Origin of the sequence: Porticoccus hydrocarbonoclasticus MCTG13d (assembly GCF_000744735.1) — a bacterium.
Classification (GTDB): Bacteria; Pseudomonadota; Gammaproteobacteria; order Pseudomonadales; family Porticoccaceae; genus Porticoccus; species Porticoccus hydrocarbonoclasticus.
In genome coordinates, this window is the sequence record NZ_JQMM01000001.1 from 115343 (window position 1) to 576715 (window position 461373).

At 53.0% G+C, this 461373-nt stretch carries 445 protein-coding genes, 9 tRNA genes, 3 rRNA genes, 1 other RNA gene and 1 pseudogene (2 of these 459 only partly in view); 217 read left to right on the forward strand and 242 right to left on the reverse strand.

Going from position 1 to position 461373, the window contains the following annotated elements; translation table 11 throughout:
• The 11 genes from U740_RS00575 to U740_RS00625 all read right to left on the reverse strand — a co-directional run.
• Positions 1–1283, reverse strand: the 5' portion of a protein-coding gene (locus U740_RS00575; RefSeq protein ID WP_051921093.1) for a cyclic di-GMP phosphodiesterase. 130 nt of this gene lie to the left of the window's left edge; 1283 of the gene's 1413 nt are visible here — the first part of the coding sequence; the start codon lies at positions 1281–1283; its stop codon lies off the left edge, out of view.
• A 163-nt stretch (positions 1284–1446) separates the two neighbouring features.
• Complete coding sequence (gene hemE, locus U740_RS00580; protein ID WP_036858434.1) at positions 1447–2511, reverse strand: uroporphyrinogen decarboxylase; 1065 nt, start codon at positions 2509–2511, stop codon at positions 1447–1449.
• An 18-nt stretch (positions 2512–2529) separates the two neighbouring features.
• The gene (locus U740_RS00585; RefSeq protein WP_036858435.1) at positions 2530–3948 is read right to left on the reverse strand and encodes an FAD-dependent oxidoreductase; all 1419 of its coding nucleotides are present in this window, start codon (positions 3946–3948) and stop codon (positions 2530–2532) included.
• Positions 3949–3976: 28 nt separating this feature from the next.
• Positions 3977–8431, reverse strand: coding sequence for a glutamate synthase large subunit (gltB, locus tag U740_RS00590; protein ID WP_036858436.1), 4455 nt, complete (start codon positions 8429–8431; stop codon positions 3977–3979).
• A gap of 184 nt (positions 8432–8615) precedes the next feature.
• A complete protein-coding gene (gene aroB / locus U740_RS00595; RefSeq protein ID WP_200877085.1) occupies positions 8616–9704 on the reverse strand; it encodes a 3-dehydroquinate synthase in 1089 nt (362 codons plus the stop codon).
• Positions 9705–9749: 45 nt separating this feature from the next.
• Entirely contained in the window at positions 9750–10274 is a 525-nt protein-coding gene (aroK, locus tag U740_RS00600) for a shikimate kinase AroK (RefSeq protein ID WP_036858438.1), read from the reverse strand.
• Complete coding sequence (locus U740_RS00605; RefSeq protein WP_036858439.1) at positions 10274–12421, reverse strand: type IV pilus secretin PilQ; 2148 nt, start codon at positions 12419–12421, stop codon at positions 10274–10276. Before U740_RS00605 ends, aroK begins: the two co-directional genes overlap by 1 nt.
• A 23-nt stretch (positions 12422–12444) precedes the next feature.
• A complete protein-coding gene (locus tag U740_RS00610) occupies positions 12445–12981 on the reverse strand; it encodes a pilus assembly protein PilP (protein ID WP_036858440.1) in 537 nt (178 codons plus the stop codon).
• A gap of 3 nt (positions 12982–12984) precedes the next feature.
• The gene (locus U740_RS00615) at positions 12985–13596 is read right to left on the reverse strand and encodes a type IV pilus inner membrane component PilO (RefSeq protein WP_036858441.1); all 612 of its coding nucleotides are present in this window, start codon (positions 13594–13596) and stop codon (positions 12985–12987) included.
• A complete protein-coding gene (locus tag U740_RS00620) occupies positions 13596–14183 on the reverse strand; it encodes a PilN domain-containing protein (protein ID WP_036858442.1) in 588 nt (195 codons plus the stop codon). The genes U740_RS00615 and U740_RS00620 overlap by 1 nt, the downstream gene beginning before the upstream one ends.
• Position 14184: 1 nt before the next feature.
• Positions 14185–15252, reverse strand: a complete 1068-nt coding sequence (locus U740_RS00625) for a pilus assembly protein PilM (RefSeq protein WP_036858443.1) — start codon at positions 15250–15252, stop codon at positions 14185–14187.
• Positions 15253–15385: 133 nt separating this feature from the next.
• Between U740_RS00625 and U740_RS00630 the strand changes: the two genes are divergently transcribed.
• On the forward strand, positions 15386–17851 hold the full coding sequence (locus tag U740_RS00630) for a penicillin-binding protein 1A (protein WP_081890780.1): 2466 nt from the start codon (positions 15386–15388) through the stop codon (positions 17849–17851).
• Here the strand turns inward: U740_RS00630 and cysQ are convergent.
• Both cysQ and nudE read right to left on the reverse strand, forming a co-directional pair.
• On the reverse strand, positions 17843–18682 hold the full coding sequence (gene cysQ, locus U740_RS00635; RefSeq protein WP_407674679.1) for a 3'(2'),5'-bisphosphate nucleotidase CysQ: 840 nt from the start codon (positions 18680–18682) through the stop codon (positions 17843–17845). The two genes, U740_RS00630 and cysQ, sit on opposite strands and share 9 nt — an antisense overlap.
• Positions 18679–19239: an ADP compounds hydrolase NudE gene (gene nudE, locus U740_RS00640; protein WP_036858444.1), complete on the reverse strand. Its 561-nt coding sequence runs from the start codon at positions 19237–19239 to the stop codon at positions 18679–18681. Before nudE ends, cysQ begins: the two co-directional genes overlap by 4 nt.
• A gap of 82 nt (positions 19240–19321) precedes the next feature.
• Between nudE and yrfG the strand changes: the two genes are divergently transcribed.
• From yrfG to U740_RS00665, 5 genes are all read left to right on the forward strand, one after another.
• Positions 19322–19942 (forward strand): GMP/IMP nucleotidase, encoded by a 621-nt coding sequence (gene yrfG, locus U740_RS00645; RefSeq protein ID WP_051921563.1) that lies wholly within the window; start codon positions 19322–19324, stop codon positions 19940–19942.
• The gene (locus U740_RS00650) at positions 19932–20339 is read left to right on the forward strand and encodes an RNA-binding S4 domain-containing protein (RefSeq protein WP_036858445.1); all 408 of its coding nucleotides are present in this window, start codon (positions 19932–19934) and stop codon (positions 20337–20339) included. Before yrfG ends, U740_RS00650 begins: the two co-directional genes overlap by 11 nt.
• The gene (locus U740_RS00655) at positions 20336–20773 is read left to right on the forward strand and encodes a DUF4124 domain-containing protein (protein ID WP_036858446.1); all 438 of its coding nucleotides are present in this window, start codon (positions 20336–20338) and stop codon (positions 20771–20773) included. Before U740_RS00650 ends, U740_RS00655 begins: the two co-directional genes overlap by 4 nt.
• 94 nt (positions 20774–20867) lie before the next feature.
• Positions 20868–21758, forward strand: a complete 891-nt coding sequence (gene hslO / locus U740_RS00660; RefSeq protein ID WP_036858447.1) for an Hsp33 family molecular chaperone HslO — start codon at positions 20868–20870, stop codon at positions 21756–21758.
• An 87-nt stretch (positions 21759–21845) separates the two neighbouring features.
• Entirely contained in the window at positions 21846–23405 is a 1560-nt protein-coding gene (locus U740_RS00665) for a phosphoenolpyruvate carboxykinase (protein ID WP_036858448.1), read from the forward strand.
• Between the two features lie 66 nt (positions 23406–23471).
• On the opposite strand, the gene U740_RS00670 is transcribed toward U740_RS00665, so the two are convergent.
• The 6 genes from U740_RS00670 to U740_RS00695 all read right to left on the reverse strand — a co-directional run bounded on the left by U740_RS00670 (position 23472) and on the right by U740_RS00695 (position 29687).
• The gene (locus tag U740_RS00670; RefSeq protein ID WP_036858449.1) at positions 23472–24686 is read right to left on the reverse strand and encodes a heme biosynthesis HemY N-terminal domain-containing protein; all 1215 of its coding nucleotides are present in this window, start codon (positions 24684–24686) and stop codon (positions 23472–23474) included.
• Positions 24683–25909 (reverse strand): uroporphyrinogen-III C-methyltransferase, encoded by a 1227-nt coding sequence (locus U740_RS00675; RefSeq protein ID WP_036858450.1) that lies wholly within the window; start codon positions 25907–25909, stop codon positions 24683–24685. Before U740_RS00675 ends, U740_RS00670 begins: the two co-directional genes overlap by 4 nt.
• Before the next feature lie 123 nt (positions 25910–26032).
• Positions 26033–26794 carry a uroporphyrinogen-III synthase gene (locus U740_RS00680; RefSeq protein ID WP_081890782.1) on the reverse strand — a complete coding sequence of 254 codons (762 nt, stop codon included), beginning with the start codon at positions 26792–26794 and terminating at the stop codon, positions 26033–26035.
• A 10-nt stretch (positions 26795–26804) separates the two neighbouring features.
• Positions 26805–27737, reverse strand: a complete 933-nt coding sequence (gene hemC / locus U740_RS00685; RefSeq protein ID WP_200877011.1) for a hydroxymethylbilane synthase — start codon at positions 27735–27737, stop codon at positions 26805–26807.
• 100 nt (positions 27738–27837) lie between these two features.
• A complete protein-coding gene (locus U740_RS00690) occupies positions 27838–28575 on the reverse strand; it encodes a LytR/AlgR family response regulator transcription factor (RefSeq protein ID WP_036858451.1) in 738 nt (245 codons plus the stop codon).
• 11 nt (positions 28576–28586) lie between these two features.
• Positions 28587–29687, reverse strand: coding sequence for a sensor histidine kinase (locus tag U740_RS00695; RefSeq protein ID WP_051921095.1), 1101 nt, complete (start codon positions 29685–29687; stop codon positions 28587–28589).
• 93 nt (positions 29688–29780) lie between these two features.
• Between U740_RS00695 and argH the strand changes: the two genes are divergently transcribed.
• The 4 genes from argH to U740_RS00715 all read left to right on the forward strand — a co-directional run bounded on the left by argH (position 29781) and on the right by U740_RS00715 (position 34801).
• Positions 29781–31181: an argininosuccinate lyase gene (gene argH / locus U740_RS00700; RefSeq protein ID WP_036858452.1), complete on the forward strand. Its 1401-nt coding sequence runs from the start codon at positions 29781–29783 to the stop codon at positions 31179–31181.
• Positions 31182–31377: 196 nt separating this feature from the next.
• Positions 31378–32823 (forward strand): circularly permuted type 2 ATP-grasp protein, encoded by a 1446-nt coding sequence (locus U740_RS00705; RefSeq protein WP_036858453.1) that lies wholly within the window; start codon positions 31378–31380, stop codon positions 32821–32823.
• The gene (locus tag U740_RS00710) at positions 32823–33761 is read left to right on the forward strand and encodes an alpha-E domain-containing protein (protein ID WP_051921096.1); all 939 of its coding nucleotides are present in this window, start codon (positions 32823–32825) and stop codon (positions 33759–33761) included. The genes U740_RS00705 and U740_RS00710 overlap by 1 nt, the downstream gene beginning before the upstream one ends.
• Positions 33758–34801 carry a zinc-binding metallopeptidase family protein gene (locus U740_RS00715; protein ID WP_036858454.1) on the forward strand — a complete coding sequence of 348 codons (1044 nt, stop codon included), beginning with the start codon at positions 33758–33760 and terminating at the stop codon, positions 34799–34801. The genes U740_RS00710 and U740_RS00715 overlap by 4 nt, the downstream gene beginning before the upstream one ends.
• On the opposite strand, the gene U740_RS00720 is transcribed toward U740_RS00715, so the two are convergent.
• Positions 34755–35501 (reverse strand): proteasome-type protease, encoded by a 747-nt coding sequence (locus tag U740_RS00720; RefSeq protein ID WP_036860950.1) that lies wholly within the window; start codon positions 35499–35501, stop codon positions 34755–34757. The genes U740_RS00715 and U740_RS00720 overlap by 47 nt on opposite strands.
• Before the next feature lie 117 nt (positions 35502–35618).
• Positions 35619–35951, reverse strand: coding sequence for an iron donor protein CyaY (gene cyaY / locus U740_RS00725; RefSeq protein ID WP_036858455.1), 333 nt, complete (start codon positions 35949–35951; stop codon positions 35619–35621).
• A 118-nt stretch (positions 35952–36069) separates the two neighbouring features.
• Here cyaY and lptM point away from each other — a divergent pair, with 118 nt between their 5' ends.
• From lptM to U740_RS00750, 6 genes are all read left to right on the forward strand, one after another.
• Entirely contained in the window at positions 36070–36243 is a 174-nt protein-coding gene (gene lptM / locus U740_RS11950; RefSeq protein WP_081890783.1) for an LPS translocon maturation chaperone LptM, read from the forward strand.
• A gap of 23 nt (positions 36244–36266) precedes the next feature.
• The gene (gene lysA, locus U740_RS00730; RefSeq protein ID WP_036858456.1) at positions 36267–37514 is read left to right on the forward strand and encodes a diaminopimelate decarboxylase; all 1248 of its coding nucleotides are present in this window, start codon (positions 36267–36269) and stop codon (positions 37512–37514) included.
• 58 nt (positions 37515–37572) lie between these two features.
• Positions 37573–38403 (forward strand): diaminopimelate epimerase, encoded by an 831-nt coding sequence (gene dapF / locus U740_RS00735; RefSeq protein WP_036858457.1) that lies wholly within the window; start codon positions 37573–37575, stop codon positions 38401–38403.
• A complete protein-coding gene (locus U740_RS00740; protein WP_036858458.1) occupies positions 38400–39098 on the forward strand; it encodes a DUF484 family protein in 699 nt (232 codons plus the stop codon). Before dapF ends, U740_RS00740 begins: the two co-directional genes overlap by 4 nt.
• 16 nt (positions 39099–39114) lie before the next feature.
• Positions 39115–40011: a tyrosine recombinase XerC gene (xerC, locus tag U740_RS00745; protein ID WP_036858459.1), complete on the forward strand. Its 897-nt coding sequence runs from the start codon at positions 39115–39117 to the stop codon at positions 40009–40011.
• 88 nt (positions 40012–40099) lie between these two features.
• Positions 40100–40813 carry an SIMPL domain-containing protein gene (locus tag U740_RS00750; RefSeq protein WP_036858460.1) on the forward strand — a complete coding sequence of 238 codons (714 nt, stop codon included), beginning with the start codon at positions 40100–40102 and terminating at the stop codon, positions 40811–40813.
• Between the two features lie 110 nt (positions 40814–40923).
• Here the strand turns inward: U740_RS00750 and glnK are convergent, their stop codons facing one another.
• From glnK to U740_RS00770, 4 genes are all read right to left on the reverse strand, one after another.
• On the reverse strand, positions 40924–41262 hold the full coding sequence (glnK, locus tag U740_RS00755) for a P-II family nitrogen regulator (protein WP_036858461.1): 339 nt from the start codon (positions 41260–41262) through the stop codon (positions 40924–40926).
• Between the two features lie 155 nt (positions 41263–41417).
• The gene (locus tag U740_RS00760; RefSeq protein ID WP_036858462.1) at positions 41418–42665 is read right to left on the reverse strand and encodes an ammonium transporter; all 1248 of its coding nucleotides are present in this window, start codon (positions 42663–42665) and stop codon (positions 41418–41420) included.
• Positions 42666–42684: 19 nt separating this feature from the next.
• Positions 42685–43023 carry a P-II family nitrogen regulator gene (locus U740_RS00765; RefSeq protein WP_036858463.1) on the reverse strand — a complete coding sequence of 113 codons (339 nt, stop codon included), beginning with the start codon at positions 43021–43023 and terminating at the stop codon, positions 42685–42687.
• Positions 43024–43077: 54 nt separating this feature from the next.
• Positions 43078–43854: a TorF family putative porin gene (locus tag U740_RS00770; RefSeq protein ID WP_036858464.1), complete on the reverse strand. Its 777-nt coding sequence runs from the start codon at positions 43852–43854 to the stop codon at positions 43078–43080.
• 317 nt (positions 43855–44171) lie between these two features.
• Here U740_RS00770 and U740_RS00775 point away from each other — a divergent pair, with 317 nt between their 5' ends.
• The 4 genes from U740_RS00775 (at position 44172) to rep (ending at position 49972) form a co-directional block, all read left to right on the forward strand.
• The gene (locus U740_RS00775) at positions 44172–44429 is read left to right on the forward strand and encodes an accessory factor UbiK family protein (protein WP_036858465.1); all 258 of its coding nucleotides are present in this window, start codon (positions 44172–44174) and stop codon (positions 44427–44429) included.
• 65 nt (positions 44430–44494) lie between these two features.
• Positions 44495–45988: a YifB family Mg chelatase-like AAA ATPase gene (locus tag U740_RS00780; RefSeq protein ID WP_036858466.1), complete on the forward strand. Its 1494-nt coding sequence runs from the start codon at positions 44495–44497 to the stop codon at positions 45986–45988.
• Positions 45989–46067: 79 nt separating this feature from the next.
• Positions 46068–47855, forward strand: coding sequence for a PHA/PHB synthase family protein (locus U740_RS00785; RefSeq protein ID WP_081890785.1), 1788 nt, complete (start codon positions 46068–46070; stop codon positions 47853–47855).
• Positions 47856–47938: 83 nt separating this feature from the next.
• A complete protein-coding gene (gene rep / locus U740_RS00790) occupies positions 47939–49972 on the forward strand; it encodes a DNA helicase Rep (protein ID WP_036858467.1) in 2034 nt (677 codons plus the stop codon).
• A gap of 173 nt (positions 49973–50145) precedes the next feature.
• Here rep and sfsA read toward each other — a convergent pair whose 3' ends face one another.
• Together sfsA and U740_RS00800 are read right to left on the reverse strand one after the other, a co-directional pair.
• Positions 50146–50856 (reverse strand): DNA/RNA nuclease SfsA, encoded by a 711-nt coding sequence (sfsA, locus tag U740_RS00795; protein ID WP_036858468.1) that lies wholly within the window; start codon positions 50854–50856, stop codon positions 50146–50148.
• Positions 50853–52013 (reverse strand): pyridoxal phosphate-dependent aminotransferase, encoded by a 1161-nt coding sequence (locus tag U740_RS00800; RefSeq protein WP_036858469.1) that lies wholly within the window; start codon positions 52011–52013, stop codon positions 50853–50855. Before U740_RS00800 ends, sfsA begins: the two co-directional genes overlap by 4 nt.
• A 252-nt stretch (positions 52014–52265) precedes the next feature.
• Here U740_RS00800 and dksA point away from each other — a divergent pair, with 252 nt between their 5' ends.
• The 7 genes from dksA to panB all read left to right on the forward strand — a co-directional run bounded on the left by dksA (position 52266) and on the right by panB (position 58883).
• Entirely contained in the window at positions 52266–52712 is a 447-nt protein-coding gene (gene dksA, locus U740_RS00805; RefSeq protein ID WP_036860952.1) for an RNA polymerase-binding protein DksA, read from the forward strand.
• Between the two features lie 23 nt (positions 52713–52735).
• Complete coding sequence (gene gluQRS, locus U740_RS00810; RefSeq protein ID WP_235189792.1) at positions 52736–53653, forward strand: tRNA glutamyl-Q(34) synthetase GluQRS; 918 nt, start codon at positions 52736–52738, stop codon at positions 53651–53653.
• A 105-nt stretch (positions 53654–53758) separates the two neighbouring features.
• Positions 53759–55129: a sigma-54-dependent transcriptional regulator gene (locus tag U740_RS00815; protein WP_036858471.1), complete on the forward strand. Its 1371-nt coding sequence runs from the start codon at positions 53759–53761 to the stop codon at positions 55127–55129.
• A gap of 414 nt (positions 55130–55543) precedes the next feature.
• Positions 55544–56911 (forward strand): polynucleotide adenylyltransferase PcnB, encoded by a 1368-nt coding sequence (pcnB, locus tag U740_RS00820; RefSeq protein WP_036858472.1) that lies wholly within the window; start codon positions 55544–55546, stop codon positions 56909–56911.
• A complete protein-coding gene (gene folK / locus U740_RS00825) occupies positions 56904–57413 on the forward strand; it encodes a 2-amino-4-hydroxy-6-hydroxymethyldihydropteridine diphosphokinase (RefSeq protein WP_036858473.1) in 510 nt (169 codons plus the stop codon). The genes pcnB and folK overlap by 8 nt, the downstream gene beginning before the upstream one ends.
• Complete coding sequence (locus tag U740_RS00830) at positions 57397–58080, forward strand: deoxynucleoside kinase (RefSeq protein WP_235189793.1); 684 nt, start codon at positions 57397–57399, stop codon at positions 58078–58080. The genes folK and U740_RS00830 overlap by 17 nt, the downstream gene beginning before the upstream one ends.
• A gap of 14 nt (positions 58081–58094) precedes the next feature.
• Complete coding sequence (gene panB / locus U740_RS00835) at positions 58095–58883, forward strand: 3-methyl-2-oxobutanoate hydroxymethyltransferase (RefSeq protein WP_036858474.1); 789 nt, start codon at positions 58095–58097, stop codon at positions 58881–58883.
• A 6-nt stretch (positions 58884–58889) separates the two neighbouring features.
• Here panB and U740_RS00840 read toward each other — a convergent pair whose 3' ends face one another.
• On the reverse strand, positions 58890–59534 hold the full coding sequence (locus U740_RS00840; RefSeq protein ID WP_036858475.1) for a glutathione S-transferase: 645 nt from the start codon (positions 59532–59534) through the stop codon (positions 58890–58892).
• 112 nt (positions 59535–59646) lie between these two features.
• Between U740_RS00840 and U740_RS00845 the strand changes: the two genes are divergently transcribed.
• Entirely contained in the window at positions 59647–60309 is a 663-nt protein-coding gene (locus U740_RS00845; RefSeq protein ID WP_036858476.1) for an alpha/beta hydrolase, read from the forward strand.
• Positions 60310–60375: 66 nt separating this feature from the next.
• Complete coding sequence (locus tag U740_RS00850; protein ID WP_036858477.1) at positions 60376–61410, forward strand: MBL fold metallo-hydrolase; 1035 nt, start codon at positions 60376–60378, stop codon at positions 61408–61410.
• Positions 61411–61423: 13 nt separating this feature from the next.
• Here the strand turns inward: U740_RS00850 and U740_RS00855 are convergent, their stop codons facing one another.
• The 3 genes from U740_RS00855 to mpl are packed head-to-tail and all read right to left on the reverse strand — an operon-like array spanning position 61424 to position 64012.
• Positions 61424–62047, reverse strand: coding sequence for a DUF2238 domain-containing protein (locus U740_RS00855; protein ID WP_036858478.1), 624 nt, complete (start codon positions 62045–62047; stop codon positions 61424–61426).
• A complete protein-coding gene (locus tag U740_RS00860) occupies positions 62047–62655 on the reverse strand; it encodes a flavin prenyltransferase UbiX (RefSeq protein ID WP_036858479.1) in 609 nt (202 codons plus the stop codon). Before U740_RS00860 ends, U740_RS00855 begins: the two co-directional genes overlap by 1 nt.
• Positions 62642–64012, reverse strand: a complete 1371-nt coding sequence (gene mpl, locus U740_RS00865) for a UDP-N-acetylmuramate:L-alanyl-gamma-D-glutamyl-meso-diaminopimelate ligase (RefSeq protein ID WP_036858480.1) — start codon at positions 64010–64012, stop codon at positions 62642–62644. The genes U740_RS00860 and mpl overlap by 14 nt, the downstream gene beginning before the upstream one ends.
• A 190-nt stretch (positions 64013–64202) precedes the next feature.
• Between mpl and U740_RS00870 the strand changes: the two genes are divergently transcribed.
• Both U740_RS00870 and U740_RS00875 read left to right on the forward strand, forming a co-directional pair.
• The gene (locus tag U740_RS00870) at positions 64203–65465 is read left to right on the forward strand and encodes a 6-phosphofructokinase (RefSeq protein ID WP_036858481.1); all 1263 of its coding nucleotides are present in this window, start codon (positions 64203–64205) and stop codon (positions 65463–65465) included.
• Between the two features lie 58 nt (positions 65466–65523).
• Positions 65524–66195, forward strand: a complete 672-nt coding sequence (locus tag U740_RS00875) for a hypothetical protein (RefSeq protein WP_036858482.1) — start codon at positions 65524–65526, stop codon at positions 66193–66195.
• Positions 66196–66296: 101 nt separating this feature from the next.
• On the opposite strand, the gene dtd is transcribed toward U740_RS00875, so the two are convergent.
• Together dtd and U740_RS00885 are read right to left on the reverse strand one after the other, a co-directional pair.
• Positions 66297–66734: a D-aminoacyl-tRNA deacylase gene (gene dtd / locus U740_RS00880; RefSeq protein WP_036858483.1), complete on the reverse strand. Its 438-nt coding sequence runs from the start codon at positions 66732–66734 to the stop codon at positions 66297–66299.
• Between the two features lie 9 nt (positions 66735–66743).
• Positions 66744–67694 (reverse strand): D-2-hydroxyacid dehydrogenase, encoded by a 951-nt coding sequence (locus U740_RS00885; protein WP_036858484.1) that lies wholly within the window; start codon positions 67692–67694, stop codon positions 66744–66746.
• A gap of 56 nt (positions 67695–67750) precedes the next feature.
• Between U740_RS00885 and U740_RS00890 the strand changes: the two genes are divergently transcribed.
• The 7 genes from U740_RS00890 to U740_RS00920 all read left to right on the forward strand — a co-directional run bounded on the left by U740_RS00890 (position 67751) and on the right by U740_RS00920 (position 76385).
• The gene (locus tag U740_RS00890) at positions 67751–68032 is read left to right on the forward strand and encodes an Rdx family protein (protein ID WP_036858485.1); all 282 of its coding nucleotides are present in this window, start codon (positions 67751–67753) and stop codon (positions 68030–68032) included.
• Between the two features lie 91 nt (positions 68033–68123).
• Positions 68124–70670 carry an efflux RND transporter permease subunit gene (locus U740_RS00895; RefSeq protein WP_036858486.1) on the forward strand — a complete coding sequence of 849 codons (2547 nt, stop codon included), beginning with the start codon at positions 68124–68126 and terminating at the stop codon, positions 70668–70670.
• Positions 70671–70794: 124 nt separating this feature from the next.
• Positions 70795–72426, forward strand: coding sequence for a Na/Pi cotransporter family protein (locus U740_RS00900; protein ID WP_036858487.1), 1632 nt, complete (start codon positions 70795–70797; stop codon positions 72424–72426).
• Between the two features lie 105 nt (positions 72427–72531).
• Positions 72532–73638, forward strand: a complete 1107-nt coding sequence (locus tag U740_RS00905) for an S-(hydroxymethyl)glutathione dehydrogenase/class III alcohol dehydrogenase (protein WP_036858488.1) — start codon at positions 72532–72534, stop codon at positions 73636–73638.
• Positions 73639–73652: 14 nt separating this feature from the next.
• Positions 73653–74486 (forward strand): S-formylglutathione hydrolase, encoded by an 834-nt coding sequence (gene fghA / locus U740_RS00910; protein WP_036858489.1) that lies wholly within the window; start codon positions 73653–73655, stop codon positions 74484–74486.
• Between the two features lie 229 nt (positions 74487–74715).
• Positions 74716–75144, forward strand: coding sequence for a LexA family protein (locus U740_RS00915; protein WP_200877012.1), 429 nt, complete (start codon positions 74716–74718; stop codon positions 75142–75144).
• Positions 75132–76385 (forward strand): Y-family DNA polymerase, encoded by a 1254-nt coding sequence (locus U740_RS00920; RefSeq protein ID WP_036858490.1) that lies wholly within the window; start codon positions 75132–75134, stop codon positions 76383–76385. The genes U740_RS00915 and U740_RS00920 overlap by 13 nt, the downstream gene beginning before the upstream one ends.
• Before the next feature lie 21 nt (positions 76386–76406).
• Here U740_RS00920 and U740_RS00925 read toward each other — a convergent pair whose 3' ends face one another.
• Positions 76407–77477 carry an MJ1255/VC2487 family glycosyltransferase gene (locus tag U740_RS00925; RefSeq protein WP_036858491.1) on the reverse strand — a complete coding sequence of 357 codons (1071 nt, stop codon included), beginning with the start codon at positions 77475–77477 and terminating at the stop codon, positions 76407–76409.
• Positions 77474–78022, reverse strand: coding sequence for a phosphatase PAP2 family protein (locus tag U740_RS00930; protein WP_036858492.1), 549 nt, complete (start codon positions 78020–78022; stop codon positions 77474–77476). The genes U740_RS00925 and U740_RS00930 overlap by 4 nt, the downstream gene beginning before the upstream one ends.
• Positions 78023–78156: 134 nt before the next feature.
• Between U740_RS00930 and U740_RS00935 the strand changes: the two genes are divergently transcribed.
• Positions 78157–78666, forward strand: coding sequence for a DUF4124 domain-containing protein (locus U740_RS00935; protein ID WP_036858493.1), 510 nt, complete (start codon positions 78157–78159; stop codon positions 78664–78666).
• 74 nt (positions 78667–78740) lie between these two features.
• The gene (locus tag U740_RS00940) at positions 78741–79328 is read left to right on the forward strand and encodes an LON peptidase substrate-binding domain-containing protein (protein WP_036858494.1); all 588 of its coding nucleotides are present in this window, start codon (positions 78741–78743) and stop codon (positions 79326–79328) included.
• A gap of 8 nt (positions 79329–79336) precedes the next feature.
• Here U740_RS00940 and U740_RS00945 read toward each other — a convergent pair whose 3' ends face one another.
• Entirely contained in the window at positions 79337–80182 is an 846-nt protein-coding gene (locus U740_RS00945) for an NAD-dependent protein deacetylase (RefSeq protein ID WP_235189794.1), read from the reverse strand.
• A 145-nt stretch (positions 80183–80327) separates the two neighbouring features.
• On the opposite strand from U740_RS00945, the gene U740_RS00950 reads away from it, so the two are divergent.
• Genes U740_RS00950 through rlmH form a run of 4 tightly spaced genes read left to right on the forward strand, consistent with a single transcriptional unit; the run spans position 80328 to position 83087 of the window.
• Positions 80328–81581: a glutamate-5-semialdehyde dehydrogenase gene (locus U740_RS00950; protein WP_036860956.1), complete on the forward strand. Its 1254-nt coding sequence runs from the start codon at positions 80328–80330 to the stop codon at positions 81579–81581.
• A gap of 15 nt (positions 81582–81596) precedes the next feature.
• Positions 81597–82247, forward strand: coding sequence for a nicotinate-nucleotide adenylyltransferase (gene nadD / locus U740_RS00955; protein ID WP_036858495.1), 651 nt, complete (start codon positions 81597–81599; stop codon positions 82245–82247).
• A 15-nt stretch (positions 82248–82262) separates the two neighbouring features.
• On the forward strand, positions 82263–82613 hold the full coding sequence (gene rsfS, locus U740_RS00960) for a ribosome silencing factor (RefSeq protein WP_036858496.1): 351 nt from the start codon (positions 82263–82265) through the stop codon (positions 82611–82613).
• Between the two features lie 6 nt (positions 82614–82619).
• A complete protein-coding gene (rlmH, locus tag U740_RS00965) occupies positions 82620–83087 on the forward strand; it encodes a 23S rRNA (pseudouridine(1915)-N(3))-methyltransferase RlmH (protein WP_036858497.1) in 468 nt (155 codons plus the stop codon).
• 78 nt (positions 83088–83165) lie between these two features.
• Here the strand turns inward: rlmH and U740_RS00970 are convergent, their stop codons facing one another.
• From U740_RS00970 to U740_RS01010, 9 genes are all read right to left on the reverse strand, one after another.
• On the reverse strand, positions 83166–83810 hold the full coding sequence (locus tag U740_RS00970; protein ID WP_051921097.1) for a pyroglutamyl-peptidase I: 645 nt from the start codon (positions 83808–83810) through the stop codon (positions 83166–83168).
• 36 nt (positions 83811–83846) lie between these two features.
• Entirely contained in the window at positions 83847–84356 is a 510-nt protein-coding gene (msrB, locus tag U740_RS00975) for a peptide-methionine (R)-S-oxide reductase MsrB (protein WP_235189795.1), read from the reverse strand.
• A 17-nt stretch (positions 84357–84373) separates the two neighbouring features.
• Positions 84374–85204, reverse strand: a complete 831-nt coding sequence (locus U740_RS00980; RefSeq protein ID WP_036858498.1) for a carbon-nitrogen hydrolase family protein — start codon at positions 85202–85204, stop codon at positions 84374–84376.
• Positions 85201–89064 carry a YhdP family protein gene (locus U740_RS00985; protein WP_152556761.1) on the reverse strand — a complete coding sequence of 1288 codons (3864 nt, stop codon included), beginning with the start codon at positions 89062–89064 and terminating at the stop codon, positions 85201–85203. The genes U740_RS00980 and U740_RS00985 overlap by 4 nt, the downstream gene beginning before the upstream one ends.
• 200 nt (positions 89065–89264) lie before the next feature.
• Entirely contained in the window at positions 89265–90728 is a 1464-nt protein-coding gene (gene rng / locus U740_RS00990) for a ribonuclease G (protein ID WP_036858500.1), read from the reverse strand.
• Positions 90725–91318 (reverse strand): Maf family protein, encoded by a 594-nt coding sequence (locus tag U740_RS00995; RefSeq protein WP_036858501.1) that lies wholly within the window; start codon positions 91316–91318, stop codon positions 90725–90727. Before U740_RS00995 ends, rng begins: the two co-directional genes overlap by 4 nt.
• Positions 91319–91361: 43 nt before the next feature.
• Positions 91362–91871: a rod shape-determining protein MreD gene (gene mreD, locus U740_RS01000; protein ID WP_051921098.1), complete on the reverse strand. Its 510-nt coding sequence runs from the start codon at positions 91869–91871 to the stop codon at positions 91362–91364.
• Positions 91858–92733 (reverse strand): rod shape-determining protein MreC, encoded by an 876-nt coding sequence (mreC, locus tag U740_RS01005; RefSeq protein WP_327078599.1) that lies wholly within the window; start codon positions 92731–92733, stop codon positions 91858–91860. Before mreC ends, mreD begins: the two co-directional genes overlap by 14 nt.
• Before the next feature lie 34 nt (positions 92734–92767).
• The gene (locus tag U740_RS01010; protein ID WP_036858503.1) at positions 92768–93802 is read right to left on the reverse strand and encodes a rod shape-determining protein; all 1035 of its coding nucleotides are present in this window, start codon (positions 93800–93802) and stop codon (positions 92768–92770) included.
• Between the two features lie 242 nt (positions 93803–94044).
• Here U740_RS01010 and gatC point away from each other — a divergent pair, with 242 nt between their 5' ends.
• From gatC to U740_RS01050, 8 genes are all read left to right on the forward strand, one after another.
• Positions 94045–94332: an Asp-tRNA(Asn)/Glu-tRNA(Gln) amidotransferase subunit GatC gene (gatC, locus tag U740_RS01015; RefSeq protein WP_036858504.1), complete on the forward strand. Its 288-nt coding sequence runs from the start codon at positions 94045–94047 to the stop codon at positions 94330–94332.
• Positions 94333–94347: 15 nt separating this feature from the next.
• A complete protein-coding gene (gene gatA, locus U740_RS01020) occupies positions 94348–95802 on the forward strand; it encodes an Asp-tRNA(Asn)/Glu-tRNA(Gln) amidotransferase subunit GatA (protein ID WP_036858505.1) in 1455 nt (484 codons plus the stop codon).
• Positions 95802–97265 (forward strand): Asp-tRNA(Asn)/Glu-tRNA(Gln) amidotransferase subunit GatB, encoded by a 1464-nt coding sequence (gene gatB, locus U740_RS01025; RefSeq protein ID WP_036858506.1) that lies wholly within the window; start codon positions 95802–95804, stop codon positions 97263–97265. Before gatA ends, gatB begins: the two co-directional genes overlap by 1 nt.
• 28 nt (positions 97266–97293) lie before the next feature.
• Positions 97294–97587, forward strand: a complete 294-nt coding sequence (locus U740_RS01030) for a PA4642 family protein (protein WP_036858507.1) — start codon at positions 97294–97296, stop codon at positions 97585–97587.
• Positions 97588–97827: 240 nt separating this feature from the next.
• The gene (locus U740_RS01035) at positions 97828–99111 is read left to right on the forward strand and encodes a DUF2254 domain-containing protein (RefSeq protein WP_036858508.1); all 1284 of its coding nucleotides are present in this window, start codon (positions 97828–97830) and stop codon (positions 99109–99111) included.
• 389 nt (positions 99112–99500) lie between these two features.
• A complete protein-coding gene (locus U740_RS01040; protein WP_152556762.1) occupies positions 99501–100310 on the forward strand; it encodes a hypothetical protein in 810 nt (269 codons plus the stop codon).
• Positions 100311–100532: 222 nt separating this feature from the next.
• Positions 100533–101018, forward strand: a complete 486-nt coding sequence (locus U740_RS01045; protein WP_036858510.1) for a L,D-transpeptidase family protein — start codon at positions 100533–100535, stop codon at positions 101016–101018.
• A 29-nt stretch (positions 101019–101047) separates the two neighbouring features.
• Positions 101048–102049 carry a L,D-transpeptidase family protein gene (locus tag U740_RS01050; RefSeq protein WP_051921100.1) on the forward strand — a complete coding sequence of 334 codons (1002 nt, stop codon included), beginning with the start codon at positions 101048–101050 and terminating at the stop codon, positions 102047–102049.
• A 5-nt stretch (positions 102050–102054) separates the two neighbouring features.
• Here the strand turns inward: U740_RS01050 and U740_RS01055 are convergent, their stop codons facing one another.
• Complete coding sequence (locus U740_RS01055; protein ID WP_036858511.1) at positions 102055–102330, reverse strand: Lpp/OprI family alanine-zipper lipoprotein; 276 nt, start codon at positions 102328–102330, stop codon at positions 102055–102057.
• A gap of 227 nt (positions 102331–102557) precedes the next feature.
• Here U740_RS01055 and U740_RS01060 point away from each other — a divergent pair, with 227 nt between their 5' ends.
• From U740_RS01060 to U740_RS01085, 6 genes are all read left to right on the forward strand, one after another.
• Positions 102558–103610 (forward strand): T6SS phospholipase effector Tle1-like catalytic domain-containing protein, encoded by a 1053-nt coding sequence (locus tag U740_RS01060; protein WP_051921101.1) that lies wholly within the window; start codon positions 102558–102560, stop codon positions 103608–103610.
• A gap of 142 nt (positions 103611–103752) precedes the next feature.
• Entirely contained in the window at positions 103753–104481 is a 729-nt protein-coding gene (locus U740_RS01065; protein WP_036858513.1) for a ZIP family metal transporter, read from the forward strand.
• Between the two features lie 114 nt (positions 104482–104595).
• The gene (locus U740_RS01070) at positions 104596–105681 is read left to right on the forward strand and encodes a calcium/sodium antiporter (protein WP_036858514.1); all 1086 of its coding nucleotides are present in this window, start codon (positions 104596–104598) and stop codon (positions 105679–105681) included.
• Positions 105682–105766: 85 nt separating this feature from the next.
• Positions 105767–106084 (forward strand): quaternary ammonium compound efflux SMR transporter SugE, encoded by a 318-nt coding sequence (gene sugE / locus U740_RS01075; RefSeq protein ID WP_036858515.1) that lies wholly within the window; start codon positions 105767–105769, stop codon positions 106082–106084.
• A 237-nt stretch (positions 106085–106321) separates the two neighbouring features.
• The gene (locus U740_RS01080) at positions 106322–108439 is read left to right on the forward strand and encodes a TonB-dependent receptor plug domain-containing protein (protein ID WP_152556763.1); all 2118 of its coding nucleotides are present in this window, start codon (positions 106322–106324) and stop codon (positions 108437–108439) included.
• Between the two features lie 477 nt (positions 108440–108916).
• The gene (locus U740_RS01085) at positions 108917–109516 is read left to right on the forward strand and encodes an HD-GYP domain-containing protein (RefSeq protein ID WP_036858517.1); all 600 of its coding nucleotides are present in this window, start codon (positions 108917–108919) and stop codon (positions 109514–109516) included.
• A gap of 71 nt (positions 109517–109587) precedes the next feature.
• Here the strand turns inward: U740_RS01085 and modC are convergent, their stop codons facing one another.
• From modC to U740_RS01110, 5 genes are all read right to left on the reverse strand, one after another.
• The gene (modC, locus tag U740_RS01090) at positions 109588–110661 is read right to left on the reverse strand and encodes a molybdenum ABC transporter ATP-binding protein (RefSeq protein WP_200877013.1); all 1074 of its coding nucleotides are present in this window, start codon (positions 110659–110661) and stop codon (positions 109588–109590) included.
• On the reverse strand, positions 110658–111344 hold the full coding sequence (modB, locus tag U740_RS01095) for a molybdate ABC transporter permease subunit (protein ID WP_036858519.1): 687 nt from the start codon (positions 111342–111344) through the stop codon (positions 110658–110660). Before modB ends, modC begins: the two co-directional genes overlap by 4 nt.
• Before the next feature lie 44 nt (positions 111345–111388).
• On the reverse strand, positions 111389–112156 hold the full coding sequence (modA, locus tag U740_RS01100; RefSeq protein WP_036858520.1) for a molybdate ABC transporter substrate-binding protein: 768 nt from the start codon (positions 112154–112156) through the stop codon (positions 111389–111391).
• 136 nt (positions 112157–112292) lie between these two features.
• Positions 112293–112670: a winged helix-turn-helix domain-containing protein gene (locus U740_RS01105; RefSeq protein ID WP_036860961.1), complete on the reverse strand. Its 378-nt coding sequence runs from the start codon at positions 112668–112670 to the stop codon at positions 112293–112295.
• A 227-nt stretch (positions 112671–112897) separates the two neighbouring features.
• Positions 112898–113134, reverse strand: a complete 237-nt coding sequence (locus U740_RS01110) for a thioredoxin domain-containing protein (RefSeq protein ID WP_036858521.1) — start codon at positions 113132–113134, stop codon at positions 112898–112900.
• Positions 113135–113254: 120 nt separating this feature from the next.
• Here U740_RS01110 and U740_RS01115 point away from each other — a divergent pair, with 120 nt between their 5' ends.
• The 4 genes from U740_RS01115 (at position 113255) to U740_RS01130 (ending at position 115297) form a co-directional block, all read left to right on the forward strand.
• A complete protein-coding gene (locus U740_RS01115) occupies positions 113255–113611 on the forward strand; it encodes a winged helix-turn-helix transcriptional regulator (protein WP_036858522.1) in 357 nt (118 codons plus the stop codon).
• An 82-nt stretch (positions 113612–113693) separates the two neighbouring features.
• Positions 113694–114314, forward strand: a complete 621-nt coding sequence (locus tag U740_RS01120) for a LysE family translocator (protein ID WP_036858523.1) — start codon at positions 113694–113696, stop codon at positions 114312–114314.
• 178 nt (positions 114315–114492) lie between these two features.
• Positions 114493–114732, forward strand: coding sequence for a TIGR02647 family protein (locus U740_RS01125; RefSeq protein ID WP_036858524.1), 240 nt, complete (start codon positions 114493–114495; stop codon positions 114730–114732).
• A gap of 55 nt (positions 114733–114787) precedes the next feature.
• Positions 114788–115297: a hypothetical protein gene (locus U740_RS01130; RefSeq protein WP_036858525.1), complete on the forward strand. Its 510-nt coding sequence runs from the start codon at positions 114788–114790 to the stop codon at positions 115295–115297.
• Positions 115298–115327: 30 nt separating this feature from the next.
• Here the strand turns inward: U740_RS01130 and U740_RS01135 are convergent, their stop codons facing one another.
• Complete coding sequence (locus U740_RS01135) at positions 115328–115618, reverse strand: hypothetical protein (protein WP_152556764.1); 291 nt, start codon at positions 115616–115618, stop codon at positions 115328–115330.
• Between the two features lie 131 nt (positions 115619–115749).
• Positions 115750–116355 carry a hypothetical protein gene (locus U740_RS01140; protein WP_200877014.1) on the reverse strand — a complete coding sequence of 202 codons (606 nt, stop codon included), beginning with the start codon at positions 116353–116355 and terminating at the stop codon, positions 115750–115752.
• Between the two features lie 204 nt (positions 116356–116559).
• Here U740_RS01140 and U740_RS01145 point away from each other — a divergent pair, with 204 nt between their 5' ends.
• The 23 genes from U740_RS01145 to acnA all read left to right on the forward strand — a co-directional run bounded on the left by U740_RS01145 (position 116560) and on the right by acnA (position 138413).
• A complete protein-coding gene (locus U740_RS01145) occupies positions 116560–116934 on the forward strand; it encodes a hypothetical protein (RefSeq protein WP_036858527.1) in 375 nt (124 codons plus the stop codon).
• Positions 116935–117022: 88 nt separating this feature from the next.
• Positions 117023–117868, forward strand: coding sequence for a putative RNA methyltransferase (locus U740_RS01150; protein ID WP_327078600.1), 846 nt, complete (start codon positions 117023–117025; stop codon positions 117866–117868).
• A 100-nt stretch (positions 117869–117968) separates the two neighbouring features.
• Positions 117969–118502 carry a hypothetical protein gene (locus U740_RS01155; protein WP_036858529.1) on the forward strand — a complete coding sequence of 178 codons (534 nt, stop codon included), beginning with the start codon at positions 117969–117971 and terminating at the stop codon, positions 118500–118502.
• Between the two features lie 118 nt (positions 118503–118620).
• Positions 118621–118962, forward strand: coding sequence for a zinc ribbon domain-containing protein YjdM (locus U740_RS01160; RefSeq protein WP_036858530.1), 342 nt, complete (start codon positions 118621–118623; stop codon positions 118960–118962).
• A 5-nt stretch (positions 118963–118967) separates the two neighbouring features.
• A complete protein-coding gene (locus U740_RS01165; RefSeq protein WP_051921102.1) occupies positions 118968–119555 on the forward strand; it encodes a DUF1415 domain-containing protein in 588 nt (195 codons plus the stop codon).
• 580 nt (positions 119556–120135) lie between these two features.
• Positions 120136–120465 (forward strand): DUF1508 domain-containing protein, encoded by a 330-nt coding sequence (locus U740_RS01170; protein ID WP_036858531.1) that lies wholly within the window; start codon positions 120136–120138, stop codon positions 120463–120465.
• Positions 120466–120616: 151 nt separating this feature from the next.
• Positions 120617–120967 (forward strand): ArsR/SmtB family transcription factor, encoded by a 351-nt coding sequence (locus tag U740_RS01175; RefSeq protein WP_051921103.1) that lies wholly within the window; start codon positions 120617–120619, stop codon positions 120965–120967.
• A gap of 39 nt (positions 120968–121006) precedes the next feature.
• Positions 121007–121444, forward strand: a complete 438-nt coding sequence (locus tag U740_RS01180) for a YeeE/YedE family protein (protein ID WP_036858532.1) — start codon at positions 121007–121009, stop codon at positions 121442–121444.
• A 1-nt stretch (position 121445) separates the two neighbouring features.
• The gene (locus tag U740_RS01185; RefSeq protein WP_036858533.1) at positions 121446–121871 is read left to right on the forward strand and encodes a YeeE/YedE family protein; all 426 of its coding nucleotides are present in this window, start codon (positions 121446–121448) and stop codon (positions 121869–121871) included.
• Positions 121872–121936: 65 nt separating this feature from the next.
• Positions 121937–123664, forward strand: coding sequence for a SulP family inorganic anion transporter (locus tag U740_RS01190; protein WP_051921104.1), 1728 nt, complete (start codon positions 121937–121939; stop codon positions 123662–123664).
• Positions 123665–123710: 46 nt separating this feature from the next.
• A complete protein-coding gene (locus tag U740_RS01195) occupies positions 123711–124418 on the forward strand; it encodes a type 1 glutamine amidotransferase (protein WP_036858534.1) in 708 nt (235 codons plus the stop codon).
• Positions 124419–124814: 396 nt separating this feature from the next.
• Positions 124815–125111, forward strand: a complete 297-nt coding sequence (locus U740_RS01200; protein ID WP_268745571.1) for a HigA family addiction module antitoxin — start codon at positions 124815–124817, stop codon at positions 125109–125111.
• A gap of 71 nt (positions 125112–125182) precedes the next feature.
• Positions 125183–125809 carry a carbonic anhydrase gene (locus U740_RS01205; RefSeq protein WP_200877016.1) on the forward strand — a complete coding sequence of 209 codons (627 nt, stop codon included), beginning with the start codon at positions 125183–125185 and terminating at the stop codon, positions 125807–125809.
• A 456-nt stretch (positions 125810–126265) separates the two neighbouring features.
• Positions 126266–126595: a DUF1508 domain-containing protein gene (locus U740_RS01210; RefSeq protein WP_036858536.1), complete on the forward strand. Its 330-nt coding sequence runs from the start codon at positions 126266–126268 to the stop codon at positions 126593–126595.
• 350 nt (positions 126596–126945) lie between these two features.
• Positions 126946–128493 (forward strand): bifunctional GNAT family N-acetyltransferase/carbon-nitrogen hydrolase family protein, encoded by a 1548-nt coding sequence (locus U740_RS01215; protein WP_036858537.1) that lies wholly within the window; start codon positions 126946–126948, stop codon positions 128491–128493.
• 132 nt (positions 128494–128625) lie between these two features.
• Complete coding sequence (locus U740_RS01220) at positions 128626–129999, forward strand: GGDEF domain-containing protein (protein ID WP_081890790.1); 1374 nt, start codon at positions 128626–128628, stop codon at positions 129997–129999.
• Positions 130000–130228: 229 nt separating this feature from the next.
• The gene (locus U740_RS01225; protein ID WP_081890791.1) at positions 130229–131881 is read left to right on the forward strand and encodes a cation:proton antiporter; all 1653 of its coding nucleotides are present in this window, start codon (positions 130229–130231) and stop codon (positions 131879–131881) included.
• A gap of 12 nt (positions 131882–131893) precedes the next feature.
• Positions 131894–132862, forward strand: coding sequence for a universal stress protein (locus tag U740_RS01230; RefSeq protein WP_036858539.1), 969 nt, complete (start codon positions 131894–131896; stop codon positions 132860–132862).
• Positions 132863–132950: 88 nt separating this feature from the next.
• Positions 132951–133607, forward strand: a complete 657-nt coding sequence (trhA, locus tag U740_RS01235; protein WP_036858540.1) for a PAQR family membrane homeostasis protein TrhA — start codon at positions 132951–132953, stop codon at positions 133605–133607.
• Between the two features lie 43 nt (positions 133608–133650).
• Positions 133651–134448 carry a transglutaminase domain-containing protein gene (locus U740_RS01240; protein WP_036858541.1) on the forward strand — a complete coding sequence of 266 codons (798 nt, stop codon included), beginning with the start codon at positions 133651–133653 and terminating at the stop codon, positions 134446–134448.
• A 21-nt stretch (positions 134449–134469) separates the two neighbouring features.
• Positions 134470–135102: a 2-hydroxychromene-2-carboxylate isomerase gene (locus tag U740_RS01245; protein WP_051921105.1), complete on the forward strand. Its 633-nt coding sequence runs from the start codon at positions 134470–134472 to the stop codon at positions 135100–135102.
• Between the two features lie 81 nt (positions 135103–135183).
• The gene (locus U740_RS01250; protein WP_036858542.1) at positions 135184–135576 is read left to right on the forward strand and encodes a hypothetical protein; all 393 of its coding nucleotides are present in this window, start codon (positions 135184–135186) and stop codon (positions 135574–135576) included.
• Positions 135577–135698: 122 nt separating this feature from the next.
• Entirely contained in the window at positions 135699–138413 is a 2715-nt protein-coding gene (gene acnA / locus U740_RS01255; protein WP_051921106.1) for an aconitate hydratase AcnA, read from the forward strand.
• Between the two features lie 27 nt (positions 138414–138440).
• Here the strand turns inward: acnA and U740_RS01260 are convergent, their stop codons facing one another.
• A complete protein-coding gene (locus U740_RS01260; RefSeq protein ID WP_036858543.1) occupies positions 138441–139553 on the reverse strand; it encodes an alkene reductase in 1113 nt (370 codons plus the stop codon).
• Between the two features lie 297 nt (positions 139554–139850).
• Between U740_RS01260 and U740_RS01265 the strand changes: the two genes are divergently transcribed.
• The 5 genes from U740_RS01265 to U740_RS01285 all read left to right on the forward strand — a co-directional run bounded on the left by U740_RS01265 (position 139851) and on the right by U740_RS01285 (position 144433).
• The gene (locus tag U740_RS01265) at positions 139851–140873 is read left to right on the forward strand and encodes an NADP-dependent oxidoreductase (protein WP_036858544.1); all 1023 of its coding nucleotides are present in this window, start codon (positions 139851–139853) and stop codon (positions 140871–140873) included.
• Positions 140874–140960: 87 nt separating this feature from the next.
• Entirely contained in the window at positions 140961–142646 is a 1686-nt protein-coding gene (locus U740_RS01270; protein ID WP_036858545.1) for a monovalent cation:proton antiporter-2 (CPA2) family protein, read from the forward strand.
• A gap of 249 nt (positions 142647–142895) precedes the next feature.
• Positions 142896–143105 carry a cold-shock protein gene (locus U740_RS01275; RefSeq protein WP_036858546.1) on the forward strand — a complete coding sequence of 70 codons (210 nt, stop codon included), beginning with the start codon at positions 142896–142898 and terminating at the stop codon, positions 143103–143105.
• A 159-nt stretch (positions 143106–143264) separates the two neighbouring features.
• Entirely contained in the window at positions 143265–143597 is a 333-nt protein-coding gene (locus U740_RS01280; RefSeq protein ID WP_036858547.1) for a cupin domain-containing protein, read from the forward strand.
• 182 nt (positions 143598–143779) lie between these two features.
• A complete protein-coding gene (locus U740_RS01285) occupies positions 143780–144433 on the forward strand; it encodes a class I SAM-dependent methyltransferase (RefSeq protein WP_036858548.1) in 654 nt (217 codons plus the stop codon).
• Positions 144434–144457: 24 nt separating this feature from the next.
• On the opposite strand, the gene U740_RS01290 is transcribed toward U740_RS01285, so the two are convergent.
• From U740_RS01290 to U740_RS01310, 5 genes are read right to left on the reverse strand one after another with little or no spacing between them, the layout of a single operon-like run.
• Positions 144458–144931 carry a nuclear transport factor 2 family protein gene (locus U740_RS01290; RefSeq protein ID WP_036858549.1) on the reverse strand — a complete coding sequence of 158 codons (474 nt, stop codon included), beginning with the start codon at positions 144929–144931 and terminating at the stop codon, positions 144458–144460.
• Positions 144932–144989: 58 nt separating this feature from the next.
• Positions 144990–145430, reverse strand: a complete 441-nt coding sequence (cynS, locus tag U740_RS01295; protein WP_036858550.1) for a cyanase — start codon at positions 145428–145430, stop codon at positions 144990–144992.
• Between the two features lie 20 nt (positions 145431–145450).
• Complete coding sequence (locus tag U740_RS01300; RefSeq protein WP_036858551.1) at positions 145451–146338, reverse strand: ABC transporter ATP-binding protein; 888 nt, start codon at positions 146336–146338, stop codon at positions 145451–145453.
• Positions 146339–146341: 3 nt separating this feature from the next.
• Positions 146342–147169 (reverse strand): nitrate ABC transporter permease, encoded by an 828-nt coding sequence (ntrB, locus tag U740_RS01305; RefSeq protein WP_036858552.1) that lies wholly within the window; start codon positions 147167–147169, stop codon positions 146342–146344.
• A 1-nt stretch (position 147170) separates the two neighbouring features.
• Complete coding sequence (locus tag U740_RS01310) at positions 147171–148637, reverse strand: CmpA/NrtA family ABC transporter substrate-binding protein (RefSeq protein ID WP_036858553.1); 1467 nt, start codon at positions 148635–148637, stop codon at positions 147171–147173.
• 345 nt (positions 148638–148982) lie between these two features.
• Between U740_RS01310 and U740_RS01315 the strand changes: the two genes are divergently transcribed.
• Positions 148983–150860 carry a sigma-54 interaction domain-containing protein gene (locus U740_RS01315; RefSeq protein ID WP_036858554.1) on the forward strand — a complete coding sequence of 626 codons (1878 nt, stop codon included), beginning with the start codon at positions 148983–148985 and terminating at the stop codon, positions 150858–150860.
• Positions 150861–151089: 229 nt separating this feature from the next.
• Positions 151090–152268 carry a methyl acetate hydrolase AcmB gene (locus U740_RS01320; RefSeq protein ID WP_081890792.1) on the forward strand — a complete coding sequence of 393 codons (1179 nt, stop codon included), beginning with the start codon at positions 151090–151092 and terminating at the stop codon, positions 152266–152268.
• A 48-nt stretch (positions 152269–152316) separates the two neighbouring features.
• Here the strand turns inward: U740_RS01320 and rhlE are convergent, their stop codons facing one another.
• Positions 152317–153672: an ATP-dependent RNA helicase RhlE gene (gene rhlE / locus U740_RS01325; protein WP_036858556.1), complete on the reverse strand. Its 1356-nt coding sequence runs from the start codon at positions 153670–153672 to the stop codon at positions 152317–152319.
• A gap of 251 nt (positions 153673–153923) precedes the next feature.
• Complete coding sequence (locus U740_RS11755; RefSeq protein WP_051921107.1) at positions 153924–154667, reverse strand: DUF748 domain-containing protein; 744 nt, start codon at positions 154665–154667, stop codon at positions 153924–153926.
• A gap of 112 nt (positions 154668–154779) precedes the next feature.
• On the opposite strand from U740_RS11755, the gene cysZ reads away from it, so the two are divergent.
• Positions 154780–155574, forward strand: a complete 795-nt coding sequence (cysZ, locus tag U740_RS01335) for a sulfate transporter CysZ (RefSeq protein WP_051921108.1) — start codon at positions 154780–154782, stop codon at positions 155572–155574.
• Here cysZ and rhlB read toward each other — a convergent pair.
• Both rhlB and amrS read right to left on the reverse strand, forming a co-directional pair.
• Positions 155557–156864: an ATP-dependent RNA helicase RhlB gene (rhlB, locus tag U740_RS01340; RefSeq protein WP_036858557.1), complete on the reverse strand. Its 1308-nt coding sequence runs from the start codon at positions 156862–156864 to the stop codon at positions 155557–155559. The genes cysZ and rhlB overlap by 18 nt on opposite strands.
• Before the next feature lie 152 nt (positions 156865–157016).
• Positions 157017–158111 (reverse strand): AmmeMemoRadiSam system radical SAM enzyme, encoded by a 1095-nt coding sequence (gene amrS, locus U740_RS01345; RefSeq protein WP_051921109.1) that lies wholly within the window; start codon positions 158109–158111, stop codon positions 157017–157019.
• An 83-nt stretch (positions 158112–158194) separates the two neighbouring features.
• Here amrS and amrB point away from each other — a divergent pair, with 83 nt between their 5' ends.
• The 3 genes from amrB to U740_RS01360 all read left to right on the forward strand — a co-directional run bounded on the left by amrB (position 158195) and on the right by U740_RS01360 (position 160115).
• On the forward strand, positions 158195–158998 hold the full coding sequence (gene amrB, locus U740_RS01350; protein WP_036858558.1) for an AmmeMemoRadiSam system protein B: 804 nt from the start codon (positions 158195–158197) through the stop codon (positions 158996–158998).
• On the forward strand, positions 158985–159554 hold the full coding sequence (gene amrA / locus U740_RS01355; protein ID WP_036858559.1) for an AmmeMemoRadiSam system protein A: 570 nt from the start codon (positions 158985–158987) through the stop codon (positions 159552–159554). Before amrB ends, amrA begins: the two co-directional genes overlap by 14 nt.
• 69 nt (positions 159555–159623) lie before the next feature.
• A complete protein-coding gene (locus U740_RS01360; RefSeq protein WP_036858560.1) occupies positions 159624–160115 on the forward strand; it encodes a flavin reductase family protein in 492 nt (163 codons plus the stop codon).
• Positions 160116–160121: 6 nt separating this feature from the next.
• Here U740_RS01360 and prmC read toward each other — a convergent pair whose 3' ends face one another.
• Genes prmC through hemA form a run of 3 tightly spaced genes read right to left on the reverse strand, consistent with a single transcriptional unit; the run spans position 160122 to position 163345 of the window.
• On the reverse strand, positions 160122–160955 hold the full coding sequence (prmC, locus tag U740_RS01365) for a peptide chain release factor N(5)-glutamine methyltransferase (protein ID WP_036860972.1): 834 nt from the start codon (positions 160953–160955) through the stop codon (positions 160122–160124).
• 7 nt (positions 160956–160962) lie between these two features.
• Entirely contained in the window at positions 160963–162045 is a 1083-nt protein-coding gene (gene prfA / locus U740_RS01370) for a peptide chain release factor 1 (protein WP_036858561.1), read from the reverse strand.
• A gap of 34 nt (positions 162046–162079) precedes the next feature.
• Entirely contained in the window at positions 162080–163345 is a 1266-nt protein-coding gene (gene hemA, locus U740_RS01375) for a glutamyl-tRNA reductase (RefSeq protein WP_036858562.1), read from the reverse strand.
• Between the two features lie 212 nt (positions 163346–163557).
• Here hemA and U740_RS01380 point away from each other — a divergent pair, with 212 nt between their 5' ends.
• From U740_RS01380 to U740_RS01425, 10 genes are all read left to right on the forward strand, one after another.
• Positions 163558–165321, forward strand: coding sequence for a tetratricopeptide repeat protein (locus U740_RS01380; RefSeq protein WP_051921110.1), 1764 nt, complete (start codon positions 163558–163560; stop codon positions 165319–165321).
• 4 nt (positions 165322–165325) lie between these two features.
• Complete coding sequence (lolB, locus tag U740_RS01385) at positions 165326–165925, forward strand: lipoprotein insertase outer membrane protein LolB (RefSeq protein WP_036858563.1); 600 nt, start codon at positions 165326–165328, stop codon at positions 165923–165925.
• Positions 165922–166764 (forward strand): 4-(cytidine 5'-diphospho)-2-C-methyl-D-erythritol kinase, encoded by an 843-nt coding sequence (gene ispE / locus U740_RS01390; RefSeq protein WP_036858564.1) that lies wholly within the window; start codon positions 165922–165924, stop codon positions 166762–166764. Before lolB ends, ispE begins: the two co-directional genes overlap by 4 nt.
• Positions 166765–166767: 3 nt before the next feature.
• Positions 166768–166843, forward strand: a tRNA-Gln gene (locus U740_RS01395).
• Positions 166844–166915: 72 nt separating this feature from the next.
• A complete protein-coding gene (locus U740_RS01400; RefSeq protein WP_036860974.1) occupies positions 166916–167845 on the forward strand; it encodes a ribose-phosphate pyrophosphokinase in 930 nt (309 codons plus the stop codon).
• Positions 167846–167961: 116 nt separating this feature from the next.
• Positions 167962–168621, forward strand: a complete 660-nt coding sequence (locus tag U740_RS01405) for a 50S ribosomal protein L25/general stress protein Ctc (protein WP_036858565.1) — start codon at positions 167962–167964, stop codon at positions 168619–168621.
• 54 nt (positions 168622–168675) lie between these two features.
• On the forward strand, positions 168676–169263 hold the full coding sequence (gene pth / locus U740_RS01410) for an aminoacyl-tRNA hydrolase (protein ID WP_036858566.1): 588 nt from the start codon (positions 168676–168678) through the stop codon (positions 169261–169263).
• 29 nt (positions 169264–169292) lie between these two features.
• Positions 169293–170384: a redox-regulated ATPase YchF gene (gene ychF / locus U740_RS01415; protein ID WP_036858567.1), complete on the forward strand. Its 1092-nt coding sequence runs from the start codon at positions 169293–169295 to the stop codon at positions 170382–170384.
• Between the two features lie 114 nt (positions 170385–170498).
• Complete coding sequence (locus tag U740_RS01420) at positions 170499–171716, forward strand: PQQ-dependent sugar dehydrogenase (protein ID WP_036858568.1); 1218 nt, start codon at positions 170499–170501, stop codon at positions 171714–171716.
• 152 nt (positions 171717–171868) lie between these two features.
• Positions 171869–171945, forward strand: a tRNA-Met gene (locus tag U740_RS01425).
• A gap of 34 nt (positions 171946–171979) precedes the next feature.
• Here U740_RS01425 and U740_RS01430 read toward each other — a convergent pair.
• Together U740_RS01430 and U740_RS01435 are read right to left on the reverse strand one after the other, a co-directional pair.
• Positions 171980–172468 carry a tyrosine-type recombinase/integrase gene (locus tag U740_RS01430; RefSeq protein WP_051921111.1) on the reverse strand — a complete coding sequence of 163 codons (489 nt, stop codon included), beginning with the start codon at positions 172466–172468 and terminating at the stop codon, positions 171980–171982.
• A gap of 245 nt (positions 172469–172713) precedes the next feature.
• Positions 172714–173229, reverse strand: a complete 516-nt coding sequence (locus tag U740_RS01435; RefSeq protein ID WP_036858569.1) for a hypothetical protein — start codon at positions 173227–173229, stop codon at positions 172714–172716.
• A 356-nt stretch (positions 173230–173585) separates the two neighbouring features.
• Here U740_RS01435 and U740_RS01440 point away from each other — a divergent pair, with 356 nt between their 5' ends.
• The 3 genes from U740_RS01440 to U740_RS01450 all read left to right on the forward strand — a co-directional run bounded on the left by U740_RS01440 (position 173586) and on the right by U740_RS01450 (position 176769).
• Entirely contained in the window at positions 173586–174323 is a 738-nt protein-coding gene (locus U740_RS01440) for a ZIP family metal transporter (protein ID WP_036860975.1), read from the forward strand.
• A 3-nt stretch (positions 174324–174326) separates the two neighbouring features.
• Positions 174327–174791: a ferritin-like domain-containing protein gene (locus U740_RS01445; protein WP_051921112.1), complete on the forward strand. Its 465-nt coding sequence runs from the start codon at positions 174327–174329 to the stop codon at positions 174789–174791.
• Between the two features lie 673 nt (positions 174792–175464).
• The gene (locus tag U740_RS01450; RefSeq protein ID WP_152556766.1) at positions 175465–176769 is read left to right on the forward strand and encodes a choice-of-anchor F family protein; all 1305 of its coding nucleotides are present in this window, start codon (positions 175465–175467) and stop codon (positions 176767–176769) included.
• 110 nt (positions 176770–176879) lie between these two features.
• On the opposite strand, the gene U740_RS01455 is transcribed toward U740_RS01450, so the two are convergent.
• Positions 176880–177194: a hypothetical protein gene (locus tag U740_RS01455; protein ID WP_160172032.1), complete on the reverse strand. Its 315-nt coding sequence runs from the start codon at positions 177192–177194 to the stop codon at positions 176880–176882.
• A 365-nt stretch (positions 177195–177559) separates the two neighbouring features.
• On the opposite strand from U740_RS01455, the gene U740_RS01460 reads away from it, so the two are divergent.
• Positions 177560–177925 (forward strand): hypothetical protein, encoded by a 366-nt coding sequence (locus U740_RS01460; protein WP_036858573.1) that lies wholly within the window; start codon positions 177560–177562, stop codon positions 177923–177925.
• 771 nt (positions 177926–178696) lie between these two features.
• On the opposite strand, the gene U740_RS01465 is transcribed toward U740_RS01460, so the two are convergent.
• Positions 178697–179305 (reverse strand): PEP-CTERM sorting domain-containing protein, encoded by a 609-nt coding sequence (locus U740_RS01465; protein WP_081890794.1) that lies wholly within the window; start codon positions 179303–179305, stop codon positions 178697–178699.
• 432 nt (positions 179306–179737) lie between these two features.
• On the opposite strand from U740_RS01465, the gene U740_RS01470 reads away from it, so the two are divergent.
• The 3 genes from U740_RS01470 to U740_RS01480 all read left to right on the forward strand — a co-directional run bounded on the left by U740_RS01470 (position 179738) and on the right by U740_RS01480 (position 184802).
• On the forward strand, positions 179738–180634 hold the full coding sequence (locus U740_RS01470) for an outer membrane lipoprotein-sorting protein (RefSeq protein WP_200877018.1): 897 nt from the start codon (positions 179738–179740) through the stop codon (positions 180632–180634).
• A gap of 1 nt (position 180635) precedes the next feature.
• Positions 180636–182120 carry a hypothetical protein gene (locus U740_RS01475; RefSeq protein WP_051921113.1) on the forward strand — a complete coding sequence of 495 codons (1485 nt, stop codon included), beginning with the start codon at positions 180636–180638 and terminating at the stop codon, positions 182118–182120.
• 93 nt (positions 182121–182213) lie between these two features.
• Positions 182214–184802 carry an efflux RND transporter permease subunit gene (locus U740_RS01480; protein WP_051921114.1) on the forward strand — a complete coding sequence of 863 codons (2589 nt, stop codon included), beginning with the start codon at positions 182214–182216 and terminating at the stop codon, positions 184800–184802.
• On the opposite strand, the gene prsT is transcribed toward U740_RS01480, so the two are convergent.
• The gene (prsT, locus tag U740_RS01485; RefSeq protein ID WP_036858575.1) at positions 184799–187576 is read right to left on the reverse strand and encodes an XrtA/PEP-CTERM system TPR-repeat protein PrsT; all 2778 of its coding nucleotides are present in this window, start codon (positions 187574–187576) and stop codon (positions 184799–184801) included. The genes U740_RS01480 and prsT overlap by 4 nt on opposite strands.
• 337 nt (positions 187577–187913) lie before the next feature.
• Positions 187914–188849, reverse strand: a complete 936-nt coding sequence (locus U740_RS01490) for a THxN family PEP-CTERM protein (RefSeq protein ID WP_036858576.1) — start codon at positions 188847–188849, stop codon at positions 187914–187916.
• 409 nt (positions 188850–189258) lie between these two features.
• On the opposite strand from U740_RS01490, the gene U740_RS01495 reads away from it, so the two are divergent.
• Positions 189259–190332: a nitroreductase family protein gene (locus U740_RS01495; RefSeq protein ID WP_036858578.1), complete on the forward strand. Its 1074-nt coding sequence runs from the start codon at positions 189259–189261 to the stop codon at positions 190330–190332.
• A 21-nt stretch (positions 190333–190353) separates the two neighbouring features.
• Here the strand turns inward: U740_RS01495 and U740_RS01500 are convergent, their stop codons facing one another.
• From U740_RS01500 to U740_RS01520, 5 genes are all read right to left on the reverse strand, one after another.
• A complete protein-coding gene (locus tag U740_RS01500; RefSeq protein ID WP_051921574.1) occupies positions 190354–191217 on the reverse strand; it encodes a ThiF family adenylyltransferase in 864 nt (287 codons plus the stop codon).
• A gap of 83 nt (positions 191218–191300) precedes the next feature.
• Entirely contained in the window at positions 191301–192059 is a 759-nt protein-coding gene (locus U740_RS01505; RefSeq protein ID WP_036858581.1) for a PEP-CTERM/exosortase system-associated acyltransferase, read from the reverse strand.
• A gap of 262 nt (positions 192060–192321) precedes the next feature.
• A complete protein-coding gene (locus U740_RS01510; RefSeq protein ID WP_036858583.1) occupies positions 192322–192804 on the reverse strand; it encodes a low molecular weight protein-tyrosine-phosphatase in 483 nt (160 codons plus the stop codon).
• The gene (locus U740_RS01515; RefSeq protein ID WP_036858585.1) at positions 192801–195104 is read right to left on the reverse strand and encodes a hypothetical protein; all 2304 of its coding nucleotides are present in this window, start codon (positions 195102–195104) and stop codon (positions 192801–192803) included. Before U740_RS01515 ends, U740_RS01510 begins: the two co-directional genes overlap by 4 nt.
• Positions 195105–195131: 27 nt before the next feature.
• On the reverse strand, positions 195132–195920 hold the full coding sequence (locus tag U740_RS01520) for a S1 family peptidase (RefSeq protein WP_036858587.1): 789 nt from the start codon (positions 195918–195920) through the stop codon (positions 195132–195134).
• Between U740_RS01520 and U740_RS01525 the strand changes: the two genes are divergently transcribed.
• The 6 genes from U740_RS01525 to U740_RS01550 all read left to right on the forward strand — a co-directional run bounded on the left by U740_RS01525 (position 195919) and on the right by U740_RS01550 (position 202948).
• Positions 195919–197634 carry an acyl-CoA ligase (AMP-forming), exosortase A system-associated gene (locus tag U740_RS01525; protein ID WP_200877019.1) on the forward strand — a complete coding sequence of 572 codons (1716 nt, stop codon included), beginning with the start codon at positions 195919–195921 and terminating at the stop codon, positions 197632–197634. The genes U740_RS01520 and U740_RS01525 overlap by 2 nt on opposite strands.
• Positions 197631–198866 carry a pyridoxal-dependent decarboxylase, exosortase A system-associated gene (locus U740_RS01530; RefSeq protein WP_200877020.1) on the forward strand — a complete coding sequence of 412 codons (1236 nt, stop codon included), beginning with the start codon at positions 197631–197633 and terminating at the stop codon, positions 198864–198866. Before U740_RS01525 ends, U740_RS01530 begins: the two co-directional genes overlap by 4 nt.
• A 145-nt stretch (positions 198867–199011) precedes the next feature.
• Positions 199012–199260 carry an acyl carrier protein gene (locus U740_RS01535; RefSeq protein ID WP_036858589.1) on the forward strand — a complete coding sequence of 83 codons (249 nt, stop codon included), beginning with the start codon at positions 199012–199014 and terminating at the stop codon, positions 199258–199260.
• Entirely contained in the window at positions 199260–200102 is an 843-nt protein-coding gene (locus U740_RS01540) for a hydrolase 2, exosortase A system-associated (RefSeq protein ID WP_036858590.1), read from the forward strand. The genes U740_RS01535 and U740_RS01540 overlap by 1 nt, the downstream gene beginning before the upstream one ends.
• Entirely contained in the window at positions 200095–201003 is a 909-nt protein-coding gene (locus U740_RS01545; protein ID WP_036858591.1) for a hydrolase 1, exosortase A system-associated, read from the forward strand. Before U740_RS01540 ends, U740_RS01545 begins: the two co-directional genes overlap by 8 nt.
• A 79-nt stretch (positions 201004–201082) precedes the next feature.
• A complete protein-coding gene (locus tag U740_RS01550; RefSeq protein WP_200877021.1) occupies positions 201083–202948 on the forward strand; it encodes an asparagine synthetase B family protein in 1866 nt (621 codons plus the stop codon).
• Positions 202949–203092: 144 nt separating this feature from the next.
• Here U740_RS01550 and U740_RS01555 read toward each other — a convergent pair whose 3' ends face one another.
• Positions 203093–204136, reverse strand: a complete 1044-nt coding sequence (locus tag U740_RS01555) for an acyltransferase family protein (protein WP_036858592.1) — start codon at positions 204134–204136, stop codon at positions 203093–203095.
• Between the two features lie 351 nt (positions 204137–204487).
• On the opposite strand from U740_RS01555, the gene U740_RS11760 reads away from it, so the two are divergent.
• Entirely contained in the window at positions 204488–205333 is an 846-nt protein-coding gene (locus tag U740_RS11760; protein ID WP_051921115.1) for a hypothetical protein, read from the forward strand.
• A gap of 28 nt (positions 205334–205361) precedes the next feature.
• On the opposite strand, the gene U740_RS01565 is transcribed toward U740_RS11760, so the two are convergent.
• Genes U740_RS01565 through U740_RS01580 form a run of 4 tightly spaced genes read right to left on the reverse strand, consistent with a single transcriptional unit; the run spans position 205362 to position 209859 of the window.
• Positions 205362–206534 carry a hypothetical protein gene (locus U740_RS01565; protein WP_036858593.1) on the reverse strand — a complete coding sequence of 391 codons (1173 nt, stop codon included), beginning with the start codon at positions 206532–206534 and terminating at the stop codon, positions 205362–205364.
• 39 nt (positions 206535–206573) lie between these two features.
• The gene (locus tag U740_RS01570) at positions 206574–207746 is read right to left on the reverse strand and encodes a hypothetical protein (RefSeq protein ID WP_152556767.1); all 1173 of its coding nucleotides are present in this window, start codon (positions 207744–207746) and stop codon (positions 206574–206576) included.
• A gap of 17 nt (positions 207747–207763) precedes the next feature.
• Entirely contained in the window at positions 207764–208813 is a 1050-nt protein-coding gene (locus tag U740_RS01575) for a sugar-transfer associated ATP-grasp domain-containing protein (protein ID WP_036858595.1), read from the reverse strand.
• Positions 208814–208824: 11 nt separating this feature from the next.
• Positions 208825–209859, reverse strand: coding sequence for a polysaccharide deacetylase family protein (locus U740_RS01580; protein WP_081890795.1), 1035 nt, complete (start codon positions 209857–209859; stop codon positions 208825–208827).
• A 167-nt stretch (positions 209860–210026) separates the two neighbouring features.
• Between U740_RS01580 and U740_RS01585 the strand changes: the two genes are divergently transcribed.
• A complete protein-coding gene (locus U740_RS01585; RefSeq protein WP_051921116.1) occupies positions 210027–210734 on the forward strand; it encodes a tetratricopeptide repeat protein in 708 nt (235 codons plus the stop codon).
• 4 nt (positions 210735–210738) lie between these two features.
• Here the strand turns inward: U740_RS01585 and U740_RS01590 are convergent, their stop codons facing one another.
• The gene (locus tag U740_RS01590; protein ID WP_081890797.1) at positions 210739–211704 is read right to left on the reverse strand and encodes a polysaccharide deacetylase family protein; all 966 of its coding nucleotides are present in this window, start codon (positions 211702–211704) and stop codon (positions 210739–210741) included.
• Between the two features lie 289 nt (positions 211705–211993).
• On the opposite strand from U740_RS01590, the gene U740_RS01595 reads away from it, so the two are divergent.
• From U740_RS01595 to U740_RS01615, 5 genes are read left to right on the forward strand one after another with little or no spacing between them, the layout of a single operon-like run.
• Entirely contained in the window at positions 211994–213433 is a 1440-nt protein-coding gene (locus U740_RS01595; RefSeq protein WP_036858597.1) for a lipopolysaccharide biosynthesis protein, read from the forward strand.
• Positions 213434–213466: 33 nt separating this feature from the next.
• On the forward strand, positions 213467–214258 hold the full coding sequence (locus U740_RS01600) for a sulfotransferase (RefSeq protein ID WP_036858598.1): 792 nt from the start codon (positions 213467–213469) through the stop codon (positions 214256–214258).
• A 47-nt stretch (positions 214259–214305) separates the two neighbouring features.
• Positions 214306–215190: a polysaccharide pyruvyl transferase family protein gene (locus tag U740_RS01605; RefSeq protein WP_051921117.1), complete on the forward strand. Its 885-nt coding sequence runs from the start codon at positions 214306–214308 to the stop codon at positions 215188–215190.
• Between the two features lie 6 nt (positions 215191–215196).
• Positions 215197–216906, forward strand: coding sequence for an arsenate reductase/protein-tyrosine-phosphatase family protein (locus tag U740_RS01610; RefSeq protein WP_036858599.1), 1710 nt, complete (start codon positions 215197–215199; stop codon positions 216904–216906).
• 13 nt (positions 216907–216919) lie between these two features.
• Positions 216920–217873 (forward strand): alpha/beta hydrolase, encoded by a 954-nt coding sequence (locus U740_RS01615; RefSeq protein WP_051921118.1) that lies wholly within the window; start codon positions 216920–216922, stop codon positions 217871–217873.
• Between the two features lie 61 nt (positions 217874–217934).
• On the opposite strand, the gene hflC is transcribed toward U740_RS01615, so the two are convergent.
• The 19 genes from hflC to U740_RS01710 form a co-directional block, all read right to left on the reverse strand.
• Positions 217935–218873: a protease modulator HflC gene (gene hflC, locus U740_RS01620; RefSeq protein WP_036858600.1), complete on the reverse strand. Its 939-nt coding sequence runs from the start codon at positions 218871–218873 to the stop codon at positions 217935–217937.
• Positions 218870–219898, reverse strand: a complete 1029-nt coding sequence (gene hflK, locus U740_RS01625; protein ID WP_081890798.1) for an FtsH protease activity modulator HflK — start codon at positions 219896–219898, stop codon at positions 218870–218872. The genes hflC and hflK overlap by 4 nt, the downstream gene beginning before the upstream one ends.
• Positions 219899–220040: 142 nt before the next feature.
• Positions 220041–222446, reverse strand: coding sequence for an HzsA-related protein (locus tag U740_RS01630; protein ID WP_235189887.1), 2406 nt, complete (start codon positions 222444–222446; stop codon positions 220041–220043).
• A gap of 226 nt (positions 222447–222672) precedes the next feature.
• Positions 222673–223659 (reverse strand): glycosyltransferase family 2 protein, encoded by a 987-nt coding sequence (locus U740_RS11765; RefSeq protein WP_051921119.1) that lies wholly within the window; start codon positions 223657–223659, stop codon positions 222673–222675.
• Between the two features lie 59 nt (positions 223660–223718).
• On the reverse strand, positions 223719–225041 hold the full coding sequence (locus U740_RS01640; RefSeq protein ID WP_036858602.1) for a putative O-glycosylation ligase, exosortase A system-associated: 1323 nt from the start codon (positions 225039–225041) through the stop codon (positions 223719–223721).
• A 63-nt stretch (positions 225042–225104) separates the two neighbouring features.
• Positions 225105–226451 (reverse strand): phenylacetate--CoA ligase family protein, encoded by a 1347-nt coding sequence (locus U740_RS01645; protein WP_036858603.1) that lies wholly within the window; start codon positions 226449–226451, stop codon positions 225105–225107.
• 10 nt (positions 226452–226461) lie between these two features.
• Positions 226462–227496, reverse strand: coding sequence for a glycosyltransferase family 4 protein (locus U740_RS01650; RefSeq protein ID WP_200877022.1), 1035 nt, complete (start codon positions 227494–227496; stop codon positions 226462–226464).
• Positions 227497–227561: 65 nt separating this feature from the next.
• Positions 227562–228764, reverse strand: a complete 1203-nt coding sequence (locus tag U740_RS01655; RefSeq protein WP_036858605.1) for a TIGR04063 family PEP-CTERM/XrtA system glycosyltransferase — start codon at positions 228762–228764, stop codon at positions 227562–227564.
• Between the two features lie 6 nt (positions 228765–228770).
• The gene (locus tag U740_RS01660) at positions 228771–230669 is read right to left on the reverse strand and encodes an XrtA/PEP-CTERM system amidotransferase (protein ID WP_036858606.1); all 1899 of its coding nucleotides are present in this window, start codon (positions 230667–230669) and stop codon (positions 228771–228773) included.
• A 3-nt stretch (positions 230670–230672) separates the two neighbouring features.
• Positions 230673–231857, reverse strand: a complete 1185-nt coding sequence (locus tag U740_RS01665) for a TIGR03088 family PEP-CTERM/XrtA system glycosyltransferase (protein ID WP_051921120.1) — start codon at positions 231855–231857, stop codon at positions 230673–230675.
• Positions 231854–233473 carry an exosortase A gene (xrtA, locus tag U740_RS01670; RefSeq protein WP_036858608.1) on the reverse strand — a complete coding sequence of 540 codons (1620 nt, stop codon included), beginning with the start codon at positions 233471–233473 and terminating at the stop codon, positions 231854–231856. Before xrtA ends, U740_RS01665 begins: the two co-directional genes overlap by 4 nt.
• Entirely contained in the window at positions 233463–234689 is a 1227-nt protein-coding gene (locus U740_RS01675) for a TIGR03087 family PEP-CTERM/XrtA system glycosyltransferase (RefSeq protein ID WP_081890942.1), read from the reverse strand. Before U740_RS01675 ends, xrtA begins: the two co-directional genes overlap by 11 nt.
• A 25-nt stretch (positions 234690–234714) precedes the next feature.
• Positions 234715–235746 (reverse strand): FemAB family XrtA/PEP-CTERM system-associated protein, encoded by a 1032-nt coding sequence (locus U740_RS01680; RefSeq protein ID WP_200877023.1) that lies wholly within the window; start codon positions 235744–235746, stop codon positions 234715–234717.
• On the reverse strand, positions 235718–236629 hold the full coding sequence (locus U740_RS01685) for an XrtA system polysaccharide deacetylase (protein ID WP_235189797.1): 912 nt from the start codon (positions 236627–236629) through the stop codon (positions 235718–235720). Before U740_RS01685 ends, U740_RS01680 begins: the two co-directional genes overlap by 29 nt.
• A complete protein-coding gene (gene wecB / locus U740_RS01690) occupies positions 236629–237774 on the reverse strand; it encodes a non-hydrolyzing UDP-N-acetylglucosamine 2-epimerase (protein WP_036858611.1) in 1146 nt (381 codons plus the stop codon). The genes U740_RS01685 and wecB overlap by 1 nt, the downstream gene beginning before the upstream one ends.
• Positions 237775–237784: 10 nt before the next feature.
• Positions 237785–239251, reverse strand: a complete 1467-nt coding sequence (locus U740_RS01695) for a TIGR03016 family PEP-CTERM system-associated outer membrane protein (protein ID WP_036858612.1) — start codon at positions 239249–239251, stop codon at positions 237785–237787.
• Positions 239244–240212: an XrtA-associated tyrosine autokinase gene (locus U740_RS01700; RefSeq protein WP_036858613.1), complete on the reverse strand. Its 969-nt coding sequence runs from the start codon at positions 240210–240212 to the stop codon at positions 239244–239246. The genes U740_RS01695 and U740_RS01700 overlap by 8 nt, the downstream gene beginning before the upstream one ends.
• Positions 240213–240287: 75 nt before the next feature.
• On the reverse strand, positions 240288–241826 hold the full coding sequence (locus tag U740_RS01705) for an XrtA system polysaccharide chain length determinant (protein WP_036858614.1): 1539 nt from the start codon (positions 241824–241826) through the stop codon (positions 240288–240290).
• Between the two features lie 43 nt (positions 241827–241869).
• The gene (locus U740_RS01710; RefSeq protein ID WP_235189798.1) at positions 241870–242511 is read right to left on the reverse strand and encodes an XrtA/PEP-CTERM system exopolysaccharide export protein; all 642 of its coding nucleotides are present in this window, start codon (positions 242509–242511) and stop codon (positions 241870–241872) included.
• A gap of 474 nt (positions 242512–242985) precedes the next feature.
• Between U740_RS01710 and U740_RS01715 the strand changes: the two genes are divergently transcribed.
• Positions 242986–244392, forward strand: a complete 1407-nt coding sequence (locus tag U740_RS01715) for a TIGR03013 family XrtA/PEP-CTERM system glycosyltransferase (protein WP_036858615.1) — start codon at positions 242986–242988, stop codon at positions 244390–244392.
• A 37-nt stretch (positions 244393–244429) separates the two neighbouring features.
• Here the strand turns inward: U740_RS01715 and prsR are convergent, their stop codons facing one another.
• Together prsR and prsK are read right to left on the reverse strand one after the other, a co-directional pair.
• Positions 244430–245785: a PEP-CTERM-box response regulator transcription factor gene (gene prsR / locus U740_RS01720; RefSeq protein ID WP_036858617.1), complete on the reverse strand. Its 1356-nt coding sequence runs from the start codon at positions 245783–245785 to the stop codon at positions 244430–244432.
• The gene (gene prsK, locus U740_RS01725) at positions 245782–247878 is read right to left on the reverse strand and encodes an XrtA/PEP-CTERM system histidine kinase PrsK (RefSeq protein WP_051921122.1); all 2097 of its coding nucleotides are present in this window, start codon (positions 247876–247878) and stop codon (positions 245782–245784) included. The genes prsR and prsK overlap by 4 nt, the downstream gene beginning before the upstream one ends.
• A 297-nt stretch (positions 247879–248175) precedes the next feature.
• Here prsK and U740_RS01730 point away from each other — a divergent pair, with 297 nt between their 5' ends.
• From U740_RS01730 to U740_RS01755, 6 genes are all read left to right on the forward strand, one after another.
• Positions 248176–249204 carry an SDR family oxidoreductase gene (locus U740_RS01730; RefSeq protein WP_036858618.1) on the forward strand — a complete coding sequence of 343 codons (1029 nt, stop codon included), beginning with the start codon at positions 248176–248178 and terminating at the stop codon, positions 249202–249204.
• A 41-nt stretch (positions 249205–249245) separates the two neighbouring features.
• Positions 249246–250559, forward strand: a complete 1314-nt coding sequence (locus U740_RS01735) for a nucleotide sugar dehydrogenase (RefSeq protein WP_036858619.1) — start codon at positions 249246–249248, stop codon at positions 250557–250559.
• A 238-nt stretch (positions 250560–250797) separates the two neighbouring features.
• A complete protein-coding gene (locus U740_RS01740; protein WP_036858621.1) occupies positions 250798–251454 on the forward strand; it encodes a hypothetical protein in 657 nt (218 codons plus the stop codon).
• A 25-nt stretch (positions 251455–251479) separates the two neighbouring features.
• Positions 251480–251767: an HPr-rel-A system PqqD family peptide chaperone gene (locus U740_RS01745; RefSeq protein WP_081890802.1), complete on the forward strand. Its 288-nt coding sequence runs from the start codon at positions 251480–251482 to the stop codon at positions 251765–251767.
• Between the two features lie 5 nt (positions 251768–251772).
• Entirely contained in the window at positions 251773–252681 is a 909-nt protein-coding gene (locus U740_RS01750; protein WP_036858625.1) for an HprK-related kinase A, read from the forward strand.
• The gene (locus U740_RS01755) at positions 252674–253762 is read left to right on the forward strand and encodes a nucleotidyltransferase domain-containing protein (protein ID WP_036858627.1); all 1089 of its coding nucleotides are present in this window, start codon (positions 252674–252676) and stop codon (positions 253760–253762) included. Before U740_RS01750 ends, U740_RS01755 begins: the two co-directional genes overlap by 8 nt.
• A gap of 30 nt (positions 253763–253792) precedes the next feature.
• Here the strand turns inward: U740_RS01755 and U740_RS01760 are convergent, their stop codons facing one another.
• The gene (locus U740_RS01760) at positions 253793–253996 is read right to left on the reverse strand and encodes a hypothetical protein (protein ID WP_036858629.1); all 204 of its coding nucleotides are present in this window, start codon (positions 253994–253996) and stop codon (positions 253793–253795) included.
• A 173-nt stretch (positions 253997–254169) separates the two neighbouring features.
• Here U740_RS01760 and U740_RS01765 point away from each other — a divergent pair, with 173 nt between their 5' ends.
• Entirely contained in the window at positions 254170–255387 is a 1218-nt protein-coding gene (locus tag U740_RS01765) for an ExeA family protein (protein WP_051921123.1), read from the forward strand.
• Between the two features lie 128 nt (positions 255388–255515).
• Positions 255516–256793 carry an aspartate aminotransferase type Ic gene (locus U740_RS01770; RefSeq protein ID WP_036858630.1) on the forward strand — a complete coding sequence of 426 codons (1278 nt, stop codon included), beginning with the start codon at positions 255516–255518 and terminating at the stop codon, positions 256791–256793.
• A gap of 64 nt (positions 256794–256857) precedes the next feature.
• On the opposite strand, the gene U740_RS01775 is transcribed toward U740_RS01770, so the two are convergent.
• The gene (locus tag U740_RS01775; protein WP_036858631.1) at positions 256858–257199 is read right to left on the reverse strand and encodes a DUF1820 family protein; all 342 of its coding nucleotides are present in this window, start codon (positions 257197–257199) and stop codon (positions 256858–256860) included.
• Positions 257200–257349: 150 nt separating this feature from the next.
• Between U740_RS01775 and miaB the strand changes: the two genes are divergently transcribed.
• From miaB to holA, 8 genes are all read left to right on the forward strand, one after another.
• Complete coding sequence (gene miaB, locus U740_RS01780) at positions 257350–258714, forward strand: tRNA (N6-isopentenyl adenosine(37)-C2)-methylthiotransferase MiaB (protein ID WP_036858632.1); 1365 nt, start codon at positions 257350–257352, stop codon at positions 258712–258714.
• Positions 258715–258818: 104 nt separating this feature from the next.
• Positions 258819–259859, forward strand: coding sequence for a PhoH family protein (locus U740_RS01785; protein ID WP_081890803.1), 1041 nt, complete (start codon positions 258819–258821; stop codon positions 259857–259859).
• Positions 259856–260344, forward strand: coding sequence for an rRNA maturation RNase YbeY (ybeY, locus tag U740_RS01790; protein WP_036858633.1), 489 nt, complete (start codon positions 259856–259858; stop codon positions 260342–260344). The genes U740_RS01785 and ybeY overlap by 4 nt, the downstream gene beginning before the upstream one ends.
• On the forward strand, positions 260337–261173 hold the full coding sequence (locus tag U740_RS01795) for a CorC family transporter (protein WP_051921124.1): 837 nt from the start codon (positions 260337–260339) through the stop codon (positions 261171–261173). Before ybeY ends, U740_RS01795 begins: the two co-directional genes overlap by 8 nt.
• A 29-nt stretch (positions 261174–261202) precedes the next feature.
• Positions 261203–262729 (forward strand): apolipoprotein N-acyltransferase, encoded by a 1527-nt coding sequence (lnt, locus tag U740_RS01800; protein WP_051921125.1) that lies wholly within the window; start codon positions 261203–261205, stop codon positions 262727–262729.
• Positions 262730–262829: 100 nt separating this feature from the next.
• A complete protein-coding gene (gene leuS / locus U740_RS01805; RefSeq protein WP_036858634.1) occupies positions 262830–265364 on the forward strand; it encodes a leucine--tRNA ligase in 2535 nt (844 codons plus the stop codon).
• Between the two features lie 46 nt (positions 265365–265410).
• Positions 265411–265947 carry an LPS-assembly lipoprotein LptE gene (locus tag U740_RS01810; protein WP_036858635.1) on the forward strand — a complete coding sequence of 179 codons (537 nt, stop codon included), beginning with the start codon at positions 265411–265413 and terminating at the stop codon, positions 265945–265947.
• Positions 265931–266986 (forward strand): DNA polymerase III subunit delta, encoded by a 1056-nt coding sequence (gene holA, locus U740_RS01815; RefSeq protein ID WP_036858636.1) that lies wholly within the window; start codon positions 265931–265933, stop codon positions 266984–266986. Before U740_RS01810 ends, holA begins: the two co-directional genes overlap by 17 nt.
• On the opposite strand, the gene U740_RS01820 is transcribed toward holA, so the two are convergent.
• From U740_RS01820 to U740_RS01830, 3 genes are read right to left on the reverse strand one after another with little or no spacing between them, the layout of a single operon-like run.
• Positions 266942–267307 (reverse strand): VanZ family protein, encoded by a 366-nt coding sequence (locus tag U740_RS01820; protein WP_152556769.1) that lies wholly within the window; start codon positions 267305–267307, stop codon positions 266942–266944. The two genes, holA and U740_RS01820, sit on opposite strands and share 45 nt — an antisense overlap.
• 17 nt (positions 267308–267324) lie before the next feature.
• A complete protein-coding gene (murU, locus tag U740_RS01825) occupies positions 267325–268050 on the reverse strand; it encodes an N-acetylmuramate alpha-1-phosphate uridylyltransferase MurU (protein ID WP_051921127.1) in 726 nt (241 codons plus the stop codon).
• 34 nt (positions 268051–268084) lie between these two features.
• Positions 268085–269104 carry an aminoglycoside phosphotransferase family protein gene (locus tag U740_RS01830; RefSeq protein WP_036861014.1) on the reverse strand — a complete coding sequence of 340 codons (1020 nt, stop codon included), beginning with the start codon at positions 269102–269104 and terminating at the stop codon, positions 268085–268087.
• 129 nt (positions 269105–269233) lie between these two features.
• Between U740_RS01830 and U740_RS01835 the strand changes: the two genes are divergently transcribed.
• The 8 genes from U740_RS01835 (at position 269234) to U740_RS01870 (ending at position 279417) form a co-directional block, all read left to right on the forward strand.
• The gene (locus U740_RS01835) at positions 269234–271948 is read left to right on the forward strand and encodes an LPS-assembly protein LptD (protein ID WP_160172034.1); all 2715 of its coding nucleotides are present in this window, start codon (positions 269234–269236) and stop codon (positions 271946–271948) included.
• A 17-nt stretch (positions 271949–271965) separates the two neighbouring features.
• Positions 271966–273261, forward strand: coding sequence for a peptidylprolyl isomerase (locus U740_RS01840; protein ID WP_152556771.1), 1296 nt, complete (start codon positions 271966–271968; stop codon positions 273259–273261).
• Positions 273261–274244, forward strand: coding sequence for a 4-hydroxythreonine-4-phosphate dehydrogenase PdxA (gene pdxA, locus U740_RS01845; RefSeq protein WP_200877090.1), 984 nt, complete (start codon positions 273261–273263; stop codon positions 274242–274244). The genes U740_RS01840 and pdxA overlap by 1 nt, the downstream gene beginning before the upstream one ends.
• The gene (rsmA, locus tag U740_RS01850) at positions 274241–275044 is read left to right on the forward strand and encodes a 16S rRNA (adenine(1518)-N(6)/adenine(1519)-N(6))-dimethyltransferase RsmA (protein WP_036858639.1); all 804 of its coding nucleotides are present in this window, start codon (positions 274241–274243) and stop codon (positions 275042–275044) included. The genes pdxA and rsmA overlap by 4 nt, the downstream gene beginning before the upstream one ends.
• A complete protein-coding gene (gene apaG, locus U740_RS01855; protein WP_036858640.1) occupies positions 275041–275409 on the forward strand; it encodes a Co2+/Mg2+ efflux protein ApaG in 369 nt (122 codons plus the stop codon). Before rsmA ends, apaG begins: the two co-directional genes overlap by 4 nt.
• Positions 275406–276209 (forward strand): symmetrical bis(5'-nucleosyl)-tetraphosphatase, encoded by an 804-nt coding sequence (locus U740_RS01860; protein ID WP_036858641.1) that lies wholly within the window; start codon positions 275406–275408, stop codon positions 276207–276209. Before apaG ends, U740_RS01860 begins: the two co-directional genes overlap by 4 nt.
• A gap of 98 nt (positions 276210–276307) precedes the next feature.
• Positions 276308–277630 (forward strand): short-chain fatty acid transporter, encoded by a 1323-nt coding sequence (locus U740_RS01865; protein WP_036858642.1) that lies wholly within the window; start codon positions 276308–276310, stop codon positions 277628–277630.
• A 338-nt stretch (positions 277631–277968) separates the two neighbouring features.
• Positions 277969–279417 (forward strand): two-component system sensor histidine kinase NtrB, encoded by a 1449-nt coding sequence (locus U740_RS01870; RefSeq protein ID WP_036858644.1) that lies wholly within the window; start codon positions 277969–277971, stop codon positions 279415–279417.
• A gap of 24 nt (positions 279418–279441) precedes the next feature.
• On the opposite strand, the gene galE is transcribed toward U740_RS01870, so the two are convergent.
• The 58 genes from galE to tyrS all read right to left on the reverse strand — a co-directional run bounded on the left by galE (position 279442) and on the right by tyrS (position 327406).
• Positions 279442–280479 (reverse strand): UDP-glucose 4-epimerase GalE, encoded by a 1038-nt coding sequence (gene galE, locus U740_RS01875; protein ID WP_036858645.1) that lies wholly within the window; start codon positions 280477–280479, stop codon positions 279442–279444.
• 143 nt (positions 280480–280622) lie between these two features.
• Entirely contained in the window at positions 280623–281015 is a 393-nt protein-coding gene (gene rplQ, locus U740_RS01880; RefSeq protein ID WP_036858646.1) for a 50S ribosomal protein L17, read from the reverse strand.
• A gap of 89 nt (positions 281016–281104) precedes the next feature.
• Positions 281105–282103, reverse strand: a complete 999-nt coding sequence (locus U740_RS01885) for a DNA-directed RNA polymerase subunit alpha (RefSeq protein WP_036858647.1) — start codon at positions 282101–282103, stop codon at positions 281105–281107.
• A 51-nt stretch (positions 282104–282154) separates the two neighbouring features.
• Entirely contained in the window at positions 282155–282775 is a 621-nt protein-coding gene (gene rpsD, locus U740_RS01890; RefSeq protein WP_036858648.1) for a 30S ribosomal protein S4, read from the reverse strand.
• Positions 282776–282790: 15 nt separating this feature from the next.
• Positions 282791–283183 (reverse strand): 30S ribosomal protein S11, encoded by a 393-nt coding sequence (rpsK, locus tag U740_RS01895; RefSeq protein WP_036858649.1) that lies wholly within the window; start codon positions 283181–283183, stop codon positions 282791–282793.
• A gap of 9 nt (positions 283184–283192) precedes the next feature.
• Positions 283193–283549, reverse strand: coding sequence for a 30S ribosomal protein S13 (gene rpsM, locus U740_RS01900; RefSeq protein WP_036858650.1), 357 nt, complete (start codon positions 283547–283549; stop codon positions 283193–283195).
• A gap of 118 nt (positions 283550–283667) precedes the next feature.
• Complete coding sequence (gene rpmJ, locus U740_RS11955; RefSeq protein ID WP_081890805.1) at positions 283668–283784, reverse strand: 50S ribosomal protein L36; 117 nt, start codon at positions 283782–283784, stop codon at positions 283668–283670.
• Between the two features lie 19 nt (positions 283785–283803).
• Positions 283804–285126, reverse strand: coding sequence for a preprotein translocase subunit SecY (secY, locus tag U740_RS01905; RefSeq protein WP_036858651.1), 1323 nt, complete (start codon positions 285124–285126; stop codon positions 283804–283806).
• Positions 285127–285132: 6 nt separating this feature from the next.
• Positions 285133–285567, reverse strand: a complete 435-nt coding sequence (rplO, locus tag U740_RS01910) for a 50S ribosomal protein L15 (RefSeq protein ID WP_036858652.1) — start codon at positions 285565–285567, stop codon at positions 285133–285135.
• 2 nt (positions 285568–285569) lie between these two features.
• A complete protein-coding gene (gene rpmD, locus U740_RS01915; protein ID WP_036858653.1) occupies positions 285570–285758 on the reverse strand; it encodes a 50S ribosomal protein L30 in 189 nt (62 codons plus the stop codon).
• Between the two features lie 42 nt (positions 285759–285800).
• Complete coding sequence (gene rpsE / locus U740_RS01920) at positions 285801–286313, reverse strand: 30S ribosomal protein S5 (protein WP_036858654.1); 513 nt, start codon at positions 286311–286313, stop codon at positions 285801–285803.
• A gap of 12 nt (positions 286314–286325) precedes the next feature.
• Positions 286326–286676, reverse strand: coding sequence for a 50S ribosomal protein L18 (gene rplR / locus U740_RS01925; RefSeq protein ID WP_036858656.1), 351 nt, complete (start codon positions 286674–286676; stop codon positions 286326–286328).
• A 9-nt stretch (positions 286677–286685) separates the two neighbouring features.
• The gene (gene rplF, locus U740_RS01930; protein ID WP_036858657.1) at positions 286686–287219 is read right to left on the reverse strand and encodes a 50S ribosomal protein L6; all 534 of its coding nucleotides are present in this window, start codon (positions 287217–287219) and stop codon (positions 286686–286688) included.
• Positions 287220–287232: 13 nt separating this feature from the next.
• The gene (gene rpsH, locus U740_RS01935) at positions 287233–287625 is read right to left on the reverse strand and encodes a 30S ribosomal protein S8 (protein ID WP_036858659.1); all 393 of its coding nucleotides are present in this window, start codon (positions 287623–287625) and stop codon (positions 287233–287235) included.
• A gap of 29 nt (positions 287626–287654) precedes the next feature.
• Positions 287655–287960 carry a 30S ribosomal protein S14 gene (gene rpsN, locus U740_RS01940; protein WP_036858660.1) on the reverse strand — a complete coding sequence of 102 codons (306 nt, stop codon included), beginning with the start codon at positions 287958–287960 and terminating at the stop codon, positions 287655–287657.
• A 10-nt stretch (positions 287961–287970) separates the two neighbouring features.
• Positions 287971–288510: a 50S ribosomal protein L5 gene (gene rplE, locus U740_RS01945; protein ID WP_036858661.1), complete on the reverse strand. Its 540-nt coding sequence runs from the start codon at positions 288508–288510 to the stop codon at positions 287971–287973.
• Between the two features lie 17 nt (positions 288511–288527).
• Positions 288528–288845: a 50S ribosomal protein L24 gene (gene rplX / locus U740_RS01950; protein ID WP_036858662.1), complete on the reverse strand. Its 318-nt coding sequence runs from the start codon at positions 288843–288845 to the stop codon at positions 288528–288530.
• A 22-nt stretch (positions 288846–288867) separates the two neighbouring features.
• Positions 288868–289236 carry a 50S ribosomal protein L14 gene (gene rplN / locus U740_RS01955; RefSeq protein WP_036858663.1) on the reverse strand — a complete coding sequence of 123 codons (369 nt, stop codon included), beginning with the start codon at positions 289234–289236 and terminating at the stop codon, positions 288868–288870.
• A 35-nt stretch (positions 289237–289271) separates the two neighbouring features.
• Complete coding sequence (gene rpsQ, locus U740_RS01960) at positions 289272–289538, reverse strand: 30S ribosomal protein S17 (protein WP_036858664.1); 267 nt, start codon at positions 289536–289538, stop codon at positions 289272–289274.
• Position 289539: 1 nt separating this feature from the next.
• A complete protein-coding gene (gene rpmC, locus U740_RS01965) occupies positions 289540–289731 on the reverse strand; it encodes a 50S ribosomal protein L29 (RefSeq protein ID WP_036858665.1) in 192 nt (63 codons plus the stop codon).
• Positions 289731–290144, reverse strand: a complete 414-nt coding sequence (rplP, locus tag U740_RS01970; RefSeq protein ID WP_036858666.1) for a 50S ribosomal protein L16 — start codon at positions 290142–290144, stop codon at positions 289731–289733. Before rplP ends, rpmC begins: the two co-directional genes overlap by 1 nt.
• Positions 290145–290169: 25 nt before the next feature.
• A complete protein-coding gene (gene rpsC / locus U740_RS01975) occupies positions 290170–290850 on the reverse strand; it encodes a 30S ribosomal protein S3 (RefSeq protein ID WP_036858667.1) in 681 nt (226 codons plus the stop codon).
• On the reverse strand, positions 290850–291191 hold the full coding sequence (rplV, locus tag U740_RS01980; RefSeq protein WP_036861017.1) for a 50S ribosomal protein L22: 342 nt from the start codon (positions 291189–291191) through the stop codon (positions 290850–290852). The genes rpsC and rplV overlap by 1 nt, the downstream gene beginning before the upstream one ends.
• Before the next feature lie 25 nt (positions 291192–291216).
• The gene (gene rpsS / locus U740_RS01985; protein ID WP_036858668.1) at positions 291217–291492 is read right to left on the reverse strand and encodes a 30S ribosomal protein S19; all 276 of its coding nucleotides are present in this window, start codon (positions 291490–291492) and stop codon (positions 291217–291219) included.
• Between the two features lie 23 nt (positions 291493–291515).
• Positions 291516–292340, reverse strand: a complete 825-nt coding sequence (gene rplB, locus U740_RS01990; protein ID WP_036858669.1) for a 50S ribosomal protein L2 — start codon at positions 292338–292340, stop codon at positions 291516–291518.
• 12 nt (positions 292341–292352) lie between these two features.
• Positions 292353–292652 carry a 50S ribosomal protein L23 gene (gene rplW / locus U740_RS01995; protein WP_036858671.1) on the reverse strand — a complete coding sequence of 100 codons (300 nt, stop codon included), beginning with the start codon at positions 292650–292652 and terminating at the stop codon, positions 292353–292355.
• Positions 292649–293263 carry a 50S ribosomal protein L4 gene (gene rplD / locus U740_RS02000; RefSeq protein WP_036858672.1) on the reverse strand — a complete coding sequence of 205 codons (615 nt, stop codon included), beginning with the start codon at positions 293261–293263 and terminating at the stop codon, positions 292649–292651. The genes rplW and rplD overlap by 4 nt, the downstream gene beginning before the upstream one ends.
• An 11-nt stretch (positions 293264–293274) precedes the next feature.
• Positions 293275–293910, reverse strand: coding sequence for a 50S ribosomal protein L3 (gene rplC / locus U740_RS02005; RefSeq protein WP_036858673.1), 636 nt, complete (start codon positions 293908–293910; stop codon positions 293275–293277).
• A 102-nt stretch (positions 293911–294012) separates the two neighbouring features.
• On the reverse strand, positions 294013–294324 hold the full coding sequence (gene rpsJ, locus U740_RS02010) for a 30S ribosomal protein S10 (RefSeq protein ID WP_036861018.1): 312 nt from the start codon (positions 294322–294324) through the stop codon (positions 294013–294015).
• 207 nt (positions 294325–294531) lie between these two features.
• Positions 294532–295758 carry an elongation factor Tu gene (gene tuf, locus U740_RS02015; protein ID WP_036858674.1) on the reverse strand — a complete coding sequence of 409 codons (1227 nt, stop codon included), beginning with the start codon at positions 295756–295758 and terminating at the stop codon, positions 294532–294534.
• 43 nt (positions 295759–295801) lie between these two features.
• On the reverse strand, positions 295802–297907 hold the full coding sequence (gene fusA / locus U740_RS02020) for an elongation factor G (RefSeq protein WP_036858675.1): 2106 nt from the start codon (positions 297905–297907) through the stop codon (positions 295802–295804).
• 93 nt (positions 297908–298000) lie between these two features.
• On the reverse strand, positions 298001–298471 hold the full coding sequence (rpsG, locus tag U740_RS02025) for a 30S ribosomal protein S7 (protein ID WP_036858676.1): 471 nt from the start codon (positions 298469–298471) through the stop codon (positions 298001–298003).
• 95 nt (positions 298472–298566) lie between these two features.
• Complete coding sequence (rpsL, locus tag U740_RS02030) at positions 298567–298941, reverse strand: 30S ribosomal protein S12 (RefSeq protein WP_036858677.1); 375 nt, start codon at positions 298939–298941, stop codon at positions 298567–298569.
• Between the two features lie 148 nt (positions 298942–299089).
• Positions 299090–303307 carry a DNA-directed RNA polymerase subunit beta' gene (gene rpoC / locus U740_RS02035; protein WP_036858678.1) on the reverse strand — a complete coding sequence of 1406 codons (4218 nt, stop codon included), beginning with the start codon at positions 303305–303307 and terminating at the stop codon, positions 299090–299092.
• A gap of 69 nt (positions 303308–303376) precedes the next feature.
• Positions 303377–307456: a DNA-directed RNA polymerase subunit beta gene (rpoB, locus tag U740_RS02040; protein WP_036861020.1), complete on the reverse strand. Its 4080-nt coding sequence runs from the start codon at positions 307454–307456 to the stop codon at positions 303377–303379.
• Between the two features lie 201 nt (positions 307457–307657).
• Positions 307658–308035, reverse strand: coding sequence for a 50S ribosomal protein L7/L12 (rplL, locus tag U740_RS02045; protein ID WP_036858679.1), 378 nt, complete (start codon positions 308033–308035; stop codon positions 307658–307660).
• A gap of 48 nt (positions 308036–308083) precedes the next feature.
• On the reverse strand, positions 308084–308614 hold the full coding sequence (gene rplJ / locus U740_RS02050) for a 50S ribosomal protein L10 (RefSeq protein WP_036858680.1): 531 nt from the start codon (positions 308612–308614) through the stop codon (positions 308084–308086).
• Between the two features lie 288 nt (positions 308615–308902).
• Positions 308903–309598: a 50S ribosomal protein L1 gene (rplA, locus tag U740_RS02055; RefSeq protein WP_036858681.1), complete on the reverse strand. Its 696-nt coding sequence runs from the start codon at positions 309596–309598 to the stop codon at positions 308903–308905.
• Positions 309599–310030, reverse strand: a complete 432-nt coding sequence (rplK, locus tag U740_RS02060) for a 50S ribosomal protein L11 (RefSeq protein ID WP_036858682.1) — start codon at positions 310028–310030, stop codon at positions 309599–309601. It abuts the gene before it with no gap.
• Between the two features lie 102 nt (positions 310031–310132).
• The gene (gene nusG / locus U740_RS02065; RefSeq protein ID WP_036858683.1) at positions 310133–310660 is read right to left on the reverse strand and encodes a transcription termination/antitermination protein NusG; all 528 of its coding nucleotides are present in this window, start codon (positions 310658–310660) and stop codon (positions 310133–310135) included.
• Positions 310661–310669: 9 nt separating this feature from the next.
• A complete protein-coding gene (gene secE, locus U740_RS02070; RefSeq protein ID WP_036858685.1) occupies positions 310670–311038 on the reverse strand; it encodes a preprotein translocase subunit SecE in 369 nt (122 codons plus the stop codon).
• 61 nt (positions 311039–311099) lie between these two features.
• A tRNA-Trp gene (locus U740_RS02075) sits at positions 311100–311175 on the reverse strand.
• A gap of 90 nt (positions 311176–311265) precedes the next feature.
• Positions 311266–312492, reverse strand: a complete 1227-nt coding sequence (gene tuf, locus U740_RS02080; RefSeq protein WP_036858686.1) for an elongation factor Tu — start codon at positions 312490–312492, stop codon at positions 311266–311268.
• Positions 312493–312561: 69 nt separating this feature from the next.
• Positions 312562–312637: transfer RNA gene (locus tag U740_RS02085), tRNA-Thr, on the reverse strand.
• Between the two features lie 22 nt (positions 312638–312659).
• Positions 312660–312733 (reverse strand) — tRNA-Gly (locus U740_RS02090).
• Positions 312734–312990: 257 nt separating this feature from the next.
• A tRNA-Tyr gene (locus U740_RS02095) sits at positions 312991–313074 on the reverse strand.
• A 67-nt stretch (positions 313075–313141) separates the two neighbouring features.
• A tRNA-Thr gene (locus tag U740_RS02100) sits at positions 313142–313217 on the reverse strand.
• A 149-nt stretch (positions 313218–313366) separates the two neighbouring features.
• The gene (locus U740_RS02105) at positions 313367–314113 is read right to left on the reverse strand and encodes an SPOR domain-containing protein (RefSeq protein ID WP_036858687.1); all 747 of its coding nucleotides are present in this window, start codon (positions 314111–314113) and stop codon (positions 313367–313369) included.
• A gap of 10 nt (positions 314114–314123) precedes the next feature.
• Positions 314124–314840, reverse strand: coding sequence for a type III pantothenate kinase (locus U740_RS02110; RefSeq protein WP_036858688.1), 717 nt, complete (start codon positions 314838–314840; stop codon positions 314124–314126).
• A complete protein-coding gene (gene birA / locus U740_RS02115; RefSeq protein WP_036858690.1) occupies positions 314837–315805 on the reverse strand; it encodes a bifunctional biotin--[acetyl-CoA-carboxylase] ligase/biotin operon repressor BirA in 969 nt (322 codons plus the stop codon). The genes U740_RS02110 and birA overlap by 4 nt, the downstream gene beginning before the upstream one ends.
• Before the next feature lie 9 nt (positions 315806–315814).
• Complete coding sequence (locus U740_RS02120; protein WP_036858691.1) at positions 315815–316615, reverse strand: sulfite exporter TauE/SafE family protein; 801 nt, start codon at positions 316613–316615, stop codon at positions 315815–315817.
• 260 nt (positions 316616–316875) lie between these two features.
• The gene (locus U740_RS02125; protein WP_051921128.1) at positions 316876–319437 is read right to left on the reverse strand and encodes an EAL domain-containing protein; all 2562 of its coding nucleotides are present in this window, start codon (positions 319435–319437) and stop codon (positions 316876–316878) included.
• 916 nt (positions 319438–320353) lie between these two features.
• A 5S ribosomal RNA gene (rrf, locus tag U740_RS02135) occupies positions 320354–320469 on the reverse strand.
• Between the two features lie 148 nt (positions 320470–320617).
• Positions 320618–323505 (reverse strand): 23S ribosomal RNA (locus U740_RS02140).
• Positions 323506–323716: 211 nt separating this feature from the next.
• Positions 323717–323792: transfer RNA gene (locus U740_RS02145), tRNA-Ala, on the reverse strand.
• A gap of 28 nt (positions 323793–323820) precedes the next feature.
• Positions 323821–323897, reverse strand: a tRNA-Ile gene (locus U740_RS02150).
• Between the two features lie 107 nt (positions 323898–324004).
• A 16S ribosomal RNA gene (locus U740_RS02155) occupies positions 324005–325540 on the reverse strand.
• Together the 16S, 23S and 5S rRNA genes with 2 tRNA genes alongside form the textbook arrangement of a ribosomal RNA operon.
• Before the next feature lie 558 nt (positions 325541–326098).
• Positions 326099–327406: a tyrosine--tRNA ligase gene (gene tyrS / locus U740_RS02160; RefSeq protein WP_036858693.1), complete on the reverse strand. Its 1308-nt coding sequence runs from the start codon at positions 327404–327406 to the stop codon at positions 326099–326101.
• 167 nt (positions 327407–327573) lie between these two features.
• On the opposite strand from tyrS, the gene U740_RS02165 reads away from it, so the two are divergent.
• Complete coding sequence (locus tag U740_RS02165) at positions 327574–329013, forward strand: peptidoglycan DD-metalloendopeptidase family protein (protein ID WP_051921129.1); 1440 nt, start codon at positions 327574–327576, stop codon at positions 329011–329013.
• Between the two features lie 11 nt (positions 329014–329024).
• Positions 329025–330152, forward strand: coding sequence for an anhydro-N-acetylmuramic acid kinase (locus U740_RS02170; protein ID WP_036858694.1), 1128 nt, complete (start codon positions 329025–329027; stop codon positions 330150–330152).
• A gap of 231 nt (positions 330153–330383) precedes the next feature.
• On the opposite strand, the gene erpA is transcribed toward U740_RS02170, so the two are convergent.
• From erpA to argC, 4 genes are all read right to left on the reverse strand, one after another.
• Positions 330384–330737, reverse strand: coding sequence for an iron-sulfur cluster insertion protein ErpA (erpA, locus tag U740_RS02175; protein ID WP_036858695.1), 354 nt, complete (start codon positions 330735–330737; stop codon positions 330384–330386).
• A 100-nt stretch (positions 330738–330837) separates the two neighbouring features.
• Positions 330838–331278, reverse strand: a complete 441-nt coding sequence (locus U740_RS02180; protein ID WP_036858696.1) for a bactofilin family protein — start codon at positions 331276–331278, stop codon at positions 330838–330840.
• A gap of 11 nt (positions 331279–331289) precedes the next feature.
• Complete coding sequence (locus U740_RS02185; RefSeq protein WP_036858698.1) at positions 331290–332009, reverse strand: DUF6776 family protein; 720 nt, start codon at positions 332007–332009, stop codon at positions 331290–331292.
• The gene (argC, locus tag U740_RS02190; RefSeq protein WP_036858699.1) at positions 332009–333040 is read right to left on the reverse strand and encodes an N-acetyl-gamma-glutamyl-phosphate reductase; all 1032 of its coding nucleotides are present in this window, start codon (positions 333038–333040) and stop codon (positions 332009–332011) included. Before argC ends, U740_RS02185 begins: the two co-directional genes overlap by 1 nt.
• Before the next feature lie 100 nt (positions 333041–333140).
• Here argC and U740_RS02195 point away from each other — a divergent pair, with 100 nt between their 5' ends.
• Together U740_RS02195 and hemJ are read left to right on the forward strand one after the other, a co-directional pair.
• A complete protein-coding gene (locus tag U740_RS02195) occupies positions 333141–334889 on the forward strand; it encodes a chloride channel protein (protein WP_051921130.1) in 1749 nt (582 codons plus the stop codon).
• A 10-nt stretch (positions 334890–334899) separates the two neighbouring features.
• Positions 334900–335355 (forward strand): protoporphyrinogen oxidase HemJ, encoded by a 456-nt coding sequence (gene hemJ / locus U740_RS02200; protein ID WP_051921131.1) that lies wholly within the window; start codon positions 334900–334902, stop codon positions 335353–335355.
• A 9-nt stretch (positions 335356–335364) separates the two neighbouring features.
• Here hemJ and U740_RS02205 read toward each other — a convergent pair whose 3' ends face one another.
• A complete protein-coding gene (locus tag U740_RS02205) occupies positions 335365–335976 on the reverse strand; it encodes a DUF924 family protein (protein ID WP_036858700.1) in 612 nt (203 codons plus the stop codon).
• 85 nt (positions 335977–336061) lie between these two features.
• Here U740_RS02205 and hemL point away from each other — a divergent pair, with 85 nt between their 5' ends.
• A complete protein-coding gene (gene hemL, locus U740_RS02210; RefSeq protein ID WP_036858701.1) occupies positions 336062–337342 on the forward strand; it encodes a glutamate-1-semialdehyde 2,1-aminomutase in 1281 nt (426 codons plus the stop codon).
• 24 nt (positions 337343–337366) lie between these two features.
• Here hemL and U740_RS02215 read toward each other — a convergent pair whose 3' ends face one another.
• Positions 337367–338086 (reverse strand): esterase/lipase family protein, encoded by a 720-nt coding sequence (locus tag U740_RS02215; RefSeq protein ID WP_081890806.1) that lies wholly within the window; start codon positions 338084–338086, stop codon positions 337367–337369.
• Positions 338087–338317: 231 nt separating this feature from the next.
• Between U740_RS02215 and U740_RS02220 the strand changes: the two genes are divergently transcribed.
• The 3 genes from U740_RS02220 to U740_RS02230 all read left to right on the forward strand — a co-directional run bounded on the left by U740_RS02220 (position 338318) and on the right by U740_RS02230 (position 342766).
• On the forward strand, positions 338318–339031 hold the full coding sequence (locus tag U740_RS02220) for a glucosaminidase domain-containing protein (RefSeq protein WP_235189893.1): 714 nt from the start codon (positions 338318–338320) through the stop codon (positions 339029–339031).
• Positions 339031–340098: a polysaccharide deacetylase family protein gene (locus U740_RS02225; protein ID WP_036858702.1), complete on the forward strand. Its 1068-nt coding sequence runs from the start codon at positions 339031–339033 to the stop codon at positions 340096–340098. Before U740_RS02220 ends, U740_RS02225 begins: the two co-directional genes overlap by 1 nt.
• Positions 340099–340354: 256 nt before the next feature.
• Positions 340355–342766: a penicillin acylase family protein gene (locus tag U740_RS02230; protein WP_036858703.1), complete on the forward strand. Its 2412-nt coding sequence runs from the start codon at positions 340355–340357 to the stop codon at positions 342764–342766.
• A gap of 77 nt (positions 342767–342843) precedes the next feature.
• Here U740_RS02230 and U740_RS02235 read toward each other — a convergent pair whose 3' ends face one another.
• The 4 genes and pseudogenes from U740_RS02235 to U740_RS12220 form a co-directional block, all read right to left on the reverse strand.
• On the reverse strand, positions 342844–343194 hold the full coding sequence (locus tag U740_RS02235; protein ID WP_036858704.1) for a hypothetical protein: 351 nt from the start codon (positions 343192–343194) through the stop codon (positions 342844–342846).
• Between the two features lie 33 nt (positions 343195–343227).
• The gene (locus tag U740_RS02240) at positions 343228–343620 is read right to left on the reverse strand and encodes a hypothetical protein (RefSeq protein ID WP_036858705.1); all 393 of its coding nucleotides are present in this window, start codon (positions 343618–343620) and stop codon (positions 343228–343230) included.
• 117 nt (positions 343621–343737) lie between these two features.
• Entirely contained in the window at positions 343738–344460 is a 723-nt protein-coding gene (locus U740_RS11960; protein ID WP_152556772.1) for an SDR family NAD(P)-dependent oxidoreductase, read from the reverse strand.
• 203 nt (positions 344461–344663) lie between these two features.
• Positions 344664–344777: pseudogene (locus tag U740_RS12220) on the reverse strand (2Fe-2S iron-sulfur cluster-binding protein); the annotation flags it as partial.
• Between the two features lie 226 nt (positions 344778–345003).
• Here U740_RS12220 and U740_RS02245 point away from each other — a divergent pair.
• Together U740_RS02245 and U740_RS02250 are read left to right on the forward strand one after the other, a co-directional pair.
• Positions 345004–345738 carry a cytochrome b/b6 domain-containing protein gene (locus U740_RS02245; protein WP_036858706.1) on the forward strand — a complete coding sequence of 245 codons (735 nt, stop codon included), beginning with the start codon at positions 345004–345006 and terminating at the stop codon, positions 345736–345738.
• Positions 345739–345747: 9 nt separating this feature from the next.
• Positions 345748–346296 carry a helix-turn-helix transcriptional regulator gene (locus U740_RS02250; protein ID WP_051921134.1) on the forward strand — a complete coding sequence of 183 codons (549 nt, stop codon included), beginning with the start codon at positions 345748–345750 and terminating at the stop codon, positions 346294–346296.
• An 82-nt stretch (positions 346297–346378) separates the two neighbouring features.
• On the opposite strand, the gene blaOXA is transcribed toward U740_RS02250, so the two are convergent.
• The 3 genes from blaOXA to U740_RS02260 all read right to left on the reverse strand — a co-directional run bounded on the left by blaOXA (position 346379) and on the right by U740_RS02260 (position 348841).
• Positions 346379–347161, reverse strand: a complete 783-nt coding sequence (blaOXA, locus tag U740_RS02255) for a class D beta-lactamase (RefSeq protein WP_036858707.1) — start codon at positions 347159–347161, stop codon at positions 346379–346381.
• 310 nt (positions 347162–347471) lie between these two features.
• The gene (locus U740_RS11970; protein ID WP_081890807.1) at positions 347472–347873 is read right to left on the reverse strand and encodes a GFA family protein; all 402 of its coding nucleotides are present in this window, start codon (positions 347871–347873) and stop codon (positions 347472–347474) included.
• 44 nt (positions 347874–347917) lie between these two features.
• The gene (locus U740_RS02260) at positions 347918–348841 is read right to left on the reverse strand and encodes a hypothetical protein (protein ID WP_036858708.1); all 924 of its coding nucleotides are present in this window, start codon (positions 348839–348841) and stop codon (positions 347918–347920) included.
• Positions 348842–349285: 444 nt separating this feature from the next.
• Here U740_RS02260 and hemB point away from each other — a divergent pair, with 444 nt between their 5' ends.
• A complete protein-coding gene (hemB, locus tag U740_RS02265) occupies positions 349286–350299 on the forward strand; it encodes a porphobilinogen synthase (protein WP_036858709.1) in 1014 nt (337 codons plus the stop codon).
• Positions 350300–350311: 12 nt separating this feature from the next.
• Here the strand turns inward: hemB and U740_RS02270 are convergent, their stop codons facing one another.
• The 6 genes from U740_RS02270 to U740_RS02295 form a co-directional block, all read right to left on the reverse strand.
• Entirely contained in the window at positions 350312–351532 is a 1221-nt protein-coding gene (locus tag U740_RS02270) for a class I SAM-dependent rRNA methyltransferase (RefSeq protein ID WP_036858710.1), read from the reverse strand.
• A 103-nt stretch (positions 351533–351635) separates the two neighbouring features.
• Entirely contained in the window at positions 351636–352022 is a 387-nt protein-coding gene (gcvH, locus tag U740_RS02275; protein WP_036858711.1) for a glycine cleavage system protein GcvH, read from the reverse strand.
• A gap of 89 nt (positions 352023–352111) precedes the next feature.
• Positions 352112–353350 (reverse strand): UbiH/UbiF/VisC/COQ6 family ubiquinone biosynthesis hydroxylase, encoded by a 1239-nt coding sequence (locus tag U740_RS02280; protein WP_235189799.1) that lies wholly within the window; start codon positions 353348–353350, stop codon positions 352112–352114.
• Complete coding sequence (gene ubiH, locus U740_RS02285) at positions 353343–354638, reverse strand: 2-octaprenyl-6-methoxyphenyl hydroxylase (protein ID WP_051921135.1); 1296 nt, start codon at positions 354636–354638, stop codon at positions 353343–353345. Before ubiH ends, U740_RS02280 begins: the two co-directional genes overlap by 8 nt.
• A complete protein-coding gene (pepP, locus tag U740_RS02290) occupies positions 354635–355948 on the reverse strand; it encodes a Xaa-Pro aminopeptidase (protein WP_036858712.1) in 1314 nt (437 codons plus the stop codon). The genes ubiH and pepP overlap by 4 nt, the downstream gene beginning before the upstream one ends.
• Before the next feature lie 41 nt (positions 355949–355989).
• Positions 355990–356541 (reverse strand): UPF0149 family protein, encoded by a 552-nt coding sequence (locus tag U740_RS02295; protein WP_235189898.1) that lies wholly within the window; start codon positions 356539–356541, stop codon positions 355990–355992.
• A gap of 200 nt (positions 356542–356741) precedes the next feature.
• On the opposite strand from U740_RS02295, the gene U740_RS02300 reads away from it, so the two are divergent.
• The 6 genes from U740_RS02300 (at position 356742) to U740_RS02320 (ending at position 360928) form a co-directional block, all read left to right on the forward strand.
• Positions 356742–356948: a TIGR02449 family protein gene (locus U740_RS02300; RefSeq protein WP_036858713.1), complete on the forward strand. Its 207-nt coding sequence runs from the start codon at positions 356742–356744 to the stop codon at positions 356946–356948.
• 5 nt (positions 356949–356953) lie between these two features.
• Entirely contained in the window at positions 356954–357265 is a 312-nt protein-coding gene (locus tag U740_RS02305) for a cell division protein ZapA (protein ID WP_036858714.1), read from the forward strand.
• A gap of 24 nt (positions 357266–357289) precedes the next feature.
• A non-coding RNA gene (gene ssrS / locus U740_RS11975) (6S RNA) lies at positions 357290–357466 on the forward strand.
• A gap of 30 nt (positions 357467–357496) precedes the next feature.
• Positions 357497–358069 carry a 5-formyltetrahydrofolate cyclo-ligase gene (locus U740_RS02310; RefSeq protein ID WP_036858716.1) on the forward strand — a complete coding sequence of 191 codons (573 nt, stop codon included), beginning with the start codon at positions 357497–357499 and terminating at the stop codon, positions 358067–358069.
• A 28-nt stretch (positions 358070–358097) separates the two neighbouring features.
• Positions 358098–359522, forward strand: a complete 1425-nt coding sequence (gene pyk / locus U740_RS02315; RefSeq protein ID WP_036858717.1) for a pyruvate kinase — start codon at positions 358098–358100, stop codon at positions 359520–359522.
• A 14-nt stretch (positions 359523–359536) separates the two neighbouring features.
• The gene (locus U740_RS02320; protein WP_036858718.1) at positions 359537–360928 is read left to right on the forward strand and encodes an alkaline phosphatase; all 1392 of its coding nucleotides are present in this window, start codon (positions 359537–359539) and stop codon (positions 360926–360928) included.
• Between the two features lie 21 nt (positions 360929–360949).
• On the opposite strand, the gene U740_RS02325 is transcribed toward U740_RS02320, so the two are convergent.
• A complete protein-coding gene (locus tag U740_RS02325; RefSeq protein WP_051921137.1) occupies positions 360950–361852 on the reverse strand; it encodes a prenyltransferase in 903 nt (300 codons plus the stop codon).
• A gap of 28 nt (positions 361853–361880) precedes the next feature.
• Entirely contained in the window at positions 361881–363392 is a 1512-nt protein-coding gene (gene ilvA / locus U740_RS02330) for a threonine ammonia-lyase, biosynthetic (protein WP_036858720.1), read from the reverse strand.
• A 143-nt stretch (positions 363393–363535) separates the two neighbouring features.
• On the opposite strand from ilvA, the gene rpiA reads away from it, so the two are divergent.
• Positions 363536–364228, forward strand: coding sequence for a ribose-5-phosphate isomerase RpiA (gene rpiA, locus U740_RS02335; protein WP_036858721.1), 693 nt, complete (start codon positions 363536–363538; stop codon positions 364226–364228).
• A gap of 15 nt (positions 364229–364243) precedes the next feature.
• Here rpiA and U740_RS02340 read toward each other — a convergent pair whose 3' ends face one another.
• Together U740_RS02340 and U740_RS02345 are read right to left on the reverse strand one after the other, a co-directional pair.
• Positions 364244–365266, reverse strand: a complete 1023-nt coding sequence (locus U740_RS02340; RefSeq protein ID WP_081890808.1) for a serine/threonine protein kinase — start codon at positions 365264–365266, stop codon at positions 364244–364246.
• Complete coding sequence (locus U740_RS02345; RefSeq protein WP_036858722.1) at positions 365263–366441, reverse strand: hypothetical protein; 1179 nt, start codon at positions 366439–366441, stop codon at positions 365263–365265. The genes U740_RS02340 and U740_RS02345 overlap by 4 nt, the downstream gene beginning before the upstream one ends.
• Positions 366442–366640: 199 nt before the next feature.
• On the opposite strand from U740_RS02345, the gene U740_RS02350 reads away from it, so the two are divergent.
• Positions 366641–366925, forward strand: coding sequence for a hypothetical protein (locus U740_RS02350; RefSeq protein ID WP_152556773.1), 285 nt, complete (start codon positions 366641–366643; stop codon positions 366923–366925).
• Positions 366926–366973: 48 nt separating this feature from the next.
• Here U740_RS02350 and U740_RS02355 read toward each other — a convergent pair whose 3' ends face one another.
• The 4 genes from U740_RS02355 to U740_RS02370 form a co-directional block, all read right to left on the reverse strand.
• A complete protein-coding gene (locus tag U740_RS02355; RefSeq protein WP_036858725.1) occupies positions 366974–367192 on the reverse strand; it encodes a DUF1653 domain-containing protein in 219 nt (72 codons plus the stop codon).
• Between the two features lie 58 nt (positions 367193–367250).
• Positions 367251–367730 carry a peroxiredoxin gene (locus U740_RS02360; RefSeq protein WP_036858727.1) on the reverse strand — a complete coding sequence of 160 codons (480 nt, stop codon included), beginning with the start codon at positions 367728–367730 and terminating at the stop codon, positions 367251–367253.
• Positions 367731–367823: 93 nt separating this feature from the next.
• Positions 367824–368501 (reverse strand): fumarylacetoacetate hydrolase family protein, encoded by a 678-nt coding sequence (locus U740_RS02365; protein WP_081890809.1) that lies wholly within the window; start codon positions 368499–368501, stop codon positions 367824–367826.
• 205 nt (positions 368502–368706) lie between these two features.
• A complete protein-coding gene (locus U740_RS02370) occupies positions 368707–370107 on the reverse strand; it encodes an FAD-binding oxidoreductase (RefSeq protein ID WP_036858728.1) in 1401 nt (466 codons plus the stop codon).
• 102 nt (positions 370108–370209) lie between these two features.
• Here U740_RS02370 and serA point away from each other — a divergent pair, with 102 nt between their 5' ends.
• Positions 370210–371439, forward strand: coding sequence for a phosphoglycerate dehydrogenase (gene serA, locus U740_RS02375; RefSeq protein ID WP_036858729.1), 1230 nt, complete (start codon positions 370210–370212; stop codon positions 371437–371439).
• 66 nt (positions 371440–371505) lie between these two features.
• On the opposite strand, the gene U740_RS02380 is transcribed toward serA, so the two are convergent.
• From U740_RS02380 to tkt, 6 genes are all read right to left on the reverse strand, one after another.
• Positions 371506–372504: an alpha/beta hydrolase gene (locus tag U740_RS02380; protein ID WP_051921138.1), complete on the reverse strand. Its 999-nt coding sequence runs from the start codon at positions 372502–372504 to the stop codon at positions 371506–371508.
• Entirely contained in the window at positions 372497–372727 is a 231-nt protein-coding gene (locus U740_RS02385; RefSeq protein ID WP_036858730.1) for a DUF2798 domain-containing protein, read from the reverse strand. The genes U740_RS02380 and U740_RS02385 overlap by 8 nt, the downstream gene beginning before the upstream one ends.
• Before the next feature lie 17 nt (positions 372728–372744).
• The gene (gene fba / locus U740_RS02390; protein ID WP_036858731.1) at positions 372745–373809 is read right to left on the reverse strand and encodes a class II fructose-bisphosphate aldolase; all 1065 of its coding nucleotides are present in this window, start codon (positions 373807–373809) and stop codon (positions 372745–372747) included.
• An 88-nt stretch (positions 373810–373897) separates the two neighbouring features.
• A complete protein-coding gene (locus U740_RS02395) occupies positions 373898–375064 on the reverse strand; it encodes a phosphoglycerate kinase (protein WP_272981595.1) in 1167 nt (388 codons plus the stop codon).
• Positions 375065–375099: 35 nt separating this feature from the next.
• Positions 375100–376122, reverse strand: coding sequence for a glyceraldehyde 3-phosphate dehydrogenase NAD-binding domain-containing protein (locus U740_RS02400; RefSeq protein ID WP_036858732.1), 1023 nt, complete (start codon positions 376120–376122; stop codon positions 375100–375102).
• A gap of 39 nt (positions 376123–376161) precedes the next feature.
• Positions 376162–378156, reverse strand: coding sequence for a transketolase (gene tkt, locus U740_RS02405; protein ID WP_036858733.1), 1995 nt, complete (start codon positions 378154–378156; stop codon positions 376162–376164).
• A gap of 147 nt (positions 378157–378303) precedes the next feature.
• Between tkt and U740_RS02410 the strand changes: the two genes are divergently transcribed.
• Genes U740_RS02410 through U740_RS02430 form a run of 5 tightly spaced genes read left to right on the forward strand, consistent with a single transcriptional unit; the run spans position 378304 to position 383516 of the window.
• The gene (locus U740_RS02410) at positions 378304–379308 is read left to right on the forward strand and encodes an ArsR/SmtB family transcription factor (protein WP_051921139.1); all 1005 of its coding nucleotides are present in this window, start codon (positions 378304–378306) and stop codon (positions 379306–379308) included.
• 31 nt (positions 379309–379339) lie between these two features.
• The gene (metK, locus tag U740_RS02415) at positions 379340–380494 is read left to right on the forward strand and encodes a methionine adenosyltransferase (RefSeq protein WP_036858734.1); all 1155 of its coding nucleotides are present in this window, start codon (positions 379340–379342) and stop codon (positions 380492–380494) included.
• A gap of 27 nt (positions 380495–380521) precedes the next feature.
• On the forward strand, positions 380522–381895 hold the full coding sequence (gene ahcY, locus U740_RS02420) for an adenosylhomocysteinase (RefSeq protein ID WP_036858735.1): 1374 nt from the start codon (positions 380522–380524) through the stop codon (positions 381893–381895).
• A 48-nt stretch (positions 381896–381943) separates the two neighbouring features.
• Positions 381944–382789: a methylenetetrahydrofolate reductase [NAD(P)H] gene (gene metF / locus U740_RS02425; RefSeq protein ID WP_036858736.1), complete on the forward strand. Its 846-nt coding sequence runs from the start codon at positions 381944–381946 to the stop codon at positions 382787–382789.
• Positions 382782–383516 (forward strand): 16S rRNA (uracil(1498)-N(3))-methyltransferase, encoded by a 735-nt coding sequence (locus U740_RS02430; RefSeq protein ID WP_036858737.1) that lies wholly within the window; start codon positions 382782–382784, stop codon positions 383514–383516. The genes metF and U740_RS02430 overlap by 8 nt, the downstream gene beginning before the upstream one ends.
• 154 nt (positions 383517–383670) lie before the next feature.
• Here the strand turns inward: U740_RS02430 and secB are convergent, their stop codons facing one another.
• The 4 genes from secB to U740_RS02450 form a co-directional block, all read right to left on the reverse strand.
• Positions 383671–384117: a protein-export chaperone SecB gene (secB, locus tag U740_RS02435; protein ID WP_036858738.1), complete on the reverse strand. Its 447-nt coding sequence runs from the start codon at positions 384115–384117 to the stop codon at positions 383671–383673.
• A 271-nt stretch (positions 384118–384388) separates the two neighbouring features.
• The gene (locus U740_RS02440) at positions 384389–384889 is read right to left on the reverse strand and encodes an acetone carboxylase subunit gamma (protein WP_036858740.1); all 501 of its coding nucleotides are present in this window, start codon (positions 384887–384889) and stop codon (positions 384389–384391) included.
• 87 nt (positions 384890–384976) lie between these two features.
• Positions 384977–387304, reverse strand: a complete 2328-nt coding sequence (locus tag U740_RS02445) for a hydantoinase B/oxoprolinase family protein (RefSeq protein WP_051921140.1) — start codon at positions 387302–387304, stop codon at positions 384977–384979.
• Between the two features lie 73 nt (positions 387305–387377).
• Positions 387378–389519: a hydantoinase/oxoprolinase family protein gene (locus tag U740_RS02450; RefSeq protein WP_036858741.1), complete on the reverse strand. Its 2142-nt coding sequence runs from the start codon at positions 389517–389519 to the stop codon at positions 387378–387380.
• A 468-nt stretch (positions 389520–389987) separates the two neighbouring features.
• Between U740_RS02450 and U740_RS02455 the strand changes: the two genes are divergently transcribed.
• Positions 389988–391958, forward strand: a complete 1971-nt coding sequence (locus U740_RS02455; RefSeq protein WP_036858743.1) for a sigma-54-dependent Fis family transcriptional regulator — start codon at positions 389988–389990, stop codon at positions 391956–391958.
• A 75-nt stretch (positions 391959–392033) separates the two neighbouring features.
• Here U740_RS02455 and U740_RS02460 read toward each other — a convergent pair whose 3' ends face one another.
• The 3 genes from U740_RS02460 to U740_RS02470 are packed head-to-tail and all read right to left on the reverse strand — an operon-like array spanning position 392034 to position 396780.
• The gene (locus tag U740_RS02460) at positions 392034–392504 is read right to left on the reverse strand and encodes a DUF2721 domain-containing protein (protein WP_036858745.1); all 471 of its coding nucleotides are present in this window, start codon (positions 392502–392504) and stop codon (positions 392034–392036) included.
• Between the two features lie 2 nt (positions 392505–392506).
• Positions 392507–395629, reverse strand: a complete 3123-nt coding sequence (locus tag U740_RS02465; RefSeq protein ID WP_051921141.1) for an efflux RND transporter permease subunit — start codon at positions 395627–395629, stop codon at positions 392507–392509.
• A complete protein-coding gene (locus U740_RS02470) occupies positions 395626–396780 on the reverse strand; it encodes an efflux RND transporter periplasmic adaptor subunit (protein WP_051921142.1) in 1155 nt (384 codons plus the stop codon). Before U740_RS02470 ends, U740_RS02465 begins: the two co-directional genes overlap by 4 nt.
• Before the next feature lie 222 nt (positions 396781–397002).
• On the opposite strand from U740_RS02470, the gene U740_RS02475 reads away from it, so the two are divergent.
• The gene (locus U740_RS02475) at positions 397003–397809 is read left to right on the forward strand and encodes a UDP-2,3-diacylglucosamine diphosphatase (protein WP_036858746.1); all 807 of its coding nucleotides are present in this window, start codon (positions 397003–397005) and stop codon (positions 397807–397809) included.
• A gap of 21 nt (positions 397810–397830) precedes the next feature.
• Here U740_RS02475 and U740_RS02480 read toward each other — a convergent pair whose 3' ends face one another.
• Positions 397831–399228: a UDP-glucose dehydrogenase family protein gene (locus tag U740_RS02480; protein WP_051921143.1), complete on the reverse strand. Its 1398-nt coding sequence runs from the start codon at positions 399226–399228 to the stop codon at positions 397831–397833.
• Positions 399229–399457: 229 nt separating this feature from the next.
• On the opposite strand from U740_RS02480, the gene gshA reads away from it, so the two are divergent.
• The 6 genes from gshA to U740_RS02510 all read left to right on the forward strand — a co-directional run bounded on the left by gshA (position 399458) and on the right by U740_RS02510 (position 403769).
• A complete protein-coding gene (gene gshA, locus U740_RS02485) occupies positions 399458–401044 on the forward strand; it encodes a glutamate--cysteine ligase (protein ID WP_051921144.1) in 1587 nt (528 codons plus the stop codon).
• Positions 401041–401622: an acyl carrier protein phosphodiesterase gene (locus U740_RS02490; protein ID WP_036858747.1), complete on the forward strand. Its 582-nt coding sequence runs from the start codon at positions 401041–401043 to the stop codon at positions 401620–401622. The genes gshA and U740_RS02490 overlap by 4 nt, the downstream gene beginning before the upstream one ends.
• Before the next feature lie 25 nt (positions 401623–401647).
• Complete coding sequence (locus U740_RS02495) at positions 401648–402127, forward strand: disulfide bond formation protein B (RefSeq protein WP_036858748.1); 480 nt, start codon at positions 401648–401650, stop codon at positions 402125–402127.
• Entirely contained in the window at positions 402124–402483 is a 360-nt protein-coding gene (locus U740_RS02500) for a CidA/LrgA family protein (protein WP_051921145.1), read from the forward strand. The genes U740_RS02495 and U740_RS02500 overlap by 4 nt, the downstream gene beginning before the upstream one ends.
• On the forward strand, positions 402480–403187 hold the full coding sequence (locus U740_RS02505; RefSeq protein ID WP_036858749.1) for an LrgB family protein: 708 nt from the start codon (positions 402480–402482) through the stop codon (positions 403185–403187). The genes U740_RS02500 and U740_RS02505 overlap by 4 nt, the downstream gene beginning before the upstream one ends.
• A 102-nt stretch (positions 403188–403289) precedes the next feature.
• Entirely contained in the window at positions 403290–403769 is a 480-nt protein-coding gene (locus U740_RS02510) for an Rsd/AlgQ family anti-sigma factor (RefSeq protein ID WP_036858751.1), read from the forward strand.
• Positions 403770–403877: 108 nt separating this feature from the next.
• Here the strand turns inward: U740_RS02510 and U740_RS02515 are convergent, their stop codons facing one another.
• The 9 genes from U740_RS02515 to ftsY form a co-directional block, all read right to left on the reverse strand.
• Positions 403878–404630 (reverse strand): BamJ family beta-barrel-assembly machinery protein, encoded by a 753-nt coding sequence (locus U740_RS02515; protein ID WP_036858752.1) that lies wholly within the window; start codon positions 404628–404630, stop codon positions 403878–403880.
• A gap of 50 nt (positions 404631–404680) precedes the next feature.
• On the reverse strand, positions 404681–405205 hold the full coding sequence (locus U740_RS02520; protein ID WP_051921146.1) for a TIGR02444 family protein: 525 nt from the start codon (positions 405203–405205) through the stop codon (positions 404681–404683).
• Between the two features lie 3 nt (positions 405206–405208).
• A complete protein-coding gene (gene elbB / locus U740_RS02525; RefSeq protein WP_036858753.1) occupies positions 405209–405865 on the reverse strand; it encodes an isoprenoid biosynthesis glyoxalase ElbB in 657 nt (218 codons plus the stop codon).
• A gap of 107 nt (positions 405866–405972) precedes the next feature.
• Positions 405973–406659, reverse strand: a complete 687-nt coding sequence (trmB, locus tag U740_RS02530; RefSeq protein ID WP_036861065.1) for a tRNA (guanosine(46)-N7)-methyltransferase TrmB — start codon at positions 406657–406659, stop codon at positions 405973–405975.
• A gap of 8 nt (positions 406660–406667) precedes the next feature.
• Positions 406668–407060 carry a DUF423 domain-containing protein gene (locus U740_RS02535; RefSeq protein WP_036858754.1) on the reverse strand — a complete coding sequence of 131 codons (393 nt, stop codon included), beginning with the start codon at positions 407058–407060 and terminating at the stop codon, positions 406668–406670.
• A 77-nt stretch (positions 407061–407137) separates the two neighbouring features.
• A complete protein-coding gene (rpoH, locus tag U740_RS02540) occupies positions 407138–407989 on the reverse strand; it encodes an RNA polymerase sigma factor RpoH (RefSeq protein WP_036858756.1) in 852 nt (283 codons plus the stop codon).
• A gap of 98 nt (positions 407990–408087) precedes the next feature.
• The gene (ftsX, locus tag U740_RS02545; RefSeq protein WP_152556775.1) at positions 408088–409152 is read right to left on the reverse strand and encodes a permease-like cell division protein FtsX; all 1065 of its coding nucleotides are present in this window, start codon (positions 409150–409152) and stop codon (positions 408088–408090) included.
• The gene (gene ftsE / locus U740_RS02550; protein WP_036861069.1) at positions 409127–409804 is read right to left on the reverse strand and encodes a cell division ATP-binding protein FtsE; all 678 of its coding nucleotides are present in this window, start codon (positions 409802–409804) and stop codon (positions 409127–409129) included. The genes ftsX and ftsE overlap by 26 nt, the downstream gene beginning before the upstream one ends.
• Before the next feature lie 17 nt (positions 409805–409821).
• Positions 409822–410856 carry a signal recognition particle-docking protein FtsY gene (ftsY, locus tag U740_RS02555; RefSeq protein ID WP_051921147.1) on the reverse strand — a complete coding sequence of 345 codons (1035 nt, stop codon included), beginning with the start codon at positions 410854–410856 and terminating at the stop codon, positions 409822–409824.
• A 95-nt stretch (positions 410857–410951) separates the two neighbouring features.
• On the opposite strand from ftsY, the gene rsmD reads away from it, so the two are divergent.
• Positions 410952–411551, forward strand: a complete 600-nt coding sequence (rsmD, locus tag U740_RS02560) for a 16S rRNA (guanine(966)-N(2))-methyltransferase RsmD (RefSeq protein ID WP_051921148.1) — start codon at positions 410952–410954, stop codon at positions 411549–411551.
• 55 nt (positions 411552–411606) lie between these two features.
• Positions 411607–412089, forward strand: coding sequence for a pantetheine-phosphate adenylyltransferase (coaD, locus tag U740_RS02565; protein ID WP_036858758.1), 483 nt, complete (start codon positions 411607–411609; stop codon positions 412087–412089).
• Here the strand turns inward: coaD and mutM are convergent, their stop codons facing one another.
• Positions 412090–412905, reverse strand: coding sequence for a bifunctional DNA-formamidopyrimidine glycosylase/DNA-(apurinic or apyrimidinic site) lyase (gene mutM, locus U740_RS02570; RefSeq protein ID WP_036858760.1), 816 nt, complete (start codon positions 412903–412905; stop codon positions 412090–412092).
• Positions 412906–413028: 123 nt separating this feature from the next.
• On the opposite strand from mutM, the gene U740_RS02575 reads away from it, so the two are divergent.
• Positions 413029–413436 carry an ExbD/TolR family protein gene (locus U740_RS02575; RefSeq protein ID WP_036858762.1) on the forward strand — a complete coding sequence of 136 codons (408 nt, stop codon included), beginning with the start codon at positions 413029–413031 and terminating at the stop codon, positions 413434–413436.
• A gap of 87 nt (positions 413437–413523) precedes the next feature.
• Here U740_RS02575 and rpmG read toward each other — a convergent pair whose 3' ends face one another.
• From rpmG to radC, 3 genes are all read right to left on the reverse strand, one after another.
• Positions 413524–413691, reverse strand: a complete 168-nt coding sequence (gene rpmG / locus U740_RS02580) for a 50S ribosomal protein L33 (RefSeq protein ID WP_036858763.1) — start codon at positions 413689–413691, stop codon at positions 413524–413526.
• Between the two features lie 11 nt (positions 413692–413702).
• Entirely contained in the window at positions 413703–413939 is a 237-nt protein-coding gene (rpmB, locus tag U740_RS02585; RefSeq protein WP_036858764.1) for a 50S ribosomal protein L28, read from the reverse strand.
• 177 nt (positions 413940–414116) lie between these two features.
• On the reverse strand, positions 414117–414791 hold the full coding sequence (gene radC, locus U740_RS02590) for a RadC family protein (RefSeq protein ID WP_036858765.1): 675 nt from the start codon (positions 414789–414791) through the stop codon (positions 414117–414119).
• Positions 414792–414888: 97 nt separating this feature from the next.
• On the opposite strand from radC, the gene coaBC reads away from it, so the two are divergent.
• Genes coaBC through slmA form a run of 4 tightly spaced genes read left to right on the forward strand, consistent with a single transcriptional unit; the run spans position 414889 to position 420062 of the window.
• Entirely contained in the window at positions 414889–416088 is a 1200-nt protein-coding gene (gene coaBC / locus U740_RS02595; protein ID WP_036858766.1) for a bifunctional phosphopantothenoylcysteine decarboxylase/phosphopantothenate--cysteine ligase CoaBC, read from the forward strand.
• Between the two features lie 6 nt (positions 416089–416094).
• Positions 416095–418524: a phosphomannomutase/phosphoglucomutase gene (locus tag U740_RS02600; protein WP_051921149.1), complete on the forward strand. Its 2430-nt coding sequence runs from the start codon at positions 416095–416097 to the stop codon at positions 418522–418524.
• 24 nt (positions 418525–418548) lie between these two features.
• Positions 418549–419463 (forward strand): acetylglutamate kinase, encoded by a 915-nt coding sequence (gene argB / locus U740_RS02605; protein WP_036858767.1) that lies wholly within the window; start codon positions 418549–418551, stop codon positions 419461–419463.
• Positions 419460–420062 (forward strand): nucleoid occlusion factor SlmA, encoded by a 603-nt coding sequence (gene slmA, locus U740_RS02610; protein WP_036858768.1) that lies wholly within the window; start codon positions 419460–419462, stop codon positions 420060–420062. The genes argB and slmA overlap by 4 nt, the downstream gene beginning before the upstream one ends.
• Here slmA and U740_RS11770 read toward each other — a convergent pair.
• Positions 419983–420651, reverse strand: coding sequence for a hypothetical protein (locus tag U740_RS11770; protein ID WP_152556776.1), 669 nt, complete (start codon positions 420649–420651; stop codon positions 419983–419985). The genes slmA and U740_RS11770 overlap by 80 nt on opposite strands.
• Before the next feature lie 115 nt (positions 420652–420766).
• Between U740_RS11770 and U740_RS02620 the strand changes: the two genes are divergently transcribed.
• The 12 genes from U740_RS02620 (at position 420767) to U740_RS02675 (ending at position 430960) form a co-directional block, all read left to right on the forward strand.
• Entirely contained in the window at positions 420767–421534 is a 768-nt protein-coding gene (locus tag U740_RS02620; protein WP_036858769.1) for an exodeoxyribonuclease III, read from the forward strand.
• A gap of 101 nt (positions 421535–421635) precedes the next feature.
• A complete protein-coding gene (metX, locus tag U740_RS02625) occupies positions 421636–422793 on the forward strand; it encodes a homoserine O-succinyltransferase MetX (RefSeq protein WP_036858770.1) in 1158 nt (385 codons plus the stop codon).
• Positions 422794–422795: 2 nt separating this feature from the next.
• The gene (metW, locus tag U740_RS02630) at positions 422796–423386 is read left to right on the forward strand and encodes a methionine biosynthesis protein MetW (RefSeq protein ID WP_036861082.1); all 591 of its coding nucleotides are present in this window, start codon (positions 422796–422798) and stop codon (positions 423384–423386) included.
• Positions 423387–423412: 26 nt separating this feature from the next.
• Positions 423413–423856: a DUF4426 domain-containing protein gene (locus tag U740_RS02635; protein ID WP_051921151.1), complete on the forward strand. Its 444-nt coding sequence runs from the start codon at positions 423413–423415 to the stop codon at positions 423854–423856.
• 83 nt (positions 423857–423939) lie between these two features.
• Positions 423940–424539 (forward strand): RdgB/HAM1 family non-canonical purine NTP pyrophosphatase, encoded by a 600-nt coding sequence (gene rdgB, locus U740_RS02640; RefSeq protein WP_036858772.1) that lies wholly within the window; start codon positions 423940–423942, stop codon positions 424537–424539.
• Between the two features lie 63 nt (positions 424540–424602).
• The gene (locus tag U740_RS02645) at positions 424603–425178 is read left to right on the forward strand and encodes a chorismate--pyruvate lyase family protein (RefSeq protein WP_036858774.1); all 576 of its coding nucleotides are present in this window, start codon (positions 424603–424605) and stop codon (positions 425176–425178) included.
• 21 nt (positions 425179–425199) lie between these two features.
• Positions 425200–426072, forward strand: coding sequence for a 4-hydroxybenzoate octaprenyltransferase (gene ubiA, locus U740_RS02650; protein WP_036858775.1), 873 nt, complete (start codon positions 425200–425202; stop codon positions 426070–426072).
• 86 nt (positions 426073–426158) lie between these two features.
• Complete coding sequence (phoB, locus tag U740_RS02655; protein ID WP_036858776.1) at positions 426159–426860, forward strand: phosphate regulon transcriptional regulator PhoB; 702 nt, start codon at positions 426159–426161, stop codon at positions 426858–426860.
• A gap of 8 nt (positions 426861–426868) precedes the next feature.
• Positions 426869–428146 (forward strand): phosphate regulon sensor histidine kinase PhoR, encoded by a 1278-nt coding sequence (phoR, locus tag U740_RS02660; RefSeq protein WP_036858777.1) that lies wholly within the window; start codon positions 426869–426871, stop codon positions 428144–428146.
• A 40-nt stretch (positions 428147–428186) separates the two neighbouring features.
• Complete coding sequence (locus U740_RS02665; protein WP_036858778.1) at positions 428187–429233, forward strand: NADP(H)-dependent aldo-keto reductase; 1047 nt, start codon at positions 428187–428189, stop codon at positions 429231–429233.
• A gap of 10 nt (positions 429234–429243) precedes the next feature.
• Positions 429244–430386, forward strand: a complete 1143-nt coding sequence (locus tag U740_RS02670; protein WP_051921152.1) for a GNAT family N-acetyltransferase — start codon at positions 429244–429246, stop codon at positions 430384–430386.
• A gap of 34 nt (positions 430387–430420) precedes the next feature.
• Entirely contained in the window at positions 430421–430960 is a 540-nt protein-coding gene (locus U740_RS02675; RefSeq protein WP_036858779.1) for a BPSL1445 family SYLF domain-containing lipoprotein, read from the forward strand.
• 18 nt (positions 430961–430978) lie between these two features.
• On the opposite strand, the gene U740_RS02680 is transcribed toward U740_RS02675, so the two are convergent.
• Positions 430979–431572, reverse strand: coding sequence for a DUF938 domain-containing protein (locus U740_RS02680; RefSeq protein ID WP_051921153.1), 594 nt, complete (start codon positions 431570–431572; stop codon positions 430979–430981).
• Positions 431572–432357 carry a peroxide stress protein YaaA gene (gene yaaA, locus U740_RS02685; RefSeq protein WP_036858781.1) on the reverse strand — a complete coding sequence of 262 codons (786 nt, stop codon included), beginning with the start codon at positions 432355–432357 and terminating at the stop codon, positions 431572–431574. The genes U740_RS02680 and yaaA overlap by 1 nt, the downstream gene beginning before the upstream one ends.
• A 14-nt stretch (positions 432358–432371) precedes the next feature.
• On the opposite strand from yaaA, the gene U740_RS02690 reads away from it, so the two are divergent.
• Positions 432372–433997, forward strand: coding sequence for a M48 family metalloprotease (locus U740_RS02690; protein WP_235189800.1), 1626 nt, complete (start codon positions 432372–432374; stop codon positions 433995–433997).
• Between the two features lie 15 nt (positions 433998–434012).
• Here U740_RS02690 and U740_RS02695 read toward each other — a convergent pair whose 3' ends face one another.
• The 4 genes from U740_RS02695 to U740_RS02710 form a co-directional block, all read right to left on the reverse strand.
• Positions 434013–434876, reverse strand: a complete 864-nt coding sequence (locus U740_RS02695) for a UbiA family prenyltransferase (RefSeq protein WP_036858783.1) — start codon at positions 434874–434876, stop codon at positions 434013–434015.
• A gap of 8 nt (positions 434877–434884) precedes the next feature.
• The gene (locus U740_RS02700) at positions 434885–435445 is read right to left on the reverse strand and encodes a ferritin family protein (protein ID WP_036858784.1); all 561 of its coding nucleotides are present in this window, start codon (positions 435443–435445) and stop codon (positions 434885–434887) included.
• A 178-nt stretch (positions 435446–435623) separates the two neighbouring features.
• Positions 435624–435908 (reverse strand): hypothetical protein, encoded by a 285-nt coding sequence (locus U740_RS02705; RefSeq protein WP_036858785.1) that lies wholly within the window; start codon positions 435906–435908, stop codon positions 435624–435626.
• Positions 435909–436035: 127 nt separating this feature from the next.
• Complete coding sequence (locus U740_RS02710) at positions 436036–436896, reverse strand: LysR family transcriptional regulator (protein ID WP_036858786.1); 861 nt, start codon at positions 436894–436896, stop codon at positions 436036–436038.
• A gap of 125 nt (positions 436897–437021) precedes the next feature.
• Between U740_RS02710 and U740_RS02715 the strand changes: the two genes are divergently transcribed.
• Genes U740_RS02715 through U740_RS02725 form a run of 3 tightly spaced genes read left to right on the forward strand, consistent with a single transcriptional unit; the run spans position 437022 to position 438768 of the window.
• Entirely contained in the window at positions 437022–437426 is a 405-nt protein-coding gene (locus U740_RS02715) for a DoxX family protein (RefSeq protein WP_036858787.1), read from the forward strand.
• Positions 437427–437440: 14 nt separating this feature from the next.
• The gene (locus tag U740_RS02720; RefSeq protein ID WP_036858788.1) at positions 437441–438181 is read left to right on the forward strand and encodes a pirin family protein; all 741 of its coding nucleotides are present in this window, start codon (positions 437441–437443) and stop codon (positions 438179–438181) included.
• The gene (locus U740_RS02725) at positions 438178–438768 is read left to right on the forward strand and encodes a malonic semialdehyde reductase (RefSeq protein WP_036858789.1); all 591 of its coding nucleotides are present in this window, start codon (positions 438178–438180) and stop codon (positions 438766–438768) included. The genes U740_RS02720 and U740_RS02725 overlap by 4 nt, the downstream gene beginning before the upstream one ends.
• Positions 438769–438835: 67 nt before the next feature.
• Here U740_RS02725 and U740_RS02730 read toward each other — a convergent pair whose 3' ends face one another.
• Complete coding sequence (locus U740_RS02730; protein ID WP_036858790.1) at positions 438836–439687, reverse strand: LysR family transcriptional regulator; 852 nt, start codon at positions 439685–439687, stop codon at positions 438836–438838.
• A gap of 139 nt (positions 439688–439826) precedes the next feature.
• Between U740_RS02730 and U740_RS02735 the strand changes: the two genes are divergently transcribed.
• Together U740_RS02735 and U740_RS02740 are read left to right on the forward strand one after the other, a co-directional pair.
• A complete protein-coding gene (locus U740_RS02735) occupies positions 439827–440531 on the forward strand; it encodes an FMN-dependent NADH-azoreductase (protein ID WP_036858792.1) in 705 nt (234 codons plus the stop codon).
• Entirely contained in the window at positions 440524–441003 is a 480-nt protein-coding gene (locus U740_RS02740; protein ID WP_051921154.1) for a nucleoside deaminase, read from the forward strand. The genes U740_RS02735 and U740_RS02740 overlap by 8 nt, the downstream gene beginning before the upstream one ends.
• 151 nt (positions 441004–441154) lie before the next feature.
• On the opposite strand, the gene U740_RS12095 is transcribed toward U740_RS02740, so the two are convergent.
• The 4 genes from U740_RS12095 to leuA all read right to left on the reverse strand — a co-directional run bounded on the left by U740_RS12095 (position 441155) and on the right by leuA (position 444436).
• Positions 441155–441433, reverse strand: coding sequence for a hypothetical protein (locus tag U740_RS12095; protein ID WP_152556778.1), 279 nt, complete (start codon positions 441431–441433; stop codon positions 441155–441157).
• 117 nt (positions 441434–441550) lie between these two features.
• The gene (locus tag U740_RS11980; protein WP_200877027.1) at positions 441551–441709 is read right to left on the reverse strand and encodes a hypothetical protein; all 159 of its coding nucleotides are present in this window, start codon (positions 441707–441709) and stop codon (positions 441551–441553) included.
• 184 nt (positions 441710–441893) lie between these two features.
• Positions 441894–442334 (reverse strand): phosphate-starvation-inducible PsiE family protein, encoded by a 441-nt coding sequence (locus U740_RS02745; RefSeq protein WP_051921155.1) that lies wholly within the window; start codon positions 442332–442334, stop codon positions 441894–441896.
• Positions 442335–442741: 407 nt separating this feature from the next.
• Positions 442742–444436 (reverse strand): 2-isopropylmalate synthase, encoded by a 1695-nt coding sequence (leuA, locus tag U740_RS02750; RefSeq protein WP_051921156.1) that lies wholly within the window; start codon positions 444434–444436, stop codon positions 442742–442744.
• Between the two features lie 224 nt (positions 444437–444660).
• On the opposite strand from leuA, the gene U740_RS02755 reads away from it, so the two are divergent.
• Both U740_RS02755 and putA read left to right on the forward strand, forming a co-directional pair.
• On the forward strand, positions 444661–445122 hold the full coding sequence (locus U740_RS02755; protein ID WP_036858793.1) for an Lrp/AsnC family transcriptional regulator: 462 nt from the start codon (positions 444661–444663) through the stop codon (positions 445120–445122).
• A gap of 196 nt (positions 445123–445318) precedes the next feature.
• Positions 445319–448462 (forward strand): bifunctional proline dehydrogenase/L-glutamate gamma-semialdehyde dehydrogenase PutA, encoded by a 3144-nt coding sequence (putA, locus tag U740_RS02760; protein WP_036858794.1) that lies wholly within the window; start codon positions 445319–445321, stop codon positions 448460–448462.
• Here the strand turns inward: putA and U740_RS02765 are convergent.
• The 7 genes from U740_RS02765 to U740_RS02795 form a co-directional block, all read right to left on the reverse strand.
• Positions 448459–449226: an enoyl-CoA hydratase/isomerase family protein gene (locus U740_RS02765; protein WP_036858795.1), complete on the reverse strand. Its 768-nt coding sequence runs from the start codon at positions 449224–449226 to the stop codon at positions 448459–448461. The two genes, putA and U740_RS02765, sit on opposite strands and share 4 nt — an antisense overlap.
• Positions 449227–449250: 24 nt before the next feature.
• Positions 449251–449907, reverse strand: a complete 657-nt coding sequence (can, locus tag U740_RS02770) for a carbonate dehydratase (RefSeq protein ID WP_036858796.1) — start codon at positions 449905–449907, stop codon at positions 449251–449253.
• 116 nt (positions 449908–450023) lie between these two features.
• On the reverse strand, positions 450024–450713 hold the full coding sequence (gene phoU / locus U740_RS02775; protein WP_036858797.1) for a phosphate signaling complex protein PhoU: 690 nt from the start codon (positions 450711–450713) through the stop codon (positions 450024–450026).
• 10 nt (positions 450714–450723) lie between these two features.
• Positions 450724–451539: a phosphate ABC transporter ATP-binding protein PstB gene (gene pstB / locus U740_RS02780; RefSeq protein WP_200877093.1), complete on the reverse strand. Its 816-nt coding sequence runs from the start codon at positions 451537–451539 to the stop codon at positions 450724–450726.
• A 90-nt stretch (positions 451540–451629) separates the two neighbouring features.
• Entirely contained in the window at positions 451630–452898 is a 1269-nt protein-coding gene (gene pstA, locus U740_RS02785) for a phosphate ABC transporter permease PstA (protein ID WP_036858800.1), read from the reverse strand.
• 24 nt (positions 452899–452922) lie between these two features.
• Positions 452923–454311 (reverse strand): phosphate ABC transporter permease subunit PstC, encoded by a 1389-nt coding sequence (gene pstC, locus U740_RS02790; RefSeq protein ID WP_036858801.1) that lies wholly within the window; start codon positions 454309–454311, stop codon positions 452923–452925.
• A gap of 115 nt (positions 454312–454426) precedes the next feature.
• On the reverse strand, positions 454427–455416 hold the full coding sequence (locus U740_RS02795; RefSeq protein ID WP_081890944.1) for a substrate-binding domain-containing protein: 990 nt from the start codon (positions 455414–455416) through the stop codon (positions 454427–454429).
• 285 nt (positions 455417–455701) lie between these two features.
• On the opposite strand from U740_RS02795, the gene U740_RS02800 reads away from it, so the two are divergent.
• From U740_RS02800 to U740_RS02810, 3 genes are read left to right on the forward strand one after another with little or no spacing between them, the layout of a single operon-like run.
• Positions 455702–456259, forward strand: a complete 558-nt coding sequence (locus U740_RS02800) for a TRAP transporter small permease subunit (RefSeq protein ID WP_051921158.1) — start codon at positions 455702–455704, stop codon at positions 456257–456259.
• Positions 456259–457629: a TRAP transporter large permease gene (locus U740_RS02805; protein WP_036858804.1), complete on the forward strand. Its 1371-nt coding sequence runs from the start codon at positions 456259–456261 to the stop codon at positions 457627–457629. Before U740_RS02800 ends, U740_RS02805 begins: the two co-directional genes overlap by 1 nt.
• A 34-nt stretch (positions 457630–457663) precedes the next feature.
• Positions 457664–458062 carry an acyl-CoA thioesterase gene (locus tag U740_RS02810; protein ID WP_036858805.1) on the forward strand — a complete coding sequence of 133 codons (399 nt, stop codon included), beginning with the start codon at positions 457664–457666 and terminating at the stop codon, positions 458060–458062.
• Positions 458063–458160: 98 nt separating this feature from the next.
• Here U740_RS02810 and U740_RS02815 read toward each other — a convergent pair whose 3' ends face one another.
• Together U740_RS02815 and U740_RS02820 are read right to left on the reverse strand one after the other, a co-directional pair.
• Positions 458161–458415, reverse strand: coding sequence for a GrxA family glutaredoxin (locus U740_RS02815; protein ID WP_036858809.1), 255 nt, complete (start codon positions 458413–458415; stop codon positions 458161–458163).
• A 103-nt stretch (positions 458416–458518) separates the two neighbouring features.
• Positions 458519–459283, reverse strand: a complete 765-nt coding sequence (locus U740_RS02820; protein ID WP_036858811.1) for a ceramidase domain-containing protein — start codon at positions 459281–459283, stop codon at positions 458519–458521.
• Between the two features lie 311 nt (positions 459284–459594).
• Between U740_RS02820 and glyQ the strand changes: the two genes are divergently transcribed.
• Both glyQ and glyS read left to right on the forward strand, forming a co-directional pair.
• On the forward strand, positions 459595–460545 hold the full coding sequence (gene glyQ, locus U740_RS02825) for a glycine--tRNA ligase subunit alpha (protein WP_036858812.1): 951 nt from the start codon (positions 459595–459597) through the stop codon (positions 460543–460545).
• Positions 460542–461373 carry the 5' end (the start) of a glycine--tRNA ligase subunit beta gene (gene glyS, locus U740_RS02830; RefSeq protein WP_036858813.1) on the forward strand. The gene runs 1262 nt beyond the window's last position, so 832 of the gene's 2094 nt are visible here — the first part of the coding sequence; it begins with the start codon at positions 460542–460544; its stop codon lies off the right edge, out of view. The genes glyQ and glyS overlap by 4 nt, the downstream gene beginning before the upstream one ends.

The following is a 461373-nucleotide window of genomic DNA, read 5'->3' on the forward strand; positions in this document are numbered from 1 at the left end:
GCGGCAATGTCCACATCGTAACCGGACAAATCGAGATCTCTTGCAATAGCTAACTTGGAAACGGATTTTGCTTTTGACTGACCACTTTTCTCCAGAATTCTCCGGGATATACCCTCATCCTTGAGATCAACCAGAATATAGGCCCCTGAGGCCTGCGTGTTTTTCGGATCCAACACCGCAACCTTTGGCGTCAAACGGGATTCCGCATGTTGTTCGACAACAATACCGACATCTCCGGTCGTCAACTCCACCAACGTACCTGTAGGGTAGAGGCCGATCGACTGGATAAATTGCACCACCAGATCATCCTGAAACTTTTTATCCCGTAGATTATAGAGCAGGCTCACCGCCCTGGATGGTGCCACCGGCGCCTCAGCTTCGCGGGGATTTGAAATAGCATCGTAGGTTGTCGCTATACCGGCAATCCTAGCCAATAGAGGAATTTTTCCACCCTGTAACCCCTCTGGAAACCCACTGCCATCGTGACGCTCGCAGTGAAAACGCACCACAGAGACAACGCGTGGTTCAACATTACTACTGCGTAACATCTCAACACCGTAGTCGACAAATTTTTGGTATTCAGTGACTTCTTCGAGCGTACGCTTTCTTTTCCGCAACAGTCCGTTGGGCAATTTAATTTTGCCGATATCCTTCAGCAGTGTGCCGAGGCAAAGCACTGACATTTCCTCTTTTGGCATACCGACAAAGCGGGCGAATTGCACTGCCCATAAGGCTGAACGCATACTGTGGTCATGGCTGTGCTGGTCTTTGAGGCGAAGCCGTAACAGCCAGGTAAAGGCATCGGGGCACCTGACAACGCTGTTGACCATGTCCCCTACGGAATCTTTCAATCCCTGATAATCAAAGTCCCGGCCTTTGGCGATTTGTTTTACGGCCAGGGCAAAATGGCCACGGAGCTGCATCAAACCCTTTTCGGCGTACTGCACCTCTTCGGTAAGAGGGACAACCTTCCCATATACACCACGCTTGACGTCAATTGGCGATGCTTCAGCGGCCAGACCTCTCGCCCTGGAGGATAAAGCAGGGGACGCCCTGGGTCCGGCTTTCGATGGTTGCTGCACAGCAACTGCCGGACTTGAGCCCTTGGTAACATCTATATACACGTATTCACAGTAGTTGCGCAGCGCACTGATCTCCTTGGGACTTTTAACAAGGAGGCCTTGAATGGGAAAGGGTGTCTGACTCCAGGGACGATCAAGACAAGAGACATACATCCCCATCGTGATGTCTGCGACACTTACCTTGACCTGCTTGATGCTCATACTGATGCACACTCAAGTTTATAAATTTAAATAAAGCCTTATTGTCATACAGCCTTTGCACAAGGCTATTTTCATCCTTTAAAGAGTATTCTGATACGAAGCAATAGCAACCGGGAATGCACAGTCGGTCTAATTATGAGACAACTGGTCAGCCTATTTAGATTTACTTGTGGTAATTCACTGAATAACTGTGAACTGCGTCAATAAAAATTCCAGCCTTCTCGGGGCTGATGTCTGGCGTGATTCCATGGCCAAGATTGAATATATGACCTTCGCCACTGCCATACTGACCGAGGATACTGGCAACCTCCTGACGAATTCTTTCAGGTGACGCACGAAGTGTTGCCGGATCCATATTTCCCTGGAGCGCCACTTTGGCGCCTATACGTTGGCGAGCATGACCAATATGTGTCGTCCAGTCCAATCCGACCGCATGACAACCTGAATCCGCAATGGCTTCAAGCCACTGTCCTCCACCTTTGGTAAAGAGAATCACCGGTACCTCTCGACCCTCGCTGTGTTTGGTCAGACCGGCAACAATCTTGCTCATGTATTTGAGCGAAAACTCCTGGTAAGCAGTATGGGAGAGAGCACCACCCCAGGTATCAAAAATCTGTACTGCCTGTGCGCCAGCTTCTATCTGCGCGTTGAGGTAGGCGATCACCGACTCTGCGAGCTTCTCAAGCAGTTGGTGAAGCAACTGTGGCTGGTCATAGAGCATAGTTTTACTGCGGGCAAAGTCGCGACTGCTCCCGCCCTCAATCATATACGTTGCCAGCGTCCAGGGGCTTCCGGAAAACCCGATCAAAGGCACCCGACCATTGAGTTCACGACGAATTGTAGACACGGCATCCAGCACATAGGGAAGATCACTGGCTGGATCAATCACCTGGAGACCGGCAATATCCGCCTCGGTTCTGACCGGTTTCCTGAAACGCGGCCCTTCTCCAGCTTCAAAATAGAGCCCCAGTCCCATGGCATCCGGGATAGTGAGAATATCCGAGAACAGAATTGCCGCATCTAGTGGGTAGCGCTCGAGTGGCTGGAGCGTGACCTCGCAGGCTAACTCGGGATTGGTACAGACAGCCATAAAATCCCCGGCTGAGGAACGGGTCTGGCGGTATTCTGGTAAATACCGGCCCGCCTGACGCATCATCCATACCGGAGTTACGTCGACAGGTTGGCGCAACAGGGCCCGAAGAAAACGATCATTTTTTAGTAGAGCCATTGGTTTGGAGCCTTGTGGTCAAACTTGCAGGTAATCCAGAATACCTTCCCCTGCCTGGCGCCCTTCCCAAATTGCGGTCACCACCAAGTCCGAACCACGCACCATATCACCCCCGGCAAAAATCTTTGGATTGCTGGTCTGAAACTTGAAGCACTGATCTTCGGGCGCTATGACGCCCTGCCAGTCATTGAGCTGAACGTTTTTCTCGCCAATCCAGGGGGCGGGATCAGGCTGAAAACCAAACGCAATCAGGATGACATCTGCCGGCAGAATTTCTTCGCTTCCCGCAACGGGCGTGGGCCGACGGCGACCTTGTTCGTCCGGTTCACCCAGCTCTGTAGTAACCACTTTAACGCCCTCTACACGACCATTGCCAACAATCTCAACCGGTTGGCGATTAAACAGGAACTGCACTCCTTCTTCCTGGGCGTTTTTCACCTCACGACGGGAACCCGGCATGTTCTCCTGATCTCGCCGGTAGGCACACACCACCGAGGTCGCACCCTGGCGAATGGATGTTCTATTACAGTCCATGGCAGTATCACCACCGCCCAATACCACGACCCTCTGCCCGGCAACACTAATAAAATCGTCAGGGTTCTTTTCCCAACCCATGTTGCGATTGACATTGGCCACCAGAAAAGGAAGCGCATCGTAAACGCCGGGGAGGTCTTCCCCGGGAAAACCACCTTTCATGTATTTATAGGTACCCATGCCAAGGAAAATGGCATCGTACTCTTCCAGCAACTGGTCGATGGTCACATCGACGCCAATCTCGGTGTTGAGTCTGAATTCCACACCCATATCTTCAAGGATGACACGGCGATTTTGCATCACCGACTTCTCAAGCTTGAACTCCGGTATACCGAAAGTCAGCAAGCCCCCAATTTCCGGGTAGCGGTCAAATACGACTGGTCGAACACCGCCCCGTACTAGAATATCGGCACAACCAAGACCCGCTGGCCCAGCCCCGATGATAGCTACCCGTTTGTCAGTCCACGACACGTTGGACATATCTGGACGCCAACCCATGGCAAAAGCGGTGTCGGTAATGTATTTCTCCGCACTGCCAATGGTAACAGCACCAAAATCGTCATTCAGGGTGCAGGCGCCTTCACAAAGCCTGTCCTGAGGACATACCCGTCCACAGACCTCGGGGAGCGTATTGGTCTGATGACAAAGCTCCGCTGCTTCAAGAATATTGCCGTCAGACAATAGCTTTAACCAGTTGGGGATATAATTGTGAACCGGGCACTTCCATTCACAGTAAGGATTACCACAATCCAGACAGCGATGTGCCTGACTGGCGGCCTCCTTTTGTTCGAATGGCTCGTAAATTTCGACAAATTCCCGGGTGCGACTGAGCAATCCCTTTTTTCCGGGCTCTTCTCTACTTACCTGCACAAACTGGAAATTGTTGTTCAATCTTTGCGTCATAAGTGGAAACCTTTACTCAACAACAGCCTTATTGGGGTGCAGCACGAGTGTGTTCAAGCAAGCTTTGCAGACTCGCAGCCTTGGGCTTGACCAGCCAGAATTTATTGAGGAGGCTCTCCAGGTTTTCGAGGACCTGTTGCCCCCAGGCACTACCAGTTTCTTCCACAAATTCCTTGATCAGACTTTCCAGATTGTGGCGATAGGCCTCGGTTGCCTCGCTGGTGATACGCTGAATATCGACCAGCTCCATATTATAGCGATCGACAAAAGTTCTCTCCTCATCCAGCACATAGGCAAAGCCACCGGTCATGCCTGCACCGAAATTCGGACCAGTATTGCCTAGCACCACCACTACGCCTCCCGTCATATACTCACAGCAATGGTGTCCAGCACCCTCAACCACCGTGATACAACCCGAGTTGCGCACCGCAAAACGCTCACCTGCACGGCCGGCGGCGTATAGTTTTCCACCAGTGGCACCATACAGGCAGGTATTGCCAATAATCGGTGCCTGATTTGAAGAAAACCTACTGGCTTCGGGCGGCGCAATGACAATTTTACCGCCAGCCATTCCCTTACCGACGTAATCGTTGGCATCCCCCCGCAAATAAATATCCAGTCCACCCGCGTTCCAGACACCCAGTGATTGACCTGCGACGCCGTGAAGATTCAATTTCACCGGCGCGTCGGCCATCCCCTGATTACCATGGCGCTTGGCGATCTCACCAGACAAGCGCGCACCAATAGAACGATCACAATTACTGACGGAGTAGTGGTACTCTCCGCCTGACTTTGCCTCAATTGCTGGGAGTATATCCTCAACCATACGCTCTGCCAGATACCCCTTGTCAAATGGCGTGTTTCTTGAAACCTGGCAGGTCTGCGGTTTGCTTTGTAACAGCTCATCAGTGTAGATAATCGGCGATAGGTCGAGCTTTTTCTGTTTTTCCGTCACGCCGGGTAATACTTCCAGCAAATCCACCCGCCCCACGAGTTCTTCAAGACTCCTGACCCCGAGGCGCGACATCCACTCGCGGGTTTCTTCTGCCATGAAACGGAAGAAATTACGCGCCATTTCCACGGTACCTAGGTAATACTGTTCCCGGAGTGTCTTGTCCTGGGTAGCAACGCCCGTTGCACAATTATTGAGATGGCAAATACGCAGATACTTGCAGCCTAGGGCGATCATCGGGGCTGTGCCAAAACCAAAGCTCTCGGCACCCAGGATAGCCGCCTTGACAACATCCAGCCCGGTTTTCAAGCCGCCATCTGTTTGTACGCGCACTTTCCCTCTCAGATCGTTGGCTCGCAACATCTGATGGGTTTCCGACAACCCGAGTTCCCATGGGGAGCCCGCGTAACGAATGGAGGTCAAGGGGCTGGCCGCAGTGCCACCGTCGTACCCCGATATGGTAATCAGGTCTGCGTAGGCTTTCGCCACACCTGCAGCAATCGTTCCCACCCCCGGCCTTGATACCAGTTTCACGGATACCAGAGCGGTCGGGTTAACCTGCTTCAGATCAAAAATCAGCTGGGCCAGATCCTCAATAGAATAGATATCATGATGAGGGGGTGGCGAAATCAGTGTCACACCGGGGACCGAATAGCGAAGCCGGGCAATCAATTCGTTGACTTTACCACCCGGCAATTGGCCACCTTCCCCCGGCTTGGCGCCCTGGGCAATCTTAATCTGGATGACTTCTGCACTGGATAGATAATGCGGTGTCACACCAAATCGACCGGAGGCAACCTGTTTGATTTTCGAAACCTTGTTCGTACCAAAGCGTACCGAGTCTTCACCACCTTCGCCGGAATTGGAGCGTCCGCCCAGGGTATTCATGGCCTCGGCAAGGGCTTCATGCGCCTCCGGTGATAATGCGCCCAACGACATACCCGCCGAATCAAAACGTTTGATGATTTTTTCGATCGGCTCAATTTCTGCCATGGGCAAAGGCACGATGTCGTCACGCAACTTCAGCAAATCCCGCAGTGTTGCTATCGGGCGCTGATTAACCAACGCGGCATAATCGTGCCAGGCCGCATAATCGTTATTTTGCACAGAGCGATGCAACGCCTGGACCACATCGGGATTAAACGCATGATATTCCTGGCCGTGCACATATTTCAGGAGACCACCCGGGTTAACGGGCTTCCGATCACTCCAGGCTTCCCGCGCAAGTCGCTGCTGATCTTGCTGCAGATCTTCGAACCCAGCACCCTGAATACGACTCGGTGTATCGGTGAAGCAGAGGTCGACCACTTCAGATGACAGCCCCACGATCTCAAACAACTGGGAGCCCCGGTAGGATGCGATCGTGGAAATACCCATTTTGGAGAGTATTTTCAACAACCCCTTATTAATCGCCTTGCGATAGTTCTTAAAGGCAACATCGAGGTCACTGAGCAATTCACCGGATTGCACCAGATCACATAGGATGTGATAACTCAGGTAGGGGTAGACCGCCGAAGCGCCATACCCGATCAGCGCAGCAATCTGATGCGCATCCCGCGCCGAGGCCGTGCTGGCGATGATATTGGCATTGCAGCGTTCCCCCACAGCAATCAGGTGATGGTGGACCGCACCCACCGCCATCAACATGGGCATGGGCAACTGTCCTGGCACAATGTCGGAGTCAGACAAAATACAACAACCAATACCCGAGCGAACCGCCGCCTCAACATCAAGACACAAGCGTTTGACCGCCTGCTCCAAGTCGGTTTGTTCAGGATCGTAATTAATTCCAAATTTTTGAACCGGGTAGTCCGCGATATTGATATTCTTCAGCGCGTAATATTTGCGTGGCGACAGCACGGGACTGTTAAGGTTTACCCGGTGGCCATGCTCCTCGGTTTCCGTAAACAGGCAGTGTTCACGGCCGAGATGGGTCTGCAAAGACATCACCAGCGATTCGCGCAGAGGATCGATCGGCGGATTGGTTACCTGGGCGAACTGTTGGCGAAAGTAATCGTAAAGCGTGCGGTTTTTACTGGACAACACCGCCATCGGCGTATCGTCCCCCATCGAGCCTACTGCTTCCTGGCCACCTTCCGCCATCGGTCTGAGTACCTGATCACGCTCCTCGCGAGAGGCGAGAAACATTTTCATGTATTTATAAATTTCTTCGCGGGTCAGCGCGCCTTCCACTTCGATGGAATCCTGATCCATCGTCGACATGACTTTGACACTGCCATCCCTCAACCACTTTTGGTAAGGATTACCGGAGGCCAGCTGGCGATCCACCTCTTCTGAATCGATAATAGCGCCGGTCAATGTGTCAATCGAGAGGATATCACCCGGGCCAAGCTTACCCTTGGCAACAACGCTCTCCGGACTGTAGTTGTAAACACCCACTTCGGAGGCAACAGTTATGACATCGTCATCCGTCAATACCCAGCGGGAAGGACGCAGGCCATTTCTGTCGAGCGTACAGACGGCATAACGACCATCGGTGATCACCAGACCAGCAGGACCATCCCAGGGCTCCATGTGCATGGAAACGTATTCGAAGTAAGCTCTTTCATTGGGGCCAAAATCTTGGGTATTGTTCCAGGCAGGCGGCACCAGCAATCTGATGGCCTTATGCAGATCCATACCACCGGCAACTAACACCTCGAGCATATTATCCAGACTGGAGGAATCCGAACCGGTACGATTGACCAGTGGACTGACCTCACCCAGTTTCGGCAGCAAGGCAGTTTCAAATTTGGGTGTGCGCGCTACGGACCAGTTTCTATTGCCGGTAATGGTATTGATTTCCCCATTATGGGCAAGCATTCTGAAGGGTTGCGCCAGGGGCCAGCGGGGCATGGTATTGGTGGAAAACCGCTGGTGAAAGACGCAAATGGCTGTCTCGAGCTCGGGGTTTGCCAGATCGGGATAAAACTTTGGCAGATCCACCGGCATCATCAAGCCTTTATAACTGATGACATTGGTGGAAAGACTCGCAATGTAAAACGCTTCGTCCTCAACCAGGGCTTTTTCTGCTCGCCGAGTCGCCATATATAGCGCCGCATTGAGCTGCTGCTCACTCATCTCGCCGGCGGTAACAAAGACCTGCTCGAAGACGGGTAATGTTTCCAGCGCGATTTCACCGAGGCAGGCATTGTCGGTAGGCACGTGGCGCCAACCGACCACCGATAATCCCTCGCCAAGCAATGCTTCAGAGAGCACTGTTTTGGCTTTTTCACGACAGGAGGCATCCTGACTGAGCATGATCGCACCAATCGCATAAATCTCTGGCAACTCCACAGAGAAGAGCTCACGAGCAAGCTGCCGCATGAAACGATCGGGCTTTTGTATCAGCAAACCACAGCCATCACCTGTCTTGCCATCGGCGGCAATACCACCACGGTGGGTCATGCAGGTTAATGACTCGATGGCTGTTTCCAGAATACGGTGACTCGCCTGCCCCTTGGTATGGGCAATCAAACCGAAGCCACAGTTATCTTTGAACTCATCTAACCGGTAGAGGCCAGTGGACATAATATAACTCTAGGTAAAATACAAATAAAAACAGCTGGTTACAGCACCAAAAAAGCCCAACCGAGCTTATGGAGGCAAAAGGAGGCACATTTTACACGCCACTAGCGGGCGCCACAAATTTCTGTTGAGTGAAACGTCTTTCAGGGTTGGAAGTATGGACAGGCAGCCAAGGCAGTATTTTCTGTCATAACCTGCTTTTCAGCAACTCTCCCAGTAGTTGGTGATCAAACTCGGAGGTCACTATAGCCTGACCTATCGCTTTGAGCAAAACCAGACGAAGACTCCCATCCATGACTTTTTTATCCACCGCCATCAAATCGAGAAACCTATCGGCACTCATCGTAGGGGGAGCCCATAGCGGCAGTTGACACCGACCAAGCAGTTCTCTGGCACGGAGGACATCATCGGAAGGCAACCACCCCAGTAACCTGGAGAGTTCAGCCGCCATAACCATTCCAGCGGCGATCGCCTCACCATGGAGCCAGTCTGTATACGACTGCGCCGTCTCTATGGCGTGCCCGAAGGTATGCCCAAGGTTAAGTATTGCCCGAATACCCGTCTCCCGCTCATCCTGGCTGACGATCCTTGCCTTGTTTTCACAGGAACGCATGATTGCAACTGCCAGCGAGTCGGGACATTTACCCATCAATTGCTCCACATTGGTTTCAAGCCAGCAGAAAAAATCCTCATCGGCGATCAAACCATATTTGACCACTTCGGCGAGGCCGGCATGGAGCTCTCTTTCAGGTAGGGTCTTCAGGGTAGCCGTATCGGCAATCACGCATTCAGGCTGGTAAAACGCGCCAATCATGTTTTTTCCCTGCGGGTGATTGACGGCTGTTTTCCCCCCCACAGAAGAATCTACCTGGGCGAGCAGCGTGGTGGGAACCTGAATGAAATTCACACCACGCTGGTAAGTAGCTGCAGCAAAACCAGTCATGTCGCCAATAACACCGCCACCGAGGGCAATCAGTGTAGTACTTCTGTTATGCCTTTTTTCAAGCAGCCGATCATAAATTTTATTGAGATACTGCAGCGTTTTGTAGCGCTCACCATCAGGCAGAACCAATGTATCGACCTGGTAACGGGAAAGACTTTTTTCAATCGAGCCAAGATAAAGGGGCGCAACCGTTTCATTGGTCACGATCAATACCTGCTCACCCTGGATATAAGGTACAAAAACGTCGCTTGTCTGGAGTAGCCCCTCACCAATATGTATTGGATAACTACGATCACCTAGTTCGACAATGAGCTGATTGGCAGCGTCCACAATGTGTCACTCTTTAACAGTAAAAAAAGGGGTATAGAATTTATCACATCAGCTGTTTAGCTGGCGAATAGTCCTTGCGATTTCATCAGCGACCAGCTGGGGCTTTTTCTGCTCGGTAGCAACCACCAAATCGGCTATTTCACGATAAAGAGGATCGCGTTCGTGAAGTAGGGAGTCAATGACAGCAGCGGGATCATCCACCTGCAGTAGTGGCCGATTCCGATCGTGTGCTGTCCTCTCCAGCAATTGATCCACCGAGGCCGTCAGATAAACGACATACCCCCTTTGCTGCAAAAGTGCTCTATTGTGCTCATTGAGCACAGCGCCGCCGCCCGTGGCGAGAAGGATATTTGTAGATGCTGTAATTTCATTCAACAACTGGCTTTCACGTTTGCGAAAACCGACCTCACCCTCGACGTCGAATATCCAGGGGATATCGGCACCGCATCGTTTCTCTATTTCGGTATCAAGGTCAATGAATTGAAGTTTCAGCGTCTTTGAAAGGAGTCGGCCAATGGTAGTCTTGCCGGCCCCCATAGGACCGACAAGGAAGATGTTGTGGGGTTTTGTCATTAATCAAGCAAAGCTTCATTCAGTATTTTGGGAGTGATAAAAATCAGGATTTCACGCTTCTGAATATCCTCGATATCGTGACGGAACAGGCGACCCAGGTAGGGAACATCGCCCAGGAACGGGACTTTCTCCACATTGTCGACAGTCTGCATCTGGAACAGTCCGCCAAGCACCAGGGTCTGACCATCGCCAACAATGGCTTTTGTCTCAACCTGGGTAATATCAATAACTGGCTCTCCGGTAGGCAGGAGGTCACCCACAGAATCCTGTGCCACATTAATGTCCATTACGATACGACCATCCGGCGTAATCTGCGGGGTCACTTCAAGCAAAAGCACCGCTTCCTTGAACTGGGTGGAGGTGGCACCACTTGATGTGGCATTCTGATAGGGAATTTCAGTACCGGTTTTGATCGAGGCCTGCTGCTTGTCGCCAGTCAACACCTTGGGTTGCGAAACAATTTCACCCTTGCCCTCGTTTTCCAGCGCGCTGAGCTCTAGGTCAATGAACGTATTGTTGGTCAAAAGCTCCAGCGCAAAGCTGCCATTGGGGTCTTCTACGCCAAGATCCACTCCCAACCCGGCATCATTCACCAGAATGGAACCGATACCCGGTGTGCCATCAAAAGCATCAATCGGGTTCACCCCGCCATCAAAACCCTCCAATGAACCCGAGAAACCGAACTGTGAATTACCTGGGTTGCGCAGGCCCTGCAAGCCCATCCGCGCACCGATCTCTTTTCTGAAATCACGGTTGGCAATGACGATCCTGGCTTCGATCAGAACCTGCTTGACTGGAATATCAATTTGATCAATCAGCCGCTTGAACTCAAGGATCTTATCTTCTGTGTCAGTGAGAATAATCGTGTTGGTGCGGTTATCGACAATCGCAGAACCCCGTTCGGACAGAATACTGTCAGTGGCTGTACGACTTCCGGAACTTCCGCCACTACTGCCTCCACGAACATCAAATAACTCATAAAGCGCTTTCGCATCAGCATACTTCACACGAATAAATTCAGTCCTGAGCGGTGCCAGTTCCTGAAGTTGCTTATTGGCCTCAACCTGAAGCCGTTCCCGCTCTGCAATTTCAGCCGCCGGGGCAACCATCAATACGTTGCCTTCCTGTCGTTTGTCCAACCCTTTCGCCTTTAGCACAATATCGAGGGCCTGATCCCAGGGAACATTTTCCAGACGGAGGGTGATGCTGCCTGACACCGTGTCACTGGCCACCAGGTTCAGATCGGTAAAGTCAGCAATCAACTGCAATACTGATCTGACTTCAATGTCCTGAAAATTCAGCGACAGTTTTTCGCCGACATAGGCAAATTTGGATCTTTGGTTTTCCAGCTCTTCTTCTGACAGGGGTTTCAGGCTAACAATATATTGATCATCTGTCTGGTAAGCCATGTAATCATATTCACCAACGGCTTTTATCAACACCGTTGAGGTAGAGCCATCAAAGCTGGCATCAACTTCCTTTACAGGTGTAGCGAAATCAACCACATCCAACCGGCGATCAAGAGACTCTGGCAGCATCGTGCGAAAGAAACGCAGTTTGACATCGCCACCAGACTGGGAAATATCAATACTTGTGGCAGGGTTAGACAGATCAATGACCACCAATCCTTCACCTTCCTCGCCACGGCGGAAATCAACACCCTGAATACTATAAGTGGGGGCACTGGTGCGATCTTCACTAGCCACAGCACCGACAATACTGGCCTTCCTGGGCGCACTTCTGGCAACACCGTCGTTTGCACCCACCAACAAAACAATGCTGTTTCCATCTATGTGGGTTTCATAGGGTGCCATTTTCAGCATATTCAGAATGACACGGGTACGGTCTGACGTGCCCAACACGACCGCACTTCTGGCATTTTCGAATGATAGAGCATATTTTTTTTGATCCAGCGCACTGGCTACACTGGGCAAATCCAGAACTATCCTGGCCGGATTATCTATCGTGTAACCGTCCGGTGCAGGGGGAGTATCGGAGAAGTCCATGCGGACTTCGAAGCGGCCGCCAGGCAAAGTTGCAAAGCTGATATCCTCGAGCACCACCTCAGCCAACACCTGTGATGACAGGCCCAAATAGGCCAAACACCCGGCCAATACCAATATGCTCTTTTTCAGATAGCCTTTCATCTCAGTTTCCCCAAACCTCTCGATTAGTCTTTCTCATTCAGACCCAGGGTGCGCGGACGCTCTACCCAGTTTCCTTTCCCGTCGGGAACAATTTCAATTACGTCTACCTTGGCATTCGATATGGCGGTGATCCGTCCGTAATTTTTTCCCAAATAGTTACCGACAGTAACTCGGTGAATACCACCACTCCCGTCATTAATCAACGACCACATTTGCCCTTTCCTGGAAAGAATCCCCACCATGGATAACGCAGCAAAGTTGAAACTTTCGAGGTATTCTTTTTTCCGGTTTTCACTGGGCGGCTCTACCGTGCTCTTACCGGCAAAACTTTCCGCCGAACCAGCGAGCAGCGGGGCATCGAAAGGGCTCCGCATGGCGATAGCTCCGTATCGGAAAGTTTTGTGAGAACGAAAAGTAGGCAGAGGCTCAATTTCCCCGACAGGACGCGCCTTGATCTCCTGCATGTAATTTTGCAAATCGTTATAGCTTTTATCGCCAGAGCAACCCGATAGCAGAACACAGCCGGCAATCAGGAAAGTCAAACCTTTCAACTTGGTCATTTCCTAGTCTTCCTGTGTCTTGTAGCGGTAGGTTTTGGCTTGGATTTCCAACGCCAAAAGCCCTCCACTCCCTTTAGCTGACAAACTGTAGTCATGCAGAGTAACTATCCGTGGCAGGCCTGCCACACCACTGACAAAGGCACCCACATCATGATAACCACCCTCGGCAACAATTTTTATTGGCAACTCCACGTAAAACTCCGCTGACCGCTCGGGCTGAAGTGTAATACTGGAAATATTCAGGCTTGCACCGTGACCGATTTCTGTAATGTCCTCCAGCAATCCAGGCACTTCAGTATCACTTGGCAGCTGCGCCAGCAAGGCGTTAAAAAGCTTTTCCACTTCGGCCATCTGTATTCTGTATGCCTCAAGATTTGCCGCCTGGAATGCCTTTTGTTCAAAGTTACTCTTTAACTTGACCTCTTGAGATTTAGCTTGCTCCAGCTCTACACCAAGATCCTTGACATGAAAGTAATAGGTACCAGCCAACACCAGGGAAAAAATAACGATCAACAACAGCACTCTGACAGGAAGCGGCCATACGCCGATACTGTCAAAATCCAAGTCTGTGAAATCAAAATCCTTTAATTGCTGTAAGGAATCACTTAACGCCATCAGGTATCTCCCTCGGCAGTCTCACCTGGAGACTCTTGCGCAACCGGTGTATTGACAATTTTGACTCTCATCTCAAACCGGCTTCCGTCCTCACCGAGGACATCATTGGCTTGCACTTTGGTAAGGTTTGGCTCAGTGAATTTGTAGGAGGCATCAAGCTGACGCATCAGAGTAGAGACTCGGTTGTTTGACTCTGCATACCCTTCCAGTGAAATCTGATCATCCTTTCGGGTCATCTTGGTGAAATAAACACCGTCAGGCACTGATCGAACGAACTCATCGTAAATTCTGACTATTTCCGGCCGGTTGCCCTGCAACTCCTGAATTACCTCCATGCGATCCAGTAAGTCCTGGCGACGCTTTTTCAGTTCTTTAATTTCAGTGACCTGTTTTTCAAGTCTGGCAATCTCTGTCTTCAACAGGGAGTTTCTGTCGTTTTGGGTCTGTATCTGACTGGAGAGCATGCGATCCCAGCCAAATGCACTGATCACTGCAGCAACCAGAACCACACAAATAAGTGTAATAAATTCTTTTTTCTTTTCCGCGCGGAGTGCTTCGCGCCAAGGCAGTAAATTGATCTTGGCCATCTTATTCAAGCCCTCGCAACGCGAGCCCAGCGGCAATTAACATGGCCGGAGCATCATTAGCCAATGCAACGGCATTCACCTTGTTGGACACTTCCATATCCGCAAAGGGGTTTGCAATCATTGTGGGCAATCCCAACTTGCCCTCTATCTCCTCACGCAATCCTTCCATCGCAGCCACGCCTCCCGCCAGAATCAATTGATCGATATAATTGTACTGGCTGGATGAAAAAAAGAATTGCAGGGAACGAGATATTTGCTGTACCAAGGCATCCTTGAATGGCTCCAACACTTCTGAGACATAGTCTTCCGGAAGGCCGCCCTGTTTTTTTGCCTGACCTGCCTCCTCAAGGGATAAGCCATAACGGCGCTGGATTTCTTCGGTAACCTGCTTGCCACCAAACAACTGTTCCCGTGTATAAACTGTTTTACCGTTCACAAGAACACTCAGTGTCAACATGGTGGCACCTATGTCCGCGATAGCGACCACCTGATCACCGAGCTCTTCCAATTGCGTCGACAACAGCTCGAAAGCACGCTCGACAGCAAAGACCTCGACATCGACCACCTTGGGGTTAAGGCCGGCCTGCTCCAGTGCATCGGCACGGGAATCGACGTTTTCCCGCCTGCACGCAGCCAGCAAAACATCGACCTGTTCGGGATTGTTATCCGAGAGGCCGATCACTTCAAAGTCGAGCGCAACCTCATCGAGGGGATAGGGAATATACTGATCTGCTTCGAGGGCGATCTGGGTTTCCATTGCCTGATCATTAAGATCGGCGGGCATCTCAATAACTTTGGTAATCACCGACGAACCCGATACCGCAACCGCAGTATCCCGGGCCTTGGCTTTGGCTTGGCTCACCACCTTGCGAATGATCTCAGCGAGAGCCTCTACATCATTGATGTTTTTTTCCACAACCGTGTTCGGTGGCAGAGGTCTCACCATGTAGCTTTCAACCTTGTAACGGTTACCGTTACGACTGATCTCCAGCAACTTCACAGCGGAAGATGTTATGTCCAGCCCCAATAAACTTTTGGGTTGCTGGTCTAGAAAACTGAAAAGTCCCATTTTTGTTTTCTTTTCCCAAGGTTACGCAAAGCAACTAAGTCAGGACTTTAACTATTTTTTGCAAGTTTGCAAGTAGTGTGTCCCTATTCTTTTGGCTCTATAATAGCATGCTGTTTTTTTAAACGGTCTCCACATGATTCACCGCTTTTACAAAATCACCGTCATACTAGTCTGGCTCGCTCTATCCGCTCTGGGCTGTACACTGATTGCAACCGGGAGCCTGTATCTCTACCTTAGCCCCAAACTACCCTCCTCTGAAAGCCTCAGACAGGTAAAACTGCAGACACCTTTGAGAATTTACTCACAAGATTTGCATCTAATTGGTGAATTTGGTGAAAAAAGACGCAACCCGATCACCTTCGAGCAAATTCCCACCATTTATATACAAGCATTGTTATCCGCTGAGGATGATCGCTTTTATCAGCATTCCGGCGTGGATATTACCAGCCTGCTGCGGGCCGCCTCGGAGCTGATCAGCACTGGCGAGATCCAAACCGGCGGCAGCACCATTACCATGCAGGTAGCCCGCAATTACTTCCTCACCCGTCAACAAACATTCACCCGAAAGTTCAATGAAATTCTGCTGGCATTGCGTATTGAGGACGAACTCAGCAAAGACGAGATTCTCACGCTTTACGCCAACAAGATTTACCAGGGCAATCGCGCCTACGGCATTGAGGCCGCCGCCCAAGTTTACTATGGCACGACGATTGATAACCTCAATCTGGCTCAAGTGGCCATGCTGGCGGGCTTACCAAAGGCACCTTCCGCCTTTAATCCCATTGCCAACCCAACCAGGGCCCTGATTCGGCGCAACTGGATCCTGAAGCGAATGTTCGAACTGAATCATATTGATGAAGCGACTTACCTGTCGGCGCGAAACGAACCGGTCAGTGCCAGCTATCACGGCTATCTGACTGAACTCGATGCACCCTACATCGCAGAAATGGCCCGCCGGGAGATCGTTGATATGGTGGGACTGTCCGCCTACACCGATGGCTACCGGGTAATAACGACCGTCAACAGCCAGCTGCAGCAAGCTGCCGAGCAGGCCGTTCAGGATGGGCTGATCGCCTACGATAGCCGGCACGGTTTTCGTGGCCCTGAAAAAAATCTACCCCAGCCTGAGGATTGGCAGACAACCTTGCGTCAGACGCAAACCTACGGAAACCTGGTTCCCGCCATTATCTCCGAGATAAAACCCCAGGCCCTGGTCGTTCAGACAGAATTCGCTGAGACGATTGAAATTGCCTGGGAAAACGGCCTCAAGGGACTTCGGCGCTATATAAGCCCCAGCAACCGCTCCGCACCCATAAAAACAGCAGATGAGCTGTTCTCTGTGGGCGACCTCATCAGAATTCGGCAACATCAGGAGTCGTGGCAACTGGGCCAGCTACCCAAAGCCCAAGCCGCCATTGTTGCCCTTGATCCCGAGAATGGCGCCATTCAGGCATTGATCGGAGGTTACGACTTCCGCCAGAGCAATTTCAACAGGGCAACCCAGGCTGAGCGCCAACCGGGCTCCAACTTCAAACCCTTTATCTACACGATTGCACTGGAAAACGGATTTACGCCGGCCAGCATCATCAATGATGCGCCAGTGGTATTCGACGACGGGTCATTGGAAAAGAGTTGGCGCCCTGAAAATGATGGTGGCAAGTTTTTTGGGCCCACCCGTCTGCGCAAAGCGCTCTATCTTTCCCGAAATCTGGTCTCTATCAGGTTGATGCGATCTATTGGCATCAACAAAGCCATCGATGGACTGAAACGTTTTGGTTTTGATGAAAGTAAACTTCCCAGGGACTTGTCACTGGCACTGGGCAGCCATGCCGTCACCCCATTGCAGATTGTCACCGGCTATGCAGCGCTGGCCAACGGTGGCTATCGGGTCGAACCCTACCTAGTGGATCGCGTGGAAGACTCTGCCGGCAAACTGCTATACAAGGCAGCACCCATGACCGTCTGCCGCAAGGATTGTGACCACAGACAACCCGATGCTTTGGACGACAGGGATGTCACTCCACCCACGCAGCCCTCCGATAATGACGCAGCCAACGTCAACCCTCACGCGCCAGAACAATTGTATTTACCTCCACCCAATGCGCAAAGAATCATTGAGCCGGGGGTTGCCTACATCATGGACTCCATTCTCAAAGACGTTATTGTCAAGGGAACAGGCAGGCGGGCACTGGCACTAAAACGTACGGATCTGGCAGGAAAAACCGGCACGACAAATGGTCCGAGAGATGCTTGGTTTTCAGGCTATAGCCCACACATTGTCGCCACTGCATGGCTTGGTTTTGATCAAAACCTGTTATTGGGCAGAAATGAATATGGCGGCTCTGCGGCCCTGCCAATCTGGATGGACTTCATGCGGGTGGCACTGGCAGACAAACCGGAAATCAGTCGCCCACAACCGGAAGGTGTGGTGATGGTGAGAATTGATCCTGACACAGGGCTGCGGGTCGGGCCGGGCCACAGCAATGCTGTGTTTGAAATTTTCCGCGAGGAGGATGTCCCCCCTCTGATGGACAACCACAGGTCATCTGATGACGGCTTCGGTTCATCACAAGGCCCGAGACCTGAAGATCTATTCTAGATCATCCCCCAGCGTGGTTAACAGGTTCTGCCAGGGGAAAGCACCGTCACCCAATCCATAAAAAAAAGGATTGAGAAAGTCAGACTTGCTGTTATAGGCGAGAGGGCGAAAATCCAGTCCCACCACGCACCCGCCTGCGGCTTCAAGTATTGCCTGCCCTGCTGCGGTATCCCATTCGCTGGTGGGGGCAAAGCGCGGGTATAAATCGGCGTACCCCTCGGCGACATGACAAAACTTCAATGAGCTGCCAACCTCGGAAATCACCACATCACCGAGAGAGCACCTCAGCCTTTCTGCCAGCCGACTAACCTCTGATATTCCGTGCCGACGGCTTGCCACCAACCTGAAAGGCTCCTCCAGCAGGCGACGCTGGGCCTCCGTCCGCACCTGAATCTCAGACCACTGCTGATTTTTATATTTGAATGCTCCAAGACCCGGGCCCCCGGCATAACCAATGCCCGTGACAGGGACATAGATCACCCCCAGGCTGGGCATCCCTGACTCAACCAGTGCGATATTGACCGTAAACTCATCATTGCCATCCAGAAACTCCCGGGTACCGTCCAGTGGATCAACAAGCCAGTAGCTCCCCCAATGGACCCTGACATCAAGCGAAGGGGGCTCGGACTCCTCCGACAGCACTGGAACAGCCAGCAAATCCGGCAACCCAGCCGCCAATACCCGGTGAGCGCTATAATCTGCCTCAGTCACCGGCGAACGGTCCTGTTTGGTCATCACCGGGAGAGGATCGCCTCTGTGATAAAATGACATTATGCTTTTACCTGCATCCACTGCGAGCGCCATGATGTCTTTCAGAAAAGGGTGATTCACAGCTTTATCGCTGCCCGATTGTTGAGTAAATCTCTGACCAAGAACAATGCAGCAATTGACCGTCCCTCCGTAAAATCATCCCGGGACACCAATGCGGCCAGGTCGTCGAGCTTCCAGGGGATCACCTCAATAGTTTCTGGCTCATCGCCGGGCAATCGGCTCTCATAGAGCCCCTCTGCCAAAACCACCAGGATATCGTGCTCCATGTAAGCGGGTGACAGTGTCAGACTTTTGATGAGTTGCAGCTCGCGCGCACCATAGCCCACCTCCTCCATCAACTCCCTGTTGGCTGCCTGCAACGCATCCTCTCCGGGATCTATGGCGCCTTTTGGCAAGGCAATCTGATAATCACCGATGCCGGCACCATACTCCCGAACCAGTAGGACTGTTTCATCGTCCAGCATGGGAACAATCAGTACCGCACCCTCCCCGAATCGCAGCAACCGCTCATAAACACGCCGAGCACCATTGGCAAACTGCAGGTCCTGCTCTTCAATCTGGAACAACCGGGTTTTGGCCAGCTGTCGCCGCTTCAATATGAGGGGTTTTGTCGGCATACTGAACAATACCTTGATAACGTGGCAGACCATTATAGCTGTGAAGATCGACTGGAATACTATCGACACCGTACTACTCGACATGGACGGCACGCTGCTGGACCTGCATTTCGATAATTTTTTCTGGCTCACCCACCTACCCCGCCGCTATGCAGAACATCATGGACTCTGCGCGAGCAAGACAACACCCGAGCTGCACAAACGACTCAATGCAAAACGCGGTACGCTGGAGTGGTATTGCCTGGAACACTGGTCCCAGGAATTATCGCTGAATATTCGTCAGCTGAAAGAAGAGATTGATTACCTGATCACTGAGCGCCCCTTCGTGCAGGAGTTTCTCGAACAACTGGGCGCCCATGGTAAACAACGAATCCTGATCACCAATGCCCACCCCCAGAGCCTGGATCTCAAGCTGAAGCTCACCAGCATCAAACCCCTACTGGACCAAGTCTACAGCTCCCACGAATTCGGCCACCCCAAAGAATCCCCCATATTCTGGCAATTACTGGAACGCCGGCAACATTTCAACCCGGCCAGAACATTGTTTATCGACGACTCTTTGCCAGTATTAAAAGCGGCAGCCGCCTATGGCATCGGCCACCTTTTGGCTATCAGCCAACCGGATAGCCGAACAGCACCCATCATCATCCAAGAGTTTCCGTCTATCATTCACTTTGACGAGATATTGCCCGATGGCGAATGAAAAAATACCTGATCAGAAGGTCCGTCTGGATAAATGGCTGTGGGCTGCGAGATTCTTTAAAACACGCGCACTGGCGAAAGTGGCTATTGAAGGCGGCAAAGTCCACATTGATGGTCATCGTGCAAAGCCCAGTAAAGAGATCACAGTGGGGACCGTCCTCGATATACGGCAGGGGTGGGATGAAAAAACCGTTCTGGTGGAGCAGCTCAGCACCCAGCGTCGGGGCGCCGACGACGCGGCGAAACTCTATACAGAAACGGAACAAAGCCGAGTCAGACGCGAGCAACAGGCGCTTCAACGCAAAGTCGCCCAACAGGGCATTCGCTTTTCCGACGAGCGGCCCAGCAAAAAGCAGCGCCGGCAAATCCACCGATTCAAGGAGCAGAACCAATCATGAAAGCACGCATCCTTGTCCTGCTGTTATGCCTGCCCCCCCTGAGCCAGGCGGCCATTTACCGCTGGGTTGACGAAAGTGGCAAAGTACATTTTTCGGATAAACAGCCAGAGAACAACGCTACTGCGCAAGATATATCGGGGCAGTTGCGCCCCCTCAACAACGATTCCAGCACTACTGAAACCGAAAAGCTCAAGACTGTTTTCCCGGGAGAAACACCTGAAGAAAAAGCGTTTAACGCCCGACAAAAGGCTGAGCAGGAAAAACAGCATCTACATAAGCAAAGGGACTGCCAGAAAGCACGCAACCAGCTCCGTGTACTGCGTGGCAGGGTTGCTTTCGAAGATAGCGAAGGCAATGAAATCATCATTAGCGAAGAGGAACGACAACAACGGGCAAAACAGCTGGCACAACAAATCCAGATCCATTGCTCGTAGCCACCTACATTTGAACCCGGAAGAAACTTGACCACACTGGACAACTCTCCGGAACCACACTAAATTCCATCGCCCGTTTCAGAGGAGCCACCAAATGCCCGACAGGGACAAACTGCAAGGATTTATCTTTGATCAATTTGATATTCGCGGCGAAATTTTAACCTTGAAACAAAGCTATGGCGAAGCCATCGCCCGTGGCAATTATCCTCAGTTGATCAAGCACCTGCTGGGGGAATTCATGGCGGCTGCAGGCATGCTCAGTGCAACACTCAAATTTGATGGCGTCCTGACACTTCAGGCCCAGGGGCCGGGTCCACTCTCGATGATCATGGCTGACTGTACCCGCCACCACAACCTGCGAGCGATTGCCAGTTTTGACCGCGCTTATGACTTTAATACCGATGAACCACTCGCAGCACTCGTGGGCATGGGAACCTTGAGCCTGACGATTGACCCCAGTAACGGCGAGCGCTACCAGGGTATTGTTCCACTGGAGTCAGAAAATCTCGCCAACTGTCTGGAGGATTACTTCACTCGCTCTGAACAACTCCGGACCCGGATCTGGCTGGCGGCCGACACTGAACTTGATTCACCAAGGGCTGCTGGCTTGCTGCTTCAGGCATTGCCCAGGCAGCTGGAAACGTCGGCGGAAGAAAATCTGCAGATGTGGGAACACACCACACAACTGGCCAACACAATCACGGCCGAAGAGCAGCTAACGCTCGACCACGAACAACAACTTCACCGCCTTTTTCACCAGGAACCGCTGAGACTATTCGAAGCAAAAGCCGTCCAGTTTAACTGCAGCTGCTCAAAAGAGCGTATCTCTCAGGCACTGCTTTCCCTCGGAGAAAAAGAGCTCAACAGCATCCTTGATGAAGCCGGGCTGGTGGCCATTGATTGTCATTTCTGTGGCCAGCATTACACGTTTACCCGCGATGATATCCAACGGCTGTTCGACGAAAGTCCCCCGGTGCTCCACTAGAGGAATTTTTTCTGGCATAATTGCCACCCCTTCGGCTCCAGCAGGGCCGACAACCTGACCGGAAACCCCTACAGGACGATATTACTGATGACGCAAATCGAAGATTCTGCGGTGAACGTTTACACCGATCTTTGCTCCGCCGAGCTGATTGAACTGGCCCTCCAGCGCGGGGAAGGCCACCTGACCGATACAGGCGCCTTTCTCTCTGTCACCGGCAACCGAACCGGCCGATCACCGGCGGACCGCTTCATTGTAGATGAACCAAGCAGCCGGGATGACATCAACTGGGGCCCCGTAAATCGCCCCTTTCCGCAAGAGGCATTCAATGCATTGTGGGATCGCGTGGAAACCCATCTGGCGGATCGTGATCGCTTTGTATCCCACCTGCACGTGGGCCAGGATTCAGAGCACTATTTACCGGTCAAGGTCACTACCGAAACCGCCTGGCACAACCTGTTCGGGCACAACATGTTTATTCGTCCGGAAAAATACAACCCCTCCGGCAAAGAGCAATGGAAAATTCTCCATGCCGCCAATTTTGTCTGCGACCCGGAACGAGATGGCACCAACAGTGATGCCGTGGGCATTATCAATGTCGCACAGCGCAAGGTACTGATTGCAGGACTGAAATACGCTGGCGAAATGAAAAAGGCCATGTTCTCGGTACAAAACTTCCTGTTGCCAGAAAAAGATGTCATGCCCATGCACTGTGCTGCCAACGTCGGCGCCGGCGGTGATGTCTGCCTGTTCTTCGGCCTCTCGGGCACCGGAAAAACCACCCTCTCTGCCGACCCGAATCGCTACCTTATCGGCGACGATGAACACGGCTGGGCAAAAGGCTCCGTGTTCAACATGGAGGGAGGCTGCTACGCCAAAACCATCAATCTGAGCCAAAAGAATGAACCGGTCATCTGGGATGCGATTCGCTTTGGCGCCATAGTGGAAAACGTCGTCGTCAATGCCGGTCGCACGGCCGATTACGATGACACCAGCCTTTCAGAAAATGGCCGCTGCAGCTATCCGCTGGAGCATGTGGAGATGCGCTGCCTGGAAAACCGTGCCGGCGAACCGAAAAATGTCATCTTTCTGACCTGTGATGTATCCGGCGTTTTACCACCGGTATCCATTCTTTCAAAAGAAGCTGCTGCCTATCACTTTCTAAGTGGCTATACAGCCAGAGTAGGCTCCACGGAAGTGGGCGGAAGTGCAGGCATTCAGCCAACCTTTTCCACCTGTTTCGGGGCCCCTTTTATGCCCCGCCCAGCTAATGTATACGCCGAGTTGCTGATGAAGCGTATCGACGATTTCGACAGTCGTGTCTACCTGGTTAACACCGGATGGACGGCGGGCTCGGGAGCGCCGGGTGGCACAGGATCCAGGTTCCCGATCCCGGTGACACGAGGCATTATTGCCGCCATACAGAACGGCGACCTGGAGGATGTGGAAACCGTCCGGCTGCCACTGATCAACCTGGATATCCCCCTCACGGTGCCGGGCGTTGACACCCGCTACCTCAACCCCCGCGAAACCTGGGAAGACAAGGCTGCCTACGACGAACAGGCCAGCAAGCTCGCCGGACTTTTTATTGAAAATATCAAGCGATTTGAAGTCACTGACGCTGTTTTAAATGCGGGCCCCAAGCTTTAACGGCCCGTTAACCAGAACAGCAAAAAGGCGCCTCGAGAGGCGCCTTTTTGCTGTTAGCTACTCAGACTAGGTTCTGAGTGGCTGGCCTATGCCCGTAGTAAAAGATAACCCCTGCTGGTAGTAACGTGCACTTTTCTCATGCTCGCCCAGTCTGGCCATCAAACCGGCAAGTTCAGCATAAGTCTCGGGATCTGCTTTGAGCGACAAGGAGCTTTCCAGATAATCGCGGGCCTTGCCCCAAAGCTGATTACGAAGACAAAGCCTGCCCAGCGTGAGCATCAGAACAGCATCATTGGGACGTTCTCGCAACCAGCGCTCAGCGAGCAATAATTGTCGGCGCGGATCTCCGCCATCCACCACACCGAACAACTTCACCAACTTCTCGTCCCACCTGGATTTGAGGGTTTTTCGCAGCAAATCCTCCACCCGAGCATAATCGCCCAATTGATACAAACTGTTGATATAGGTATCCAGTATTAATGGCTTTGAACGCACATGACGGGGTATGTCCTGCCAGAGTTTGACCAGGCTTGCCGAACCACTATGTTGAGCCGGAGCCGCCATTCCGGCCAGGAGCGCAGCGTAAATATCCACTTCAATCTGCCCCAGTGTGCGCTCATCAAACACCCGGTAACGCTTGAAGTCCGGCAGCAGCTTTTCAAGGCTAGCCCAGTCCTCCAGCCCACTATAGGCTTGCTGCAATAAACGCAATACCAGAGGGTGGTCAGGCTCACCAGCGTAGAGGCGTTGCAGAATCGCCAATGCTTCTTCGTACTGCTCACTATGCAGGTGCATTCTTGCCTGAACCAACCCGATAGCCAGCTCACCGCCGGGGTCGGTTTGTTCTGCTTTCAAAAGCAGTCGATTGGCATCCAGACGGTCACCGAGTTCATGCGCTGCATTTGCAGCAGCCAGATAGTTGATCAGCGGCATATCGGAATGTCGGGCTGCGCGCTTGAGATTGCGACGAGCCAGATCCCAGCGACCTTCGATAAATTGTAACAACCCTTTTGCAGTCCGTGCACGAAAACGCGATTGTCTGGAGGTCACACGCTGACGAACAAGCTGTCTACCGGGCTCTACCAGCAATCGAAAAAAATAGCCCCCCGTTCTGAGCAGAAACCACACCAGCAGCAGTAAAAACAGCAGCGTCCAGAGGCTCATTTCAACGGTATAGTTACCGACGGCTATCAACACATAACCACTGGTTTCCAGCATTTGCCACGCTACGACCCCGCCAATCAGGGCAATCAATACGATAAACAACAGCAACTTTCTCACCGCTGTTGACCTCCCCGGGAATCCAGATCATGACGTTGACGCCAACTATCGATGTAATCACGCAGCGCGTTGAGCCCAGCTGAAATATCCGTGCGCGGTTGAACCACTGATCGCTGCTGCAGCTCACTTAACTGCTCAACCAAAGCCATTGAACGCGCTTCATTGAGCTTAAAATAATCAGCCAGCAATTGTTGGGCTAGAGCCAGACTCTCGTCGTAAACCACCTGTTGCTCACGCAACATGGCCAACTGAGCCAACTCCAGAACCGTCACAAGCCGCAGGCGGATCAGTTGCTCCTGCTGAGGAGACAGTATTGGCTCGACCACTTCGTCGCGATGCGTGACGCGAACGATCTGACCGAGCTGGTTCAAGGTACTGTGAAATACCCTGACCAACGGCGCATACCAGGTATCAGCCTGATCAGTAGCGGCCTCAACTGGCACGACCTGCCCTGTCAATTCCGGCATCTGGGGTGCCAATATCGGTAAATCGCCCACCTCCCCGGCAATCGCTTTTAATTCAAGATAGAGTCCGTCTGTATCGACTACGGGGGCAGACTTGAGGGCGACGATATTTTTTGCCAGCACCTCACGAACCGGCAATAACTCGACTTCATCAAGGTCGCGAAGAATACTGTCGGCGGACTGCAACAAGGCCAGCGCACCATCACTGTCCCGCTCGGTCAGCAGTCGCTGATTACCCAGTCTGAGCAGATACTCGGCCTCGGCCAGTTTCCAGTCCTTTCTGGAGGGCGTCGAAATTTCCTCGAGCCGGCTGGCCTGACGATTCATTCTGAGCGTCAGCTCCTGGTCAGCCTGACTTGAACCCGCAGCAAGATCACTTCGCAAACGCCTTTCCTCAGTCAGACTCTGCCGCAGACGTTCAACATCAGCTCGCAGGACAGTCAAATCCTCCTGGATGCCCGGTTGACGCTGTTGCTGATGATAAAGCCACCAGCCACCGGCCCCACCTGCGGCAATGGTGAGTATCAGGAGGATCATCAGAAAAATCAGCATTGGCCTGCCCGATGAAGCTTTGACCGGTTTTTCAGGGGTCGTGCTTTTCGTCGAACTGGAGGTTTTAGAAGGTTTTGCGGGAGGTAGGTCGTACATCTCCCCGGAAGGCGTCAATACCGAATCACCTGCTTGAGCAGACTGTCGGTTTGCAGACTTTTCCGGATTTACTGGCTGTTTGTTGTCATCTGGCTGCTTGTCATTATCCACTGACTCGATTCCTGGCGATGGTGACTGGAGTTCATTATAACGATTGGCCTGGGCTTTGAGACTGACGGTGTAATTAACTGTCTTCTGTAGCCAAGCTATCCACGGCAAACGTGTAACACAGATCTAGATTTTATTACTGTACCACTCAAGGATAGTCGAGACCATGTCCTCTGGCGCCGCCGATGGGGCAGTGAGAACCCGATCAAACGACAGGTCTCTCGCAATGGTTGCAACCCGCTCACCCGGCACAACGACAGGCAACCGGCAGAGTGCGCCATGGAGTTCGGCGGGAACGACTGCAAGCAGATTATGAACCAACTCTCCACTATGGGCAGCCACCAGATCCAACTTTTTATCTGTCAGCAGTCTGGCAATTTTACCGGCGGAGTCTTTCATTATGCAGCGCCGGTATAACTCACAGCGATCCACTGTCGCACCACGTTTCTGTAGCTCTTCGGCCAACAGCGTACGACCACCTTTTCCGGCAAAAATCAGCGCTTTCTGGCCGGCAACGGACCGAAGAGAGTCCAATGCCAATAGCGCTTCACTGTTAAAGGTTGTCTGGGGCGACTCAGCGCAAATTCCACGCTCTGCAAGTTCCGTCGCTGTGGCTTTACCTACCGCATAATAGCGTACACCCACCGGTAACATCGGCCAGTAATTTTCCAGCCAATCAACACCCAACCGGACTGCAGTGCGGCTGACAAATATCGCTATCTGATAGTGATCGAAGTCCAGGATTTTCGATTTGGCATGCGGAGCGAGTACGGGTTCTATTTTCATTACCGGATAGCGGTAAATCTGTATCCCTGCCAGCTCCAGCGATGTCACTAGCTCATCCTGCTCCAGAAGCGGCCTTATCAACAATACATTCAACCGGCTCATTGCGCTCGACTCAATGATTCTCGTAGACCTCACGCAGAATGACACCGGCACCCCGCTGCAGGAGCCGCTCGGCCAGCTCAATACCCAATGCTTCGGCGTCGTTTACACTGCCGCTGATATCGTCTCGTATGATCCGGGTACCATCGGGAGAGCCGACCAGGCCCCTCAGCCAAATCTGCTGTTCTCCACGGTGAATGGCATAGCAGGCAATCGGCACCTGGCAGCCTCCTTCCAGACGTCGATTCATGGCGCGCTCTGCCATGACACACTCCGCTGTGGCCTCATCATGTAGCGGCTTCAGCAACACCTGAACCCAGTCATCGCCAACACGACTTTCAATGCCCACGGCCCCCTGTCCACCTGCAGGCAAGCACTGCTCCGGCGCCAGCCGGAGGCTGATACGCGCTTCCATTTTCAGCCTTACCAGCCCGGCCGTCGCCAGCAAAATAGCATCGAATTCACCACTGTCCAGCCTGCCGAGACGCGTCTGGACATTGCCTCGCAGATCGCCGACCAACAGCTCGGGAAAAGCCTCCCGGAGCTGGCACTGGCGACGCAGACTCGATGTTCCGACCCGGCTGCCGGACGGCAGCTCTTCCAGTCGCGCAAAATGATTGGACACGAAAGCATCGGTGGGGTCCTCTCGTTCACAGATCACACTGAGACCCAAACCCTGCGGAAACTCCATGGGCACATCTTTCATCGAGTGAACCGCAATATCTGCCCGATCCTCCAGCATGGCAACTTCCAGCTCTTTGACAAAAAGCCCTTTGCCGCCAACCTTCGCCAATGGCACATCCAGTATCTTGTCACCTTTAGTGGTAAAGGTGACAAGACTCACTTCGAGATCCGGATGGAGTTGCAGCAGCCGCTCTTTGACATACTCTGCCTGCCAGAGCGCCAGGGGGCTTTTACGGGTTGCGATACGAAGGTGTTTTGACATGATAGTAACGACCATTGCCTGCAAACGGCGCATCATAACAGATTGGGTTGGGATCTTTGTCGGCAGACAACGCAACCCCAGCTACATGCAGTTAACTGCCCTACATCTGCTCGAGCAGTTTACGCAACGGCGCCACATGACGCCTGCTAACCTGTGGGCGAATATCCATTCCCTGAAGGCGGACAAAAAACTGTCCTTCAAGATTGCGTTCCAGGCCTTCAATATGCGGGATTGAAATCAGTGCATTGCGATGAATGCGAAAAAACCGGTTCTCGAACTCATCCTCAAGTTCTTTCAGTGTTTCGTCGAGGAGTGCTTCGCCCTGGGTATGATAGGCCGTTACATATTTATGATCTGCCTGAAACAGCCGCACATCAGCAATGGCAACCAGGTCGATACCCCGACGATTTTTGGCCGCAATATGGCTCCTACCATCTGTCTGATAGACAGGCGAATCCTGCAACTCGATTAATTGTGCTTTATTGATTCGCTTGGTGCGCAGAATGGCATTTTCCAAATCCACCTGTTTAACCGGCTTGAGCAGGTAACCGATCGCCTGAGATGAAAAAGCCTCGACGGCATAATCGTCGTAAGCGGTACAGAAGATAACCGCCGGCGGCGGCTCAAAATCCGACAGATACTGGGCAGCTGCAAGGCCATCCATCCCCGGCATCCGCACATCCATAAACACCAGATCCGGGCTGAACTTCTCAGCCACCTCAAGGGCCTGTTCACCGCTGCCGGCTTCACCGACATGCATGCAACTATCAATCACCGACAACATTCTTTTCAGACGGTCACGGGCGAGTGGTTCATCATCAACGATCAGTATTCTCATCGCCAAGCCTACTATCCGATTGGGTAGCTAATGCGAGTAATATAGCAACTTTCACCGGATTCCGCAGTGACGCTGGCCCCGGAACCAAAATGCGCCTGCAGGCGTTGCCGGACATTCTGCAGTGCAATTTTATTACCCCGGTGCTGTTGGAGCGCTCGGTGCAATGGATTGGAGACGACAATTTCAATACAGTCCCGGATTCGCTGGACAGAAATAGTGATTTCACCACCCTCCTGTAACAACTGAATTCCATGGTAAATTGCATTCTCCAGAATTGGCTGAAGTGTCAGACAGGGAATCTGTACGCCTTCCCCATAATCACCAATTTCCCACCGCGCCGAGAGTCGATCACCCAATCGCAGCTTCTCCAGCGCCATGTAACGGCGGCAAAGAGATAACTCCTCGCGCAACGGAACCAGCGTTTGCGCATCCGTCAGGGCATAGCGGTAGAGGTCCGACAGATCTTCCACGACGCGCTCAGCTTTTTCGGGGTCAGAACCAATCAGGCTGGCAATCATGTTCATACTGTTAAACAGAAAGTGGGGCCGGATTCTCGATTGCAATGCCTGAATCCGCGCTTCCAGTTCAGCTCGCTGGCGCAACCGCAACTGTTGCTGAAGATACAGATAACGAAGCAGAATACCGGCGGGTATCGCCACCAGAAGCAAATACTCGGCAATATTCCAAGTGTTGTAACTGCGCTCAGCCAAAGGTGCTGAGTACCACCACATAATACCTTCGGATACAGCACCACAAAACAGGGTGACCATCAGAATAAGCAGAAAAGATAGGGTTGCTGCAGTCACCAGCCGTACGCCGGACAGCAATCGATTGGCGAAACAGAGCACGACTGCACTGAGCAGTGCGATCCAAAGGGACAGCAGGGACACTTTTGCCAGCTTGACCCAGTCAAAGTTTTGCAGACCACTGTCAGCGACACTAATCATCAGTGCCAGCAATTCGGAGATAACAATCACGGTCAACAACCCCTGACCGCGGCAAAAGTTAGGCAGGAAAGTATCCCCTTCCCGGAGAAACAGTTGTGCAGCCCCGGATTTATTCGCCTTCCACCGATCCACGATTCCCATCAACGCCAACCCATCCTGTTTCACTCGCGTTTCACGCGGCTTTGCTATAATCAGGTTTTTCCTGCACCCGCAGTACTTTATCTGTGGTCCGACAAGTTATAAAGGTTCAGTTTACCGATGAGCAATTCAAAAGATACCAATCTATCCTGGGGCGGCCGCTTCAATGAGGCCACGGATGCATTCGTGGCCAGATTTACGGCCTCTGTCGACTTTGACCAACGCCTCGCCCCACAGGATATTCAGGGCTCTATCGCCCACGCCACCATGCTGACCAAAGTCGGGGTACTAGATGAAAATGAACTTGAGTCGATCAAAAATGGCCTGACGACTATTCTGACGGACATTGAAAACGGTACATTCGAGTGGAGCCTGGCACTGGAAGATGTCCACATGAATGTGGAGGCAGCGCTCACCTCACAAATCGGCATCACCGGCAAAAAGCTCCATACCGGACGCTCAAGAAATGATCAGGTGGCCACAGATATCAGACTCTGGCTGAGACATGAAATTGACGCCATCGGTGCGGAGTTGACCCGTCTGCAACAGGGTATTCTGGGCCTGGCAAAAGCCCAGGCAGAGACTATCATGCCCGGATTCACTCACCTCCAGACAGCTCAGCCAGTCACTTTTGGTCACCACCTGATGGCTTGGTTTGAAATGCTGGAACGCGATTACGGCAGATTGCTCGACTGCAGAAAACGCCTCAACCAATCACCTCTGGGTGCTGCAGCCCTGGCAGGGACCACCTACCCCATTGATCGATATATGACCGCAGATTTACTGGGGTTTGATGGCCCCACCCGAAATTCCCTGGATTCCGTCAGCGACAGGGACTTTGCCATTGAATTTTGTGCATTTGCCAGCATCCTGCTCACCCATCTGTCCCGCGCTTCCGAAGAACTGATCCTATGGACCTCCGCACAGTTTGATTTTATTGAGCTGCCGGATCGCTTTTGTACGGGTTCTTCCATCATGCCACAGAAGAAAAACCCCGATGTACCCGAACTGGTTCGGGGTAAAACGGGCCGGGTTAATGGCCATTTAGTTGCATTGTTGACCCTTATGAAGTCGCAACCATTGGCCTACAATAAGGATAATCAGGAAGACAAGGAGCCGCTGTTTGATACCGTGGATACCGTCAAGGATTGCCTGCGGGCCTTTGCCGACATGATCCCGGCTATTCAACCGAAGAAAGAGTCCATGCGTGAAGCTGCACGCCGCGGCTTTTCAACCGCCACCGATCTCGCTGATTATCTGGTTCGCAAAGGCATTCCCTTCCGCGATTCCCATGAAATTGTCGGCAAATCCGTGGCATTCGGCATTGCTGAAAACAAGGACCTCTCGGATATGTCATTGGAAGAGCTGAGACAATTCTCGACTGTCATTGAAACCGATGTGTTCGATGTATTGACACTCGAAGGCTCTGTTGCCGCCAGAAACCACATTGGGGGCACAGCACCCGAACAAGTAAGAATTGCCGTCCAATCTGCGGCCGAGCGACTCAGCAATCGAACCTGACTGCGGAGCAGTGCTACACCACTATGACTGTGTCAGCTCCGCAATAAAGGCGCAGTCGACAACCGTTTTACAGAAGAGAGCTGCTGCCTGTTCTCTCCGTCGGCAATTATTGTTGGCATAGCGATTGCTAATTTGTCATTAATTGGGCTGCCTTCAGGACGGCCGACATGCCATAACGGGAGGTGCGTGACAATTTATGAATAAAACCTGGCAAGGCTATAACTCCAGCTTGTTTTATGACGAGCTGCTAACCAGTTCAGGAAATCCAAGAACTGCCGCACGGGGCATGATCAATTTTCTGCAGCGCCTGCCAGAGGAGGAGATTAATGAACGACGCTCTGCCGCAGAGCTGGCGATCCGGGATATGGGCATCTCTTTCACGGTTTACACAGAGGGCGGCAACATTGACCGAAACTGGCCATTCGACATCATCCCCCGGACCATCACGGCAAAGGAGTGGTCGAAAATCAGTCTTGGATTACAACAGCGCACCCGTGCCCTTAACTGCTTTATCGATGATATTTATAATAAACAGAGTATCCTTGCTGACCAGTTGATGCCTGCAGACATTGTCCTTGAATCCACCAATTACAAACCCCAGTGCAGAGGGGTTTCGCCTCGTTATGGCGCATGGGCCCATATTTGTGGCTCCGATCTGGTGCGCAACAGCAATGGAAAATTCTATGTGCTTGAGGACAATCTGCGAGTGCCCTCCGGTGTATCTTATATGCTCGAAAACAGGGAGATCACTAAACGTGTTCTGCCGGAGCTTTTTGAAAACTACAGCATCCAGCCGGTAGACGACTATCCTTCCAAGCTTTATCAAACCCTCGCTTCCCTCTCTCCTCAAAAAATGGGTAAACCGTGCATTGTGGTCCTGACGCCCGGGATCTATAACTCCGCCTATTTTGAACATGCATTTCTTGCCCAAAGTATGGGCGCGGAACTGGTAGAGGGTAACGATCTGCACACCGATGATGACGACTGCGTGTATATGCGCACCGTGGACGGGCCAGTGAAAGTGGATGTGGTCTATCGGCGCATAGACGAAGACTTTATTGACCCGGAAGCATTTCGCCAGGACTCCATGTTAGGGGTTCCGGGAATCATGCGGGCCTGGAAGGCGGGGAATGTTGCCATTGCCAATGCCCCGGGAAGCGGTGTAGCGGATGACAAGGTCATTTACGCCTATGTACCCGATATGATCCGCTATTACCTCAAACAGGAGCCGTTGATTGATAGCGTAAAAACCTATCTTTGCATGATCGAAAAAGACCGTGAGTATGTGCTGGCCAACCTCGACAAACTGGTGGTAAAGCCCGCCAATGAATCCGGTGGTTACGGCATCATGGTTGGCCCCCATGCCAGCACCCAGACGCGCAGAGAGTTTGCCGCGCTGATTGAAAATAATCCACGCAACTATATTGCTCAGCCCACCCTGTCATTATCGACTGCGCCGACCTATATCGACGACACTGTTGAACCGCGCCACCTGGATCTGCGCCCCTTTATCCTGCAGGGCAAAGATACCTGGGTCACACCGGGCGGACTGACAAGAGTCGCCATGACGAAAGGCTCTCTCGTAGTCAACTCATCTCAGGGCGGCGGCAGCAAAGACACTTGGATTGTGGAGGGGAACTGATGACGATGCTGTCCCGCGTTGCCGAACGACTCTACTGGATGGCCCGCTATCTGGAACGCGCAGAGAACACGGCCAGACTGACCAATGCCTACACTCACCTGATAATGGATTTACCCCGTGACACCCAGGTTGGCTGGGAGGTACTCATTCAGATGCTGGATGCAGAGCCTGTTTATTCAAAGCGGTACCGGGTCTTTAATGAGCAGAATGTGCTCCGCTTCCTGATTGCGGATCAGGAAAATGCTTCGAGCATCAGCAACTCGGTAAAGGCAGCTCGAGAGAATGTCCGCACCACCCGCGATGTGCTACCCGAGGAGACCTGGGAGCATGTCAATGAACTGTTCATCTACACGCAGGAGACGGCAGAGAAGTCGATTGGTCGACGTCACCGCTACGAATTTCTGGAACAGATTATTTCCCGCTGCCAGATGGTCAATGGCCTGCTGATGACCACCCTCTTCAGGGAACACTCACACCGCTTTATAAAATTGGGGCACCTGTTGGAACGAGCCGACATGAGCACCCGCATTATCGACGTGGGTGCAGGTGCTATTCTGGGCAGGGCAGAGACCAATCAGGCAATCGATCCCCTGCTGTGGGGCAGCATGCTGAAATCGCTCTCGGCGATGAGCGCCTATCGCCACAAAATTGGCCCACTGGTGGAACCAAACGCTGTGGTCAATTTTATTTTCAAGGAAGCCAGGCTACCCCGTACCGTTTACTTTTGCCTGACAGGAATCCTTGAAGAACTGCAGCCACTGAGCAACAATGACGACGCGATCCAGATAGTGGAATCGGCACTGCAAAAGCTGACCCGGTTTGATGCAGAAAAAATGACTCTGGCACAACTGCACCAATTTATCGATCAGCTGCAAATATCACTCAATCAACTTGATGATGCCATCAATACAGCCTGGTTTTTGCCCATGCAATCATGAAGAAATTTTTCTGCCACTGTGGCAATCAGGTTTTTTTTGAAAGTCGTCAATGCCTTTACTGCAAAACCAATCTGGGTTTTGACCCCGGCAATATGGAAATGCGGACGCTGACCGCCGTTCATGGCCAATTGTTCGAGGCCAGCGATCAGCAGCTCTTCCGCTTCTGCAGCAACGAAATGGAATTTGGTGTCTGTAACTGGTTACTCCCTAAAGAAAGCAACGACTCACTTTGCACAGCCTGTCAATTCAACCGCACTGTTCCCAACCAGAGCCAACCCGAAAACAGGGCTCGCTGGTTGCGACTGGAACAGGGCAAAAAACGCCTGTTTTTCACTTTGATTCAGCTGGGCCTACCCTTTGAAAATGGCTGGGCAGAACCCGAACGCGGCCTGCTACTGGATTTTATTGAAGATGGTCGTACACAGCCGCTTTTTGCAGAGACATTTGTCACCACAGGTTATCTCGGTGGGGTCATTACGATCAACGTGATGGAAGCGGACGACATCGCCCGTGTGACCGTCAAGTCCGAGCTGAAAGAATCCTATCGCACTGTACTTGGACACCTGCGCCATGAATCCGGGCACTATTACTGGTCAAGGCTCAACCCGGATGACGACATGAAGCGGGCCTTCAGAAACGTCTTCGGTGATGAACGCCAGGATTACCGCAGTGCGCTGGATGACTACTACAGGCATGGACCGGCACCGGACTGGGCCGATCACTTTATCAGTAGTTATGCCAGTGCCCATCCATCTGAAGACTGGGCTGAAAGCTGGGGTCATTACCTGCACATCTATGATGCACTGGAAACGGCAGCGGCTCACGGCGTGATCAATCACGGGCCCTCAGCCATGGACATGCAAACGCGCATTGATATCTGGCGACAACTGAGCATCACCCTGAATGAACTCAATCGAAGTGTCGGGCGGCAAGATGCTTACCCTTTTATCATCAACCACCAAGTAGAGAACAAGCTGGTATTTGTTGACCGGGTTATAAGTCAGCTCCAAACACTTGGCTCAACGATGGCAATTCACTGAACGCCTTGCGTATATTTTCATCCCAACTCTGCCGCAACATCACCAGGTAGGGATCATTATCTTCAAATTTATAATATTTGTTCGGGCTGCTAAGGCTGTCTGCTTCATAGTAGAGCAGCTCAATGGGTGGCCCCACAGTGGCGTTACTGCGCATCGTTGAATCCAGCGACACCAGAGCACAGCGCATGGCTGTCTCATGGGGCGTTTCGGGGCGGATAATCCGGTCCAGTATCGGTTTGCCGTATTTGGTTTCACCGATCTGCAAAAACGGATATTGTTCCGAGGAGGTGATGTGGTTGCCCTCGGGGTAGACCAAGTAAAGCTCGGTATCCACTCCCTTGATTTGTCCACCCAGAATAAAGGTTGCCTCGGCGTTGAAGCCGGTCTTGACCCCATTCTGTTTGTGTTTGCTTTGCTCCCTGACACTCAGTTCACCAATATAATCAGCCACTTCAGACAGATAGCAGGCCTTGCGCAAATTGAATTCGGCATCCTCTTTGAGATCCCGCTCAATCTGGGCCATCACTGCCTGACTCGTGGCCAGATTACCTGCTGACATCATCATCATCTGGCGGTCACCGTGGATGGAAAAACGATGCAACTTGCTGTAGGTACTGACCCTGTCCGGACCAGCATTGGTGCGTGAATCAGAACAAAAAACCAGTCCTTCATTCAATCTTATCGAAACGCAATACGTCATATAACCACAAACCGATTCATGTAAACGCAGAGGGGAGCCAACCGCGAGACTGAGAAGGATAAAGGCTCCGGTCCGCAAAAGCCATTAGCTTGTTCCTGGTGCCTGAAACCAATTTGACTAGCCATTCGAGTGATCAAAAACCCTCTGCTCGCCCGTGCCTTGCTCCCGGCAAACACGGTTCAACAGGGTCTCAAAAGTTTCACCCGTCGTGGTGCAGCGCCAGTTTTGATCGTGGTAACTCAGATGGAATCCACCGGACCTGGCGGCCAACCATATCTGGTACATCGCCGGCTGCCGGGAAATAATCACTTTGGAGTTTTCTGCCTCAATGGTGAGTGTCAGCACGCCGCCGGCACTCTCATAATCAATATCCAAGCCGCTGTCTTCGATCGCATCCTCAACGGACAGCATCAGCTCGTCTGCCAATTGGGCGAACTCAATTTCAGTCATAGGGTAGAACTCATGAAGGCATCACCGAACTAATTGAAGAGTATACGCGATTGAGTGTTTAGGGTGACAGCCGCTATACTCGCAGGAATTCCCGGAATCAGAATACAGGCTTCCCCACATGCAACGTTTTTTTGCACTGATACTGCTCAGCGCGGTTTTTATCGGCTTGTCCGCCTGCGGCAATAAAGGTCCGCTATACCTTCCACCCGAGCCGGTACAGCAGGCCCCTGCCGAACAACAAACCCAACCAGCGGAAGAGGAAGAAGGCCAGCCTTCGGACACCGACGCATAATTCACCAGGGGTTGCGGCCAGTCATGAACTATTTTGATTACCGAGACGGCAGATTGTGCGCCGAAGGCGTTGCACTCACCAGAATTGCCGAGCGCTACGGCACACCCACTTACGTCTATAGCCGGGCGGCGCTCACAGAACATTTTATGGCTTATCAGGACGCACTGGCCGATAGACACCACCTGATTTGCTATGCTGTAAAAGCCAATTCCAACCTCGCCGTGTTAAATGTATTGGCCCAGCTCGGAGCGGGATTCGACATTGTCTCGGTGGGTGAACTGGAGCGCGTTCTGGCAGCAGGAGGAGATCCCGCGAAAGTCATTTTTTCCGGTGTGGGCAAACAGCCATCAGAGATGGCCCGGGCATTACAGGTCGGGATCCACTGTTTCAATGTTGAATCCGAAGCCGAGCTCGCAGTACTCAACCGGGTGGCAGGCGAATCCGGCAAAAAGGCAAATATTTCCCTGCGGGTCAACCCCGACGTGGATGCAAAAACCCATCCCTATATTTCCACCGGCCTGCGCGACAATAAATTTGGCATCGATATCAGCCAGGCGCTGGATGTCTATCTCGCCGCCAGCGAAATGCCGCACTTGACCATTACCGGTATTGATTGTCACATCGGCTCCCAATTGACCGAGATTGCACCTTTTATCGATGCGCTGAATCGGGTACTGAAACTGGTAGAACAACTGTCCGCCAACGGTATCAATCTGGAACACCTGGATCTGGGGGGCGGACTCGGCGTGTGCTACCAGAACGAGCAACCGCCTCATCCGTCGGAATACATCGCGGCTATTCGACAACAGCTCGACCAATCGCCAATGACACTGGTGCTCGAACCCGGACGATCGATAGCGGCAAACGCCGGCATCCTGCTAACCCGGGTGGAATACCTGAAGCCGGGGAAAGACAAAAACTTTGCCATTGTCGATGCAGCTATGAACGATATGATTCGGCCGGCACTTTACGAGGCATGGATGGCCATCGAACCGGTATCCCCCCATGCTGGCACGCCCCACAACTGGGACATTGTCGGCCCAGTGTGCGAAACCGGCGACTTTCTGGGAAAAAATCGACCGCTGGTGCTTGAGCAGGGAGATCTGCTGTGCGTTTATTCAGCCGGAGCCTATGGCTTTACCATGAGCTCGAACTACAACAGTCGGGGCCGGGCGGCAGAAATCATGGTGGATGGCAACCGGGCCCACCAGGTCAGGGCTCGGGAAACAGTTGAAGACCTCATTCGCGGAGAGACCCTGCTACCCACCTGAACCTGCAGCGAAACCGAACTATCCTGGGATCAAACCATTAAAACAAGATAACTGCGCTATGCTGTTACGTTTCACCAAAATGCACGGACTGGGTAATGATTTCGTCGTCATTGACGGCGTCTCTCAGGCTATTGCCATGACCCCGGTGCTAGCCCGCAAGCTGGCAGACCGCCACTTTGGTATTGGCTGTGATCAAGTCCTGGTGGTAGAACCACCCAGCCGCCATGATGTGGATTTTCGCTACCGGATTTTCAATCAGGATGGCAATGAAGTTGAGCAATGCGGCAACGGTGCCCGCTGTTTTGCCAAATTTGTCCGGGACCGGCACCTCACCGGAAAAAGTACGTTACGGGTGGAAACCGCGACGGGCGTTATCATGCTGCGGGTTAAAGCCAACAATCTGATCGAAGTAAATATGGGCGTGCCCATTCTGACCCCGCCGGATATTCCGTTCGTTGCCGACAGGAAGGCTATCAGCTACCCCCTGTCAGTTGATGGCAAAGAACTGTCGATCAGCGCAGTATCGATGGGCAACCCCCACGCTGTCCTCACCGTCAGCGACATACAAACAGCACCGGTCGACACACTGGGACCTGCGATAGAGTGCCATCATTGTTTTCCCCAGAGAGTCAACGTGGGCTTTATGCAGATTCTAAACCGCCAGCAGATCAACCTGAGGGTTTTTGAACGGGGCGCTGGCGAGACACTAGCCTGTGGAAGCGGAGCCTGCGCTGCAGTAGTGGCGGGCCACTTGCAAGACCTGCTAGACTCGTCCGTAACCGTCAACCTCCCGGGCGGCAGTCTCCAGATAGAGTGGCCAGGCGAGAATCAGCCGGTAATCATGTCCGGACCGGCCACCACCGTTTTTCATGGACGGATAAAGATATGAGTACAGAGCAAAAAACCCCGCATACTGAAGAATTGCTGACCCCCGCCCAGATTAAAAACTACCTGGAAACGAACCCGTGTTTTTTTGAAGATCACCCAGACCTGCTTGAACTCATAGAGCTGCCACACGACAGTGGGCCAGCCATCTCGTTGATTGAACGGCAAGTAGCCGTTTTACGGGAACGCAACCTGGAAATGCGACAGCGGCTCAATGCCATGCTGGATTCAGCAAAAATCAATGACAAACTCTTCGAAAAAACCAAACGGCTCATTCTGACCCTTTTGGAAGCAGAGGATCTCGCAACCATTGTCAACGCCACCTCCAACAGTCTCAGCACAGACTTCCAGGTTCAATTCCACAGCATGCTCCTGTTTGGTGACGACCAAACCTCTGAACTGAACCCCCATGTGCGGATGGTTAGTGTTGAACAGGCCAATAGTCATATCGGGACACTACTGCGCACCAATCGGGCAATCTGCGGGGTTCTGGGTAGTGACGAGCTGGCCTTTCTGTTTGGCAATGAAGCTAAAAATGTGGGCTCTGTGGCTGCTGTACCCCTGACACACGGCTCTGTTTTCGGCGTGCTGGCTATCGGCCATACTGATCCAAACTACTATCGGAGCAGCATGGGGACGCTGTTCCTCAGCTATATTGCAGAGGTACTGAATCGCATTATTCCCCGCCTGCTACCCTAGCCAAGGGGCCGAACCGATGCTGCCCGACTGCACTGACCCAATCCAGCAATTTGAGCAGCACTTACGCAGCGAGCGCAGGCTTTCCACTCACACCATCAAGGGCTATCTTCGTGACCTGCACAAACTGGACGGCTGGTGTGAAAAGCAATCCCTGTCGTTGTTACAGCTGGACAGTCAACATATTCGCAGTTGCCTGACCACCCTTCATCGCAAGGGATTGGGCGGACGCAGCCTGGATCGCTGGCTCGCTTCACTGAGGACTTTCTTTAACTACGCGCTCAAACAACAGTGGCTGAAAGCCAATCCGGCGATGGCGATCAGTGCACCAAAGTCTGCGAAAAAACTGCCAAAAACCCTCGATACCGACCAGGTGGCCAGCTATCTGGCTTTCTCGGCGGAAAGCTGGATCGACTGCAGGGATCTGGCTATCATCGAGCTGTTCTACTCCTCCGGCCTGCGGCTATCGGAATTAACAGCCCTGAACCTGGGAGATATCGACCTGAATGATCAACTGGTGACGGTTACCGGGAAGGGAAACAAATCGCGGCAACTTCCCGTGGGCAGCCATGCAATAAGAGCCTTGAAAGCCTGGCTAACAAGGCGCCGTGAATTTGCCAACAACGACACACGAGCGATTTTCGTCAGCCGTCAGGGCAAACGCATTTCTACTCGCACCATTCAGGAACGGCTCCGACTGATCGGTCTCAAGCAAAATATGGACGGGAAAATACATCCCCACATGCTGCGCCACTCATTTGCAAGCCACCTGCTGGAGTCCAGCGGCGATCTTCGCGCAGTACAGGAACTGTTGGGCCATGCCAACTTATCCACGACTCAAGTTTACACTCACCTAGACTTCCAGCACCTTGCCAAAATTTATGATCAGTCTCATCCTCGCGCCCAAAAAAAGTGAGCGGTTGCTGAGGCTATCCGGTTACAGACATCCATTGCCTGACCCACTTTTGTTAAGGTTTCTCAACATACACCAACGGAGTTTTATTGTGCGCAACGTCCTATTGTTACCTTTACTGTTTCTGTCTCTGTCCTGCCAGGCCCATGATGAAAGTGATAGAAGACTGATTTCCACCAATGGCTACGGTGAAATAACCGTTCCCGCAGATACCGCCATCGTTGATTTGAGCGTCCGGGCCACCCGCAAATCCGGCCAGGAAGCGAAGCGCGATGTGGATGACCGGGTAAATGCCTTTATTGATCGACTCAAAGCCATCTCTATCTCACAGGACGATCTGGTAGCCTCATCCATTCGCATTTACCCTCGCTACGAGCACACCAACAGTAATCGGTTGTTCAGTGGTTACGAAGCGATCCGCCGACTCACTGTCACGTTAAATGATATGACACAACTCACCGAAGTGATGGACGAAGCACTGGCCCAACGGCTGGAGGGTATTGATAACGTACGTTACGAAAACAGCGAAATGGCCAAACACATTCAGGCCGCCCATCTGCTGGCAATTTCAGACTCAAAGAGCAAGGCTGAAGCGCTCGCAAAAGCCTACGGTGCAGAACTTGGGCCTGTCGTGCGAATCGATTACCATCGCAATACGCCGCCCTCTGGCGACATGATGAAGGCATCCGGGATGGAGACAATGATGGTGCGCAGCAGCGCTGCTCGACCGGGAACCTATCTACCCGATGAAATCACCTACAGCGATAATATTCAGGTGAGCTTTGACCTGATCATCAACCCCTGAGCCAATAAAAAATCCGGTAGAGGCACGATCAATCTGACAACGTGCGAAAGAAGAAAAAGAAATAGGACAGGGAGATTGTGGGTTGCCGGGCGTTCAGCCCGGCCATCCATTTAAATTGCGTCGCTACCGGTTTCTCCGGTACGAATACGAATCACTTCTTCCAGTGTGGAAATAAAGATTTTTCCATCGCCGATTTTACCGGTTTGGGCAGACTTGGTAATCGCTTCAACTACAACATCGACATGGTTGTCATCAAGCGCTATTTCCAGTTTCACCTTGGGCAGGAAATCCACTACGTATTCCGCACCACGATAGAGTTCAGTGTGGCCTTTCTGGCGTCCAAAACCTTTTACCTCAGTGACAGTGATACCCTGAACGCCGACCTCTGCAAGCGCCTCTCTGACATCGTCCAGTTTGAAGGGTTTTACAATAGCTGTAATAAGCTTCATAGATTTACCTTGTACATTTTATTTAGAACGAACAATTGACGGCAAAAGATACACCTTCCCATCAATAATTGCACCCCGGTTACCCGCTTTTCAGGTCAAACATAAAAACAGGGGGCCAGTCATCTCGACCGGCCCCCTGGAAGTGGGAAGAAGAATCAGCTTTTAGTGAACTCGGGATAGGCTTCAATGCCACACTCGGACACATCAACACCTTCGTATTCTGCCTGTTCACTGACGCGAATACCCATGGCGACCTTGATAATACCCCAGACAATCAGGCTCATCACAAAGACCCAAAGGAAAATCACCACGATGCCATAGATCTGAGAGCCCCATGAGGCGTCGCTATTGGTGAATGGCACAGCCAGAACACCCCAGATACCTACCACACCATGAACAGAGATGGCCCCTACGGGATCATCAATCTTCATCTTGTCCAGGCCAACGATGGAAAACACCACAATGATACCGCCAATGGCCCCGATCAATGTTGCCACCACAGGACTCGGTGCCAGAGGACCGGCAGTAATGGCGACCAGACCAGCCAGAGCACCGTTCAGCGCCATGGTGAGATCCGCTTTTCCAAAGAGGATATGACCCAGCAACAGGGCAGCGATCAAACCACCGCAGGCTGACGCATTGGTGTTGACGAAGACACTGGCCACGTTATTGGCGGAACTGACATCTGAAACGACCAGCTCAGAGCCACCGTTGAAGCCGAACCAACCCATCCAGAGGATGAAGGTACCCAGTGTTGCCAGGGGCATATTTGCACCCGGAATAGCGTTGATCTGTCCGTTGGCACCGTATTTCCCCTTGCGGGCACCGAGCAGCAACACACCTGCCAGGGCAGCGGCAGCACCGGCCATGTGGACAATACCGGAGCCGGCATAATCGGAGTAACCGGCTTCGCTAAGGAAACCGCCACCCCAGGTCCACATTCCCTGAATCGGGTAGATTACACCCGTCATGACCACGGCGAAAATCAGGAAGGCCCAGAGCTTCATCCGCTCTGCAACAGCACCGGATACGATCGACATTGCAGTTGCCACAAATACCACCTGGAAGAAGAAATCCGACGCGCCGGAGTAATAAGTGTCTCCGTCGCTGGCCAGCACCTCTTCGAGGGAAGCATTTGCAATACTGTTACCAAACCAGCCATCAGGCAGGAAACCACCCGCGCTGCCGCCATACATGATGGTATAACCCACAAACAGATACATGGTGCAGGCAACGGCAAACAGTGCGACGTTTTTGGTAAGAATTTCAGTGGTGTTTTTGGCACGAACCAGGCCGGCCTCCAACATGGCGAAACCTGCCGCCATCCACATCACGAACGCGCCGGCGATCAGAAAGTAAAATGTATCGAGCGCGTATTTAACTTCAATAATTTCAGGACTCATTGTCGTAGTCTCCCGTGTCTTAAACTGCTTCTACACCGGTTTCACCGGTGCGAATTCGAATGACTTCCTGTAAATCCGAAATGAAGATTTTTCCATCACCAATCTTGCCGGTATGAGCAGCAGAGGTAATCGCTTCGATAGCGCCGTCCACCATTTCATCCGCAAGGGCTAATTCAAGTTTTACCTTGGGCAAAAAATCCACCACATATTCAGCACCACGATACAGTTCTGTGTGGCCTTTTTGCCGTCCAAACCCTTTTACCTCTGTCACTGTCACACCCTGTACGCCAATAGCGGCAAGTGCTTCGCGCACATCATCGAGTTTGAAGGGCTTGACAACTGCTGTAATCATTTTCATTGCATTGCTCCTCAAGGGGGTGGTGGCACCCGGATACCGGGTGCCACCGGTCAATTACATGCTTTTACTAATGGAAAACAACAACGTGCTGTCACACCAGGAAGTATTGAAGCACTCTTCATCGTCCAGCGTGGTATCAATCCAGCTCAGTGCGAAATCCAGACCTTCCCAGGACTTGCCGAGGGTAATGGAGTAGTCGGTATAGCTGTCTTCCCCGTCTGTCAGGAAGGCTTCTTCAGCATCCTTGGGGTCACTGTCGGTACTTTTGTGTTCGAAGTCGTTGTAGCCGGCATGGAAGCCCAGAGTAAACCCGTGGGGCAGCTCAAATCCATAGTCCGCGTAGAGATACCAGAATTCACCGGTTTCCAGGAAATAGTCATCAGAATAGGCGAAACCCAACGTGCCACCCAAGTAGGACAGGCTGCCATAAAATTCCTGGTAGTCGAGATCACGCTTGCCGGTCAGATCAAATTCAGTTGCATCGGAACCGGGATAGTCGTAGTAAAGATAACCGATGTCATAACTAATCTCTTCAGTGAGATTGCCACCGTAACCAAAGTAGTAATCGAGTTCGAGCCCGGCATCGGAACTGTCCGGATCATTGAAGTCGACTTGGGAACCCCAGGTACCCACATACAGTCCGTTATCAAACGCGATATCGAAACCACCTTGCAGGGCAATCTCCGTATCATTTTGTGAAATCCCACGGAACCTGTAATCCGAAGCGATTGTGACGTTGGCAGAGACCTCGTAGGCCTGCGCAACATTTGAAGCCAGGGGGAAGGTCAGCGCCATAGAGGTAACGACCAGAGACTTTTTAAATGCGTTCATATGCTTCTCCAAAATATAAACAACAGCGAAAAATTAAACATGCAATCACGGTTTGCAATTGGTACATCAGCACTTAATGCATTTGGCATGCCAACCTTCAAAAAGCGGTAATTGAACTCCTGCAAAGCGGACACCAACCTTTCAATGCACCTTTTTTGTGCACAAATGGACTAACCAAATCGGTCATCGCACCAAAAAACTTCGCTGAAAGCCCCCACTGCTTACTGCTGCCCGGAAGCAGCCGTAACCTAAAGTGCTCTGTACATACAGAGTGATCTCCTTAAAATAGATCACCACTTATTCGGAGCGGCCCATCAATGCGACCTAACGAGTTCATTAACCAGTTTTTGCACCAACTCAACAATGTCATTACCCCAGGCGCAGAGGCCCTGGGTAGTGACATGCAACAGAAGCTGCGGGCGGCCGCGCTGGCTGCTTTCGACAAGCTGGATCTGGTAACCCGGGATGAGTTCGACGCGCAGCAGGCTGTCCTGAAGCGCAGCCGGGAAAAGCTGGAACAGCTCGAGCAACAGCTCGCCAGACTTGAAGTACAACTGGAAGATCGGCAAGACTAAACGGCCCGACTGCCCCCATACAAAAAAGCACCACCAGATCGACATGCCAGCCAAGGAGGGCCTCCATGTCACTTGCTATCGTCCATACCCGCGCAAAATACGGCATTGATGCTCCCGCTGTGACCGTGGAAGTTCATCTGTCCAACGGACTCCCCGGGCTGTCAATTGTGGGCATGCCTGAAACTGCAGTGAAAGAAAGCAAGGACCGGGTTCGCAGCGCCCTGCTGAATACTCACTTCGATTTCCCCGCCCGTCGCATCACGATTAATCTGGCTCCCGCCGACCTGCCCAAGGAAGGGGGGCGCTTCGATTTGGCGATTGCGCTGGGGGTACTGGCCGCGTCGGCACAAATCCCCGCTGACCGGCTCGATCGATACGAAGTCATCGGTGAACTGGCGCTGTCGGGAGACCTGCGTCCCGTGGAGGGGGTGCTGCCAACCTCACTGGCCTGCGGAAAGTCGGGGAGATCCCTGATCTTGCCGGCCATGAACGCGGAGGAAGCGGCCCTGAGCAGCAAAACCCGGGTTATCGCCGCCACCCATCTGCTCGAAGTCTGTGCACACCTGAATGGCAATCAGCCGATTGAGCCCCTTTCCTGCGGCACCAGGGCAAGTATTGGTGAAACTGGGGGAGATATGGCCGACATCATCGGTCAGCACCAGGCCAAACGGGCACTGGAAATCGCTGCTGCCGGCGGGCACAACCTGCTTTTCAGCGGTTCTCCGGGGACGGGCAAAACCATGCTGGCCAGCCGGCTCACCAGTATATTGCCGCCATTGCAGGAGCGGGAAATGCTCGAGGTCGCCGCCATTCATTCAGTCGCAGGTCGCGGCTTGCGGGATACGCTTTACAACCCGCCTTTTCGCTCGCCCCATCATACGGCATCTGCAACAGCACTGGTGGGTGGCGGCAGTGTGCCCAGGCCGGGGGAAATCTCCCTCGCCCATCACGGCGTATTGTTTCTGGATGAATTGCCTGAATTTCCCCGACGGGTCCTCGAAGTACTGCGTGAGCCACTGGAATCCGGCGAAATCATGATTTCAAGGGTCCAGGCCCAGACTCGATTTCCGGCGGCATTCCAACTGATTGCGGCAATGAACCCCTGCCCCTGCGGCTACTACGGCAGCCAACGCTGTCGCTGCACCCCCGACCAGATACACCGCTACTCCGATCGCATCTCCGGGCCATTGCTGGATCGCATCGACTTACAGATAGAAGTCCCGCCTCTGCCGGGCGACCGGCTGGTTGAAGGAAAAACCGACGGCGACTGCAGCACGGATATCCGCAACAGGGTCATGGCGGCCCGCCAGCGGCAGCTGACCCGGGCGGGAACAATCAATGCCCGCCTCTCCAGTCGGGATGTGGCTGCCTTTTGCGCACTTGACCAGTCACAAAAAACCCTGCTCAATCGGGCGGTAGAGCAGCTCGGTTTATCACCCAGAGCATTTCATCGTATATTAAAAGTGACCCGAACCATTGCAGACCTCGACAACAGTGCCGCAATCACTATGGACCACCTCACTGAAGCCCTCGGCTACAGGCTCAGACTGAGTCATTGATTTGCCATCAACAAACGGCTGCCACAAAAATGACCTCTGGGCAGTGGTATACTGGCAAGACTTAACCAAGGAGCAATACATGGCGGAAAAACCGGACAGAACAGTTTCCAGTGTGATTGATGAACTGGATAATCTCATCGCCGAAATCCCCCGATTAAACGATGCGTCTGTCGAGAAAATAGACTCACGGATACGGTCAATCATCGGCAAGGCATCCCAGGGGCTGTCTCCTGTTCAGTTATTGCTGGCCTACACAGATTGGCTGGCCCACCTGTCTATTTCTCCCGCCAGACGCGTGAGGTTATTGCAGAACTTCTCTGAGAAACTGCTGCGACTATCCACGTTTACCGCCCGGGCCATCACCGAAAAAAGCGAGAACCCACCCCCCAAAAAATACCCTTATTTCATGAATGATCTCTGGAGAAAAGTCCCTTTCAGTGTCATGGCCAAGGGCCACAGCATGGCGGTGGAATGGCTGAAGGAAGCGGATACGGATCTGCCGGGTATGGGGCCATTCAGCAAGGAACTGGTGGACTTCATTAATGGTCACGCCCTAGAAGTCATCTCACCGACCAATTTGCCGCAAACCAACCCCGAGGTTCTTAAGGCCACCTGGGAAAACAAAGGCCGGAATCTGCTGGAAGGCATCGGCAATATGCAACGGGACATTCAAAAGAAACTGCTCAGGGATAACCGGCCCGAGATGGGTGATTTCAAGGTGGGGGAAAATCTGGCCATTACCCCGGGCCAGGTCATCTACCAGAACAATCTCATCGAACTGATTCAATATACTCCAACCACGGAAACCGTGGCCAGAGAGCCGGTGCTGATCGTACCCGCCTGGATCATGAAATATTACATCCTTGATCTGGTGCCGGAAAAATCACTGGTCAATTATCTGGTTGCCCAGGGAAAGACCGTGTTCATGATTTCCTGGAAAAATCCCGATAAAGATGATCGCGAACTGGATATTGATGATTACATCAAATCAGGCATTTTGGACGCATTGAATGCCGTCAAAACGGTGGTACCAAAGGCCAAAATCAATGCTACCGGCTATTGTATTGGCGGAACACTGCTGGCAATAACGGCAGCTTATCTGGCCAGAGAGCAGGACGACATTCTCAATAGCATCACCCTGCTGGCAGCCCAGACGGACTTCACCGAGCCCGGCGAAATCAAACTGTTCCTGGGTGCCAGCCAATTGGCTTTTCTCGATAGCATGATGTGGACCGACGGCTACCTGGAAGCCGCCAGCATGGGCGGCGCCTTCAAGGCACTGCGCACCCAGGAACTGGTATGGAACCCGGCTGTGGAGCGCTACTATCTGGGCCGGGAGACGAAACCCGTCGCCTTGATGGCCTGGAATGCCGATGGCACTAGAATGCCCGCAGCCATGCACAGCCGCTACCTGCACGAACTGTTCGTTGAAAACCGGTTGGCCAGCTGCAAATTTCTGGTGGAAGGCAAACCTGTCGCAATTCAGGATATTCGCGTACCTTTCTTTGTGGTGGGCACCTCAGCCGACCATGTGGCACCGTGGAAATCCGTCTACAAAATCCACCATATGGCCCGCTCGGATATCACCTTCCTGCTCACCAGTGGTGGCCACAATGCCGGTATCGTATCCGGCCCGGAGCATCCCCACCGCCGCTACCAGATCAAGTCACAGGACCCCATGGCACCTTACATTGACCCGGACAGCTGGGTGGAGTCGGTAGAGAGTCACTCCGGCTCCTGGTGGCCGGCCTGGAATCTCTGGCTGGATGATCAATCCTCCGAGCAGGTTGCCCCGCCAACCATGGGTGCCGAAGGCACGGATTATGAGGTGCTTTGGCCCGCCCCCGGTAAATACGTTTTTGGTTGACCCCGTCGGGCAGCAGTGGACGGCAGCTATTCACTTGCTACAATCCGCAGCTCACTGATCATCCTCCAATCCGGCAAATCGACTTGAACAAACTCAATAGCCAGCAACGCGCTGCAGTAAATTACATTGATGGCCCACTGCTGGTACTGGCCGGTGCCGGCAGTGGCAAAACCAGTGTCATCACCAGCAAGATCGCCCACCTGATTCAGCAATGCGGCATTAGTGCCCGTCATATTGCGGCCGTCACTTTCACCAATAAAGCCGCCCGGGAGATGAAGGCGCGAGCAGCCAAGCTGGTCAGCGGCCAACAGGCCAAGGGGCTAACCGTCTCCACTTTTCACAATCTCGGCCTGCACATTATCCGCAGCGAAATCGTCCAGATCGGCTTTAAGCCAGGGTTTTCCATTTTCGATGCAGAGGATGCAAAAAGCCTGTTGCGAGAGCTGATGCTGAAGAAGTCCGACCTGGATGCCGATCACCTGGACAGGGTGCAACACCAGATTTCCAGCTGGAAAAATGATCTCCTGACGCCATCCCAAACCCTTGTAAATGCCGCCAGTAGTGAAGAACAGACAATAGCGTTGGTCTATCAGCGTTATACGGACGCCCTGCGGGCCTACAACGCAGTGGACTTCGATGACCTGATCCTGATCCCGTCACTGCTGTTTCAGCAATCGCCGGAGATCCTCGGCAAATGGCAGAATCGCATTCGTTACCTGCTGGTGGATGAGTATCAGGACACCAACTTTGCCCAGTATCAACTGGTTAAATTGCTGGTGGGAGCAAGACGATCACTGACCGTGGTGGGTGACGACGATCAGTCCATTTATGCCTGGCGCGGCGCCAGGCCGGAAAACCTGCAGCAACTGCAGGAGGATTTTCCGGAACTCCACGTCATCAAACTGGAGCAAAACTACCGTTCAACTGGCCGCATTCTAAGGGCGGCCAACCGGCTGATCGACAACAACCCTCACCTGTTCAGCAAGTCTCTCTGGAGTGAATTGGGCCCTGGGGCCCCCTTGCGGATTATCCTCACCGCCAACGAGGAGGCGGAAACCGAACGAATCGTCAATGAAATTCTCGATACGAAATTACGCAAAAGTTGTCACTTCCGCGATTTTGCCGTGCTCTACCGGGGTAATCACCAGGCCAGATTGTTGGAGTTGAAACTACAGGCCCAGGGCGTGCCCTATCAGCTCAGCGGCGGCACCTCGTTTTACGCCCGAACCGAGATCAAGGACATCATGGCCTATCTTCGCCTGATGGTGAACGGCGACGACGACAATGCCTTCTTGCGAATCATCAACACGCCGCGCCGTCAAATCGGCACCTCGACACTGGAAAAACTGGGACGCTACGCCAACGAACGGCAGATGTCCCTGATGGATTGTATTGATGAGCTCGGTCTACAGTGCCAGCTGGCGCCCAACAACCTGGAACGACTGCAACGTTTCAGGCACTGGATTGGCCAGGTGGCCAGCCACTGCAGCAATGGCGACCCGATTGCTGCCATCCGAGAGATGGTCAACGATATGGACTATGAAGGCTGGCTGCACCAGAACGCCAGCAGTGGCAAGGTCGCAGAAAAGCGCATGGAAAATGTCAACTTTCTGATCGAGCAAATCCGACAACTGCTGACCAGGGATGAACTGGCCATTACCGGAGAACGGGAACAGCAGGATACCGCGGTGGAGGATGCAATTGCCAAACTGGTGCTGCGGGACATTCTCGACCGTCAGGAGGAGGATTCCGCCGATGACAAGGTACAACTGATGACCCTGCACGCCGCCAAGGGACTGGAATTCCCCCACGTGTTCATGATCGGCATGGAGGAAGGCCTACTACCCCACCGCAACAGTATTGATGGGGATACCATCGAAGAGGAGCGGCGGCTGGCCTACGTCGGCATTACCCGGGCCAGACAAACCCTGACCATGACCATGGCCGCCAAGCGAAAACTGTTCGGCGAGATCGCCGAGACAACACCGAGCCGCTTTATCGATGAACTGCCGCAGGAGGATCTGGAAAAGGAAGGCATGGGACAGCCGAGCGATCCGGAGGTGGCCCGACAAAAAGGGCGCAACTCACTGGATGCCCTGAAAGGCTTGTTTGCCTAGGGCCTGTTAACACCCATTGAATAATTGCTGCTGGAGGTCAGTTTTGTCCTCAACAAGGTAGAGGGAGGGAGAATAGTGGTTCTATTTGAGCGACTGAGAGCCTGCCCCATGAACGTGCTTTGGGTATAAACACAACAGCGGCTATTCAATGGGTGTTAACAGGTCCTAAAGAATCAACGGATGACAAAAGGCAGGCGGTGGTCAATGACGATTTCATCCTCAGCCAGCCTGCATCCGTAGACCAGCACTTCAACACCGGCGGCAATCGCCTGTCTCAGAGTCGCACCATAAACCGGATCGATCTCATCGGCCGGCCCTGCGCAATCGGCACCACTGTGCTGCACACAAAACACCAGTACCGCACGATGCCCCTGCTGGACCATACTGATCAATTCCCGAAGATGCTTGGTACCGCGCTCGGTGACCGCATCGGGAAACAGCACCCGGCCACCACCTGCGCCCAGGGTCGTGTTCTTGACCTCCACATAGCAGGGCGCAAGCTCCTCCCCCGTCAGCAACAGATCAATGCGACTGTTCTCGGCACCGTATTTCACTTCCGCGCGAATTGACTCATAACCCTGCAGCTCTGCAATAACACCGTCTTCAATCGCTTCGCGAACCAGCTTGTTGGGCCGGTTGGTATTGACGCCGGTCAGAAAGCCATCCGGGGTAGTAGTGATTTCCAGGGTTCCCGACAATTTTCGCCGGGGATCATCAGAGCGGGAAAACCAGCACGGTGTCTCCGCTTGCCAACAGTTTTTCATGGAGCCGGTATTCGGACAGTGGATCGTCATTTCTTCACCACTGGACAGCCGAATATCGGCGAGAAACCGCTTGTAGCGTTTAATCAATGTGGCACGTTCAAACGGCGGAATAATCTTCATGGCTGCAACGCCCGCTCAATCCGCTGCACGGCCAACTGTAATCGGGATAGTGGTTCAGTATAGGTAAAACGCACATGCTGACTGGCACGGTGCTCACCAAAGTCCGTCCCAGGGGTACAGGCCACACCGTGCTCATTCAACAACTGCCAGCAGAAATCTTCACAATCATCGGTCAAGGCAGACACATCTGCATAGACATAGAAGGCACCCTCGGGCAACCCGGCAACAGTAAACCCGAGTTTCTGCAGTGCCGGCACCAGATAGTCCCGGCGCTTTTGAAACTCCGCACAGCGGCCATCCAGTATCGGCAGGGTCTCCGGTTGAAGTGCCGCGAGTGCGGCATACTGCGACAGGGTGGGACTGGCAATATAAAAATTCTGCGCCATCACCGTAAACAGATCGACAAATGCCTCGGGCACAACCATCCAGCCCAACCGCCAGCCGGTCATCCCAAAATACTTGGAGAAGCTGTTTACCACCAGCACATCCTCCGCCACCTCAAGGGCGGAACAGAGCGGCTCAGCCGTGTAGGTCAGGCCGTGATAAATCTCATCCACCACCAGTGTTCCACCCTGGGAGGCAACGGCCCGATACAACTCCGACATCTGATCCCGGTCAATAACTGACCCGGTAGGGTTACTGGGGGTCGCGACCATTGCGCCGACCGTATTCGCCTGCCAGTGGCGATTGACCAGTTCTGCGGTCAACTGATAATTATGCTCAGGGCTCACCGGTACAAGCTGGGGTTCAGCATCCAGTCGCCGTACAAAATTGGCATTACAGGGATAACCGGGGTCCGCTAGCAAAAATCCATCACCGGGATTCAGTAACAACTCAAAAATCATCCCCAGTGCAGCACTGCTACCGGTGGTGACAATCACGCGCTCAGGATCAACCGTTACACCGTAGCGCTGCCGGTAATAATCACTGATGGCATGACGCAGTTCGGGAATACCGCAGGACGGCGTATACGCCGTTTTACCCTGATCCAGCGCCAAGCGGGCCGCCTCTACAATAGGTGCTGCGGTAGCGAAGCAGGGTTCACCGATTTCCATGTGAATGATATCCCGGCCCTCTGCCTCAAGCCGCCTTGCAGCTTCAAGAAAATCCACTACCTTGAAGGAGGTTAGCTTGCGGGTTCTTTTCGCTGTCTGCATGATATTCTGCCCTCAAGCCACAACAAGATACACCAGTGACATAATCAACATTTATTATACTCCCCAGCATTATGCGATTATTTCTCCGTCAACCAAACAGGTGGCGCAAATTGCTATACTCTGGCCTTGCAATTGCAACGTCCCGTACACGTCAATCATGGCTTAATACCCGGAAAACAGTTTTTTTACTTGAAAAATTTTCCCGCTGGCACTATAAACGCGGGTCTCGCAAATTACCGAGAATGGAAAAAAATGCCTAAGAAAGCAGAAACTGTCACCATTGCCTCACTTCATGGCTTCACCCCCTACAAGGAAAAGAAGGGTGAGGAGTTCATGAACGACAATCAGCGCAGCCACTTCAAGCAGATTCTGCTGGCTTGGAAACGCGAGCTGATGGAAGAAGTTGATCGAACCGTATCCCATATGAAGGATGAGGCGGCCAATTTCCCGGATCCTGCCGACCGCGCCACGCAGGAAGAGGAGTTCAGCCTGGAGCTCAGAACCCGCGACCGGGAGCGCAAACTGATCAGGAAAATTGACAGCACCATTGAGCGAATCGAAGCCAACGACTACGGCTTTTGTGATCAGTGTGGTGTTGAGATCGGTATTCGGCGCCTGGAAGCACGCCCCACGGCAAACCTTTGTGTCGACTGTAAAACCCTTGATGAAATAAGGGAAAAGCAACTGACCGGTGGTTGACGCGCCTTGAGGGAAATGGCAATTTGCCACTTTCCTCAGTTGCTATGGCCTCTCCCCGTAATCACCCCGCCTACACAGGGCGCTTTGCGCCTTCTCCCACCGGCCCATTGCATTTTGGTTCACTGGTTACCGCGCTGGCCAGTTATCTTGATGCAAAAGCGCAGGGTGGAACTTGGCTGGTACGTATGGAGGATATTGATCCCCCCCGCCAACTGCCAGGTGCCGAAGATACCATTCTCCGGCAACTAGAAGCCCACAGCCTGCTCTGGGATGGACAGCCCCTCTACCAGAGCCAGCGCAGCGAGGCTTACGTTGCCGCACTGGAAGAACTCAGCCACAGCGGCCTCGCGTATCCCTGCCATTGCAGTCGCCAAGTCCTGCAAGATACCGGCGGCCTGCATCAACGCAGCTGCGTTCCCGGCGACCTCGAGCAACCACACGCTCTCCGACTGTCGGTTCCCAACAACTGTTTTATCGCATTCACCGATCTATTTCAGGGCCGTCAACAACAATGGGTCAAGCAAACCGCTGGCGATTTCGTGCTACTTCGCAAAGATGGCCTGTTTGCCTACCAACTGGCGGTTGTCATAGATGACGCATACCAGGGTATCAGCCACATTATCCGCGGCAGCGATTTACTCGACTCGACCGCGAGGCAGGTCTGTCTGCAGCAACTGTTAACCCTGCCAACTCCCGTGTACGGGCATCTCCCGATCGCTGTCAATGAACAGGGGCACAAACTCAGCAAGCAAAACCTGGCACCGCCGGTGGACAACCGACAGCCTGGCGCCAACCTGCTCGCGGCCATGCACTGGCTGGGTATGCAACCGCCCGCTGACCTGCCGGCCACCAGTCCGGAAGCATTGCTTGAGTGGGGCGTACGCAACTGGCAGCGGACTCAATTACCCCAATTGATACAAATACCGGCGCCGGCACTGTAGAATGAACAACGCCCGCCGCATTGCCTAAATTGTCTGACTGACTCTTATAGAGCATTACCCCCGGGTCGGCAAGCAAACCAGATCGCTTATTGATACAGGTTAGCCATGAACAAGATTCTGATTGTTGAAGACGAAGATATTTTTCGCACTTCACTGAGAAGGCTGCTTGAACATCACCATTTCGAGACCCGTGAAGCAAAAAATATCGAAGACGCGCTCAATCGTTTTGAGCTCACTGACTTTTCAATGATCATCAGCGATCTGAGACTTCCCGGCGCACCGGGCACCGACCTGATTCAGCTGGCCGGCGCAGTACCCGTATTGATCATGACCAGCTACGCCAGCCTGAAATGCGCCGTGGAAACCATGCGCATGGGTGCAGTCGATTATATCCCCAAGCCCTTCGATCATGCGGAGCTGTTGGAAGCTGTGACCCGCATCATGGACAAGCCACGTCCTGTCGGACAGCGCCATGCCCCCGACCTGTCCAATCGCGGCATGATCGGCTCAAGTCCCGCCATGAAAACCGTTTACAATATTATTCAAAAAGTGGCCCGAACCGATGCAACAGTTCTGATCCACGGGGAAACCGGCACCGGCAAAGAACTGGCTGCCAGCGCCATTCACAATGAGAGTCCCCGGGCAAAGAAACAACTCATCTGTGTTAACTGCGCCGCGATCCCGGAAACACTGATTGAAGCGGAATTGTTTGGTCATGAGAAAGGGGCATTCACCGGCGCCACTGAAGCACGCAAAGGTCTTGTCGCAGCTGCCGATGGCGGCACACTGTTCCTGGATGAAGTGGGCGAACTGCCACTGGAAGCCCAGGCAAGACTGCTACGGGTCATACAGGAAAAAGAGGTTCGCGCCATCGGCTCGGTCAAGTCGCGCAAGGTGGATGTCCGTCTCGTCGCAGCGACTCACCGCAACCTGAAAAAACTCTGCGAACAGGGTCGCTTTCGCGAAGACCTGTTTTACCGGATCAACGTGGTTAACCTGAACCTGCCACCATTGCGGGAACGGGGCAAGGATATCCTGGAAATTGCTGATATGTTGCTGGCCAAACAGGGCCAAAAGCTCGACAGGCATCATCTCAAGCTGGCACCGGATGCCATCCAGGCCATCACCATGTATAACTGGCCGGGCAATATCCGTGAACTGGAAAACTCCCTGGAACGGGCCAGTATTCTGTGTGATGAAAATCAGCAGATCAGCCATGACTTGCTGGGCATTGAACTGTCATTGGTAGAGATTGGAGATCAACCAAGCCGTCTCCGTTCGACTCCGGCAAACATCAAGCATATCGACACAGACCCCCCGGAGGGATTGTCGCTCGAGGATTATTTCACCCGCTTTGTACTGGAACACCAGGAAGCCATGAGCGAGACCGAGCTAGCCAGAAAACTGGGTATCAGTCGCAAATGTCTATGGGAACGACGCCAGAAGCTGGGTATTCCCCGTCAAAAAAACGATTAGCCAGCTGTTTCACCAGAACCAACTGTTACCTTATTAACCAGCCCGTCGTGTAGATAGGTAACAAAACTGATGAATTTATGTGCGACACGTCACAAAAAAATACGTAACACTTTGTTTATAAAGGCTTTAATTTTCTGGCACGCTTCATGCTCATCTATAGACACAATAAAAACAGCAACTATTAAAAAAATAAACAATAAAAATAATACAGGATGGATTGCTAGGAGGTTGACAAGGGGGGTAGACCCATCGACCAATAGCCTATGGGATACAGGGGGAAGCTTGAATGCTTCCCCTTTTTTAATGTCCCCCAGAATTGATCTGATCCCAGATCAATATCAGCGTGACTGCCAACAGTCTTTTTGTCATACCCTGTGCTAGAATCGCCAGTTTACGGGTCTACGCCACCACAACATGCTAAAAAAGCTTTCCAAATATTTCAGGAGACACGCTCTCCCAGTTATCAGCGAACCCCATATTGTCCGCTCCGGAGGGCACCCGCTCTCCGCCAGGCAGATTACCAGTGGTGCGAGAAAGGTTGTCGAACAATTGGTCAGCGATGGCTTTCAGGCCTACCTGGTCGGTGGTTGTGTCCGCGACCTGATGCTGGGATTGAGTCCCAAGGATTTCGACGTAGCCACCGATGCCACACCGGAGCAGGTCAACAAACTGTTCCGGCGAGCCCGAATAGTCGGCCGCCGCTTCCAGATTGTGCATGTCCGCATGGGCGCCGAAGTTATCGAGGTAACCACCTTTCGGGCCCATCACACCGAACAGGGCTCAAACACCCGGGATGAATCACACCGATCCGCCAAGGGCCTGCTGCTGAGAGACAACCTCTTCGGCTCTATCAACGAAGATGCCAGTCGTCGTGATTTCACCATGAACGCCCTCTACTATCACCCGCAGGATAATAGCGTTTATGACTACGCCAATGGCCTGGCAGACATAGAGCGACGCATAATCAGGATCATCGGCGACCCAGAGGTACGCTATCGGGAAGATCCGGTCAGGATGCTTCGAGCCATTCGCTTTGCCGGAAAACTCGGTTTCAGTATTGAGGAAAAAAGTGCCGCCGCTATCAGTAAAATGGCACACCTGCTGGCAGATATTCCACCGGCCCGGCTGTTTGATGAAGTCCTCAAGCTACTGATGCACGGTCAGGCCCTGGTCACTTTCCGACTACTCCGGGAATATGATCTGTTTCGTCTACTGTTTCCCGCGACCGAAGACGCCCTGAATGAAGACCCCGGCTGGTATCTTGAGTTTATTGAGCAGGCCCTGACCAATACCGACAAACGCATTCGCTCGGGCAAACGGGTGACACCGGCATTTTTGTTTGCCGCACTGCTCTGGCCGGCGGCCAAACAGGCCAACAAAAAATTTGAGCGCTCCAACATTTCTCCGGTCTACGCCTTGCAACAGGCCACCGCAGACGTGCTGCACAGAGCCTGCCAGCGGGTAGCCATTCCCCGCCGCTTCAGTATGCCAATGCGAGAGATCTGGGAGATGCAATTGCGCCTCCCCCGTCGCAATGGCAGCCAAGCCTTCCGCCTGATGGAAAATAAACGGTTTCGTGCCGGTTATGACTTCCTGTTATTGCGAGAAGATGCCGGCGAACTGGAACCTGGTCTGGGAGTCTGGTGGACCCGCTTTCAGGAAATGGACGAAGATCAGCGACTCAAGATGGTCAGCACTCTGGCCGAGCCGACACCCACCAAAAAACGTCGTCGGCGGCGGCCGCGCCGGTCACCGGCCACAACCCAGCCAGACCATGACTGAAATCACCTATATCGGGCTGGGCAGCAACCTCGACCAACCACTGCAACAACTCCGGGACGCAGTTATCGAACTGGCATCTCTACCGGACACCAGCCTGATAACGACATCCAGCTGGTACCGGAGCGCGCCAATGGGGCCACAGGACCAGCCAGACTTCATCAATGGCGTCGCCAGGCTTCAGACATCACTGCCCCCCCGAAAACTGCTTGAGGCGCTACAAGCCATCGAACAGGCACACCTGCGCAAAAAGGACAGACACTGGGGTCCGCGCACCCTCGATCTGGACATTCTGCTGTATGGCGGGCAGATTATTGACGACACCGACCTGCAGATTCCCCACCCCGGACTCCATCTCAGAAACTTTGTCCTGTTGCCATTGGCGGAGATCACGGAACAGCTGATTTTTCCCGATGGAACTCCACTGGTTTTACACTTGGAAAACTGCCCATCTGACGGTATCGTTCGCCTCTCGTCTGGAGATCCCTGTGGAACAACTGACTAACGATCTGAAGCCCGGGCACGCACACCAGAAGCTGCCAGGGTTTATTGCGGTAGAAGGGCCGATTGGCGTGGGTAAAACCACGCTGGCCAAGCGACTGGCGGGCAGTTTTAACTACGACACACTGCTGGAGGAACCCGAACAAAACCCCTTCCTCGAACGTTTTTACGAAGATCGGCGCTCGGGTGCGCTGCCGGCACAACTTTTCTTCCTGTTCCACCGCGCCCGGCAAATTCAGGAAATGCGACAAGGCGATATCTTCCAGCAGGTTCGAGTGGCAGATTTTCTGATCGACAAAGACCAACTGTTCGCCCAAATCACGCTGGACGACGATGAATTAAAGCTGTATCAGACGGTGTACCAGCAGCTCACCATAGATGCCCCCACACCGGATCTGGTGATTTATCTCCAGGCACCCACCGAAGTATTGCTCGACCGGGTTCAGCGCCGCGGGACCGAAGCAGAGAAATCCATAGACGCAGCCTATCTCCATCAGCTCAACGATGCCTACACCCGTTTTTTTTACTATTACGATGAGGCCCCGCTGTTGATTGTCAACGCAGCAGATATCGATCTCGCCAATAATGAGCTGGACTACCAAAACCTGCTGGCCTATTTGCTGAACATCAAGACCGGACGCCACTACTACAATCCACAAGCCCATTTGTGACAGGACCATCACCCATGAAAACGGTCACCATCAACACCCTCTACAAACTCAAGCAGCAGGGTGACAAATTCCCGGTAATCACCGCTTATGACGCCGCCTTTTCGCGACTGATAGAACAGGTGGGTATTGAAGTTGTGCTGGTAGGCGACTCACTGGGCAACGTTATACAGGGACAGGACAGCACGCTTCCCGTCACCATGGAGCACATGGCCTACCACGTCAGCGCTGTGCGACGGGGTAACAGTAAATCCCTGATTGTTGCGGACCTGCCTTTTATGGCCTACGCGACGGAACAACAGGCGATGGACAATGCCGCACGGATCATGCAGGCCGGCGCCCATGTGGTCAAACTGGAGGGCGGGGCTTGGCTGGCAAGGACAGTCGCTATGCTGACCGAGAGGGGCATCCCGGTATGCGGCCACCTCGGCCTTACGCCCCAGTCCGTCAACAAACTCGGTGGCTATCGCGTTCAGGGCAGAGACGAAGCAGCAGCCGAGCAGATGATTAACGACGCCATAGCGCTGGAAAAAGCCGGCATCGACTTACTGGTGCTGGAGTGCGTGCCCGCCACCCTGGCAAAAACGATTACCGAAGTGCTGGCCGCGCCAGTGATCGGGATCGGTGCAGGTGCAGACACAGACGCCCAGGTGCTAGTGCTCTACGACATGCTCGGCCTGTCACCTCATCAGCTCAGCTTCGCCAAAAACTTTCTCGCAGAAACCGGTGATGTGACGGCCGCACTGAACGCCTACGCCGAGGCTGTGCGCACGGGTCTTTTTCCACAAAGCGAGCAAAGCTTCTAGTCGTTTTCAGCGGTGCAGCCAAAATAGCTGCGCAGCGGCACCCTCCTGCCAGACCGGATATTTTTCCATAACAGAGGTAAACAGAGGGGATTCAAGCCAGTGGTTTAACCAATGCCGCAATCTGGGGTAGGGCGCACTGGAAAACCAGTCAGGATCCACCAGGGAAAACTGCCGCACAAACGGAAAAATGGCTACATCCGCAAAGCCCGGTTGATGACCGAGCAAGAACGGCTGCTGCTGCAAACGGGCCTCCAGCGTCTGTAAAAAAGCCTCTCCTTCGGCACGATAATGCGCCGGGGTTTGCTCAGGGTAACGGTCCGCATACTTATAATGGTCCAGATGAGTTTTGAAAGACCCGTCATTCTCCGCAATCAGCCGGGAGGCTTCCCGGCTTACAGCTGGATTTATCCAATTGTCCGGATCGTGAACAGCCAGAGCCCAGCACATCACATCACAGCTTTCATCCAGCACACGGCCGTCGGGCAGCACCAGCACGGGTACCGTGCCTTTCGGCGAAACCGCCAGCATGCTCGGGGGCTTGTTCTTCAACAAAATTTCCCGCAACTCCACGGGGACACCGGCATAGCAAATGGCCATGCGTGCCCGGATGGCATAGGGACAGCGGCGGAAGGAATACAATACAGGCAACATCAGAACCTACCCGCTAAAAAATAACCGAAGTCAGCGTAGCAAACTTTCCGCACCGGTCGCCAGCAGGCTTTATACTGGCCGCCCAGCTATAAAAACAGGAGTTCAGGCAAAGATGAAACCGCTACTACCCGGGGTCGAAATAGAACCCTCATCACCGGCAAACGCCGCTGTCATTTGGCTACACGGGCTGGGTGCCAACGGCCACGATTTTGAACCCGTGGTACCGGAATTAAAGCTACCCACCACTTTACCGGTCCGCTTTATCTTTCCCCACGCGCCGCAGCTTCCAGTGACCATCAATGGTGGCTTTATGATGCCAGCCTGGTACGACATTCTGGAGATGGAGCTGGATCGCAAGGTGGATCTGACTCAACTGCGACACTCTGCTCTCCAAATCCAGCAGCTCATTGACCGGGAAATCGAACGGGGTATCGACAGCAGGAGGATTGTCGTTGCCGGATTCTCCCAGGGCGGAGCCGTCGGCTTTGAAGCAGCCCTCAGCTACCCCAAACCCCTGGCGGGCTTACTGGCTTTATCCACCTATTTTGCCACCGCAGATTCAATCGACATTCATCCCGCTAACAGGCAACTCCCCGTGCAGATATTCCACGGCAACAGCGACGATGTAGTGCCGGAACAGCTGGGCCGGAAAAGTGTCACCTTTTTGCGCAAACAGGGCTTTACACCCGGCTACCAAACCTTCCCAATGGGACATTCGGTCTGCCTGGGAGAAATTCAGGCAATCTCCGGCTGGTTGCAGCAGGTATTGGCCTAGTCATGGGAATTGTCGCGTTGTGCTTTGTTAGTATGGTCCAATTCCGCATCCCAAATGTGAACGCTTATGAACACTGCTACAAAACCCCAGTATCCGTTTTCCGAAGCTCCCCCGCTGGGGACTTTTAAAGAGATTGCCGACGGCGTCCACTGGCTGCGCATGCCGCTACCCTTCCGGCTCGACCATATCAACCTGTGGCTACTCGAAGAAAGTGATGGCTGGACGATAGTCGATACCGGGCTGGCCACCGAGGACACTACTGAGCTGTGGTTAAAACTCTCGCCGATTGTGTCATCAAAAAAACCGGTAAAACGCCTGATTGCCACCCACATGCACCCGGATCATATCGGACTCGCCGCCTGGCTGTGCCGTCACAGCGGCGCCGAATTCTGGATGTCCCGCAGCGAGTATATGCATTGTCGGATCCTGCTGGCCGACAGTAACCGCGAAGCACCGGAAGAGGCGATCAGCTTCTATCGAGCCGCCGGTTTCAGCGATCAACAACTGCGTTACTATCGCGCCAAATTTGGCTCTTTCGGGAGCATGGTACGCGGGATGCCGGCCACTTATCACCGACTGCAGCACGGCGACAGCTTCATCATCGGGGGACGTCGCTGGCAGCTGGTCATGGGCGAGGGACACTCCCCCGAGCACGCCTGCCTGCACTGCCCCGAACTGGACCTGTTTATCGCCGGCGACCAGCTGCTGCCGACTATTTCCTCCAACGTCAGCGTCTGGCCCATGGAACCGGCCGGCAACCCACTGCAGGCATGGATCGACAGCTGCCACAGGCTCAAGGCCCTGCTACCGGAAAAGACGCTGGTGTTGCCCTCCCACGGCCTGCCCTTCACCGGTGCGCAGCCGAGATTGCAGGCTCTGATCGACGGCCACCAACGGGACCTGGAAAGGGTTATGCAAAACTGCGACGAGCCAAAACGGGTGGTTGATCTGTTTCCGCTGCTTTTCAAGGCACCGATCAGCAACTCGATGCTGGTTCTGGCCACGGGCGAAAGTTACGCCCACCTACATTATCTGATGGCACGGGGGAAAGTCGCCATGCAGACCGACAACACCGGGGTGAACTGGTATCAGCGCGCCTGAACCAGGATCGGAATCAACGCCCGGTCGCCGCAGCGACTACCGCCATCTGCCGGTCATGCCAACCACCCAGCAGCAATTGGGCACTTATCGCACCGAGCAACGCGATAAACATATCCCACTGGGCATCCCAGACATCCCCCTGGGTGCCGAGGAACTCGACAGAACCGTCGCCACCAACCACCGCAGTCAACCACTCCAGCAATTCATAAAAGGCACTGAACGCCAGACAAAAACAGGTCACCAGAAAGAACAGCCAATAGCGCCCCACCACAACCCGGTTGCGCCAGAGGACTTCTCTCGCCAGAATCGCGGGCACGAAGCCCTGGGCAAGATGCCCAAAACGATCATAGTGGTTGCGGGTAAAATCAAACCAGTCTGCCACAAAAAAACCCAATGGCACCCTGGCATAGGTATAGTGGGCACCCACCAGCAAAATGACGGCGTGCAGAAAAATCAGGTAATAACTGAGTCGCGTCAACGGGAAACCCCGTCGGGTGATGTACAGCACCGGCAAGGCCACCAGTACGGGGATCGCCTCAAGCCACCAGGTAGCGCGATCAAACGGCGCGATCCAGGACCAGACCAGCACGGCCAGCAGAACAGCCAGCAACCACAACAGTTCCCGGTTAGCGGCCATTATCCGCCCCAGCGGGGCAACAGGCTCTGTTCAATATTCAGATGATCGAGCAACCTCGCCACCAGAAAATCCACCAGATCATCAATCGTCTGCGGGTTCTGGTAAAAACCCGGCATCGCCGGCATCACGGTAACACCCAACCGGGCCAGTTTCAGCAGATTTTCGAGATGCAATTCTGACAGGGGCGTCTCTCTGGGCACCACAATCAGCTGCTGTTTTTCCTTGATCACCACATCTGCCGCACGCTCGATCAGATTATTGCTGGCGCCACAGGCAATTGCAGAAATAGTGCCGCCACTGGCGGGACAAATCACCATGGAACGGGGTGCAGCAGAGCCAGACGCCACGGGCGAGAACCAGTCGCGGGACGTATTGACAAGAATCTGGTCTGGCTCCGCGTCAAAGTTGAGGGTGAGAAAATCCTCCAGCGCCTCATCCCCGGGCAACGTCAGTTCTGTCTCGGTTTCCACCACAACCCGCGCTGCCTCGGATATCAGAAACTGGATCTGGCAGTTGGCCTGAACCAGACACTCCAGCAGACGCAGGCCATACTGAGCACCGGATGCCCCGGTCATTGCCAGGGTTATCGAACGATCAAATTCGGCCATGGGCACGCTCCTCAAGTGCGGTCACCAACTTGCTGTGCAAGCCGCCAAAACCGCCATTACTCATAATCAGCACATGGGTGCCGTCCACCGTCAACTGTAAAATCCGCCCGACCAACTCATCAATCGTCCCGAGCACTTCAGCGGGAACCGGCCCGGCAGCCACCTCTTCCACCAGCGACCAACTCGCGCTATCCGGCTGGAACCAGAGCACCTGATCGGCATCGGCAGTGGCCACGGCAAGGTGACCGCGATGAATACCCAACTTCATGGTATTTGAGCGCGGCTCAATGACTGCGAGGATTTTTTCGCTGTTCACCCGATGGCGCAAACCGGCCAGGGTCGTCGCGATGGCAGTGGGATGGTGGGCAAAATCGTCGTAGACCGAGACACCATCAATGGTCGCCAGCTTTTCCATACGGCGTTTGACGCCACTGAACTGGCATAGCGCTTCACAGGACACCTCTGGCGTGACACCAACATGATGTGCGGCCGCGATGGCGGCCATGCCGTTGGCAATGTTGTGATCTCCAGTCTGCGTCCACTGGACAACCCCGCGCGGCTTACCCTGATAACTGATCCGGAAAACAGAACCATCCTGTTGTACGGCCTCCACATCCCAACTATCGGGATCACCCAAAGGCTGATACTCCGACCAGTTCCCCATTGCCAGCACCGCCTGCAGGGAGACATCCCTGACCGGGGCGACAATCAGACCATGGCCGGGAATAGTGCGGACAAAATGGTGGAACTGGGTCTGGATGGCAGCCAGGTTAGCAAAAATATCGGCGTGATCAAATTCAAGGTTATTGAGAATGGCCGTGCGCGGACGGTAGTGAACAAACTTAGAACGCTTGTCAAAGAACGCACTGTCGTATTCATCCGCCTCCACCACAAAGAAGGCCGAATGACCCAACCGTGCAGAAACACCGAAATTGTTTGGCACCCCACCGATCAGAAATCCTGGCTGCATACCGGCATATTCCAGAATCCACGCCAGCATACTGGCGGTGGTGGTTTTACCGTGGGTCCCCGCCACCGCCAGCACCCAGCGGTCGCGGAGGCAATAATCCCCCAACCACTGCGGACCGGATGTATAGGGAATGCCGTTATCCAGCACATATTCCACTGCGGGGTTGCCGCGGGACAGTGCATTGCCGATAACCACCAGATCCGGTGCGGGATGAAGCTGAGCGGGGTCGTAGCCTTCCGTCAGGGTAATACCGGCATTTTCCAGCTGGGTGCTCATCGGTGGGTAGACGTTACTGTCGCAGCCGGACACCTCATGCCCCATGGCTTTGGCCAGCTGCGCGAGCGAGCCCATAAATGTGCCGCAAATACCTAGGATATGAATATGCATACTGTCTCGATAGCCTGTCTCTGTTGTAGCACTCCAGCACAAGAATCGACCGGCAAACTCACGGGCGGATTCAATTACCCTGCAAGTCTAGTCGGAGCCGGTGCTGCAACGCCACCATAAAAAATGAAATCCACAACGCTTTCCAGTATGATTCGCCGCTGCTGAAAATTGCGGTCCAACGGGGGAACCCATGCCGAAAAAAAATGCCTTCTATGCACAATCCGGCGGAGTTACAGCGGTCATTAATGCGAGCGCCTGCGGTGTCATTGAAACCGCACGCCGACACAGTGATAAGATCGGCAAGGTCTACGCGGGTCACAATGGTATTATCGGTGCCCTGCGGGAAGACATGATTGATACCAGCAGGGAATCGGATGAAGCCATTGCAGCCCTACGCCATACCCCCTCCGGTGCATTCGGTTCATGCCGCTACAAACTGAAAAGTCTGGAAGAAAACCGCGTGGAGTACGAGCGCCTGATCCAGGTATTCAAAGCTCACAATATCGGCTACTTTTTCTACAATGGCGGTGGCGACTCTGCCGACACCTGCCTGAAAGTCTCCCAGCTCTCGGAAAAAATGGGTTATCCAATCCAGGCCATCCATATCCCGAAAACCGTGGATAACGATCTGCCCTTCACCGACAATTGCCCGGGCTTTGGCTCCGTTGCAAAATACGTGGCAATCTCTACCAAAGAAGCAAGCCTCGATGTCGCGGCAATGTGCGAGTCCTCCACCAAAGTCTTCATCCTGGAAGTAATGGGGCGCCACGCCGGATGGATTGCTGCTGCCAGTGCCATGGCGGCGGAACAGGCAGGCGACCCGCCCCACATTATTCTGTTCCCCGAGATCCCCTTCGCCCAGGAGGAGTTCATTGCCAAAGTCGAACAGACCGTCCAGCAACGGGGCTACTGTGTCATCGTCGCCTCGGAGGGAGTCCAGTACTCCGACGGCACCATGATTGCCGGATCCGTCACCACCGATGCATTCGGGCATCAGCAGTTGGGCGGACTGGCACCCACCCTGGCGAGTATGATCAAGCATGAGCTTGGCTACAAATACCACTGGGCGGTGGCCGACTACCTGCAGCGCTCGGCACGGCATATCGCTTCCGCCACGGATGTAGAACAGGCTTATGCGGTCGGCCAGGCCGCGGTGGAATATGCGCTGGCCGGCAAAAACTCTGTGATGGTCACCATTGAACGGCTGGCCGGGGACAATTACAGCTGGCGACTGGGGGAAGTCGGGCTGGACAAAGTGGCCAATATCGAAAAGAAGATGCCCAGTGATTTTATTTCACGCGACGGTTTCGGCATCACCCAACTGGCAAGGACCTACCTTGCGCCGCTGATTGAAGGCGAGGACTACCCACCCTATCTCAACGGTGTGCCGAACTATGCCAGACTCGCCAAACTTCCAGTGAAGAAAAAGCTCAACACGCCCTTTGATATTTGATTAAATGAGCCCTTCTTCACATTATCTGATCTCATGACTCATTAAAGAGGGAGCTCTCATGATCACCTATTGCCCACTACTCCGCCGCCCCACTGCTTTGCTGATTGCATGCACACTTGCATTGGGTGTCACTACAGCGTCAGCGGGCCAGAAACCCTGCATTGCCATTGCCCCCCCTCAAGCCCAACTGGGACAAGGCGCCAGCGGGCAGGACGTATCCAGCCCGGTACAAAACATGCTGATTTCCTACCTCAGCGGCCCAATGCTTGAGGTGGTCGCCCTGCAGTCCCGGCTGCCAGCCCAGCTAGAAGCTGAGGCCAAGCAGTCCGGGTGCGATTACATACTTACCGCCGACGTGGACTATCAAAAAAAGAAGAGCTGGGGCAAGGCACTTTCCATCGGGGCCGGCGTGATCTCCTCGGCGCTGCCCTACGCCGGTGTGGGTGGAAGCATGGGTAGTTTTGTCGCCGCCACCACCGCGGCCAATGTAGCCAATACTGCCGCCAGCGTACAAATGCAACAGGAATCCATGGAAAAGCTGACGGCGGCTCAGGGGACCATCCGCAAAGGGGATTCCATTGCCCTCAACTACAACTTGAAGAGCATCACCGACGGCAAGAAAATCGCCGGCAATGACTTTAACACCAAGGCTGAACAGGACGGTCAAGACCTGCTGATCCCGATGATTGAACAGACCGCCACCGAAGTGTTCAACAAGGTCACCCAATAAGAGCCACCCAATAACAAACCATGGGCCCCTCTGGGCCCTTCACCGGAAGACGCAATAGCGCTGCCACCTCAAAGGAACAGCGCTGTTTTCTACCCTCCACTTTACCCTTCCAGCATAAAGGTCACCGGGCCGTCATTGCACAGACTCACTTGCATATTGGCGCCAAAAATTCCCGAAGCCACATCCGAATAGAGGTGCTCAGCCCTGCTCAGGAAATAATCGTAAAGCGCCTCTGCCCGCTCTGGCGGCGCGGCATTGCTGAACCCCGGCCGCAACCCCTTGCCGGTATCGGCGGCCAGCGTGAACTGGGAAACAACCATCAGGCCACCGCCCATCTGCTGAAGATTGAGGTTCATCCTGTTCCCATCATCGGGAAAGATACGGTAATTGAGCACCTTGTGAAGTAATCGGGCAGCAGTTTCCTCACTGTCACCGGCCTGAACACCCAGCAACAGCAGGAGACCCGGACCAATTTCACCCACTCTGTCGCCGTTGACCTCGACAGTGGCATAGCTGACACGCTGTATCAGTCCTAACATGATGCCCCCCTACAGAACCTGGTTTGCTGGCGAGCCCGCCAGATAAGATCGCAGATTGTCTGCTGCCAACATGACCAAACGCTGCCTGGCTTCACGAGCCACCCATGCACTGTGGGGTGTGACAATCAGGTTGGGCAGATCGGGATTGAGCAGCGGATTGCCATCGACAGGGGGCTCTTCGGTAAGCACATCCACCCCCGCACCGGCAATCTCCCCAGCTTCCAACGCATCCGCCAGCGCCTGCTCTTCCACCAGACCACCTCTGGCACAGTTAATCAACAATGCCGACCGCTTCATCATAGCCAGCTCGCGCCGACCAATCAGGTGGCGGGTTTTCGCTGTGAGCGGGCAATGCAGACTGACCACATCGGCTTCGCGAAGCAATCTGTCCAGCGGTATTCGCGTGTCGCCGCCGCTCTGTCGCCATGGTAGGGAGGCGATGTCCACCCGCATAGAAAATGCCCGGCCAATTTCGGCTACCCCCTGACCCAGTCGCCCGTATCCGATAATGCCGAGGGTCTTTCCCGCCAGCTCTGAAACCGGGTAGTCCAGCAGACAAAAGGTAGAGCTATTGGCCCAACGCCCATCCAGTGCGGCAATATTGTAATCAGCCAGACGCGTTGTCAGCGCCAGAATCATGGCCCAGGTGTGCTGAACCACCGAACCGGTACCATAGCCAGTCACATTGGTGACCACCACACCACTCGCCCTCGCAGCACTGATGTCCACCACATTGGTGCCGGTGGCCAGTACACCGATATAACGCAGCTCGGGTGTCAGATCCGCCGGCCCGATCAAGACCTTATTGGTCAGCACCACGTCGACACCGGCGATGCGTTCGACAAGCTCTGCCGGCTCGGTATTGCCGTAGACTGCCCACGACAACGGCAGGTCCGTAATCGGTCGCAAATCCACACCCTCTGATCCAAGGCTGTCGGCGTCGAGAATTACCCCTTTCATATTCGCTGCCCGAAAGTTATCTTGCCATCCAACGTCATAACACTGGAGTGTACCCGATGTCCCCGAAACCGCGCATCGTCATCACCTATTGTTCGCGCTGTCAGTGGCTGCTGCGCTCAGCCTGGCTGGCACAGGAGCTGCTGACCACTTTTGCCGATGATCTTGCAGAAGTTGCCCTGAGACCGGCAGAAACCAGCGGCACCTTCGAAATTTTTCTCGATGAGCAGTCGCTCTGGGAGCGCACTCGGGACGGCGGTTTCCCGGAGGCAAAAATACTCAAGCAACGGGTGCGCAACCTGATTGATCCCGATCGCCCGCTGGGCCATACCGACCGGTAAATACTTCACCAACGACTGACGTGCGGCGCGCCAGTTTCTTCTGGCATAATGTGCCGCTTGTGCCTACCCACCAGAAGAATAAGGAACACTCATGTCAGCAAGGTTACTGAGAATTTACCAATCCATCGTTCTTCGACATCCTCTGGCTGTCTTGTTAGCGGTACTATTATTGGCAGTGGGCATGGCTTTCGGGTTGCCGAACTTCAAGTTGGACGCCTCTGCTGACTCCCTAACCCTGGAACACGACACAGACCTGGATTACTACCGAAAAACACTGCAACACTACGGTAGCAGTGACTTTCTGGTTGTCACCTACACCCCCAAAGAAGGGGATCTTTTTGACGATGCATCGCTGGCAACACTGGCGGAAATTCGCGATGAACTGAAGCAAATCGAGGGCGTCGCCAATGTTACCTCCATGCTCGACGTCCCCCTGCTCTACAGCCCCAAGGTCAAGATATCTCAACTCAAGGATGAGCCTCGCACGCTCTTGGACGAAGACACCAACCGAGATATGGCCCGCAAGGAGTTTCTCGAAAGTCCCATCTATCGCAACCTGATCCTCAGCCCGGATGGCCAAACTACGGCGCTGTTGGCCACCATGGAGCTGGACCGGAAATACCTCGACCTGGTTCGCAAACGGGACGCCCTGCGGCTGAAGCGGGATACCGAAGGGCTGACACCAGAGGAAGAAATCGAACTGGAACGGGTGAGCGAAGAATTCCTCAACTACCGTACCGAACGCGCTGCCATTGAGCACCAAAGGGTGGATGAGGTGCGTAAGAAAATGGCGGCCTTCGAGGACCGCGCAGAGCTGTTCCTCGGTGGACCCAGTATGATTACCGCCGACATGATTGACTTTATCAAAAGCGATCTGCGAATTTTTGGCACCGGTATTGTGCTGTTTATTATCCTGACCCTGGCCATCATTTTCCGGCAAATTCGCTGGGTCGTTCTGCCACTGCTGACCTGTCTGCTATCGGTGGAAATCATGCTCGGTTACCTGAGCTGGATTGACTGGCGATTGACCGTGATCTCTTCGAACTTTGTAGCGCTACTGTTGATTATCACCCTCGCGCTGACCATTCATCTGATTGTTCGCTACCGCGAAATCCTGGCCGAATCTCCTGAGCGCAGCCAAATGGAACTGGTCAGTGAAACCGTTAATTACATGGCCCGCCCCTGCCTGTACACCGTGCTCACCACCGTGGTGGCTTTTGTCTCCCTTGTGGTCAGTGACATCCGACCAGTAATCGATTTTGGCTGGATGATGACCATGGGGATTACCCTGGCACTGGCACTGGCATTTCTGGTGATTCCCGCCGGCATGATGCTGCTGGGCAAGGGCCATAACAACGACAGTGGTGACAACTCGGCGGCCTATACCCTGTATTTTTCACGGTTCACCGAAAATCACGGCGGACTGGTTCTGGGCCTGGCCTTGCTGGCTGCAGTGATCAGCGGCTGGGGGATCTCCCAGTTGCAGGTGGAGAACCGGTTTATAGACTATTTCCGCTCTGACACCGAAATTCATCAGGGGCTCTCCGTTATCGATGAAAAGCTGGGGGGCACCACGCCACTGGATATCATTCTGGATGCACCCGACACAGCCACGTCACACGCCAGCGGTGACAATAGTGCCGGTGCGGGTGAAGAAGATCCGTTTGCTGCGGAAGATCCGTTTGCGGCAGAGGACCCCTTCGCTGCAGAAGACCCCTTTGCCGACGATGGCAGCACCGGTAAAGAGACTTCGACCAACAGTTACTGGTTCACAGGGGTCGGGATTCAGAAGCTGAACCAGATACATGATTACCTGGAGTCACTTCCTGAAGTGGGCAAGGTCAACTCTCTCGCAATGATCACCGACGTCGCCGAAGACCTGATGGGCCACCGCCTGAACGATCTGGAACTGGCCTTTCTCCGCAACAGTTTGTCCCGGGACAATGCCGCTTTTCTGGTTGACCCCTACATTGACGACGAACTGAACCAGGCCCGCATTACGCTGCGAATCCGGGAAACCGGCGGCGAACTGAAACGACCGGAACTACTGAAAAATATTCGCCAGTTTGCCGTGGACGAGCTGGGATTGCAGGAGGATCAGGTGCATCTGACCAGCCTGCTGGTACTTTACAACAATATGCTTCAAAGCCTGTTCCGCTCCCAGATTTTGACCCTGGGAGCCGTTTTTATCGGCATCATGGCCATGTTTATTGTGCTGTTCCGCTCACTGTCGATTTCCCTTATTGCTATCTTGCCGAACATGCTTGCCGCCACCGTGGTACTGGGCGGCATGGGGCTTGCCAGAATCCCCCTGGACATGATGACCATTACCATCGCGGCCATCACTGTGGGTATTGGTGTGGATCACGCGATTCACTACATCACCCGTTTCCGGCGGGAATTTGCCGTGGATCGCGACTACATCGCCACCATGCACCGGGCTCATGCCAGCATAGGGCGGGCACTGTTTTACACGGCCATCACCATTATCATTGGTTTCTCCATTCTGGCTCTGTCGAACTTCATCCCTTCCGTCTATTTCGGTCTGCTCACCGGTCTGGCCATGCTGGCAGCGTTGCTCGGATCCATGACCCTGCTGCCAAAACTGATTCTGATCTTCAAGCCTTTCGGCAAGTAACAGGGGCTCTAAAAACCGCAACGGATCATCGTCTGTTGCGGTTTTTGGTCCTGTCAATTGATTCCCTGCTACACTTTTTACACAACAACCTATAAGTACAAACCTGCCGGAGAGCATTCCAACTATGCCGTTTCAACCCTGGGAACTGGTGGCCGGACTGGGTATTTTCCTTTACGGAATGATGGTTCTGGAGCAGGCGTTACGCACACTCGGCACCCGAGCCTTCCGTCACATACTGAGGGATTACACCAATACGCCGGTACGCGGGGTCATGATGGGTATCATCAGCACCGCCTGCCTGCAGAGCAGCTCCATGGTCGGTCTTATCGTGCTGGCCTTTGTGGGGGCGGGCATCCTCACCATGGCCAACGCACTGGGGGTCATTTTCGGCGCCAGTCTGGGAACCACCTTCACCGGATGGATTGTCGCCACCATCGGTTTCAAACTCAGTCTCACAGAATATGCCTTGCCGCTACTGGCAGTGGGGACTCTCGGCACCGTATTTATCAGCACTGAACATCGACGCCACAGTCAGGCCAGATTACTACTCGGACTGGGATTGCTGCTGATGGGACTCGACTTTATGAAAACCAGCATGGGGACGCTGGTCGAGCAGAGTGTTCCGGGGGTATTTGCCGATTACCCGATCCTTTTCTATGCACTGGGGGGTCTGCTATTTACGGCATTGGTTCAGTCCAGCTCAGCCACCATGATGATTGTACTAAGCGCTATTCACGCCGGGATTATGCCACTCACTACCGCGGCAGCCATCATGGCAGGTGCAAATCTGGGCACCACCGTCACGGTTGTTATGGGGAGCTTGAAAGGTTCCCCGGACAAACACCGGGTGGCGCTGGCCCACTTTATCTTCCACCTGCTGTCCAGCCTGATCGGGCTGGCGCTCTTGTACCCGATCCTGCAGCTGATTACCGACACCCTGACAGTACAGGACCCCATGTACGCCGTGGTGTTGTTCCACTCCCTGTTTAACCTGTTTGCGATTATCCTGTTCCTGCCCTTCATCTCACCATTCGCCCGCTGGCTGCAAAACCGCTTTGCCGACGAAGATGGCAGTGGTTGTCAATTCATCACCAAGGTTCCGGCCAGCGTCAGCGATGCCGCCAGTGAGGCCATACACCAGGAAGTGATCCGGCTGTTTTACCGGGTCATCATCCTCAATCTTCGGGTTCTGAAAATACGTCCGCAAGAACTGCTACAGGAATACGAGGGCTATCGGGTATATCGTGATATCAGCCTCAAAAATCCCAGCTACGATGACCAGTACGCGGATATCAAACACACCGAACAGCAAATCCTGCACTACGCCAACCGGGTCTTGCAGGAAAAGGCCAGTAGCGATGAAGCACAGATTGTTTCCGGGCTGCTGCACGCGGCCAGGGATATGGTATTCAGTGCCAAAAGCTTCAAGGACATACGACTCAACATCGTGGAGTTGCGGATGCAGTCCGACGATGAGGAAATGATAGAAACCATCCGTCACGATACCCGTGTCATTTACCGGCACCTGCTCAACCTGCTGGAAAAAACCGACCCCATATTGATTGCCGAAAAGCGCGAGCAACTGGACACTGAAATCAATTTGTCTCACGACCGCCTCCATCAAATGATTACCCGCTACAGCGACGGCGATGGTATTGGTGTCCCTCTCTCGACACTACTCAATGTCAACCGGGAAATGCTGGTATCCAACCAGATGCTGGCAACGGCCCTTAGGGATCTGGTCGAGGCCAGGTAGCCACCAGGATCCCATTTGGCGATTTGTCACTCATGCCCCGTTTGCCACCCCGCAAGCAACTGACTATAGTCGTGAGCGAACTTCTGAAGACGGAGAACATGACGGATGAAAACACGAGCAGCGGTCGCTTTTGGCGCAGGAAAACCCCTAGAAGTGGTTGAGGTTGACCTGCAGGGACCGAAAGCCGGGGAAGTGCTGGTGGAGATCAAAGCCACCGGCGTTTGTCACACCGATGCATTCACCCTCTCCGGCGATGACCCGGAAGGCGCTTTCCCGACCATTCTCGGTCACGAGGGTGCCGGAGTCGTGGTAGAGGTGGGCGCCGGGGTTAAAAACCTCAAGCCCGGCGATCACGTCATCCCCCTCTACACCCCGGAATGCCGGGAATGCGATTTCTGCCTCAACCCGAAAACCAATCTCTGTCAGGCTATCCGCAGCACTCAGGGCCAGGGGTTAATGCCCGACGGCACCAGCCGGTTTTCCCTCGACGGACAACCCCTGTTGCACTACATGGGCTGCTCCACCTTTGCCAACTTTACCGTGCTGCCGGAGATCGCTCTGGCGAAGGTCCGAGAGGACGCGCCCTTCGAAAAGATCTGCTACATCGGCTGCGGGGTTACCACCGGCATCGGCGCGGTGGCCTTCACCATGAAAGTAGAGCCGGGCTCCACCGTCGCCGTATTTGGTCTCGGCGGTATCGGTCTCAATGTCATCCAGGGTGCCCGAATGGTCGGCGCTACCCGGATCATCGGCATCGACCTGAATCCCGCCAAGGCTGCGCTGGCAAAACAGTTCGGCATGACCGATTTCGTCAATCCGTCAGAGGTGGACGATGTGGTTGGGCACCTGGTGGAAATTACCGGCGGCGGGGTGGACTACAGCTTTGAGTGCATTGGCAATGTCAATGTCATGCGCCAGGCACTGGAGTGCTGCCACAAAGGTTGGGGGGAAAGCTGTATCGTCGGTGTCGCCGGGGCCGGCAAGGAAATTGCCACGCGCCCGTTTCAGTTGGTCACCGGGCGTTCCTGGCGCGGCACTGCTTTCGGCGGAGCGCGGGGGCGCACCGATGTCCCGCGAATTGTCGACTGGTACATGGATGGCAAAATTGACATCGACTCGCTGATCACCCACACCATGCCGCTGGACGACATCAACCGGGCTTTCGACCTGATGCACGCCGGCGAGAGCATTCGCTCGGTGATACGCTACTAGAAAGAGGCCCGACCATGGAACAAATCGACACCCATCGCTGTTTTGACGGCCAGCAGCTCCGCTTCCGGCACCGGGCGGATTCGCTCGACTGTGACATGACATTCTCCATCTACCTGCCACCCCAGGCGGATCAGCGGGCTGTACCGGCACTGTACTGGCTATCCGGCCTAACCTGCACGGATGAAAATTTTGTCATCAAAGCGGGGGCGCAGCGCTATGCGGCAGAATACGGTATCGCGCTGATAGCACCGGACACCAGCCCCCGTGGTGAAGGGGTGCCCGATGACCCGACAGGGGCCTATGATTTTGGTCTGGGCGCCGGATTTTATCTCAACGCCACCCGGCAGCCCTGGGACAAACACTACCGTATGTACGACTATGTCGTGGAAGAGTTGCCTCGTCTTATCAACAACCACTTTCCAGTTGATAATGAAAAAATCGCCATCTCCGGCCACTCCATGGGTGGCCACGGCGCTCTATCCATCGCCCTGAAAAACCCCCAACGCTATCGCTCAGCCTCGGCATTTGCACCGGTCTGCTCCCCCATGCGCTGCCCCTGGGGCGAAAAGGCCCTCGGCAATTACTTGGGGAACGACCGGGATGACTGGCGACAGTACGACAGCTGCGAACTGATCAGGCAGGCAGCACATCACCTGCCCATACTGGTCGATCAGGGTAAAGCGGATGATTTTCTCGATTCACAACTGAAACCCCACCTGCTGGCCGATGCGGCGCAACAGGCCGGATATCCGCTGGATGTTCGCTATCAACAGGGTTACGACCACAGCTATTTTTTTATCAGTTCCTTTATCGGCGATCACCTCCGTTTTCACGCCCGGTATCTCTAACGTCACAGGGAATGAAGTGGAGTGTCGTGCTTTTCACCGAGCAGGCCTGAGCCATTCACGAACCGGGTATTTATCCGACGGTTAAAATTACCGGCAACAACGTTACACGGATCGATCGGAAACAAACCTTTTCTTTCCACCGGATCGCATGTTCCATCACAGGGGTCCGCGCTTTCCACAGACGACCTACAATTTCATTGAATACTGTTTATTTATACAGTATTTTAGCATGATGAAAACATCCCTTTTGATACCAACCACCACTGACCGCCGCATACCCCTGTTTGGCTCAACGGTAAGAACGGGCTTTCCAAGCCCGGCAGACGATTTTGTCGAGAGACCGCTGGATATTCACGACTATCTGGTGAAACATCCTGCTGCCACGTTCTTTGCCCGTGCTGAAGGCGATTCAATGACCGGCTTCGGTATTTTCAGCGGCGACCTGCTGGTGGTGGATCGCGCCCTGCAACCCCAGCATGGCGATGTGGTGATTGCCGCCATCGACGGTGAACTGACCTGCAAGGTACTGGATCTCAACGAGCGGTTACTGCGCGCCGGGAACCTGCGCTATCCCCCTATTGAGCTGCACGACAATGCCGAATTGATCATTGAGGGAGTCGTCGTTCATTCCGTGCGCCATCACCGATGTTTGCGCTAGTTGACTGCAACAGCTGCTACGCCAGTTGTGAACAGATTTTTCGACCGGACCTGCGCAACAAGCCAGTGGTGGTATTGAGCAATAACGACGGCTGTGTGATTGCCCGCTCAAAGGAGGCCAAGGCGCTCGGCATTCCCGACCTGCAAGCCTATTTCAAAATCCGGCCGTTGCTGGAGCGGCACAGGGTCAGTGTTTTTTCCGGTAATTTCCGGCTCTATGGCGATATATCCCGCCGGGTGATGGACAGCCTGCGCCACTTCAGCCCGAATATCGAAATTTACAGTATCGATGAAATGTTTCTGGACCTGGTAGGCATGGATCTACCGTTGCAACAGTATGGCCTGACCATCAAACAGGCCATCTGGCAACAGATACGCATGCCAGTGAGTGTCGGCCTGGCACCCAGTAAAACGCTGGCGAAACTGGCCAACTACGGCGCAAAAAACATTCCGAGTTGCGAAGGGGTCTGTCTGCTGGACAGCCCCCACAAGTGGCAGTGGTTATTGGGCCGGATGCCGGCCACCAAGGTATGGGGTATCGGCCCACGGCTCGGTCAGAAACTGGCAGGAATGGGCATCCGCAGCGCCCGGGAACTGGCCGACAGCAATCCGAAAATGATTCGTCAACGCTTCAATGTCTGCGTGGAACGCACCGTGGCGGAGCTAAACGGCACTTCCTGTATGGCACTGGAAGAGGTGCCACCCGACAAAAAACAGATTTACTGCACGCGGTCTTTCGGTCAAAAACCCACCACCATGGAACCCCTGCTGAAGGCGGTCAGCCTCTATGCCAGCAACGCGGCGCAAAAACTGCGCGGGCAGCAGCATCTGGTCCGGACCATCCAGGTGTTTATCCATACATCGCCCCACCAGCCTGACTACTACAGCAATAGCGCAGTGGTACAACTGCCCTTTGACACCGACGACAGCCGGCTGATCGCCGCCCATTCCAGACAGGCAGTGCGGGCCATCTACCGGCCGGGGCATGCCTATCTGAAAGCCGGAGTCGGCCTGATTGAGCTGATTTCACGCCGGCATCATCAGGCCGACATTTTTCAGAATCATCAAAGTGTCCACACAGATACGCTGATGCAGACACTGGATGCCATCAACCGGCGCTATGGCCGCGGTGCCGCCTTTCTGGCCAGCGCAGGGCGTGGCCAGGGCTGGCCGATGCGCCAGCAGTATTGCTCACCCGCCTACACTACCCGCTGGCATGATCTGCCCGTTATCCGGACTTGATGCCATTAACGACGTTCAAGCTCAGGCGACCTGGCCCATTTTCCAGGAACCGCGACCCCGATCCGTTTCGCGCCACAACTGGTCACTGAGGGATGCCACCGTCTCGACACAGCCACCATAAATCCAGCGCGCCAGCGCTGTGGCGACATCGGGGTAACTGATGCGGGGCGCCACCGGCTCGCAATCAAACCAGAACGCCAGGGCGGCGCGATTAATGCGGTCCTCGATGGCAGCGTAACCGAGCTGCTCCAGGGCGGCAGCATTGGCCAGTTGTTCTATCTGCCCACGAAGCGGCTTGGCCATAATCCGCTTGCCAAGCTGCAGAGCTTCACTGATCAATTCAAATCCCGCATTACAGATCACCCAGTGGCTGTCGATCAGATCCTGCTGGAAACCGTCCCGACTCAGCGGACGAGTATGCAAATGACCATCGTCATGCCAACGTTGACCCGGGGCGTAAATGTAAAACTCATAGTGGGGAAACTGGCGAAACAGTGGCAATAGTGCATCCTGATCTTCAAACGGCAGGTAGACCAGCACCCGCCTTTCCGTGTCTCCCCGGGAGGCAAGGCCGTGCGCAAGATCCACAATCGGCGGTAATATCGGCTGATCAAAATGGTGCCAGTGCAGGCCCACAGGAATGGTGACTGGCGCAAACCGTTGCAGGATCGTACGACTCAACAGATTTCCGCCACGCAGAGGAACCGGAAAAGAGAACGCGTATTGGTGACCAATACCGACACAGGGGATACCCTGGCGACGCGCCGCTCTGGCAGTGACTGGCTCGTAGTCACTGATCACCAGATCGTAGCCTGCCAGGTCCAGCGCCCTGATATCCCGGTGTAACGTCAGCAGACTGGCATGCTGCAAAGTCTTCAGCGGTTGCAGTTGTCCGGCACTGGTATGGAAGGTCAGTCCACGGCGACACTGGAAATCATCAAACGGCGCCATATCAAAGTACGCATCCCGCGGCCTGCCGGAAAACAACCAGTCCACCTGGACATCCGGATAATGATCAAGCGCTCTGGCCATCGCCCGGGCGCGGGAAAGATGCCCATTACCCGTGCCCTGCACACCGTAGAAAATTCTCATAACAAACTGCCTGTTAATTGCAGGGCAACCCAGGCAAGGCTGCCACCAAGCAGGGCGCCAGCCAGTGTATCCAGCGGAAAATGAACGCCCAGTATCACTCGGGACAAGGCCACCAACGACGCCCAGCCATAGAGGTAGCCCGCGATGCCAACAGGTGGCAGAAGTATTGTCAGTGCTGTAGCGACCAGAAACGCACCTGAGGTATGCCCGGAGGGGAAACTGAATTCATCCGATGCCGTAATCACACTTTGGTAACCGGGAATGGCCCGGGGCGGCCGGTTGCGCCTGAAGCTGTTTTTCAGCACGTAATAGCTGACCCGCTCAATGGCAAAGCCGACTGTCAGCACAATCAGTAACTGTACCGCCAGGGAGACCGAGAACAGTGCCGCCAGTGCGGGGGCTGCAGGATAGAGCCAGCCATCGGCACTGCAAGAGACCAGACGGGCAAACCTTCGAATGCCCTTGCGGGTATTCCACTGCACAATACGCAAAAAGGTGGCAACATCGAGCAAGTGGAGTGTTTGTAGCGCTTTTGGTGTTGTCATAAATCACACATTAGGCAGCACTTGTGACAACCACATGAACGAAATATGACCATCCTGTGAAACAGATTACCTGTCACAACTTTGCAGCTGGTAAAGTGTCAAAGTAAAACGCAGAGGACGATTTGAGGGTTGAAATGCGGATTACAGGTACCGGACAGGCGGCGCTGATAATACTGGCAATGCTTGCCTGCCAGGCGCAGGGCCAGCAGATTGTCTACAAATCCGTGGACATCAATGGCAATGTGGTTTACAGCGATGCACCGCTGGAAAACGCCGTACTGGTGGAGACCATTACCCTGCCGGACGCTGCCGGGAAAGACGGTGTTCAAAATGACGCGGACGCCCGTATCGAACAGATGGCCAACACCACGGAACGCCTGCAACAGGATCGGGAAAAAAGAACCCAGGCCCGCAGGGAGGCTGAAGAGGCCCTGATTCCCGAACAATTGACCACACCACCGGTAATCTACCGGGAAGAGCACTACTACAACAATTATTACCCCCATTACAATCGCCACCCCTACCGTCCATTCTGGCAAAAACCCCGGCGGTATCCCCCACGCTATCGCAGTGGTGAGCGTTACAATAACGACACCCTGCTGGTGCCAAAATCAAAACTGCTGACACCCTCCCCACATCAATGAGAAAATCCCGGGCCGGTTCTGATTGCACCGGAATGCACTCAGGATCATCGCCACTTGCCGGAACCTAGCAAACCATGACAGAAACCACCAGACTGCCACTTTTTCCGCTGACGCAGCCGCTTTTTCCGGGCACGACGCTCAATCTGCAGATTTTTGAGCAGCGCTATCTGCGGATGATCACCGAGTGTTTTAAAAAAGAGCAGCCCTTCGGGATCGTACCCATACTGGAGGGGTCAGAAGTGGGCGCAGTGCCCAGAGTCTATCCTTGGGGGGTCATTGCCGAGATTATCGATTGGAGCCAACTTGAAAACGGCCTGCTGGGTATCATGATACGCGGTAATCAACGGTTTCAGTTACTCAATAGCGAGGCGGAACAGGATGGTCTGGTCACCGGTATTGTCCGGTTCTGTCCCCCTGATGAGCCACTTGAACTGGACGATTCAACGGCGGATCTGCTCGATCTACTGATGGCGCTGGCCGAAGGTGACCCGATTGCCCAACAAGCATCAGCCGCTCCCCAGGATGGCAATGCACTGGGCTGGGAACTGGCCCGCCTGCTGCCCATAGAACCGGAGCTGCGAATCAGTCTGCTGGAGCTGAATGATCCGGGAGAACGCCTGCAACAAATTCGCAACTGGCTAATCACAATGAGCCAGAGCTAACCGCCCAACTAATCAGCCACACTGGCCCGCAATCGGCTGGCAAGGGCTGGCAATAATGCGTCACAGGGCAAGGACAGCTTCAGGGCCACCAGCCCATCCGCACGGGTTTTCCCCTGATTGATCACCGCAATCGGTTTGCCCTGCGCCGCGGCCCAGCGACAAAAACGGAACCCGGAATAAACCATCAGGGAGGAACCCACCACCAACAGGGCCTCGGCACGCTGAAGTTCTGCAGCCGCGTCTGCAACCACCTGCTGCGGCACCGTACCACCGAAAAATACCGCATCCGGCTTGAGCGTGCCCCCGCAAAATTGGCATTCGCACACCTGTAGCGCTGAATAATCCAGATCGTCCAGCTCCGCGTCACCATCCGGACCGACCTCTCCCACCTGTTGCGCAAAAAGTCCGTTGTGCTGCTCCAGCCAACGCTGAATATCCTCCCGATGGAATAACGCATCACAGCCCAGGCAACGCACGCGATCGATGCGACCATGAAGGTCTATCACGCGACGACTCCCCGCCCGCTGGTGCAGCCCATCCACATTCTGGGTCACCACTGAACGAATCATACCCAGCGCCTCCAGCCCAGCCAGGGCGAAGTGTGAAGGGCTGGGGCGGGCATCACGCATAAAGCGCCAGCCCACCATATTGCGGGCCCAGAAGCGCTGTCGGGTACCGTAGTTATTGAGAAAATCCCCATGCTGTACCGGTGGCCTGCGCTGCCATTGACCCTCACTGTTCCGGTAAGTCGGTACGCCCGATGAGGCACTGATACCGGCACCACTCAATACCAGCAAGTCCGGGTAACGGTGTACAAAATCAGCCAGCAGCTGCAGAGGTTCATTGTCCATCATGGTGTCTGATTGTGCCCCGGTTTTACGATTGTCGCCAATCGTCGTCTATTGCACCTGTCGAATAAAAAATTATCTCTGGATCACCAGGACTTATCTGTCTTGCGACGATATAATGCGCGGTCCTGAAATCACCGCACTGAATGACATGGATCTCAAAGCATACATGCAACAACTTGGACAGCAGGCCAGGACCGCATCCCGGGTCATTGCCACCGCCTCCACCGAGACAAAAAATGCTGCACTGCTGGCCATTGCCGAAGCGCTTGACAGCAACCGGGCCAGCGTCCTGAGCGCCAATGCGCTCGATATGCAAAATGGCCGCGACAGTGGCCTGGATGCCGCACTGCTGGATCGGCTCGAGCTGAATGAGGCCCGCGTGGATGCCATGATCGAGGGCCTTCGTCAGGTCGCCGAACTGCCCGACCCTATCGGGGTTATCAGCGACAGAAAAACTCGCCCGAGCGGTATTGAAGTGGCGAAAATGCGCGTCCCCCTCGGCGTTGTAGGCATCATTTATGAGTCGCGCCCCAATGTCACTGTGGATGCCGCCAGCCTCTGCCTGAAGTCTGGCAATGCCACTATCCTCCGTGGCGGTAGTGAGGCCATTGAATCCAACCGGGCCATTGCCGACTGTATCCGGAAGGGACTCGCCAGCAACGGACTTCCGGAAACCATCGTCCAGGTGATCGAGATCACCGACCGGGCCGCAGTGGGTGAGCTGATCACCATGACCGACTATGTGGACGTGATTATCCCCCGCGGTGGCAAGGGCCTGATTGAACGGATCAGCCGTGAAGCACGGGTGCCTGTGATCAAGCATCTGGATGGCATTTGCCATGTCTATATCGACGATAAAGCCGATCTGGAGATGGCGTTCAACATTGCCATGAATGCCAAAACCCACCGCTACGGTGTCTGTAACGCCATGGAAACTTTGCTGGTGGCAAAGGCCGTGGCCGCCAAGATTCTGCCCAGACTGGCAGAGGCCTATCGGGCCAAGGGCGTGGAACTGCGCGGCTGCGAACAGACCTGTGCCATTATCGACTGCCCGCCTGCCACTGAAGAGGATTGGCACACGGAATATCTTGCACCAATTTTGTCCATCAAAGTGGTCGCAGACATGGATGAAGCAATGGCACATATCGCCCGTTATGGCTCCCACCACACCGAGTCCATCGTAACGACCGACGACACCCGCAGCCGCCGCTTCCTGGCGGAAGTGGATTCCAGCTCTGTCATGGTCAATGCCTCCACACGCTTTGCCGACGGTTTTGAATACGGGCTGGGTGCGGAAATCGGTATTTCCACAGACAAGATTCATGCACGCGGCCCGGTGGGCCTCGAAGGGCTCACATCACAGAAATGGATTGTGTTCGGCCACGGCGAAATTCGCCAATAGGAGCACTGCCGCGATATGCCCCAATCTTCTCAACTGCACGGTATTGGTCTGTTTGGCGGCACCTTTGATCCGGTACATATCGGTCATCTCCGCACCGCGCTGGAACTGAAAAATGCCCTGGCACTTGCCGAGATGAGGCTGATGCCAAGTGCCCACCCCCCCCATCGCGCACCACCTCGGGCTTCGCCCAAGCAGAGAATGGCCATGCTGCAACTGGGCCTGGCCGGCGAACCGGGCCTGGTGGCCGACGACCGCGAACTGCGCCGGGATGGCCCCTCGTATACTGTGGACAGCCTGATCGAGCTGCGCCGCGAAATCGGACCGGAAGTACCGCTGTGTCTGTGTATCGGCATGGATGCGCTGCTGACCATCAATCAGTGGCACCGCTGGCGGGAGCTGACCGACTTCGCCCATCTGGTGGTGGCCGTCAGGCTTGGCTGGCATCTGCCTGACTCGGGTGAAGTCCGGGATTTTGTCGATGGACACCGCATCCGCCAAACCGGGGAACTGCAGACAACAGCGGCCGGCGGCCTGCTGATTCGGGAAATGACCCTGCTACCCATTTCCGCCACCGGGATCCGCCAGGCACTGCAGCGGGGTGAATCCATCCGCTATCTGGTACCAGACAGCATTATTGATTACATTAACCAAAACCAGCTGTATTAACCAACAAGGTATTCAATGAGCAAAAAATTGATCGACATCGTGGTCAACGCCCTCGAAGATATCAAGGGCAAAGACATCGTTACTATGGACGTCAGCGATCTGACCGATGTCATGGATCAGATTGTGGTCGCCAGCGGCACCTCCAGCCGCCAGGTCAAATCCCTTGCGGATAACGTCGTGGAAGACGCAAAAAAGGCGGGCTTTCAGCCGATCGGTGTCGAAGGAATGGACACCTCTGAATGGGTGCTGGTGGATTTTGGCGATATCGTGGTACACGTCATGCTCCCCGAGACCCGTCTGTTTTACGAGCTGGAAAAACTCTGGTCGGTTCGCCCAGGTAGCCCAAGAGTCAGCGGCGAGGAATAAAGTCCGGTGCGACTGAGGATCCTTGCCATCGGCACAAAGATGCCCGACTGGGTGGAAGCCGGCTGCAATGAATACCTCAAACGCCTGCCCCCGGAACTGCGAATCGAGGTGGTCGAATTGCCCCTTGGCAAGCGGGGCAAAGGGGCCGACATCCAGCGCGCAATCCTGCGGGAAGGCGAAGCGATGCTGAAAGCTATCGGCGAGCGGGACCAGGTCATCGCACTGGAAGTTCAGGGCAAACCCTGGAACACGGGGGATCTGGCTGTCAATTTGCAACGCTGGCAGGGTTCCGGCGACAACGTCAGCCTGCTGGTCGGTGGTCCCGACGGCTTGGCACCGACGTGTCTGGCAAGGGCAGGTAGCCGCTGGTCACTTTCCCCTCTGACTCTGCCCCACCCCCTGGTGCGTGTGTTACTGGCGGAACAGCTCTACCGCGCCTGGAGCATCAATGCCGGACATCCCTACCACCGTTAATCAGCATCGCTGACTGACTCCGCCGGCACCCTGCAGAACCGGTCACGTGCAACCGGGTTTTCTGTCAGGCAGATTGGTTCACGAAGGCGATGCCCCGGCCTGCTGAACCAGTACCAGCAGAATCTGCGCCAGGGCTGAGCGTGTCATCTCCAGTGGCATGAACGGGGTTTCCGGCCACTGACGTCGAACCTGTATCGGCAGTGGCGGAATGTGAACAAAGCCACAGGCAAGGCCGGAACCATTTTGCTGTGCCCAGTGTAGCGTCTGGTAGAGCAACTGATTACACAGATGGTTACCCGCATGGTTTGATAGCGCCGCCGGAATTCCCTGTCGATTGAGCCGTTCTATCATCGCTTCCTGTCCCGGCAGGGTACTCCAGTAAGCTGCTGGGCCATCGGATTCAATCCTTTCCCCACGTGGCTGACAGCCCTCAATATCCGGGGAATCAAAATCTCTCAAATTGGTGGCCATTCGTTCCAGATTAACTTTATTGCGGCCCCGTGCCTGACCAGTAAACACACAGAACTTCGGCTGACAGGCGGCTATTTCGGCCAACACTGCCTGGCGCAGACCAGCGATACTCAGGGGCAGAACGGCAAAATGAAGCCGCGAGCGAAGAGGTAACAACTGCTGCGGCAGGTCATCCCGCAAAGAGAACACCAGTGCCGCCGAGGCATTGACTTTATCGTGACCGGCATCGAAACCCGTGATCAGTATCGACATGACAATAAACCTGCAAGTCCGCTCTGCGACGCGGGGTTACTGTTGCTCGTCGGGGATAAACAGGAGCGCATCGGAGTTGATGCAATAGCGCAACCCGGTGGGTTTCGGGCCATCCTGAAACACATGCCCAAGGTGTTCACCACAGGCGGACAGCACTTCAACGCGCTTGCCCATCCATGACCAGTCATCCTCGAGCACAATATTGTCCAGCTTGTGTGATTTCCAGAAACTGGGCCAGCCAGTCTGGGAGTCGTACTTGTGATCGGAGCGGAAAACAGGGATGCGACAACCCGCCGTCACATAGGTACCCTTTTGTTTGTTCTCCAGTAAAGCACCGGTATAAGGGCGCTCGGTACCTTTCTTCCAGAGAATCCTGTACTGCGCCGGCGTCAGTATTTTTTGCCAGACTGCCTTGGGGATGGTGTCCATATCTCGCCCCTCCTGAATCAACTGACGGGCTTGTTCAACACTCATTTCCGCGGCGGAAACCGTCAGGGGGAGAGCGATCAAAATTGCCATCAGTGCGCTTAAACCCATATTTTTCATGATACAGCCTGTGGTTTTTAGGATGAAGTTTTGACCACATCGAAGCGCCGGTGTTCATGAAGCGGCATGTTTTTTCGCAACTTGTTCAGATAAGCCAGATCTACATCTGCCACAACCACCCCCGGCCCTGTATCCAGTTCCGCCAAGACCTGCCCCCAGGGATCCACCAGAGCGGAGCCACCCCAGGTCGGCCGCTTCTCATGAAACCGGTCTCCCAGATTGGCACCGACCACATAGCAGAGATTCTCCACCGCCCTGGCGCGCAACAGTAACTGCCAGTGCGCCTCTCCCGTCGCCGCTGTGAACGCCGAGGGAACCAACAGAATGTCCGCTCCCCGGGCCGACAGATAACAGTACAATTCCGGGAAACGGAGATCGTAGCAGACCGTCAATCCCAGTTTGCCGAAGGGACTGTCCACCACCACCGGCTCGCTGCCATGACGGTAGTCGTCGGACTCGCAGTAACGTCCCTGACTATCGCCCACCTGCACATCGAACAGATGAATCTTCTGATAACTGGCCACTTCACTGCCATGAGCATCCACCACAAAACACATGGCCGCCGCACGCTGATCGGCTGACTGGGCAACCGGAATGGTTCCGCCAACAATCCAGACCTGATGGCGTTTTGCCTGTTCCGCAAGAAACTGTCTGGCCGGGCCACTGGCATCCTGCTCATCACGGGCAATCGCCGGCAGATCCCGACACCCCTGATAGGCAAAATATTCCGGTAGCACCAACAGCTTTGCCCCCTGTTCGGCAGCCTGCTCTATCAGGCTCGCCGCCTGCTGCAAATTACCCTGCAAACTGCCCTGATTGGTCATCTGAATGGCGGCAACACGACTCATTTTGCGCCCCCCTTGTCACTGAATATTTTTTGCACCTTGACCGAAGGATCATCCCACGGCCCAGTAATTCGATAGCTGATACTGGACAGCTTGTCCACCTGCTTTTCAAATAACTTGCTGGTGATATAAACCCCGGCTGCGGCCGGCAATCCACCAATCAATGCCGCCACCCAGGGCAGGTTGGTACCCACCGGTAATGTGGTGACCAACGACGCATCAATTTGCTCGGCAATCAGATCGGCACTACCGGCCATCTTGATCCGACCGGAGGGCATTTTGACCAGCAGCGGCGGATCAAACTGCATGGTGCCCGCGTTAAAGACCAGGCCACCCTGCAGCTCATCAAAACTCATGCCTTTTTCAAACAAATCCGAAAAATCCAGCTGCAGACGACGCAACCAGTTGTTGAAATTGAACAACCCCACCAACCGGATTAGCGCATTCGCTGTGCCAGAGGGCGATTTGTAAAAACGACCGCTCTCCAGTTGCAGCGACATGGCACCGGTCATCGTGGAGGGCGATATTTCCCAGGGTTGACCGAGCCAGCTCAGATCGGCAAAGAAGCGTCCAGCCTCGCTGTCCAGCGCCGGGGGGATACCCCAATTCTCCATGACCTGGCCCACATCGCCCACACTGAACAGTCCGTCAAACTGAGTGGCGTAGATGCCATTTTTCAATGTCCAGAGTACCGAGGTATCGTAATCCCTGCCCCCCAGCTGCAGACCCAGCAGATTGGCATCGAGCGAGGAAATCAGCACCCCATCTGGCTGCGGCTCCGTCCTGAAGCTGACCCGCCCGAAGGTCCGCTCCCCCATGGCAAATTTTTTGATGGATAACTGCATCAACGGGAACAGCGCCGGATCCAGGCTACTGCCTCCATTCCCTTCCTGTTCGGATACGGGGCCCGGGGCCGGCAAGGTGAGCCATTCCAGATCCAGCAGGATCGGTGACGACGGGGCACCGGGAATCAGCGCCTGACCGGCAGCCTGTTTGCTATCAAGCACCACCTGCCAATCACCCTTGTGAAACCGGCCACTTCCCACCGCAAGATCCACCGTCAGCCCGGCCACCTCCAGTTCTTCAACGCGTGCATCAAACATCATCGTCAAGGCTGTCGGAGCACTGACGTTATTACTGGTGAGTTCGTTGAAATAGGGCTGCCACTCGGTCAGGGAAAAACGGTCCAGCTTGCCGGTAATACGGAACTGGCCGGGGCCGGGCAACTCTGCCTCATCGTCGTGAATGGCCAACAGGCCCCGCGACAGCACGCCATTCTTTTGCTGCAGATGGGCGCGGAGCCCACCATCAGCGACAATGCGAATATCCAGTTCGTTTTCCAGCGTGACATCCACCTGAATATTTTTTACAGATGCCTGAGTTTTACCGGCAGGGGCCGGCAAATCGATCGCGACGCCTTCCAACCGACTGTTGACCTGCAACCTGATGGAACTTCCGTCGTCCTCAATGGGCAACCGGATTTTCGCCTCAACTGGCGTCTTCCCCTGTAAAATCCGCGTCGATGACAGATTGATAAACCGGGCCAGCGCCGGCATGGCAAGCAGCCCCTCTACATCCAGAAGCAGGTCATCTTCACCGGTGGAAAGATTCGCAACCACCGATTCACCCCAGAATTTACCCGTCAGCCCTTCGCCATATAAGCCACTGCCATCACGATAGGCGAGCGTGCCTTGCAGTTGCTCAAAAGCAATGTCGCTGTCCGGCAGTGCCAAACCACTGTTCTGCAAGGTAGCATCAACGGTATAGGACCCCTCGGCGTTGTTGCCTGCAAGAGGGATCGTCAGGTCAATTGCCACCTCACTCTGACCGGAAATTTCCCAACCGGCCAGACCATCCACCCGACCCCGCAACGGCGACTGGGCCAGCACTGCTACGGCATCGCCGGTTGTCCCGCTGATATCGGCCTTGATCTGCAGTTGCTGCCCCTGGGCGAATGGTATTGGTCGCAACTGCACGACACCGCGCCGGATGGTCATTTTGCCGATATCAGCTGACAGAATCTCCGCATCCAGATCGCCGTCATCCAGAGTGATCACCGAATCCAACTGCTCCAGCGGCAACCAGTCGGGCTGGAACTGCAGCTTGCCGTTTTCAGTCTTCAGGTACAGCTGGATGGAACGTGTGCCTGGCCCACCATTCTCCAGTGGGCCTCGCCAGAGAAACCCGGCCTCCGTGAGAGCCATGTCCCCGACGGATTCATCAATCCACTTCAGCAGGCCGGGATCAAGATTGTCCGGTAGATAGCGCGGCATATAGCGGGTGTGGCTGTCCCGAATGCCGAGCAACAGTGTCATTTCCGCTTTTTCACCCGGCTTGCCGATGGGGATATCAAGGTACAGGTGCGCCCTGCCGATGCCCTCTTCACCCCCCATTTCCAGTGTGCCACTGGCAATTTTCAGATCCCGGTTCACCGCATCCCAGCGCCAGTGCAACTGGCCCCGGAAACTACTGTGCTCCATGTAATCATCAAAGACCTGCGGGTAGTGCATGGCAAAACCGTTCTGGCTATCCAGTTCAAGCAGGCCGCTGTCATTGGTCGCCTCCAGATATCCATTGATCTGACGAGTGGCCGGCGCGCCCCGCCAGGACGAAATGGCGACGTCGTCAAGATTGGTACGCAACTTCATCTTTGTCTGATCATCGTCAATCAACAGATCCAGATGTGCATTTCGAAGTAACCCGGCAGGTTGCAACTTACCTAGCACCTCAAGCACAGAAGTTGATGCCAGACCGGTTTTTGCCAGTATGTCATCCACCAGAGATAAATTGATCTGACTCACCGCCATTGATCCCTCGCCCCAACCAGCACCTACCTTTTGCAGGTAATTGATGGTCAGTGGCTCAATCGCGAGCTCACCCCACTGAAAATCGAGCTCCTGCAGACGCAACCCCCAGTTTTCGCCGGGCTTGAACCAGCCTGTCAAATCTGTACTGAAACGAGTCAGTGGCTCGACATCTTCCACCCAGTTCAAGGGTATTTCCGCGGCGGAAAGACGACCCTCCAGCATAGCCGGGCCACCATCCTGCATGTCGATCCATATCTCGCCCTCGATATCTGTACTGATATCACCGACACGATCTACCGCTTCCGGGAACCACCCCTTTGCTAGGGCGCTCAGGGAACCACTGAAGTCGATACGGTTGATTTTCAGGTAGGCCGACGCACTAAAATCCGCTATGTCCCGGTGGTCGCCCCGGGCCTCCACAATCAACTCCGCCACCGGGTCATGCCCCGCCAAACTCAATCCGGCCAACAGGCGGTGGAAGTCGCCGCTACTCTCCAGAAGAATATCCCGTGCTTCGATCCCGGCCTCGGTTCCGGAGTAAAACTTCAGGTTGGCTGACACCTTGCCAATGCCAGACATGTCACTGTCCAAGAGCATATCCAGCAGTCCGGTGCTATCCGTCCTCTGGCGATCTTCATAGGGCAGACCCGCAACCCGCCAGTGGCCGTCGGCATCCTCTACCAGCGTCAATGCCACTTCACCAATCCAAAGCTCACTTAACACCAGCTGGCGGGCCAAAAGTGTCTTGAGAAGGCTGACCTCCAGGGTTATCCGGTCGATAGATACTGCCGGTTGTTGTCCGCCATCCCCGGACACTTTCAGGCCGAGCGCGGTGATACGGGGCTTCAGCTGTTGCCAGTCACCCAGCAACTGCCGGGTTTCAACCTGCATGGCGAGTTGTTCAGAGAGAAAAAAGTTGATTTGTGTGCGGTAATTATCGAGGTTAACAATGGCCTCGCGACCGAGGGATACCAGCAATGCAATTAAGATCACCGACAGGGCCGCCAGTAACAGCAACCGTCTGACAATCGATTTCAGCATTTGCGCTGCTTTCAAAACCCGCTCCTGACAAGGACGCTCATTCAATCACTGTACAAGCTCAGCCCGCTGGACTAACGACGGCGCACTGCAGGCCGTGTGATGTGCCGTATTCACCGCACACTCGACGATTGGCGACGGGACTCCGGCAGCCATAATACGCGAGCGATCAATAAATAAAAATCCGGGATGCCAGCTGACCTACCCTGTACAACCGACTATACGGGGATGATGTCATACTGTTCCTGGTTGTACATTGTCTCCACCTGAAACTGGATCGATCGACCAATATATTTCTCGAGACCAGCTACATAATCCGACTCTTCATCCAGAAGCCGCTCTATCACCACTGACGCCGCCAGTACCAGAAATGACTGACACTCAAACGTGCGGGCCTCACGGAGAATTTCCCGCAGCAGATCATAGCAGACCGTCTCCACCGACTTCAGTGTCCCCCTGCCATCGCAGACCGGGCAGGCCACACAGAGCGTATGCCCCAGACTGGTACTGATCCGTTTGCGAGTCATTTCCACCAAACCCAGTTCAGACACGGTGACCACAGCAGTTTTGGCACGATCACGGGACAGCGCCTTCTCCAATGCCCGCATCACCTGACGGCGATGTTCTGCATCCTGCATATCAATAAAGTCGATAATGATAATACCGCCCAGGTTTCTCAGCCGCAGTTGACGCGCAATACTGTAAGCTGCCTCCAGGTTGGTCTTGAAAATGGTTTCCTCCAAATTGCGATGACCGACAAAGGCACCCGTATTAACATCCACGGTAGTCATTGCCTCGGTCTGTTCAATCACCAACGACCCCCCGGATTTCAGCGAGACTTTTTTGTCCAGCGCACGACTGATTTCATCTTCGACACCAAACAGATAAAACAGTGGCCGTTCGTCCGTATAGTACTCGATCATCGAGGTCAAATCGGGATTGAACTGCCGGGTAAACACCAGCAGCTTGTTGAACACCTCGCGGGAGTCCACCCGGACCTTCTCGACCTGTAATTGCCCCATGTCCCTGATGGCCCGAAGGTACAAGGGCAGATCCTCATAAACAATCGCAGGTGCGACAACCCCTTTGGCGGCTTTTTCCACAGAGACCCAGAGCTGCTGCAAAAACACCACTTCGCGACTCAGCTCGGAACCCTCAACCCCCTCTGCCGAGGTGCGAATAATATAGCCACCGGTGCTATCGGATTCCACCAGTATGGTGTCGAGGTCAGAGCGCAAACGCTGCCGCTCCTGCTCATCGGCAATGCGCTGCGAAACACCCACGTGATCCACGTTGGGCATGTAGACGAGCAACCTTGAAGAGACAGTCAAACGGGTAGAGAGACGGGCCCCCTTGGTGCTGATCGGATTTTTAATGACCTGCACCAGCAGTGACTGGCCCTCGCGAAGGTAGAGGCGGATATCCGGGGCACTGTTACTACTGGCATTTGTTTCCGGGCGAAGAATATCGTCCACATGTATAAACCCGGCCTTGTCGAGCCCGATATCGACAAAAGCCGCCTGCATACCGGGAAGCACACGCACCACCTTGCCTTTATAGATATTGCCAACAGGCCCACGGCTCAGGGTGCGCTCAATGCTGACTTCCTGCAGTACGCCATTTTCCACGAACGCTACCCGTGACTCCATCGGCGTGATATTGACCAGAATTTCCGTGCTCATGTATCCCTCCACCAGGCGATATCGAAGGCCTGGAGCAACTGACAGGTCTCTGCAAGCGGCAAACCCACAACACTTGAGTAACTGCCCTTAATTGCTGTCACGAAAACCCCGCCAAGTCCCTGTATGGCGTAAGCGCCGGCCTTATCTACCGGTTCACCCGTCTGCCAGTATCGCTCACACTCTTCTGGTGACAGCGTTCTGAAAGTGACCTGTGTTTCCGTGCAACTCAACAATTGCCGTTCCCCCAACACCATGGCGACCGCAGACAATACCCGATGTGTGGTACCCGACAGGCGGCGCAGCATGGATAAGGCCTGCTGCCGGTCTGCAGGTTTACCATAGATGTCCGGCCCAACGACCACCGCCGTATCGGCACCCAATACGGGCACACCGGATAATGGGCTGACAAGCCAGCCCGCTCGCGCTTTTTGCAGCGCAATCCGCTGTACATAATCAACGGCAGGCTCGCCGGGGAGAACGGATTCATCCACGTCGACCGGCGCGATGAGAAACCGGCAGCCGATCTGGCGCAACAGGTCGGCCCGCCGGGGAGAAGCGGAGGCAAGTACAAAATCAGCCTGTAATTGCATAGTCAAATCGCCAGTCGCAACAGATTACCCGGGGGCAACAGAGTCAGGGGCCGGGAGAAATCTCCTCTTCGCCCCAGCGGGTCCAGTGCAGACGGCTTAACACGATCACAAGCACTGGCCAGAACAACATGGAAGATACTGCCGGGGCAAGCCGCACTGTGCCCTGCCAGTCGAAGCGGAGTATCAGGGTCAGCACATAAACCAGACATTGGCTCAAAGCTACCAATAACAATACCAGTATGGCCTGATGCACCAGCCTGAAATGTCGCATACGTTGCTGCAACAACAGCAGAATACACGCGCAAATGGCAAACACCAGTGCATGTCGGCCAATCAGATCACCAATGACAAAATCGAGCGCCAGTCCGCACAGCCAGGCAAAACCGATCCCGTGCAAGAGCGGACGACGAAACAACCAGTAACAGACTGTCAGCAGAACAAACTGGGGCCGCCATTGGGCGGCAGCAGCGGAGAGAGGCAGCATCTGCAGCAGAATCGCAATCAGTATGGTCAACGCACTCCAGACATAAACTGATGGACTATCTTGTACCATCCCGATCCTCTCCCAGTGTCTCAATAGCGGAAAACACCAACAGCAGATGCCGGCTGCGATCGATTTTTGCCGAGGGCGTCAAGGTCACCTCCAGATAAGCCTGGCCCGGCAACACCCTTACCGAAGTGACAGTGCCCACCGGGTAGCCAGACGGAAAACGTCCTCCCAACCCGGAACTGACCAACTGATCGCCTTCCTCTATATCTGTACTATTGGCCACATAGCGAAGAGACAGTTTGTTGTAATCACCCATGCCCTCGACAATCGAGCGCACACCGTTGCGCAACACCTGCACGGGCAGTGCATGGGCACTATCGGTAATCAGCAACACCTTGCTACTGCTGCGGTAAACCTCAATCACCTGCCCCATCAGGCCATCGGCGTCGAGCACGGGCTGACCCACGTAGACATCGTGATCTTCGCCACGGTCGATCATAATAGTGTGGCGGGTCGGGTCGGGTGTAACCCCGACCAACTCGGTTACCATGACACTGTCCTGCAGCATCTCGGTAGCGTTCAGCAGGTTGCGCAGCCGCACATTTTCTGCGGTGACTTCCGCCATCCGCTGCATGCGGGCCTTGTAGATCAGCAGCTCGGTGCGCAGCTGTTCATTGTTTTCTTCCAGCTCCCGCCTCGCCACCACCGTTTCCTGCCCGTACTCACTCAGGCGGGCAGGGATGTTCGACACCCAGTAAAGGGGCACGGTGACTTCTGCCAGCCACCGTTGTGCGGGCTTGAGCCATGGGGTAAAACTGTCGACAAACAGGAGAATCAGCCCAAGGGCTACCAGTAACAGTAAACGCTGTACAGGTGACGAGCTTTTGGAAAACAGATTCTTGATAGCAACACCCCGTATTGTTATTGATGATCTGGGGTCAGAACCAGTAAGTACCCTGTCAGGATGACATCACATCCATACTGCGCTTGTCCATCATGTCCAGCGCCTTGCCGCCACCGCGGGCCACGCAGGTCAAAGGATCTTCAGCAACAATTACCGGCAGACCGGTTTCGTGGATGATCAACCGGTCCAGATCACAGAGCAACGCACCACCGCCCGTCAGTACGATACCGGTTTCGGCAATATCCGAGGCAAGCTCTGGAGGTGATTGTTCCAGCACCCGTTTAACAGCCTGGACAATGGCTGCCAGCGGCTCCTGCAGGGCTTCAAGAATTTCGTCGCTGTTGAGCTGAAACTGTTTTGGCACACCTTCCGCCAGATTCCGGCCGCGCACATCAATCTCACGAACCTCACTGGCCGGGTAGGCACTGCCAATTTCCATCTTGATACGCTCAGCCGTGGTGTCACCAATCACGCTGCCATACTTGCGACGCACATAATTGCTGATTGATTCATCAAATCTGTCACCACCAATGCGGATCGAATCCGAGAACACCACACCGTTCAGGGACAGAATGGCAATTTCAGTGGTACCACCACCGATATCCACCACCATGGAACCGCAGGCCTCATCCACCGGCATACCAGCACCGATCGCAGCGGCCATCGGCTCCTCAATCAAGAATACCTCCCGTGCGCCGGCACTGTAGGCAGACTCGCGAATGGCGCGCTTCTCCACCTCGGTGGCCATGCAGGGCACACAGATCAACACCCGGGGGCTCGGTGGAATCAGACTGTGGGAATGTACTTTCTTGATAAAATGCTGGAGCATTTTTTCAGTGACCTGAAAATCGGCGATAACCCCGTCCTTCATCGGTCGGATAGCGGTAATATTGCCCGGCGTACGACCCAGCATGCGCTTCGCTTCGACACCCACAGCCTCGACAATTTTCTGACCCTGGTGATGACGGATAGCTACAACGGAAGGCTCGTTCAGAACAATGCCTTTTTCGCGAACATAAATCAGTGTATTTGCGGTGCCCAGATCGATCGACAGATCATTTGAAAAAATACCGCGCAATCTTTTTAACATCTATTTTTACCTTGTTGGCCATTTTAGTCCGGTACAGGGTGACCGATGGCGCTGAAATCTGGCAACTCTACCAATCGCGACAACACAGGGCAAGATTTAAGTCCTTGATCCCCGTACAAAATCACTATCCGAGCACTCCTTCAGAGTACCCCTGCGGTTGCGGATGTGGTAACTTACGCCCCTCATTTTGTCAGACCAAAATCAGGCACTGACCGTCTCTGTTAACAGCGCAGAATCATACCATGACTATCGAACGTGCAGACATCGAAAAGCTCGCAGAATTGGCGCGCATCGAACTGAATGATGCCACCATCACGGAAACCACCCGCAGTATCGCGGACGTGCTGGCACTGGTAGACCAATTGCAGGCTGCCAATACCGAGGGCGTCACCCCGATGGCCCACCCCACCGACGCGATTCAGCGCCTGCGGCCTGACGTGGTCACCGAAACCAACCAGCGCGAGGCATTTCAGGCCATCGCCCCCGCCGTCGAAGGGGGCCTTTACCTGGTTCCCAAAGTCATCGACTGAGGACGCTCGCAAGCCATGCATAACAAAACCCTCGCAGAGATCATTGCCGGCCTGAACAGCGGCGCCTTTTCCAGTGTGGAAATCACCGGCCACCTGCTGAACCGCATCCGGCAACTGGATCCACAATACAACAGCTTTATTACCGTGACTGCCGAGGCCGCGCTGGCCAGTGCCGAAGCCGCCGATCGACAGCGCGCCAGTGGCAGCGCACCGCTGTTCTGCGGCGTGCCGATTGCGCACAAAGACATCTTCTGCACCAACGGCGTGCGCACCAGTTGCGGCTCGAAAATGCTCGACAACTTTGTGCCGCCCTACGATGCCACCGTGGTAGAGAATTTTGCTCAGGCCGGCGCGGTGATTCTCGGCAAAACAAATATGGACGAGTTCGCGATGGGCTCTTCCAACGAAACCAGCTATTACGGCCCGGTCAAAAACCCCTGGGACATCAACTGCGTACCCGGCGGCTCTTCCGGTGGCTCCGCTGCAGCACTGGCTGCCCGTCTGACCCCCGGCGCCACTGCCACCGATACCGGTGGTTCGATTCGCCAGCCAGCAGCACTTTGCGGTGTCACCGGCCTGAAACCCACCTATGGTCGGGTATCCCGCTGGGGCATGATTGCTTTTGCCTCCAGTCTCGACCAGGCAGGTCCGATGGCCCGCACCGCCGAGGACTGCGCACTGATGCTCAATGCCATGGCCAGTTTTGACCCGAAGGACTCCACCTCGATTGACCGCGAGGTACCGGATTACACCGCCAACCTCAATCAGCCACTGAGCGGCCTGAAAATCGGCATACCGAAGGAGTATTTCGGCGAGGGCCTCAACCCCGGCACCGAACAGGCGGTGCGCGAAGCGCTGACCGAATACGAGAAACAGGGTGCCACCCTGGTGGATATCAGTCTGCCCCATTCTCACCTGGCGGTACCCGCCTATTATGTGATTGCCCCGGCGGAGGCCTCCGCCAACCTGTCCCGCTTCGACGGGGTGCGCTACGGCTATCGTTGCGAGGACCCAAAGGATTTGCGCGACCTCTACATGCGCACTCGCGGCGAAGGCTTTGGCGACGAGGTGAAACGCCGCATTCTGGTGGGCGCCTACTGCCTGTCGGCGGGTTATTACGATGCCTACTACCGGAAGGCCCAGCAGGTGCGCCGCCTGATCAAACAGGATTTTGTCGATGCCTTTGCGATGGTGGATGTGATTATGGGGCCTACTTCGCCCTCGCCCGCTTTTGCGTTTGGCGCAAAGGGGGACGACCCGGTAGCCATGTACCTGGAAGATGTCTACACCATCGCCACCAATCTGGCGGGCCTGCCCGGCATGTCCCTGCCCTGTGGCTTTGTGGACAACAGGCCGGTGGGCTTGCAAATTATCGGCAACTATTTTGACGAGGGCCTGATGTTGAATGCAGCACACCAGTTCCAGCGGGCCACCGACTGGCACCAGCGCACACCGGAGGGCCTTGAATAATGCAATGGGAAACCGTCATCGGCCTCGAAGTCCACGTGCAACTGGCCACCCAATCGAAAATCTTTTCCGGCGCCAGCACCGCCTTTGGCGCCGAGCCCAACACTCAGGCCTGCGCCATCGACCTCGCCATGCCCGGCACTTTGCCGGTGCCCAATGAACAGGCATTTCGCGATGCCATCATGTTCGGTCTGGCCATCGACGCAGACATCGCCCGCACATCGATGTTCGAGCGCAAAAACTATTTTTACCCGGATCTGCCCAAGGCCTATCAGACCACCCAGCTGGAAAAGCCCATCGTCGGTCGTGGCCATGTGGACATCGAACTGGCGGACGGCAGTAAGAAATCCATCCGCATTCACCACGCCCATTTGGAAGAAGACGCAGGAAAATCCCTGCACGAAGGCTCTTTTGAGATACACGGGCACGGCATGACCGGCATCGACCTCAACCGCGCCGGCACACCGCTGATCGAGATCGTCTCCGAACCGGATATGCGCAACGCCGAAGAGGCGGTGGCCTTTGCCCGCAAGCTGCACAGCATCGTCACCTCCCTGGGTATCTGCGACGGCAACATGTCACAGGGCTCCATGCGTTTCGACGTCAATATATCCGTACGCCCCAAGGGCAGCGACACCTTCGGCACCCGCACCGAAACCAAGAACCTCAACTCCTTCAAGTTCATGGAAGATGCCATCGCCATGGAAGTGGAGCGCCAAATCGACCTGATCGAGGACGGCGACAAGGTCATTCAGGAAACCCGGCTCTACAATGGCGACACCAAACAGGCTCGCGCCATGCGCAGCAAGGAAGAAGCCAACGACTACCGCTACTTCCCCTGCCCGGACCTGTTACCCATTGTGTTCGAAGACGACTATATCGAGCAGATTCGCCAGTCCCTACCGGAACTGCCGGATGCCCGCCGCGACCGCTTTATCGAGCAGTACGGCCTGTCCCGCTACGATGCCAACAGCCTCAGCGGGGATGCTGCCGTCGCGCAATTCTTTCAAACCGCTGCCGCTGGCAGCGATGCAAAACTGGCCGCTAACTGGATCATGGGTGAACTGTCTGCACGGCTCAACGCCGAGGACAGGGCCATTCAGGACAGTCCGGTCAGCGCCGACCAACTGGCGGGCATGATTGCGCGCCTCAAAGACGGCACCATCTCCAGCAAAATGGCCAAACAGGTGTTCGACGCCATGTGGAATGGCGAGGGCGACGCCGACGGCATCATCGAAGCCCGCGGTCTGAAACAGGTCTCCGACAGCGGTGCCATCGAGGCACTGGTGGACGACGTCATTGCCAACAGCCCCCAGCAAGTGGACAACTACCGCAATGCCGACGTCACCAAGCGACCCAAAATGCTCGGCTACTTTGTCGGACAGATCATGAAAGCGTCCAAAGGTCAGGCCAACCCGCAGCAGGTCAATGATGTGTTGCTGGAAAAACTCAACGCCCTTCTCTAACGATCAACCAATATACAGAACCTTTTTTATGGCACTAAAAAAAGACAAGCGCAAAGTACTCGGCGAATTTTTCGACGACGAGCGTATTAAGACCTTCCTCGACTTCGAACCACCGGAGGGCGTCGATGCCGACTTCCATGTGCTGGAAAAAGCCTATCGGGGCATGAACATCGAAAACTTCGAAACCTTTATCAAATTCTTCCTCGAGGATGACCGCAACCTCAATGCCACCAACTCCGACGGCAAAACCCTGTTAGAAGTGGTCAGCCAGCACCGTCTCGGCGAGGACTACGCCGATGTCCTGAAAGCCAACGGGGCATAACAAAACGATGTATGATCGCATGCGACACCGGCAATGCGGCCGCTTACGGGGAAGCCGTCACTATGCACAAACCAGAAATCCCACCCACTCTATCCTGAGTACTGGTTAAAAAAATTTGTGCTTATAGAAAAGCAGCGACCCTCCGAGCTTGTTTCATAGCGATATAAAAGAGAAAGACAATTTGAACGCTTTCAATAATAAACAACCTGATAAAATTGCTATTGTAGTTGTGTCTTATTTATGACCAAAGGGTCAGGGTCCAACTCAGAAACTACTAATACAGCCAGATTCTATCTTGCTCGGCTACGGGAAAGCCTCTGGTTTAAACCGCTGATAAGCTGCCTATTGTCTCTATTCGCAGCGCTTGTCGCGGGACTGGCTGATCGTTTTGCACCGATACAATCCTTACCAAACGTTAGCTCAGAATCTATTGAAACTCTGCTAGCGATCACAGCGGCGAGTATGCTCATTATTGCAGTGTTCGCCGTGGGCTCAATGTTGTCGGCCTATGCATCCGCCAGTAACTCGGCAACACCCCGCTCATTTCCCCTAGTAGTTGCTGACGACGTATCACAAAATGCACTCTCTACTTTTATCGGCGCATTCATATTCAGCATCGTCGCCTTGAGCGCGATACTCAACGGGTTTTATTCGCAAGCGGGTCGGCTCATCCTGTTTCTTATTCTGATTTTTGTATTCGCTCTTGTTATTCTCAGTTTCGTGCGCTGGGTTGATCGAATAGCAAGACTTGGCCAGATGGACAATACGATCGACAAGGTGGAAACCGCAACTTATGCTGCATTAAAGCTTCAGGCTCAGCAACCAACAATGGGCGCGGTGAAGGCACCTGCCACTCTCCAGGGAACCCCCATCTATTCAGAGACCGTCGGCTACGTACAAAATATTGACGTAGCAAAACTACAGCAGCTGGCTGAACAAATTGACATTACGATCATTGTCTCTGTACTCCCGGGCACCTTTGTCACCCCAGGTAAACCTCTGGCGTATATCGCGCGGCAAAACACCCTCGAGAGAGATGTCCCCCCCGAGACTGTCACCAAAGCTTTTGTGATCTCCGATCAAAGAACCTTTGAGTCGGATCCTCGTTTTGGCCTGATCGCCCTGTCTCAAATCGCCAGTCGAGCCCTGTCTCCCGCTGTGAACGACGCAGGCACTGCTATCGACATCATCGGAACTCTGGTCCGTCTTTTCGTGCGTTGGGCACAGGCCTCTGAAAAAAACGACCATAGCTCCATCAAATACGATCGCATAGCGATCCGGGAAATCTCACTGGATGACATGTTCGATGATGCCTTCAATGCGATTGCTCGGGATGGAGCACCTGCAGTCGAGGTAGCTATTCGCTTGCAGAAGGCATTCCATGCTCTCACTTTAATTGGGCATGAGGAGATACGACAAGCCGCGATTAGGCACGCGAAAGTCGCCCTAAGGTACGCAGAGCAATCCCTGACATTACCGGAAGAACTCGAAGCCGTTCAGTCTGTTGCCGTAGTTGAGCATTAGGTTATTTATAGTGGAGAAGTCGATGGAATTTATGTCTACAAATACTTCGGCAGGCCTGATTTTCAGACTGTCCTTTCCACTCTGCTAAACTCCCGTCCAGACTCGCCACCCAACCAAGCCTTTTCAAAATGCAACGTGCCGCGATAACTCAGGCAATACCATCCAGGCGAGGGAATCATGGCCCATTTCGTAATACGTTCTGGTTATGCCGCTCACCATCAATTTAACTTGATCTGTGGATCAATAGTGGCGATCCAACACTCACTTTAATGGATACCTTCAAAGGAGAGATACTGAAAAAAGAAAAGGTTCGTAACGATTTTTTTAAACCATATTCACCGCCAGACTGATCAAAATTTATTTACTCCGACCCTTTTGATAGCCAATACTTGATTCAACCCAATTCTTTGGAATTGTTTATGGACAACCCAAACTTGGCAAGCCCGCCTACTATTCAATCTGTTCTCTCTTTCTTTGGACGTCTGTGGCCGCGTATTGTCGGATTGCTGATAGTTTTCAAGGTCATGATTCCGCTGTTGATTTTGCTGGTGTTGTTGGTCGGTAGCTGGAAAATCATTGGCGGCATTAATACCGAAATCGAACGGGCAGGCAGGGCGCTTGAACCGAAAATTGAGTTGGCGAAAGATGAAATCAAAAAAATTCGTGAGGAAGGCCGACGCATTGCCGATGAAATCGTGAAAATCAAAAATCAGGGTGGCGAAGCCGCGGAAGAAATCAAACGCTCGATTGAACCTATCCGTCAGTCGCTGTATGCCATCAGCGGTACCGTAGGCGCAATTTCGAAAACATTAGAATCAATTTTGAACGGCATGATCAAGATCATCAACCGCATTCCGGGTGTGAAGGATATGCAGCGGATTAATTTACCCGATATAAATGTTCCGGGTTTTCATTTGCCAGATATCGATATTGATGTCGATCTGACCTTTAACATGGCAGCAGTTGAGGCGCTCAAAGCCGCCACCGAACAAATTGCCGCCGAGGCGGAATCGATGTTAAACACAATCGTAAAAATCTGGACAGCCTGGTGGTGGACGGTCACCACGATATTTTATTTGATCGGATTCTGGATTCTGCTGGCTCTGGCCGGCAATGTTGCCCGCAGCTGGCATAAGTTTTTAATCGGCACGCGGTTACTGATGGGCAGATCGCAGGATGCAAGTTTGCAGATGCTTTAGATATTTCGCTAAAGGGGTCGTAACGGTTATTTTCACCGCGAGACTGACACGCTGTATTTTTAGTGGTCAACTTATCCCGAATCAGTAAAATTTGATGCTATTACCCCGAAACCAAATATCCTTGATCTAGAATAATCGTTACGGTCTCTTTAATTACCAATTGATCGCCTATTCGCAGCCAGTATTCACAGCAGAACAGCACTTGGGGCAAATTTACCTATCATGTACAAAGTTTTATTAATCGGCTTGCTGGTTTGCCAGCTGGCCATGTCTGATGAGCGGTTTCTTGCAGACAGCGTGCTGGTCGATAAGTCAGAGAGAAAGCTCTACCTGCTTCGGGATGGTATCAAATACCGGGAGTATTCCATCGCTCTGGGGCCAAGACCGCGCGGGCACAAGCTGCATGCTGGGGATGAGCGGACACCTGAGGGGCGTTATATTCTGGATTTCAAGACTGAAAAAAGTGATTTTTACAAGGCCATTCATATTTCCTACCCTAATGAGCAGGATACCAAGCGGGCTTTGGCCATTGGGGCTGCTCCGGGAGGTTCGATTATGATTCATGGGATGCCCAATAATACGACGTTACCTCCCGAGCTGATTCAGATGTTCAACTGGACCGATGGCTGTATTGCAGTGACCAATGCGGATATGGATGAAATCTGGCCGGCCATTAAGCCGGGAACACCTATTGATATTCGTCCCTAATGGCAGCTTGGCGGCCAATTCAGGTAACAATGACAAGCGCCAGGGCCTTTGGTCTCCTGTTAGTTGCTTTTTGTTGCCTGCCCTGCCTGGCTGAGAATCGGCATATCCTGACATCAGAGACAAATACGGACCTGGTGGGCAGTAACAGCAGCACCTACATATCAAGAGAAGAGACGCTGATTGATATCGCAGTACGACATCAGTTGGGATACAACATGATCCGCTCGGCAAATCCGGATGTCGACGCCTGGCTTCCAGATGACGGTAGCAAAGTATTATTGCCGTTCAGTGTTATTTTGCCGGATGCGCCACGCAAGGGCATTGTCATCAATACAGCGGAGATGCGTCTTTATTTTTACCATAGGGATGAGCAGAATCACAACACCGTGACGGTTTACCCTATCAGCGTGGGTCGCAGGGACTGGGCGACACCGCTGACTGAAACCCGCATCACCCTGCGAGTTGAACAGCCATCCTGGTATCCCCCCGAAAGTATCCGTGCGGAACACGCTGCCCGGGGAGATTTACTCCCTAAAGTCGTTCCCGCTGGCCCGGACAACCCTCTTGGCGACTATTTGCTGGCACTGGATGTTCCCAGTTACTTTATCCACGGTACGAACAAACGTTTTGGTATTGGCATGCAAGTCACCCACGGCTGCATTCGGATGTACCCCGAACATATTGAAGAACTCTATAACCTCGCGCCGGTTAATACGCCTGTCACTATCGTCAATCAGCCCTATAAAATTGGCTGGAAAGACGAAAAGCTCTATCTGGAGGTACATCACCCACTGGAGCTTGATGGCGTGGTACAGGAGGAAAACCGAACAGGGGTTGTCGATAAGCTGACATCGATGCTGGAGAAACAGCCGGAGGTTCTGATTGACTGGAACAGGGTCGATATTGCAATAACAAAAGCTACGGGTATGCCCGCACTAGTGGGAATACAGCCACATTCATTATCAGATTTTGAGTATTACCGAAATCATATCCGGTCAGACCACTCAAACCGACCGGATATGATTGAGTAAATGGACTACTTTTCCATTGCCTTTTTAAAGGCCCGGTCAATTTTCTCGTTGGCTTCGTATGCTGATGTTTTTGCTTCGTCAGCGGTACTTTGGGCATTGGCAGCAGCTTTATTTGCAGCATCAGCTGACCGCTGGGCATCGGCGGCTGCCCTGCTTGCTTCTGCAGCTGAACGCTGAGCTTCCTGCGCCATTGCCCTGACCTCATCTACCGATGAGTTACTTGCACAACCAGTGACCGCCACCACCATCAAAACAGGTAAAAACTTTACTAAAGATTTCATGAAGCTCTCCTTACTGAAGAAAAAACAAGTCAGATCTACACGGGGGTTATTACTTTCAAAGTATGGATGCAGGATTTACCAGTTGCAAACCCTGTTACTTATCAACTTGATTTGAATTAATTATCAGGTTCATATTCATGGTGTACTGACACAAGACACACATATTGGCTACAGAGGCACTGCCACGCAAGTGGTGAAGCCCCCTTATTGCGACGGCAGGAAACCCTATGGCAAAACAACGACTGATTATGCTGTTCGACGGGACCTGGAACGATCCCGAAGATCAAACAAATGTTTATCGTATCTCGCGCTGCCTTCATGATTATGATAGCGATATACGACAACGCTTTTTCTACAGCGCCGGTGTTGGCACATCGAAGCTGGAGCGTTTCAGAGGGGGCGTGTTCGGTTACGGTCTTAGCAAAAATTTGCTGGCGGGATACGAGTGGCTTGCAAAACGCTACACCGATGGAGAGGAAATCTGGATATTCGGTTTCAGTCGTGGAGCCTATACGGCAAGAAGTCTCGTTGGGTTAATCCGCAAATGTGGGTTACTGCATATCGTCACCCCGGGCTTGCTGGAAAAAGCTGAAAGTATCTACCGGGACGAGGGTCTCTCTCCAGATGCTGACGTCTGCAAGGATTTCAGGGAACGCTACAGCCGAAGTCCGAGGATCCACTTCATCGGCGTATGGGATACCGTCGGCGCACTGGGAGTACCCGGCACGGTCCTTTCCGAAAGGGGGAAGTACTCGTGGCACGATACCGAACTCTCCAGCATTGTGGATTATGCCTACCATGCGGTTGCACTGGACGAACACAGGGCGGCCTACGACGTACCACTGTGGACAAGTGCCGATGGAAACAAAAAACAGCGCAATCTGGAGGTTGAGCAGCGCTGGTTTATTGGCGCCCACGCGAATGTGGGCGGTGGCTATGGTACCAAGGATTCACTTGCCGATATTCCGTTGCAATGGATTCTGGAGAATGCTGAAAAAGCAGGGCTGAAGCTCGATCCATTCAAGGCTCCCGACGATGCATGGCAAACCGAGCCAAAAGACTCCTTCAAGGAATTTCTGAACGGCGCCTACGCGTGGTTCCGCAAGATCAAAGGCGAGGGGGATGGCCGGTTCTGCAGAAGATATTCCGAGGGTATAAACGGACACCCTGCGGTCAACATTTCGGTTGACAACAGTGTCTGGAACCGCTGGAAAGATGGCAGGTTTAACTATCGACCACGCACCCTGACCGATGCAAACCAGCGGCCTCCGGAGCAATAAGTTGCAACCTCGTCTTGGCCCGAGGGAGCCACTCCCACATTATTATTGATGTGCGGACCAGCGGGGCATCGGACCCTGCTTCTGCATCGCAGCAATTCGAAACGACGACTTAACAACTGTCGCTTGGCCAAATGGACATCATATGGACATATCACTGGTTTCAACCATTATTGTTCTTAGTACTGCCGCCGGGATTTGTATCCCCGTAGGTGGACTTATCGCGAGTTTCGAGCATATTCGACCCAATTGGCTCGAACAGGAATTTCGACATTTTCTGATTGCCTTCGGTGGCGGCATTCTTCTGGGGGCCGTTTCTGTCGTTCTGGTTCCAGAAGGAACCGCATTTATGAGTGATTCTGTATTTTCAATTCCTGTCGTCCTCGCCGGTGGTATCACGTTCTTCCTCATTGAGCGATTACTCGATTTGAGGCGGAGGGACTCTCCCCAATTGATGGCAATGGTCCTGGACTACGTCCCCGAAGCCATCGCATTGGGAGGGCTAATCGCTCTGGGGTCACCCGTTGCTCCGTTGCTGGCATTGCTGATTGGCTTACAAAACCTGCCAGAAGGATTTAATGCCTACAGGGAGCTTAAGTCTCAAAACAACACCTCCCCCAGAAAAACGTTGCTGACAATGAGCCTCCTGGTTCCAGTAGGACCGCTGGCGGGAATTACCGGTTATTCATTTCTCTCGGAGCACGAACCCATCATGGGGGCAATCATGCTATTTTCAGCTGGCGGCATTCTTTATCTGATCTTTCAGGATATCGCGCCACAATCGCGACTGAAAAAACACTGGGCACCACCTCTTGGAGCTGTGTTTGGGTTTTGCTTTGCACTGTTTGCTGAAATGTTGACCCACACCGCTTGATAAGCCTCTGCTCGCACCTGGCCTATCAGATCAACTTTTCATTGAGGAATGACGACCAGTTTTACGCCACGCAAACCAACCCTCTGAGGTCAGTTACACAAATTTGAGGTCGCTATGACAATTCTACTGTTCATCGTTGGTCTGGTGTTCCTGATTATCGGTGCGGAAGCGCTGGTACGGAGTGCATCCCGTCTGGCGGCTGTTCTCGGTATCTCGCCACTGGTGATCGGATTGACTGTCGTGGCATTTGGCACCAGTTCACCCGAATTGGCGGTAAGCATTAAATCAGCGCTCTCCGGCCAGGCAAGTATTGCCGTGGGTAACGTTGTTGGCAGTAACATTTTCAACGTCTTGTTTATTCTTGGTATTTCAGCACTGATTGTGCCACTGGTCGTAGCCCAACAACTGGTACGACTTGATGTGCCCTTGATGATAGCTCTCTCTGTTATTGTTTTGATCCTGTCGCTGGATGAGAGCTTCAGTCGTATAGATGGCCTTATGCTGGTGATGGGCCTCATTCTCTATGTCTGGTTTTTGATTTCCCAGAGCCGCAGAGAAAGCGTCGAGGTAAGAGACGAGTACGCCCGGGAGTTCGGGAGCAAGGGCGCTGCAAAAGGCTTCTGGGGTAAAAACCTAGGCTTGATCTTTGGTGGTCTCATACTATTGGTACTCGGCTCCCGCTGGCTGGTCGGAAGTGCTGTGGCCTTTGCCCAATATCTGGGCGTCAGCGAACTGGTTGTCGGCTTGACGATAGTTGCTGCGGGCACATCCCTGCCAGAAGTGGTTACCTCTGTGATTGCCGCCCTTCGTGGAGAACGTGATATTGCCGTTGGCAATGTTATCGGTAGCAACCTCTTCAATATTATGGGGGTTCTTGGGCTTGCGAGCATTATCGCGCCAACCGGCATCGATGCTTCACCTGCCGTGGTTGGATTCGATATACCTGTCATGATCGGGGTAGCGTTGGTGTGCCTCCCTATATTTTTTACAGGTGGCGTCATCAGCAGGAAAGAAGGTCTGTTACTGCTGGGGTACTATGTAGCCTACACACTGTACCTGGTCCTGACCGCATCTCACCACGATGCTTTGCCACAGTTCAGTGCAGTTATGTTGTATTTAGTCATGCCGCTAACCGCTGTCACCCTGTTTTTTGTAGCGCTACGGCAAATACGCAGCAGGAAAAGACGTCCGACAGAATAATGTCCTGCGATACTGCTTCACATCCCTGCCGATGAAAACAACACCCTGCATTCAAACGGGTACGGCTCCACATGCGAGGTATTAAATGAACTGGTTTATTTTGTTTGTTGCCGGTCTTCTCGAAATCGGCTGGGCTATCGGGTTAAAGTACACAGAAGGCTTCACGCGACTATGGCCAACGGTGGGAACAGTGATTTCACTAATTGTCAGCTTTGCCCTGCTCGGCATTGCCATGCGGTCACTACCTGTGGGAACGGCGTACGCGGTCTGGGTTGGTATCGGTGCCGTTGGTACAGCGATTTTGGGGATATTGCTGTTCGGCGATTCCGCCGATTTGCCGAGAATACTCAGCCTTTGCCTGATTTGCGCCGGTATTGTTGGCCTCAAACTTACCCATGCCTGACAACCGATTGAAAAATCTGGACTTTTAGACCCATGGCATCTACGCAGATGACGCCGCCAGCTGGTTCGGCATCGGCCCTCCATTCTATTAGCACTTAATGTCGGCGCCCGGCAAATAACTCCTGACTGTTAGACGTTTCTGCTACCTTTTGCCTGCGTCAATTTGTCGCATGTTCTGTTTTTCGTCCGTCTTTTAGAATAGCGCTCCTTTTGAGGCTTCACTAAGGAGTGGCTTGTTTTGACTTTCATCTATTCCCGCGTCATGAAACGTTCTATTTTCCATGCTGTACTGGCCACCAGTCTCCCGGTCTTTTTGCTGGCATCTTCATACGCTGAGGAGACTGTAGAAGAAATTATCCTTATCAAGCCTCAGCAAACGATGCCTACAACAACGGGCGACGCCACCAGTTTATTGGGCGATCAGGGTGTCGATTTTTCTGCTGCCGGTGGTATTTCCCAGTTACCCAGCATTCGCGGAATGAATGGTGATCGGGTTAAAGTACTCATTGACGGCGGTGAAATTACTTCTGCCTGTGCAAACCATATGAATCCCCCGCTTTCGTATATGGACGCCAGCCGTATTTCATCGACGACGGTCCTGAGTGGCATTACCCCTGTCAGTATGGGTGGCGACAGTATCGCCGGCACAATTTCAGTCGATTCCCGCAAACCCGCCTATTCTGATTCCGACGAACTACTTATGCAGGGTTCTATTGGTGCCATTTACGAAAGTAATGGGCGGCACCACGGCGAATACTTAAACGCTACCATCGCCAACAGCAATCTGAGCCTGGGTTACAGCGGGAGCCTGGACCGCTCCGACAGTTATCGCGATGGCAGTGGCGACAAAGTTCTTGATACGCTCTATCGTTCAGAAAATCACGCCATTACCTTTGGTGCCAGAGGTGAAGTTCAGGAGCTCGTCCTGAAGCTCACCCACCAGAAAGTACACTATCAAGGCTTTCCCAATCAGTACATGGACATGGTAGGCAATGAAGGTGACGGCGTTATTGTCAACTACCTCCACGATTTTAGCTGGATGAAACTGGATGTCCTGTTTAGCTGGAATGATGTCGAGCATGAAATGGGATTTTTCACCGAGGAGAAGACCGGCACGATGCCCATGTATACCGAGGGCAAGGACATGGGTTACGTCCTGAAGGCAGAATTCCCACTGTCAGAGCAACACACATTGCGTATCGGTAATGAATACCACAAATTTGAACTCGACGACTGGTGGCCTGCTGTGCCCGGCTCAATGATGATGGGCCCCGATGACTATATCAATATCAATGATGGCGAGCGCACCCGCTACGCGCTGTGGGCTGAGTCAGAATATCGGATCAACACATCCTGGACAGCTCTCTACGGTATTCGCTACGAGCATGTCATTACCGATACCGATGATGTGCAACCCTACAACACCATGCCGATGATCATGATGAGCCCCAACCTCGATGCACCGGCTGCAACTGCATTCAATGCTCGCAATCACAAGCAGGTTGATGACAACATCGATTTAACCCTGCTGTTCCGCTACCAGCCAACGTCCGAGGATACTGTAGAGTTTGGCTACGCACGCAAAACCCGCTCACCCAACCTCTATGAGCGCTATACATGGGGCAGAAACACCATGGCAATGACCATGATTGGCTGGTATGGCGACGGCAATGGCTATGTGGGTGATATTGACTTGGATCCGGAGACTGCGCATACCCTGAGCGCTGCCTATAGCAAAAAGGCTTCGGATAACCGCTGGGAATACACCATCAGCCCCTATTACACATACGTGGATGATTTTATTGATGCTACTCAGATCGGTACATTCAATCCGAGAATGGTAATGTCCGTTACACGACCCAGGTTGCAATTTACCAATATCGACGCCGAGTTTTACGGTCTGGATGCAAATGGTTCCCGCCTTCTTTCCCAATCTGGCAAGTGGGGCACCGTGAACCTGAAAGCCCGGGCGTCCTACACTCGAGGTAAACGCAAAGACGGCCCGGAAGACCTTTACCACATCATGCCACTTAATGTGAAAATCGCTTTGGAGCAGTCTTTTCAGCAGTGGGCCAATACTATTGAATTGGAGTGGGTCGATGAAAAAGACAACGTAGACCGGGTTCGTCTGGAAAATAAAACGGCCAAATATACCCTCCTGAACATATTCACCCAATACCGCTGGCATAACACCACGCTTAATTTTGGGGTACGTAATCTGCTGGATGAAAGCTATGACCTGCCTTTGGGTGGCGTAAGTCTGGCCCAATGGCGTGATGACGGCATGACGGGGCCCTTTGAATCACTCCACGGTCCCGGACGCTCTGCAGAGATGGGAATTCGTTACGATTTCTAGCAAGGCCTTTCAATCAACATCCCCCCAACAGGGGGCACATCTTGCCCTCTGTTGGCCTGTCGCCACGTCATTTCCCCTTTTTGCAATATTGGAGTCATAGCTCCCACCAGGCCTGCACGAATCGACTCGCAGAGATACTGCCCCTTGAGGGCATGCCGCGAGGCGCTGAGCGGATAACATAGAGGATACTTGGTTTAGTGCTTTATATACCCACCCATCGGCTCTAAAGACCACGTAGCTCCCAATTCGCGGAGCGGCCTTGACACTCTAACCACTTGTTCTAACATAACTTTTAAGCCCGCTGTAAATGCAATTTACACTGCGGGCGCCCATATGGCTTACGGGAAAAGCCTTACAGGTAGATGGAAGAGTCCTGGCGACAACAGACCGAACACGGCGGCCGTTTTATCGTTGCAGCTGTGTTGCTACAAAGCGTCGGATACTGGTGCGTCTGGCCACGCAAGTCAGGAGGACATTATGAATGATTTAAGTCTGACCAACCCCTTTCGATCTCTCATTACCGCCCTTGAGAAACGGGATGAATACACGGCTGGCCATGATCAGCGAACGAAGCTGATTGCGCTGGATATTGGAGAGCAATGTAGCCTGGAAGCCAAGGAGCTGACGATCCTCAAAATTGCGGCGTCTGTACACGATATTGGCAAAATCGGGATTCCCGATCGAATTTTACTAAAACCCGGGCGCCTTGATGCAGAAGAATGGGAGGTGATGAAGACCCATCCGGAGCACGGGTTTCTGATTCTCAACACTGTCGAATCACCCTATGCAGAGTCGGTGGCCAACGTGGTTCGAAACCACCATGAAGCGTTTGATGGAAGCGGATACCCGGACGGCAAATGCGGTGAGGACATCCCTGTTCTCTCGCGCATCATCGCACTGGCGGATTGTTACGATGCGATGGCCACATCCAGGCCGTATCGCCCAGGTAAACCGCACGGCTTTATCATGAAGGTCCTCCACGAGGACAGTGAATACAAATACGATCCCTATTTGCGCGAAAAACTCGTAACTTGCCTCGAAAATAGTCCACTCCGCGCTCAACAGTCAGAAATTTAGGGGTATATTGACGTACCTATATAGTCGGGAAATGAATGTCACCCTGTCGCCTTCCCCTATGGCATAAAATATCACTCCAGTAACGCCACCGATTTGATCAGCATATAGAGCGACTTCCCCGCCTCGAGGCCAAGCTGACTGACTGCCCTCAAGGTCACTTCTGCCAGCACCAATTGTCCATCCGCAGTGCGACAGGCCACCACACAGCGGCTGTCTACTGGTGGATCGATACGCTCAATGGTCACTAGCAGATGATTTTGGATACTGATGTGATGCGGATCGCCCAGGGACAGACTGACATCACGGGCGCGAATAAGTATCCGTGTGGACCCTGAACCACAGGCCTGCCCCGCCCGGGGTATCCACAGCCGGGCTTCGGGGGGGCCGAAGGGTCTGACGCCATCCTCTCCGGTCTCGCCCAGAGTTCCCTCCAAAACCGAAACAGCACCGGCATCATCAAATAGTGGCGAGTCCGGACGCGCCAGCGACTCGTGTAGCGTTTCGATGTGCTGGATGAGGCCATTCTGCAGGAACACGATCCGGTCCGCCAGACGTTCGATCTCATCCGGGGAGTGGCTGACCATAATGATAGGCACACCGGACTCGGTTGCCATACGACCAAGAAATGGCATGATCTCACGCCGGGTCTGGGTATCGAGTGCCGCCATTGGTTCATCGAGCAGTAACAGCTGTGGACTGATCAGCAAAGCCCGTCCCAAGGACACTCGCTGGCGCTGGCCACCCGACAATTGATCTATGCGGCGGCCAAGCAGATCTTCAATACCCAGCATGGCGGAAACTTCAGGCAGATGCAGTCGTCGTAATCGCGCCGGAGTTCGCTTGTAGCCATAGAGCAGGTTTTCCTGCACTGACAAGTGCGACAACAGGCTGTGCTCCTGAAAAACCAGGCCGATACGCCGCCTGTGCAGCGGCACGAACTGTCTTCCCTGCTGCCAGTGCTGGTCGCCAAAGCTCACCTCAGCCCCCCTGATTCGCTCCAGTCCGGCGATGAGACGCAGCAAAGTCGTCTTGCCACAACCAGAGCGGCCAAACAGCCCGGTCACGCCCTCAAGAGGCCACTCGTGATCTACCTTGAGCTCAAAATCTCCGCCATAACGCAGGTGAGCCTGAATACGAAGCATCATACCCGGACGATCTGAAAGTGACGGGTAAGGCTGTACACCACGAACAAAGTGGTGAAGGCAAAGATCAGCAGCATCAATGAAAGACTGTGGGCAGCCTCGTAGTTCATGGCTTCGGCATGATCGTAGATCAATACCGACAACACCCTGGTTTCACCAGGTATGCTGCCACCGAGCATCAGGATAACGCCAAATTCGCCCATGGTATGGGCGAAGGTCAATGTGGCCGCCACCACAAAACCGCTGCGAGTCAGTGGAAAAATCACGGTACGAAAACGATCCAGTGCACCGGCGCCGAGACTGCTGGCCACCTCCACTGGACGCCTCCCCAGATTGCTGAAAGCTTCGGTCAGCGGCTGCACGGCAAAGGGCATGGAGTAGAGAATGGACGCAATCAGAATACCCTCAAAAGAAAAGGCGAGGTGATCTAAGCCCAGGCCCTCCAGCATTTTGCCCACAATCCCCCGTGGCCCCATCGCCACTAGCAGATAAAAGCCAAGCACGGTGGGCGGCAGCACCAGAGGCAGGGAGACAATCGCCTGCACCACATTCCTACCACGGGAACGGCCCTTTGCCAGCCACCAGGCAAGCGGGGTTGCCAACACTAACAAAATTATCGTGGTGTACAGGCACAGCCGGAGAGTGACATCGATGGCTTGCCATTCCGCGGGGCCGAGTGCATACATAGGATTTCCTCACGACCAGAATCGGGCAGCCCGATGGTGTTTGTTTACTCCGGTATCACAAACCCGTAGCGGGTCATGACGTCGTGTACTTTGTCGGTCGCCATAAACGCGGCAAACGCCAACGCTTCGGGCTTGTTACCGCCACGCCTGGTGACCACATAGCCCTGGGTCAGCGGATTGTGCAGCGTATCGTCAATCAGGTAGTGATCATGCCTGGCCAGGTCGGGAAACTTTGCCAGAGACAGGGCGATGATGCCCACCTGTGCAGCGCCGGATTCAGTCATCTGGGCGGTGTGCGCAATGTTTTCGCCGAACACCAGTTTGCTCTGCACAGCGTCCCACACACCTGTCGATTGCATCGCCTCTTTCGCACGCAGACCGTAGGGAGCATGCGAGGGCTGGGCAATGGCAATGCGGGTAATCGCCTCTGAAGTCAGGTCTTCAAGGGTAAGGTCGGCGGCGTTCAGGATGTTGCTCCAGATCACAATCCGGCCAATGGCATAGACAGCCGGTTCAGTGGTTGTCAGGCCCTTATTCCTGAGTTGCTGGGGGAAGGCGATGTCGGCCGAAAAGAAGATATCGTAAGGTGCACCGTTAGTGATCTGCGTGGTCATTTTCCCCGATGAGCCGTAGATAACCTCAATGGCGACATCGGGACGCACCTCACGATAGAGGTTCACAATGTCATCCAGTGCATAACGCAGATCAGAGGCTGCCGCGATACGCATGGGCTCGCTGGCATGCATCGCGGAGGTCAACAACAGAAGAGTCAGTATCACAAGCAACCGACCCGGTTTTTCGAATAGGGGCATTATCGATCTCCGAGCAAGAATTGGTGTGATTATGCTGTGGCCGGACCGGATGCTCTTCACGTTATATCCAATTGAATATAACGTGAAGAATAGGGCCAGATCGCCGGATCGTCAACCCAGGACGAATATCGACCAATCAGTGGGGACTGCTGGGAGGGGACGACGCCAGAAGGGCCGAGAGTTCGCTCAATTCATCGGCCACTGCCGCTGCCGTCTTTTCTTCGATTTGTCGGTACAAAGCCAGTACGCGCTCACCCAGCGGCGTAATCCGGGCACCCCCGCCGCCACTGCCCCCCGCAGCGGTTTCAATCAGGGGAGAAGAAAAACACTGGTTCATGGTGTCAACCAGCAACCAGGCCCGGCGATAGCTCATCCCCATCTGCCGGGATGCGGCCGAGATGGACCCAGTGGCGATAATACGCTCCAGTAGTTCCGCTTTCCCCGGACCGATAGCGATAGCTTTTCCGAAAAGGATACGTTGCCGCAGGCGCAATAACGAAGTACCTGATTTCATAATATTGTGCTCGACCGATACGATCACTGATTTTGCCACAATAGACATGGGGGCAACGAATTTAACAGTTCATCAGGGCCCGGTCGGCGACGCCTTTGAGGTTCAAAGCATAACTGGCGGCTCCGCAATAAGTGATTTTCAGCCACCCGAATGCCCGCGCTGGCGCGACACCTCTCAAGCGCGAGATCGTTTATCGTCTCAGCGAGGTGCCGCACAAAACGAGGTGGCTACTTCAGTTCAGAAAGACTGGCTCCAAAATTGATATGAAACGGCGAACCATCCAGAAGCAGGGCAGGTACGGATTTGACCCCTGCTGACTCAGCTTCTGCAATTCGGGATTTGTCATTCCCAAGATGCACGATTTCCACATCATACTGAACGGGGTCTATTGCCCTGGCTACACTGTCCTCAGCCGCCACACAAACCGGGCAACCAGCGTGATAAAAAACTGCTTTTGCTTTCATAACTTCTCTCCAGTCCTTAAGTTACAATCATGTTCGAAATACACCCAAACGGTAGCGCTATTGTCAGTTGCAAAAAAGCGGGAACCGGAAGGTGTGGTAGGCACTTTATGGTGTAACTTAATGAATATTAATGAGAAAAAAATAAATTCCCGCGCCAGCAATGTCTACCGCAAGCTTGAAGACGTGGTTGGCTGCAAATGGTCGGTGTCGGTCCTACTGGCCATTGATGCCGGGATCTCCCGCCCCGGCGCACTGGAGCGCCACATTTCCGGCATCTCAACGAAAGTGCTGTCTGAACGACTGCGAAAACTGACTACTTATGGTTTGCTCGAGAAGCAGAGTTTCCCGGAGGTGCCACCTCGCACGGAGTATTCATTGACACCATCGGGCATAAAACTCATCAGCATCATTCAACAGATTCACACTCTGGATTCAACACTTCAAGAGACGAGACCCAAGCAACTCAACCGCAACTAATAAAGTAGCGGCGGCCGGCTCTGATTCGCTACACCCCAAGCCCTGCGCCACAGAACTGGATGAACAAAGAACGTTACACACTATGGGTATCATCGAGTCGATAACACTTCTGGGAATCATGATTGCACTTGCTGTGATGCCAAGTACCAGTGTCGCACTGGTTGTCACACGCTCTGTCACTCTGAGCGTCCATAATGGTATAGCGGTCGCTGCGGGAGTTGTTGTCGGCGATCTGATCTTTGTCTTACTGGTAATACTGGGTCTATCTGTGCTGGCAGAGACCCTGGCCAGCCTGTTTCTGATCGTCAGATATCTTGGCGCGACCTATCTGATCTGGTTTGGCTTCTCATTGCTGACAAGAAAACACACCACCGGGTTTATGATCGACAACCCAGCGGGAAAAGGACGTTTCACAACGAGCTTCCTTGCTGGCCTCGCCCTGACGCTCGGGGATCTCAAGGCCATCTTTTTCTACCTTAGCCTGTTTCCCGTGTTTATTGATTTAGCCGCACTCCAGCTTACTGACGTTTTCATTATCATGGCAGTCACAGTGGTGGCTGTGGGTGGCGTGAAAGTCGTCTATGCATGTTCAGCAGCAAAAATTGCCGCCCTCTCGAAAGGCCTACCGTTTGAGCCCGCCATCAGAAAAACAGCAGGTGGTGCGATGATCGGAGCGGGAAGTTATATGATCGTACAAAGCTGACAACCACATCTGCAGGTATAGATCATCAATATTAACGAGAACTGCTTATTTTCCTGTTAAGATTATCTTCGGCTGGGAGCTCTATGGACAGCATTGATTAACCTTGTGATTCGGTTACCCTATGTTGCCCTGGGCAGCCAACCACCACCCCTCAAAGATAACAATAAGAGGTACCACCATGCCCTTTTCTCCGGAACATCTAACCGAATTGAACTTGCTGGTCATGTTCAGCACCCCCACACTGCAGGAAGGCATCAAGGTTCACCGAAATGAGGCGGCACCCGAACTGGTGGCAGCAGCCGAGCGCCTGCATCAAAAGGGTTTAATCACAAACAGGGACGGTGGCTATCTGACTGATCTGGGTTTCGAAACGGTCGATCACACCCAGAAACTACTGGGCATTCTCTCAACCGACTGAAGCGACAAACTGCCTCTTTCGGGAACCTCATTGAACAGAACATTCAGGACGATAAATGAAACATAAAATCACAATCCTGTTTGCCATGACGTTTTTTATTGTCGGCAATGGTTATGGCATTTTGGCACATCAGGCACATGCGGCCTCAAATGAAACAAACACCCTGTGTAGCACTTTCACCCTGCCCGACTCGAACAAGGTGTATCTGTTTGCCTACAGGGAGCATCAGCCGCGTGAGAGCATTGCCCAATTGGTCAGAAAGGAAACCGCCCTGGCGCTGGACGATATCGCTGATGAGGTGATAATCGTCCAGAATAGCGAACAGGCAAAAGCAGACGGGCTTTTATTGAAAATCAAGGTGCTCAATATCGCCCGGGGCAACCTGTTCACTAGGATCGATTTCCGGTATGAATTGATTGAAAACACCGGAAAAGCAGAAATTCTCAACGAAACTGACGTATTAACGTCAAACTTTGGTTTTAAAAAACTGACTGGCGATGTGGGCAGAGAAATTGTGCGAAACATCACCCCGTTGATCGATTGTTTTGAGGCTCGCAGGCAGTAAATCCTGCCAGCCCATCATGTTGCGGGGCTATTATGGCACCAGATGCCTGATGACCAGTTGCGAGGCAATGAAGCAGATAGAGAAGAAAATCACCATTGCCATGATACCCGCCAGAATCACGGATTTTGGATTGGTCTCCAACAGGTCCGATGCCCTCTTCATGCCACGCCTTCTTTGCAGGGCAAACACCAGACAGAACGCCTGGGTAATAATCTCAAGTGCACTGAGATTTTTCGGCTTGGTCTCCTCCGCCTCATCCTGCCGGGAATCTACTTCAGTGGCGGTTTCTGGCGCAGTATCCTGCTGATTTCTGTTGGTCATAATCATTGGCACTCATCACTTGGAAAGGCAACTGCTGCTTCAGTAGCGTACTGGACACAGCTGCCAACAATGGATTTTCAACCAGGCGCCGAATCACACCCGGTAGAGTGTGGTATTCGCGGCACCGCGACTTATTCAGCGCCGCTGCGAACTGCCGTACCGACAGAATCCTGCAACGGCCCCAGTGGATTGCGGCGGGTTTCTTCTTCATCAATCAAAGGAACACCGCTCCAGATCTTGTAGACCACCGTATTGTGGTCAATCACGATCAGGGCATTAAAGTTCCAACCGTTGCGAATACGCTCACGCTTGAATTTTAGCAAGTCCAGCACTACATTGCCCACCCGTTTGCTGTTGCTGACGCTGGGCGTTGCCTCATAGGCCAGACACTTCTCGCGGGATTTGAGACAGGTTCTGACACTGGGGGGTAACTCATCATTTGTCACGGAACTGTTTGGGCTGAATTTCTGGATGATGTCGAGGTAGGAAAGAATTCTGACATTGGGGGCGCTATAAGGATCAAAACCCAGATCCTGCAGGTCATCGGTAGTGGTTTCGTTAAGAATGATGCTGTCGTAGGACGCCTTGGCTTCCTCAAAGCTGCTCCATTGGGATTTGGTCTTGGCCCCACCTTTGGGCAAACCGCTACTGCACGATGTCAACATCATCACCAGCAGTACCACCAACAGTGAAAGAGGGACCCAGTACGTCTGACGAATCATAACTGCTTTGTTCATGGCGCCCGGCTTGACTTTATGAAGACAACTCAATCATTACATTAAAGGTAAAGAGCCGTCCATACCAAGCCGTCACTCTGCCATGCAACGTATTTATATTTGCTGTTTTACAGCCGGTTTGGCACCCTTACGGCCTGCTCAGACAACGTCAAAGCCACCCCTGGCCAAGACCACTTTAATTCATCAATATTTCACGGAGTCCCCATGACATTAGAAGAAGCAAAAGCACTGCGCGAAAGCTGGGGCGACAAGCCTTGCGACCACCCATCCTTTGCCGATGAATACATGTTTGGCTCGAAGACAGGGGATTTTGTTTGTGAACAGTGTGGCCGGTCGTTCACCAAACGCCAGAGGGATAATCTGAGCCAGGCAGACAACCCAAGGCTGAACCGATTTCTGCAACAGAAGAATCTTATCAAGGAGCGACTCGACACTCTATCCCATCGCAAGAGCAAGCTCACAGTAGTCGCCCAGAGCGAATCCGGCAGTTCTTTAATGTTGCTGGAAGCATTATTGAAGGATCAAGAGCAATTGATTCTGCACGCCGAAGAGTTGATTCAGATAATGGACCAAACCTGATTACAGCCACGCATCCCCCCCAATAATTCAGCACAGCTCAGGAGGCAAGGCCATTAACGCAGAGCCATTCAGCTCACTGGCTTGCCCCCTGGACGGCAATGCTCTGACACGCCATGGCACAACGTGGCGGTGCACCAGTGGACACAGCTTCGATATCGCCAGGCAGGGCTACACCCACTTATTGCCCGTGCAGAAAAAACGCTCCGCCGACCCCGGCGACAGCAAAATGATGGTGTCGGCACGCCAGCGCTTCCTGAACGCCGCTCATTATCGACCGATAGCCGATACTGTGTGCCGGGCAGTTCTGGCGGAGCTCACTACCGACATCACCGCGAATTATCTCGATGCCGGTTGCGGTGAAGGCTACTACCTGCGACAGCTGAGAACAGCGACAGGCGGCGAGGAGCACTCACTCGCCCTCATGGGGCTGGATATTTCGAAGTGGGCCATCCTCTCTGCGGCAAAACAGGCCACTACCATGTCGGGACTTACAACAGCCACCACCGCTCCCTGGGCCAACTGGGTAGTGGGCAGCAATGCCAATTTGCCGGTATTGAGCAATACGCTGGACGGGCTGCTGTGTATTTTTGGTTTTCCCGTCTACAACGAATTTGCCCGGGTACTTAAACCCGGCGGCATTCTGTATCAGATGGATGCCGGACCCGATCATCTCCGGGAATTGCGCGATATCATCTACCCCCGCGTCCGACCAGCTCGCACGCTTGAACCGCAGCAACCGGCGGAGTTCACGCACCGATCCAGCGAAAGCATTCGCTACCGCCACACGCTGACAGACGCTGCAGCGATAGCTGACCTGCTTGCCATGACCCCCCACCTGTATCGCACTTCGGCAGAGGGCAGAGCCAAAGCATCAGCGCTGACAGCCCTGGAGATTACCGTCGATGCCATACTGTCGCGTTTCGAACGCCACTAGGATCAGCGACTCCAACATCCCTGTAACACCGACCATGACGGCCAATTGACAAACCAGCTGCAGCCAATAAACATTGCCTACCCCACACAGGAATCCCTGTATGTCGAATTGCGCACCCCATGTCATCCGCCTGCAGCTGGACAATATCCAGCAGCTTTTCAATTCTCTGGACCCGTCGCCCTTTCTAGGACGAGACCTGGACACCAATGCCGAGGCATTCATTATGGACTGGGCACAGGAATATCCGGCCAAAGGGGATTTTTGCCTGGAAATTACCCTGGCAACAGCGATCTCAGCACAGGAAAAAAACCGACTGGAACAGGCCATCCATAACTATTTCAACGAGAGGGCCAGATTTTGCCAGCACGAGTTGCGTCAACTAATGCGGGAAGGAAGACTCAGCCTGATCATCGGCCTATCCTTTCTTGGCCTCTGTGTCGGGGTCGGCCGCCTATTGGCAAACCCCTTCCCCTACAGCGGATTTGCCGAATTACTCAGTGAAAGCCTAATGATCGGTGGCTGGGTGGCGATGTGGCGACCCATGGAGATTTTTCTCTATCGGTGGTGGCCAATTGTTCGCCACCGTCGAACTTATATGCGACTGGCGGAGATGGCAGTGACAGTAATCACCTGAAGCTGATTGCTGCAGACGGCAGCAAGGTCAACACTTGCCATCTGAAAAGGCATAAAATATGTCCGCCTGCTGAAAGATGACTTCGCCTCTCCACCAAGAACAGGATACAAGCACCAGTATGACCAATTTACCCAACTGCCCGCAATGCAACTCCGAATACACCTACGAAGATGGCAGCCTATTTATTTGCCCGGAATGTGCCCACGAATGGCCCATAGAATCCCCACCGGACAATACCCAGCAACAACATGACGTCAAAGATGCCAACGGCAATGTCCTCAACGACGGTGATACCGTGAGCGTGATCAAGGATCTGAAAGTAAAGGGCTCGTCGCTGGTAGTAAAAGTCGGCACCAAAGTAAAAAATATTCGCCTGGTGGAAGGTGATCACGATATCGACTGCAAAATTGACGGTATTGGCGCCATGCAGCTCAAATCAGCCTTTGTCAAAAAGAACTGAACGGCATGCCCCAAACGAGCTTGCCACCTTCGCACGAAGGGGTGACAAAACAGGTGAAACTCTGGCTGGAAACCATCGTGGTAGGGTTAAACCTGTGCCCTTTTGCCAAACGGGAGCTGGTGAAAGACAGAATCCGCTTTTTTGTTTCGGCAGCAACCAACGAGGAAATACTGCTCAGCGAGCTGGAAGCAGAGCTGGAAAGGCTCGATCGGGACACATCCATCGAAACAACGCTGATTATTCACCCACAGGTGTTGACAGACTTTTTCGAATATCAGCAATTTTTGATCTGGGCTGACCAGGTGTTAAAGCGCATGGGACTCCGGGGCGTTTTTCAGATTGCCAGTTTTCATCCCGACTACCAGTTTCTTAATAGCGTCGAGCATGCGCCGGGGAACTATACCAACCGCTCCCCTTACCCCATGCTTCATCTGCTTCGCGAAGACAGCCTGGCAAATGCCATAGCCAATTTCCCCGACACGGACAAAATCCCCGAACGCAATATCGCTCGCCTTGAAAGCCTGGAGCCAGAAGAGTTGCGCGCGCTTTTTTTCACTGCGGGCCAGCATAGCGAAGTCCCTTCCGACAACTAATCTATACATTGGCCTTTTCGACCATAGCCGACCCTCCCAATCATCCGCAGTCAGCGCGACATTCGCACCCATCTCCTTCATTTTTATTAACATAAAAATCACATAATAAAATATTTTCTTCACTCTAAAATACATCAAAGAATATTGATCAGTATTATTTTTTCATTGTGTATTATTTGGTTTATATTAAACCCGACAAAATGCATACAATGACAAATATCACATATTTTTCTGCCTAATAAAAACCCCCCATAAAATACAATAAAAACTATATTTATCAATATCTTACCTAAATCAATACGCCTGATAAAAAAATTATAAATAAAAATATAATTCATAACATATTGAATAAATAACCGATTAAATATAATAATTTTACGGCCGATAAGAACCGAAAAACTAGGATGCCATCGCGGTATCTACCGGACCTGATTTTAACCCGGCTAACAGTTCAGATCGGTCACGGGGCGGGGTAACTCAACGGATACGACGACTCATCCTGCCCGAACAAATATTGAGGCAGGTGATATAACAATCTGATGCCCGGGCATCAGATCATTCAACAAGAGAGGAAAAGAGAATGTCCAGTTCATACGAGTTGCACAAAGATAACGAGGGTACCTTTAACTTTTCACTGAAGACTGAGGATGGAGAGACAATTCTGGTTAGCAAGCCCTATTTTTCTAAGGGTTCAGCCATCAATGATATTTCAGAGCTGCAGCATATCTGCAATTACGAGAATAACTATCAAAGAAACGTGTCGGACGGTAACGAGCATTATTTCGAACTCCAGACTCCCAGGCGCAAGATCATCGGCACCAGCCCGATGTTCAGCTCGGTGGAATCGATGGAAAATGCCATTGGACTGGCCAAATCAGTCGGTTCAACCAAAATCATCAACACTCATTAATCCCCCGCTTTCTCGCCCTGACCTGATAACCCCGTCAGGTCAGGGCGTTTTTTCTGTCACTCCCTATAATCGCATCAAACCTTCTGAACCTTGACACAACTGATCATCAATAATATACAATTAAATATAATGTATTATTATAGATTGAAATATGACAAAGTCCGTCACTGCGCCGCCTGACACCACCATTGATAATTTTGAAGACATCGACCAGATGCGCATTGCCGCCAGTGCTGCCAGTGCATTGCTGAAAGGCGTCGCCCATGAAGACCGACTGCTTCTGCTCTGCCTGCTGAGCAGGCATGAATTGTGTGTCGGGGAAATTGAAGCACAGCTGACAATCCGTCAGCCAAGCCTGTCACAACAACTGGGCATATTGCGGCGGGAAAAACTGGTGACTACACGGCGGGAAGGTAAGCGTATTTTTTACCGGATGGCGGATCAAAAGGCGCTAGCGCTGGTGACGCTTTTGTACGATCTTTACTGCAGGGCCGACCATTGACCCGGGCACCCGATTTATCAATCACCACTGGTATTTATCATGACTATCGACTGGCAAGCCTTTACTCCCTGGACATCATTGCTGGGCGGCGCACTGATCGGTCTGGCCGCCGCGGCCTTTATTCTGCTGAATGGCCGCATCGCGGGAATCTCCGGCATTGTCGGCGGGTTGCTGACACCCAAAAAAGGGGATACGGGCTGGCGACTGGCCTTTGTGGGGGGCATGATCACTGCACCGTTGCTCTGGCTATTGGTCTCTTCTCTGCCACTCATTCAGATTGAAGCGAGCTTGCCGATGCTGGTTGTTGCCGGCCTGATAGTCGGTGTGAGCACCCGATTTGGTACCGGCTGCACCAGCGGTCACGGCGTCTGTGGCATTTCCCGACTATCGCCCCGCTCTCTGATTGCTACAGGCGCTTTCATGCTGAGCGGCTTTGCGACTGTGTTTATTATTCGCCACCTGTCAGGAGGGCTATAAAATGAACAGATCTCTGCTTTCGGCCTTTATCGCAGGATTGATTTTCGGTATCGGCCTGCTGGTATCCGGCATGGCCAATCCCGCAAAAGTGTTGGGCTTTCTCGATCTCGCAGGACCATGGGATCCCTCCCTGGCTCTGGTCATGGGCGGTGCCGTGGCGGTAGGGCTGATCGCCTTTAACCTGGCCGGTAAGCGCCAGACCTCTCTACTAGGTGACGTCATGCGCCTACCCACCCGACAGGATATCGACAAGCCACTGGTGTTGGGCAGCCTTGGATTTGGCATAGGCTGGGGGCTGGCGGGGTTTTGCCCCGGCCCGGCGCTGGTGGCTCTGGGTGCGGGCGAGCTGAAAGCGCTGGTATTTACCGTCGCCATGTTATCGGGCATGGCCGTTTATGAGCTTCTCCAGCGCCAGCGGCCCAGCTAACACCCCTTGATAATGACAATGCACCTTTTTATCTCTGACCACCCATTGGCGACAGGATCTCTCTGATGCGCAAACTCCTACCCTCGTGGCTGACAGATTATCAGGCAAAGCTATTGCCCAGCGACTTGGTAGCAGCGGTGGTCGTCACCCTGCTACTGATCCCCCAGGGACTCGCCTATGCCGCGCTGGCGGGCTTGCCACCACAACTGGGACTCTATGCCAGCCTGCTGCCACTCCTTGCCTACGCCCTGTTTGGCTCATCCATGGTGATGTCGGTGGGACCGGTGGCAGTTATCTCACTGATGACCGGAGCCGCACTGGCCCCGATAGCCGAACCGGGCAGCGCTGAATACATTGCCGGGGCTGTTATGCTGGCCATGGTGTCAGGGATCATGCTGTTTACCTTTGGCCTGTTGCGACTCGGCGCCATGGCCCAGTTTTTAAGTCACCCAGTGATCAGTGGTTTTATCAGTGGCGCGGCATTGCTGATTATTATCGGCCAGTTGCGCCCGTTACTGGGCATCAACAGCCACGGTGAAACTGGTGTTGAGCTGGCAGTTGGGCTGATGGCCAACCTGGGTGGCATTCAACCACTCACGGCGGCATTCGGCTTTGCCACGTTTGTGCTGTTATGGCTGGCCAGACACTGGTTGGCAAAACTGCTCATGGGTCTCGGTCTCGCCGAGGGTGCGGCTTCGCTGATTGCCAAACTGATGCCTATCGTGACCGTGTTGGGCAGCGCTGTATTGGTATCTCTAATGGGCTGGGAAGCTGACCTTCGCGTGGTCGGCGCCTTACCGGGAGGATTGCCGGCGCTACAGGTGCCAACCATTGATTTCTCGATCGTGACTAAACTATGGTTGCCGGCGCTGGCCATCAGTTTGATTGGCTTTGTGGAAAGCGTCTCCATTGCCCAGGCTTTTGCCAACAAGAACCGGCAACGCATCAATACCAACGCAGAGCTGCGCGGACTGGGTGCCGCCAATATCGCCAGTGCGCTCTCCGGTGCCTTTCCCGTCACTGGTGGCTTTTCACGCACCGCTGTCAATGCCGAAGCGGGTGCCCGGTCGCCACTCTCAGGAATATTTGCGGCAGTCCTGATCGCGTTGTTACTGGTCTTTGCCACTGGGTTATTCCACGCCCTGCCCATGGCGGTACTGGCCGCCACAATCATTATCGCTGCAATCGGTCTGGTGGACATCAAATCATTGATCCACAACTGGCACTATGATCGGGCAGAAGGTATGGCACAGGCGGGAACGGCTTTGGGAGTACTGCTGGCTGGTGTGGAAGTTGGCATTGCCATCGGCATCGCCCTGTCACTGGCAACCCTGGTGTGGCGAGCCAGTCGGCCCCATATTGCCATTGTCGGGCGGGTACCCGATACCGAACACTTTCGCAATGTGAACCGCTATCAGGTCGAAACGCGGGGTGAAATTCTGATACTTCGGGTGGATGAAAACCTGTTCTTTGGCAATGCTGAGTCGGTGGAAAAGTTCATTCTTCGCGCCATAGAGGCACAACCAGAAGCTCACCACCTGGTGCTGGTGATGTCGTCAGTCAGCAGCGTCGATGCCACGGCCATGCAAATGCTCGACATGCTCAATGAGCGCCTGATTGATGAGGGCATGAAGCTGCACCTGGCAGAAGTAAAAGGCCCGGTACTCGGTCAACTGGAAAACGATACATTCCCCGAACGTCTCAGCGGCGAGATTTTCCTGTCTACCTTCACCGCCTATCAGGCATTGCAGATTGCCGAGCAGGAAACTGCACAGCAGTTACAGGAAAACTGACAGCTGTTACATTATCTGAACGATCTCAGGATTCCGGACACCCACCATGCGCAGCCATATTTTCCAACACGTGCCCTTCGAGGGCCCCGGCAGTATTGAACCCTGGCTGAGAGCCGCAGGGCACAACATTACACGAACGCCCTTCTTTATCGGTGGGAGTACATTGCCGGCGATTTCAGATATCGATTCACTGATCGTTATGGGCGGCCCAATGAGCGCCAATGATGAGCAACTATTCCCCTGGCTGGCGCAAGAAAAGGCTTTTATTCGCCGGGCCATCGACGATGGCAAGCCGGTGCTTGGCATCTGCCTCGGTGCGCAATTGATCGCCAGCGCCATGGGCGCAAGAGTTTACCCAAACCCGACCAGAGAAATCGGCTGGTTTCCGATCCATGGTTGCACAGTGCCGGGGGCAAACAACTTTTCCTTCCCCTCATCAGTTAACGTCTTCCACTGGCACGGGGAGACCTTTGACTTGCCATCCGGCGCAATTCACCTCGCCTCTAGCGATGTCTGTCGACTACAGGCATTTCAGCTGGGCACGTCGGTGATAGGGCTGCAATTTCACCTGGAGACGACGCCGGCATCGGCAAGGGATATAGTCACCCACTGCAGTGCGGAATTAACACCCGATGACCACGTGCAGGATGCCGCCACTCTTCTCAGTGCCAGCCCGGAGTGCTACCGGACGATTAACCATTTAATGGGCGAAATACTTGCCTACCTGCTGGCATCGAATAGCTGCAAAACGTGACAGGAAAACCCATATGATCGCCGTGATTTTTGAGGTTACCCCCCACAGCGGAAGGCAAAGCCGAACACCTAGAAACCGCCGCTGAGCTGAAACCCCCTCAGACTCACAATACATTCACCCTCCTTTCAGATAAAGATCGACATCCGGGTCAGTTATCCAAAGACCCAGGCATCAGCCGGACTTAAGCCGCTCCAATAATGAGAGCACCTGAATGCAGCTACCTAGGCTCGGTGGGCGTTGAAATTCGTCACGCGACACGTTAAATTCCGAACAAATAATCAGGTCGCGCCCCTCTAAAAAACCCTCTAAAGGTACCCAAAAATTAATCGGGCTAACCTGAAAATGGAAGCGACTAACTATACGCCTGAATAACCATACACCCAGATATGTGCCCGAATAACCGCGAACCAGCAACCCACCTATCCCGGAGCCATACTGCGGGAAAGGTTTATGCGGAGATCCGGTTTGTCCGTTGCGAAACTGGCAACGGCACTGGGCGTTTCCCGACAGCCTCTCAATGAGCTGTTGCTGGAACGCCGTGCTGCCAGCCCGGAAATGGCAATGCGCCTCGCACGACTCTTTAACAACCCGGCAAATTTCTGGTTGAATATACAACAATCCCTGGACCTGTGGGAGATAAGTCAGTCAGTTAAGAATGACATCACTCGAATAATACCCAGAGACAGGGGCTAATGCGTTAAGGGAGGTGCAGTGTATTTCCCAAGACAACAATAAAAATCCATTTTAACAATAGAGAGCTAACGATGAAAAAATGTTCAATGAAACTGTCACTACTAACCGCCGGGATGCTGGCATTCGGGACTTGTCATGCTGCTGACAGTGTCGCCTGGAGTTACCTGGGTGACGAGGGGCCGGAAAACTGGGGCAGTCTCGCCTCAGAATATGCCACCTGCAAGACGGGTAAAAACCAGTCGCCGGTGAATATCAGCAACACGATAGAGGGTGACCTTCCATCACTGGAACTGGATTACAAAACCGGCGGCAAAAATGTCATCAACAATGGTCATACCGTCCAGGTCAATTATGTACAGGGCAGCACCATGCAAGTGGGCGATAAAGCCTTTGAACTGAAACAGTTCCATGTCCACGCTCCCAGTGAAAACGCTATTAACGGCAAGCTCTACCCCATGGATGCCCACTTTGTGCATGCCGACAAGGATGGCAACCTGGCTGTCATCGGGGTGATGTTTGAAATAGGCGAAACCAATACCGAGCTTGAAAAAGCCTGGACACAAATGCCTTCCGATCCCAGTGGTCTGGTAGAACTGACCACCGCAGTCAACGCATTGTCCTTGATGCCGGAAGGTCATGATTACTATCGTTTCAATGGCTCCCTGACCACGCCGCCATGCAGCGAGGGGGTTTCCTGATTTGTTATGAAGGAGCCCGTTACAGCCTCCAGGGAACAGATTGAGAAATTCAGCAATGCCATGGAGCATCCAACCAACCGGCCAGTTCAACCCATCAATGCACGAGTGATTGTGGAGTAAGTTGAGTACGGGCCCCGTCAGCCAGAGCGTTCCGGCCGACGGGGCTGCGGCTACTAATAGTTAATATTGGTACTGTTTATCGTCACCAGTACAGAGAGACTACTGAAAAGAACTCCAGTGATGCGGTTGGATACCATTCAAAAAGGTACTTTGTATTTTCCTATGGTCTGTGATATCTAGTATGGGCTTTTCAACGGATGTCCCCGTTGGACAGATCGCAATCGATGCGACCCTGTTCACAGGTAACAGCTAACCGGATACGGGATAAACGTCCAATGTTTAGGCTATCTATATAGTGCCATGTGCACCGATTACTAAAATAAAAAGGAGATAAATATGTCAAGTTGGTTCGAGCTCAATAAAACGCCAGATGGCGAGTACAACTTCAACCTCAAGAGCGAAAGCGGCGAAACTCTGCTTTCAAGCCCGAATTATTATTCCAAGGGCAATGCAAAGATGGACATCTCGGATGTTCAGCACAGCTGCGGATACGATGCCCTGTATGAGAAAAAATCTGAGGGTAATCAGCATTATTTTGAACTGAAAACCCCGAAACGTCGGGTACTGGGAACCAGCCAGATGTTCAAAAGCGCTGAAGATCGCGACACGGCACTGGCAGTTGTCAAAGCCAGTGGCGGGACTAAAACAACAAAAGAAACCTTCTAGTTCTTTGCTACGGAGAATTTGGCCCGGCCCCTGCCGGGTCAAGGTTCTCTCCAACCCTTCGGCAGCCCCCTTGCAACGCTACACACCTTCAGCTCAGTCTTAACTGAATCATTTACCACACGACTCCAGGTACCCACATATTTATTCATACTCCGAACCGTTGCACTTCAGCCGTCTCATCAGGCCAATTTAAGTTATCATCTGTGGCAGAGCACATAGTCCCCTTTCAACGAACAATTCATGTTGTGCCCAAACAAGGTGTCTTTTACTCGGTAACCTTGAACAATAGCAGAGCTGGGCGCCGACTATTTGCTGCGACATCCATTTTTTAATTCAGGAATAAAAATCTCGTGAACGCGACGCCTCATCCCGAAGAACCGGAACACAAACTGACCCTACGACACCTGAAAAAAGAGGACTATCCCAACTTAAAGGCATTAATGGATTATGTTTATCCGGGTCTCGGTGGTGCATGGCCGCTGAAGAAATTCCGTGCCCAGTTGGCTGTGTTTCCTGAAGGCCAAATCTGTATTGAGGATCACGGCATTATTGTGGCCGCAGCGTTTTCGGTCATTGTCGATTATGATAAATTTGGTGACCAGCACACCTATGAGGAAATCACCGGTGACGCGTATCTGACCACACACGACCCGAGTGGCGACGTATTGTACGGTGTGGATGTGTTCGTCTCGCCCGACTACCACGGCATGCGGCTGGGTCGACGACTCTACGAAGCCCGCAAGGAACTTTGCCAAAACCTCAACCTGAAATCCATCGTCGCCGGGGGGCGGATACCCAACTACAAAAATTTTGCAGACAAGCTGACCCCACAGGCCTACATCGAGCAAGTCAAAAAGAAAGAAATTTACGACCCTATCCTGACCTTCCAGTTATCCAATGACTTCGAAGTGAAGCGGGTGCTGGACGATTACCTGCCGGAAGACAAAGAATCCCGTGGCTATGCCACCCTGCTGGAGTGGCATAACCTTTACTATGACCCGCGCAAAGCCCCTTTGATTGGCGCACCGCGCACCACTGCCCGGATCGGTTGTGTTCAGTGGCAAATGCGCTCCCTCGGATCCGTCGAGGAGTTGATGCAGCAGGTTGAGTACTTTGTAGACGCGCTCTCCGATTACCAGTGCGACCTAGCCCTGTTCCCGGAGTTTTTCAATGCTCCGCTGATGGGGATAGAAAATCACACGAACTCCATTGACTCCATCAAGGCCCTAGCGGAATTTACCGATGAGATTGTCGAGGCCGTCTCCCGGCTCGCGGTTTCCTACAACATCAATATCATTGCCGGCTCCATGCCGTTGATTGAAAACGATGAGCTGTTCAATGTGGCCTACTTTTGTCGTCGCGACGGCACCCTTGAAACCCAGTACAAGCTTCACCCCACACCCGGTGAAAAGCGCTCCTGGGTCATGCAGGGCGGCAATGGCCTGCGTGTGTTTGATACCGATTTTGGTAAGATCGGGGTACTGATCTGTTATGACGTGGAGTTTCCGGAGCTGGCTCGCCTGCTCTCGGAACAGGGCATGCAAATGCTGTTCGTACCGTTCTGGACCGACACCAAGAATGGCTACCTGAGGGTGCGTTGCTGCGCCCATGCCAGAGCCATTGAAAACGAGTGTTATGTTGCAATCGCCGGTAGTGTCGGCAACCTGCCGAAGGTGGATGGCGCCGATATCCAGTATGCCCAGTCAGCGGTATTCTCGCCGTCAGACTTTGCTTTCCCCCACGATGCCATCATGGCCGAAACCACACCAAATACCGAGATGACATTGATCGTCGATCTCGATCTGGAGAAGCTCAACAAGCTGCAGAATGAAGGGTCGGTGAGAAACTTCCTGGATCGGCGGCGTGATCTCTATAAGGTCGAGTGGATAGGTGAATAAACTCCACAGATTCAGAATCTTGACTCAATGACAGAATATCTGTACTCCGTCTATACGCGCGACAAGACAGGATGATACCTATTGGCATCTCTTCAGGCATAGAATAGTGAATGGATCTCTCGGGCAAGCATTATGACCATCGACCGCAAGACCCGCTTCTTTGATCAACCTCAGAGTCCACTTTTTTTCAAAGAGCTCACTCTGGAAGCAGACACACATCTGAGCAGCTATATAGACCTGCTGCTGGACGCCATTTGTGTGGTGGATAAAGCGGGTAAGTTTGTCTACGTCAGTGGGGGAGGCGAACGGATCTTTGGCTACGCCAGTGAAGAGATGATTGGCAAGTACATGATTGACCTGGTATTACCTGAAGATCGAGACATAACCCTGCAAACGGCCCGGGACATCATGTCCGGGAAGCATGAACCCCATTTTGAAAACCGCTATGTACGAAAGGATGGCCAGATCGTTCATATCATGTGGTCGGCGCGCTGGTCCGATTCTGATCAGCTGCGTATTGCCGTGGCCAGGGATATCACCAAGCGCAAACGCATTGAGGCCAGACAGGCCGCTCTGTTTGCCATTTCAGAAGCAGCACACGCAGCGGAGGACCTGCCAACCCTGTTTGAACGGCTTCATCAAATTATTGAAAACCTGCTACCGGCTGCCAGCTTTTCGATCGCGCTCTACGATGATATTAAAAAAGACGTGTGTTTCCCCTACCACGCAGACAATCAGGTATCACCTTCGATAATCGATTCAACGGCCCACTGCGTAGAGGTCATCCGCACCGGCAAAACACTGCTGCTCTTGCCGAAGGATATCAATGAGCTGCGGGGGCTGGCAGACACCTCATCCAGCTGGCTGGGAGTCCCTCTGAAGTCACAGCGGGGAACCATTGGTGCGATGGCCGTTTTGAGCCACCCGGATAACCCGCACTACTCAGATGAAGACCGGGAACTACTGCAATTTGTCTCCACGCAAGCCGCTGCCGCCATTGAGCGGAAACAGTTGCTGGATCACCTGCAGCATATGGCGCTCTTCGATCAGCTTACCGATCTGCCCAATCGGGCTCTGTTCGGGGATCGCATCCAGTCCGCCCTCAGCAGAGCCCGTCGCGATGGGCTTCGGCTCTCCGTGCTCTACCTTGATCTGAATAAATTCAAGTTCATCAATGACAACTATGGCCATCCGGTGGGCGACCTTTTGTTAAAAGAGGTCGCACAGCGTCTTGAGGACTGTGTCAGGGCATCCGATACGGTATCGCGCTTTGGCGGCGATGAATTTGTGATTTTGCTCGAAAACATCGACTCCCCGGCAAACACTGCCGCCGTCGTGAATAAAATTCACCAGGCATTAAACCAGCCGTTTGTGCTGGGAAATCATAACATCGGCATACTCCCGAGCATTGGCGTGGCTCAGTTCCCGGACGATGGCGACGATGAGACTCAACTGCTACGCCACGCCGACCATGCCATGTACCGGACCAAGAAAAGTATCCCCTGAGCTGCCCATCAAGCAATAACGGGATAATCGTCACCGCAGGCATTTTTGTCTACTTGCCACAACGCGGAAAATATCCAGAATGTCGGGCTGTACCATTTGCGGCTATTATCACTTAACCTAACCATTGCCTTGACTAAATAGGTAAAACGCTCGATCGGAAAAGTCTGGCACCGAAGAACAGCGCATCGCACTCTCGCCTAAAAGACCTGTCGGAAAAGGGATCCCAAAAATGCTGGGAAGTGTTTTTCTGGAAATTGGAGTCATATTGGGCCTGGCGGCAATTGGGGGCTTTATTGCCCAGTTTTTGCGCCAACCTCTGATTGTCGCTTTTATTGCAATCGGCATTCTGGTGGGGCCCTCCGGGTTCGGCATGGTTTCCCACAGCAGCGAGATCGAACTATTTGCCCGGCTGGGTATCGCGCTGTTGCTGTTCGTTGTCGGGCTGAAGCTGGATCTGCACATTATCCGAACGGTGGGCCCGGTCGCCCTGGCATCCGGGCTCGGACAGGTGCTCTTTACCTCGGTCGTGGGCTACCTGATCGCTCTGCTCATGGGTATGTCGCCAGTCATCGCGCTTTACGTCGCTGTAGCACTGACTTTCTCCAGCACGATTATTATTGTCAAGCTACTGTCCGACAAACGGGAAGTCGACTCCCTGCATGGCCGAATCGCCGTGGGCTTTCTGATTGTTCAGGACATTGTGGTGGTACTGGTGATGATCGGTCTGACCGCGTTTGGCCAAGCTGAAGAAGGCATCAATATCGGCCGAGAAGCACTGGTGATTCTGCTCAAGGGCGCCCTGATGTTGATCGGGGTGGCACTGTTAATGCGTTATGTGTTGCCCCGGTTACTGCAGCGTATGGCGCATTCATCTGAATTGTTGATGTTATTTGCCATTGCCTGGGCCGTTCTCGGCGCATCGATTGGTGACCTGCTGGGTTTCAGCAAGGAGGTGGGGGCCTTTTTGGCAGGTATTTCCATCGCTTCGACAGCCTATCGTGAACAGGTCGCCGCCAGACTGGTGAGTTTGCGCGATTTCCTGTTGTTATTCTTTTTTATCGAACTGGGCGCGTCACTGGATATCCTTAATCTGGGCGGCCAGCTGGGGACAGCAATGATCTTCTCGTTGTTTGTACTGGTCGGCAATCCGCTGATCGTCATGGCGATCATGGGGTATATGGGCTACCGTAAACGCACCGGTTTTCTGGCAGGACTGACAGTGGCACAGATCAGTGAATTCTCCCTGATCCTGGCCGCCCTCGGCCTCAGCCTCGGTCACTTGGGACAGGATACCGTAGGACTTATCACCCTGGTGGGCCTGATTACCATCAGCGTTTCCACCTACATGATTCTTTATTCCCACCCGCTTTATGCCCTGCTCGCTCCCTGGCTGAGCATTTTTGAGCGCAAAGTGGCCTACCGGGAACAGAGCACCACTGCTGGCGACGAAGAAAAGGTCGATATTCTGCTGATTGGTCTGGGTCGTTTCGGTGCCTCCGTCGCCACCAACCTGCGCCAGCGGGGTTGTCGTCTGCTGGCAGTGGATTTCGACCCACAAGCCGTCCAGTACCACACCCGCGACGGCTACGCAGTACGCTATGGTGATGCCGAAGACCCCGAATTCATCGCCTCACTCCCCCTGTCCCGGGCAACTTGGGTAGTCAGTACCGTCCGCGACCGAGCCATCAACCGGATGATATTGCATGGACTCAAGGAACAGGGCTATAAAGGGAAGGTGGCTATTTCAGCCGCTGGCAGCTACGACGCCAGGTTTTTTGAGCAAGTGGGTGTGGACATGGTACTGGTCCCCTATACCGATGCCGCCAGGGAAGCAGCAGCGCAATTGTTCCCACAAAAAAAGGCCGACAACCCGCAGGCCTGACAGGAGATTGAGATGAGCCAGTTCAAGCGTATCCTCTACGTATCGGAGCCCGCTGTTAGCCAGGAACTGGCCTTTGCTCGTGCAGTATCAATGGCCATCAAAAACCAGGCCAAGTTAACTGTGATTGATGTAATGTCACCGCTACTTATCAGCATGCACCTGCCCCCTGAGGCACCGAGTTCAGCCGAGCTGAAGGCAAATCTGGTTGCAGAACGCTACAACGTGCTGCAATCACTGACAGAACCCTACTCCAAGGATAACCAGATCACCCTGACCGTGGTTGAAGGCAAGTGCTTCCTGGAGGTCATCCGCACCGTTCTGAGAGACGGTCATGATCTGGTCATCAAGCCGGCAGAAAATCCGGATTTCATAGAGCGGCTATTCGGCAGTGACGATATGCACCTGTTGCGCAAATGTCCTTGCCCGGTATGGCTGATAAAGGCAGATGAGCCACAGGACTATCGCTGCATTATGGCCGCCCTGGATTTTGATCCGGAGGAACCGGCGTCGGCAGAACAGGGCCCAAACCCACAGATTGTCGAGTTTGCCACCTCACTCGCCATCGCGGATTTTGCCGACCTGCATTTTGTGCACGCCTGGGATGCACCCGGAGAAATGTTGTTTCGGGTATGGAGCGACAACCCGGAAAAGAGCAGTCTCAATTACACTGAGGGTGAAAGGGCGCGACACCAGTCGATTATCGACACACTGGACCGCAAAATACATGCGCGGGTTGGCGATGAAGCCTACAACTACCTCTCACCGCAGTTTCATTTGCGCCAAGGGCCTGCATCGAGGGTAATACCTGATATGGCAACACAATTGAAAGCAGATCTTGTGGTAATGGGGACATTGGGGCGCACAGGAATATCGGGATTGATCATTGGCAATACGGCTGAGGCCATTCTCGACCAGCTGACCTGTTCCGTACTAGCCATTAAGCCGCCGGGGTTTGTTTCACCAGTGACCGTCACAGAGTAGGCCAAGCGGATTAATCTTGTCAGCTTCAGTCATTTGAGTGAAAAAACAGGGATCTATTACCTGCCTAAAACCGAGAAAATGGAGCATTGTGTCATCATCTCTGAAATCACCGGAGCGCGAGCAGTCTTCCGAAGAGGAAATTGCCAACAGCCTGAGCCATGGCGCAGGACTCTTGGCGGCTCTTGTTGCCACACCCCCTCTGTTAATCCGTGCATCCCAACAGGACAACACCGGGTTCATGATCGGCTCGGCGGTCTTTGCCCTGACGATGATACTGCTCTATCTTGCATCCATGCTCTATCACGGCCTTCCCAAGGGGCACAGAAAGAAACAGTTTCAGGTAATAGAACATTCGGCCATTTTTCTACTGATCGCCGGTACCTACACCCCCTTTACCCTAGGAGCGCTGCGAGGTGCATGGGGCTGGTCTCTATTGGCGGCGATCTGGTGTCTGGCAGCCGCAGGCGTCATACTCAAGGCCAGCAACAGGCTTAATCATCCGGTCTTTTCCACCGGCCTTTATATTTTAATGGGCTGGCTGATTGTGATTGCAGCCAACCCTTTGTGGCTTCACTTGCCGACACCGGGCTTGGTCTGGCTCGCTTCCGGCGGCTTGGCCTATACCGTGGGGGTGGCATTTTTCACCACCGACAGCTATTTACGATACGGCCACTTTATCTGGCACTTGTTTGTCATGGCGGGGACTACTTGCCACTATATTGCCATTTTCAACTACGCGGCCTGACAGGTCTCGTTCATAAGACTGTTTTGATACTGGACATTGCCTTATGTGGTTACGAACTACTTGCAGCATGAGCTTCGAAATCGACGTTCCGACACCCTTCATTTTCATGCTCAGGCCACGCAGTGGCGGACAACAAAGGGTGGCCCGCGAGGAATACACGCTCACACCAGATTGCCCAATGGAGGAATTTACTGATAATTTCGGTAACCTCTGCCAGCGACTACTGGGCCAACCCGGCCCCTTTTCCATCACCACCTCTGCCGATGTAAAGACTGTGGATACCATTGAACAGGCCCCGGGCGCGCCTTTTATCGAAGTACAGTATCTGCCGGACTCCATGCTCTGCTATCTGCTTCCCAGCCGCTACTGCGAATCGGATCGCTTTGTCCAGATGGCCAACGAAATTACCGCCGACCAACAACCGGGCTACGATCAGGTCAGCGCCATTCAATGCTGGTTGCGTGAGCGCATTCGCTATGAGCCTATGCTCGGCAATGATCAACTCTCTGCGGCAGAAGTGAATATGCGCCAGTGGGGCGTTTGTCGTGATTTTGCCCATCTGGGAATTGCCCTATGCCGGAGTCTCAGCATTCCCGCCAGAATGGTCGTCGGCTACCTCTACGAGCTTGACCCTATCGATATGCATGCCTGGTTTGAGGCCTATGTGGGTGGCCAGTGGTACACCTTTGATGCGACACAACCAACACTGCGGGGTGGTTATGTGGCAATCGGCTATGGCCGGGACGCCGCCGATGTGGCTATTTACAACCAGTTTGGTCCGGCTGTCTCGCCAATCACACAACGGGTAAGTGTGGTGCGGATAGACAGCACCAGCGATTAATCCTGAGGAGCAACCAACACCATGTATCTGGAATTCTGGTTTGACTTTGGCAGCACCTATTCCTACCCCGCCGCCATGCGTATCGAGGCCCTTGCGGAGGAGAGAAGCATCCCGGTACGGTGGCGCCCGTTCGTGCTCGGAGCCATTTTCAAGCAACAGGGCTGGAACGACTCGCCATTCAACATCTACCCCGACAAAGGGCGCTACATGTGGCGTGATATGACGCGAATCACCAGCCAGCTAGGTCTGCCCTGGCAAGAACCCTCTCAATTTCCGCGCAACGGCTTGCTGGCGGCACGGGCAGTCTGTACTGCACCGGATGCCCAGTGGGTACCGCAGTTCTGTCGGGAGGTATTTCGCGCAAACTTTGAACGCGACGAGGATATCGCCTCACCTGAGGTCATCGACCAATGCCTGACCGCCAGTGGCACAGTTGGACAAACTGTACTGGAAGAAGCCGGTTCTGCAGAAACCAAAGGTCGTCTTCATCAGCAGACCCGGATGGCCACCGAACAACATATCTTCGGCGCACCCTCGTTTCTGGTGGGCAGGGAGCTGTTCTGGGGCAATGAACGGCTGGAAACAGCGCTGGATTTCGCCGCCGGCGCTATCGCCTTTCCCGCTTATGAGCAAACACCCAGAGCCAATACCTGAACTGCATGCCCATGCATGCCAATAGTTGATAGCCAGGAGGGTATCGCCCTATGATCGGGTAAGACGTTTCCGGGACCACTTATGCACAAGTCACTCTTTTTTTTCGCAGCTGGCTGCCTCGGCGCACTGGCCAACAGCCTCTCCGTCTGGATTTTTGGCGATCTCGGTATATCGCAAGCACTCGGAGTCGCTATTGCCCCGGGCCTGTCCCCACAATGGCTCTACCCAAGGATCGTCTGGGGCGGACTGTGGGGACTGCTGTTTTTGCTGCCGATATGGCAATCGAGATTGGTCTGGAAAGGGATAGTGCTGAGCCTGTTTCCCACTGCAATGCAGCTGTTCATTGTATTTCCCCTGCAGGCACAGAAGGGTATAGCCGGTCTGGAACTGGGACTGCTGACACCGCTGCTGGTAATATTTTTTAACGGGATCTGGGGTATCTGTACCGCGCTGGCAATCAAACTGGCAAGATAAACAGAGTTTACAGGCGTACTGTAAACCCATTAATAAACTTCCCCACTATTTCGCATACAGACACGATTGCAGGCTTTGACTATCCTTAGGCTAGTGATCAAGCAATCGAAACAGGAGCGAGTATGTCCAAGTATCAGTCCACAACCTCGTCGGTTATTGGCGACGACACCTACATCTTTTACGACTTTAAGGGTGTGTCAGACAAATACGATATTACCCGACTCCCCTATTCACTGAAGATCCTGCTGGAAAATCTACTCCGTCATGCCAATGAGGATTTTGTTCAGGACAGGGATATTGAAGCGGTTGCCGGCTGGGATCCGCAGGCAACCCCGAGGGAGGAAATCAATTTTGTGCCAGCGAGGGTTCTGTTGCAGGATTTCACCGGTGTTCCGGCAGTCGTTGACCTGGCAGCCATGCGCGACGCCATGCGCGAACTGGGGGGCTCACCGGACCGGATCAATCCACTCTCCGCAGTGGATCTGGTCATTGACCATTCCGTCATGGTGGATTTTTACGGTCACGAGGACTCGCTCAAAAAGAATACCGCCCTTGAAGTCACCCGCAATCGGGAGCGCTACCAGTTCCTGCGCTGGGGACAAAAAGCCTTTGAAAACTTCAAGGTTGTCCCTCCCGGCACGGGCATTTGCCATCAGGTAAACCTGGAATATCTAGCTCAGGCAGTCTACTCAAAGACCGTTGACGGCAAGCTAGTGGCGTATCCCGATACGCTGGTAGGTACCGATTCACACACTACCATGATCAACGGCCTGGGGGTTCTGGGCTGGGGAGTGGGTGGCATCGAGGCGGAAGCCGCCATGCTGGGACAGCCCATCAGCATGCTGTTGCCCCAGGTTGTGGGTTTTAAATTGACCGGCAAGTTACCCGAGGGCGCCACCGCCACCGATTTGGTACTAACTGTGACCGAGCAGCTGCGCAAACACGGGGTGGTATCAAAATTTGTCGAATTCTTTGGCCCGGGGCTGGAAAGCCTGTCACTCGCAGATCGTGCCACTATCGGCAATATGACACCGGAATACGGCGCGACCTGCGCTATTTTCCCTATCGACCGGGAAACCATTAACTATCTCAAGCTCACCGGGCGCAGTGAACAACAACTAGCCTTGGTAGAAACCTACACCAAAACTGTCGGGATATGGCATGACGAAAATACCCCGGACGCAGAGTACAGCTCGTTGCTGGAGCTCAATCTGGCCGATGTCGTACCTAGCCTCGCGGGACCAAAGCGCCCCCAGGACCGTGTCCCTCTCTCGGCTATGGCCGACCACTATCGCGAGCTGCTGGAAAATGCCACCGCCACACGCACTGACCAGATTCAGGCACGGAACATGGATGATGAAGGCGCGGCCATGGAAGAGCCAGTAGATACCGCTCACGAAATCACTTTCCAGAATCAAAATTTTCAGCTACATGATGGGGCAGTGGTCATTGCCGCCATTACCAGTTGCACAAACACCTCCAATCCGAGTGTCATGTTGGCAGCGGGCCTGCTCGCCCGGAAAGCGAGACAGCGGGGACTTACCGTAAAACCCTGGGTCAAAACCAGTCTGGCCCCCGGCTCGAAGGTAGTCACCGAATACCTGGAGAAGTCCGGCTTGCTGGAAGATCTCGAAGCAATGGGCTTCTATCTGGTGGGCTATGGCTGCACCACCTGTATCGGCAATTCAGGGCCACTGCCCGATGAAATAGCCGAATCCATCCGTGCCCGGAATCTCACGGTGGCGTCCGTGTTGTCTGGCAATCGCAATTTTGAAGGCCGTATTCATTCCGATGTAAAAACCAACTATCTGGCATCGCCCCCTCTGGTGGTGGCCTATGCGCTGGCCGGCAGTATGCTGCTGGATCTGAAAAACGAGCCCCTGGGCGAAGACGCGGAAGGTCGTGCCGTTTATCTGAAGGACATCTGGCCATCCTCAGAAGAAATCAAGGCGCTGGTTAATACTCATGTGGCAGCCGGACTGTTCCGGGAAAAATACGCAGATGTCTACAGTGGGGATGAGGAATGGCAGAACCTGCCGGTATCCGGTGGGGAGCTGTACAGCTGGCCGGAATCCACTTATGTCCGCAAACCGCCTTTTTTTGAAGGCATGACCACCGAGCCAGCGGCGATAAGGCCCATCGAACAGGCCCGTTGCCTGCTGAAGCTGGGAGACTCAATCACCACCGACCACATATCCCCGGCCGGCAGTATTGCCAAGGACAGCCCGGCGGGGCGCTATCTGGTCGAACAGGGTGTGGAGCCGAAGGATTTCAACTCCTATGGATCGCGGCGGGGCAACCACGAGGTGATGATGCGCGGTACCTTTGCCAATGTACGGTTGCGCAATCAGCTGGCTCCGGACACCGAGGGCGGATGGACCACTTACTTTCCCGATAATTCGTCGATCAGTGTGTACGACGCCGCCATGAAATACCGGCAAACCGAAACACCCCTGGTGGTGCTGGCTGGGCAGGAATACGGCACCGGTTCCTCCCGGGACTGGGCTGCGAAAGGTACCATTCTACTCGGTGTCCGGGCGGTGATTGCCAAAAGCTTCGAGCGCATTCATCGTTCAAATCTGGTGGGCATGGGGGTTTTGCCGCTACAGTTCAGTGATGGGGAAGATGCCGACTCGCTGGGTCTGGATGGCACCGAGCATTTCGATATTCCCGCTATTGATGCTGACCAACGCGAGTTATCTGTCACAGCAACCGGCGAGAGGGGAACCTGCACTTTCTCGGTCACGGTGCGCATCGACACCCCCAATGAATTCGACTACTTCAGAAATGGTGGCATTCTGCACTACGTACTGCGCAAGCTCACCGGTACACAGTGAACCTGTAGTAGGAACAAATCCCGTATTTCAGTTCGTGTCAGCGAGACGGGGGTAATCGGTGTACCCCCGCTCGTCGCCACCGTAAAAGCTGGCGGAGTCCCATTCATTCAGCTGGGCATGACGACGGAAACGCTCGGGGAGGTCGGGGTTGGCAATAAACGGACGGCCAAAGGAGACCAGATCACAACGGCCTGCCTTGATCCGTCGGCGCGCCTCATCGGCCGTGTATCCGCCATTGGCGATATAACAACCTTTATACCCAGCCCGGATAGCATCGATTACCTGCTCGGGCCGACCGTCGGCATGGTTGCCCTGAAAGGAATCCTCCACCACCTCAAGGTAGGACAGCCCGGTCTGGTTCAGCCGCTCGGCAAAGGTCCCATAGGTAGTCACTGGATCATCATCATACATATCATTAAAACTGCCGGTGGGACTGACCCGGATGCCGGAACAGTCGGCACCCCAGACAGAGAGAACAGCATCCACTACCATCATCGGAAAACGCAGCCGGTTTTCTAGAGAGCCGCCAAATTCATCCTCGCGCTGATTGCTGCCACTGCGCAAAAACTGGTCGATCAGATAGCCATTTGCCGCGTGGATCTGAACACCGTCGAATCCCGCCCGCCGAGCGTTCTCCGCACCGACCCGGTATTGATTGACGATGCCGGGAATCTCGTCTCTGTTCAACGCCCTGGGCTGGGGAATATCCACCATTCCCGAATCGGCACTGATAAAAGTCTGCGCCCCGCGGGGCTTGATTGCGGAAGGCGCCACGGGCTGTGCACCCTCCGCCTGTAGGGCGGGGTGAGAAATCCGGCCCACATGCCAAAGCTGCAGATGTATTCGGCCCCCTGCCTGATGTACCGCATCCGTGACCCTGCGCCAGCCAGCGATTTGCTCGTCCGTATAGATGCCGGGAGTAAAGGCATAACCTTTACCCTGCCGGGAGATCTGAGTTGCTTCACTGATAATCAGTCCCGCACCAGCCCGCTGCCGATAGTATTCAGCATTCATTTCACTGGGAGCATCACCCGGCTGGGTGGCTCTGGAACGGGTCAGCGGCGACATGACGATACGATTCGGCAACAACAGATTACCGAGCCTGAAAGATTCAAAAAGAATGTCTGCCTGCGTGCTCATGTTCCTCTCCTGTTTCTGTTGCAATGATCTATGGGTCAGGCACACGCCAGTTTCGCATCCAGTCTGCTGCCGCGCATACACTCTACAACATCAATGTGCATTCGATGGATTGACTATCCGACGACCCGTGACGGGCAATGGAAATATATGTTTTCCTGGAAAGAATTCCCCGACAATATCTGACAGTGCCGACAAATCCACCTGCTGTGGCCCATAATCAGTATCATATAACCATATTACAGCTTTGTCGGATCGCAGCACGACAAATAACCAAACCGATCTTTGCGGGAGTAAACCATGCAGCAACCGGTCAATCGCCAGGTAATCCTCAAATCAAGACCTTCCGACATTCCACAGGCGGAGAACTTTGCTGTTATCGAATCGGCGATACCCTCTCTGAATGACGGACAGATACTGGTTCGCAATGTATATCTCTCGGTGGAACCAGCGATGCGCGGCTGGGTCAGCGCAGTGGCCAATTATTCGGAACCGGTAGCGATAGATGGCGTAATGCGCAGCCTCACAGTGGGGCATGTGGTGGAATCGCGCCATCCCGATTTCCAGATTGGCGAGGTTGTCACAGGCATGTTTGGCTGGCAGGACTATGCGGCCGTCGAGGCAGCCGCCATTCAACGCAAGGTGCCCGATAACGGACTGCCGATCTCCACTGCGCTCGGTGTTTTGGGGATCAATGGATTAACCGCTTATTTTGGACTTTTTGATCTGAGCCAGCCGAACCCGGGTGACACCGTAGTTGTATCTACTGCCGCTGGCGCAGTGGGCTCCTGTGTTGGCCAACTGGCCAAACTGCATGGTTGCCGTACCGTTGGCATTACCGGCGGCCCCGAAAAGGTCGACCTTTGCCGAGAGACTTTTCAGTACGACGAAGCGATTGATTACCGGGCTGATGATTTCGAAGCGACACTCGCCCTGGCCTGTCCGGATGGAGTGGATATCTATTTCGATAACACCAGCGGTCCGATCAGCGATGCAGTGATGCGACACATCAATGTCGGCGCACGTATCACCCTGTGCGGCACCGCCTCAATCACTCGCTGGGATCCCATTCCGCAGGGACCAAGAGTACACCGGCAGCTGTTGGTCAACCGGGCAAGAATGCAGGGCTTTCTGGTATTCGATTATATGGATCGCTATGCTGAGGCGCTTGAAAAACTGACTCCTCTGGTTCGCAATGGTGAGCTTCGATATCGGGAAGCCATTCTCGAAGGCATTGATCAGGCACCGGACTCAATCGCCAGCCTTTACCGGGGCGACAATCTGGGCAAACGCTTGATCCGTATCGCACCTGACCGTATTTAACCGATGGCAAAACACAGGATGGCAACCCCTTAACCGGATTCTCTACTATCACAAGCCAGAGCACTTTATAGAAAAGTATGCCCGACCATGACGCCATCCTATCTCACTGACATCATCGCCCTGCTGGTGGCGGCTGTCATCGCTGTACCGCTGGCTCAGACACTGCGGCTCGGCGCTGTCCCGGGTTTTTTGATCGCCGGGCTGGCCGTGGGACCTTACGGCTTTGGTCTGATCAGTAATGTCGGCGACATCAGTCACCTGGCTGAAATCGGTGTGGTCTTTCTACTGTTTGTGATTGGTATTGAACTGAAACCTTCCCTACTCTGGCAGATGCGCCGCCTGGTATTTGGCCTGGGTTCCCTGCAGGTATTGTTGAGTGCGGTTCTGATCGGCAGTATTGCCTATTTTCTATTCGATATTTCCTCCCATGCGGCCATTTTGATTGGCCCGGCGCTGGCCCTGTCTTCCACGGCTTTTGTCATCCAGCTAATCGCTGACCAAAAGCTGATAAATTCAAGCTATGGTCGCTCCTCTATCGCCGTGCTGCTGATGCAGGATCTCGCCGTAGTCCCTTTACTGGCGCTGGTTCCCCTGCTCTCCGGGCCAGAGATCAAAATGGATGACGATATCTGGCTGACGCTGATCAAATCCGTTTCGATTGTCGCACTGGTAGTCTTTGTGGGACGCTATTTACTGCACCCACTCTTACACCGGGTGGCCATGTCCGGTAGCCGAGAAGTATTCACGGCTTCGGCCGTACTGATTGTGATGGGCACCGCGCTGGCCACTGAACATGCCGGCCTGTCCATGGCGATGGGTGCCTTTCTGGCGGGTATGCTGATCTCCGACTCATTTTACCGCCATCAGGTAATTGCCGAAATTGAGCCCTTTCGCGGCCTGTTGCTGGGTATGTTTTTCATGTCCATGGGGATGTCGCTGAATATAGGTCTACTGCTGGACAAACCGTTTCTCTCCCTTGGCCTGCTCGGTCTACTGTTGCTGGTAAAAATGCTAGTGCTGTTACCGATCTGTCTCCTGTTAGGGCTAAAAACCCGGGTCAGCCTGGCCGTCGCACTGATACTTGCCCAAAGTGGCGAATTTTCTCTGGTGCTTTTTTCTCTGGCAAATAAATCCGGCCTACTCGGCACAGCATTGTTTCAGCAACTTTTACTGGTGGTCTTGCTGAGCATGCTTGCGACCCCGTTACTGGCAAGGAAAGCGGAAAAACTGGCGAAATCCCAACACGGCGAACGACAAGAGCCAGAAACCATCGCTGAAGCACCTATAGTTCTGGCCGGCTTTGGCCGGGTTGGCTGCAATGTCGGTGAAATTCTCACCCGATCTGGCAAATCGTTTGTCGCGTTGGATGCAGATCCGGAAGTAGTTAAGCGGGAGCGAGCCAACGGCCACCCCGTCTATTTTGGCGACGTTCGAAAACCCGAAGTTCTTATATCCGCAGGCGCGACCAATGCCCAAGTCATCATCGTCACTATCAATGACTCGAAAGCCACAGAAGCGATTGTCGCTTCTCTGCGACGCACCTATCCCAAGAAACATATCTATGCCCGTGGTCTCGGCCTGCCCCAGTGCCAGTCCCTGAGTGACCTGGGTGCCAACGGGGTGGTTTCGGAAAACCTTGAAGCCAGTCTCGAATTGGCCAGAATGGCATTGGCAGATATGGGCGTATCAGATGCCATACTGCTGGATACGATCGATAGGTTTCGCCAGAGGTACCAGAGTCGGATCAAGCGCACCAAGCTCGATGAACCCTAAACCCGCGGGAAGCGGCCCTGAGTCCCAAAACCTAGTGGCAATCAAATAAATCTACCATTCCTGAAAAAAACCCTATATAGTGCGTAAAGCTTGAAAGTACGTCCTATATTTATGTGCACCATTTCGATGTCTCATCTTTAGAACTTCGGCCTGTTATTCATAATTACTAGCAATACTTCCAGCAAATACCGCCTCCTCAAAAAGGCAACAATTAATACTTTATTACCAATGAATAGATAGGAAACGAATATGTCTACAGTTACCGGCACCGTAAAATGGTTTAACGAATCAAAAGGTTTTGGATTTATCGAACGTGAATCCGGCCCCGATGTTTTTGCTCATTTCAGCGCCATTTCAAGTTCAGGCTTCAAAACCCTGATCGAAGGCCAGAAAGTGGAGTTTACTGTCACCCAGGGACAGAAAGGTCCCCAGGCTGAAAACATCGTAGTCGTCTCTTAATACAGAGACTCAGAGACTACCTGCTGACAACTGATAGTTGTCAGCCCGCTTCTTCCTGAAGAAGTGGACAGAAAAAGGGCAAGGTTTATACCTTGCCCTTTTTTATTAACGCTTTATCCTGAATATTGCGAGGGTAAAGCTACGACAAGGAGATAAAAAATGACAACCAAACTGAATTTTGAGGGCGTAACTCGCGTCAACTGGAAAGATGTTGATGCTGTCGAAGTCTGTCCCGGTATCTTTGAGCGGAAGCTCTGGGCCGGAGAAAACGGTAGCTGGGCAGCAGTTTATGAATTTCAGCCAGGTGCCAAATTTCCCGACATCGACAAGCATGAGAAAGGGCCTGAGCAAATCTATGTTATATCCGGTGTATTTGGTGGCGGCAAAGAAGACTACCGGGAGGGTGATTTTGTTCATCAGCCGAAGAATTCTTCTCACATTCCGCAATCGGAAACCGGCTGTACGCTACTGGTAATCTACCCTGAAGGTTGACCAGCCTCTTCACCGGGTTTATGGCAGTTGAGTAGAGCTGGAAGTAAAACTGCCGAACACCCTTCAGCCTATTACAGGGGCGGGATAAACGATGCATTTTACGCATTATCACCGCACCTGTTTTCGCGGTGGACGATCCATAATGTAACCGACATTATCAACCAACGCATACTGGAGCCCCTATGTCGCTGCTGCGCGTCCGCTACCAGACCATAGAGTTTGGTGAACTGGATATTCACATCCGAACCCTGCGCAGCAATCTGGAATACAGCGATCCGGACGGAGACGCTGAAGCGCTGGGCATCTCTTCAGCCAGCTGGCCACTTTTCGGTGTCGTCTGGGATTCGGCCAAAGCATTGGCGCACCACATGCTCCGTATGGATACGGACAGCAAACACATCCTTGAAGTAGGCTGTGGCATTGGCCTGGCAAGCCTGGTGCTCAACCATGGTGGCGCAGACATCACTGCCACGGACTACCATCCCCGGGCAGGGGAATTTCTCAATATCAATGTCCAGCTCAACCAGGGGCAACCCATTCCTTTTGTCCGAACGGGCTGGGCCGATGAGGATCTGCTACTGGGTAAATTCGACATGATTATCGGCAGTGATGTGTTGTACGAGCGTGAACACGTCGACCTGCTGGCAGCCTTTATCGATAAACACGCACGGCCCACCTGCGAAGTGATCATCGTAGATCCGGGCAGAGGCCACCACGCGCCATTCAGTAAAAAAATGATTGAGCTTGGCTACACTTCCAGCCAGCAGAAAATAGCCAACACCGACTACTTGCCAGAGACCTTCTCCTGTCAGGTGCTTCACTATTACCGGCAATGACTCCACTCCCGACTGAACCCTCAATCAGAGCCCCAGAGCCGAGAGACCGGGGTAATCCATTGGCCGAGCTCCCGGCGACCAGTTAAATTTTCTTTCAGCTTCAGTGATGGGTATATCGTTGATACTGGCATAACGGATTTTCATCAGGCCATTTTTGGCAAACTGCCAGTTTTCATTACCGTATGAGCGAAACCAGTTACCCTCCCTATCGCGCCATTCATAGGCAAATCGTACCGCGATTCTGTCATCACTAAAGGTCCATATTTCCTTGATCAACCGGTAGTCCAGCTCGCGTAACCACTTGTTTTCCAGAAATGTAACAATCTCACCGCGACCAGAGAGAAACACGGACCGATTGCGCCAGCGGGAATCCTCCGTATAAGCCAGCGACACCAATGCTGGGTCTTTGGTATTCCACGCATCCTCGGCCCTGCGCACCTTGAGCACGGCGTCCTCAAATGTAAACGGGGGCAACGGTGGCCTCAGTGGTTCATTCATGGCTTTCTCCTCGCAGCAACCAAAGTTGGCATCAGTCCCCGCACAATCCGGCAAGACATTACCAACTCTTGTAGGGTAGAAACTTGCCGTTCAGGGTCAGCAATACCCGGTCGCCCTTGGGGTCCTCAATCTTGTCGACTTCCATGGAAAAATCGATGGCGCTCATGATCCCGTCACCAAATTTTTCCTGAATAACCTCTTTCAGAGTATCCCCGTAGACCCCAACCACCTCATAAAGCCGGTAGATCAACGGGTCTGTCGGCACCGACTTGTCCCAGTTTTTTGTTGGATAGCTCGCCAGTGCAGTGGCAACTTCCGGACCCAGACCCAGGTAGTCGGCAATCGCTTTCGCCTTTTCCGGTGGGGCACTGTTCATGCCGAGACAGGCGGAGGTCAGCCACACCGTCGACATACCCAGATCATCGGCCATGGTCTCCCAGCTCAAACCCTTGGCCAGCTTGATACTGATAATGGTTTCAGTCATGGATACTTTGTTCATGGAAACTCCTTAACTTTTCATTAGATAGCAGCCTTCAGGCCTGCCGACTGTTCACTTTGTGGATGAATTTCAACAGAGGGGTCTATTTCCTGCGTGGCCCCGCCAACCTGCCCTGCAGAGCCCGACAATTGCCCGGAACGTTTCACCAGGAAATTCACCAGGTAATTGCGAATCTTGTAGTAGGCAGGATCCTCAATAATATTCGCGCGGTTGCGCGGGCGGGGTATATTGATCTTGACGGATTCGGCCACTCTGGCGTGGGGACCATTGGTCATCAACAGCACCCTGTCTGCCAGGAGTATGGCCTCGTCGACGTCGTGGGTAATCATGAAAACGGTCTGCTGGGTTTCACTCCATATTTTCAGCAGTTCATCCTGAATGACCCCCCGGGTCAACGCATCAAGCGCACCAAATGGCTCATCGAGCAGTAACAGCTTGGGACTAGTGGCAAAGGCGCGGGCAATACTGACACGCTGACACATGCCGCCGGACAATTCGGATGGCTTGCGATGAAGCGCCCCGGATAACCCGACCATTTCCAGGAAGTGACTGCTGTGGGCGTCCACTTTGGCTTTATTCCACTTCGGCCACCTCGCCTTGACCCCAAAACTGACATTCTGAAGAGCCGTTAGCCAGGGCAATAAGCTGTAATTCTGAAAGACCACACCGCGATCAAGGCTCGGTCCGGAAGCCTCCTTGTTGTCCATGATCATGGTGCCCGTGGTGGGGGTCTCCAGTCCCGCCATCACATTTAAAATGGTGGACTTTCCACAGCCTGAGTGACCGATAATGCAAACAAACTCCCCTTTGTCGATGCCGATGTTGGCACCTTCAAACACCACCAGATCCTGCTCTTTTGAAGGATAGACTTTGGAAAGCCCTTCGATACTGACGAAATGTCGACTCATGGGCTAATCCTCGTATTGCACCAGTTTCGTCACAGCTGCCAGGGTCATATCCAGCAACATACCGACGATACCAATCATCAAAATGGAAAAAATAACGCTGTTCAGATCCAGATTATTCCACTCGTTCCAGACGTAATAGCCGATACCGGTTCCACCCACCAACATTTCGGCAGCGACAATCACCAGCCAGGCGATACCAATGGAAATGCGCATTCCGGTGAGAATGGTGGGCGCTGCCGCCGGTAGAATCACCAGAAAGGCCGTTTTCAATGGGCTCAGCTCATGGGTACGGGCCACCTTGATCCAGTCGGTGCGGACATTGGCCACGCCAAAGGCGGTATTGATCAACATGGGCCAGATGGAACAGATAAAGATCACAAAAATGGCTGATCCCTCCGAGTCCCTGATGATGAATAGAGCCAGAGGCATCCAGGCCAGTGGCGAGATGGGACGCAGTACCTGGATAAAAGGATTGAGTGCCTTGTGCATCAGAGGCGACATGCCAATAACAAAACCGAGAGGTATTGCGATCAACGCCGCCGCCAGATAGCCAGTCAGCACCCGATAGAGGGAATAGGCCAACTGGATACCGATACCTTTGTCATTGGGACCGGCATCGTAGAAGGGGTCGCGCAGCTCATTCCAGGCATGGCTGAACACCTGGGACGGGGGTGGAACGCGGGCCTCCTGATCTGCTCCGCCCATCATCCGTTCATATTCCGACAACCCCGTACTGGCCGCAGGGGCCTGATTCATCGCCTCCCAGATGCCGAGCCCAACCAGTAACAGCAACAGCGAGAGCAGGGTTGCCTTAATATTCAGTGACGCCATGTCATACCCTCTTGATGGCAAAGCTGTTGATGTATTCCTCGGGCTCGTTGTAATCAAACGTCTTGCCCATAATGATGTGTTTCTTGTAGGTGGTCGCCGGTGGTGTATAACCCAGCTCCTCCATGACCTTACCGGTTTCCGATGCCACGTAGACCTGCTCGGCGATCTTCTTGTAATCCACATCACCACTGATATAACCCCAGCGTTTCATCTGGGTGAGAATCCATACCGCCATGGAGTGCCAGGGGAAGGGATCAAAATCAATGCGGTCGGGAACGTCGTAAATCTTCTCCTCCAACCCATCCACATAGCGACCCGTCAGAACCTGCCTGACCACCACCTCCGGCTGATTGAGATAGTTTTTCGGCGAGATGGCCCGGGCGATTTCTTCACGGTTTTCTGCTTTGGCAGAAAAATGGGTGGCATCCACAATGGCCCTGAACAGAGCTGCGTAGGTATTGGGCATCTCCGTGGCGAACTTCTGGCTACAGGCAAAGGCACAGCAGGGGTGGCCCTCCCAGATATCCTTGGTGAGAATATGCAGAAAACCGATCTTTTCGAAAACAGCACGCTGGTTGAATGGATCCGGCGACAGGTAACCATCCAGGTTGCCGGCCCGGAGGTTGGCCACCATTTCCGGCGGCGGCACGACCCGGATCTGAATATCCTGATCCGGATCCAGCCCATGCTCCGCCACGTAATAGCGCAGCAGGAAGTTGTGCATGGAGTAATCAAAGGGCACCCCAAATTTGAAGCCCTTCCACTGTTTCGGGTCGCGCTTATCCTTGTGCTTGTTGTGGAGCACGATGGCCTGACCGTTGATGTTTTCCACGGCCGGCATGATGTAAGGGGTCGCGGTTGATCCCGCCCCCATGGACATGGCCAGCGGCATAGGAGTCAGCATGTGAGAGGCATCGTATTCCCCATTCAGGGACATATCCCTGGCCACCGCCCAACCGGCTGTCTTGATCACGTCCACGTCGAGGCCATACTTTGCATAGAAACCCATTGGCTGCGCCATGATGATCGGCGTGGCACAGGTAATCGGCACAAAACCCACCTTCAGCTTGGTTTTCTCCAGTGGACCCATCGACTCCTTCACCGCCGCTTTCACTTTTTCCAGCGGGATCATGCTGCCGAGTACCGTGGCCAGGGTACCGCCGCCCATCAACCGGATAAAATTTCGACGACTGGTATCGTTGTGTCCAAAAACACCGCGCACAATCGCACTTTCCACTGCCCGGTCGAGCAAATCTTCAGAACTGTTGAAGGACACCCCCCCTGCTTCTGACGATTGTCTGTGGCCTTCGCCCTGTTCAGCCTGTTGCTCCAACAAGACCAGGCGCTGGTCGTCGGTAAGACCACCGGGATTGACAGACTCAGCCTGACATAACCTGCAGGAACAATCATTGGTGTGCGTGAGGCTGGTATCGGCATCAAACGGGTTACCTAAACTTTTCGTCGCCATGATGTATTTCCTCTTCGTTTTGTAGCTAACGCTGTGGCTGCGCACTGTGCTGGTGCGCTGAACCCTGAGAACCGCTCGTGGACGGGCAGCGGTGTACCATCAAATCTTGCTTGTTTGTATTGATAGCAACTGCTGCCCTACTACGTCGCAACTTTGGTGCCAACCGTGCTGAAGACTGTCAATTGTCTGATTTAAAAAGAAAAACAACTGACAACAAGCTGTTATACCAACCACGAAAAGTCGTAGTTCACGAAAAGTCGTAGACAAAAAAACGATTTTTCGTCGTTATTGGCCCGAAATTTGTTAGCTGTATTGATACCCCCCCAGGACCTAACGGTAGGGCCTATGCAGGACGAACGTTTTTTCTATTACTCCGCCACCGCACAACTGGTGATCGACCCGATTGAGGACCGGGTTCTGTTCGTCAACCAGGAGGCCTGCCGACTCTTGCACAGGGATGTTATTGAGATTCAGTCCGGCCGGGCCAGTCAGCTCTTCGCGCCCAACCTGCCAGCGCTGATCCTGTTCACCCAGGAACTGATCGAAAAAGGGCGGGGCTGGTGTGACCACCTCCTGGTGCAATCGGCCATCGGGGAAACCCGTCTGGAGGTCAATGGCCGCTGTTCTGATTCCGGCGGCCAACCTCAGCTCTTCCTCGGTTTGCAAAGGGCCGATGACCTGGAACTGTTGCGTGAGCGCTCCAGTGCCGAGCGACACTACCTGTCGGGTATCGGCCACTGGAACAGGGTATCCCAGGTGTTCCAGGAGTTTGAGCGAGAAAACCAGCTGCTACTGGATGCAGCCGGTGACGGGATCTACGGGGTTGAAGCCAATGGTATTACCACGTTCGTCAATCCTGCGGCGGAGCGGATTCTCGGCTACCGGGCAGAGGAATTGGCCGGCAGGAATATGCACAACATGGTGCACCACTCCCACGCGGATCACTCGCATTTCAATATGCAGGAATGTCCCATCTTTGAAGCGTTCCGGGACGGCACGGTTCACCGGGTAGAGGACGACACGTTCTGGACGAAGTCCGGCAAACCCATCGACGTGGAATACACCAGCACACCGGTCAGGGACAACGGCTTTATTGTCGGCGCGGTGGTGATTTTTCGCGATATATCCCAGAAAAAAACCGACCGCAAACGGCTCCTGGAAGCACTGGCAGAAGTCGAAAAACTGAAAAACCAACTGGAACTGGAAAACGCCTATTTACAGGAAGAAATCAACTCTGAATTCAATCACCACCAGATCATTGGTAAAAGTGGTGCCGTGCAGCATATCCTGCAGAAAATTGAACTGGTGGCGCCGACAGATTCTACTGTGCTTATCAGTGGTGAGTCCGGCACCGGAAAGGAACTGATTGCCAGGGCAATCCACGAAATGAGCCACCGTTCCAATCGCTCACTGATCCGGGTCAACTGCGCAGCCATTCCAGCGGACCTGTTCGAAAGCGAATTTTTCGGTCACACCAGGGGCGCTTTCACCGGCGCCACCAACGATCGACCCGGCCGGTTTGAGCTGGCTAACGGCGGCACACTATTCCTCGACGAGGTCGGCGAAATACCCCTGCACCTCCAGGGCAAGCTGCTGCGGGTTTTACAGGAGCAGCAGTTTGAGCGCGTTGGCGAATCGAAAACCCGTCGTGTAGATGTTCGTATCATCACCGCCACCAACCGCAATCTCAAGGAACAGGTGCAGCGGGGCCAGTTTCGTGAAGACCTTTATTTCCGACTCAATGTTTTCCCGATTGAATCGGTACCACTGCGCGAGAGGAGAGAGGATATCCCTCTGCTGACCCAACATTTTTTGAAAAAAAGCTGCACCAGAACCAACAAGCAGGGCCTGAAAATTTCACTCAGTGAGCTGGAAAAACTAAAGGACTACCACTGGCCGGGAAATATCCGCGAACTGGAAAACGTAATTGAACGCCAGGTCATACTCGCCCAGGGACCGACATTGAGATTCAGTGATCTGTTGACCAGAGATCAACAAAACGTTGCCCGGGTTGAACCGGACAGTAGTGTTCTGACCGCTTCCGACCTTAAACAACAGGAACGCCGCAATCTGCTAATGGCGCTGGAAAAATGCCATGGCAAGGTCTTTGGCCATGACGGGGCGGCCCAGCTATTGGATATCAAACCCACCACACTGGCATCGAGGATCAAGAAATATCAAATTGACACCAGGCTTTTTAAACAGGGTTCCACCAAACATTAACACCGATTTAACAGGCCTACCCCCACAGGGTCCATGCTTTTAAAACTCCTTTTCCGGGAACCACCCCTGCATTGTGCACTGACGGGTTATACGAAAGACATGGCCCAGAGATTCCTACCCCACCAGCGCTAAAGAAATATGCTCTGCACTCGCTTGAACAGCACAGCAAAATCAATAACCATAGGAGCGCCTGATATCCACAAACAGGGCAATGAGAGAAGGAACCACAATGAATAATCGAATGAAAGAAGCGGCGGACAGCGTATTGACGAATACGGTCGCAGAGTCCGGTGGGGCACCGGGCGTTGTAGCCATGGTCACCGACAAAAGGGCCAATTTCTACGAAGGGACTGCCGGGGTGAGAGAAATGGGCAAAACAAAGCCTATTGCCACCGATTCCGTGTTCGCCATTTTTTCCTGCACCAAGGCCCTGACCGGCACTACCTTGATGCAGCTGGTCGAAGAAGGTTTAGTAAGTCTGGATGATCCCGCCAGGGACTATGTACCCGACATTGCAGAGATTCAGGTACTCGACGGTTTTGACAGCAACGGCCAGCCGAAGCTGAGGGCACCGAAATCAGATATCACGATCAATCAACTGATGCTGCATACCGCCGGTTTTGGTTATGAGTTCTTTAGCCACGATGACCTGGCATTCCGCACAGCAAGGGAAACAGCTTCAGTGGTATCCAGCACCTATGACGGCATCAAATCCGTACTGCTGCACGACCCGGGAGAATGCTGGATGTATGGTGTCAACCTCGATTGGGTGGGCAAGATTGTCGAAGCAGTGCGAGGCAAACGCCTGGGCGAAGTCATGCAGGAACGCATCTTTAACCCATTGGGCATGACAGACAGCGCCTTCACCCTGACCCCCGCCATGCGATCACGACTGGCCAGCCTGCACACCCGCGCCGAAGATGGCCAGCTGGCACCCTGGGATCTGGTTCTCCCGCAACCACCGGAAATGGATATGGGTGGGCACGGGTTGTACGGCACCGTACCGGATTACATGAAATTTATCCGGATGATACTGAATGATGGCGCGGGGCCAGATGGCCGTGTACTGAACAAAGAAACCGTAGAAAAGATGTCCAGAAATGGGCTGGTGGGTTTACAGAGTGGCGGCTGGACAACCTCGATGCCGGCGCTTTCCAACAGTGGCGAGTTCTTTCCGGGGCTGAAAAAATCCTGGGGTTATACCTTCCAGATCAACGATGAACCAACGCCCTCTGGCCGGCCCGCCGGGCAAATAATGTGGGCGGGACTGGCGAATCTGTTCTACTGGATTGACCGACAGAATGGGATCGGGGGCATGTGGGCCTCACAAATATTACCGTTTAAGGATATCTCTTCCTACCCCGGTTTTGTTGACTTCGAATCATCTATTTACCGTTACCTGAAATAAAAAAACCGCACCCGAGAATCTCGGGTGCGGTTCTGTTGACCTGCTTGTCTAGCGTGAGGCAGCGCGTCTCGGTCGCGGCGCACCCTGGGTGGGTTTTGCCCCAGCCGATCTGCGACGATCACCTGTGGCGTTGCCACCATTGCGACTGCCAGTGCTGCGGGCATGTTGGGGCTTGCTGCCCGGTCGACGGGCGCCTGCTGAAGCGCCGGGACGACCACCACCGCCACTGCGGCGACCATTCTGGATAGGCTCCGGACGAATGGAGAGATCCGGCTCAAAACCTTTGATATTTCCCCTGGGAACCTCGCGTTTAAGCACTCGCTCAATATCGCGCAACAACTTGTGCTCGTCCACACATACCAGCGAAACAGCCTCGCCCTCATTACCGGCGCGACCGGTACGACCGATACGATGCACATAATCCTCCGGCACATTGGGTAATTCGAAATTCACCACGTGCGGCAACTGATCAATATCCAGTCCTCGGGCGGCAATATCCGTCGCCACCAGCACCCGTACCGAGCCTTTTTTGAAATCCGCCAGGGCTTTCGTCCGGGCACCCTGGCTTTTGTTGCCGTGAATCGCTGCCGCCCGCAAGCCATCCTCAGTCAACTGATCAGCGAGCCGGTTGGCACCGTGTTTGGTTCGGGTAAAGACCAGCACCTGCTGCCAGTTGCCGTCACCAATCAGGTAAGACAGCAGCTCGCGTTTACGGCCCTTGTCCACCAGATGAACGGTCTGGGCCACCTGTTCAGAAGCCGTATTGCGGCGAGCCACCTCGATCAGCACGGGCGCATTGAGCAAACCGTCAGCCAGGCGTTTAATCTCATCGGAAAAAGTAGCGGAAAACAACAGATTCTGACGCTGCTTTGGCAACAGGGCCAAAACCTTGCGGATATCATGGATAAAACCCATGTCGAGCATGCGATCTGCTTCGTCCAGCACCAGAATTTCCACCTGTGACAGATCGAGAGTGCGCTGATTCACGTGATCCAGTAACCGGCCCGGGGTGGCAATCAGAATATCCACACCCCTGCGCAACATTGAAATCTGTGGGTTGATATTGACTCCACCAAAAATCACACCGGATTTCAGCGGCAGATGCTTACCGTAGGTGACAACACTCTCCGCTACCTGCGCAGCCAACTCCCGGGTGGGGGTTAACACCAGAGCGCGAACGGGGCGACGGTTGTTATCAGTGGGTTTATTACTGCTGAGGCGATGCAGCAGTGGCAGGGTAAAGCCGGCCGTTTTGCCGGTGCCGGTTTGAGCGCCCGCCAGGACATCAAGACCCTGGAGAATAATAGGGATGGCTTTCGCCTGAATGGGGGTGGGGTTGCTGTAGCCCTGATCAGACACAGCACGAAGCAATTCGGCCGAAAGGCCGAGGTCATTAAATGACATATAGATTTTAACTCCGGAACCGGCCTAGCCATGCATAGAGCACAGTAACGGTCTTAGGCTGGCAACAATTAATTAAGGGGGGTGTCAGGGAAAAACCGAAAGGAAAGTACCGAGGACACAACAGGTACCGACCGATGGATACCATGCGGGGGGCACTATAACAGCACCCCCCAGACAAGTCGATCAACTTATTTAAATAATCGTTCTTACAGCGCGATTATCCTCTCGACAGGACAGACCGCACCGGCGGCTCAGTTTTTGTCCAGCAGGCCCTTGAAGCCGCCCAGTTTGTCCTCTACCTGTTTCTTGATCTGATCACCCGCTTCTTTAAGTGCGCCGGAATTGGCTGCCGCATTGGCGGCGTTTTTATTGATCGCCACCATCACCTGGCTAACGACCTCTGCAGCGGTGGCACCGTTGGACCTTTCACCAATACCGGTCAGCTGTATGTCCGGCAAGGTCAACTCAATGGGTTTTATGTCCAACAACTGGTTCACATAGCGCATTTTTGCACCGGTTATCTTCAGATCGCGGATAATAAGTTTTTTGGCTGCGCCCTCACCGGATTCATCAGCAGAAGAGGTCGAATCACTTCCACCAGCAGCATTGCTGACATTTTTCTGTAGTTGACTGAGGTTCGTGCCACCCTTCCCCGACTCGTAAGTAATTTCAGGGGCAACAATACGGATGCTGTTGATAACAACGGTATCGGTGGTGATGGACCCCGGTTCAATAGAGAGGAATATTTCCCCCAGAGAAAATGCATCAGCGCTGCTAAAGCCAGCGGGATTGCCCACCACCAGCCCCTGCAGGCTTCCCTCACCAGTTTTCAGGGAAAGGTCGACATCTGCCAGCGTGACATCGGACTGGGTCAGCCTCGGGCCGACAGTTTCAACCGCCATTTTGATACCGCGATCAAGATTCAGCACCCCGATCACCAATAAAACGATCAGTACTACCACCAGACCAGCTACAATCTTCAACAGAGTTTTCATTATTTTTTTCCTTTGACCAGGGGCCTACTCGCGTCTTTTAAAAATAAACGTGCTCGGTTTAAATTAAAAGTGTACAGCAATCTGATCGAATGCCAAAAATCCGGAAACCCTTATGACAAAAGCTCCCAGAATCGGCCCGACCTATCTGCTTCAGGGCATGCGACTACTCCACCACCGGCAACTGCGCTGGCTTGTGTTATGGCCGCTGTTGATCAATGCTTTTCTGTTTGTCGGTCTCACCTGGCTGGCGATTGATCAGTTCGGGCAATTACTGACCTGGCTGACCAGTAAAATTCCAGCCTGGCTGGAATTTATTACCTGGATCTTCTGGATACTGTTCGGTGGATTCTTATTGCTGGTATACGGCTACACGTTCGCCATTCTCGGGAATCTGCTGGCCTCACCATTTTACGGGCCACTGTCGGAACGGGCGGAGCAGGTGATCACCGGCCATATTCAGTCAACACCGACCTCAATGAAGCAGCTACTGGCAATGGCGGGCAGTGCCATGAAGCGGGAACTGTTCAAAATGGGGTATTTTCTGCCGAGAATTGTCGGCATCTTTGTGCTGACACTAACCTTGTCATTTATCCCGGTACTGAATCTGGTGGGGCCGGCAATTGCTTTTCTGTGGGGGGGCTGGTCGCTGGCATTGCAATACCTGGACTATCCTTCGGACAATCATGGACAGTCCTTTGATGAGCTGCGCCAGGTGCTGAAAAAACAGCGCCTGCAATCACTGAGTTTTGGTGGCACGGTGCTGATTGCCACCACCGTACCGCTGTTGAATCTTTTTATCATGCCCGCCTCAGTGATCGGCGCCACCAGCTTCTGGCTGGACCACCTGGCCAGCGACCCGCAACGGCTGGGGCACAGCGATAAAAACGGCTCAATCTTGACCGAGTAATTCGGGGCCCGGCTGTTCACAGTGCAGCTCTCTACCCAGCAACTTCTGAATAGGTTCCAGCAAAAAGGCATCATCCTCACAGGCAAAGCTGATGGAGGTTCCGAATTTTCCGGCGCGACCGGTACGGCCGATCCGGTGCACATAATCCTCAGGTTCTTCCGGCAGAGTAAAATTGATGACGTGGCTGACACCGTCGATGTGAATACCGCGGCCCGCCACGTCCGTGGCAACCAGCACCTTGAGCTCACCGGACTTGAAGTCGTCCAGGGTTTTCACCCGCTTTCCCTGTGGCACATCGCCCGACAGCAGGCCGACACTAAAGCCTTTCGCTCTCAGTTTTTCCTGTAACCGCCGGCACTGGTCACGACGGTTGGCAAAGACGATCACGCTTTCCACCGCTTCCTGTTGCATGATGCCGTCCAGGAGGCGAAATTTTTCTTTTGCCGAAACAATAAAGACTTTTTGATCAACACTGTCAGTCGCCACATTCTCCGGCTCAATCTCGATACTCACCGGACTCACTGTCCACTGCTCGGCGAGATTCAGCACCTCCGGGGTAAAAGTGGCAGAGAAGAATAACGTCTGCCGGTTTTCACGGGGAGGCGTAAGTCTGACGATACGGCGCACCTGGGGAATAAAGCCCATGTCCAGCATGCGGTCAGCTTCATCGAGCACCAGTACTTCAACCCTGTCCAGATAGACATCACGGCTTCCTGCAAAGTCCAGCAGACGTCCCGGCGTAGCCACAAGGATGTCGCAAACATTCTCAAGTAAATGACGCTTTTGCTTGTCGTAATCCATACCGCCCACCAGGGTATGCACATGCAGGTCCGTGTATTTGCAGAGATCCTTGGCATCCTGTGCGATCTGCATGACCAGCTCGCGGGTAGGGGCAATAATCAGCGAGCGGGCTTCACCGGCAAAACGCTCATCATCGATCGAGTGATTCAGCAATTCGGTAATAATAGTCACCAGAAAAGCGGCTGTTTTACCGGTACCGGTCTGGGCTTTACCCACTACATCGTGGGCCCTGAGGGTAAACGGCAACGAGCGGGCCTGAATCGGTGAGCAGTATCGAAAACCCAGGTCAGCGATGCCATGCATCAGCGTTTCCGGTAAATCCAGATCGTGGAAACGCAGTTTTCCCTTTTCCTCTGGCACCTGGAAGTCCGACAGTGTCCATGCGTTATCCCTAGCCCTGGCGGGGGTTTTGCCACCGCGGCGGCGACTGCGGCGGGCAGGTCGTTTGGGGTGAGTCTCAGGCGATTGTGAAGTGGTTTGTTCAGTCATAGTATGCCAACAGGGGGAATGTCCGGGTTAACCCGGTCTTGAAAAGGCGGGGATTATAGCACGGGATAAAATACCTGCATTCAGCACCACCGAAAACAGCGGCTGCCACCATTCCACCTTACCTGTTTGTCAGGCAACGGCAACAGGGGTTCTTACTCCAACAACTTTACCGGCACCCGTCTAGGCCCCCAATGGCCTGGCTCCGCTTCAAATACACCCGGTAACGGGAAGTTGCAGACGTGGCAGCGCCCCCCCGCCGTTACGCCCCAAAAACCCAATTGGTACCAGTCTCTCTCAATCACGACCTCATGACAGTTTGGGCAGAATGTACTGCCACCTGCAGGATCGTGGACATTACCGGTGTAGGCAAAGTGAATGCCGTTGGTCAGTGCAATCTGTCGTGCACGGGTTAGGGTTTTCGGCGGGGTGGCCGGCGTATCCCGCATTTTCCAGTCAGGGTGAAACGCCGTGAAGTGCATCGGCACATCCGGTCCCAGCTCACTGACTACCCAACGGGTCATGGCGTCAAGCTCCTCATCGGAATCATTTTCCCCGGGAATCAACAAAGTAGTCAGCTCCAGCCAGACATTTGTTTCGTGGGCGACATACCGAAGGGTCTCAAGAATATTCTGCAACTCCCCTCCACATATTTTCCGATAAAAGACATCAGTAAAGCCTTTCAAATCGATGTTGGCGGCATCCATATACTGGAAAAACTCGCGGCGCGGTGCATCCTGAATATAGCCGGCACTGACAGCCACCGCTTTTACCCCCAACTCCCGACAGGCTTTAGCGACATCCACGGCATACTCCAGAAAAATAACCGGGTCGTTGTAAGTAAAGGCAACGCTACGGCAACCCAGCTCCAGGGCGGTTTCCGCCAGCTTCACCGGCATCGCCGAATCCGCCAGCGTATCCATTTCGCGGGATTTACTCATATCCCAGTTCTGGCAGAATTTGCAGGCAAGATTGCAGCCTGCCGTACCAAAAGACAGCACCGAACTGCCTGGCAAAAAATGGTTGAGCGGTTTTTTCTCGATAGGGTCGACGCAAAAGCCGCTCGACCGACCGTAACTGTAGAGGACAATTTCATCGCCCTCCCGACCCCGGACATAACAAAGCCCTCGCTGTCCTTCGTGCAGCTTGCATTCACGGGGGCAGACATCGCATTGCAACCGCCCATCCGCAAGCGTATGCCAATAGAGAGTAGGATGGGCTACTGGTGGCAGCTGGTTGTTTGTTTTCATGGTTGAGGGCAACCTCTTCACTTTCAAAATACTCACAAAAGCACACTATAGTTATAGAACAAGCAGGCGCGTTGGGAGATATCATGATCGCAATCAGAACAGCGGCTGTAGCAGGTACATTTTACCCGGCCGACCCAGCTGCATTGCAGCATGAAGTGGATGAGTTGCTGGCCGGGGCATCCTGTGACATTGACGCCTCGCCCAATACATGCAGACCAAAGGCACTGATTGTTCCTCATGCAGGCTATCGTTTTTCGGGACCGACTGCCGCCACAGCCTACCGCTGTTTGTCACCGGTGAGCCGGGATATTTCCCGGGTAATAGTCATCGGCCCCTGCCACCGCATACCCCTCCGGGGCATGGCTGCCCCCTCTGCGGCCCGCTTTCAGACCCCTCTCGGTGATGTGCCGGTGGACCGGCAAAGCATTGACAAGCTGGTAAGACAAGCACTGGTAACAGTGAATGATGACGCCCACCAGTTCGAGCACAGCATCGAAGTTCAGCTGCCCTTTTTGCAGCGTGTCCTGCATGAATTTACCGTGCTTCCACTGGTTGTCGGGAATACACCACGGGAGCATGTCACCGATGTATTAAGGCGGTTGTGGGGAAGCGGGGAGACGTTGATTGTAATCAGCACAGACCTGAGCCACTATCATCACTACCAGGACGCGCAACGGCTGGATAAACTCACATCCACCATGATTGAAGGGTTTGACAGCCATCTCACCAGTGAACAGGCCTGTGGTAGCAGAGCAGTCAACGGTCTGCTGAAACTGGCTGAGGAAGCGCATTTGAAACTGCACACACTGGATGTCCGGAACTCCGGGGACACCACCGCCGGAGATAAAGATCGCGTAGTAGGATACGGGGCCTATGTCATTTATTGAGCTCAGCGAAGACGACCGGCAGATACTACTGACACTCGCCAGAGAAAGCATCCGCGTCCGGCTGCTGTTTGACCGGGACCTGCAAATTGATGAGACCGTATTCAGTCATGCCCTGCAACAACCGGCTTGCAGTTTTGTCACGCTAAAGATCAAGCAGACATTGCGCGGCTGTATCGGCTCGACAGAAGCATCGAGACCACTGGTCGTCGATGTTGTACATCATGCCGCCTCGGCAGCACTGGATGACCCCCGTTTCCCACCACTGTCGCTGCAGGAGGAAGCACTTGTTTCGATTGAAATTTCCGTTCTCACCGAGGCCACGCCGCTGCTGTTCTCCAGTGAGGATGAACTGCTGGCTCAGCTCGAGCCCGGCATAGATGGTCTGACTATAGAGTCCGGCGCCCAGCGTGCGACGTTTTTACCCAGTGTCTGGACCACCCTCCCCGACAAACAGCAGTTTCTGGACCATCTCAAAAGCAAGGCTGGCCTGGAACCAGAGCTGTCCGCCGAGAAACTCAAGGCATGGCACTATCAAACGGTGTGTTTTCGGGAATAGCGGTTTTTAACTGATGAGACATGGAGTACCCTTGCGGCAGTTCAATCTACGGCCCCAGAGGCAGCCATCATGACCAAAGACCAGATTCGAAGCATGCGCAACGCCATGGGTAACTTTGCCACCGGCATCACGGTGATGACCACAGTGGACTCAGAGGGAACCGCCAGGGGAATGACAGCCAACAGCTTCTCCTCTGTATCGCTCGAGCCAGCGCTGGTGTCCTGGTGTGTGGGCAGTGAATCGCGGTTGTTTGGCCTGTTTCAGGAGCAGGACTATTTCGCTGTCAACATACTGCACAGCGGTCAGGCCGACCTGTCACAGCTATTTGCCGGTACCGATGACAACAAATTTGCCAGTGTTCACTGGCATCCCGGACTGCATGGATTGCCTCTGCTGGATGACTGCCTCTGCCACTTCCAGTGCCAAATAGAGCACCGCTATCCCGGTGGCGATCATGTCATTCTGGTGGGTCGGGTACTCGAATTCAGTAACGCCCCCATGGATCCGCTGATTTTCCACAGCGGTCAGTATCGGCAGCTTAAAGGTAGCGAAGAGCGCTGAAACAGGTTACGTATTACGGCCAACGGTGACGCGCTCTCGCCCCGCTAGGTCAGAATGGCTCGTCACCGCCAGAAAGCCAGCCTGTTTCATCAACTGACGAACCATGTCACCCTGCTGCCAACCGTGCTCAAGTAGCAACCAGCCCCCAGCGTTCAAATGCTCGCCAGCATTCTGGATAATCACCGCCAGATCACCAAATCCACCGTCGGCGGCCACCAGCGCAGAGGCCGGCTCAAAACGAACATCTCCCTGCTGCAAATGCGTATCGGCTTCATCTATATAGGGGGGGTTACTCACCACCAGATCAAAGCGGAAACCGGCAAGAGCTGAAAACCAGTCACTCTGAAAGACCCGAACATTGCCAAAGCCCAGCTCTCGACGATTATGTTCCGCCAACGCTAACGCGTCCGGGCAAGCATCCACCGCTGATATCTGCCAGAGCGGACGTTCGCTGGCCAGCGCCAGAGCCACCGCACCGGTACCTGTGCCCAGGTCTGCCACCAAAGCCGCGTCCCCCAGCGGCAACGCCAGTGCCAGCTCCACCAATAATTCGGTCTCCGGCCGGGGAATCAGAGTGGCCTCAGAGACCTTCAAAGACAATGACCAGAACTCCCGCCGGCCGGTAAGGTAGGCGATTGGCTCGCCCTGGACGCGGCGCGCAAACAACGCATCAAATCCGGCAACTTCAGCCGGCAGCAATCGATACTCGGGCCATGAATAAAGGTAGGTTCTCGACTTGCCGAGCACATGGCAGAGCAGCAGCTCCGTGTCCAGCCGCGGGCTGTCACTGCAGCCCGACAGCTCGCTGCTGCGCGCCAACAAACTGGCAATGTCGGACACCACTGGATCAGCCCGACAGCGCGGCTAACTGGCCCGCCTGATGCTCATGAATCAACGGCTCTACCACTTCATCCAGGTGGCCTTCCAGCACCTCCCCCAGCTTATAGAGCGTCAGATTGATGCGGTGATCGGTGACCCGACCCTGAGGGAAGTTATAGGTACGGATTCGCTCGGAGCGATCACCACTTCCCACTTGCAGTCGTCGCTCGTCGGCAATATTTTTTGCGGCCACCTCATCCTGAGCACTTTTCAGCCGGGCTGCCAATAATGACATCGCCCTTGCCCGATTCTTGTGCTGGGAGCGCTCATCCTGACACTCAACCACCAGTCCGGAGGGCAAGTGGGTAATGCGGATGGCAGAGTCGGTTTTATTGACGTGCTGGCCACCGGCACCCGATGCGCGGAACGTATCAATCCGAAGGTCATTTTTATTGATATTGACCTCTTCCAACTCATCGGCTTCCGCCATGATGGCCACCGTACAGGCAGAGGTGTGAATCCGGCCCTGGGATTCTGTTTCGGGGACCCGCTGGACGCGGTGCACACCGGATTCAAACTTCAGTCGGGAATAGGCCCCCTGTCCGACAATACGACTGATAATCTCCTTATAGCCACCGTGTTCACCGTGGCTTTCACTGATAACCTCCACTTTCCAGCGCCGGCTTTCCGCGTACCTGCTGTACATCCGAAACAGGTCACCGGAAAAGATCGCCGCTTCGTCACCCCCTGTTCCAGCACGGATTTCAAGGAACACATTGCGGTCATCATTGGGGTCCTTCGGCAACAGTAATGTCTGCAACTCAACCTCAAGGTCGGCAAGCCGACTTTGGTTTTCAAGAAGATCCTCTTCCGCCATGGCGCGCATATCCGCATCGGCATCCTTGAGCAATACTCTCGCCTCTTCAATGTTCGTCTGAACCCGATAGTAGTCGCGATAGCTTTTTACCACCGACTCCAGCTCCGCATATTCACGGGACAGTTCACGGAAGCGGGTTTGCTGACCGATCACTTCGGGGTCACTCAGCAGCGCGCCCACCTCCTCATAGCGGTCGGCCAAATGTTGCAGTTTTTCCAGGATCGATTGTTTCATTGAGGCTCATTAATGGAGAGTTATAGACGTCGTTTTATTTGGGTTCGGAATCAGACTTGTCAAGACCGAACAGGTCATGGGCCAGACTCAGTTGCTCGGTGCGTCCCGCTTCACCGGCCTGCTTTAATCGCGTGGTCGGCACATGCATAAGTTTGTTGGTAATGTTGCGCGCCAGTGTTTTCAACACCTGCTCCGGCGCTTGACCCGTGCGCAATAGCGCGATGGCCTTATCCAGCTCCTGATCGCGCACCTGCTCTGCGCTGCTGCGGAAAGCACGGATGGTTTCCACCACATCCAGGCCCCGCAGCTGATTTTGCCAGGCATTCACCCCTTCTTCGATAATCTGTTCTGCTTTACTGGCGGCACTCTGACGAGAGCGAATGTTCTCTTCAATCACCGCCTGCAGGTCGTCGACCGTGTAGAGGTAGACATCCTGAAGCTTTGCGACTTCTGGCTCAATATCCCTGGGTACCGCAATATCCACCATGAACATGGGTTTGTGCTTGCGCTGCTTCAGAGCTGACTCCACGGCCCCTTTCCCCAGAATCGGCAACTGACTGGCCGTGGAGGAAATCACCATATCGGCCCGGGGTAAAAAATCGGGTATTTCCGAAAGTAAAATGGCCTGTGCTCCAAACTGGAGGGCCAGATCCTGCGCTCGACTGAGGGTGCGATTGGCGACCATGATTTCCTTCACCCCCTTTTCCCTGAGATGCCGGGCCACCAATTCCACCGTCTCACCGGCACCAATTAACAACGCCCGCACATCGCGGAGATCGGAAAATATCTGCTGGGACAAGCTGACCGCAGCATAGGCAACGGACACCGGATTCTGACCGATAGCCGTTTCTGTGCGAACCCGCTTGGCAATCGCAAATGCCTGCTGAAACAACAAATTGAGCTGAGTAGAGACTTTGCCGGCTTCTCTGGCCACGGCATAACAGGATTTCAGTTGACCGAGGATCTGCGGCTCACCCAACACCATGGAATCGAGACCACAGGCCACTTTCATAATATGCCGAACGGCGTCAGTGTCCCGGTACAGATAATGGCAGGGGTGTAATTCAGGCAGGGTGATACGGTGATAATCCGCCATCCAGCCCAGGGCCTGCTCGGGCTCATTGCCGATGCCGTAAATCTCTGTCCGGTTACAGGTAGACAGAATCGCGACTTCTTCAATACCGGCGTAATCGCACAAGTGCTGTATCGCTTCAGCAGTCTGCTCAGGGGCAAAGGCTACCTTCTCCCGGATATCGAGAGATGCGGTGCGGTGGTTGATCCCTAGGGCAAAAATCGTCATTACAACAGTGCTTGGCAGTAGATCGGCAATTGTCCGGTTCTGGCCAGGCAAAGACAAGCGGTATCGAATTTAACCCGGACTGCAATATTCCCCTTTCGTTATTGTCTGAGTTATTGGATACAATGTTGCCATCACGGGTTGCGACTCAAACGAAATCACAACCGTACTTTTCTCATCATAATCGACAGAGCACCAGGCTGAAGCCTGCCCCTATGAAAATACCCGGCCACCTATTACTGACCCTGCTACTGGCCCTCCAGGTACTGACGGGCTGTGCCCACCAGGGGTCTGAACAAACCGATCTCCAGACCTCAGCACCGAAGCAACCACCCGCAGAGACCGCGCCAGACCAGGTAGCTACTGAGGTAAAAGCCGATGTGCCATCCCGGCCATTTCCCACCGATACTTTTTACGACTTGCTGGTAGGAGAGCTGGCCGGCATGCGCAATCATCTGGATATTGCGCGGGAAAAGTATCTGAAGCAGGCCCGAATCACCCGTGACCCCGGTGTTGTCGCCAGGGCAACCAGCGTTGCAGCCTACGCCGAGGATCGTGAGGCACTACTGGAAATGGCGCTGTTATGGAGCGATATTGAACCGCAAAATCTCGATGCCCGCAGTCTGGCAGCCCTCTCGCTTGCACGTAGCGGACGACTTAGCGAAGCCATGACACATGCAGTTTTTTCAATCAGTAAGGGTGACGATGAACCGGTCATGTCTATTGCTGTAGCCGCCGGTGGCCTCAGCCCTGAACAGCGAGCGCCGTTGCTGACCGAATATTCGAGCCTCCGGAAGCAATTCCCCGACAACCAAACACTCCTGCTCTCCAGCGCCATGCTGTTCAGTCAGCAAGAGGATTTGCAACAGGCATTGAATACCATTGATCGACTGCTGGAACTGGCACCTGAACAAGAAAATGCGCTCATGTTCAAGGCACAACTGCTCCACCAGCTGGATCGCAAAAAAGAGGCCATAGCTTTTCTCGCAGGCAGCCTGAAAACTCTGCCCGACAGCATGAAACTGCGCCTCCAGTATGCCAGGCTGCTTTCGGAGGACGACTTGGAAGGGGCCCATGCCCAACTGCGCCTGCTGGCTGACAAACACCCCCGCGATACCGAACTGCTCTTCACTCTGGCAATGGTGAGTCGGGGCCTGGATAAAACTGACGAAGCACGCCAGTTGCTTACCGATCTGACCCGTCATCCGGGAACTGCTGCAGCTGCCCATTTCGAGCTCGGAAAAATGGCAGAAGAGGCAGAAAATATGGATTCGGTACTGTTCCATTATGCCCAGGTACGCAGTGGCCAACAGCTCCTCCCCGCAGCAGTCCGGCTCAGCCAGTTCATGGCAAGGCATGACGAGCTGAACAATGCCCGGCTCTACCTGCACGAATTGCGACTGAACCATCCCCGACAATCGGCTCCCCTGTTTCAGATTGAGGCCGAACTGCTTGCCGATCACGGCTCGCTCGATGAAGCCCGCAGCCTGATGAACGAAGCCATTAACGAACACCCTGACAATAACGCACTGCTCTACACCCGCTCCATGCTAAGCGAACAGCAAGATGACTTCGCCAGCTCGGAAAAGGATCTCCGGACCATTCTTGCCAGGGATGCGAATAACGCCACGGCGCTGAATGCACTCGGCTATACCCTGACGGTGAACACTGATCGCTACGAAGAAGCCTATCAACTGATCACCCGCGCTCTGGAGCTAAACCCGGGTGATCCGGCCACCACCGACAGTCTAGGCTGGGTGCTCTACCAGATGGGCAATCACCAAGAGGCCATCGTGCATCTTCGCGAAGCGCTGAAAAAATTGCCGGACCCTGAAATTGCCGCGCATCTGGGCGAAGTTCTATGGGTCTCAGGTGACCGGGAAGAGGCCCACGCTGTCTGGCAGACAATCCTCGACAAAGACCCGGATAATGCGACCGTCCTCGAAACCATGGAACGCTTGAAGGAAAACCAGAGATAGCCTCATGCGACTGTTCCTCCCGTGGTTGATCCTGTTTCTTGGCGCCTGTGCATGGCAAAACCCGCAGCCGCCAGTCTCAATAGCAAACTGGCAGAAACACACAGAGCATTTGCAACAACTTGATCTCTGGCTGCTTGAGGGCAAACTCGGTTACAGGGACAGTCGCGATGGCGGCAGCGCCTGGGTCAACTGGCGTCAATCCGGGACTGCCTTCGATGTGCAACTACACGGGCCTTTTGGCAGCGGTGCAACACGCATTCTAGGTGATGACAATCACGCGGAGCTGCAACAGTCGGGGGAAGACACACTGACGGCCGAATCTCCTGCAGCGCTGACGGAACAACTTTTCGGCTGGCAGTGGCCGGTAGACCAACTGCAATTCTGGGTTCGTGGAATACCTTCACCCCATGAGCCCACAGTACTCAGAACCCACAATGCAGAGGGCACCCTGGCGGCACTGCAGCAATCCAACTGGCAGCTGGAATTTACCGGTTACGAACAGGTTGGCCAGTGGGTGCTACCCAGCCGAATCAAAGGTAATAGCGGGGAGTTCAGCTTCACTCTGATCGTCAAGCGTTGGCATCCCGGGGATACTGTGCAGTGAGGCTATCACTACCCGCTCCAGCCAAGCTGAACCTGTTTCTTCATATTACCGGTCGTCGTGAGGACGGTTACCATAACCTGCAAACCCTGTTTCAACTGCTCGATTACAGCGACCTGCTGGATTTTGAGCGTACCGACACTGGCAAAATTTGCCTCACCGATGAACAGACCGGCGTCCCCGTCACAGAAAATCTGATTTTTCGGGCGGCGCGTTGCCTACAGGAAGATACTGGCTGCAGGCTAGGGGCCAACATCCACCTGCACAAGCGACTGCCAATGGGCGGTGGACTCGGCGGTGGTAGCAGCAATGCCGCCACCACCCTGGTGGGGCTCAACGCTCTGTGGGCGACGGCTTTATCAAAACAGCAACTGATGGCCATGGGAGAAAAACTGGGTGCGGATATCCCCCTGTTTGTTTTTGGTCAAAGCGCCTGGGCCGAGGGCATTGGCGAACAACTCACGGCCATCGAATTACCGCCGGCCTGGTACCTGGTTATCGTGCCGGATACCCATGTTTCAACAGGAAAAATATTCACCCATCAGGGTTTGACAAGGAACACGCATCCGATCAAAATACGCGCCTTTCTCGAGCGGGGTGGTAGAAACGATTGCCAGGCAGTAGTGGAATCGATCTATCCCCAGGTAAAAGAGGCGCGCTTATGGCTGGCTCAATTTACTGAAGCCAGATTGACGGGAACTGGCGCCTGCTTGTTCGGCTGCTTTGATTCAGATATCGCTGCAAGGTCAGTACTGGAACAACTGCCACATCAATGGCAGGGCTTTGTTGCTAAAGGGGTCAACCAATCCCCGTTATATCAGCAGCTACCGTCTAAATACTAATATTGGGGTGTCGCCAAGTGGCTAAGGCAACGGGTTTTGATCCCGTCATTCGGAGGTTCGAGTCCTCCCACCCCAGCCATTATTTCTCTGGATTGCTCTGGGCCGCCGGAGACATTTCGAAACTGATCAGGAAAAAGCCGTGCCTAACTTGATGGTTTTCTCCGGGAATGCCAACCCGGAGCTGACAAACGAAATTACCCGTCACCTCGGCCTGAATATGGGCAAGGCTCTGGTTTCGCAGTTTTCGGACGGGGAGATCAACATCGAGATCAGGGATAACGTGCGCGGACGCGATGTCTTCGTCGTTCAGCCCACCTGTGCACCCACCCATAAAAATCTCATGGAGCTGGTGCTCATCATTGACGCACTGCGACGTGCCTCAGCCACCCGTATCACAGCCGTAGTTCCCTACTTTGGCTACGCACGACAAGACCGCCGGGTTCGCTCTATCCGGGTGCCAATCAGCGCCAAGGTAGTAGCAGACATGCTGACCAATGCCGGGGTTGACCGGGTAATGACCGTGGATCTCCACGCCGAACAGATCCAGGGATTTTTTGATTGCGCGGTGGACAACGTCTACGGCTTGCCCGTACTGCTCACCGACGTAGAAAGACAGAATTACGAAAACCTGACCGTAGTTTCACCGGATATTGGTGGCGTGGTTCGAGCCAGAGCGATGGCAAAACAGCTCAACACCGATCTGGCCATCATTGACAAGCGCCGCCCGGAAGCCAATCAGGCTCAGGTAATGAATATTATCGGTGAAGTCGAAGGCCGCACCTGCCTGCTGATCGACGATATCGTTGATACCGCAGGCACACTTTGCAAGGCGGCCGATGCACTCAAAGAGCAGGGGGCAAAAAAAGTGATAGCCTACTGCACTCATCCGGTGTTGTCGGGCAAAGCCATCGAAAATATTACAAACTCTGCACTGGATACCCTGGTGGTCACCAACAGCATTCCTCTGACTGAGGCAGCAAAAAACTGTGCGCAGATACGATCACTGAGTCTCGGACAAATGCTGGCAGAGGCCATGCGCCGGGTCAGCAACGAAGAATCCATCAGTGCCATGTTCGACTGACAGGCACCGGATAATAAACCGCCCATCCGGGCTTTTTAACTCCCGCAAGGGAATTTCAATACCCCCGCCTCGATTCTGGTCGCGGATCAGCTGGGGTAACAACAGGAGTCAAGGCAATGTCCAATGATTTTCAATTGAGTGCCAAGGCCCGTGAGGACATGGGGAAAGGTGCGAGCCGCCGCCTGCGTCGTCTGGCCAACCAGGTGCCCGCCATCATTTACGGCGGCCAAAAAGCGCCACAAAGTATCAGTCTCACTCACAATGAACTGAAACATGCGCTGGAGAATGAAGCGTTTTACTCTCATATCATCACCCTGAATCTGGAAGGCGATTCCCAGCAGGTGATCCTGAAAGATATACAACGCCATCCATCCAAGCCGGTCATCCTGCATGCAGACTTTCTGCGGGTGAGCAAAACCCACAAACTGCACACCAAAGTGCCGATTCACTTTATCAATGAAGACACCTGTGTCGGCGTCAAACCCGGTGGCGGTATTATCTCCCGCACCATGACTGAGCTGGATATTTCCTGCTTGCCAGCAGACCTGCCCGAGTTCATCGAACTGGATGTGGCAACCGTTGAAATTGGCGACATCCTGCATATCTCTGATATCAAGCTGCCTTCCGGCGTTGAGAGCGTGGCCCTAAGCCATGGTGAAGACCATGACCTGCCCGTATTCACTGTCAACAAACCGAAGTCTGCCGCCACCGAGGAAGATATCGCTGGCGAGGAAGCTGACACTACGACTGAAGAAAGCAACGGCGACGAAGAGTAAGTTCCCGGGGTTACCCCCACCTGAACTTACTGTTCGCGTTAGCAGGCCCCGACATTGGACACGCCCGTTCAACTTATTGTGGGGCTGGGAAATCCCGGCCCCCAGTATGATCGAACCCGTCACAATGCCGGGGCTGATTTCGTTCTGGCGCTCGCCAATCACTACGGCGTCACGCTAAAAGCTGACAATAAATATTTTGGTCTCACAGGCAAAGCCGTGATCAATGGCAAGCCGGTCTGGCTATTGATTCCCACGACCTTCATGAACCGCAGCGGCAAGGCAATTGCAGCCCTTGCCGGGTTTTACCAGATTCGTCCCGAGGCCATTCTTGTGGCCCATGACGAACTGGATCTGAACCCCGGTATCGCAAGATTCAAACTGGGCGGGGGACATGGCGGACATAACGGCCTCAAGGACACGATTCTTTCTTTGGGGAATCAGCGTGACTTTGCACGCCTGCGCATCGGCATCGGGCACCCCGGTCACGCCAGCGAGGTGGTCAACTTTGTGCTGCGGCGGGCACCGGCATCAGAACAACAATTGATAGACCAGAGTATTGATAACGCCATCAAGGCCATTGAGCCCACGGTGGTTGGCCAGTGGAACAGCGCCATGAAAGCGCTGCACTCCATCACTCCCTAAACAAACAACGGTATTGAGGTTACATAGTCATGGGTTTTAACTGCGGTATCGTCGGTCTGCCGAATGTGGGCAAATCCACCCTCTTCAATGCTTTGACCCAGGCGGGGATTGACGCAGCAAACTTCCCTTTCTGCACGATTGAACCAAATACCGGTATCGTACCCATACCGGACCCCCGTCAAGACAAACTCGCCGACATTGTCAAACCGGAGCGCATCGTTCCCGCCACCATGGAGTTTGTCGATATCGCCGGACTGGTTGCCGGCGCCTCAAAGGGCGAGGGGCTGGGTAACAAGTTTCTCGCCAATATTCGTGAAACCGATGCCATTGCCCATGTGGTACGTTGTTTTGACGATGACAACGTGGTGCATGTCGAGGGCAAAATCAACCCGATATCGGACATCGAAGTAATCAATACCGAGCTAGCGCTCGCTGATCTGGATACGGTGGATAAAGCATTGTTGCGTGTTGCCAAGGCGGCCAAGGGTCAGGATAAGGAGGCCATGGCGATAAAAGACGTGCTGGAAAAAATACAACCTCACCTCAACGAGGCAAAACCGTTGCGGGCAATGCCCCTCAGTAGCGAGGAACTGAAAACGATACGCTCGCTCAACCTGTTGACCCTGAAACCCACCATGTATATTGCCAATGTCGATGAAACCGGATTTGAAAACAATCCATATCTCGACCAGGTCAACAGGGTAGCCGCCGCAGAGAATGCCGTGGTTGTCCCCATCTGCAACAAACTGGAATCCGAAATAGCAGAATTGGGCGACGATGAAAAACTCGACTTCCTGCAGGAGATGGGTATGGAAGAACCCGGCCTGAACCGGGTGATTCGCGCCGGCTATTCACTGCTGGGACTGCAAACCTACTTTACCGCCGGCGTAAAAGAAGTGCGTGCCTGGACGATCCCGGTGGGCGCCACCGCGCCGCAGGCTGCCGGTAGAATCCATACCGACTTCGAGAAAGGATTTATCCGCGCCGAAGTCATCGCCTACGAGGACTTTGTCGCCGGCAATGGCGAACAGGGTGCCAAGGATGCCGGCAAGTGGCGCCTCGAAGGCAAGGAATATGTGGTCCGCGACGGCGATGTCGTCCACTTCCGTTTTAACGTCTGAGCACGACACCAACGGAAGATCCAAGCCCGCCGCGTCCAATCCACCCCGAACTGCTGCGCCCGCTGATGCGGGCGTTTTGCTGTACAGACTGCCATCCAGCCCTATAATGCAGCAATGGCTAAATCACTGAAGGTCATGATCCTCGGTCTTCTGCTGACGGTCTTGCTACTGGTTGCACTGACGCGCCATGTGCCGGGATTTCAGATCAGCAGTTTCCCGGTGCTGTTCAACACCCTGATGGGAACCGGTAGTCCTGTCGAACTGGAGACCATTACCGATCTGCTTGTCACCCCCAAGGGATTTGAACTCACGCTTTTCGCTGACAACATTCCCAATGCCCGTTTTCTGAAAACCACCCCCACCGGTCAAATGTTGGTCAGCTCACCAAAAACCGGCACGGTCTACCTGCTGGCCGATACAAATGGCACCGGCAAGGCAGATGAGCACATCCCGCTAATCGGTGGCCTGAATCGCCCACACGGACTCGATATTCACCACGACGGCGAAACTTCGTGGCTTTACATTGCCGAGACCAATGCGGTAGGCCGTATAGCCATAGACTGGTCAACGGCATCCACTGAGGGCGACTATCAACGACTAATCACCAACCTGCCCAATACTGGCGGTCACTGGACCAGGACGATCCAGTTTGGCATCGATGGCTGGCTCTATCTCACTGTCGGCTCAAGCTGCAACGTCTGCGAGGAAGCCGATCCCCGGCGAGCGGCCATGATGCGCTACCGGCCAGACGGTTCCGGCGAACAGATATACGCCACCGGCCTGCGCAACAGTGTGGGATTTGACTGGGCACCCTGGGATAACAGTCTCTACGCCACGGACAATGGCCGGGATATGCTTGGTGACGATTTTCCGCCCTGTGAACTGAACAGAATCAAAGCGGGTGGTTTTTACGGCTGGCCCTATATCAACGGGTTTGGCGATCTCGACCCCGACCTCGGGCAAAACAAACCGGCGAAAGCTAAGGCCACCCTGCTCGCCACTAGTATTTCACCAGTCTTCGGCTTTCGAGCCCACAACGCGCCACTCGGCATGAGTTTTTTAAACCATCCCGACCGTCCGGAAAAATACCGACGCACCGCCCTGGTAGCACTGCACGGCTCCTGGAATCGCACCGAACCCGATGGCTACAAAGTCGTTGCCCTGCACTGGGATCAACAGGGGAAAATTACCAGCGAGGATTTTGTCAGCGGGTTTCTGCGCCCCGACAATGACGTGACCGGTCGCCCGGTGGATATTGAGGAGGGAATGGACGGCAGCATTTTTATCTCGGATGACTACGCCGGGGCCATTTATCGGGTCCGCTACAATTAACTCTTAACAGCCACAGTGGCAGCCTGAAAATACCGCCATGACCAGATATGCACACCAGCCAGCTACCCTGATGCGGCAACCAACTGCAGGCAGAATACACCTTGACAACATCCGGCAAAATCGAGAAAATTCGCGCCCGTTATTCAGGCAATGGCTACGTAGCTCAGCTGGTTAGAGCACAGCATTCATAATGCTGGGGTCGGTGGTTCAAGTCCACCCGTAGCTACCAATTTCTCCTTTAAAATCAGAATACTACGGACCTCTCAAACCGCCCCTCTACTCTCCCTTCGCCCGATTGCGGGGAATTTGCGGGAGTTTTCACTTCGTATCAAGGTCAAGGTCGGTGTTGACCGGTCTGACCAGCTCACTTTCTCTACCGCTTCAATCAATTCGCCGATTTCCGGCGATGAATAGTAAGTCGTGATCTGACCGTTTTTATGACCTAGCAAAACCTGCCGCGTCTCATGACTCACACCTCTGGATCGTAACCGCCGTCCAAACGTGTGTTTCAGGTCATGCACCCGCACTTGAGGTAATCCTGCTTCCTCTCGTGCTCTTCGCCAGGCCTTGGTATTGATCCGGTCAGTGGGTTTGCCATTGGTATAGGTAAACACAAACTCCGGGTGCTTACCTCGCTGGCGATTGATGACAGCACGTGCTTCTGTATTCATCACCACCAATCGATCTTCACCGTTTTTAACACCATTACCTGGAATCACAAAGACACTGGTTTTGAGTTCTGGAATCGACACTTCCCAATCTCATCGCAAACAAGTGACTTCCTGTTCCCGTAAACCCGTGTTGACCTTAAATAAAACCATCTCCCTCAATCGGAATAGTTACCTACTCTCGGTAGGCGAGATTTGCATAATGGGAGGAAATCCTAAAATATTATTCAGTGTTAGTTGACCACTACAAACCAGAGATGCTTGCAATTATGTTAAGGCCTTAAAAAATAGATAAAACCCTTTTGCCAATTTCGTGGCAGACCACTGAGCTAGTAGCCAGGAGGAATATTCAGGGCCCGTGCTTCTACTTTTTCCAGCTCGGCGTTAGGGTGATGGGCAAGAACTAGATTCTCTATCTCAATTACGCGATCTTTTGGTACGTCGATGAGCATGAGAAACTCTCCTCTTTCAATGGCTTGCTGAAAATCTTTGTGTCTTGAATTGGGTATTTCCAGAGCAATCATACTTCCCATAAACGACCCCACACCAGCACCAGCTGCCATACAGGCAAGTAACGCCCCCCCTCCAATGGCAATACCGCCTGGAACGATCATGGAGACCAAACCTACCAAGAGACCAGATGCGGCTCCTAAGGGAATGCCCCGCTCAAAGGCAGCAAGAAAATCACTTTTTTGTAATAGCGATGCCTCGGGCAGATCTTCTAGCGCTACATCTGCTGAGGCAATTATGTGAATGTGCTTTTCCTCTACATCTGCCTGCTCCAGCTCCGTGACTATAGATCGACTTGTTTCTATATCGGGTACAAGAAAATAAATACGCTGCATAATCGCCTTCCTGAATGTTGAAAAATGAAGATCTTTAACTACCACTATTAAGATATCAACCTTCACTGGTCGAATATCAACTCAATTTATTTTTTGAAGATAGTTTCTTTGGTTCAAGCCTACAATGAGATGCATCAACAAATACAATATCACCGTGTAAATTATTGAAATAACTCTCGTCATACGATTTTTTCTACCTAAGCGACAATTAACTAAGTAAGAGCGAATAGCGTCTATTGCTCCAAAGGTAGCGGCACATTTACGAAGAGGATGACCTACAACACAACGGCACTCCAGATAGTGCATACCGAACAGCTCCGTATTAGCATGTCTGAAAGAAACTCATGGTGTACCAAATGTTGCTATGGATAATCGGATTCAGTCTTTTGGGCAGCGTGGGTGCTGTCGCGGGTGCTGCCTTGTTTCTGTTATTCCCGAAAGGCATCCGTAGGATTCTTATTCCCTGCCTCATCAGCTATGCCACCGGCACACTGCTTGGTGCAGCATTCCTAGGCATGATCCCCGCTGCTCTTAAACTAGCCCCTGCGTTCACGGTCACATCGATGGTGCTGACCGGCATGGTACTATTTTTCGTGCTGGAGAAACTGGTGCTCTGGCGTCATTGCCACGATAAAGCGTGTGAAGTACATGGGCGCGCAGCCCCGCTTATCCTGATCGGGGATGCCGTTCATAACTTTGTGGACGGTATTATGATTGCCACAGCGTTCCTCACCTCGATTCCCTTGGGGGTCGCCGCATCGCTGGCTGTGGTCGCACATGAGGTTCCACAAGAAGTGGGTGATTTCGCCATCTTGCTCGATAATGGCTACGGCCGTACTAAAGCGATAGTTCTCAATGGGCTCTCAGCTGCCACTACACTGCCAGGTGCTGTGCTGGGCTATTTCTGGCTCGGAGAGACATACGCTGCAGTACCATATGTTCTGGCGATTTCCGCTGCAAGCTTCATCTACATCGCTGCAGCTGACCTCATCCCGGGACTGCATCGGAAAGTGAACACCGCTAACTCTCTGCGCCAACTCCTACTTTTGCTAGCAGGTATAGGCACGATCGCTATCTTTCATCACGGAGGATAAAGCATGAATACACTGACCGAAGTAGAAATCCATGCACTTAACGAGGCGCTCGACGACGAGTATCATTCCTGGGCAACTTATGACCAAGTGATCGCTGACTTCGGTGAGGTGCGGCCCTTCAGCAACATCCGTGAAGCCGAGGCGCGTCATATCGAGGCCCTTTGCACGCTGTTTTCATTGTACGGATTGACAGTGCCCGAGAACCCTTGGCCGGGAAAGGTTGAGCGCTATGCAAGCCTGCAAGCAGCCTGTGAAGCCGGTGTATCCGCGGAGATTGCCAATGGTGAAATGTACGAGCGACTGATTGGGTCGAGCCAGCGCCCGAACATTGTCATGGTGCTACGCAATCTCCAGGAGGCATCGCAGCAGCGACATTTACCTGCGTTTCAGCGATGCGCCCAACGTGGAGGGGGGCGGCCTGACGGTAGTGGTGATGGGTGCCATAGGAACGGAAGGCGGCGGCCATGATCGCTATTGCGGAGAGAGGCAGCGGTAGACCTTGATAAGTTGTTACGCAAAATTGAACCAACCAGTTAATGTGACCGCTTACTGTCACCTCTTGCTGGAGGCTATAATTAATCAGAGGGAAGGAAGGTAAAAAGTCTAAGATAATCGCCTTACAGACTGCTGCCCATTATTTCGGTGGGTGAGATTCTATAATTCAGAACCGTTATTTTCTCTTCCCCCTTTCTTTGATACTTACTTCTTTTGACCATGAAGGTTACTTCTGGGTTGAGAATTTACACAATTGCATTCGAGGCGTCATGAGAAAACCTCAGTTCAGATGAAGTAAATTTAATCTGCCATAGATTTGGTGCAATGCGCGGCAAGAGCCAGTTTTCTTATCCAGACCAATCCTAAAGCCCCTTTGCTCACATTCAATGCCTTATTGACACTTCCAGACAGATGTCGATTTTTTTTACATCACCCCCCCCCCTAACCATGCTAACTATGGTTTGGCGGCACAATACTATATCCAACTCACTGTAATTGAAAAGTTTTAAGCGATTATCATTAAATATGCTTATGGTTGGCATAAAACGTGCTTGTAGAAGAATATCAGTCTACCAAAGTAGGCTGAAAAGGTGTTCAACGCTATGCAGATATTCTGCTAAGCGCAAAAGTAGAAAGGGGATTAACAATGAAGCTAAAAAGCTATTTACGCCCAGCTCTAGCCATAGCGATTATGGGGTTTTCAGGCAGCCATGCGTTCGCTGGAGCTATAACTGGCTGGAATCAGGGTAACGTGTCTTATTCCGGACCCGATAGCGATGGAAATTATTACAGCACTATCTACGACAAGGCTCCAGTAGATAGTGGTGCCAGCACCAACGGCTATATCAAATATACGCCTCCAGAAGGCGCATTTCCCGGCCTCAAGGTAGTCAACAACGCTGATCAAAATCCAGACAACCTCGACCCAGCTCCAGGCAATCCGGTTGATAACTGCATCATGGCCGCCGGTCCTGCGAGCTGTAACTCTGAATTCCAGAGTGGCAAACGCTTCAAGCTTGATCGGACCGGCTTTAATCCGATTGACTTGGTGCTTAATATGAGCGGCGAGTCCTTAACTGATAATGATGGCCTCTACAGGGTCTTCCAAAAGTACGGCAACAACACTGACAGCGCCTTGAGCGGATTTAGTATCAGCCTGGGATTCGGCATCGGAAACGACTTTATCTCATCCGGTGATGGTGACGGCCTGAGCTTCGTTGACTTTGGAGCCGACCCCAAGGAGAGCCAATTCAGCTCATTATTCGCTCAGGGACTTTTTGGTCCGGTTGATACTGAACGCGATCGCCCTCAAGGTTACTTCAGCGCAGAACGCAGTGGTTTCAACCTAGATTTGGTGACCGAGGACCTGTTTGAGACCAATGGTCTGTTTGGCGGCCAGAATGGCTATGAAGCCCTGTTCGGTGACTGGATGTCTTACTCAATGGCCCCGGATGGCTACTTTTACGATAATGACGGTGATCCTCTAACCGACGCAATCCTGATGGCGCACTACGATGATGCAACTGATAAATGGATCATGAATCGGGAGCTTGATGCTGATGGTGAGATCCTGACCTCAGCTGAAGGAAACGACGGCGACCAGTACAACGATGTGGCGGCTGTAGAGTCTGCATTGCAGGAACAGGCTAGCAATCTTACTCTTGCCGCATGCCCTGAGATACCAGTTGAGGGAGTCGCCTGTCTGGCCGGCGTTGGGGAGATTGAGGATCTCGCCAAGTTCAACGTGTCATACTTTATTGACCCTCTGCTCTTCAGCCTAAATGACTTGGCTTACACTGCATACGATGATCAGGCAAGCTTCACCTTACGCATCGAAGCCTGGGAAGCCTCGACAGTGCCAGCGCCCGGTGTCTTGGTACTCTTTGCGACAGGCCTAGGCCTACTGCTTGGTGTGCACCGCATCCGTCGCCGCAAAGATGTCACCATCTGAGTAAGCGATAGGTGTCATTCTTATCAGGAGCTGATGGCTACGGGATCCGTGGCCATCAGACCCGAGCTTGGTAGCTTCGATACCCTAGATTACTAGTAGTACCGGTCGGCTCAACGTTTGCCGGCACCAGATCCTTTTCCATGTCTAATACCTTTGCCAGATTCCATCCCTTTCTTCTGGTTCTTCATTTGTTGTATCTGCTGGCGCTCTTGCTTCTGGACTTGCTTCATCTCCTTTGCTGGCTCCTGCCCCTGTCCTTTGCCAGCCCCCATTCCTTTCCCTTGGGTTTTCATCTCCCGTGTCTGCTGGCGCTCTTGCGTCTGAACTTGCTTCATCTCCTTTACTGGCTCCTGACTCTGAGCTGACGCTACCAAACCCCCGAAAAAGCATAAACCCGTAAAAATAATGATGTAGCCGCTTTTCATAATATATTCCTCTTTAATCGCGAATAGGTCTTCTTTTATGAAGAGTTCAAGTAAAAACAATCTAATTGTCAATGCAAGGAAGTAGGCTAGAAACCCAGTGGTGACCCCCTCTCACAGGAGGGATCACTCTAGCATTGGCACTGGCTTTATTGTCGCTGTATTTACACTGGAAGATACAAAAATAGAGCACATAGGCATATATAAAATACTATTCAACAATTAAATCATATAGATAAAAAGACTAAGTAAAGTGACACTGACCCTTTTTATTGACTCAAATCATAAAAGTCCTTTGCTGGCAAGAAAAATTTACAAAAAAGGCTTAGCATCTTTAACTTACCTTTAAGAAAGTTGAGGAGTAAAAAATGAAGCAACAGTTGATTGCCCCGATCTTGGTTGGTCTTATTTCACTCTATACTGCTGGTACATTGGCGGGCGATATGGATCGCACGCAAGATGGAATGCAAACGCAGAGTCAGGTTCAGGACAGAATCTATGGTAGTCAGCTTATGACGGAAGAGGAGCGTAACGAGTATCGTAAGAAAATGGGTTCTGTTAAAACTGAGCAAGAACGAAACCAGATCCGCCATGAGCACCATGAACGCATGAAAAAGCGTGCTAAGCAGCAGGGCAAAACTTTGCCTGATGAGATGCCAGCAACAGGAGGGCACAGGGGAACTGGCGTGGGACAGGGTAGCGGCAAGGGTTTTGGTGGTAACAAAGACCGCTGATCCAGCTTTAGAGTGCGCTGCTAGTAAGCAACAGAGAAGGTTGCTTACTAGTGGAATGGATAGGAGCCGTGATCGAAAGCCAAGTCTATGAGGCTAGATATCGAGAGATGTTTTGGTTACCCCGCTCCCAGTATTTAATCCAACTGTTTCCGAGTAGTGTTCGTTACTTTCGAATTAGTTGTTACAGGTCGGATGGCGGAAAGTAACGGGATCTTAAGCCCTGCTGATAATCTGATGACTTGATTAAGTGGCTCACAGTTATTGAAAGAACCCTCCATTTGTATTTATTACTACCCAAAAGTATGAATGATTCACAAGAAACCGAAAAATTAGTTGCGGGAGTTTTGCGGGAAATAGTCCCGCACTGTTGTGCTTTGTTGTGAGCGCCCGCATTAACAGTCAATAAAAACAATAAGTTATTGATATATATGCGAATTCATAATGCTGGGGTCGGTGGTTCAAGTCCACCCGTAGCTACCATTCCTTATACCCTACCTTTAACACTGATCCCGGCACGCCCCACATAACGGTCAAGGGCATTTTGACTCTGCAACGATCTCCCTAACCAGCACAACTCCCTATTTAACCGCGTTTAGCAATGCACCGATTTCAACTCACACTGTGACTTTGGGTGCCAGCCTATAAGCTGCAACCCCTATCGCTGCATCCAGGGGAGCTTCACTTGGCTGACTCGCATCGATTACAAAACAGGCGGATATAAAAAAACCCGCAATTAGCGGGTTTTTTTATTGACGCGAAGAGCCGCTGGTATCAGCTTGCCCGACGACGGCGACGCAGGGCCATCGCAAGGAGGCCGACTGCAAGCAGGGCCAGCGGAGCCGGCTCAGGAATCTCGTTGCTCTCGAACTGATAGGAGGCAAAATGGTTATTGACGTCCGTGGCATCAACCCCAGTCAACTGGAACAAAGAGCCACCACTGGCATCAAGAAAATTAAAGTTGTAAATATCACGATTCGAGCAGCAATCTGTCCGTCCGAAAATTGCCATACTGCTCAGATCCACTGCTTCAAGAAATGTAATCGTCAGAGTGTCACCTGTTTTTGGATTGCCTTCATGGAAGACACTGCCGTTGGAAAATACACCATCAGTATTTCCATCAATGGCTTTGTCCGGCGTGGAGGATGCGTTCCAGCTATCGGGCGCTGACGCAGTTGCTGTCAGCGCAACATTCACATTACTCATGTCAAAAGCCTGAAACTCAGCCACCTGCAACCATTCATTAATACTGTTGGAAATCTCAACGCTTTTCACGCCCACCAAACCAGCATTGGCACCTGCCATAAAAGAAACAGCTACGGCACAAACGGCAACCTGACTAGCAAAACGACGCAAACGCGATGTGATCTTGGAGTTGAACATACTTCTGGCCTTCTTCAATAATTTTAATGAATTACACTGATATACATAATATGTAAGCAAAATGCAGGCCAATCAAGTAATATTCTTTTATATCAAATAGATATATATCGCTTTCAGAAATAAAGCGCCGTCATTTAGCTTCTGTAAAGAAACCTGACGCAGGCTCGTTGTCACAATCTTTAACCATGCTGTTATAGAGTGCTAGCTACTCACTTTGATTATACGCCAGACCACACATCTGGCTGCGCCACCACTTACCCCTTAATCCATTCAACGACCTTCGGACCACTAAACGGGTAAAAAACTGTTCCGGACTAAAGTAGCGGGTAAAGCAACACAAACCCGGCACGCCGGCTTGCTTTTCTCGGTCGCATTTTCTTTGGGTCATTGCAGTAGACGATACTGTTCCCGTGAATCGCTTAGATCGTTAGAATGATGAAAACAATTACAGGGATGACCGTGCATATTTCCTTCAGCAACATCAGGCGGTGGGTAGCGACCCTGTCACTACTGATGCTCACCGGCTTTAGCTGGGCCGGGCCGCATAATTCAGCTGTGACCAATGCCAATCAGCAAAGCGAAGCACTCAAGCTGGCTCAGGCCGTCTATGACAACCCTACCGGCCAGGATGCCAGTTCACAGGTAGTCATGGTGTTGGAAGGTAGCGGTTCGACCAGACAGCGCATGCTGTTCAGCTATGCGCTCGACAAAGGCAACGCCGAGCGGTGGACACTACTCCGCTTTGTGAAACCGAACGATGTGGCAGGGACCGGCCTGCTGACCAAGGATTATCCCGGCGACGAGAGTGACCAATGGCTGTATCTGCCTGCTCTGGAGCGGGTTCGTCGCATCGCCTCATCGAGAAAAGGCGGCCGGTTCGTTGGTTCCGATTTCTACTATGAAGATTTATCCGACCGGGAAGTTTCCATGGATCACCACCGGATTATCGGCAAGGACAAGGTCGGCGGTGCCGGCTGCACTCTACTGGAAAGTATTCCGGTCGATAAATCCAACTCGGTTTACAGCAAACGCATTCTCTGTATTCATCCGGGAATTCTCGTTCCCCTGCGCATTGACTACTACGAGAACAACCGCGAAGAACCTACCAAAAGACTTCAGGCGAGAAAAATCAAACGCGTACAGGGCTACTGGACCATTTTTGATAGTACGATGTACGACCTGCAATCTGGTCGAAGCACCAAGTTAATCACTATTGATATCAAATACGATCAGGGTATTCCCGAGACACTCTTCAGCCAGAGAGGACTGTCTGATGACAGCCGGGAAATACCATTCCGTCCGCAGAGCGAAGACAGCCAGGAAGAATGACATGAAAATAACTGACCGCGGATTAGCGACGCTTTTTGCCACCCTGCTGCTGAGTCCTCTTGCATCTCCAGTCAGCGCTGAGGATTTTAATCTGCTGATTATTGAAGAGGAACCGGAGGAGCTGTTGATCCTTGACGATCAAACGGATTTGCGCAATAACAGCCAGACTTCCGACGACGCACTAATCCTTGATTCCGGTGAGGACGAAAACGGATTATCCATTGAGGAGGACGACGACACCCCCACCGAGTCACCCCGATTCACGAGCTACACCACTGAAAAATCAGCGGGGCCAACTGTCAAGCTGAACCGGTTATGGATCGAGTACGGACACTTTACCCAACAAAGTGCCGACAAGAACTACCAAGGCTACATGCACGGTCTGGCCACGGCCGAATGGTCGCCATCATCAGCGTGGGAATTCCACGCCTCGGTTCGTGCGGATGGCTACAGGGAATCCGGCAGCAACGACTGGAGTGATTTCCGCCTCGATTACGATGAAATCTATGCACGCCACAAAACAGCCAGCTCTATCTTCACCGTTGGCACTCAGCGAGTACTATGGGGCAGAATCGATGAGCTCCCCCCCACGGATCGTCTGAGTACTCAGGATTTCCGACGGTTTGTGATCGATGACCTCGAGGATCGTCGGCTCGCCTCTCCCGCTATCCGTATGGAGCATTTTTTTGGCGACAGCAAAATAGACTTTGTGCTTTACCCCCACTTCCGTGAAACACAACTGGCTGACAGGGACAGCATCTGGTACCCGGTCAACAAGCGCACCGGTGAAATTCTCAGCCTGAAAACCACCGCTCTAGCAGAAACCATCGTAAAAAATGTACCCATCAAGGAAAATGCCCCCGACTCAGAGGGAGGTGCCGGTATCCGTTTCAGCACACTGGGCTCCGGTTTTGACTATGCACTGACTGTGCAAAAAGGGCGTCAGACCGTACCCTACTTCAGCTATAACCCCGATCGGAATATTATTGAGGGCCAGTACCCGCGCACCTGGATAGTCGGTGGGGACTTCGGCGTTGAAGCCCTGGGTGGCACCGTCAAGTTCGAGGCGGCTTGGCTGAGTGACACACCCGTCACCCGGGTGGATGGCAGCTATACCACGGTTAAAAGCATCAGCTGGGGGGCAGCACTGGAACTGTTCCCTGGAGACGGCGATGCCAGACTCAATCTGCAGTTGACGGGCGTCAGACTGCTCAGGGCACCAGATGTGATGGACCGCGCGGAAATCTATGCCCTGAATGGTACCTACAACATACCTTTTGCCCAAAATCGCTGGCGAGCCAAATTCCGTTTCAATGTCGGACTTGATAAAAAAGACATCTATTTTAACCCGGAAATCGCCTATACAGGGTGGGAGGCCCAGGAAGTGTATCTGGAGTTTCACTTCTTTGACGGCAGCCTGGGCACACCGGGTGGATTTTATCAGGACAACGGCATCCTTACCCTGGGCTGGCGGGCAGATTATTGAGCAGCCTGGCGTCAGGCCAAATGATCAGGAATTACTGACATCAATAAAGAATTACAGGATTATCGCCAGCAGCTAAGCAATGAGCACCAACCTGTGGCGCTCATTCAGGACGGCATTCTGTTGGTCGTCAATGAACCCTTTGCACAACATGCGGGTTTTGAATCACCGGCAGAACTGGAATCAACCCCGTTACTGGACTTGCTGGAGGGGCTGACCAAGGAGCAAACCCGCGACTTTCTGGCAAGCGCCAGCCACACTGATAAAAATACCCGCGATGCTCCCCGAACAAAAGTTACCTTGCGGCGCAATGATGGCACTCGCCTTCCCGCGGAAATTCATGCCCACCAGGACAATCTGAACGGGGAAAAAGTCGTCAAGCTTTACCTGCTGACAGCAGACGACCTAACACCGTCAAGGCGCATGCTCAGACTGCCCTGGAAACTGTATTTCTGCCTGCTTGGCCTGTTACTGATCGCGGCATTGCCCAATCTTTTACTCCCGAACCTGAACATCAATAACGCGCCCAGAACTTACCTTCCAGCTGATGCGCCCTCCGTTCTAATCGACCAACAGATACGCGAAACTTTTCCCGATGACGAAGTCATCGTGATGCTGTTTGAAGGCCTGGCGATGTTTTCAGATGACTTCCTGCTGGCGTATCACCAACTGTCCCAGTCGCTGTCTGCACACCCCCTGATCGACAGCGTGATCGGGATCACCCGGCAGGACCACATCAGTGGCTCCGCTGACGGATTTCTGGTCGAGCCGCTTATCAATATCGAAACCCTGGCAGACACTCTGCCCGCAGAGCGCCGCGAACGAGCACTCTCGGACCGGTTTGCCATGAACTCCCTGATCGCAGTTGATGGTTCGGCGATCGCACTCGTAGTGATTCCCCAGGCATTGGATGACAGCTTTCGCCACCTGGCACTGGAGCAGGAAATTGTCGCGCTGGTTGAGGAAAATCGACTGGATGGTTACCTGACGGCAATGGCTGGCGAAATCGCCACCGATGTGGCCCAGATGCGGGCCATACTGCGCGACAACATGATTTTTATTCCCACCACTGTGTTGGTCGGTTTGATCCTGATCTGGTGGCTGTTTCATCGCTGGATGGCCGTCATCATTACCGGTATCGTCACCGGAGCGGTGGTCAGCTCCACCATTGCTTTCTACGTCATCTTTCGGCAACCCTTCAATTCCATTGCAGGCATTATTCCACCGCTGCTGTCCGCGCTCACGATTGCCGCCCTGGTGCATTTTTTCAATGCGCTGCAGTACGCCTCCAGGCGAGGCCTGTCCGGCAACGACAGGGTGCAGTCCGCCCTGTCACAAATCCGTCGACCCGCGCTGTTCAGCGCCCTGACAACGTCTGCCGGACTCGCCTCGCTCGGGCTGAGTCCAATTCCTCCCATCAGCACTTTCGGACTCACCGCGGCTGCCGGCGTCTTTCTGATTTATCTGATTGTCATACACCTGCTGCCACCAATCTTCTCCCGCTACGACAACCGGCAATGGCCCCACCATAAAGCCGGACTCGGGTTGATGGATGTCATGGTGAAAGGGCTGTTCCACACCGGCATTCGCTATCCGATATGGGTGTTGGGTTTTATCCTGGCGATCCTGGTAGCGACGATCCCTCAGATATTCAAGGTCGACGTGGAAACCAACATTCTCGAGTTTTTTCCTCCTAGCCATTCGCTTCGTCAGGCAACAGAGCACATTGAGAAAAAACTTGTCGGCACCACACCACTGGAAGTGTTCTTCAGCTCCGACCAACCGGACGCGCTGATAACACCGGAGGCACTACAGGACATAAGGGGGTTTCAGAACTGGCTGGGCCGACAACCGGAAGTGGACAAGAGCATGTCGGCAGCTGATTTTGTGGAAGAAATGCACTGGGGTTTTCACGAAGAGAACAACAGGTTCAGGAAAATTCCGCAGAATGCAGACCTGATCAGCCAATATCTGTTTATTTATGACGGCACAGATTTGTATGACTTTATCGACCGGGACTTCCGCCGGGCACGGGTTGCCATCAACGTCAATGTACACGGTGCAAATGAGATTGGCGACCTGATGGAACGGATTGGTTATTACCTCACGGCAAGCCCGATAGCCGGAGCGGATTGGGAGCTAGCGGGAGCCGGCAGGATGTTCGCCGATCAGGAAGACCTGCTGGTCAAAGGTCAGATATACAGTCTTGGCGGGGCCCTGTTACTGATTTTATTACTGATGCTGGGTCTGTGGCGATCTGTTCAGGACACGCTCATTTGCATGATTCCAAACATCTCCCCCATCATCGTTATTTTTATCATCATGGGATTTCTGGGCATCTGGCTGGACATGGCCACAGCGATGATTGCCAGCGTAGCGGTAGGTATCGCGATTGACGATACCATCCACCTGTACCACGGTTTTATCGACCGCATCAGACAGGGCCACAGCCCTGTCTATGCCCTGGCACGAACATACAGCCTGGCAGGCCGTGCAGTGATGACAACCACCATCATTCTGTGCGCCCAGTTCAGCTTGCTGATGGCCAGCGCTTTTGTCCCTATGGGACATTTTGGCATACTGACCAGTATCGGCCTGCTCACCGCACTACTGTTCGACCTACTGTTACTTCCCGCCCTGCTGATTACGATCTATCGAACCAGGCGCATTATCAGCTCCAACTAGTTTTTCGCTGTTAATGTTGCCAACAGCTTTTCTGCTTCGGCTCTCTCGGAGAAGTCTTTTTTCTCTGACAACAATCTTTGCAAGGTCTGAATAGCCGCCTCAGCATTCCCCGAAGCATGGTCAATCATGGCACTGTGGTAATACATCGCCGGACTGCCCTTGCCATCGGCGAGGGCACGCTCGATGGAACGCTGCGCCTTGACCAATTGATTGTTTTTCAATTGCACTATAGCCAGGGTATCGAGTGTTGATGGTGACCGGTCGCTGAGATCTACAGCTTTCTCGGCATGATCCAGTGCTTTTTCGGGATCAGAGTCACGTAACAACCAGGCGAGATTATTCAACACCACAACGCTCTCCGGAGCGTCCTGCAGGGCGGCGTGATACTGTTCTACAGCCTTGCCCTCTTCACCCTTGCCAACATACAGGCTCGCCAACTCATGCCTGACCGCAACATCCTTCGGATGCTCACTGAGCCAATCCGTCATCATCCCTTCTGCAGCATCTCTATCTCCAGCCAGCCAGTGCTGCTGGGCAAGAAACAACATGTTTCGGCTGGTAGGCGCTTTTGCAAATACTTTTTCCGACAGTTCCAGCGCACGCGCCCTGTCTCCACCCTCCAGGGCATAGACTGCCTCCAGCTGCATAACCTCCGCATTTTCCGGCGCCAATCTTTTCAAAATGGTGAGGTTTTCTTCTACCGCCGACTGATCTTTCTCTCGGAGAAATATGCGGGTTAGCTCGATACGCGGTTCGATATAGCCGGGAGATATTTGAAGCGCTTTTTCAAATTCTGCTTTTTCCTTATCGACATCATTCAGACCTCGATAGGTCATACCCAGATGATAATGCGGCTGGGGCGCATCAGAACGAAGGGCTATCAACTGCTCAAAGGTAGATCTGGCGGCAGAAAAATCGTTTCGAGCAAGCAGCGACAACCCTTTTACATTAAGAACTTCAGGATTATTTTGTGATGCAGGATCCAGCGTGTTGAGAAGATTTGGCACCTGCTGCGGCTCACCTTTAGTCAGATAATAACGGGCCAGTACAACCCGGGGCTGGGTCGCTTTTGGGTGCGCCTCCATCGCCCGTTTCAGACTTTCCTCTATACCCTGGTCATCTTTTTCCAGTTCAGCCAGGGCTGCCAGTTTCATGAGTGTTGGCAGATTATCCGGGAGCACCTCCAGTATTTTCTGGTAGTAACCTCTGGCAGTATCAAGATCATTATCCCGAATAGACAGGAGTGCCAGCTTGTCATTGGCAGTGACATCGTCAGGGGCTACTGTCAGCGCCTGATTAAACGCGGTCTTCGCCTCAGCGGGTTTATCCTGTGAAAGATAGACCTGCCCACGCAGATTGTGGGGTGCGGCACTATCGGGCATTTTCTGTTCAAAGGCTTCTACTGCAGCCAGCGCCCCATCCACATCACCCTCTTTGAGATAGGCCGTTACCAGCAGAATGTCTGCCTGTTCAAACTCCGGATCAAGTTTGAGCGCTGCCTCAATGTGCTCAAAACTGCTCGCTACCTGACCACTTGCAAGCAACCCTGCGCCCAGTCTGGCTTGCGCTTCCGGGGAATCGGGCTGCAAAGAAGCCACTTTAGCCAAAAGTGTCAATGCCTCCTCGGTTTTACCCTGCTTTATCAGGGCTCCCGACAACAGATTGAGCGCATCCACATCCTCGGGGCTTGCCTCGACAACGGCACGCATCAACTCTTCAGCTTCCGCACCTTCACCCTCTCGCAGTTTCATATTGGCGAGAAGTTTCCTTCCGGGAGCACTGTCCGGCGCGATGGAAAGGTAGCGATAGGCAAAATCTTCTGCCTGTGCAGAATTCCCCAGTTTGTCGTGAGCTGTCGCCAGATAAAATAGCGACATGGGGTAGCGATCTCCATCCGTTTGCGCCAAGTCAAAAGCGCCAGTAGCGGCTGTCATATCACCTTTTCGGAAATGAAGAATGCCCTGTAAATAGTTGGCCGCCGGGCTTTTTGGCGAACGCCTGATCAACACCGCTACATCCTCAGAAGCACCGGTATTGTCCTCCTTTTGCAATCTTACCAGCGCCCGTTTATAGCGGTCTTCAAAGCGATCATCGTCACTGGCCAGCGCTTTTGAGTAAGCAGTTTCTGCAGCATCCAGGTTCAAACTTTGCAGCTCGATATCACCAAGCAGGCTTAACGCCGGGGCGTATTCCGGCGCCTGGTCAAATACATTACCCAACAAACGCCGGGCTTGAGTCCAGTCACCGTCAGACTGTGTACCTTTCAGCTTTGCCTGGGCCACCAGTGCATAGGGAAGTTCCGGGGCCGCTGAAATGGCTTTATCTATCAGTAACGCAGCCTCTTCCTCCTGTCCCCGTGCCAGCAAACCCAGCCCCTGTGATGCGAGCACCATGGAAAGATCAGCACCAGAGAGCGTTTCTACCGACAGTTCCTGCAGAGATTCAAATTGGTTTTGTGAAAGATGTGCCTGAGCAAGAAGAGGCAATACATCACTATCGGATTGACCCAGTTCATGAGCTGCCTTCAATTCTTTTTCAGCATTGGCGTAGGCTCCTTCGCTGAAATAGTATTCACCCAATAACCATCTTGCCTGCTGGTTGTTGCCATTCTTCTGCAATGCATTTTTCAACTCGATAACGGCAGCATTATTCCTGCCTTCCGCAAGATAGGCCTCCGCCTTGGCAACCTCCTGATTTCCAGTCATATCACTGGAACAGGCCAGCACAAGACCTGCCACAATCACCAGAAACCCTACCCGAAAAAATCTGCTCATAGAAAATTCCCTTTGTACCTGCCAGAGATAACCGCTTGCTTGAAGATAATTAGCATTATTGCAAAAAATAAAACTGCTTATTTGATAATAAAACTTCGTTCAAGGTTAAAGCAAACAGGGTTTGCGGACAAATAGATAGTCGTTGATCTGAGAGTGGTCAGGTGAAATGAAGAAAGAAAGCAGGTGGAGCAGAGTAAAGCGAGTGGAGTAGACGAGTAGCCCGTTATACATTCCAGTCACCCAGCCCAGTCAAAAAAGAACCCGGCAGAAAAGCCAGGCAAAAAAAACGGCGACCAAAGGTCGCCGCTTTCATACTCACACTTACTTACAGAATAGATCAGGCAGACAGGCTACCGTTTACTTTTCTGCGACGAACCAGACCCATCAACAACAGGCTGGCTGCCAGCAAGCCCAGAGTAGCAGGCTCAGGAATGTTTTCAGTGGCCAGAATCGCAAACTCGAGCTGGAAGCTGCTAGTCTCATTCTCCGCAGTAACAAAGCCAATGCAGTTGTCACCAGCGCCAGCTGCAGTGCAAGCCTCTTCAGAGAGAGGAGCCAGACCCAGTGCTGCAACGTATACGTCGTAGGTGAAACCATCAACCGAGAACGAATCGATCAGGAAGGCCAATACAGAACCGTTATTAAAAGCCTGTGCTGTTGCCAGACTAATCAAGTCGCTGGTAAGCGCGAAGATATCACCGCAACCAAACCCGTTGAATGGAACACCCGCCGGGCAAGCACCAGGGCTGCCGGGATTATTGTTCGTTTCAGTAAAGTCCACACCGAAAGTCACTTCCTGAATCTGGTCAGGGCCGCCACCATTGGGAGTCAGGACAACATAATCCTGTGCTGCCGTGCTTGATAGAGATGTACCAGTAATCACATAGTTATTGTGGGTAACTACCGGACCCAGAGCAAAAGTTGTAGCATTCACATCCGTCGAAACCATCAGGCCAGTCGCGCCACTGCCACTGGTCAGGCTATTACTCGGGGTGGTGCTATCGCCAGCAGTAGGGTTAATTACCAGGCTACTGACACGATCGAAATTATTGGATTCAGTACCCCAGCTCAGCTTGGTAAAACCATCGACATCAGAAACGCCAGAGGTTGCACCCTCTTTTACAACACCAGCCGGATTGATTGGTTCTACCCACTCAAATTCCTGGGTGTAATCAAAGGAGGTGATCATGGTTGCCGCTGAAGCGCTGCCCACCATTGCAGCACTGAGGCCCAAGCCTATAGCTAACTGCTTTACAAAATTGTTCGTTTTCATTTATTCACTCCTAGAACCTTACAGTTCCATTGTTTGCCGAAAAGATGACTCTGTGTCTAAACGTCTTTAATCTTTCTGTTTAGAGGATTATCAGATTAAAACTGATTAACCTTTCCGTAATAGTTAGCACAAAGCATGCCAAGACTGGAGCACCCTCCAATAAAACCACTATCCTACTGATATTGAATGATTTATTATCAAACCCCTCTCGGGATGACTGACATAAACTTGAGAAAAATTCGCCGCATGTAAAGAAACCTGACGGTGCCGGCAGACATAAAAACAACCGCTTAAGGCTGCTGCTTCACTCTCGACCTTTTTATCCATAGCACAAGAAGCATGGGCGGCAGGGTGAGAGGCTGTCACAGATAGTTTTGACCCTGCTTTGCAGGCAGCTCATAATCCGGCCATGACAGATAAAGATACGATCTTGCAATTGGTCAATGCCGGGCATCGCGCGCCCTCCGCCGACAACTCTCAGCCCTGGCATTTCCACTGGGATGGCGAACAGTTGTCATTGCGCTATGATCACGCCCGGGTCGCGGACCGCACTTTTCCCCCCGACAACCAGGCAACGCTATTATCGATGGGCGCCGCAGTGGAAAACATCGTCAATGCTGCGCAGCAGAGGGACCTGAAAACGGAGATTCACTGGTGGCCAGAAGGTGAGGCCAACCGGTGCTACTACGCTGCCTTGACCTTTAAACCATCACCCGTCAAGCCTTTGCTGGAGCGCACCAAACAATATCCATCGATTCGTCATACCAATCGCTTTCCCTACAAGAACACGCCGCTTCCCCAGGATGTTCTGGATAGCCTGGGAGAGCTGTCTGAGAACAGCGCCAGACTGATAACCATCAATGAACCCAGCCAGATCACACAGGTAGGGCAACTGGTTAAATCGGCCTCGGAAATTCGCTTTCAGACCAGAGAGGTTCACGAGTGGCTGATGGCCAGCCTGCGCTTTTCCGAAGATAGTGTAAAAGAAGCTGACGGACTGGATTTAAAGACGCTGGCACTACCGCCAGGCGGCTCGTACCTGCTGAAGTTTATCGGTGACTGGAATCGTATGAAAGTGCTCAACCGCTTGGGCATCTACAAGTTTCTGGCAACAGTGGATTCAGCACCTGTCGCTGGCGCACCGGCACTACTGGCGGTGATTGCCCCGCCGGATGCCACCGGCGCACTTGATGCCGGAATGTTGCTTAACCGAAGCTGGAGCTACCTCAATGGCCAGCATATCGCCGCTCACCCGTACTATGTAATATCTGACCAGCTGGCGAGACTGTCCACCGACACGGTCCCATCTGATCTTGTTGGCGCAGCCACAACGCTGGCAAGCAACTGCAAAAGCACACTTGGCTTATCCGGGGAAGAAAGTCTGCATATGCTGCTCAGGATTGGCTACCCCAAAAAGCAGGCGCCCCCCTCCTCGCTGCGATTACCGATCGAAAAGGTTTTCACCGATACCTCTACCCGATAACCAGGGAAAATCGGGCAATCCTTACCGGATACCGAGCCTTTTTCTGGCAATGAATAAACCAAGTTTTTGTATCGGGTTGGCATTTCCCCAGGGTCGCCAGGTTGTTTTCAGGCAATTGCGGTAGGCATCAAAGTGAAGCCCGTAGGGGGCCGCAAGAATCTTCCCGCGGTTGAGTAGAACCTTGAGCGCATGGGTGGCGGCAACGCCTGCACAGAGTTCGCAGGCCATATTGGTTGACGGGCCTTTGTGGGCTGCCAGGTCGACCCTGCTATCATCCACCAGATAGGCAGACTGTAACATGGCAGGTGACAGTCCCAGCAAAAAATGCAGGAGCTGCTCGTTTTCTGACAACCCTTTCATTCTGAAGTATTGCTCGAAAGTCATTTTCCCCGGCATAAAGCAAAGCAGGGCAACCCCCATACCGAGAGGTGCCGCTGTAATAGCCGGGATACCCTTGTCGGCACATGCAGCGAATACTGCCTGCCTGATATTCAGAGCAAAAAAATCCAGCCCATCAACATAGAGGTCGACACCGGCGAGAAACTCGTCGAGGTTATTGAGAGCCACCCCCTCGGGAAAGGTCTTTATGTCGAGCTCGGGATTGATAGCCGCCGCCATCTCTGTCAGCACTTCAGCCTTGGCCCTTCCCAGGTTGGGAATGGTCGCTCCGACCTGACGATTAAAATTAGCCAACTCGAAGATATCCATATCAGCCACGTGGAAGCTGCCGACGCCCAGCCTGGCCAGGGAAAGCAGATGACTACCGCCTACACCACCCAATCCGGCAATAGCAATTCGCCTGGCGGAGAGCAGCAGCTGCTCAGCCTCTGTCACCCATCCCATATTGCGGGAAAATGCTGTTTGATAATCAAAGGCCTCTGCCAAACCTCGCTCCCCCGCCAAAACTCTATCTACTTATTATCTCTGACAACAGCTGTCCGGCCGAGGCAACAGGCTATAACTGTCGTCTACTGATTCACAACTGACGCCTGATAACCACTGTTCACCATAGGGTAAATCGCTTCATACAGCCCACGCAAATTGGGCAGCATTCCTTTAATTGCCTTATCAGTCGTTGAGAAATAGGGCGCTCTAAGTCCGTGATAATCAACCTCTCCTCCCACCTTTTCAAAGTCAATTCCGGACTTCGCCAACAAACGGGGCAGAAAGGGTTCCATCATCGCAAATGCCATGGTCATACCAGTGATTTCTGTAAGAGAAGTTGCCGCCAGGTATGCGGCCACCGAAATCAGGGAAAACGTACGGCGCTCATGAAATGAACAATCGATTGCATCCAGATCACCGAAACGGGTTCGCCCCTCCCCCGCACGCCGCCTGAAAGCTCCGTCAACAGCCAGCCTGGAAACCTCACAAATCGTCTCGCGATTGAGATGGAGGCTGTCGAGAAGCTTTCTGTCCAGCTTATCACCACAAAAAGCCTCCATCGGGAGATGTGAAATACCCTTATTGCCGGCAGGCACCAACCTCACACAGGCAGCACCCCTATTGGTTGCCTTGTGTCTCACCAGGCAGTGCAAGGAGATATCATCAAAGGCATCCCATTCTTTTTTGGCGGGGAAGCGGTCTATCGGTTCGTATTTGAATTCTTCGCAATAAACACGGTATCTGATGCTATACACTTCCGCTTTCTGCTCGGGAGTTGCAGCATATTCAACGGTGAAATAACGTTGAAAATCCTCGGCTATGGACAACATACTTTCGTTCATAATGCTTCCCTGTGACCCTTGTCAGATCAGCTCTTCATCCTGCAGCAAGCTCTCACTGGTACTTTCTCACTACACTACAGTAAAGCACAACATGCTCTTTCCAGCGAAAACCCGCTCCCCGCTTCTCCAATCACCGCAAAGTAAGCATGACTCATACGCCAGAACCAATAAATACAGATTACCCCCCCGAAGATTAACACCCATTATGTGAACTGTATCACTTTCCGGGCCCAGGAAAGACAACCTCTGTTAACGGCTCCACCTAACGAAGCACATTCCGGCGAAGTTCATCGATCAAGCCAGTTACTGCCGAGTCCAGCAGCTGGTAGGTATTTTCAAACCCCTTGACGCTGCCGTAAAAAGGGTCGGGGATTTCCGGTTGCTCAGTCTCCGGGCAAAAAGAGCGAATCAACGCCAGTTTGTACACGAACTCATCAGGGCACACCTGCAGCAGGTCCCGATAATTGTCCTGATCCATCGCCAGAATGTAATCAAATTTTTCAAAATCCTTGGCAACAACCCGCCTGGAACGGCCGCGTTTCAGTTTAACGCCAAACATACGGGCTACCTTTCTGGCCCGCTCGTCAGTTCTCTGGCCGGCCATACCGACGTGAGTCCCGGCAGAATCGACCTTGACCATGCGCTGCATGCCATGTGTCTTAAGTGCATGCACCAAAATTCCTTCCGCCAGAGGTGAGCGACAAATGTTATGTCGACAGACCATCAATATGGCCACCCCCCTCATAGGCGTGCCTCGTCTGGCTGGCCGACATCACCGCTTTCCGCTGGTCTCAGCAGGCTGGCAAAAATATACAGATAGAAAATCCAGCTCACTCTGGCGGAGTCCAGTGGTGAACCGAACAGACCAAAGACCGCGATAGCGATGACACCCACAGAAAATGCGACATACAGTGGCAATGTATTCTGTGGCAGGCATGGCACCAGTGCCGCAATGAGGCAGAGCAGCAAAAACAGCCCCAACCCGATCCAACCATTGTCATACCAGGACTGCACGTAAATATTTTTGATATGCCAGGGCAAATGCGCAAAATCATTGTAGAAAAACCAGTGATCAAGTCCTTCGGCAAACCCACCGTTGATGAGCAAATTTTCATTACCGGAACCAAATGTCACGTCGTCCAGTTCAACTACTGTGTCCCTGGAAAAGTTTTTCAGGTAGAGGGTCGTAGGCCAGCGTGCGAGCCGTGACCGCTTCCCCACATTGGCTGAATCCAGGGTGGTCGACACCGTTGTGAAATGATTGCCCGTGTCCTCAAAGCGTATGGAAGACGCGTGGCAGTTTGCCCGAAAATTACTGGCAAAAATCAGGTTTCTCTCACAGATAAACACCGCGAGGCGTGCTTTATCCGGCGCCCTGACCCGGAGCTGCACAGTGTATTCAGTGTCCGGCCGAACAGGAATTCGCTGACCAAAGGCGAGATCTTCACCGGGTCCAAGCCGAAGATACGCATTACCATCGTCGCTCTCGATGGAAAAGCTGCCGACAGCACTCACCTTTTCGGGAAAGAGGTAGGCATAGTCCGCCGGGAATGAGCCAACCCCGTTACCCAACAACCTCGCTCGCCAACTACCGGAACCCGCATCCACAACGTTTTGCCAATGACCCAACCGGGAGTCCAGGTCGCTGGCCACCGTGTCCATACGCTCGTTGAATTTATAACCACCCAGTGCCACCGCAAAAACGCCCGGCAACATCACCAATAGCACTACCGCCAGAAACTGATTGAAGTATGGCTGCGTCCGGAGCCGGACAAACAGAACTATCGCCAGTACATAAAACAGCAATTGTGCCAGACCAATGGTCAATGCGTGCTCGGCTGAACGGTCTACCCAACGGCTGTCAAAATGTGCACTGATGGCGACAAACAGAAAAAGACTGCCGGCAAGCACCCAGCAAACCACCCCCAGCGCTCTGTGTCGCTGCGCCAACCAGCCACCGACCAACGCAAAAACAGCCAGCCCGGCAAAGGCGGCAAGGGCATAGCTGCCACCGCGTGAAAATGACAACCAGGCTGCCAGTATCCCTACCACCAACGTGACGCTGATCAACAGAGAAGGGAAGCCACTCTGCCTGATTCCCGCGCGCCAGCGGCACACCATGGAAAGCACTGCATAGGCAACACAGCCAACAAGGAAGCTCACATAGGTTGCACGGGTAAATCCCACCGTGGCGCAATAGGCCAGTGCGCAAAATGCCACCAGCGCATAGATTTTCACCACCCGTCCGGAGCCATGAAAAATCCCGTACAGGGTCACCGGTAAAAGCAACAGCACAATGCCGTCAATCACCTCACCACCGGTGTGCATATCTGAAAAAATGCCGGTGGTTCGATAGGCCGATGCCAGATCAAGCAGCGAATTGACCACGTGATACCAGGCACTCCAGGACAACAGCACACCGAGCGTGCCCCGCTCCCAGAGCACTATCACCCCCAACACCAACGCTGCCGTACAGAACCCCGCCACCAGCCAGTTAACAGTCCGGTGGCGGGCACGGCTGAACACATTGAGCCAGAGAGGAGTCAGCAGTAGCGCCCAGAGCATGCCCCTGATCAGTTTGTAGCCATATTCCGGCAAATAATACGGGTTACCGGTAATACTCTCGGGTGGGAACAGGAACACACCCCAGGCGGAAAAACCGGCCAGTACAACCGCACAATAGGCTGCAATCAGCAGCAAAGCACCCTTGCGATGGGCCAGGCGCAGATCAAAACGTCCGGACAATAGTGCGAACGCTATTGTCGTCAGCATCAACAGATCCAGTTCATTGAACAGAAACCTGCCCGTATAGGTGGCAAGGTCCAGGCTGACCGTCGCAACCGGCAGCACCAGCAACCAGAGGCGTGGGACAAAAAACAGCAGCACCAGGTAAACCAGAGCGACGGCAATCGATATGTTCCCCACCAGCGGGAAAGACAGAAACGGACACAGTGCCAGTAGCAATAATGCCAGGCCTGCCAGTTTGCCAAAGATATTGAGGACGGGATTTGGCCCCGTATTTTTTATTGTCCGGTCAGAGGGCATCTCAGCGTTCCATTTAAATACTGTCGATCATTGGGCAGCCGCAGCAGCCTCAAGCAATGCATTGACATACGCTGAGGGGATGGCATAGCTGATGGCAGAGGGATTGTGCAGCATCGCTTCTTTTGATTCTTTGACAAACACACTATTGATCACGGCAACGACCCTGCCCGTCTCGACATCATAAACCGGGCTGCCGCTACTGCCCGGGTAGGCTGTTGCATCAAGCTGATAAACCTCAAAAGGCTGGCGGGCACGTTTGATTTGCGCGGCCGTCAGCGTGGCAGAGGACATGGCAGGCATCACGATAGGAGTTACTGCAGACACAATACCCCGATGCGTGACTGGCTGCAGCCCCAACACCAGCCCAATGGGGAACCCGGTAAAGGCAACCTCTTCACCCTCCCGGAGGGTGCGAGAACTCTCCACCACCAGCGGTGGAAGAGCGGGGCCGGCAATCTCCAGCAGCGCGAGGTCGTGGGCTTCATCTGTTCGAATCAGGTTAGCAGGGTAGACGCGGGAGGCTTTACCTTCACCGCTAAACACCGCCAGCAACTCTTTTTTTTCATTATCGAGTGGTTTCTGGATGACATGGAAATTGGTCACCACCTGTCGGCCATTACCCACCACAAAGCCGGTACCGCGAAAAGTCGGCAGTTGCCCCCGACCATCCGGGCCCTTGTTCGGGAAGACCGTGCCGATGCCGACCACACTGCCCCTGATCTTGTCGATGGTATCCGGTAACCCGGCCACGACCTGGCCGGCCGGCATCAGCGATAAACTGCACAGCAAAAACAGATAGCGTAGTAATAACCTCATGAGCTGGAATCCCCGACCACCCGTATTGAACTTTGGCCACAGGTTACGTGCATTTGATAAAAATCGCTATAATCCGGCATCTTCCGATAAACCGGGACAACTCAACGAACGGATTGCGGCCACCATGTCAGACCTTCTTCACCAACTCATCAGTCATCAGTCCATGCAGACACCTGGTGCGATGGCGCTGTATTTCAAGGATCGTCAATTCAGTTACCGTGAGTTGCAACAGCAGATCGACGCTGTCTCATGCGGCCTGCTATGTGCAGGCCTGAATCGCGGAGAACGGGTCGCAACCTATCTGCCAAAAGTGCCGGAAAATGTCTTCGGTCTGTTTGGTGCCGCCCACGCCGGAGGGGTGTTTGTCCCGGTCAATCCACTGCTCAAGGCCAACCAGGTGGCCTACATTCTGCGCGACTGCAATGTCCGGATACTGATCACCTCGGCACAACGGCTGGAGCAATTGGCTGCGGTACTAGAGGAGTGCCCCGATCTGCGGACTGTGGCGGTTATCGACGACAAACCCCGACCACCATCAGTAGCAGCAACGCATTATGCCCTGCTCGGTTGGGACAATTTCCTCAGCAGTCAGAACGGCCAACCGCCCCACCCACATATCGACAGCGACATGGTGTCCATCCTCTATACCTCGGGCAGCACCGGTAACCCGAAAGGCGTCGTACTCTCCCATAAAAACATGGTCACCGGCGCCAGAAGCGTTGCGACTTATTTAAATAATCACCCAGATGACCGGCTGCTGGCGGCCCTCCCCTTCAGTTTCGATTACGGACTCAGCCAACTCACCACCGCATTCTCGGTGGGCGCCTCGGTCGCCCTGATGGATTACCTGCTGCCCCGGGACATTATCCGCAGCATTCAGCGCTATAACATCACCGGCCTGGCGGCTGTCCCGCCACTGTGGAACCAGCTGGCGCAGCTGGAATGGCCCGAGGAAACTGCTCGCTCACTGCGCTATATCACCAATAGCGGCGGTGCCATGCCGGGGGCCACCACCAACAGACTGAGAGCTGCCCTGCCCGATACAAAGGTTTTTTTGATGTATGGACTCACCGAAGCATTCCGGTCCACTTTTCTGCCACCGGAGCAAATCGATCAACGCCCCGACTCAATTGGCAAGGCGATTCCCAACGCCGAGGTTCTGGTAGTTCGCCCGGACGGCACACCCTGCAACGCCGGGGAACCGGGCGAGCTTGTCCACCGCGGTTCACTGGTGGCCATGGGCTACTGGAACGACCCGCAGAAAACCGCTGAGCGTTTCAAACCAAGCCCCGGCCAGCCCACCGGCATCCCCCTGCCGGAAACCGCAGTATGGTCGGGCGATCAGGTGCGCAGGGACGAGGAGGGTTATCTGTATTTCATCAGCCGACTGGATGAAATGATCAAAACCTCCGGTTATCGGGTGAGCCCCTCAGAGGTCGAAGAGGTCGTCTACAACCTTCAGGGTATCAGTCAGGCTACCGCTCTCGGGCTGCCTCATCCAATGCTGGGGCAGGCCATTTTGCTGGTGATAACAACACATGGCACAGTAACGGCATCAGAAGTCCTCCAGCACTGTAAAAAGGAGCTGCCCAATTTCATGGTGCCCCAGCAAATCGTTATCCTTGAGCAAATGCCTCATAATCAAAATGGCAAAATAGACCGAAAGCATCTTGCCACTGAATACCGCGACCTTTTCAAGGAGCCTCAGGCGTGAAAAAAGCATTACCGGAACATGTACCGATGGACCAGTTCAAGGTGATAGACAACTGCCTTCAGGTGGGTCATGTAGCTGTGGACAGACTTGCCGAGCGGGTGGGTCAAACACCCTTTTATGCCTATGACCGACAGCTCATGACAGATAGGGTAGCCGCACTGAGAGGCCAGTTCCCTGAAGATATCCATTTACACTACGCCATCAAATCCAACCCGATGCCTGCCGTTGTTCAACACCTGGCGGGACTGACTGACGGACTTGATGTGGCGTCCCTGAAAGAACTTCGCGTGGCACTGGATACGGGCACCAGCCCACGCAATATCAGCTTTGCCGGACCGGGCAAAAGCGATGCCGAATTGAAAGCGGCGGCAGCGGCGGGCATTATTATCAATCTTGAATCCGCCGGGGAAATGGAACGGCTGGCGACCATCTGCAACCAGAGCGGGCACCGGGCCAATGTCGCGGTGAGAGTTAACCCCGACTTTGAACTGAAAACCTCCGGCATGAAGATGGCCGGCGGCCCGAAACCGTTCGGCATTGATGCTGAAGAAGTTCCCGCTGTGCTGAAGCGGCTTGGGCAACTCGACCTCGCCTTCCAGGGCTTCCACATTTTCAGTGGCTCACAGAACCTGCGACCGGACGCCATCATCGAGGCTCAGACAAACACCTTTGCTCTGGCACTGAAACTGGCCGATCACGCCCCGTCGCCTGTCCAGTGGCTGAATATCGGCGGCGGCTTTGGCATTCCCTACTTCCCGGGAGAACAACGACTCGACCTCGGCCCTGTGGCGGATAATCTTGCTACCCTTCTGGCCCGCCACAGGGCCGATCTGCCGGAAGCAGAAATTGTTGTTGAGCTGGGCCGCTACCTGGTGGGTGAAGCCGGCGTCTACGTCTGCGAAGTCATCGACCTGAAAAAATCCAGGGGTGAAACCTATGCGGTGACCAATGGCGGGCTGCACCATCATCTCGCCGCATCGGGCAACTTCGGTCAGGTGATCAGAAAAAACTACCCGGTCTGCATTGGCAACCGGGTAACAGGCGATCCGCTGACAGCGGTAAATGTGGTAGGGCCGCTGTGCACCCCACTGGATATACTCGGGGACAAATACGCACTGCCGCCCGTTCAGATAGGCGATCTGATTGTGGTTTTTCAATCTGGCGCCTATGGCTATACCGCCAGCCCGCACCACTTTCTAAGCCACCCTGAGCCGGTTGAGGTCCTGGTCTGATCGCCCGACCAACATCGACTACAGCTTCGGGTGATAAAAAATCTGCACAACCTGTCACACCACTACTCAATTCCGTACTGAGCTGGCAGAATGCTATCCGGCAGGCTGAACGCCCTGGATTCATGACAAAAATGGAACACCCTCTATGAGTTTGCAAGCGGACATCATTCAAATTATCAATGACGTACTTATGCTCGACGGACAAACCACTGAGTTTGACAGTGACACCGGCCTGCTGGGATCCATACCGGAATTTGACTCTATCGCTGTGGTCTCGCTGGTGACTGCGCTGGAGGAAGAATTCGGCTGTGCTTTCGACGATGACGAACTCAATGCCGATGTGTTCGCCACCATCGGCAGTCTCACAAAAGTCGTCGAGCAAAAGCTGGACTGATGACTCCTTCCTGCAGGCTCGAACCCGCGTATATCGCCGGGGGCAGAGGCAAACTGTTCTCGCTCCACTGCGCACCTGAAGCTCGAAATGACCGTGCAGAATGCGTGATTGTCGCCCCCTCCTTTGCCGAGGAAATGAACCGTTGTCGCTATATGCAAACTATGCTGGCGCAGCAACTTGTCGGCCACGGCATCGCTCTGCTATCCGTTGATCCCTTTGGGACCGGCGACAGCCAGGGCGAGTTTGTAGAAGCCGACTGGCAACAGTGGATCAGGGATATCATCACCGCAGCAGACTATGCCGGGCAGCTCGGCTACCGATCTGTCACCCTGCTGGGTATCCGCCTCGGTGCGCTGCTGGCAGCCGCCGCCGCACCCGAGGTGAAAAACCTGCAACGGCTGGTCTTCTGGCAACCGGTCAGCAACGGCAAGATCGCTCTCAATCAGTTTCTGCGCATCAAGATTGCCGCTGCCATTGGCCGCGACGAGGACGGCGGCACCACTGCCCAGTTTGAAGAACAACTCAACCGGGGGAACAGCATTCAGGTGGCCGGCTATGATGTGTCTCCCGCGCTTTTCAGGGGAGTCCAGGCTGCCCATTTCGACCAATACCTGTCACCTGTCACCGCACCGATCAGCTGGTTTACGGTACTGGCCAGTGAAGAGCGGAGCACCCCCCGCGCCGATTTGAAAACCATCGAACAATGGCGCTCCGAGGGAAAACAGATTGAACATCTGACCAGTATAGGCCCCGCCTTCTGGCAGGCTCACGAACGGACCCTGGCACCCAATCTGGTGAACGAGACCATCAGTCATCTGACCGGGGCACCCCAACATGAATGAGCACGCCGTTGTTTTCCCCTGTGAAGAGGATGCTCTGTTGGGCATCGTTCACGCGCCGGACCAGGCTGGAACCACCGGCGTGGTAATCATTGTGGCCGGCGGCCCTCAATACCGGGTAGGCGCCCACCGCCAGTTTGTTGTGCTGGGCAGGGAACTGGCTCGACAGGGCATTCCGGTATTGCGCTTCGATCATCGGGGAACCGGTGACAGCAACGGCTCTTTTCGCGGCTTCCTCGACATGGATGCCGATATCCGGAGTGCCATCGACACGCTCTTCAAACAATGTGGCAACCTGAAGCGCGTGATGCTCTGGGGCGAGTGTGAGTCCGCCTCGGCCGCCGCTTTTTACGCCTACAGGGATCCCAGGGTGGCGGGAATTTTTATGGTCAATCCCTGGATAAGAACAGAGGCGGGGCAAGCCAAAACCTACCTCAAACACTACTACTGGAACCGGCTGAGAGATCCCCGTTTCTGGCAAAAAATCCGGGCCGGCCAGTTCTCCCTGATGCGCTCCCTGAAAGCCTGGCTACAATTGCTCAGGCATATCGCCAAAAGCAACGGCGACTCGAAAAAAATATCAGACGCAGAAGAGTTGACGTCGCTACCATTGCCCGAACGATTAACCAGGAGTCTGCAACGCTTTCCGGGAAAGACGTATATTCTGACCAGTGGCAACGACTATATTGCTCAGGAGTTCAAAGATTTCACGTATAGCTCAGCTATCTGGAAAAGCTCGGGGCTGCAGGAAAAAATCTTTTTTAATGACATGGCCGATGCCGATCATACCTTTTCCCGGACGGTCTGGCGTACGGAACTGTTCGAGCAAACAGCGCAATGGCTGAAAAACCATTTGACCGATCAGCCCGATCAAAAATCTCCGAACACCAACAACAACCACTGACCGACCACTGAATAATGGTTGCTACTGCCATCCTGCCAAACCCGAATGAATGGACCGCAAACAAAATGGAGCCCACGCCATGACCACCAGCAATCTGCCGCCACTGCTCAACCACTACCTGGCGGGTTGGTCCTGTTCTGCAGCAACAGCATTTAGCTCAGAAAATGCGCTGGGCAGAATGGTGACAGCGGCCAATAGCTCACTGCCAAATAATTCAGTCGAAAACAGCACATCGGCCTGTGCCAGCAGCGATGAGCTTTACCAAACAGATAACGGGTCCAGTTTTGCCATGATTGGACAACCGCAGTGGACCGAGGAACACCTGGCCAACAAAGCCCGCGAGGAGGGCCATGGCGCAGCACTGGCAATGGCCCACGCTGAATACGGCAGCCGCTTTTTACAAGTATTAAGGGGCCCGTTCGCCTTCGCGGTTATCGATACCTCGACGGATACGGTAATGCTGGGTACCGACCGGATGGGCCGTTACCCGCTTTATTACACCGAGATCGATCACGGACTGGTTTTCGGCTCTTCGGCATCCATTGTACTTGCCAATACAACCCCGACTGACGAGGCAGCACAGGCGGCATTGCAAGCCCAGGGCCTATATGACTACGTCTATTTTCATATGGTACCCAGCCCACATTCGATATTTGGTGGACTAAAAAAATTACCCGCCGGACACCTGCTGCTTTGCTCGGAAAACCAGTGTGTTGTCAGCAACTACTTCCGACCCGTGTTCAGGGAGCAATCGCAGGATTCATTCACCAGCCTGGGGGCAGAACTCAAGACACAATTAAAAAGTGCCGTTGAGCATTGCATTGAGCCCGATGTGACAGTGGGAGCATTTCTCAGTGGTGGACTAGACAGCTCCTCAGTCGCCGGCATGCTGGCTGAAATCTGTCCGAATAATGCCCATGCATTTTCGATCGGCTTTTCAGCCAAGGGTTACGATGAGATGGCCTACGCGCGCCTCACGGCAAAACACTTCGGCATCCAGCTCCACGAATACTATGTCACGCCGGAAGATGTGGTGAAGGCCCTGCCAATGGTCGCCGCCAGTTATGACGAACCGTTCGGCAACTCCTCTGCCCTGCCCGCTTACTTCTGCGCGAAACTGGCCGCCGAAAACGGTATCCAGTGCCTGCTTGCCGGCGACGGTGGCGACGAGCTGTTTGGTGGCAACGAACGTTATATCAAGCAACGGGTATTTGAAAACTACCAGAAATTTCCCGCAGGACTGCGGCACACGTTCATTGAACCGCTCATCAATGCCCTGCCCAATGCCATACCACTGGCCGGCAAGGCAAAAAGCTATCTCCAGCAGGCCAATATCCCGCTACCCGATCGCCTGCAAAGTTATAACTTCCTGCACCGCCATGCCGCGAATGATATTTTCAACGATGAATTTCTGGCGACAGTCGACACCCAAGCGCCGCTCCAGTTACTGAGAGAAACTTACCATCGGGCGACTGACGCCAGCACGCTCAATAAAATGCTGTATCTGGACTGGCAATACACCCTGGCGGATAACGACCTCAGAAAGGTCAGTCACATGTGTGAACTGGCTGGCGTGGATGTCGCTTATCCCATGCTGGATGACGGTCTGATTGACCTGTCATGTCGGGTACCCAGTGACTGGAAGATCAAAGGCAACGACCTGCGCCATTTTTACAAGGCCGCACTGAAGGGTTGGCTGCACGACGACACCATCAACAAGAAAAAACAGGGATTCGGCTTGCCGTTTGGGGTATGGATGGAAACCCATAAACCGCTTCAGGAAATGGCCTATGACCATCTACTGAACCTGAAAAAACGCCAGTTTTTCAAACCCACGTTTATTGACCAGACCATAGACCTGCACAGAAATCAGCATGCTGCCTATTACGGGGAACTGATCTGGATTCTGATGGTGCTGGAAATGTGGTTGGTCCAACACCAATAAAAAACCAACCGCTGGCTCAGTGCTAACCCCTCGATAAACAGCTTAGCTAGCCGACCTTTATACTGAAATTTTCTGAAAAAGTGATCAACGGCCTCTCACTTGTCGGTAGAGAGTGAGTATGGCTTGGGGGAAATATTCAAGCCGTTAACAACCTATCAAATATCGACTCTGCCTGCCGACAATACGCCGGACTACAGTAATGGCCAACAGTGATGCCAACACAATCGCTACTGTAAAAAACGTGTATGCAACAATATTTCCAGGAAACTTACCATCGAAATCCGAGAGGAAGGTAACCAATATTTTTGTACCAGATAAAAAATAACCGTGCAGAAAGAAAATCCCGAAACTAAAAACCGCAATATTATTCACAAGACGCTGGGCCACACCAAACTGCCGATCGAGAAAGTAAAGAATCACCGGCGCGCTAAGCACCTTGAAAAGAAAAATATAATAGGGTGTAAGATGGTAATTGAGTACCTCGAGAACAAAAAATAAAGCTGCCATCAGCCCTAATGGAATCCAACACCGACCGACCAGCGCCATACTCTGCGTATAAAAACGAGATATAAACATTCCCAGCATATAGGGCGACAAGAGGTACACTGCCTTTGATAGCTGACCGAAATAAGGAGAAAGCTCCAAGTACATCAAAAGTCCATCTCGTCCCAAAAATGCAGAAAGCAGCAATAACGGAGGAAGTGCCAGATAGAATACAGGCCGATGATCAAGCGCAATCAGCACTGGCGCCAATAGAAAAATAACCATAATCATCGGGATGTACCAGAATGGCGCCAAATGCTTGCCCGTGACGATAAACAAAAATGCCTGAGACGCAGACGGAAGCTCATAAAAACCTGCAGGCATTGCCTGCTCGTAAAAAGTCATTGAGGCAACAAGCGCAGGAATTGAACAAACGAGATAGGGAAGAAATACGTTTTTAAGTTTTTTCAGATAATAGCTTTTCGTCGAATACATCACACTCAGGTGTTGAAATAGATACCCCGCAATAAAAGCAAACCAGATCGTCGACTGGTTGAAGAGCGTATCCAATATCACAAACGTATAAGAATCTGCCGGCCAGTAAAAGTTATGCAGAGCATGTGCACCAACTACCCCCAGAATGGCAAAGGCCCTGAAATTATGCACATCCTGCTGAAACGCCGGCTTTTCGTCTTTACGAGTCATATCCTGTGCCCTAGATTCAAATAGCTAGTAGTTCGACTGCCGACCGGTAGTGAATGGTATTTCGCCAACGGAAAACAAGAGTGGTTATTAGGTGGAAGTAAACACTAAAGCCACAGAACGAAAAAGGCAAAAGGTATAAATCCCCTTATCGCAAAAAAACCACCTTGAGCATAGTCCTCACGCACACTAGCGGTACATGACAGTAAAACTTTCCTTAGCGATGGTCTACACGACTTCGTATACTTGTTGGCAAGAGCTGCTCATTGGTGCTTCTTTCTCATGATAGTATCGTGATCATTAGTCTGTGCGGCACTTTATCCGCGTCAGCAACCACAAGACAGGTTGATCCGGATGACCGACATTTCACCCCAGTCCTATTATCAGCTGGCCATTGTTTCTGGTGCTGTATCTGGTCATGGTTATGCAGCGCTACCACCAGAACTGTTAGCAGCGGAACAGTCAGTTGCCCGACAAAATCCAGCTGCAGCCCTAACTCTGAACAGGAGCCTTTGTCGTAACTTATTGAAAGAATTTACCTTGGCTGATGCCTGCTGGGTTTTTCCTGAAAAATTCCATTTTCTGTACGAGCAACAACTGCAGCGGATAGAGAATCTGCTCACCGATAAGCCAGATAGCTATTTTTCTTTCGATAACGACCCTTTTCGCAAGGACCTTGCCATTCTGTGCCACCGCCTTATTCCCTGTGGGGCCGAGTTTGCAACGCCCTTCTCCGGCATTTCCCGGAGCCTAATATTTAAGGGCGGCTTACGACAAACCGCTAAGTTCATTCAGGTGATTGCCCGTTGTCGCGGTATCAAACCTTTTCTCGAGCTGCATATGCATCCACATTACACCACAGCCTTTAATCCTGAGGGTTGGATAGAAACCTATGAAAATCTGGCAGACTTGCTGGCTGCTAACCCGTCCTTGCTTGGGTTCCAGAGTACCAGCTGGTTTCTGGATCCTGCGCTTGTGGAGGTAAGTCCGCATCTATCCTACCTCAGGGAGGTACCCGAACGCTGTGGTGCAACAATACTCTATGCTGGAGAGGATGACTGCGATTACTCCGGAGCATTTGCAACATCGCAGACCCGTCGTGACCTATATACGTCCGGCCACTATAAACCCCGTCTCTTTACCCGTATCTGGCCACGCCAACTACTCATCCAGCGAAGTTGGCGATTGCTCCCTCATTGATGTCAATGAACCGTGAAATAACTTGGCTCTAAAGGTCATAATTTTCCGTATTAATCGGAACCACTCTTAAATTTAACCACTTTGGTTTCATAATGCGTCGGTAAGCTCTCTTTAATACTCCGTTTAGAAAACACTTATCGATCAGCGGACCTATTTTACTTCTCTCATATTTCAAATAATATTTTTTCAGTTTTTTGTAGAATTCAATATTCCCTGTCTCATCAGCCAGAAGGAGCAAATCAATTACAGAGGTTTTTAATGAATCAGAAGTAGGCTGCAGTTTTTTTAATTGACTCATCTGAAGTTTTGGTAACGATTTGACATCACCATTTAAAAGAAATAATGCTGCCATGGTTCGTATACACTTGGAACATTGCCCACAATTTTTATCAATGCTTTTCCAGCATACCTGAAGATTTTCAGCTACATTGGGGAATTCCAGAATTGTTTTTGTCTTCAGGGTACGACTGCACCCGGAACCGTGATGGACTACTTTGGTTGACTCCGTACTCCACATCGGGTCAGTTAGTGGGTGAGAGCCCCAGGGAAAGAGATTGTCATACGTATGTGATGAAGCGACATAAAGACGCTTCATACCCAGATTACCACCTGCAGAAGAAATCAATAGTCCATGGGCAAAGCTCCAGCCAATCTCTTTTTTTTCTGTCCAGTCCCGGGCATTGGTATCCACTGGAATCAGTTCTTTTCCATTACTCTCAGCAAACGTTGTCTGGTTCTCAATGCGGCGATTCCAGGCTGAATCATCATCGCCCATATCAAAACCGCGCAGCATAATAAGATGAGTGATTTCATCACGCTTGGCGATAAGGGTATAGGAGCTATCAACCCCCGCAGAAAAGAAACTTCCAGTATGAGTGAACTGCTTATCGCGATTGCTCAGCTCACAGTTCAATGCGATTTTTTTAAGCTTTGGATTCCACTTGGAATATATCGTTTGTAATTCACTGAGCTGATCATAAAACATCCGGGACACAGCCACACCTGTATCAACCTCTATATCCCGCCGGGAAACCATGGCCTCCAAAAGAGAAATACCGATAAACCACTCAGCATTTATGTATAAGGGAAATTTATCTGGAACTTTAAAAAAAATTAAATCGCCATCAACATCAGCAGATAAAATATTAAACCCATCTTCCTGATTTACTCTTATATTACTTATGAGCAATTTTTTGTTCATTTGAAAAGCTCCTGAAAAAATTCTATAAGAACAATGCAGCTACCATAAGTAAGGAAACTTCTGCTCTGTTCGCCATCTTATGTCCTCTGGCATGAACTTCTTTGTCAAAGACCAGAGAACTGAAAGAACACGAACAAAAAATATATTCAAGCCATATTTTTTTATTAGTGCACTTTTTATTTCAAGATCAAGATTGCTTTTATCAGCACTTGAAAATAATCCGATCATTGAACCCAGTCGTATTTTTTTATAGAAAATGAAATTAAAATTATTTTTTAATAATGCCATTTTATCGATGCTTTCCAGGGCAAGCTGCGTCCTTCTGCATTTAAAGCAATAACCACAGTTTTTTATGGGAATAGTTTTTTCTATACATACATATATTTCATCGCTGAACAGGTCTCTGGATGAAATAAACTCAAGTTTTTCTATTCTTCCAGCCTCATCCCCGATGGAGAAAAAACGGATCCTCTCGGTATTGAGTAATGGCAGGAGATAGGGGTCCATAATTGACATGTCGTAGTGCTCGAACACCCCCAGGTCTTCAGGCGCATAGCTGGAAGAATAATCATATCTGGAAATACCCTGCTGCAATAACAGCGCACAGGCAATGTTGCCTATCACATCACGCTGCTGAAAACGCTCTCTGAAAATACGGTCAATATTGCTATCGACGGCTATCAGGGGTTTATCCAGGGTGCGCAAGGCACTTTCTGCTACAGCAAACCTTTGCGCAAAAACTTCTTCAACGTTGTATTTACCATGCTGCCCTGTATTCGCGAACAAATAATAAGCATACGGCGTACCATTTTCCGCAGCCTGCAGGGCTGTGTACCAACTATCCACTCCACCACTGAATCCCGTAGCTGAAGCTTCCGCTGACTGTTGCCAGGATGCCTCCGGATTGAGTACGTCAATATCAATCTCATGCAAACGGGGACATAACGCGAGAAACATTTTTTGTATATCTTGTGTCACAGCATCAGCTAGCTGCCTGGACACCTTGCCCTCGACCCTGAGATCCAGACCCCGCTCCATGGCAAGCCAGGTATAGAGAATAAAAAAAGCATCCACTGATTCAGTGTCGATCATGGGCTGAAATTGCTTGTCCAGCTCAAACCAGATGGGCTCACAGCCCTCCACGACAGCCTCCACACGTATTTTCTGACTTGTCTGGGTTAAGGTGCTCCCTTTCAAACATATTTCCGTCATTTACACACCTTTCCCTGTTATACAGTTAACGCGTTGCGTGAGGGCAGCCTTGTATAGGCAAACCCGCTGTAATCGGGATAAATATTCAATTCAAGAATAACCGGCCCTGCCACAGAAAAGGCAATATCAACGCCTGCGAATCTGATTCCGGGGAAAACATGCAGTGAGTTTTTTGCCAGCTCGACCGCCTCCGTGAACATGGGCATCCGGGTCCCGGCCAATCTTGTCATACTGTCCGGGTGTTCCTGGTAAAACACCCACGGTTTGTATTTCGTGAATCCCACTTTAGCGATTCCGGTGACCACATCAATGGGAAACACGAAAGCACCCGAGGTGGCATTATCAACAATAGCCCCCGTGCGACCCGCCCTTAAAAAGGCCAGCAGACAATCGACAGTCCCGTCGCATTTTTTGAGCACGCCTATCCGGAGGGTATTAACGCTGGATTGGTTGATTGCTGCATAATCCGGGTGTTGCTCAAGGTATTTTTCGATCAGTACACCACCCGCTTCTGTTTTATCGATACTTGAAACAAAGCTGTCTGTCTCCAGCCAGGCTCCGGTTTCAAGATCTTTGACCTGCCCCGCTGAATGATACTCGATCGCCCGAAAACCCTGACCGCCCCAGGATTCAATCAGCTTGAAACAGATTCTTGTTTTATCCTGCTGTTTTTCCAGCAGGGCCTTCAGGTCGGCTGCTGTCCTCAGCGACGAACCATCAGCGGCCAAACCGTCTACAGAGTCATAATGACCGAGCAACTCCGGGGTCGGTTGTCCATAGGCCATCAGTACCGCTTTTTCTATCACCTTGTTTTGTGAACTCTTGTGGTAAAGGCGGTTATTGAGCCGGTAAACCTGTCTTTTATAACCAGCCGTGCTCAGATAGCCCAGCACGTCGCGGAGAGGAAAGTCCTGCCTGTACATTTGCGCCAACAGGTAAAAGCCCGGACCCAGGCGGGAACGGATAAACAACAGGAGCATTTCCGTCAGCTGTCGTACAATACTTTTATTGCCCGGTTGCGCTGATAGCGCCCGAATAGTATTGAAGTATTTTTTTATTTTTTCCATTGCTCTTCAAATCATCCTGTTTTCAGCCATTTGAAAAAAGATCGCTTCAGCTCAAGCAAACCGGACAGTTCCGCCTCAAACTCCAGGTCTGAAACATGTTCACCATCCAGAATTCGTGGCAGCGCATAAATCTCGGCACCCCTGCCGGCCAAACCCGACGCAGTGGTTGTGGCTGAGGCAATACCCAGCTTTTTCAGGTCTGCCCAGATTGCCCGGTCATACACGCCACTGGGGTAACAGAAATGTTGCAGTGGCTGTTCTGTCAGAGGCTCCAGTCGCGCACGATTATCCTCTATCTCCTCTTCAACACAGAAGTGTCCCGCTTTTGTGATTCGGTGACGATGGGTATGCAGCTGAATATCCAGACCGCGCCGGGACATTTCCTGCACCTGTGGGGGCGTGGCAAGGTGAAACCACTTTTCTGAGCAAATCAGTTCCCGGTCAAAACCTAGTTGATCTGCTACCTGCCAGAGAAAAGCCTGCCGCTCATCTTCACCGGGCAACTGTTCGAGATGGCACTGCAGTGTTGTGGCAAGGTCTGACCGCTGGTCACTTTCTGCCAGGTCATAAACCTGGTCACCGGGGATGCCGAGATCGGCAAGATATACTCTCGCCAGGTCTGTCCTTGAGACCAGATAATGCAGTACGACATTCGCCACCGGCCACTGTTTTTCACTGTAGTAAGTGGTGACATACAGGGTTGCGGGGAATTGTTGCTTTTCCAGCTCGGGGAGCATATGCAGGTAAGTGCCATACCAGCCATCATCAATGGTCAGCACCACCGTATTGGCTGGTAGTGTATTGTTTTTTCGACGGGTCAATGCCTCAGTCAGGCTCAATACCGGATAGCCAAGCGCCCGGATTTTCTCCATTCTTGCGGCAAATTTACCGGCACTCATAAAAAGATAATTGCCATAATGGCCCTGGCCCAGCCAGATTCCATGGTAAGCAAGTATTCGCAAATCACCGGCTGTCATCCGGCGGCACAGGGCAAACAGCCCCGTATACTTCGCCAAATGAAATATCCACTGTTTCATTTCTGACATTTACCCTGCACTCTGGCAGTATTAGCAGTCAAAGTGACTGTCGGCCGGATTACTGACAAAAACCTTTTTACAGGCAGAGGTGCCGTATAATTAATGCGCACTTTATCACCTACTGGAAGCTTACACTCGCGGGTGTTTAGCTTGCTATGGCTCTTTACAGGTTTCCCATGCACAAGTTGACGAAAGTAACGTTGCCCCACTGTTTTGCTCTATCCCTGTTTTCGGTGTTTTTGCTATACAGCACATCAGTTTTTGCAGCGCCTGTCGGCCATGCTCCCTGGGTAGGCGATACGCTCAAAGGCGCACCCTGTGAGGGCGGTCTGGAAAATTTTGGCCCGTTTGACTACTTATTGCGCAACCAGTTACCAGGGCAGCTCAACATTGTCGAAAAGCATCACTTTAATCAGGAAGTAGAACAGCTGATCAAGGGACAAACCAGTGTCTCGCCTCTTGGGGATATCGGTTACACCCTGAGGGCCTGGCCAAACCATCACCGGGCCCTGTACAGCGCTATTCGCTACCGCATCAATACATGGCCTGATGGCCATCCATCACGCTACACTCCGGCAGAGTGCTATCTACAGCGGGCCATTAAGTTCAGCCCCAATGATGCAACTACCCACATGTTGTACGGTATTCTCCTTCACCAGACCGGCCATCAGCAAAAGGCACTTGAGCTGTATGAAAAGGCCATTGAGCTTGACCCCCACAATCCACAGATTCAGTACAACCTGGCGCTCTTGCTGGTGGATCTCAAAAAATATCCCGAAGCCAGAACCTATGCCACCAGTCTCTACAAAAGGGGATTCCCGCTTCCCGGCCTCAGAGACAAACTGAAAGCAGCCGGGCAGTGGTCGTCGGGCGACAATCAGTAAACCCTCAAGCCGGGTTCCTGAACATTGCCAGTAAACGCACCATAAATCGCAATGGCGTCTGATCCCAGGGGGTAAATCTCGGCATCTGCCAACGATCGCTTGACCCGCTGACAACTCCCCACTGGGTGGAGACCGCGCCTTCAAAACCGATGGATTTTACAAAATCGCGATGCTCCAACCGGTAGTCGATCTCTGGCCGACCATTGGGGTAGGCAAAATAGCGAACCGGTTTGTCCACCAATGTTTCCAGTGCATTTTTTGAGGCCTGAATTTCCTGCCTGGCATCGGCAAGTTTTAGCATGGCCAGGATGGGATGTGTCCTGGTGTGAGCGCCAATCTCGATACCGGCATCGCTCAACTGCTTCACCTGATCATTGGTCAGCATCATATTTTCCGGCAAGGGCCCCACCATACACTCAATAACACGAATAGCCTCGGCGCGCTTTTCCGGTGGCCAATGCTTGATTTCACGAATAATCTGACCCGCTGCCTGTCTGCGGTGGTGGAAATCGGCCAGATCGTAGGTGGCAAGACCCAGCGATCGCAGATCAAACTCGTCACTCTCGGCAATTCGTAATGCCTCGATCACCGCGTCGTTCCACATCAGGCCACCATTGAGGAAGCCCGTGGAAATAAATACGGTGGCGGGTATGCTCCAACGTTGCAGTACCGGTAACGCACATTCTGCGTTGTTGGCATACCCGTCGTCGAAGGTCACGCAAACAGCTCTTTCCGGCAGATCATTGTTGTCCAGCCTGGCAATGGCATCAGACAGCGACAGCGGATTGAAGTAGCGGGCGAGCAGCTCCATATGCCAATCGAACGTCGCCACTGTCGGCTCGGAACTGCGCATGTAATCACGTTCAGGCAACACGCGGTGGTAGGTGAGAATGCAAACCCGCTGTTTATTTTTTGTCTGCAGCACAAGGGGCAGTGTTCTGGCAACTGCGCTGTACAGCAGATGGTTCATTTATCAATCCTCGGACGTTTGCTCGAAGCCAAGGATTCTGACAGTGTGCGAGGCCGCTAACAACTGTCGGAATTTTTTACGTTTTTCGCCTAAACCACAGCGGACAGAAGGGTTGTCAGGATGTTTTACATCTTTTCAGAACACCGGCCTGATTGAAGCGCTGATCAGGCCAACCCGGTAAGGACAAAGAATATCTTATTTGCCGGAGTGTTCTTCAGGCAGTCGAATATAAGATAGACTTGCAGTCCGTTACAAAATTGCCTGCCAAACCCAGAGTTTATTCGACCTGATGACTATCACCACTCGCACAGCCATTGGATTCAGTATCACCGGCAGGTATCTGACGCTCTCCTTTCAGTTTGTCTCAACCATGATCCTGGCCCGGCTGCTGACGCCGGAAGAGATTGGTATTTTCAGTGCAGGCTTTGCCATTGTGGCGCTGGCCCAACTGTTTCGCGACTTTGGCCTGAATCAGTACATTATTCAGGAAAAAGAATTGAATGAGACGAAAATCAGAACAACCTTCACGCTCAACCTGTTGATGTCCTGGACGCTGGGGACTTTGCTGTTTTTCGCGGCGGGCCTGATAGCCGATTTTTTTCAGGAAGAAGGTATAGAAACGCTGATCAGAATTCTCTCCTTCAACTTTTTTATTATCCCTTTTGGCACTATCACCCTGGCATTGCTGCGCAAGAAAATGCGCTTTCATATCACTGCAGCTATTGGCCTGACCGCAACCCTGTTGGGCATCTGCGTGTCCCTGGCAACGGCCTACACCGGTTCCGGCTATCTCTGTCTCGCCTATGGCGCGATCACCGAGACCTCCAGCATTGTACTTCTGTCAGTTTTCTTTCGGCCCAGGGACGTGAGTCTTATCCCCACCCTGGAAGGTGCCAAAAATATATTCAGGTTCGGCTCCATTGTCGGCGCGGGCAACATCATCAACCAGTTTGCTACCAGTATCACTGATGCCCTGATCGCCCGCATGCTTGGGCTCGCGCAGCTGGGCTACTTTTCCCGGGCCTTTGGTACTTTTTCACTGTTCGATCATATATTTGTCAGCAGCATTCGCGGGGTCATACTGCCGCTTTTCTCCCGGGACAACATTCACACAGGCAAGCTGAGGGAGAGTTATCTCAAGGCTGTCACTTACTCCTATATTTTTGCCTGGCCCTTTTTTACCTTCCTTTTTCTCTACACGGAAGAAACCATAAGGGTGCTGTATGGCACGCAGTGGGATGCCGCCATTCCGCTGGTAAAAATCCTCTGCCTGGCGGGTGTACTGCTGCCGTCATTTCTGTTTGCCGACAATCTGTTCATTGCCTATGGCAGACCGGGAATTACACTGAAGATCAAGGTCATTTCAAATATTGCAAAAATCATAATGGTGGGTGGTGCCTGCTTTGTAGGACTGAAAGCGGTCTGCCTGGCACTGGTAGGATTTTTTATTGTCAGGTTTATGGCCTGCCAGTTTTATGCCAACCAGGTATTTGGCATCGGCATGATAGATGCCGCAAAACCTGCCATGCAGGGTTTGATGCCATTGATTTTCACAATATCACCAACACTGGCTGTAAACTCCTTGATGCAGGGGCATATCGAAAGCATTTATGTTCATTTTGCCCTGTTGATGGCAGTGGCATTTGTGGGCTGGATCGTTGGTCTCAGGCTTTCCAGGCATGCCTTTTACAATGAAATAACCAGCTTCGCCGGAAAGGGCAGGATATGACAACCATAATCAAGTTCCTGAACAGGAGTCACTGTGTCTATTTATAATCAATTGCGGCTCAGAACCCGCAAGGTATTGCCCCGGCGATTTCATTGTTACTGTATCGGTGCCGCCAAGACCGGTACAACGTCCATCTCCTCCATGTTTAAGGCCCATTTTGATTCAGCCCACGAGCCAGCCATTTCAGAGACCAATCATCAAATCATCAACTATTTAAAAAATGAAATGACGGCTGAAGAGGTTCAGTCCTTTATTGAAAAACGGGACAGAAAACTGAACCTTGAAATGGAATCTACCCATTCATTAATTTACATAGCAAAGGAAGTCGTCGGCCTGTTTCCCGACGCAAAATATTTAGTCACCGTCAGGGAGCCACTGAGCTGGATCAGGTCCAGAATCAACTTTCATTTCAAAAAACATCCGCCGGAATGGGAGGAATATCGCCAGTATTTCTGGATGGACAAAACCCGGGGGTATGATCCGGAAGAGGCCCTTCTCGAGGCCAACCAGCTGGCTTCCCTGGATGCCTATCTGTCCCAATATAATGAACACTATCTGCTGGCAAAGCAGCATCTTCCGGAGGCTGCCAGCCTTTACATCAGAACAGATAACCTGTCTCGGGAATCTGGAGAAATTGCCCGGTTTTTAAACATCAATGCACGAGATATCAATACCTCACACGCCAACTCCGAACCCGAAAAAGCCTCTTTTATAGAGGGCATTGATGAGCACTATCTGACAAGAAAGGTATGGGGCCACTGCGAGGATCTAATCAGGGAGTATTTCCCTGAACGCGTTCCCTTTTATTTGGATGAAATACAATAAAGTCTGTTCATAGCAACCAATCTCAAACGGCCTGAGGCAACCAATTTATGAAGCTCTGTTACTACCATGACAACGAAGGTAATTTTGGAGACGATTTGAATGCCTGGTTGTGGCCAAAGTTACTGCCTGGCGTCATTCAGGGTATCGCCAGGCACGGGGAAGAATACTACGAGGAAAACAACCGGGAAGCGGCCCTGCTGTATGGAATTGGCACCATACTCGACCAGAGAATTCCCCCTCTGCCGGTAAAATTTATTGCGGGCTCCGGGGTAGGTTATTTCTCTTCACCGGAGATCGATGACAAGTTCAATATCTATTTTGTCAGAGGACCGCAAACCGCAAAAAAGCTGGGTATTGATCCCTCGAAAGCACTGACTGATCCCGCTATCCTGTTAAGGGAGTTCATACCCGAAGCTGAAAAAATTCACGAGGTGTCATTGATCATGCATTGTGACACCGCAAAAAGTGGCTATTGGAAGCATATCGCCAATGACCTGGGAATCCACCACATTGACCCAAGGACAAAAGATCCCCTCATCGTTATTAACAATCTGATTGCCTCTAAATACGTCATCACCGAATCACTTCATGGTGCAATTATCGCTGATGCCTATGGCATACCCTGGCGACCCATCAACACCATGCCCCATATCAATCAATTCAAATGGCATGACTGGTGCCAGTCAATCAATGTGGCCTATGAGCCGGCAAATCTGGTCTCAATTTTTGACGACAGGCGGGCCACCACCACCAAAACCCTGCTCAATAAAGGCAAGGCCTTTCTGGCCAGGCAACAATTGAAACATCTGATCAAGGAGGGGAAATCCTTTAACAGCAACCCTGCGGTCATTCGTTCTCATACCAGCCAGATGCTGGAAAGACTAGCCCAGTTGACGATTGATGCGAATAACCTTCAAGACAGGTTGAAATGATTACCAATGACTATCCTTCTTCTTGATGGGGACACATTACCGGCTTTGGCGATTACCCGTTCGTTGGGTAGCCGGGGCATTCCGGTAGTCGTTGCCTCTCACCAGCAAAACCCCATTGCCGGCTACTCGCGTTACGCATCGAGTATTCTCGATTATCCGAATCCGCTACTGGCCCCTGATGACTTTGTTCGCTGGCTGGAAGATCAGCTCACCGATCACCAGTACCAACTGGTGATCCCGGCCACGGAGCGAACCCTGGTGCCCATAGCCCGGCATTTTCACAACAGCTCCCACTACAACAGGATTGCCGCACCGGAGCTGGATGCACTGGAAACCGTGCTGGACAAGTCGCGGACTGCCCTGCTCGCCAGGCAGTGCGACGCCCCCCTTCCCGCCAGCTGGGATATAACCGGCATTGAAGCGCTTCAGTCCGCGCTGTCTGAATTCAGCTATCCGATGGTGATCAAACCGGGTCGGTCCATTTCAGACAACTCGCTACGGACGCCACTGTCGGTCCGCTACGCCCATTCAGAAGAAGAACTGATCAAAGTGGGCACGGAACTGCTCCAGCACGGCCATCTGGTGCTGCAGGCGTATTTTTCCGGTATCGGCAAGGGTATTGAGTTAATTGCCAATCGCGGTGAGATCGTTAGCGCCTTTCAGCATCAGCGTCTTCATGAAATGCCCCTCAGCGGGGGCGGCAGCAGTTATCGGAAAAGTGTCAATGTTGATCCGGTCTTGCTCGATGTCAGTGCCCGGCTGATCAAACAGCTGAACTGGCACGGTGTCGCCATGGTGGAATTCAAGCAGAACCCGGAAAGCGGTGAATTTATTCTGATTGAAATCAACGGTCGTTTCTGGGGTTCGCTGCCCCTCGCCGTTGCCGCCGGCGCAGACTTCCCTCACCAGCTTTACCAGCTTTATACCGCTCAACCGATTGAAACAAAGCCCTACCAGACTGAGATCTACTGTCGAAAACTGTCCAGCGATCTTCGTTGGCTGGAAGCCGTGGCACGCAAAGATGCTGATCCCCGGCTGGTGACTATCCCGGCACTGAGCGAGGCCATGAAAGATTTACTGAAGGTATTCTCCCCCCGACATTATTTCGACGCCCAGTCATTGTCTGATCTGAAACCGGGTCTGGTTGACCTCTGGCAGATTGTTCGCAGTTACACGGACCGGTTGAGCGGTGTTTACCGCGAGAAACAGTTCCGCAACGGGATTATCAGGCGCAGTCGCTATTCATTGGTCAGCGATCGACTGTCGACAGCCAGCCATATACTGTTTTTATGCTATGGCAATATCAATCGCAGTGCTGTGGCTCAGGCCCTGGCAGAAAAAAATATCCCGGATACCGGGCGATATTTCTTCAAATCAGCAGGATTTCACCCGCTGGGTAACCGACCGGCAGACCCGAGAATGGCCGCTATTGCCGCAGCGGAGGGAGTGCCTATGAACCACCTCCGTTCGTCGGTACTCTCCACGGAATTAACCGAGTGGGCAGACATCATTTTTGTCATGGAGGCCGATCACGTCAAACAACTGGCTACCTTTTCACAAGCTGCCGCAGACAAGGCACTGCTGCTCGGCGGCCTGTTTGCTGATCAATCAGCCGCTGAAATTCCGGACCCCTACAACAAACCGCAACCGGTTTACCAGTCGGTCTACCGGACTATCGATCAGTGTATTTCAGGCCTGTCAAAACTGGTTTGCTAAGGGAGGGATCACTATGAGCTGGCTCAGAGAATTCTGGCCATGGTTGCTGGGAGCATTTTCTGTCTGCACCGTCCTGTTTATTCTCTACACACTGTTTTTCTCGAACAGGCCCACGGTCAGACAATTCACCTATAAAGAGACCCCCCAGGGAAAACTCACCCTGGAAATTCATCTGCCCCGGGACTGGTCTGAAGATGACCGCAGACCCGCCGTCCTGTTCTTTTTTGGAGGAGGCTGGATAAGCGGCGGGATCGAGCATTTCAGCTGGCAGGCAGATTATCTGGCCCGGCGGGGAATTGTCGCAGTCAGGGTCGACTATCGTGTGGACACACGCCACCACACGACTCCGGATAAGGCAGTGGAAGACGGATTTGATGCACTTTTATGGTTACAGCGGCACGCGGTGGGACTGGGCATTAACCCGCAACAGATCGTTTCGTCCGGTGCCTCGGCGGGCGGCCATATCGCTGCCTGTCTGGCGATATGCAATCACCCGGCGGGCATCGACATGTCATCAATGCGTCCCGCCCTGTTAGTACTGTTCAACCCTGTACTCGACCTGGTCAATCCCACGGCGGAAGAGGAGTTCACCAGCCGGGAAATTGAACTGATCGCGATGATGCCCGAGTCAGCGGTCACCAGGCTGTCACCCAATCTGCATATCGACGGCAGCACGCCACCCACCCTGTTAATGTTTGGTGACCGGGATGGGCTATTGGCGCAGGGCAATTTTTTCGCAGAGAAGGCCTTATCAGAAGGGGTGCCCACCACCCTGTTAACCGCACAGGGACAAAAGCACGGCTTTTTTAACCGGGAGCCCTGGCGCAGCGCTACCATTCTGGCTATGGATCATTTCTTGCTCGAACAGGGCTATCTTTCCGGCACACCATTGATTGATGAAGCCGTGACAGACATGACATCTGACAAAAAAACAGGGAAGGGAAAGACATTGATAGAAAAGCAGTGATGGAAAAGTGAGCAGATGACAGGTTTTTTCTCAACAGCCTGTCGTCTGCCCCCAAAAACCACTAACGGTCTGTCTTTTCCAGATAACGGAAGAAATCGGAATCCGAGCGAATCATCAAGGTGGCGTTATCACCGAGCGCCTTGTAGGTCTCCAGCGTACGTATAAACGCATAAAACTCCGGATCAGCACCAAAGGCTTCGCCGTAGATACTGATCGCCTCGGCATCGGCATCCCCGCGAATTTCCTCTGCTTCCCTGGCCGCTTCAGAATTGATGCGACGTAATTCTCTCTCCATTTCACCGGTGATTTCCAGACTGCGACCCTGGCCTTCGGCACGAAACCGCTCGGCAATGGCCTGACGCTCGGAAATCATGCGGTTTTCCACCTGGCGACGCACGGAGTCAATATAGTTAATGCGCTTGATACGAACATCCTTGAGTTCAATACCCAGATCGGACATCAGTTTTGAGGCACTTTTCAGTATCTCCGACTCCAGTTTTTCACGGCCCAGTTTGGGACGCTTGGTCAGACTGACATCATCCCGATCCTGCTCTACCTCATCGAGCTCATCCACATCAACATCCCAGTCTCCGGAGCGGACAATCTCTTCCAGTTCTGTGCCGGAAATAATGTCTCTCACCACGGAGTCAATAATGTCGTCGAGGCGGGTACGCCCACCGCGCTCATCGCGAACACTGCGCAGGAATTGCAGGGGATCCACAATACGCCAGCGAGCGGTGGTATCCACCTGGATAAACTCACGGCCAAGGGTGGGGATCTGGGATACATCGCCGTCCCAGACCAGCAGGCGCCGATCATAGCGACGCACCTCCTGGACAAAAGGCAGTTTCCAGTGCAAACCCGGGGTGCTGATCACATCCCCCTGGGGTTCGCCAAACTGGACGATAATGGCCTGCTCGGCTTCATCAACGACAAAGGCCGATGAAAAGACAATGATAGCGACAAAAAGCACGACAAAAAGACTGGCCAATTTTTTCATTTGCTTGCTCCCTGACGCGCATCACGCACATTCATCAATGGTAGGGGCCCTACCTGATCTTCCTGCACCATGAGTACCTGTCCAATATTCGGCAGTATTTCTGCCATGGTTTCCAGATAGAGACGGGTGCGGGTTACTTCAGGTACCGTCTTGTACTCCACCAACATCGCGCGGAACCGGGCAGTTTCACCAAAGGCACGGTTAACGCGGGCAGTGGCGTAACCCTCGGCCTCGGAAATCAGGCGCTGGGCTTCACCCTCGGCCCGTGGAATCTGCTGATTGGCCCGTTTGGTGGCTTCATTGATCATTCGTTCGCGTTCCTGGCGAGCTTCGTTCACCTCATTAAACGCAGGCCGCACAGCCTTGGGGGGAACCACGTCCTGCAATTCAACGGTAATCACATGAATACCGGAATCGTAGAGATCCATGATGCCCTGAATTTCATCGCGGGCTCCCTGAGCAATTTCGACCCGACCAACAGTCAACACCTCTGAACCGAGTCGGTTACCCACTACCCGACGCATCACGGACTCGGAAATATCCCGCAGTGTCAGATCGGGTTCACGTAGCTGGTAGAGGTATTTGATGGGATCCTGGATGCGATACTGAACCACCCACTCCACATCGATCACATTCAGGTCGCCTGTGAGCATCAGGGACTCACTGGTAAAGTCGCTCTCGGAGTAACTGGTCCGGTTGTTGACCTCACCCACACTACGAAAACCAAACTCCTGCTTCAGAACCCGGGCAGATGCCACACGCTGGACTCTGTCGATACCAAAAGGCAGTTTGAAGTGCAAACCGGGATCCGTAATGTTCACCACGGCGCCAAAGCGTTTGACGACGGCCTGCTGTTCCGGCTGGACTGTGTAGAACGACGAAAATACTGCCCAGAGAACAATAACCAGTACCGGCAGATAAACAATCGCGCTCCCCCCCTTGGGAAGCTTTTTCAGCAATTCAGCAAGGTCTTCGTGGAGATCGCGCTCCCCACCGGATGAATCCTGCCAAGGGTTCTTCTTCATAAATGATTCCTGGAGTTGGGTAATAATTCAGCAACACCCTAACAGTTGAGGCAGAGAGATTGCTAACAAAAACTTTTTTGGCAGTGTCTCCAGGGGAGATAACCCTAAGGGGGTCTGTATTAAATCCAGCAGTGTTAAACCACTATTCTGCCGCCCCGCTGTCCAGCCACTCACCAATCAGATCGACTTCTGATGGCGTCAGGTCTACCGGATGATCGGCACCAAAATCAATATCATCGGCATACAGGTCATCGGTGCGGCCATCGGTGCGTTTGTTTGCGGCCTTCCAGTACAGCAGGCTTTCACGGGCATACATGTTGTTCACATATTTACTGGTGTAGGGACGCTGTAAACCATACTTTCTGGTTTCGTTGGTGGAGCTGGTCATCTGTACTTTCAGGCGTTCGGGTAGTGCTTTCTGGGAGAAGTCCCAGACAAGATTTTGATAATCGTATAGCGGCACATCCCCGCCGACCGCATGGCAGCTTGTGCACTTTGCGTCAAGGATCGGTTTGATGTCCTTGGTGTAGGTGGGCACCTGCATGGCTTCCGTCAGGTCAAATGCCGGGGCACTGAACGCCATTGATTGTTCGTAGGGGCGGCCTTCTTGCCCATGCAGGTGACAACCCATACAGACGCGCTTCTCACCCTTCCGCAATGACTGGGGAACCTGATCGCGCTTAATGATTCGCCCACCTGAATCCACCCCCGCCATAATATAGGGCGTTTCGCAGGGCAGTTCCGCCTTGAATGATTTGTCCGCCAGCAGTGGCACATCACCCAGCAGTTTTACCCGGTTGCCGATACTGTTGTCCCAGTTGCGGCTGCGGGTGGTGTTGGGGATGATCTCGTAAAAGCGGATGGCAGCCAGTTCGCCATGGTCCACCGCCTCCATCAAGGCCCCGTCATTATTGACGGTTTTGTACTGCTCGTTGAACGAATAACCCTTGTAGTTGAGCGCGTCCGTCGACCCGGCATCAGAGCTGGTAATCTGGCAGGAGCCGTCATCGGTGTTGACCAGTGCGGGCGTGGGGATGTCTCTCGATACCACCACACGGGCGCTGAACTCGTGCCACTCCGGGTGATCAACGATCAGCGTCAGATCATCGGGAGACTGGCTGGGAATCACGGTGGTTTTATACAACCCCACATCACAACCGATGTCGTCTCCGATCTTGTCCGGGGTGCCGGGCACTCCGGTAGCAACCTGCGTGCAATAACCTCTACCTACCGATAGCAGCAATTGGTTATCTGGTGTGCCTTCGGGCCAGCCCACCTTGCCCAGATACCGACCGCTGGTGTCTTTGCGGGATGCGGCGTCCTCAGAGGTAGACCACACCGCTGCACTGTAATGACCGCTTGGCACAAAGCCGGGGGCCGGGCCTTCAATACCATGCTTCGCTGGAGGCCAACAAACCACATCACCCAAACCGAGGTTGTTTGCCCGATAGTAGTTCACCGTGCAAATATCATTGTTGGCCCGCTGACCCAGAAAGTGCATGGCCTTCATAGTGTTGCTGCGTGGGTTCGAGCCAGTCAATCGGCTTTTATGGGCACCAAGCAGGGCGGTCATGTCCCCGCCACGGTAATCCATATCCATGATAGACCACATATTGCTGGTGGTACCGGGCCAGTTAATGCTGCCGTTGGTGGAGCCATAGGCCAGATTGTGGCTGAGCCAGTGGGAACTGTAGGCCACCCGACCGCTGTTCAACAGGTACGGGTGCAATGCTGCCGTCACCTCGTGGGGGGAAATATCCACAACGTTCGAGCCATCCACGTCGGCAATAAATAACCGGGGTTCCGGGGCATTTGACGTGCCAATGCGATCCATGTGCGGTGCATAAAAACCGCTACGGGTGGAGCCAAACAGCATCTTGCCGTTGGGCAACCATATCGGGGAAATGTCTTTATTGCCCTGGTTGTGGGGCCATGCGGTCAGAGACTCACTCGCAATGTCATAGATGTAAATGCGGGCGTCCGTGTTCGAGCCATTGAGCTGCTGGGGCGGGTAGTTGCGATTCTCGGGCCACGGTGGTTTCAGTCCGTCGGCTGAGTAGACAGAGAAGGCAATCTTTGAGCCGTCCAGTGACGGCATGGCGTCGAACGGCACACAGGGCCGTGCTTTGTCCATGCAATCGTAGATGATCTTCTCGGTGCCGTCTGCGCTTAATAGAACCAGCTGCCCCGGTGCGTTGAAGCGATCGAACTGGCGGGCAACTTCCGGCAAAGCGTCCATGTAGTCCCAGTTGTCATTGGTATAATCGCCGCTGCTCAGTGTGACAGTGTGCTCACCGTGGGTGCGGGGAACGCGGGTGTAGACCACGGGATATGTCAGTTGCGTTGCTGACTTCTGTACCGCTGGCTTTTGTGCTGCTGGCTTTTTTGACGATACTGTTTTTTCGGCAGGTTCTGACTCGACCTTTGGCTCTGCCGCTGACTCCGGCTGTTCAACCTCGCCGGGGTGCACACCCCGTTTTATTCGCTTGAATTCTTCCCAGTTTATTTCAGCCAGTCTTGTCGGGGGCAGGCCCACATAGACCAGCATTGACACGGCTGGCATCCGCTCTGACGCCACTACTGTCGAACTGCCAGCTTGAGTCTCGATATTAATCAACAGGAATGACAGTAAAAAAAGGAGCGATTGGAACGGAGCTTTTGAAAATATTTGGCGTTTCATAACATGTGTCTACCCGGTTGACATCCATCCCCAGTATGCCCATGCCCGTCTTGGACAAAGCATTGCTATGCCGGGTTCCTCTACACAACAGACATCAGCGGGGTTTACACAGTGCCCTGATAGTGAGCCACGCACAATAAATACTCCATTTAAAGCTGGGTCTGGCAGCCAGTGCGATTCTGGCTACTGCCGCAGCGGCCTTAATGGAATCTCTTTGCTGCAACTCCCCGGATAGCAGTTTTGAGTTTGAGGACAACGACAGCTTTGCATAACGAACTGCCTCTGGCGTATGACAACTGGCGAGAAGGTGCCAGTAAACCGAGTTTTCCAGCAAACGTCGATTGAGATCGCCCACGCCTTTTGATGCGGATTCGTGCCCATGTGTTACTGGCGCATTGTGCGCCGAACAAACATCGGGACGAAACAGAATACGCCCCGTTGCGGCATCACAGAGACGCACAAATAAATCCACATCCTCCGCATAGCGCGTTTCCTCCCAGAATCCACCAATTTTTTCCAGCAGAGCTTTTCTGACGATGGTGATATTGAGATGCGCATAATCGGGGAAACAGAGCATTTGCTCACGGGTTATCTGATAGACCGGCCAGTCAGCCAACCGCTGATCCTGACGTATACTGGCTTCGACACGCCTGAAGCTGGTTTTTGCAAAAACGGTTTCACCGTGCATTATTTTCTGGTTGGCAAAGTGCAGATCGGCATCGGTTTCCCGCAGAGCCGCCGCCGCGATAGAAAGCAGGTCTGGCTGACACCAGTAGTCGTCGTCATCACAAAAGGCGATATAGGTCCCTTTTGCGGCATCGATCCCGATGTTTCTCACCACCGATGGTCCGAGACGTCGCCCTCCTTCGGTATTGGCCTTCAACAGACGATAGCGCGGACCGAACGCCTCCATCATTTGCCGATAGGCGACAAGCACATCGCCACTGGAGCCATCGTCAACAACCACAACTTCATAGTCCGGGAAATCCTGCTCGGCAATGCCGTCAAGGCAGCGCTGCAGCCAATCGACTCTGTTGCGCGTCGGGACAATGACGCTGATAAAGGGTTGCGTTGCTGACATAGGTTTAATCCGGTTCAAGAATATCTGTCAATTGCTGCTGGAACGAGCAATACCTCGGGTTAATTTGGTGGCATCCGTTGCTGGCTGCGCATTCTATTGGCAGGGGCTTTGGGCCGCTGGATAATATCGCTCGACTGGTCCAAGCCCACCACTTCCCGGCTGGCAAACTGGTAATTCAATAATACCGATATGGCGATGATGTGCCAGGGCAAATCAAAATACGACAGACTCAGAAAGGCCCCACCTGACATATAGGCAATCAGACTCACCTGCAGCATTCGGGCCAGCAAATTTGCATGCGCCGAGCCCGGATCATTTTTGGTGCGTTTGATCACCTGGGTGAGATTTCGCCAGGCCAACCCAAGCACCGATAAAAAGAGAATCAACCCCAGCCAGCCATGATCTGCCAGGACTGAAAAATAAATGCTGTGGGCCACAAATACCCGATTGGGGTTCGGCGCATAAATGGCGAACATCTGCTTTGACCAGCCCGACAGCCCGGCCCCGGTCAGTCTATCATTGGCCACATTGATGCTGTATTGCCAGGAGTTGATTCGGGACATGGCCGACTCATCTTCCTCATAGGTCTGTATGCTCTCCATACGCTCGTGCCAACTTTGCGGCATAAAGGCAAAAATCAGCGATGCGGCAATGACGAGTAAAAAACCACTGACTATTTTGGTTTTGCTTTTTAGCCAGAAAAAGAAGCCCACCGCTGCCATCGCCAACAAAGCGCCCCGCGACTGGGAGCCAAATACCGAAATCAGACTGAAAAACAGGGCGCAGCCCATCCCGTAACGCACCCATCTCTGGGGTGTTATCCGGTAGAGATACACCATTAACGGCATGACCATCAACACCGCAACGGCCAGCGCATTGTTCTCTGAAATATAACTGGCCGGCGGCCCGAAAACATGAAAGGCACCACCGGTCATAAGCGTGAAAATGCCGCCCTTAAAACTGAAGAACCCTACGGAGAGGACGATTACCCAGACAAGAAGGTTTAGTTTTTTCTCATCGATTATCAGGATCAGGGTCAAAAACGTCATCACCTGAATTTTCAGTATATTGATATAGGATTCCATAGCCTGGTCGGGGTAGACCGCATTAAAGGTTGCGATCGCCATCCAGACGATAAACATCAGCCATATCACGACTGTGGCGTTTATCGGCAGGCGCTGCCTTTCCGTACTGAACAGAACTGAAACAAACAGGGTCAGCGCCACGATCATGGCAAACGGCATGTTGTAGGCAAAGCCCCAGGTCAGCCGGTGTGGGTTCATGTAACTGAGCCAGGACCAGACCAGAATACCAATGTAGGCGTGGCGTAAAATGAATGGCAGGCTGCCAAACACCATAAGGGTAACCAGGATATCTCTCATAACGGTTGCGTGTTAGCTCCCCCGGACAGGCATCAACCTATCCGTCAATTGACTGTGGGCTGATCAGGTTACTTTGCTGACCACATAACGGAATTTGCCTGATTTTTCCGGCCTGATTTCGTCACAGTATTCAAATTCAACCGTGACCGCCTGCCCCAGCCTTTTTTTAAATACATCGCTGATTGCCTGCTCATTGCCGATGACATAATCATCACCGCGGACAATCTCCACCCGTGTCAGGTCAAGTGACTCCTGTGTGATTTTGAACGAGGCGATACCGGGCAGGTCACGCAGGATATAAATCAGGGCGAGGCCGTGCAGCAGGGTTCCGTCCTGAGCCATCAGAAAATCTGTCGAACGCCCCTGGACTTCCTGCATCACCGGCAGCCCCCGTCCACAACCACAGGGTGAGTCGCTGAGTACACCAATATCACCGGTACGATAGCGAACAAAGGGAAAGTCGCGAGTGGCCATGTGGGTCACGACAATTTCTCCGGACTCACCCGGCGGCAGTACCCGGCCATCACCATCCACGATTTCGACAATAATATCCTCGGCCGTGATGTGCATCTTGCCCGCCGGACACTGGTGGGCAATAAATCCGGCATCCCGGCCACCATAGCCGTTGGCGACGGGACAACCAAACACCCGTTCTATTTTCTCCCGCTGGTGATCGTAGAGCCGCTCAGAGGTGACAAAGGCCACCCGGATACCGAGTCCCGAAAGATCGATACCGCTGTCTTCAGCATGGCCGGCAATATGCGCCAGTGCCGAGGGGTAACCGAACAGCATTGCTGGTTTGACCTTGCGGATAGTAGCCACAAAATCATCCAGTTTGGTTTTTGACATTTCGAAGGCCGGCAACAGGCGGGTCCTGAACAACGTATCGCGCAACTGCCGCACGCGATCCTGGGTACCCAGCTCTATTGGCGATCCCCAGACCACAATCTCCGGGTCCCCAATATCCACATTCCACCAGCGGGTAGCCCGCCATTTGGCAGCCACATCATGGCTAACACGCTCACTGCCAATGAAAAATATAAGCGGTTCACCACTGGAACCACCGGTATTGAAGCGTGACAATCCCACCGCACTTTCAGCCTTCATGCTCTCACTGTTGGCGCGGATTTCCGGTTTTCCCATGAGCGGCAGCTGCTGCAACCCACTGAGTGACGTTATTTGATCCGGCTTGATGTCCAGCGCAGCAAACAGTTGCCGGTAATAGGGTACATGTCGGCCAATATCAACGAGAAATTCCCGCAGCCGCTGCAACTGCAGCTGCTCCAGTTCCGCCGCCGTCAGCCACTGGGTTCGCTCCATATCGCGACGAACACGCACCGTGTTGTGATGTTTCAGCCGCTCGTGCAGCGGAAACAAAACGCCCGAGACCAGTTGCGTATACCAACTCATTGCTCTGACCTCATAACCCTGACCTCAGTGATCGATAGAGTGTCAGCCACTGTTCTTTTACCACTGGCCATGCGTAGAGCCTGACCGCGTCCAGTCCATTGTCAATCAACCTTTGCCGCGTCTCCTCTTCCCTATACAGGCGGATTATCTGCGCCGCCATGGCTGCTGCGTCTCCTGCAGGCACCATCAGGGCGGTTTTTTCCTGCGACACGATATAGGGAATACCGCCCACATCCGTCGTCACCACTGGCACACCACAGGCAAGTGCTTCCAGAACGGAGTTCGGCATATTGTCTACGGTGGTCGGGTTCAGAACCAGGTCGGCGGACTGGTAAAAATCCACGATTTGCTGAGCATCCAGCCGACCGACAAACTGAACATGCTCCTGTAGACCCAGCTGGTCGGTCAGGGCCGTCAGTTCGGCCAGCTGCGGTCCGGAGCCGGCAATGGCCAGTTCTATTGCCGGGATCTCCCGGCGCACGATAGCCAACGCATTGATTGCTGTTGCAATGCCATAAATGGCTTCGAGATTGCGGGTAATAATCACCCTGAACCCCTTTGTGGCCGGCGCATCATCAACTATGGCTGCTGGCCTGAACCTTTCCAGATTTATGATATTGGGGATCACAGTGGTCTCAACGCCAAACTTGGCAAACACCTCCTGGAGATAACCGGAGGGCACGACAATTTTAGTAGCTCGATTCAGGGTTGGCCTGATCCACCGAAAAGACTGTTTGAAATAACTGCCTGCTTCGCCCCCCCGATAATTCACGATAACCGGGGTATTTTTCAACCATGCCAGCCAGACCACGGGCGTGGAAAACAGCTGCCATGACCAACCGGAATTGGCCATCAGGTGGATGACGTCGACTTTGCCAGCCATTTTCCAGACGGCCACCAAATAGGGTACCAAACGGAACAGTGCGCGAACGCCCCTGAGTTTTTCCACTGACTTTGGACGGTAGGGCCGATTGGTCTGCACTAGGCAAACCTCTAGGCCTTCTTCTTTGAACAACTTGACCAGCTGACTGGTCTGGGTCGCCATGCCACCTGCCGGAGGGGGCAGAGGGCCAACCACCCCCAGACACAATTTTTTTTCTGGCTGAGCCGTCATCCTAAAAGATCGCCATAAACCTGCCGATATCGGCTGACGCTGTTGGCCCAGTTGCGCTCTTCCTCCACATAACGGCGACCATTGCTGCGCATGGCAGGCCACCGTTGCCGATCATCAAGCAATCCGATGACGGTGTGAGCCAAGGATGCAGCACTGCCAGCGGTAAACAGGCAGCCATTTTCACCTTCTCGAATAAGCTCCCGGTGACCGCCTACATCCGAAGCGATCACCAACTTACCCTGAGCCATGGCTTCCAGTGGCTTCAAGGGCGTTACCAGATCTGTCAGCCGCATACTAAGCCGCGGATAGACGAAAATGTCGACCAGATTATAATAATTCTGCACATCGGTATGGGGAACCCGGCCCGTCATGATCACCACATCCTGCAGACCCATCTCATCAATCTTTGTCTTGATCAGTGATTCCTGTGGGCCGCCACCCACCAGCAACAGACGCAAATTGGGGCAGCTGGCAATCATTTCCGACATCGCTTCAAGCAATAGCGGGATTCCCTCATAGGCATAAAATGAGCCGATAAACCCCAGTACCGTTTTATCTTGCAAGCCAAGGGTCTGCTGCAGTTCCGGGTCTGCCCCGGCCTCCACACTGAAATGCTCAATGTCCACCGCATTGGGGATGACGGTAACCTTCGATGGCGCAATACCGCGATGGACAATATCGTCTCGCAGCCCCTGACAGATCGTGGTGACGGCATCGGCGCGACGAAAAACATGACTTTCCATGCCATGGGTCAACCGGTAGCGAACACCCAGCTCTCTGCTGGTACCGTGATCAACGGCGGCGTCCTCCCAGAAAGCACGGCATTCATAAACCAGTGGCAGGCCAAATTTTTTATTCGCCTGCAATGCTGCCAGACCATTTAACGCCGGGGAGTGGGCATGGAGGATATCCGGCTTCTCCGTTTCGATGACCTCGGCAATACGTTTTGCCAGCGTCTGTATCACCTGCCACTGGTTGAGTATCGGCAGCCGTGACAGCAAACCGCTCCCGGCCGGGGTCCGGTAAAAACGAAGCCCGTCGACCTCCTCATACGGCACCGAGGAACCGGGATGCTTTAAACCGGTGACATGAACCGTGTCCCAGCCGAGCGCACGCTGCTGCCTGAGAATATTGCGGGTGCGGAAGGTATAACCACTTTGCAGGGGGATCGAGTGGTCGAGAATATGGAGGATACGCATGGCAATCTATAGCTCGAATTGATCGTGTTTGGTGGTGGCTTCAAACATCAGCAACGACCATAAAACAGCGCTGTGGTCACGGCGACCGGAGAGATGCTGGTCGACCAGTTCTTCCAGATAGGGCTGGTTAAACAGTCCGGTTTTAGCCAGGTTTCCGCCGGTAATGGTACCTCGTAACCTGTCCCGGAGCGGCCCGCGAAACCATTTTGACAGGGGTACGCCGAAACCCATTTTGTCGCGGTAAAGCACATCATCGGGCAAGTGCGGCTCAAGGGATTTTTTGAGAATGTATTTACCTTCCTGCCCTTTCAATTTGATATTGGAGGGCAGACCGGAAACCCACTCCATCAGCTTGTGGTCCAGCAATGGAACCCTGACTTCCAGCGCATGGGCCATACTGGCACGATCCACTTTGGTAAGAATATCCCCCACCAGATAGGTTTTCATGTCGAGGTACTGAATCAGCGACAGGGGGTCATCGGTGGGAGCGCGTGCGGCATGGTGATGAAAGGTATCCACAGCACGATAGCCCGCCAGCTGGCTTTTCATTTTCCCGCTGAACAGTTTTTCCCGTTGATCGTCCTTGGCCAGTGACACCGAGTGAAAATACGCTTCGACGGAATCGCGCGCCAAAGACTGAAACGTGCTCTTCGCACGAAACACCCTGGGTGCCCAGTCCGCTTTTGGATAAAGGCGGCCCAATGCGCCGAACAGGGGTTTGCGCAGCTCAAGTGGCAGCCGTGATCGCAGTTTTTCCTCGTTCATGTGCCAACGATAGCGGCGATACCCGGCAAAGCCCTCGTCACCGCCATCACCGGACAGGGCCACGGTTACCTGCTGCTTGGCCAGCTGGCAAACCCTGTAGGTGGGAATCGCCGAACTGTCGGCGTAGGGTTCATCGTAGAGGTCGGCGAGAATATCCAGCAGGTCGAAATCGTCACTACTGACGGTGCGCTCGAAGTGATTGGTCTGATAGCGGGTGGCTACTTGCCGGGCAAATTCTGTCTCATTGAATTGCTTGACATCAAAACCGATGGCACAGGTGTTGACCGGTTTATCCTGCAATCCGGCCATCATTGCCACCACGGCACTGGAATCCACACCACCCGACAGAAACGCCCCCAATGGCACCTCGGCCTCCATGCGCACCTCCACCGCTTCCCGCATCCGCACCAGCAGTTCTTCCTGCACCTCAGATTCCGAGCCTGCCTGGACCGGTGTAAAGGGGATATCCCAATATTCGTGAGCCTCCGGCACCGGTTCACCCCGGCGCAGCAGCAGGGTATGCCCGGGTGGAAGCTTGAAGACATCGCGATAAATGGTTTTTGGCTCGGGGATGTAGCCAAAGGCAAAGTAGTCTTCTACCGCCTGCACATTCAGCGAACGGGGTAAGCCGGGGTGGGCTTTGAGCACCTTCAGTTCTGAACCAAACACCAGTTGCCCGTCGGGCAGGATGGAATAGAACAACGGCTTGATGCCAAACCGATCCCGGGCGAGAAACACCGATTCTGCCCGGCGGTCATAGACAGCAAAGGCGAACATGCCGCGAAAGTGATCTACACAACGCTCTCCCCATTCCTGCCAGGCATAGAGGATAACCTCCGTGTCACAGCGGGTACGAAAGTGGTAGCCCTTTTCCCTGAGCTGCTCGGACAATGTATGAAAATTGTAAATTTCGCCGTTAAAGACGACGCAGAGATTGCCATCTTCACTGAACATGGGCTGTTGCCCGGAGGACAGATCGATAATCGACAGGCGGCGATGGGCCAGTGCAACACCCGGCTCAAGATGCTGGCCGCCCTCATCGGGGCCGCGATGAAACTGAGTCTGGTTCATCGCGCCGATCAGGTCACCATCAAAATCCCGATGGCCCGTTAAATCAAAAATTCCCGCAATACCACACATGCATTAATTGCCCTGAGTTCTGTTGCTATTCAATGGCGCACTATCCACACCCAGCAGGGTGTCGTAAACAGCCAGGTAATCCGCCACTGTCTTTTCCCAATTGAACGTTGTCCTCACCAGAGCCAGCCCCTTTTCACCCATGGACTGCCGGAGGGTGGGATCATCTACCAGTTCAGCCAAAGCGTCGGCCATTGCCACTACATTATTTACCGGCACCAACCTGCCGTTAACGCCCTCTTCTATCAGCTCTACATTGCCACCCACACTGGTGGCAATGACCGGCAAGCCGGAAGCCATCGCCTCCAGCAGAGTGTTGGAAATACCCTCTGCGAGGGATGGCAGGATGAAGATATCCATCAGCTGCATCAATACCGGGACATCATTTCTGTCACCGGAAAACCACACCACATCGGAAAGACCAAGCTGTTTTACCCGGTCAACCAGTTGCAGTTTGAGCGGGCCATCACCCACCAGTACCAGCCGCAGTGTTCCCCGCAATATCGGCCTCTTTGTGAACAGATAGCCAACCGCCTCAATAAGCAGCTGCTGGTTTTTTACCTCGGCGAGCCGCCCGACAGTTCCGACCACAACGGCATTCTCTGGCAACAATCCCGGAGGGGCCAGATCACCCAGCTGCGCATCGTCCTGACGGGGTGAGAATTTTCCTGCATCGACACCATTGTAGATCTGCCGCAACTTTTTCTCGGGAATAGCTACCGTATGCTTCAACCACTGCAGCAGGTCCCGGCTAACCGCGATATAGCGGTGCACAAAAGGCTGCATTGCTTTGCGCAACAGATTATATTTTTTATTGGTGCCATCGAGGTCGTGAATATCCCGCCCGTGCTCACCGTGTACACGTTTGATACCGGGCATCAACAGCGTGACTAACTGCATCTCCAGACTGGCCAGATTGCGGGTATGAACAACGTCGGGCCGCAGAGTCCGCAGGGTTTTCCATAAATCCCAAAAAACACGAAAATTCTGACCAGCGGGTTTATGCAGCTGGATAACCTGTACACCCGGCAAGGTAATCCGGTTGGCAAAATCATCTGCATTTGTCAGACAAATAATCACATGCCGATAACGGTCTGGCGGTGTCCGGTTAATGATGTTGATCAGGCCATTTTCCAGGCCGCCGGTGCCCAGGGCATAAATGATATGCGCCACAAGAGGAGTGGTTTTCACGGTTGCTTTGCCCCGGAAAATTCCCGGTCGAGTGAGTTTTCCAGTTCCGGCAACATCGTATGGATGAACCTTTGCAGCTTTTCTTCAGCAACGGCCATCTGTTCGCTCTCGCCCGGGAAATCTATCGGTACCGCGAGGGTGATAATGGCACCATCCCGCCTGTTTTCCAGCAACCGGGCGCTCAACTCATATAACTTGGCCACATAGTCATTGGCCGTATATTGGTCGCCAATGCGATACCACCGCCAAACCAGCAGATTTTGACCGGGTCCTTTCACCACTGCGGATAAAACCCAGGTTGTTTCACCGTTGAGGTCCACGGATTCTCCACCCATGGGAAACACTCGCCAGTCGCGAACATCGCGATTAAACAGGCGGTTCTGACCACTGATCAGTTCCGCACCCCGCTCCTGTCGCAGATACTGGGAAATATCGAGCATGACAGCGGGCTGCCCTTCAGCGTCATTCTGATTCTGATACACGTAAAACTGCTTTATATGACTATCGTTGCCCCTATGCTGGGGATACCAGTCCCAGAACACATCAGTACTCAGGGTAAACTCGCCGAGGCGCTCTGGTACAAATTCGACGGCAGTCGGCCTGGTCTCCCCGCCCTGATTCAATGCAAAGACCCAGGCGGGCCAGATAGCCGCGATGGCCAATGTGGCGAAAACCGCAAGAATAACAGCGGAGCCCGGTAAACATGATCGTTCACTAGACTTGGTCTCAGACGTGCTGCCGGAGTGTGCGGGTAACTGATCGGGGTCGCTCCATTTGGCCCCAATCACAAATAAAATCAGCATAACAAGCCCAAAGAAAACCCAGCCATAAATCAGGTGATCAACGCCGACCGCCAGCTCCATGCCGCTGAGATGACCAATCATGACAATCATGTAGGCGCGCAGTCCGTTGGCAATGATTGGTACAATTGACGCCACCAGGATGAATGCCAGTCTTTTTTTCATGCTTGAGTAGTTGATATAGGCAAACAGGCATCCCAGGGTCACCGATGCAATCAGATAGCGAATACCGCTGCAGGCTTCCACGACTGACCAGTTTCCGGAGGGCAGTGCGATAAACATGCCCTCGCGATAAACGGGGATTCCGCTAAGTTTTACCAAAGCAACGGTTACCGTTGCGGTGTATTCCATCAACGGGGGAACCAGCTCCTCTCCCATAGGGACTGCAAAAAATAGAAATGCCAGCGGAAAAATCAATGCTTTGGAAATTTCTGTCCCCATAACCGTCAGAAACGCAGCGACAACCATGGTGATCAGCGCGAACTGCTGAACAACCTGAACATCCACCAGATTACCCAGCATCCAGAGAAACCCGGCAGCAGCCAGGGGGATCAACGCCAAAAATTGTGGAGTGGGCCGCAGATTCTGCAGAAAATTTCTGCGCCGCCAGATCAGCCAGGCGACAATAGGCAGGATCAGAAAACCGTGGGTATAGGTTTCAGCCTGGTACCAAGTGGACACCATTATCCATGTGGTTTCATAGAAAAGACCAAAAAAAACTACCAGCAGACCAATAAAAAAAACGGGAACAAGTAGTTGCTCCCTGGCTGTGGGCGTCAATTGCAGGGCATTGATCAATGACGGTTCAGACTTCATGGCCCGCACCTCCACTCACTGAAGCTCTGCCATCTTCCAGCCAACTGGTGACGTTGGGCAGGTTGTCGTCCCAACTGAAATCACGGGTGACTTTTTCACGGGCCGTCTTGCCGATTGAGGAAAACTGACCGGCCAGAACCTGCTTCACCAATGCACTCAAAGTCGCTTCATCGTCAGCCACCAATACGTCTTGACCATGTTCAGCTGCGATGCCCTCCAATGCCTGCGGGGTGACAATGACCGGTTTGGCCATGGCCATGGCTTCCAGTACCTTGTTCTGAATACCCCGGGCAACTCTCATCGGTGCGACCGCAGCCACGGCAAACTTCAGATAGGGGCGAACATCCAGCACCCGACCGGTGACGCAAACCCCGGAGATTTTCTCCAGAGACTGAACGGTTTCGGTAGGATTGCTGCCGACGATATACAGCTTCAGACTGCTATCAACCTTTTTGAGACTCGGGAACACTTGCTCGGCAAACCAGCAGACCGCATCCTCGTTGGGCCAGTAATCCATCGCACCGGTAAATACCAGGACTTTGTCCTGAGGACTGTATGGCGTCACCAGATCAGTGTCCGGAGAAAAGTAATCCACGTCCACGCCATTATTATAAAAGCCGGTTTTACTGGCCACTTCGGGAGCGAGCGTCTGGAACATGGTCGCTTCGGCAGAGGAGACAAACAGGCTGGCATCAAACTCAGCCGCCACATGACGCTCGTAAGCCAATAAACGCTTTGCTTCCCGGCGATAAATCCAGCTCATTGGCCAGCGCTTTTTCTCCGAATACTGTCGCCACTTATCGGAATCAATGTCCACGAAATCAATCAGTTTCCGCTCAATAGGCAGCTCTGTGCCGGAAACATATTGCGCCATGGCAGCGGAGTAAATGACGGCTCGCTGAATACCCTGCTCAGTAGTTACACTGCGAGTCCAGCGGGCCAGCGCGGCACTGAAAAAATAAGGCAGGGTCAACGGTTCACCGGTTATCAGTCCGAACAGACTTTTCAGCCGGGCCTTGCGCTGATTCAGTCTGACAAAGCAGCAATCCTCACAATATTCCCGAACCTGCTCCCGATATTGCCAGTCTTCTGCATCATCGATAAAAGCGCCAAGGTAAACACGATAATGCTCACTCAAATATTTGAGCAAGTGAAAGGAGCGTATCTTGTCACCTTTGTTGGGGGGAAAAGGGATCCGATGAGATAGAAATAACATTGCTGGCTTCATGCTAGACAAATTCCTAACCCAGGTTTTTTGCCAGTAGTGGCCCAACGGTATTTGCCAGAGGCAATGGCAGTTTTTTCCATGCCCTGATGAAGTACTGATACTTTGGGTTGAGGGGATTTATATCCGGAACACTGTCCGCCCTGACCAAGTGATATTCATAATACAGCTGCTCGGGGGTAAATCCCCAGTGCTGCTTGAAACGGTAGGGACCCGTGCCCTCTTTGCTGCGACCAAAATCAAACACCTGTATACCCTGCTCAGCTGAACGACGCATCAATTCCCAATACATAAAATCGTTTACGCCCTTGATTTGCCTCGCTTCGGCAATACTACCCCCATAGTAGGGCAACACTTCATCTCTGAAGTAAAAACTCACCACACCCGCGACGTCACGTCCTTCATGGGTAATCATCAGGGTATCGACGTCATCGCCAAACACTTTGCGAAGAAGTGAAAAGTAGTTTTTGGAGAAAACCGGCGTGCCGAGATTTCTGACGCTTTCTGCGTAGATTCGATAAATTCGTTCCCAATCCTGTCCCGGCTCACTCACCAGACCATTCTTGATTCCCTTGCGAATCATGGTCCGCTGCTTGCTGGGAATCGCCTGCATGTTCACCTCGGGATCCCGATCAATAGAGCGGCGAAAGGTCGCATAAAGACTCTTTGTCGGCCAGTTTTCGGTTGAACGGTGCTGGTTCCGCAATTCCAGCGCATCCACATCAAGTGTCTGCGCGAGATCACAGGCGGCGGTTCTCAGAGCTGCAGCAATTTCATCGGTGTCGGCAACGATACCCCCGTAGACGCAAAATGGCGTGGATACTAGGTTGTTGCCAAACAGCAGGCTCTTATTGTGTGCCAGCGGCACTATGCCGACTATTTCTCCCTCACGTTCGGCATAGAGAAAATAGGGCTGGTGGCCGAAGGCTCGCTGTAGAACCGTTTTCCAGCCGGCCCTGTGAAAAAACGTTGCCGCAGGCGTTTTTAAAACATACTCGTCCCATTGGGACAAATCTTCGTCAGACAGCTGATGAATCGCAAGCGCCATGCAACCCCCACTGATCATTGCCGGTTTGTTTTTGTTCGAAGTCTTTCAGGAACACCTCATCAACTCGCCCCCACAGGAAGTCATCGGCAAGTTGCTCCAGTCGATGATGGACTTTATGCAGATTCAAATAGTGTCGGAATCTGGCTTTATTGCTGGCGTTGGGCACACGTGGCTGCTCAGGGTCAATTTCCCAGGGATGGAAGTAGAAAATACAGGGTTGATGCTCTTTCCAGTTAACACGATTGATCGCCCACCGGGTGAAACTGTAGGGAAATAAACGAAACCAGCCGCCGCCACCACAGTTGATGTTGCGCCCTGCGACAGGAATAGTGGTAACAGGAATCTCCAACAACCTGTTATTGGCCGCCGGAAAAGCAAACCGGGGGGCGCCCGGTATGCCGTAATGGTCATGTCTGATGGGTACGATACTGGAACTATACTGGTAGCCTGCATCGGCGAGACAATCCAGCGCCCAGAGGTTTTCCTCACAGATGGAATAGCTCGCGGCACGGTAGCCGACCACGGGCTGGCCCGAGATATCTTCAAGCAACTGGCGTGTTCGAGTAATGTCCTGAGTAAAGGTTTGCTGGTTTTGGTGGGTAACCCGAACATGTTCCCAGCCGTGGCTTGCAAGCTCGTGCCCCTGATCGACAATCTCCCTGACCATAGCGGGGTAACGTTCGGCCACACAACCCAGAGTGAAGAAGGTTGCCTTGATGCTTTTTTGCTCAAATAGGGCCAGGATTCGCTCCATATTGGCCTCTATGCGACAGGGCATCTCATTCCATTGTTTTTTATTGATACAACTCTCGAAGGCGGAGACATGATAATAGTCCTCCACATCGACCGACATGGCATTGCGAATAGAGGTTGTGTGATTCACTACAGGCTCCCGTTAGACCAGAGAGCAATTGTTTCCACGATTCTCTCTGCCGCCTGGCCATCCCAAAGCTCGGGGATACAACCCGATTTTCCACCGGTACTGAGAATATCTGCGACACAGGCATGGATTGCCCGCGGATCGTTACCGACAATGGTATTGGTCCCCTGCTCCACTGTAATGGGCCTCTCGGTATTTTCACGAAGGGTGACACAGGGAATACCCAGCGCTGTCGTTTCTTCCTGAATTCCCCCGGAATCGGTGAGCACCAGGCGGGCGTCTTTCATCATGCCCAGCATCTCGAGATAGCCTAACGGGCCTGTCATGTATAGCGCAGAGGAGGCAATCATTGGCTCCAGCCCGGCATCAATGATGCGTTGTCGGGTCCGAGGGTGGACGGGAAAGATCAGCGGGATATCCCGACTGATGTCAACCAACGCACTGAGCAGGTTCTGCAACACTTCGGGGTGATCAACATTGGCCGGACGGTGCAGTGTCAGCAGGCCATAACCATTGGAGAGATCCAGCCTTGAGCCATTTTTTTTCAGCCCGGAAGTGGTCGTCATCGCCGGTATCGCCTGTGCCAGGTTATAACGCAGCGTGTCGATCATCACATTTCCGGCAAAATGAATGCGATCCGAGTCAACACCCTCCCGCAGCAGGTTGTCAGCGGCCGATTTTTCCGTGGTAAACAGCAATTCCGAAATCTGGTCCGTCAATACCCGGTTGATCTCCTCGGGCATGGTGCGATCCCCACTGCGCAGCCCTGCTTCCACATGAATCACCGGAATACCCTTTTTCACGGCGACCAGCGCACAGGCAATGGTGGAATTCACATCGCCCACCACCAGTACTGCATGGGGCCGCTGCTCATCAAGGACCGGCTCAAAACGTTTCATGATGTCTGCCGTTTGTGTGGCATGGGTGCCCGACCCCACCTCGAGATCAATATCGGGCTGGGGGATATGCAACTGCTCGAAGAAGGTTGTCTTCATGGCGGCATCGTAGTGTTGCCCGGTATGAACCAGCTTGCCAGAAAGGCCCGTTTGAGGGTGATTTAACCCTCGCATAATCGGTGCTATTTTCATGAAATTTGGTCTTGCACCTACGACACAGAGGATCTGTGGAGGCTGTGGCTTCCTGACCATATGAAATATCCTAAAAATCTATTGTCAGGCCCAGGTTTAACCGGTTTTCTTTATAGTCACGCCCAAAACCGTCTGCGTCCCTGTCAGAAAAACTGTAGCCAAGCGTTACAGAGGTCTTGGGACCCAGCTGACGATCAAGGCTCAGATAAAACCTGGTAATTTCCGACTCTGAAGTGGCCCGGTTTTCTCTTTCATCCAGACTCAATCTTGAGGTAACACTGATTTTTGAAGACAGTTTTCGATTAAACCGAATACCCGTGGAAGTAAATTTTGCGTCACTGTCGATGTCCTCTCGGAGCTGCTTTGACTCCCGAACAAAGAAGGTCAGATCACTGCGCTTGCCTTTCAGTGTTAGCGAAGCATCAAACAACTCATTAACAAAAATTCCCTGATCCCGGAAAGTGAGGTTATCTGTCAGAAATAGCGGCTCTCCGGTAATTGGATCAATCAGGTCTCCAAAGGGGTCTTCTCCCGGGAACAGGCTGGCAGCACGTCTCTCTGATCGGGTATCGGTGATGCTACGACTGTAGTTGACGGCAAGAGATGTCCGACGGGTGGTGTGGCTAAACTTGAAGCGGGGTGTGGTACCAAAAAAATGTTTTCCGTAGCCGAAGTCAAAAGTTGTTCGTCTGTTTGGGGTCCATACCAGACCTACATCCCAGAAATCACCATCGGTATTGTCGTCATCGAAAGTCTGAAAGTTATTCCACTCCTGACCCAAAGTACCATTCAACTGCCACTTTCGATCGAGGGCATAACCCAGCCTGACACTGGCTGTAGAGCGCTCATTATCCCCATCCTGATTCATGAAGCCATCGCCATCAAATTCTGTTTTCTGGTGATCGGCACGCAGGGTCCAGCTCAGGACACCAAAATCCGGACCGCTATTGAGTGTCACCACTGACATTTTTCGTACACTGTCGGAAAGCTCATCGCCCTTATTGATCTGATCATCATAGGTGTAGCGCACCTGAAGGTCGGCAAACCGTGCAAAGCGATGAACAAGATAGGGACTTATGCTGTAATCATAAGTGGTTGTAACGTTGTCGGATCTGTTGAGCTGAGTGCTGCCAGATGCGGCGAAAGGGTCGATAAGCGTCTGATTGGAATAGATATCGCCTTCAACAAAAAAGAAATCTTCAAGCAACTCAACAGCGCCGTCACCACGCACCCTGGGATTAAAGGAGTCGGCGCCACCACCTACATTGTTAAACTCAAAAGCACCAACCAGTGACATTTCAGCGCGTCTGCCTTTACCTTCAAGTTCGATGGTAGGTCGTACCACACTGATAAACTTGCTCTCCTTGTTGTCATCGTCCAGTTCTACATTGTCCGTGTAAATTTCACCAAAAGTAATGCTCCCCTTGCTTTTCCATTCGCCGGCATTCAGCGAATATGGCACGGCCAACATCACAACCATGGCAATAGATGCCACATGGCTGATTTTACAAAGGGAAACCCGCGTGCTGTTATTCATTCTGGCCGCCACCCATCCTTGTTCGACCTGCCCCATAACTATGCCCATACCCATAACCATAGCCATGGGTATAATTGTCCCAAGGGTATCTTACGGCTTTGTTGAGCAGCATCCCGATAATTTTATCGTCACTGATCCGGCTAACCACCTGTTTCACAACATCCGGTGAAACCTTTTCCGCTTCGACCACAAACACGATTTGCCCCATGCAGTCGGCCAGCACTGCTGCCTCACTCGTCTGAAGGAACGGTGGGGAATCGAAAATAATAACCCGATCCGGATAACGCGCTGACAACTCTGCCATCAATTGCTTCATCCGCTCACTGGCAAGCAGCTCTGTAGATCGTTCGTGGGCAATCCCCACTGGAATAATGCGCACATTGGGAAGGTCGGTGTTTAGCAGTACATCTTCGATGCCGATATTTTCATCTTCCAGAACATCAATAAGCCCTGGCGTATCATCAGGAATACCCAATAAGTTTCCCGCAGAGGCCTTTGCCATGTCTGCATCCACGAATAAAACTGTTTTATCCTTTTCTATGGAGATACTCAGCATCAGATTAATGGCTGAAAACGTTTTTCCTTCTCCCTCAAAGGAGCTCGTCACCATAATCAGGTTGGCATGGTCCGCGCCCTTAGCCATATTGGTATCGATGTTTTGCAATAACGGTCGTTTGATCGCCCGGTATTCCTCTGCGATATAACTCCTAGGCTTATAGGGAGAGACGAAACCCCTCGCTTCCAACTCTTTGATGGGCAGAACAATACTTTTATTTTCAGATTGGCTTGCTGAGGGCGCAGCGTCTGCCGACGACTCAACCGTTTTGTCAAAAAAAACCTGGCTGTCCGGCTCTGAGGTGAGGTTGCCCCCCACATCAGGTGAGCTTGATGAGGGAGCTGCCGAGTCGTGGTTCTGACTCTTCTTCCCCAGCTTTTCAACTGCTTTTTCAATTGTGCTCATAGGGTTTCCGGATGATAACCAAACAATTCACATCGCTCTCCAAGTGAGCGCTGCATGGAAGAAATCTCACCGATCTCATGTCAATGCCAACTCTTCAAGGAAAGTGACACCGGCATAGACAGCGACCAGCAACAGCAGCAATACAACAAACAGTATTTTGTTCATCTTTGCCATTCGCTGCTGCGCAGGCGTGGGAATGTGCATCACGCAGCCCAGTACGGGCAACCCGGTAACCATGGTTAACCTGCGCCGGTCAGAGATGACCGGTCTCAGCAATGACAGAAGTAATGCCAACCCCGCACCTACGCCCAGGGAAGCCACCAGAACACCGGTATTAAGTAGTATTTTATTGGGCTTGTTGGGCCTCAAGGGAACAAACGGTGGATCGATCACTTTAAACACCAGGTCATTTGCCTGCTGCTCGACATCCTCGGATATGCGGGCGGATTCCCTGCGCTCCAGAAGTCCGGTGTGCTGCTGGGAGAGAACTTCATAGTCGCGGGTCAGCTGAACCAGCTCGGCCTCAACCAAGGGTATTTTGTCCACCATACTGTTGAGCTTATCAACACGGCGTTGATACTCGGCCACACGAACATTCAACTCGGCAACTTTGGCTTCCGCCTCCGCCAGCATCGAACGCATTTGCTGATAAACAGGGCTGGTGTTCATGCCCGACAAATCGGATGCTTCCCCGGTTGCCAATTTCGCAAGCTCCGACTCTCGCTCCTGCTCAAGGCTTTCGAGAAGGTTGTTGATCTGCACAACTTCGGGATGTCGATCAGTATATTTGGATAGCAACTCATCCAGTCGGGCTTTCAGTGAACTAATGCGACCATCAATGGATGAGCTCTGCTCACTGGCGCCGCTAGCCAGAAAGACCGGCTGTTCTCCAGCCAATTGACGTTTTAACTCATCGCGCCGGTTTTGCATCTCACTACGCTGCAAACGCGCCTCACTCAATTGCTGCTGGCTCGCCACCAGACGCTGATAATAGCCGCCACCTTCACCTGGCAGATTACCCGCGTGCCTTTGCTTGAAGTCAGCCAGCGCAGATTCGGCCTCAACCAGACGTTTTTCATACTCGGCTATTTGCTTATCAAGGAAGGTTTGTGCTGAATTCGAGTCGCCACGCTTTTCATTGACTGCGCTTTCAATAAATACAGTGATTAGTGCCTGTACAACTTTCCGGGCAAGATCACGGTCCTCATGATAGAAAGACACAGAATAGAGGGATGAATTGCGCCGATCGCCAGATAGCGATACCGCTCTCCGGATATTGCTGAAAAGCTTTTCCTTCTCTCTTTCTGTCTGGGCGCGCAGGTCCATATCAGTCATTCTGAGTAGCTTTTCGAGATTTGGTCGACTAAGCAATGTTCTACTCATCAGCTCTACGCGCTGATCAATATCCGGCTGTATTACCAATCCCCTCAACAAAGGCCGCAGGATGGTATTGGTGTCGACATGAATCCTGGCTGTGGCCATGTACTGATCGGGCACCTGAGATACCGAAAACCACCCAACGACACCAACCAGCCAGGCAATAACCAATGCCGCCCATCTGAAACGCCAAAGGCCCGACAGATAGCTGAATAGCATCGCCAACATTTCTTGCATAGCTGATCTTCCTTAAGTTTCCGGGTTACGTCGTGGCAACGACTTAGAACCAAGCCTCAGGGATAATCACTATATCTCCGGGAAAGAGGGCAAGATTTGTCGAAATATCCCCATCATTGAGCAGATCATCCAGGCGAAGCTTATACGTGCTTTGATCACCACCAAAGCTTCTGATCAACACAGCCTTGTTGCCAGCGGCAAACTCCGTCAGGCCACCGACTTCCACCATCAAATCAAGCAGCGTCATATGTTTTCTGAAGGGAATACTTGTCGGCTCTGCAGCTTCACCAACCACTCTGACCTGCTGAGAGGGGACGCCCACAAAGTCGTCGACGATAACACTGACAACAGCACTCTTGACATATTCTGAGTAGGCTTCCTCAATATCCCGGGCAAGCTCCGAGGGCGTTTTCCCGCTTGCCTCGATGTTTTCAACCAACCGGGTGCTGATTTTCCCATCAGGACGTACTTTGACACCGTTGATTGTCAGCTCTTCGTTACCCCAGACGAAGACTTCCATACTATCCCCGGGACCGATTACATAGGTATAGTCGGCCGGCATTGTACGCAGGTCATCGGGCACCTCGGTGTGGGTTGATGACGAGCAACCGGAAAGAGCCACTAGAGCCAGACTGAGACCAATCACAGATGAAGTTCTTGATACGTAAGAAATAAGACCAGACACGATTCAGCTCCTCCCTTGAGTGCTTCAAATATAAATCCCGGCTGAGTGTAGCATGCACATAAAACCGATGACTAGCAGCGGGCTTCAGGCCACGCCACCCCAGCCCGTGACGGGATTTAAACAGAAGCTCCGCTTTATGGACGAATCATTTAGACGAACGGCCGGTTGCGTGGCTTGACCTGCAAAATATACTCGGCCCTAGTCCTAATTAACTGGTACCATTCCCCGATAAGGCTGGGTTCTGCTCCGCAACAAACAATTAAGGCTAACTATTTGTAGTGTAAGGGCTTACCAACCACCGTCAGCCATATACTGCAAATTTCCGGCATAGGATTTCCTGCTATTGGCGGGCACAGCCTGTGATGATTCCGGCTGCAGATACTGATAGACCGGCCCAACGGGTATCCATCAAAAGCAACTGGCTTCTCCAATCAGAAGCCAAACCTACCTTATGGAAGGGGTTTATTACAGGCAATGAAAAAGACGAATTTTCGCGACTTGTCCTCAGGTTATAAGGTGCTCGTAATCGTCGAGCTTTCCGTATATTTCGGTTCGGTATTTTTTGCCATCCTTGCCAATAATTTCTTTGGCTGGTCCCAACAAAGCAACCTCGAAACAAATATAGTTGCCGCCTACTCTCTTGTTTTTGCTCTTTTCATTTTGCTCACATCCCTTTCCCTAGGGCTATACAATCCCAGAATGCGAGAAAATTATCGCAATGTATTTCGCAGGCTCGTGCTTGCCGTCGCACTCGGCTCTGCCGAGTTTGCGATTCTCTTTATGCTTATCAACACGAAGCCTTTCACTGCCGAGGTTGTACTCACGGCAGCGGGCATAGGGCTGATTCTTACCAGTCTTATCAGGCATACACTCAACCGTTTCGATTTGCTTGGCTTTAACAAGATCAACGTACTGATACTTGGATCTGGAGAACGAGCATCGATCGTTGAGAGACGGATGAGACGTGCTGTTGACCGCCACGGCTTTACCCTCGAGGGGTTTGTGGTGATGGAGGGTGACTTGCCCGATGGCATTAAACAGGAGCGACGCATCAACCTTGAAAAAGGTGCACTTCTGTCATTTGTTATCGAACACAACATTGACGAAATTGTTGTTGCCAGTGACGAGAGAAGAGCCAACCTGCCTGTTGATGAGCTGTTTGCCTGCAAGATTCGTGGCGTTAATGTTATTGATATTCTGGATTTCATCGAACGGGAAACGGGACAAATTGCGGTCAACCTCATCTATCCCAGCTGGATCATTTATTCCAATGGTTTCGCCTCAATCCACTACCTGAGAAATTCGGTAGACTGGCTCTTCAATGCATCAATCGCCATTCTACTATTACTCCTCACCTGGCCAATTATGCTCATCACTGCCCTGGTGATTAAAATTGAAGATGGCATCAAGGCACCCATTTTTTATCGCCAGGAGAGGGTAGGACTCGACGGCAAGGTCTTCAAAATTATCAAATTCCGAAGTATGCGCACTGATGCCGAAAGCAACGGAGCCGTCTGGGCCAAAGTCAACGACACCAGAATAACCCGCATAGGAAACTTTATTCGAAAATGCCGAATCGACGAATTACCACAAATCTACAATGTGCTGTGCGGAGAAATGGGCTTTGTCGGCCCCAGGCCGGAAAGGCCCGAGTTTGTTCAGGGGCTGATTCGCAGCATCCCCTACTACAACGAAAGGCACAATGTTAAACCCGGTTTAACCGGATGGGCGCAGCTTAAATATCCTTATGGAGCAACAGACGAAGACGCCATGGAAAAGCTGAAGTACGACCTCTACTACGTCAAGCACCGCAGCTTCCTGCTCGACCTTAACATTCTTATCAGAACCGTTGAGGTTGTTCTTTTTGGCAAGGGCCGGTAATCACCCCCTATTATCGCACCTTGTAACGCCCTGCCACCTAGGAACGAATATTGTACTTTTCGAGAAAGTTATAGAGCGTTGGTCTGGTCACCCCCAACATTTTGGCTGCTTCCGAGACATTATCCCCGGCATTCAACAACGCCCTCTGAATAGCACCCTTTTCAGCTTTCTCCCTGATTTCTCTCAGGTTAAAGGGTGCGGCCTCATCGCCCGCTGGCGACAGCTCGAGGTCCTCCAGGGTGATGTGGGTCCCCTCTGCCATGATAATGGCCCGTTTGATTCGACTCTCCAGCTCACGGACATTGCCAGGCCAATCGTAAGACTCGATCGCCTGAGCTGCCTGTTTGTCAAACCCGCGTAGCGATTTGCCTGATTCCTTGCTGAAACGTGCCAAAAATGCCTTTGCCAGCAGCAGGGCATCCCCTTCACGATCCTTCAACAAGGGTATCTGGATGGTGATCTCACTCACCCTGTAATAAAGATCCTCGCGGAACTTCCCCTCCTCTATGTACTTGGTCAGATCCTGATGCGTGGCACATATAATCCTCACATCAATGGGGATTTCCGTCCTGCCCCCTACTCGTTCAATGACTCTTTCCTGAAGAAAACGCAATAATTTGGACTGTAACTCCAATGGCAAGTCGCCAATTTCATCGAGAAACAGGGTACCCCCATCGGCATACTCTATTTTTCCCTGCGTCTGTTTAACCGCACCCGTGAAGGCACCTTTCTCATGGCCGAACAGCTCACTCTCCAACAGATTGTCTGGTATCGCAGCGCAGTTGATTGCGACCATTTTCTGGTCTGCCCTGGCACTCAGCTCGTGCAATGCCCGGGCAATAACCTCTTTGCCAGTTCCGCTGGCGCCCAGCAGCAAGGTTGTGATATCGGAGGGCGCTACTTTCTCAACTGTGCGACAGACTTTCAGCATTTCCGGGCTGGCAGTAACAACCCCTCGCAAAGGGGACTCCACACCCTGCTCCTGAAGTCGACGGTTTTCAGACTCCAGCTCATAAACACGGTAAGCCCGGTCGACAATCAATGTAAGGATATCCGGGTCAACCGGCTTTTGATAAAAATCGTAGGCTCCAAGACCAATTGCCTTGACCGCATTGGATCTATCATTGTCACCCGTCACCACGATCACTTTTGTTTGCGGTGAAATCACCAGGATCTCACTCAGCGTGGCAAGGCCCTCTGTGACGCCACCGGGATCCGGCGGCAGCCCCAGATCAAGCAATACTACCCATGGCTGATGACGGCGCAACTGAGCTATCGCGGCCTCACGATCACCGGTGATGACCACATCATAGTCATCAAAACACCAGCGCAGCTGACTTTGCAGGCCGGTATCGTCTTCAACCACGAGCAGCGGTCTGTTGGCTTCTTTCACGACTGATTTCCTTCATTTTCGGTACTTGCTTCGCCACCATCAATCGGACTACACGGCAAGATAATAGTAAATTGAGAACCCACGCCAGGCTCACTGGCAACCAGAATATCCCCGCCGATAGAACGGATATACTCTCGACTTTCAAATGCACCCACGCCCATGCCGGTCAAACCTTTAGTGGAATCAAATGGACTGAAAAGACGGTCGCGGATAAAAGCCCTATCCATTCCCGTACCCGCATCCTCAATAATGACATGAACAGTCTGCCCCTGCCTCTCTACGCTGACAGCAACTCTTGCTGTTGCCGGGGTGGCGTCCTGGGCATTCTGGATGATATGGCCAAATACAGTCGATAGCTGCTCACGGTCCGCACGCACCACCGCATCACCGGCCACCGATTCAAGTACAGGTTTAGGCTCCCTGGCAGAGGCGGCCCTGACCAGCTTCGTCAGCAAACTGCCAAGCTCGATATCCTCGGCCAAATCGCCCCGAACACCGCTTCTCATCTGCTCCATAAGCCGGGTCATTCTATTAACGGAATTTTTGACAGTTGCAAGAACATCGTCAATGAACTCGGGCTTGTGTTTATGCTTTTCTGCATTGGTGATAATCAGCGATTGCTGGGCTAGGATGTTTTTCAGATCATGAACAATATAGGCAGACAGCCGATTAAACGCTTCAAACTGTCGCGAACGAATCAGGGCCTGATCTGCCCGATATTGCGCCAAATGGCTGGCCGCGTGCTGGCCTGCCATTTTCAAAAGATCCCGATCTTCCCAGTTAATCGCGTGATACAAATCCGAGCGCCTGACCAGCACAAACCCCAGGCACTCATCCCGAAGTATCAGGGGCACCAACAGCCAGATATTCCGAATCTTCAGCAACCACTCCGGCAGGACCAAACCCGCATATTTTTCGGGATCTTCATTATATTCATCGATATCGATAACCCAGTGAGTCCGCGTCATAAATAACGTCAAAGAATCTAACGATTTCGCATCCGCACAATCAGGTTCAGGCATATGCCAGCGAGCCAGCACACTAAAATGTCCAGCATCATTTTTTTCCCACAAGATGCCACCTGGGCTTTCCGTCAGCTTCGCAATGGATTGAATCACCCTCTCCGGCACACTGTCTTCATTACCTGAAAGCGTCTGGGTAAATTTAAGCCATTCTTCCCGATAATCGTGCTTGTAGGAAAAAAAATGCTTGCTCAACAAGACCCTTACCTGAGCACGAATCTTGTCGGAAAACATCAGGGTGACCAGCAGGACTGCCGCACCAAAGAAAAATACGATTTGCAGCACACTACCCCAGGTCCCGCCATAATAACGGATGAAGTAACCGGCAGTGGCCATCAGCAGCAGATAAACACCCGCCCCCATGATCGTTGCAGTGTGGAAAACCACATGCCTAGACACGTGGATATTCAGTTCAAATTTCGGGTTTCGGGCAATGGCAATGACGATAAGCGGTGCGGCCATCCCGTTCACGAGGCCGCGGGCTTCCCATAAATCAAGGCTGATGCGCTTGAAAAGAAGTGCATCTGAGTACATAAAAAAGTCGTAGACAAAAAAACTGCCGATACCAAGGCACAAGAATTTTGTTGACCATCGCTGGGTGGCACCAGAGTTGCGAAAAATCTGCTCAATCAGAACCAGACCCGTGAGGGAAAGCACCACCCATAGCACTAACACAATTTCACGAAACAGTGTTTCTGATACGGGCAGATATTTGGAAGCAAGTGGCATAGTAAAGAGCACACCCAACAGCACAAGCACTGCCGAACAACCCAGTGCAATTCGAAATATCATGGCTCCGCGGGGACTTTCACCATCTTTTTTACAGAGAACATCCAGCAGGAACAGGCACCAGGACAGGTTTCTCGACAACTCGGCCAGCTGTATCATCTCGAAAGAAACCCGGGCACCGAACTCCCCTGCTGCAATGGCTCCAGCCCAGACAGTCGAACAGACGGCGGCGAGAATGATCAGAACCCCCTGCGGCCGTCCACGCCATGAAATGCTGATCAGAATTGTCAGTACCAAATAGGCAAAAAATGCGAACAGATAGCTGGGCACACCCACATTCATGCGAGAACCTGCAGGTCTAGTTTCAAGATCCCGTCGATCATAAAGCGTCTCCATTCAACAACAGATTTTGCACACTAGCGGATTCTGGATCAGAACTGCCTTTAACACTATACTCAGCACCTTAAATTTAGTCGGACATGCAGCTGAGTTAATCGAAGCGGTGTTTTTGCCCGAAGGCGATTCAACCAAAAAACCCAGCTGGCTGCTATCAGTTACTGCCCTTCCATCTACCGCTTTGTGGTGGACGAGACAATCGCAACATATGGATTAGCCACCCACGAATCAAGGAATATATCGGTGACATCGTACAGCGATCTACAGCAATCACTAAGATCAAAACCGAAAACCTGGCTAGTTACTGGTGTTGCAGGGTTTATCGGTTCCAGCCTCCTCAAAACCTTGCTTGAACTGGAGCAACGGGTTGTCGGCATTGATAATTTCTCAACCGGACATCAATCCAACCTGGACGACGTGCAAGCCGAAAGCGGCAAAAACTGGGACAGATTTACCTTTTACCCGTACGATGTCCGTAACTTGAATGACTGTATAAATGCATGCAAGGATGTCGATATCGTTCTTCATCAGGCAGCTCTGGGAAGCGTACCAAGATCTATTGAAGACCCCATCACAACCAACAGTTCAAATATTGATGGCTTTCTGAATATGCTGGTGGCAGCAAGAGACACAAAGGTAAAGCGCTTTGTGTATGCAGCTTCGTCCTCCACCTATGGCGACCATCCGGGACTTCCCAAAGTCGAAGATGAAATTGGGCGCCCACTTTCACCCTACGCCGTCACCAAGTACGTGAACGAACTGTATGCGGACGTCTTCGCCCGAACTTATGGCATGGAAAACATAGGTCTCCGCTATTTTAATGTTTTTGGGCCAAGACAGGATCCAAACGGCGCATATGCCGCTGTCATACCCAGGTGGTTCGGGCAACTGCTGTCCGGAGAAGACTGCTTTATTAATGGTGACGGGGAAACATCACGGGATTTTTGTTTTATCGACAATACCGTTCAAGCTAACCTGCTGGCCGCAACCACTGAAAATCCGACCGCCATCAATCAGATATATAATGTCGCATGCGGCGATCAAACCAGCCTGAACGAGCTTTTTTATTCGATAAAAATGCTGCTCGGGAGTCATTACCCGAATATCAACAGTTTGACGGCCAAACACCGGGCATTGCGCCCTGGCGATGTTCGACACTCACGGGCAAACATCGAAAAGGCCAACTCGTTGCTCGGATACCAGCCCTCCCATAACGTCCACCAAGGGTTACAGGCTACGCTGGATTGGTTTTTAAAAAAGACAGCGGATTAAAAATAATTCGTCAACGGTCTCATAGGGACACGGGAGATATTGTGAAGAAAGTAGCAGTTGTTGGATTAGGGTACGTAGGTCTGCCTCTGGCCGTCGCATTTGGCAAAAAACTACCAACCATTGGCTTTGACCTCGACAAGAAAAAGCTGGCCGCCTATCTTTCGGGGAAAGACCCCAGTGGAGAAGTAGCACCAGAAGACCTGGCCGCAGCCTCCCACCTTGAACTCACTGATGATCCCGCCAAATTAGCGGAAGCCAACGTTATCATTATCGCCGTCCCCACCCCCATTGATCAGGCTCACAAACCTGACCTGAGGGCTGTTCACGGGGCATCCAGAACCATTGCAGCGCACCTCAGTCCAGGCACCACTGTCGTGTATGAATCAACCGTATATCCGGGCTGTACTGAAGAAACCTGCGCACCCATATTGGAGTCGGTATCCGGGATGCCCTGGCTTGGCAAGCCCGGCGCAGTCAGTGAGGACGGACAAAATGGCTTTTTTATTGGCTACTCTCCGGAACGCATCAACCCCGGTGACAAAGTTCATCGGCTGGAGACCATCGTCAAAGTAGTCTCTGGTGACACCCCCGAAACCCTGGAAAAAGTGGCCCAAACCTACGAACAGATTATTACGGCCGGAGTTTATCGGGCTGCCAGCATCAAGGTAGCTGAAGCAGCAAAAGTGATTGAGAATACTCAGCGCGATCTTAATATTGCACTGATGAACGAACTGTCCCTTATTTTCCATAAACTCGGTATAGACACGCTTGATGTTCTGGAAACAGCGGGAACAAAATGGAATTTCCTGCCGTTCCGCCCCGGGTTGGTGGGTGGGCACTGTATTGGCGTCGACCCCTACTACCTCACCTTTAAAGCCGAAGCAGAGGGCCACCACCCCCAGGTTATTCTGGCTGGCCGACAAACTAACGATGGCATGGGCAAATACATTGCCGAGCAGACTGTAAAACAACTGGTCAAGAAAGGTCACCCGGTCTGTGGTGCCAATGTAGTGATCCTGGGACTAACATTCAAAGAGGATTGTCCCGACCTCCGAAACTCAAAAGTTGCAGATATCATCGCAGAACTCAGGGAATATCACTGCAATATCATTGTTCATGATCCCATGGCAGAGAGTAGCGAGGCCATTGAGGAATACGGCGTGGAACTTACCCCCTGGGATCAAATCAAAAACGCACATGCAGTGGTTCTGGCGGTTGCCCACCAGCACTACAAGAAGCTATCTGCCAGTGAACTTGGCGCCATCATGGCTGAAAACGCTACCATCATTGATGTTAAATCAATGCTCGACAGGTCATTGTTTGAAGAGAAAAATATCGATATATGGCGGCTCTAGGCGCCCCAAAGGTCATACCAGAAAGCATTGTATCGACTATCATCATTAAACAGATTGTCTGACCCCTTGCAGCTGTCAGGTTTTTTTACATCAAGGGGTCGCCGACTACCTTGCCAAAAAGAAAACTCGTTTTTATGATCGCAACATATTGATTAATAAAAAACTAAAAAATAATGGCCCACTTATTGCACTGTAATTGTTATATCAAATAAAACCCCGTAGATACAGGTTTGGAGAAATGGAAAACGACTCACAAAATCATGCAACCAAGAAGGGTGCCGAACCCAATTCTTCAGTAAATATCTCACGCCGCAATTTTTCCCGTATCGGCGCTGCGGCACCGATTCTCATGTCCCTCGCAAGCCCCTCTGCGCTGGGGGCCCCCTGCCTGTCCAACATGATGTCCGGACATTTGTACCAAGATAGGGGTCAATGCAGCCCCGGCTGGAGCCCCGGCGGCTGGAAAAACGTAGGTGGCAGCGAGCCCGACTGGAACAGCACCCCATTTCAATATGGCATTTATGACCCGAAAGCAACCTACACCCAGGGTGGCAGCGGGAAAAAGAAAAAATGTGGCCGCAATAGCAAAAATCAGCCTGAGTGCTACTTAGAAGGGACAACCCTCTCTGAAGCACTGGGTTATTATGGTTTAGGCTGTCCCTCCGGGCTCGTCAGCGTCTGCCACCTGCCAATGGCCACTATTTTGAATGAAAATCCCGGCGGCAGCACAGGCAACTTTGCAGGCCATTTTGTAGCAGCACTCCTGAATGCCTCGCACAGCGGCATAACCTATGTCATCACTCCCAGTCAGCTTGTTGGACTTTATAACGATCCATCAACCATACCGGAACCCTATACAGGAAACATAGGATCATTTCTGGATTCAACCTGGTAAGTTTTTGCTTTAAAGTATCGGCATTATGAATAGTGCCGATACTTTCTCTTCCTCCTGCCAGTCCTGCCTCTATCACCAATGGGAGGAGGAATGTGTCATGTACAATCCGGTTTCGGGGGAAACCCATTTGCTGGAAGCAACGGCCGCCAAGATTCTGATCACCATTGCTGCAGCACCAACCCGATACGACCAACTCAGTCTCTTGCTCCAAGAGGAGCTGGATGATGTGCCTGAAACAGAAATAGATGAATACATCTGTACCACCTTGCAGAAACTTCAGGACATGCACTTAATTTCAGCGACAGGGAAATAGCTCCCTTGCTGCTTTCATCGATACCGCTTCGAAAACTAAAACAGCAGCTAGCAGGGGAAGGCATCAACCTGAAAATTGGCCCCTTTGTGGTCAACCTCTCGTCATCCCTGCCAAACATTGCAGAAAATCTCAGAGACCTATACGGCGCCTATACTCTGGAGGATATCCACCGGGTCGATTTCCATATCGCACTGCAATCCCCGTCGATAATCAGACGGTGGATCCGCCCGCAGGCCACTTTCTCCTTTGACGGCTACCTGCCTTTCAAGCCCCTGCCACAAACCCAGTCTTTTGCCATGTTCGAATGGGGGCTCAACTGGTGCGTAGCGAACAATGCACACCAATATCTGGTTATCCATTCCGCAGTTGTGGAAAAAAATGGCAAGGCGATCATTTTTCCGGGTACGCCTGGTAGCGGTAAAAGCACTCTCTGTGCAGGTCTTGTTAGCCAGGGGTGGCGACTTCTGTCCGATGAAATGGCACTGCTTTCGACTGAAACCGGCTTAATCACGCCGATCCCAAGACCAATAAGCCTCAAAAACGAGTCCATTGATATCGTCAGATCATTTGCAAATGATGACATTTTTGTGGGGAAACCAGTGCATGATACCGCCAAAGGTAGCGTTGCCCACATGTGTGCACCCATGAGCAGCGTCTCAAGGAGCGATGAACCAGCTGTGCCGACTGCCATCATTTTCCCCAAATACCGCAAGGAGGTGAATATTGAATTATTGCCTTTGAGCAAGGGCAGGACGTTTCTCGAACTGGCAGAAAACAGCTTCAATTATCATATACTCGGCTCAACCGCCTTTAGTGTTCTGACAGCCATGCTCGACCAGTGCGAATGCTTCAGATTGAACTACCAGAATCTGGATGACGCCTATGCCACTCTAGGGAACCTGATTGATGCCTGAGTCAATCATGGAAAGCTGCCTGGTGCGCTTCCTTCGCGATCCGCAACACAGTGCCCCCGGACTTTCACCTGGGGAATGGCAGATGCTTATTCGTCAGGCGAGACGCAGCAATTTATTGAGCCGCATGGCGCACCTCGTCGAAACATTCGATCTTTTCTCTTTTGTGCCTAAGCATCTTCAATCTCACCTGCTCAGCGCCCAACTGGTGTCATCGAGCAACCTCCGCTCAGTGAAGTGGGAGATCTTGCAAATTTATACTGCACTGAGCGAAGCCGGCATTCCCTTTGCGTTGCTCAAAGGTGCTGCCTATGTCATGAGTGAACGCGATGCATTTCAAGGTCGACTGTTTGGCGACATCGATATTCTGGTCAGGAATGAACAATTAAAAGAGGCTGAAAAAGCGCTTATCAAACACGGGTGGTTTTGCACAAAGATAGACCCCTATGACCAGAAATATTATCGCACCTGGATGCATGAACTACCGCCACTGAAACATCTGAAAAGACAAACTGACCTGGATGTTCACCACACCATTCTCCCGCCTACTGCCGACGCAAAACCTGATATCAACAAAATATGGGAGCACGTGATTGAGCTGAAAGATTATCCGGGAATGTATGTTCTATCTCTCCAGGATATGATTCTGCACAGTGCCGCCCATCTTTTTCATGAAGGAGACTTCGAGCAGGGGCTACGCGACGTTGTCGATCTGGATGCGTTACTCCGCGAGTACTCCCTAGAGAGTGGCGACGCCTGGACCGACCTCCTCACCAGGGCAAAGACACTCCACCTATCACGATCACTCTATTACGGACTGCGCTATGCCAGGATGCTACTTAAAACGCCTGTTCCCGAGGAGCTGACAGGAGAAATGTCCGCCGGGGCAGTACCCCCTTGTTTCTCCAGATTTCTCATGGACAGGATGTTACTGAAAGCCATGATGCCAAACTGTATTGGCCAGAGAACTCATTTACTGGGGCTTACCCGCTTTATTTTATTTATCAGATCACACTATCTTCGCATGCCCATGCAGCTACTGATTCCACACCTGCTCAGAAAAGCGATCAAGCAGGAAAAATAAGTGCTCTCAGGGCATTGCCCGCCACAGCAACTATCGCCGCTTGAGTGAATACACGATACACTCAAGTTTTAACAGACAACTAAAAACCATCGCTGCAACACCGATATTAAACAGGGTCAGTATTTCAAAACCCACAAAGTAGTAATCGCCCATCAGACGAATAACACCGGCGAGCAGGCAGATGACCACGCCGACAATACCCGCGACTGTGGCTATGTTCGATAAAATTCTCACTTAACGCTCCTCACTTTACGTTTAACGATAGACAGGTACCATTTACTTTCAATCCCGCCAATTTTGGTTATAGCGAATAAATCATAAGTGCAAAAGCATTAAGTTGCTGATTTTATATGCTCAATTTATACTCAGCGGATCAATAACTCACCAATACAATTCGGCCAATTCCCATGTACGAACAATTTTATGACCTCAAGGCCGAGCCCTTCCGACTAAGTCCGGATCATCGGTTCTGCTTTAACCACCGCAGTTACGCCAAAGCCAAGGCTTACATGCAGTATGCGTTTCAACGCGCCGAAGGCTTTGTGATGATTACAGGCAAGCCTGGCACGGGAAAAACAACCCTAGTCAGCGATCTTGTGGAAAGTCTTAGGGAAGATCAAGTGAATGTCGCCATGCTGGTCTGCACACAGCTGGGGGCAGACGACCTGTTGCGAATGGTTGCCGATGCATTTGGCCTGTCTTCCAACACAGACCATAAATCACTGCTTCTGCAACAGTTGACCCGGCTTTTTGTCAACGACTACAAAACCGGCAAGCGTGCCCTCCTGATCATTGACGAAGCTCAGGATCTCTCCACAGCCGCACTGGAAGAGCTTCGGTTGCTCACCAATTTGCAGATGAGCCGACAACCCCTGCTGCAGATCTTTCTTTTGGGCCAGGAAGAGCTCAGGGATATTGTTCAGCAGCCAAATATGGAACAAGTGCACCAGCGACTCGTGGCCGCCTGCCATTTGGCATCCCTGAACGAAGAGGAAACTAAGGGTTACATCAAACACAGGTTGAATCAGGTTGGCTGGAAAGGAGACCCCGCTATCAGTAATGCCATTTACCCCGTGATCCACAAAGTCAGCGAGGGTATTCCTCGACGCATCAATATGATTTGCAGTCGACTTTTTTTACATGCCTGCGTTGAAGAATTGCATAAAATCAGCATTAACGACGCCAAGATTGTATTGGGCGAAATAAACCAGGAACAGCTGACATCGAAGACCATGCTTCCCGATCTCGATTTTGCTGTTCAGGACACCTACGATACACCGCCCCAGCCGGCACCTGCGGCCGTTAGCGACATTAAAAAAAAAGTAGTTGATATCTCTGACTCCGCTCGCAGGACTCCACCGGCCCCCGCACCTCAAACGGGGCTGGCTATCCAGCCAAAACCCGAGGAAGTCCCGCCAAGCAAAGAGAACCTCTTTCAGGCAAGGGAATTAACCCAAACTGAGGTATACCGCGGGCCCGATTCAAGAAAAGGTGAAAGACGCTCTTTTACCGACCCCCGCCAGGAAGTCCGATACGAACCGGGGAAAAAAGACCGACGACAAAACCCCGGGCGCCGCAAGGAAGACAAAGAAGTACAAAAACGTCCCTGGCAGTTCTGGATCTAATGGCCTGAGCAGCCCATTATTCCATCCCACCGAGTGTTATGTTTTTCGTATAATCACTCGAGGTATGCGAATGTATCTATCCGCAGCACCCAAAACTTCAACCCCAACCCCCTTCAAGAGGAATCCCCGTGTACGTCGAACAAGCAGACCGTCAACAGTTGCAACGCTGGCAAGAAGAGCTTTCTGCCAACCACCGGAGCTTTGTCTCCAGCAAGCTTAATCTCGATCTGACCCGGGGCAAGCCCTCAGCAAACCAATTATCACTGGCCGATGCACTGGATGGCATCCTGCAGGGAAATTATGTTTCGGACGAGGGCGTGGATACCCGCAATTACGGCGGACTGGACGGTTTGCCGGCCATGCGCCAACTGGCGGCAGAAATCCTCGGCGTAAAATCTGACGAAATCATAGTGGGGGGCAATAGCAGCCTGACCCTGATGTATTTCAGTGTCCTGTTTGCCTGGCAGTTTGGTTTGAACGGCCCGGACTCGGCCTGGCGACATGAAGAAACCGTCAAGTTTCTCTGCCCCGTACCCGGTTATGACCGTCACTTTGCCATCTGCGAGGAATTTGGCATTGAAATGGTCAACGTGCCAATGAATGAGGACGGCCCGGATATGGACGTAGTTGAGGCCCTGCTCCGCAATGACAGCAGCATCAAGGGAATCTGGTGTGTACCCAAATACTCAAATCCCACCGGCTGCATTTACAGCGCTGCGACCATCGAACGGCTGGCCGGACTGGGGACTATCGCGGCCACGAACTTCCGAGTTTTCTATGACAACGCCTACGCAGTTCACGACCTTGTGGACAAGCCTGCCGAACTGGCCAATATACGGAAATTCTGTGAAAAACATGGCACCGGAGATAGCGTACTGCAGTTCGGATCGACCTCCAAGGTGACTTTCGCCGGTGCAGGAGTGGCATTTATGGCGGGTAGCAAAACGAATTTAGGTGCCATAAAAAAGCATCTGGGGATTGCCACTATCGGGCCGGATAAGGTCAACCAGCTTCGGCATCTGAAGATGATTGGTACTATGACGGAACTGCGCAGCCACATGGCCCGACATGCCGAGCTCCTGCGACCGCGCTTTGCCTGCGTGCTGAAACACCTTGAAGAAAACTTCCGCGATTCTGACCTGGGAGACTGGAGCTCACCCGATGGCGGTTACTTTATTTCTTTCGATACCCGCCCCGGGCTGGCCAACGCCGTTATCCAGCTGGCTGCAGACGCGGGGGTCAAACTCACCCCGGCGGGCGCCACCTTCCCCTACGGCAAAGACCCGGACGATAAAAATATCCGACTGGCACCGTCATTCCCCACCGTTGAGGATATCGATCACGCCATGGCCGTATTCTGTAATGCCGTGAAACTGGCCTCTGTGAACCAACAACTCGCGGCCTGAACGCCTGACATCAGAAAGGGCAGCGCAAGCTGCCCTTTTTATTCAGCAAACAGGTACCTGTTAACTAGCGATCGCCTTTTGGTTTGGGTGCAATACCCGGATAGGGGAAAGGGGTGACATTACCGGCGCCGCCCTTCGCCTCGATAATTTTACAGGAACCTTCTTTTTCCACTTCATCAATGCGAACAACTGAATGCAGCGGAATAAAACTCCGCTTGACAGAGGAAAACTCGTTCTTCAGTTTTTCTTCGGAAGGGTCGACAATCATCTGGGAGCGCTCACCAAACACAAACTCCTCGACTTCCAGAAACCCCCACAAATCACTTTGGTAGACTTGCCGGGCATAGATTTCGTACACCTGACCCTGATTGAAAAATACAATTTTGTAAATGGGGGTTGATGCCATACAGGTTGCCTGTTCACCGGTTTATCAAGGGCGCGAAAGAATACCACAATCTGCACAAATTTCACCCGATCAGACCACACCCTGTGGGATTAACCACTGACGACCGTTATACTGTGCGGCCGCGCCAAGTGTATCCATAACCAGTAATTTATGTCCGAGCCAAAAATCAAAAAATTGCACATTGTCACCCATGGCTGCCAGATGAATGAATACGATTCATCACGCATGCGTGATCTGCTGGGCGACAGCCACCAGATGGTGGCAACAGACAACCCGGAAGAAGCCGACGTACTGTTACTGAACACCTGCTCAATCCGGGAAAAAGCCCAGGAAAAGGTTTTTCACCAGCTCGGCCGCTGGAAACACCTCAAAGCCCGCAACCCGGAACTGGTCATCGGGGTTGGCGGCTGTGTCGCCAGCCAGGAGGGTGACGCCATTGCCAGACGTGCACCTTTTGTGGATCTGGTGTTTGGCCCGCAGACATTGCATCGGTTGCCGGAAATGCTGGCCGAAAGAAAGCAGCGAGACGGCACCACCATCGTCGATATCAGCTTCCCGGAGATTGAGAAATTTGACCGGCTGCCTCAGCCGGACGCCGATGGCGTCACTGCCTTCGTTTCGATTATGGAAGGCTGCTCCAAATACTGCACCTTCTGTGTTGTGCCGTATACAAGAGGTGAGGAAGTCAGCCGCCCGGCTGCAGATGTACTCGCGGAAGTGGCTCATCTCGCTGGCCAGGGCGTGCGGGAAGTCAATTTGCTGGGACAGAATGTCAATGCCTACCGCGGCAGCATGCCTGACGGAAACCTCTGCGACCTGGCGGAGCTGATTGGCTATGTGGCAGGAATTGAAGGCATTGACCGTATTCGCTATACCACCTCCCACCCGGTGGAGTTTTCAGACAGTCTCATTGCGGCCTATGCTGAAGTGCCCGAGCTGGTCAGCCACCTTCACCTACCGGTGCAAAGTGGCTCGGACCGAATTCTGGCGGCAATGAAACGTGGCCACACCGTACTCGAATACAAATCAAAAATTCGCAAGCTGCGCCGGATCAGACCGGATATCAGCATTTCATCGGACTTCATCATTGGTTTTCCCGGTGAGACCGAGAAGGATTTCGAGGATACCCTCAAGCTGATTCAGGATATCGGCTTTGATCACAGCTTCAGCTTTGTGTACAGCGCCCGACCGGGAACACCGGCAGCCGATCTCCCCGATAGCACGCCCGAAAGCATCAAGAAGCAACGACTGCAAATCCTGCAAAGCAGGATCAGCCAGCATGCCACAAGCATTAGTGAGCAAATGGTCGGTACCGAACAGACCATCCTGATCACCGGCATTTCAAAGAAAGATCCCGGCCAGTTGCAGGGCCGCACCGAAAACAACCGGGTCGTCAATTTCCCAGCCACCGACCATCAACTGATAGGTGCGTTTGCCAGGGTGAGCATTATCGAGGCTTTGCCCAATTCACTGCGCGGACGCCTGATCGTTGCAACGGATAACACTGCAGCATAAATGACGGCGCTAGCAAATACCTATAAACCTCACTCAAAACTGTTTTCAGACCCTAATAAAGGTTATATGCTTGCCTTACATGCGTAGCCGCAGAGGGCGGCCTATTGGAAAATTTGAATATTCAGACTGCAACACAGACCATCACGCTGGAACCCAGCGACACCCGTCGCCTAGCAACACTCTGCGGGCAATTCGACGAAAACCTCAGACACATCGAACAGCGGCTGAAAATCGAGATTCGCAACCGAGGCAATACCTTCGCTCTGATTGGCGACCATGCCGCAGCTGACGTGGCTGGGCAACTTCTCCATCACCTCTATCAGGAAACCGGTCGCAGCCGTGAGCTGACACCCGACCATATTCATCTTGCCATTCAACAATCCACCGCCGGAATGCCTATGGAACACTATGCGACCACGACTACAGCTGACAGCAATATCGCCGAGAGAGAGAACGCTATAACGCAGACGGTCATCCGCACCAAAAAAGGCAATATCAAACCCAGAGGAGTCAGCCAGCAACGCTATGTGCGGGCCGTGCAAACCCACGATATCAATTTTGGGGTAGGACCTGCCGGTACCGGCAAAACCTATCTGGCGGTAGCCTGCGCGGTGGAGGCTCTACTGAGAGACGAAGTGGAACGAATTCTACTGGTGCGCCCTGCTGTTGAAGCCGGTGAAAAGCTCGGCTTTTTGCCCGGAGACCTGAGCCAGAAGGTGGACCCCTATCTGCGCCCACTCTACGATGCGCTGTATGAAATGCTCGGCGTTGAAACGGTAGCAAAACTCATTGACCGGAGTGTTATTGAAGTAGCACCGCTGGCCTACATGCGTGGCCGCACCCTGAACAACTCTTTCATTATTCTCGATGAGAGCCAGAACACCACCAGGGAACAAATGAAGATGTTCCTCACCAGAATCGGTTTCAGCTCCACCGCGGTAATTACCGGGGATACCTCCCAGATCGACCTGCCCCGACCCAGTCACTCCGGACTGCTACACGTCTGCAAGGTGCTCAAGGACGTCGAGGATATCAGCTTTACGTTTTTCGGCTCGAAGGATGTGGTTCGCCACCCCCTGGTACAGCAGATTGTCGATGCCTATGATGCCTTCGAGCAGGACGAGGCCAAAGACTCCCCCCAATGAAGCTTCAGCTCGATATCGACAATACCTATGGTAAAGCGGGCTGGATACCGGACAGAAAACAGATACGCTGCTGGGCTACCGCAGCACTGTCCAGCGCCCGACAGACGGCCGAACTGAGCGTGAGAATTGTCGGTGAAGCAGAGTGTGCCGAGCTGAACCAACGCTATCGTCACAAACCAGGTCCCACCAATGTGTTGTCTTTCCCGGCCGATTTGCCACCGGATTTAGAACTTCCGCTGCTCGGGGATCTGGTCATTTGTGCACCGGTGGTCGAGCGCGAAGCCGCCGAGCAGGACAAACCCATTGAGGCACATTGGGCGCACATGCTGGTTCACGGCTGCCTGCATTTGATCGGCTACGACCATATTGAAGATAATGATGCGGATATAATGGAAGCCCTTGAAACCCGTATACTGACAAAGCTGGGTTTTTCACCACCCTACCAACAGGATGATGCTCCGGAGCAGCAGATATTTCATGACTGATGACGACTTGAACGGCACACAGGAGAAATCCTGGTTAGGCAAACTGGCCACGGCCTTTTCCTCGGAGCCACAATCACGAGAGGAGCTGGCGAACACCCTCCGCTCCGCCTACGATAACGGCATTATTGATCACGATGCGCTGGAAATTATTGAGGGGGCACTGCATGTTTCCGACCAGCAGGTGCGGGAAATCATGATCCCCCGCACTCAAATGGTCGTGATTCAGCAAAATACCAGCCTTGAAGACCTTCTCGAGCTGGTTATCGAATCCAGCCACTCCCGCTTCCCAGTGATCGGTGACAATGCTGACGATATTGTCGGCATACTGTTGGCCAAGGAGCTATTACCACTGCTACTGAGCGGTCGTGAAAATTTCGAAATTGCCAATGTGATCAGACCCGCCACGATCATCCCCGAGAGCAAACGGCTGAATGTGCTGTTGCGGGAGTTCCGCGAACAGCGCTATCACATGGCTATCGTCATTGACGAATATGGCGGCATTGCCGGGTTGATCACCATTGAAGATATTCTCGAGGAAATTGTCGGCGACATCGAAGATGAGACCGATGAGGATGAAGACACCATGATTCGCCCCCAGCAGGACAACAGCTATCTGGTGGATGCTCTGACACCCATCGAGGATTTCAATGAATTCTTCGATGTCGGGATCAGTGATGAGGAATTCGACACCATAGGCGGCATTATTGTTCAGGCCTTTGGCCGCATGCCCAAGGTCGATGAAACCATCGAAGTGGACAACTTTGATTTTCGTGTTGCGGAGGGCGACAACCGGCAGGTCAAATTGCTCGAGTTGCGAATTAAAGCCTAGTCCAGCCGTCTACCCGGGACCACAATCCAATGATGGGATCAATCGCTTCTCACCCCAAACTCAGGGGACATCTGCTCGGGGTACTGTTGGGCGCTGTGCTGCCGCTGTCGCTGGCGCCCTGGAGCTGGTGGCCAATCGGTCTGATAGCTGTTGCCGGCCTGGTTGTTCTGCTCAAGGGGTTGCGCTCGGTTGACTGCTTCTGGCGCACCTTCTGGTTTGGACTCGGCATGTTTGGCGTTGGGGTATCCTGGGTCTTCATCAGTATCCACGACCACGGTAACGCCTCCGTACCGCTCGCCCTGTTTCTGACATCCCTGTTTGTGATTCTGCTGGCCGTACTTTTTGCCCTGCCATTTTTGCTATACGGCACAGGGTTAAACCGTACGGCGGGCACCATGGTCCTCGCCTTCCCCAGTATCTGGGTTCTGGGAGAATGGACTCGCAGCTGGTTATTTAGCGGCTTCCCATGGATGTATCTCGGCTATAGCCACATTGACACCTGGCTGGCGGGGTGGGCACCCATCACCGGTGTACTGGGGATCAGCTGGATTTGCGCATTATCCGGCACTGTGATCGGCATCGCTGCCATCACCAGAGCATCCTATGTGCTCGGTAATGCCGCATTGCTGGCGGCAGTGGGCTGGGTGAGCGGCTGGTATCTGCAGTCTGCTGAATGGACTGCTACTGCAGGCGACCCATTGCACATTGGCATCATGCAGCCCGCGCTTCCCGTCGCCGCGAAGTGGGACAGCACACAGCTTGCCGCTATTCTTGAGCAAAACCGCCTGATGACCCGTGAACTACTGGGCAACGACCTGGTGATCTGGCCAGAATCCGCGGTGCCGACTCTGGAAGAGCGGGTAAAACCCTTTCTTGCCGCAATGGCAAAAAGAGCGCTGGATACCAATACCGCCCTGCTCACGGGAATTCCCACACGCAATACAACAACGCGGCAATACCACAATTCCGTGATGGCTCTCGGCACAGCAAGCGGCATTTACCACAAGCAACACCTGGTACCCTTTGGGGAATATGTACCCTTTGAGCGCTGGCTTGGCGGGACAATGGCCTTTTTGAACCTGCCCATGTCGGTCTTCAGCCCCGGGCCCGCCTTACAACAACCCATTCGTGCCAACGATGTCCGTATTGGCACAGCCATTTGCTACGAAATTGTTTTTCCTGACCTGGTGGCAACTACTGCCAACCGTTCAAACCTGCTTCTGACCGTCAGCAACGATAGCTGGTTCGGCCGATCCATCGGTCCAAAACAGCACTTTCAGATGGCCAGAATGCGGGCGGCAGAAAACCGCAAACCGCTGATTCGCGCCACCAATGATGGCATTACGGCTCTGATCAACCACCATGGCAAGGTCGTCGCCACGACACCTCCTTTCATTCGCAGCACCCTCACAGGCCAGCTGACGCCCTATCGGGGCCAGACGCCCTTCGGCCGATGGGGCTCGAATCCGGTCTTGCTGTGCTCACTGATCATGCTGCTAGCCGCTTTCTGGAAATCCCGGGCCAACTGGCGCAAACCTCAACGGCAGGAGCAATGAACCGCCAATAGTCACATCACGGGCTGTGTCTGCCCACCCCTTTAGCCTATAATTGGCGGCTTTTCTGGCCTAACGCCCAACTTCACAATACAGAGTGTCGATGAAAGACCAATATCACCCCAGTGAAATAGAAACTGTCGTCCAGCAATACTGGCAGGAAACCGCCGCCTTTGAAGTCAGCGAAATTCCCGGCAGGGAAAAGTACTACTGTCTGGCGATGTTCCCCTATCCAAGTGGCAAGCTGCACATGGGCCACGTGCGCAACTATACGATCGGGGATGTGATTGCCCGCTACCAGCGGATGCTCGGCAAGAATGTATTGCAACCCATGGGCTGGGATGCGTTTGGCCTGCCGGCTGAAAATGCAGCGATCAAACACCATACGGCCCCGGCGAAATGGACCTACGAAAATATCGAGTACATGAAAGCCCAACTGAAACGATTGGGCTTCGGTTATGACTGGTCGCGTGAACTGGCCACCTGCAAACCGGATTATTACCGCTGGGAACAATGGTTCTTCACCAGACTCCACGAAAAGGGATTGGTATACAGGAAAACAGCGGGGGTTAACTGGTGCCCCAACGACCAGACCGTACTGGCCAACGAACAGGTTATAGACGGTGGCTGCTGGCGCTGCGATACGCCGGTCGAACGCAAGGAAATACCCCAGTGGTTTATCAGGATTACCGACTACGCTGAAGAGCTCCTGGCCGATCTCGACAAACTGGATGGCTGGCCGGAACAGGTGCGCACCATGCAACGCAACTGGATCGGCAAAAGCCGCGGAGTACAGTTCCGCTTCCAGCTGGAACAGGGCGTGAGTGGCATCGACCACTTTGAGGTGTACACCACCCGCCCCGACACGCTAATGGGCATCACCTACGCCAGTATAGCGGCAGAACACCCTATCGCTCTGGCGCTGGCCAAAACGAACCCTGAGCTGGCTACCTTTATCCAACACTGCAAGACTCAGTCCATGGCGGAATCCGACATGGCCACCATGGAAAAAAAGGGCATGGCCACCGGCCTCAATGCCATCCATCCGATCAGTGGCGAAACAGTTCCGATATGGGTGGCCAACTACGTGCTGATGGACTATGGCACTGGCGCAATAATGGCGGTGCCCGCCCACGACGAGCGCGACTTCGAGTTTGCCAATAAACACGGACTCCCCATCAAACAGGTATTTGAGCGCACCCCCTCTTCCGACAAAGACGGCAGAAAAGACACCGAAAACGCACCTGCAAAAGAAGACTACAATTATTTTGATCCCGACGTATGGAAAGACTGGTACTCGTCAAAGTTGGCGGATGAGGTCGTATCCATCAACTCCGGTGAGTTCGATGGCTTGAGCCCTGAAAAGGCTTTCGACGCGATCGCCGCCAAATTGACCGAACTGGGCTGCGGCGAAATAAAGACCAATTACCGTTTGCGCGACTGGGGCGTTTCCCGTCAACGCTACTGGGGCGCCCCCATTCCCATACTGAACCTCCCGGAAGGTGGAGAAATTGCCGTTCCCGCCGATCGCCTGCCTGTGCTGTTGCCAGAGGATGTGGTGATGGACGGAGTGCACTCGCCGATCAAAGCGGATCCGGAGTGGTGCAAAGTCGAGCTCAACGGCCAGATGGTCGAGCGGGAAACAGACACCTTTGATACCTTTATGGAATCGAGCTGGTACTACGCCCGCTATACCTCCCCGAACTTCACCGATGGAATGCTCGACAGCAAAGCCGCCAACTACTGGCTGCCCGTTGACCAATATATCGGGGGTATCGAACACGCGATTCTGCACTTGCTGTACGCAAGATTTTTCCACAAGTTGATGCGCGACGAGGGCCTGCTGAATTCCGATGAACCCTTCACCCGGCTGCTGTGCCAGGGCATGGTACTTAAAGACGGCACCAAAATGTCCAAGTCCAAGGGCAACACAGTGGACCCGCAACAACTGATTGATCGTTACGGTGCAGATACTGTCCGGCTGTTCACCATGTTTGCCGCGCCACCGGAACAGTCACTGGAGTGGAATGACAGCGGGGTTGAGGGGGCCCATCGGTTTTTGCGAAAACTCTGGAAAATGGTTCATGCCCACCTGGAGGCAGGCACACCCGGCGAACTGGATAGCGAGTCACTTGATCAGACGCAGCGGGATCTCCGCCGTAAAACCCACGAAACAATCGTTAAGGTCAGTGATGACTTCGGCCGCCGCCAGACCTTCAATACTGCTATTGCCGCCGTGATGGAGCTGCTCAATGAGCTGGCCAGGTCTGCCGATCGCAGCTCAGTTAATGGCCTTGCTGTAGAGCGGGAGGCATTGACCATTACCGTACAGGTACTGGCACCGATTGTACCCCACATCTGCCACGCACTCTGGCAGGCGCTGGGTCACACTGACAGCCTGCTGGACACACCGTGGCCGGTTCCCGACCAGGTTGCACTGACAAAAAGCACTCTTCAAATGGTGGTTCAAGTCAACGGCAAGCTTCGTGCACAGATTGATGTGGCCGTCGACGCAGACCGGCAGAGCATCGAGGACAGTGCGCTGGCCCATGAAAATGTTCTTCGCTTTACGGCAGGCCAAACCATCCGTAAAGTAATCGTGGTGCCCGGCAAACTGGTCAATATCGTTGCCAACTGACGACCCGCAATTGCACGCTGAAAAAGTGACAACCTAAGGAATAACCATGAAACGATTTTTTTGTCTGGTCATAACCGGTTTGCTGGTGACCACCCTCACCGCTGGCTGTGGGTGGCATTTGCGGGGCACGGGATCGGTTGACAATGTATCCAGTGTACATATCAGCAGTCAGGGCCGGTTTAATGACTTTTATGAGGCCCTTTCGAGATCACTGCAGGCCAACGATATTACCGTGGTGAAAAATGCCACTGACGCACAATACAACATTGTGATTCTCGACCAGAAATACTCCCGCAAGACCGCCACCGTCAGCGTCACCGTGCGGGTCTCTGAATACCAGCTCACCGAAGAAGTGACGATCATGATATTGGCGTCCAACGGACAGCCGCTATTGCAGCGCACCACCCTCAGCACAGAAAGATTCTTTGATTTCGATGAAAATGATGTTCAGTCGAAAGAAGACGAAGCCAACCTGCTGCGGCGTGAAATGCGAAGTGACCTGATCCGCCAGATCATCAGCCGTCTCAATGCTGTTGCCAACCGCTCGACGACCGTACCGGGTCCCAATGCGGCTGAAGGCTGAACAACTCGGTACTCACCTCTCCCAGAGCATCCTGGCCCCTCTTTATCTGGTCAGCGGAGATGAGACACTGCTGGTCCAGGAGGCAGCGGATGCTATCCGGGCTGCTGCCTTCCTGCAGGGCTACACTGAACGCGAAATCCTCCATGTCGAAAGCAGTTTCGACTGGAATACTGTACTGACTGAAGCCAACAGCTTGTCATTGTTCGCTGAAAAGAAAATTATTGAGATTCGGATTGCCAACGGCAAACCGGGGGACAAGGGTTCAAAGGTGCTTCAGGAATGCGCCGGCAAACCCACTGACGACACTCTGTTACTGATCATCACGCCGAAACTGGAAGCTGCCACCGTGCGCAGCAAATGGGTTAAAGCCATTGAGGCCCACGGCGCTCTGATACAGACGTGGCCCGTATCCCCCGACCAGCTTCCCGGCTGGATCGGAAAACGCCTTCAGCAGGCTGGCATCAGGGCAGATCGCCAGGCAGTTGAGATCCTCGCCGATCGGGTAGAGGGCAACCTGCTGGCGGCGGTTCAGGAAATTGAAAAGCTCAAGTTGCTGTTACCCGACGGCGAAGTAGATGGTCAAACCATGTCAACAGTGGTTGCCGACAGTGCACGTTTCAATGTCTTCACACTCGCGGACAAGGTCCTGGAGGGCGATCCCCAGGCTGCCTGTCGCATCCTCAGAGGCCTTCGCGATGAAGGTGCCGAGCCCGCCATTATTCTCTGGGCACTGACCCGGGAGTTGCGCACGCTGATCAGAGCTGGCGAAGCCCTGGAAAAAGGGGATCACCTAGATTGGGTATTAAAAGACCTGGGGATATGGGAAAAACGTAAACCGTTATTCAAGCAAACGCTGAGGAGGCTGAAACTGACCCGGCTAAAACAGATGCTTCGATTAGCCGCAGGCATCGACCGAGCCATCAAGGGAATACGCATTGCAGATCCCTGGGATGACCTGACAACACTGCTGTTGATGTTCTGCGGCACCCCCACCTTACAGTCGGGAAACCTGAAGCTTGCGCTGAGCTTTCCGGATTGACAGAACAACCAGATGCCCCACCATCAGGCCCAGCAAATCGGCCAACAAGTCCATTCCTTCCATGTAGCGATAACCAGTGAGCCCCTGCAGCACCTCCATCAGAATCCCGTAACCTATCAGCCCCGGGTAAATCAGCCAGAGAGAAGCACCCGCTGGCAGACTCTGCCTTGACAACAGAAACAGGACGGCAAAAGTGATGCCATGCAGCAGTTTATCCTGCCCGGAAAACACCATCTGGTCGCCGGTGGGCAATAGAGCCAGCAGCAACACCGCGATCAAACCAAATAGCAATGTAGCTCGCCAGAATGTCAAATTCTTCATGGCTCTGACACTGGCCACTAGCGCAATTTAAGTTGCGACTTTTTTCCCGGGCTGACCTCCCGGCCTGAAACCAACAGATTCAGTGCCTGCAATCTTTCAAGAGTCCCCACATCCCACCAGGTACCACAAAAAACCTCCCCCGTTACATAACCGCCGCGGATGCCTGCGGCGAGAACATCTCTCAGTGGAAAGCGTTCACTGGCGGAAGAAAACATGGCAAACGTCTCCGGCCTCATGACACTGATACCACTGAAGGTAAAGGTTTGATCCCCCGCCAGGGGATAACCAACACGATGATCCGCATTCAGGGAAAAATCGCCGCCGGCGTGATGCAGAGGGTTGGACACCAGTACCAAGTGCGCATCCATATCCTCGGACCAGCTTTGCTCGACCAGCGACTGAAGGGGATAATCGGTCCACACGTCGCCATTAATCACAATGAAAGGCTGATTACCGAGAAGCGGCAGAGCCCGGCGAATACCGCCGCCGGTTTCCAGGGGTTCCGTCTCGCGGGACCAAGCAATACTCACACCAAAACGCGAGCCATCGCCGAGAAAAGACTCTATTTGCTCACCCAGCCAGGAGGTGTTGATCACTATTTCGCGCACACCCGCCTCAACCAATCGTTCCACATGGTATTGAATCAGGGGCTTATTACCGATATGCAGCAAAGGCTTGGGTGTTTCATCCGTGAGGGGACGAAGCCTTTCACCATACCCCGCCGCGAGAATCATTGCTTTCATATGATCTATCCTTACTTGCCATCAACGGCACGGCCTATTTCTTCTGATACCAAGGCTGTATTTGCACCAGAGGCATCACACGTCTTTCAAACCAGGACTTGAAGTCATGCAATTCAGGATACGGCGTCAATTGCTCAAGGGTGTAATGGAGAACAAGTGGCAGATCCGTCAGATAGCCCGGCTTTCCATCACGCAACCAGAGCCTGGCAAAAATACCCAGCACTTTGATGTGCCGCTGTAACCCCATCAGGTCAAACCAGCGCAGAAACTGGCTGTCCGGCACCGTATCAGCGACACCTGTCGCTACAACCCGCCGGTAATAGTTGAGCGCCCGCCGCGAAACATACTCAGCGGGCCACCGAATATAACAGTCCCTGAGCAGTGAAACCAAATCATATGTCAGCGGGCCTCTGACGGCGTCCTGAAAATCGATGACCCCGATATCACCATCAGCGAGCAACATCAGGTTACGGGAGTGGAAATCCCGGTGGACGATCACTTCCGGTTGGGAGAGCGCACTCGTCACTAATTGCTCAAAAGTCTGTTCAATGAGTCGACTGTCTTCAGTCGTGATATCCAGCCCAAGCAGCTGCTTTAAAAACCACTCAGGAAAGAGTCTCATCTCATCCCGCAAACGCTGACGGTCGTAAACTGCCAAACCACTATCAGCGAGCGGAACTCCCTGCAACACCAAAAGCGTATCTTCTGCTTTCTGGTAGAACCGATCCGCTGTTTCAGAGGACAGGAGCGGCAACAGTAACTGGTCCCCGAAATCCTCAAGCAACAGAAATCCCTGCGAGTAATCGACAGCATAAATTCGGGGTGTACGGACACCACCGTACTTGAGCAACGCTGCAATACGAACAAAAGCTTCGTTATTTTCGTGTTCTGGCGGCGCGGAAACAGCGAGCAGTGATGGCGCACAATTCACCCGAAAATAGCGCCGAAAGCCAGCATCACCACTCAGCGGGAAAAGCTGTGGCGCAGCCGATGTCAGAAATTGTCGGGGCAGGGAGCGCTCTACCCACTGCTGAAGATTTTGGTGATCAGACATGTTTGAGGAAAGCATATGGAAAAAAGGTTAGCCATTCTAGACCAAACCCTCGCATGATGCCCCAGAATCGGTAAAATGTACCGTCGCATTAAAGACACCGCCTGCCCAGAGAGAACACGGACAATCAGAATGCCCATAAAAACGAGTCATATCCGTACCAGGCTGTATCATGCCTTGCGCTCACAGTATTCCCGGACATCGGGATTATTGCTCTTTGGCTTGCTTGTTTCGGTACCAGTAGCTGCTGAGAACCAGGATTCCTACAGCCAATGGGAATGTCGAGCAGCAGCCGATGGCAGTTGGGCATGCGGCGAAAGGCAGATGTCCGGCAGGGCTTTCCCCAGACCCAAACACCCTGAACCGGTAATCCCACCGGAAGACAGTGGTCCCGATGTCAGGGTGGCCAACAACCTGGATTGGGTTGAAGAGAAAGCGCTTACCGATGAAGAGCGCGAAAAGATGGCTACAGGTTGCTGCGGGGCCTATATAGAACCAAAAAGAGACTATGAAGACGCCGAGATGGATCCGGCCGACGCTCCCATGCGGGTTGCCTCAGCATCCACAGAAGTGGAGCAGGAAAACATTGCCCGCCTGCGTGGCGACGTACAACTGACTCAGGGATACCGTCAGGTTCGAAGCGATAGCGCCACAGCCGACCAGAATACACGCATCGTGAACCTTGAAGGCAATGTACAGTTCCGCGAACCGGGGCTACTGGTTACAGGCGACAGCGCTCAGATCAACATGGATTCCAAGGACATGCAGATTGAACAGGCCGGCTATCTGTTCCACGAATCCGGAGTGCGCGGTACGGCGACGCAGGCCAAGCGAGTCGATGATGTTTTCTACATCGATAATGCCACTTACACCACCTGCGAACCGGGCAGCAAAGCCTGGCGCCTGGTCAGCAGTAAACTAAACATCAATCCTGAAACCGGAATCGCCAATGCCAGGCATGTGCGACTTGAAGTCCAGGATATACCGATACTCTATGCTCCCTGGATACGGTTCCCGATTGATGATCGGCGAGCCTCTGGTCTGTTGTTCCCCAGTTTTGACATCGGCGATGAAAACGGCATCGATTATGCGCAACCCATCTACCTGAATCTGGCACCCAACTACGACGCCACCATTACACCGCGCTACATTCAGGAACGCGGCCCCATGGCTGAGGTCGAACTCCGACATATGTCAAAACTGACCAACACCATCCTGAGCGGTGCTTTTTTGTCGGATGATGACGGTGGCGACGACCGCGATGACGACCCGACCGAAGTCTTCAACACAAGGGACTTCCAGGGCGAGGATCGCTGGCTGGTCAACCTGAATCACCTGGGGGGTATTGGCAAACGCTGGGAAACCCGCGTCGATTACACCAAAGTCAGCGACAGTGAATACTTCCGGGATCTGGATAACGCCACGCTGGAGGTCAACAGCCAGACCTATCTCCGCCAGCTGGTTTCGGCCAGTTACCGCACGGATCACTGGCTGTTTGGTATCAAGGGGCAGGAATTCCAGACCATCACCGATGATCCCAACCGGATTGACCAGTACCAGATGCTGCCCCGCCTGGAGGCCCGGGGCAATTATCGCCTTGGCGACTTTGTCTTTAACCTGCAGAACCAGTTCACCGCTTTCGACCACGATGACGATAACGACATCCTTCCCGGCTATCTCCAGGGTGAAACCTTTTTTGAAGATGAAAAAGGCACCTTCGTGACCGGCGACCGGCTGCGCCTCGATTACGGCTTAACCTGGGATAAACAGTGGGCATGGGGGTACTTCCGGCCCTCGGTCACCCTCAAGCACCTGTCCTATAATCTGGACAATCCGGTGCTGGGACAGACGGATGACAGCCCTTCGGTCACCGTACCGGTCGGTGTTATCGATACCGGTCTGTTTATGGAGCGCGACACCACCATGCTGACGGGGTTTACCCAGACGTTTGAGCCGCGCCTGTACATGGTCCATACCAAGTATGAAGATCAAAGTGATTTGCCGGACTTCGACACATCTCAGATGACATTTACCTATAACCAGTTGTTTCGGGAAGATCGTTTTATCGGCGGTGACCGCATCGGCGATACCGAGCAAGTTTCTCTGGGGCTAACCAGCCGTCTGGTTGAGCAATCCACCGGGATTGAGTGGTTGCGAGCCAGCATCGGCCAGATTTTCTACCTGAGTGACCGCTACGTCTCCCTGAACCCCAACCTGAGCAAATCGTTCCTGAAAGGCCTGGATGACCCCGATGATTTGAATCGCCTACAACGAGATATCGCCGCCGACCTGTTGCGTGATGACTCCGCGTACGCGGCGGAATTTGCCCTGCGGCTCAGCGAACACCTCCGCTTCCAGGCTGATGTGCTCTACGATGAAGACGACAGTGAACTCGACCGGGGTAACGCCAGCCTTCGTTATAACGATCGCAACAACAAGATATTCAATTTGAGCTATCGGTATAATCGCAGGGTGCCCCGCCTTTCCGACATAGGAAATCAATTCATTGAGATTGATAGCGATATTGAGCAGGCAGACTTCTCCACCTTTCTGCCGATTTCCCGAAGCTGGAGCCTGATCGGACGGTACAATTACGATCTGACCAATAGCCGGGACCTGGAAACCCTGTTCGGGTTCCAGTATGAGAGCTGCTGCTGGAAAATGAGCATTATCAGTCGTCGCTGGCTCGACCGAAATGACTATATTCTGCTACCGGATGAAGATCTCGAACACGACAATGGTGTGTTCTTCCAGATCCAGTTCAAAGGGCTCGCCGGCAGTGGCAGCAAAGTGGAATCCATCCTGCAGGATGGCATCTACGGGTATGAACCGCAAAGCAATTACTAATGCAGATGAGCCGGATTATGAGTACATGCAGTAAAACGAATATTTTCTTCAGCCTGCTCCTGCTGGGGCTTGCCTGGGCATTGCCGGCAAGTTCAGAAGAAATACCACTCGATCATATCGTCGCCGTGGTTGACGATGACGTGGTCATGGCCAGCGAGCTGGAGAAACGGGTAGCTGATATCTATGCACGACTAGAAAACAGTGAAACCGAAATTCCTGCAGAATCGGTGCTGGTCCCACAGGTTCTTGAGCGCCTTATCCTGGAACGCCTGCAGCTCAACCGGGCACAACGCATGGGGATACGCATCAGCGACGAAGAAGTGACCCAAGCCATGGAGAGGATGGCGGAGAGCCGGGAACAGACGGTTGCTCAAATGGTCGAAGACGCCCGTCAGAGCGGAATCGACCTGACGTCTTTGAGACAACAGCTGCGCAATGAAATTACCATAAACCGGGTTCAGGAAAGAGCCGTTAATCGCCGTATTTACATCAGCGAACAGGAAGTGGATAACTTCCTGGCCTCCGAAGAGGGCCAACAGTGGTCATCGCCGGATGTTAACCTCGGTCATATTCTGCTGCCCCTATCCTCAGGCGCATCCCGCGAGAATGTTGCCGAGGTAGAACAGAAGGTTAGGGAGCTCTACGAACAACTGCAAAATGGTGCAGACTTCAAAAGCCTGGCAATCGCCCATTCCGGCGCTCAGGATGCACTTCAGGGAGGCGATCTGGGCTGGCGAAAAACAACCCAGTTACCCAGTATTTTTGTCAGTGCCGTGGACAAACTGTCCCCGGGCGAGGTCAGCATGCCGATTCGCAGTGATGCCGGTTATCACTTACTCAAACTTTATGATCGTCGGGGTGGCGGCGAACAGATTGTGCAGCAACACAAAGTCCGCCACATCCTGCTCAAACCCAACGAAATTCGCAGTGAAGACGATACCAGAACCATGCTGGAAGGAATGCGCGCCGATATCCTCGGTGGTGCCGACTTTGCCGAACTAGCCAGAAAACACTCCGAGGATATTGGTACTGCTCTGGGCGGCGGTGATCTCGGCTGGTCCCTGCCGGGACAGTTTGTACCGGAATTTGAACAAATCATGGGCAGTATTGACACAATGGCGATCAGTGAACCTTTCCGCACCCAGTTCGGCTGGCATATTCTGCAGGTAACCGAACGTCGTCGTCAGGATTTCAGTGACGAGATACAACGGCGTCAGGCTGAAAACATCATCCGGAGACGCAAGTTCGACGAAGAACAGCAAATCTGGCTGCGGGAAATACGCGACGAGGCATTTGTAGACATTAAACTGTGATTCGACTTGCCATTACACCAGGCGAGCCAGCCGGTATTGGTCCCGACCTGATTATCAAACTGGCACAGCGTCCAAATGCTGCAGAACTGGTGGTGTACGCTGATCCTGAATTGCTCCTGGCCCGAGCCAGGGAATTAAATCTTCCCCTGCGGCTACGCCAGCTCTCCACAGAGATCCCTCCCTCTCCATTAGCGGCTGGCGAACTCACTATCAGGCCGATTCAACTGGGTATGCCCGCCAGACCCGGCATACTCGACTCGCACAATGCCACGTATGTATTGGAGACCTTATCCACTGCACTTGCAGACTGCCAATCAAATGTTTGTCGGGCACTGGTAACCGGTCCTGTGCACAAGGGCATCATCAATGATGCAGGCATTCCGTTCACGGGGCACACCGAATTTCTCGCAGAGAAAACCCATACACCAAAGGTGGTCATGATGTTGGCGACCGAAGGACTTCGGGTTGCACTGGCCACGACACACCTGCCACTTAGCCAGGTGCCAGCTCAGATTACGCGAGAGGGTTTGACCGAGACAATTGATATTCTGCATGCGGATTTACAGCAGAAATTTGGTTTGCAGGCGCCAAGGATATTGGTGTGTGGACTCAATCCCCACGCAGGTGAGAACGGTCATCTGGGCATGGAGGAAATTCAGGTGATAGAACCCGTACTGGCGCGGCTACGCGGTCTGGGGATGCACATTGAGGGCCCCCTGCCAGCAGACACGCTGTTCACGCCAAAGTATCTGAAGCGATGTGATGCGGTATTGGCCATGTATCATGACCAGGGGTTGCCAGTACTCAAATACATGGGGTTTGGTAAAGCCGTCAATATTACGCTAGGCCTACCCATTATCCGTACGTCAGTTGACCATGGCACGGCACTGGATCTGGCAGGAACGGGGCTTGCCAACACAGGCAGCCTGATCGCAGCCATCACCACAGCCACCTGTATGGCAAGGGCAAATGTCTATCCATGAACCGGGATGATTCGCACCAACACAAGGCCCGCAAACGATTTGGCCAGAACTTTCTGGTCGACCACCATGTGATCAACAAAATTATCGCGGCCATTGCACCAAAACCAGAACAGAACATCATCGAAATTGGACCCGGCCATGGGGCCATCACCGAGCCCATACTGGCCAAATGCCCTTCCCTGAAAGCGGTGGAACTGGACCGCGATCTTATCCCGCTACTCACAGAAAAACTCGCCGGCTACCCGGATTTTCAAATTCATCAGGGTGACGCACTGAAAATCGATTTCAGCCAGTTCTATCAAGCTGGTCGGGCAATGCGCATTATTGGCAATCTGCCGTACAACATCTCAACACCACTAATTTTTCATCTACTGGGTTTCAGCCCGCAGATCGAAGATATGCACTTCATGCTGCAAAAAGAAGTGGTGGACCGATTGGCTGCCTCACCCGGTGACAAAAACTATGGCAGGCTGAGTGTGATGGTGCAGTATTACAGTAGCGTACAGCCATTATTTAGCGTTCCGTCGACAGCATTCAGACCAGTACCCAAAGTAGAGTCCGCTATTGTTCGACTGCTACCGTACAGCCAGCCACCCCATCCCGCAAACGACCTGGAATTACTGACCAGACTGGTGAGTGCCAGTTTCCAGCAACGGCGGAAAACCATGCGCAACACACTGAAATATATGCTTGATGCCACCCAGCTTGAACAACTTGATATTGATATATCACTTCGCCCTCAAAATCTCAGTGTGGTGGACTTTGTCCACCTCAGCAACCAGATAGGAGCCCTGCAATGAACCGGATCGTCGTTGAGGTCACACCAGAGTATCTCCCCGGCCAATCCGAGCCGGACAATAATAAATTTACGTTCGCCTACCATATCGCGATACGCAACCTGGGCGACACACCAGCCCAACTGATCAGCCGCCACTGGGTCATCACGGATGGCAATGCCAAGGTTAAAGAAGTTCAGGGCCCCGGGGTAGTCGGCGAAAAACCGCTGATTGCCCCTGGCCAGTCTTTCCGATACAGCAGCGGGGTCGTCCTGGATACCGAGGTGGGCACAATGGAGGGCAGCTATCAAATGGTCAGTGACCACGGAGAAACGTTTGATGCCCAAATACCTGCCTTTCTGCTCTCCGTACCAGGAAGAGTGCATTGACCACCTATGCAGTAGGTGATTTGCAAGGCTGCCTGAAGCCTCTGCAACAGTTGTTGGAGAAAGTCCACTTTGAGCCCGGCAAGGATTGCCTATGGTCGGTGGGAGACATCGTTAACCGTGGCCCGGACTCCCTCGAAGCCTTGCGCTTCTGCCACCAGCTTGGAAATTCTTTGCAAATGGTGCTGGGCAATCACGACCTGCATTTACTGGCCATCGCTCATGGCGTGCGCGCTCCCAACCGCAATGATACCCTGGAAGCTATCCTGAAAGCACCGGACCGGGATCAATTGCTCAACTGGTTGCAATTACAACCACTGATGGTCTCACAGGGCGACTGGTTGATGGTCCATGCAGGAATCCCGCCTCAGTGGACGCGCGATGACGCCCTGACACGGGCAAGAGAAATCAGTAACGTTATGCGAGAGCCAGAACAGGCAAACGCGTTCTTTCAAGGCATGTATGGCGACCAACCCGACCAGTGGAACGACCAGCTTACCGGGCCGGAACGCTGGCGTCTGATTACCAACTATTTCACGCGAATGCGTTTTTGTTCGGCCACGGGGAAGCTGGAGCTTCGCAGTAAGTGCACACCGGATGAGCCACCGGCGGGCTATGCTCCCTGGTATAGTCACCCGCATCGGAAAACCCGTCAGTGGAAAATCATTTTTGGCCACTGGGCCGCATTACAGGGACAACCCTGTGGCAGCAACCTGTTTCCTCTGGATACCGGCTTTGTCTGGGGAGGCTCCATGCGATTGATGAACCTCGACACCGGCACCTGCTTTCACCAACATTTATAACCGCCTTGCGGATCCCGTTTCGAATCAACCATGAAGCCGATAGAATAACGCCTTAATTTTGCAACCAACCCATAATTGATAATTACAAGGTGACGCAAATGATTCGCTCTCTGTCCAACCTGTTTACCCGTATTATGCAGCGCTGGATGCCTGACGCCTTTATCTTTGCCATCCTACTGACCTTCATTGTGCTGCTGGCGGGTATCCTTGGGGAAACACAACGCCCGTCTGATATGGTTCGCTTTTGGGGGGATGGTGTATGGAACCTGCTGATATTTTCCATGCAGGTCACTGTGACACTGGTGACCGGCAGTGTACTGGCACAAACAGCACCGGTAAAAAAGCTGTTGCGATCGATGGCATGTCTCGCCAAGACACCGGGCCAAGCCATCATCCTTATGACCATAATCGCATTGGTTTGTGGCTGGATCAGCTGGGGGTTCGGGCTGATCACCAGCGCTCTAATGGCTCGAGAAATTGCACGCCATGTCAAGGGGGTTCACTACCCACTTCTGGTGGCTTCAGCTTACTCGGGAATGGTTATCTGGCACGCGGGATTATCTGGCTCCATTCCACTGAAGATTGCCGTAGCCGACGGTGACATCATCAGCAACTTGATGGGCGATATCACGATCCCACTGACAGAGACAATTTTCAGCTGGGAAGTTTTGCTCATCTGTTTTGTGATGCTAGTGACATTACCCGTTATTTTTCGATTGATGATGCCACCACCCGACGCCGTCCGGGAAGTCACCCCACAACAAATGGGTATCACCGAAGAGGTTCCCATCAGAATCGATACGCCGGCAGACCGGATTGAACACAGCCGACTGCCAACCCTGATGCTCGGCCTATTGGGTTGCGCCTACCTGTTTGAGTTTTTCAGTGACGGCGGCCGTATCGGGCTGAATACCGTCAATTTCGTGTTTCTGGTGACGGGGCTACTCCTGCACCGCTCCGCCCGTAACTACCTCTCTGCTGTCAACGAGGCGGTAAAAGGTCTGTCCGGCATTGTCCTGCAGTTCCCTCTCTACGCCGGAATCATGGGCATGATGGCACAATCCGGGCTGGCTGCATCCGTATCCGAGTGGTTCATCAGCATTTCCAATGAACACACGTTTAACCTGTTTACATTCCTCAGTGCCGGGATAGTAAATTTCTTTATCCCTTCTGGGGGCGGACAGTGGGCAATCCAGGCACCAATCGTTATTCCCGCCGCACAATCACTGGGGATACCACTGAATCAGGCCGCTATGGCTGTCGCCATGGGGGATGCCTGGACCAATATGATTCAGCCATTCTGGGCACTTCCCTTACTGGGCATAGCCAGGTTGGGCATTAAGGATATTATGGGTTACTGCACGGTGGCGCTACTCTGGTCAGGTCTCGTCTACGGTGTCGCACTATTGCTGCTATTCTGACTGGCTTGACAGGAAGTTCCCCGCCGGTCAAATAGATATCAATGTCAGACGTACCCGTGTATTTCCATTCAGGGCCAGTTAGCAGACAATAAGTAAATCAAAAACAGGGGACTTGGGCTGTTGTTTACCGGATTGGTTCGACGCCCCTGTCACCGATGCCAGTATCAAGCCGTTGAAAGACCGGTAGAATTGGATACTTTTCCCGGAGATAACGGTGACAGACAAGGAATAAGACCAGCGCTTTGATGATTTCACAACCCGCTGTTCGTTCACTGGTATCATATAACCCGGTTTCCACTCAGCGCACATTAATCTCTGCAAGAGCACTATCGAACATTATGAAGATTTACGCGACCGCGCTTTTTCTTATACTGGCAAGCTGTCCCGCCACAGCCAGCATAATCCCCTATTTCAGACTGGAAGATGGTCACACCAACTGGCAGTACGTTGCCAATTGGTCCAGTGGTATTTTTATCATTCTTCTTTCCATCACCGTCGTTACACTTTTTTTCAGTCGCCGGCAGGCCCACCGCGCGAACAAGGCGCTGGAAGTCATCCGCCAGGAACTTGAACAACGCGTCAAGGAGCGCACTGCGACGCTGGATGAGTCAAACCGTTTACTGCAAAAGGCCAATGTTTTGTTACAGGGTGAAATTGTCCAGCACCGGGAAACTACCAGCCGGCTTCGCTCATCTGAAGCCTACATAAAAGATGTGTTGAGCTCGATGCCGCTGATGTTAATCGGTTTAACCGAAACGGGCAGCATCACACAATGGAACCGCCGCGCAGAAGAAATCACCGGTATCCCGGCAGCACAGGCGCTGTCGAAAAACCTGTGGCAAACCTACCCGACGATCACCTTGTCGAGGGAACAGGTAAAGAAGGCGTTAAGCGATAAAAAACCAGTGACTATCAAACACAGCCAGCGGGGCCAATACCATTTTGATATAACCATTTACCCATTGCGCAATCAGGCGGAAACCGATGCGGTCATCCTGATTGACGATGTCACACAACACATTCTTACATCCAACATGCTGATTCAGCGCGACAAGATGTCTTCCATGGGCGAGCTGGCAGCGACCATGGCCCACGATATTAATGCCCCGTTGCAGATTATTCTGAATGACCTTCAGACCGCATACCGACTATTACAAACAAATAGGGCGGGCTCGCCGTGGGCAGACGACGTAACCAGCGTACTGGAAGAGGCAGATCATCAGGGACAGCAGGCGCTGGCCGTTATCAACAATTTGCTGGACTTCTCGAAGAGTCGCGGTGGCGAGAAACGACTGGCAAACATCACTAGGCTTATCGAACACACGATCGAACTGGCTAATGATGTGCTTTCGGTACCGTCCGGGTTGCGCTTCCGGGAAATAAAAATAGAACGACACTACAGCCGAAATCTCCCGGATATTCCCTGCTACGCATCAGAATTACAGCAGGTATTTCTCAGCTTGTTCCGGCATGCCTGTCACGCACTCGGCCAGGCGAACAGGTCGGGACACACACCAATTATTCGCATTCAGGTCATTGTTTGTTATGACATGCTCTGGATCAAGGTCCAACACAATGGCCTTGGCATCAGCTATGATGAACAACAGTATATATTTGAACCCTTCTTCACCAATAAAGCAGGCAAGTCATCCGCAGAAGACTATGACGCGGGCAAGCGCCTCTCGTTCTCACACTTCATCATTACAGAACAACACAAAGGACAGCTCGCAGTTACCTCTGACATGAATGTGGGCACCACCTTCCATATCCAGCTGCCCCTGGCATAGGATAGATATAACCCTCTGCCTGTATCAGCTGCGATAGCCCTGGGGATTACCCAGCTGCCAGCGCCAGCTGTCTTCCATCATCTCAGATAGTCCACGAGATGCTGTCCATCCGAGCTCATTCTCGGCCTTGGATGTGTCCGCCCAACAGGCCGCAATATCCCCCGCCCTGCGCGGAGCCATTTTGAAGGACACAGTCTTTCCACTGGCAGATTCAAATGCCCTTATCATCTCCAGCACTGAATAGCCTTTACCGGTACCGAGGTTCCAGGTGTGACACCCCGAAGTGCTTTTACCCTGGGCAAGGTAGTCCAATGCACGGACATGACCTTCGGCCAGATCCATCACGTGAAGATAGTCCCGGATGCCTGTTCCATCAATAGTCGGGTAGTCCGAACCGAATACAGATAAGGCAGGCAATCGACCGATTGCCACCTGGGAAATGTAAGGTAATAAATTATTTGGAATACCATTGGGATCTTCACCGATCAAGCCACTGGGGTGGGCACCCACCGGATTGAAGTAGCGCATCAGAGCAATTTGCCAAGCTCCGGACCCTGTAAGCTGTTCAGCACTCACTAAATCGCGCAGAATTTCCTCCACCATCAGCTTGGAGCGGCCGTAGGGGTTTGTGGCGGTGAGCGGGAAGTCCTCTTTGATGGGCACGGTAGGCGGATCGCCATAAACGGTAGCTGAGGAACTGAAAATTAACAGGGCAACCTGATGTTTCTGCATTGCTTCACACAGACTTAGTGTGCCGGCAACATTGTTACGATAATAGAGGAGTGGCTTTTCACAGGACTCACCGACCGCTTTATAGCCCGCAAAATGCATCACTGCATCGATATCGTGACTGTTAAAGAGGCTGTCCAGAACCCGGTGGTGATTGACATCACCTTCCACCACAGGAAAGTCCTCTCCGGTAATTTGTTTGACCCGATCCAGTGACGTCATACAACTGTTTGCAAAGTTATCCAGCACAACAATGTCGTGGCCTGCTTCAAGCAGCGCGACACAGGCATGACTGCCAATATAACCTGCACCTCCGGTGACCAGTACTTTCATTGCGATACCCTGTATCTAAAATTATCAGTAATTATTCAGTAGCCCAAAAAGGCTATCGCGCACTCTTTAGTTTGCCGGGAAAAAAGGACACAAAAAAGCCGGACATTCGTCCGGCTCTTATCTGACCAAATCACTGTGGTCAATTATTCATCGTCTTCAACATCAACCGGCTCCACATCTGGACGGTCTACCAGTTCTACGTAAGCCATCGGTGCGGCATCACCAGAGCGTAGCCCACATTTAAGAATGCGGATATAGCCACCGGGACGACTTTCATAGCGCGGGCCGAGCTCGGCAAACAATTTACCGACAGCTGACTTGCAACGTAAACGGTCAAATGCCAGACGGCGATTGGCAACGCTGTCCTGTTTTGACAAGGTGATCAGCGGTTCGGCAAAACGCCTCAACTCTTTTGCTTTTGGCAGCGTGGTCCTGATCAATTCATGCTCAACCAGGGAGGTCGTCATATTGCGAAACATGGCGCGACGGTGAGCACCTGTACGACTTAATTTGCGGCCACTAAGACGATGACGCATGATTTTATACTTCCTTTAAAATAATGTTGCTGTTAACCCAGCAAGTATTCTATGCAACAGTGGCAGACAAAATCTGCAACCCTAATCAATTAAACCTGTTCGGTGTCAGAACGCAGGCTGGCAGGTGGCCAGTTCTCCAGGCGCATACCCAAAGACAGTCCACGGGATGCCAGTACATCCTTAATTTCTGTAAGCGACTTTTTACCAAGATTTGGGGTCTTGAGCAGCTCAACTTCTGTGCGCTGGATAAGATCACCAATGTAATAGATGCTCTCTGCCTTAAGGCAGTTTGCTGAACGGACCGTCAGCTCAAGATCATCGACAGGACGCAAGAGGATCGGATCCACTTCTTCCTCTCTCTCTACCGGCTCGGCAAGATTTTCACTTTCTAGGTCGACAAATACGGCCAGCTGCTGTTGCAGAATGGTAGCTGCGCGACGAATGGCCTCTTCAGGATCAATAGTGCCATTCGTCTCAAGATCCAGCACAAGTTTGTCGAGGTCAGTACGCTGCTCAACCCGGGCACTCTCAACAACATAGGCTACACGACGAACAGGGCTAAAGGTGGCATCCAACTGGAGACGGCCAATAGAACGGGTCTCATCTTCATCATTCCCACGGCTATCAACAGGCTGATAACCACGCCCTGTAGTAATATGTAACTGCATATTCAGAGCTGTATCGCCAGTGATCGTGGCAATCAGGTGATCGGGATTCTTAATTTCTACAGAGTTATCTACCTGGATATCTCCTGCTGTCACAATCCCTTTCCCTTTTTTGCTGAGGGTCAGCGTAACATCGTCCTTATCGTGCAGTACGATAGCAACTTCTTTGAGGTTCAGGAGAATTTCAATAACATCTTCCTGAACGCCTTCGATACTGCTGTATTCATGTAGGACACCGTCAATCTCGACCTCTACAATGGCTGCACCACCCATTGATGACAACAGAATGCGGCGCAGCGCATTACCCAGTGTATGACCAAATCCACGCTCCAATGGTTCTAAAACGACTTTGGCACGGGTTGGTCCGAGCTCGGTTACGTCGATGTTACGTGGTGTCAAAAACTCATTTACTGATGTCTGCATATCTATACCTGTTAGATGGGGTCGCTTAACTGGTTTTCAGCCTTCAGTTCTTTACTTCGAGTAAAGTTCAACAATGAGGTTTTCATTGATTTCAGCAGGGAGATCGCTGCGCACCGGATTGCGCTTGAACACACCTTCCAACTTATTCGCATCTATTTCCATCCAGTCAACCAATCCTCGCTGCGAAGCAATTTGCATCGCAGACTGAATACGTAACTGTTTTTTACATTTTTCACGAATGCTCACCACGTCGCCATCCATTACTCTGTATGAGGGGATATTGACCTTTTTGCCATTCACTTGAATAGAGTTGTGAGCAACAAGTTGACGAGCCTCTGCACGCGTAGAACCAAAGCCCATGCGGTAAACAACGTTGTCCAAACGGCGCTCAAGCAGCTGCAGCAGGTTTTCACCGGTTGCACCTTTTATGCGGGCCGCTTCCTTGTAGTAATTGCGGAATTGTTTTTCCAATACGCCGTAAAGTCGACGCACTTTTTGTTTTTCGCGCAACTGAACGCCATAATCAGAAAGACGACCACGACGTTGACCGTGTTGGCCGGGTGCACTTTCTGCGCGACACTTTGACTCCAGTGGACGAATACCACTCTTAAGAAAAAGATCCGTGCCTTCGCGTCGGGAAAGCTTACAAGTCGGTCCAAGATATCTTGCCATTAGTTAACTATCCTCTTATACCCGACGCTTTTTCGGCGGACGACAGCCGTTGTGCGGGATCGGTGTTACGTCGGTGATATTGGTAATTTTGAAGCCTGCATTGTTCAGTGCGCGCACGGCAGACTCACGTCCGGGCCCGGGGCCTTTCACCTGGACATCCAGATTTTTCAATCCGTATTCCTGTGCAGCGAGGCCAGCACGCTCTGCAGCTACCTGTGCAGCAAAAGGCGTACTTTTCCGTGAACCGCGGAAGCCAGAACCACCAGAGGTAGCCCAGCTCAGGGTATTACCCTGACGATCACTAATCGTTACGATCGTATTGTTGAATGAAGCGTGAATATGCGCCACACCATCAACAACTGTCTTTTTGACTTTTTTTCGAGTCGATTTTTGTCCAGGCTTTGCCATTTGTCTTTCCTATCGCTTGATGGGCTTGCGAGGGCCTTTACGGGTACGCGCATTCGTTTTGGTGCGTTGACCGCGCAGCGGCAGACCACGGCGGTGACGGAGACCTCTATAACAGGCCAGGTCCATCAAACGCTTGATGCTCATGCTGACTTCGCGACGCAGATCACCTTCAACTGTATGATCGCCAACAGCATTACGGACAGCGTCCATCTGCTCATCGCTCAAATCGGAAATCTTAACGTCCTCGGCAATACCAACCTGGGCACAAATGGCACGGGCTGAACTGCGACCAATCCCGAAAACATAGGTAAGTGAAATCACCGCATGTTTATTATCTGGGATGTTGACACCGGCAATACGGGCCATCACTTTACTCCACTTTTATGTTTAACTGCCGTCAACTTGCTTTAACAGCCCACAGGGCTGGCCAAAAAGGCGCAAAAGGATAGCGCTGAAGGCACAAAAAATCAATATCTGTCTACGACTAACCCTGCCGTTGTTTATGGCGGGGTTCTGCACTACAAATCACTCTCACAACACTCTTGCGCTTAACAACCTTGCAGTTGCGGCACATTTTTTTTACCGAAGCACGCACTTTCATAGGAACACCTCAACTTCAACTAGCGAATCCCGCTGCCAAAACCTTTCAGATTCGATTTCTTCATTAGCGATTCATACTGACGTGACATCAAATGAGATTGGACCTGAGCCATGAAATCCATGGTAACAACGACAACAATCAGCAATGAGGTGCCACCCAGATAGAAGGGCACATTAAAATAAATATTCAAAAATTGCGGCAGCAAGCATACAGCCGCCATATACAAACCACCGACCAGGGTCAACTTTGTCATGACACCGTCGATATAACGCGCAGTTTGTTCGCCGGGACGAATACCAGGTAAGAACGCCCCACCCCGCTTAAGGTTATCCGCCATTTCTTTCGGGTTAAACATCAATGCCGAATAGAAAAAACAGAAGAAAATAATCAACCCAGCAAACAGCAGTACATGCAACGGCTGGCCTGGCCCGAGAAATAATGCAACGTCCTGCAACCAATCCGGACTATCTGCCCCCTGCCCAAACCATTGCGCAATTGACGCAGGGAACAACAGAATGCTACTGGCGAAAATTGCCGGTATAACACCTGCCATATTCACTTTCAGAGGTAGATGGCTGGTTTGTGCTGGACCTCTTCCAGGTTGTCTTTGTGCGTAGTTCACAGTGATGCGGCGCTGTCCACGCTCGACAAACACAACAAAATAAACCACGGCGATTGCCAAAACGCCTACGACCAGCAAGGCGAGTATATGCAATTCACCCTGCCGCGATGATTCAAATGCTTGGCCAATTGCAGACGGGATGCCTGCTGCAATGCCGGCAAAAATCAGCATCGATATACCGTTTCCAACGCCCCGCTCCGTGATCTGCTCACCGAGCCACATCATAAACACAGCACCAGTCACCAGCGATACTACAGCAATAAAATAAAAGCTGAAGTCTGCGGAAAAAGCCAACCCTTGTCCCGCCAGACCTACTGACATACCAATAGCCTGAACAGTAGCAAGCAGCACAGTCCCGTAACGCGTGTACTGGTTAATTTTGCGTCGACCAGCATCACCCTCTTTTTTTAACTGCTCCAGCGACGGCGTTACAGCTGTCAACAACTGCATGATAATCGATGCCGAAATATAGGGCATGATGCCAAGTGCTAGGATACTCATTCTCTCCAAGGCACCACCGGAAAACATGTTGAACATGCCGATGATTGTTCCCTGATTCTGACTGAACAGGTCAGCCAGTCGGTCCGGGTCTATGCCCGGCACCGGGATATGAGTCCCGATACGGTAAATTACCAGCGCTACAAACAAAAAGCGAAGGCGAGCCCAAAGCTCGCCCAAACCTTTAGTATTGCCCTGCGGCATGTTTCCGGGTTTTGCCATCAGGCTTTACTCTTCAACTTTGCCGCCAGCTGCTTCAATCGCAGCACGAGCACCTTTGGTTACACGCAAGCCTTTAACAGTAACGGGCCGATCCACTTCACCGGACATGAAAACCTTCGCGCGGGTAATTGATGCATTAATCAAACCTGCAGCACGCAATGTTGCGATGTCGACCAGATCACCGGAGACGCTATTCAATTCACTCAAACGGATTTCAGCCGTAACGCGGGAAATACGGGAAGTGAAGCCATACTTCGGCAAACGTTTCTGCAAGGGCATCTGTCCGCCTTCAAAACCCGGGCGAACACTTCCACCGGAACGTGCTTTCTGGCCCTTGTGGCCACGACCAGCAGTTTTACCCAAGCCACTGCCAATACCTCGGCCGACACGTTTGCCTTCCTTGATTCTGCCTGGTGCGGGACTTAGCGTATTCAGACGCATGTCTATACTCCCTCAACCTTAACCATATAGTGAACTTTATTAATCATGCCACGAACTGAAGGAGTGTCTTCGACCTCTACAGTGTGGTTGATGCGACGCAAACCCAGACCTGCTACACACGCCTTATGAGCTGCAAGTCGGCCATGTACGCTGCGCACCTGAGTAACCTTGATTTTCTTAGCTTTTGTCATGGTAAAGCTTCCGTTTTGTACTTAACGCGGCAACCGCCGTACTTAATTCAGTATCTCTTCTACGCTCTTACCGCGCTTTGCTGCCACTGTTTCTGGTGAACTCATTTCTTGCAATGCTTTAAATGTTGCGCGAACAACATTGACAGGGTTGGTAGAGCCGTAGCATTTTGCCAATACGTTTTGCACACCGGCAATTTCCAGCACCGCGCGCATAGCACCACCAGCAATAACGCCAGTACCATCAGAGGCCGGCTGCATATAGACTTTGGATGCACCATGGTTGGCCTTGGTAGGGTACTGAATAGTAGTACCTTTCAAATCCACCTGAATCATATTGCGACGAGCAGCCTCCATGGCTTTCTGAATGGCCTGGGGCACTTCACGCGCCTTACCGCGACCAAATCCAACTTTGCCGTTACCATCACCAACGACAGTCAGCGCAGTAAAACCAAATATCCGACCACCTTTTACAGTTTTGGCGACCCGATTAACCTCAACCAGTTTTTCCTGCAGCCCTTCTTCACCGGCTGACGTATCTCTCTGATCTCTAGACATAACAATAAACCTTTAGAATTCCAGGCCGGCTTCACGAGCGGCATCGGCTAACGCTTTAACGCGTCCGTGATACTTGAAACCACTCCGGTCAAATGCAACCTGAGTGACACCTGCCTGCTTGGCACGTTCTGCAATCAGAGCGCCGACACCCTTAGCCGCATCCGTATTGCCGGTTTTACCGGCACGCAGTGATTTGTCCAGCGTTGAAGCACTGGCCAGAATCAAGCCGCCACAAGGCGATATAACTTGCGCATAAATGTGACGCGGCGTTCTGTTCACACAGAGACGATTCGCGCCCAGTTCTTGTATCTTGCAGCGGGCACGACGTGCACGACGCAAACGTGATTGTTTCTTGTCGCTCATGATCTTGACCTACTTCTTCTTCGCTTCTTTACGACGTACCTGCTCATCCGCATAGCGAACTCCTTTGCCTTTGTAGGGCTCAGGTGGACGGAAAGCACGTATTTCTGATGCTACCTGTCCAAGCAGCTGCTTATCTGCCGACTTCAATAAAATTTCTGTCTGACTCGGTGTCTCTACTGAAACACCGTCAGGCAGTTGATATTCAACGGGGTGGGAAAAGCCCAGCGTTAAATTGATTTTGCCACCCTGCGCCTGGGCACGATAACCCACGCCAATTAGCTGTAGCTTTTTGACGAAACCCTCACCAACACCCAGAACCATATTGTTGACCAATGAGCGGGTCGTTCCGGCCATGGCATTCGCCTGCTTACTTCCATCACGCGCAGCAAAGGTCAACAGGTTATCGTCCTGCTTGATTTCTACCTGTTGATTAACAGCCAACGAGAGGGCTTTTGAACCACTCTTGACTGAAATCTCATTAGTGCCGAGTTTTACTTCCACACCAGCCGGTATGGTAACCGGGTTTTTTGCAACTCTAGACATCTCGACTATCCCATTAGAAAACTGTGCAGAGAACCTCACCGCCAATACCGGCAGCACGGGCAGCACGATCAGTCATCACACCTTTACTTGTGGAGACGATAGCTACACCCAAGCCAGCACGAATACTTGGCAGTTTGTCTGAACCTGAATACTGGCGAAGGCCCGGCCTACTGTAACGGGTAATCGTTTCGATCACCGGTTTACCTTCAAAGTATTTCAGCACCAGGGTTAACTCCGGCTTGGCACCATCCGCAACACTGAAATCAGTAATATAACCTTCGTCCTTCAAAACCTGGGCAACAGCCACTTTCAATTTGGCGGACGGCATAGTGACAGATTTTTTTGCCGACATCTGCGCGTTGCGGATGCGGGTCAACATATCTGCCAGGGTATCTTGCATACTCATCTGATTAATTCCTTAATTCGCGACGCTGCTTACCAACTGGCCTTAACCAGGCCTGGAACATCTCCGCGCATGGCAGCTTCACGAAGCTTATTGCGGCACAGACCAAATTTACGATAGACACCATGGGGACGACCGGTTTGACGACAACGACGCTGCTGACGGCAAGGGCTGGCATTACGTGGCAATTGTTGGAACTTCACCTGAGCATCCCAACGCTCTTCATCAGAAAGCGAGGCATTGGAAATGATTGCTTTCAACTCGGCACGCTTTTCAGCGTATTTCGCAACAATACGTGCACGTTTTTTCTCGCGCTCGATCATGGATGTCTTTGCCATATAACTTACCTCAACCTTTCAGCGGAAAACTGAAAGCACGGAGCAGAGCCCGGCCTTCATCGTCATTGCGGGCGGTGGTGGTAATGGTGATATCCAGTCCACGCAACGTATCCACTTTATCGTACTCAATTTCAGGAAAAATGATTTGCTCGGTGACACCCATGGAGAAGTTCCCATGACCGTCAAAGGATTTCGGGCTGACACCTCGAAAATCCCTGATTCTTGGAATCGCCAGAGAGATCAGGCGTTCGAGAAACTCGTACATACGATCACTCCGCAAAGTCACTTTGCAACCGATGGGCCAACCCTCACGGACTTTGAACCCGGCGATTGACTTGCGTGCTTTGGTGACGACCGGCTTTTGCCCAGCGATCAACGTCATATCCGCCACCGCATTTTCAAGGGCTTTTTTATCGCCCAGCGCTTCACCCACACCCATGTTTAGTGTGATTTTAGTGATCCTTGGCACCTGCATTACATTTGCCAGCCCCAGCTCTTCTTTAAGCTTGGAAGCAATTTCACTCTTGTAGACTTCTCTCAGCCTTGCCATGTCAGTTTCCTGTCAAATTAGGCGTCAACGGCTTCGCCGTTGGATTTAAAAATACGAACTTTCTTACCATCTTCGAGCACTTTGAAGCCCACACGGTCCGCCTTACTGGTTGCACGATTATAAATTGCAACATTCGAGGACTGAATCGGTGCCTCTTTCTCAATGATTCCACCAGGAACATTCATCTGAGGATTTGGTTTCTGATGTTTTTTGATGATATTCACACCGGAGATCAACAGACGACCATCGGCCTGCACCTTGAGTACCTTGCCACGTTTGCCTTTATCTTTACCGGCTGTCACGATGATTTCATCATCACGTTTAATCTTGCGCATAACCCTTTCCTCGCCCCCGGCCTTACAGAACTTCAGGCGCCAGTGAGATAATTTTCATGAAACGTTCGCCGCGCAGCTCACGTGTAACCGGCCCAAAAATACGGGTACCAATCGGCGCGAGCTGCTGATTCAACAGAACAGCTGCATTGTCATCAAACTTGATCAGGCTGCCATCTTGGCGACGAACACCCTTACGGGTACGCACCACAACTGCATTCATAACCTGACCTTTTTTTACTTTGCCACGGGGTATGGCTTCTTTGACAGTTACCTTGATAATGTCACCCACGCTGGCGTAGCGGCGGTGTGAACCACCCAAAACCTTGATACACATCACCCGACGAGCACCACTGTTGTCAGCCACATCCAGATAGCTTTCTGTCTGAATCATTGTCTCTCTCCGAACCCGTTACTGCTGCGTACCGATTAAACTTCGGTCGCACGCTCATCAATCTTGACCAGCGTCCAGGATTTTGTTTTGGACAGTGGACGAGTTTCCGCAATAGTCACCAGATCACCCTGACGACAATCGTTACTTTCATCGTGAGCTTTAACCTTAGTGGATTTGCTCACGATTTTTCCATAGACCGGGTGCTTGACCCGGCGCTCGATCAGCACAGTGACTGATTTATTCATTTTGTCACTAACAACTCGACCAGTGAGCGTGCGAGCATTTTTTTCTGCTTCACTCATCTTAGTTACCCGCTTTTTCGTTCAGCACAGTCTTGATACGCGCAACATTGACACGCGCTTCTTTGACCTTGTGGCTCTGTCCCAACTGACCAGTGGCAGCCTGCATACGCAACTTGAATTGCTGCTCTAGCTGCTTGCTCAATTCCTGATTCAGTTCTTCAACTGTTTTTTCACGCAATTCGATGGCTTTCATTACATTACCGACCGTCTAACAAAGGTAGTTTGAACCGGCAACTTGGCTGCCGCGAGTGCAAAGGCCTCGCGAGCGATTACTTCAGAAACACCTTCCATTTCATAAAGCACTCTGCCGGGCTGAATTTGAGCGACCCAGTATTCAACGCTCCCCTTACCTTTACCCATCCGCACTTCAAGTGGTTTATTGGTGATCGGCTTATCGGGAAAAACCCGAATCCAGATCTTGCCACCACGCTTGATGTGACGGGTCATGGCACGACGGGCAGATTCAATCTGACGCGCAGTCAGACGACCACGACCTATGGCCTTCAGACCAAATTCGCCAAAGCTTACCTTGCTACCGCGCAATGCCAGACCACGGTTGCGGCCTTTGTGTTGCTTACGGAATTTTGTACGTTTCGGTTGCAGCATCTCGCTTGACCCTTAACTCGCAAACTTACTTCTTTTTAGTCGGTGTTTTCTTGGCTGGCACTTGCGCCGCCTCTTCACCACCAATCACTTCGCCCTTAAAGATCCATACTTTTACGCCAATAATGCCGTAAGTAGTTGAACCTTCTGCAGTGCCATAATCTATATCGGCCCGCAGGGTGTGCAGGGGAACACGACCTTCGCGATACCATTCTGAGCGTGCAATTTCAGCACCACCAAGACGTCCACCGACCTGGATCTTGATACCTTTTGCACCCTGCCGAATGGCATTCTGTACCGCCCGCTTCATGGCGCGACGAAACATAACGCGACGCTCCAATTGCTGAGCGACATTCTGGGCCACCAGGGTGGCATCAAGGTCGGGCTTGCGAACTTCCTCAATGTTGATATGCACGGGAACACCCATTTGGGCAGAAACCTCGTTGCGCAGCGCCTCAACATCTTCACCCTTCTTACCGATCACAATGCCAGGACGGGCAGTATGAATAGTAATTCTCGCCGTTTGTGCGGGGCGCTCAATTTCAATTCGGCTGACAGAGGCATGGGCAAGTTTTTTATTGATAAACTCGCGAACACTCAAGTCAGCATTCAGTTTGTCTGCATAATCTTTCTGTCCGGCGTACCAGATAGAGGTATGTTTTTTAACAATACCCAGACGAATGCCTGTTGGATGTACTTTCTGACCCATTAAACGGTCTCCTCATCGGCAACTTTCACGGTAATGTGACAAGAGCGTTTGAATATGCGGTCAGCACGACCCTTGGCACGGGGTTTGATGCGTTTCATGGTGGTGCCTTCATCGACAAAAATTGTCGATACACGAAGTTCATCAACATCCGCGCCTTCATTATGCTCAGCATTTGCAATAGCAGACTCGAGCACCTTCTTGATAATCGCCGCACCTTTTTTGGCGCTAAAAGCCAATATATCCAGCGCTTCCTCTACAGGCTTTCCACGCACCTGATCAGCCACCAGACGCGCCTTTTGCGCCGACAATCTGGCTCCGCGTAATTTTGCTGCTACTTCCACAGTCATCTACCTCTTAAACACCAGCTTAACGCTTGGCCTTTTTGTCCGCTACGTGGCCGCGATAAGTCCGAGTAGGGGCAAATTCACCTAATTTGTGCCCCACCATTTCCTCATTCACCAACACTGGTACGTGTTGACGACCATTGTGTATGGCAATAGTCAAGCCGACCATATCCGGACTGACCATCGAACGGCGCGACCAGGTTTTGATCGGACGTCTGTCATTTTTTTCTTGCGCTTCATCAACCTTTTTCACAAGGTGAAGGTCGATAAAAGGTCCTTTCTTGAGAGAGCGTGGCACTATATTTTCCTCTTCTCTATCAATTACTTGCCGCGACGGCGCACGATCATATTAGTTGTGCGCTTGTTTTTTCTGGTCTTGTAACCTTTGGTCGGAATACCCCATGGTGTCACCGGATGACGCCCACCGGATGTACGACCTTCACCGCCACCATGGGGGTGATCGACCGGGTTCATAACCACACCTCGAACGGTGGGGCGAACACCACGCCAGCGAGATGCGCCAGCTTTACCCAGCGAGCGCAGACTGTGCTCGCTGTTGGAAACTTCACCAATGGTCGCACGACAATCCACCGGCACTTTGCGCATTTCACCGCTGCGCAGGCGCAAGGTGGCGTATTGACCTTCACGGGCAACCAGCTGCACAGAAGTACCTGCACTGCGCGCCAACTGCGCACCCTTACCGGGTTTCATCTCGACACAATGGATAACACTACCCACCGGTATGTTTCTGAGAGGTAGCGTATTTCCCACCTTGATCGGCGCACTGACACCGGACTGGATCAGATCGCCATCTTTTAAACCCTTGGGAGCAATAATGTAGCGGCGCTCACCATCGGTATAACAAACCAGCGCAATATAGGGTGTACGGTTGGGATCGTATTCCAGGCGCTCGACTTTTGCCGGAATACCGTCCTTACTACGTTTAAAATCGATCAGCCTGTAATGCTGTTTATGACCACCACCAATATGGCGTGTTGTAATTCGGCCATTGTTATTGCGCCCACCTGTTCTGGTTTTCTTCTCCAGCAACGGCGCATAGGGTTCTCCCTTATGCAGATTCGGGTTGACAACACTGACAACAAATCGGCGACCGGGAGACGTTGGCTTTCTCTTTACGACTGGCATCTCAACAACCCCTTATTCAGCAGCTACTGCAAAGTCAATGTCCTGACCCTGCGCAAGACGTACATACGCTTTTTTCCAGTCAGAGCGTTTACCCAAACCAAAGCGCGTCCGTTTGGTTTTACCCTTGACCTTGGCGACACGAACATCCATCACTACGACATCAAACAGTTTTTCAACAGCTGCCTTTATTTCAAGCTTGGTCGCATTGGTAGCAACTTTGAAAGCGACTTGATTTTGACGATCGGCAGCAAGGGATGTCTTTTCCGTAATATGCGGCCCCAACAACACTTTAAAGATGCGCTCTTGATTCATATCAGCATCTCCTCAATTTTTTTCAGTGCAGGCACTGTGACCAACACCTTTTCAAAATGGATCAAACTGACAGGATCAACACCAACTGCATCACGCACATCGACCTTGTGCAAATTACGTGAGGACAGGTACAGATTTTCTGTCACCTCTTCAGTCACAATCAGCACATCCTGAACACCAAACTCACCCAGTTTCTGAATCAAGGCTTTGGTTTTTGGCTGATCCACATCAAAGGATTCCACCACCACCAAGCGATCCTGACGGGCCAGCTCTGACAGTATGGATCTGAGCGCAGCGCGATACATCTTGCGGTTCAGCTTTTGCGAGTGATCCTGGGGCTTGGCGGCAAATGTCACACCACCGGTACGCCAGATTGGCGAACGAATAGTACCGGCACGGGCACGACCCGTACCCTTCTGGCGCCAGGGCTTCTTGCCACCACCGCTGACTTCTGCGCGAGTTTTTTGCGCCCGAGTACCCTGACGGGCACCTGCCAGGTAGCTAGTCACTGCCTGATGCACCAGATCCTGATTAAATTCTTTACCAAACGCGACCTCAGAAACCTCTATGGTTCCTGCGCTGCCTTTGGGAGTAGCTATCGTTAATTCCATCGGCGATCCCCTCAGCCCTTCACAGCAGCACGAATGATCACGTCACCACCTGGCGCACCAGGTACAGCACCCTTGATCAGGAGCAGGTTACGTTCAGCGTCTATACGGACAATTTCGAGATTCTGCGTGGTAACACGTTCAGCACCCATGTGCCCAGACATTTTTTTGCCTTTAAATACCCGGCCAGGCGTCTGACACTGACCGATTGAACCGGGAGCACGGTGTGACAATGAGTTGCCGTGCGTCGCATCTTGCATGCTGAAGTTCCAGCGCTTGATCACACCCTGAAAACCCTTGCCTTTAGAAGTGCCGGTAGCATCGACTTTCTGACCCGCCTCGAATTGCTCAACGGTGATGTTGCCACCAACCTTCAAATCTTCAGGCAAACCTTCGACACGCAATTCCCAAGAACCTCTACCCGCTTCAACACCAGCTTTGGCAAAATGACCAACCTGGGATTTACTGACACGGGAGGCTCGACGGGCACCAGCAGTCACCTGCACGGCGATATAACCGTCAGTCTCATCGGTTTTGATTTGAGTAATGCGATTGGGCTCCGCCTCGATCACAGTGACCGGAATTGAGGCGCCATCCTCAGTAAACACACGTGTCATGCCGCATTTGCGGCCGACTATACCAATAGTCATTTGTCTAACCTCATAGTGTACGGGGCTTTTACCCGCTATGGCCGCCCATTTCAGAGCGTTACACACGCCCTGCGTTGGCAGGACATGGGTTTTCAGTACCGCTTATGTCAGGCTAATTTGAACCTCAACACCTGCGGCCAGATCCAGCTTCATCAGGGCATCAACAGTTTTCTCTGTCGGCTCAACAATATCCAGTAACCGCTTGTGGGTACGGATTTCATATTGATCACGCGCATCTTTGTTAACATGCGGCGAAATCAAAATAGTAAAACGTTCTTTGCGAGTTGGCAGGGGAATCGGTCCACGAATCTGGGCCCCGGTACGCTTTGCCGTCTCAACAATTTCCTGCGTGGAAGCATCAATCAGCTTGTGATCAAAAGCCTTCAGGCGAATACGAATACGCTGATCCTGCATGGAATCAAACTCCAACTGTCTAAAGAGCCATCGAATCCCGCACATCGGGACCCGGAAAAATGGAGGCGAGATTCTAAGTCTGCCCCCAACCCCTGTCAAGCAAAAACCTGTTACACCAGGCGATTTTTATCGGCTAGCAATCAACAGCATCGCGATAAAAAGGGGGCCATAGGGACCCCCGCAAACAAGACAGGTACTTTATTGCTATTACTCAATAATTTTAGCGACCACGCCGGCACCGACCGTGCGGCCACCTTCACGAATCGCAAAGCGCAACCCGTCTTCCATCGCAATCGGCGCAATCAGCGTCACTGTCATCTGGACGTTATCTCCAGGCATAACCATTTCCACACCCTCAGGCAGCTCACAGGCGCCTGTCACATCCGTGGTACGGAAGTAGAACTGCGGACGGTAGCCCTTGAAGAACGGCGTGTGACGCCCTCCCTCGTCCTTGGACAGCACGTAAACCTCTGCCTCAAACTTGGTATGCGGCTTGATGCTGCCCGGCTTACACAAGACCTGACCGCGCTCAACGTCATCACGCTTCGTTCCGCGAAGCAGAACACCTACGTTCTCACCAGCACGACCTTCGTCCAGCAGCTTCCGGAACATCTCAACACCGGTGCAGACTGTCTTGGTGGTATCCCGGATACCCACAATCTCGATCTCTTCGCCCACTTTGACAACACCGCGCTCAACGCGACCCGTCACCACTGTGCCACGCCCAGAGATCGAAAATACGTCTTCGATCGGCATCAGGAACGGCTGGTCAATCGCACGCTCCGGCTCAGGAATATAGGCATCCAGCGCCTCGACCAGCTTGCGGACCGCCGTGGTACCCAGCTCGTTGTCGTCTTCACCGTTCAGCGCCATCAGGGCTGAACCGGCAATAATAGGGGTATCGTCACCCGGGAAGTCATAGGCATCCAGCAGCTCACGGAGCTCCATTTCAACCAGTTCGATCATCTCATTGTATTCTTCAGAGCCAACACCACCGCAATCTTCTGCCAGCAGGTCCGCCTTGTTCAGAAACACCACAACGTAAGGAACACCCACCTGACGGGACAGCAGGATATGCTCCCGGGTTTGCGGCATCGGGCCATCCGTCGCGCCACACACCAGAATCGCACCATCCATCTGTGCAGCACCGGTGATCATGTTCTTCACATAGTCGGCGTGACCCGGGCAGTCAACGTGTGCGTAGTGACGGCTCGGAGAATCGTATTCAACATGGGATGTCGCAATCGTGATACCGCGCTCGCGCTCTTCCGGCGCATTATCAATACCATCAAAGGCCATCGCCGAGCCACTGCCCCAAGTTTCGAAACAAACCCGCGTCAGCGCCGCTGTCAGGGTCGTCTTACCGTGGTCAACGTGGCCAATCGTGCCAACGTTTACGTGGGGCTTGTTACGTTCAAACTTTGCTTTTCCCATTGTCTAGATCCTCTTAAAGATATGCTTTTTAATATTTCAAAAATTAGCGCTGGTTTTTTGCGATGACTTCATCGGCAATATTGCGCGGCGCCTCGGCGTATTTGTTAAATTCCATAGCAAATGTAGCGCGGCCCTGAGTGGCTGAACGCAAGTCGGTTGCGTAACCAAACATCTCTGCCAGGGGCACCTCTACATTAATAACTTTTCCTGAAACACATTCGTCCATACCAAGAATAATGCCACGGCGGCGGTTGAGGTCACCGACCACGTCGCCCATATTTTCCTCGGGCGTAATGACTTCAACTTTCATGATAGGCTCAAGCAAAACAGCACCACCTTTTTGGGCAAGTTGCTTGGTCGCCATAGACGCAGCAATTTTATACGCCATTTCAGACGAATCGACATCGTGGTATGAGCCGTCATAGGCTGTTGCCTTCAAGCCCAGCAGAGGGTAGCCAGCAAGCACACCATTCTGCATCTGCTCTTCGATACCCTTTTGGACAGCCGGAATATATTCCTTGGGAACCACACCACCGACAACTTCGTTGACGAACTCCAGACCTTCAGCATTCTCGTCCTCGCCCGGCTCAAACCGGATCCAGACGTGACCGTACTGACCACGACCACCGGACTGACGCACAAACTTACCTTCAATCTCACAGGTATTGCGAATCGCTTCGCGATAGGCTACTTGCGGCTTACCGATATTGGCCTCGACATTAAACTCGCGACGCATCCGGTCTACCAGAATATCCAAATGCAGCTCGCCCATACCAGAGATAATGGTCTGACCTGTCTCTTCATCCGTTTTGACACGGAAGGAGGGGTCTTCTTGGGCAAGCTTGCCTAATGCAATGCCCATTTTTTCCTGGTCGGCCTTGGATTTTGGCTCTACGGCAACCGAGATTACCGGCTCCGGAAACTCCATGCGCTCCAGTGTAATAATATTGTTCAAATCACAGAGCGTATCACCTGTGGTCACATCTTTTAGCCCAATCGCCGCTGCAATATCACCCGCCAGCACCTGCTTGATCTCCTCGCGGTTATTGGCGTGCATTTGCACCATACGGCCGATACGTTCTTTCCTGCTCTTGACCGGATTTAAAACCGTATCACCAGAATTCAGCGTACCGGAGTAAACACGGAAAAACGTCAGCGTACCCACAAAGGGATCAGTAGCAATTTTAAACGCCAGCGCAGAGAAGGGCTCATCGTCATCGGCCTTGCGCACCGCTACTGTCTCGCCATCATCCAGAACACCTTCAATAGCTTTCACTTCCGTGGGCGCCGGCAAATATTCAACCACCGCATCCAGCACAGCCTGAACACCTTTGTTTTTGAAGGCTGAGCCACCGAGAACCGGCACGATTTCATTAGCCAGTGTACGAGCACGCAATCCAGCCTTGATCTCCGTCTCGCTAAGCGCTTCGCCCTCAAGGTATTTGTTCATCAACTCTTCATTGGCTTCGGCAGCGGCCTCAACCATAAACTCACGCATCTCCTGACACTGGTCAGCCATCTCTGCCGGTATTTCGGCATATTGAAATGTCATACCCTGGTCGGCTTCGTTCCAAAGCACTGCCTTCATTTTGATCAGATCGACCACACCCTTGAAATTCTCTTCGGAGCCAATTGTCATCTGCAATGGCACCGCATTAGCCCCAAGACGCTCCTTAAGCTGACGGACAACCATCATATAGTCAGCACCAGCGCGATCCATCTTGTTCACAAACACCATGCGCGGCACTTCGTACTTATTGGCCTGCCGCCATACTGTTTCAGTCTGCGGCTGAACGCCGGAAGACCCACAGAGTACTACCACCGCACCATCCAGCACTCGCAGCGAACGCTCAACCTCAATGGTAAAGTCAACGTGACCGGGTGTATCGATCACATTGATTCGGTGTTGATCGAACTGCTGATCCATTCCTTGCCAGAAAGTCGTGACAGCCGCCGAGGTGATCGTGATACCACGCTCCTGCTCCTGAGCCATCCAGTCTGTGGTGGCAGCACCATCATGCACTTCGCCCAGTTTGTGTGACAGCCCCGTGTAGAACAACACACGCTCTGTCGTAGTCGTTTTGCCAGCATCTACGTGCGCACAAATACCAATATTCCGGTAACGGGCAATGGGAGTCTTACGAGCCACAATTTTTCCCCAACAAACAATTAATCTTAAAAATTACAAAAGGTAGCTGTGTGCCAGCTACCCTTTTGCAAAACGAAAGCACGCCAACCGGAACTAGAACCGGAAGTGTGAGAACGCCTTGTTGGCTTCCGCCATACGGTGGACGTCTTCACGTTTCTTCACAGCACCACCCTTGTTCTGGTAGGCATCGACTATCTCGCCAGCCAGACGTTGGGACATGGATTTCTCACCACGATTACGGGCGTAGTCCACCATCCAGCGCATTGCCAGCGCAACACGGCGGGACGGACGTACTTCAACAGGCACCTGATAGGTTGCACCACCGACCCGGCGGGACTTAACTTCAACCATCGGCGCAATATTATCCAGCGCTGTCTCAAAAGCCATCACAGGATCTTCTTTCAAACGGGTTTGAACCACTGTCAGCGCACCGTAAACGATACGCTCGGCAACAGATTTTTTACCACTTACCATGACGTGGTTCATAAACTTTGCCAACGTTACATTACCGAATTTTGGATCAGGTAAAATTTCGCGTTTGGCGACAACTCTTCTTCTAGGCATAGTCTGCTCTTCTCTTCAGGGCTATCCGGGATTCACTGGGCGCTGACGCGCACCCGGCCTTACTCAGTTCTTCTTACCGACACACAGTACGTCCGTTATTTTTTGGGACGTTTGGTACCATATTTGGAACGACGTTGTTTGCGATTATTCACGCCAGCGGTATCCAGGCTGCCTCGCACGGTGTGATAACGAACACCCGGCAAATCCTTGACACGACCACCACGAATCAGAACCACGCTGTGCTCTTGCAGGTTATGCCCTTCGCCACCAATGTAAGAACTGACTTCGTAACCATTTGTCAGGCGAACCCGGCAAACTTTACGCAGTGCCGAGTTTGGTTTTTTTGGCGTTGTTGTATAAACGCGGGTACAAACACCGCGACGCTGGGGACAAGCTTGCAATGCAGGAACGTCGCTCTTGGCAACTCTGCGTTTCCTCGGCTTACGAACCAACTGATTGATCGTTGCCATTCATTAACTCCAGATATAAAAACGCCTTCGCGCAGAAGGCTCCAATAAATAGATCCAGATAGCTGGACCCCACTTTAGGGAGGCGGCATTCTAAAGACAGAGAACCTGCGAGTCAAGCGGCCCGTACGGGCCGCTTGCAAAGCAAATTTTATTCGTCGCTCGAATTCAGCGCCTCGCTTAATGCTGCCTCAATATCGCTGGCACTCACCGTTGTTTCACCAATAACTTCCCGGGCTTCGCGACGCTGCTTGTGATAGGTAAGACCCGTACCCGCTGGCACCAGACGCCCCACCACCACATTTTCTTTCAAGCCGCGCAGGAAATCAGCTTTACCGGTAACAGCGGCCTCGGTGAGAACTCGCGTTGTCTCCTGGAAGGATGCGGCTGAAATAAAGCTTTCCGTAGCCAGCGAGGCCTTGGTTATACCCAGTAACAGGCGCTCAAATTTAGCTGGAGTTTTACCATCGTTGTAGAGCGCTTCGTTCTCCTCCAGGACGCGGTTGTACTCCACCTGCTCACCTTTTACGAACGATGAGTCACCCATATCGCTAATCTCGACCTTGCGCAGCATCTGGCGAACAATGACCTCAATATGCTTGTCATTGATCTTTACGCCCTGCAGACGGTAGACGTCCTGAATTTCATTGACGACATACTTCGCCAGCGAATCCACACCCTGCAAACGCAAAATATCGTGAGGGTTGGCAGGCCCGTCAGCTATCACCTCCCCTTTCTCGACATGCTCACCCTCGAACACGCCCAACTGACGCCATTTGGGGATCAGCTCTTCGTAGAAGGGACTTCCGTCTGGCAATGTCTGGCCATCCGTCGGGGTAATCACCAAACGGCGCTTACCCTTGGTTTCCTTACCAAAGGTAACAGTACCAGTCACCTCGGCGAGAATGGCGGGATCCTTGGGACGACGCGCTTCAAACAAATCCGCTACCCGGGGCAAACCACCGGTGATATCACGGGTTTTCGACCCCTCCTGAGGGATCCGCGCAATAACATCACCCGCACCAACCCGGCTCCCATTGCTGACGCTGAGAAGGGCGTGGGTAGGCAGCATGTAGTGTGCTGGAACAGTCGAGCTGGGGAAGGTCATCTCCTTGCCCTTGTCATCCAGCATAGTCACCATCGGCTTGAGATCCTTGCCTGCAGATGGGCGCTCATTGGGATCCAATACGGCAATATTGGAAAGGCCGGTCAGCTCATCCGTTTGCGTACGGGTACTGAGCCCCTCTTCCATACCGGAGAACGCTATATGGCCTGCCACTTCTGTAATAATCGGGTGGGTGTGGGGGTCCCAGTTGGCCACCACTTCACCCGCCTGTACCCTAGCGCCCTCTTTCACATTGATCGTAGCACCATAGGGTAGCTTGTAGCGTTCGCGCTCGCGGCCATTTTCATCCGCCAGAGCCAGTTCACCCGACCGTGAAACGGCAACCAGTTCGCCGTTTTCACGCTCGACCACCTTGATATTAACAAGCCGCACAGTGCCACTCATTTTTACCTGGATGCTGTCCACAGCAGAGGCGCGTGACGCCGCACCACCAATGTGGAAGGTCCGCATTGTCAACTGGGTACCAGGTTCACCGATGGACTGGGCTGCGATAACCCCGATAGCTTCTCCAGGGTTGACCATGTGGCCTCTGGCGAGATCACGACCATAGCAGACAGAGCAAATACCAAAACGGGTTTCACAGGTAATGGGGGAGCGAACGACCAGCTCATCGATACCCATTGCCTCAATGCGATCAACCCATTTTTCGTCAATCATAAGGCCAGCTTCAATGGCGATATCATTGGATCCCGCTTTCATCACATCCACTGCCACCACCCGACCCAAGATCCGGTCACCGAGTGATTCAATAATGTCACCGCCTTCGATGACCGGAGTCATCAGCAGCCCTTCGCTGGTACCGCAGTCATGCTCAACCACCACCAGGTCTTGGGACACATCCACCAAACGCCGTGTCAGATAACCGGAGTTAGCCGTTTTCAGAGCGGTATCGGCAAGACCCTTCCGGGCACCGTGAGTAGAGATAAAGTACTGCAACACGTTCAGCCCTTCACGGAAGTTTGCAGTGATGGGCGTTTCAATGATCGAACCATCCGGACGAGCCATCAGGCCGCGCATGCCAGCCAGCTGACGAATCTGGGCGGGAGAACCCCTCGCCCCGGAGTCGGCCATGATATAGACAGAGTTGAATGACTCCTGCTCCACCTCGACGCCATCCCGGTTGATAACCGGCTCGGTGCTGATGACATCCATCATGGATTTGGCGACCTGGTCATTCGCACGAGACCAGATATCGATCACCTTGTTATATTTTTCACCCTGGGTCACCAAGCCCGAGGAAAACTGGCTTTCAATTTCCAATACCTCGGCATCAGCTCGGGCAATGATTTCACCCTTGGCTTCGGGAATAGTGAAGTCATTAACTCCAATGGAAACCCCTGATTTGGTGGAGAAATCGAAACCGGTATACATCAGCTGGTCGGCAAAAATGACGGTGGCCTTCAGACCAACATCGCGATAGCAACGGTTGATAATGCGGGAGATCGCCTTTTTGGTCATCGGCTGATTAACCAAGTCGAAACTCAGGCCCTCCGGAACGATACCCCAGAGCAGCGCACGACCGACTGTCGTGTCAGCTATAAAGGTACGCGCCAGACGCTCACCTTCTTCGCTGAAGGTAACTTCGTGGATACGAACTTTTACCTTTGCCTGCAAATGCGCGTGCTTGCCGTAATAAACACGGGAAACTTCCTGAAGGCTACCAAACACCCGGCCTTCACCCTGCGCATTGATCCGCTCACGGGTCATGTAATAGAGACCCAACACAACATCCTGAGACGGCACAATAATCGGCTCACCACTAGCGGGAGACAGGATGTTGTTGGTGGACATCATCAACGCCCGGGATTCCAGCTGCGCTTCCAGAGTCAGGGGAACATGGACCGCCATCTGGTCGCCGTCAAAGTCGGCGTTGTAGGCCGCACAGACCAACGGGTGCAATTGAATAGCTTTACCTTCAATCAGCACCGGCTCAAACGCCTGAATGCCGAGACGGTGAAGTGTTGGAGCCCGATTGAGCAAGACGGGATGTTCGCGGATCACATCATCAAGAATATCCCAAACCACCGACTCTTCACGCTCAACCATTTTCTTAGCCGCTTTAATGGTGGTTGCCAATCCACGCAACTCCAGCTTCGAGAAGATAAAGGGCTTGAACAGCTCCAGCGCCATACGCTTTGGCAGGCCACATTGATGCAGACGCAAGGTCGGGCCGACAACAATCACTGAACGCCCCGAATAGTCCACGCGCTTGCCCAGCAGGTTCTGACGGAAACGACCCTGCTTACCCTTGATCATATCTGCCAGTGATTTCAACGGACGCTTGTTTGAACCGGTGATGGCCCGGCCGCGACGACCATTATCCAGCAGGGCGTCGACGGCCTCCTGCAGCATACGTTTTTCATTTCGCACGATGATATCGGGGGCATTCAGCTCCAGCAGGCGCTTCAAACGGTTGTTACGGTTAATAACCCGGCGGTACAGATCGTTCAAATCGGAGGTGGCGAAGCGGCCACCATCCAGCGGAACCAACGGACGCAGGTCCGGTGGCAATACCGGCAGCGCCTCCATTACCATCCATTCCGGTTTATTGCCCGAGTGCAGGAAAGCCTCCAGCAATTTCAGCCGCTTGGACAATTTCTTGATTTTCGTTTCAGAACGGGTATTGGGAATTTCCTCACGGATATCTGCAATTTCCTGCTCCAGATCGAGATCCTTCATCAGCTTCTGAATGCCCTCGGCACCCATCGTAGCTTCGAAGTCATCACCGAAATCTTCCATGGCCTGAAAATATTCTTCATCGGTGAGCAGGTTGCCGCGTTCAAGCGTCGTCATGCCTGGGTCGGTAACCACAAATGATTCGAAGTAGAGAACACGCTCGATTTCACGCAGGGTCATATCCAGCATCAAACCAATGCGGGAAGGTAGCGATTTCAGGAACCAGATATGGGCGACCGGACAGGCCAGCTCAATGTGACCCATACGATCCCGACGCACTTTGGCCAGTGTGACCTCGACACCACATTTCTCACAAACGATACCGCGGTGCTTCATGCGCTTATATTTGCCGCAGAGACATTCATAATCCTTTACCGGACCAAAAATCTTGGCGCAAAACAAACCTTCCCGCTCGGGCTTGAAGGTACGGTAGTTAATAGTCTCCGGCTTTTTCACTTCACCATATGACCAGGACCGGATCATGTCCGGTGATGCCAGGCCAATACGTATGGCGTCAAACTCGCCGGTTTGATCCTGTGACTTGAGCAGATTCAGTAAGTCTTTCAATGCCTTTCTCCAGTGGGTGCTAGCTTTGCGCGGCGGACATTGGGTCCGCCCCCAACCTAATAATGACCGTTACTCGTTTTCCAACTCGATGTTGATAGCAAGCGAGCGTATTTCCTTAACCAACACGTTGAAGGATTCCGGCATGCCGGGCTCCATGCTGTGATCGCCATCCACAATGTTTTTATACATTTTGGTACGACCATTCACATCATCGGACTTGACTGTGAGCATTTCCTGCAAGGTATAGGCAGCGCCATATGCCTCGAGCGCCCACACCTCCATTTCACCAAAGCGCTGGCCCCCAAACTGGGCTTTACCGCCCAGTGGCTGCTGGGTGACCAGACTGTAGGACCCCGTTGAGCGGGCATGCATTTTGTCATCTACCAAGTGATTCAGTTTCAGCATGTACATATAACCGACGGTTACAGGTCGCTCAAACTGATCACCGGAACGTCCGTCATAGAGCGTCATTTGCCCGCTTTCCGGCAGATCGGCCAGAGCCAGCAGGGCCTTGATTTCTTCCTCCTGGGCACCATCAAATACGGGCGTCGCCATCGGCACACCTTTGCGCAGGTTGTTGGCCAGCTCACCTATTTCCTTATCTGAAAGCGTATTCAACTCGACCGGACTGGTACCGAGACCCACGTCGTAGATCTGCTGCAGGAACTTGCGAATCTCGACAGTTTTCTGCTGAGCCTGGATCATACGATCGATTTTCTCACCCAGCCCCTTGGCGGCGAGCCCCATGTGGGTCTCAAGGATCTGGCCAACATTCATCCTTGACGGCACGCCAAGTGGGTTCAAAACCACGTCGACAGGCACGCCGTTTTCGTCAAAAGGCATATCTTCGACGGGCATGATCACGGAGATAACACCCTTGTTACCGTGACGGCCCGCCATTTTATCGCCAGGCTGAATGCGACGCTTGACGGCCAGATAAACCTTGACAGTTTTCAGCACACCGGGAGCAAGATCATCACCACTTTGCAGCTTGCTCTTTTTATCCTGATAACGCTCATCAAGTATTTTGCGGCGCTCGGTCAACAGCTCCTCTGCCCTGGCAACCTGTTCGTTCAGAGCGTCTTCGTTCATCCGCAACTTGAACCATTCTTCACTGGTATAAGCAGCGACGATTTCTTCCGTCAGCTTGTCGCCTTTTTTGAGACCGGGAGCCTTAACCACAGGCTGCCCTACCAATGCGGCACTCAACCGTTCAAAAGTGGCATTTTCCATAATGCGATATTCATCATTCAGGTCCTGACGGAACTGATCCAGTGCAGCCTTCTCGATTTGCAGAGAGCGCTGATCCTTTTCCAACCCGTCACGGGTGAACACCTGTACATCAATCACCGTACCCTTGGTACTTGAGGGAACTCTCAGGGAGGTGTCTTTCACATCAGAGGCTTTTTCACCAAAGATGGCACGGAGCAACTTCTCCTCCGGCGTCAGCTGGGTTTCGCCCTTCGGCGTGACCTTGCCCACCAGAATATCGCCGGCCGAAACCTCGGCGCCAATATAGACAATTCCGGACTCATCGAGACGGGACAGCGCCGCCTCACCGACATTGGGAATGTCGGCAGTAATCTCTTCTGCCCCAAGTTTGGTATCACGCGCAGTACAGGTCAGTTCCTGAATATGAATAGTGGTAAAGCGATCCTCCTGAACCACCCGTTCTGAAATCAGAATCGAGTCCTCAAAGTTGTAGCCATTCCAGGGCATGAAGGCGATACGCATATTCTGGCCCAACGCCAGTTCACCCATATCCACAGACGGGCCATCGGCAAGAATATCACCGCGAGCTATAACATCGCCCTGACGGACAATCGGTCTTTGATTGATACAGGTATTCTGGTTGGAACGGGTGTACTTGGTGAGGTTATAAATATCAACACCAGCATCGCCAGATTCAACTTCATCATCATTGACACGCACAACAATCCGGCTGGCGTCAACGTTCTCAATGACACCACCGCGACGACCGACTACACAGACACCGGAGTCCGATGCCACATGGCGCTCAAAACCGGTTCCCACCAGCGGCTTTTCAACCACCAGCGTCGGCACTGCCTGACGCTGCATATTGGAACCCATCAATGCGCGGTTGGCATCATCGTGTTCCAAGAACGGAATCAGCGCTGCTGCAACCGACACGACCTGCTGGGGAGACACATCCATATAGTGAACATCTTCCGGCGGTTTAACCGTAAATTCACCAATGTGACGAACATTGACAAGCTCATCGTTGAGCTCACCTTTCTCATTGACAGAAGCAGAGGCCTGAGCGATAACAAAATTGGATTCGTTAATCGCCGACAGATATTCGATCTGATCAGTCACCTTGCGGTCAATCACCTTCCGGTAAGGCGTCTCGAGAAAGCCGTAACTGTTGGTACGAGCATAGGCTGCCAAGGAGTTGATCAAACCAATATTTGGACCCTCGGGCGTTTCAATAGGACACACACGGCCATAATGCGTAGGGTGTACGTCACGAACCTCAAAACCGGCGCGCTCCCGGGTAAGACCACCTGGGCCCAATGCCGACACACGACGTTTGTGGGTAACCTCCGACAACGGGTTGTTCTGGTCCATAAACTGGGACAGTTGACTGGAGCCGAAAAATTCTTTCATCGCAGCAGCGACGGGCTTGGCATTGACCAGATCCTGGGGCATCAACCCTTCGGATTCTGCCACAGAGAGGCGCTCTTTGACCGCACGCTCGACACGAACTAGGCCAATGCGGAACTGATTTTCGGCCATCTCCCCCACTGAACGAATTCGGCGGTTACCCAGGTGATCGATATCATCCACCACACCTTTACCGTTGCGAATGTCGATCAGAACCTTCATCACGTCGACAATATCTTCGCGGCTCAGGGTACCTTCACCCACTTCCTCTTCACGACCGAGACGACGGTTAAACTTCATCCGCCCTACACCGGACAGATCATAACGCTCCAGACTGAAAAACAGATTGTTGAACAGGTTTTCAGCAGATTCCTTGGTCGGCGGTTCGCCGGGACGCATCATCCGGTAAATTTCTACCAGCGCTTCAAGCTGGGTACGACTACTGTCACTGCGCAAGGTGTCAGAAACAAATGGACCACAGTCAAGATCATTCGTATAGATCGTCTCAACCGACTTCAGTCCGGCTTCGCGCAACTTATCGAGGGCTTCCTGGGTAATTTCAGTATTACACTCAAGCAACAGCTCTCCAGTGTTTGGATCCACCAGATCTTTTGCGAGAGGACGACCGTAAAGGTAGTCGGTGGGCACCTCGAGCTTGCTGACATTCTCTTTTTCCAACTCACGAATATGGCGCGCCGTGATCCGACGCCCCTCTTCAACAATAACCTTGCCGCCCTTGCCCTTGATATCAAATGCGGCGATATCGCCCCGCAGACGGGAGGGAACCAGATCCAGTGAGTAACTGCCGTCTTTAGCCAGGTTGAATGTGCTGGTTTCAAAAAACATTCCCAGCATTTCTTCTGAGCTGAACCCAAGCGCACGCAACAGGATAGTTGCCGGCAATTTACGGCGCCGGTCAATACGCACAAACACCAGGTCTTTCGGATCAAACTCGAAATCCAGCCAGGAACCACGGTAGGGAATAATCCGTGCGGAATACAGCAGCTTGCCGGAGGAGTGGGTTTTACCCTTATCGTGATCGAAAAACACGCCTGGCGAGCGGTGTAGCTGGGAAACAATAACCCGCTCGGTACCATTGATGATAAAGGTACCGTTATCTGTCATCAGGGGAATTTCCCCCATATAGACTTCCTGCTCTTTAATATCCTTGATTGCCTTGTTGGCAGACTCCTTGTCATAAATAACCAGACGCACACGAACTCTGAGCGGCACAGCGAAGGTAACACTGCGTAGCTTACACTCCTCTTCATCGAAGGATGGCTTGCCCAGCACGTAGTCAACATACTCGAGACTCGCATTACCTGAGTAGCTCACAATCGGAAAGACAGAATTAAATGCAGCATGCAGACCGGCATCCATCCGTTGCTCAACGGGAACACCTTTCTGTGTAAAATTTCGGTAGGAGTCGAGCTGAATCGCAAGAAGGAAAGGCAGGTCCATTACCTGTGGCAATTTGCCAAAATCCTTGCGAATACGTTTTTTCTCAGTGTACGAGTAAGCCATCATATTCCCCAGCACGTTCACTTGGTCCAATCGACCATCCAGCATTGCCCGGCTTTGCAGCCGTCCGGCCTTTTAACAAAAAGGCCTTGTCGATCCCGCTTTAGGCATCTGCCATAAGCAGGAAAAGGCCGGAGGGCGAAATCGCCCACCAGCCTGTGCCTGATAGATTATCAGACAACCAGCGCGTCAAACCCGTAGAACTTACTTAAGTTCGACAGTTGCGCCAGCCTCTTCCAGTTCTTTCACGGCTGCGTCTGCATCCGCTTTGGAAACGCCTTCTTTAATAGCGGAGGGCGCACCGTCAACCAGGTCTTTGGCTTCTTTCAGCCCCAGACCAGTCAGGCTGCGAACAACCTTGATCACGTTGACTTTCTTCTCGCCTGCGGCGTTCAGAATAACGTCAAACTCGGTTTTCTCCTCGACTTCCGCAGCAGCCGCGGCAGCCGGTGCAGCAGCAACTGAAACAGCAGCAGCGGCAGATACACCAAATTTTTCTTCCATAGCTGATACGAGTTCCACAACGTCCATGACGCTCATTTCAGCAATTGCGTTCAAAATGTCATCTTTTGATAGAGCCATGACTCAATCTCCTGATAAAAAGTAAATTAAAGTAAACGATGTCGCCGATTAAGCAGCTTCCTGCTTTTGATCGCGAACAGCCGCTACAACACGTGTCACTTTGGTGGGGACTTCGTTGAACGTGCGAGCCAGTTTGGTAACTGGAGCAATCATTACGCTGACCAGCATTCCCAGAGCTTGCTCTCGGGTCGGCAGGGTAGCCAGAACGTCAACTTGTTCCTTACTCAACAGTTGTCCACTGACGGACAGCGCCTTGATCTCAAATTTGTCATTGGTCTTGGCAAATTCTTTGAACAGGCGAGCGGCAGCACCCGGATCCTCCATAGAGAAACCGAACAGTGACGGACCAGTCAGCACATCAGTCACGCATTCAAAATCCGTACCCTGAAATGCACGCTTCGCAAGTGTGTTGCGAATGACACGCAGGTCGATATTTTGTTCGCGAGCCTTCGCGCGGAGCTCAGTCATGTTCGTCACGTTGACGCCGCGAGCGTCAGCGATTACCAGTGACAATGCATTGCCAGCAGTCTCGTTAACTAGAGCGACGATCGCTTTTTTGTTTTCGAGATTCAATGCCACGAGATTATCTCCTGGATTTAATAGATCACCCCCGGGGGGAGCTCTCTACTGGTTTAAGCATCGATAAAATTACTATCGATACCGTTTCGGTGATCAAATCCAGCCAAAATATACTGAACCGGGTCACACCGTCTGCGTAGGCGTTTTTTTCAACGACGGTTACAGGAACCTGAAAATCACATTAGACCCCAAGGGGCACCTACGGTCTTTGACGGCCCGGGCGCGCCCAATAAAGCTCGCCACCCAGACCCCAAAGTTATTTAGGGGCTTGTATACTGCCCCCCGTCATCAAGCCTCCAGAGAGGCCTGATCAATAATCAATCCTGGCCCCATAGTGCTGGAGATTGTTACTTTCTTCACATAGATGCCTTTGGCAGAAGCTGGCTTGATCTTTTTCAAATCGGCAATCAATGCTTCAAGGTTCTGCTTCAATGCACCAGCCTCAAAAGACAAGCTGCCAATGCCACCATGAATAATGCCGTTTTTGTCAGCACGGAAACGCACCTGCCCGGCTTTGGCATTTTTTACTGCAGTCACCACATCGGGGGTCACTGTGCCAGTTTTTGGATTAGGCATCAGGCCGCGGGGACCGAGCACCTGACCAAGCTGACCAACCACCCGCATTGCCGCAGGGTCTGCAATCACAACATCAAAATCCATATTACCGGCTTTGATCTGCTCAGCCAGGTCCTCCATTCCGACCAGATCGGCGCCGGCAGCCCTGGCCGCTTCGGCAGAATCACCTTGGGTAAATACCGCCACACGTACGGTCTTGCCCGTGCCGTTAGGCAACGTGGTTGCACCGCGTACTGCCTGATCGGATTTACGGGGATCAATTCCCAGATTTACAGCCACATCAACGGTTTCAGTAAATTTGACGCTGGAGAATTCTTTCAGCAATGCAATGGCTTCACTGATGGGATACAGCTTACCAACTTGCACTTTTTCCTGGATCGCACGAACACGCTTGGACGGCTTAGCCATTTACACACCCTCCACATCAAGACCCATTGCACGAGCGGAGCCGGCAATGGTTCGAACAGCAGCATCCATATCAGCTGCGGTGAGATCAGCCATTTTGGTATTGGCAATCTCTTCCAACTGAGCACGCGTCACTTTGCCCACTTTGACTGTATTGGGCCGACCACTACCACTTTTGATACCCGCTGCTTTTTTCAGCAAAAAAGATGCTGGTGGGGTTTTCATGGTAAACGTGAAGCTGCGATCACTATAAACAGTAATTACGACAGGCACCGGGGCACCGGGCTCCATTCCCTGAGTCTGGGCGTTGAATGCCTTGCAGAACTCCATAATGTTAACGCCGCGCTGACCCAGCGCAGGACCTACCGGCGGGCTGGGGTTAGCTTGTCCAGCGGCCACCTGAAGCTTGATGTAAGCATCAATTTTCTTTGCCATCTTGGTTTCTCCTCTAATGGGTATTAACGCCTCAGGACTTTGACGTCCGTCACTGGCTCCCCGTCACCACCCCCCATGGGAAGCGACAATACAATTATTGCTTCAGGCTTTTTCCACCTGGGTAAACTCCAGCTCAACCGGTGTGGAACGACCAAAAATCGATACCGAAACCCTCAGTCGACTCTTATCGTAGTTAACCTCTTCCACAACACCATTGAAATCGTTAAACGGCCCATCAGTTACCCTGACAACCTCACCGGCTTCGAACACGGTTTTTGGTCTCGGCTTATCTTCCGAATCCTGCACGCGCTGCAGGATCATTTCTGCTTCTTTGTCCGTGATAGGTGCGGGCTTGTCTGCCTTACCACCAATGAAGCCCATAACTCTGGGCGTTTCTTTCACCAAGTGCCAGGTATCATCACCGAGTTCCATCTGCACCAGCACATATCCCGGGAAAAATTTTCGTTCACTTTTGCGTTTTTGACCGCCCCTAATCTCCACCACCTCTTCAGTGGGAACCAGGATTTCGCCAAAACGATCTTCCATACCATACAGAGCCACACGCTCTCTCAGAGCAGCGGCAACTTTCTTTTCGTAGCCTGAATAGGCGTGAACGACATACCAGCGCATCTGAACCTCTTAGCCAATAACCATTGTGGCGAGCCAACCGAATAGTGTGTCGAGACCCCAGAGAATCAGCGACATCACGAGCACCACCACAACCACCATCAGGGTTGTTTGATTACGCTCCTGCCGTGTTGGCCAGACCACCCGACGCGCTTCCGTGTAGGCACCGCGCAACAGGGTAATAAAACCGTCACCTTTACGGGTTTGCAGTGCAACAAAGCCAGCCACCAAGGCTACTGCCAGTATCGCTATAACCCGATATAACAGCGACTCTGTTGCAAAATAATAGTTGCCGTAGATAGCGGCGCTGACCAGCAGCACGACAAGCAGCCATTTGAGGCCATCTAATCGATACTGCTTTTCTTCCGTTGCCGAACTCATTCTCGGATAGCACCCCTACTGACCGGGCCCGCCTTTTGCAGAGGGCACACAGGATTAAGATTGGCAGGCCAGGAGGGACTCGAACCCCCAACAGCCGGTTTTGGAGACCGGTGCTCTACCAATTGAACTACTGGCCTGTCGCGTCACCTTAAAACAAAACTAACTTGACCATGGGGCTGAAACTGCGAAAACGCACTTCAACCACAGGGTTCATTCAAAAAACACCATTACTCAATAATTTTAGCGACCACGCCGGCACCGACCGTGCGGCCACCTTCACGAATCGCAAAGCGCAACCCGTCTTCCATCGCAATCGGCGCAATCAGCGTCACTGTCATCTGGACGTTATCTCCAGGCATAACCATTTCCACACCCTCAGGCAGCTCACAGGCGCCTGTCACATCCGTGGTACGGAAGTAGAACTGCGGACGGTAGCCCTTGAAGAACGGCGTGTGACGCCCTCCCTCGTCCTTGGACAGCACGTAAACCTCTGCCTCAAACTTGGTATGCGGCTTGATGCTGCCCGGCTTACACAAGACCTGACCGCGCTCAACGTCATCACGCTTCGTTCCGCGAAGCAGAACACCTACGTTCTCACCAGCACGACCTTCGTCCAGCAGCTTCCGGAACATCTCAACACCGGTGCAGACTGTCTTGGTGGTATCCCGGATACCCACAATCTCGATCTCTTCGCCCACTTTGACAACACCGCGCTCAACGCGACCCGTCACCACTGTGCCACGCCCAGAGATCGAAAATACGTCTTCGATCGGCATCAGGAACGGCTGGTCAATCGCACGCTCCGGCTCAGGAATATAGGCATCCAGCGCCTCGACCAGCTTGCGGACCGCCGTGGTACCCAGCTCGTTGTCGTCTTCACCGTTCAGCGCCATCAGGGCTGAACCGGCAATAATAGGGGTATCGTCACCCGGGAAGTCATAGGCATCCAGCAGCTCACGGAGCTCCATTTCAACCAGTTCGATCATCTCATTGTATTCTTCAGAGCCAACACCACCGCAATCTTCTGCCAGCAGGTCCGCCTTGTTCAGAAACACCACAACGTAAGGAACACCCACCTGACGGGACAGCAGGATATGCTCCCGGGTTTGCGGCATCGGGCCATCCGTCGCGCCACACACCAGAATCGCACCATCCATCTGTGCAGCACCGGTGATCATGTTCTTCACATAGTCGGCGTGACCCGGGCAGTCAACGTGTGCGTAGTGACGGCTCGGAGAATCGTATTCAACATGGGATGTCGCAATCGTGATACCGCGCTCGCGCTCTTCCGGCGCATTATCAATACCATCAAAGGCCATCGCCGAGCCACTGCCCCAAGTTTCGAAACAAACCCGCGTCAGCGCCGCTGTCAGGGTCGTCTTACCGTGGTCAACGTGGCCAATCGTGCCAACGTTTACGTGGGGCTTGTTACGTTCAAACTTTGCTTTTGACATGACGAGCACTCCTCATTAAAACTGGCACCTGAGATAAAAACACCACGGAGCATACCCGGGGAGAAAAACTGGAGCTCATAACCGGATTTGAACCGGTGACCTCTTCCTTACCAAGGAAGTGCTCTACCGACTGAGCTATATGAGCAAAAACACACCTAGACAGGCATTGGAGCGGGTAGCGGGAATCGAACCCGCATCATCAGCTTGGAAGGCTGAGGTTCTACCACTGAACTATACCCGCTACGCTTACAACACTCCGTCAAATAATAAAGTGTCGATTGACTGCTCAATCGACACCAACCCCGTCAGGGGTAATTACCTTATTCACATTTGCTCGAGAAGATAGACCATTTAACCCTTTAAATAATATCCGTCTTCTTTATGCCAACCTGAGATCACTCCTCAACAGCGATTGCCTAGCTGCCGAGGCACAGTGCTATTCGCGCTCCCGGGTAAGGCATATCAGGCACACCAACCTATCGTGCCTGCTCTAAAATCTGGTGCAGGGGGGTGGATTCGAACCACCGAAGCTTTCGCGTCAGATTTACAGTCTGATCCCTTTGGCCGCTCGGGAACCCCTGCGAAAAAGGCTGGACATTGTCCATGCCATCAGTTTGGCTGTCAAACAGGTCGCCAAAACTGAACTAATTGGAGCTGGCGAGAGGAGTCGAACCCCCGACCGGCTGATTACAAGTCAGCTGCTCTACCAACTGAGCTACGCCAGCTCTATAAAAACCCCGCTATTAAATCGGGAGCGCGATTCTAGTGAAAGTTGACACTATAATCAACCATTGCCGCAATCTGGATGACTGTTTTCCACTTTTAAACCTGTCGTCACATGAGCAGCCCTATTGCCGGGGGATCTGAAGTCGCCTTATTCAATCGGGACCAGATCAACACAAGCCTCATTAATAACCTGTCGTCCAATATTTTTATCTTGCTGATCGAGGACGTCTGCCAGGTCTTTCGGTATCTGCTGTTCCGAGTACCGGCGCAGCTGCAACCAAAGCTCTTCTCGCGTGCTGACACGGGGAACGATCACCACGGGATACCCCTGATCTGCCAGCTCCCGCTGATAGTGTTCCATATTGCTTTTATCACTGAATACCCCGAGGGTGATCCCATTTCTGTATTCACCTTCGGCAATCAAAAAACTATCAATCTCCTTGCTTCGCAAGTCTTTGAGCATCTTGCTGGCTTCCGCTTGAGAGCCGAGAGGCGGGATAATCAACCAATAACCCTCGCTAATTGTGGTGGCCCGCCAAACAAGCTCTTCACCATAACGGTAGGGCGACAGCTGCTGATAGAGTTCCTGAGGATTGACATCGACCAGGGGACCGATAAGCAGGCAAAGATTGGATTCTCGGGCATTATCGAGCGACAAGGCATCTATAGCGGTGCGTGTATGGTTATTATCCGATATCGGCTGCTGGTCAGATGCCTCTTCAGGCCTAGCAGGCACCTCCCCCACCAACAGGAGCGAGGCATAGTTGTCATTCTCTTGATAGGCCAATCCGGTTTGCACACTATCAAGTTGACCTGCACGAAAGACGGCCCCGTTGTAGAACCAATAGCCCGCCACGAAGTTGATTAAAATCAAAACAAAAAACAGCCAGCGCACTGGTCAACGCCTACGGAAACATGACTTCAAGACCGTCCAACACCAAATCTCTAACATAAATGCAATCTCCACCCAGAGCACCGATGAGCGCGGAGCCGTCTCCACCAGTGACGATGACTTTTACGGGCTGTGTATTTGTCTGCAAGGTCGCCCTTGATGCCTCAATCAGTGTCTTGATCATCAAATATGCGCCATGACTTACCGCTTCACCAGTTGTTTTCCCCGGCAAACAATCCGCAATCGAAAGAGGCTCAAGCCGAATATTACTGGTTCCCCGATTAAGCGATTGATAAATCATCGAGAACCCGGGCACGATGTAGCCGCCGAGGTGATAACCTTGCCCATTGAGCAAATCCACCGTGATAGCCGTACCTGCATCCACGACGACACAGGCACCTTTAAACTGATCTCGCACAGCCAGCAGCGCCAGCCAGCGATCCACCCCCATGGATGAAGGCTCAAGATAACCGCAGTGCACTCCTGCGGCTTCACGGGTGGTTCTGGCCTGCTGCAATCGGCACCCCCACTGGGCTGCCTGCTTCTCAAGCTCCTCAACGACAGTCCTGCCACCTACACTGGAAAGACGAATTCGAGTGGGAAGCCCCTCTGTTTCAACCGCCGCCAGCAGAGTTTTGATATCTGTGACCGGCGGCTTGCAATCAGGCACTCCATTCTTGACGACTCGCCATTTGATTCGACTGTTTCCTGTGTCGATGTCGATAATCATCCTGCGCTCCTGACACTGATTTCGCCACCACTGAAAAGCTTGATCTCTTCACCAACCTCCAGTTTCAATGCCCCGCTCTCGTCCACGCCTCTGGCAATACCCTGAATCGTTTTATTCATCAGCAACAGGCTGACTTCTTTGTCGGCATTGATATCAGATTGCAACCACTCCTCACGATAGGCTTCAAATCCAACCTCATGAAAATTTGCCAGCAAGGCCATCATTTCTTCAATGATGGCGGCAGCCAATCCATTTCGACTTACCGGCTGCCCCGATACTGAGCGGATGTCTGTCCACGGCTGATCGATAAGTTTACCGTTTTTATCGGACATACCCAGATTGATACCAACGCCCACAACCACTTGGCAGAAGCCGGAGGGGTCACCCAGAATCTCCAACAAAATCCCGCCCACCTTTTTGTTTTCCAGGAATAAATCGTTCGGCCATTTGAACATCAGCCCATCGACGCCACAGGACTTAATGGCACGCCTTACGGCCACACCAACCGCAAGACTCAGACCTTCTAGCACCTGCACACCACCGTCATACCCCCAGCCCAGGGAGAGATAGATATTCCTGCCAAAGGGGCTTACCCACTGTCTTCCCCGCCGTCCACGACCTGCTGTTTGCTGCTCGGCAAGCACGATCAGACCGGTGGCATCACCCCGCTCAGCTGCATGTCGAACCAGATCATTGGTTGAGGACACAGACGACTCAATTCGCAGTTCCTTGATAAGCGACCCGGAAGTCTGCGAAAGACTGTGGATCAGTGTATTTTTATCGAATAATTCCAGCTCTGTCATAAGACAGTAGCCGCAACCTCGGTGTGATTTAACATCAAGGCCCATTTGCTCGATTTTCTGTATTTGTTTCCAGACCGCCGCTCTTGAAATACCCAGCAGCCTGCCAAGTTCCTCACCCGAGTGAAAATGGCCATCACAAAGTATTTTCAGCAAACTATTCATGTGCGCCCATCAAACTCCGAGATTACGCCAGATAAACCGCACACCTATGATCAGCAATAACAATGCAAAACTGCGACGAAGAATCTCACCGGGCAGTCGATGCGCGGCTCGCGCACCGACTCTCGCGAATATCGTACTGGCGACAATGATTCCAAAAAATGCCGGGAGATAAATAAACCCGATTGCCCCGTCCGGCAGATCCGGTTCACCAACACCCTGCCACCAGTATGTCAGCGCCCCACTAACCGCAATGGGCAGCCCGCAGGCAGCAGAGGTAGCCACGGCATTTTTCATCGGCACTCGCACCCAGGTTAAATACGGGACCGTGAGCGAGCCTCCACCTATCCCGAACAGGCTTGCAACAAAACCAACCACTGCACCCACCATGCTTTGCCCTGCTCGACCGGGCATATTGGCACCACCGGTAGGACTGAGCGCGAATGCCATTTTTAACGCCACGAGACAAAGAAATATACCGAAAGCGAGTTGAAGTGCTGCGCCCGAAATACTGACCGCAAAAACAGCACCCAAAGCAGCACCAATACAAATACCGGGTGTCAACCACCCGGCAAGTGTCCACAGGACGGCACCGTGTTTGTGATGGGATAAAATTGAACTCACCGACGTCACCACGATGGTGGCCAGCGATGTACCGATAGCCAGATGAGTCAGCACCGCCTGAGTCATACCCTGGGCTGTGAAGGTGAAGATAAGAATAGGGACGATAACAACACCACCCCCCAGACCGAACAGCCCACTGATCAGACCTGCGGTAGCACCGAGGCAAAGGTACAACAGGTAAATATCCACGCCAACTCCTGCATATCAGACACTATTCAGCATTATGCCCGAAATAAAAAGTGAGAGAGGCAAACGATAATACGAATAAGGTAGTTATACACGACAGACATTCAGGAGACTTTCTTGAGAAGGGCGTGACAGAAATCTTTTTTTACGGCAAGAAAGGGCCTAACTACAAAAGTGGTTTTACTTTTGAGTTTCAGCTGGAAGTGCACGCACTATCCAATGATTTAAACCTGGCCTGCGATATTCCAAAAATCATTCGAAAATTATTCGCGCAAAACGTCCTCCAAAGGCGCGGGACGAGCAATTTCATAACCTTGCGCATAGTCAACACCAATCTCTATCAGAACATCCAGAATAGCTTTGCTTTCAACATACTCCGCCACAGTCTGGAACCCCAAGGCATGCGCCAGATCGTTAATCATCTTGACCATCGTATAACTGGCCTTATCCTTCGCTATATCTTTGACCATGGAACCATCAATTTTCAACATATCGATAGGTAAGGACTTCAGGTAAGGAAACGATGAAAAACCACTGCCGAAATCATCCAACACAACTTGTGCACCTGTTGCCCTTATGGACTTCATGAAATAGCAAGCTTCGGCAATATTCCTAATGGTGGCGGTTTCAGTAACCTCAAACTTGATTTTTCCAGGGGCTATAGATCCGCTTTCAAGTTCTGCAATAATAAAATCGAGCAGCGATTGATCAGCAATAGACGCACCCGACAGATTGATACTAAACCCACCGATTTGTTGAATTCGTTTCGGGTTACACTTGATCCAGTCGAATACCTTGTTGATCACATAGCGATCCAGTCTTGCAGATTGATTGAAGCGCTCCACAGAGGGCAGGAAACTGGCCGGTGAAATTATCTCACCGGTTACGCCATCAGGGAGCCGAATCAATACCTCAAAATGACAGACTTCCCCTTTTATTTTTTCCGCATGCCGCTTTAACGGGACAATAGGCTGCAAATAAATTCTGAATAGATCATCAGCCAATGCGGCGTTAATCTTCGGCACCCAGTCAACTTCTGTTCTGTGCCGGGACACGCCTTGCGAGCCTTCATGATAAAAATGGATTCTGTTTTTTCCCTGCTCTTTTGCGCTATAACATGCCACATCAACCTGTTTGAGCAACTCCGCAGAATCATGTTCATGTCCGGATACTTCTACAATACCGATACTGGCACCAACAACATAGGATTTGTCATCCCAGACAAACTCCAACTTCTGTATGCTATTTAATATATTGGACACTATTTTGTCTGCATGAATAGAGTCGCAATCAAATAAAATAAGACCAAACTCATCTCCACCCAGGCGAGCTGCAACGTCCTTGGCACGGATTCCCCCCTTCAAAACCTGCCCTACACCCTTGAGCAACAGATCTCCTGCCAAGTGCCCACCGGTGTCGTTCAAGACCTTGAAATGATCAAGGTCTATGAAACATAACGAGTGAATGGATCCATTTTGTTTGGCTGCGGACACTGCCTGATCAAGTTTTAACTCAAATGCCTTTCGGTTCGCGAGGCCTGTTAAGTGGTCGTGCGATACTTCGTATTTTAACTGTTTGGTTAGCGCCCTGGCTTTTGAGATATCTTCTTGTATACCTACAAAATTAATAGTGCAGCCGTCTTGATCCTTAATTGGAAATATCTGACTTCGTGCCCAGTAGGTACTTCCGTCTTTCCTCGCGTTTTCTAATTCACCCTGCCACTGATCACCGGCCCCAAGTTTACGCCACAGTGAGTTATAGGTTTTTTTAGGTGTATTGCCCGAACTGTTAATATTCATTTTTTTACCAATAAGCTCTTCCTGAATATAACCACTCATTTCACAGTATCGCGGGTTAACATATTCAATTCTGGTTTCCCTGTCTGTTATAACAACCGCATTTGGGCTGGACTCCACCACAGCAGACAGTTTACTCAAGCTTTCCTGATTACTGAGTATTTCAATTTCCGGGGCAACTCGAAGGGCGACGATCCTCAGAAGATGCCGAGCCAGCTCCGCTTGGGAAGAATCTATTGGAGCATCGTAAAGTACGTTGATCAGGCCAAGAATTTCGCCCGACGACGAATATAAGCAGACACCAACGTATGCATGCGCACACCCATCCTGTTGCGCTAGCAACAGGGTGTTCGGATATGTCTGATAGAGCTGATCGAGAATCAGACAATCATCGTTTTTAATCGTCGCATTGCAAGGCATGCCAGCTAGTGGATAACAGATGTTATCAACGCGTTGGCTACTGGATAGAAAACTAATTGTCTGGATAGCATCTTTCGTGGCCGCCAGTTTCCCAATTGCAACCCACTGAGCTTTCAGATCACGCGCGAGGAAAAGAGCCAAGGAGTCGAAGAAATCCTGTCGAGTCTTTGAAAAACTTTCCTTCATAACGTTTATCAGTGCTCTTCGACCAACAGTCTCTGTAGTAACATCACGTATGGTTGCAATTGTGATATTACCTTCTGGCCCAATTATCGGACTCAGGAACACCTCGACATATATTTTCTCGCCCATTCTATTAAATAGGGCGTATTGTTTCCGGGATTTCCTCACGGGGCCAGTAGAAATTTTTTTTAGAAAAATTTCTCTGAAGCGGCTGTATAGTTGACGCAGCCTTGAAGGCAGCAGGTCTTCAACAGTCATTTCAAGAAATTCGTTTCGGTGGTAGCCAAATAATTCCTGGGCTTTCTTATTCACCTGTACGATTTTGCCATTCTCCTTAATGGCTATTATTGGATCATGAAGAACTGCCAAAAAAGAAAGTATTGACTCTGCATGCTCAGGTTTGTGGTTCTCATAAAAGCTCTCCACCTTCCCACTCCCCTAATCAAACAGAATAATAATCACTGCACTGCAGACTTGAAAAAATTTTAATTATATTGACGCATATTTTAGAGCATATAAAGCGTCTTAAATGAAGATATATTGTTAATTTAATGTGTGCAATGGCAACACAATATAACTATACCAAACCGATAAATAATATCAGAATTTATCTGGACCAATCCCAGCAGTTAGTTGTTTCCAGCCCATCGCTCGATATGGGACTACATACAAAACCATCTTCAAATGAGCATAAAATAGAACGTTTTGGCACAAATCTAACCATTTAGACCTATATTCAATTTCTTAAACCATCATGATCTTAGTAATGTTCGTCACCAGATAGGATGATGAACATGAAGAAGCTATTCACTGAAAAACTTGAAACCGAGGCTGGTTCTGCGACAGCCAGCTCGCGGGAATACAACATTTCGGGCGCGATATTCTACACCTGACGAAAGAAGGACAGCGGACTTATGGTCTTTGAAGCCCACCCCCTAAACACTTTGGAAGAAGGGGACACCCGGCTCAAAAAAATTGCTGTTGAAGACAACGATATTCGAGCACATACCCTGTTCGCAAGCCAGGTATTCACGCCAACGATGCAATACCAGCATCAACGCCTGGAAAACCGATGCAGAATAGTTATATCTAAAGCTTTAACGGAAAATTTCGGAATCAACGCATAAAGAAACACTGGCTCCAGGAGCTCGCCCACACCCTGAAGAATATCAGCCATTGATGCTTCGGCGACAATGAACAGCTACCACTTTAATCCAGTTTAAAATAAGGGCATAAATAAAGCATCAACTGTCCGTTGCGACTTAGGGTGCTTACCCCATCAAACCAACTAAATTGAAAATAAAAAGGCCCAACCGAGCTAACGATTGGGCCTTGGGATAGAACCTGACGATGACCTACTCTCACATGGGGAAACCCCACACTACCATCGGCGCTAAGCGGTTTCACTTCTGAGTTCGGGAAGGGATCAGGTGGTTCACGCTTGCTATTGTCGTCAGGAAAACTGGTTAAAGTACAAAGCAATCAGACCGGCTAAACCAGTCAATTGAAGACGACTATTGCCTTGCACTCAAATTAAGTCGATAAAAATGTTAAAGCAGCGAGTGATTCTTGGGACACATGTCCGTAATGCAATCATTTCTATTATATGGTCAAGCCTCACGGGCAATTAGTACTGGTTAGCTCAACGCCTCACAGCGCTTCCACACCCAGCCTATCAACGTCGTAGTCTTCAACGGCCCTTTAGGGGACTCAAGGTCCCAGGGAGATCTAATCTTGGAAGGGGCTTCCCGCTTAGATGCTTTCAGCGGTTATCCTGTCCGAACGTAGCTACCGGGCAATGCCACTGGCGTGACAACCCGAACACCAGAGGTTCGTCCACTCCGGTCCTCTCGTACTAGGAGCAGCTTTCCTCAAATCTCCAACGCCCACGGCAGATAGGGACCGAACTGTCTCACGACGTTCTAAACCCAGCTCGCGTACCACTTTAAATGGCGAACAGCCATACCCTTGGGACCGGCTTCAGCCCCAGGATGTGATGAGCCGACATCGAGGTGCCAAACACCGCCGTCGATGTGAACTCTTGGGCGGTATCAGCCTGTTATCCCCGGAGTACCTTTTATCCGTTGAGCGATGGCCCTTCCATACAGAACCACCGGATCACTAAGACCTACTTTCGTACCTGCTCGACGTGTCAGTCTCGCAGTCAAGCACCCTTATGCCTTTGCACTCATAGCATGATTTCCGACCATGCCGAGGGTACCTTCGTGCTCCTCCGTTACTCTTTGGGAGGAGACCGCCCCAGTCAAACTACCCACCAGACACTGTCCCCGACCCGGATAACGGGCCAAGGTTAGAACCTCAAACATACCAGGGTGGTATTTCAAGGTTGGCTCCATGCAATCTAGCGATCACACTTCAAAGCCTCCCACCTATCCTACACAAATAGGTTCAAAGTTCAGTGCCAAGCTATAGTAAAGGTTCACGGGGTCTTTCCGTCTAGCCGCGGGAACGCTGCATCTTAACAGCGATTTCAATTTCACTGAGTCTCTGGTGGAGACAGCGCCGCCATCGTTACGCCATTCGTGCAGGTCGGAACTTACCCGACAAGGAATTTCGCTACCTTAGGACCGTTATAGTTACGGCCGCCGTTTACCGGGGCTTCGATCAAGAGCTTCGCCGAAGCTAACCCCATCAATTAACCTTCCGGCACCGGGCAGGCGTCACACCCTATACGTCCACTTACGTGTTTGCAGAGTGCTGTGTTTTTAATAAACAGTCGCAGCGGCCTGGTCACTTCGGCTGCCAACAGCTTACGGAGCAAGTCCGATCACCATCAGCAGCGCACCTTCTCCCGAAGTTACGGTGCCATTTTGCCTAGTTCCTTCACCAGAGTTGTCTCAAGCGCCTTGGTATTCTCTACCTGACCACCTGTGTCGGTTTAGAGTACGGTCTCTTGTTACCTGAAGCTTAGAAGCTTTTCTTGGAAGCATGGCATCGATCACTCGGCTCAAAAGAGAGCCTCGCCATCACATCTCAGCCTTAAGGACCCGGATTTACCTAAGTCCTCAGCCTACTTGCTTAGATCGGGACAACCATCGCCCGTCTGATCTAGCCTACTCCGTCCCTCCATCGCAGTAACAAGAGGTACAGGAATATTAACCTGTTTCCCATCGACTACGCCTTTCGGCCTCGCCTTAGGGGCCGACTAACCCTGCCCTGATTAGCATGGGACAGGAAACCTTGGTCTTCCGGCGAGGGGGTTTTTCACCCCCTTTATCGTTACTCATGTCAGCATTCGCACTTCTGATACCTCCAGCAAACCTCACAGTTCACCTTCAACGGCTTACAGAACGCTCCTCTACCATGCAAGCAAGCTTGCATCCACAGCTTCGGTTATCAGTTTGAGCCCCGTTAAATCTTCCGCGCAGGCCGACTCGACTAGTGAGCTATTACGCTTTCTTTAAAGGATGGCTGCTTCTAAGCCAACCTCCTAGCTGTCTTTGCCTTCCCACATCGTTTCCCACTTAACTGATATTTGGGACCTTAGCTGGTGGTCTGGGTTGTTTCCCTTTTCACGACGGACGTTAGCACCCGCCGTGTGTCTCCCGTGATTGCACTCACCGGTATTCGTAGTTTGCATGGGGTTGGTAAATCGAGATGACCCCCTAGCCCAAACAGTGCTCTACCCCCGGTGGTGAGACACGAGGCGCTACCTAAATAGCTTTCGAGGAGAACCAGCTATCTCCGGGCTTGATTAGCCTTTCACTCCGATCCACAGGTCATCTCCTAATTTTTCAACATTAGTGAGTTCGGTCCTCCAGTTAGTGTTACCCAACCTTCAACCTGCCCATGGATAGATCGCCCGGTTTCGGGTCTACTCCCAGCAACTAAACGCCCTATTAAGACTCGATTTCTCTACGGCTCCCCTAATCGGTTAACCTTGCTACTGAAAGTAAGTCGCTGACCCATTATACAAAAGGTACGCAGTCACAGAACAAGTCTGCTCCTACTGCTTGTACGCATACGGTTTCAGGATCTATTTCACTCCCCTTACAGGGGTTCTTTTCGCCTTTCCCTCACGGTACTGGTTCACTATCGGTCAGTTGGTAGTATTTAGCCTTGGAGGATGGTCCCCCCATGTTCAGTCAAGATAACACGTGTCCCGACCTACTCGATTTCACTCAAAACATTCTTTTGTGTACGGGGCTATCACCCTTTATTGCGGAACTTTCCAGAACCTTCCACTAAAATGTAATGAGCTTAAGGGCTACTCCCCGTTCGCTCGCCGCTACTTAGGGAATCTCAATTGATTTCTTTTCCTCTGGGTACTTAGATGTTTCAGTTCCCCAGGTTCGCCTCATACACCTATGTATTCAGTGCATGATACCCGCCTTATGACGGGTGGGTTTCCCCATTCGGAAATCTCCGGATCAAAGCTTGTTTGCCAGCTCCCCGAAGCTTATCGCAGGCTCCTACGTCCTTCATCGCCTCCAACTGCCAAGGCATCCACCGTATGCGCTTAGTCGCTTGACCATATAAGACAAACGACTGCATTTACGAATTATGACTTTGCTATTTTTTTGATAGCAAGTACTCGCCGGACAGGTGTATTCAAGAATACACTCGCCTTATTAGTACAGCTTTAACATTTTTATCTTTTTAAAGAACGTCTGGCAAAAAACCAGTATTAAGCCATCCAAAATAACTTAATACTGACTTCTAAAGAGCAGCAAAACAGTGGAAGTGGTGGAGCTAAGCGGGATCGAACCGCTGACCTCCTGCGTGCAAGGCAGGCGCTCTCCCAGCTGAGCTATAGCCCCATAGCAACCTATTGTTTAATACAGGATTTGGTGGGTCTGGGCCGATTTGAACGGCCGACCTCACCCTTATCAGGGGTGCGCTCTAACCAACTGAGCTACAGACCCACTGTATACCCAAAGGGTGTGCGGTTGCTTAAAGCAATCGCATGCTGCTCTAGCCATTGATCAGATAATGCGTGTGAGTACTTGACTGAAACGTTCGGTGTATCGATTAAGGAGGTGATCCAGCCCCAGGTTCCCCTAGGGCTACCTTGTTACGACTTCACCCCAGTCATGAATCACAAAGTGGTGACCGTCCCCCCGAAGGTTAGACTAGCCACTTCTTTTGCAACCCACTCCCATGGTGTGACGGGCGGTGTGTACAAGGCCCGGGAACGTATTCACCGCGACATTCTGATTCGCGATTACTAGCGATTCCGACTTCACGGAGTCGAGTTGCAGACTCCGATCCGGACTACGATCGGTTTTTTGGGATTGGCGCCCCATCGCTGGTTAGCAACCCTTTGTACCGACCATTGTAGCACGTGTGTAGCCCAGGTCGTAAGGGCCATGATGACTTGACGTCGTCCCCACCTTCCTCCGGTTTGTCACCGGCAGTCTCCTTAGAGTTCCCGCCATTACGCGCTGGCAACTAAGGACAAGGGTTGCGCTCGTTACGGGACTTAACCCAACATCTCACGACACGAGCTGACGACAGCCATGCAGCACCTGTCACTCGGTTCCCGAAGGCACCAATCCATCTCTGGAAAGTTCCGAGGATGTCAAGACCTGGTAAGGTTCTTCGCGTTGCATCGAATTAAACCACATGCTCCACCGCTTGTGCGGGCCCCCGTCAATTCATTTGAGTTTTAACCTTGCGGCCGTACTCCCCAGGCGGTCTACTTATTGCGTTAGCTGCGCCACTAAAGTCTCAAGGACCCCAACGGCTAGTAGACATCGTTTACGGCGTGGACTACCAGGGTATCTAATCCTGTTTGCTCCCCACGCTTTCGCACCTCAGCGTCAGTATCAGTCCAGTGAGCCGCCTTCGCCACTGATGTTCCTTCCTATATCTACGCATTTCACCGCTACACAGGAAATTCCACTCACCTCTACTGTACTCTAGTCAGACAGTTCTGGATGCAGTTCCCAGGTTGAGCCCGGGGCTTTCACATCCAGCTTATCAAACCGCCTACGCGCGCTTTACGCCCAGTAATTCCGATTAACGCTCGCACCCTCCGTATTACCGCGGCTGCTGGCACGGAGTTTGCCGGTGCTTCTTCTGTAGGTAACGTCAGGGCTGACAGTTATTAGCTATCAACTTTTCCTCCCTACTGAAAGTGCTTTACAACCCTAGAGCCTTCTTCACACACGCGGCATGGCTGGATCAGGGTTTCCCCCATTGTCCAATATTCCCCACTGCTGCCTCCCGTAGGAGTCTGGGCCGTGTCTCAGTCCCAGTGTGGCTGATCATCCTCTCAGACCAGCTACGGATCGTCGCCTTGGTGAGCCATTACCTCACCAACAAGCTAATCCGACGCAGGCTCATCCGATAGCGCAAGGTCCGAAGATCCCCTGCTTTCCCCCTTAGGGCGTATGCGGTATTAGCTCGGGTTTCCCCGAGTTGTCCCCCACTACTGGGTAGATTCCTACGCGTTACTCACCCGTCCGCCGCTCTACTCGCTTCCGAAGAAACTTTCGCGCTCGACTTGCATGTGTTAGGCCTGCCGCCAGCGTTCAATCTGAGCCATGATCAAACTCTTCAGTTTAATCTTTAACCTCTACCTTTCGATAAGAGGGAGCAGTTTCACGAAAACCCGCGATACTACTCAAAAACTTGGCTCAAACACTTTGGCTTACCAAATCGTATGAATTGATGAGTTACTTGCGTTTGATGATTCGTTATCACTCGAATCGTCTCAGCAAGCACCCACACGCATTATCTGATCTATTGTTAAAGAACGGTTGCTCTGTGCTTTGAGCGGGCTGCGTATTCTAATCATCGCCGCCTTAATGTCAACTGGTTTAAGCATTTAATCTTGCTTGGCAAATTCATGCCTGCTTTCCTAGTTAACCCCGCTTCCGTGTTACCCGAAGCGGACGCGCATTCTAGCGCTTTAAACCTTGTTGTCAACGGCTTTCTTCAAAAAACTTGCTAGCCGTTGAACTCTCAAATCCCGGGCTTCACCCTGAACCGAGGCGCGCATTCTAGCGATTTATTTCTACCCGTCAACGCCTTTATAAACTTTTTTTATCTTGTGCCAAAATCGCCCAGGCAACCCGAACACATAGGAAGGCTATCGATGTTTATGTCAGGGGGGATATTTCTAAACCAATTCAAGCAGATGGTATTTTTTCTTGCCCAGCTTGACGATAAAGAAGCGACCAAATAACGCATGGTCAGGCGCAAAAGAATGACTGGCCAAAAGATTGTCAGCCTCATCTTTGGCAATACCGTTAACCCACACCGCCGACCGACTCAGTGCGTCTTTAACTTCTCTTCCAGCCTTAGCCAGCCCACAGTCTACCAACAACCCGGTCAGCGGTTTATCGTGTACATCTGAAGCACTTAAGTTACTGGCCGGCATGCCATCCTGCTTTAACTGCTCGAGATCACCCTCAGAGAGCTCATCCAGGCCATCTGTGAAAAGCGCCCGGGTTATCCTTTCGGCAGCCGCCACACCTTCACGCCCGTGAACCAGCTCCGTCAGCTCCCGGGCAAGCAGGCCCTGCGCGGACCTCCTTCCCCCCGACTCCTGATCAGCCCTCTCTATTTCCTCAATATCGCTCGAGAGCAGGAAAGTAAAATAACGCAGGAATTTGTAGACATCCGCATCGGCTGTATTTATCCAGAACTGATAAAAAGCATAGGGCGATGTTTTAGCCGGATCTAACCAGATAGTACCTGTTTCTGTTTTACCAAACTTTGTACCGTCTGACTTTGTCACCAATGGCAACGTCATGCCGTAAACATGCTCGCCGTTCAGTCGCCGGGTGAGGTCGATGCCGCCGGTGATATTGCCCCACTGGTCAGAGCCTCCCAGCTGAACCGTACAATTGTAACGCCGGTTCAACTCGGCAAAATCGTAGGACTGCAGCAACATATAGGTGAACTCGGTAAAGGAGATGCCTTCACCTTCCCGGCCAAGCCGTTGCTTGACCGACTCCTTATTCACCATATTATTGACTGAAAAGTGCTTGCCAACGTCACGTAGAAACGTCAGCAAATTCATCGACCCTATCCAGTCCAGATTATTCACGACCTCTGCTGCACAAATGCCTTTATCAAAATCAATGAAACGCGAGACCTGATTTTTTATAGACTCAACCCACCCCTCGACCACATCAGCAGTGTTGAGTTTGCGCTCCTGGGACTTGAAACTCGGGTCCCCGATCAGACCGGTGGCACCGCCCACAAGTGCTATGGGCTTGTGCCCGGCAAGCTGAAACCTGCGCAGGGCCAATAGCGGCACCAAACTCCCTATATGAAGACTGTCAGCGGTTGGGTCAAAGCCACAATAAACGGCACGGGAGCTGCCAGCCAAGTGTTCAACAAGCGCGCCATCACCTGTCATCTGGGCGACCAGCCCTCTGGACTGCAACTCTGCGATTAAATTCAGGGCATTTTCAGACATGCTGCCAATCCCAAATGGATGCTTTTGAAGGGGGCAAACATTACCTTATCCGTTCACAAAAACAAGTATCGAGGTAGATAAAACCAGTTGGCGAAGGTGGGACTGGCAGACTTTCTGTTATATATTGATGCCTTAAACCAATAACCTAAGACGATTATTGAATTATCATGAGCCAAGCCAGATTCACATCAAACACCAAAAGCGAAACAATTGGACGCCAGCTGCTAGCGGCAAAACACTCCCGTCACCATTTGGTAATACTCGGTTCATTGGCTGCGGCCATATTCATCGGCTTGTCTGTATTGCCCAGCGAAGAGGTCGAAGCCAATCGTCAGGCCGCCGCCATTGACTTAACCTTCCAGGAGAGCACTAACCTGTTGTCTCACGAGCCAACGGCTACGCTCACTGATGCCAACAGCGCGACAACGCCTGCAGAAGACCGCCCCGAAAACAGCTCTGGTCCTGCAGATAAGCTGACCTGGTCGACCGCCACTGTGCGCAGTGGCTCAAATTTGTCGACCATGTTTCAACAGGTTTCGCTGAGCGCCAGGGACGTTTACCGATTGATGTCATCGTCCCCCTTGACCAAACCATTGACCAGGATGCGCCCGGGTGAAGAGCTTCTGTTTGGACTCAATGAGTCCGGGTCGCTGGGCCAGTTGATCTACAATAAATCCAGACTCGAATCCTACGTATTCACTAAACAGCCGGAAACCGATGGTCCAGCTTTCAGTGCCGAGCATGTGGTGCGTCAACCCGATGTTATAAATGCCTATCGGGAATCGACCATTGAGGATTCATTGTTTTTGGCTGGCGAACGGGCTGATCTACCCCATAACACCATCATGGAAATTGCCAATATTTTTGGTTGGGATGTGGATTTTGCACTCGATATCCGCAAAGGCGACAAGTTCTCGGTGCTATATGAAGAAAAATACCTGGATGGTGAAAAAATTGGTACCGGCAATATTCTGGTGGCGGAATTCACCAATCAGGGCAACACATTCCAGGCGGTTCGTTACGAAGACAGCAAAGGGATAGCGAGCTATTACACCCCCGATGGCATGAGCATGCGCAAAGCCTTTTTACGCGCACCACTGGATTTCACAAGAATCAGCTCTAATTTCAATCTGCGCAGGATGCACCCCATCCACAAGAGTATTCGTGCCCACCGCGGCGTCGACTATGTGGCACCAAGGGGAACGCCGATCTTTGCCTCTGGTGAGGGCAAGGTCATCGCATCCGCATACAGTAAAGCCAATGGCAACTACGTCTTTATTCAGCATGGTCAAGGGTACACAACCAAGTACCTGCACCTCGACAAACGCACCGTGAAGCAGGGCCAGCACGTAAAACAGCGCCAGGTCATCGGCACCCTGGGCTCCACGGGCTATTCAACCGGGCCGCATCTGCACTACGAGTTTCTGGTCAATGGTGTGCACCAAAATCCGCGTACCGTTTCACTCCCCAAGGCTCAACCCATAGACCCGGCGGAAAAAGCCAGGTTCGTCAGTGCCACCAAGACATTAATGACCCGGCTGGCACAAAACCGTCAAAGCTTCAGAGTGGCCCTGCTCACCGACAACAACCCCTCTCAAACCGATTGATCGCACAATAAATGCCTGACAGAGAACTTTACATAGGCTTGATGTCAGGCACCAGTGCCGACTCCATAGATGCCGTTTTAGCCGACCTTTCAGACGGACAACACCGTCTTCTGGCTACATTCAGTTGCGAGATAGCCGACCTCAAAAACGACATTCACGAACTGGCCACCCCCGGCCCTAATGAGATTTCTCGTATGGGGCAACTGGACCGGGAGCTGGGGATTCGTTTTGCCAATGCTGTCAACACACTACTTCACAGGGAGTCCATTAACAGCAGTCAAGTGATCGCCGTAGGTAGCCACGGTCAAACTATTCGTCATCTTCCCCCAGAACGGGGCAACAACATACACCCATTCACCCTGCAAATCGGCGATCCCAACACCATTGCCCACCTGACGGGCATCACTACGGTTGCCGACTTTCGCCGACGAGATATTGCACTTGGTGGGCAGGGCGCACCGCTGACCCCGCTTTTCCACCGCGCAGCATTTGAGAAACCCGGAACACCGAGGGTCATCATCAATATCGGCGGGATTGCCAATATTACCCTGCTTTACGGCGATGGCGTGTCCAGCCCACTGGGTTACGATACCGGTCCAGGGAACGGACTCATGGATAGCTGGATTCTGCAGTGTCTTGGCGAAGCCTACGATGACAACGGCCAGTGGGCCAGCGAGGGCCGTGTCATCCATCCCTTGCTAGAACAGTTTTTAAAGACGCCCTACCTACTCAAAAGCCCCCCCAAGAGTACCGGCAGAGAGCTGTTTAACCCCAAGTGGCTGTCACAGCAATTGATCCGCTTCGGGGATTCAATGGAGCCGGCTGACCTGCAAGCCACGCTGCTCGAATTTACTGCACAGACCATCAGCGCGAGTGTCAGAAAATCTCATAAGCCAATAGCAGAGGCCTACCTTTGTGGTGGCGGCGCCAATAACGGCGCCCTTGTCAGCCGCATCAGTGCACTGCTGGAGCCCATACAGGTAAGCACGACAGAAGCTTTGGGAATATTGCCAGGATGGGTAGAGGGGATGGCCTTTGCCTGGCTTGCTCAGCAAACCCTTGCCGGCAAACCGGGGAATGAACCTACCGTAACCGGGGCTTCAACAGCCTCCGTTTTAGGCGCCATTCATCCCGCCTGAGCAAGCTGAGGCACTACTAGAAAGCACGGTCGTTAAAATGATTTCTTGAAATGTGGTGGGCGAGCAGAAGGGCAATAGCACCGCCAGAACAGTAACGCTGCTCAGCAGCCCGAGGGCACAAACATCTCAGCCACTTTTACCAGGCCATCCCGCTCAATCCAAGACAGGAAACTGGCAACATAACGTCAATATTTAAGGGCGTATATTTTAAACACTCTGAATTCCAGCCAACTAGACAGAGAATGAGGAGCCACACCCACAGGTGGTAGTGGCATTGGGGTTGGTTATCGTAAAGCGCGAACCCTGCAAGCCCTCTTCATAGTCAACCGTTGACCCCGACAGATACTGAAAACTGAGCGGATCCACAACCACAGCCACGCCATCCTTGCTGACCAGGGTATCGTCTTCCGCAGTAACTTCATCAAAACTAAACCCGTACTGAAACCCCGAGCAGCCACCACCAGTGACAAATACCCGCAACTTGAGATCAGGATTTCCCTCTTCTTCGACAAGCGCTTTCACCTTTTCGGACGCGTTGTCCGAAATGTATAAAGGCATCGGTGTAAATGTTGCAATACCTGACATGCATGCTCCTGAATGAATCGTAAGGAATGCATTAACCAACAATACCCAAGCATTCCACTCAGGTATTCTATCATGAAGCATGGCTCTGCTGCCTAGTGGCTTAGGCTTTTTCCAACGAAACTTCGGCGGCGACTTCCGGCGCATTCTCTTCTGAAGGGGCTGCAGACTCTGGATCAGTCTGGCTTTGATGGACAAAATTGCCGTTAACTTGAGCGCCTTTCTCAATTTCGATCAGGCAATAGTGCAAATCACCATCCACCACCGCCTTCGCCGCCAGCTCTACCTGATGATTGGAGTAGATATTGCCTTCAATGCGGCCATTTATGACAACCACCGGAACAGTAATATCGCCCACCACTCGACCTTGCGGCAGGATACGAACCCGCGCATCGGCACCATCATCAGCCTTGATATTGCCGGTAATATGGCCTTCCACCTCAAGATTTCCAGCGAAATGAATATCACCTACTACGGAAGTCCCTCCGGCTACCAGTGTTGTCGCACCCGCTGCAAAGGGTGCCGGGGTTGTTTTCTTTCTCATGATCCACCTCATCAAGCCTCATTCAGCTGCCAATCAAAACTCCGCTCCACGCGGGTATTTTCGGCACCGTCTTTCCACACACTCACCAACACCGTCAATGGCTGGAAACCAGCAGGTATCCGTATGCTGCCTTCCAGAACTTGAAAATATTTGAACGTAGCCTGTAACGGCAACGTATCGACCTCGGCATCCAGCGTGTCAAACCCTACAGCGAACGGCTGGCCGTCACTGAGACCCTCTACACGAATAACGACATTCACCTTGATTTGCTTCAGATTTGCCGCTTTTTGCTGAACAATCAAACGGTAAGCCACCATCCCGTTTTTCCCGCCGGGTTTCAGCACAAGCCTGCCGATTCGCAGGCCAGCCTCTTTGTCGTTCTCCTGCAGTAGGTTTTGATACAGACCCAGCTCCTCTTCGTTCGCGGCCAATTTTTGCTGCAAAGAGGTAACCAGCTTTCTGACGGATTCCAGAGAGGTTGCATCAACCTGGGCACCAAGCTCTGCATTTGCCAGCTGCTGCTGCAGCTGCAAATTCTGCTCACGGACCGATTTAAGCTCTCTGGCCAAAGCCCGGCCATCGATCACGGTCCGATCAAAAAACCCGCCCCCCAGCAAAAAACCAACACCACAGGCGACAGTCACAGCCAACACCCAAAGCACCAGTTCCAACCGTCGATGGCCTGGCCTGTGGGGCCTGACGATTAACTGCTCCGGCTCTGTTCTGGACATCAGGGGAGCAGTGCAGGCGCCAGTAAACCGGCCTTCTCTGAAAGACCAAACATGATATTCATGTTCTGGATAGCTTGGCCTGAGGCACCTTTTACCAAGTTATCCTCGGCCGCCAACACCACAACCTTTTTTCCATTCTCCGGCCGAAACACGCTTATCCTGCAAACATTGGAACCGCGAACCGAGCGCGTCTCAGGATGGCTACCGACCGGCATCACATCAACAAAAGGTTCATCCCGAAAGCGATCTTCATAGAGTCTCTGTAAATCCACCTCGGTCTCCAGCAAGTTGGCATAGAGCGTGGAATGAATACCCCTGATCATGGGCAGCAGGTGTGGCACAAAAGTCAGCCCCACCCCGGATCCCGCAATGTCCTCCAGACCCTGCCTGATTTCCGGCAAGTGCCGGTGACCGGGAACAGCATACGCCTTGAAATTATCACTGGTTTCAGCCAGCGACGTTCCGATACTCGCCTGACGCCCGGCACCACTGGCACCGGAGGCCGAACTTGCAATCAAGTCTCCCTGATCCACCAGACCCTGCTCCAGCAGGGGCAGAAAACCGAGCAGAACACTGGTTGGATAACAACCGGGACAGGCGATCAGACGACCGTGCCGGATCGCTTCGCGATTCAGTTCCGGCAAGCCATAAACAGCCTCGGACACGAGCTCCTGAGCAGTATGGGGCTGCTTGTACCAAGTCTCCCAAAGGGCCACATCGCGGATCCGGAAATCCGCTGACAGGTCAATCACCCGCACACCTTTCTCAAGCAGGCCGGGCGCTGTCAGCTGGGCAACGCCATGCGGAGTGGCGAAAAAGACCACATCACAGTGATCGAGATCGCCGGCGGCAGGATCGGTAAAGCACAAGTCAAAGTGCCCGCGAAGATTTGGAAACAGCTCGGCTACGGGCCGCCCGGCCTCACCACGGGAAGTGATTGCCGTCACCACCACATCGGGGTGAACCGCAAGCAATCTCAACAATTCAACGCCGGTGTAACCTGTCCCGCCAACAATACCTACTTTGATCACGATATAAATGTTCCTGTTATGCCTGGATTGAGCTACCTATAATAACGCAAACCTCGGGCCAATAAACGGGCTCTGTCCCGCAACAATCGGAGCACAGCAGATGACCTCCATAGAGGAGCAGAAAAGCCGTCTCGGGAAACGCTGGCCTTCACGGCGACTGGATGCCTTCCGTGCGCGCCTTGCTCACACCGATGCCCTGCCCCAGCTAGCTGTTCTGGGCTGCATTAGCGGACTACTGACGGCGCTCATCGCCATCGCTTTCCGGCTCTCTTTTGAATGGCCCCTTGCCTTATTGCTACCGCAGGGCAGCGAATCTTTTGAAATACTCAGCCGCACCGCCAGTTTTATCCTGCCCGTAATCGGGGCACTGGTGATCGGACTGATCATGCACAGTTGCAAGACGGAATACCATACCGTCGGCGTCGGCCACATTCTCGACCGGATGCAATACCATCAGGCGCAATTGCCGGCGGCCAACGGACTACTGCAGTTTGGCGGCGCAACCATTGCTTTACTGAGCGGCCATTCCGTGGGCAGGGAGGGGCCTGCCGCCCACTTGGGCGCTGTCTGCTCCAGCCTGCTGGGTCAGAGGCTGCAATTGCCGAACAACAGTCTGCGCATACTGGCCGCCTGCGGCGTAGCAGCAGCCATCGCTGCGTCATTTAATACACCGCTGGCGGGAGTTATTTTTGCCATGGAAGTGGTGTTAATGGAATACACCATTGCCGGGTTTATCCCGGTCATTCTGGCAGCCGTCAGTGGCGGCGTGGTCTCGCGAATCGTATTTGGCTCACAACCCGCCTTCGCCATCCCCCTTATCGAAATGGGCAGCCTGTGGGAAATCCCTTTCCTGCTGGCATGCGGCCTGATCATCGGTCTGGCAGCGGCAGCCATGCTCATGCTCTACTCTCTCTCCACAAGATTCCGGGAGCGTCCGGTGCTACTGAGAATGCTCTGTGTGGGGATCTTGTGTGGCGCCGTCGCGACGGTGGTACCTCAGATTCAGGGGGTCGGCTATGACACTGTCGAGCAAGCTTTGCTGGGTGAATTGGGAGTGGGCCTGCTGATCGGAATTGTCGCGGCAAAAATACTGGTGTCCAGTGTCTCGGTCGGACTGGGTTTACCCGGAGGTATCATCGGGCCCAATTTTGTTATCGGCGCCTGCCTCGGGGGGGCATTGGGCATCGCGGGCAGTCTTTTTCACCCGGACCAGGCATCGTCCACCGGCTTTTATGCCATCATCGGTATGGGTGCAATGGTGGGCGCCGTACTAAACGCACCCCTTGCTGCGCTTATCGCTGTACTGGAATTGACCTACAACCCCAATATTCTCTTACCCAGCATGTTGGTCACTGTTATCGCGACGATTACCTGTCGGATGCTGACACACATGCCCGGTCTTTTTTCCATTGGTCGCGATGGCTATAGCTCCCCACGGTTCCAGAGTCTGAGCCGGGCTGGTGTCACCAGTCTGATGAAGCGGGACTTTATCTCACACTCCCGCCATCTGCCATTGGAGCGCATTGATGACCTCCTGAAAAGCAAACCCCAATGGATTGTGATTGAAGATGTCGGCGAACCGAAACTCATCATGAGACCTGCAGATCTCGCCCGTTATATGGAGGAACAACTGGCCCTGGAACCGGATACCACTATCGATCTACAGGAGATTCCTGCAGAACGCTGGTCTATCGTGCCGATACACCCCCGCGCCACCTTGCAAGAAGCCCTGCTGGTCATGCAACAGAACGATGATCAGGCCGTTTATGTCAGCCAAACCGCAGCGCCGTTAATGAGCGAGGTTGCTGGTATCATCACCCGCCAGGATATCGACAACTATTACCAATAAGGATCAGTGAATGGCATTGATAAAAGAATTTCTGCTGGGTGGCCAAAGCTGGATTACAGCCTTCCACATTATCGCTGTAGTCAGCTGGTTTGCCGCGCTGTTCTACCTGCCAAGACTATTTGTCTACCACGCCATGGCCGAGGATCGGATCAGTATCGAACGCTTCAAAATCATGGAGCGCAAACTTTACCGGGGTATCGCAAATCCATCGATGATAGTCGCCGTTGCGCTGGGCATTGCACTGTTTTCCATTTACCCAAACTACTTTCTGAACAGTGGCTGGTTTCAGGTAAAGCTGGCACTGGTACTACTCCTCATCGTCTACCATTACAGTTGCCTGTATCTGCTGAAGCAGTTCAGGGATGACAGAAACACCCGCAGTCATGTGTTCTACCGGTGGTTTAATGAAATTCCCGTATTAATGCTGATTGGTATCGTAGTGATGGTTATAGTCAGGCCGTTTTAATCCACCCGGCTAAAAGCCACTATCAGGCTGCGAGAGATATTCCAGTTCCTCAGCGGTAGACACTCTGCCGAGCACCTCATTGCGATGGGGAAAACGCCCGAATTGTTCAATAACGGTCGCATGCCGCTCGGCATAATCCAGAAACCCGGCAAAAGTTTCCCTGTGTGCCGCGGGCACCTGGGCCAGCAAGTGTCTATACAACACCACACTGCGGCGCTGCATATCCCGGCTTTCCGCATGTTGCAGAGGCAGATAAAAGAAAACCCGCTCAATCGGCCGCAACTGTTTATCCATACCGGCTTCAATACCGGATAGACTCCAGTTCAGCGCCAGCCTGTCGGCATTGAAAGCAATTGACGAGTCCCGATAGATATTCCGGGAGAATTGGTCGAGAACGATGATCGCAGACAGACGACTCTCGGCGAATTGCAACCAGTAGCGGTTACCTCCGTTAATGAGCACCTGCAGGAAAGGTTCAAAGCGGTCGCGAATATCAGCGTCCACCTCTAGGCTTTTACTCCACCAGATTGGCGACTGTTGACGGGCACAAATTGCATCGTCAGGCTCTGTACCAAACCAATAGTCAAGGATCAGTTGCCAAGCTGGCTCCGCCCTGTTCATCGCACCTCCGTCGTGGCATAGCGTCTTCATGCCCAATCAAGGATAATAACTTTCTTTCATTTATCAACGAAAATAGCTTAAAACCATGCAACGATCAGAGCAACTCTTTACAGCAGCCCAGCGCCACATCCCCGGCGGCGTCAATTCACCCGTTCGCGCATTCAAAGCCGTTGGCGGCACCCCGGTGTTTTTTGATCACGCCGCGGGCTCACACATTTTCGATGTGGATGGCAAACGCTATATCGACTATGTACTTTCCTGGGGACCGATGATCGCCGGGCACAATCACCCGGATGTCATCGCCGCCGTCAGTGAACAACTGAAGAAAGGCATGACCTTTGGTGCACCCACTGCACTGGAAGTTGAACTGGCAGATGAACTCTGTGAACGGGTGCCGGGGCTGGACATGGTGCGCATGGTTAATTCCGGCACTGAAGCCACCATGAGTGCGATTCGTCTGGCGCGGGGCTTTACCGGTCGCGACAAAATCATCAAGTTCGAGGGTTGTTACCACGGCCATTCGGACTCACTGCTGGTGAAAGCCGGTTCCGGGGCATTAACCCTCGGGGTACCCAGCTCACCGGGGGTACCCGCGGCATTGGCGGATCACACCGTCACACTGACCTACAACGACATTGCCGGGGTGGAACAGGCGTTTGCTGAAATTGGCGACCAGGTGGCCTGTGTCATTCTGGAGCCCGTCACCGGCAACATGAGCTGCATCCCCCCCGCACCCGGCTTTCTCGAAAGCCTGCGCAGTCAGTGCACCGAGCACGGTGCACTGCTGATCATTGATGAAGTGATGACCGGTTTCCGGGTGGATCCCCGTTGTGCGGTGGGCCGCTACAATATAGATGCCGACCTGATCACCCTGGGTAAAGTCATCGGCGGTGGCATGCCAGTGGGTGCCTTTGGCGGCAAGCGCAAAGTCATGGAGCAGATCGCCCCGCTGGGACCGGTCTATCAGGCCGGCACCCTGTCCGGCAATCCGGTGGCCATGGCCGCCGGGCTGGCGACACTGGCCTTGATGACGCGACCCGGCTTTCACGATGAACTCTTTGCCAAAACCACACTGTTGGTGGAAGGCCTGCAAACCCGCGCCGATGCAGCCGGCATTGCCATGACCACCAACCATGTGGGCAGCATGTTCGGGGTATTCTTCACCGAAGAAAAAGCCGTCACCAACTATCAGCAGGTCATGGCCTGCGACACCGTGCGCTTTGGCAAATTCTTCCACGGCATGCTGGATGCCGGTATTTATCTGGCTCCGGCAGCCTATGAAGCGGGATTCATGTCCTCCGCCCACAGTGATGAGGATCTGGAATTCACCCTTGATGCGGCGGAGAGTGTTTTTAAAACACTGTGAGATGGTAACTCTTGGCAAGCGTCTCTAGGGCAAATCGGAGTTGTGGGAGAACCTGCCGCTCCGCAGAAAGTGTTGCACCTGCCTTATCACCGGCTCCGCACCCATCATAAATGTGTGCGTGTAGGGCATTTCAATAAAATCTGTCATCCCCTCGACCCGGGTGTTTTCAACACTCACCTTGCCATCATCGGGATTGGGCAGACTCTGCGACAAAATGGGATTAATCGAGCGGGTTCCGGCAATAATCCCGAGGGGAAAATCCACCGGCCCCAGTGCTCGCGGCACACTATCCTCGCCGGTCCCCAGCTGTTGCCCCGCGGGGCCATTCAGCCACTCGTAACCCGGCACGTCATGCCACTCATCCACGACCTCGCTTCCCTGGTTCGGAGGTGCCAACATCACCACACGCCCCAGCCTGGCAATGCTGTTATCGGCCAGATAGTAGCGGACCAGAATGCCCCCCAGCGAGTGGGTGACAAAATGTATTGTCTCCACCGGCTGCCGGTCACAACCCTTGATGCCATCCTCCACGGCCATCGCCGCCAGACGATCAATGGTTTCCTGCCGGGATGGATAGCCGATATTCACCACCCGATAACCGCTGGTGGACAGCCCTTCCTCCAGCTCATCCATTGAGTTGGCTGTCCGCGCCAGACCATGCAGCAACACCACACACTCATGATCTGCCTTTGCGACCAGAGGCATAAACAGAAAAACCGACAGAAGAGAGATAAGCATTCTCATGACGTAAGTATACGTGAGACTTGCGTCTGAAATTCATCTCCGGCGGCTTTGTGCCGCAGAGAATCCGAGGGTATTGGCCTTGCATGATTACCAGACAAACACCAAACTGGCGCGAACAACCGCGTAACAAGGAGAGTCTCAAGCCACCTGGAGTTTTGAATTAAAGTCGCCATGAAACCACTCTCACTTGTACAAACACATAAACAAAGATACATACTGGCTCTGGGCTTGGTGCTGCTTCTCGCCCTGATGTGGTGGCTAAACGCCAGCCGGGTAGAGTCGGCAAAACTTCCCAATTTCAGCATCATTAACGATATTCCCGAGCTGAAAACCCGTTTTTTTGGGTTTCTGGAGCCCCTGGCCAAAACTGCTAACCAGGCTGTTCTCGATGATCGCGACTGGCTGCTTGAACTAAAAGCTGAGCTGGATAAGGACAAACAACCCGGCTGGATCAAACAGCGGTCGCTAAACTATATTGCGGATCGATACGGTCTCGATGACAAAGCGTCAGCACCCAGTGAACTCGTCGAACAGTTACTGCTGCGCGCCGATACCATCCCCATTTCCCTGATTCTGGTTCAGGCCGCCGCCGAATCCGGCTGGGGTCGATCCCGTTTCGCCCGGCAGGGCAATAATCTTTTCGGAGAGTGGTGCTATACAAAGGGTTGTGGCCTTGTCCCCAAAAACCGGCCAGAGGGTGCCACACATGAAGTTAAGGCATTTAATCGCCCTTACGACTCGGTGACCAGTTACCTCCATACCCTGAACACCCACCCAGCCTACAAAAGACTGAGACATAAACGTCAGGCTTTGCGCAACGCCGATCGGGCAGTGACCGGTTTTGCTCTGGCAGGCACACTGATTTTTTACTCGGAACGGCGTCAGGCCTATGTCAACGAAATAAAAACCATGCTCCGCCAATACAACCAGCTGATGGACAAATAATGACTCTCAAAAATTGGCCGGTAGTACTCTGCCTGCTCGTCTTTAGCAAACTGGCTCTGGCCGCAGACCATGGCGTGATTTTGCTGTATCACCATGTCGACACCGACACCCCAACAAGCACCAGCATTAGTCCAGCCGACTTCAACGCCCACCTGCAATTGATCGACGAGCGTGGCTATCGGGTCAAACCCCTCAGCCAACTCCTGACAGAACTCGATAGTGGTGGCACGGCAGATAAGGCAGTTGCCATCACTTTTGATGATGCCTATATCTCGGTCTATCAAACGGCCTTCCCCTTGCTAAAAAAACGCGGCTGGCCCTTTACAGTTTTTGTAAATGCCCAGTCCGTAGACGAACAGCAAACCCTGCAAATGAGCTGGGATCAGCTTCGGGAACTCGCTGACTATGGTGCCGAAATCGGCAACCACAGCCTGACCCACGCCCATCTGGTGCGCTATCTCCAGAATGAAACCCATAGTGAATGGCTGGCGCGCATGGACCATGAAGTCATCGAAAATGAGCGGCGCCTGAACCGTGAGATACCCCAGCGCAGTAAGGGCGAAAAGCGTCTCTTCGCTTACCCCTTCGGCGAATACAACCCTGAACTACTGAGCCTACTCAAGCAAAAAGGCTATTACTCCATCGTCCAGCAATCTGGTGCGGTCGCGAGCCCAACCCAGGATGCCATTCCCCGCTTTCCACTGGCGGGCAACTGGGCCAAGCGGGAACGGCTCAACACCGCACTGCAAAGTCGGCCGCTACCCGTTATCCGCGTCGATGCCGGCGCCATGATCGCAACACCGGAGCAAGCAGCTTCCGTACTGACCCTGACTATAGCACCCGACTTTAATCTGGCTAGTATTGGCTGCTACACCGCCAGTGGCACCAAACTGGCGGTGAACATATTGGGGAAAAATCAGATTGAGATCACCCTGCCGCACTGGACACCGGGTCGTCAAAAAGTGAACTGCACGGCGCCGGTTGGCAACGAACCGGGCGCCTATTACTGGTATAGCCAGTTGTGGATCATCGAGGAGAAGAAGCATGTCGCAAACCGCGGCTCCTGAGACGACCTCCTAATATAAGATGCTCTCCATAAAAGCAGTAAAGCCCATTTGAGCATCACCCGTGAACACAAAGCCCGTCGTTAAAAGCCCGTGACACCCCGGACAGAACAGCGGTGAACATCCCGTTCCTGGAGAATCATCTGCGCACGCCACGGTCTAACTTGTACCCTGGCAGTTTTGGCCGGGCATAAGACTCTATAATACCGCCTGATTTCATTATCATGTGACCACAACCAACAAATACCTGGCAGGCTTCATGGCACACCGTTTTCTTCCCCGCTGGTTTATCCATGCCCTACTGCTGCTCACGCTCTTCACGTTTATCGCTGTGAGCTATGGCTACTGGTTCCTGAGCGAAAGCCTGCCGCTGCTCGAGGGCACAGTCACCAGCGAACACTTGCAGCGCTCCGTCACGGTGGAGCGGGACGCTCAGGGTATCCCCACCATTACCGGGGAAAACCGCAACGACACAGCCTTTGCCCTGGGCTTTCTCCACGCCCAGGAGCGTCTCTTCCAGATGGATCTGCTTCGCCGCAACGCTGCCGGCGAACTCTCCGACCTGTTCGGCATTCTCGCGCTCAATCACGACAAAGCCGTGCGCGTTCACCAGTTCCGCAAACGCGCGTTGCGAGCATTCAGGGCACTGGGTCCGGAAGACCGGGCGCTGTTGCAGACCTACACCGAGGGGGTCAACAAGGGACTGAGCGAACTGGGCAAGGCACCCTTTGAATACGCCCTGCTGCGTGTGACCCCGAAACCCTGGCAGGAGGAAGACACCTTTCTGGCCCTGTTCAGCATGTACATCGACCTGCAACCGGAACAGGACGAGTACGAGCGCTCTCTGGCGGTACTGCGGGATACTCTGCCCGCCGACTGGTTCGCCTTCCTGGTTCCCGAGGGCGGCGAATGGGACTCGCCCATACAGGGCGAAGCCTATGCCTTCAACGACTGGCTGCCCAAACAGCCACTGGCGCAGTTGCAATTACCGAACGATATCAGCGCCACCGCCGCCGTCTATCCCGACACTTATCATGATTTCGTCGCAGTGGGTTCCAACAACTGGTCCGTGGGTGGCGCGCTCACCGACTATTCCTCCGGTATGCTGGCCAATGACATGCACCTGGGGTTGAATGTGCCTAACATCTGGTATCGCGCTTCCTGGTATCTGCCCAAAGACAATCGTCGCGTCACCGGCGTCACCCTGCCCGGCGTCCCGGTGATGGTGGTGGGCTCCAACCAGCATATCGCCTGGGGATTTACCAACTCCTACGGCGACTACCAGGACAGCATCGTGCTGAAGGTGAATGACGCCGGGGACGCCTATCTGACACCCGACGGCTGGCGGCCCTTCACCACCGAAACCGAAAACCTCAAGGTAAAAGGCGAACCCGACCAGACCCTGAAAATCAGACACACCATCTGGGGTCCGGTGATCGGCGATGATCACAAACACCGCCTGTTGGCCCTGCGCTGGGTCGCCCACGACCCGGAGGGCGCCAACCTCAATCTGCATCGCCTTGAAATCGCCGACACCGTCAGTGAGGCCCTGACCATTGCCGCCAGCGCGGGCATTCCGGGACAAAACATCAATATAGTGGACAGCGCCGGCAATCAGGGCTGGAGCATTGCCGGGCGACTGCCCAAGCGGGTGGGATTCAGCGGTGAAGGGCAGTCATCGAAATACCCCCAGGACTGGTCCACCGGAGAGTACCGCTGGGATGGCTACCTAAGTGCTGCCGACTACCCTCGGGTAATCAACCCGGCGGACAGCCGTATCTGGACTGCCAACGCCCGGGTGGTCTCCGGCGCCATGCTCGACAAGATCGGCCACGGCAGTTATGCCCTGGGGGCCCGCCAGCAACAGATTGCCAAAAATCTGCACGACAGCGACCACTTCAGCGAACAGGATATGTTGGCCATCGCCCTGGATGATCGCGCCCTGTTCCTCAGCCGCTGGCAGCAATTGCTGTTGAATCTCGCCCGGGAACACAGCGACAGCGACGCAACCATCAACAACGCCGACACCCTGATTGACCTGCTGGAAAACTGGCAGGGCCGGGCCTCGAAAAGCTCCACCGGCTACCTGATCGTCAAACGCTTCCGGGAAAACGTCATCGGTGCCAGTACCGGACGCGTAATACAGAAACTGGATAAAGAGATCGACTTCTTTGATCCCGTGCGTGTCAGTATCTACCTCGAATACCCCACCTGGATGCTGATTAACAAACAGCCTGCCGAACACACCCCCGCAGGCTACCGCAACTGGCAGGAATTTCTGGTGGCACAGGCCAACCAAACCATTCGCGACCTCACCAAAAACGGTCAACCCTTGCGCGAACAGACCTGGGGTGAGACCAACACCCTCGACATCCGCCACCCATTGAGCGGCTCTATTCCCCTGCTGGGTGGCCTGCTCAACACGCCCAGTGAAAGCATGGCTGGCGACACCTATATGCCACGGGTGCAAAAACCCAACATGGGAGCATCGCAACGCATGGTTGTGGCACCGGGCCACGAGGAGAAAGGGGTTTTCCATATGGCCGTCGGCCAGAGCGGCCACCCGTTATCCAGCTATTACACACTGGGCCACCGGGATTGGGTAGAAGGTAATGCCAGCCCGTTTTTGCCCGGACAGGGAAAATGGCATTTGACACTAACGCCTGAGTAGAAAATTGGACTGACTTATGAAAAGAATAGGTTCTGACGATCAAACCACTGAGAGATTTTTATACTTCTTCCGCTTATTCATTTACTGACATTAGGTTTATCTAACCAAAAAAATGCTGTCAAACCGAACAGTGACATACCTCCCAACAAAGCAGCAATAACCTGATTTGACGAGGACAGATTGAAAGACCCACCAATTGTTCCCGCAAGCATTAACAGCACAAACGCGAGCACTGAAAGAACGCCTACTACCTTACATAAATTTGTAACTAAAATTGTGAGTGGTATATAGAAAATTGAGAGCACTATCAGCATGGCTAACACCAGAAGAAATAGATGCCCGACAGAAAATCCAAAAACCGAGCCACTATAAAAAAACATGCCGATGCTTGTTGTTGCTAAAAACAATTTAAGTATGTTCGTTATCACAACAATATTCTCCTATTACATATAACGTCCAGGTTAAGGGCGCGATGTATTTTCCACGTCCTGCTTAAGCCTATTGTCAGAAAGCATGTGATTGGAAATATCCCATATCATCAGCAGCAATATTAAACAGAAGGGAGCTATCATAAACCATGCATAATAATTACCGGGACTATTTAAGTTTGCATAGTAGTTATATGCGTCCAATGACACACCGCCCAAGCTCAGGATACAACAAGCAATAATTATTTTTGATCGTAGCAATGTTTTGCGTGCAAACTTGCCGCCCAAAAATCCGCCAACCATGCCAAACACTCCCGCAAGGGTTGCACCCCATGCAAAATTATTAAAAAAAATCTGGCCAAAAATAAATCCGGATGCTGCTACAAATATTAAATATATACGTAAAATTATAAGTAAATTATTCATTTTTTATTTTTCCTTCTCACGGCGCTGAAAACGGTTAAAAAATAATCGGCCCCCTTTAATTCTTTAATTTGAATTTGCATGGGCGGTTACGCTTGGCTTTATTAAGCTTTCCACAGGTCATGTGAGATTGAGACCACCATCCGAAAGTATTATTTCACCCGTCAAATAACTTCTTGCAACGACCATTGAAGCCGTATGTGCGATCTCGCTTGGTTTGGCACCGCGCTTCATTGGTGACTTTTCTCTCCATAGTTTGTGTGCCTCAGTCCAGCTTTCAGTCATGGGTGTATCTACAAGGCCGGGAGCTATTGCATTAACTCGTATCTCAGGAGATAGAGTTAGCGCTAAAAGCTGAGTCATATGATTTAGTGCGGATTTGCTCGCTGCATAAGGAATTGAAGCCCCCTTTGGGCGAACACCTGCGTGTGAGCTGATATTAACAATGCTACTTGGGCATTCTGGAGTTGATGACTGCCGGAGTGATTGCTCTGCCTCAGAAATTAAAGTCCAGGGGGCAATAACATTTACTTCGTAGAGGTTTCGCCAAATTTCCGGGGATGCATCTTTTAGTGAGCCATGGGGTATCATGGCATTGATCCCTGCATTATTAACAAGCACATCTAGCCGACCATACCGAGACAAAACTTCTGCTATCAAGTGTTTTGCCTGAGCTTGATCAGATAGATCGGCCTGGATATATCCTCCCCCTGGAAAACTTCCCGCCAACTTTTCGCCTTTTGTAACAGAAGACCTTGAATGAAACACAACAGTAAATCCGTCATCAGCTAGCTGTTGCGATAGCTTTACCAATACCTGATGTCGAGCCTGTAATAAGGGCAACTCTTCCTCTATTACTTTCTTGATAAGATCTCATTATTCTTCCGTTTGGGTAGCGACTTGGTCTCTTGCACTGCCTATATGGTGCTTATTGGATGGTAAAATAGATTCGTCTGCCATTTTTTATTCTATCAGTTTGACTCGCTCATCAATTCACGCCGAATTCTGCCAACTGCTTCCTCAACAGGTTTTATACATGCCAGTCAGTTCTTGCCATTAATATTTATGCCATCTGAGCCGCAAACACCCTCTCGGCATGAGCGTCAATACGCAAGCGTTGGATCTCTTTCTCGAAGGTATTCTAAAGCGTCCAGAACCATTCGATGCCGTCATCCTGCGCGTGCCCGACTCAAATACCCCTTGATATCAAAAGGATACCAGGCTCCTAGGTCATAGTACCTATGTCCAATACCCCCAGTTGTCGCCCTTTCTGCCTCTCTAGGTCATTTGCACAATGGCTCCCCGATGGCCATCCGCCTATTCTCCAGGCATCACTTTCGATCAATCCGGCACTGTTGACCGGTACCTTTATGATAGGAGCCAACTATGAAAGCTAAACGTGTTTATGATCTGCCCACCCGGGTGTTTCACTGGCTTTTTGCCACGCTCTTTGTGGTGGCCTTTACCATTAGTAATACCGTCGACGACGAGTCCCTCGTGTTTTCCTACCACATGATCGCGGGGCTGACCCTGTGCTTCCTGGTTGCCTGGCGACTGGTGTGGGGCATCATCGGCACCACCCACGCCCGCTTCTCGGACTTTCCCCTGCACCCCCGGAAACTCGCCGGTTACTTCAAAGGCCTGCTATCCAGAGATCACAAGCTCTGGAGTGGCCACAACCCCGCCTCCAGCTGGGCCGCCGTCGCCATGATGGCCTGCACCGTAGGTCTCGGCATCACCGGCTACCTGATGGCGTCCGGGCTGGCGGGAGAAGACCTGGAAGAAGTTCACGAACTGCTCGCCAACGGCTTTCTCGTGATTGTTCTGCTTCACCTGGCCGGAATAGTCCTCCATACTTCAAAACACCGTGACCCCATCTGGAAAAGCATGGTGAACGGCGAAAAACAGCATGTGCCAGACGACAGCGTGCCGGTTCAGGCCCGCCGCATCAGTGGGGTATTTTTTCTGGTCCTGACCATCGCATTTGCCAGTTACCTGCTACAGAATTTCAACAGTGATACCCGGGAGCTGAACCTGCTCGGTTCGTCACTGCACTTGGGGGAGGCGGAAGATGAAGACGAGCATGAATCCGACGATGATCATGACCATGACGACGACTAGAAAAGCATCATGACCTCCCGGGACCGCGCCATACTGCTTATCACCCTGCTGCTGATCACGGCCATCATCGCCTTTGATCTGGTCACAGACTCCGGCGAGGGGGTCGCGCTCTGGCACCTCCTCGCGGAGGGCGCGGCAGGACTGCTGGGCCTGGGCGGTGTCTTTTACGTGCTGCAGGATATGTTCCGGCTGAAAAAGCACCTTCACCACGAGCGAGAAATTTCCGCCGGCCTGAAACAGGAATCGGAAGAATGGCGCAATCGCTCGAAAACCTATCTGGACGGACTCTCGGAGGCCATCGACCAGCAACTGACCGCCTGGCACCTCACACCGGCGGAAAGGGAGGTGGCATTTCTGCTGCTCAAGGGCATGAGCCTCAAGGAAATCGCAGAAATACGGGATACCGCGGAAAAGACCGCGCGGGTACAGTCCATGTCGATTTACGCCAAAGCCGGTCTGTCGGGTCGCTCGGAACTGGCGGCATTCTTTCTCGAAGACCTGCTGCCGGCCACGGGCATGAGCGGCAATAAAGACGCAGAGCAATCACCGTCTGCCTGAATGCCGAGCATTCGACGAAAACCGTAAAGGTCTAAAGAGGTCCAAACAGGCCGGATTGACGGCCTTGTTAGCCCATGATCTCTCACAGTACCCCCAACGCTGCAAGGCTCGCCTTGCCGATCTCAATGCGTTTGCCCGCGTCAGTTGCCTTCTGAATATCGATATTCAAAGCGAAGGCATACACATGATCATCCTTTTTAACCCAGCCGACCCACCAGCCGATGCCTGAATCCGGCGCATTCTCCCAACCTGTTTTCCCATACAATCGCCAATTGTCTCCTTGCTCCAGAAGGACGATCTCTCGAACACTCGTCTGAACATCTCGGGGTAGTGGTAGCTGTCCCTGAGCCAGCCTTGCCAGAAATCGGGCCTGCTCGATTGCACTAATCTTGAGCGGTCCTTCAAGCCAGAACGTATCGACGGTTGCGCCTATACGTCCATTTCCATAGCCAAGCTTTAAGACGTTCTCGCGCATTCGCTCCAAGCCAATGCGACGGGCAAGCTCCTGATAGATCGGAACATTGGAGAGCGTGATAGCCTCACGTAGCCCCATGTCTTTTTCCCAGACGGCAAATGACTGAGGCTTACCACCGTAAGGCAGGATCTCATCAACACCCTCTACCGCTTCGACGGCAAGACCAATCAAACTGTTAGGAATTTTGAAGGTGGAAGCGGGAATGAAACGCACCTTGGAGCGAGCTTGGTTGTGCCCTACAAATCGCCCCGCATCGACATCATAGAGTACGAAGGTTCCCGTCACGCCTGCACGCTTGAATAGCGCCCCAACTTCCGGAATCTCCTTCCACTCTGATGAGCATCCTTGCAGGGAAAAAAGTGTAAGTAATGCGGTGAGTAGTGCTTTCATAGCTGTTCTTTCTGTACCTACATTAAGCCGCGTTGCCTTTGTGTACTTGATAGCGCAACTCCGCCATACCAGCGCCCATCTGACGAACAGATATCAGGTAAAGACCTGGACTTAACACCCTTCGGGAAAGCAGTGGCCTACCCTTAACTAGGGTGGCGGAGCCAATCTGGATGATGACCAAAGGGGTCGGGGTGAATAAATTTTGATCGACCTAGTGGCGGAAGTGGTTAAAAAATATTCGTTACGACACCTTTATTTACCTTTGTTTAAAAGTCTTATCTGACCCCACTTATTCTTATTTCAAATATTTTCACGTTGGCAGACCCTCGAACTTCGGTACCTCCGCCAACCGCTCATCCCAAACGGCTTTGCTGGATGAGAATATATGCGCCGTTGGCAACATCGTTAATTGAGAATCCAAACATCCTGCGGGAACAACGACTAAACCCGCGACTGGCGAATTCGGCAATGCTGAACCACACAACTTACAAAAGCTCCGGCTATGACGAGTACCTGGAAGCGTGAAGGAAGCCACGGCATCTGCACCCGATTGCCAGACCAATTTAGCAGAATGCGAGAATAAATTTGCCGCATGGGCCGAACCCGTATCTTTTTGGCAATGCCGACAATGGCACAGGTAGAAGCTATCGAATTCACCTTTGACCTGAAAGCTCACCGTGCCGCACAGACAAGAACCGAAATGATCAGTCATCAGAACCTCTTCCGTGGCCTAGAGGTGAAATGCACATAACGCCCCTAAGAAGAGGCGCGCTCATGCGCGTCCTTCTTGCTTGCCTTGTTAGGTGAAAATATTCTTTGGAACCAACTTCTCTCTTCATCATGTGGCTGAAACATAGTCAACCAGTCACTGTAGTTATCATGACTTGGCATTAACCCTTGAGCTTTCTCCGTATTGAAATCTGGTCTTGTAATTTTCCTGATTTTTCTTCTGTACTTTTTAACGTAAAAGTTTCTCAACTCTTCGCCATATTTATTTAAATCTGAACAAAGCAGCGAGCTAAAATATATTACATCGTCTGTATATTGATAAATTCCTACAAGAGTATCTGAATATTCATGATTCACACTTCCATTAGCCAAAGGCATACCAAAATAATAATTTAAGGTTTCTTGTCCACGTATATTTGGAAATAGAGTTTTGAACTCCTCAATTAATTTATTCCTATACTCAAGACTGCTTCGTAATGTATTTAATGAGTTTGCAATTGCCGAAAGTAATGCCAATGGCCTGCCATTAATTGATATCCTATCTTGTATATTTTGTATTGCATCATCAAATGGAACAAATGGCATGTGAAGAGTTTTCAAGTCAGTATCGAATTGAATAGGCTGGCCGCCCTGCGGTGGGTTTTGCATGGTTTGTACGTAACGCTCTTTCTCAGATGCAAAATTTTCATACATTTCACGAATATGCTGGTTCTTCATTCCTAGCATTGAGTTGCACGTAAGGAAAGCAGCGCTTATAGCGAGATTCACAGATCTAAGCTCTAATTCAATATCTTCTCTCTTCCTAGCATTTGACCCGATCCTATGCGCAGCAATTGCGCCAGCAAAAGCTCCAGCTAAAGCCCCTACAATAGATGAGAAGAACTGTGAATTTGCAAATGCATATAGTTCTTCTTTGGGCAATTCATATATAAACTGAAACAATATATCCATATGGTCCGATTACACTAATGCCCCTAACATTCTGTTAATGAGGCCTTCGGCCTCATAATAATAATTATTAAAAGGCGGCCACTGTAATATATTACAGTGGCACCCGTAGTCTTCAGTAACACGTTGACCTTCATAACAACCTATACACCATCAGATATCCAAAACCTGTTATCAGGGCCGCATTTGGTTTGCTGTACAAAAAATCTGGCAAGCTGAATACGCTGTCGACTCGAAAGGATATTTTTGCAATATCGCCATCACCCTTCCTGTGGTTTTGGTTGTTTCCCGCAGAAGCAATTTGGCCGACTGGCCTTCACTAGTGCCACAAGTATTTCACTGCGGTCCTGTAGTCGCAACCGCTGTTAGTGGCCCCATCCACCAACAAATTGATTAACCGCCCCATCCCACCTATCATCTTCACGCTTATCTGAATCCGGAGCCTCCATGAGTTTCAGCCATAATCGCGGCCCTTTTCCCGCCACCCGCCTGCGTCGCAACCGCGCCGACGATTTCTCCCGCCGTCTGGTCCGGGAGTCGCTGCTGACTCCCAATGATCTGATTTACCCGGTGTTTGTGCTGGAGGGTGTCGGCCAGCGCGAGGCGGTGGGCTCGATGCCCGGTATCGAGCGGCTGTCTATTGATCTGCTGGTGAAACAGGCGCGGGAAATTGCCAGCCTCGGCATTCCCGCCATTGCGCTGTTCCCGGTAACGCCGCAGTCCGCCAAAAGCCTGCTGGCGGAAGAAGCCTACAATCCGGACGGTCTGGCCCAGCGGGCGGTAAAAGCCATCAAGGATGCGGTGCCGGAACTGGGGGTGATGACCGATGTGGCGCTGGACCCGTTCACGGTGCACGGCCAGGACGGCATTATCGATGACCAGAGCGGCTATGTGTTGAACGACATCACCGTTGAAACACTGGTGAAACAGGCCCTGTCCCACGCTGCCGCCGGTGCCGATGTGGTGGCACCCTCGGACATGATGGATGGTCGCATTGGTTCGGTGCGGGCAGCGCTGGAACAGGCCGGGCATGTGAATACCCGTATCATGGCTTACTCGGCCAAATATGCGTCCAGTTACTACGGCCCGTTTAGGGACGCGGTGGGTTCAGCGGGCAATATCAAGGGTGGCGACAAGAAAACCTATCAGATGGACCCGGCCAATAGCGACGAGGCGCTGCACGAGTGCGCCCTCGATTTGCAGGAGGGCGCGGACATGATCATGGTGAAACCGGGCATGCCCTATCTGGACGTGGTGCGCCGGGTGAAGGAAGAATTGAAAGCCCCCACCTTTGTGTATCAGGTGAGTGGCGAATACGCCATGCATGTGGCGGCGTTCCAGAACGGCTGGCTGAATCGCGAGCAGATCATTCTCGAATCACTGTTGTGCTTCAAGCGCGCCGGTGCCGATGGGGTACTGAGCTATTTTGCGATGGAAGCCGCCCGCCTGCTGAACGACTAGCCAGCGTACCTCTCAACCGGCAATATCCCGGGCAAAAATTGCTTTCAGATAGCTGGTTTCCGCAATGGCCGGATGCACCGGATGATCGGGGCCCTGCCCGCCCTGTGCGAAAACCTGCAGCTGGCGATGCCGGTGAGCCGCCGCTGTTTTCACGACATCCATCAGCGCTTCCCGCGACAAATGCATGGAACAGGAGGCGGAAACCAGTGTGCCGCCCGGGGCCAATAGTCTGAGCGCCAACTGGTTGATCTGATGATAGGCCTTTTCACCCTGACGCTGATCCTTGCGCCGCTTGATAAAAGCCGGCGGGTCCAGCACCACCAGGTCGTAGGTACGACCCTGGTCCAGCACAGATTTCATCAGGTCATTGGCCTTGCCCTGCAGGGTGGAAAACTCGCCCCGGTAATCATTCAGAACGGCGTTTTCCTGCGCCAGAGCCAGGGCATCGCCCGACACGTCGATACAGGTAACCGAGCTGGCACCGGCGACGGCTGCCTGCACGCCCCAACCACCCACGTAACTGTAGACATCCAGCACTGACTTGTCTTTTGCCAGATGTTGCAGGCGCTGGCGGTTTTCCCGATGATCGTAAAACCAGCCGGTTTTTTGACCGGTGAGCAGCGGCGCCATAAAGCGAACACCGTTTTCCTCCAACTCCACCCGTTCAGGGATGTCTCCGGCCACGACCTCCACGTACTCCGGCAAACCTTCCATGGTGCGAAAAGAGCCCTGGTTGCGCAGCAGGATACCCGCCGGAGAAAACACTTCATCCAGCGCCTCAATCACCTCATTCCGCCGGCTGTCCATCGCCGCCGTGGTCAGCTGTACCGACAGATAATCGCCAAACCGATCGACAACCAGACCGGGCAGAAGGTCGGAATCACCAAAGATCGCCCGATAAAAGGGCTTATCGAAACACTGTTCACGCAGCTTCATGGCCTGCCTTAGGCGCAGCACAATCAGGTTGCGGTCGAGCTGGCAGCCCTGCTCCAGAGAATACAGCCGGGCGCAGATCAGGGTAGACGGATTCACCGAGGCCATGCCAACAAAATGCCCCCTGGCATCTTCGACAACGACAACCGCACCAGCCGAAAGGCCTTTCAGCGGTGTCATATCAGTGTTCACCTCATTGCTATATATCCACAGGTGGCCCGCGCGCAACCGACGGTCTGCACCGGTCTTGAGGCGCAAACTGGCTACCGGGGTTTGCTCGACGGGCGATTCAACTGACATGGCTAACTCCAAAAAAAAGGTAAAGCTACAAACAAAAAGAGCTGCCACCTGGCAGCTCTGCGTGGCGGAAACTGAACCGCCTTGATCCTGCTAATCGACTTTACTAATCGCTGGCCAGATCCTGATAACTGTCGGCGTCGAGCAGATCTTCCAGCTCATCGGGGTCAGACATTTTGAGCTTGAAGAACCAGCCGTCGTCATAGGGCGAATCGTTGATCGTTTCGGGGGCATTCTCGAGAAGCTCATTAATGGCAATCACCTCACCGGAAACCGGGGCATAAATATCCGAGGCCGCTTTTACTGACTCGACAACCCCAGCGTCATCACCCGCCACCAGCACAGCACCAATCTCGGGCAGTTCCACATAAACCACGTCACCCAGGCTGTCCTGTGCATGTTGGGTAATCCCAACGGTTACAGTGCCATCGCCCTCATCACGTGCCCATTCATGGGTAGGAGCATATTTCAGGTCCCCGGGTGTCTCGCTCATGGTGATCTCCTCGATATTGACGATCTAAAACTGTCGGCGATTCTAAACCCGATCGGGCGCAAACAGAAGTACCGAATCAGCCGAACTCACTATGTCAGGCCCATAGCCTGCCGGATCAACTGCTTTTTCAATGGTCCCGCTCCGTTAAACAGGGCCATGCCGTCATTGCGCAGCAGTCGCAACGGCAGCTTGTCAGATTCAAACAGACGTTTGAAACCTTCCATCGCGGCCATCATCGCCAGATTCTGTGGCTTGCGGCGGCGCTGGTAGCGCGCCAGTGCCAATCGGTCGCCGGGGGGCAGCCCTCGCTGCAATGCCCGCTGCACTTCCTCTGCCAGCACAGCCGCATCCTGTAGACCCAGATTGACGCCCTGCCCCGCCAGGGGATGAATACTGTGGGCCGCGTCTCCCAGCAGGGCGACACCGGGAACCGTGTAATCGACCGCATGGCGCTGCCAAAGCGGGATGCAGTAACGGCGATCGGCAGCAACCACTTCTCCCAGGCAATGGTCTGCCGCCTGACCGAGAGCCTGACAAAACCCCGTGTCATCGAGCGCCATCAGCGACTCCGCCACCGGGGTTTGTTGAGACCAGACAATGGAGCAATGTCGAGTGTCACCCCCGTCGCCCAACAGTGGCAGAAACGCCAGTGGCCCGGCTGGCAGAAAACGCTGCCTCGCCGTATAGCCATGGCTCTTTTCTGTGGTTACCGTTGTCACAATCGCATGATGGCCATAATCCCATTGCCTGAGCTTCAGACCACACAACCTGCGAATACCGGAATTCGCACCATCGGCTGCAGCCACCAACCCGGCACTGACGGACCGGCCGTCCGTCAGGGTCAGAACGGCCATGTCAGAATCACTGCCGGCAATGGTCAGGTCCTCGACCACCGCAGGGCACAACAGCTCCACATTGGGCATGTCCTCCAATCGTTGCAGCAGCGCCCCGACGATCAGTGCATTCTCCACAATATGGCCCAGGTTGGGCTGACGCACATCGGCGCAGTCAAACTCGATATGACCGGTGCCATCGGCTTCCCAGATTTCCATACGATGGTAGGCGCAGACACGCTGCGCCGCGATCAACGACCAAACGCCCATTTGATCGAACAATTGTCGGGAGGATTCCGTCAGCGCCACGACCCGGGGATCAAAGCTGCTCGACAGGTCGGGCATCGTAAAGGGACGGGCTTCCAGAACCCCGATGCGCAGTGACTGTCCCCAACTGGACCCGGCGATCAGCACGGCCAGACTGGCACCGACCATACCGGCACCCACGACGACAATATCAAACGACTTTTCGGTCACCCGCTCTTTTTCAGCCACCGGTGGTATTTCCCAACGTATTGCCTAACATGGCCCCCAACATGGGCGTTCCCCGGGTCTCCAGCCCCATACCGAGCCGGGTAAATTGATGGCGCAGCAGCGGCACCGTATCCAGTGCCAGCAAACCGGTGTTGCGCAACAACGCCATCGGGATGGAATGCATGCCGAATACCCGGGGGAGCAAATCGCTCAGTAAAATGGTCTGCTGCTGGTCCAGTTGCTGTCGCTGAAGGTACTGTTGCAGCACGCTTAACTCCCCCGGGGTCTGGTGGTTTTCCGCTGCCTCACCCAGTGTCTCCGCCAGCACAGCCACATCGCGCAGGGCGAGATTGAATCCCTGCCCCGCCACCGGGTGCAACGAATGCGCAGCATTGCCGACCACAACCAGGTGCCTGCGCACCTGTTCTTCACTGGTGATCAGACTCAGGGGATACACCTGCCGACTCCCCACCCGGACAAAGGGTCCCAACCGATAGCCAAACCGCTGCTGTAACCGGGCGAGAAATTCCGCCTCATCGGCTGCCAGCAATTCAGCCGCCTGCTCTGGCGGCATGGTCCAGACCATTGCACAGCGGTGCTCTCCGGCCATTGGCTGCAGTGGCAACATGGCCATTGGGCCAAGATCGGTAAAGCGCTCATAGGCGATGCCGCCATGATCCAGCTGCAACCCGATATTGGCGACCACAGCAGCCTGCCCATAATCCTTGCACCGTGAATCAATCGCCAGCTGTTGACGGGTTTGGGAATGTGCACCATCGGCCACCACCAGCAGATCGGCACTGATCATCTCTACGGCATCCGTGTCATCGGAAGAAACCTGCAACTGCATACCGCGACTCGACGGGCTGACGGCCGCGACCTGAGCCGGTGCTGTCAACTCGACATCCGGCGCCCGCTGCAGCGCAGCCATCAATACGTCGCCCAGCTGGCGGTTCTCGACCACATAACCCAGCGCGGGCAGGTTCTGTTCGGCAGCCGTGAGCCGCGTCCTGCCAAAATGGCCCCGATCTGAAACGTGTACTTGACGGATCTCGGTGAGACCTTCATCCAGTGATTGCCAGAGCCCCAGCAACTCAAAAATTTCCCGGCTGCTGTGAGAAAGCGCTGTAGAGCGCCCGTCGAAACTCGGCGGCAGGGTTGCATTGCTATGCAGGGGAAAGGATTCAATGACCCGGATGCGCCAGCCTGCCTTCAGGTGGGACAGCAGCAAGGCCAGACTGACCCCCACCATGCCACCGCCGACAATAGCGATATCCACCGCAGATTCGGAGGCAGCGCGGCCCGTCATTTGCCGGCCATCAGGGTTTCAATATCACTGGTTGTCTTGGGCGCATCGGCGCTCAGCACTACCGCGCCCGCACCACTCAACAGGATGTCATCTTCAATACGTATGCCAATGCCCCGCCAGCGTTCATCGACCCGGGTATTATCCCTGGCAATATAAATCCCGGGTTCGACGGTCAGAACCATCCCGGACTCCAGCAATCGCCACTCATCGTGCACCTTGTAATCGCCCACATCGTGGACATCCATACCCAGCCAATGGCCGGCGCGGTGCATATAGAAGTCGCGATAGGCGCCGGTTTCAACCAGCTCATTCCGCTCACCATCGAGAATACCCAGTTCAACCAGACCGTCAGTGATGACTCTCACCGTGGTCTGGTGAGGTTCATTCCAGTGATTGCCCGGTTTACAGGCTTCGATGGCTTCAAGCTGGGCCTGCAATACCACGTCATAAATCGCTTTCTGTTCAGCCGAGAAACGGCCGTTCACCGGGAATGTGCGGGTAATGTCAGAGGCATAGTGCTCCAGCTCACATCCTGCATCGATCAATACGAGGTCACCACTGGTCAGCTTGGCACTGTTTTCCACGTAGTGAAGAATACAGCCGTTGGCACCCCCACCGACGATAGAGTTGTAGGCCGGGAAACGTGCACCGGCCATGGCGAATTCGTGTTCGATCTCGGCCTGCAACTGATACTCGTACATGCCCGGACGACAGACCTGCATGGCGCGGCAATGGGCTCTGGCAGAAATACTCGCCGCCGCCCGCATGATCTTCTGCTCACCGGCACTCTTGAATAACCGCAACTCATGTAAAAAATGATCGAGATCGACAAGCTCCCCCGGCGGACTGGCCCCGGCCCTCGAGCGGGAACGGATACTGTTGATCCACTCCATAAGGTGGCGATCGAAAGAGGGATCCCGACCCATTGCGTAATAGACCTTTTCTCGGCCCTCGAGCAGACCCGGCAGAATGTCGTCAATATCGTCGATGGGGAACGCGTCGTCTGCACCGTATTCGCTGCATGCTCCCTCCGGACCAGCCCGGTAGCCATCCCATATTTCGCGCTCGGGATTGCGCTCCCGGCAAAACAGGAGGAACTGGCCCTGTTCGCGACCGGGGATGAGTACCAGCACGGCCTCGGGCTCCGAAAAACCGGTCAGATAATAAAAATCACTATCCTGCCGATAGGGGTAATGCGTATCCCGATTACGAATGCGCTCGGCAGCGCCGGTGATGACGGCAATGCTGTTATCTGTCATCAGCTCCATAAGCGTCCGGCGGCGGCGGGCAAATTCCTGCTTGCTGATCATATGATTACGGTGTCTCCGGACAAGATCCTGGCGGTAAAAATCTAGTGAAGTGTTGGGGATAGGGGGTCATCGACTTTCTTGTTCAACTCCGCATAGACCAATAGTACGGCCACCCTGACGTATTCGACCAGTTCAGTATAACTGACCTCGTCTTCTTCACTTTCTTCATCCAGGGTTCCGATCTGGGAAATGGCGGCCAGATCACCCAGCGCATCGGCGATATCCCCGGTCAACGTCGCGTCTTCGGAAAGTCCGGCGCTGCCGAGACCGAACAGGAAGCCCTGACACCATTCTCCCAATGACAGCAGGCGCTGATTCAGCTCCACTTCGTCACCTGGCAGCAAGGGTTGAAACTCATAGGTGCCACTGCTGATCGATTCAAGTGACAAAAGGTGCAGATCCGGCAATACGTCGCCGAGATCCTCCACCCGCTCCCTGACCACATCAAGCAACTGGCAGGCCATGGTGATTAATTCTTCTCCCCCGGCATGCTGGCCGCCACTGATACGACCACACAACAAGCCATGCAACTCTGCAGGGCTACCCGGCAAATTCGCGCGTAAAAACGCATCGGCAATGTCATTAAAGTCCATATCCACCTGTATTTCCGGCAAGCAAATGAAGGGGGAATCCTACCACCCTTCCAAAGGCCAAGCATCCCGCCGTATGACAGAAATAAAAACCCCAGCCTCCATAACAGACTAGACAATATTTCTCGAAGCACTGTAAGGATTATTGACCGGCGTGTTAGGGCACAATATAGTGGTCTGCAATTATATTCACGGTTGGGTCCATGTCAGAAGATTTACAAACCCTTGAACAGAAAATTGATCGACTGATCAATATCTGTGCGCGCCTGCAGAAAGAAAACCTCTCCCTGCGCGAGCGTGAATCAACCCTTTTAAAGGAACGCAGCAAGCTCCTGGAAAAAAATGAACTGGCTCGCAACCGGGTTGAGCACATGATTGTCAGACTCAAAAACCTCAATAACGAAGGCTGAACCGGATGAACCCGCAGACTGTCAACATCCGCATTCTCGACAAGGAATATCAGGTCAGTTGTCCACCAGAAGAGCGCGATGCCCTGCTGCTCTCTGCCCGAGCACTGGATGAGCGCATGCGTTCAATCCGCAACAGTGGTGGCGTTATCGGACTGGAGCGTATTGCCGTGATGGCGGCATTGAACCTCACCTATGACCTGTCCAAGTTGGAAGCACAAACCGCCAGCCATAGCCTTTCCGCTGAGGCTTTTCAGCGTCTGGACCGTAAACTTTCCTCCGCCCTGGAAAGTTTTGAGCCTTCCACCTCCTCCTTTTAACGACTCTCTGAGCTATACTGTGAGGACGCCCTGGAGTGTTTGCCAGTCGACAAGTCCTTGAGCCGATAATCTGTAACCTGGAGGGTAACAGTCTGTACGGTGTGCAAGTCCGCGTGACGGAAAGCCTAAAGTATTGCGTTACCCACCACCTTGAACTTTACGGTTCAAGGCCACATTGACAGCGGCACTTCCGGGGATCCTACAATCAACACCCAATAAGACCGAGCAGCGATGGACAACAAAGCCATTCGTAAAGAGATGCGCCAAAAACGCCAGTCGCTGTCCGCACCACAGCAAGCCGATGCCAGTCACGGACTTGCCCGGCAATTATGTCGGCTACCGGTCTTTCTTTTTGGCAAGAACATCGCTTTCTATCTGGCCAATGACGGCGAAATAGACCCGTGTATAGCGATGGGAATCGCCGAAGCGGCCGGCAAAGCCTGCCACTTACCCGTCTTGCACCCACTGAAACAGAATCGTTTGCACTTTGTCCGCTACCGAACAGGACAACCGCTGACAGGCAACCGCTTCGGTATAGCCGAGCCCCCCCTGCGCCGCAACCGGATCGTTCCGCTACTTGCCATAGACGTGGTTCTTTTACCTATGGTCGCCTTTGACAGACAGGGCAACCGGCTGGGCATGGGCGGCGGCTTTTACGACCGCACGCTGAGTCAGAGTTTCAGGCTGACCAAATTCATCGGTTTAGCCCACAGCTGTCAGGAAACTGATAGTATTGCTCCGCAACCCTGGGATATCCCGTTACAAGCCATCGTTACCGAACGGGATATTATTCAGATTCGTTAGTCCAGTCAGGTCAAGAAGCCTTTTCAATATGCGCAAAACCAAAATTATTTGTACCATAGGACCTGTTACCGAGTCCTACGACATGCTGGAACAGCTGGCCGACGCTGGCATGAACGTGGTGCGACTCAATATGTCACACGGCGACCATGAATCCCACGCCAGGGTTATCAAGGCAGTTCGAACCCTCAACAAAAAACGCCACCATCCGATTGCCGTCCTGATAGACACGCAGGGCCCTGAAATTCGCACCGGTGACATCCACAATGAACTCGACCTGAAGCAAGGCGATGAAATCTCGGTGGTTGCTCGGGGCGAGGACGACGTGGAGGCAAGCTCCATTCGGATCAATTATGAAAACCTGATCGACGATGTGGAGATCGGCGATAAAATTACTGTGGATAACGGCCTGATCAATCTCGAGGTTCTCAGCAAGGAAGATCGCGTAATGCGCTGCCGCGTCGTCGATGGTGGCGTACTGAAAAGCAAGCGCCATGTGAATTTACCCGGCATCAGGGTAAACCTTCCGGCCATTACCGAAAAAGACAAGCGCGATATTGAATTCGCCATCGAACAGGAGGTGGACTTTATTGCGCTCTCTTTCGTGCGCGACGCTGAAGATATTCACCAACTCCACCAACTGCTCGGGGATAAAGCCGACAAAATCAAGGTAATCTCCAAGATCGAAGACCAGGAAGGCGTCAAAAACGTCCGGGAAATCATCAAGGTGTCGGACGGTTTGATGGTGGCGCGGGGCGATCTCGGAGTGGAGATCGCTATTGAAAAACTGCCCCGGGTACAACGGCGCATTATTCGTCTCTGCGCCCAGGAGGGTAAACGGGTCATCGTTGCCACCCACATGCTGGAATCCATGATTGAAAACCCCATGCCCACCCGCGCCGAAGTCACGGATGTGGCCAATGCCGTCTATGAAGAAGCCGACGCCATCATGTTGTCCGGCGAAACCACCATCGGCAAATACCCGGTTAAATGTGTGGAGATCCTCGATCGCATCGCCCGTTCCATTGAACTCAGTCGGGGCCTTCGCTTTACCGATAACCTGATTCTCAAAAATGACAAGGAAGAGATTGCCGCCGCCGCCGTGAAGCTGGCTGAATCAATCAAAGCCAAAGCCATTATTGTACCCACCCGCCGGGGACGCATGGCAGGTTATGTCACCAACTGCCACCCCCAGGCACCGATTATCTGCGCCTTTACCAACGACAGTCGCACTCGCCGTCAGCTGGTTCTGAACCGCAACGTCCTGAGTTTTCGCATCAACTTCAGTGAAGACCCGGAAAAAACCCTCGCCACAGCGGCCAACATCCTCATTGAACGGGCCGAGTTTACCCCGGAGGACCGACTGGTGGTTATTTCCGACGCCCTCGCCGGATCCGGCATTGATGCCATACAGATCCGAAAACTGGGGGATCTGTTGAAAGTGCCTATCGAGTAGCACCAGGCAAGACGATGCTTAAGGTCGGCCGAATACTGGCAACGCTTCTCATCAGCGGGCTCCTCGCAACTGATGTCGTATTCGGCGACACCGTCGAACCAGCCAATGTGATTCTTTTTATCGGCGATGGCATGGATGAACACCAAATCACCATGGCACGCAATTACCTACTCGGGCCGGAAGAAGGTCTCCTGGCGATGGAACAATTGCCGGTGCGCAGTTCTGCCCAGGTACAGACCCTGCTGGAAAACCGGCCAGACCGGTTCACTTTTATCGCCGATAGCGCCAACTCCGCATCGACGCTGGCCACCGGCCAACTCACCAGCACCGGGCGCATTGCCACCAGCGCCGGAACAGACTTCGACCAGCCCACTATCCTGCAGGCCGCTCGCGAATCCGGATTTCTCACAGGGCTGGTCACCACCGCCAGTCTGACCGATGCCACCCCCGCCGCTTTTGTTGCCCATACAGCACACCGCAACTGTCAGGGACCAGAGGATATGAATCGCCCCATCAGCTACGCGCCGCCCTCTCAGCAGTGCGCCATCGACTCGAAACAACAGGGCGGTCCCGGCTCCATCGCAGAACAACTCATTGATGCCCGCGTTGATGTCTTACTTGGTGGCGGAAAAAAATACTTTGCCCAGAAAAATCATGTGGGTGCGCAACTGCTGGACCAGGCCAGGTCTCATGGCTATCAACTGATCGACCATATCGGCCAAAGGGATGCATCGGATCAGCCACGACTGCTCGGCCTGTTTTCACCGGGACATCTGCCGGTGGAATGGATCGGCAGCGGCGACCGCAAAGCCGAGGCTGTCGAACTGGCGTCAGGAAAACCCGTGTTCGCCACGCCTTTTGGCTGCCTGAAAAATCCCCGACACAACGGCATACCGACATTGGCCCAAATGACCCGAAAGGCACTTACCCGGTTATCCAGAGACCCTTCGCGAGGGTTTTTTCTGATGGTCGAGGGAGCATCCATCGACAAGCAGGCCCATCGGCGCAACCCCTGTGGTCAGATTGGGGAATTGAGCGCACTGGACAGTGCAGTGGCGGTCGCACGCGAATTTGCCAAACAACATCCCGGCACCCTGATCATCGTCACGGCAGATCATGGTCAGGCCGGCCAGATTTTACCTCTGCCAGACAACTATATGGCCTTGACCGAATCGTTGAAAAGCCCCCAATACCCCCCGGGGCATTACGCCGTACTGAAAACCCGGCACGGTGACCTGATGGCTGTGGGCTATGCCACCAACGCTCCACCCCACGGGGGATGGGAACAGCACACAGGGGTCGATGTTCCCGTGTTTCTGGAGGGAATTGACGGGCAGGAAGTTCCAACGTTGATGAGCCAGCGGGATATTTTCCGGTTAATGCGAGCGCATTTGCAGCTGCCCTGAGTGGCTGCGCCGATAATCCTGCTAACCCAGCAGGATGCCGACACCCAGCAGCACCGGAGTCAACAACACCAACAATACATTCTTGCCCAGGGCGGGCACCATGGCCGGAATATCGCCACCACTACCCAGCAGATCACGAGTAATCAGCAGTCCCTGTGGCAGGGTGGTTAATGCCAGCAATGCCGGCCACGGCAACAGACCAAGCACCACGCCGATCACCACAGAACCGTATGCGCCAAGCAGCAACAACCGGTAAATACGAACACTGGCCACCACCCCCAGCAATACCGGAAAATGACGTCGACCCACCGCCCGATCTGCATCGATATCCGGGAGCTGATTGAGCAATAACAGGGCATTGACCAGAAAGAACACCGCCCAGCCAACGGATTGTCCAGCGGCGAAAAAATCCCCTGTCAAAACATAGACGGTCCCGTTAACCATCAGCAGCCCGAAACCCACACCGGGGGATACCAGGCACGCCATCGGCATTCGGTTTATCAGGCGGGTGTAGGCAACGATAATCAATCCACCCAACAGGCCCAGCGAGAGAATTCCCGGTCCCACCCGCCATGAAAAGTAGACGCCGATCAGCACCATGAGCAGAAAAGCACCGATAAAAAGCCACAGTGCAGTGCCCAGCAGAAAAGGCCGGTCGGGCAGCGTCCCGCTACCACCGCTGAACGGCGTTCGATGGGTGATATTATCGAGGCCGCTTTTAAAGTCCTGGTATTCGTTGAGCGCGTTGACCGCCACATGAGCCGCCAGTGCGCCCACAACAATCAACAACAGCAGATCCAGTGGCAATCTGCCGGTTAGCTGAAAACTGACCGCGGCAGCTGGAAACAGTACCGCCAGCGTCAACAGCAGGAAAGGGCCTCTGGCAATCGCAAATATGGCCTGGAATCGCCGGGCTATCAGCACGAGATGACCTCCCCATTTTCCCCAGACGCTAGCTCAGAAAAAACTGGTAAGCGGGATTTTGGGTCTCTTCCTTCCAGGTGTAACCCAGCTGGTCAAGGAACTGACTCACCAGCTTCTGTTCGCCCAATGGCACCTGCAGGCCCACCAGAACCCGTCCATAGGCAGCGCCGTGGTTGCGATAGTGGAACATGGAAATATTCCACTGCCCACCCAGCTGGTTGAGGAAATTCATCAGTGCTGCAGGCCGCTCGGGAAACTCAAAGCGGTACACCACCTCTTCGGTCGCCTCCGGCGCACGGCCGCCGACCATATGACGAATGTGCAGCTTGGCCATTTCGTTGTCAGTCATATCCACCAGCGGATACCCCTTGTCGGTCAGATCCGCCACCAGTTGCTGACGATCCTCATCACCGGAGACCTGCACACCGACAAAGATATGGGCCTCGGCGGGATCGCCCATGCGGTAGTTGAACTCGGTAATGTTGCGCTTGCTGAGAGAGGTGCAAAAGGCCTTGAAGCTGCCCGGTTGTTCGGGAATCGTCACCGCCAGAATCGCCTCGCGTTTTTCACCGATTTCCGTGCGCTCGGAGATATAGCGAAGCCTGTCAAAATTGATATTGGCGCCACAATCCACCGCCAGTAGCGTCTGCCCTTTTACACCGGTGCGCTCGACATATTTTTTCAGTCCGGCCAGACCCAGTGCCCCGGCGGGCTCACAAATGGATCGGGTATCCTCGAAGGTATCCTTGATCGCCGAACAGATCTCGTCCACCGACACGGTAATCACTTCATCAATGCTATTGCGGAGCACCCGAAAGGGCTCCTTGCCGATCTGGGCCACGGCCGCGCCGTCGGCGAATAGCCCCACATGCTTTAGGCGAACCCGACGACCCGCTTTCATCGCGGCATCAAGACAGGCCGCATCCTCCGGCTCCACGGCGATCACCTTGACTTCAGGTCGCACATACTTAATGTATGCCGCCATCCCCGCCGCCAAACCGCCACCCCCAACCGCAATGAACACCGCATCAAGCGGACCGGATACCTGCCGTAAAATTTCCATCGCAATGGTGCCCTGACCGGCAATCACATCGGGATCATCAAACGGGTGGATATACGTCATGCCCTTTTCCGTCACCAGCTTAAGCGCATAGTCCGAGGCTTCATCATAGGTGTCACCCTGCAGGACGACCTTTGCCCCACGGGCCCGTACCGCATTGACCTTGATCTGTGGTGTGGTGGTCGGCATGACAATGATTGCCTTGACACCCAGTTTTTTGGCGGCCATGGCGAGGCCCTGGGCGTGATTTCCCGCCGATGCAGCGACCACGCCTTTGGCGAGTTGCTCTTCAGTGAGGCAGAGCATCTTGTTGTAAGCCCCGCGCAACTTAAAGGAAAACACCGGTTGCAAATCTTCCCGTTTCAGTAGCACCCGGTTACCGAGACGCTGGGACAATTGTGCGGCCTCATCTACCGGGGTTTCCACCACCAGATCATAGATACGGGCATTTAGGATACGTTTTACGTAGTTTTGTGGCATTTTTCTGGATACTGTCCAATTAGGTTATCAACGGGCAATAGTAAATTTTCCCCTCTGACAACACCAGCGCTGCGGGGGATTATCTGTCTTTTCGTCCGTTGATCCGTATAATCAGCCTCTTCTGAAATCGGGCAAACAGAACCATGAGCGCACCATCGAACAGCCAGGATGCCATGAAACAGGCCGTCGCCGCCGCCGCTGTGGAATTCACTTTGCAACGCATCGACGACAAAAGCACCATTGGCATTGGTACCGGCTCAACGGCCAATGCCTATATCGACTTGCTGGCAGAACACAAAGCCAAAATAACGGGTACGGTTGCCAGCTCCGAGTCCTCAGCCGAGCGGTTGCGGAGCCATGGTATTCCCGTCTACGACCTGAACAGTGTCGATGAGATTACCCTGTATGTGGACGGTGCCGACGAGGTAAACCCCCACCTGGAGCTGATCAAGGGTGGCGGCGGCGCCCTCACCCGCGAAAAAATCGTTGCGGCGGTGGCTCGCGAATTTCTCTGTATTGCCGACCAGTCCAAGTGGGTCGAACATCTGGGCACCTTTCCACTACCGGTGGAAGTGATCCCCATGGCACGCAGTCATGTGGCTCGTGAACTGGTCAAGCTGGGTGGTGATCCGGTCTACCGGCAAGGTGTAGTGACAGATAATGGCAACGTCATTCTCGACGTACACCACCTTTTCCCCATCAGTCCGGTACGCAAACTGGAAGAGCAGATCAACAATATCACCGGGGTGGTCTGCAATGGCCTGTTTGCCCTGCGCCCGGCAGATGCCCTGATGCTCGGCACATCGACCGGCGTCAAGACCATCTACCCGGGCTGACTGCTGTCAGCGGCGCTACATCACCTGTAGGGGCGGTTCTGCCATCGCGGCGAACTGCTCGCGCAATTCAAGAATGTGTTCACTCCAGTAACGCACCGTATTGAACCAGGGAAACCCCATGGGGAAGGCAGGATCGCTCCAGCGACGCGCCAACCAGGCCGCGTGATGAATAATCCGCAGTGAGCGAAAAGCTTCCACCAGCTGCAATTCGCGTGGGTGAAAATCAAAGAACTGATTGTAGCCGTCAATAATTTCCGATAATTGCGCTGTCTGGCGATCCCGGCTCCCGGACAGCAGCATCCAGATATCCTGAATGGCCGGTGCCATTCGCGCATCGTCCAGATCGACAAAATGTGCATTGTCATCACGCCACAGGATATTACCGGCATGGCAATCCCCATGAACCCGGATATAGTCGATGGAACCGGCATTGGCAATCGTTTGATCCACTGCCTGGAGCAGATCCCTCACCAGTGAGTCGTAGGCTTCCTTTAGCTCGGAGGGAATAAACTGTTTGCTGACCAGTGCTGCGGCTTCATGGCCAAAAATCCTGCTGGTCAGGGTTGGCCGGTACACAAAGGGGCGCACGGCCCCCACGGCGTGGATACGTCCCAGCAATTTGCCCAGCAAATAGAGATTATCGAGATTATCCAGCTCTGGACCATACCCCCCTTTCCTCGGGTACAGCGCAAAACGGTAGTCCTTGTATTCGAACAGGCTGCGCCCCCGCTCATCGCGAATGGGGGCCACCACGGGCAACTCATGGGCTTCCAGTTCAAAACAGAACTGGTGCTCTTCGAGGATCTGATCGTCGCTCCAGCGACCGGGGCGATAAAACTTGCCAATTAACGGCTGACGATCCTCTATGCCAATCTGGTAAACCCGATTTTCATAGCTATTGAGGGGGAATTGCCGCCCATCACAGTGATAACCAATGCTCTCCACTGCATCCATGACAATCTCAGGGCCGAGCCGATAAAACGGCTGCTCCTCAGGATTGGCAACATGAGTGACATCCTGCTGGTCATCGCCGTTCATGAAGAGGCAACATTGTGGTCTGTGAGTAGTTGCCTGCTGGTTCGAATAACATTTGCATACAAGAGTAATCCCAGCCCCCAAAGCACCATGCCTGACCACAGCAACCAATGCAGGAACTGCTCACCGACCAGTATCTCTGACACTGTCATCGCGCCCACAATCGCAAGCAAGGGTATAGCCAGAATCAGTGGTGAGAACCGCCCACTGCTGTCCAGTTTTGCCAGTAAACCCATCACATAGGCTGCGACAAAAAATCCGGCAGCACCCAGTAGACCATACGCCGTGAGATAACCGGTTTTGTCCGGTTTAACCTGCAATAAAAAAACGGCCACCAACACCAGCACCCCCGCCACAGCAACGGGCAGCAAAAAACCCAGGCGGGCCGCCAAAACTGCGCTCAGCAAAGCACCGCAGACTCTGGCCAGCAAAAGAAGCATGATCGCCGAAGCACCCAACCCCAATACCGGCTGCACTGTTTCAAACTGCAGTTGATGCGACGACCAGAACAGGCCACACCCCAAAAAGATCAACAACCCGGCCACTGCCACCTGAAGCAACTGTTTGTCGGCCTCACTGTTGCGACTGCTGAGCAGACTCAGACGTTTGGCGCCGCTGGTGGGCAGCAGGCGGCTCAGCAATACCGTCAGGAATGCCAACCCGGCCAGCGCCAATAGCACCTGCTTGGGGTCGATACCCGGTGCAAACGACGGCACCAGAAAAGTGAGCCCAGCAGCCGTCAGGGCCTGGACGAGAAGTGCCCAGGCAAAACTGCTGACCGGTTTCGCCGTATCGCCCAGACAACTGACCACCACACTCAGCCCGAAACCGGCAAAAAGACCCGCCAGACCATGGCAGACCATCAGCCACAGAGCGCCGGAGGCCAGAGCTGCTCCCGATAAGGCGAGGGCAGAGCCGAGCCCTCCAATCAAGACCAAACGCCGCCAATCACCCAAACGGATAAAAAATAATGCCAGTCCCGAGGCCAGCAGTGCCCCTGCCGAAAAGAGTCCCGGTAACAGCCAGTGGTGCAATGACACAGCCGCCGCCAGGTCCTGCTGAAAATAGGGCAACGCCTGCCAGTAAAATGACAGACACAACCCCACCAGTATGGCTATCAAGCGCACACCAAAACGGTTCACATCCACACGTTTCTTTTCAAACAGAATTGAAGACATTTCCGTTATCCGCCCCTCGCTTTGAAAGGGGGGTACTTTGCTGCCTGCAGAAATAAATGTCCAGATGGATTTATTGTAATGAAACGACTGGCCGACCTGGCTGTGGTGACATCAATTTGTCACAGCAACTTCATTTTTCTGACATAGAGGCTTGCTAGCCTCGTCAGCGAATATGAAAAGAAATGAAAAGGAAAAAGCCATGAACAAGGTACAACAAACAAAACAGAACGAACCCTCTATCAACAACTTGATGCGCGAACAGGCCGCCAACTTCTTTGTTGAGGTAACAGGCTCCGGCGAACGTATTTACCACTGGATTGATACCCGGGTAGATATGTTGTCCAGCACCAAGCTTTGGGAAATTTTGCGTATCTCGGAAATACCCGGCTGTGATCTGGAGGCGGCTTTCATCAATGCGATTACCGATGAGCTGATTCGCCGCACCGATTATTTTGACGGTCGCCCACAGCTGCCGAGGCACTGACTGGCAGAACCGGGAGTTCCGGTAACCGCTATCTTCAGAGCAGCAATACTATTCGTTGCTCAAGCCCACGAATGCAAACCGCTTCATCGTTACCCCATTCCGTTCGACCATCTCGTCGAACATGGCCAGCGGGCGAACCCACAGCTGGCTCTCGCCATAAAGTGGCCGATAGACCACATGCCAGTCACCGGTTTCACTGTGACGGGCCAAACCGGTCACCTCATACAAGTTACCCTTGAAATGTCGGTAACGTCCCAGCGGAATCAATGTCCCGTCACTCCAAAAAACCTCCCGAGGGCTTTGACCCAGAGGATATTAAACTGAACTAAAGGACCTCAAGGATCTTTTCTGCGGCACTGACATCGACCTTGCCCTCAGGTTCTATCGCCAGATGAGTCACCACCCCATCCTCTGCAACCAGGGCAAACCGCTGGCAGCGCATACCCATACCGTGACCAGTGGCATCCATCTCGAGACCCATTTTTTTGGTGAATTCGCCATTGCCATCGGCCAGCATCATTAGCGCGTCGGCATTCTGATCCTTGCTCCAGGCACCCAACACAAAGGCGTCATTGACCGCCATACAGACAATGGTATCGACCCCTTTTGCCTTGATACGATCCGCGTGGGTCACATAACCCGGCAGGTGGCTGAGAGAGCAGCCGGGGGTGAATGCCCCTGGCACGGCAAAAAGCACAACCTTTTTACCCTTGAAGACATGATCAGTGGTGATATTTTCCGGACCCTTTTCACCCGGGGTTTTGAGAGTCAAAGCGGGAATAGTGTCGCCAACAGAAATAGTCATAACTACACCTTAATTATCCATAATAGAAAACTTGATCCGGCACACAAAACCGAAAAGAGAAAGGATTCGGCATGGAACGCCGGTCGCCACGTATCAGCGTGCCACCACTTCGGTAGACACGGCAATCAGGTCACCCAACTCTACCAAAAGCTGGTCACCGGGGGCCAGAGGGCCAACGCCGGCGGGCGTGCCGGTGAGGACAATGTCGCCAGGCATCAACGTAAAAAAACCGGAGATATAGGCGATCAGCTGCGCAACCGGTGTCAACATCATGGCGGTACTGCTCTGCTGGCGCAAGTCACCATTGACCGTCAATCGTATTGGCAAGTCCTGCAGATCGGTGACCCGGGCACGATCCACAAATGCAGAAGTGGGGCAGGCCCCATCAAAGGCCTTGGCCTTATCCCAGGGAAGCCCTTTCTGTTTGAGTTGCGATTGCAGCTCGCGCAGGGTGAGATCCAGCGCCACACCAACCCCGGCAATCGCAGCGTCGGCCTCCTGTTCGCTGCACTGGCTCAGTTGTTCGCCAATCAGCACCGCCATTTCTATCTCATGGTGGCAGGCACCCAGGGTAGTCGGTATCGCAATCGGTTGTTCCAGAGATGCCAACGCCGTCGATGGCTTCAGGAACAATACCGGCTCGGCGCCGGGCTGGCTGTTCATCTCGCTGATATGATCCCGGTAATTAAGCCCCACGCATACCACCTTGCCCGCGGGAATCTGCCCGGAAAGGCCATCAGCAAAATGAATACAGTGATCAAAGTAATGCATTGTCGAGCCCCTTTCTGTCGCTGAGTGCAAACCAACCCCTGACGATCCGATAGACATAGCAGATGTAGACCATTTGCGTGAGATACCTCAACTACCCGCTCGCTTGAGGCACGGCCTTTTTCACTGTTCCGTCCGAAACGGTAAGCCGCGTCGCATACCCTAGCTGTGACGGCACATTCTCATCCGATATCAGTGGAGCCTCTGGTCAGACTGCATCAAATATCTTGCCCGGATTCATGATGCCATTGGGGTCGAACACCTGCTTGACCTGTCGCATCAACTGCACTTCTGTGGCGGAGCGCGAGTATTCAAGGTAATCCTTTTTCAACAAACCGACGCCGTGTTCGGCAGAGATACTACCGTTGAATTGCCCCACCAGCGCTGCGATCTGCTTGCTGGCCACGCTGCATTGTCCGGCGAACTGCTCCACAGGCAGGTCATCCGGTTTCAGAATGTTCAGGTGCAGATTGCCATCGCCGATATGGCCGTACCAGACCAGCTCGAAGTCCGGGTATTCCCTGGCCGCCAGTGATTCCACCTCGGCGAGAAATTCCGGCATGCGCGAAACATTCACGCTGATATCATTTTTATAGGGCTTCCAGCGGGACAGGGTCTCCGACATATCCTCGCGCAATTTCCAGAGATTCTCCGCCTGCGAGAGGCTCTGACTGATGACGCCATCAAGTACCCAGCCCTCCATGACGCAGGTTTCAAACAGCGCCATCGCCTGATCCAGCTGAGTCTCGGACAGCGCCTCGAATTCCACCAGTGCATAAAACGGTGCTTCAGATTCAAAAGGTGCGGGCACCTCGCTGTGGGCCAATACTTTTTCCATACCATTGTGGGTAAAGAATTCGAAGGCCGTCAGCTCCATGCCATCGTTGTAGGTTTTCAGGACATCGATAATACTGGGGAAATCCACCACCCCCAACACCAGCACACTCAACTCCTTTGGTGGCCGGGTGAGCCCAATGGTGGCCTCGGTGATGATGCCCAAAGTGCCCTCGGAACCAATAAACAGGTGCCGGAAGTCCAGACCCGTATTGTTCTTCACCAGGCCGTGATTCAGCTCGAGGATATCGCCATTGCCACTGACCACCTTCAGGCCAAGCACCCAGTTGCGGGTCATGCCGTAGCGAATGACTTTGATACCGCCGGCATTGGTCGCAATATTGCCGCCAATCTGGCTGGAACCGGTCGAGGCGAAATCAACCGGATAGAACAACCCCTGTTGCTCGGCAAACGCCTGCAACTGCTGGGTGATCATGCCCGCCTGCACCGTTACACTGCGATCAATGGCATTGAATGCCACCACCTCGTTCATCCGGTCCAGCACCAGGACGATCTCACCGTTCAGGGCCACAGCGCCGCCACTAAGGCCTGTGCGGCCTCCTGAGGGAACCACTGCGATGCGCTCGGCATTGGCCAGCTGAATAATGGCCTGCACCTCCTCGGTGCTCCCCGGCAATACCACGACGCCAGGTGACGGCGTCCAGAGAGTCGTGCGATCGACACCGTACTGCTGAAATGAAGTTTCATCCGTCAGCACACGCTGCTGACCGACGATCTCACGTAATTTCTCAATGACCGGGGGGGCAACAGTCATCTGGCGGACCTCCACAAAAAGGGGCAGTTATCGAAGGGCGTGCATGGTATCATAGCCGCCTTTTTTTCAGGTAGCAGTACGGGCCACCCAACCGAGGAGTGTATGGTCAATTTTTCTCTCGATAAGTCCAAGATCAAATTTCTCCTGCTTGAGGGCGTGCATCCCTCTGCGGTAGAGACACTCAAAGCTTCTGGCTACAGCAACGTCGAGTATCTTAAAGCGGCGCTGTCAGAAGAACAGCTGATCGAAAAAATCCGGGACTTCCACTTCGTCGGGATTCGCTCCCGCACCCAACTCAACCGCCAGGTATTTGAAGCGGCCAGACGGTTGATCGGCGTGGGCTGTTTCTGCATCGGCACCAATCAGGTGGATCTGCAGGCAGCCACAGAACACGGCATAGTGGTATTTAACGCGCCCTACTCCAATACCCGCAGTGTCGCAGAATTGATTATTGCTGAGACCATCATGCTGATGCGCGGCATTCCCGAAAAGAATGCTGCTGCCCACCGCGGTGACTGGCTCAAGACTGCCACAGCCTCTCACGAAGTACGAGGTAAAACCCTCGGCATTGTTGGCTACGGCAATATCGGCAGTCAGCTCAGCGTCATGGCCGAATCCATGGGCATGCGGGTGAAGTTTTACGATGTTGTCACCAAGCTCCCCCTAGGCAATGCTGAACAGGTCGGTTCTCTCAGGGAGCTATTGGAACTGGCCGATGTGGTTTCACTCCACGTACCCGACAACCCCGCCACGCGCAACATGATTCGTGCAGAACAGCTTGCTGCCATGAAAACCGGCGCAATCCTGATCAATGCCGCTCGCGGCAAAGTAGTGGATATTGATGCACTGTGCGACCGACTGGAAAACAAACAACTCGGTGGTGCAGCCATTGATGTTTTCCCGGTTGAGCCGAAGTCCAACCAGGAAGAATTTGTATCGCCTCTGCGCAAGTATGACAACGTCATATTGACACCGCACATTGGCGGCTCCACCCAGGAAGCGCAGGAAAATATTGGCCTGGAAGTCGCTGAGAAACTGGTCAGGTACAGCGATACCGGTGCCACCATCAGCGCTGTCAACTTTCCCCAGGTATCGCTGCCTTCCCACAGTGGTGCCCACCGTTTGTTGCATGTACACCACAATGTGCCAGGCGTTATGACGGCCATCAACCATGTGTTTTCAGACAACAACATCAATATCAGCAGCCAATATTTGCAGACCAATGAATCCGTTGGCTATGTGGTGCTGGACGTGGACAGGGAATACAGTGATGTGGCACTGAAGGCGTTAAAGGCCATTGATGGCACCATTCGCTGCCGGGTTTTGTTCTAGGATCTCACCAGAGACCGGTGGACACCGACCTGTCGGGTCTGCCGGTTCTTCTCACTACTCTGCCGCCTACCCCTCACCGAGCGACTTGAATACCCGGTCGCGCATGTAATCGACTTCATTGACCAGATGGTGCCGGGCACCGGGAATCAACACCAGTTCAAAATTGGGGAATTTTTTGCGGATCGACGCCACGTTATAGCGCCAGTCCACCGTGCCGTCACAATCGCCCTGAACCACCCTTAATGGGTAGTCACTGGGCGGCAGGGCGGCAAATTCCTCTGTCCAGCGCTTCATCGATGCCACCCACTCAATGGGAATGTAGTTGTACTGTAACGGATCATTGTTGATCAGAAATTCGTTAAATGCCTCGTTGGTGGTATTGGGGCGGAATGTCCGGGATACTTTTTTCAGTACCCGGTGAAAAAGTTTGTAGGTACGCAGGCTTTTCATCCACTCCCTGGGCCGGATGAGCGGCGCCAGCACAGTGACAGCAGTGAGATCATTCGGGTAGTGGTAGGGTTTGGCCGCCATGACATACTTCATCAGAATAGCGCCTCCCGTGCTTTGACCAATCCCTTTCCAGGGTCTGGGAAAACTGCTCACGCATTTTTGTAACAGGTCGGAAAACACATCCACGTAACGATCAAAACTGTCGATACTGACCCGCTCGCCACTGGACAGGCCATGCCCCGGCAGATCAAATGCCACTACAGCATAATCCCGCTGCAGCAGGTAGTGAATCAAATGGCCATAAAGCCCGACATGATCAAAGTAACCATGCACCAACAGGTAGGTGCCACGCGGACGCTCCGGCAACCAGTAATGGGTGGCGAGCTGGAAATCGCCGGAGGCGAAGGTACCCATGCAATGACTGACTACCGTCAACGAGTCTGGCGGTATCAGCCCGTAGTGACGCAGGTAAGCCATTTCGTCTGGCGTCTTGTCCCGCCGATCCTGCTCAGAGTCAAATGTCAGCGGCAACAAACCACTGCTCACGCGTTCCAGCAGAGCATCATGCAAAGACTCTCGAGTGTCAGTCACGCAGGGCAACTGATTGTCACCCATCTTTTTTAATCACCAGACTGACCAGCCTGCTCACCAGGGGCGCCACCACCAGCACCGCCGGGAACGCAACCACAAACGCAAAGCCCCATGCATGAAGCCAAATCTGCAGAATATTGTCCACCAGACCGACATTAAAAATACTGATCACCAGGGACATCAGACAGGACATCAGCCCTGCCATAAAAAAGGCAAACACCAGATGCTGATACTTACTAGGGATCATTGTTCTGCCCCGTCTGCCTAATTGACCTGGGGATCCAGTTCGCCGGACTGGTAACGCTCGGACATTTTATCCAGGTTGTAGGGCCTGATTTTGCCGGCATTGCCCGCGGTACCGAAGGACTCATAGCGGGCCACACAAATCTCTTTCATGGCATCCGTGCTCGCCTTCAGGTATTTGCGCGGATCAAACTCGGATTTATGACTCGCGAGAAACCGGCGCACGGCACCCGTAGAGGCCAGACGCAAGTCAGTATCTATATTGATTTTGCGCACCCCGTACTTGATACCCTCAACAATTTCCTCCACAGGCACACCGTAGGTTTCCGCAATATCGCCGCCAAATTCATTAATGATTTCCAACCAGTCCTGTGGCACAGAGGAGGACCCGTGCATCACCAGATGGGTATTGGGGATCCGGGCGTGAATCGCTTTGATTCGCTCGATAGCGAGGATATCGCCCGTAGGCGGACGGGAAAACTTGTATGCCCCATGGGACGTACCAATGGCTATCGCCAACGCATCAACCGCAGTTCGCGACACGAAATCCGCAGCTTCCTCTGGATCCGTCAGCATCTGTTCGTGGGACAACATCCCCTCAGCACCGACACCATCTTCCTCACCGGCCTGACCTGTTTCCAGCGAACCCAGACACCCCAGCTCACCCTCGACGGAAACTCCGCCAGCATGTGCCATGTCAACTACACGCCGAGTGACATCAACATTGTACTCATAGGAGGCCGGTGTCTTGCCGTCCTCCTGAAGGGAACCATCCATCATCACGGAGCTGAAGCCCAGCTGGATAGACCGCTGGCAGATTGCCGGGCTGGTGCCATGATCCTGATGCATGCAGACCGGTATATGGGGGAACTCCTCAATCGCCGCCAGAATCAGGTGACGCAAAAAAGGCGCGCCGGCGTATTTGCGCGCACCGGCTGAAGCCTGCACGATCACCGGGGAATCCGTCTGATCTGCGGCTTCCATAATGGCGCGCATCTGTTCCAGGTTGTTGACATTGAATGCCGGCACGCCATAGCTGTGCTCAGCAGCATGGTCCAGCAACTGTCGCAGTGAAATAAGTGCCATGTAATTATCCTTCCATCCTGTTTGGTTACTTGCCGCCGGGGAATGGCTTTTCAGCACTCACCGGGTGCCGTGAAAAACTGGTCTGCCGTCAAGAGGTCGCACGCGACTCAAGCATCGCCACTGCGGGCAGGGTTTTACCTTCCACATATTCCAGAAAAGCTCCCCCACCAGTTGAAATGTAGGAAACCCTGTCGGCAATGCCGTATTTGTCGACTGCTGCCAGCGTATCGCCACCGCCCGCTATCGAAAACCCGTCATTGGCGGCAATGGCATTGGCGATGGCTTCGGTTCCGGCACCAAACTGGTCAAACTCAAAAACACCCACCGGGCCATTCCAGATAATTGTACCTGCACCTTCGAGTATTTCGGTCAACACCTTGATGGTATTCGGACCAATATCAAGGATCATATCGTCTTCCGCCACATCCGCCACCGCCTTCAGCGTCGCTTCGGCCGTGGCGGAAAACTCGCCCGCGACGACCACATCGCTGGGCAGTGGAATGCTTGTTTTGGACATCAACTGTTTGGCCTCGGGCAGGAGATCGTGCTCACAAAGGGATTTGCCGACAGGTAGTCCCGACGCGGCGAGAAAGGTATTGGCAATACCACCCCCGACGATCAGCTGATCCACTTTTTCTGACAGTGTTTCAAGCACGGTCAGCTTCGTGGAAACCTTGGCACCTCCGACGATAGCCACCAGCGGACGAGCGGGATTGGCCAGTGCTTTTTCCAGTGCCTCCAGCTCGCCCGCCAGCAGTGGGCCGGCGCAAGCCAGTGGCGCAAACTTTGCGACACCGTGGGTGGAAGCCTGGGCGCGATGAGCCGTGCCGAAGGCATCCATGACAAAAATATCACAAAGCGATGCATAGGCTTTCGCCAGCACCTCATCATCCTTTTTCTCGCCGGCGTTAAAGCGCACATTCTCCAGCAATATCAATTGCCCATCCTGCTCGATACCCTTTTGCCAATCGCGAACAAGCGGTATCTCTCGCCCCAGCAAGACACCCAACCGGTCGGCCACCGGTTGCAAGGAAAACTCGGCATCAAACTGCCCTTCGACCGGACGTCCAAGATGGGACATCAGGATGACCGTGGCACCGGCCTGGAGCGCCAATTCAATAGTGGGTAGCGTTGCCCGCAATCTGGCATCGGATGTAACAACACCATTGCGGACAGGGACATTGAGGTCTTCACGAATCAGCACCCTCTTGCCCGTCAGGTTCAGATCCGTCATCTTGAGTACATTCAATGGCATGGTGATTACTCTGTCTCTGCTTATTGTATTTCAGGTTATTTGGACCCGGAAATGGACAGCCAGTGATTTACCAGCTCCACCATCCGGTTGGCGTAGCCCCACTCGTTATCAAACCAGAGCAGCACTTTCACCAGATGCCGTTGGCTGACCCTGGTCTGCCCCGCGTCCACGATACCGCTGCGTGGATCATGGTTGAAATCACAGGAGGCCAGTGGCTCCTCGGTATAACCGAGTATGCCGGTCAGCTCAGTGTCAGCGGCAGCCGCCAGCACCCGGTTTATGGTAGCGACATCGACGTCTGTATTGAGCAATATGGAAAGATCAATCGCAGACACATTCAACGTGGGAACACGCATGGCCTGAGCTTCAAAACGGCCCTTGAGTTCCGGCAGCAGGCGGTCGATGCCTCGCGCCAACTGGGTGTCCACCGGAATAATGGATTGCATCGCAGCACGGGTTTTACGCAAGTCTGTGTGATGGTAGGCATCGATAACGGGCTGGTCATTCATAGCCGAGTGAATTGTGGTGATCACCCCACCCTCTACTCCAAACACCCGTTGGAGGGTTTTAATCACCGGGATCACACAATTGGTGGAACAGGAGGCATTGGATATTACCGTCTCTTCACCGGTCAGGATCCCCTCATTGACACCCAACACGATGGTGGCATCAACGGTTGCTTCAGCCGGCTGGGAAAACAACACTTTCTTTGCTCCCGAACGCAGATGCCCCTCGGCAGTCTGACGATCAGTGAACGTGCCGCTGCATTCCAGCACCACATCCACTCCCAGTTCACCCCAGGGAAGGCTGGCAATATCCTCACGGTGATAGACCGAAATGGCATCGCCATTGACTGTCAGGGTATCGCCCAGAACCTCTACTGTCCCGGGAAAACGGCCATGGGTGGAATCGTATTTGGTCAGGTGGGCGATGGTCTTGCAGTCAGCTGGTTCGTTTATGGCAATGACCTGGATGCGTTCGCGGAACCCGGACTCATAGAGAGCCCGCAAGACCGAACGGCCTATTCGACCATAACCATTAATTGCCACACGAATCATTGAGCTGAATTCTCCTTTATCGGCGACGCGACGTCCCGCCTACAATACGGCTTTGACAGCTTCAACCACATTCTCCACGGTGAAACCAAACTGCTTCATCAGCTGATCACCGGGAGCAGACTCCCCAAAGGTGGACATGCCAACTACCCTGCCATCGAGGCCTACGTACTTGTACCAGTAATCCCGGTGCCCTGCCTCCACGGCTACCCGCACTCTAACCTCGGGCGGCAACACACTGTCCCGATAGGCTGAGTCCTGAGCGTCAAATAATTCAGCACAGGGCATGGAAACGACCCTTACCGCCACCCCCTTGCTTCTCAACTCTCCGGCAGCATCCATAGCCAGTGACACTTCTGAACCCGTCGCAATCAGTATCGCCTTGGGCTTGCCATCGCAGTCTTTCAGCACGTAACCACCGCGCTGGATATTGTTCAGTTGAGCTTCGGATCGCGACATCGGGGCCAGGCCCTGCCGGGAAAAGACCAGAGCACTTGGACCGTTCTTGCGAACAATTGCCTGCTTCCAGCTCACCGCCGCTTCCACTGTATCGCAGGGGCGCCAGGTGTGCAGATTGGGGGTTGCCCGAAGTGCTGTGAGCTGCTCCACCGGCTGATGGGTGGGGCCATCTTCGCCCAACCCGATGGAGTCGTGGGTATAAACAAAAATGCTTCGTTGTTTCATCAAGGCGGCCATACGCACCGCGTTCCTGGCGTATTCCATGAACATCAGGAACGTGGCGCCATACACGACAAAACCACCGTGCAGCACAAGGCCATTCATGATAGCGCTCATACCAAATTCGCGAACGCCATAATACAGGTAGTTCCCCGACGCATCGTCAGCAGTGATGCCCTGGCAACCGGACCACAGTGTGAGATTGGATCCAGCCAGGTCTGCAGAACCACCCAGCAGTTCAGGCAGCAGTGGCCCAAACGCATTGAGACAGTTTTGCGAGGCTTTGCGGGAGGCCACTTTTTCCATGGCTTGCTGACACTGGTGAATATAGGCATCGGCCTGATCAATAAATGTCGCCGGCAGGTCCCCTTTGATACGCCTGATAAATTCAACCGCCAAATCGGGGTGTGCAGCCCGGTAGCGCTCGAGCTTCTCCTGCCAGTCAGACTGGGACTTACTACCCTTTTCACAGGCATTCCAGCCGCGATAAATCTCGTCTGGCACATCAAAGGGGCCATGGTTCCATTGCAGTTGTTGGCGGGCCAATGAAATTTCTTCAGCACCCAGAGGAGCTCCGTGACAATCTTCCTTACCCTGCTTGTTTGGCGAGCCAAAACCGATGATCGTTTTACAGCAAATCAGGGTGGGCTTTTCCTCATCCATTCTGGCAATTTCGATGGCCGCTTTGATGGCAGTGGCATCATGGCCATCCACATCAGGGATTACCTGCCAGCCATAGGCCTCAAAACGGGCCGGGGTGTCATCGGTAAACCAGCCAGCCACTTCACCGTCGATGGAAATGCCGTTGTCATCATAGAAGGCAATCAGCTTACCCAGCTTGTGAGTTCCCGCCAGAGAACTGACCTCATGGGATATCCCCTCCATCAGGCAGCCATCACCGAGGAAACAGTATGTGTAGTGGTTGACGATATCGTGACCCGGGCGGTTGAACTGGGCTGCCAGAATTTTCTCAGCCAAAGCCATACCCACGGCATTGCTAAGCCCCTGCCCCAACGGACCCGTGGTCGTCTCAACCCCCGGGGCATAGCCATATTCCGGGTGGCCAGGTGTTTTTGAGTGCAATTGCCGAAAATTTTTGAGTTCATCCAGTGGCAAGTCGTAACCACTCAGATGCAACAGGGAATACAGCAGCATAGAGCCGTGGCCATTGGACAAGACAAACCGGTCACGATTAGCCCAGGAGGGGTCAGCCGGGTTGTGTACCAGGTAGTCGTTCCACAACACCTCAGCGATATCCGCCATCCCCATGGGGGCACCGGGGTGACCACTATTGGCTTGTTGAACTGCGTCCATACTCAGGGCGCGGATGGCATTGGCTAGATCACGTCTGGAAGGCATTTGGAACAGGCTCCTGGAGGGCAAATCGGGGAAATCGAAAGGGGCGCTATTTTCTCGTACTCGCGCTGCACAGTAAACAACCAATAACATGCTACACCTATATCAAACTATTTTGATATAGATTTTCAGCTGTGTTAAAGTCGCCCCATGATCACCAGCCCTCAATCCGCCACCCGGGATTCTACCGGGTCAGATACCGACTCACTGGCCTCTCTCTGCAAGGCGGCCGGTGATCCCCTGCGAGTGGATATCCTCAGGGTATTGCGACACAACGCCTACGGCGTACTGGAATTAAGTGAAATTCTGGATATTGGTCAGTCCGGGATGAGTCATCATTTAAAAATACTCACAAAAGCGGGTCTGACCGCCACCCGCAGGGAGGGCAATAGCATTTTTTACCGGCGATCACCGATACCGGAGGAACCACGACTTCAGTCGTTACACCGCGCTCTGTTCGCCGCCATTGACCAGACTGAACCCAGCCTAAAATTGCAACGACGCATACAGCATATCAATGATGAGCGGACCCGGGCATCGACTGTTTTTTTTGAACAGAATGCAGACCGGTTTCACAGCAATCAGGATTTGATTGCCAGCTTCGATCAATATGGTGAGCCCGTCACGGACTTTCTGGATGCAACACGGGGATTCCGAGGCACGGTACTTGAGGTTGGCCCCGGGGAAGGAAGCTTTTTACCTGCGCTCTCCCTGCGCTTTGATCAAGTTATTGCATTGGATACATCGGCGGAGATGCTCAACCGCTCGCGTGAATTTGCCGAATCACGCAATCTGGCGAATATACAGTTTATCCACGGCGATACCAGACTTGCTGTCGAGCATTCTCTCAACCCTGATTACATTACCCTTAACATGGTACTGCACCACACCTCGGATCCAGCGCTGATTTTTAAACATCTCGCCGAGCTCCTAGTACCAGGTGGAGCGCTGATCGTGACTGAGCTCTGTCATCACGATCAAAGCTGGGCCCGCGAAAACTGTGGCGATCTATGGCTTGGCTTTGAACCGGAGGATCTCAGCAGTTGGGCATCAGCTGCGGCCCTGACTGAAGGAGAAAGCCTGTTTCTGGCCCAACGCAATGGCTTTCAGGTTCAACTGAGACAATTTTTTAAACCCAATCCCAATCGGAAGTAGCTGATGCTAATCAGCACAGGAACCGCTACCTATGTCAAATTACAACTTGTTCACCTCTGAATCCGTTTCCGAAGGCCACCCCGACAAAATGGCCGACCAGATCTCCGACGCCATTCTTGATGCCATTCTGGCCGATGATCCCAATTCCAGAGTGGCCGTGGAAACCATGGTAAAAACCGGAATGGCCATTATTGCCGGAGAAGTGCGTACCAACACGTATGTCGACCTAGAGGAAATTGTTCGCGGCGTCATTCTGGATATTGGTTATAACAGTTCGGATGTGGGCTTTGATGGCGCATCCTGTGCTGTATTGAATGCCATCGGCAAACAATCCCGCGATATCGCCATTGGCGTTGACGAGGCCAACGAGAAAGAACTGGGTGCAGGTGATCAGGGACTGATGTTTGGTTATGCCAGCGACGAGACCGATGTCCTGATGCCCGCCCCGATCTATTTCGCCCATAGGCTGGTAGAGCGCCAGGCGCAGTTGCGCAAAGATGGCGTATTGCCCTGGCTAAGACCCGATGCCAAGAGTCAGGTGACCCTGCGTTACGCTGATGGCAAACCAGTGGCAGTGGACGCAGTTGTGTTGTCGACACAGCACGCACCCAGTATTTCCCAAGCCAATTTGCAGGAGGCCGTCCGAGAGGAGATCATCCAGCACGTGCTCCCTGAAGAGTGGCTCCACAAAGGTACCCGCTACCACATCAACCCTACCGGTCAATTCATCATCGGCGGCCCCATGGGTGACTGCGGACTCACTGGCAGGAAGATTATCGTTGATACCTATGGCGGTATGGCGCATCACGGTGGCGGGGCCTTCTCCGGCAAGGATCCCTCCAAAGTTGATCGCTCGGCCGCTTATGCCGGGCGTTACGTTGCAAAAAATATTGTCGCTGCCGGGCTGGCCGAGCGTTGTGAAATTCAGATCTCCTACGCCATTGGAGTCACTGAACCCACGTCGATCAGCGTCAACAGTTTTGGTACGGGCAAATTGACGGATGATGAAATCGCACTGCTGATCCGCGAAAACTTCGATTTGAGACCCCAGGGTCTGATAGAAATGCTCGACCTCAAACGCCCCATTTATCGGCCAACTGCCGCCTACGGCCACTTCGGTCGCGAGCTTGATAATTTTACCTGGGAAAGAACCGATAGGGCTGAAAGCCTGAAACGCGCTCTGTAATTCTCATTTAACAAACAGGAATTCACTATGACAACCATGGCCATTAAAAACGATTACAAGGTTGCAGACATTTCCCTCGCCGAGTGGGGCAACCGTGAAATTTCCATTGCTGAAACCGAGATGCCGGCGCTGATGGCTCTCCGAGAAAAGTATCGTGCAGAACAGCCCCTCGCTGGCGCAAAAATTCTCGGTTGCATTCATATGACGATTCAGACAGCCGTACTAATCCAGACACTGGAGGCACTGGGAGCCCAGGTGCGCTGGACATCCTGCAATATCTTTTCCACTCAGGATCACGCTGCCGCAGCTGTTGCAGCAAATGGTACGCCGGTTTTTGCCTGGAAAGGTGAAACAGAAGAAGAGTACGAATGGTGCCTGGAACAGCAAATTCTCAAGGAGGGTTCTCCCTGGGAAGCGAATATGATTCTGGATGATGGCGGCGATCTCACCGCCATGCTTCATGAAAAGTTTCCTCAGGTGCTCAAGGGAGTGCATGGCGTTACTGAAGAAACTACGACCGGCGTGCACCGTCTCTACGAGATGCTGAAAAAGGGTGAACTTAAAATACCTGCCATCAATGTCAATGACTCCGTGACCAAGTCGAAAAATGACAATAAATACGGGTGTCGTCACAGCCTCAATGATGCGCTGAAACGCGCCACTGACCATTTACTGTCTGGCAAGAAAGCACTGGTGATTGGATACGGTGATGTGGGCAAGGGCTCTGCCCAGTCGCTCCGTCAGGAAGGCATGATCGTCAAGGTGACCGAAATAGACCCGATCTGCGCCATGCAGGCCTGCATGGACGGTTTCGAGGTCGTCTCTCCCTATCTAGAAGGGAATCCCGAAAATGGGGTTAATTCAGCGTTGTTAGCAACGACAGACCTGCTCGTCACCTGCACCGGGAACTACAATGTTTGCGATGCCGACATTCTTCACGCGCTGAAATCCGGTTGCGTTGTTTGCAACATCGGTCACTTTGACAATGAAATCGACACCAGTTACATGCGCAAAAACTGGCTGTGGGAGGAAATCAAACCCCAAGTTCATAAAGTTTATCGAAACCGTGACACCAATGACCACCTGTTGCTGCTCTCTGAGGGCCGACTGGTAAACCTTGGCAATGCCACCGGTCACCCGAGTCGTATCATGGATGGCTCTTTTGCCAATCAGGTTCTGGCCCAAATTCACTTATATCAGCAAAAATTTGCCGACTGCGACCAGTCTACAAGACAGGCCTTGTTGCGCGTTGAGGTATTACCCAAGAAGTTAGACGAAGAGGTGGCTGCCCACATGGTGTCCGGCTTTGGCGGTGTACTGACAAAGCTGAAACCCACACAAGCTGCCTATATCAATGTGCCACTAGATGGGCCATTCAAGGAAGACAGTTACCGTTATTGATTACTGGATCAGCAAATTTTTCATTGCCGTAGGGATAATTGATCAGCCATGAATGATCGACATTTAAGTTTTGAATTTTTTCCACCGAAAACACCTGAAGGACGCGAAAAACTGCGCTTTGTACACAGTCAGCTGGCCCGGTTCAATCCCGAGTTTTTCTCTGTGACCTATGGTGCGGGAGGCTCCACGCGTGACCACACCCGGGATATCGTTCTTGAAATAAACCGGGCCGGTTCAAATGCCACGCCACACCTATCCTTTGGCGGGGACAGCAAGCAATCGGTTTTATCCCTGCTGGAAACTTACCGTGAAGCTGGCATACGCCGTATCGTAGCCTTGCGTGGTGATCTACCCTCTGGCATGGGCGGCTCAACACAACTCGTCTATGCCAATGAATTGGTTCAGTTTATTCGTGAACATTTCGGTGATACGTTTGAATTGCTTGTAGCGGCCTACCCGGAGATTCATCCTGAAGCCGAAAGCTATAAGAAAGACATTTATTGGCTCGGCCAAAAATTTTTGGCGGGGGCGAGTCGTGGTATCACCCAATATTTTTATAACATTGATGCATATTTTTATTTCCGCGATCAGTGCCTTGCAGCGGGGATTCAGAGCCCGATAATCCCCGGTATTATGCCAATTACCAATTATCAGAACCTTATCCGTTTCTCCGATAATTGTGGTGCCGATGTGCCCCGTTGGATCAGACAACAATTGAAATCCTATGGTACGGATGCTGCCAGTATTCGTGCTTTTGGCCTGGATGTTGTCTCCCGGCTTTGCGAAAAACTTTTGGCGGAAGGAGCACCCGGTCTACATTTTTATACTATGAACCAGGCTGACACCTGCACGACTTTATGCCGTAATTTAGGATTCCCCATAACAGATGCGTGATATCAGAGTATTCATTGACCAACCTCTGACGGCAGATACTGAAATAGTGCTTGAGGAACACAGTGCACATCATTTGACCGTAGTGTTGCGCCTCAAGGCAGGAGCCAAGATTGTTCTATTTAATGGAACTGGTGGGGAATACAAGGCCACGCTGGGCCAAATCACTGGCAAACATGTCCGCGCTTTAATCTCCGATTTCACAGACACCAACAGACAATCACCCCTGTATATTTCACTCGGCATAGGCTTGTCTCGCGGTGATCGTATGGACTGGGTTATTCAAAAAGCAACGGAAGTTGGTGTTGCTGAAATTACACCGCTTTTTACTGCTCGCAGCGAGGTTCGCCTCAAGGGTGATCGTGCTGATAAAAAAATCCGGCACTGGCGCAAGATAGCCATTAATGCCTGCGAGCAAAGCTACAGAAATATCCCTCCCATAATTAACGCTCCGACATCTCCCGACCTCTGGTTTCACTCTTTAGCTACGGACAAAAAATTTGTGATGCATCACCGCAGCGAAAAAACTGTGACTGACCTCCGCAGCCAGCAAGTTAGTAGTACCGCGTTACTCATAGGTCCAGAGGGCGGACTCACAGACGCTGAGATATCATCATCACTGCATAGTGGTTTTGAACCACTAACAATAGGTCCTCGTGTCTTGCGGACCGAAACAGCGCCCATCGTCGCAATCACGCTGCTGCAATCTCTTTGGGGAGATTTCAGCTGACAGACACTCTTTTGCAGCCTATAAATCTCAGTGTGGTTTCCTCTCGTATATATATCATCCACAAAAAACGCTGATCAGTTTTGATCAGCGTCCACGACATTGTATTCCAATGGATCTACTACACAACAATATAATTTGAGGCCTTAGCCCCTAGTTATTGAGCAAGTTGTGCTTTTTTGTCTTTATACAATGCATCAAAGTTGACCGGTGCCAACATGAGAGGAGGGAAACCGCCCTTCAGCAGCATATGGTCTACAGTCTCACGCAAGTAAGGAAACATAATAGCCGGGCATGCCGAACCCAATGCCTCTTCAAGACGCTCATCTGGGAAGTTGCCAATCAAAAACGAAGCAGCCTGATCAATCTCTAAACGAAAAGCAATTTGCTCTGCATTTTTTGCCGTAATTGAAATCGACAGAATCACTTCATACCTGTCTTCTTCGAGTTTCTGGTCCTTGATATCAAGATCCAGAGTCACTTCTGGTTTCCAGTCCGTCTTAAATACAGAAGCAGGATTGGGTGCTTCATAGTCATTTTTCTTCAGATAAATCTTCTGCATTGAAAAATGTGGCGTCGTTTGCGCTTTTTCATTCTGAGACATATTTTTTCCTCTGTATGTCGCACAGGATAACAGATCACCAAACAAACATGCGCAGCCTGTTTATTGTGTCATCGATACCTTTTTTGAATAGTCTGCCGGCCCGATACAATTCAGATCGAGTTTCAGGCGGCGTAAAAGGGGGAGTGTAATACATTTGCCAGCCAACCAATATCCTAACAGTCAGCGCATCACTTTTATCGTAGAAACTTCTAACTAAAATTTTATACCAGACATAAAAAAGGTCCCGGCCAAAGGCCGGGACCCAGCACCATTAGATCTTAGCCGGTGCAGGCATATCCAACCATTCGAAGAAAGTCTTCAGGTCAGGCTGAATATCATGCATAACAGGGTACCAAGGAGTTGGTGCTTCCACATCATGCATAATACCGCACGACGGGCAGTAGTACTCACGGTATACCTGCCAGTTGGTGTCCGGAGCCATCAACTCTGGATAAACTTCTTTCATCTTTTCCACATTGTCACGCACATAAATCAATGCGTTAAGTTTCCAGTTTTTGCTGTAATGACCAAATTCATGGCCACAATCGCACTTGATGAGGATTTCCTGATCTTTGGAGGACTCAACAATGTTCAGGTGAGGACCAACGGCCAGAAGGATTTTGTCATCATAGGAAACATTTTCCTGGAGCACTTCCATGTACAGTTTGTAACGAGCTTCGTCTTTCGGCATGGACAGCATCAGGTGAACTGTATCCCAATCCAGAGTGCCTTTGACCAGGTCACTAACCTGCTTCTTAGTGTAAGTAGACATAACTAAACTCTCTTATATTCTGTCAATTCGTCAAGTGATAGGGTGAACCACCGAAGTGGCCACCCTGCTCATAGGCAGATTAATACCTTATTCTTCTACCATGATCACTGGATGGACGTCGGGCAGGTCACCAATATCAATATTGTGTCTTGCACCGTACATCGGGGTACCCAGCTCTTCTTCAGGCAGTTCCCAATCAGCAGGAAGATCCCAGAATTCCTTGAATTCGGCAAGGAATTTGGCTGACAGATAGAAGCTTGACGCAAACATCTGCTGGACTGCCAAAGATGCATCTTTATCGATGATCCTGGCGCGCTCTGTTTCCATCCACTCACGCACTGGAACACCGCGGCCAATACGTTCTTTGCGGATTTCAGCCTGACGAGCTTTGGTTTTCGCTGCATCAATGGTGTAAACACCTTCGTCATCTTTGGTGAACACTGCACCGTAGATTTTTACAGCGAACTCTTCCATCAGGAAGTTTTGGTTAAGGTCTTCCTGGATAGAAGAAATTTCACGATCCAGCGGATCACCAAAACCAGGGCCACCGCGCAGATAGTTCAGGTACAGGTCACCATTATCGAACATGTCTTCAGTGGTAATACACTGCTTGTCACGCTTAACAATAGCATCCGGGCCGAGGTGTTTTTCGTATTCACAGAGTGAAGGATCACGATCCTGACCAAGTGGCAGAGATTTACCTTCGGCGATACGCTCTTTCAAGCCTGTGTTATGAGCCTCAAAACGGTAGCCGGTAGCTGACGGATAACCACCCATCAGGCCCCAGTCACTGTTCATGTACCCATTGCCCATGAAGAACATGGTCCAGTCAGCCGAGTTCCAAACCATACGCAGGGTTTCATAACCCAGACCACCGCGGTACTTACCATAGCCGCCAGTATTGGTTTTGATACGACGACCCATGTACAACAGCGGTTCAGCCAGTTCCCAGATCTCGATATCACCCATGTCACCTTCAGGGTTCCAGATCGCAGCAGCGTGATTCAGGCCATCTTTCATAGCACAGGCACCAGTACCACAAGCCGCAGTTTCGAAGCTGTTAACCGCGTGAACTTCACCGTCCTGGTTCACACCACCACCTTGCAACCAGTTACAAGGGTTGGAGTTACCGGCGTTAACTTCTTCCAGATAACCGCGGGCGAAGTACGTACGGCTGATGCCGCGCCACAAGGAGCTCCAAGATGACACCAAGAAGTGCCACGCGTCAGCGTGTGCTGTACGGCGATCCTTCGGGTTGGTCCAGGTTCCTGCAGGGCAACGGAACTCAGTCGCGTAACGAGGGCCATCGTTAATACGTTCGGTAGGAACCAGAGACTGGGTCATCATTACCCAGATACCGGAGGTGAACGCAGTGGGGTTGGTATTATAGGTATGCCAGCCCCAGCGGCTGCAGCCTTCGAAATCAAGGCGCCAGGTGCCATTGGCTTTCACAGTGATTTCACAAGGGGCGTGCATGATGGAGTCCATTTTTGCAAAAGTGGACGGTACATGGACATCCGGGTGGCTGTAAGGAACGTCGACAAAAGCAACTGTCTTCACTGTACCTGGCACACACATTGCCTTGATACGCTTAACCAGGCCACGGCGACCGTCTTCAATCACCTCATACATGAATTTTTCGACGGCTTCCACACCTTCTTCTTCAATAACTTCAGTAAGCATTTTGCGGATCATGTGGCAGCCGGCAATACGGGTTTTCTCATCGAGAATCCAGTATTTGGTCGTACGAATATTGCGTTGACTTTCGTGCAGATAGTCACGCAGAGGGGTATCGTTGATACCTGTTTTGCGACAGCTGATCTGAATGCCATCACCAAAACGCTGGATTTGGCCATTTGACATGGAACCAGGACCCACGGCACCAGTATCAATTACGTGAGTCATGCCGCCGACCCAACCTCTCAGGTATCCATCATAGAAGATAGGTACGATAGTTGCGATATCACAGGGGTGAACGTTACCAACCTGACAATCGTTGTTGGTGAACATGTCACCATCGGCGATACCGGGGTTGCTTTCCCAGTCATTCTGAATCATGTATTTGATCGCTGCACCCATGGTACCCACGTGAATGATGATACCTGTAGAGGTGGCAACACAGTCACCGGCAGGGTTGTACAGGGTAAAGCAAAGTTCACCTTCCTGCTCAACAATGGGCGATGCGGCAATTTTCTTGGCCACTTCACGAGAGTTAACCAAACCCGCACGAACTTTGGAGAAGATACGCTCGTAACCGATTGGATCTTTGTCCTTGAATTCGAGGGTTTCGTGACCGTTATAGAAACCAGTTTTGGCTGTACGCTCCTGAATGGCATTACGGTGGTCGTTTAGAGTCAAGCCGCTTTCAAGCAGTTGACCGTGGGTGTTACCCAACGCATTTTTCATAATAGTCATAATTATTCCTCTGTATCTTTTTCGTCTATGTAATCGACGTTAGCAGTTATCTTTAGTAGATATTCGCTATTTATTAAACCTCGATCAGGTGGAACAGACGGTGTCCATCCAACCAGGTTTCAAAACCAGTCGGGATTACATATGTAGTTGCATCAGACTCAATAACTGCTGGCCCGGTAATTCTGTTGCCTGGCAACAGGGTTTCCATTTTGTAGAGTTTTGCAGTAACCCATTTACGACCATAGTAGAACGGACGCTCTCCAATTACTGCTTCAGCTGGAGGATTCGGACCGGCATCTGGTTCAGAAGGAATGCTTGGCTTCTTGGTTTCAACAGATCCACGCATGATAGCAGCAGTCACACCAAACCCAAGCTCAGGAGAACGAGCAGCGTCGGCATATACCCGGCCATAGGTTTCATCAAAAGTGGCAACCAGCTTATCCCAGTCTTCCGGAGAACCGATATCAGAAAGTGGTGAGCTCATTTCCAGGTCGTTCAGCTGACCCAGATACTGCATGCGGTAACCGGGGGTGAGTGTGACGTCATCTTCGGTAAACCCGTTAATCTTGAACTCTTCCATTACTTTGTCTGCCAGCTCTTTCCAGCAAGCACCCAAGGTGTTCACAGCTTCCTGCTTTTCGGCAGTTGTCGAGTCTTTGGTGATACCGATATCTGTACTCTTATCATAGCGGTATTCAAAGTCTGCAGTAGCACAACCAAATGCAGAGAAACCAGCAGCCCAAGCAGGAACGATAGTTTCTTTAAAGCCGAGACCCATGGTATAGCCATAGGCGTGAACCGGACCACCACCACCGTATGAGAAGCATACGAAGTCACTGGGGCTGTAGCCCTTGGCACTGATCATAGCGCGCAAATGCTGACGCAAGGAAAGGTCAAGCAGCTCAATCACACCAGCAGCCGCATCTTCCAGAGACATACCGAGGGGATCAGCGATCTGTTCTTTGACGCACTGCTTAGCACGTGGAACGTCCAGCTCAAGAATACCGCCGAGGAAGTTATCGGGGTTCAGGTAGCCCAAGATGATGTGACAGTCAGTTACAGACACTGTGTCAACACCACCGGCAGGCCAGCAAGTACCAACGCGATAACCGGCACTGTCAGGGCCGAGTTTCAGGGAGTTACTGTAGGGATCGATACGAACGAAGCTACCGGCACCCGCACCAATAGTATCCATGGATACCAGCGGCAGAGACAGTACCAGTCGAGCGCAATCGCCGTCCTGATGCATGGACACTTTGCCTTTAACAATCAGCGCCATGTCGAAACTGGTACCACCGATGTCAGAACAAGCAACGTTTTCGTAACCGAGCTGCTCAGCGAGGTAACGAGAACCCATCACACCACCGATAGGACCGGACACCAGTGTACGAGCCAGTTCTTTAGCCTTCCAGCTGATGGTACCGCCGTGGCTGGCCATTACGCGTACGTCATATTTAGCACCGACGTCTTTCATGCGCTGGCTAAGGTTAGCCAAAATTTTGCGTGAAGGCTCAGCAGCGTAGGCTTCCAGCAACGTTGTGTTGGTACGGTGAGTTTCTTTACGAACCGGGTAGTAGTCGACAGAAGCAAATACCGGAATGTTAGAGCCCATCTCTTTGATAACCTCGAGACACACATCGCGAACCGCGCGTTCATGTGTACCATTAAGGTAAGAGCTCAGGAAGCTGATCACAATGGCTTTACAGCCTTGCTCGACCAACTCACGGGCAGCTTCACGGGCCTCATGCAGACGAACAGGAATTACCACACCGCCTTTGGAGTCAACACGCTCGGTAACACCGCGAGTGTCATGGATGTGCGCCAGAGGCTCATCATAACGGTGAGTGTTGAGGTGGAGACGGTCTTCAAATGCGTAACCCAGATAACACTGGATAGCACGACCCATGCGATGGAAGTCTTCAAAGCCCTTACTTACGATCAGACCAGTGCGAAGACCCTTGCGACCTACAACGCGGTTAAGCATCGCGGTACCAGAGAATACGCAGGTGACCATTTGCGGGAAGACTTCTTCAGGAGTTGTGTCCCAGTGAGCCAGTGCATCAACACTGGACGTCAGCACCGCGTTGGCTTCATCGACGTCACTTTGTGCTTTACCGACGACGAAGGTGCCATCTGCACGCACAAAAAAAGTATCGGTCATCGTGCCACCGGCATCGATACCCAGAACTTCAACGGGATTGGTTAAATCATTCAAGTGTATATCCTCTTATGTTGATTACTTCTACCCCTGCCCACCTTAATTTGATTTGCTTTTTATAGTTAATACTACAAATCATTCGTGGACTGAGGAGCCCTCGCATACGACTATAGCAATAGCCGTGCCAATAAAAATTTATTGTTAAATTTTATTATGTTATAAGAAATATCAAATTAATGTTTGGCAGAAATCGACTATAATCGTTCGAATATCAGTCGCCGGCCGGACATTAATCGAACTGGATTAAAACACGGCTTAATGGTTCATGTCTACGATATTGCTGACTATGTAGACCCTCTGGCCAATAGAAAACAAGGCGTTAGTGCCGCCTGGGCCATTATTGCAAACCAATTGTAATTGTATGACTTGCAAGTGATTATATTTAATGAGGCCTAAAATGCAGAAACGTCCTATAATCGTACAACGACTATTTTCATAATAACAACCCGGTGAGATAAGAGTGTCATGAGTTATGAACCTTCCCTTAAGGGGTCCACTGCCGTTTCGCACCCGACGCGGGTTGCTTCTGCACGCGAGAAGCTTCTGACAGACGGCAACCTGCCGGACAATACCGTTCGATCTGTCATTGAGGCTTCCTGGCAGCGTTGCGTGACAAGTCAGGTTGATCCGCTAATTGCAAAACGGGCACTGGAGCTCAGCGGTGAAGAACTGACGGGAATCAGACGACAGCACCGAGAACTGCTCTCTGCATCCGAAATCATCATGCGCGAGGCCAAAGAACTACTGGCAGAATCAGGCACCATCATGCACCTTGTGACGCCCTCCGGAATGATACTGGATTACGAAGGAGATCCCGACACACTGGAACTGGCCAATAATTACAGCTTAATCCCGGGTGCCAACTGGAACGAGCAGGCAGCGGGAACAAACGCTATTGGCACTGCATTGAACATTGGCGCACCTGTACAGGTTCACGCATTTGAGCATTTCTGTGAAAACATCAGCCGCTGGACTTGCTCTGCGGCAGTTATTCGTGACCCGTTCGAGAAACGCTTGCTTGGTGCACTGAATATTTCAGGTTTGAAAAACACATTGCATGATTACTGCCTGGCACTGGCCATTTCCGGTGCTCGCAGAATTGAAGGTCAGTTTGCACAACTGAAACTTGCGAAGAGAGATCTTTTACTCGGCACAACCATTGATCATTTTGCCTCTTCAGGAAATGACGGCGTACTACTATTTGATATGGACGGCAAATTGGTTCGCACCAACACTATGGCAGACAAGGTTCTGGCAGCCAGGGGTATAAGAATCAATTTGACGCCATATAACCCTATTCTGACACTCAACAGTGAGGGGGCGTTCACCCCCGAACAGGATACTGCACTCAATCAGATAGACCAGCAATGGGTTCAGCCCGTCACCCACCAGGGGGAGCAAATTGGTTACCTGGCCGTCATTCCACTCCCCGCCCGCTCGTCACAGAGAGTATCAGGCAACCCGACCACCATTCCACCCCCCTCCAAGTCCACCGGTTTTTTCCGTCTGGTAGGACAGAGCGCTCCTTTCCTGAAAGCAGTTCAACAAGCGAAGCGGGTTGCCAAAGCACCCATTCCCGTTCTACTTCAGGGAGAAACGGGGGTTGGCAAGGAGCTCTTTGCCAGGGCTATGCACGAAGAGGGTCCATCTAACACAGGTGAGTTTGTTGCGCTCAACTGTGGCGGGCTGTCCAGGGATCTGCTGGCAAGCGAACTGTTTGGACACATAGAAGGCGCTTTCACCGGTGCCCGGCGCGGCGGCATGATTGGCAAAATAGAAGCCGCTAACGGCGGCACACTGTTTCTGGATGAGATAGGCGAGATGCCCTTCGACCTCCAACCAATGTTTCTCCGGGTGCTCCAAGAATCAGAAATCTGCCGGGTAGGCGATACCAGACCGCGCAAGGTCAACTTCAGGCTAATCGCCGCCACCAACCGGGATCTGGCTCAGGAAGTGGCAGAAGGTCGCTTCAGGATGGATCTTTACTACCGAATCTCGTCAATGACACTGACGGTGCCGCCATTGCGGGAGCGAACCGGAGATGTCTCACTGCTCGCTCACAATATTTTCGCCCACCTGCTGGAACAGCATTCTGGCGACCAGAAACGACTCAGCAAGCCATTGCTCGATCTACTCGAAAAGCATAGTTGGCCGGGCAATATTCGCGAACTGGGCAACCTGATTACCGCCGCTTTCTTTCTCTCCGACCGGGAGGAACTGGGGCCAGAAGATCTCCCCAAAGATTTCCTCGCCGCCAATCTGGAGGGTCATGAAGGCGAAGAAGTGGCCAACCCCCTGGATTTTGCCGAAAAAGAGGTGATTATCCGGTCCATCCGTGAACAGGGTGGCAACCTGACAAAGGTGGCCAAACAGCTGAACATTGCGAAAAGCACTCTGTATATCAAACTGAAAAAATACAATATCAAGCGCACCTGAATAACCTTTTCACAGACACTATGTGAAAACCCCTGCCACTTTTGGCAAGGCCCATTAAAGCGCAAAGAGGTCAGCTTATCTGACACCGACATCCTCAAAGGAAAACTCTCTGGCTACCCTTAGTGTGCGGGTAGCCAGCTGAACCTCTTTGAGAAACAACATCAGTGCGAGAATCAACAATACCAGCGCCAACACAAAGAACCCGATAATCAGACCACCTATGTGCAACTGCCAGAAGCCGCCCACAAACAGGCTGACAATTAATATACAGACCAGCAATCCGGCTGCTGTGCAAAGCCCAATAGACCAGTTGGTGACTTTAGTCCTGCGCCAAAGAAACTTAAGCTCCTGCTGACAAATCGCTTTCTGTTCAGGGTCACTCAGACGGAGCTCACGCTGACCCACCACCCTCGCGCGATCAACAATTCGCCCTAGCCGACCGGATATGACATTGAGAAAGCCCGCTATGCCTGCCAGCAGGAATACCGGCGCAACCGCCAGTTGAATAACCAATGCCAGATCAGTGACCTCAATCATCGAATTCATTTTTACTCGCTCCTCGCGATCGGTTGCTGACCCACGCTGAAATACGCCCTGATACGTTCACCCGTGATATAGATCGAGGGCACCAGCAGCAGAGTGACAAAAGTGGCCAACAAAACACCAAAAGCCAATGAAATTACCATGGGTATCAGGAATTGAGCCTGGGCACTGCGCTCAAACAGTATCGGTGTCAGGCCAAAAAACGTAGTCAGTGATGTCAGCACGATTGGTCGGAACCGGTCCCTGGCGCCCTGAACAACCGCATCCACTGCATGCCATCCCTCTTTTTTCAACTGATTGATGCGATCAATCAGCACAAGATTATCATTGACCACCACCCCGGCGGCGGCCAGCACTCCCATCATTGAGGGCATGCTGATTTCCTTGCCGAACAACAGGTGGCCAATAATGGCTCCGGCAATACCAAACGGTACAGCGCTGAGCACAATAACCGGCTGCCAGTATGAGCGGAACTCCACGGCGAGCAAGGTATAAATGGCCAATAATGCCAGCGCCATCATCTGTAAAAAGCCTATTTCAAAGGCTTTTTGATCTTTCTGTGCGCCGTCAATTTCCAGCGTTAATCCCGGGAACTTCTTCACTAGCTCGGACCAGTGGTCCCGCATAAACACTGCCACGATCTCATCGGCAGACGCGGCCCCACTAACCAGCTCACCTTCTATCTCGACCATTCGCTTGCGATCACGGCGCTTGATCTCGGTATACCCCGGCACAAACGTGATATCCGCCACAGCATTGAAAGGCAACTCACGACCATCATCCGTCCGGATACGCAACTCATCCAGTGACGATACCCGGGCTCGCTCCGCTTCAGGATAACGAACCATGACTTTGACATCCTCCCGCTCCCGTGGAATACGCTGAGCCTCGACACCATAAAATGCATTGCGCAACTGTCCGGCAATATCACTCAAACCGATTCCGAGCGTGTCCGCATTGTCTTTAAGACTGATTTCGATTTCTTTGCTCGCTGTACGAAAAGAACTGGAGACATTGAAGACCCCGGGGTAATCCAGCAGCAGGGACTCAATTTCCACTGAAGCCAAACGCAACTCATCAATCTGCTTGCCCCTGAGAAGCAAGTTGATCTCCTTGGGCCGCCCCATCAGGGTATATTCAACCCGGTAGTCCTCGACATTTTCAACAGTCCCGATATGTTTCTGCCAGAGCCCAGCCACGGCCTTTGACGAAATCGAGCGGGTTTCGTTACTGGATAACTCCAGAACAACCGAGACGATGTTTTCCCGGCTTTCGGCATAGTGATTTTCAATGACCGAGCGCCCATCCTCGCCAATCAACAGAGGCTCCTGCTTTAACCCCTCTACGCCCTCTTCTATCTGTCGCATAACGGCCAGAGAGCGATCGAAACTGATACCTTCCCGCAGCTCGGCTGATGCCCGCAGGTACTCCCCCTCAACCACCGGGAAAAAAGCGACGCGCAACCAACCGGTAAAGAAAACCCCCAGTATGACAATCAGTACCGCCAGAAACAGCGCCATGGTAATACCGCTGTGACGCAGGCAACTTTCCAGCGCCGGCCGGAACTGATGATCCGCAAACTGCTTCATCCACCGGGAAGCCCCGTTTCTCGCCCTCTGCAACCATTTTGCAAACAGCCATGTGGCCTCTTTCTCGGGTTTCAGATGGCGCAGGTGAGCCGGCAAAATCAGGAAGGACTCCAGCAGCGAAAATGTCAGCGCAATAATCGCCACCTTGGGCATTTCTGCCATCAGCTTGCTGGAATCACCAGGTAACAGCAGCATCGGCACAAACACAATGATCGTGGTCAAAACAGCAAAAGTGACCGGCTTTGAAACCGCCAGGGCCCCCAGCGAAGCACTGTCATTGCCGCTCAGACCGCGCTCGTGATGCGAGTAGATACTTTCACCCACCACAATGGCGTCATCCACCACGATGCCAAGAATGAGCAGAAAGGCAAATAACGAGACAATATTGACGCTAATCCCCAGGTAGGGCATTAACCACAGAGTACCCACGTAGGAAATACCTATTCCCGCAGCCACCCAAAAAGCCAGTGCCGGACGCAAGAAAAGCACCAGCAGACCGAACACCAGCAATAGTCCGCCGAGTGCATTTTTTGACAGCAGATCAATTCGACTGCCTAGGTATACTGACAAATCGCGCCAAACCACCAATTCGACACCAGGCTGAAGACTGGGCAACTTCTCCGCAACATAGGCTCTGACGGCCTCAGAGGAAGCCACAACATCGGGATTGCGGGTATTGAAAAGGTTGATAAATACAGCGGGCTTGCCATTGAATATGGACATCAGATCCTGCTCTGCAAAACCGTCGTTAATACGGGCAATATCACCCAGCAGAACCTGTGTACCATCGGTATCCCGCAAGACCACAATGCGCTCAAAATCTTCCCGCTGGTAGGCCTGCCCCCGGGTCTGCAGGACAATGTCGCCCGCTTGCTCACGCACTTCACCGGCGGGCAAATTGACCGATGAACGCCGGATGGCGGCAACAATGTCCTCGAACGTCAGCTGGTAACGGCGCAGTGTTTCCTCGGATATTTCCACAGCGACCTCTTCAGGCCGCGTGCCACCTATTTCCGCCAGAGTGACACCAGATAACCCGATGACCTCATCGCGGATGGACTCAGCAAGTCGTTTGAGGTCGTCTTCCGCCATCGGCCCTGCCAGAGCCAGGCTGAGAATCTGGGTTCTTGCCAACACCTCTTTGATCAGTGGTCGCTCGGAATCCACTGGTAAGGTATTAATGGCGTCTACCCGTGATTTCACATCATTGAGCAACTTCTGGGTGTCGTGACCGTCGGCCACTTCTATCTCAATCCGCCCCATGCCCTGATAGGCAAACGAGCGCAGCTCCTCAATACCATCCAGATCATGCACCTGCTCTTCGATGCGGATACAGATCTGCTCTTCAACCTCCCGCGGCCCGGCACCCGGGTAGGGCACCTCGACCTGAACCACGTCCCTCGGTATTTTCGGAAACATTTCCTTGTCGAGGTCCGGCAAACTCGTCAGGCCACCCACCAGCACCATTAACATTAACAAATTGGCCGCAATGGGATTGCTGACCCACCAATGAATCAACCCCCGACCTGACGTGCTCATAGGAGGTCCGGCGCCGACAGAAGCACTGGAGACACCTTCATCCCCTCAACCACATAACCCGGCCTCTCCAGTAGGATCAGCTGCCCCTCCGGGATACCCGTGATCAACAGGCTTTCCTCTAATACCTGCAGTACTCGAACAGAGACCGTATGCAACCGGTTTTCTTCATCCAGCACGAGCAGTTGGTCTTTCTCATACAGGGCTTGGCGAGGCACACTAACCACTGCATCAAAGGAGCGACCCACTACTTCTGCGTTGACAAACAGACCCGCCACCAAGGGCGGCGAATACTGATAGGGATTGGTTATCTCGACAATCCCGTAAATGACCCGGGTTCGCGTATCAATGGTGGCGTCTGTGCGCACCAGCAGGCCAGGCCAGTCGGCCTGCTGCCCATCAAACCTCGCCGACAGTGTCACCTGAAGCGGGTTGTCGGCTTCGGGCCGGAGCGGCAGATTCAAACGCGACGCCTGACTCGCCGTTAATGGCAGGCGTACCTCCATGGTATGTGTCGCGAAAATCTCTGCCACCAGCATGCCGGAACTCACATACTGTCCGCGGTTCACCTGTGTCTGACGTATCAGGCCATCAAAGGGTGCAACAATCGTCGTACGCTCCAGATTGATACGGGCCTGCTCGAGATCCGCCCTGGCCCCAGCAAGGGCAGCTTCTGCCGCCTTTAACTGTGGCTCACGTAGAAACAATGCGTTGCCTTCTCTATTACCCAAATCCCGCCACTCTCGCTTTGCCTGCCTGGCTTGTCCTCGCTCCATGGCAAGGGTTTTCTCAGCCTCGGCAACCCGTGATGATGCCCGGATGACTTCAATATCGTAGTCTCTGGCATCCAGTTGCAGCAGCACTTCGCCTTCACTGAAAAAACCACCATCGACAAAATTTGGTGAAACAGACAGCACCTGTCCCGCAACCTGGGTAGCCAGCGCCACTTCAACCTTGGGCTGAACCGTGCCCTGGGTCAGCACACTGACCTGGCGGCGCGCCGGAATGGCTGTCATAGCGGAAATTTCCGGCGGCGCCGGTTCCGCCCGGGGCTGTTGGGCTGGCTCAGGCCTGATTCCGGCCAATACGACCACTACCAGAATAGCCACCAGCACAATCGTCAGGGGGACAAGCGCTCTTTTTAATTGACCCATAGTCTGTTGATTATCCTTCTAATTGGGGGAAGTGACATTATCACAGGATCACGTGATATCCCGGCCCTTGCAGCAATCAAACTGGCGGTAATCTGCAAAAAATACGAATCTCACCTCAAAACAGTTGCTGTCATCAAAGCTTCTTCAATATGCCATGCCCCCGTCATCTGAGGCCACTAAGTTTCCAACAAAGCTCTGTAATCAGGAACTGTGAGGCCAGCTATGCACTATAACGCCATATGGCTATCGGACATTCATTTGGGCTATCGGGACTGCAAGGCAAATTTCTTGCTGGATTTCCTCAATAAAACTCACACTAACCGGCTTTACTTGGTAGGTGATGTGGTCGATTTGTGGGCAATGAAACGCTCTTTTCTCTGGCCACCCAGTCATCACGAGGTATTGCGCAAAATCATCGATCTGGCGAATAACGGCACCCGGGTGATTTATATACCGGGCAATCACGATGATCTGATGAGAGAAGTGGCTGGCACCGTGCTTCTCAATATCGAGATTCACCAGCAATTTGTCCACACCACCCACGAGGGCAAAAAATTACTCTTGCTGCACGGTGATGAGTTCGATCATGCTGTGCTGTGCAGCCGGTTTGCGCGTCTGGCAGGCGACGCCGGCTACAGCCTGCTGCTACATTTTAACCGCTGGAGCAACGCCTTGAGACGCTGTTGGGGGCTGCCTTACTGGTCGCTCGCTCAGTACGTGAAGAACCGGGTCAGAAATGCCCGTGCGGCCATAATCGCTTTTGAAGAAGCAGCGGCCAAGGAAGCCGTTCGTCAGGAAGCAGACGGTATTGTCTGCGGGCACATCCACCAACCAGAAATCCGAACGATCGATGGGATTCTCTATTGCAATGATGGCGATTGGGTGGAGAGCTGCACGGCATTGGTCGAACATCGCCAGGGCAAGCTCGAGCTGCTTCACTGGGGCGACCTGCAACAGGCGATCAAATGCGATCAGGCAGCCAATGACAGTACGATCAGCGCACCGTATTCACTACCGCGGCTCTCCTGAAGGACAACGGCCTCAGGCCAATCAGGTCACTGACTCCGCCAGCGTATTGCACGCCCCAATCACTGCAGGGCCACTGTTGCCCCCCTGTTTCACGACACCCGTCCGCCCCATCGCCAGGTAATCAAAACCGGCTTCGGCAACCCGCCTGGGATCAAACAGGTTGCGGCCATCAACAATTAAGGGTCGCTTCATTTTCTCGGCAAGCGCTGCAAAGTCAGGGGCCCAGAAGTGCTTCCATTCTGTACAGATCACCAATCCATCAGCACCCTTCGCCGCAGACTCTTTGGTGCCTGCCAACACCAGATCGTCGCGATCGCCGTAGATGCGCTGACACTCCTCCATGGCGCGTGGGTCATATGCCTGCACCAGGGCGCCATGCTGCCAGAGAGACTCCAATAGCACCCTGCTCGGGGCCTCGCGCATATCGTCGGTTCGAGGCTTGAATGCCAGCCCCCACACGGCAATGGTTTTCCCCTTCAGGTCACCATTAAAGTAATGGTAGAGCTTCTGAAACAGCCGCTGTTTCTGTTCGCTATTGACCTGCTGTACCGCCGACAGCAGGGGGGTGAGGTAACCCACCTTTTCAGCCGTCACCTGCAGGGCACGCACATCCTTTGGAAAACAGGAGCCCCCGTAACCACAACCAGGGTAAATAAAATGGTAGCCAATGCGGGGGTCCGCACCGATGCCCAGACGAACTTTTTCGATATCGGCACCCAGGTATTCGGCGAGATTCGCTATCTCATTGATAAAACTGATTTTGGTGGCCAACATCGCATTTGCTGCGTATTTGGTCAGCTCCGCTGAGCGAACGTCCATGACCATCAACTTTTCATGATTTCGGTTAAACGGTGCATAAAGCTCCCGCATAATGCCGGTGGCGCGTTCGGAACCAGTGCCAAGTACAATCCGGTCCGGCTTCATAAAATCACCGATGGCTGCACCTTCTTTCAGAAACTCGGGGTTTGAGACCACGTCAAAGGGTATATCGAGCGCACGATGATGGAGCTTCTTTTCAATCAGGGCCCTCACTTTATCGGCTGTGCCCACAGGCACCGTGGATTTATTAACAATCACGGCAGAGTCCTGCAGATACTGGCCAATGGTGTCTGCCACTGACAGGACATGTCGGGTATCCGCCTCACCATCTTCATCACAGGGCGTGCCCACGGCGATAAAAATCACTTCGCCATGGGTAACGGCTTCGGCGACGTCGGTCGTAAACACCAACGATCCCTGCCGCTGTGTTTCTACCAGATAGTCCTCAAGACCGGGTTCAAAAATAGGGGCTATCCCTCGACGCAACGCATTTATTTTCAGTGCATCCTGATCAATACAGGAAACCTGATGGCCAACATGGGCAAGACACACACTGGTCACCAATCCCACATAGCCTCCACCAAATACTGTCACTCTCATTCCACTCACACTCACCCTGTCATTTGAGTGAATTCATGGTGTGACTGTGGCATGACAGCCTTATGGCACTTTTTTAGGGATTTTGTGACAGCCCAATGGTCTCTTGCAATGGCGGCAATTCAGTTACACTTAGCTGACCGGAAATCATCAACTTTCAACCCTTTGCTCTGCAGGGTGCTACTTGCCCGGGAAGACAAAAACACGATTTTTGCCTGATAAGGAATTTAACTTGCCACTACTAAAAAACCGTTTGGCCCTGCTGACTGATGCGTCCGGGGATCAGCTCCTGACCGGTATGGTCAGAGGTATTGAGAAAGAGAGCCTGCGGGTGACGCCGGCCGGCAAACTGGCACAGACTCCCCATCCATTGGCATTGGGGTCTGCGTTGACCCACCCGAAAATCACCACGGATTACTCGGAGGCATTACTGGAATTCATTACGCCACCTTCCAGGGATGCCGATCTGGTATTGCAAACCCTGGAGGATATCCACCGCTTCACTTACCACAGGATTGGCGATGAATTGCTCTGGGCCAACAGTATGCCCTGCCAGCTCAGTGGCGACAGTGATATTCCGGTGGGCTATTACGGCACCTCCAATATTGGCAAAATGAAAAGTGTTTACCGGGTTGGTCTGGGCCACCGCTATGGCCGACTGATGCAGACGATTGCCGGTATCCACTACAATTTTTCAGCCCCGGATTCACTCTGGGAGATGTTGCGCAAGGCAGAGAATCCCGGCCAGTCGCTACAGAATTTTAAAACTGAAAACTACTTTGCCCTGATTCGCAATTTCCGCCGTTACTTCTGGTTATTACTCTATTTGTTCGGTGCGTCGCCCGGGGTTTGCCGCAGCTTTGTCAGAGGTCGTGAGCATCGCCTGATACCCTTTGGCAAAGACGATCACAGCCTCTACGCGCCCGACGCCACATCACTGAGAATGGGCGACTTGGGTTATCAAAGCACGGCCCAGGAGCAACTGATTGTCTGTTATAACGATCTGCGCAGCTACGTGACCACCCTCCGCGGTGCGCTGGTCAAACCCTATCCGGCGTACGAATCAGTAGGACTCAAAGACCTTCATGGCGAGTACCATCAACTAAGCACCCATTTACTACAGATTGAAAATGAGTTTTACAGCACCATCCGGCCAAAGCGGACGACCAACACCGGAGAGACTCCATTGAGGGCACTGTGGGAGCGCGGTGTTGAATATATCGAGGTGCGCTGTATTGACCTTAATCCTTACCAGCCGCTGGGTATTAATCGTGAACAGATAGATTTCCTCGACATTTTTCTGCTCACTTGCCTGTTGGCCAGTAGCCCGGACACCGATGACCAGGAATATCGAAATATCCTGGAAAATCAGCGGCTCACGGTTTATCGGGGACGCGATCCCCTGCTTACCCTACGGGACGGCGGAAGTGATCGATCACTCCTCGAATGGTCCGAAGCAATTTTTGCCGACATGAAACCAGTGGCTGACATGATGGATGATCACCATGGCGATGACCGTTACCGAAAAACGTTGCTGTCACTACGCCATCGGTTAAAAGACCCTTCACTGACCCCCTCGGCCCGGATGCTGGAGGAAATGGCAGAGACCAACCAGACATTCTTTCGCGTCGCCATGAAGTACGCCACCCGGCACCGCGAATACTTCCTGGACACACCACTGGATCGGGAAACTGAGGCACACTACCAACAGCTGGCCCGCGATTCACTGCGACAGCAACAGGAGATTGAGCAGCGCGATGACCGCAGTTTCGACCAGTTTCTTGCCGATTATTACCGGCAGTATGATTTTCAGCTGTGAACTACCTGGCCCATCTACATCTGGCAGGCCAATGTCCGGAACAAATGATCGGTGGGTTACTGGGTGATTTCGTCAAGGGCCCCCTCCGGGGAGACTACCCGCCAGCGATCGAAGCGGGGATTTTACTGCATCGAAAAATAGACGTTTTTACCGACAATCTTCCGGCCGTCCGGACTGCTATCACTCGCTTCGAACCGCCCTACCGGCGCTTTGGCGGGATACTGCTCGACCTCTGCTACGACCACTTTCTGGCCGATAACTGGTCGAGGTACCACCATCGTCCACTCACAGACTTCTGCCAGGATTTCTACGGCAATCTATCGGATTATGCAGAGATTTTACCGGACAGGGCCAAGCGTTTCAGTGAAGTAGCGCCCCGGGTAAACTGGCTTGAAAACTACGCACAGTTTCAAAATCTGGAATATATGCTGGAACGCATCGGTCAACGTTTTAAAACCCCAATACCCCTCCACCAGGCTTTCCCGGAACTGCAGCGGGACTATCGGTTGTTGTCCAATGAGTTTCACCAGATTTTTCCTCTGTTGATTGAGTTTACTGAAAGCCAACGTCTAAAATGAATGGCCTCCTGAAGGGAATAATCCAATGATACCGACAGCAAGACAGACTAATCTGGTGATCTTTCTCGGCTGCACGCTGTTGATCCTGGTCGCGCTCTACATGCAACATATAATGGGACTGATTCCCTGTTACCTTTGTGTCACCCAGCGGGTTTTCGTCATAACTACCGGACTTATCGCCCTGCTGGCATTTCTTCACCACCGGCACACACGCTTTTACGGTGCTATCACCGCCCTCAGCGCACTGGCAGGTGGTTTTTTCTCCGGCAAACAGCTCTGGTTGCAACATCTGCCAGAGGAGCGAGTTCCCGCCTGCGGACCACCGGTGGAATACCTGTTTGACGTTTTCAAATTCAGCGATGCGTTGGGCATGCTATTGCGCGGTGACGGCAACTGTGCCGAGGTGCAATGGCTGTTTCTCGGCCTCAGCATTCCCGGTTGGACTCTGGTTTGCTTTATCCTGCTGGCTGCGCTGGGTGTGTGGCAAATGGTTCGCCGCCAGTGAATTTGCTGCGCGGACTCGCCGTACTGACCCTGTTTCAGGGCATTGGTGAGGGGATCAGTCACATCGCCGGGATACCGGTACCCGGCCCGGTAATCGGCATGGTCCTGTTATTTCTGGCACTGCAGTTCAGCCACACGGAAACACCGGCCTGGCTGGGGCGAACGGGCCACTCGCTTATCCGCTGCCTGTCTCTGATGTTCCTGCCCGCCTGCACCGGCCTGTTTTTTCTGCCTGACATCTCCCGGAACCAATGGCTTCCCATCGCCGGGGCCATTGTTCTGGCAACCCTGCTAACACTGCTATTGGCTGCCCTGTTGATGCAAAAACTGATGTCCGCTGAGGGCGAGCGTCCATGACAGCGTGGCTGGCCACTACCCTGCTGTTGGTACTGACCTTTGCTGCTTTCGCCGCCGCTCTCTGGCTGTATCGGCTCAATCGGGGTAGGCCCACCCTACAGGCGCTGATGCACCCGCTGGTCACAGGCCCGTTAATGGTGAGTGGCATCCTGGTTGCCTCCCATATTGATTACGATCAATACCGGGAGGCCAATCAACTGTTCTTTTTTTTGCTGGGCACCACGACCGTTGCGTTGGCAATCCCGCTTCACCAGCAATTTCATCATATTAGCCGACTATTCAGACCGCTAATCATTACGCTGATATTTGGTGCCAGTTTTGCCGTAGCAAGTGCCCTGGTGATCGCCTGGTTACTGGGTGGCTCCATAGAGACACTGATTTCATTGGCACCCAAATCAGTCACCACCCCTATCGCCCTTGGCCTGTCGGAAAAGATTGGCGGTCTGCCGGCATTGACTGCCGGCGTGGTTGTATTTACCGGCGTGGTGGGAGCGGTGCTGGGCCCACTGATTTTTCGTTGGCTGGGTATCACGGACGACCGCATCATTGGCTTTGTCACAGGAATTTGTGCGCACGGGGTCGGGACAACCAGGGCCTTTGAAATAAGCGCCCGTTGCGGCGCTTTCGCCAGCCTGGGCCTTGGCATGACCGGTGCACTGACAGCTTTCAGCCTGCCGTGGCTGGTCATTTTTTTCCTCGATTAGCCCTGACAGCCAGTGTGGCCGTGCGCGCCTAATGTGTGCTTGCCACGCACACACTGTTTCCCTATGCTTGGTGCATTCCAACAATCACAAGCAGCACCGTTTATGCTAGAAAATTGCAAGTCGGCCCAAGAGCGCTGGGGAGGTGTCAGCCAACTGATAGATCAGTGGCTGGAGGAGCGCCAGGAAATGCTGGTTCGCTTTTGTGCGCTGGGCGAAATCCGCCATTTCAGCAGTGAGGACCCCTCACAGGGCAGGAAGGTCAAAACTTTTTTTGAAATTCTTGTGGACTACACTTCCGCAGGCCACTTTGAAATTTACGATCAGTTGATCCGTGAAGGTAACAGTTATCATGACAAGGACGCACTGGAGGCCGCCAACGGACTGCTGGAAACAATTGATGCAACAACAGAGCTGATCCTTGACTTCAATGACAAATATCTGGAGACCGACGATCTCACTTCTCTGGCAGCGGATCTGTCTACGCTGGGAGAGGCCATTGAGTCACGGCTTGAGGCCGAGGACTGCATGATCGAAGTCCTGCATTCCGCACATCACGATCAATCCCAAAAAACAACTAGCTGACACGACCTATGGCGCCGGAAAATTTTCCTGCGTCATTACCGAACTGGCTAACCATAAAAAAAGGCCCTCGTGGGCCTTTTTTATTGAATAGGCAAAACCGGACAGGAATTAATCCAAGCCCATCACTTTGACCAGCTCCACTTCAAAAATCAGTGTCGCATTGGGACCGATCAGCCCGGCTGTGCCATTTGGGCCGTAGGCAAGATCGGAGGGAATGTAAAGCTCCCACTTGGCTCCTTCCTGCATTTTCTGCAGCGCTTCCGTCCAACCCGGGATTACCTGTCCGACGTTCAGCTCTATCGCACCACCGTGTTTCTCGGAGGCATCAAACTCAGTACCGTCAACCAAAGTCCCCCGATACTCTACGGAAACCTGATCGTTGACATCAGGCGATGCGCCAGTACCGGCCGTAATGACCTTGTATTGCAGTCCGGTTTCAGTGGTAATCACACCGTCTTTATTGGCGTTGGCAGCAAGAAAGGCTTTTCCCTCAGCGGCATTTTTCTCTCCAGCTTTTGCCATCTCCGCCTGCTTTTCACCATTTAATGACTGTTGCTTGGCCTGCTGCTCCGCATGGAAGGTTTCAATCACCTCGGCCAGCTCTTCGTTATCAATACGCGGAGGACGATTATCGAGTGCGTCAGCCAGACCCGCGGCAAAGGTTTCGCGGTCCAGCTCAATACCACCCATGGCCAATTGGCCACCCATATCCACACCAATGACATAACTGTACTTCTGTAATTGCGTTTCCAGAACCGGCTCCTGATCCTGATCGCTTGTCTGCTGTGTCTGGGGCTTTTCACTGCAGGCGCCAAGAGCAAAAATGGCCGTCGAAGCCAGCAGTAGATATTTCATTTTCATAATCAGTACCTTGTATGGAAAATCAATTTAAGTGTTATGTTAACGTAAATTCAGTTTTTGGGCTTTGCAGAAGCCAACGGCCAAGCCAGTGGACTTCCGGAATGTATTGCAATATCGCTTGTACGGCTCAAATAAAGATTCAGATTTTGCAGCTGTTCTTCGCCGCTCAGCTTTCTTCTATCGTCTCTGTCTGTGTCCGTTGAGCTGCCGCATTTTGTCCGCCACCAGTTACACAGCCTATTCTGGACAACTCGCTCGGCCCTGAGTTCAAGTTGCTTAACATCCTGCGGCCACTCCTGATCGGCGAAGCCCGCGAATTCCGACTGCACAAAACGCCGAACGCCACGCAACGGCTCGACAACCTGTTCATTCCAGTCCCGAATGATCTCTTCCGCTTCATCCAGATCCTGGACAGTTAACACCTGTCCGGAACTGCCGAGCCAGCAACAAAACAGGACCAGATTAACATTGGCACCAACGTCTTCCTGTAACTCGAGACACGCCCGGGCCACTTCGGGGCGGCCGTAGTGAACCAGCGAATAGTCCCAGAAAGGATTGCCTGTAAACTGGCTCAAAGTTCAAGCCATTGCCAGTACTGCGTCCACTAGTTTGTTGATGCCCGTGGCCGCTTCACTGATACGGCCGGCCAACATATAGGCGGGCGTGGTAACCAGCTTGTTCTGCTCATCGATACAGATATCGCCGACACCACAGGTCCGGTGTTCAGCTCCGGTGGATTCTATGGCTGCAGCAATCTCGGGGTTATCGCCCACAGTGCACTTTACTCCAGCACCAAATAACACTCCCGACATCACCGGTGCGATACACATCAATCCAACCGGTTTACCGCTGTTGTGCATGGTACGTATAAAATTACTGAGTTCCTCGCGGACACTCAACTGCGCACCCTTGACAGCGAAATCGGACAGATTTTTGGCAGCGCCAAAGCCGCCCGGCAAAATGACCGCATCAAAATCATCGGCATCGGCATCGGCCAATTTTTTGATGTCACCTCGAGCCAATCTTGCCGCTTCCACCAGCACATTGCGGGTTTCACCTTCAGCGACTTCACCCGTGGTGTGATTAATTACATGCAATTGCTCAATATCAGGTGCAAAGCACTGGACCTCGGCACCAGCCTGATCAAGACTAAGCAGGGTAATCACACTTTCGTAAATTTCTGAGCCGTCATAAACGCCACAGCCGGACAGAACTACTGCCACTCGCTTGCCCATCACTTACCTCCTTCTAATTTCCACTACTCAAACACATGGATACATCTCAGTACCAACCAGGAGTATAGGCAGCGATCTGCTGCATTCCTACCATCGCCTCCCGGTCTTCAGACTGACTTGAACAGTAAATCCCAAACACCGTGACCCAGGCGTTCGCCACGCTGCTCAAACTTGGTGGTGGGGCGGTAGTCCGGACGTGGCGCATAATGACCAGCCCCGACCACATTTTCGAGGCCACTGACCGACTCCATTATCTCCAGCATATGCTCTGCGTAAGGCTGCCAATCCGTTGCAAAATGCAACATGCCCCCGACCGTCAGCTTGTCCCGAAGTTGTTCGACAAATGCCGTCTGAATTAACCGTCGTTTATTGTGTTTTTTCTTGTGCCAGGGATCCGGAAAGTAAATCTGGATGCGTTCGATGCTGTGGTCGGCAATGCAATCGGCCAGAACATCGTTTGCATCGGCCAGATAAACCCGCAGGTTTGGCAAAGCCAGTTTGCCGGTATTATTGATCAGGCGCCCCACCCCTGGTGGATGCACCTCAATACCAATAAAATCCTTATCCGGTTCCGCCTGCAGCATGGTCAATAACGAATCGCCCATACCAAAACCAATTTCCAGTACCCGAGGGGCCTTGCGCCCAAATGCGGTATCTGCGTCCAGTTGGCCCTGGTACAAACTCAGTCCGTAAACGGGCCAGTATTTTTCAAAAGCAGCACGCTGGCCCTCCGTCATCCGACCCGCCCGCACCACATAACTTCGAATAGACTTCTTTTTAAACTCCGGCCTGATCTCCAACCCTATACTCCGCCGTCTCTCGCCATTGCAACGAGCCGAACCAGCGCAAAAGACAGCACCACCCAACTTGCCATAAACAACAGCCCACCAAACGGGGTCACCATACCGAGGGCCGCAAACCCGGTAATCACCAGGGCATAGAGGCTACCCGAGAACAACAGGGTTCCAGCCACCATCAACCAACCGGCCACATCCAGTAATCGCAATGGCTGACGCACGGCTGCGACGACGAGAGTCACTAACACCAAGGCGTGGAACATCTGATATAACACCGCTGTTTGCCAGACAGCCAGCATCTCGGGGCTCACCGAGCCACGCAATCCGTGGGCCCCGAAAGCACCCAACGCCACGGCGAGAAACCCCGAAATTGCCGCACAGACGGCTAATAGCTTCATTCATTTCTCCAGAAAAACGCTTTTCAATAAAAAAGCCGCGGGAATCGCGGCTTTTCAAGTATACAAAAATGTCGCCATCAGGCTTCCATGGTCGCCCGTACTTTTTTCATGGCATTCTGCTCCAACTGGCGTACCCGTTCGGCAGAGATACCGTATTTGTCCGCCAGGTCGTGCAGTGTGGCTTTATCATCCATCAGCCACCGGCTATTGATAATATCGCGACTGCGGTCATCAAGCTCGGCAAGCGCCTTGACCATCCGCCCGTGGTTATCTTCCTCACTGTCGGACTGCTCCAGCTGCCAGGCCGGATCTGCACGGCGGTCTTCAAGATAGAGTGCCGGGGCCTGGTAGCTGTCCTCATCGCTGTCTTCCGGCACATCGAAGGCGGTATCGCGAGCCGACAGTCGCTGCTCCATTTCCAGCACCTGCTTCACGTCCACCCCCAGATCCTGGGCAATGGCTTCGGCTTCATTGTTGGTCAGCCAGGCCAAGCGGCGCTTGGCGCTGCGAAGGTTAAAAAATAATTTGCGTTGAGCCTTGGTGGTGGCCACTTTGACAATGCGCCAATTGCGCAGAACATATTCGTGAATCTCGGCTTTGATCCAGTGGACGGCAAAGGATACGAGCCGCACACCTTTTTCGGGGTTGTAGCGTTTTACTGCTTTCATCAGGCCAACATTGCCTTCCTGGATCAGATCCCCCAGGGGCAGACCATAGCCATTGTAGGAGCGGGCAATGTGCACAACAAAGCGCAAATGCGAGAGCACCAGTCGACGGGCAGCGTCGAGGTCTTCGCGATAATAGAGATCTTCGGCGAGGGAGCGCTCCTGTTCCACAGACAAGACGGCAATGGAGTTAACACCCTGCATGTAGGCCGCAAGATTGGCACCTGGCGCCATCCATTCATAAGCCTGTAACGCTTTCTTCATATCAACCTCTAAAAATCAGGGAGGAATAGTTTAGCAATTTGTGGTTAGATTTTCATAGTATAAAAAAGTTGCATTCGCCAGTTTTATCTAAGAAAAGTCTAGTCGGGCTCAATACTGGAAAGATGCCTGGCCACCGCCAGCCACGCCCCCAAAAGACCCAGCAGAGCGCCCGCTGCCATGAGATAGAGCAGGCCAACCAAACCCAGCCCCTCCAGCTCAAAGACACTTTGATAGAGCGCAGCCAGCCTCGACACCAGCCCGGAAAGGGAAAATAATGCCAATGCCACCAACACCCAGGCCAGTAAACCGCCAATGAGGCCATACCATACACCAGTGTAAAGAAAAGGCCGGCGGACATAGTTGTCAGTTCCACCCACCAGCTTGACCACGACAATTTCATCCCGGCGATTTTCGATCGCCAAACGGATCGTGTTACCTACGATCAACAGCACACCCATCGACAGAGCCAGGGCCAGAGCGAGCGCCAATCGTTCCCCAACAGACAATATTGCCTGCAGGCGTTCCATCCACTTCATATCCAGCCGTACTTCATCCACCCCCGGCAGGGCCATGATCCTTGCCACCAGCAGTTCGCTGGCCACCAGATCCCCCTGGAACCGATTATCCGGCTGCACCAGCAACACAGCAGGCAGGGGATTCTCCTCCAACATCTCCAGCACATCGCCAAAACCGGACAACTCGCGAAACTCTTTCAGAGCCTGCTGTCGGGAGATGTAACGGACTGAGCGAATATCAGCATCATCCGACAGGCTCTGCCGCAACCGCCCAATCGTTTCATCTGAGGCAGATTTGTTCAGAAAGAGCGTCAGCTGAGCCGTTGTTTCCACGCGACTGCCAAGCTGCTCGAGATTGACAATACCGAGGTAAAGCGAGGCCGGTAACCCCAGCGCAATTGCCACAACCAGTGACGTCATCAGAGTCTGGACTGGCTCCGCCAGCAATTTCCTGCTGGTGCTGATGAGTAATTGCTGATGATGCTGAAAATAACTTTTCAGCTTGTCAGGCCAGCCGACTTGCCCGCCACTTGCTCCGCGTCGCGGTTCTTTTATCTGCGGTTTTTTGCCCGCAGCGACCTTGCGCTCCACCGACGGCCTGCGATCCTGGTTCTGCCACCGGTTAGCCGACATGTGCAGGCCTCTCATCACTCGCCAACCTGCCCTGCTGCAACTGCAGGACACGCAATCCCATCCTGGAAATCAGATCAATATCATGGGTAGCAATCAGGACGGTGACACCGACCTCGCCAAAATCGCGGAATAGATTCATGATTTCTGATGACAGTTCTGGATCGAGGTTTCCGGTAGGCTCATCTGCCAGCAAAATACGGGGCTTGTGTACCACTGCCCGGGCAATACCCACGCGCTGCTGCTCGCCGCCGGACAGTGTTATAGGATTTTGTTTTTCCTTGTCGAGCAGACCCACTTTATCCAGAGCGGCTCTCACCCGGCGCCCCACTTCACGGGGTTGATAACCGGAAACCAGCAACGGCAGCGCCACATTATCAAACACCGTTCGATCAAACAGCAGCTGATGATTCTGAAACACAACACCCACATTGCGCCGATAGTACGGAATCTGGCTGCGGTGTAACCGACCGAGGTTTTTGCCATTGATCAGCAATTGTCCCTGCGTGGGACGCTCCATCAGCATAACCAGTTTTAATACCGTACTCTTACCGGCACCGGAATGCCCGGTAAGGAAAGCCATTTCACCGGCATCCAGATTCAGCGTCAAACCGCTCAGAGCCTCCTGGCCCGTGGCATAACGTTTACTGACTTTGTCAAAGCAGATCATGGGGTTTGGCTTGCCACTCAAGTGTTCTGGTCAAACAATGCCGCCACATACTCCTGAGCCACAAAGGGTTGCAGGTCGTCTATACCCTCGCCTAGGCCCACGTACCGAATGGGTACGCCAAAACGTTTACAGAGGGAAAAGATAATGCCCCCCTTGGCGGTGCCATCCAGTTTGGTCAGTGCCACACCGGTGACGGTAACGGCCTCCTGAAATTGCTGCATCTGGTTGAGCGCATTCTGGCCTGTCCCGGCATCCAGTACGAGCAGCACCTCATGGGGAGCACTTTCATCGAGCTTGGCCATCACCCGTTTGACCTTCTTCAGCTCTTCCATCAGATTGCTTTTGTTATGTAGACGTCCCGCAGTATCGGCAATCAATATGTCTGTACCCCGGGATTTGGCTGACTGAATGGCATCAAAGATGACCGAGGCACTGTCGGCTCCGCTGTGCTGGGCAACCACCGGCACTCTATTGCGGTCACCCCAGGCCTGTAACTGTTCAACCGCTGCAGCACGGAAGGTATCTCCCGCTGCCAACATCACTGATTTACCCTGATTTTGAAATCGTTTGGCCAGTTTGCCAATGGTCGTGGTCTTGCCGACACCATTGACTCCGATGACCAAAATCACATAGGGCTGATGCGCCCCGGTGACGGAGAGCGCCTGCTCACAGGGTTTCAGCTTTGCTGCCATCGCATCTTGCAGTGCGGCAAACAGGGCACGACTGTGGGCCAATTCCCTGCGCTCTACTCGCCCGGCGAGGTCCTGAATAATCTCCACCGTGGATTCAATACCCACATCAGCCTGTAATAATAGGGTTTCAAGCTCTTCCAGCAGGGCATCGTCTATTTCCCGGTCACCGAGAAACAGATTGCCAAACGTGCGGCCGGTCTTCGACAGGGCTCTACGAAATCGGTCGCCCAGCGTCTTTTTTTGCGTATTTTCCGCAGCCGCTGCCATTGATGGCTCTGGCTCAACCTCGGCAGGTGTCTGCTCAGGTTTTTTGGATGAACGAAAACGCTGCAAAAAAGAGCGCTTTTCATTCGCAGACATATCATTTTCCGTCTTACTTGGGTCGGTCACAGTGATCCTGTTTTCTCAGTTGGTATCGGGCGGTGTATGCTACCACTTTAGGGAGTATATAACGTTTGAAAAACCACCCATCTACGGCAATACATGCTGCGAAGGTGGCACGCAGTCAGGTCCGTATTATCGGCGGGCAGTGGCGCGGGCGCAAATTACAGTTTAATGAGGTGGCGGGGTTACGACCCACCGGCGACCGCATCCGGGAAACCCTGTTCAACTGGCTCACACCATGGATTGATGGCGCTAGGTGCCTGGACCTGTTTGCCGGTTCGGGAGCACTGGGAATTGAGGCATTGTCCCGGGGGGCTGCCGAGGTCACGCTGATTGAAAAGCACCCCCAGGCAGCGGAGAACCTGCGTGACAACTGTGCCCGACTCAAGGCTGACGACGCTAGAATCATTCAGGCAGACACACTCGTCTGGCTGACGAACAACTCACCAGACAAACCCTTCGACATCGTATTTCTCGACCCACCGTTTTCGTCAGACCTGCTGCAACCCTGCTGCGAGCTTTTACAGAAACCGGGGTTGCTGGCAACCGGCAGTCTGATCTACCTGGAAACCGACCGATACCAGCCCCTTCCGGAGATCTCCCCCACGTGGGAATTACTGCGCGAAAAAACCGCCGGACAGGTCAGCTACCGATTGTATAGGGTCAGTTGAGCCTCCCCGACAAAACGTTTACCATGGCGGCCCTTTTCCGAGGCAAACCATCACTGTGAAAACCATTGTTTATCCAGGCACCTTTGATCCCATCACCAACGGACATATCGATCTGGTGGAGCGTGCCAGCAGCCTGTTTCACCATGTGATTGTCGCCATCGCCACCAGCTCAAAAAAGCACCCCATGTTCGACCTCAATGAACGTATTGATCTGGCAAGGCAGGCCCTGTCCCATCTCGACAATGTGGAAGTAAAAGGGTTTGATTACCTGCTGGTTAACTTTGTCAATGATTGTGGTGCAGATGCCATTCTTCGGGGGTTGCGCGCAGTATCGGATTTTGAATACGAATTTCAGCTCGCCAACATGAATCGCGCACTGGCACCGGATATAGAAAGTATTTTCCTGACGCCGTCGGAGAAGCTTTCCTATATATCCTCTTCACTGGTAAAGGAAATATCCTCTCTGGGTGGGGATATCAACGAATTTGTCCCCCCCTCGGTGAGAGATGCGCTGGTACAAAAATTCTTCAGCAGCTGATCACCGCTGACAGCTCGGGCAATAGACCGTGGAGCGCTGCCCCAATCTGATTTCCTTCAATACCGTTTGACAACGCAGACATGGCAATCCACCACGACCATACACAAGCAATTGCTGCTTGAAGTAGCCGGGCTTGCCATCACCGCCGACAAAATCCCGCAAGGTCGTACCACCCAGCTCTATTGCCTTTCCGAGCACCTGACGGACCTGTTCAGCCAGGGACTCCAGACGCTGCCGGGACACCTTGCCGACAGCCAGTGTCGGCCTGATACCACTCAGAAAAAGTGATTCATTGGCGTAAATATTACCGGCGCCCACAACTACCCGGTTATCCATCAGAAAAACTTTGACTGCCACGCTCTTTCCCCTGGACAACCGATAGAGATAATCACCATTAAAATCGGACGCGAAAGGCTCTGGGCCCAGCTGGCAGAGCCGTGCATGTTGCTCTGGAGGCCCCTCGATCCAGAGTATCGAGCCAAAGCGGCGCGGGTCGGAATAACGCAGCACCCTATCGTCTGTAAAACAGATATCCACGTGATCGTGCTTTGCAGCAGGAGTGTCAGCCGTAACGATTCTGAGACTCCCCGACATACCCAAGTGAATCATCAGATGGCCCTGTGGAAAACGAAATAACAGGTACTTGCCACGCTGTCGCCCTTCCAACAATGGCATTCCGCAAAGTTGTTCTGACAGCCCCGGCGATACCGGCCAGCGCAGGCGGGACTCCCGCACTACGACCGCCCGAACATCTCTGCCGAGGATATGCGGTATAACCCCCCGCAATGTCACCACAACTTCCGGCAATTCCGGCATAATTTACTCCAGCAAACGGCCCGCAGCCTAAATCTCTGGCATACTTTAAAATAGCTTCGGATAAAAGGCATCAGCCAACCAAGGCATGGCTCTGTTCAACCCACATTCCAACAGGTAACCAGTATGGCCATAGGCAGGCGCAAAGTCGCAGAGGAACAGACGGACATCGATATGACGCCGATGTTGGATGTCGTCTTTATTCTGCTGATCTTTTTTGTAGTCACCGCCTCATTTGTCCGGGAAGCAGGTATTGATATCAACCGTCCCCCGATCAGCGACGAGCCTCCACCAGACAGCCAGCCAACTGCTATTATTTTTCGTATCGCTGAGGACAATACAGTCTGGCTTGAAGGACGACGTATTGATGTTCGCTCAGTGCGCGCCAACGTCGAAAGAGCCCATGCAGAAAATCCGCAGACAAAAGTCATTATTGAAGCGCACCCTCAAGCCAAAACGGAGACCTTTGTGTTGATTTCCGATCAAGCCAGAGAGGCCGGGGTATACGACATTGCCCTAGGCACCAAAAAATAGCCAGACAAACGCTCGACACAAAAAAAGCCCCGGTGGCTGCGGGGCTCGTTAGGTAGAAACAGGAATCAGTGACTGCCGGGAGGCGAGTTACTTGATTTTCGCTTCCTTGTAGGGGACATGTTTGCGAACCACCGGATCGTACTTACTGAACTCCAGCTTTTCCGGCTGGGTACGCTTGTTCTTGGTGGTTGTGTAATAGTGACCAGTGCCGGCACTGGATACCAGTTTGATTTTGTCGCGATTTGACTTGGCCATGGTTAGTCTCCTTAAACCTTAGCGTCGCGCTTGCGGATATCCGCCAGCACTTGGTCGATACCCAGCTTGTCAATAATGCGCATGCCCTTTGAAGAAATACGCAGTTTGATAAAACGTTTCTCCGCCTCAACCCAAAAACGGTGACTGTGCAGGTTGGGCTCAAACCGGCGACGGGTTCTGTTTTTGGCGTGGGATACATTGTTACCTGTCATCGGTTTTTTGCCGGTGACCTGACATACTTTAGACATTGCTTTGCCTCTGCTATTGGCGCCACCCCATCGGGCGACCGCTTTTGAAACCTGGCCGTTAAACCTGTTGTCCGAGAGACACCCCGAAAGGAGACACCCCGAAAAGAGCCGCGTTTTATACCAGAACGTCCCCCTGAAATCAAATACATTCACAGAATTGATTGCCGGAGCTATGGATCAAATCATTCCCCTCTCGGCGAGAGAAACGGTGTGGCCGCCTCCCACAATCACATGATCCAGCACCCTTACATCCACCAGTTGCAGTGCTTCCTGCAATTGACGGGTAATACATCGATCGGGATCACTGGGCTCTGCCACTCCAGACGGGTGGTTGTGCGAAAGAATCACTGCCGCAGCATTGTGATGCAATGCCCGTTTGACCACTTCACGGGGGTGAACGCTGGCACTATTGACGGTTCCGAAAAACAGTTTTTCCCAGGCAATCAAACGGTGCTGGTTATCGAGAAACAGCACCCCGAACACTTCCTGATGACACTGGCCCAACTGTGCCAGCAGGAATTCCCCCACACTGGCTGGATTGCTGAACACCTGATCCCGCTGCAGCTTTTCCCGCAGATGACGCCTCGCCAGCTCCATCACCGCCTGTAACTGGACAAACTTGGCCTCACCCAGACCGCGGGCACGACAAAATGTGGGCTTGTCAGCGGCCAGCAACTGGCCAAGATTGCCAAACTGATGCAGCAGTGATCGCGCCAAATCCACAGCCGATTGACCGGCACAGCCAGTACGCAGAAAAATTGCCAGCAATTCGGCATCGGAGAGCGTCTCCGCCCCTTTTACCATGAGTTTTTCCCGAGGCCGCTCTCCCTCGGGCCAGTCTCGTATCGACATAACACCTCCCTGTGCGATCGATAATATAACCCCTGACTACGCAAACCTCCACGGCAATGTTATCTTAACCTTCCCGGTGTCATACAGGATCCACCCGATGCTCTCTCTGGTAAACAAACGCATACTGTTGGGTATAACCGGTGGAATTGCCGCCTATAAAAGTGCCGAGATTGTTCGCCGACTGCAGGATGCCGGTGCCGATATACAGGTAGTAATGACCAGTGCAGCCACCGAGTTCATTACACCTCTCACGCTACAGGCACTCTCCGGACACCGCGTCCACCTGGCTCTGCTCGACCCGGAAAGCGAGGCGGCCATGGGCCATATTGAGCTGTCCCGCTGGGCCGATGTCATCCTTGTCGCACCGGCCACTGCGGATTTTATGGCCAAACTGGCCAATGGCGAAGGCAGCGACCTGCTCTCCACTATCTGCCTGGCCAGCCGATCAGCACTGGCTATTGCACCGTCCATGAACCAGGGCATGTGGCGCCACCCCAGCACCCAATACAATCTGGAGCGATTGCGCGGACGCGGCGTGCACATCTTCGGCCCGACGGAGGGCAGCCAGGCCTGCGGCGACATCGGACCAGGCAGAATGACCGAGCCACAGGATATTGTTGAACTCACCGCCGACCTGTTTGAAACCGGCGCATTGGCCGGCAGGAAAGTAGTCATCACGGCGGGTCCTACGCGGGAAGCGATTGATCCGGTGCGCTACATCAGCAACCACAGTTCCGGAAAGATGGGCTATGCGCTGGCAGAAGCTGCTGCAGAGGCCGGTGCAGAAACTGTTCTGATCAGCGGCCCGGTTAATCTCACTCCCCCCGATCGAGTCAAAACCATCCACGTTACCAGCGCGCTTGAGATGTACGAGGCAGCCCTAGCTGAAACGGTGAACTGTCAGCTATTCATCGCCTCAGCGGCAGTGGCTGATTATCGGCCCGCCCGGATCGCCGAACAGAAAATGAAAAAAGCCGCTGATCAGATGACCATTGAACTGGTGAAAAACCCGGATATTGTGAGTGCGGTTGCCGCGCTGCAGAATCGCCCTTTTACAGTGGGCTTTGCCGCGGAAACTACCCAAGTGGAAGATTTCGCCCGCAGCAAGCTGGAACGAAAAAAACTCGACTTGGTCATCGCCAATGATGTCTCCGACCGGACCATTGGTTTTAACAGTGATGACAACGCGGTGCTGGTCGTGGAAATGCAGGGCGCCGAGGCCATTCCAAAAATTAACAAGTCCATTTTGGCGCGGCAGCTAATCGCCAGAATTGCAGACATGTTACCGACCGACTAAAGCGATATGAGAAATCCCAATCCCCGACGTGGTGCAATAATCCTGAAACTGGCCAAACACCCTGTTTTGATCGGATTTCTGGCACTGCTATTCTGCACTGCCGCTATCATTACCTATCTGCTACACCACCAGATGATGGACAATGCCAGAACTTCCCTTGCCGCATCGCTTGCCACTGAATATGCCACCAAGCAACGTATATTGGTCGACCACCATATTGATCAGCGTGCGCAGCAATTACTCGCCCTGTCACAGGATGACCTGTTCATTGAGGCATTGGCTACCGCCGACCAGGCCATGCTGTCACGCATGGAGCAGAGAATGAAGAGTCTGGTCGAAGACCTGAATAATGGCTATCTGCTACGCCCCGGGGAGAGCCGCCTCGCAGAATCGAATAATTTCATCGGGCAACAATTATCCCGACAGGTGCTGGAAGGCGAACTACCAGAACCCGTCGCGGCGAAAGTCAGTGATGACTGGGAGCTGCTGTTTGCCTACCCGGTAAAAAATACAGAGGGCAAAATCCTCGGCACATTGCTGGCCATGCTGTCAATGGAGCCTCTCAACAAGGCCCTTGCCCGAACAGTCGACCCTTCCCTGGGAACGACTGAACTGTTGCAGGATGTCCCCGGAGCCGGAGCCACACCTTTTCTCATATTGGCCAACAAGTCCAAGGCCGTGAATACCGTCAAGCAAGACACCCGCATCGGCACATGGGAACTGCACTTCACTGGCAGCGCGACCTTGTTGAAAAGAGCAGCCCCTTCTTACACGGAATTTATGGTGCTGGCTGGTGCCATCGCGAGTATCACCCTACTCCTGGCCTACCTGGCTATTCGTATCGCCCTTCATCGCGACCATTGGCAAAATTGGCGGGGACGGAGAAAGCCCGTGCCTGCCAGGACACCTGCCAACGAACCGACATCGTCTGCCGACGGGACTATTGATGAGACTGGTGACGAGTCTACAAACGGGACGAATTCCACTGACCCAGCACCAGATGAGCCACAGGAACAGGCAACCTACAGCGACACGGACAACACAGATGGCAATGACGACATATCCGATATCCCGGCGGTGGTGTTTCGCGATTATGACATCCGGGGCCTGATGGGCTCACAACTAACGCCGACGTTCGCCCTCAAGCTTGGCCGCGCACTGGCTCGCCGGGCAATGCTGGTGGATGAGCACACCCTGGTCACCGGCTATGATGGACGACTGTCGAGCCCGGAATTGATCGAATCACTTGAGGAGGGAATCCGCAGCACAGGCTGTCACGTCATCCACTTGGGGTCAGTGCCCACCCCCCTGCTTAATTTTGCGACCAATCATCTGCAACAGACGGAGTGTGGCGTGATGGTGACGGCCAGCCATAACCCGGCACAGTACAACGGATTCAAAATTTTCTTTCAGCACCACGCACTCTGCGGTGCAGAAATTATGGCCCTGCAAACTGAAATGACGGAGGAGGACTACCCCGACAAACCCCATGGCGAGCGCCAGGAACTGGATATTTCAGATGATTATATTGAGGCCATTTCCGGCGACGTGGTTCCCGCCCAGCACATCAAGGTGGTACTGGATGCTGGCAACGGCATAGCCGGTGAACTGGCATCACGGGTACTGGACGCCATCGGCTGCGATGTCATCCCCCTATACTGCGACGTGGACGGCAGCTTCCCCAATCATGCGCCGGATCCCACGGTACCGGAAAATCTGACAGATCTTATCTGCCATGTGCAAGACAACCAGGCAGACCTGGGGATTGCGTTGGACGGTGATGGCGATCGAATTGTGGCGGTGTCTGCCACTGGCAAAATTATCTGGCCAGATGAGTTGTTGATGATTTTTGCCCGGGACGTCGTTTCGCGACACCCGGGAGCGGACATCGTATTTGATATCAAAAGTACCCGGCGCCTCAACACACTGATCAGCAGCTACGGTGGTCGCCCGGTGATGTGGAAAACCGGCCACTCCCACATGTATAACAAAATCATTGAAAGCAAGGCGCCGCTTGGTGGGGAATTCAGCGGCCATATTTTCTTCCAGGATCGCTGGTTTGGGTTTGATGACGGCATCTATGCGGCAGCGCGACTGATTGAAATCATGACCATTCGTGAACAGGGCCTGGATGAGATAATGGCCGGCTTTGAGGAACGCTGTTCAACACCCGAAATACGGATAGAAGTCGATGAACGAGAGAAGTTCACGCTGATTGAAAAACTGCGGGAAAAAGAGGCCTTTCAGGCAGGCAAGATGTCAACCATTGACGGAATTCGGGTCGATTTTCCAAAGGCATGGGGATTGGTGCGCGCCTCCAATACGGGCCCGGCACTGACCCTGCGGTTTGAAGCGGAGAGCGAGGAGTCACTCGAAAAAATCAAATCGCTTTTCCGTCAGCAACTCCGTAGCATAGACGATCGCTTGAGCTTTTGAATTATCACACTGTCAGGAACACACATGTCACTAACGCGAGAAGCCGCCTCCAACACGGCCAGGGTTCTGTCCGAGGCACTGCCCTACATCCAGCGCTTCACCGGCAAGACTATCGTCGTCAAATTTGGCGGCAATGCCATGGTGGACGAAAAACTGAAAGCCAGCTTTGCCCGGGATATTGTGATGATGAAGCTGGTGGGCATGAACCCGGTAGTGATCCACGGTGGCGGCCCACAAATTGGCGAACTGCTGGCGCGGCTGCAAATTGAATCCCACTTTGTCAACGGCATGCGGGTTACCGACAGCAAAACCATGGACGTGGTGGAAATGGTGCTGGGCGGTGGTGTCAACAAGGAAATCGTCAATCTCATTCACCACGCCGGCGGCAAGGCCGTTGGTATTACCGGCAAGGACGGCCAGTTAATCAAGGCCCGCAAACTCAAAGTCACCCGGCACACACCCGAGATGGAAGCGCCGGAGATCATTGATATCGGCCACGTGGGGGAAGTCGAATCGGTGAATACCGGCGTAATCGACATGCTGACCAACAGTGACTTTATTCCAGTGATCGCACCTATCGGTGTCGATAGTGAAGGCAACTCCTACAACATCAATGCCGACCTGGTAGCCGGCAAGATCGCCGAAGTCCTCAAGGCAGAAAAATTGATTCTGCTCACCAACGTCGCCGGCCTGCAGGATAAAAACGGTAAGGTTTTGACCGGCCTGTCCACCCGTCAGGTGGATGAACTGATCGCAGATGGCACGATCTACGGCGGCATGCTGCCGAAAATCCGCTGTGCGCTGGATGCGGTCAAGGGCGGCGCCAGGACAGCCCATATTATTGACGGCCGGGTCAACCATGCCACACTGCTGGAAATCTTTACCGATCTGGGTGTCGGCACGTTGATCTCCGATGAAGCAGCAGAGAGCGCCGGATGACAACAACAGCAAAAACTTCCAGAAAACAGCACATCCTGCAAGCCCTCGCAGGGATGCTGGAGGCCGCGCCCGGTGGGCGCATCACGACTGCTGCACTGGCCGCAGAGGTCGGTGTCTCCGAGGCTGCGCTCTACCGGCACTTCCCAAGCAAGACCCGGATGTATGAGGGCCTGATCGATTTTATCGAGGAGACGCTGTTTACCCGGATGCGGACGATCATTGTCGAAGAACCCGATGCCGCCAGTCGCTGCTACCGTATTCTGACGCTTCTGCTCACGTTTGCCGAGCGCAATCCTGGAATCACCCGGTTACTCACAGGCGACGCGCTGACCGGCGAAACAGAGCGACTGCACAAACGGATACAGCAATTATTTGATCGACTGGAAACTCAGCTAAAGCAGATTCTTCGCGAAGCAGAGGTATCGGAAAACCTGCGCCCGGCCATCACCGTGACGGCTGCAGCCAACCTGATATTGGCACTGGCCGAAGGCAAGATCAGTCAATTTGTTCGCAGCGAGTTCACTCGGTTGCCGACGGCGAACTGGCAGGAGCAGTGGTCGGTGGCTGCGACGGTTTTTTTTCGGGATTCAACGTCATGAAGCGGTTTTTGTAACGCTCATAACGCGCCGCCACCACCTCATATTCCCGCTTGCGCAGCAACAACATATGCTGTGTATCCCCGGTTAATCTGGTGATCTCATCCATTCTTGCCAATAGGTCTTGGGGTAATTTTTTACCGGCCAGCTGATATCGGGCAGCCCTGGTTTCGGCCTTTTCAAGCTGCTCTTCATTTTTGGCCCGGTTGGACTCGATAATCTCTATTTCTCTGGCAAGCTGGGCCAATCGCCGCTCACCAGCAGCCTCAACCTCGCCAACATCACTGTAGCTGCGCAATAGAAATTGATCCTCTTTGAGTTGATCCGCCCGGCTTGCCTTGCCTGATACGGCCCCATCCTCTTCTTCCACAGGCTGATGTGGCGGGACAGTTTTTACCACCCTGCCTGTGCTACTGAGCACCTCATAACCTTTAGCGACGTACTCCGGAGGCACTTGGTGGTCAATCACCAGATTGCCCTCGCTATTGTGATAGCGGAAAAGATTACTGGCCTCTGCTAACATGGACGCCGAACAAAATAATGCCAACACCAGGCACCAAGTGGATTTGCTGTTATTGATTAAATTGGCCATAGGGACAGTCCGGTTTATCAACATCACAGGTTCCGCCGGAGCCTGAAGACAGTTTCCCCATTTTGGAAACACGATCTGTCGGTTATCATACACTCTCCCAAAATCAGGGGCGATCATGCGAATTATCAGTGTTGCCGTGGACGGTATCCAACAGGCTGCCGATCTGGGGTTATTTCAGTGGCTGGCCTCCCAGGACGCTCACATAATATGCCTTCAGGATCTCCGGTTGCCGGAACCCGTTCTCAGTTCTCGTGCCGAGTTTCAGCTCGACGGTTACTTCAGCTACTTCTTTGATGCGCCCCAACCAGAGCAGAATGGTGTCGCCATTTACACCCGGGATATGCCCAAGGCAATAATGTACGGTTTTGGTGCCAACAACGGCGAAGATATGAATGGGCGGTATCTACAAGCCGACTTTGAGCATGTCAGCATCTGTTCACTGCTGGCCCCTTCCGACAGCGATGGCCAACCGCTTAAAGACCGTTTTTTTCGGGATCTTCTGGCCCATTTCAGCAAAATCAGCAGCAAGCGCCGTGACTACATTTTTTGTGGCAGCTGGAATATTGCCCATCGGACCATCGACGTGAGCGCACCGGAAACCTGCTGCAACCTGTCCGGTTTCCTGCCACATGAGCAGCAGTGCCTCGATCAGGTATTCGGTGACATTGGTTACGCCGACGCTTTTCGGCTCTTCAACATGGATGCGGACGAATTCACTTACTGGCCTACCGGTAAACCCCTTGGAGGGATGGGTTGGCGCACCGATATGCAAATTGTGTCAAAAAACCTCACCAGCCACGTGGAATATGCTGTGATTTACAAGGCCAAGACGTTTTCCAGTCACCTGCCAGTGATTGTGGATTATGATCTGGAGACACTCTGACAGCGGTGACGAGCAAAACAGCATGCTAACCTTGCGCCAATACACGCCCCTCTTTAGACTGCCGAAACACCGGCAAAAGCCAGCTACTCGTTGAATCATTGATGCCTGATGTAATTCCGGAAAACTCCGTTGGTATTGTCACACCGCAAGCGATTCACTTCGATGAGCCGCTCGTGCTTGCCTGCGGCAGAACACTCGACAATTACACACTGATGGTGGAAACCTATGGGGCATTGAACGCCGATGGCAGTAACGCCATCCTCATTTGTCACGCTCTCAGTGGCCATCACCACGCCGCCGGATACCACAGCATGGCCGATCAGCGGCCGGGTTGGTGGAACAACCATATCGGGCCGGGAAAACCTTTCGATACCAACCGTTTTTTTATCGTCTGTCCAAACAATATCGGCGGCTGTCACGGTAGCACCGGGCCCATATCCATCAACCCTGATACCGGTCAACCGTGGGGACCTGATTTCCCACCGTTGCGGGTGCGAGACTGGGTAGAAAGTCAGGCACGACTGGCGGACAAACTCGGTATACGTCAATGGGCTGCCGTCGTTGGCGGCAGTCTCGGCGGCATGCAGGTTATGCGCTGGGCTTTGGAATATCCGGACCGGTTGCGCCATGCGGTTGTCATCGCCTCGGCAATGAAACTTAGCGCGCAAAATATCGCTTTTAACGAGATAGCCCGCAACGCCATCAGATCCGATCCCGAGTTTTGCAACGGGCGCTATCTCGAACAACAGACTCAACCCAGAAACGGGCTGGGGCTGGCGCGCATGATCGGCCACGTTACCTATTTATCGGATGAGCTGATGGGCAATAAATTCGGTCGGGAATTGCGCTCCGGTTCTTTTCAACGCGGCCAGGATGCACCCATTGAATTCCAGGTGGAAAGCTATCTGCGCCATCAGGGTGACGCCTTTTCCGGCGCTTTCGATGCTAACACTTACCTTCTGATGACCAAAGCCCTCGACTATTTTGACCTCGCCCGAGAGTACGATCACAATCCGGTCGAGGCTTTCCGGCACGCCAGCTGCGATTTTCTTGTGGTGTCCTTTTCCAGCGACTGGCGCTTCTCTCCGGAACGCGCTGCAGAAATTGTTGAGGCACTGATCGCCGCTGATAAAAATGTGGCCTATACAGCCATTGAATCCAACCTGGGACACGATGCATTTCTATTGCCGAACCAGCGTTATGAGCAAGTGCTCACTGCTTATATAAACCGCATTTTAGCTGAGATTTCCTCAAAATGATGATGCGCACAGACCTGAACATTATTCAGCAGTGGATCCATCCGACGAGCCGAATTCTGGACCTGGGCTGCGGTGACGGCGAACTACTGCAGACCCTCGGCAAGACAAAAGGCGTCTGGGGGTATGGGCTGGAAATTGATGCTGACAAAATTACGTCCTGTGTTGCCCGGGGCGTGAATGTGATTGAGGCCGACCTTGACGAAGGTCTGAACCAGTTTTCCGACAACAGCTTTGACACCGTGGTAATGACCCAGGCACTTCAGGCGATGCGCTATCCTCACCTGGTATTGGGAGAAATGTTGCGCGTGGGCAAACAGTGTGTGGTGACATTTCCCAACTTCGGCAACTGGCGCGCCCGCAGCTATCTGCTGTCACGAGGCCGCATGCCGGTCACCAGGCAACTCACCTTCCAGTGGTACGACACACCCAACATCCACTTTTGTACCGTGAAAGATTTTGAGGCACTCTGTACAGAGAAGCGTATCCGGATACTGCATCGCGAATTTGTTGCAGAGCGCCTGCCGGACAAGTACATGAAAGGTATCTGGCCAAATATGTTCAGTGACACCGCCATCTACCATTTGAGCAAGTAGGCCTATTCATGACAGGTAGCCACAACATGAAAATAACCCAAGCAATCTCGTTATTCCTGCTCATCGCAGGTTTGAGTTTCAGTGCACTGGCTGACAACCGCCCCTACAAGGAATACGGCGACCTGAAAGTGTTTTTCAGTGCCTTCAACAGCAGCTTTATCCAGCCTGACGTTGCCAGCTCGTACAATATTGTTCGTGGCAAGGATAAAGGGCTGGTGAATATTGCCGTGGTCAAAAATGGCCAAATGGGCGGCCTGCCAGCCGTGGTCAAGGGCACCGTCTCCAATATATTCGGTCAACAGCAGGTGCTGGAATTCACTGAAATCCGCGAAGAAAATGCAGTTTACTATCTGGCGCCGTTTCGTTTTGACAAGGAAGACTGGATGACCTTCAAAATTGACGTCAGTCCGGATTCCGACAAGGCGACACATTCGCTGACTTTTCAGCGCAAGTTCTATGTCGATGAGTAGCCCGTGACAGGCACCTCAGACTCTCCGTTCAGCAGGGGCGCAATAGCGCACTTAATAGCAACCTTTCTGTCATCCAGTTCAACATGAAAATTGTTCTCGCCACCGGTAACAAAGGCAAGCTTACAGAGTTTCAGCACCTGCTAGAGTTACTCCCCTTCGACATTCTGCCGCAATCGGATTTTGAGATTCCAGAGGCGGTAGAAGATGGCCTCAGTTTTGTGGAAAATGCCCTGATCAAGGCCCGGCATGCCTCCCGCCTCACCGACCTGCCCGCCATTGCCGATGACTCTGGTCTTGAAGTGGACGCACTCAATGGCGCCCCCGGTATCTATTCCTCACGATTTTCCGGGGAAAACGCCACCGACCAGCAGAACAACCTGCGGTTGCTGTCACTGCTTCAGGAAGTACCCCGTGAGCAACGAACCGCCCGCTTTCATTGCCTGCTGGTATATCTGCGCCATGCGAAGGATCCGACGCCACTAATTTGCCAGGGCACCTGGGAGGGACTGATCGGATTTACCCCGGAGGGTGACAACGGCTTTGGCTACGACCCGCTTTTTTATATTCCCGAGCTCGACTGCACCTCCGCACAACTCGGCAAAGAGAAAAAAAATCGCATCAGTCACCGGGCCAAGGCCATGGCGCTATTACAGGAACGGCTTGTCAGCCTGTATAACTCATAGCCCCCAAAGCGCTGTCGTAACCGGTTAGAATCCATTGTCATACCAAGGCCCATAGGTACCGCTGTGCCCCGTCGCTCCTCACACACTCCCGCCAATCATCAGCTCCACTGGCGCAGTTATCGGCGCACACCGCTGTTTGTCACCTGCAGCGCCCTGCGACCGTGGCTACTGGATCGCGGCTCACTCACCGAACGCTTAATCCGGGCAAGCAAAGGGCAGTTTGAAGTAAAAATACTGTTTCAGGGCATGGGGGTACCCCAACTGTCCGAGCAACGCGCATTGGAACTGCCGATCCGACAACGCGCCCTGATCAGGGAGGTCATCCTGTTTGGCAACCACCAACCCTGGGTCCATGCCCGCAGTATCATTCCGATAAAAACCCTGACCGGACGATTGCGAAAACTCCGAAAGCTGGACAACCGGCCCCTCGGTGCACTGCTGTTTAGCGACCCCGCAATGGTCCGGGGACCCATTGAGATTTCCAACCTGTCCATGCTCGAATCGTGGCCTTCTACGGTACCGGCCAACTATGGTAGCCCCGTACAGGGACGCCGTTCACTGTTTTGGCTGGATGGCAAACCCTTGCTTGTGTCCGAGGTGTTTTTGACGGGGTTTACCCCGTACAATAAAACCCCCTGATTTCGCAACCATGCGGCATTTATGAGCAAAGCATTACAGCGACTTCCCGATTTTGTCCGGCTGATGCGCTTTGACAAGCCTATCGGTACGCTCCTGCTGCTCTGGCCGACGCTCTGGGCGTTATGGTTAGCCGCAGGCGGTGTCCCTTCCGCAAAAAATTTGCTGATCTTCGTGCTGGGTGTGATCCTGATGCGCGCCGCAGGCTGTGTCATCAATGATGTGGCTGACCGGCAAGTGGATGGTCATGTGACACGAACCCGGCACCGGCCGCTACCCAGCGGTCAGATCAAGACCCGCGAGGCAATGGCGTTGTTTGTTGTGCTCTGCCTGGCCGCCTTTGGCCTGGTGTTGCTGACCAATCCACTAACCATAAAGTTGGCCCTGGTGGGGGTGGCGCTGGCGGCCTGCTACCCCTTCATGAAACGTTTCACACATTTGCCCCAACTGGTGCTGGGTGCCGCCTTTGCCTGGAGTCTGCCCATGGCTTTTGCGGCAGAGAGCAACAGCCTGCCCCGGGAAATGTGGACACTGTACATTGCTGTGGTGCTCTGGACCGTCACCTACGATACCTTTTACGCCATGGTGGATCGGGATGACGATGTGAAGATTGGCATCAAGTCTACCGCCATTCTTTTTGGCGACATGGACATACCCATTACCGCCTGCCTGCAATGTCTGACACTGATCGCGTTGTTGATGACCGGGATCAACTTTAATCGCGGCAGCTGGTTTTTCCTGTCCCTGCTGGGAGCCGCCCTGCTGTTTCTCCACCAACAGTATCTGATCCGCCATCGCGAGCGCGACGCCTGTTTCCGTGCTTTTCTCAATAATCATTACGTTGGTGCTATTATTTTTATCGGCCTGGCGGCGGACTACCAGCTCACTGCCGACTAGGTATCGACCGTTCTTTTGTCGATTGTCATATTTTTGTCATGCTCAGGTCATGTAATGGGTATCTGGATATCAATGATGAAAAGAATATGAGTGATAAAACTGTACTTGTTGTAGACGATGAAACGGCCATTCGCGACATGATCTGTTCAGCGCTGGATGTGGCCGGATTTGACACCCTGCAGGCTGAGAACGCCCAGCAGGCCCATGCCATGATCATCGACCACAAACCCGACCTGGTGCTGCTTGACTGGATGATGCCCGTCACCAGTGGCATTGAGTTGATCCGGCGACTACAAAGGGATGACCTGACAAAGAATATACCGGTCATCATGCTGACCGCCAAAGCCAGTGAGGACAACCTGATCCAGGGCCTCGATGTGGGTGCGGACGACTATATCACCAAACCGTTTTCACCCCGTGCCCTGGTGGCCCGTATCAATGCTGTACTGCGTCGCGCCGAACCGGAACTGCCCCCGGAACCGATAGAAGTGGATCAACTGCTGTTTGATCCCATCAGTCACCGGGTCACCATCAGTGGTCAACCGGTATCCATGGGGCCAACTGAATTTCGGCTGCTGAGTTTCTTTCTCACGCACCAGGAGCGGGTCTATTCCCGTGATCAGATTCTAGACCATGTGTGGGGCGGCAACGTCTACATGGATGAGCGAACGGTGGATGTGCATATTCGCCGATTGCGCAAGGCAATTTCCCTTGCTGGACAGGACCGCTTCATACAGACTGTGCGGGGCGCGGGTTACCGCTTTTCCACCAAGGTTTATGAAGAATAGGATCTGCATTGCACAGAGGGCTTAAGGCAGAAATACGGCGGATCGCCCTGCTCACCCTGTTTCTGCTGCTGACAGGTTTTTTATGGGGCCACACTCTGCTCACCCTGCTCTTGGGTGGCGGCCTGTATATGTTGTGGACCTTCGCCCACATCTCCCGACTCTATGATTGGCTCGACCAGAGCGCTGAGGGACCACCCCCCGAAGCAAGCGGCGTCTGGGGCGACATGACCGATTTCCTCTACCGAATGCAACAGCGCAACGAACGCGCCAAACAAAGTCGTCGACAACTGGCCGAGCGCGTCAAGGATATTACTTCTGCGCTGGCGGACGGCATTATCATCCTCACCCCCGATAGGGAACTGGAGTGGTGGAATCCGGCGGCTGAAAAACTGCTTGGCCTCGTCAAACAGGATCGCGGCCAATCCATGACCAACCTGGTTCGCGATCCCCGTTTCGTGGTATTTATCCAGAGTGACGCACTGCCCCCGCCACTGGAACTGAGTTCGCCGGAAGATCCCACAAGAACCTTGCTGTTTACCGCCGCAACCTTTGGTGATGGCAATATCATTCTGGTCGTGCAGGACATCACCCGGTTGCGCAATCTGGAACAAATGCGACAGGACTTTGTGGCCAATATCTCCCATGAGCTGCGGACACCCTTAACCGTGCTCTCGGGCTATATCGAAACCCTGCAGGACAATGCCGACCAATTGCCCAGGGGCTGGGCAAAAGCATTGCTGCAGATGGGCCAGCAAACGGAACGCCTCAACGCCCTGGCCAATGATCTGGTGATGTTGTCACAACTGGAATCCAACCGGAAACCCCCCTCGCGGGCACCCATCATGCTGGATCAGTTACTGCAGCAGATTGCCGAGGATGCCCGCATGGTGGCTGGTGATAATTACCTCATCGAAACAGACTGCGCCACCGATACCCCCTTCAAAGGGGAATACAAGGAACTTTACAGCGCCTTCTCGAACCTTGTACTCAATGCCATCAAGCACAACCCGGCCGGTGTGCGCGTCCAAATACGCTGTTTTCACACCGCATCGGATATCGTGGTGGAGATCTGCGATAACGGTTCCGGTATTGATCCAAAGCACCTGCCCCGCCTGACCGAACGTTTTTATCGGGTGGACCAGAGCCGCGCCACCAGTACCGGCGGCACAGGGCTGGGGCTGGCCATTGTCAAACATGTGTTGATGCGCCACGGTGGATCACTGAAAATCGACAGCACACTGGGGAAAGGTAGCTGCTTCCGCTGCCAGCTGCCCCTGCTAACCTGATGATATATCCGGTCACCTTTTTCAATCCCGCAGGAAAGAGATGCAATATCGAGAATTAGGAGCCTCCGGGCTGACCCTCAGCGCCATTGGCCTCGGCACGATGACCTGGGGTGAGCAGAATAGTCGGAAAGACGCATTTCAACAGCTGGATTGTGCCCTCGATTACGGTATCAATTTTGTGGACACCGCAGAAATGTATCCAGTACCACCAAACGCACAAACCCAGGGCCTGACAGAACAATATCTGGGTGACTGGCTGACCCACTCGGGACGGCGCCAGGACGTTGTACTGGCCACCAAAGTGACCGGCGGTGACGGCAACAACAGCGGTTTTGACTATATCAGGGGCGGGCCGCGACTGAATCGCAAACAGATTTTTCAGGCACTGGATGATTCCCTGCGCCGACTCCAGACCGACTACATTGATTTATACCAAGTGCACTGGCCTGAGCGCCCCGCCAATATTTTTGGCCGCTCCGCTCCAGGTGACTACTCACTGACTGACTACACCCCGATCAATGAAACCTGGCAGGCGTTGAATGACCTGGTTAAGCAGGGCAAGGTCCGCCACATCGGCGTCTCCAATGAAACCCCCTGGGGTCTGATGCAATACCAGGCGGCCTCTGTCGCCGGCCATGGCGCCCCGATTGTCAGTATTCAGAACCCCTACAATCTGTTGAACCGACAGTTCGAGGTATCGCTGGCTGAATGGTCAATCAATGAACGGATCGGCCTGCTCGCATACTCCCCGTTGGCTTTCGGTATGCTGTCTGGCAAATACCTGCAGGGCCAGCGGCCCGCTGATGGGCGGCTGACACTGTTCGAACGGTTTCAGCGCTATAATCACCCCACAGCCGTTCAAGCGACCGAACGCTATGTGGCATTGGCCAGACAGTATGATATTTCACCGGTACACTTGGCACTGGGCTTCGTTCACCGGCAACCGTTTGTCGCCTCAACCATTATTGGTGCCACTACCCTGTCACAGCTGCAGGAAAACATCGACAGTCTCACCACACCCATGAGCGAAGCACTGCTGGCGGATATTGATCTGATTCATCGGGATATCAGCAATCCCGCCCCCTGAGAGGCAGACATTGGACATACGTGTTCTCGACAGCATTGACCAGTGTGACGCCCGGGACTGGGATACGCTGTTCGACAGTGACTACCCTTTTTTACAGCACCGCTTCCTCTCTCTGCTGGAAAACTCTGGCAGCGCCTGTACCCAGACGGGCTGGCACCCACAACACCTGTTGCTGAGCCAGGACGAGGTCACCGTTGCCGCACTTCCGCTCTACCGTAAAACACACTCGCGGGGCGAATACGTATTCGATTGGGCCTGGGCGGAGGCCTACCACGGGCGCCGCCTCGACTATTACCCGAAGCTGCTCAGCGCGGTGCCATTCACGCCGGCGTGCGGGCCGCGCCTCGGACTGTTGCCCGGTATCAGTCTGAGCGATATCAGCCCAATACTGCTGACGGCGATCCAGCAACTGGCAGGGCAGCAGGGCGCCACCGGCTGGCACTTGCTGTTTCCTCACGCGACACTGTCGGACGCTCTGCAAACGGCAGGGGGGATGCTGCGCAGTGGCGTTCAATATCTCTGGAATAACCGAGATTATCGTGATTTTACCGATTTTACCGACACGTTTTCCTCAAGAAAGCGCAAGAATATCAACCGGGAGCGACACACCCTCAGGCGTGCCGGCCTACTTGTCGAACGACTCACCGGTGAACAGATCAGTGCCGACTGGTGGGAATTCTTCTTCGTGCTCTATCATCGCACCTACCTCAAGCACAGCGGCAACAGCGGCTATCTGACCCAGGCCTTCTTCCACCAACTGGGCCAAATCATGCCCGATCAGGTGATGATGGTCGTCGCCATGGAGGGGGACGAAAAAGTCGCCGCCGCCCTGTTCTTCCACGATCAGAATAACCTCTATGGTCGTTACTGGGGATGCACTCGCGAGTACGATTTCCTGCATTTTGAACTTTGCTACTATCAGGGTATCGAATTTGCCATTGAACGCGGATTAGGCACGTTCGATGCCGGAGCCCAGGGTGAGCACAAAATCAAACGGGGTTTCGAACCCACTGAAAATTGTTCTGTCCACTGGATCAGGCACCCCGACTTTGCCTATGCTATCGGTCGGTTTCTGAAGGAAGAGCGTCAATACGTACTTAACTATATTCAGGAAGCCCGGCGACAGTTACCATACAAATCTGTCGACCTATAAACTCACCCTGTTCCCCCTGTGGAGGACTCTACCCGTGAAAACCCCTGTCTGGTTACTGGTCTTCAGTCTGCTGTTACTGCCCGCTGCCAGTCAGGCATCCAGCAAGCTGGAAATCGACCTGTTTGTGCAGGAAACCCTGGCCGATTTTTACAAGCAATCCTCTGCAGGACGAGAACTGGCCTCCCGCGCCAAGGGCATGCTGGTTTTCCCGAAAATCTACAAGGCCGGTTTCTGGGTCGGCGGGGAATATGGTGAAGGCGCTTTGCGAATTGGCGGCAATACAGTGGGATATTACAACATTGCCTCGGCATCACTGGGGCTGCAACTGGGCGTTCAGAAAAAATCCCAGGTCATCCTTTTCATGACCGATGACGCCTTGCAAAAATTCCGCAACAGCCAAGGTTGGGAAGCCGGTGTTGACGGCAGCGTCGCCATTGCCAACTTCGGAGCTGCGGAAGAAATTGATACCAAAACGTTCCAGCAACCGATTATCGGCTTCGTCTTCTCCAACAAGGGATTGATGTACAACCTGACCATCGAAGGGGCGAAAATAACACCCATTCAGCCCCGTTGATTCGGAATCTTCCGACGCCTACCTCCGCTGCCAGACCAGCAGACGGTTATTTGCCGGCATGGCATGGTCGTCCAGCAATGTCAGCCCGGCCTCATCGGCCAAACCATTAATCGCTTCGAAATCACGGATTCCCCGGTACGGGGCATTCTGCTTTAGCATCTGATCAAAGCGGGCATTGCTGTCACTGGTAAATTCACCGCCATAGTTAAAGGGCCCGTAAATCACCACATGTGCACCCGGCTGCAGCAGCTTTTCCAGCCCGGCAAACAGCCCAATCACCGATTGCCAGGACATGATGTGGCAGGTGTTGGCGGTAAAGACCGCATCGGCACCAGTCACCGGCCAGGGTTGCTGATCTACGTCCAACACCAGCGGACGGCGCAGGTTTTCGGCTGGATGCTCATCAATCCAGCTGTTGATAGCCTCGTGGTTCACTGCCAGGTCAGAGGTTTGCCAGATCAAGTGAGGCAATTGGGGGGCAAAGTACACAGCGTGCTGACCGGTGCCACTACCCAGCTCAAGTACGTGACGAGAAGATGCCAACACCGCCTGTAGCACCTGAAAAATCGGCTGCCGGTTATTTTCGCAGGCCTGAGAAAAAGGTTTCACCATCATCCTTCCTGCTCCGCCACGTCCCGAGTGAATACCCATTCCCGAGCTGACGACATGGCGGACTGAAACGCATAGCCACCGAGATCGAACGCCTTGACGCCCTCGGGGTCATCAATACGCTGTTCAATCAGGTAACGGCTCATCAATCCACGAGCCTTTTTGGCGTAAAAACTGATGATTTTGTATTTGCCGTTTTTCCAGTCCTTGAATACCGGGGTAATGATGTCGGCATTCAGCAAACCCGGCTGCACAGCTCTGAAATACTCGTTGGAGGCCAGATTCAGCAACACTGGTCGCGACATCGCCGCCAGTTCAGCATTCAGGCCATCGGTAATTTTTCTGCCCCAGAACTGATAGAGATCAGCACCGCGCGGATTGGCCAGACGGGTTCCCATTTCCAGTCGGTAGGGTTGCATCAGATCCAGTGGCCGCAACAGACCATAGAGCCCCGACAGAATCCGCAGATGCTGCTGCGCCCACTGCAGGTCGGCCTCCGAAAGACCCTCGGCCGCCAGTCCGGTGTACACATCCCCCTTAAAGGCCAGCAGCGCCTGTTTTGCATTGCTGGTCGTGAATTTCGGCTGCCAGTTGAGATAGCGGCCAAAGTTCAGATCACCCAGCTTGGCACTGATACCCATCAACTCCGACACCTTTGGTGGCGAAAGCTGCTGCAACTCGTCGATCAGCGCCTTTGAATCCTCCAGATAAGCGGGCATCGTAAAGTCCGCTGTGGTCGAGGGCGTTTCATAATCCAGGGTCTTGGCGGGGGAAATAACAGTCAGCATGGTTTATCCAATGTATGAAATCATTACAGGTTACCATGGTCTATTATACTGCGTTGATCGCAATCTGTTCGTCAGGAGAATCCATGCCCCGGGTCGTGCCACTTTTCTTATCCACGCTAATGTTGCTCGTATTCTTGAGTGGTTGTTCGGTCAACCCCGTCACCGGCGAAAACCAGTTCTCACTGATGTCGGCAGAGCAGGAAGTGGCGATAGGTGCCAGCAACTTTGCCCCCTCCCAGCAATCCCAGGGGGGACGCTACATCATTGATCCGGAAGTGCAGGCCTATGTCAGCGGCGTGGGGAAAAAACTGGCCGCCGTCAGTGATCGTCCCGACCTGCCCTACGAATTCGTGGTACTGAACAATTCGGTGCCCAATGCCTGGGCTCTGCCCGGTGGCAAGATCGCCATCAATCGCGGGCTACTCGTGGAACTGGAGGATGAGTCCCAACTGGCCGCCGTGCTGGCACATGAAATTGTCCACGCCGCCGCCCGGCACAGCGCCGCACAGATGACCCGTGGCACCCTGTTGAGCATCGGTGCCGCTGCTGTGGGTGCGGCGGGCTCAAACTATGGTCTCGGCGAAATGGGCTCACAAGTGGCACAGATGGGTGCGGCTGCCTGGATGGCCAAGTACGGCCGCAGTGCCGAACTGGAGTCCGACGCCTACGGTATGGAATACATGGCCCGCGCCGGATACGACCCCAGTGGGGCAGTCAAGCTGCAGGAGACCTTCGTCAAACTGAGCGAAGGTCGTCAACAGGACTTCCTCAGCGGTTTGTTCGCCAGCCACCCCCCTTCACAGGAGCGGGTTGATGCCAACCGCATCAAGGCCGCGACACTCCCCAAAGGCGTCATTAATCGCGAGCTCTACCAACGCAAAATCGCCCAGATCAAACGCGACCAACCCGCCTACAAGGCCCAGGAAGCGGCGATGAAAGCACTCAGTGCCGATAACCCGAAAACCGCCCTCAGTGAGCTGGACAAGGCTATTGCCATTCAACCCGATGACGGTTATTTCTGGGAATTGCGCGGCCATGCCTGGGCCATGCAGAAAAACATGAGCAATGCCGAGCAGGCTTTTACCACTGCCATCGGTAAAAACCCCGACTATTTCAGCCACCATCTGTCTCGGGGCCTACTGCGCTTTGAGGAGGGCAAAAAAACCGCTGCCCGCAGTGATCTGGAAAAGAGTTATCAACTGCTGCCAACACCCTATGCCGGTTACTATCTGGGTGAAATAGCACTGGAAAACGGCGATCAGAAAAATGCCATTAATTATTTTCAGTCCGCTGCCCAGGGTGGTGGTGAAATGGCCAAAAAAGCCCAGGCGCGGCTGGCAGTACTGGAACTGGACACCGCTCCCCACAAATACATCACCAGCCAGTTGTCCCTGACGGACGATGGCTATCTGCGCGTCACCGTTAAAAACAACAGCCCGGTCACCGTCACCAATGTGAAGCTGCAGGTCACCGAGATGGTGAATGCCTATATTGCCGGCGGTAGTTCCACCATGAATGGGCCGCGGCAGTTATCGCCGGGCCAGCAGGTGTCCATGAAAACCAGCATAGGCCCGTTCAAGGATAGTAATGACGCCGCCCGCTACCGCATTCAGGTCTCGTCTGTTGAGGTGGCCGAATAAACAGACACCGGCGCACTAAAACGTCCGGCTCAATGCCTCCACCAGAAACACCAGGGTGGAGGACAGCATCATACGCTTCGGATTGGGGCCGACCCGCACAACCCAGATCACGGCAACAACCGACGCCAGCACAAAAGGGAGAGTTGATGCCAACCCTCTCGACCCCAGCCCAAAGGCCAGCGCCAACAACCCCAGCGTGGTTGCCAGCAGCACTGCTGAAACGCGATAGGTGACTGTGGCACCGTGACGCACCGCCAAGCACTGTTTGCCCGCCTGCCGATCTGTTTCGATCTGCGGCGGCTGGTGGGAAAACAGCAACGCCGTGGCAAAGGCCGCAAACGCGCCCATCCCCAACAGTGAGCTCCAACCAAACGGCTGTTCCGCAACAAACCACAGGCCACCAAACACGCCGGGGCCATAGCAGAGCGCTGTGATCCACTCCCCGGCGGCAGTGTAGGAAAGCGGACGCTGCCCGGCGTTATACAACACCCCCAGCACCGCAAGGGGCAGTGCAAAAACCAGAATCCACAGCTGCTGGACAAGCAACAACACCAGCAGCCCCAAGGCACCTCCAGCTGTCAGACTGATCAGACCGTGATAAAAGACGGTGCGAACACTACCGTCGTGAATACGCACCCAGGAATCGTACTTGAAAGTGTCGGCGCCCAGCTGCCAGTCCTTGGCATCATTGAGCAGGTTGATACCGTGTTGCAGCAGCACCACGGCCAGGGTCGCCGACCATAGCGCAGTGTGACTGAGCGGCTTTTCCGCCAGCAGCCAGACCGCGACGCCGGGCAGTATCGATACAAGGTAGACAGCAGGGTTGAGCGCCTGCCACCATCTGACCGATGAGAATTGCTCTACACGCTCAACGTTCAAACAGGCTGTCAGACCATTGCCCGGGCTTGTGGTGAACGGAAATTATCCAGGGCCGCCTGAAACCAGTGGGCGTGCTGGCGCTCGGAATCGATCACCTGTTGGTAAACCGCTGCGGTGTCGGCGTCGTTCGCCGCCAGCGCCTGGTCGCGGAAACGGGGATAGATATCCTGGTATTCCCGCTCTTCCACCCGAATCGCCACCTGCAATGCCTTTTCCACTACCCCGTCGGGATTCAGGGCAATCAGCTCGTCGCAATTGCTACGAATAGCTTCCAGGGCGTCGATAGCGCGCTGGGTATCTTCACCCCGTTGCGGCACACCGATATCGCTGTACAGCGCCCGCAACCAGACCGCGTGCAGCTTCTCCTCACCGGCTACTTTGCGGAACAGGGTCGCCAGCTCCGGATAACCGGCCTTGCCCGCCCAACGAGCAAACTCCGGGTACATCACCCGGTTTTCGTACTCTTCCACATCCACAAACGATGCCGCCGTCCCGGCCATATCATCAGACTGGCAGGCAGCCGCAAAGCACCCGAAAATCATCTCTTCGCTAATCTCAGCCTTTTCCATTGCTTTTCTCCGTGAAAGTCGTTGGGTTATTAACAGGGTGTAACTGGAACAGCTACATTAACCCGTAACAGGGACTGGCAACACCTTTTGGATCATATTGTGGGCGGATGACCATTGATGACTATTGAGAGTCATCGCAACTAACGCTTCCACATTACAGCGCTACCCAATCGCCGTGTTAACCGACAGCAGTAACACCCTCTATTTGTACAACACTCATGGCTTCCGAACGTTCAATAATTTTAACCATAGCGGATTGAATCGCCTCATCTTCCCGGGCATCGATGACACTGGAAAAACGCTGCTCCTGTATTTCTGCTCCCTCTTCCAGGCAGAACTTCACTGACACCCCATCCGCACAACCAGCAGCCTTGCCAAAATATTCTATGGTAATTTCCGGATAGCCCTGACGGCTCATTTTGACGCGCTTGGCTATACGCTTTTTGGACTTTTCAAGATTCATAATATTGCCCTTCAGTGGAGGGGAGTATAACGCCAGGCATTGAAGCCGATCATGAGGTTTCTAATCTGACTCCAAATCATCTGTATTAATAAGTGATTGCCAATTGCTGCTTTGACTGGTTGACGCGTTAGTGCATCAGCCTTTCCGTCAGGAACTGGCTACAGGCTTTAACCCGGGCATTACTGCGCAAATCCCGATGGGTCAGCAACCAAAGGTCCGAATGAAAATCGCGGTCAAGGGTGCCCAAGGGTGGCAACCCATCGGCGACATCATCAGGCAGCAACGCAATCCCGAGACCGGCTTTCACCAGGGCCGCCATGCCCATCAGCGTATTGGCGCGGGCTACGATACTGTCTGCCGAACAGTGCTTTTCCAGCCACTGCATGGGTTTCAGCCGCAATAAAGCGCGCTCCGGGCCAATCACCGGCATGCCACTCAATGCCTTTGCCGTGAAAACCCCGGATTGGCCATGGGCGAATCTTTCCGAACCATATAGCTGCCAGGGCATTGTCATTAATTTTCGACCCACCAGATGCTCCGGAGGATTATTGGTGGCACGCAGGGCGATATCGGCTTCCATCCGTGACAGATTGAGATCGTCACTGTCAGCAAGGAGCTCTATCTCAATACCCGGGAAAAGTGCCCGGAACTCCGCAAGCAAGGGCGGCAGCTGGTAATAGGCAAAACCGTCGGGGCAGGTAATACGCACCTTGCCTTCCAGGGTTTGATCACCGCCGAGAATCATTCGATCCACATCGTCAATGGCCTCGGCAACCTGCTCCACTCGCACCATCAACAGCTCACCGGCACCGGTCAACTGATAGCGGGCATCCCATCGCTCAAACAGACGCACGCCAAGTTTTTCCTCCAGCCCCTTGATTCGCCGGAATACCGTGGAGTGATTGACACCCAGTCGCTTGCGGGCACCCGTAAGACTCCCGGTTTCCGCAACCGCCTGAAAATACCGCAGATCATCCCAACTATCCATAACGATAACTCACCCCGCTATTGTTTGCATTTTTGCAAATATCGTTTGAACATAATGAGAATTATATTTCATTTTTGCAACACTCATACTGCACCTGAACCCATTCACTTATAGAGGATCGCAATATGAACAAGTACGCAAACCACGGCACCGCCCTGCTTCGCATCAGCCTTGGCGTTATCTATATCGCCCACAGTCTGTACCTGAAACTGGTGGTATTCACCCTGCCCGGCACAGCCGCCTTCTTTGCAAGCATCGGCTTACCCGCTATAGCGGCCTACGCCACGTTTATCGTTGAGGCAATAGGCGGTATTGCATTACTGCTGGGCTATCAGGTCCGCTGGGCGGCACTGGCATTGATACCCGTCGCACTGGGTGCCACCTGGGCCCACAGTGGTGCGGGCTGGGTATTCAGCAATGCCGGTGGGGGTTGGGAATACCCCTTGTTTCTCGCCATCACCACGGCGGTCATTGCCCTACAGGGCAACGGTAGTCTGGCAGTGCAACGCAAACACGCATCAATCCACTAACCGGAACCATGCAGATGTACAAACACATCCGGGCAAACGAGCGGGGCAGCACGCTGCTGCCCTGGCTCCGAAGCTATCACAGTTTTTCATTCAACCAGTATTACGACCCCGCGCGGATGGGCTTTGGCCCCCTGCGGGTAGTTAATCAGGATTGGGTGGCTCCCGGTGGCGGCTTCTCCAGCCATAGTCACCGTGACGCTTTAATCATCAGCCTGGTCACGCAGGGTGAGATGGTTCACCGGGACAACGCCGGTCATGAACGTTTACTTGGCACCGGAGACTATCAGTATATGAGCGCAGGTAGCGGTATCCGCCACAGTGAATTCAATGCCAGTGATACCGAGCCAATGGAATTTGTACAGATCTGGGTAACACCCCGCCACAAAAATACAGCACCTGCTTACCAAGTCCGCCATTTTGACGATGCGGCGACGCTGCAGCTAATCGCCGCCGGAGAGGCGGATGTGGACGTGGATACCAAAGTCTTTCTACTGGATCAGGATATCCGTATCTGGCAACTGCAACTCAACGCCGGAGAACATCTCCAGCAAAACCTGCCCGATCAATGGCAGCGCCGGGTGCAACTTGTCAAAGGTGAAATCACCCTGGAGAACATACTGTTGCAACCCGGCGACGCACTGGAATTTGGCCCAGACTTATACCCGAATCAGGTAACGACCTATCGGGCCAACAGCAACATTCTGGCGCTGATTTTCGATATTCCCGCACACCACCAACAGAGGACAACCCCATGAATCCACTCGACCAAACTGTTCTGCAACAATTGTTTACCCATGCCCGCACGCACAGCAACTGGCAGGATCGCGGCATCGCCGCCGATACCCTGCGCCAGCTCTACCAGCTCACCGCCATGGGGCCCACCAGCATGAACGCCCAACCGGGACGGTTTGTATTCCTCACCACCCCGGCGGCCAAACAGCAATTGCTACCGGCACTGGCAGAGGGCAACCGCGAAAAAACCCGGGCCGCACCGGTCACCGTTATCGTCGCCCACGACCCAGCCTTCTACCGCCACCTGCCGGAACTGTTTCCACACATGGAAGGGGTTGACAAAATGTTTGCCGACAACGAGGAACTGGCCCAAAGCACCGCCTTCCGCAACGGCACCCTGCAGGGAGCATGGCTGATCATGGCCGCCCGCGCACTGGGACTGGACTGCGGCCCAATGTCCGGTTTCGACAACGGCAAAACCGATGAGATTTTCTTTACTGAAAATGGCTGGAAATCCAACTTTCTGGTCAACCTCGGCTACGGCGATTCGCAAAAACTCCACCCCCGAGGCAAGCGGTTGGAGTTTGAAGAGGCCTGCCTGTTGTTGTAGAACAGCCCCTCAAACTTCAGGCAATAAAAAATGTCGCTGTTCTCACGACCAGAAGTGCCCGCTTGAATTATTGGTTCAAAATATCTTCGATCCAATTTAGAAATCTGGCTGCACTTCTGGTTTCGAAGCTGTCCTTATTTGGTACGTAATAGCAAAAGTCTGATTTGACCGGTCGAGTTTCAAATTGTTGTAGAAGGTTAGATTTTACAAGCCTTGTAGTGAGTGTCGTAGAACAGAACACAAGTCCATTTTCTGCCATAGCCTGTTGGATCCCGAAAAGCTCTTGATCAAACTTTTTGAGTTTAATATCAGCTCCTTCCAGGCCATTTGTTTCCAACCAAGCAGCTAGTGGAGGATCCGGTAACGATTTATTTTTCCACTCCGTTGTAAAAAGGGTAATGGGTTCATTTGACCAGGAAGGAGGCGTCATTCCATAGGCACCAAATACATTGAATGATTCATATCTGATGACATCAGAATCCTTGGCGACTGAGACATCACCGAAACGAATTGGAATAATATATGATTGGCTGTCGACCGACTCCCCAGTCGATATTTCCATGGAAATATCGGGGTTGGCTTGTTCAAATTCATGCTGGGCGGGGATCAGCACCATAGCTGCCAATGATGATGTCGTCGTTACCCTGACCGCAGTGCCAGCCTTCATCACTTCTTCCAAGGCACTGTCAATTTTTCGAAATCCCTCCGAGGTGGCTTTAGCTAATCTTTTACCTGTTCCTGTGAGTGATATCCGCCTTCCCTGTCGATGAAACAAATTTACATTTAACCGACTTTCCAGGTTGCTAATGTGGTGTGAAATGGCTGTTGGCGTCAGCGAAAGTTCTTCTGCCGCCAACTTAAAACTTCCCCGACGGGCAGCCGACTCAAAGGCTTTCAGCGCCTGTAACGATACCTGCAAACTCTATCTCCAAATCAATCACTGGTTCATCGATAGTATAGATGATTTAAACTCATCTATACGTGTAATTCTTTCGTTTGTAGCATTCGATACAGACTCACAAAATAGCGCCTGTTCTTAATTAACCAAGGTAATGGACATGAGCACATTATTACACGTCGACTCTAGCGTTAGAGCTGTGAACAACCCGAACCCGGATCACGACTCAATATCGAAAAGTATCGCTCTCCGGTTTGTTGATACATGGCGACAGAATCGTCCTGAAGATGAGTATATCTATCGTGATGTTGGAGTGAATCCGCCTGATTTCATTACACAGGACTGGATTGGCGCGGTGTTTACCCCTGAGGAAAAAAGAACCCCGGCACAGAAAGAGAGACTGGCACTATCAGATGAACTGATAGCTGAGGTGGCAGCAGCCGATGTGATCCTGATTTCCTCACCAATGTATAACTACGGTATGCCGGCTCAGCTAAAAGCGTGGTTCGATCAAATTGTACGCATAAACAAAACGTTTGATTTCGATCTCTCACGAGGGGACTTCCCGTTACAGCCCTTACTCTCGGGCAAGACATTGATCATAGTGACTTCCAGCGGAGAGTTTGGTTTTGAAAAGGGAGGAATAAGAGAAGATCTTGGTCACCTGGCCCCGCACCTACGGACACTGAGTAAATATTTAGGGGTGGACACAATCTATGAGATTGCCTCTGAATACCAGGAATTTGGTGACGAGAGACACCGCATGTCAGTAGCCAATGCAAAAGATCGAGCCGAAAGTATTGCATTAGAACTTAGTATTTCAACCCTGGCTCCATCGTCAAAAAATGAGGTCGCCAATGTGTGACCCTATTGATACAGAACTTCTCATAAAGTGTGGAGAAAACGTTATTGATTTGGCTGTTGGCAATGTCAAGGCAGGTGGGCTGCCATTTGCAGCGATTATCGTTAACCAGAATAGAAAGATTATTGGCAAAGGGGTAAATCAAGTCGCCAAGCATCTGGATTGTACCGCACACGCTGAAATCCAGGCGATAAGAGAGGCTTCACGGAATGAACAAACTTTTTCTTTAAAAGGAACGATATTAATTGCTTCAGGAGAGCCTTGCGCTCTCTGTTATATGGCAATCCGTATGGCTGAGATTATGAAAGTTATTATCGTATCGGATAGATATGAGGCGGAAAAACACGGGTTCGATTATCTATGGACTTACAAGTATTTCAACGCCAGCCTCTTCCATGAGCTCGAGGTTGTGACGCTGGATAATGACAGGAAATTACTCCCATTCCAGTTAGCCCAAATCAATTTGAGTGATTAAGATTAGTAGTTTAAATCTTTCATTAATTTCCAGCTTGGTAAGCGTCAACTTACGATGAGCGCTTTAAAGAGGTTCACTGCATAACGCCTAAAGCAGAGGCGCGTTAGCGCGTCCAGCCCGAAGGGCCATGCTGCCTTTACTTGTTATGGTTTTAGTATTCACTAAACGACCGTGTTCCGTTGTTGTTATTCATGATGCGGAGTTCAGCCCTTTTACGCTTTCCATCAGGGCACCCCTTTAATTTCCATACTTCTACGACCTGTGGTGATAGGTTGGCGACCACTTCCGGTGGAGCAATAGATAAATCGGAGTAGACTTGATCAATGGTCTCGCACTTTTCTATTTTTGGGGCCATTGCCATCAATTGATTTTTGTAGCTATCAGATACCGTTGGCTTTTGATTGGCGCATGCTGAAACAATAATCGCCAATGTCGTGATACTTATAGTTTTAAGTTTCATACGAGAGGAAAAGGGGTCGTATCGATTATTTGATGATCAATCTTGCGGGTTACCTGAGAGGAATCAGCAGGTGGACATGATTGGTCATTAGGCAATAAGTGTGGCATAGCGCTTCATCCCTTCAGCCAGCAATACCTTGTAATACTGATAGTCATCGTCGCAAAAGAAGCAAACTGCACGGTTATTACCCCGCTGTACGATATGGGCAGGAATTCTGCGAAGGTACATCCTTGTCTTTTTCGGCATTGCAAATTCCTTTTGCCAATTACTGGGAGTGTCAATGTAGCGCAGAAAACATGAGCGGATAATGTGGTTAAAAAATAATCGTTACGACCCCTTTAACCATTTTTTCTTCTAGTTGCAAAACTCTCCTTAGGTATAACGCTAAGCTAATAAAAGGCTGCCGTGAGGCAGTCCTACTTGAGCGAATTTATACATTTGCTCGCCTGTAACTCACCTTGATAAACCAATAACAAGCCCCTAAAGCGATAATAATAATGCCTAAGCCCATTATTGCTAAGGGATCATATTTTTCTAGATCTAGCAAAATTACCTTTCGAGAAACAGCTATAACTGCCACCAATAAAACAACCTCCGCATGTATAATATTATCTTTAAAATACATTTCTACTGTCTCTACAAGCTCGAATCCAATGAGAATAATAAAAAAGAAACCAAAGATTTTAAATAACTCATCTATTTCAAGAAAAAGCACATCATCTGTAGGATCAAATAAATCCAAATATAAAATTATTCCGAGCTCTACTATCGAAATAGTGACAATTAATGTCATCAAAACAAGAACAAAAAATGACATCCACTTTTTTACTGTATGAATTACGGAAACCGCTCTATCGATACTTTTGCTCACTACTTAGATACTCCCATTCCTGTATAACAGTATGTTAATGATGACAGTGCCATCATAATAATTATTAGTGCGCATCCCCATAATTCGGAGTGAGAAAAGGTACCCTCTCCAATGTGCTAAATATCAATTGGTTATTCATCATTTCGAGAGATGAACCATTGAAGTGTACCTGTGCTGGATCCAATATTTCATAGTGCTTTGTGGAAGGCAACACTCGGGGACTTGGGGTTTTCTGATATCCGAGGGTTTGCTCGTCGTGCTGGCGGTGGAGAGGCCGACATAGAGAAGGAGGTGAGCAGCCCCCCACAGTAATCTGTAGGGGGCTTGGGCAGGAAAGCCGGAAATGAGTTTGCTTTAATGAGCGCCACGCTGATGAGCACACCAACCTACTCATCAGCGCAGCAGCATTAGCTGGCGATGGCTTCCATTTCCTCCTCCGACCTCGCTGCTGCCCGGTGCCGACCGAGGCCATTGAAAATGGCCTTGATCGCCGCACTGATGATATTGCGGTGCACCCCTACGCCGAATATCGCCGAGCCGTCGTCGATCTGCATTTCGATATAGCACACGGCCTCAACTTCTGAGCCTGTTCCCAGGGCGTGCTCGTGGTAGTCGATGATACTGATATTCCCGCCCAGGGCTTTTACCGCCGCGTCGATGGTGCCGTTGCCAATGCCATTGACGGTTCTGGCTTTGCCCTGCTCCATAAACTGGATCTGCACTTCGGTGGCGCCTTTGTCGCCGTGGCTGTGGGTGGTGACATCCGCATCTTCGAAGCTGTAAGCGCCGTTATCCTGCAAATACGCCTGTTCAAACAGGGCGAAGATATCGGCACTGGTGGCCTCGCGGCCCTCGCGGTCGGTGAAGGCTTTCACCACCCGGCTGAACTCGATCTGCAGGCGGCGCGGCAATTCCAGACCGTATTGCTGTTGCAACAGGAAGCTGACGCCACCCTTGCCGGACTGACTGTTGACCCGCACCACCGCCTCGTAGCCCCGGTTCAGGTCGGCGGGGTCGATGGGCAGGTAAGGCACCTCCCAGATCTCGCCCTCCACCCGCTGGGCAAAGCCCTTCTTGATGGCGTCCTGGTGGGAACCGGAAAAGGCGGTGAACACCAGCTCACCCGCATAGGGATGGCGGGGATGCACCGGCAACTGGTTGCACTCTTCCACGGTGCGGCGAATGGCCTCGATGCGGGAAAAATCCAGACCGGGATGCACGCCCTGGGAATAGAGGTTCAGGGCCAGGGTGACGATATCCACATTGCCGGTGCGCTCACCGTTGCCAAACAGGCAGCCCTCCACCCGGTCGGCGCTAGCCATCAACGCCAGTTCCGCCGCCGCCACGGCGGTGCCCCGGTCGTTGTGGGGGTGGACGCTGATAACAATACTATCCCGGCGCGCCAGATTACGATCCATCCATTCCACCTGATCGGCATAGACGTTGGGAGTGGACATCTCCACCGTGGCGGGCAGGTTGAAAATCATTCTGTGCTCGGGGGTGGGCTGCCAGATCGCGCTGACCGCGTCGCACACCTCTTTGGCCACCGCTAATTCGGTGCCGGAAAACACCTCCGGCGAATACTGGTATACCCACTCGGTCTCCGGATGCTGGCTGGTGTAGTGCTTGACCCAGCGGGTGCCCTGCTCCGCGATAGCTTTCACCCCGGCTACATCAGTGTTGTAGACGATGCGGCGGAATTGTGGCGCTGTGGGGTTGTACAGATGCACGATGGCGCGCCGGGCACCCACCACGGATTCCACGGTGCGGGCGATCAAATCCTCTCGCGCCTGGGTCAACACCTCAATGGTGACATCCTCGGGGATACGGTCTTCCTCTATCAGGCGGCGCACGAAGTTGAAGTCGGTGTCGGAGGCAGCAGGGAATGCCACTTCGATCTCCTTGAAACCAATCTCCACCAGCATCTCGAAAAAACGCAGCTTGGTGTCCACCGACATGGGGTCGATCAGGGACTGGTTGCCGTCCCGCAGGTCGGTGCTCATCCAGATAGGCGGTTTTTCGAGGGTGCGGCCGGGCCAGCGGCGGTCGTGCAATTGCACTGGCACGAAAGCCCGGTATTTGCTGGCGGGATTGGTGATCATACGGTTCTCCACGGTTGACGAATAAGGCCCTGAGAAAAACCGGCGACCGAAGCAAAGGGTGCGGGTAGCGGGACTCTGTCGGTGCCAGGGGCTTCTGGCCCACTGCTTTTCTCAGGATGGTTGACAGTTTAATGCGTTAACGGCGGCATTTTATTGCTACTTGTATGGCAATTTTTATTATTTAAGCAATAATATGTTTATATAAATATTAATTGAGCAATTATATGAAACTGGACGCCTACGACCGGGCCATTCTGAGAAAGCTGCAACAGGAAGGGCGCATCTCCAACCAGGACCTGGCTGAAAATGTGAATCTCTCACCATCTCCCTGCCTGCGCCGGGTGCGGCGTCTGGAAGAGGAAGGGGTTATCGATGGCTATACCGCCCGGCTGAACGCCCGGCGGCTGGGATTAAACCTGATGGCTTTTATCCAGATCAGCATGGATAAGCATATCCCCGAGCGCTTCGAAGGGTTCGAATCAGCGGTCGCCAACTTCCCGGAAGTGCTGGAGTGCCATCTGATCACCGGGCAGGCGGCAGACTACCTGCTCAAGGTGGTTGTGGAGGATATGGACGGCTACCAGCAGTTTTTGTTGAATAAAATTACCCGTATCGAGGGGGTATCCGGGGTGCAATCGTCCTTTGTTTTGAAATCGCCGCAGAATACGGCAACGTTGCCAGTATGAGCGTCTAGCACGCGCTGAGATTGCTCCCGCTTATGCTTCATCAGATAACCAGGGCAGACACCGCGACGGACTACAGGAACGACAGAATAGCCGTGGTAATCATCAACTTTGCTATTCGAAAATTGCCCGTTCAGCGTCCATACTTAGCACAAGCGCCCCTATTCAACACAGCGGTTATCGTTCCATCAGAATAGCCATGACATTGACTGATCTAAGAACCCGAATTCGCCGGGCCACTTCTACCGATGAGCACGCTTGTGTCGAGCAATTGCTGGCGGCCTTCCCCCTCAGCGAGGCGCAGCAACAGCAATCGCTTAACCAGGCCCGCCAATTGGTAGAGAGTTGCCGTGAGGCAACCGAGGGTAAATACCTGCTGGATGCCTTTTTACAGGAATTCGGCCTGTCCAATCGCGAAGGCGTTGCCCTGATGTGTCTGGCGGAGGCACTGCTGCGGGTGCCGGATGAGGCCACCGCCGACAAGTTGATCGCAGAAAAAATCCGCGACGGCAACTGGGCCAATCACCGTGGGCACTCGGACTCCCTGTTCGTCAATGCCTCGGTGTGGGGTCTGATGCTGACCGGTGCGATACTGCCCCTAAGTGAAGAGATCACCACAGATACCAGCCGCTGGATGAAACAACTGGTGAGCCGACTGGGTGAGCCGGTGTTAAGACGGGCCATGCTGCGGGCGATGAAGATGATGGGCAGCCACTATGTGCTGGGCCAGAGCCTGCCCGAAGCCATCGCCCGAGGCCATAACGAAGCATCGCCAAATACCCGTTTTTCCTTTGATATGCTGGGTGAAGGTGCCCGCACAGAGGCGGATGCCCGTCGTTATTTCGAGGCCTATGCGTCCGCCATTGAAACCATCGGCAAAGCCAGCCGGGACGCGACTACACCCCGTACCTCACCCCTTACCTCGGATGGCATTTCGGTCAAGCTGTCCGCCCTGCACCCCCGCTATCAATTCAGTCAACGGGATCTGGTGATGGGCGAACTGCTGCCGCGCATCCGGGAGCTGGCCATTGCTGCCCGAAGTCACCGTATCGGCCTGAGCATTGATGCCGAAGAGGCCGCCAGACTGGAGCTATCCCTCGATATCTTTGAAGCACTGGCCCGCGACCCGGCCTTGTCTGACTGGGATGGTCTGGGCTTTGTGCTACAGGCCTACCAGAAACGTGCCCCGGCCGTGATTCCCTGGTTGATCAAACTGGCCGGAGAAACCCGGCGCCAATTCATGGTCAGGCTGGTGAAAGGTGCCTATTGGGATACAGAGATCAAACTCGCCCAGCAACAGGGGCTCGCCGACTACCCGGTGTTTACCCGCAAGGCACATACGGACCTCTGTTACCTGCACTGTGCGCAACAGCTGCTCGCGGCACCGGGAGCCGTCTATCCACAATTCGCCACCCACAACGCCCAGACCATCACCACCATTCAGCAGCTGGCCGGCGATGCCCCCTATGAATTCCAGCGCCTGCACGGTATGGGCGAGGTGCTCTATGGGCAATGGCAACGGCAGCCAGCTGAGTTGCCACCGGTAAGGGTTTACGCGCCGGTTGGCGAACACCGCGATCTGCTGCCCTATCTGGTGAGGCGTTTACTGGAAAATGGCGCCAACAGCTCCTTTTTAAACCACCTGCTGGATGAGCAGATGTCGGTGGACTCTCTGGTGAGACCCCTGCTACCCCAGATTCGCTCGGTGAGGCCCCATCGCCACCGACTGATTCCATTACCGGTGAATATCTACCGCGCCGCCGGTGAAGAGCGTGCCGGGGCGGCCGGTTTGGACCTGAACAATCCACTGATCAGTGAACCACTGGTTGCCGCACTCAACGAGACACCCATCCCTGTCCGGGCCGGGCCTGTGGTGGGCGGGGAATGGGTACAGCGGGACCCACAGCCAGTCCTGTCCCCCGCCGATGGCATAATGGTGGTGGGCCACTGCACGATGGCCAACGATGAAGATGTGACCAAAGCCCTGCAACAGGCAGCCACGGCACAGTGGGCCTGGAGCCAGCGTGGCGGTGCCGCACGCGCTGACATACTGGAACGAATGGCCGAGCTGCTGACAGAACATCAGCTGGCGCTGTTGAAGCTGATTGTGCAGGAGGCGGGACGCACGATTGCCGATGCGTTGGCGGAGGTGCGGGAAGCAATCGACTTCTGCCACTATTACGCCCTGCAGGCCCGCTACCGGTTTTCCGGGGGTATCGATCTGCCCGGCCCCACCGGAGAGAGCAACCAGCTCTGTCTCGAAGGCCGCGGCGTGTTTCTCTGCATCAGTCCATGGAATTTCCCGCTGGCCATTTTTACCGGGCAGACCGCAGCGGCATTGGTGGCAGGCAATGCGGTGATCGCCAAACCCGCCCTGCAGACACCGCTGGTGGCAGCCAAAGCCACAGAGCTGTTCCATCGGGCCGGTGTGCCAGTCGATGTGTTACACCTCCTGCCCGGCGAGGGCGCGAAACTGGGCGAACGGTTGCTGCCGGACCCACGGATTGCCGGCGTTGCCTTTACCGGGTCCAGCGCTACGGCCAAAATCATCCAGCGACAGCTGGCCCGTCGCCCCGGTGCCATTGTGCCGCTTATCGCGGAGACCGGTGGCCAGAATGTCATGCTGGTGGATTCCACCGCCCTGCCGGAACAGGTGGTGGATGATGTGATTTCTTCGGCCTTCCTCAGTGCCGGGCAACGTTGCTCGGCACTGCGAGTGCTGTTTATTCAGGACGATATTGCCGATGACCTGCTGACGACACTTACCGGCGCACTGCAAACCCTGAAGGTCGGCAATCCTGCCAGCCTGGCTACCGATATAGGCCCGGTGATTGACGGGCGCGCCAGGGATACCCTGATGGCCCATATCGAGCGGATAAGTCGGGAAAGCACATTACTGGGGAGTCTGAAAACGGAGCAGATACCCTCGCGAGGGTATTTTGTGGCACCACATCTGGTTGAGATCGACTCACTGGCGCAACTGCCCGAGGAGGTGTTCGGGCCTATCCTCCATGTGATCCGCTATCGCGCCGCAGATATTGACCGGGTACTGGCGCAAATCAACGACAGTGGTTTTGGCCTGACACTGGGGATTCAAAGCCGCCTGAAACGGTTTGCCGACTATGTGTTCAGCCATACCCGGGTGGGCAATACGTATATCAACCGCAACATGGTGGGTGCCGTGGTGGGCAGCAATCCCTTTGGCGGTTGCGGACTCTCCGGTACGGGCCCGAAAGCCGGAGGCCCCCTCTACCTGATGGCCTTTGCGACCGAGAAAACCCGCACGGAAAATACCACCGCCCGCGGCGGCAATACGGCGTTGTTTTCGCTACCGGATGATTAACGGCGGGCAAAATTCGGTTGGCGCTTTTCCCGTCGCGCCGCCAGCCCCTCTTTCAGATCCCCGGAGCGGTGACATTGCGAGGTGACAGCAAGGACTCTGGCAAGATCAAGATTACCGTCCGCCATCTGATCACAGAGCTGTTTCATGGCCGCTACCGTGGTCGGTGAGAGTGGTGTCAATGTGTCCACCAGTTTCGAGGTTTCCACCTCAAGCTCATCCTGAAGCACCAGATGCGTCAGGTAACCGGCCCGCAACAGCATTTCTGCATCCAGCACTTCCGCCGCAACCAGAATCCGTTTGGCCGTGGTGACACCCAGGCGTTTCACATAGCGACGGATGCCGTTCGGCGGATAGCAGAGACCGATTTCCGCGGCAGGCACCTTGAGCCGCATGCCGTAAACACCTATCCGAAAATCACAACACAAAGCGATTTCCGAGCCGCCTCCGTAGACACTGCCATTGAGGGCACAGATAACCGGCATGGGCATGGCTGTTAGGCGATCGGTAAGCGTCTCAAATTTATCACCGGTCATATCACCTGAGGTCATTTCTTCCAGCGATGCACCAGCACAAAAGGTTTTCTCCCCCTGACCAGTAACCACCAGGACCCGGATATCCCGGTTGGCGTCCACCTGATTCAGGCAATCAATAAACAGATCAATACCAGTGGCAGTCAGTGAATTGTGTTTGGCTGGGTTATTGAGAAGGATGCGAGCTACCGCTCCTTCCATGGATAGCAAAACCGGGGCGTCCAAATTGCTCATAGTTTCGGGCTCTTGTATGCGGGATCAGGAGGGTTCGGCATAGCGTTGTTTGATGCCTTCGACAGCCGCGTGATAGACGTTGCGCATTTCTTCACGACAACTGATGTTCATATTCAGGTCACGCAGCAAACCATCGGCGATACCGTATATCCAGCCGTGCACTGTCAGCGGCTGACCGCGGGTCCAGGCATCCCGGATGATATTGGTTTTACAGACATTGACCACCTGTTCAATGACATTCAACTCACAAACCTGATCGATGACCCGGTCTTTATCGGCATCATCGGTAAGGTAGGTCTGATGGATATACTGCACATCCTGAACATTCAGCAGCCAATGGTCGATCAATCCCAGATTTTGCTTCATAACGGCGGCTTTAACACCACCGCAGCCATAGTGACCAGTCACTATCACATGCTTGACCTTGAGATATTCGACTGCGAACTGCATCACCGACAGGCAGTTGAGATCGCTGTGCACCACCATATTGGCCACATTTCTGTGGACAAATAATTCACCGGGCATCAGGCCGACGATCTCGTTGGCCGGCACCCGGCTGTCGGAACAGCCGATCCACAAATACTCCGGGGTTTGCTGTTTTAAAAGCCGTTCAAAAAAGGTGGGGTCTTTCTCTTTCTGGGCCGCGGCCCAGGCAACATTTTTCTCGAACAGTTCTTTCACTGAACCTACTCCGCAGGGCTATTTCAGCAGACAAGTGTACGGTCAGTTGCCACACAAAAAAACCGGATTTTTAGTCCGGTTTTTTAAAGTGAGTCTGGCCGTGTCGCTACGGTGATTCAATCGGGGTCGCGATGCCGGATATCCCGGCCCTGAACCAGATAGACAATATGCTCACAGATATTCTTGGCGTGGTCACCAATACGCTCCAGAGAACGCAGTGTCCAGAGAATATTCATGGAGCGTGAAATACTGCGGGGGTCTTCCATCATGTAGGTGATCATTTCACGCAAGGCAGACTTGTAGTCCATATCCACCTGACGGTCTTCTTTCATGGTGGCGATAGCGGATTCTGCATCAAAGCGGGAAAAGGCATCCAGTGCGTCATTGAGCATCTTGCGCACGCAATTGCCAATATGGCGCACCTCGGTATAACCCCGGGGCGCACTGCCCTGCTCGGAGAGCAGAATTGCCATTTTGGCAATTTTATTGGCTTCGTCGCCGATCCTCTCCAAATCCCGGAGCGTCTTGGACACGGCGAGTACCATCCGCAGATCACTGGCCGCCGGCTGGCGCCGGGCAATCAGTGTGGTGCAGGTGTCATCGATGTCCATCTCCATGGAATCTATTCTGGATTCTACCTCCATGACCTTATCCGCCAGGGTGCTGTCGGCATCCTCCAGGGCGCGAATCGCATCGGCTACCTGCCTTTCCACCAGGCCGCCCATTTCCAGCATGCTGGTCCTGATTTCTTCCAAGTCGTCATTAAATTGTCTGGAAATATGTTGGTCGAGATTCAAGTTGTCCATCCTCTGCTCCTTAACCAAAGCGGCCGGTAATGTAGGATTCCGTCAGCTCGTGTTGCGGCTTGGTGAAGACGGTGTCTGTGTCGTTCATTTCAACCAGCCAGCCAAGGTGGAAATAGGCGGTGCGCTGGGAAACCCGGGCGGCCTGCTGCATCGAGTGAGTAACGATTGCAATGGTGTAGGATTCGCTCAGCTCCCTGATCAGCTCTTCGATCTTGGCGGTGGCAATCGGGTCCAGAGCCGAACAGGGCTCGTCCATCAATACCACTTCCGGGCTGACGGCAATGGTCCTGGCAATACACAACCGTTGCTGCTGCCCACCAGAGAGGCCAGTCCCGGCAGAGTCCAGGCGATCCTTTACCTCGTCCCACAACCCCGCCTTGCGCAAACTGTTTTCCACAATCTCATCCAGATCGGTTTTGCGATTGGCCAGACCGTGAATCCGTGGGCCATAGGCGACGTTGTCATAAATCGACTTGGGGAAAGGATTGGGCTTCTGAAAGACCATCCCCACCCGGGCGCGCAGCTCAACCACATCCAGTTTCGGGTCATAAATATCCTGATTTTCCAGATGCAGGCTACCCTCCACCCGGCAAATATCAATGGTATCGTTCATCCGGTTCATGCAGCGCAGAAAGGTGGATTTTCCACAGCCACTGGGGCCGATCAGTGCCACCACCTCGTTTTTGCCGATATCCAGACTGACCCCGTGGATAGCCTGGTCCGCACCATAAAACACATTCACATCACGCATGCGCATCTTGGGATCATCCACAAAGGGCGCACCAACGGTTTTTTCCGGAATGTACAAATTTTCTCCTGTCATCATATGCTCTTGTGCAACGACCCTGGGGTCTACTTGCACAGCATCCTGAAACACATTCATTTTTTCTGCAATATCCATGTTGTTTCCTGTCAGTTACCAGCGGCGTTCAAGGCGTTTGCGCATGACGACCGCCAAAGTGTTCATTGTGATCAGAAATGTCATCAGCACCATGATGGCGGCCGATGTCATGGTGACGAACGATTGCTCCGGACTGCTGGCCCAGAGAAATACCTGGACCGGCAATACGGTGGCGGCATCCATTGCACCGGCGGGCAATTCAACGATAAACGCCACCATGCCAATCATCAGCAGCGGCGCGGTTTCACCCAGTGCCTGGGCCATACCGATGATGCCACCGGTCAGCATCCCCGGCAGCGCCAGTGGCAGTACAAATTGCAATACCACCTGCATTTTTGAGGCACCCAGTCCCATCGCTGCCTGCCGAATACTGGGGGGAACCGCCTTGATCGCTGCCCGACTGGAAATAATGATGGTGGGTAATGTCATCAACGTCAGAACCAACCCGCCCACCAAGGGCACCGAGCGGGGCATACCGAATAAACCGATAAAAACCGCCAGACCCAGCAAACCGAAGATGATGGAAGGCACCGCAGCCAGGTTGTTGATGTTCACTTCGATAAAGTCAGTGAAGCGATTCTTCGGGGCAAACTCTTCCAGATAGACGGCTGCAGCAACACCGATCGGGAAACTCAGCGCCAGCGTCACCAACATGGTAAAAAACGAACCCAATATTGCCCCGAGGATACCGGCCTGTTCCGGTTCACGGGAATCACCCCGGGTAAAAAGGGAATGATTGAAGCCTGCGCGAACCTCATCACTCTGCTCCAGCTCCAACATCCAGGTCTGCTGCTGGTCACTGAGGCGAGCCGTCTTGCGCTTTGCCTCACTGCTCTTCAGAAACATGTCTGCATCATCATTGAGCTGCAACCACAGTGTGCGGGTCTGGCCCAGCAATTCCGGCGAGTTTTCCAACATCTCACGCAGCCGATAGCCTGCGGCGGTGCTCACCAGCGCAGCCAGTGCGCGCCTGTCTTCGCGCCCTTCCACGCCGGGAAAGCGCGCCTGAAGAGCCTCTCTAACAACCGCTTCGTAGTTGCCGTACTGAAGCTGTTCCAGATCCCGGGGATCGTCTATTTCCAGGCTTTCCGGGTCAAAGGTAATCTGCAAAGCGACGGAATATTCGTAAAATGCCCGGTAACCCTTGCCGATGATATCGGTGAACAACAACAGCAGTGCCAGCAGGCCAATACTGATGGCACAGATACCATAGGCCTTGAAGCGTTTTTCTGCCCGATAGCGTCGCGCCAGCGTTTTGCGAACCTGTTCGGTGGTTACACTCATACTTTAATCCTCTTGCAGTCGAGCCTACTCGTACTGTTCCCGGTATTTCTTGACGATATGCAGAGCGACCACATTCATCAACAGGGTGGTAATAAACAGCATCAAACCCAGGGCAAACGCCGCCAGTGTTTTGGCGCTGTCGAATTCCTGATCCCCGGTCAGCAGGGTGACAATCTGTACCGTAATGGTGGTCACCGCCTGCAGGGGGTTGGCGGTGAGATTTGCCGCAAGACCGGCCGCCATAACCACGATCATGGTTTCGCCGATGGCCCGTGAGGCCGCCAGCAGAATACCGCCCATAATGCCCGGCAACGCCGCGGGAAAAATCACCTTTTTGATGGTTTCCGAACGGGTGGCACCGAGCCCCAGCGAAGCATCCCGCATCGCTCTGGGCACCGCAGTGATCACATCGTCAGACAGAGAAGATACAAAAGGGATCAACATAATCCCCATCACCAGCCCTGCCGCCAGTGCAGATTCAGAGGCGACGGAGAGCCCCAGAGACTGACCGACATCACGAATAAAGGGCGCCACGGTGAGGGCTGCAAAAAAACCGTAAACAACGGTCGGTACCCCGGCGAGCACCTCCAGCGCGGGCTTGGCGAACGAACGGACTTTGGAGTGGGCATATTCCGCCAGATAAATGGCCGACATCAATCCCACCGGTACTGCCACTATCAGGGCAATGGCTGAAATCAGCAGGGTGCCGGCGAACAGCGGCACGGCACCAAAGGCACCCTCCGAAGCCACCTGGTCCGCACGCAGCGCCATTTGCGGACTCCAGTTTAGCCCGAACAGGAAATCTGTAATCGGCACCTGACCAAAAAACCGGATCGATTCAAACAGCACAGAAAACACGATACCGACGGTGGTCACCACCGCCAGTACGGCACAGAGCATGAAGACGACCAGCAATACCCGTTCCACCTGTTCACGGGCTGGCATTCTTGCGGAAACCCGCAGCCAGGCCCAAGCACCACCCACCATGGCCAGTACGATCACAACAACGGCCATGGCCATGGCACTGATCGATTGCAACTGGTTTAGTCGTCCGGCAGCGTTAGCCACAGCAGCATCCACAAAGTCGGTCGGCAGCGCACCACTGGCCACATTGCCAATCTGGCTGATCAGCAGGTTGCGTGCAGTACCGTCCACCGGTTGGAGCTCTGTGGGCAGGCTGTCCAATACCATGATACGGATCAGGGTCTGATCAAATACCAGCCAGGTCACCAGTACTGTCAATGCCGGCAGCGCACACCAGATGGCCGAGCGCATGGCATAGTAGAATGGTAGTGAGCGGAGATGGCGGATACCACCCAACGGCTGTGCAACCTGCAGTGCCCGGTGGCGACCCATGATGAAAGCCGTAACAATCATCGCAGCAAGTATTAATAATAACTGTCCGGTCTGCATGAACTGCTCCAGTATTATTTTTCCACCTACAACCGTATAGCGGTGGGAATTTCCAATACCCAGGGACAAGAAGGCCCGACGTGTTCTACGCCGGGCCCGATGTCACTAGTCAACCTTATTCAAACTCTTTACCGGTCATGCTGCTGAGCGACTTCGCGTTATCCGCCCACTTCATGCGCTCATTTTTAGGTGAAGGAATCAGACCCTTGTCTGCCAGATAGCCTTCGTCACCCCAAGCGCGATCGTTAGTGAATTCCTTCACATACTCCTGGATACCGGGAATCACGCCGACGTGGGCTTTTTTCACATAGAAATACATGGAGCGTGCCATCGGGTATTCACCACTACCCACTGTTTCCATGTTCGGACTCACACCTTTGATTTTTACGGCCTTAACAATGGAGCGGTTCTGATCGAGGAAGGAGAAGCCAAAGACGCCCAGTATATTGGGTGAAGATTCCAGTTTCTGAATAATCAAGTTATCGTTTTCGCCGGCTTCGATGTAGTGACCATCTTCACGAATGCTGCGACACACTGATTTGTATTTGTTTTTGTCCTGATCCTTCATCGCTTTCAACCAGGGGAAGGTCTTGCAGCCACCTTCAACACCCAGTTCGTTGAACGAATCACGGGTACCGGAAGTGGGCGGCGGGCCTACCACTTCAATCTTGACATTTGGCAGTGCCGGATTGACGTCTTTCCAGGTTTTGTAGGGGTTGGCTACCAGCTCTTCTGTGCCGTTCGGATTTGGCACATCCTTGGCCATCGCCAGGTACAGATCACGCAGGGAAATATCGAGATCTGGTCCTTTTACGGAATTGGCAACTACCAGACCGTCATAACCGATCTGTACTTCGGTAATGTCTTTAACACCGTTGGACTTGCACAGCTCAAACTCGGACTGCTTCATACGGCGGGAAGCATTGGTGATATCGGGGTGCTGGGTGCCAACGCCCTGACAAAACAGCTTCAGTCCACCACCGGAGCCGGTGGATTCAATTTTGGGGGTCGGGAAACTGGTATTGCGGCCGAACCGTTCTGCTACCACAGTGGCAAAGGGATAGACGGTGGATGAACCGACTATGGAAACGGTATCACGAGCCATTGCTGGCACACTGGACAGAGCCAGTGCTGCAGCGAGTACTAATTTATGGGTATTTTTCACGTTTGCCTCCAGGGCTGATCATTAACATCGGGACTGATGCTAGTGGTCTATCGTGACAACTCTATGAATCTTGTATGACAGTAATGTGACAACCGCCAGATCCCATAATACAAACAGGCTTCCGATTGGATTGCCATCAGCTCTCCCACCAACCATCTCAGGTTTGTTCTGGTCGCGACCCGCCCTGTCTTATAAACTGTGTGACGGTTGCGAGAGATAATAAAAATGCCTCGATTGATACATTTTCTGGAACATCTGGCCAGCGGTATCGACTGTTTTACTGAATGGACCGGCAGATTGGTGGCCTGGCTGACCCTCGCCATGATGGTGTTGACCTGTCTGGTGGTGGTCATGCGCTATTTCCTGCAATCCGGCTCGATCGCCTTACAGGAGTCGGTCACTTATTTTCATGCAGTGGTTTTTCTGCTAGGTGCCGCCTTTACGCTAAAACGCGGCGGCCACGTTCGCGTGGATATTTTCTATCAACGTTACAGCCCGCGCATGAAAGCACTGGTGGATGCGCTGGGTGGACTACTGTTTCTCATCCCTGTATGTATTCTGATACTGCTGTTCTGCTGGGAGTACGTCACAAACAGCTGGGCAATAAGGGAGGTCTCCAAGGAAGCGAGCGGGCTGCCGTGGGTTTACCTGCTGAAAACCCTGTTAATCCTGATGCCGATTACCCTGCTGTTGCAGGGTATCGCGGAAGTGATCAAAAACCTGCTATTTTTCTTTGGGTTGAGTCAGACACAAACCATTGAACATCAGGAGCACGTGCTCTGATGGTTGAATACATTCCTGTACTGATGTTTGCCGTGGTCTGCCTGATGCTGATGGCTGGCTACCCGGTGGCGTTTTCGCTGGCGGGCACCGCACTGATTTTTGCAATGGTTGGCACCGCCACCGGCCATTTTGACATGTCCTTTTTGCATGCCCTGCCCAACCGTTTATACGGCACGATCGACAATACCACACTGATCGCTGTGCCCCTGTTTGTGCTGATGGGCGTCATGCTGGAAAAATCCCGATTGGCAGAGGACCTGCTGGATAGCATGGCCCTGCTGTTTGGGAAATTCAAAGGGGGACTGGGTATTTCGGTGGTAGTGGTAGGCATGCTGCTGGCTGCCAGCACCGGGATTGTCGGCGCCACGGTGGTCGCCATGGGACTGATGTCCCTGCCCACCATGTTGAAACGCGGTTACCATCCGGCACTGGCCACCGGCTCCATTTGCGCCACCGGCACCCTGGGGCAGATTATTCCCCCATCCATCGCCCTGGTTCTGCTGGGCGATATCCTGTCCAGCGCCTACCAGCAGGCCCAGCTGGGAATGGGTATTTTTAACCCGAAAACAATCTCTATCGGGGATCTGTTTGTGGGCGCGATTGTGCCCGGCCTGTTACTGGTAACCCTTTACATTCTGTATCTGATTGCCATCTCACGGCTTAAACCCGAGCTTGCACCAGTGGCTGAGGTTGACGGTGAGTCCAGCCTCTCGGCTGCCAGATTGCTGCGCAGCCTGTTACCGCCGGTGGTGTTGATCGTGGCCGTACTGGGTTCGATTCTCAGTGGTGCAGCCACCCCCACGGAAGCGGCCGGTGTAGGTGCCATGGGGGCCACCCTGCTGGCACTGGGGCGTCGACAATTAACTATCAAAAGATTGCGGGATGTCACTCAGTCCACCACGGAAGTTACAGCGATGGTGTTCCTGATCCTGATTGGTGCCGCGATATTTTCCCTGATCTTCCGGGGTTTTGGCGGTGAGGAGTTGATGGAGGACCTGTTCACTCGCATTCCCGGCGGTGTCGTCGGCGCTACGCTGGTGGTCATGGTGGTGATTTTCCTGCTGGGTTTTATTCTCGATTTTATCGAAATCACCTTTGTCGTCGTACCCATTGTCGGACCTATTTTGCTGGCAATGGGGCTCGATCCGGTGTGGCTTGGCATCATGATCGCTATAAACCTGCAAACCTCTTTTCTGACACCACCCTTTGGCTTTGCCCTGTTCTATCTGCGCGGTGTTGCACCACCCTCGGTGGCAACCCGCGATATTTACCGCGGCGTCGTGCCTTTTATCATCATTCAACTATTGCTGATGTTAATGTTGGCCATCTGGCCTTCGCTGGCCACCTGGCTGCCATCCATTGTTTTCTGAAATCCGTACAGGATTTAATAATAAGGAGTAGAGCTTGACTGAAATCAATCAACCACCGGAACCCCGCGGTGAACTCACCCTGCAGACAATAGCCATGCCCAAAGACACCAATTCCAGCGGTGATATTTTTGGTGGCTGGCTACTCTCACAAATGGACCTCGGTAGTTCCATTCTGGCTCAGCGGGTTGCAAAGGGTCGCGTGGCCACGGTTGCAATCAGTGAAATGTCGTTTCTTCGACCGGTTCCGGTTGGTGCCATTGTCAGTTGCTACTGTGAGTTGATGCAGGTCGGCAGCAGCTCCATGACCATCAACGTTGAGGTCTGGATCAACATTGAATCCACCAATGAGCCCGCCAAGGTAACAGAGGGGCAATTTGTTTTTGTTGCCATCGACGAACGGGGCAAAACCCGCACAGTCAGCAAGGACAAATAAAAAAGGTATTGGCTGATAACGCCAATACCTTTCCATGTTTATGTGTGGGGACGCAATATCACCAACCGGGAAGTCGGCCTGAAGGTACTGAAAAGTTTCTATTGCTGCTGCCCGGCCTCTATTTTCTCAAAATATTCCGTGAGCTCCTGAAAACCACCGATATATTCTTTGCCGTGGAATATCTGCGGTACCGTATTGACCGGCTGGCCAATAGTTTTGGCGAGGTCTGCCGGGCTGATACCCTCGTCGTGGATATTCACATAACGGTATTCCAGCCCCTTTTTTTCCATCAGTTCCTTGGCGCGGCGACAGAAACCACAGGCATCGTGGCCGAATATAGTAAAAGGTTGCATAGTGTTTCTCCTGTTGGAATCAGATATTCATAGTAAATACTTTAGCTTTCGACCAACAATAGCTACAGCTAATTATTACTATGCATACAATAGCTATAGACAATTATTGGTTTACTAATTCCTTGCGCCACCACAGCATTTTCAGCAAGACCAGGATCGCGGCCGCCGCCAGCAAGTGTTTGAGGGTATGACCGCTAATGAGGGTGGTTGCGGCAAAAATCTGCTGGTCCAGATACTCCGTCAACTTTGCCATACCGTAGCAGAATAAAATAACCAGAATATCCCGGCTTCTGGTAAATCGTGATCGGCTGATGGCCATCAACATGAACAAGAAGAGTATCGGCAAAAACTGCACCAGCAGGTAGGGGCGCAGGTCACCCCGGCCCAGACTCTCCGTGATATGCCAGTAGATAACGGATCCTGCACCGGTCAACAACAGTGGATAAAAAAGTATTTTTTGTAATGGGCGGCCCAAATATTCAGCAAATAATGCCGTGATCAGGGACATAAAAACAACGGCCATTGGCAGACGGTCCCAGAACAGTGTCTGATTGGTGGGGTTGATATGAAACCAGATCGAACCGATGCCGGTAAAAATAACTGCTGTGAATAGCGTCAGATAAACCGGCGTCACGGGAAAATTATCGTGCACCAGTTGCCTTTTACACGCCATCACGACGCCACAGATGCCGAGCAGAATAAGCGGCAGATTGGACACCACATTCCAGAAGTTTTTTATGCCTAGCAGCATTCTTTGGTCAGCAAACTGCAGATACTTTTTCGGCTGTGCCACAGGTTCTACCAATAAAAAAAACAGGGCCGTAACGCTGATCAGTATAAGTAGCAGGAACGCAATTTTTTTATCCATGGCGTGAGCACGTTTTCTGGTGTCCGTAAGCCCCTCTACCGTGCAGGAGCACCCACGAGGGCGTCGCCAGGCAAGGATAATATCCCTGAGCACACGCCCCCGGTAAACAGAACGCTGCCCTTAAACCCGACACAGGGTTTTAGCGCAACCTTATCTTCAAAGGTTTTCATATACCTTCAGGAAGAACTGTATCAACCTTCCGCTATACCTGCCCAGAAACCGGCGGTGCACAGTCGCCGTCAATAAAGCCCTTACTATTCGGGGGTTGCAGCCTTATAATTGCCGACTTTGCATGCCATGGGGGAACTCAGTTGTCACAGACTACACCGGATGTTTCGACATTCCAGGGGCTTATTCTGTCTCTGCAACAGTTTTGGGCAAAGCACCACTGCGTCATCCTTCAACCGCTGGACATGGAGGTAGGTGCGGGAACCTTCCACCCGGCAACTTTCCTGCGCGCCATTGGCCCCGAAAGCTGGCACAGCGCCTATGTGCAACCCTGCCGCCGTCCTACAGACGGCCGCTACGGTGAAAATCCCAACCGCCTGCAGCACTACTACCAGTTTCAGGTTGTTCTGAAACCGTCCCCCGATAATATTCAGGAGCTATATCTCGACTCCCTGCGTCAACTCGGCATTGATACCAATATCCACGATATTCGATTTGTGGAGGATAACTGGGAATCGCCCACGCTGGGCGCGTGGGGGCTCGGTTGGGAAGTGTGGCTGAATGGCATGGAAGTGACACAGTTCACCTACTTCCAGCAGGTGGGCGGCCTGGAATGTTTTCCTGTCACCGGTGAGATCACCTACGGTCTCGAACGGATTGCCATGTATTTACAGGGTGTGGATAGCATCTATGACCTGGTATGGACCGAGGGACCGGAAGGCCGTGTCACTTACGGGGATGTTTTTCACCAGAATGAGGTGGAGATGTCAGCTTTCAACTTCAACGAGGCGAATGTGGATTTTCTGTTCCACAGCTTCGACGTTTACGAAAGCGAAAGTCAGCGGTTAATTGAAAAAGGCCTGCCACTACCCGCTTATGAAATGGTCATGAAAGCCTCGCACGCTTTCAATCTGCTGGACGCAAGGCATGCCATTTCCGTCACCGAGCGGCAGCGTTTCATTCTCCGTGTGAGGACCCTGGCAAGAGCTGTGGCCCAAGCGTATTTTAACTCACGCTTGGTACTTGGCTTTCCGCTCGCTCCACCGGCACTTGCCAGTCACGTTAAGCAGCTGGCAGCAGAGGCTCAAACATGAGTTCAGATTTTCTTATTGAAATTGGCACAGAAGAGCTCCCGCCAAAGTCACTGTTGAACCTGTCAGAGGCTTTTCGGGAGGAGGTTGTAAATCGCCTTTCCGGGCTAAAGCTGAATTTTGGTACCGTTTCCTCATTTGCATCGCCCCGTCGTCTGGCAGTGGTTGTCCGTGCGCTCGATCCGATGACCCCCGGGCAGGAAACCGTCAACTGGGGGCCACCCAAATCTGTTGCATTCGATCAGGCTGGTATGCCAACCCGCGCCGCCCAGGCCTTTGCCGAAAAAAACAACTGTCCACTAACTGCGTTAGCGGACATGGTTGAGCACGATGGCAAACAGGAAAAACTGTGCCACAGGGCCAGCCAACCGGGTCAATCAACCGCGGCCCTGCTGGGGGATATCGTGTCCGGCGCTCTGACAGCATTGCCCATTCCAAAGCGCATGCGCTGGGGTACACGCCGCGAAGAATTCGTCCGGCCCGTTCACTGGATTGTTATGTTATTCGGTAACGATGTTGTCAATACACAGATAATGGGCCTGCTCGCCGGAAACCGAAGTCGCGGTCACCGTTTCCATGCCCCCAATGAGATCGTTATTGACAGTCCGGCCAGCTATTGTCAGCAACTGAAGCAGGCTTACGTGTTGGCAGACTTTGATGAACGTCGCCATTTAATTCGGGAAGGCGTCCACGCCGCCGCCAAAAAAGCCGGCGGCCATGCAGCTATCGATGACGATTTGCTCAATGAAGTGACCGCCCTCAATGAGTGGCCCGTACCATTGGTGGGCCATTTTGAAGCACGCTTTCTCGACGTTCCCGCAGAAGCTCTGA

What these genes read in the sequence shown, in the direction of transcription:
- rplF (WP_036858657.1), bottom strand. Translation starts at nt 287,219, where the DNA reads ATGTCTAGAGTTGCAAAAAACCCGGTTACCATACCGGCTGGTGTGGAA.
- U740_RS02260 (WP_036858708.1), bottom strand. Translation starts at nt 348,841, where the DNA reads ATGGATATATTGTTTCAGTTTATATATGAATTGCCCAAAGAAGAACTA.
- U740_RS02410 (WP_051921139.1), top strand. Translation starts at nt 378,304, where the DNA reads ATGATCACCAGCCCTCAATCCGCCACCCGGGATTCTACCGGGTCAGAT.
- U740_RS01495 (WP_036858578.1), top strand. Translation starts at nt 189,259, where the DNA reads ATGACAGATAAAGATACGATCTTGCAATTGGTCAATGCCGGGCATCGC.
- U740_RS02445 (WP_051921140.1), bottom strand. Translation starts at nt 387,304, where the DNA reads ATGACTATTATGAAAAATGCGTTGGGTAACACCCACGGTCAACTGCTT.
- glnK (WP_036858461.1), bottom strand. Translation starts at nt 41,262, where the DNA reads ATGAAGCTTATTACAGCTATTGTAAAACCCTTCAAACTGGACGATGTC.
- rpmC (WP_036858665.1), bottom strand. Translation starts at nt 289,731, where the DNA reads ATGAAAGCCATCGAATTGCGTGAAAAAACAGTTGAAGAACTGAATCAG.
- U740_RS01380 (WP_051921110.1), top strand. Translation starts at nt 163,558, where the DNA reads ATGAAAATACCCGGCCACCTATTACTGACCCTGCTACTGGCCCTCCAG.
- U740_RS02635 (WP_051921151.1), top strand. Translation starts at nt 423,413, where the DNA reads ATGAAAATAACCCAAGCAATCTCGTTATTCCTGCTCATCGCAGGTTTG.
- U740_RS01315 (WP_036858554.1), top strand. Translation starts at nt 148,983, where the DNA reads ATGCAGGACGAACGTTTTTTCTATTACTCCGCCACCGCACAACTGGTG.
- rplW (WP_036858671.1), bottom strand. Translation starts at nt 292,652, where the DNA reads ATGAATCAAGAGCGCATCTTTAAAGTGTTGTTGGGGCCGCATATTACG.
- rpsN (WP_036858660.1), bottom strand. Translation starts at nt 287,960, where the DNA reads ATGGCAAAGACATCCATGATCGAGCGCGAGAAAAAACGTGCACGTATT.
- U740_RS01270 (WP_036858545.1), top strand. Translation starts at nt 140,961, where the DNA reads ATGACGCCATCCTATCTCACTGACATCATCGCCCTGCTGGTGGCGGCT.
- U740_RS02815 (WP_036858809.1), bottom strand. Translation starts at nt 458,415, where the DNA reads ATGCAACCTTTTACTATATTCGGCCACGATGCCTGTGGTTTCTGTCGC.
- U740_RS01125 (WP_036858524.1), top strand. Translation starts at nt 114,493, where the DNA reads ATGCCCTTTTCTCCGGAACATCTAACCGAATTGAACTTGCTGGTCATG.
- U740_RS02310 (WP_036858716.1), top strand. Translation starts at nt 357,497, where the DNA reads ATGGACAACAAAGCCATTCGTAAAGAGATGCGCCAAAAACGCCAGTCG.
- fba (WP_036858731.1), bottom strand. Translation starts at nt 373,809, where the DNA reads ATGGCACTTATTTCACTGCGACAGTTGCTGGACCATGCTGCTGAGCAC.
- hemC (WP_200877011.1), bottom strand. Translation starts at nt 27,737, where the DNA reads ATGTCAAAACACCTTCGTATCGCAACCCGTAAAAGCCCCCTGGCGCTC.
- U740_RS02345 (WP_036858722.1), bottom strand. Translation starts at nt 366,441, where the DNA reads ATGTCTTCAATTCTGTTTGAAAAGAAACGTGTGGATGTGAACCGTTTT.
- rpiA (WP_036858721.1), top strand. Translation starts at nt 363,536, where the DNA reads ATGAGCGCACCATCGAACAGCCAGGATGCCATGAAACAGGCCGTCGCC.
- rpsK (WP_036858649.1), bottom strand. Translation starts at nt 283,183, where the DNA reads ATGGCAAAGCCTGGACAAAAATCGACTCGAAAAAAAGTCAAAAAGACA.
- U740_RS01010 (WP_036858503.1), bottom strand. Translation starts at nt 93,802, where the DNA reads ATGTTAAAAAGATTGCGCGGTATTTTTTCAAATGATCTGTCGATCGAT.
- metX (WP_036858770.1), top strand. Translation starts at nt 421,636, where the DNA reads ATGCCTGATGTAATTCCGGAAAACTCCGTTGGTATTGTCACACCGCAA.
- U740_RS02465 (WP_051921141.1), bottom strand. Translation starts at nt 395,629, where the DNA reads ATGAGCACGTCAGGTCGGGGGTTGATTCATTGGTGGGTCAGCAATCCC.
- cyaY (WP_036858455.1), bottom strand. Translation starts at nt 35,951, where the DNA reads ATGACTGAAATTGAGTTCGCCCAATTGGCAGACGAGCTGATGCTGTCC.
- U740_RS01240 (WP_036858541.1), top strand. Translation starts at nt 133,651, where the DNA reads ATGTGGTTACGAACTACTTGCAGCATGAGCTTCGAAATCGACGTTCCG.
- birA (WP_036858690.1), bottom strand. Translation starts at nt 315,805, where the DNA reads ATGAATAGTTTGCTGAAAATACTTTGTGATGGCCATTTTCACTCGGGT.
- U740_RS01765 (WP_051921123.1), top strand. Translation starts at nt 254,170, where the DNA reads ATGTACGAACAATTTTATGACCTCAAGGCCGAGCCCTTCCGACTAAGT.
- xerC (WP_036858459.1), top strand. Translation starts at nt 39,115, where the DNA reads ATGCTGCCCGACTGCACTGACCCAATCCAGCAATTTGAGCAGCACTTA.
- U740_RS01590 (WP_081890797.1), bottom strand. Translation starts at nt 211,704, where the DNA reads ATGAACCATCTGCTGTACAGCGCAGTTGCCAGAACACTGCCCCTTGTG.
- dapF (WP_036858457.1), top strand. Translation starts at nt 37,573, where the DNA reads ATGCTGTTACGTTTCACCAAAATGCACGGACTGGGTAATGATTTCGTC.
- U740_RS01195 (WP_036858534.1), top strand. Translation starts at nt 123,711, where the DNA reads ATGCGCAGCCATATTTTCCAACACGTGCCCTTCGAGGGCCCCGGCAGT.
- ubiH (WP_051921135.1), bottom strand. Translation starts at nt 354,638, where the DNA reads ATGACGGGCCGCGCTGCCTCCGAATCTGCGGTGGATATCGCTATTGTC.
- rng (WP_036858500.1), bottom strand. Translation starts at nt 90,728, where the DNA reads ATGAGCACGGAAATTCTGGTCAATATCACGCCGATGGAGTCACGGGTA.
- rplQ (WP_036858646.1), bottom strand. Translation starts at nt 281,015, where the DNA reads ATGCGTCATCGTCTTAGTGGCCGCAAATTAAGTCGTACAGGTGCTCAC.
- rpsD (WP_036858648.1), bottom strand. Translation starts at nt 282,775, where the DNA reads ATGGCAAGATATCTTGGACCGACTTGTAAGCTTTCCCGACGCGAAGGC.
- U740_RS02110 (WP_036858688.1), bottom strand. Translation starts at nt 314,840, where the DNA reads ATGATTATCGACATCGACACAGGAAACAGTCGAATCAAATGGCGAGTC.
- U740_RS00995 (WP_036858501.1), bottom strand. Translation starts at nt 91,318, where the DNA reads ATGCAATTACAGGCTGATTTTGTACTTGCCTCCGCTTCTCCCCGGCGG.
- U740_RS00655 (WP_036858446.1), top strand. Translation starts at nt 20,336, where the DNA reads ATGAAAGCACGCATCCTTGTCCTGCTGTTATGCCTGCCCCCCCTGAGC.
- U740_RS01275 (WP_036858546.1), top strand. Translation starts at nt 142,896, where the DNA reads ATGTCTACAGTTACCGGCACCGTAAAATGGTTTAACGAATCAAAAGGT.
- U740_RS01615 (WP_051921118.1), top strand. Translation starts at nt 216,920, where the DNA reads ATGAGCTGGCTCAGAGAATTCTGGCCATGGTTGCTGGGAGCATTTTCT.
- rhlE (WP_036858556.1), bottom strand. Translation starts at nt 153,672, where the DNA reads ATGTCATTTAATGACCTCGGCCTTTCGGCCGAATTGCTTCGTGCTGTG.
- hemE (WP_036858434.1), bottom strand. Translation starts at nt 2,511, where the DNA reads ATGGCTCTACTAAAAAATGATCGTTTTCTTCGGGCCCTGTTGCGCCAA.
- putA (WP_036858794.1), top strand. Translation starts at nt 445,319, where the DNA reads ATGACATTGACTGATCTAAGAACCCGAATTCGCCGGGCCACTTCTACC.
- U740_RS01865 (WP_036858642.1), top strand. Translation starts at nt 276,308, where the DNA reads ATGATTCGCTCTCTGTCCAACCTGTTTACCCGTATTATGCAGCGCTGG.
- U740_RS01030 (WP_036858507.1), top strand. Translation starts at nt 97,294, where the DNA reads ATGGCACTAAAAAAAGACAAGCGCAAAGTACTCGGCGAATTTTTCGAC.
- U740_RS02735 (WP_036858792.1), top strand. Translation starts at nt 439,827, where the DNA reads ATGAGCACATTATTACACGTCGACTCTAGCGTTAGAGCTGTGAACAAC.
- U740_RS01700 (WP_036858613.1), bottom strand. Translation starts at nt 240,212, where the DNA reads ATGAGCACAATTGAAAAAGCAGTTGAAAAGCTGGGGAAGAAGAGTCAG.
- U740_RS00870 (WP_036858481.1), top strand. Translation starts at nt 64,203, where the DNA reads ATGCCGAAAAAAAATGCCTTCTATGCACAATCCGGCGGAGTTACAGCG.
- hflK (WP_081890798.1), bottom strand. Translation starts at nt 219,898, where the DNA reads ATGAAGAAGAACCCTTGGCAGGATTCATCCGGTGGGGAGCGCGATCTC.
- U740_RS02700 (WP_036858784.1), bottom strand. Translation starts at nt 435,445, where the DNA reads ATGGAAAAGGCTGAGATTAGCGAAGAGATGATTTTCGGGTGCTTTGCG.
- U740_RS02350 (WP_152556773.1), top strand. Translation starts at nt 366,641, where the DNA reads ATGAACAAGGTACAACAAACAAAACAGAACGAACCCTCTATCAACAAC.
- U740_RS02620 (WP_036858769.1), top strand. Translation starts at nt 420,767, where the DNA reads ATGCGAATTATCAGTGTTGCCGTGGACGGTATCCAACAGGCTGCCGAT.
- rplR (WP_036858656.1), bottom strand. Translation starts at nt 286,676, where the DNA reads ATGAGCGACAAGAAACAATCACGTTTGCGTCGTGCACGTCGTGCCCGC.
- pstB (WP_200877093.1), bottom strand. Translation starts at nt 451,539, where the DNA reads ATGATGACAGGAGAAAATTTGTACATTCCGGAAAAAACCGTTGGTGCG.
- U740_RS01130 (WP_036858525.1), top strand. Translation starts at nt 114,788, where the DNA reads ATGAAACATAAAATCACAATCCTGTTTGCCATGACGTTTTTTATTGTC.
- U740_RS02305 (WP_036858714.1), top strand. Translation starts at nt 356,954, where the DNA reads ATGAACCCGCAGACTGTCAACATCCGCATTCTCGACAAGGAATATCAG.
- fghA (WP_036858489.1), top strand. Translation starts at nt 73,653, where the DNA reads ATGGAACAAATCGACACCCATCGCTGTTTTGACGGCCAGCAGCTCCGC.
- U740_RS01565 (WP_036858593.1), bottom strand. Translation starts at nt 206,534, where the DNA reads ATGAACAAAAAATTGCTCATAAGTAATATAAGAGTAAATCAGGAAGAT.
- U740_RS02715 (WP_036858787.1), top strand. Translation starts at nt 437,022, where the DNA reads ATGAACAAGTACGCAAACCACGGCACCGCCCTGCTTCGCATCAGCCTT.
- U740_RS00710 (WP_051921096.1), top strand. Translation starts at nt 32,823, where the DNA reads ATGACGATGCTGTCCCGCGTTGCCGAACGACTCTACTGGATGGCCCGC.
- U740_RS01120 (WP_036858523.1), top strand. Translation starts at nt 113,694, where the DNA reads ATGGGTATCATCGAGTCGATAACACTTCTGGGAATCATGATTGCACTT.
- U740_RS01450 (WP_152556766.1), top strand. Translation starts at nt 175,465, where the DNA reads ATGAAGCTAAAAAGCTATTTACGCCCAGCTCTAGCCATAGCGATTATG.
- rplL (WP_036858679.1), bottom strand. Translation starts at nt 308,035, where the DNA reads ATGGCTCTATCAAAAGATGACATTTTGAACGCAATTGCTGAAATGAGC.
- sugE (WP_036858515.1), top strand. Translation starts at nt 105,767, where the DNA reads ATGAACTGGTTTATTTTGTTTGTTGCCGGTCTTCTCGAAATCGGCTGG.
- U740_RS01070 (WP_036858514.1), top strand. Translation starts at nt 104,596, where the DNA reads ATGACAATTCTACTGTTCATCGTTGGTCTGGTGTTCCTGATTATCGGT.
- hemB (WP_036858709.1), top strand. Translation starts at nt 349,286, where the DNA reads ATGAGTTTCAGCCATAATCGCGGCCCTTTTCCCGCCACCCGCCTGCGT.
- yrfG (WP_051921563.1), top strand. Translation starts at nt 19,322, where the DNA reads ATGGACGGCACGCTGCTGGACCTGCATTTCGATAATTTTTTCTGGCTC.
- U740_RS01510 (WP_036858583.1), bottom strand. Translation starts at nt 192,804, where the DNA reads ATGAGGGGGGTGGCCATATTGATGGTCTGTCGACATAACATTTGTCGC.
- U740_RS00850 (WP_036858477.1), top strand. Translation starts at nt 60,376, where the DNA reads ATGAACACTGCTACAAAACCCCAGTATCCGTTTTCCGAAGCTCCCCCG.
- secY (WP_036858651.1), bottom strand. Translation starts at nt 285,126, where the DNA reads ATGGCAAAACCCGGAAACATGCCGCAGGGCAATACTAAAGGTTTGGGC.
- U740_RS00980 (WP_036858498.1), bottom strand. Translation starts at nt 85,204, where the DNA reads ATGAGTCGTGTTGCCGCCATTCAGATGACCAATCAGGGCAGTTTGCAG.
- U740_RS01465 (WP_081890794.1), bottom strand. Translation starts at nt 179,305, where the DNA reads ATGTTCAACTCCAAGATCACATCGCGTTTGCGTCGTTTTGCTAGTCAG.
- rplE (WP_036858661.1), bottom strand. Translation starts at nt 288,510, where the DNA reads ATGGCAAGGCTGAGAGAAGTCTACAAGAGTGAAATTGCTTCCAAGCTT.
- secB (WP_036858738.1), bottom strand. Translation starts at nt 384,117, where the DNA reads ATGTCTCAGAATGAAAAAGCGCAAACGACGCCACATTTTTCAATGCAG.
- U740_RS02600 (WP_051921149.1), top strand. Translation starts at nt 416,095, where the DNA reads ATGAGAAATCCCAATCCCCGACGTGGTGCAATAATCCTGAAACTGGCC.
- U740_RS01445 (WP_051921112.1), top strand. Translation starts at nt 174,327, where the DNA reads ATGAATACACTGACCGAAGTAGAAATCCATGCACTTAACGAGGCGCTC.
- U740_RS01630 (WP_235189887.1), bottom strand. Translation starts at nt 222,446, where the DNA reads ATGCTGGTCTATGTGGGCCTGCCCCCGACAAGACTGGCTGAAATAAAC.
- argH (WP_036858452.1), top strand. Translation starts at nt 29,781, where the DNA reads ATGAGCAATTCAAAAGATACCAATCTATCCTGGGGCGGCCGCTTCAAT.
- U740_RS01595 (WP_036858597.1), top strand. Translation starts at nt 211,994, where the DNA reads ATGACTATCACCACTCGCACAGCCATTGGATTCAGTATCACCGGCAGG.
- U740_RS02480 (WP_051921143.1), bottom strand. Translation starts at nt 399,228, where the DNA reads ATGAGAGTGACAGTATTTGGTGGAGGCTATGTGGGATTGGTGACCAGT.
- rpsE (WP_036858654.1), bottom strand. Translation starts at nt 286,313, where the DNA reads ATGTCTAGAGATCAGAGAGATACGTCAGCCGGTGAAGAAGGGCTGCAG.
- U740_RS01810 (WP_036858635.1), top strand. Translation starts at nt 265,411, where the DNA reads ATGAAACGATTTTTTTGTCTGGTCATAACCGGTTTGCTGGTGACCACC.
- U740_RS01695 (WP_036858612.1), bottom strand. Translation starts at nt 239,251, where the DNA reads ATGAATAACAGCACGCGGGTTTCCCTTTGTAAAATCAGCCATGTGGCA.
- rplC (WP_036858673.1), bottom strand. Translation starts at nt 293,910, where the DNA reads ATGACTATTGGTATAGTCGGCCGCAAATGCGGCATGACACGTGTGTTT.
- argB (WP_036858767.1), top strand. Translation starts at nt 418,549, where the DNA reads ATGTCACTAACGCGAGAAGCCGCCTCCAACACGGCCAGGGTTCTGTCC.
- lolB (WP_036858563.1), top strand. Translation starts at nt 165,326, where the DNA reads ATGCGACTGTTCCTCCCGTGGTTGATCCTGTTTCTTGGCGCCTGTGCA.
- U740_RS11980 (WP_200877027.1), bottom strand. Translation starts at nt 441,709, where the DNA reads ATGCCGAAAAAGACAAGGATGTACCTTCGCAGAATTCCTGCCCATATC.
- rplO (WP_036858652.1), bottom strand. Translation starts at nt 285,567, where the DNA reads ATGCGTCTGAATACGCTAAGTCCCGCACCAGGCAGAATCAAGGAAGGC.
- U740_RS01675 (WP_081890942.1), bottom strand. Translation starts at nt 234,689, where the DNA reads ATGTTATTTCTATCTCATCGGATCCCTTTTCCCCCCAACAAAGGTGAC.
- U740_RS00930 (WP_036858492.1), bottom strand. Translation starts at nt 78,022, where the DNA reads ATGACAACACCAAAAGCGCTACAAACACTCCACTTGCTCGATGTTGCC.
- rpoH (WP_036858756.1), bottom strand. Translation starts at nt 407,989, where the DNA reads ATGAAGAAAGCGTTACAGGCTTATGAATGGATGGCGCCAGGTGCCAAT.
- panB (WP_036858474.1), top strand. Translation starts at nt 58,095, where the DNA reads ATGAAAACGGTCACCATCAACACCCTCTACAAACTCAAGCAGCAGGGT.
- tuf (WP_036858686.1), bottom strand. Translation starts at nt 312,492, where the DNA reads ATGTCAAAAGCAAAGTTTGAACGTAACAAGCCCCACGTAAACGTTGGC.
- cysZ (WP_051921108.1), top strand. Translation starts at nt 154,780, where the DNA reads ATGACAAAAGCTCCCAGAATCGGCCCGACCTATCTGCTTCAGGGCATG.
- U740_RS00690 (WP_036858451.1), bottom strand. Translation starts at nt 28,575, where the DNA reads ATGAGAATACTGATCGTTGATGATGAACCACTCGCCCGTGACCGTCTG.
- U740_RS02245 (WP_036858706.1), top strand. Translation starts at nt 345,004, where the DNA reads ATGAAAGCTAAACGTGTTTATGATCTGCCCACCCGGGTGTTTCACTGG.
- serA (WP_036858729.1), top strand. Translation starts at nt 370,210, where the DNA reads ATGGTCAATTTTTCTCTCGATAAGTCCAAGATCAAATTTCTCCTGCTT.
- nusG (WP_036858683.1), bottom strand. Translation starts at nt 310,660, where the DNA reads ATGCGCTGGTATGTCGTTCACGCCTATTCAGGCTACGAAAAGAAAGTT.
- U740_RS00760 (WP_036858462.1), bottom strand. Translation starts at nt 42,665, where the DNA reads ATGAGTCCTGAAATTATTGAAGTTAAATACGCGCTCGATACATTTTAC.
- U740_RS00890 (WP_036858485.1), top strand. Translation starts at nt 67,751, where the DNA reads ATGTCCCCGAAACCGCGCATCGTCATCACCTATTGTTCGCGCTGTCAG.
- U740_RS01460 (WP_036858573.1), top strand. Translation starts at nt 177,560, where the DNA reads ATGAAGCAACAGTTGATTGCCCCGATCTTGGTTGGTCTTATTTCACTC.
- U740_RS01165 (WP_051921102.1), top strand. Translation starts at nt 118,968, where the DNA reads ATGCCCCAAACGAGCTTGCCACCTTCGCACGAAGGGGTGACAAAACAG.
- U740_RS02460 (WP_036858745.1), bottom strand. Translation starts at nt 392,504, where the DNA reads ATGAATTCGATGATTGAGGTCACTGATCTGGCATTGGTTATTCAACTG.
- U740_RS01140 (WP_200877014.1), bottom strand. Translation starts at nt 116,355, where the DNA reads ATGAACAAAGCAGTTATGATTCGTCAGACGTACTGGGTCCCTCTTTCA.
- metW (WP_036861082.1), top strand. Translation starts at nt 422,796, where the DNA reads ATGCGCACAGACCTGAACATTATTCAGCAGTGGATCCATCCGACGAGC.
- U740_RS00925 (WP_036858491.1), bottom strand. Translation starts at nt 77,477, where the DNA reads ATGAGAATTTTCTACGGTGTGCAGGGCACGGGTAATGGGCATCTTTCC.
- U740_RS00680 (WP_081890782.1), bottom strand. Translation starts at nt 26,794, where the DNA reads ATGAGCCGGTTGAATGTATTGTTGATAAGGCCGCTTCTGGAGCAGGAT.
- U740_RS00780 (WP_036858466.1), top strand. Translation starts at nt 44,495, where the DNA reads ATGTCACTTGCTATCGTCCATACCCGCGCAAAATACGGCATTGATGCT.
- rpsQ (WP_036858664.1), bottom strand. Translation starts at nt 289,538, where the DNA reads ATGAGTGAAGCAGAAAAAAATGCTCGCACGCTCACTGGTCGAGTTGTT.
- U740_RS00855 (WP_036858478.1), bottom strand. Translation starts at nt 62,047, where the DNA reads ATGGCCGCTAACCGGGAACTGTTGTGGTTGCTGGCTGTTCTGCTGGCC.
- U740_RS01285 (WP_036858548.1), top strand. Translation starts at nt 143,780, where the DNA reads ATGTCGCTGCTGCGCGTCCGCTACCAGACCATAGAGTTTGGTGAACTG.
- U740_RS01455 (WP_160172032.1), bottom strand. Translation starts at nt 177,194, where the DNA reads ATGAAAAGCGGCTACATCATTATTTTTACGGGTTTATGCTTTTTCGGG.
- U740_RS00900 (WP_036858487.1), top strand. Translation starts at nt 70,795, where the DNA reads ATGCCGTTTCAACCCTGGGAACTGGTGGCCGGACTGGGTATTTTCCTT.
- U740_RS01190 (WP_051921104.1), top strand. Translation starts at nt 121,937, where the DNA reads ATGCGCAAACTCCTACCCTCGTGGCTGACAGATTATCAGGCAAAGCTA.
- ftsY (WP_051921147.1), bottom strand. Translation starts at nt 410,856, where the DNA reads ATGTCTGCGAATGAAAAGCGCTCTTTTTTGCAGCGTTTTCGTTCATCC.
- U740_RS01320 (WP_081890792.1), top strand. Translation starts at nt 151,090, where the DNA reads ATGAATAATCGAATGAAAGAAGCGGCGGACAGCGTATTGACGAATACG.
- rhlB (WP_036858557.1), bottom strand. Translation starts at nt 156,864, where the DNA reads ATGACTGAACAAACCACTTCACAATCGCCTGAGACTCACCCCAAACGA.
- U740_RS01540 (WP_036858590.1), top strand. Translation starts at nt 199,260, where the DNA reads ATGACTCCTTCCTGCAGGCTCGAACCCGCGTATATCGCCGGGGGCAGA.
- modB (WP_036858519.1), bottom strand. Translation starts at nt 111,344, where the DNA reads ATGTATGCACTCGGCCCCGCGGAATGGCAAGCCATCGATGTCACTCTC.
- U740_RS02515 (WP_036858752.1), bottom strand. Translation starts at nt 404,630, where the DNA reads ATGAAAATGAAATATCTACTGCTGGCTTCGACGGCCATTTTTGCTCTT.
- U740_RS02370 (WP_036858728.1), bottom strand. Translation starts at nt 370,107, where the DNA reads ATGACTGTTGCCCCCCCGGTCATTGAGAAATTACGTGAGATCGTCGGT.
- U740_RS01160 (WP_036858530.1), top strand. Translation starts at nt 118,621, where the DNA reads ATGACCAATTTACCCAACTGCCCGCAATGCAACTCCGAATACACCTAC.
- U740_RS00605 (WP_036858439.1), bottom strand. Translation starts at nt 12,421, where the DNA reads ATGAAAGGCTATCTGAAAAAGAGCATATTGGTATTGGCCGGGTGTTTG.
- U740_RS01640 (WP_036858602.1), bottom strand. Translation starts at nt 225,041, where the DNA reads ATGAGAGATATCCTGGTTACCCTTATGGTGTTTGGCAGCCTGCCATTC.
- rpmD (WP_036858653.1), bottom strand. Translation starts at nt 285,758, where the DNA reads ATGACAAAAGCTAAGAAAATCAAGGTTACTCAGGTGCGCAGCGTACAT.
- U740_RS00885 (WP_036858484.1), bottom strand. Translation starts at nt 67,694, where the DNA reads ATGAAAGGGGTAATTCTCGACGCCGACAGCCTTGGATCAGAGGGTGTG.
- U740_RS11970 (WP_081890807.1), bottom strand. Translation starts at nt 347,873, where the DNA reads ATGACTGATCATTTCGGTTCTTGTCTGTGCGGCACGGTGAGCTTTCAG.
- dtd (WP_036858483.1), bottom strand. Translation starts at nt 66,734, where the DNA reads ATGTTAGGACTGATACAGCGTGTCAGCTATGCCACTGTCGAGGTCAAC.
- folK (WP_036858473.1), top strand. Translation starts at nt 56,904, where the DNA reads ATGACTGAAATCACCTATATCGGGCTGGGCAGCAACCTCGACCAACCA.
- lysA (WP_036858456.1), top strand. Translation starts at nt 36,267, where the DNA reads ATGAACTATTTTGATTACCGAGACGGCAGATTGTGCGCCGAAGGCGTT.
- U740_RS01570 (WP_152556767.1), bottom strand. Translation starts at nt 207,746, where the DNA reads ATGACGGAAATATGTTTGAAAGGGAGCACCTTAACCCAGACAAGTCAG.
- U740_RS00915 (WP_200877012.1), top strand. Translation starts at nt 74,716, where the DNA reads ATGATGAAAACATCCCTTTTGATACCAACCACCACTGACCGCCGCATA.
- slmA (WP_036858768.1), top strand. Translation starts at nt 419,460, where the DNA reads ATGACAACAACAGCAAAAACTTCCAGAAAACAGCACATCCTGCAAGCC.
- U740_RS02820 (WP_036858811.1), bottom strand. Translation starts at nt 459,283, where the DNA reads ATGGATAAAAAAATTGCGTTCCTGCTACTTATACTGATCAGCGTTACG.
- U740_RS00615 (WP_036858441.1), bottom strand. Translation starts at nt 13,596, where the DNA reads ATGGCGTTAAGTGATTCCTTACAGCAATTAAAGGATTTTGATTTCACA.
- U740_RS01490 (WP_036858576.1), bottom strand. Translation starts at nt 188,849, where the DNA reads ATGAAAACGAACAATTTTGTAAAGCAGTTAGCTATAGGCTTGGGCCTC.
- U740_RS00860 (WP_036858479.1), bottom strand. Translation starts at nt 62,655, where the DNA reads ATGGCCGAATTTGATCGTTCGATAACCCTGGCAATGACCGGGGCATCC.
- rplB (WP_036858669.1), bottom strand. Translation starts at nt 292,340, where the DNA reads ATGCCAGTCGTAAAGAGAAAGCCAACGTCTCCCGGTCGCCGATTTGTT.
- U740_RS00905 (WP_036858488.1), top strand. Translation starts at nt 72,532, where the DNA reads ATGAAAACACGAGCAGCGGTCGCTTTTGGCGCAGGAAAACCCCTAGAA.
- U740_RS01135 (WP_152556764.1), bottom strand. Translation starts at nt 115,618, where the DNA reads ATGACCAACAGAAATCAGCAGGATACTGCGCCAGAAACCGCCACTGAA.
- prsT (WP_036858575.1), bottom strand. Translation starts at nt 187,576, where the DNA reads ATGAGCAGATTTTTTCGGGTAGGGTTTCTGGTGATTGTGGCAGGTCTT.
- coaBC (WP_036858766.1), top strand. Translation starts at nt 414,889, where the DNA reads ATGCTCTCTCTGGTAAACAAACGCATACTGTTGGGTATAACCGGTGGA.
- U740_RS02440 (WP_036858740.1), bottom strand. Translation starts at nt 384,889, where the DNA reads ATGTCTACTTACACTAAGAAGCAGGTTAGTGACCTGGTCAAAGGCACT.
- U740_RS01605 (WP_051921117.1), top strand. Translation starts at nt 214,306, where the DNA reads ATGAAGCTCTGTTACTACCATGACAACGAAGGTAATTTTGGAGACGAT.
- U740_RS11770 (WP_152556776.1), bottom strand. Translation starts at nt 420,651, where the DNA reads ATGGCCAATTTAATCAATAACAGCAAATCCACTTGGTGCCTGGTGTTG.
- modA (WP_036858520.1), bottom strand. Translation starts at nt 112,156, where the DNA reads ATGCCCCTATTCGAAAAACCGGGTCGGTTGCTTGTGATACTGACTCTT.
- xrtA (WP_036858608.1), bottom strand. Translation starts at nt 233,473, where the DNA reads ATGAAGTCTGAACCGTCATTGATCAATGCCCTGCAATTGACGCCCACA.
- tuf (WP_036858674.1), bottom strand. Translation starts at nt 295,758, where the DNA reads ATGGGAAAAGCAAAGTTTGAACGTAACAAGCCCCACGTAAACGTTGGC.
- U740_RS02800 (WP_051921158.1), top strand. Translation starts at nt 455,702, where the DNA reads ATGCCTCGATTGATACATTTTCTGGAACATCTGGCCAGCGGTATCGAC.
- phoU (WP_036858797.1), bottom strand. Translation starts at nt 450,713, where the DNA reads ATGGACAACTTGAATCTCGACCAACATATTTCCAGACAATTTAATGAC.
- rpsL (WP_036858677.1), bottom strand. Translation starts at nt 298,941, where the DNA reads ATGGCAACGATCAATCAGTTGGTTCGTAAGCCGAGGAAACGCAGAGTT.
- leuS (WP_036858634.1), top strand. Translation starts at nt 262,830, where the DNA reads ATGAAAGACCAATATCACCCCAGTGAAATAGAAACTGTCGTCCAGCAA.
- U740_RS01775 (WP_036858631.1), bottom strand. Translation starts at nt 257,199, where the DNA reads ATGGCATCAACCCCCATTTACAAAATTGTATTTTTCAATCAGGGTCAG.
- U740_RS01400 (WP_036860974.1), top strand. Translation starts at nt 166,916, where the DNA reads ATGGTTTTCTCCGGGAATGCCAACCCGGAGCTGACAAACGAAATTACC.
- U740_RS02795 (WP_081890944.1), bottom strand. Translation starts at nt 455,416, where the DNA reads ATGGCTCGTGATACCGTTTCCATAGTCGGTTCATCCACCGTCTATCCC.
- holA (WP_036858636.1), top strand. Translation starts at nt 265,931, where the DNA reads ATGCGGCTGAAGGCTGAACAACTCGGTACTCACCTCTCCCAGAGCATC.
- U740_RS01870 (WP_036858644.1), top strand. Translation starts at nt 277,969, where the DNA reads ATGAAGATTTACGCGACCGCGCTTTTTCTTATACTGGCAAGCTGTCCC.
- hemJ (WP_051921131.1), top strand. Translation starts at nt 334,900, where the DNA reads ATGGCATTGATAAAAGAATTTCTGCTGGGTGGCCAAAGCTGGATTACA.
- U740_RS00740 (WP_036858458.1), top strand. Translation starts at nt 38,400, where the DNA reads ATGAGTACAGAGCAAAAAACCCCGCATACTGAAGAATTGCTGACCCCC.
- U740_RS01745 (WP_081890802.1), top strand. Translation starts at nt 251,480, where the DNA reads ATGAATAGTGCCGATACTTTCTCTTCCTCCTGCCAGTCCTGCCTCTAT.
- U740_RS02475 (WP_036858746.1), top strand. Translation starts at nt 397,003, where the DNA reads ATGCACTATAACGCCATATGGCTATCGGACATTCATTTGGGCTATCGG.
- ntrB (WP_036858552.1), bottom strand. Translation starts at nt 147,169, where the DNA reads ATGGCGTCACTGAATATTAAGGCAACCCTGCTCTCGCTGTTGCTGTTA.
- U740_RS01885 (WP_036858647.1), bottom strand. Translation starts at nt 282,103, where the DNA reads ATGCAGACATCAGTAAATGAGTTTTTGACACCACGTAACATCGACGTA.
- pstA (WP_036858800.1), bottom strand. Translation starts at nt 452,898, where the DNA reads ATGAGTGTAACCACCGAACAGGTTCGCAAAACGCTGGCGCGACGCTAT.
- prsK (WP_051921122.1), bottom strand. Translation starts at nt 247,878, where the DNA reads ATGAATGTGGGTGTGCCCAGCTATCTGTTCGCATTTTTTGCCTATTTG.
- phoB (WP_036858776.1), top strand. Translation starts at nt 426,159, where the DNA reads ATGAGTGATAAAACTGTACTTGTTGTAGACGATGAAACGGCCATTCGC.
- rplN (WP_036858663.1), bottom strand. Translation starts at nt 289,236, where the DNA reads ATGATTCAGACAGAAAGCTATCTGGATGTGGCTGACAACAGTGGTGCT.
- U740_RS00920 (WP_036858490.1), top strand. Translation starts at nt 75,132, where the DNA reads ATGTTTGCGCTAGTTGACTGCAACAGCTGCTACGCCAGTTGTGAACAG.
- U740_RS00895 (WP_036858486.1), top strand. Translation starts at nt 68,124, where the DNA reads ATGTCAGCAAGGTTACTGAGAATTTACCAATCCATCGTTCTTCGACAT.
- U740_RS02230 (WP_036858703.1), top strand. Translation starts at nt 340,355, where the DNA reads ATGGCACACCGTTTTCTTCCCCGCTGGTTTATCCATGCCCTACTGCTG.
- U740_RS01310 (WP_036858553.1), bottom strand. Translation starts at nt 148,637, where the DNA reads ATGGCGACGAAAAGTTTAGGTAACCCGTTTGATGCCGATACCAGCCTC.
- U740_RS01155 (WP_036858529.1), top strand. Translation starts at nt 117,969, where the DNA reads ATGTCGAATTGCGCACCCCATGTCATCCGCCTGCAGCTGGACAATATC.
- nadD (WP_036858495.1), top strand. Translation starts at nt 81,597, where the DNA reads ATGCCCCAATCTTCTCAACTGCACGGTATTGGTCTGTTTGGCGGCACC.
- U740_RS01220 (WP_081890790.1), top strand. Translation starts at nt 128,626, where the DNA reads ATGACCATCGACCGCAAGACCCGCTTCTTTGATCAACCTCAGAGTCCA.
- U740_RS02360 (WP_036858727.1), bottom strand. Translation starts at nt 367,730, where the DNA reads ATGACTATTTCTGTTGGCGACACTATTCCCGCTTTGACTCTCAAAACC.
- U740_RS02705 (WP_036858785.1), bottom strand. Translation starts at nt 435,908, where the DNA reads ATGAATCTTGAAAAGTCCAAAAAGCGTATAGCCAAGCGCGTCAAAATG.
- rdgB (WP_036858772.1), top strand. Translation starts at nt 423,940, where the DNA reads ATGAAAATTGTTCTCGCCACCGGTAACAAAGGCAAGCTTACAGAGTTT.
- U740_RS01245 (WP_051921105.1), top strand. Translation starts at nt 134,470, where the DNA reads ATGTATCTGGAATTCTGGTTTGACTTTGGCAGCACCTATTCCTACCCC.
- U740_RS02380 (WP_051921138.1), bottom strand. Translation starts at nt 372,504, where the DNA reads ATGGGTGACAATCAGTTGCCCTGCGTGACTGACACTCGAGAGTCTTTG.
- U740_RS01110 (WP_036858521.1), bottom strand. Translation starts at nt 113,134, where the DNA reads ATGAAAGCAAAAGCAGTTTTTTATCACGCTGGTTGCCCGGTTTGTGTG.
- sfsA (WP_036858468.1), bottom strand. Translation starts at nt 50,856, where the DNA reads ATGAAGATTATTCCGCCGTTTGAACGTGCCACATTGATTAAACGCTAC.
- ahcY (WP_036858735.1), top strand. Translation starts at nt 380,522, where the DNA reads ATGACAACCATGGCCATTAAAAACGATTACAAGGTTGCAGACATTTCC.
- U740_RS01405 (WP_036858565.1), top strand. Translation starts at nt 167,962, where the DNA reads ATGTCCAATGATTTTCAATTGAGTGCCAAGGCCCGTGAGGACATGGGG.
- U740_RS02805 (WP_036858804.1), top strand. Translation starts at nt 456,259, where the DNA reads ATGGTTGAATACATTCCTGTACTGATGTTTGCCGTGGTCTGCCTGATG.
- U740_RS02725 (WP_036858789.1), top strand. Translation starts at nt 438,178, where the DNA reads ATGAATCCACTCGACCAAACTGTTCTGCAACAATTGTTTACCCATGCC.
- U740_RS02165 (WP_051921129.1), top strand. Translation starts at nt 327,574, where the DNA reads ATGAGCCAAGCCAGATTCACATCAAACACCAAAAGCGAAACAATTGGA.
- U740_RS01420 (WP_036858568.1), top strand. Translation starts at nt 170,499, where the DNA reads ATGGCTAAATCACTGAAGGTCATGATCCTCGGTCTTCTGCTGACGGTC.
- rpmJ (WP_081890805.1), bottom strand. Translation starts at nt 283,784, where the DNA reads ATGAAAGTGCGTGCTTCGGTAAAAAAAATGTGCCGCAACTGCAAGGTT.
- acnA (WP_051921106.1), top strand. Translation starts at nt 135,699, where the DNA reads ATGTCCAAGTATCAGTCCACAACCTCGTCGGTTATTGGCGACGACACC.
- U740_RS01820 (WP_152556769.1), bottom strand. Translation starts at nt 267,307, where the DNA reads ATGAAGAATTTGACATTCTGGCGAGCTACATTGCTATTTGGTTTGATC.
- U740_RS00715 (WP_036858454.1), top strand. Translation starts at nt 33,758, where the DNA reads ATGAAGAAATTTTTCTGCCACTGTGGCAATCAGGTTTTTTTTGAAAGT.
- U740_RS00845 (WP_036858476.1), top strand. Translation starts at nt 59,647, where the DNA reads ATGAAACCGCTACTACCCGGGGTCGAAATAGAACCCTCATCACCGGCA.
- U740_RS02185 (WP_036858698.1), bottom strand. Translation starts at nt 332,009, where the DNA reads ATGTCCAGAACAGAGCCGGAGCAGTTAATCGTCAGGCCCCACAGGCCA.
- U740_RS01610 (WP_036858599.1), top strand. Translation starts at nt 215,197, where the DNA reads ATGACTATCCTTCTTCTTGATGGGGACACATTACCGGCTTTGGCGATT.
- U740_RS01205 (WP_200877016.1), top strand. Translation starts at nt 125,183, where the DNA reads ATGAAAAAATGTTCAATGAAACTGTCACTACTAACCGCCGGGATGCTG.
- U740_RS00720 (WP_036860950.1), bottom strand. Translation starts at nt 35,501, where the DNA reads ATGACGTATTGCGTTTCGATAAGATTGAATGAAGGACTGGTTTTTTGT.
- U740_RS00585 (WP_036858435.1), bottom strand. Translation starts at nt 3,948, where the DNA reads ATGACGCAAAGATTGAACAACAATTTCCAGTTTGTGCAGGTAAGTAGA.
- U740_RS02665 (WP_036858778.1), top strand. Translation starts at nt 428,187, where the DNA reads ATGCAATATCGAGAATTAGGAGCCTCCGGGCTGACCCTCAGCGCCATT.
- U740_RS01575 (WP_036858595.1), bottom strand. Translation starts at nt 208,813, where the DNA reads ATGGAAAAAATAAAAAAATACTTCAATACTATTCGGGCGCTATCAGCG.
- U740_RS00775 (WP_036858465.1), top strand. Translation starts at nt 44,172, where the DNA reads ATGCGACCTAACGAGTTCATTAACCAGTTTTTGCACCAACTCAACAAT.
- U740_RS02505 (WP_036858749.1), top strand. Translation starts at nt 402,480, where the DNA reads ATGACAGCGTGGCTGGCCACTACCCTGCTGTTGGTACTGACCTTTGCT.
- U740_RS02215 (WP_081890806.1), bottom strand. Translation starts at nt 338,086, where the DNA reads ATGAGAATGCTTATCTCTCTTCTGTCGGTTTTTCTGTTTATGCCTCTG.
- mreD (WP_051921098.1), bottom strand. Translation starts at nt 91,871, where the DNA reads ATGGTACAAGATAGTCCATCAGTTTATGTCTGGAGTGCGTTGACCATA.
- U740_RS01105 (WP_036860961.1), bottom strand. Translation starts at nt 112,670, where the DNA reads ATGAAATCAGGTACTTCGTTATTGCGCCTGCGGCAACGTATCCTTTTC.
- U740_RS00610 (WP_036858440.1), bottom strand. Translation starts at nt 12,981, where the DNA reads ATGACCAAGTTGAAAGGTTTGACTTTCCTGATTGCCGGCTGTGTTCTG.
- U740_RS01045 (WP_036858510.1), top strand. Translation starts at nt 100,533, where the DNA reads ATGTACAAAGTTTTATTAATCGGCTTGCTGGTTTGCCAGCTGGCCATG.
- U740_RS01580 (WP_081890795.1), bottom strand. Translation starts at nt 209,859, where the DNA reads ATGTCAGAAATGAAACAGTGGATATTTCATTTGGCGAAGTATACGGGG.
- U740_RS01715 (WP_036858615.1), top strand. Translation starts at nt 242,986, where the DNA reads ATGAAAAAGACGAATTTTCGCGACTTGTCCTCAGGTTATAAGGTGCTC.
- U740_RS00840 (WP_036858475.1), bottom strand. Translation starts at nt 59,534, where the DNA reads ATGTTGCCTGTATTGTATTCCTTCCGCCGCTGTCCCTATGCCATCCGG.
- U740_RS00785 (WP_081890785.1), top strand. Translation starts at nt 46,068, where the DNA reads ATGGCGGAAAAACCGGACAGAACAGTTTCCAGTGTGATTGATGAACTG.
- U740_RS02320 (WP_036858718.1), top strand. Translation starts at nt 359,537, where the DNA reads ATGCTTAAGGTCGGCCGAATACTGGCAACGCTTCTCATCAGCGGGCTC.
- U740_RS02385 (WP_036858730.1), bottom strand. Translation starts at nt 372,727, where the DNA reads ATGATCCCTAGTAAGTATCAGCATCTGGTGTTTGCCTTTTTTATGGCA.
- U740_RS02740 (WP_051921154.1), top strand. Translation starts at nt 440,524, where the DNA reads ATGTGTGACCCTATTGATACAGAACTTCTCATAAAGTGTGGAGAAAAC.
- U740_RS02495 (WP_036858748.1), top strand. Translation starts at nt 401,648, where the DNA reads ATGATACCGACAGCAAGACAGACTAATCTGGTGATCTTTCTCGGCTGC.
- nudE (WP_036858444.1), bottom strand. Translation starts at nt 19,239, where the DNA reads ATGCCGACAAAACCCCTCATATTGAAGCGGCGACAGCTGGCCAAAACC.
- U740_RS00620 (WP_036858442.1), bottom strand. Translation starts at nt 14,183, where the DNA reads ATGGCCAAGATCAATTTACTGCCTTGGCGCGAAGCACTCCGCGCGGAA.
- U740_RS00765 (WP_036858463.1), bottom strand. Translation starts at nt 43,023, where the DNA reads ATGAAAATGATTACAGCAGTTGTCAAGCCCTTCAAACTCGATGATGTG.
- cynS (WP_036858550.1), bottom strand. Translation starts at nt 145,430, where the DNA reads ATGAACAAAGTATCCATGACTGAAACCATTATCAGTATCAAGCTGGCC.
- U740_RS01055 (WP_036858511.1), bottom strand. Translation starts at nt 102,330, where the DNA reads ATGAAATCTTTAGTAAAGTTTTTACCTGTTTTGATGGTGGTGGCGGTC.
- hemA (WP_036858562.1), bottom strand. Translation starts at nt 163,345, where the DNA reads ATGACGATTTTTGCCCTAGGGATCAACCACCGCACCGCATCTCTCGAT.
- rplX (WP_036858662.1), bottom strand. Translation starts at nt 288,845, where the DNA reads ATGCGCAAGATTAAACGTGATGATGAAATCATCGTGACAGCCGGTAAA.
- U740_RS01520 (WP_036858587.1), bottom strand. Translation starts at nt 195,920, where the DNA reads ATGAGGTTATTACTACGCTATCTGTTTTTGCTGTGCAGTTTATCGCTG.
- U740_RS02205 (WP_036858700.1), bottom strand. Translation starts at nt 335,976, where the DNA reads ATGAACAGGGCGGAGCCAGCTTGGCAACTGATCCTTGACTATTGGTTT.
- U740_RS01170 (WP_036858531.1), top strand. Translation starts at nt 120,136, where the DNA reads ATGTCCAGTTCATACGAGTTGCACAAAGATAACGAGGGTACCTTTAAC.
- gcvH (WP_036858711.1), bottom strand. Translation starts at nt 352,022, where the DNA reads ATGAGCGAGACACCCGGGGACCTGAAATATGCTCCTACCCATGAATGG.
- U740_RS01645 (WP_036858603.1), bottom strand. Translation starts at nt 226,451, where the DNA reads ATGAGTTGGTATACGCAACTGGTCTCGGGCGTTTTGTTTCCGCTGCAC.
- rpsH (WP_036858659.1), bottom strand. Translation starts at nt 287,625, where the DNA reads ATGAGTATGCAAGATACCCTGGCAGATATGTTGACCCGCATCCGCAAC.
- U740_RS00665 (WP_036858448.1), top strand. Translation starts at nt 21,846, where the DNA reads ATGACGCAAATCGAAGATTCTGCGGTGAACGTTTACACCGATCTTTGC.
- U740_RS01050 (WP_051921100.1), top strand. Translation starts at nt 101,048, where the DNA reads ATGACAAGCGCCAGGGCCTTTGGTCTCCTGTTAGTTGCTTTTTGTTGC.
- U740_RS02575 (WP_036858762.1), top strand. Translation starts at nt 413,029, where the DNA reads ATGGCCATAGGCAGGCGCAAAGTCGCAGAGGAACAGACGGACATCGAT.
- hemL (WP_036858701.1), top strand. Translation starts at nt 336,062, where the DNA reads ATGCAACGATCAGAGCAACTCTTTACAGCAGCCCAGCGCCACATCCCC.
- U740_RS01585 (WP_051921116.1), top strand. Translation starts at nt 210,027, where the DNA reads ATGCACAAGTTGACGAAAGTAACGTTGCCCCACTGTTTTGCTCTATCC.
- rpmG (WP_036858763.1), bottom strand. Translation starts at nt 413,691, where the DNA reads ATGGCCAAGTCAAATCGCGACAAAATCAAACTGGTATCCAGTGCCGGC.
- U740_RS01755 (WP_036858627.1), top strand. Translation starts at nt 252,674, where the DNA reads ATGCCTGAGTCAATCATGGAAAGCTGCCTGGTGCGCTTCCTTCGCGAT.
- U740_RS01260 (WP_036858543.1), bottom strand. Translation starts at nt 139,553, where the DNA reads ATGAGCACGCAGGCAGACATTCTTTTTGAATCTTTCAGGCTCGGTAAT.
- metK (WP_036858734.1), top strand. Translation starts at nt 379,340, where the DNA reads ATGTCAAATTACAACTTGTTCACCTCTGAATCCGTTTCCGAAGGCCAC.
- U740_RS00630 (WP_081890780.1), top strand. Translation starts at nt 15,386, where the DNA reads ATGATTCACCGCTTTTACAAAATCACCGTCATACTAGTCTGGCTCGCT.
- U740_RS01830 (WP_036861014.1), bottom strand. Translation starts at nt 269,104, where the DNA reads ATGTCTGATCACCAAAATCTTCAGCAGTGGGTAGAGCGCTCCCTGCCC.
- rpoB (WP_036861020.1), bottom strand. Translation starts at nt 307,456, where the DNA reads ATGGCTTACTCGTACACTGAGAAAAAACGTATTCGCAAGGATTTTGGC.
- U740_RS02250 (WP_051921134.1), top strand. Translation starts at nt 345,748, where the DNA reads ATGACCTCCCGGGACCGCGCCATACTGCTTATCACCCTGCTGCTGATC.
- mutM (WP_036858760.1), bottom strand. Translation starts at nt 412,905, where the DNA reads ATGCCGGAATTGCCGGAAGTTGTGGTGACATTGCGGGGGGTTATACCG.
- msrB (WP_235189795.1), bottom strand. Translation starts at nt 84,356, where the DNA reads ATGAAAAATATGGGTTTAAGCGCACTGATGGCAATTTTGATCGCTCTC.
- secE (WP_036858685.1), bottom strand. Translation starts at nt 311,038, where the DNA reads ATGAGTTCGGCAACGGAAGAAAAGCAGTATCGATTAGATGGCCTCAAA.
- rpsC (WP_036858667.1), bottom strand. Translation starts at nt 290,850, where the DNA reads ATGGGTCAGAAAGTACATCCAACAGGCATTCGTCTGGGTATTGTTAAA.
- U740_RS01840 (WP_152556771.1), top strand. Translation starts at nt 271,966, where the DNA reads ATGAGTACATGCAGTAAAACGAATATTTTCTTCAGCCTGCTCCTGCTG.
- U740_RS01085 (WP_036858517.1), top strand. Translation starts at nt 108,917, where the DNA reads ATGAATGATTTAAGTCTGACCAACCCCTTTCGATCTCTCATTACCGCC.
- ybeY (WP_036858633.1), top strand. Translation starts at nt 259,856, where the DNA reads ATGAAGCTTCAGCTCGATATCGACAATACCTATGGTAAAGCGGGCTGG.
- U740_RS01225 (WP_081890791.1), top strand. Translation starts at nt 130,229, where the DNA reads ATGCTGGGAAGTGTTTTTCTGGAAATTGGAGTCATATTGGGCCTGGCG.
- metF (WP_036858736.1), top strand. Translation starts at nt 381,944, where the DNA reads ATGAATGATCGACATTTAAGTTTTGAATTTTTTCCACCGAAAACACCT.
- gatB (WP_036858506.1), top strand. Translation starts at nt 95,802, where the DNA reads ATGCAATGGGAAACCGTCATCGGCCTCGAAGTCCACGTGCAACTGGCC.
- U740_RS00875 (WP_036858482.1), top strand. Translation starts at nt 65,524, where the DNA reads ATGATCACCTATTGCCCACTACTCCGCCGCCCCACTGCTTTGCTGATT.
- pcnB (WP_036858472.1), top strand. Translation starts at nt 55,544, where the DNA reads ATGCTAAAAAAGCTTTCCAAATATTTCAGGAGACACGCTCTCCCAGTT.
- U740_RS01535 (WP_036858589.1), top strand. Translation starts at nt 199,012, where the DNA reads ATGAGTTTGCAAGCGGACATCATTCAAATTATCAATGACGTACTTATG.
- U740_RS00705 (WP_036858453.1), top strand. Translation starts at nt 31,378, where the DNA reads ATGAATAAAACCTGGCAAGGCTATAACTCCAGCTTGTTTTATGACGAG.
- mpl (WP_036858480.1), bottom strand. Translation starts at nt 64,012, where the DNA reads ATGCATATTCATATCCTAGGTATTTGCGGCACATTTATGGGCTCGCTC.
- amrB (WP_036858558.1), top strand. Translation starts at nt 158,195, where the DNA reads ATGATCGCAATCAGAACAGCGGCTGTAGCAGGTACATTTTACCCGGCC.
- U740_RS02395 (WP_272981595.1), bottom strand. Translation starts at nt 375,064, where the DNA reads ATGCCATTGAATGTACTCAAGATGACGGATCTGAACCTGACGGGCAAG.
- U740_RS02300 (WP_036858713.1), top strand. Translation starts at nt 356,742, where the DNA reads ATGTCAGAAGATTTACAAACCCTTGAACAGAAAATTGATCGACTGATC.
- U740_RS02170 (WP_036858694.1), top strand. Translation starts at nt 329,025, where the DNA reads ATGCCTGACAGAGAACTTTACATAGGCTTGATGTCAGGCACCAGTGCC.
- radC (WP_036858765.1), bottom strand. Translation starts at nt 414,791, where the DNA reads ATGTCGATACGAGACTGGCCCGAGGGAGAGCGGCCTCGGGAAAAACTC.
- U740_RS01185 (WP_036858533.1), top strand. Translation starts at nt 121,446, where the DNA reads ATGAACAGATCTCTGCTTTCGGCCTTTATCGCAGGATTGATTTTCGGT.
- U740_RS01650 (WP_200877022.1), bottom strand. Translation starts at nt 227,496, where the DNA reads ATGGCGACCCAGACCAGTCAGCTGGTCAAGTTGTTCAAAGAAGAAGGC.
- tyrS (WP_036858693.1), bottom strand. Translation starts at nt 327,406, where the DNA reads ATGTCTGAAAATGCCCTGAATTTAATCGCAGAGTTGCAGTCCAGAGGG.
- U740_RS01660 (WP_036858606.1), bottom strand. Translation starts at nt 230,669, where the DNA reads ATGTGTGGTATTGCGGGAATTTTTGATTTAACGGGCCATCGGGATTTT.
- U740_RS02755 (WP_036858793.1), top strand. Translation starts at nt 444,661, where the DNA reads ATGAAACTGGACGCCTACGACCGGGCCATTCTGAGAAAGCTGCAACAG.
- U740_RS00940 (WP_036858494.1), top strand. Translation starts at nt 78,741, where the DNA reads ATGACAGAAACCACCAGACTGCCACTTTTTCCGCTGACGCAGCCGCTT.
- miaB (WP_036858632.1), top strand. Translation starts at nt 257,350, where the DNA reads ATGTCCGAGCCAAAAATCAAAAAATTGCACATTGTCACCCATGGCTGC.
- rplP (WP_036858666.1), bottom strand. Translation starts at nt 290,144, where the DNA reads ATGCTGCAACCGAAACGTACAAAATTCCGTAAGCAACACAAAGGCCGC.
- U740_RS01795 (WP_051921124.1), top strand. Translation starts at nt 260,337, where the DNA reads ATGACTGATGACGACTTGAACGGCACACAGGAGAAATCCTGGTTAGGC.
- U740_RS02470 (WP_051921142.1), bottom strand. Translation starts at nt 396,780, where the DNA reads ATGGGTCAATTAAAAAGAGCGCTTGTCCCCCTGACGATTGTGCTGGTG.
- U740_RS00950 (WP_036860956.1), top strand. Translation starts at nt 80,328, where the DNA reads ATGGATCTCAAAGCATACATGCAACAACTTGGACAGCAGGCCAGGACC.
- U740_RS00970 (WP_051921097.1), bottom strand. Translation starts at nt 83,810, where the DNA reads ATGTCGATACTGATCACGGGTTTCGATGCCGGTCACGATAAAGTCAAT.
- U740_RS02295 (WP_235189898.1), bottom strand. Translation starts at nt 356,541, where the DNA reads ATGGACTTTAATGACATTGCCGATGCGTTTTTACGCGCGAATTTGCCG.
- rplD (WP_036858672.1), bottom strand. Translation starts at nt 293,263, where the DNA reads ATGGAATTAACGATAGCTACTCCCAAAGGCAGCGCAGGAACCATAGAG.
- U740_RS02535 (WP_036858754.1), bottom strand. Translation starts at nt 407,060, where the DNA reads ATGAAGCTATTAGCCGTCTGTGCGGCAATTTCGGGGTTTCTCGCCGTG.
- U740_RS01740 (WP_036858621.1), top strand. Translation starts at nt 250,798, where the DNA reads ATGGAAAACGACTCACAAAATCATGCAACCAAGAAGGGTGCCGAACCC.
- U740_RS01515 (WP_036858585.1), bottom strand. Translation starts at nt 195,104, where the DNA reads ATGCCCTCTGACCGGACAATAAAAAATACGGGGCCAAATCCCGTCCTC.
- U740_RS01835 (WP_160172034.1), top strand. Translation starts at nt 269,234, where the DNA reads ATGCCCATAAAAACGAGTCATATCCGTACCAGGCTGTATCATGCCTTG.
- U740_RS01705 (WP_036858614.1), bottom strand. Translation starts at nt 241,826, where the DNA reads ATGCAAGAAATGTTGGCGATGCTATTCAGCTATCTGTCGGGCCTTTGG.
- U740_RS01250 (WP_036858542.1), top strand. Translation starts at nt 135,184, where the DNA reads ATGCACAAGTCACTCTTTTTTTTCGCAGCTGGCTGCCTCGGCGCACTG.
- U740_RS00815 (WP_036858471.1), top strand. Translation starts at nt 53,759, where the DNA reads ATGAACAAGATTCTGATTGTTGAAGACGAAGATATTTTTCGCACTTCA.
- apaG (WP_036858640.1), top strand. Translation starts at nt 275,041, where the DNA reads ATGAACCGGATCGTCGTTGAGGTCACACCAGAGTATCTCCCCGGCCAA.
- lptM (WP_081890783.1), top strand. Translation starts at nt 36,070, where the DNA reads ATGCAACGTTTTTTTGCACTGATACTGCTCAGCGCGGTTTTTATCGGC.
- U740_RS00945 (WP_235189794.1), bottom strand. Translation starts at nt 80,182, where the DNA reads ATGATGGACAATGAACCTCTGCAGCTGCTGGCTGATTTTGTACACCGT.
- tkt (WP_036858733.1), bottom strand. Translation starts at nt 378,156, where the DNA reads ATGCCTTCCAGACGTGATCTAGCCAATGCCATCCGCGCCCTGAGTATG.
- rpsM (WP_036858650.1), bottom strand. Translation starts at nt 283,549, where the DNA reads ATGGCCCGTATTGCCGGTGTCAACATCCCAGATAATAAACATGCGGTG.
- U740_RS01210 (WP_036858536.1), top strand. Translation starts at nt 126,266, where the DNA reads ATGTCAAGTTGGTTCGAGCTCAATAAAACGCCAGATGGCGAGTACAAC.
- U740_RS00800 (WP_036858469.1), bottom strand. Translation starts at nt 52,013, where the DNA reads ATGCAGACAGCGAAAAGAACCCGCAAGCTAACCTCCTTCAAGGTAGTG.
- rsfS (WP_036858496.1), top strand. Translation starts at nt 82,263, where the DNA reads ATGAGCAAAAAATTGATCGACATCGTGGTCAACGCCCTCGAAGATATC.
- U740_RS02340 (WP_081890808.1), bottom strand. Translation starts at nt 365,266, where the DNA reads ATGAACGGCGATGACCAGCAGGATGTCACTCATGTTGCCAATCCTGAG.
- modC (WP_200877013.1), bottom strand. Translation starts at nt 110,661, where the DNA reads ATGATGCTTCGTATTCAGGCTCACCTGCGTTATGGCGGAGATTTTGAG.
- ychF (WP_036858567.1), top strand. Translation starts at nt 169,293, where the DNA reads ATGGGTTTTAACTGCGGTATCGTCGGTCTGCCGAATGTGGGCAAATCC.
- U740_RS02455 (WP_036858743.1), top strand. Translation starts at nt 389,988, where the DNA reads ATGAGTTATGAACCTTCCCTTAAGGGGTCCACTGCCGTTTCGCACCCG.
- U740_RS00935 (WP_036858493.1), top strand. Translation starts at nt 78,157, where the DNA reads ATGCGGATTACAGGTACCGGACAGGCGGCGCTGATAATACTGGCAATG.
- U740_RS02430 (WP_036858737.1), top strand. Translation starts at nt 382,782, where the DNA reads ATGCGTGATATCAGAGTATTCATTGACCAACCTCTGACGGCAGATACT.
- pepP (WP_036858712.1), bottom strand. Translation starts at nt 355,948, where the DNA reads ATGATCAGCAAGCAGGAATTTGCCCGCCGCCGCCGGACGCTTATGGAG.
- U740_RS01290 (WP_036858549.1), bottom strand. Translation starts at nt 144,931, where the DNA reads ATGAATGAACCACTGAGGCCACCGTTGCCCCCGTTTACATTTGAGGAC.
- lnt (WP_051921125.1), top strand. Translation starts at nt 261,203, where the DNA reads ATGATGGGATCAATCGCTTCTCACCCCAAACTCAGGGGACATCTGCTC.
- U740_RS00650 (WP_036858445.1), top strand. Translation starts at nt 19,932, where the DNA reads ATGGCGAATGAAAAAATACCTGATCAGAAGGTCCGTCTGGATAAATGG.
- U740_RS01180 (WP_036858532.1), top strand. Translation starts at nt 121,007, where the DNA reads ATGACTATCGACTGGCAAGCCTTTACTCCCTGGACATCATTGCTGGGC.
- U740_RS02240 (WP_036858705.1), bottom strand. Translation starts at nt 343,620, where the DNA reads ATGAATAATTTACTTATAATTTTACGTATATATTTAATATTTGTAGCA.
- U740_RS01545 (WP_036858591.1), top strand. Translation starts at nt 200,095, where the DNA reads ATGAATGAGCACGCCGTTGTTTTCCCCTGTGAAGAGGATGCTCTGTTG.
- galE (WP_036858645.1), bottom strand. Translation starts at nt 280,479, where the DNA reads ATGAAAGTACTGGTCACCGGAGGTGCAGGTTATATTGGCAGTCATGCC.
- U740_RS01525 (WP_200877019.1), top strand. Translation starts at nt 195,919, where the DNA reads ATGAGCTGGAATCCCCGACCACCCGTATTGAACTTTGGCCACAGGTTA.
- ilvA (WP_036858720.1), bottom strand. Translation starts at nt 363,392, where the DNA reads ATGCCACAAAACTACGTAAAACGTATCCTAAATGCCCGTATCTATGAT.
- blaOXA (WP_036858707.1), bottom strand. Translation starts at nt 347,161, where the DNA reads ATGAAAGCACTACTCACCGCATTACTTACACTTTTTTCCCTGCAAGGA.
- U740_RS00625 (WP_036858443.1), bottom strand. Translation starts at nt 15,252, where the DNA reads ATGGGACTTTTCAGTTTTCTAGACCAGCAACCCAAAAGTTTATTGGGG.
- dksA (WP_036860952.1), top strand. Translation starts at nt 52,266, where the DNA reads ATGCCTAAGAAAGCAGAAACTGTCACCATTGCCTCACTTCATGGCTTC.
- U740_RS01505 (WP_036858581.1), bottom strand. Translation starts at nt 192,059, where the DNA reads ATGAACGAAAGTATGTTGTCCATAGCCGAGGATTTTCAACGTTATTTC.
- U740_RS01115 (WP_036858522.1), top strand. Translation starts at nt 113,255, where the DNA reads ATGAATATTAATGAGAAAAAAATAAATTCCCGCGCCAGCAATGTCTAC.
- ubiA (WP_036858775.1), top strand. Translation starts at nt 425,200, where the DNA reads ATGAGCAAAGCATTACAGCGACTTCCCGATTTTGTCCGGCTGATGCGC.
- rsmA (WP_036858639.1), top strand. Translation starts at nt 274,241, where the DNA reads ATGAACCGGGATGATTCGCACCAACACAAGGCCCGCAAACGATTTGGC.
- leuA (WP_051921156.1), bottom strand. Translation starts at nt 444,436, where the DNA reads ATGATCACCAATCCCGCCAGCAAATACCGGGCTTTCGTGCCAGTGCAA.
- U740_RS01435 (WP_036858569.1), bottom strand. Translation starts at nt 173,229, where the DNA reads ATGCAGCGTATTTATTTTCTTGTACCCGATATAGAAACAAGTCGATCT.
- prfA (WP_036858561.1), bottom strand. Translation starts at nt 162,045, where the DNA reads ATGAAACAATCGATCCTGGAAAAACTGCAACATTTGGCCGACCGCTAT.
- U740_RS01145 (WP_036858527.1), top strand. Translation starts at nt 116,560, where the DNA reads ATGACATTAGAAGAAGCAAAAGCACTGCGCGAAAGCTGGGGCGACAAG.
- U740_RS02270 (WP_036858710.1), bottom strand. Translation starts at nt 351,532, where the DNA reads ATGTCAGTTGAATCGCCCGTCGAGCAAACCCCGGTAGCCAGTTTGCGC.
- U740_RS11760 (WP_051921115.1), top strand. Translation starts at nt 204,488, where the DNA reads ATGACCGACATTTCACCCCAGTCCTATTATCAGCTGGCCATTGTTTCT.
- amrS (WP_051921109.1), bottom strand. Translation starts at nt 158,111, where the DNA reads ATGAAAACAAACAACCAGCTGCCACCAGTAGCCCATCCTACTCTCTAT.
- U740_RS01655 (WP_036858605.1), bottom strand. Translation starts at nt 228,764, where the DNA reads ATGCGTATCCTCCATATTCTCGACCACTCGATCCCCCTGCAAAGTGGT.
- U740_RS02680 (WP_051921153.1), bottom strand. Translation starts at nt 431,572, where the DNA reads ATGGTGAAACCTTTTTCTCAGGCCTGCGAAAATAACCGGCAGCCGATT.
- U740_RS01360 (WP_036858560.1), top strand. Translation starts at nt 159,624, where the DNA reads ATGACCAAAGACCAGATTCGAAGCATGCGCAACGCCATGGGTAACTTT.
- U740_RS01035 (WP_036858508.1), top strand. Translation starts at nt 97,828, where the DNA reads ATGACCAAAGGGTCAGGGTCCAACTCAGAAACTACTAATACAGCCAGA.
- amrA (WP_036858559.1), top strand. Translation starts at nt 158,985, where the DNA reads ATGTCATTTATTGAGCTCAGCGAAGACGACCGGCAGATACTACTGACA.
- U740_RS01555 (WP_036858592.1), bottom strand. Translation starts at nt 204,136, where the DNA reads ATGACTCGTAAAGACGAAAAGCCGGCGTTTCAGCAGGATGTGCATAAT.
- gatC (WP_036858504.1), top strand. Translation starts at nt 94,045, where the DNA reads ATGACTATCGAACGTGCAGACATCGAAAAGCTCGCAGAATTGGCGCGC.
- U740_RS02225 (WP_036858702.1), top strand. Translation starts at nt 339,031, where the DNA reads ATGACTCTCAAAAATTGGCCGGTAGTACTCTGCCTGCTCGTCTTTAGC.
- rpmB (WP_036858764.1), bottom strand. Translation starts at nt 413,939, where the DNA reads ATGTCTAAAGTATGTCAGGTCACCGGCAAAAAACCGATGACAGGTAAC.
- U740_RS01680 (WP_200877023.1), bottom strand. Translation starts at nt 235,746, where the DNA reads ATGGCGCTTGCGATTCATCAGCTGTCTGACGAAGATTTGTCCCAATGG.
- U740_RS02195 (WP_051921130.1), top strand. Translation starts at nt 333,141, where the DNA reads ATGACCTCCATAGAGGAGCAGAAAAGCCGTCTCGGGAAACGCTGGCCT.
- rplA (WP_036858681.1), bottom strand. Translation starts at nt 309,598, where the DNA reads ATGGCTAAGCCGTCCAAGCGTGTTCGTGCGATCCAGGAAAAAGTGCAA.
- U740_RS02180 (WP_036858696.1), bottom strand. Translation starts at nt 331,278, where the DNA reads ATGAGAAAGAAAACAACCCCGGCACCCTTTGCAGCGGGTGCGACAACA.
- pyk (WP_036858717.1), top strand. Translation starts at nt 358,098, where the DNA reads ATGCGCAAAACCAAAATTATTTGTACCATAGGACCTGTTACCGAGTCC.
- pstC (WP_036858801.1), bottom strand. Translation starts at nt 454,311, where the DNA reads ATGCAGACCGGACAGTTATTATTAATACTTGCTGCGATGATTGTTACG.
- U740_RS02365 (WP_081890809.1), bottom strand. Translation starts at nt 368,501, where the DNA reads ATGCATTACTTTGATCACTGTATTCATTTTGCTGATGGCCTTTCCGGG.
- yaaA (WP_036858781.1), bottom strand. Translation starts at nt 432,357, where the DNA reads ATGCTGACTGTTATTTCCCCCGCCAAGACCCTGGATTATGAAACGCCC.
- U740_RS02690 (WP_235189800.1), top strand. Translation starts at nt 432,372, where the DNA reads ATGAAATCATTACAGGTTACCATGGTCTATTATACTGCGTTGATCGCA.
- gltB (WP_036858436.1), bottom strand. Translation starts at nt 8,431, where the DNA reads ATGTCCACTGGCCTCTACCGGTTAGATGAGTTCAAAGATAACTGTGGC.
- U740_RS01060 (WP_051921101.1), top strand. Translation starts at nt 102,558, where the DNA reads ATGGCAAAACAACGACTGATTATGCTGTTCGACGGGACCTGGAACGAT.
- U740_RS01300 (WP_036858551.1), bottom strand. Translation starts at nt 146,338, where the DNA reads ATGAGTCGACATTTCGTCAGTATCGAAGGGCTTTCCAAAGTCTATCCT.
- hslO (WP_036858447.1), top strand. Translation starts at nt 20,868, where the DNA reads ATGCCCGACAGGGACAAACTGCAAGGATTTATCTTTGATCAATTTGAT.
- U740_RS02510 (WP_036858751.1), top strand. Translation starts at nt 403,290, where the DNA reads ATGCTAGAAAATTGCAAGTCGGCCCAAGAGCGCTGGGGAGGTGTCAGC.
- wecB (WP_036858611.1), bottom strand. Translation starts at nt 237,774, where the DNA reads ATGGTCAGGAAGCCACAGCCTCCACAGATCCTCTGTGTCGTAGGTGCA.
- U740_RS00770 (WP_036858464.1), bottom strand. Translation starts at nt 43,854, where the DNA reads ATGAACGCATTTAAAAAGTCTCTGGTCGTTACCTCTATGGCGCTGACC.
- aroK (WP_036858438.1), bottom strand. Translation starts at nt 10,274, where the DNA reads ATGACAAAACCCCACAACATCTTCCTTGTCGGTCCTATGGGGGCCGGC.
- U740_RS01440 (WP_036860975.1), top strand. Translation starts at nt 173,586, where the DNA reads ATGTTGCTATGGATAATCGGATTCAGTCTTTTGGGCAGCGTGGGTGCT.
- erpA (WP_036858695.1), bottom strand. Translation starts at nt 330,737, where the DNA reads ATGTCAGGTATTGCAACATTTACACCGATGCCTTTATACATTTCGGAC.
- ftsE (WP_036861069.1), bottom strand. Translation starts at nt 409,804, where the DNA reads ATGATCTGCTTTGACAAAGTCAGTAAACGTTATGCCACGGGCCAGGAG.
- U740_RS02765 (WP_036858795.1), bottom strand. Translation starts at nt 449,226, where the DNA reads ATGAGCAATTTGGACGCCCCGGTTTTGCTATCCATGGAAGGAGCGGTA.
- U740_RS02720 (WP_036858788.1), top strand. Translation starts at nt 437,441, where the DNA reads ATGTACAAACACATCCGGGCAAACGAGCGGGGCAGCACGCTGCTGCCC.
- rpsG (WP_036858676.1), bottom strand. Translation starts at nt 298,471, where the DNA reads ATGCCTAGAAGAAGAGTTGTCGCCAAACGCGAAATTTTACCTGATCCA.
- U740_RS02710 (WP_036858786.1), bottom strand. Translation starts at nt 436,896, where the DNA reads ATGGATAGTTGGGATGATCTGCGGTATTTTCAGGCGGTTGCGGAAACC.
- U740_RS01065 (WP_036858513.1), top strand. Translation starts at nt 103,753, where the DNA reads ATGGACATATCACTGGTTTCAACCATTATTGTTCTTAGTACTGCCGCC.
- hflC (WP_036858600.1), bottom strand. Translation starts at nt 218,873, where the DNA reads ATGAAAAAATTGGCCAGTCTTTTTGTCGTGCTTTTTGTCGCTATCATT.
- murU (WP_051921127.1), bottom strand. Translation starts at nt 268,050, where the DNA reads ATGAAAGCAATGATTCTCGCGGCGGGGTATGGTGAAAGGCTTCGTCCC.
- U740_RS01550 (WP_200877021.1), top strand. Translation starts at nt 201,083, where the DNA reads ATGACCACCAGCAATCTGCCGCCACTGCTCAACCACTACCTGGCGGGT.
- U740_RS01280 (WP_036858547.1), top strand. Translation starts at nt 143,265, where the DNA reads ATGACAACCAAACTGAATTTTGAGGGCGTAACTCGCGTCAACTGGAAA.
- U740_RS01475 (WP_051921113.1), top strand. Translation starts at nt 180,636, where the DNA reads ATGAAAATAACTGACCGCGGATTAGCGACGCTTTTTGCCACCCTGCTG.
- U740_RS11755 (WP_051921107.1), bottom strand. Translation starts at nt 154,667, where the DNA reads ATGAAAACTCTGTTGAAGATTGTAGCTGGTCTGGTGGTAGTACTGATC.
- gatA (WP_036858505.1), top strand. Translation starts at nt 94,348, where the DNA reads ATGCATAACAAAACCCTCGCAGAGATCATTGCCGGCCTGAACAGCGGC.
- U740_RS01230 (WP_036858539.1), top strand. Translation starts at nt 131,894, where the DNA reads ATGAGCCAGTTCAAGCGTATCCTCTACGTATCGGAGCCCGCTGTTAGC.
- rplK (WP_036858682.1), bottom strand. Translation starts at nt 310,030, where the DNA reads ATGGCAAAGAAAATTGATGCTTACATCAAGCTTCAGGTGGCCGCTGGA.
- rpsJ (WP_036861018.1), bottom strand. Translation starts at nt 294,324, where the DNA reads ATGCAGGATCAGCGTATTCGTATTCGCCTGAAGGCTTTTGATCACAAG.
- U740_RS01470 (WP_200877018.1), top strand. Translation starts at nt 179,738, where the DNA reads ATGATGAAAACAATTACAGGGATGACCGTGCATATTTCCTTCAGCAAC.
- U740_RS01265 (WP_036858544.1), top strand. Translation starts at nt 139,851, where the DNA reads ATGCAGCAACCGGTCAATCGCCAGGTAATCCTCAAATCAAGACCTTCC.
- U740_RS11765 (WP_051921119.1), bottom strand. Translation starts at nt 223,659, where the DNA reads ATGTCAGCAACGCAACCCTTTATCAGCGTCATTGTCCCGACGCGCAAC.
- ftsX (WP_152556775.1), bottom strand. Translation starts at nt 409,152, where the DNA reads ATGAGAGGCCTGCACATGTCGGCTAACCGGTGGCAGAACCAGGATCGC.
- elbB (WP_036858753.1), bottom strand. Translation starts at nt 405,865, where the DNA reads ATGGGCAAGCGAGTGGCAGTAGTTCTGTCCGGCTGTGGCGTTTATGAC.
- U740_RS01175 (WP_051921103.1), top strand. Translation starts at nt 120,617, where the DNA reads ATGACAAAGTCCGTCACTGCGCCGCCTGACACCACCATTGATAATTTT.
- U740_RS02400 (WP_036858732.1), bottom strand. Translation starts at nt 376,122, where the DNA reads ATGATTCGTGTGGCAATTAATGGTTATGGTCGAATAGGCCGTTCGGTC.